The following is a 455,888-nucleotide window of genomic DNA, read 5'->3' on the forward strand; positions in this document are numbered from 1 at the left end:
TCCCGGCCGACGCCACCGCGTCGGGGTCGGTCCTGGAGTCCCTGTGCGACAACCTCCGCACCGTCGAGGACCTGGCGGACGTCCACAGCGCGGCCGACCTGTTCCGCGTGATCTGAGGCCCCGTCGTCCGGGCGCCGGACGATCCGGGCGTCAGGCGACCAGCATCGCGCCGAGGCTCTCGGTGGCGAGGTAGGGGCTCAGCGCGGGGTGACGGCTGCCCACCGCGACGTCCCGCCAGTAGCGCTGGAGGGCGCCGGCCTCCCGGAAACCGCTGGAGCCGTGCAGATCGAGCATGAGCTCCACGGCGTCCCGGCAGTCCTTGCCCGCCGCCGCCATGCTCATGCGCACCCCGGCACGGTCGGTCTCGCCGAGGTCGTCCCGCAGGCTGTCGTGGGCGGCGGTGAGCATGACCTGCTCGGCCCGGCGCACCAGCGCGGCGGCCTGTGCCAGCCAGTGACGGGCGCCGGGGGAGTCGCCCATGCGCGCGTAGCTCGTCATGAAGGGCTTGCGGTCGGAGCGGAACATGGCGTCCACCGCGTCGAGCGCGCCCCGCGCCGCGCCCACCACCGGTGCGAGCACGCACAGCCCGAAGAAGATCTGGTCCGCCGGCTGCGGCGGCCCGCCGGGCGCGACACGGTGCGCGGGGACCAGTACGTCGTCGGCGACGAGCCGCTGGCTGCCGGTGCCGCGCATGCCCGCCATGTGCCAGTTCCGGTCGATGCCCAGATCCGTGAGGGGAATGGCCGCGACGTGGTAGCCGCCGTCGACCATCAGCGCCACATTGGCCCACTCGGCGGACTCGCATCCGGACACGTTGTCCCACCGGCCGGTGACCCGTACCCCGTCCGTCTCCCGGACCCCGCGGCCCGTCGGCAGTCCGGAACCGCAGGCGAGCAGGTCCGGATCAGCGAAGAACTCCTTCTGCGCGGGGGTGCTGTGCAACCGGGTGACCAGCGTCTTGGCCGTGGCGGACGTGCCGGCGACCCACGCGGACGACGGGCAGGCACGGCCCAGTTCGGCCAGGCGGCGGGCGGCCGCGGGAGCGTCGGCCTCCTCGCCGCCGTACACGGACGGGGTGCGCAGGGCAAAGGCGCCGCTGCTCCGCAGGGCGTCGACGCTGGCGGCCGCCAGACGGTTCTCCCGCTCCGTCTCCTCGGCATGGTCCAGCAGGATCCGGGCGTATTCGTTGATGTATGAGCTGATCATCATGTTCTCGACCCAACCCCCGGTCCCGTCGCGGGGCCATACTCGCTTGACGCGCGGGCATACCATTCCGTGCGCAGGCGGCTGTTAGCCTCGCAGCGTGGACATCCTCAGTGAGGTGATCGGTAGTGTCCGGACCGGTCGTGCCTATGCCCGTTGTATCCAGGAGACGGGCTCCTGGGGCAGGAGATTCGAGACGTTCTCCGGGATCGGCTTCCACGTCGTGCTGCACGGGCGGGGCTGGCTGATCACCGCCGACGCCCCGCCGCGCGCGCTGCGGCCGGGTGATGTCGTGCTCGCCTCGTTCGGCGCCGCGCACGGGCTGAGCCACGCCCCCCGCGCACTGGGCGACCTGCCGCTCTCGGAGGAGGGCCCCTCGCGCCCGCCCCTGGGGACCGCCGACTTCACGTATCTGTGCGGGGCCTACCGGCTGCCGCACGGCAGGGTCCACGCGTATCTGACCTCACTGCCGGACGTCATCGTCACCTCGCCGGACGGGGGCGCGCCGCAGCTGACGTCGCTGGCCGAGCTGCTCCTCGCGGACGTGTCCGCCGCCCGTCCGGAGACGGAGGTGACCCGCTCGGCCCTGGTGGACCTGGTGCTGGTGCACGCGCTGCGCCGCTGGCGGCAGGAGAACGACACCGACTGGCCCCATGTCGACGATCCCGCCGTGGCCACCGCGCTGCGGCACATCCACCGCGCCCCGCACCGGGCCTGGACGGTCTCCGAACTGAGCGCCGCCGTCGGCATGTCGCGCACCGCGTTCACCCGTCACTTCGTCAGGGCGCTCGGCAGGCCGCCCCGGGACTATCTGACGGGTGTGCGGATGTCCCGGGCGGCGCGGCTGCTGCGGGAGACCGACATGCCGCTCGCGACCATCGCCCGGGAACTGGGCTACTCGACGGAGTTTGCCTTCGGCGGCGCCTTCCGCCGGGAGTACGGCATCTCCCCCGGCCGCTTCCGCCGGGGCACGGACCTCGGACCGCCGGCGCGCGGGAGTCTGGACGGCGCCACGGTGGCGGACACGGCGGCCGGCCACGCCCGGACCGGATGACACACGACCGGATCACGAGCCGCGGACCACGGGCCGGCCGGATGCCGGACCGATCGGACGACAGACGAGCCGGACAACGAACCGACCGGACGACAGTCCGACCGGACGACGAGCGGGCCGGATGACAAGCGGGCCGCCACGGACGGGCAGGCCCGACACGAACCGACCAGACGACAAACGAACCGGACGACGAGCGGGCCGGATGACGAGCGGGCCGCCACGGACGGGCAGGCCCAACACGAACCGACCGGACGACAAACCGACCGGACGACGAGCGGGCCGCCGCACACGGGCGGGCCGCCGCGCACGAGCGGGCGCTCCGGGCGGCGGTGGGTGCCGGCCGGAGCGCCCGGTCGCGCATCGGCACGTTCGTGAGCCCGCTGGGCGGGCCGTGCCGCGGTGGGCGGGGGTGGGCCCGTCGCCGCGGGTCTCCGTCGGGGCGGACGGAGGGGGCGACGACGGGCCCGTACCCCGCACGCCGTTGTGCGGGGCCCCGCCGGTGTGTTCCGCGGCCGGCCGTGGCGTGACGATCGCTGGTCAGGGCATCCTCATACCGACCGGCCGCGGGGTCTGTGCGGGCGTCAGCCCAGGCGCCGCACCAGCGCGTGGTACTGGTCCCACAGCTCCCTGGGCGTGTGCTCGCCGAAGGTGTTGAGGTGCTCGGGGACCAGGGCGGCCTCCTCGCGCCACACGTCCTTGTCGACGGTGAGCAGGAAGTCCAGGTCGGCGTCGGAGAGGTCCAGCCCCTCGGTGTCCAGGGCGGACTTGGCGGGGAGCACGCCGATCGGGGTCTCGACGCCCTCCGCCTTGCCCTCCAGGCGCTCCACGATCCACTTCAGGACGCGGGAGTTCTCGCCGAAGCCGGGCCAGACGAACTTGCCGTCGTCGTTCTTGCGGAACCAGTTGACGTAGTAGATCTTCGGCAGCTTGGACTGGTCCTTGTCCTTGGCCACGTCTATCCAGTGGGCCATGTAGTCGCCCATGTTGTAGCCGCAGAACGGCAGCATGGCGAACGGGTCGCGGCGCAGCTCGCCGACCTTGCCCTCGGCGGCGGCGGTCTTCTCGGAGGCCACGTTGGCGCCGAGGAAGACGCCGTGGTTCCAGTCGAAGGACTCCGTCACCAGCGGTACGGCACTGGCGCGGCGGCCGCCGAAGAGGATCGCGGAGATCGGCACGCCCTTGGGGTCCTCCCACTCCGGCGCGATGATCGGGCACTGCGCGGCGGGGGTGGTGAAGCGGGCGTTGGGGTGGGCGGCGGGCTCGCCGGAGTCCGGCGTCCAGTCGCGGCCCTTCCAGTCGGTGAGGTGGGCCGGGGTCTCCTCGGTCATGCCCTCCCACCACACGTCGCCGTCGTCGGTGAGGGCGACGTTGGTGAAGACCGAGTTGCCCCAGAGGGTCTTCATGGCGTTGGCGTTGGTGTGCTCGCCGGTGCCGGGGGCCACCCCGAAGAAGCCGGCCTCGGGGTTGATGGCGTACAGGCGGCCGTCCTCGCCGAAGCGCATCCAGGCGATGTCGTCGCCGATCGTCTCGACCGTCCAGCCGGGGATGGTCGGCTCCAGCATCGCGAGGTTGGTCTTGCCGCAGGCGGACGGGAAGGCGGCGGCGACGTACTTGGACTCACCGCGCGGCGGGGTGAGCTTGAGGATGAGCATGTGCTCGGCCAGCCAGCCCTCGTCGCGGGCCATGACGGAGGCGATGCGCAGGGCGTAGCACTTCTTGCCGAGCAGGGCGTTGCCGCCGTAGCCGGAGCCGTAGGACCAGATCTCGCGGTCCTCGGGGAAGTGGGAGATGTACTTGGTGCTGTTGCAGGGCCAGGGGACGTCCTCCTGGCCGGGCTCCAGCGGGGCGCCGACGGAGTGCACGGCCTTGACGAAGAAGCCGTCGGAGCCGAGCTCGTCCAGGACCGGCCGGCCCATCCGGGTCATGGTGCGCATGGACACGGCGACGTAGGCGGAGTCGGTGATCTCCACGCCGAGGGCGGACAGGGGCGAGCCGAGGGGGCCCATGCAGAAGGGCACGACGTACATGGTGCGGCCGCGCATGGAGCCGCGGAAGACGCCCTTGCCGCCCTGGAAGATCTCCCGCATCTCGCCGGGGGCCATCCAGTGGTTGGTCGGGCCGGCGTCCTCCTCCGTCTCGGAGCAGATGAAGGTCCGGTCCTCCACGCGGGCGACGTCGGTGGGGTCGGAGGCCGCGTAGTAGGAGTGGGGGCGCTTGATCGGGTCGAGTTTCGTGAAGGTGCCCTTGGCCACGAGCTCCTCGCACAGCCGCTCGTACTCAGCCTCCGAGCCGTCGCACCAGACCACGGTGTCCGGCTGGGTCAGCTCTGCGATCTCGTCGACCCAGGAGATCAGGCCCTGGTGGGTGGTGGGGACGCCGGTTTCCACGATGTCGCGCGCCACGTTTGCTCCTAGATGAGGGTTTTTTGGGAGGCCCCGTGGGGGCTGCGACCCGGATGCGGATGCGCCGAGCGCTCATCCGGTGCCGACCGCACTCATTTGATCATCCGACGTGAGCGCCCATCTGTCCAGAGGGCCGCACAGGTGAGCAACGTGACGCTGACCACCGATTTCGGCGGCGCTTTACGCGCGCATGGGCCAGAACTGACGATTTCTTTGCGTCGCCGTCCCGCGGGGTGGCGTGAGACGATGACCACTCCGGGTACGCAATTGCTGTCGACGGGCCGTAACTTACGGTTCCGTAGGTACGATGCAGGACATGACTGCGTTCGTCCCCGACGCCCCCGTGAACCCGCCGTCCGACAGCCCCGGCCCGGTGGCGACCTCCCTGCCGCACCCCGTCAAACCCAAGCTCCGCGGCTGGCTGCACCTCGGCATGTTCCCCGCTGCCCTGGTCGCCGGACTGACCCTCACCGCCTTCGCCGACTCGGCCCGGGGACGCGCCGCCTGCGCGGTCTACGCCCTCACCGCCTGCCTGCTGTTCGGCGTGAGCGCGCTCTACCACCGGGGCAACTGGAGCCCCCGCATGGACGGGGTGCTGCGCCGCCTCGACCACGCCAACATCTTCCTGATCATCGCGGGCACCTACACCCCGCTGACCATCCTGCTGCTGCCGCACTCCAAGGGGCGGTGGCTGCTGTGGGGCATCTGGGCCGCGGCGGCGGCCGGGATAGTCTTCCGGGTCTTCTGGGTCGGCGCGCCCCGCTGGCTCTACACGCCCTGCTACATCGCGATGGGCTGGGCGGCCGTCTTCTACCTCCCGGACTTCCTGCGCACCGGCGGCATCGCCGTCCTGGTCCTGGTCATCACGGGCGGCCTGCTCTACAGCGTGGGCGGGGTCGTCTACGGCATCAAGAAGCCCAACCCCTCGCCCCGCTGGTTCGGCTTCCACGAGGTGTTCCACACGCTCACGCTGGCCGCCTTCATCGCCCACTACGTGGGGATCTCCCTGGTGGCGTACCAGCACGCGTAGAGCGCACCGCCCGTACGGCACACCCCCGCCTCCACAAGGCCGCGGCACCGACGCCGCGGCCTTTTTCGCGTGCCCGCGCGCCTGGGTCCACACGCCGGCACGCTCCGCCATATTGACAGTCGCTACTTTTTGACAGCTACTCTCATTTCATGGCCACTGTCACAACACAGGACCCCGCCCACCCCGACCCCCGTCGCTGGTGGGCCCTCGGCGCCCTGGTCGCGAGCATGCTCACCCTCGGCTTCGACCTCACGATCCTCAACGTGGCGCTGCCGACCATGGCCGCGCAGCTGGAGGCGAGCACGGGGCAGCTGCAGTGGATCGTGGACGCGTACATCGTGGTGTTCGCGGCGCTGATGCTGCCCGCCGGGCTGCTCGGCGACCGGTACGGGCGGCGCCGCATGCTGGTGGCGGGGCTCACCGTGTTCCTCGCCGGATCCCTGGCCGGCGCCCTGACCCACACACCGGAACTCGTCGTCGCGGCCCGCTCGCTGATGGGCCTCGGCGCCGCCCTGGTCATCCCGCTGGGCCTGTCCGTCCTGCCGTCGATGTTCGCCGAGGAGGAGCGCGGCAAGGCGGTCGCCGCCGTCACCGCCTCCATGGCCGCCGGGATGCCGCTCGGCCCGCTCGTCGGCGGACTGCTCCTCGACCACTACTGGTGGGGGTCGGTCTTCCTGATCAACATCCCGATGGCCGCCGTCGGCATCGCCGCCTGCCTGTTCCTGTTGCCCGAGTCGCGTGACCCCTCCTCCCCCCGGGTCGACGCGCTGTCCACCGCGCTCAGCGCCGCCGGGCTCGGCGCCCTGGTGTTCGGCATCATCGAGGGGCCCGTGCGCGGCTGGGGCAGCGGCCGGGTGCTCGGCTCGTTCGCGCTGTCCGTCCTGCTCCTGGCCGGGCTCGTGCTGCGCGAGCGCCGCGCGTCCCGGCCCATGCTCGACCTCGCCCTGCTCGGGCGGCGCGTCTTCCTGTTCAACGTGCTGGCCGCGACGTTCGGCACGTTCGTCTTCGCCGGACTGCTGTTCCTGCTGCCCGCCCACCTCCAGGAGACCGGCGGCAACGACGCCTTCGGCACCGGCCTGCGGCTGCTGCCGATGATGGCCGGGCTCATGGTCTCCGCACGGGCGAGCACGCCCCTGGTGCGGCGGTCCGGGCCGCGCCCGGTGGTCGCCGTGGGCCTGGTGGTGCTGTGCTTCGCCGCGCTGCTCGGCTCCCGGACCGAGGCGGACAGCGGCTACGGATTCACCGCCACCTGGCTGACGATCGCGGGCCTGGGCTTCGGCCTGGCCATGGTGCCCGCGATGGACGCGGCACTCGGCGGCATCCCCGCCGACGCCGCCGGCAGCGGCTCCGCCCTGCTGATGACCCTGCGGCAGGTGGGCGGCGCGATCGGCATCGCCCTGCTCGGCAGCCTCGTCGCCGACGTCTACGCCGGCCGGCTCGACACCGCCGGACTGCCCGCCCCCGCCGCCGACGCCGCCCGGGAGACGCTGAGCGGGGCCCACGCCGTCGCCGACCGGCTCGGGCTGCCGCAGCTCGCCCGCGCCGCCGACGCGGCCTACCTGGACGGGATGTCGCTGGCCCTCGTCATCTGCGGGATCGCGGCCCTGACGACCGCCGCCCTGGTCGCCCTGTTCCTGCCCGACGGACGCCCCGCCGCCCGGGACCAGCCCGCGCCGGAGGGCGGCCCGTCCCCGGGCGTGGCCCCGCGCGAGGCGGATGACCGACAATGACGGCATGACCACGGCACGCACCCCGGTTCCCGAGGCGGCCCGCCATCTGGGCCTGCGCGAGCGGAAGAAGCTCAAGACCCGCATGGCGATCAGGGACGCCACCTACGCCCTGATCAAGGAGCAGGGGTACGAGGCCACCACCGTCGAGCAGATCGCCGACCGCGCCGAGGTCTCGCCGAGCACCGTCTTCCGCTACTTCCCGGCCAAGGAGGACATCGTCCTCACCGACGAGTACGACTCCCTGGTGGAGGGCCTGCTGCGGGAGCGCCCGGCCCATGAACCGGTGCGGGAGTCGCTGCGCTGGGCCATCCGCAAGGCGATGGCGATGGCGCTCGCCGACAGCCCGGACCACGGGCAGGACGAGATGCTCCTGCGGGTCCGGCTCATGGTCGAGGTCCCCCAGGTGCGCTCCCGGCTGATGGAGAGCATGTCCGTCACCGGCCGCCTGATGTGCCGGGCCCTCGCCGAACGCACCGGGCGCCACGAGAACGACCTCGAGGTGCGCGTCTACGCCATGGGGCTGATGGGCGCCCTGCTGGAGACGATGATCTACTGGGTCGACGGCGACTGCCAGGAGGACATCCTGGAGCTGATCGACCGCACCCTGGACGTCTGCGCGGACCTCCCCCGCCGGTGACGCCGGCCCCGCGCCGCAGCCGTAAAGCACGGGCCCGAGGGGCGGACCCCGTGCGATCCTGACCGGGTGAACGGTCCAGAGATCCGCGTCGAGTTCGCCCCCGAACTGCTGCTCTTCGTCCCCCAGGCACGGCCCGGGGGCACGCTGAGGACCGCCGCCGACGGCGTCTCCACCCTCGGCCATGTCATCGAGTCCCTCGGCGTCCCGCTCACCGAGGTCGGCGCCCTGCTCGTGGACGGACGCGAGGTGCCCGTGTCGCACGTCCCGGCCGCGGGCGAGTCCGTGACCGTGCGGAGCGTCGCCCACCCCCAGCGGGTGCCGGGAGCACCCCTGCGGTTCCTGCTCGACGTGCACCTGGGCACCCTCGCCCGCCGGCTGCGGCTGCTGGGCGTGGACACCGCGTACGAGTCGACCGACATCGGGGATCCGGCGCTGGCCGCGCGGTCGGCGGCGGAGCGGCGGGTGATGCTCAGCCGGGACCGGGGGCTGCTGCGGCGGCGGGAGCTGTGGGCCGGCGCGTTCGTGTACAGCACCCGGCCGGCGGAGCAACTGCCGTACGTGCTGGACCGGTTCGATCCCGAGCTGCGCCCGTGGACGCGGTGCACCGCCTGCAACGGGCTGCTGCGCGAGGCGAGCAAGGAGGATGTCGCCGACCAGCTGAAGGGCGGCACGCACCGGTCGTACGACGTGTTCGCGCAGTGCTCGGACTGCGGGCGCGCGTACTGGAAGGGTGCGCATCATTCGCAGCTCGTCGCCATCGTGGAGCGGGCGGTCGCGTCGCGCTCCGGGCGGGGCTGAGGGCGGGCGGCTCCGCCGGGAAGCGCCGTCGAGGGACGGGCCGCGGGGAACTGCGGGCCGTTCGTGGCTGATCGCGCAGTTCCCCGCGCCCCTTCGGGGCGCTCCTCAGCGCACCGTTGGGTCCTTCTTGCCGCAGGCGATGCCGTCGCGGTCTCTGTCCAGCTTCAGCGGGTCGTCCTTGCCGTTGATCCTCAGCGGGCCGTAGTCGTGCTCCTTCAGCCACGTGCAGCGGGCCGTCGTCGTCGGCTCGACCTCGTCCGGGAACGTGGTCGGCACGCAGACGTTGGCCGAGCCGTAGTGCCGGTCGCAGCCGGAGACCGCCGGGCCGACCGGCTGTGAGGTGCGCTTCCCGCCGGGCTCGGTGACCTTGCCCGCCGGTGCCTGAGCGAAGGAGTGGACATGGGCGGAGGCGTCCTTGGCGGCGAGCGCCTCCGGGCCCTGGAGGTGCACCCACTCGGCCACCGACGGCACACCGTTGGCGTCCACCGCGAAGAGCATGTACCAGCCGGGCGGGGCCAGGTCGGGGTTGCTCGTCACGTTCAGGTCGACGTTGTCGCCGTCGACCGACAGCGGCAGGTCCACGAACCGCTGGTTCGGGTCCGAGGAGTGGGTGACGGCGGCCGGGCGGATCAGCTCGGCCCTGGCGATGGGCCGGTCCACGGTGATCCGCTGGGTGTCGCCGTAGTTCCACTCCGTGTCGATCACCGAGGTGATCTCCGGCCGCTCGCCCTTGAAGAGATAGGGCGGGCTGTAGATCGACACGTTGTGGTTCCAGGAGCCGTTGCCCGGGTTGTCGCCGGTGGCCATCACGCGGCCGTCGGGCAGCAGGAACGCCGAGGAGTGGTAGCCGCGTGCCTCCGGGTCGGCGGCCACCGGGTCGAACGTCTCCGTGGCCGGGTCGAAGACGGACGTCTCGAACACCGGGTCGGCGCGGTTGTGCAGCGCGCCGCCGGTCTCCAGCACCGTGCCGTCGGGCAGCAGTACCGCGGAGACGTACATCTTGCCCTGGTCACCGGTCTGCGGCACGGGCCCGTCGCCGAGGTCGACGGTGCCCTGCGGGAGGGGCGGACCCGCGACGTAGGACGGGTTCGGCTGCTTGAGGTCGATGATGTCGGTGAGCCGGTTGGCGTCCGGGTTGGAGTCGATGTTGCCGCCGCCGAGGGTGAGGACCTTCTGGTCCTGCGCCGGGGGCAGCAGCACGCTCGCCGACTGGTCCCGCTCGTCCTTGTTCTGAAGGCCGGGGACCTGGGTGATGGTGTTGGCGTCGTAGTCGTAGATCGCCGAGCCGGTGCCGGGGATGTTGTTGCCGAAGACATGGCTGCCGGAGTAGAAGAGGCGGCCGTCCTGCATGAGGATCATCGACGGGTACAGGCCCCAGTACGACCAGGTCTGGTTGACCTGCCAGGTCGGCAGCCACTGCTGTGCGGCGTCCGACCACCGCTCGGCGGTGACCGAGCCGGTGGAGTCCTCGCGCAGACCGCCGAAGCTGAGCACGTCGCCGTTGCCGAGGATGGTCGCCGACGGGTACCAGTGGCCGTCGTTCATGTCGTTGGTCTTCGCGTAGGTCTCGGTCTCCGGGTCGAAGATGTAGGAGTCCTTGTAGCCCTGGTAGCCGATGGTGCCGTCGGCGGACGGGTAGCCCTTGTTGCCGCTCATCACCAGCACCCGGCCGTCCTTGAGCTGGACGTGCCCGGCGCAGAACATGTCGTCCGGGGTCGGGATGACCTTGTAGCTGCCGTTCGAAGGGTCGTAGACGGCGCTGGTGAAGGTGCCCGCCTCGAACAGCTCCGGGTCGTTGCCGGAGCCGGCGATCAGCAGCACCTTTCCGTTGTGCAGCACGACGGAGTGCATGGAGCGCACCGGGTTCTGCGCGGGCAGCACCTCCCAGCTGCCGTCGGCGCACTCCTCGGCGGTGCCCGTGCAGCCGGGTTCCGGGACCGGCTCGGCGACCTGCTCCATCGTGTAGTCGTCGGTGGTGGCGGAGCCGGTGCCGTAGACGGACACGCCCCAGGAGATGCGGTCGGTGCCGGCCGGGACCTCGGGGGTGCGGACGGTGGCCTCGGTCCAGGCGGCCCGCATGTCCAGCGTCTTGAGGTCGGTCCAGTACTGCCAGCCGGCCGTGGTGTCGTGCCGGAACAGCGTGAGGGCCGCGTCCGGGGTGGTCGTCTTGTACCACAGGCCCAGGTCGTACTGCTCCCCCGGCGTCACCGCGGGCGCGCACTCCGCGGACTCGGTGATCAGCGCCTTGCGGTCGCCCTCGACGCGCCGGGTCAGCTCGACCTTCATGGCCTTGTCGCCGGTGTGCGCGTCGGAGGTGGTGGTGAAGGTGAAGTCGTTGTCGCCCCAGCCGGACTTCTCCCAGCAGTACGGCATGTCGCCGGTCCCCGCCGTCTCGAAGCCGGGGTTCTTGATCAGGTTGGCGGCGGAGGCGGGGTGCGGGGCGGTCAGGAGAAGGCCGGTGGTGAGCGCGCCCACGGCCAGCAGGGCCGTGGTACGTCTGGACGTCAGCGGATTTCCGGGTGTTCTCATGCGGTGCTCCTTGCCTTGCGGGCCCGGCTCGGGAGGTACACCAGCGCTTCGGTCCCCACGAAGCGCAGGACGAAGGTGATCACGAGCGCCAGCGCGGTGGCCGGCAGCGCCGTCATGCCGAACCGGCCGACCAGCAGCGCGATCAGCGGCAGGCGCAGCACCAGGTCGGCGTTGGCGAGCAGCGTGAACCGCACGGTGCGGTCGGCCCAGTGGCGGTGCCGCCGTCGCTCGCGGAACAGCAGTGTCTCGATCAGCAGGAAGTTCCAGGCCACGCCGAACTGGTTGGCGACGATCTCGGCGGGCAGATAGTGCACCCCGGCCCCGGTCAGCGCCCACAGCGCGGCCAGATTGGGGATGAAGCCGGTCAGTCCGATCAGCCCGAAGACGACCATGCGGGCGAGCGGGGCCTCCATGCGCAGCCCGCCGAGGTGCCGCAGGAACCGCGCCCCCTCCTTCGCGGTCGACTTGGACTCCCCGGCGAACCGCTCCTGGAAGACGAACGGCACCTCGGTGACGGTGCGCGGGCGGCCGCGGACGGCGAGTTCGAGGAGGATCTTGTAGCCCAGGGGTTTCAGGACGTCGGCGGGGACGGCGCTGCGGCGGACGGCGAAGAAGCCGCTCATCGGGTCGCTGATGCCGTGCAGCCGGCGCGGGAAGAGGGCCTTGGCCAGCCAGGTCGCCCCGCGCGAGACCGCCACCCGGTAGCCGCCCGCGAGGCCGGCCCGGCTGCCGCCCTCGGTGTAGCGGGAGGCGACGACCAGTTGGGCGCCCGCCCGCTCACCGGTCGCCACCAGCTCCGGTACCAGGGACGGCGGATGCTGGCAGTCGCCGTCCATGACGACGACCCAGTCCGACGCGGCGGCCTTGATGCCCTCGACGACCGCGCCGCCGAGCCCGCCGGCCGCTTCCTCCCGGTGCAGGACGGTGACCGGGTAGGGGCAGTCCGCGGCCGCCTTCCGGATGACGTCGGGGGTGTCGTCGGTGGAGTCGTCCACGAAGACGACCTCGCAGGGCAGCCGGGCGGGCACCGCTTCGGTGATCCGGTGCAGCAACTGCCGTACGTTCGCGGACTCGTTGAAGGTGGGGACGACGATGGTCACGGCGCCCGGCTCCGGCACCTCCACCGGGTCGAGCGCCGGGTCGCCGAGCTCGCCCGAGGACAGGGACTCCTGGCTCATCGGCTGCCTCCGGCGGTGGCGACCCGGCGTATCTCGACCCGGTCCTCGCCCTCGCCGAAGACGGCGACCGGCTCCGAGTGGGCGATGGCGTCCCGGACGTTGGGCAGGTCCTTCGCGTCGCGCCGTACGGTCGGGGAGGCGACCACGTAGTCGATGTCCCGCCAGCCGCGCGGCAGGCTCTCGGTCACCTCGGGGTCGAGGTCGGCCTTGTAGAACCAGATGACGCCGAGCCCGGGCCGGTACCCGGCGTGCACCAGGTCCAGCCACATCGCGTCGTCGACCAGCACCCGGGTGTCCGCCGGGTCGGCCACCTCGGTGGCCATCCACCGCGACGCCGCCTGGTAGGGGGCGTTGGCCTCGGTGGTCACGGCGATGCGGGCACCGTCGTACCAGCGCGGTACGACGTAGAGGCAGGCGGCGAGGGCCAGGACGCCGGCGAGGACGTACCGGGCGCGGGTCAGTGCCCGGCGCTCGGCCGCCGAGCGGCGTCGGCGCAGCACGGCGTGGGCGACGCTCGCGGTGCCTCCGGCGAGCACGAGGGCGAGGAACGGCAGCGCCTGGATGATGTACATGGCGGGCAGATAGCCGTCCGGGCGCATGGCCAGCGCGGCGAGGACGGCGACCGTGAGGGCCGGTCCGGCCAGCGCGCGGGCGGTGACCGACCAGCGCCAGGTGGCGAGCAGCAGCAGCGCGCCCGCGAGTCCGCCGAGGGGGAGGATCCGGTCGTAGTAGAGCCAGGACTGGAGTACGCCCCAGGAGCCGGAGCCCTCGTCGAGGATGAAGCCGGAGCCGGGCCGGGTCATCTGGTAGGCGATGCCGTCCCACAGGGAGACGTGGCCGCTGCCCGGCAGCAGTTCCCCCTTGAGCAGGGCGAACAGCGGGTAGGAGAAGCCGATCAGCGCGCAGGCGGTGACGGCGCCGGTCAGCGCGAACTTGCGGGTGTCCTTGTGACTGTGCCGCCAGGCGGTGATGAACAGGGCGGGCAGGACGACGAGCATCGTCTCCTTGGTGAGGACCGCGGTGGCGGCGGCCATGCCCGCGCCGAAGTGGTGCCAGAGGTGGCGGCTGGGTGAGGCGGCGAGGGTGAAGGCGAGCAGCGTCCACATCACCGCGAGGTTGTCGAGGAAGATCTCGCGCTGGAGGACCACCGACAGCGGGGAGAGCCCGAAGATCGCCATGCCGAGCCCGGCGGCCCAGCGGGGCAGGGCGAGACGGCGTCCGAGGACGTAGACGAGGACCGCGCTGACGGCGCTGATCAGCAGCATCACGGCACGCATGGTGCCGACGGTCATCGACTCGGGGCTGATCATCGCCGGTATCCAGGTCAGGGCGGCGAGCTGGATCCAGCCGAGCGGCGGATGGTCGTACCAGTAGGTGTAGTGGGCGAGGCCCCTGCCCTCCTGGACGGCCCAGGCCTGGGCGAGGTAGGTGCCCTCGTCGTCGCTGAGGGTGGGGTAGTCGGCGATGTTCCAGCCCTGGACGACGAGGACGACCACCAGGAGGACGCCGCACAGGAGCAGGTCGGGGCGGGAGGAGCGGAGCCGGCCCGGCGGCTGCGTCCGCCCGGCCGGGACGGTGGCGGGCACAGGCCGGGGCCGCGCGGTGGCCTCGGAGCCGGTCACCGCGGGAAGAGTGGAGGTCACGCGGGAACGTCCTCTCGGGTCCGGTCGGAGGCGTCAGGGGCGGCGGTGGCGTCCCGTGTCCCGTCCGTGGCGTCGATGTGCGCACCGACGTGGGTGGTCAGCTCCCAGTCGTTGCGTCCGCGCTGTTCGCGCCAGACGGCACGGACGGCGGCGCCGGCGAGGAGCACCTGGTAGAAGGGGCCGCCCACGATGAGCTTGAGATAGTGGACGAACCTCACCCGCAGCCCGTACTGCTTGCCGAAGTCGTGCAGCCCGACCACCTCGAAGACGAAGGTGACCAGCGCGGTGACGGCCGGCAGGAAGGTGAGGAAGGCGACGGAGACGGGCACGTCGAGGAAGAGCGCGACCGCCACGTTCAGCGGGATGATCAGGCCGGTGAACGCCTGGAGGAAGGGCGTCATCAGGGTGTAGCGGGCCAGCATCCGCTGGCCGAGGGTGGGCAGTTGCTTCCAGTCCTTCTTCCGGTACACCTGGAGGAAGCCCTGGTTCCAGCGGGTGCGCTGCCTGAGCAGCGACATCAGCGAGCCGGGGGTCTCCTCGCGGGTCACCATGTCGGAGTCGTAGGCGACGACGACCCGCTTGCCGACGCTGGAGAGCCGGACACCCAGGTCGCAGTCCTCGGCGAGGCAGTCGGGATCCCAGCCGTCGGCCTCCCGCAGCACGCCGGTGCGGACGAAGACCGTGTTGCCGCCGAGCGGGATGAATCCCTTCTGCGCGTGCAGGTGGAGCCGGGAGCGGAACCAGAAGAAATACTCCAGGCAGTTGCGCAGGCTGTACCAGCTGGAGTGGAAGTTGATCAGCTGCACCCCGCCCTGGACCACGTCGGCGCCGGTGGAGCGGAAGGCGTGGTCGACGTGGGCGAGGAGTTCCGGGTGGACCTGGTCCTCGGCGTCGAAGACTCCGACGACGTCGCCGCGGCAGTGCGGCAGCGCCGTGTTCATGGCCTTCGGCTTGTTCTTCTTCGCATGGGTGTCGACGACCACCCGGACCCGTGGGTCCCGGGCCGCCGCGGCCTCGGCGACCGCGGTGGTCCCGGGGTCGTCGTGGCCGACGATCACGATGATCTCGAAGTCGGTGTGGCTGGACTCCAGCAGCCGCTGAATGGTGTGGTCGAGCACCGCCTGTTCGTGCCGGGCCGGCAGCAGCAGCGAGAACGACAGATGCTCGCCGCCGTCCGGGCTGCTGAACCGTGTCGAGGCCAGCACCTCCGGTGTGCGCCAGGCGTGCATCTGCCACCACAGAGTGAACGCGGCCATCCAGAACAAGGCCAGGGAAACGACAGCAATGAAGACAGACGTGAGCAAACAGATCCCCCCAGATCCCAAAAACCCCCACGACGTGACGGTGCATCAGGTGTCTGACGCCCCCATCCGTCACGCCGCTGTGTAGAGGTTAGGGGGGAATCGTGAAGCGTGAGGGTGCTTCCGATAAAGAACGTGTTGCGTAACCGTGCGACTGTGAACGGAAGTTGACCGGTTTCAGGCCGTCATTCGACCGAATCACAACGCAACTGCGCAGGCCAACTCCCCTGACATGTCCACACGTTCAACCATTCAGCGCCGTACGCAACCGGTCGGCATCGGTCGTCGGCGCGTCGCAGGTGAAGTGACGGCAGACGTAGGCGGCCGGTGCACCGCCGACGAGGGGACGGTCCGCGAGCAACGGGAACTCGTCGCTCCCCTCGGCCCCCGCGGCGACCACCGCGCCGGGCGCGGTCCCCAGCAGCGCCGTACGGTGCAGCGCCCGGGTCGCCGGATCGTCGAGCGCCGGACCGACCACCGCGATCTCCCGCGGGCCGTCCAGCACCGCCTCGGCGACCGCAAGCCCCCACCCGATGAACCGCGGCACCCGCGGTCCGAGCGCCTTCACCACACCCAGCGCCCGCTCGGCCGCCGTGCGGTGCGGCTCCGAACCGGTCTGCGCGGCATACCCCAGCAGCGCGCCCGCGGCGGCCGTCCAGCCGGACGGCGCCGCGTTGTCGGTCGGGTCCTGCGGACGCCGGATCAGCCGCTCCGCGTCCGACGCCGTGTCGTACAGCGCCCCCGACTCCTCGTCGGTGAAGCGGGCCAGGATGTGGTCCACCAGCAGCCCCGCGAACTCCAGCCACACCCCCTCACCGGTCACCGACGCCAGCGCCAGGAACCCCTCGGCGACATCCGCGTAGTCCTCCAGCACCCCCGCGTTGGCACCGGCGTGCCCGTCCTTGCTGGTACGGGTGAGGCGGGCCTGCTCGTCGAGGTGCAGCCGGATCAGCAGGTCCCCGGCGGCGACGGCGGCCTCCGTCAGATCCGGCCGGCCGAAGTACGCCCCCGTCTCGGCGAGCGCGGCGATCGCCAGCCCGTTCCAGGCGGCGACCACCTTGTCGTCCCGGCCGGGGGCGGGCCGCGCCGCCCGCGCCGCCAGCAGCCGCTCCCGGATGCCGTCGATCCGCCCGGCGTCGAACACCTCGTCCCGCTGCGGCAGTTGCAGCACCGAGGCGCCCTCCTCGAAGGTGCCCTCCTCGGTCACCCCGAAGTACCGCGCGGCGAGTTCGGCGTCGTCCTCCCCGAGGACCTCGCGCAGCTGCGCGGGCGTCCACACGTAGTACGCGCCCTCCACCTGCCGCCCCGTTCCGTCGTCGCTGTCGGCGTCCAGCGCGGAGGCGAACCCGCCCTCGGGCGTGCGCAGTTCACGGACCATGAAGTCCGCGGTGTCAAGCGCCACCCGGCGCGCCAGCTCCGAACCGGTGGCCCGCCACAGATGCGCGTACACCCGGCACAGCAGCGCGTTGTCGTACAGCATCTTCTCGAAGTGCGGCACCACCCAGTCCCGGTCCACCGAGTACCGCGCGAAACCGCCGCCGAGCTGGTCGTGGATCCCGCCGCGCGCCATCCGCTCGCAGGTGTCCGCGGCCATCTGCAACGCGCCCTCCGCACCGGTCCGGGCGTGGTGCCGCAGCAGGAACTCGATCACCATGGACGGCGGGAACTTCGGCGCCCCGCCGAACCCGCCGCGCTGCGGGTCGTACTCACGGGTCAGCCCGAGCAGCGCCTGCGCCAGTTCCTGCTCGCCGGGGAGCCGGTCGTCGCCGAAGGAGAGCTCCCGCTCGGCCAGATCCCGGGTGATCTTCCCGGCGACCTCGTCGACCTCGTCCCGCCGCTCCTGCCACGCCTGGTGCACGCCCTGGAGCACCTGCCGGAACGACGGCATCCCGTGCCGGGGCTCGGGCGGGAAGTACGTACCGAAGTAGAACGGCTCGGCGTCCGGCGTGAGGAACACGGTCATGGGCCAGCCGCCCTGCCCGGTCGCCGCCTGCACCGCCTCCATGTAGACGGCGTCGACGTCCGGCCGCTCCTCGCGGTCCACCTTGACGCTGACGAAGTGCTCGTTCATGTCCTCGGCGGTGCCCGGGTCCTCGAAGGACTCGTGCGCCATCACATGGCACCAGTGGCAGCTGGAGTAGCCGACGCTCAGCAGCACCGGCACCTGGCGCCGCCGCGCCTCCTCGAAGGCCTCCCGGGACCACGGCCACCAGTCGACCGGGTTGTCGGCGTGCTGGAGCAGGTACGGGGACGTCTCATGGGCCAGTCGGTTCGGCATGGTGTCCATCCTGCCGCAGTACCCGCCCCGGAGCCCGGCAGCACACAGCCGGGCGATCCGGCCCTCTCCCCACGGCGGCCCCCGCACGACACACTTGTGACCAGCGGACGCGGCCGGACCGGGCCGACGCCGCCGGAGGGGGACGACACATGCGGGACAGTCACCGGGCGGACGCCGAACGGCTGTTGACCCGGGCCGTGGAGGAGGAGGTGCGCCGCTCGGGCGGACGCACGGACGGCAAGGTGCTGCTCACGCGGGCGCGCGGCGCGCTGGACGCGATGGCGGAGACGGCGGCCGAGGAGTACGAGGCGTACACGCGCGCCCTGGACGAGGCGGCGGCCGGACAGCTCACCTTCCGGCAGCGCTACGCCCGCGAGGGCGCCGGGACACCGCTGTTGGTGGCCGGGGTCGCGGGGCTGGCGGCCGTCGCCGCCGACATGGCGCTCGGGACGGGCGCCGGGACGGCGCTGGGCGCGGGCGTGACCGTCGGCGTCGTCGGCGCGGCGACGACCGTGGTGAAGGTGGCCGGCTCCCATGTGCCCGCCGCCCACCACCGGGCCGGTGCGGTGAGCCAGCCGGGCGGGCCGGAACAGCTGAGGCTGCAGTGGCTGACGGCCCTCGAGGTGCGCGGGATCCGCCCCTTCCTCGACCAGCAGCGGGTGCTCGCCGCGTCCACCGGGCCGAAGAAGACCGGCCCGCGGCTGCGCGGCAGCGACAAGAGCGCGGCGGCCCGCAGCCGCAGTGTGCTGGAGCAGTCCTTCGGGCAGCTGCCCGAACCGCTGGGGCCCTTCGCGGGCCGGCGCCAGGAGATGGGGCGGATCCGGCAGTGGGTGCAGGCGGCCCGCGCCGGCACGGAGACCCTGCCGACCGTGGTGGTGCTGCACGGGGCGCCCGGCAGCGGCCGCACCACCCTCGCGGTGCGCGCCGCGCACGAGCTGCGGGACTACTTCCGCGGCGCCTGCGTCGTCGACCTGCGCGGCGACAACCCCGGAGAACCCCCGCTGTCCACCCGGGACGCGCTGCTGCATCTGCTGAACCGGCTCGGAGCGCCGCGCGAACAGCTGCTGTTCCGCGAGCGGTCCTCGCCGGACCAGCAGGTCAAGCGGCTGAGCGAGCTGTACCACCAGCATCTGACCGGGCTGCCGGTCACCGTGGTGCTCGACGACGCCTCCGATCCGCAGCAGGTCCGCACCCTGATACCGGAGCGGTCCGACAGCCTGGTGCTGATCACCTCCCGCTCCCCCCTCGGACTGCCCGACGACCTGCCCGCCCGGGTCCACCAGCTGCCGGTCGAGCCGCTGGACGCGGCCGGTGCGGAGGAACTGCTCGCGGCCGCCGCGCAGGACTCCTCGGGGCCCTACGACGCCGAGTCCGCCGAGCGGGTGCGCGACCTGTGCGGCGGCCTGCCGCTGGCCCTGCGGGCCGCGGGCGCGGCCCTCGGACCCCGCTCACCGCTCGCGCTCGCCGCCGACCTGGGCGCCTACGGGCCCGTCGAGCCCGTCGAGCGTGCCCTGTGGCTGCGCTACACCGACCAGCCGGAGATCCTGCGGCGGCTGCTGCGCCGGCTCGCGCTGGCCGGCCGGGCCTCGCTGGGCGCGGCCGCCGCGGCGGCCCTCCTGGCCACCGACGAGGCCGAGGCCACCCAGCATCTGGTCGCGCTGAACCGCGCCGGGCTGATCGACCGCGTACGGCACAGCCGTTACCGGCTGCACGACCTCGTCCGCGCGTTCGCGCTGGCCCGGCTGCTCGACGAGGAGGAACCCGCCGAGCGCTCGGCCGCGCAGGAACGGCTGATCGTGAACTACGCCGAGCTGGCCGACTCGGTGCTCCGGCTGGTCGACGGCAACATGTCCACGCGCTCGGACCGCTTCAGCCCCTACGGCTTCACCTCGCTGGACGAGGCGCTGCGCTGGCTGGACGACGAGTCGAGCTTCATCACGGCGGCCCTGCGGCACGCCGAGGGCGTGGACCGGGGGGCGGTGCAGAACCTGCTCGGCGCGCTGTGCGACTACTGCCTGCTGCGCGGCGACCTCTACCGGCTGGGCGAGATCAGCGAGCTGGCGCAGGCCGTGGACGAGGGACTGCTGGTCCGCTCGGTGCAGTGGCGCACCGGTATCGCGGCGCGGCAGCTGGGCGAGCTGGACAAGGCGCGGACCACGCTGACGTCGGTGGTCGACCTGTACCGGGACGCGCACCACGACGCCGGCGCGGCGCGGGCGCTGACCTCGCTCGGGATCACGCTGCACCACCAGGGCAATCTGACGGAGGCGGCGGCCAGACTGCGGGAGGCGCTGGACCTGCAGGCCGCGCCCGAGCTGGCCACGGACCGCGCCTGGACGATGCACGCGCTGGCGGCGGTGGAGCGGGACCGGGCCCGGCTGGCCGAGGCGCTGGACCTGCTCACCGAGTCCCTGGTGCTGCACCGCGCCGGCGAGTCGGTGCACGGGCAGGCGTGGGCGCACTTCCAGCTGGGACAGCTGAACCTGCGGATGGGCGACGTACCGCGCGCGGAGGGCGAACTGCGCACGGCCCTGGAGCTGTACGGCCGCACCCGCGACGCCCGCGGTGAGGCGTGGGCGCTGACGGAGCTGGCGCGGGCCCGGCTGGTGGACGGCGACGCCGCACCGGCGGTGGAGGAACTGCGCCGGGCCGCCGCCCGGCACCGGGACAACGAGGACGCCCGGGGCGAGGCGTGGACGCTGTACTACCTGGGCCAGGCCCTGGAGGAGACCGGCGACCTGGACCGCGCCGTGCGCGAGCTGGAGCGTGCCCGCACGATGTTCTCCCGGATGCGCGACGTCTACGGCCTGGCCTGCGCCCGGCACCACTCGGCGCGGGTGACCCGGGACCAGCGGGCGGCGCGGACGGGGTCGCTGCGCAACTCCGGGTTCGCCCGGCAGCTCCTGGTGGACGCGCGGGCCGACTTCCAGCGGATCGGGGTGGCGCACGGCGAGGCGTGGACCTGCCTGGAACTGGCGGTCGTCGACGCGGGCAACGCGCGGACGCCGCAGGCCCTCACCCTGTGCGACGAGGCGGTGGCGCTGTTCGCGTCGTACGGCGACCGGCGCGGCGAGGACTGGGCGCGCTTCCTGCGCTGCACGCTGCTGCCCTACGCGGCACCGGGCGGCACGGAGGTCGGTACGGCGGTGGCGCAGGAGGAACTGTCCCAGCTGGCCCGCGCCACGCACCCCGCCCGCGACACCAAGCTGACGGACTGCGTGGAGGCCTACCAGCTCCTCCTGGAACGCGGCGTCACCCTCGAATCCGGCTGGCAGGCCTGGCACCTGGGCCTGACCCCCACCCGCCACGCCCGGGAGATCATGGGCGTGGCGGTGGACTCGAAAGCGTAGAAACCGGGTATTGCCCTGGCCGTACGGAGGGGGACGCGGGGATGAGTGACGTGCCGTTGGCGGGGGACGAGAAACTCTGGGCGCTGCTGGAGTCCCAGCCGGTGGTGGTGGCCGGCGTGGCTCCGGCGCGGGGCAGGGACGCGGTGGCGATCCGGCTGGCCGACACGTGGTCGTCGGGTACCGGGGGCCCGGTGTGCCGACTGGACCAGGTCGGATCCCTCGAGCCCGACGTGGTGACACTGCTGCGGCTGCTGGACCTCCTGGGTGCGTGGCCGGTCGACCTGGCGGAGGCCGTGGCCGCCTCGCCCGGATGGCCGATCGGCCGGGCGCGGGCCGTGCCCGCCGTGCCCGGAGATCTGCACGGCCCGGTGGTCGATACCTGCGCACAGGAGCTGACCGAATGGGCGGAGCGGGAGAAGCCCGTGCTCGTCCTGGTCGACGGTGCCCGGGCCTCCCTGCTGCACGCCCTCGAGCAGGCGGTGGGCACCACCGAGTGCCGGGTGCTCGCCCTCGTGGGAGCGGACGAACCCCTGGCTCCCCGGGTCGTGCGGGTCGTCGTGCACCCCTTCACGACGGCGGCCGGTCCGGTGGCCGGCGCCCGTGAGCGCATGCCCCCTGAGGCGGTGCGTCTGTGCGACGCACTGGCCGCGCTGACCGCCTCGGACGACCTGTGGCTGCCGGACGTGCTGATCCGGTACCTGACGTCCGGCACCGGTGCGCCGGACGACGACGCGGTGGCGTTCGGCGCGGCGGCGCTGCTGAAGGATCTGGGGCTGCTGGAGCAGAACGGGTCGGGGGTGCGGCTGCACCGGGACGTCGTCAAGGACGTCGTGGACGGCCTGCCCGGTGAAGAGACGCGCCATCGCGCGACCGAGGCGGCGAGGAGGCTGATGCGCGCGGTCCGTTCCTCCCCCGCGCTGGCCGGCGAACACCCCACCACCTGCCTGCTGCTCGCTGTTCGCTCCCTGTACGCCGGCACCCCCGGCGCGGAGGACTTCGCGGCCTACCTGGCGCAAGAACTCGCCCATCGGGGAAAACTGCCGCACCTGCTCGGGCTGCGCGAGGCCGCGGTCGGCACCGTCGGGACGTACGCGGTGTACACGGCGTACACGGCGCTCCTGGGCCTGGCCCTGCGGCGGTACGGGGAGAGCACGCCGTTCAACGGGGTCATGGCAGCAGAGAGTGACGATCCGGCGTTGGTGCTGCAGTACGCCCAGGCGTTCCGGGAGCGCGGGATGCTGGGGAACGCCGAACTGCTGCTCGCGCGTCTGCCGTCCGAGCGCGGCGCCGACGGCTGGGTTCTCCACACCAAGGCCGGGGTCGCCTGCGAACGGGGGGACCTGCGGGGGGTGGGCCCTCTGTTGCGGCGTGCCATCGAGGCGCACCAGGTGGCCGGCGACCTGCGGGGCGAGGCCTGGGCGATGCTGGAGTACGGCCGGTGGTGCCTGTTGCGCGGGGACCCCGACGAGGCGGAGAAGCGCGTCACGGCGGCGCGGACGATGTTCGGCGACATCGACGATCCGTTCGGAAAGGACTGGGCGGACGTCGAACTGCTGCACATCGCCCTGGTGCTGTCGGAGACCGACGTCCTGGTCGCCGAGGAGACGATCTCGTCCGCCTTCGCCGAGGAGCGGCCCGTCCGGGACCGCCGCGCCGCAGCGTGGCGCGAACTGTATCTGACCCTGCTGGGCGCCTGCGGGCTGCCCCTCCAGCCGTGGATGGCGACCCAACTGCGCAGACGATTCATCCGCGCCGAAGACAAGCTGGGCCTGGCGTGGCTGGACCGCGAGTTCGTCTCCCCGGAGGACGGGGACGCGGCGGAGACCGTGCACCGGGCCGGCCCGCGTCGCGCGGCCTACGCCTTCGCCGGGACCGGCTGCTCGCACGGGGAGGGCTGGGCCCTGCTCAGGCTGGGCAACCGGATGCACGGAGAACAGCGCGCCGAGTGGCTGGCCGAGGCCCGGGACCTGTTCGACTCCATCGGCGACGAAGCGGGCAAAGCCTGGGCCGACGTTTGCCGGGCGGCCCTGGACGGCACGGTCCCGCCCTCCTCGGCCCTGCGGGAACTCTCCCGGCGCTATCCGCCCGCCGTTCTCGCCCTCATCGAGTGGCCCCAGGGACGCGGTCCGCTCGGCATCCCCCGCATCGCACGCCTTACCGTCCCGGAGCCGCGTCACGACGGCCGGTTCCGCTTCCCGACCCTGGAGTCCCGCATCCGTCTCACCCTGCTCGACGACGCTCCGGCCGCGGACCGCGTGTCCCACATCGCCCTGCATCTCGTGCCCGGCATGCACCACCCCTGGTCGTCCGCGCCGCGCGAGGCGCTGCCCTGGCTGTCGGCGCACGCCGTCCCGGTCACGGCGGCCGACGTCCAGCCCGAGTACTCCGTCACCCTCCGGCCGTCGGCCCCGGGTGATCCGGACGCGGGCGCCGAGTTCCGTTTCACTCCCCTGCGCCCCGGCCGCCACCGCATCCGTTTCACGGTCACGTACCAGGAGACGGGGACCGTGCTCCAGGAGGTGGAGACCGAGATCGACATCATCGACACCCGTCGCGGCGGTCGCCCCTCGGCGACCGCGCCGCTCGTCGAGCCGTTGCGCGGGAGGTGACCGGCGAGTGGCGCAGAATCTTCCCGTCCGCGTCATCCAGGACCCGGGACGCGGCTTCACCAGGCGTCCGGCGGCCGCCGTCCGCCACCCCGATCTGGTGCTGGCCCTGGACGCCTACGCGGACGATCACCTCAGGGCACGGGTGTACGGCACGGCCGTCCCCGCGGCCGTCGGCGAGTACACGGCACGCCTTGAGGTGGCCCCCGCCTCGCTGCGCGCCTCGGCGGCACACCTGCGGGCCCTGTGGAAGCGGGAGCTGGTGGCGTACGAACCCGTCGACGAGCACGGCGTCCCCGCGCCGGACCGCACGCCGCTGCCCTATGCGACCCTGCTGGACTTCACCGCCGAACCCGAATCCGAACTGTGCGTCATCCTCGACGAACTCGTCGAGCAGGGCGCGTATCTGCTGTGGGAGGAGTTGCTCGGGGCCGAGGGGAGGGGCGCCGAGCGGCTGCGGAAGGTGCTCCTCGCCACGCTCGGCGGTGACCGCCCGCTGCGTGTACGGGTTGATTCCCCGCTCTTCCTGCCCTGGCCGATGCTGTGCCTTCCCGCCGAGTACGGAGCGGCGGGCGAGCCGGGCCTCCGGCCCCCCGACGAACTGCTGCGGCGTTTTCTCGGCTACCGGCACCAGATCGAGCAGACCGGCGGAGTGCACTCGGACTTCCCCGACGAGGACGAGTCCCCCGACCTGCCCCCGCTCCCGGTGGTGAGCCTCAACCACGACACCTGCCTGGACGCCGAGGGCCGGACCCGCGCGGCCGAGGTCGCCGCCGCCCTCGCCGTCGGCACCCGGCGCATCGAGCGCACCCGGCGCCCTGAACTGCTCGAAGCACTGCGGTCCGGGCCCCTCGAGGAGCAGCTGATGTACTTCTGGTGCCACGGACACTTCCGGACCACCGAGGAGCCCGGTGCGCCGCGGTTCGTGGTGCAGCTGAGCGATCACCAGGACATCGACGCGTACACGGTGCTCGCGCGACGCGGCACGGGCGACCTCTTCCCGTACCGCCCCCTCGTGCTCTTCAACGCCTGTTACGCGGGACTGACCGGCGCCGCCGATGTGACGCACATAGGCGGCGCGCTGCTCCGCGCCGGGGCCGGCGGTGTCCTCGGACCGCAGATCGAGATGCCGCAGGTGTTCGCCGCCGAGTACGCCCACGCCTTCGTCACCCGCTATCTGCCGGGCACCGAGACGGCCGGGGAGATCATGCACGCGCTGGGCCGGCACTTCGCGGACTTCCTCCGCAACCCGCTGGGCTTCGCCTACGCGCTGCACTGCGGTATGGACCACCGGCTGGAGCGTGCCTGGTGACCGGCCCGGCATCTGTACGCACCGTGTACCTGGACGAGCGCGGCTGGCCCGCCCGGCCCACCGCGAACGGCCCGCGCCCGGTGCCCGCGGCCCGGCTCGACGAGCACTTCGCGGACCTTCTCACGCCGCCGCCCTGGGCCACCGACATCGTCGTGTACGTCCACGGGTGGCAGACCACGCCGGACTCGGCGCTCGCCGCCTTCGAGTCCCTGCTCGGTCTGGCCGCGCGGCAACTCGACACCCGTCCGGAGCTCTACCCCGGGCTGGCGTCCGGGTCCCGGGGCTTCGCCCCCTGGCCGGTGCTGGTGACCTGGCCGTCCCGGTCGCTGCCCTCGCTGGCCGGCTACCGCAAGGTCCGGGAGCGTGCGCACTCCATGTCGTCACACGGGCACGCCGCGCGGGTCATCGGCCGGCTGCTCGGCTACCTGGACGCGCATCGCGGCGACCGGACGCCCGTCCTGCGGACCCGGACCGGGCAGTACCTGCATCTGGTGGGGCACTCGTTCGGCTGCCGTTTCCTCTGCGAGGCGGTGCAGTGGGCGGCGGGCGACCGGCCCGGAGGGACACTCGGCTGGAGCATGCCGTCGGTGCCGGGACGGCCGTTCACCGTCGACAGCATGCTGCTGTTCCAGATGGCGGCTCCGCGTGACGCCTTCGCCACCCGGTTCACCTCGCTGGCCGGGGCACCACTGCGCGGGCCACTGGTCGCGACCTACTCGCAGTACGACCGCGCCACCGGTTTCTGGCACCTGCGCGCGGAGCGACGGGCGGGCATCGGCTACGCGGGCATCGGCACCGCGCCGGCACCAGTCTCCGCGATCGACATGCTCCCGCCCGGGCGGCCGTACCCGGTTCAGACCCTGGACCACCGGTTCGTCAGCGTGGACGCCGGCCGGGTGTTCGTGCGCGGCCGGGGTCCCGCGGGTGCCCACTCGGACCATCTGCGGCCCGAGTCGGCACACCTGCTGCTGTCCCTGGCCGACCACGCCCGCTGACGGCACGTGCCGCCGAGTCGGCCGGCGTCCGGTGGTGGGCTCAGGCGTGCTTTTCGGCGCCCGCGGCCTTGCTGCCCGCGGTCGGGGCGTCGACGTCCTCGGACTCCTGGAAGTTCACCCGCCCCATGTGCCGGTTCATGGACTTCATCAGCCCCCACACCGCCAGAGCCATCACCGCGAACACGATGAACCCGAGAACCCCCGGGGTCACCTTGTCCTCGTCGAGCTCCTTGGCCAGGGGCACCAGGTGGGTCATTGCCAGGCTTGCGCTTGCGCTCATGTCAGGCATTGTCCCGGATGCCCGCGAAGAGGTCGTCCTCGGGGAGGGACGTATCGACGAGCGACTTCGCCAGCTCGTACTCCTCCGTCGGCCAGACCTCCTTCTGCACCTCCATCGGCACCCGGAACCACCCCCCGTCCGGATCGATCTGCGTGGCGTGCGCGATCAGCGCCTTGTCACGGATCTCGAAGAAGTCGGCGCACGGCACATGCGTCGTGAGCGTGCGCTCCGTGCGTTCGGACTCGCTCCAGCGCTTGAGCCAGTCCCCGTAGGGGGATTCCAGGCCGCGGTCCAGCATGGCCTGGTGCAGCGCCTCGGTGCGGGGGCGGTTGAAGCCCTGGTTGTAGTAGACCTTCAGCGGCTGGTACGCCGGGCCGAACGCGTCCTCGGGGTACTTCACGGTGTCCGCCGCGCCCTCGAACGCCACCATCGTGATCTTGTGGGTCATGATGTGGTCGGGGTGCGGATACCCCCCGTTCTCGTCGTACGTGGTGATCACCTGGGGACGGAACGCACGGATCCTGCGCACCAGCTCGCCGGCCGCCTTGTCGACGTCCTCCAGCGCGAAGCAGCCCTCCGGCAGCGGCGGCAGCGGGTCGCCCTCGGGCAGCCCGGAGTCGACGAAGCCGAGCCACTCCTGCTTCACGCCGAGGATCTCGCGGGCCTCGTCCATCTCCTTCTTGCGCACCTCGTGGATGTGTTCCTCGATGTACGCGTCGCCCTGCAGCTTCGGGTTGAGGATGGAGCCGCGCTCCCCGCCCGTGCAGGTCACCACCAGCACGTCCACCCCTTCGGACACGTACTTCGCCATGGTGGCCGCACCCTTGCTCGACTCGTCGTCGGGGTGGGCGTGCACGGCCATCAGTCGCAGCTGGTCAGTCAAGACTCAATCCTCAAGTCGTTGGGCGCCCTGTGTGCGGCGGCGCAGTCGCAGGCTTCTATAGTGACCGAAGCGGGGGACGAAAAATTCCGGAGTTCCGCACCGGGGCTCTCGCGGGGACGCCGGTCCCCTCCTGCCGAGGAGACGATCATGAGTACGTCGAGCACGCGGCTGCCCGAGGGCCGCTACGGCCGCTCCTCGGACCAGCGTGCCGACCGCACTCTCAAGCTCGTCGGCGCCGTGCTGTCGGTGCTGATGCTCGCGCTGATCGGATGGTTCGGCTATTACTACGTCGCCCAGAACGAGATCAGCGCCGAGGTGATCGGCTTCGACGTCGCCGACGACGCGGTGAAGGTGCGCCTGGAGGTGCACAAGGACGCCGGTGTCGACGGCTACTGCACGGTGCGCTCCCAGGCCGAGAACGGCGCAGAGGTGGGCCGGGCCGACTTCCGCTTCGACAAGGACGCCACGCGCATCGACGAGGTCGTCACGCTGCGCACGACCTCGCGGGCCACCTCGGCCGAGCTGGTCGGCTGCCACGCCGGGTGATACGGCGGGGAATGCGTGGGGAATACCTGACCACTGACCTGCGCTGACACAAGTCTGGTGGCTTATGTCCTCCCCCTGCGGGCACCTAATTGTTAGGCTCGTGGTTTCGCCCATCCACGGAGGACCATCCTTCTTGGTAGGGCGTTGCTTTGTATTCCCAGTACCTACGAGGAGCACCTGTGACCCAGACCAGCGAGAACGTCACCTGGCTGACCCAGGAGGCGTACAACAAGCTCAAGGACGAGCTTGAGTACCTTACTGGTCCCGCGCGCACGGAGATCGCCGCCAAGATCGCCGCCGCGCGTGAGGAGGGCGACCTGCGGGAGAACGGCGGGTACCACGCGGCCAAGGAGGAGCAGGGCAAGCAAGAGCTCCGTGTGCGCCAGCTCACTCAGCTCCTCGAGAACGCCAAGGTCGGCGAGGCCCCGGCGGCCGACGGCGCCGTGGCGCCCGGCATGGTCGTGACCATCGCCTTCGACGGCGACGAGGACGACACCCTGACCTTCCTGCTCGCCTCGCGCGAGTACGCCAGCGCGGATGTGGAGACCTACTCTCCGCAGTCCCCGCTCGGTTCCGGCGTGATGGGCCATAAGGTCGGCGAGGACGCCGAGTACGAACTGCCCAACGGCAGGACGGCCTCGGTGAAGATCCTCAAGGCCGAGCCCTACAGCGGCTGACCCGCCCCCGCGATGTCCCGGCGGGCCCCCGGCACGCTGTGCGGTGCCGGGGGTTTCGTCATGCCGCGGCGGAGCGGTACTTGCGCACCGCGAGGGTGCGGAAGAACACGATGATCAGAACCGAGTAGATCAGCGAGGCCCACACCGGGTGCTGCATGGGCCAGGCGTCCGAGGGCGAGACCCCGGGGTTGCCGAAGAGCTCCCGGCACGCCTGGACGGTGGCACTGAACGGGTTCCAGTCGGCGATGTGGCGCAGCCAGGGCGTCATGTTGCTGGAGTCCACGAACGCGTTCGACACGAAGGTCACCGGGAAGAGCCAGACCAGTCCGCCGGAGGTGGCCGCCTCCGGCGTGCGGACCGACAGTCCGATGACCGCGCCGATCCAGGTGAACGCGTATCCGGTCAGCAGCAGGAGCCCGAACGCGGCGAGCACCTCGCCGATGCTGGTGTGGGTGCGCCAGCCGACCAGCAGGGCGACCACGGCGAGCACGAGCAGGGTGAGCGCCGTCTGCACCAGGTCGGCGAGGGTACGGCCGGTGAGCACCGCGCCGCGGGCCATGGGCAGGGAGCGGAAGCGGTCGATCAGCCCCTTGTGCATGTCCTCGGCGATGCCCGCGCCGGCACCGGCGGTGGCGAAGGTGACGGTCTGGGCGAAGATGCCCGCCATCAGGAACTCGCGGTAGACCTGCGGGCTGGTGCTGCCTCCGATGTCCATGGAGCCGCCGAACACGTACGAGAACAGCACCACGAACATGATCGGCTGGATGAGCCCGAAGATGACGACCTCGGGGATCCGGCCCATGCGAATCAGATTGCGCTTGGCGACGACCAGGGAGTCCCGGACCGACTGGCCGATCGGGTTGCCGGGCGCCGTGACCCGCACGGCGTCGCTGACGGCACTCATTTCACGGCCTCCTTGGCGGCGCGCTGTCCCTTGCTGTGTCCTTCGGCGTCCCGCGCGCCCTCGCCGTCCTCGTCCTTGGCCTCCGCGACATGGCCGGTGAGGGAGAGGAAGACGTCGTCGAGGGTGGGGCGGCGCAGGCCGATGTCGTCGATCTCGATGCCGTCGGCGTCGAGCTCGCGGATGATCTCGGCGAGGAGCTTGGCTCCGCCGGAGACCGGTGTGGTGATCTTCCGCATGTGCTCCTCGACCGTGGTGTCCCCCTGGCCGAGGCCCCGGAGGCTGTACTTGTCGAGGAGGGCGGAGGCGGCCGGGATGTGCCCGCGGTCGTGCACCACGACCTCGACGCGCTCGCCGCCGGTCCGGGCCTTGAGCTGGTCGGAGGTGCCCTTGGCGATGACCCGTCCGTGGTCGACGACCGCGATGTCGTGCGCCAGGTGGTCCGCCTCTTCCAGGTACTGCGTGGTGAGCAGCAGGGTCGTACCGTCGGAGACGAGCTGCTTGATCACCTCCCACAGCTGCTGGCGGTTGCGCGGGTCGAGGCCGGTCGTCGGCTCGTCCATGAACATCACCGGCGGCGACACGACCAGGGCGGCCGCGAGGTCGAGCCGGCGGCGCATGCCTCCGGAGTAGGTCTTGGCGGTGCGGTCGGCGGCGTCCGCGAGGTTGAACTGCTCCAGCAGCTCGTCCGCGCGGGTCCGCGCCGCCTTGGCCTTCATCTGGTAGAGCTGGCCGACCATCTGCAGATTCTCGCGGCCGGTCAGATACTCGTCCACGGCCGCGAACTGGCCGGACAGGCCGATGGAGCGGCGCACCGCGTCGGGCTGCTTGAGCACGTCGAGGCCGGCCACCACGGCCCTGCCGCTGTCGGGGCGCAGCAGGGTGGTGAGGCAGCGGACGGTGGTGGTCTTGCCCGCGCCGTTCGGCCCGAGCAGGCCCAGGACGGTGCCCTCGGGGACTTCGAGGTCGACGCCGTCCAGTGCTTTGACGTCTCCGAAGGTCTTCACCAGACCTTCGGCGTAGATGGCGCCTGGCATATGTGTCTCCACGTCATCGTGATTATTCGGGAAAGCCTAGATATCCACGCTGTGCCGCGCTCCTGATTTTCCGCCCGGCACGTCGGCCGCACACACGGCGGCCGGACCGCGGCACGCGACACACCATAACGCGATGTATCGCGTCTCACAATGCATTTACCCGAAGGAGTGACACCGCCCTCGCGGCATCAGTCCATGACCGTGTATCCCGCTTCGCGCAGAGCCGATTCGACCTCGGCGCAGTGCGCCGGGCCCTTGGTCTCCAGGTGCAGCTCGACCTCCGCCTCCGTGAGCCCGAGCCGTGGATCGGTCCGTACGTGACTCACATCGAGGACGTTAGCGTCCACCACTGACAACGCCCCGAGCAGCGAGGCGAGCGCCCCCGGCCGGTCCGTGAGCCACAGCCGTACGGCCAGGTAGCGGCCCTGCGCCGCCATGCCGTGCCGCAGTACCCGCTCCATCAGCACCGGGTCCACGTTGCCGCCCGAGAGCACCGCGACGACCGGGCCCTCGAAAGCCCCGGGACGGCTCAGCAGCGCCGCCACCGGGCTCGCCCCGGCCGGCTCCACGACCAGCTTCGCCCGCTCCAGGCAGAGCAGCAGCGCGGCCGACAGCTCGTCCTCGGTGACCGTGCACACCTCGTCCACCAGCTCGGCGACGATCCCGAACGGCACGTCACCGGGCCGCCCCACCTTGATCCCGTCGGCCATCGTCACCGGGTGGCGCAACGGCACCGGACGCCCGGCCGCCAGCGACGGCGGATACGCCGCCGCACCGGCCGCCTGCACCCCGACGATCCGCACATCGGGTCGCAGCGCCTTCACCGCGACCGCGATCCCGGCGGCCAGCCCGCCGCCGCCGACACCGACGACGATCGTGCGTACTTCCGGGCACTGTTCCAGGACCTCCAGGCCCACCGTGCCCTGCCCCGCGATGATGTCCGGATGGTCGAAGGGGTGGATGAACACCGCGCCCGTCTCGCGCGCGTACTCCCTCGCCGCGGCCAGCGTCTCGTCGACCACCTGGCCGTGCAGGCGCACCTCGGCGCCGTACTCCCGCGTCGCGCTGACCTTAGGCAACGGGGCACCCTTCGGCATGAACACGGTGGAACGCACCCCGAGCAGCGACGACGCCAGCGCCACGCCCTGCGCGTGGTTGCCTGCGCTGGCCGCGACAACTCCGGCGGCCCGCTCCTCGCGCAGCAGGCCCGCGATCCGGACGTAGGCGCCGCGCAGCTTGAACGACCCGGTCCGCTGGAGGTTCTCGCACTTCAGATGCACCGGAGCGCCCACCCGCTGGGACAGATGCCGGCTGCCCTCCATCGCGGTGGTCCGGGCCACGCCGGAGAGCATCTTCTGGGCGCCGCGCACATCGTCGAGGGTGACGGCCCGCAGGGAGCCGGCCGTGCTGTAGCTCATGACTCCAGCATCGCAGTTCACCCACGGCCGCGACCGGTGTGACCAACCCGCGGACGCCGCTTTGCGCAGCGCCGGTACGGCCCGCCCCCCGGCCGCGTACTCTGTCCCCCAATTACAGCCCTCCACGAAGTGAGCCTCCGGCCATGCCCACTACACCTGAAATGTCGATGGACATGACGACGGACCCGACGGCCGTCGGTGACACCGGCCTTCTCGACACGCTGCAGCACGAGGTGGCGTTGTTCGCCCGCCGCGCCGAACAGACGCGGCTCGGCGGGGTCGGCCAGGTGCGCAACTCGATGGACCGCGCCGCGTACCTGCTGCTCAACCGCCTCGACAAGGAAGGTCCCATGGGCGTCAAGGCGCTCGCCGCGAGCATGGGGATCGACTCCTCGACGGTCACCCGTCAGGTGGCCCCGCTCGTGGACACCGGCCTGGTCAAGCGGACCTCGCACCCCGAGGACGGCCGGGCGGTCGTACTCCAGCTGTCCCCGCGCGGGCAGTCGCGGCTGGAGGAAGTGCGCTCCTCGCGGCGCCGGTTGATGGCCGAGCTGACGCACGACTGGGCGCCGGAGGAGCGGGAGGCGTTCTGCACGCTGCTGACGCGCTTCAACGCGGCGTTGTCCTCTCGGATGTCCGTTCCTGAGCGTACGGACTCCTGACCTTCCGGGGCCGCGCCCCAGACCCCCTTCGGCCCTTTGGGCCTCGTCCTCGAACGCCGGACGGGCTGCTTCTTCCGCCCCGTCCGGCGCACCCCCCGGGGGGCCGGGAACGGGAAGGGGCGGCGGGGGCGAGGAAAACGCATGCACCGAGCGTGCCGCGACTCTTGACCACGGGGTCCCCCCTGGCCTGATATGAGGGGAGCAGACCCCGAGGGGAGGGTGCGGCTGCATGGCACGGCACGTGTCCGACAACGCCTCCCGCGCCCGCGAGTTCGAAGCGTACGTCGCCGGCGCGGGCAGCCGCCTGCTGCACACCGCCACCCTGCTCACCGCCGAGGCCCCGGACGCCAATCCCCGCGCCCGCCGCCTGCTCACCCACGCCCTGGCGCACACGTACGCCTGCTGGGACCGGCTGCACGGCGAGGACCCCTACGACCACACCCGCCAGTACCTGGCGACCCGGTTCGCGAACAGCGCGTGGCACGAACTCGGCGGACTGCTCCGCTCCCGCCCCCGCCCCGGCAGCCCCCTGGCCGCGCTTCCCCCGCAGGAACGCCTGGTCCTGGTGCTGCGGCTGCACGAGGGCGTCGCGGAGGAGCAGACGGCGGCGCTGCTCGGACTGCCCGCCGAGCGCATACGGACGATCTTCAACCGCGCGATGGCGAACGTGCTGAGCCCTCCCCGGCGCCCCGCGCCCACGGTGGCCGGCGTCGGGGCGGTGCCGTCATGAGACACGGGGGCGGACATGGCCGGCATGAGGCGTGAGGCGACCGTACGGCGGATGCTGGAGCAGTCACCGCCGCCCGTGCCGCCCGATCTGCACGTGGACGCCGCGCGGCGCGGCGCCCGCATCCTGCGGCGCAGGACGCTGGCGCGCCGCGCGATGTGGCTGCTGTTGCTGGCGGCGGCCGTGGCGTTCACCGTGTGGGCGCTCACCGCCCACCCGTGGGAGGCACCGCCGTCGGAGACGACTCCGCCCCTCACGGGCTGGTGAGCGACACCCAGGGCCCTTCGAGACGCCGCCGGTGTCCTGCGGCGTGTTCCGAACGGCGGACCCTAGCGGCCGAGCGCCTGCTGGAGGTCTTCGAGCAGGTCGTCGGCGTTCTCGATGCCCACGGACAGCCGCACCAGGTCCGCGGGGACCTCGAGCGCGGAACCGGCCGCCGACGCGTGCGTCATCCGCCCCGGGTGCTCGATCAGGGACTCCACGCCGCCCAGCGACTCGCCGAGCGTGAACACCCGGGCCCGGTCGCAGACCTCGACGGCCGCCTCCTCGCCGCCCTCGACGCGGAAGGAGACCATCCCGCCGAAGGCGCGCATCTGCTTGGCGGCGACCTCGTGCCCCGGGTGGTCCGGCAGCCCCGGATACAGGACGTCCGTCACACGGGGGTGACGGCTGAGCATGTCGGCGATCTTCGTGGCGTTCTCGCTGTGGCGGTCCATGCGCACCGAGAGCGTCTTGGTGCCGCGCAGCACCAGCCAGGAGTCGAAGGGCCCGGCGACCGCGCCCATCGCGTTCTGGTGGAAGGCGAGCTCCTCGCCCAGCTCCGCGTCGGCGGTGATCAGGGCGCCGCCGACGACGTCGGAGTGGCCGCCCATGTACTTGGTCAGCGAGTGCACGACGACGTCCGCGCCGAGCGCGAGCGGCTGCTGGAGGTACGGCGTGGCGAAGGTGTTGTCGACGACGAGCCGGGCGCCCGCGTCCCGGGCGACCTGCGCCACGGCGGCGATGTCGGTGATGCCGAGCAGCGGGTTGGAGGGGGTCTCCACCCAGACGGCCTTGGTCCTCGGGGTGACCGCGGCCCGTACGGCGGCGGGGTCGGAGGTGTCGGCGACCGACCACTCCACGCCCCAGCGGGCGACGACCTTGGCGAAGAGGCGGAACGTGCCGCCGTAGGCGTCGTTCGGGATCACCACGTGGTCGCCGGGGCCGAGCAGCGTGCGCAACAGGCAGTCCTCGGCCGCCAGTCCGGACGCGAACGCGAGACCGCGGCGGCCGCCCTCCAGGGCGGCGAGGTTCTCCTCCAGCGCGGTCCTGGTCGGATTGGCGCTGCGGCTGTACTCGTAGCCGCCGCGCAGGCCGCCCACCCCGTCCTGCTTGTAGGTGGACACCTGGTAGATCGGCGGGACGACCGCTCCCGTCAGGGGGTCGGCGGTGTTGCCCGCGTGGATCGCGAGCGTCTCGAAGTGCTGACTGATGTGCCTGTCGCTCATGTGCCCGAGGGTAGTGCGCGGGCGGCGCGGACGACGGGCACGGGCGCCGGACGGGCCGCCGGCGGCCGGTGACGATCGGCCGGGCGGCGGATCACGGGACGTTTTCCACAGGGTCGGGCACCGGGTTGGCCAATTGTCGGCACGGTCTGGTTCGCTTGTGACATGGAGATTCTGTGGGTCCTGATCGCGCTCGTCATGCTCGGCTTCGTGGTGATGCCGTTCCTGCGGCGCCGGCGCGGCGCGGTGGGCCTGGTCCCGCCCGGCCACCCGGACGCGGCGGACCCGGCCGACTACGGCTTCGCCCTCGAGGAGGAGCTGGACGTCCGCATGCCCGGCCCCGACCAGGACCTGCTGGACGTGCTGGACCTGGTGCAGCGCACCCAGGACTACCGCGCGGCCCAGCAGCTGCTGGCCGGCACCGCCGCGGAGGGCGAGCTGCGCTGGCAGCGCGTCCAGGCGTTCGCCGGCGCGGCCGCGCTGGAGCTGGCCCAGCGGCCCGGCGGGGTGAGCGAGGCGCCGGGCGGACAGTGGCTGCGGGTGTGGCGGACCGAGGCGCCCAAGGACGCGGGCGGCGCCGCGGTGCACGCCGAGTTCCTGGTGCAGCAGGCGTGGCGCACCGCGACGCCCGGGACGGACGCCTTCCGGATCATCATGGAGGAGGCGAAGGCGGCGTGCGGCGAGGCGGCGCTGCTGGCCCCGGGCGACCCGGTCCCCTACATCGTGGAGCTCTCCGTGGCCCGTGGACTGGGCTACTCCCGGGAGGACTTCGAGCAGGTCTGGCTGAAGATCCTGGACCGTGCCCCGACCCACATGGGCGCGCACCTGGCCGCCCTGCAGTACTGGTGCGAGAAGTGGCACGGTTCGCGGCAGCTGGCGTACTCCTTCGCGGAGGCCGCCGCGGCGCGGGCGCCGCAGGGGTCGCTCCTGGCCGCCATGCCGCTCTTCGCGGTGTTCGAGCACCTGCCCGAGGTGACCCTGGTCGCCGGCTTCTACCAGAGCGAGGTCGTCGGCAAGGCGATCCACGGCGCGCTGCACGCGGTGCACTCCGCCCGCCCCGACGACCCGATGCCGGCGCATGTGCGGCACCTGCTGGTGTTCTTCCTGGTCCGCGCCGAGCGCTGGGCGGAGGCCATGAACCAGCTGATACACATCGACGGCCACGTGGGCGCGCTGCCCTGGACCCTGTCCGACGACCCCGCCGCCGAGTTCGCCGTCTACCGCGCCCTGGCGGTCGCCGGCTACGAGGCCAACGGCGGCAGCCCGGCCACCCTGCCGCACTGAGTCGCGGTCCCGTCGGCGACCCGGGTTCGCAGCATCGCTTCTCCCTCACTCGTTCGAGCGGTGGGAAGGCAGGCAGGCCCATTACGCTGACGCCTGGGATCAGAATCGCGCCCATGGGAGCAACAATGACCACCTCCGCCGCCGGGCAACCGCTCATCCCCCAGCCACCGGCCACGGTTGCCGCGCTGAGGCAAGCCATCCGGCAGATCGCGCCTGCCGCGCTGCCGGCGTTCACCCGGGAACTGGACCAAGCGGCCGACCAGTCACGGCAGGGCTCCGACCTGGCACCGCTCCAGCGGTTCATCGCCCAGTGGACCGTCTATGTGCACATCCAGCGCCGCCCTGACCTGGCAGCGGGCCTCCGCCACTGGGAGAAGATCGCCGAGTCGGGCGACGCCGCGCAAGCCCGGCAGGCCGCCCACGAGATCGGGCGGATCCTGGACGAGGCCCACGCGGCCGTCGGCCTCCCGGCCCGGTGAGCGCCGACTGGCGCTGGGAGTACGACCCCGACCACGAGCACGTGGCAGGCGGCCTTCCCGCTCACGTAGTGGCGGAGGTGGAGCGCCTGGCCGGCCAACTCGTCGACCTGGCCAGTACAGGTGTCGACGTCAGCGACATGGGAAACGGCCCTCGACCGGGCGGCCTGCGCCGTATGGATGCCGCCGGCGGCTGGTTCTACTTCTTGGTCGCACCGCGTGACCCACTGATCATCGTCCGCATCATCCCTCCGTTCGAGGCACTGTAGGCGCCGGTCTCCGCGGCGTTTCGCCCTCGGCGTGAGGCCGCCCGCCCGCAGACCCTGGCGAGACGGGTCTCACGGAGGTGACGGGGGAGCTGCCACGAGGTGTCAGATCGTTGCCGTGTCGATCACGAAGCGGTAACGGACGTCGCTGTTCAGGACGCGTTCGTAGGCCTCGTTGATCTCGGCCGCGGCGATCAGTTCGATCTCCGCGCCGATGCCGTGCGCGGCGCAGAAGTCCAGCATCTCCTGGGTCTCGGCGATACCGCCGATCAGCGACCCGGCGAGGGTCTTCCCGCCGCCGATGACCGAGAAGAGGTTCAGGGAGACGGGCTCCTCGGGGGCGCCGACGTTCGCCAGCGTGCCCCCGGGCCTCAGCAGGGACAGATACGCGTCGAGGTCCAGCGGCGCCGACACGGTCGACAGGACGAGGTCGAAGGTGCCCCGCAGTTCCTCGAAGGTCTTCGGGTCGGAGGTGGCGTGGTAGTGGTCGGCGCCCAGCCGCAGGCCGTCGTTCTTCTTGCGCAGGGACTGCGACAGCACCGTCACCTCCGCGCCCAGCGCGTGCGCGATCCTGACGCCCATGTGGCCGAGGCCGCCCATGCCGAGGATCGCGACCTTCCTGCCGGGCCCCGCGGACCAGCGCTTCAGCGGGGAGTACGTGGTGATGCCCGCGCACAGCAGGGGCGCGGCGACGTCCAGGGACAGGCCGTCGGGGATGCGCAGGACGAAGTTCTCGTCGACCACGATCGTCCGCGCGTAGCCGCCGTAGGTGGGCTCGCCGTTCTTGTCCAGGCCGTTGTAGGTCTCGACCACGCCCACGGTGCAGTGCTGCTCCCTTCCGGCGCGGCAGTTGTCGCACGTGCCGCAGGAGTCGACCATGCAGCCGACGCCCACGCGGTCACCGACGGCGTACTTCGTGACGCCGGGGCCGACCTGGGAAACCACCCCGGCGATCTCGTGGCCGGGGACCATCGGGAACCTCGCCTCACCCCAGCCCTCCCGGACCTGGTGGATGTCGGTGTGGCAGATGCCGGCGAACTTGATGTCGATCAGCACGTCGTGCTCACCCACCTCGCGCCGTTCGATGGTCGTGCGCTCCAGCGGAGCCTTGGCGGCGGGTGCGGCGTAGGCAGCAACAGTGGTCATGCCGGTTCTCCTCGTGAGGTGGTCGTGCGCCCGGCCGTCTTCCGTCCCGCCGGGCACGCGCTCCAGCCTGGGACCGCGCGGGGAATCCACCCAGCCCCCGGCCTTGCCTACGTTGGCTGTGCCTACCACTGGCGGGGTCAGTCTCCCGGTCGCACGACCGGGAATACTGGACCCATGGACGAGCAGCACACCGATCCGGCCGGCGCGGCGGGCGGCGGTCTCGACCCGCGTGCGGAGCTCAGCGAGTTCCTGCGGACCCGGCGGGCCCGGCTGAAGCCGCAGGACGTCGGCCTGCCGGACTTCGGACGCCACCGCCGGGTCCCGGGCCTGCGCCGCGAGGAGCTGGCGCAGCTCGCCGGGGTGTCCGTGGCCTACTACACGCGCCTGGAGCAGGGCAACGGGCAGAACGTGTCGGCGGAGGTGCTGAACTCGATCGCCCGCGCCCTGCGCCTCAGCGACGCCGAGCGGGCCCATCTGACGCATCTGACGAGGCCGAAGCGGCACCGGAGGAAGCAGCCGCCCCGGACGCAGCAGGTCCGCGCGGCGCTGCGGCAGCTACTGGACTCGATGGACACGGTCCCGGCGTACGTGGTGGGCCGGCGCTCGGAGATCCTCGCCTGGAACCGGATGGCCGCGGCGCTCTTCGGGGACTGGGCCCGGATGCCGGTGCAGGAGCGCAACTGGGCGCGGCTGGTGTTCCTGAACCCGGACTACCGGGAGCTGTTCGTGGAGTGGGACCAGAAGGCGTACGACATGGTCGGCTATCTGCGGATGGACGCCGGTGACCACCCGGAGGACCCGCGGCTGTCCGCCCTGGTCGGGGAGCTGTCGGTGAAGAGCGAGGAGTTCCGGACGCTGTGGGCGGCCCACGACGTGAAGGAGAAGAGCCACGGCGTCCAGCGGGTGCGGCATCCGCTGGTGGGTGAACTGACGCTGCAGTGGGAGTCGTTCCGCCCGGCCGCGGACACCGAGCAGTCGCTGGTCACCTACTTCGCGGAGCCGGGCTCCCCTTCGGCGGAGGCGCTGCGGCTGCTGGCGAGCTGGGGCGCGGACGCCCGGGAGCAGGGCGCGGACACCGCGGCCCCGTGACGCTCGTTGGCCGACGCGGGGCCGGCCAGGCCCGCCGCGCACACGCTTGTTCACTTGTCTGCGCAGGATTCCCCCCTGGCGGAGTTGCCGGGTGACCGGGCGTCACCCGGCCGGGGCCGGCCGAGGGATGAGCCCGTGGGGCGAAACGGCCGATGCCCCCGTCCGCTCCCGGAGGAGGGGACGGGGGCATCGGCCCGCGTGGGGTGGGTGCTCCGTGTCCGGAGGGCGGCGTCAGACGGCCGAGCCCGCCTTCCACTGCTCCCAGCTCATGTTCCAGCCGTTGAGGCCGTTGTCCGGGGCGATGGTCTTGTCACCGGTGTTCTGGACGACGACCACGTCACCGACGATCGAGTTGTCGTAGAACCAGGCACCCGGCGTGTTCGGGTCGCCTGCGCCCTTGGCGTCGGCCAGACCGACGCAGCCGTGGCTGGTGTTGACGCTGCCGAAGATGGACTTGGCGCCCCAGTAGTTGCCGTGGATGAAGGTGCCGGAGGTGCTCAGACGCATGGCGTGCGGCACGTCCTTGATGTCGTACTCGCCCTTGCCGTCGTCGTCGGTGAAGCCGACCGTCGCGCCGTTCATCCGGGTCTCCTTGAACTTCTCGGAGATCACCATCTGGCCCTCGTACGTCTTGTTCTCGGGCGCGCCGGCGGAGATCGGGATGGTCTTGACGGTCTTGCCGTTCTGCGTGACCTTCATCTGCTTGGTCTCGGCGTCGACGTAGGAGACCTGGTTGCGGCCGATCTTGAAGGTGACCGTCTTCTGCTGGACGCCGTAGACGCCCTCGGCGCCCTCGACACCGTCGAGCGCCAGCTTCAGCGTGACGGTGGAGTTCTCCTGCCAGTACTCGTCGGGCCGGCAGTCCATGCGGTTGGCGTTGAACCAGTGGCAGGCGACCTCCTGGCCGCTGCTGCTGGAGACGGTGATGCCCTTCTGGACCGCGGCCTTCTCGGTGATCGCCTTGTCGAAGTTGATCGACACCGGCATGCCGACACCGACCGTGGTGCCGTCGTCCGGCGTGAAGTTGGCGATGAAGCTGTTGTCCGGGGAGACCGTCGTGAACGACGCGTTCTCGTGCGCGGCGAGGCCCTCGGAGTCCTCGGCGGTGGCCGCCAGCTTGTAGGTGGTGGCGCGCTCGAGCTGGACGCTGGGCTTCCAGCTCTTCTTGTCGGCGGATATCTCGCCTTCGACGGCCGTGCCGTCGGCGGTGGTCATCTTCACCTCGGTCAGCGTGCCCTTGCTCACGGTGACGGCGGCGGAGTTGTTGATGGAGGCGTTGTCGGAACCGTCCTTCGGCGTGATCTTGATCTGCGCCTCGGACGACTTCTTGGCCGCCGCCTCGTCCACCTGCGCCTGCGAGGTGTCCTTGCCGTCGCTGCCCGAGTCGCCGCCCCCCGAACACGCCGAGAGCACGAGCACTCCGCCGAGCAGAGCGGACGCGGCCGCCAAGCCCCTGCGCCGCTTACCGTCCGTCATCACACGCTTCTCCATCGTTGCCGAATCCCAACCCCACGAGCCCCCTGCGCGATACCGAGGGCACTCGTCCACAATCTTCAACGCTACGACCGGATGATCCGGTTCCCCACGGCCCGGAGGTGTGGGACTCACCACGCCCTCGGGGCGGTCGACGGGACACCGGTCCGCGCCCTCCTGTGAGACGTCACGCCCCCGGCCGCGGTTGCCGACCGGGGTCACGTTTTTCCCGAGCCGCCTCAATGCGCCCGGTCCGCCCCGTCCTCGTCGTCGCGGTAAAAGTCCTCGTCGAACTCTCCGTCATCTTCGTCATCTTCCCCGCCGAGGTCCCATTGAGGCGAGTCCGGGTCGTAGTCGATCCGCTCGCTGCTCCAGGAGGCCTGCAGGAGTTCGACCCCCGGCACCTCGCTGACCAGGTCGAAGGGATCCACCAGTGAGGCGAGGGCCTCCGCGGTGTCCTCCGTCACAGCGCTCTCGGCGTGTGCCCGTTCGCCGTCCGGCACCTCGACCTCGTCCGCGATCCGGCGCAGCGCGGCCCCGGTCACCGCGTCCTCGTCGTCGATCTCGAGTACGAGCTCGACGCGAAGCCGTACAAACCGTGATGTCTCTGGAGTACTCATCCCCGGAGCGTACGGCCAAGAGCTCCCGTGACTTTCCTGTGACCCGCGACTTTCACTACCATCGGCCCACACGGCCAATTCGCCAGCGCCACAAGGGGATCGATATTCCGTGTCATCCGCGCTCCGTCCGTTGCTGACCGCCACCGCCGCGGGCACCCTGCTGTGCGCCCTGTGGTTCGTCCCGTCCGCGAACGCGACATCGGACACCCCGGCGGGGGACGCGCCGTCGTCGAGCCCCTCCCCGCAGGTCACCGAGCAGGCGAGAGCCGTGAACGGCGCCACGTCGGCGTCCTTGGAGAGCACCGGCCAGGAGGTCCGGCTCGCGGACACCGGCAGCTTCGACAGCACCCCGTACATCGTCGGCGGCACGGTCTCGCTCGCCCTCGGTGCCGGCTTCGTCGTCTACTCGGTGCGCCGGGAGCGGCTGGAGTTCTGACCAGGGTTCATCGGCCCTGGGGCCCCGCGCCTCCCGCGGGGCCCGGCCGGGTCAGCGCAGCGGCCCGGTGACCGACTCCACGGCGGCGACCAGCCGCCCGTCCCGCACGAACGCGTCGGCCGCTGCGAGGTCGGGCGCCAGATGGCGGTCGGGTCCGGGGCCGCCCACCCCCGCCCGTCGTACCGCCTCGATGACGGCCCGCGTCGCCGGGGCCGGCGTCAGCCCTTCGCGCAGTTCGACGGCGCGCGTGGCGGTGTACAGCTCCACGGCGACGACCCGGGTGAGGTTGTCGACGGCGGTGCGCAGTTTGCGGGCGGCCGACCAGCCCATGGAGACGTGGTCCTCCTGCATCGCCGAGGAGGGGATCGAGTCCGCCGACGCCGGTACGGCGAGCCGCTTCAGCTCGGCGACCAGGGCGGCCTGGGTGTACTGGGCGATCATCAGGCCGGAGTCGACACCGGCGTCGTCGGCGAGGAACGGCGGCAGTCCGTGGCTGCGGTTCTTGTCCAGCAGCCGGTCGGTGCGGCGCTCGGCGATGGAGGCCAGGTCGGCGACGGCGATGGCGAGGAAGTCCAGGACATAGGCGACGGGCGCCCCGTGGAAGTTCCCGTTGGACTCCACCCGGCCTCCCCCAGAGCCGAAAACCTGGGAGGTACCCCCAGGCAGTACGACGGGATTGTCGACGGCGGAGGCGAGTTCACGCTCGGCGACCAGCCGGGCGTGGGCCAGCGTGTCGCGTCCGGCGCCGGCGACCTGGGGGGCGCAGCGCACGGAGTAGGCGTCCTGGACCCGGGGGGCGTCGTCCTGGTGATGCCCCGTCAGCCCCGAACCCTTCAGTACGGCGAGCATGTTGGCGGCGCTGGCGGCCTGGCCGGGGTGCGGGCGGATGGCGTGCAGCTCGGGGGCGAGCACCTTGTCGGTGCCGAGGAGGGCCTCCAGGCTGAGGGCGGCCGTGACATCGGCGGACTTGTAGAGGAGGTCCAGATCGGCGAGGGCCATGACCAGCATGCCGAGCATGCCGTCGGTGCCGTTGAGGAGGGCGAGTCCTTCCTTCTCGCGCAGTTCGACGGGGTGGATGCCGTGTTCGGCGAGCAGGTCACCGGCCGGCCGCACGGTCCCGTCGGGGCCCTCGGCCTCCCCCTCGCCCATCAGCGTGAGGGCGCAGTGGGAGAGCGGGGCCAGGTCGCCGGAGCAGCCCAGGGAGCCGTACTCGTGGACGACCGGGGTGATCCCGGCGTTGAGCACGTCGGCCATCGTGCGCGCGACCTCGGGGCGGACCCCGGTGCGGCCGGAGCAGACGGTCTTCAGCCGGAGGAACATCAGAGCCCGGACGACTTCCCGCTCGACGCGGGGGCCCATGCCCGCGGCGTGCGAACGGACGATGTTGCGCTGCAGCTGAGCACGCAGCTCCGGGCTGATGTGCCGGGTCGCCAGGGCGCCGAAGCCGGTGCTCACCCCGTAGACGGGATCCGGCTTGGCGGCCAGCGCGTCCACGATCTCGCGGGACGCGGTGAGGGCGGCCACCGCCTCCGCGGACAGTTCGACGCGGGCACCGCCGCGCGCCACGGCGAGCACATCGGACGCGGTCACGCCCGCCGTCCCCACCACCACAGTGTGCATATCCATATTCAGGAGCGTACGCAGTGAATTCCACGGTGTCACCCCTGGACTCCCCGCTCACCCCTTACCGACTACGTCACACCTACGGCGAATGCCGCCCCCGGAACCGGCGCCGCTCCCCGTCCGACGCCCGCGGCGGCTCGTCCGCGAGCCGGACGACGGGATCGTCCGGCCCCCCCCGCCCGGCCACCACGGGATGGACGGCCCGCTCGGCCTTGGCCCGGTACTGCGCCGCGTCGGCCAGCCGGAACAGCCGCCGGGCGGAGTGCACCGGCCCGATCGGATCCTCGGTGGACGCCACCCCGCAGGCCACACCGTCCCCGATGCCCAGCTCCACGGCCCGCCGGCACACCTCGTCGGCCGCCTTGACCACCTCGTCGGCCGGCGGCCCCACCACCAGCAGACAGAACTCGTCCCCGCCCAGCCGCGCCGCCAGCGCCCCGGGCAGCATGGCCCCGCACAGCGACAGCACGGTCCCGAACCGCTCGAGCAGCCGGTCCCCCACGGCATGCCCCAGCGTGTCGTTGACCCGCTTCAGCCCGTTCAGATCGCACACGACCAGGCTGACCACGGCCCCGTCCCGCCGGTGCCGCTCCACGGCCTCGTCCAGCCGGGCGTCCACGGCGCGCCGGTTGGCCAGCCCGGTCAGCGAGTCCGTGAAAGCCAGCCGCCGGGCCTCCTCCAGCCGCTCCGTCTGCGCGATCCCGGCGGCCACCACGGCGGCCAGCACCGTCGCGAAGTCGGCGTCCGCCCGGCCGAAGACGGGCACCCCGGCCGGCCGGGCCACATACAGCTCGCCCCAGGCCCGCCCGTGCAGCACGACCGGCGCGACCACACAGCACCCGCGCCCCCGCCGCCGCAGCGCCGCGACCCGCTGGTGGCAGTACCCGGGCCGCCCCGCCGAGGTCCCCTCGGCGGTCTCCACCCATGCGTCGGGCTCACCGCCCCCCGCCCACCGCTCATGGAGGAACTCGGTGATCTCGGCGAACTGGTGCACCGGATAGGACTCGTCCTCCGGGAACTCCTCCTCCCCCTCGGCCAGCTCCCCGACGTTCACCAGCACCCGCAGCCGCCCGAGCTCGCGCTCCCACACCGACAGCGCGGCGAAGCTGCCGCCCAGCGCCCGGCAGGCCCCACCGGCCGCGGCCCGCCAGGACTCCCGCGAACTGTGCGCGGCGGCCATGCCCTGGGCCAGCGCCACCACGGCCGCCAGCCGGCTCTCCTCACCCATCCCCCCAGATTAAGGATGTTCAGCCCAAATAGGGACATCAGGATGATGACGAACCGCATTCACGTGATCACTCTCCGGGCCACTGCGGCGGGCGCTTCTCGTTGAAGGCGGCCACCCCCTCCGCCCGGTCGCCCGAGAAGGCCACCGACCGCCAGGCGGCATCCTCGACCTCGAGCCCGGCGGCCAGATCCAGCCCATGCCCCAGCCGCAGCGCCCGCTTGGCCGCCCGCAGCCCCACCGGCGAGTTCGCGGCGATCCGGGCCGCCATGGCGAGCGCCTCCTCGCGGTCCCGCCCCTCCTCCACCAGCACATCGACCAGCCCCAGCTCCCGGGCCTCACCGGCCTCCACCCGGCGCGCGGTGAAGATCAGCTCCGCGGCACGGGCCGCACCCACCCGCCGGGGCAGCAACTGCGTACCGCCCCCGCCCGGAATCACGCCCACCGACACCTCCGGCAGCCCCAGGACCGCCGTACCGTCCGCGACGATCACATCGCACGACAGGGCCAGCTCGAACCCGCCCCCCAGCGCGAACCCGTGCACGGCCGCCACCGTCGGCACGGGCAGCTCGAGCACCCCGGTGTACGCGCCCCGCGCGACGGGCCGCTGACGCACCAGATCGGCGTCACTGAAGGAATTGCGCTCCTTGAGATCGGCGCCCACGCAGAACGCCCGCTCGTGCGTCGAGGTCAGCACCACCGCCCGCACGCCACGGTCCTCCGCCAGCGCCGCACAGGCCCCGGCGACGGAACGGGCCATCTCGGTCGACACGGCGTTCATGGCCTTGGGCCGGTCGAGGACGAGCTCCGCGACATGCCCCTGCTCGTGCCGGCGCACCAGCACGAACTCCCCGAACCGTTCCTCACTCATGACAGCCTCCGGTTAACGCGGGTTAACATCGCTCGTCCCGATCATCGCAGCCGGGGCCCGCCCGGAAAAGGGCGCACGTCCAGTTCCCTCGTCACCCCCCGCCCACCCGTTCGAGTGACATCGGGCCGACTCGGGCCCCGCCCTCCGTGGGAGCGCATAGCGTCCGCAGCGCGGCGCGTCGGGGGCGCGCGGCAGGGGAGGAAGAGCAATGAGGACAGCGCCCGCACCGCACACGGCCGAACGGCCCGCCCCGTTACCCCGCGCCCGGGGCCGTCACCGCAAGCCCCGCCCCCGCAAGGTCCTGCTGGCCGCGGGCGGCCTGGCCCTGGCCGCCGGCGCCGTGACCCTGATCCGCCTCACCTCGGCACCCGACGGCGGGCCGGGCACCGGCGTGGAGGCCGTCCCCCGCCCCACCACGGAACGGCCGGTCCCCACCACGGCGCCGCCGAACGCCCGGACCACGACACCGTCCCCCGAGGCGACCCCGTCCTCCCCCGAGGCCCTGGGCGGCCCGCACACGTCCCCCCTCGAAACACCCGAGCGGCCCTCGCCCCCCAACACCCCCTCGGCGGAGACACCCCCGACATCGACCCCACCCCCCGCAACCACCCGACCCGCCACAACCCGCACTCCCGCAGCAGAGCCCCCACCCGCCCCCCGGAAGCCGCCGCACCACCCGGACCGACCGACCCCCACACCCGAGCCCGAGCCGGAACAGGAACCCACCCGTCCCCCGGGCCTGTGCGTACCGATCATCGGCCTGTGCGTGGGCGGCGCGGGCTAGGACGAAGCGGAGGGTGCGGCCCCGTTCCGGCGGGTGAGCAGCCAGGGCTCCACCACACCCAGCCCACGCACCGGCCGCTGCCACATCGGCTGGAGCGCGAACCGGTACGCCGGCGGCTCCTCGCCCTCCTTCTCCGCCGCGTTCACCGCCTCGGCCGCCGCCGCCTCGGAGGCGGGCGCGTCCCCGGTACGGATCAGCTCCTCGGCGAACGCCGTGTCGACGAGCACGGCGTCGCGCGGGGCTATGGAGGTGAGCCGCGACGCCAGGTTCACGGTCGTACCGAACACATCACCCATCCGGGTGGTCACGGTGCCGAACGCCATGCCGACCCGCAGCTCGGGCATGGTCTCGTCGTTCGCCATGGTCTCGATCAGACGCATCGCGATCTCGGCGGCGGTGCCGGCGTCGTCGGCGGCGTAGAGCACCTCGTCGCCCAGCGTCTTGATGAGCCGCCCGCCGCGCGCCGCGACCAGGTCGGCGGCGGTGGTCTCGAAGGCCTCGACGAGCTCGCCGAGCTCTTCCTCCTCCATCCGCCGGGTCAGCCGCGTGAACCCCACGAGGTCCGCGAAGGCGACGGCCAGCCGCCGGTCGACCATCTCCTCGTCGTCGGCCCCCTGCACGACCCGGCCGGCGGACGCGGCGAGCTGCCGCCGCCAGACGTACACCAGGAACTCCTCCAGCTCGGGCAGGAGCAGCTCGACGATCGGATACGTGACCTCGGTGCGGGTCATGCCCGGCTCGGGCGGCTCGGTCAGACCTTCCAGGAAGGAGTCGATCTGCCATTCGGCCAGCCGTGCGGTGGTCTGCCCGGTGGACCGTGCCACCTGCACCGCCATGGCCTCGCTGAGCAGCCCCGCCTCCACCAGACCGGCGAGGCGGCGCAGAGCGAGTACGTCCGCTTCCGTCAGCGCCTTGGCCTGGCCGACGTCGGCGAAGCCCATCGCCCGCCAGAAGCGGGTGGCCAGCTCCATGGTGACGCCGGCGCTGCGGGCGGCCTGAAACGGTGTGTAACGGCGCTCGGCGCCCAGAATGAGCTGCTCGAGGCGCAGAGCAAGCGGATCCTCGCCGGCGCCCTGCGCGTCCGTTCCGGAACCCGAGTCGTCGACGGTCACGCGTTGCTGCCCTTCCGATCTGCCACGGCCATGTATCGACCGGGCTCAACTCTACGGCAGGTGTGCGCCAGCTCACTCGGTTAGGTTGAGCCGGGGGTTGATCGAGACACCGTGCGTGCACGCCGGCCGTGTGGGTGTGGGCCGGGGGGTGCTGCACAGCCGGCGCTTCTGCAGGTGCCCTGCGTTGGTGCGGGCCGGGGGGTGTTCGCGCAGCCCGGCGCTTACGGGGTGCCTCCCCCACTCTCGGCTTCTCGAGCGGGAGGTACCCCCATCGCCCACCCTCCCCCACTCTCGGCTCCGCTCGAGCGGGAGGTACCCCCATGAGCGGGGGGACCCCCATCGCCCTGGGGGTACCTCCCAGGCCCTTCAGGCACTGGGGGAGGCACGACTGCCCGCGGATCGCGGGGCTCGCGCGGATCGCGCGTACGGCGCGGATCACGCGGAGGGCGCGGATCACGCGGACGGCGCGGATGGCGGGAAGCGGCGGCGCGCAGCCCGCAGCCGCGCGGCAGGCGCCGACGGCGAGGAGGGGGCGGGGCGGGGGTGTGCGCCCGCAGTGGCTGGCGCGTCCGCGCCGCTCAGCCCCACCAACAAGCACAATCGCGCCAGTCCGAGGACGTACACCCCCGTCCCGCCCCCGCACCACCCACCCACCGTGGGCGCTACCCAAGCCCCCACCCCACCCGCACCTGCGCCGCAGGCGTCAAGCGGTCAAGCAGGCCGCAGGTGGACGATGTCGCCCGCCCCCACCGGCTCCTGCACCCCCGCCCCCGTCGCCAGCACCAGCCGCCCGTCGCCGTCCACGGCCACGGCCTCCCCCACCACCGCCCGGTCCCCCGGCAGCTCCGCCCGCACTTCCCGCCCGAGCGTCGCGCACCCCGCCGCGTACGTCTCCTGCAAACCGCACGCCCCCGCGTCCCCGCCCGCGGCCCGCCACCGCCCGTACCACTCCTCCAGCGCCCGCAGCACCGCCCGCAACAGCGGATCCCGGTCCGTGCTCACCGCCCCCGCCAGCGCCAGCGACCCCGCCGTGGGCACCGGCAGCTCGTCCGCCCGCAGGCTGACGTTGATCCCCACACCGATCACCACCCCGTCGTCCCCGGCCCGCTCCGCCAGGATCCCGCCGGCCTTCCGCTCCTCTCCCCCGACGGTGACCAGCAGGTCATTGGGCCACTTCAGCGCCGTATCGACCCCCGCGGCCCGCGACACCCCGGTCGCCACCGCGACCCCGGTGAGCAACGGCAGCCAGCCCCACCGCGCCACCGGCACCTCCGCGGGACGCAACAGCACGGAGAAGAACAGCCCCGACCGGGCCGGCGCCGTCCACCGCCGGTCGAGGCGCCCCCGCGCGGCGCTCTGCTCCTCGGCGACGAGAACGACCCCTTCCTCAAGCCGCCCCCCGGCCGCCCGGCCCGCCCGACCTGCCCGGTCCACCCGGTCCACCAGGTCGGAATTGGTCGACCCGGTACGCTCCACCACCTCCACCTGCCGCCACAGCGCCCCCTCCCGCACCAGCCCCCGCCGCAACACGGACGCATTGAGCGGAGGCCGGTCCAGGTCGGACCAACGGCTGCGGGCGGACCGCGCGGATTCGGAGTCATCTCGGGGCGTCATGCAACCCACACTAGGTGTGGGAAACACCGCACTGCCGAACGGATGACCCCCTACTACGCTACGGATGAGTAACCGTCCCCCCTTTTGAGCAGGCAGGGAGCCGCATCCCGATGTCCGAGCCGGAAGAGCAGCAGCCTGACATTCACACGACCGCGGGCAAGCTCGCGGATCTCCGGCGTCGTATCGAAGAGGCGACGCACGCCGGCTCCGCACGCGCCGTCGAGAAGCAGCACGCCAAGGGCAAGCTGACGGCCCGTGAGCGGATCGACCTCCTGCTCGACGAGGGGTCCTTCGTCGAACTGGACGAGTTCGCCCGGCACCGCTCCACCAACTTCGGCCTCGACGCCAACCGCCCCTACGGCGACGGCGTCGTCACGGGCTACGGCACCGTCGACGGCCGCCCGGTCGCCGTCTTCTCCCAGGATTTCACCGTCTTCGGCGGAGCCCTCGGCGAGGTCTACGGCCAGAAGATCGTCAAGGTCATGGACTTCGCCCTCAAGACCGGCTGCCCCGTCATCGGCATCAACGACTCCGGCGGCGCCCGCATCCAGGAGGGCGTGGCCTCCCTCGGCGCGTACGGCGAGATCTTCCGCCGCAACACCCTCGCCTCCGGAGTGGTCCCGCAGATCAGCCTGGTCGTCGGCCCCTGCGCGGGCGGCGCGGTCTACTCCCCCGCGATCACGGACTTCACGGTCATGGTCGACCAGACGAGCCACATGTTCATCACCGGCCCGGACGTCATCAAGACCGTCACCGGCGAGGACGTCGGCTTCGAGGAACTCGGCGGCGCCCGCACCCACAACGCCACCTCGGGCGTGGCCCACCACATGGCCGGCGACGAGAAGGACGCGATCGAGTACGTCAAGCAGCTCCTGTCCTACCTGCCGTCCAACAATCTCTCCGACCCCCCGGCGTTCCCGGAGGAGGCGGACCTGACCGTCACCGACGAGGACCGGGAACTCGACACGATCGTCCCGGACTCGGCGAACCAGCCCTACGACATGCACGCCGTCATCGAGCACGTCCTGGACGACGGCGAGTTCTTCGAGACCCAGGCGCTCTACGCGCCCAACATCGTCACGGGCTACGGCCGCGTCGAGGGCCGCCCCGTCGGCATCGTCGCCAACCAGCCGATGCAGTTCGCCGGCTGCCTGGACATCACCGCGTCCGAGAAGGCGGCCCGGTTCGTCCGGACCTGCGATGCCTTCAACGTCCCGGTGATCACGTTCGTCGACGTCCCGGGCTTCCTGCCGGGCGTGGACCAGGAGCACGACGGCATCATCCGCCGCGGCGCCAAGCTGATCTTCGCCTACGCCGAGGCCACGGTCCCGCTGATCACCGTGATCACCCGCAAGGCCTTCGGCGGCGCGTACGACGTCATGGGCTCCAAGCACCTGGGCGCCGACCTCAACCTGGCGTGGCCCACCGCCCAGATCGCGGTGATGGGCGCGCAGGGCGCCGTCAACATCCTGCACCGGCGCACCATCGCCGAGTCGGGGGACCCGGACGAGGCCCGCGCCCGGCTGATGCAGGAGTACGAGGACACCCTCCTCAACCCCTACGTGGCGGCCGAGCGCGGCTACGTCGACGCGGTGATCATGCCGTCCGACACCCGCCGCCACATCGTCCGCGGGCTGCGCCAGCTGCGCACCAAGCGCGAGAGCCTGCCCCCGAAGAAGCACGGCAACATCCCCCTGTAGAACTCCGCTGAACCCCGCTGCAGAACCCCGCCCCCCAGACAGGAGCCGTCGTGATCAAGGTCGTACGGGGCAACCCGACCCCGGAGGAGCTGGCCGCCGCACTGGCGGTGGTCAGGGCGCGCGCCGCGGCGGCAGCCACCGTGCCGTCCGGCGCGCCCGCGCCCCGCGACTCCTGGTCCGACCCGTCCCGCATCGCCGCCCGCCCGCTGCCCCATCCGGGGCCGGCGGCGTGGTCGCGGACGTACTGGCCGGGCGCGTGACGCCGGCAACTTGAGTACGCGTACTCAGGCGTCCCGCGCCGGCTCGGCGCGACGCTGGTGGCATGCTGTGGTCCGACCCCGAGAACGAGCCGCCGAAGGAACTGCGCGACACGCAGGACATGCTGCGGCGGCTGGGCGTTCTGGTGGCTCTGGCCATGGTGCTCGCCATGCTCGTGATCGGCGCGAGGTGAGGCGTCCGGGCGGCGTCGATACGCTGACCGCATGACAGATCACCCGCGCCGCCGTCTCGTGCTCGCCTCCAAGTCCCCCGCCCGGCTCGGACTGCTCCGCCAGGCCGGACTGGCTCCCGAGGTGGTCGTCAGCGGGGTCGACGAGGACGCCGTCACCGCCCCCACCCCGGCCGAACTGGCCCTCGCCCTGGCCGAGGCCAAGGCGTCCGTCGTCGCCGCGAAACCCGAGGTCAAGGGCGCGCTCGTGATCGGCTGCGACTCGGTCCTCGAGCTGGACGGCGAGGCCCTCGGCAAGCCCGCGGACCCCGAGGAGGCCACCGCGCGCTGGAAGGCCATGCGCGGCCGCGCGGGCACGCTCCAGACCGGCCACTGCGTCTGGGACACCCTCAGCGGCCGCTACAGCTCCGCCACCGCCTCCACCGTCGTCCGCTTCGGCGATCCCACCGACGAGGAGATCGCCGCCTACGTGCGGTCCGGCGAACCGCTCCACGTCGCCGGGGCGTTCACCCTGGACGGCCGTTCGGCGCCGTTCATCGACGGCATCGACGGCGACCACGGCAACGTGATCGGCATCAGCCTGCCGCTGGTCCGGCGGCTGCTGGGCGAACTGGGTGTGGGCATCACGGAGCTGTGGGCGCCGCAGGAGGGATGACGGGAGAGCCGTCGCCGCCCCCCGGGCCCTTGCTGCCGCCCGACCCCTCGCTGCCGCCTGAACCCTCGTCACCCCTCGCGCCACCGGGGCCCCCGGCGCCCTCCTCCGGAGCGGTGCCGGCGGGTTCGTCCGGACGGCCGTCGTACGTCATCAGGAGCAGTACGACGAGCCCGAGGACGACCACCATGTAGAGGAACGCGGTCCAGCCGATCAGCCCCCACGCGAACGCGCCCAGCAGCCCGTGCACCACCGCGGCGCTGATCAGCAGCACGCGTCCGAAGCCGGCCGGCGCCCGGTCGCGCAGCGCGACCAGCAGGGCCACCAGGCCGCACAGGGCGAAGTAGAGCCCGAAGACGACTCCGCCGGCCTTCGAGGACACCGACATCATGTCCGGGTCGAGCCCCGCCAGCGACATGTCCTGCCGGTCGACGACGACGCCCAGGAACCAGTTCACCGCCGCGATGCCGAGCGCCTCGGCGAACAGTACGAGCGCCACGACCCACGCCACCGGTCTGCGCACCACCGGCCCCCACCCTCTTTCGAGCACGACTGCGGTTACCCCGAGTATGTTCGGGCCGACGCGAAGGCTACTGCCGGGTAAACCTCGGTACAAGGGTTCTGCGAAGGGCAAAGAATCATTGGGCCATTCGTAGGGACTCCACAAAGAAACGGAGTGGGCCGCAGCACGCTCTTACAGAGACCTTGACCACAGCGGGCGGCTAGGGTTTCCGGGAGGAGTCCTGCGTACCGAGGTGCGACAAGGGATTTCGCAGGTCGAGCAAGCCTCGTATCACGCTCCGTGTGGGCAAGCTCACCACTGGGGACGGGTCGATGTGCCGTGTCGGCAGTCCCTAAACTCGGCTTGTTTCAAGGAGGGAGCCTCAATCGTGCGCAAGGTGCTCATCGCCAACCGTGGCGAAATCGCTGTCCGCGTTGCCCGGGCCTGCCGGGATGCCGGAATCGCGAGCGTTGCCGTCTACGCCGACCCGGACCGGGACGCTCTGCATGTCCGCGCCGCGGATGAGGCGTTCGCCCTGGGCGGTGACACTCCCGCCACCAGTTACCTCGACGTGGACAAGGTACTGAAGGCCGCGCGCGAGTCGGGGGCGGACGCCGTCCACCCGGGTTACGGCTTCCTCTCCGAGAACGCCGACTTCGCCCAGGCGGTGCTGGACGCCGGGCTGATCTGGATCGGCCCGCCGCCGCAGGCGATCCGCGATCTGGGTGACAAGGTCGCCGCCCGGCACATCGCCCAGCGCGCGGGCGCTCCGCTGGTGGCGGGTACGCCCGATCCGGTGAGCGGCGCGGAGGAAGTCGTCGCCTTCGCCGAGCAGCACGGGCTGCCGATCGCCATCAAAGCCGCGTTCGGTGGCGGCGGGCGTGGTCTGAAGGTCGCCCGGACGCTGGAGGAAGTACCGGAGCTGTACGAATCCGCCGTGCGCGAGGCCGTGGCCGCGTTCGGGCGGGGCGAGTGCTTCGTCGAGCGCTACCTGGACAAGCCGCGGCACGTGGAGACGCAGTGCCTGGCGGACCGTCACGGCAACGTGGTCGTCGTGTCGACGCGCGACTGCTCGCTGCAGCGGCGGCACCAGAAGCTGGTGGAGGAGGCTCCGGCCCCGTTCCTGTCCGACGCGCAGGTGGCCGAGCTGTACTCGGCGTCCAAGGCCATCCTGAAGGAGGCCGGCTACGTCGGTGCGGGCACCGTGGAGTTCCTCGTGGGCCTCGACGGGACGATCTCGTTCCTCGAGGTGAACACGCGTCTTCAGGTGGAGCACCCGGTGACCGAGGAGGTCGCGGGCATCGACCTCGTACGGGAGATGTTCCGCATCGCGGACGGCGAGGAGCTGGGGTACGGCGACCCGGAGCTGCGGGGCCATTCGTTCGAGTTCCGCATCAACGGTGAGGACCCGGGGCGCAACTTCCTGCCGGCGCCGGGCACGGTCACGACGTTCGCCGCGCCGTCCGGCCCGGGTGTCCGGCTGGACGCGGGCGTGGAGTCCGGATCGGTCATCGGTCCGGCGTGGGACTCGCTGCTGGCGAAGCTGATCGTCACCGGCCGTACCCGCGAGGAGGCGCTGCGGCGGGCCGCCCGTGCGCTGGACGAGTTCCGGGTCGAGGGGATGGCCACGGCGATCCCGTTCCACCGTGCGGTGGTGAAGGACCCGGCGTTCGCCCCCGAACTCACCGGTTCCGACGACCCGTTCACGGTCCACACCCGCTGGATCGAGACGGAGTTCGTCAACGACATCAAGCCGTTCGCCGCCGCGGTGGATGCCGAGGCGGACGAGGACGCGGGCCGCGAGACGGTGGTCGTCGAGGTCGGCGGCAAGCGGCTGGAGGTCTCCCTTCCGGCGTCGCTGGGGATGTCCCTGGCGCGTACGGGTCTTGCGGCGGGCGCCAAGCCGAAGCGGCGGGCGGCGAAGAAGTCCGGGCCGGTGGCCTCGGGCGACACGCTGGCCTCTCCGATGCAGGGCACGATCGTGAAGATCGCCGTGGAGGAGGGGCAGGAGGTCAAGGAGGGCGACCTGGTCGTCGTCCTGGAGGCCATGAAGATGGAGCAGCCCATCAACGCGCACCGGTCGGGCACGATCAAGGGCCTGAGCGCGGAGGTGGGGGCGTCGGTGACGTCCGGCGCGGCGATCTGCGAGATCAAGGACTGACCAGGCACACGCCTGCGGCGCAGCTGCGGGTCCGGTGGGGGTGCGCGTAGCGCCCACGGCGGGTGGGGGTGCGGGGCCGGGGCGGGGGTGTACGTCCTCGGACTGGCGCGACTGTGCTTGTTGGTGGAGGTGGCCGGCGCGGACGCGCCAGCCACTGCGGGCGCACACCCCCGCCCCGTCCCCTCCCCGCCGTCGGCGTCTGATCGACGCCCACTCCGATCCGCGCTTCGCGCCGCGCGCGACTGCGGCCGCCCATCCCGCCGCCGCTCCCGCGGTCCGCGGGCAGTCGTGCCTCCCCCAGTGCCTGAAGGGCCTGGGAGGTACCCCCAGGGCGATGGGGGTCCTCCCGCTCATGGGGGTACCTCCCGCTCATGGGGGTACCTCCCGCTCGAGCGAAGCCGAGAGTGGGGGAGGAGCCGAGAGTGGGGGAGGCACCCCGCAAGCGCCGGGCTGCGCAGACACCCCCCGGGCCGCACCAACGCCGGCCGGCGTTCACGCGCCTGCTGGGCAACGCGCCCCCTCGGCGTTCAGGGGCCCCGGGGTGGGCAACCCCCCGGAACCCGCTGCCCGCGCCGAGCGATCAGCGGCGGCGCAGATCCGCGACCCGCGCCCCCCGCTCACTCCCCTGCTCCCCCGCCCCCAACGCCACAGCCGCCCGCAGCCCCGGCCCCTGCCGCCGAGGCCCGGGCAGCGGCACATCCCGGCGCTGACGCGCCGACGGCGGCCCCTCACCCCCCGCCCCCGCGGAACCTCCCGGCGCCCCCGCGACAGCGATCTGCACGCCCTGGTCCGCCAGCGCCTGCAACTCCGTCCCCGCACGATCGTCGTGCGCGGGCGGCTCGTCCGTCACCAACCGCGTGATCAGATCCGTCGGCACCGTCTGGAACATCGTGTCCGTACCGAGCTTCGTGTGATCCGCGAGGATCACCACCTCCGCCGCGGCCTGCACCAGCGCCCGGTCGACGGACGCCGACAGCATGTTGGACGTGGACAGCCCCCGCTCCGCGGTCAGACCGCTGCCGGAGAGGAACGCCCGGGACACCCGCAGTCCCTGGAGGGACTGTTCGGCACCGCTGCCGACGAGGGCGTAGTTCGAACCGCGGAGCGTACCGCCGGTCATCACGACCTCCACCCGGTTGGCATGGGCCAACGCCTGGGCGACCAGCAGGGAGTTGGTGACCACGGTCAGTCCGGGCACCCGGGCGAGCCGGCGGGCCAGCTCCTGCGTGGTGGTACCCGCGCCGACCACGATGGCCTCGCCCTCTTCCACGAAGTTCGCGGCGAGGTCGGCGATAGCGGTCTTTTCGGCGGTCGCGAGATGAGACTTCTGCGGAAAACCGGACTCTCGCGTGAAACCGCCCGGAAGTACCGCACCGCCGTGCCGGCGGTCGAGGAGTCCTTCTGCCTCCAGCGCGCGCACGTCCCGCCGTACGGTCACTTCGGAGGTCTGGACGACGCGGGCGAGTTCACGGAGCGACACGGCCCCGTTCGCTCGCACCATTTCGAGGATCAATTGGCGACGTTCTGCAGCGAACACGAAACTGACAGTAACGCCAGCGACCGTCTGCTTTCAGCAGTTTGCGCTGAATAGCAGAAGTTGTTCGCACGGCCCCACACCAAGTGGTATAGGGCCCCGCGTTTCACGGTCAGGCCTCCACGCCCGTCTTCCTCGTGTGCAACTGCCGTGCCACCTCGGCGATCGAGCCGGACAGCGAGGGGTACACCGTGAACGCCTTCGCGATCTGCTCGACCGTCAGATTGTTGTCGACCGCGATCGAGATGGGGTGGATGAGTTCCGAGGCGCGCGGCGCCACCACGACACCGCCCACCACGATGCCGGTGCCCGGACGGCAGAAGATCTTGACGAAGCCGTCGCGGATGCCCTGCATCTTCGCGCGCGGGTTGCGCAGCAGCGGCAGCTTCACCACGCGGGCGTCGATCTTGCCGCCGTCGACGTCGGCCTGGGTGTAGCCCACCGTGGCGATCTCGGGGTCGGTGAAGACGTTCGAGGAGACGGTCTTGAGGTTGAGCGGGGCCACCGCGTCGCCCAGGAAGTGGTACATGGCGATACGTCCCTGCATCGCGGCCACCGAGGCGAGGGCGAAGACCCCGGTGACGTCACCGGCGGCGTAGACACCGGGGGCGGTGGTCCGCGAGACCTTGTCGGTCCAGATGTGGCCCGACTCCCGCAGCCTGACCCCGGCCTCCTCCAGGCCCATGCCCTCGGTGTTCGGGATGGCGCCCACGGCCATCAGGCAGTGCGACCCGGTGATGACCCGCCCGTCGGAGAGGGTCACCTCCACCCGGTCCCCGACCCGCTTCGCGGACTGGGCGCGGGAGCGCGCCATGACGTTCATGCCGCGGCGGCGGAAGACGTCCTCCAGCACGGCGGCCGCGTCCGGGTCCTCACCCGGCAGCACCCGGTCACGCGAGGACACCAGCGTCACCTTGGAGCCCAGGGCCTGGTAGGCACCGGCGAACTCGGCGCCCGTGACACCGGAGCCGACCACGATGAGCTCCTCGGGGAGCTCGTCGAGGTCGTAGACCTGGGTCCAGTTCAGGATGCGGTCGCCGTCGGGCCGGGCGTCCGGCAGTTCGCGCGGGTGGCCGCCGGTGGCGATGAGCACGGCGTCCGCGGTGAGGGTCTCCTCGCTGCCGTCGGCGGCGCGCACCACCACCTTGCGCGACCCGTCGAGCGCCTGCATGCCCTCCAGCCGGCCGCGCCCGCGCAGCACCCGCGCGCCGGCCCGGGTCACCGAGGCGGTGATGTCGTGCGACTGGGCGAGGGCGAGCCGCTTCACCCGCCGGTTGACCTTGCCCAGGTCCACGCCCACCACCCGGGCGGCCTGCTCGATGTGCGGGGTGTCGTCGGCGACGATGATCCCCAGTTCCTCGTACGACGAGTCGAAGGTGGTCATCACCTCGGCCGTGGCGATGAGGGTCTTGGACGGCACGCAGTCGGTGAGCACCGACGCACCGCCCAGGCCGTCGCAGTCGACGACGGTCACCTCCGCGCCGAGCTGCGCGGCGACCAGCGCCGCTTCGTATCCGCCGGGTCCGCCACCGATGATCACGATCCGAGTCACGTACTCCATTGTCCCGCACACTTCACCGTGCGACCGCCCGGGGGGCTCAGCCGTGGCCCCGCTGTTACAGGAGTGGCTGCCGTACCCTTCCCACCATGTCGCTCTACGCCGCGTACGCCGGCAACCTCGACGCCCGGCTGATGTCGCGCCGGGCACCGCACTCGCCGCTGCGCGCCACGGGCTGGCTGAACGGGTGGCGGCTGACGTTCGGGGGCGAGCACATGGGCTGGGAGGGTGCGCTCGCGACCCTCGTCGAGGATCCGATCTCGCAGGTCTTCGTGGCCCTGTACGACATCGCGCCGATGGACGAGGAGTCCCTGGACCGCTGGGAAGGGGGCGGCCTGGATCTCTACCGGCGCACGCGGGTGCGCGTCCACACCCTGGACGGCGAGGAGCGCGCCTGGACCTACGTCCTCAACGGCTACGAGGGCGGCCTCCCCTCCGCCCGCTACCTGGGCGAGATCGCCGACGCGGCCGAGTCCGCGGGCGCGCCCCACGACTATGTGATGGAACTGCGCAAACGCCCCTGCTGAGGGCCCCTCGTCGGAAACGACAAGACAACGATCGCCATCCCGTCGCCTTCCACATCTACGCGCGTAGGCGTTTAGCGGCTACCCTCGACGGCGTGAACGCTTCTCTTCTTCCGGACGACATCCAGGGCGACCCGTACGCCGCAGCCGACGCCGCCGCCGTGCGCCTGCGCGAACTCACCGGCGCCGAGACCCACGACGTCGCCCTCGTGATGGGCTCCGGCTGGGCCCCGGCCGTGGACGCCCTCGGCACCCCCGAGGCCGAGTTCCCGGTCACCGACCTGCCCGGCTTCCCGCCGCCGGCGGTCGAGGGCCACGGCGGCAGGGTCCGCTCGTACCGCGTCGGCGCGAAGCGCGCCCTGGTCTTCCTCGGCCGTACGCACTACTACGAGGGCCGGGGTGTCGCGGCCGTCGCCCACGGCGTCCGTACGGCGGTGGCCGCGGGCGCCAAGACCGTTGTCCTGACCAACGGCTGCGGCGGCCTGCGGGCGGGCATGCGCCCCGGGCAGCCGGTCCTGATCAGCGACCACATCAACCTCACGGCGACGTCCCCGATCGTCGGGGCGAACTTCGTCGACCTGACGGACCTGTACTCGCCGCGGCTGCGGGCGCTGTGCAAGGAGATCGACGCGAGCCTGGAGGAGGGGGTCTACGCCCAGTTCCCCGGGCCGCACTACGAGACTCCGGCGGAGATCCGGATGGCCCGGGTGATCGGCGCGGACCTGGTCGGCATGTCGACGGTTCTCGAGGCGATTGCCGCGCGGGAGGCGGGGGCGGAGGTGCTGGGGATCTCGCTGGTCACGAACCTGGCCGCGGGGATGACGGGTGAGCCGCTGAACCATGAGGAAGTTCTCCAGGCGGGCCGCGACTCCGCTACGCGCATGGGTTCCCTGCTGGCCCAGGTCCTCGGCCGCCTCTGACCACCGGCCGGCACGCATCCCACACGCCTGTGCGCAAACCAGGGCCCGGCCCACTGGCCACCCGGGCAACTGCCACGCCTCCGCCGCCTGGCGGTACGCCGCACAGCCGACGCCAAGCAGAGTGCCCTACGCCGGCGCGGACCGGGGACGTGTTGCACAGCCGGCGTTTGCACAGGCGCCCTGCGCCGGCGCGGGCCGGGGGGTGTTCGCGCAGCCCGGCGCCAACGGGGTGCCTCCCCCACTCTCGGCTTCGCTCGAGCGGGAGGTACCCCCATGAGCGGGGGACCCCCATCGCCCATGGGGGTGCCTCCCAGGCCCTTCAGGCTCTGGGGGAGGCACGACTGCCCGCGGATCGCGCGGGTGGCGGCAGCGGGCCGCGGATCGCAGGAGCGGCGCGGCGCCGCGGCCGGAGGTCCCCGGCCGCGGCGGCGCGGAAGGGGGATACCAGTGAGCCCTGGACGCCGGTCACCAGCCGCAGCGCCGCGGAAGGGGGATACCAGTGAGCCCTGGCCCGGTCGCCGACGGCGGGAGGGGGCGGGGCGGGGGTGTGCGCCCGCAGTGGCTGGCGCGTCCGCGCCGTTCACCTCCCGCCAACAAGCACAATCGCGCCAGTCCGAGGACGTACACCCCCGCCCCGCCCCCGCACCACCCACCCACCGTGGGCGTTACGCGCACCCCCACCCAACAGACAGCTGCGCCGCAGGCACACGACGCGCACCACACTCAACGAGAGGCTGACCGACCGTGCAAGACGACGCCCTCATCGCCCAGGCCCAGGCATGGCTCGCCGAGGACCCCGACCCGGACACCCGCGAGGAACTCGCCCGCCTCATCGACGCCGGCGACCACGCCGAGCTCGCGGCCCGCTTCAACGGCACCCTCCAGTTCGGCACCGCCGGCCTCCGCGGCGAACTCGGCGCCGGCCCCCTGCGCATGAACCGCTCCGTGGTCATCCGCGCCGCCGCGGGCCTCGCCGCGTACCTCAAGAAGCAGGGGACCCCCCACGGGGACGACACGGCCGGCCTCGTCGTCATCGGCTACGACGCCCGCCACAAGTCGCAGACGTTCGCCGAGGACACCGCCGCCGTCATGACCGGCGCCGGCCTGCGCGCGGCCGTACTCGACCGCCCCCTCCCCACCCCCGTCCTCGCCTTCGCTATAAGGCACCTCGGCGCGGTCGCCGGCGTGGAGGTCACCGCCAGCCACAACCCACCCCGCGACAACGGCTACAAGGTGTACCTCGGTGACGGCTCCCAGATCGTCCCCCCGGCCGACGCCGAGATCGCCGCCGAGATCGCCGCCGTCGCGTCCCTCACCACGGTCCCCCGCCCCACCGAGGGCTGGGAGACCCTCGACGACACCGTCCTGGACGCCTACCTCGCCCGCACCACCCACGTCCTGGCCGACGGCTCCGCCCGCACCGCCCGCACCGTCTACACCGCGATGCACGGCGTCGGCAAGGACACCCTCCTCGCCGCCTTCGACCGGGCAGGCTTCCCCGCCCCCGTCCTCGTCGCCGAGCAGGCCGACCCCGACCCGGAGTTCCCGACCGTCGCGTTCCCCAACCCGGAGGAGCCCGGCGCGATGGACCTCGCCTTCGCCAAGGCCCGCGAGACGAACCCCGACCTGGTCATCGCCAACGACCCCGACGCCGACCGCTGCGCCGCCGCCGTCAAGGACGGCGGCGACTGGCGCATGCTGCGCGGCGACGAGGTCGGCGCCCTGCTCGCCGCCCACCTGGTCCGCCGCGGAGCGACCGGCACCTTCGCGGAGTCGATCGTGTCGTCGAGCCTCCTCGGCCGCATCGCCGAGAAGGCCGGCCTCCCGTACGAGGAGACCCTGACCGGCTTCAAGTGGATCGCGAGGGTCGAGGGCCTGCGCTACGGCTACGAGGAGGCGCTCGGCTACTGCGTCGACCCGGACGGCGTACGGGACAAGGACGGCATCACGGCGGCGCTGCTCCTCACGGAACTGGCCTCCGAGCTCAAGGAGAGCGGCCGTACGCTCCTGGACCTGCTCGACGACCTCGCCGTGGAGCACGGCCTGCACGCCACGGACCAGCTCTCGGTCCGGGTGAAGGACCTCGGCCTCATCGCCTCCGCGATGCACCGCCTGCGCGCACAGCCGCCCACGGAGCTGGCGGGCCTGCCCATCACCAGGGCGGAGGACCTCACGCAGGGCACGGAGAAGCTCCCGCCCACGGACGGCCTGCGCTACACCCTGGACGGCGCACGCGTCGTCGTCCGCCCCAGCGGCACGGAGCCGAAGCTGAAGTGCTACCTGGAGGTGGTGATCCCGGTCGGGACGAAGGCCGGCCTCCCCGAGGCCCGGGCCCGCGCGGCCTCACTCCTCGAGCGGATCAAGCAGGACCTGTCCGAGGCAGCGGGCATCTAGAGCAGGCACCTCACGCGGGGCGGGCGGATCAACCCGCCCCGCACGAAAACCCTCACCCCACCCCCAGCAGCACCGCCAGCAACACGCCCCCCGCCACCGCCGGCCCCACGATCTCGTAGGCCCACCGCACGGACACCTCGCCCTGCGCGGCCTCGGCGTCCTTCCGCCACTCGTGCAGCTCACGCATCTCGGCCATGGCCCGGTCGCTCTCGGCCTGCCGCGGCGCCTCGGGAACACTCCCCGGCCCACTCCCCCGACCGGCACCCCCACCGGCACGTCCGCCGGCGTCACCCCCACGCCCCCCACGCTCACGCCGCGCCGCCTGCGCAGCCACCCGCGCCTCGTGCCGGGCCGCCCTGTTACGGGCCCGCAGGGAGACGGGCAGCGCCCACAGCTGGTACTTGGTGCCGGAGTCGTCGACGACCTCGTTGGAGAACCCGGACCGCAGCGAGGCGACCCGCCCCCAGGGCAGCACGATCACGCGGAACGGGTTGCGTACGCGCAGCCGGTCGTCGTTGACGTAGACGGCGGGACGCAGGGTGTAGGCGACGACCAGCGGGACCAGCAGAAGCATCGTGGCCAGGGAGAGCCAGGGGGTGCGGCCCTCGCCGGCGACCACGGCGTCGATGCCGAGCCAGCCGATGATCGCGAGCAGCAGCACACCGCCGACGACACCCGCGAGCGAGCGGTAGATCCGGTCCTTGTACTGGGGCTCCTGGGGCTCCGCGGACCCGGCCGGCCGCTTCGTGGGCTCCGGTTCGGGCGACTGGTGCTCGGGGGTCGTCATGCTCCCGATTCTGCACGACGCCCGACGGGACCTCGTACGCGGTGGGACCCCCCGAAGCACCCTCGTGGCACCCCCGAGACGCCCCCGAAGCACCCCGAAGCGCCCCGAAGCACCCTCGTGGCACCCCCGAGACGCCCCCGAAGCACCTCGAGGCACCTCGAGGCACCTCGAGGCACCCAGGAGACCTCCCCGAGACACCGCCGACACGCCCCCGCCCCCGGAGTCGCCCCGAGTCGCCCCGAGTCGCCTCTGAGATGCGCACAGGGCTGTACAGCCGCTACGCGCGTAGATATGCTCGTCTGGTGACCATGCCCACCACTGCACCCAACGCTCTCAGCGACGTCACCGCGTCCGACAGCACCCTGCGCCGCTTCCTGCACGGGCTGCCCGGCGTCGACGCGGTCGGCCTGGAGGCCCGTGCCGCGTCCCTCGGCACCCGCTCGATCAAGACGACCGCGAAGGCGTACGCCATCGACCTGGCCATCTCGATGGTCGATCTGACGACGCTGGAAGGCGCGGACACCCCGGGCAAGGTCCGGGCGCTCGGCGCGAAGGCGGTCCGCCCCGACCCGACCGACCGCACCACCCCCGCCACGGCAGCGGTCTGCGTGTACCCCGACATGGTGGCCACAGCGAAGGAGGCCGTCGCCGGCTCCGCCGTCAAGGTCGCCTCGGTGGCCACCGCGTTCCCGGCCGGCCGCGCCCCGATCGCCGTGAAGCTGGCGGACGTCCGCGAGGCCGTCGCCGCCGGCGCGGACGAGATCGACATGGTCATCGACCGCGGGGCGTTCCTCGCGGGGAACTACATGAAGGTGTACGACGAGATCACCGCCGTGAAGGAGGCCTGCGGGACGAGCGCCCGCCTGAAGGTCATCTTCGAGACCGGCGAGCTGTCGACGTACGACAACATCCGCCGGGCGAGCTGGCTCGGCATGCTGGCCGGGGCGGACTTCATCAAGACCTCGACCGGCAAGGTCGCCGTCAACGCGACCCCCGCGAACACCCTCCTGATGCTGGAGGCGGTCCGCGACTTCCGCGCCCAGACGGGCGTCCAGGTCGGTGTGAAGCCGGCCGGCGGCATCCGCACGTCGAAGGACGCGGTCAAGTTCCTGGTCCTGGTCAACGAGACCGCGGGCGAGGACTGGCTGGACAACCACTGGTTCCGCTTCGGCGCCTCCTCGCTGCTCAACGATCTGCTGATGCAGCGCCAGAAGCTGGCCACCGGCCGCTACTCCGGCCCCGACTACGTGACGGTGGACTGATCACCATGGCACCTGTTTTCGAGTACGCACCGGCGCCCGAGTCCCGCTCGATCGTCGACATCGCCCCGTCGTACGGCCTGTTCATCGACGGCGAGTTCACCGAGGCCGCCGACGGCAAGGTCTTCAAGACCGTCTCCCCGTCCACGGAGGAGGTCCTCTCGGAGGTCGCCGAGGCCACCGAGGCGGACGTCGACCGCGCGGTGAAGGCCGCCCGCGCGGCGTTCGAGAAGTGGTCGGCGCTGCCGGGCTCCGAGCGCGCGAAGTACCTCTTCCGCATCGCCCGCATCATCCAGGAGCGCAGCCGCGAGCTCGCCGTCCTCGAAACCCTGGACAACGGCAAGCCGATCAGGGAGACCCGCGACGCGGACCTCCCGCTGGTCGCCGCGCACTTCTTCTACTACGCGGGCTGGGCGGACAAGCTCGACCACGCCGGGTTCGGCCGGAGGTCGACGAACGAGCACAGCGGCGCGAGCCCGAGGCCGCTGGGCGTCGCGGGCCAGGTCATCCCCTGGAACTTCCCGCTGCTGATGCTGGCGTGGAAGATCGCCCCGGCGCTGGCGACGGGCAACACGGTGGTGTTGAAGCCCGCCGAGACCACGCCCCTCTCCGCCCTGTTCTTCGCGGACATCTGCCGCCAGGCGGGCCTGCCCAAGGGCGTCGTCAACATCCTCACCGGTGACGGCCGCGCCGGAGCCGCGCTGATCGCCCACCCCGGCGTGAACAAGGTCGCCTTCACCGGCTCGACCGCGGTCGGCAAGGAGATCGCGCGCACGGTCGCCGGGACCCGCAAGAAGGTCACGCTCGAACTGGGCGGCAAGGGCGCGAACATCGTCTTCGACGACGCGCCGATCGACCAGGCCGTCGAAGGCATCGTCAACGGCATCTTCTTCAACCAGGGCCAGGTCTGCTGCGCGGGCAGCCGCCTGCTCGTGCAGGAGTCGGTCCAGGACGAACTCCTCGACTCCCTCAAGCGCCGCCTGTCCACGCTCCGTCTCGGCGACCCGCTGGACAAGAACACCGACATCGGTGCGATCAACTCCGCCGAGCAGCTGGCCCGCATCACGAAGCTGGCCGACCTGGGCGAGGCGGAGGGGGCCGAGCGCTGGTCGCCGGCCTGCGAACTGCCGGAGAACGGCTACTGGTTCGCGCCGACGCTGTTCACCAACGTCACCCAGGCCCACACGGTCGCCCGCGACGAGATCTTCGGCCCCGTGCTCTCCGTCCTCACCTTCCGGACGCCCGACGAGGCGGTCGCCAAGGCCAACAACACCCCGTACGGCCTGTCGGCGGGCATCTGGACGGAGAAGGGTTCGCGCATCCTGGCGGTCGCGAACAAGCTCCGCGCGGGCGTGATCTGGTCCAACACGTTCAACAAGTTCGACCCGACGTCGCCGTTCGGCGGCTACAAGGAGTCGGGCTTCGGCCGCGAGGGCGGCCGCCACGGCCTGGAGGCGTACCTCGATGTCTGATCGGCTCAACGTACTGAAGACCTACAAGCTGTACGTCGGCGGGAAGTTCCCGCGTTCGGAGAGCGGCCGGGTGTACGAGGTGACGGACGCAAAGGGCACGTGGCTGGCCAACGCCCCGCTCGCCTCCCGCAAGGATGCCCGTGACGCGGTGGTCGCCGCGCGCAAGGCGTTCGGCGGATGGTCCGGCGCGACGGCGTACAACCGCGGCCAGATCCTCTACCGCGTCGCGGAGATGCTGGAGGGCCGCAGGGACCAGTACGTCCGCGAGGTCGCCGAGGCCGAGGGCCTGTCGAAGGCGAAGGCCGGCGAGCAGGTGGACGCGGCGATCGACCGCTGGGTCTGGTACGCGGGCTGGACCGACAAGATCGCCCAGGTGGTCGGCGGGGGCAACCCGGTCGCGGGCCCGTTCTTCAACCTGTCCTCGCCGGAGCCGACGGGCGTGGTCGCGGTGCTGGCCCCGCAGAAGTCGTCGTTCCTGGGCCTGGTCTCGGTGATCGCCCCGGTGATCGCGACGGGCAACACGGCGGTCGTGGTGGCCTCCGAGAAGTCCCCGCTGCCCGCCCTCTCCCTCGGCGAGGTACTGGCCACCTCCGACCTGCCCGGCGGTGTGGTCAACATCCTCTCCGGCCGTACGGCGGAGATCGCCGCCCCGCTCGCCGCGCACCAGGACGTCAACGCGATCGACCTCGCGGGCGCCGACGAGGCGCTGGCGAAGGAACTGGAGATCGCGGCCGCGGACAACCTCAAGCGCGTCCTTCGTCCACAGCCTGTGGACAACTGGGCGGCCACCCCCGGCACGGAGCGCATGACGGCGTTCCTGGAGACCAAGACGGTCTGGCACCCGACGGGCTCCCTGGGCGCGTCGGGCTCCGCCTACTGAGGAACCCACGAACCGGAGAGCCGCGCTTCCCCACCGTCCGGGGGTGGCGCGGCTCTCCGCTCACCGAGGCCGGCCGAGCGCAGTCCTCGGCGCTGCCGGTCGGCCACCCGATTCCCCGCCGTGATTCGGATCCGTGTTCGATTTCAGCCAATGATTGATCGGTTCAAGACGCCTTGCTGTGACGTCGGTTACCGGAGGACCGCATGAGGTGATCAATGCCCTCATGCAGATACCCAGACACATCCGGCTGGCAGTATCCGCGGTCGCCACGGCGGCACTTCTGGGCGCCACCGCCGGCACCGCTCAGGCCGCCGACGTCACACAGCGGCCCGAACTCCCCTCCGTCGCGGTCAAGCAGACGCATGCCAGTCCCGGTCAGGCCGACAGGTTCTGGACACCGGAACGGATCGACAAGGCGCTCGCCCACCCGCTCGACACTCCGTCCGTCGGGGCGGCACAGGACACCGCTGCGGCACCAGGTCCGGCCCTCCCCGATGTGGCGACCTCCGCCCCCGGGGTTGCCCCCAAGGGACTCAGCCCACGCACGGCCGAGGCGAACACGCTCGCGGCAGCGGCCGAACTGACCAGCTCTCTTCCCGCGGCGCAGCCGGACCGGTGGCCGTGGAGGGCGACCGGCATCCTGTTCATCCAGACGGCCGGCGGCGGTTACGGCCACTGCAGCGCGGCCGTCGTCGTCCACAGCAACAAGTCCAGCGTATGGACGGCAGCACACTGCCTGTACGACCGGGAGGCAGGCGCGTTCAACACCGGATACGCCTTCGCCCCCGGCTTCGACAACGGGGCGCCGTACGACTACTGGGACGTCAAGAACGTGATCGTGCCGTCCGCGTACATCGACGAAGGCGACTACCGCTACTCCGACATGGGCGCCGTCGTTCTGCACCAGCACTCCGGCTACGGATATGTGCAGGACACCGTCGGCGCGTACGGGTACGAGTTCAAGTCGAACGCCCCGGAGAACGACAACGTGTTCTCCATCGGCTATCCGGCCGACGGATACGGCAGGGCGGACTCGTTCTACCAGGACGGGATGTACATGAGGTACTGCCACGGCAACACCGTGGACGCCTCCAACTTCAATCCGCTGGACCAGCGGCTGGAGATGGACTGCGAGATGGGTCACGGGGCCAGCGGCGGGCCGCTGGTGAAGGACCTGGCGACCGATGCACGGATCGTCGGCGCGAACAGTCACCGCTATACGGACGACGCCGGCAACTGGGCCGACAACCATCTCTACTCGTCCGAGCACGGCGCCTACGCGGTCAGCGTGTACAACGCGCTCTGACCCACCGGAGCCGCAGGGCAGCGAGGGGCCTGGCCGCGAAGGCCGGGCCCTTTCTCCTACTGGTCGTCCTGCGCCGGACAGTCGTAGTCGTCCGGCCCGGCACGGTGCATCAGATCCGACACGCCCCCCTGCGCCGTCTCCTCCGCCTGCGGCGGGCGGCCGTTCTCGGGGCACGGCCACTTGCCGGTCTCGTCCCGGTACCGCAGCGCCTCGCGGAACTCGGCCCTTTCCTGCGGCGTCACCGACTCGTTGTGGACCGTGACACCGGGCCCGCCGCTCTTCAGCGCCTCGGCCGCGGGCCACACCGCCAGCCCGAGCAGGAACAGAGCCGACGCCGGAACGGCTCCGCGTAACCGGTTGCGCATGGTGCCCCTCTCCTGCTGCACATGCCTCCGCATTGACCATACAAGGCCCTCCAGTACCGGCACCAGAAAGCGGGCTGTCGCTGCCGGCTCGCCGGGCAAACGACCCGCCCAGGGGCGAGTGATGCCCGCCTCCTTGCCGGGGTTGGTGGGGAATGCCCGGTCGACGGGTGGTCCCGGCAGGCCTCGAAGCGTCACCCCTGCCGCCGGGGGTGGCGACGGAACCGATCCACAAAACGGCCGCATCGTCACGCCGGCAGTACAGCCAGTACACGCCCGTCACCCACGCGTTGCCGTCACCGGTCCGCGCGGCCACGGGCGCTTGACGGACGGGGTGAACATCACGCCGCACCCCCGGCGGCCCGTACCCATCCGGCCGACTCCGCCGGCAGCTCCCTGACCGCCTGGTCGCCGGGTTCCGGCGGGGGCGCCGGTGCCTCACCGTGCCACCCCCGGACCGGGCCGGAGTGCGGAGGAGAGCGCACGGGCCGTGGCCACGTTGCAGCGCCCCAGGTCGATCAACGCGAGCGGAGCGAACCCGGCGCAGGAAGCCGCGTCGAGTCCGAGGGACGGCAATGTCATCCCCGCCGCCTTGAGCGCGTCACGCAGTCCCCCACACGCCCGTTCGAACCAGGCGGCGACTCCTCTCCGTCCAGAGGAACCGCGGCCTCCCTTACCGCACGCCACCACTTCTGGTGAATCACTCGACAGGCGCCTCCTGCCTGAGGGCGCCGCACCCGTCAGTCGAACGCCGTTCTGGTCCCGCCTCCGTGCTCAGTGACCCGTGGGCGGCACTGGATCTTGACGGTCCCCTGGGTGAAGGCTTCGTCCGTTGCCTTGCTCGACCAGAGGTATGCCTCCCCCGGCTGCAGGGCCGCCATCTTCTGCGATGTGAGGCTGCCCAGGGCGGTGTTCACTTTCTGCAGGTACTTGAGCCACGCCGGTGAGGTGAACTTGTGCAGCACGATTTCGCTGGACAGCTCGATCAGCGCCGTCGGAACGGACGGCGGGTCCTGACTGGCGACGATGACGGACATCCCCTTGTGCCGCATCTCGCGGACGCTCGAAACGAGTCCCGCCACCAGGTCCCCGCTGTCCGCGTACTTGTGGGCCTCGTCGAAGACGACGAGCTTGTTGAATGTCTCGTTCGGCCGGCGAGCCTCTGCGAACAGCTGCATCAGCACGACGAACAGACCGAGCGCGTCGCGCTTCTCGATGTCGTCGGAGCGTACGTCGACGATGATCAGCCGTCCGGGTCGCACCAGGTCACGCAACCGCGTGGAGTCGTCGATGAAGTTCTCCGCCAGCTCCAGCCTCGCCTTGGCCTGCTTCTTGAGATGATCGGCGAGTTCGGAGTCCTCGATACCCCGGCGGACGGCCTCCAGGGTGAGGTCCTTGCGGTTCTCCTTGATGATCCGGTTGACCTGCCGGATATAGGTGGCCTGATTGCCCACGGCTCCCATGAGGAACCGCCAGTGACTCGCCTTGAGTTCGGAGGAGGCGAAGGTCAGCGGACGGATCTCCAGGTCCGGGAACTCCTCCCTCCGGTCTTCCAGATTCTCCGCGGGAACGAGCATCGTCACGTCGTCCAGTCCTACCGACTCGGCACCGTAACCCAGCCGCAGGGCGGTTCGCTGTCCCTCGTCGCCATTGGGGCGGATCATGCTGGTGAACTCTGGGGCGTAGTCGGACGTCTCGCTGTAGTGGAACACCATGCTCGCCAGGGGCCTGCCGAGCCGGTTGATTCCGGTCACGGGCCGGGAGACCATTTCCAGGATGGCGCCCAGGGTGTAACTCTTGCCTCCGCCCTGGACGCCGAACAGGCTCATCGTGTGAGTCTCGTAGAGGTCCAGGGCGACCCGGCGACCCGCGCTGGTGCCCAGAAGGCCGTACTGGGGTGAGGGCTGGGCGACGCCCAGCATGACATCGGCAGCCGTTCCCTCAGGCCCTCCAGCGCCGTCGATCCCGTGCGCGGTCCCAGAGTCCGTGACCGGGCGGGGCGACGGGTCGCTGCCGTCGGCACGTTGTGGTTCGGGCTCCGTCGACGGCCGCTCCCGCGGCTCTGCCCCGGGCGGCTCCTGGTCCGGTTCGCCGACCGCATGTTCCTCCGCGCCCGGTTCCGCCCCGCTCCCCGGATCGTCGTCCTCGGTGTCCAGGGGAAGCGGCCCGGGGTCGTCCGGCACGGTCCGCTCGCGTTCCCGCGGACGGAGCGTGGCCGTCGTCGCGGCATCCCGCTCCCCGGGAAGTGAGGGACGCTCACCCAACCGCGGGCCGGCGCGCTCCGGTTCCGTTCCTTCCTCATTCTCCCCGGCCGTCTCGGAGTTCTCTGCCTCGTCCGCCGGTCCGCGCAGATACTCCGTCCGGATCTTGTCGAGCATGCGCAGTGCGTGCTCCCGGCCGACCCGGTGGTAGGTGATGCCGTCGGCGGTTTCGATGTCCAGTCCATTCGCGGACAGGTCGAAGACCAGACCGGTGGCGGTGAACTCCCAGGTGAAGTGGTGGTCCAGGTGGTCGAGCAGCCAGCGTGCCTCTTCCCGGGACTTCGCGGAGAAGAGGCCGTACCGGTCCGCGCGGGCGAGGTAGTGGTCGAGCAGTGTGCGCAGGGTGACGTTCTGCAGGGGGCGGTCGCTGCGGGGAACGGACGGATCGAACAGTCCGGTGAGTACTCGCCGGGTGTTGTCCAGCTGGATGCGGATCCGCTGCCGTGTCGCCTCCAGGGACGCCGGGCCTCCCGTGCCGGTGAAGCACTTGACCTCGACCAGGCGGCAGGTGATGGTCGCCCGCTCAGCATCCAGGTCGAACAGGGCGAGGTCGGTGCGATGCAGCCTGACCTCCGTGTCGCCCGCTGCCGAGCGCCGCTGTTGCTCGGCGTAGAGCTCGGGGTGTGCGTCGAGGGGTACCAGGATCTGGTGCCGCAGCGCGCTGCGGTGCTCCAGGTACAGGCGGGCCAGCGCCAGCCCCACCACCTCGGTGCGTCCGCTCTCGCTCAGCGCCGCCAGTTTGAAGGCCAGGTTGCCCGACAGTTCCCGCAGCTGATCGAAGAAGGTACGGACATGGCGCTGCTCGATGCTGAGTCTGCGGTCCGCCAGGACCGGTTCGAGCAACGCCCGCAACTCGTCCACGGAGCGTGAGGAGACCACGATGTGGCTGCTCATGCCCGCCGCCGAGGAGGCCGTGTAGTCGATGACGTACTCGGCCCGGTTCGGGCGCCCGTGATCGAAGTATTCCGCACCGAGCGTGCGGTCCACGGTGATCACCCAGTCGCTCATGCGGTGCACGTCGTGCAGCAGTGAGCGGTCGTCGGTACCGAGGCTGAGGCTGATCTGGGGCAGCATTCCGGGGCGGGGCTCCCCCGCGGTGGCCGCGACCACGGCGGCCGACACGGTGGCGGGCAGTGCGGCCAGCAGGTCTCCGGTGATCTCCGCGCCGGGCAGCGGGTCCGTCGCACCGTGCCGCGGGCGGCGGCTCCAGGTGGCCGTGTCCCCACCCTCGCTGTAGTGGCTGGTCATCTCCTGCACGAGCCCGTGCACGGCGGTCCGGCCCGAGGCGGTCCGGCCGGGAGCGATGTCGTGGCGCTCGCCACCGAACGGCGCGAACAGGAAGCTGAGGTGGGCGGGAAAGTCCTCGTCGCCGGAGGTGAGATCGGCGAGGTCCCGTACGACGACCGACAGTTTCGGGCGCAGCGGATCGCCCGGGGTCGAGAACGCCTCAGCGGCCGCGGTGCGTGCCCCGTCCCGGGGGGCGAAGAGGTCGGTGAGGGCGCCTCCTGCCCAGGGGTCGTCGGGAACGGGGGTGAACAGCCGTACCGTGTACCTCAGATGGGCCAGGTGGCGGCGCTCCTGGAGGGTGATGAGCATGTCCGTGAGCAGTTCGCCACGACCGGCACCCACCGCGTTGATGATCAGCGAGTCGGCATAGGGGTGGAGGCGGATGTAGCGCTCGACGCGGTCGGCGAGGTTCGCCCCGGTCACATCGCCACTGCGGGTGGGGGCTCCGTCCGCCCCGAGGGCCACGGCGATCCTGGCGACGGTGCCGCGCGGGTTCTCGGCCTCGCTCGGCAGGCAAACCTGCCAGTAGTCGGTCAGGAGCCCTGCCGCAAAGGTGAGTTCTCCGGTGTCCAGTGGCACGGTGAGGGGGAAGCCGAGCGGTGCCAGTCTCCGCTCCAGTGCTTCGAGCCGTTCCAGGACTGCCGCCCTGTCATCGTGTTCCGCTTCGCCGAGCCAGTGATCGGCCAGGGCTGCATGGCCGCTGTCCCACAGCATCCGCAGGGGGTGGGTGGGTGCCACGAGCACGGCGGCCGAGCGGGCGCCGTCCGGGGCGGCCAGGGTCACGGGCAGGGTGTCAGTGCTCAGCAGTCGATGGAGTTCGCCGCGGTGTGTGTCCGTATCGCGTGCGTACGGGTCCTCCAGGGCGCGCAGGCAGGCCGTCAGCGCGTCCAGATAGGCCTCCGCGTATGCCTCGGTCGGGGCGCGGAGGTCCCGGGGGTCCCTTCCTTCCACCACGTGGGCGTCCTCGCCGGCCCGCTCCCCGGTGATCGCCGAGAACAGGGAGGTGCGCGCGCTCAGGAACGTGGCGTACGCGGGTGTGTGGTCGGTGCGGGTCTCCCCGGGGTGGGACTGCGGACTCAGGTGTACCCCGTCGGCGGCGTCGATCTCCACCTTGGGACCGGTCAGGGTGTGGGGCCGGGTCAGGAGAACCTGCTGAGCCTCGGCCAGCTGGCGCGGCATGTCGAGGAGGAAGGGAGCGCCGGCGCCGAAGGAGGCACGCAGGGAACGGGTCTTGATTCCTGTACCGGCCCACGTGACATCACGGCAGGTGATGCGCCAGGGATCACGTCCGTCGGCCCGCGCGGTGAAACGCAGCCGGTTGAGGGCCTGGGCGACACCGGAGGCACGCTGGACCCGAGGGGCAGGGGGCTCGTCGAATTCGCCGTCCGGCACCACGTAGAAGCGGTCGCTTTCCTCCGTGCGCCGGGTGCGGCCATGTCCGGTCCGGGTCACGGGCAGGGGTTCGCCGTGCTCGTCCAGGGGTGTGACCCGGACGAAGTGCCAGCCTTCCTCCCATTCGGTGGCCCGGCGGCCACGCTTCAGTTTCACCTTGGTGCTGTGCACGTTCCGGGTGGTGCGGCGGTGTGCGGGGACGGTGACGGTGAGCCCGGTGGGGCTGACCGCCACGGTGCTGTCGTCGTCTCCGTCAGTGCCTTCCCCCACCGATTCCGAGCAGATCTCGACCTTGAAATGCGCAAGCCCGGTGACGGTGCGGGGGTCGGGGGCCACGGTGAAGGAGACCGGCAGGGAGGAGAGACCGCCGGGCAGCAGGTAGCGGGCGCCGAAGACGCGTTCCAGTACGGGGTGGTTGCGCAGGTCCTCGCCGCTGTCGCCGACTTTCGGCAGGGCGGTCAGGTCGTCGACCTCGACGGTGATCCGCTGGTTGCCACGGTCCTGTTGCTCCGGCCAGTGGTGGAAGGCCAGGGGCCAGTTGCCCGGTTCGACGGCGATGGACCGGCACCACTGGCGGGGCTCGGTGAACGAGGTCCGTCCCGCGAAGTCGACCAGCCGCTTCATGAAGGTCTGCTGCTGCGCGCTGGAGCGGGGCAGGCCCAGGGAGAGGACCCGTTGCCGGGGGGTGGCGGCGTGGTCGCTGAGCGCGTCGACGACACGGCGGTTGCGGGTGCTCTTGCGGCCGACCAGTGCGGGATCGGCGAAGAGCCGGAAGTCGGGGATGAGGCCGAGCAGGTGGACGGCCGCACCGGCTGCTTCGGGGTGGTAGTGGTTCTCCCGAAGCGTGAGCAGGTACCGCACGGCGGCCTGGGCGTCGGCGCCCTTCGGCCCGCCGGCCGCCGGGGAGCCGAGCAGTTCCGTGACGGACGGGCGCAGGTTTTCGGGCACCTGGCCGAGCAGGGTCTGCCGCAGCGCCGTGTGCACGTCGTCCAGCGGGAGTTCCTCGAACGTCGCGGTGGAGAAGGAGTCCTCCGCGCTGGCCCGGGTGCCGGGCGGGACGAAGACCAGCAGGGGAGGCCGCAGCGCCCCGGTGTCGTCGGGGTTGCGCAGTTCCACGAGCCGGGTGCCGGTGATGGTCACGTCGTCGGCGTCGAGGTCCGCTGTCCCCGGGTCGAGGACGTGGACCTGGGCCTCCGGTACCGCGGTGTGCAGCCGGCGGGCCAGGCTCACGGCCAGGTCGGTGTGGAGCCCTTCGACGCGCATGCAGTGTCCGGCTTCCCTGCCTCGCAGCACGTGGGCGATGCGGGGCAGCAGTGCCTGTTCCAGGGCCTGTCGCCACTGGCTTTCGGTGATCTCGGTCAGTCCGCGTGCCATGGTGGTCCGTTCTCCGCTACCTTCCGCTGCCCGCTGTGACGGTGCCGTCCTGGGTGATCACGAAACGGGGTGTGATCACCTGGGTGACGTACGCGTCGGACAGGTCGTCGTAGAAGCCGGTCTCCCGAAGCTTCGTGGTGAACGCCTCGGTGTTCGCCCGCAGTGCCGCTTCTTCCTCCGGTCCGGTGACGGCGAAGCCGTCACCGGCCGGGAGCCGGTCGATGTGCAGGCCGTAGCGGGTGCGCAGCAGATCGGTGAATTCGTCGAGTCGCAGGGAGACGGTGTGGTGGGTGAAGCGCGAGCGGGTACCGCGCGGGTTGGGGCGCAGCAGCGCCACCTGGACGAGTACTTCCAGCAGCGCGCTGTCGAGGACGAACCGCCGGTGCCCGCGGTGGGGCTGTGCGATCAGCGCGCCGGGCCGGTTCTTCAGCAGCAGGGAGTCGATCGTCTCGATGAGGTACTTGTGGTGGTAGCGGCCGCGGTAGGCCATGAGCAGTTCGATGTACTGCTCGAAGGCGCCGAGTCCCATGGATGCTTCCAGCAGCGGCCGGACCTCTTCGGGCTGTTCCCTCTTCGGCGTTTCGACGAGGATGCTCTCCAGGCGGGCCGCGAAGAACCGTTCACGGCGCTCCAGGTAGGCGTCCGTGCCGAAGCGCAGGAGTTCACCGATGGTGGCACGGCCCCGGGCGGGCCGGGCGGTTTCCTCGCTCGAGTCGACGTGGTCGGCGAAGTCGTCGAGCTTCCGCACCACGTAGCCGGCGCGGACGAAGGCCGGGATGCGCCGGTGCCAGGCGGCCGCGCTCTGTTCGGCCAGGGCTGCCGCCGCGCTTCCAGGAACACCGGCCGCGTCGACGAAGAGCCCGGCGCGGAACGGGCAGCCCGCGAGCGGATCGGCCGCCGCGGCGGTGGCCGGGCAGTTGTCGGGGCCGCAGGCCGGGTCCGCGCCGCCGCGGGCCACCATGTGCGGCAGCAGCTTCATCGCCTTCAGCTGTCCGAGGGCGAGGTGCAGCGCACAGAGGATCTTCAGGTATTCGACGAGGGTGACGCGCGGCAGCAGGTCCTTCAGGGACATCAGGCGCAGGACGTCGTCGGCGAGCAGGTCGGCCTGGCCGACGCACAGGGGCGGCGCGTCGTACCAGCCGCGTACCTGCTGCGCAGCGTCCTGGGTGACCTGGCTGTTGAGGTGCAGTACGGCCTGGGTCTCGACGTCGATGCGGGGTTCACCGGAGCTGTCCGGGCGGCTGCGGGAGGCGGAGCCCAGTCCGGTGAAGAAGAACCTCCGCAGTTGTTCCAGGGCTGCCTGGCCCTGACCGCCCCGCGCGTGGCGGAGCATCTGGTAGAGCTGGGCGTCCGCGCCGTAGGCGCGTGAGTGGTAGTAGTTGCGGAATTTGTAGGTGAGTCCGTGCAGCGGGCGCAGTCCTGCCACGGCCTGGCTGGGGCGGCCGCGGTTGACCATGTCGAGGAGCTGCGTCTCGATCCACCGCCGGGCGATGTCGCTGTGCTCGGCGAAGCCGGGGAACTTCGCCGCGTGCTGTGCCTTGGTGAACTCACTGACGAAGGCGTCGACCGAGAGTTCCTTGCGCTGCACCATTTTGCTGGGCAGGCCGTTGTGGTTGACCCGCATCAGGAATCCGGTCAGCACCCGGTCCATCTCGACCCGTTTGTATTCCAGGTGGGAGACGCCGGGGTGTTTCAGTTCGCTGTCGCGGCGGTGCAGTGCCATCAGTGCTCCGTTCCCGGGGCCGGGGCGAGCCGCAGGGTTCCGCCGGGTTGCCTGGTGAGGCGGTAGGGAGGGCTGCCGGGGGTACTGAGCAGCACTTCCTGGCAGGCTGCGGCGGACAGGGCGTTCTTGAAGACGGTGAGGGCGAGGTTCTGGCCCTGGCGGTCCTCGACGCCGGGCCGGTGGCCGCGGTGGAGCCGGTCGAGCAGCTCGTACAGGTCGAGGCGGACGACGAGCCGGGCGTGCTGCGGTCCGTCGCCGTCGGGCCGGTGGCTCATGACGAGTTCCCGGGGGCTGGTCTCCACGTACGGGGAGGCGGTGGGGCTGCGTACGTCGAGGGTGAACCGTCCGGCGGGGAAGAGGCGATGGCTGCGGATGGTGGCGCCGCGTACCGCCCTGACCTGGAGGGCGAGGTCGGGTTCGCCGTCCGGACCGGCGGGGTGCGGCATCTCCTCGCCGCGGCTGATCGCCTCGACGAGCCGGGCCAATTCTCCGCCCGCGGGAAGTGTGCCGTCCAGGAGGCGCAGGAAGCGGCTGCCGGAGCGGTGGCTGACCATGGTGGTCCAGCGGGTGTCGTCCAGGCTTTCGAAGTAGAAGCGGCGCCGGGCGGCGGCGAGGTAGGCCCGGTGGGCGTCGCGCTGCCGTCCGCCGGGATCCGGGGTGCGGGGCAGGGCGGTGAACTGTTCGCGCAGGAGTTCCTCGTCGTGGTGACCGCGTTGGTCCACCGAGATCAGGCTGTGGCCGCCGGAGGGTCCGGTGTAGTCGAGTCGGCGGTCGAGCTGGGGGTCGGGGACCTGGGCCATGTCGAGATCGCGGAGCTGGGTGAGGAACCGGTCGTGCTCCTGGTCGCTGCTGGTGTGGATGCCGGCCCAGCTGGTGAAGTAGAAGCTGTCGAGCTGCTGTTGGGTGGTGTCGGTGTCACCGGTGTAGAGGGCGTGGATCTGGTCGCAGTCCCGTCCCGAGGTGAGCGTGTGGGCGAGGGCGGACCGCAGGTCGCGCAGGGTGATGTGGAGCCGTCCGCGGAGTCCGGCCATGCGGTGCAGGGTGGTGAGGCGTTCGCGGACCTGGGGGCCTGCGGTGGGGTGGGCGAAGGTGCGGGCGTTGTGCAGGGCGTAGCAGCGGGAGGCGAGGGGGCAGGAACCGCAGGCCTCCCAGTGGCGCGGGTCGGTCATGGCCTCGACCATGCGCCGCATGATGGAGCCGGTGCTGTGCGGGTCGGCGTAGACGTCGCGGGCGTTGAGGTTGACGACGGCGATGCCGTGGGTTTCCTGTCCGCTCGTGAGGCCCTCGCGGAGGATGTCGGCGAGGAGCGGGTAGTGCTTCTCGTGCCGGCTCAGGAAGTCGGCCAGCCGTCCTTCGTTGATGGCGAGCAGCCGGGTTTCATGGTCGGTCCAGCCGTCGGCGGACTCACCGCGGTAGGGGGCGAGGAACGCCTCCAGGACGGTGTCGTTGTCCGTTCCGTCCTCGTCCTGGCTGCCGTCGTGGTTGGTGCGGAACAGGCGTCCGCGGTAGGTGAATTCGTCTCCGTTGGCGCGGCGGGCGGTGAAGTCCGCGTTCTTCTTGGCCGCGGTGGCGGCGAGGTGCTGGAGGAAGGCGGTCTTGCCGTCGCCCGCGTTGCCGGTGATGACCACCAGGCGGTGTTCTCCCCGCAGCACGGCCGGGGTCAGCCGGGTGTCGAGGGCGGTCTCTACGTAGAGCGGGAATCCGGTGGGGTCGAGGCCGCGGGTGCCAGCGTTGGTTCGCGCGTTCTGACTGTAGAGGGTTTGCAGATGCGCCACGAACGGGTTGCGCCCTGGTGCGGCGGGCTGGGCGGGCACGGTCGCGGTTCCTCGCGGGGCGGCCGGTGTCCGGCCCGCGGTGGGGCGGGCAGGTGTCCGGCGTACGTCTCCGGATTCGCGCAGTGCGGTGCGGAACGCCTCGGCATCGGGGAAGCGTTCGGACCGGCGGGGTGAGATCGCGCGGCGCAGCACCCCGGTGAAGTCGGCTCCGAGGTCGGCGAAGCCGGCGAGGTCCCGGGGGTCGGGGGCCTCTTCGTCGCGCGGCGGGCTCTCGCGGCCCCGCCACGGGTAGCAGCCGGTGAGTGCCATGTAGGCGGACAGGCCGGTCGCGTACAGGTCGAGGTCGGTGAGGTCCTCGGCTCTGGGCCGCTCCCGGCCGAGGGCTCCTGGGGCGATGAACTTGGGTGAGCCGAGGGTGGGGGTGAGGGTGGAGTCGGTGGTGACCGCCGCGTTGAAGTCGAGCAGCCGGGTGCCGTCGGGCGTCCACAGCAGGTTGCTGGGTTTGATGTCGCAGTGGTAGACGCCGTGTCCGTGGAGGTGGCCGAGACCTTTCAGGCAGTCCTCCAGCAGCCGGAGCACGTCCGCCGGGCCCAGGGGCCGTTCGGCGCCGCGGTCGATGACGGCCTGGAGGTCCCGCCCTTCTGCGAACTCCATGCGCAGGTAGGGGAATCCGCCCTTGGGCAGCCATTCGGCGTCGATCAGCCGTACCAGGTTGGGGTGCGGCGGAAGCCGGCGGAGCGCCCGGTACTCCTTCTTGAGCCGCTCCTCCACCCCCAGTCCGCCGCCGGTGAGGATCTTCAGCACTTCGTCCTCGTCGTCGAGGACGTTGTAGACCCGGTAGACGACGCCGAACTGTCCCTGTCCGAGTTTCGCCCGCACGCGGAACTTCTCGGTGAGCCGGAAGCCGTGGGGCAGGTCCGCGTAGTTGCGCGGGTCGTGCCAGTCGAAGGAGTCGTCGGTCTCCGGTTCGGGCAGACCGCCGCGGCGTCCGCCCGGCGTCGGACGGCGCCGCTCCAGCAGTTCCAGCGCGTCACGGGCCTGGGGGCGTCGCCGCGGGTCGGGGTCGAGCAGCGCCGTGACGAGACGCCCGACACCGGCGTCGAGGCCGGGGACCGCTCCGAGCGCCGCCGCGATGTCCCCTTCCGGGTCGGGCGGCTCACCCGTGTGCAGCTCGTGGAAGAGCGCTCCCGCCGCATACATGTCCGATGCGGGTGAGAACGCGTCCGCGTTGCCCGCCACCTCCGGCGCCAGGTAGGCGGCGTCGTGCCGCGTCAGCGCCGTCTGCCGCACGGTGAGCAGGGGGCCGCGCGGCTGCCCGGGGTAGGCCAGGTCGAATCCGGTCAGCATGGCGTCCCCGTCACGGTCGACGAGGACTGCGTCGGGGGTGAGGCCCCGGTGCACCACACCCTTGGCGTGGGCGTGCGCGAGCCCGGCGAGTACGCCGGACATCACCCGGCGCCGGGCATCCGCGCCGAGGGGTGACGACGCGTCCGTGAACCGTACCCGCAGCGCGTCGGCCCGCACGTCCTCCAGAACGACCGCGTAGCCCGCCTGGTCGTCCACGGGGAAGTCGTCCACGCAGGCCACGATGTGCTCGCTCGCCTTGAGCCTGCCGAGTGCCTGCATCGGTGTGCTGATCCGGGCGAACGCCGCGTCCAGTTCGGCCTCGGGCAGCAGGGGGTCGACGCCGTGCACCTGGAGCAGATAGGTGCCGGCACCCGCCTGGCCCTGTCTGCGCACCCGGTACACCGACACGTTCTCGTACGGGTCGTAGGGGTCGGCGGGTGCCGAGGGGTCGGTCTCCGCCAGGGTCTCCTCGACCTCGTACCGGCCGAATGTCCGGGGCCCCGCGGGCGTCCGGGCCTCGGCGCGCAGCACCCGCACGATGTCGTCGTGCCGGCCGGCGATGTCCGGCACCGGGTGGCCGGCCGCCGGACGGTACTGCGCGAGGAACGGCACGAGATCGCGCAGGCGCACCGTGTGCGGCTCGTCCAGCCCGGCGGGGTCCCGCAGCACGGCGTCGTCGAACGGGAGGATGACCAGGGGGTCGCACCACACCGACAGCGCCGCGCCGGACCGGGACCGCCGCAGCAGCCGTCCCAGCACCTTGGCGTGCTCCCGGGACTTGCGCACCGGACTCGGGAAGTACGATCCCCGGCTCAGGTACCAGCGGGTCCCGCGCACCTCGATCCGGCCGTGCGCCCCCTTGGTGTCGGCGAGCAGGCACACGTGCTCGGTGAGGATGGCCAGGTCGACCTCGAAGACCTGCCGACCGCGTCCGTACGACAGCTCGAAGTTGGACACCACCGTCCAGTCGTCGGGGGCGTGGTCGCGCAGGTGCCGCAGCACCATCCGCTCGGCATCGTTGACCGGCTCACCCACCGGAATCATCCGTGCCACCGGCCGCAACCCCCTGTCCGCACCTGAACACTTCGAGTCACCGGCCACTCTATGCCCAGCCACTGACAACCCGTGTGCCACCTGCACAACACCCTTGACGGGAGCCGCACTTGCGGTCACAGCAGCTTCTGCCTGCTGCGGGAGTTCGCCACGGCGACCCGGGCCCGCAGGATGCCCTCGGGCAGATCGCCCCCGAGCACGGAGGCGGCCGGCTCGACCTCGTCGGGCCGCGCGGTCCACTCGGTTCCGCCGCCCTCCGGGCGCAGCCAGACCAGCCCGTCGAGGTGATCCATGACGATGCCCCGCCGCTCCCGCCGGGTGTCGTACGCGAGCTGCCCGACGGGCAGCCGCTGCGGTGCGCGTTCCTCCCGCGCGGCGCGTACGGCTGCCTCGTGCGCCTGGGCCGCGGCGGCGATGGCGGAACGGCGGGGCAGCGGGGGCGGCGTCGGTGCCGACGGGGTGTGGGGGGCCATGTGGTGCCTCCTGGTGCGGGAGCCGCGCCAGGGCGGCTCGGGATTTCACTGTTCGCACCCATAGAGTCACCTTCCGCAACTGCCTCGACCAGGGTGACGGTATTCCCACTGGGGATACGGAACAGCACGTCGACCGGGGAAAGAGGAGCCACGGAGTCGTCTACGCCGTGCGAACAGGCGGACCAGGCGCGGCCCCGGAGGCGACAGCAGGGTCCGGCACCACACACGGCGATCTCCAGGCCGTCCGACCTGCCTGCGCACCCGACTGACCGCCTCACGCCGGTGCGGCGTCCGTTGCTGGCAATCAACGCGCCCGGAGCCGCTCGGTGCAATCTCCTGCAATTCACGAGCAGTCTCTCGCGATCCGCAGCATTCTGGACGTCCGACAGCCAGAACGGAGAACCCCCGTGACGCTCAGGTTCATCGGTACCACTTCGGAGAACGGGAACTGCCCCACTCTCTACGAGATCGTCGAGACCGGAGAGATCCTCGTGCAGGGCGACCGCGAGACCACCCCAGAGCATCTGGCGCAGCTCCGGGACGTCAAACCCTCGGAGACGTTCGTACGGATCCCCCGTGAGTTGCTGACCCGCTTCATGCCCGGCCTCGTCTCCCCGGCCGCCGACACACCGACGAAGGAGTAGAACCGCGTGCCGGACCTGATCACGTTCGACGAGATCACCCACCTCTTCACCAGCTTCCAGCACACGGCCTGGCGCCTCGAAACACAGCGCGGTTACGCCACCGACCGGGACAGCCCGAACTGGCCCCGCTTCCAGCGGGGTGAGACCTTCGGCTACGACCCGGCCAACCCTTGGCAGGCCGCCGTCCGCCGGCAGACTCAGACCGGGAAGCGATACGAGCGGGTCCGCCTCGTCGACAATCCGCCCACCGAGGGCCAGCGGTTCCTCCTCGCCACCGGGCTCGGGAATGTGGCCGCCGGTGAGGACATCCGCAACCTCTGGCGTACCGACGCAGCACGTCTTGGGCTGCCGGACTACGACTTCTGGCTGTTCGACTCCCGCATCCTGGTGAAGTTCGTCATCGACGACCACGGCGTCACTCTCGGCCTCCGGGTCCTGGAGGACGCAGAGAGCGTCGTGCGTGCCTGCCAGGCTCGCGATGCCGCCTGGCATCACGCTGTGCCTACCGGCCGGTTCCAGGCACAGGTACCGTCGGCCGGGTGAGCGCCACCGATCACCAGTCCGGCCGCGAGGCCCTCGGCGCGCGGCTGCGCGAGCTGCGCAGCGAGGCCGGCCTCCAGGGCAAGGAACTGGCCGATCGGCTGGGCTGGCAGCGCTCGAAGGTGTCCCGTCTCGAAAACGGGAAACAGACTGCGACAGCCGCCGACCTCCGGGCCTGGGCGCAGGCCCTCGGCGTCCCTGCGGAGTCCGCCGACCTCCTGAGCCGGCTGCGGGGCCTGGAGTCCCGGCAACGGTCCTGGCGCCGTCAGCTCGCCACCGGGCACCGGGCCGTACAGGACCGCTACGTCGCCGCCTACCGGCGCACCGCGACCGTCCGCGGCTACGAAGCCACCGTGATGCCCGGACTGTTCCAGACCCCCGGTTACGCCCGGCACCTGCTGCTCCTCAACGCCGACCTCATGCAGTCACCGCGGGACACCGACGAAGCCGTGAGCGCCCGCATGAGACGACAGGAGGTGCTGTACGAGGACGGCCACAGCTTCCGCGTCCTGATCTGGGAAGGCGCGCTGCATGCCCGCGTCGGGCCCGGTGAGGTGATGGCAGGTCAGTACGACCGACTGATAGGGCTGATCGGCATGCCCCAGGTGACGCTCGGGATCGTGCCGTTCGGAGCCCGGCTGAAGCTGTCTCCGAAGCACGGCTTCTGGATCTTCGACGAGGAGCGGGTGGTCGTCGAGACGATCAACTCGGAGTTCGTGCTGGAGTCCGCCGAGGATCTCGCCCTGTACGGCCGCGCCTGGGACCGGCTCGATGCGACCGCGGTCTACGGGGAACAGGCACGCCGGCTGATCGGCCGGGCGCGCGCCTCCCTCAACCTCCACTGAACAATCCGTCACAACTCAACAGTTCCTTCGGCAATCCGAGGCAATCGGCACACATGCCTGCAACCTGCCTCCGTACCGTCCTGGTCACGGCCCAAGTACCGCATTACTTCACCGCTGGAGGAAGACGTGACCATCGCCTTGGAGCAGCTTGCCGCGACACGGACCCGCGACCCGCAGCAACTCCTCAACGCGGTCGCCCCGCACATCACCGAACTCACCGTCAACGTCTTCGACTCCGGCATGAACCTGTGGGACCGCGAGATCGCCCTGCTCCTGCGTGACCACACCATGGTCCGCGACATGGCCGAACGAATCCTCGGCAACGCCGTCATGTACGTCGTGGGCTCCATCGAGAACCCCGACGTCCACCTCGGTGTCGGCAGGCTCGTCGACATCGGCGTCCACCAGTTGATCCTCGACACACCCGTCTGGTGGGGAATCTGCCGCCTGTACAACGGCGGCAGGTTCAAGCACCACGCCCCGTTCATCCAGCGCCGCAGCGACGGCCTGTGCCTGCGCACCGGCGACTTCCTGAGGAACCAGGGCTGGGCGATCGACGAAGAGCTGTGGGCCATCGACGGCGCGGACTGCTCACCGTGCGACGACAAGGTCCCCGACAGCCACTGAACCGGCGCTACAGTCGCCCCCGCCCTCATGGCTTCCCGAGGGCGGGGGCTCCCGCATCCCGACGACCGGAGGAACCGCCGTGCCCGTACCTCACGACATCGCTGCCGAGACCGAACTGTGGGACACCTACGCCGAGTCCGCGTTCAAGGACGACGCCGAGCCGTCGTTCTGCTGGACCCAGTACACCGGCCACGGCCCCTGCACCGAACTCCTCGGCACACCGGAGACGGTCCTGGAACTGGGCTGCGGCACCGGGAGGGCCCTCGCCCACCTCGCACGTCAGGGCGTGAAGGCGACCGGCGTGGACCTGTCCCCGCGGATGGTGCAGCGCGCGGGCGAGAAGTGGGCACCGCTCGGGGTACGGATCGAGCAGGGAGAGGTCATCGACTGGCTCGCCACCGACCGGGGCCGGTACGACGCCGTGTACTCCATCTTCGGCGCGGCCTGGTTCACCGATCCTTCCCGGCTGTTCCCGCTCGTCCGCCGGCACCTGGCTCCGGGAGGCGTGTTCGCGTTCTCCCAACCGCCCGCCATCCCCGGTGCCTACGGACCGCAGGGCATGTACAAGGGCGGCTTCGCGGGCAAGGCGATGTTCACCTACCGCTACAGCTACAAGCCCGCGGTGTGGGAGAGGCACCTGATCCGGGCCGGGTTCTCCTCGGTCGAGGCATCGGTCGTGGACGCACCCAGGCCGGGTCACATCGGGACACTGATTGTGCGCGCCCGCCCCTGAGCGGCTGCCCAGCCCTCCTGCCGGTCGTCGTACGCCGGACAGCCGCGGCCGCCCGGAGGGTACGCCAGATCGATACTGGGAGTACGCAAGCCCCTTGGGACGGGGCAGCTTCCGCAGTTGCCCCGGAGACGGCTCCACGGTTTCACCGCACACTCCGGCTTTTCACTGTTCGCACCCACGTCGTCACCGTCCGCCACTACCGTGAACAGGGTGGCGGCATTCCACCCGGGGATGCCGAACAGCACGGCAACAGGGGAAGCACATGGCCTCCGAGACCCAGAAGCTCGACCCGGCCCGCTCGGCACGGGACCTCTACGGCACGGAACTGCGCCGCCAGCGCCAGTTGGCCGGGGTGTCCCTGGACCGGCTGTCCGACATCGTGAACTACAGCAAGACCCAGCTCCACGGTGTCGAGACCGCCGAGCGCCTGCCTCTGCCCCCGCTCTCCTCCAAGCTCGACGCCGCGTTCGGCACGGGCGGACTGTTCGAGGGCCTGTGGAGCATCATCCAGCGGGAGCGCTACCCCGACCGCTACCGCCGCTTCATGGAACTCGCCGACCAGGCCACCGACGTCCACGAATACGCCGGGCACCTGGTACCCGGGCTGCTCCAGACACCGGCATACGCGCGGGCGCTGCTGCGGGTGGGGGACCCGGAGGCCTCGGGGGAGGAAATCGAGCGGAAGGTGGAGCTTCGGGTGGGGAGGCAGGGGCGGTTGGGGGAGGGGGATGGGCCCCGCTTGTGGGCGCTTCTGGAGGAGGGCGTTCTACGGCGCCCTGTCGGTGGTCCGGCAACCGCACGCGAACAGCTCCAGGCTCTGCTGTCGTTCGCCGAGTCGCCGCGCATTGAGGTGCAGGTCATCCCTTGCGCACATGGGGAACACGCGCTGCTCGACAGCACCCTGACGCTCCTCACACTGCCGAATACCACGGCAGTGGCCTACGTGGAGAGCAACTACTCCGGCCAACTTATCGAGGATCCGGCAGAGGCCATGAAGCGGCGCCGGGCTTACGATCTACTCAGGGCCAACGCCCTGTCGCCGCGGGAGTCCGCCGCGATGATCGAAGCAGCGATGGAAGGCTTCAACCCATGCGAGCAGCAATCGGACTGAGCCCTATACGGTGGCGCAAGTCGAGCTACAGCAACGTGGACGGGGGCAACTGCCTCGAGGTCGCCGACGGCTTCCCTGGCGCTGTGCCCATCCGGGACAGCAAGAACGCTGCTGGACCCATCCTGGTGGTCCCCACCAAGGCATGGAACCAGTTCATCGGGAGCTTCAAGGACGCTTCGTCCCAGGTCTGAGTGTCCTTGTACGGGTCATGAGCCCGTACAAGGCCCCAGGAGAATGCGGCTCAGTCGGGTGAAACGCCCGCATGCCGAGCTACTGCCTCTTCCAAGACTGCAAGGGCACGGTCCTCCTTGCGGTCGGCCTCATCACGCTGACTGTAAGCCTGGCGGACAGTGCCTGCGACGCGTTTACGGTCGTCCTCAGTCAGGGTCGGTACCGGAATTGCAGCGCATAGGCCAAGGTGAATGTCCTGTTGTTTACCACCTGTTGAACAAGAACGCAGCACTCGAAACATGGGGTCAGACCGGAGGAAGGCACTCAAGTAGGCGCCGGAAAATCCTGAGAGGCCTGAACGCACCCGCAAGAAGTCCTCGGAGTAAGCGTGACCGCTCCATGCGGCTGTTACGAGGATTGATCTGCCGTAGACCTCGTTCTCTCCCAGCGTTCCGCGGGCGGCGATCAAGACCGTCTCGTCCTCCGCCAGCACCTCCTTTGGAGTGTGTGCCTTACTGATCCATCGCCCTTCCGGCCGGACCCAGAACGCCTGACGCTGGCCCACCAGCCGGTAGCTGTAAGTGTCCCCTGGTTCGCCGTCGACGCGCGGAAAGCGTAGGCCACGGCTCATCTGACCACCCTTGCAAACCTCCCCCAACGTCACATGCTCAACCTCCCCCAGCCGCCGCAGTATCTTCTGCGCCCGTGGCTGGAAATTCAGCGCCCTCAGCGTCGTCGCATTCACCCCGCGCTGCGCGAACCCGAGGTCCCGCCCCTGCTCGTGCCACCGCAGGTCAAGCAGATCCCCGAGCCCCGCGGTCTCGAACAGATCCCGTGTCGCCTGATTCACGCCACTCTGGAACGCCGCCCGCAATGAGGCGGCTTCGTCCATGAGTTCGTGGATCTCCTTCTCCACCGCCTCGCCGAAGCGCGGCACCGGAAGACCTTCAATATGGTGCGGCTCGATGTGCTTGATGGCCGACCCATATACTCCTTCTTTGACCAGCACTTCTCCAAACCGACTGGCAAGAAAGGCGTACAAGTACCCCGGCAGGATCTTTTTTCGATCCGGTACAACCTTGATGACATGCTGGGAGGACCACGCACCATCCATGTCCGGTCGCGCATACGCTCGCCGCCCCGCATTGAACCCCGAGCACGCAATCAAGGTCATCCCAGGTTCCAGCCTCAAGTAATGCAGCTGGCTTGACTCGGCGTCTCTCTTCCTGAGTCGAGGTACCCCGCCCAAGTCGGCGACGAGCATGTCCTTACTTCCGATGAACGGCACGCTGTGCTCCGGATCGGGCAGATACACCCGGCGGAACTTCGGCCCGTTGAAGATCCCCCCGCCGTGCCCAGCCGTGACCTCCTTCAGCTGAACCTTCGCAACAGACAACCGCTCCAGCAATTGTTGCGTGGCGAACGCCCCCGACAAGTAAGGCTTGGCGTCCAATCGCAACCCCTGCCGGTCGAGCCAGCTCCGCATGGTCGGGTTGCCCCGCTCCGCGATCCTCACGCGTCATCCTCCGGCCGCTTCCAGGGGAGCTGGTCGCCGTACTCCTTGATGAACTTGCGGTACTCGCGGACGACGCTCGGCCGATCGTGGTACTTAGGTCGGTCACGCTCGGACATCAGGTCGTTGTCGAGGATGCGGGTACGCCGCTTGATGGAGCGCTCGATCGCGACGTTCTTGACGACAACCTCGTCCTTCTCCTCGTACTCCTTGATGACGTAGTCACCCTTGGCGTCCCGGACGAACAGGTCGTTGCCGCGCCGGTCGTGGCCGACCTTCTCGGCGACAGCCATGAAGACGGGGTGGTCGAGAGGACCGTGCACCTGCTCCTCGTCCCTCTCCTCCTGCGTCTTCTTCTGGAGGAAGAGCAGGGTGGTGAGGATGTTGACGCCCGCACCGACGACGAAGATCTCCACGGGAAGTTCCACGCTGGCCATCACCCAGCACTCGTCGAGGATGTACTTGCGTACCGCCTCGTCGTCGGGGCCAGGGTTGGACAGGATGCCGTTGGGCAGCACGATGCCGATGCGGCCGCCCGGCTTGACCCACTCGACGGCCTTCTGCACGAAGAGCCGCTCGGGCGCCACGGAGACGGCCGGCCTGCCCTTCACCAGCGTGCCGTCCTCGCCTCGGGACCAGCTGTAGGCGATGCTCCGTTCCTTCTCAAAGCCGTCCTCGTCCGTGCGGAACAGTTCGAGCACCGGTCCGGTCACGGGGATGTCGGAGCCGAAGGGCGGGTTGGTGAGCAGGATGTCGACTTCGCCGGGCGCGATGCGGTCGAGGTACTGGAGGGCGCGCTGCATGCCCCGCAGGTTGCCCATCCGGGGGAAGCCCAGGGAGTCGACCTGGAAGGTGTTGCCCGCGACGTCGGTGAGCATCATCACGCCGAACGCGGCGGCGCGGGTGAGGAAGGGGTCAAAGTCGGTGCCGAAGACACAGGCCTGGGCGTACTCGCCGAGCCGCTTCCGCTTCCTGGTCTCCTGCCGGGCCTTCTCCTGAACGGACAGGTCCTGCTCGTCCTCCGGCATCCACGTGTGCAGGATGTGCAGCAGGGTCTCCCGGAGGAAGCCGCCGGTGCCGCAGCACGGGTCGAGGACGGTCTGACCCTCCTGGGGATTGAGCATCTCGACCATGAGGCGGACCGCACCGGACGGGGTGAAGTACTGGCCGCGGTCGCCGCGCAGGTTGTCCCCGACGAGTTCCTGGTAAGCGGTGCCGAGGGCATCCAGGGACGTGTCGTGCATGCGGTAGGTGGCGAGCTGCTTGACGATGAAGGTGAGGGCACCGTCGGTCAGGGTCAGGCGGTCGTACTCGTCGAACAGCTGCTGGGGAGCGTAGAACTCCTTGACCTCGTCGAACAGCTCCCTTATCCGCTGGGCGACCTCGGCGCTGCCCGCCTCCTCCTCGGCGGCGGCGGCGAGGTCGTCGCTGTCGATGCGGAAGCGCGGCACCTCGGCGCCCTCACGCACCAGCCGCTCGTCGTGCAACTTGGCGAACAGCACGTACAGGAACTGCCAGAACGCTGCGTCCTTGGGCAGACCCTCGTTGCCGTGGATGTAGTTGTGGCAGCGGCGGAAGGCGAACCGCAGCATCCGCTCGTCTGCCCGCCGCATGATCGCGAGGGAGGAGGCATCGCCCTGGGCGTCGAAGCTGGTTGCATCGCCACGCGGCCAGTTCAGCATGGGACGGTACTTCGTTTCGAACAGGGACGAATCGTCGTCCTTGCGGACGAAGTAGAGGTCCTTGTCGTCCGTCCACATCCCGTAGCGGCAGCCGGGTGCCGCCTGCATGAGCTGGCCGAGCTCGTCGATCTGCGCCTTGGCATGGGCGTAGGTGCGGATCTTGGAAACGGTGCGGCTGTCCTTGGGGCGGGGCTTGGTGATGACGACCCGGCGGAGGTTCTCCAGCTCGTGCTTCTTGCCGTGCTCGAAGATCGCGATGCTCGCTCGGCGACGGGTCTTGCGGCCGGCGTCGTTGATCACCGGGATGGAGAAGTCGGCCTCCATGTCGTGCGGGTCGATGCCGTACTGATGAACGAGGGAGCGGGCGATGTGCTGGCGTACCTTCTCGGCCTCGGTGAGCTTCACCACCTTGTCGCCGGTGATGTAGTCGAAGACCTCGTCGTCGGCAAGCTTGCGCGGCCCTGCGGGCGCCTCGCCGGTGTCCTCCTTGGCGGTCTCCCCGGACGTCTCCGGCTTGCGCGGACCCTCCTCCGGCATGTCGAAGCCCAACTGTTCCTCAGCCATCGTGATGAGTGCCCCTCTGTTCCCTCTTGTCGCACGGCACACCGCCCGCCGTCAGATCGACGGCACCGACCAAGACTAGGACAGCCCGGGACCGGTTCCGTTCGGCCCCGCACCGCTCACCCTCCGTATGCGCCAGAAGGACGCCACGTCGCTATTCCTCGGCGTTCCGTCCCGCATCCAAGTCGTCGACAGCCCGCAGTTCGGCCGCGATGTCGGCAAGCGAGCCTTCACCCGGCACATGCCAGTATCGAGTTCCCTGAACCTGCTGATGGACCCCCATGGCCTCCCCGCGCATGTGTCGAGAAAGCGTGGAGGGCGCGTACGGCTTACCGTCCGCTTCCCAGACCAGAGGCTTGGTCTTGTTGTTCCGCCACACTGCACGAGATCGTTTCGCGTCAGCAGACAACCAGTTCGGCAGGCCACGGCGGTCGGGGCCGGTTACCGGACGGAACTCCAGCACAGTGCCCTCAGCGATCCGACCCGCGTCGACGATCACCCGCACCGCGTTCGCCAGCCTGCCGCCCCTGCCCGAGGGCTGCTCGGTGACCTGATACTCACTGTAGTCGGGAGCCTTGTCTCCCGACTTGAGTCGCTCGGTCAGACGCCGGGCAACCACTTGTACACGCTCGGCCGTACGTACAGTCGTGGCGTACTGACTCTTCTCACCGAAGGCAACATCCGCGATCGCCACGAACCACCACAAGGCCCGTCCGGTCAGCTCAGGCACAGCCGCCAGTCGCTCCCGCCACCGGGCTTCACCCGCCTCGTCGGTGTCATCGAGACCTTGAGTGTCCATGGTCTGGAAAATTGCATGCGCGATGAGCAGGTCGGCGTTCCCCGCCGCGCTGGCAACCCTGCCGTACAGATCGACGCGCAGCTTCCCCAGAGCCTCGCGCACCTCCCTCAAGAGCTGTACCACGCGCCAGACCCTGGCCGCACTCGGGCGATGCCCGAAAAGGTCACGGTAGTGGCGGTCCTCCCACAACGTGGACGAGTCCCGCTTGGCTCGGGCGACCAGGTCCGGCGAACGGTGCGTCGCAGCCAGCGCGAGCGCGGCCTCGGTCATGGTGCAGCCGGCCGCGGGGTGGGGCGCCGGCTCCCCGCGACGAATGACATAGTTCAGGCCGAGCGAGACGATGAACTCGTCACGGAGGTCGAACTGCATCCGATCACGTGACTTGAAGTCCCGCTCCTGCACGGGGTTCTGCGTGTTGGCAGCTGTGGTGACCCGGTCGCCGAACCCTTCGGGACACTCCTTGAGGGAGATGATCCGCACCAGGACCCGCCCCTGCCCTGCGTTTCCGGGGCTCTTCTGGACCGCGCGCGCTATCGCGTCCACTGTCTGCGCGCCGTTGACGACACTGGCACCTTTCAACCGGAAACCGACTCCCGCACCAGGTCTGAACGCCCCCTTCCCTTTCGGCTCGTAACTCTCGCAGAGCAGCGTGATGCCATTACTGAAGTACCAGAAGTGCTGGGGCTCGCTGAGCAGCGTGGCCTGGATCTTGGGGTTGACGTCGGAGACATCCAGAGCGTCCCGCAGATTGCGTGAGAACAGGTGGGCCCGGTTGTCGCCCTGATACCACTCCGCGATCTCCGTCACGGACACGGTGCCGTAGAACGCCTCGTACGGCATCGTCTCCTTACCGGCGCCCTCGAGCCACACATCGAGCTCGATCTTTCTCTCCGCCTGATCGCCCAGCAACTCCTGATAGAGGCCTCTCAGGTCGATGACCTCGTAATCGATCATGCCCGGCAGCCAGCTGCGCTCCTCGATCCCCTTCTTGAGCTCCCGCTCGATGTTGGGGTGCAGGTCATTCTCCGTAACCAGGGCAAGGACCAGCCGGATGGTCCCTGGATTGTCCAGTGCTGTCTCAAGCGCTACCGCATGGGACTCGATCCGGCTGTTGAAGCGATGGAACTCCAATTCTCGCAGATCATCCAGGCCTCTGAACAACGCCCTGAGCTCGCGTTCCCCGAAACCGGCAGTACCGTTCACACTCCACTTCGCCTGTACCAAAGTGATGTGGTAGCGGTCTTCTCCACGCTCCTCGACTGCGACAGCGTCGATGCCCCGGTCCCCGAAGCCGTCGATCACGCCGGCCGCTGCCTGGGCATCACTCCACCCCGTCTCGTGCTTGACTGCGAGCGCCGCAACCGCGCGGCTCAGGAACGCCCTCTCCTCCTCCTTGGGATCCGCCTTGGCCCGGTCGGACATGTCGATGTGCGGGCGGAACCTCTTCTCAAGTCCCTTGCGAAGGTGACGCATGTAGTAGGGATTGGCCATGGATTCCCCCCCAGTGTCGTCTGCGCAAGGCCTCACACACGTCATGGGCGGGGCCGCCGATCAGGCTATCCGGCGGGTCACGGGTGTTCCGTCTGTTTCGACGGAACAACTTCGCCGAGCGCAGATCGCCCCCGTGCAAACAGAGAACCGCGCCCCCAGGAGAGGAGGCGCGGCTCCGCGTCTGGTGTGGTGAGCTCAGCCCCTCAGCGCGTCCGTCGCCCGCCCCGCCACCGGGATGCTGTCGACACTCTGCGCCTGGGCGACCGGTCCGGTCACCTGCCGGGAGTCCACCGGCCGGAAGTCGGCGACCTGCGCGGCAACGCCGTTGTCGAGCGGGTCCACGCCCGTGCCGGCGAGCGGGTTGGGCTTGAGGTCCGCGACCGTGCCCACGACCCGGCCGGCGTCGGCACCGGCGCCGTCGAGGAGCGCCCCGGAGTCCGCGGCCGCCGCCGTGGCCGTACCGAGGCCGAGCGCCGCACCCGCCGTCGCGAGGACCGCCAGGGCGCGCCGGGCGGTCGGGGTCGGCATCCTGGGTGCCTTGTGTCGGGCCATCGCTGTGCCACCTACTACCTTCACTGTGTGATCGGTTCGTCGCGAAGCGTAGTCGACGTGTGACGCGCGCTTCAAAGCCGTACCTCGGGGTCGTACGCCCCCCGGACGATGCCTCACACTGGTGTCCTGTGAGTTCCCAGTCGCCCATATCCGCGCGAGTCGTGCTGCTCTGCGGCCCCTCCGGCTCCGGCAAGTCCCTGCTCGCGGCCCGCTCCGGCCTTCCGGTGCTGCGTCTCGACGACTTCTACAAGGAGGGCGACGACCCGACCCTGCCCCTGGTGGCGGGCACGTCGGACATCGACTGGGACGACCCCGGCTCCTGGGACGCGGACATCGCCGTCGCCGCGATCGAACGGCTGTGCAGGACGCGTCGCACCCAAGTCCCCGTCTACGACATCTCCTTGAGCGCCCGTACGGGCGAGGAGGCCGTCGACATCGGCGGCACCCCGCTGTTCATCGCGGAGGGCATCTTCGCCGCGGAGATCATCGGCCGCTGCCGTGATCTGGGCCTGCTGGCCGACGCGCTCTGCCTGAGCCGCGGCCCGGTGCGGACGTTCCGGCGACGCTTCCTGCGGGACCTCAAGGAGGGCCGCAAGTCCGTGCCGTTCCTGCTGCGCCGCGGCTGGCGTCTGATGCGCCTGGAGCGCTCCATCATCGCCCGCCAGGCCGCCCTGGGCGCCCACGCCTGCGACCGCGACGAGGCCCTGACCCGCCTCGCGACGGCGGCGGTCGCAGGACGTACGGCGACGGGCACGAGTACGAGTACGAGCTCCACCGCGCCGGCCTGACGCGGCCCCGCGCACGGAACCCCTCACACACGACCCGCACACACGACCCCGCACACACGAACAGCGGGACCGGGCGGGCCCCCCGGCCCTCCGCAGTCCCGCTGTTCCGTGATCCCCCGTGCCCCCCCAGTGACCCCCGTGTTCCCGGGAGTCCCCCCTCGGGCCCTCGGGGCTTTTCGGATCCCCCGTGGGTTCTCCGGTCCCTCGTCGATCCCTCCCCCGGATCTCAGAGGCCGCCCCCCGTTGTCCCCCCTTGTGTCCCCCTCCGGTTCCCCCGTGTCCCCCACGTGCCGCGGTGACGCCCCCCGGCATCCCCGCAGGTCCCCCCTGTTACCCGGTCCCCTGGATCCCCCGATCCCGGGCCCCCCGGTTCCCCCTCACCTTCAGGCGACGAGCTCGCCGAAGGCGTTCTCCTCGTCACGGCCGAAGCTGAGGACCTCGTCCTCGCGCAGCCGGCGGAGGGACCGCCAGATGCTGGACTTCACCGTGCCGACACTGATGCCGAGGATGTCCGCGATCTCCGGGTCCGTGCGGCCCTCGTAGTAGCGCAGGACCAGCATGGTGCGCTGGAGTTCGGGCAGCCGGGCCAGTGCCTGCCACAGGACGGCGCGCAGTTCGGTGCCGCGCATCGCGTCCGTGTCGCCGGCCGTCTCCGGCAGTTCCTCGGTCGGGTACTCGTTCAGCTTGCGGCGGCGCCACGCGCTGATGTGCAGGTTGGTCATGGTGCGGCGGAGGTATCCGCCGACCGCCGCCTTGTCGCTGATCCGGTCCCACGCCCGGTAGGTCGAGAACAGTGCGCTCTGCAGCAGGTCCTCGGCCTCGAAGCGGTCGCCGGTCAGGTGGTAGGCGGTGGCGTACAGGGAGGCGCGGCGCTCCTGGACGTAGGCGGTGAACTCCGCCTCCGTCAGCGAGCGGCGCTCCCCCGAGCCCTCCCCGTACGCGTTCCCCCCGTCCTTGTCCCCCGTGGACGCGTCAACCACCGTCATGATCGTGGTGTGCTGACGCCCGGTGCCGCGGGCGCACCCCCGCATGCCCGCCGCACCGGACTTCTCGGAACCCCGGTTCACGTCGTGCAGGCGTGTGACCACTGCGCTGGTGCTGGTGCCGTGCAGCATGTTCATCTCGCGCCTCCCGTCGTGGACTTCCGGTGTTCTGTCCTGCTGTTGTGCTTGTGCCGAATAGCTTGCCGGGGGACCTTCATGGCCGTGTCCGCCGACTGTCACAGGCGTGTCACAGGGGTCCGGCACGCGGCGGGCACAGGTCCTTCACAAGTGTCCGGGCACGTAGAGGCACGTATGCGTGTTCAATGGGCATCTCCCACCCACGGGTCGAACAGGGAGCCCTCCATGGGCCAGAATGAGCGGGTGCCTTCCCTGTTGCTGATCGAGGACGACGACGCCATCCGGACGGCCCTGGAGCTTTCACTGACGCGCCAGGGTCACCGGGTGGCGACCGCTGCCAGCGGAGAGGACGGTCTGAAGCTGCTGCGTGAGCAGCGGCCCGATCTGATCGTGCTGGATGTGATGCTGCCCGGCATCGACGGCTTCGAGGTGTGCCGTCGTATCCGGCGCACCGACCAGTTGCCGATCATCCTGCTGACCGCGCGCAACGACGACATCGACGTGGTGGTCGGCCTGGAGTCCGGCGCCGACGACTATGTCGTCAAACCGGTGCAGGGCCGCGTGCTGGACGCCCGCATCCGGGCGGTGCTGCGGCGCGGCGAGCGGGAGTCCAGCGACTCGGCGAGCTTCGGCAGCCTGGTCATCGACCGTTCGGCGATGACGGTGACGAAGAACGGCGAGGACCTCCAGCTGACGCCGACGGAGCTGCGGCTGCTGCTGGAGCTGAGCCGGCGGCCGGGCCAGGCGCTGTCCCGGCAGCAGTTGCTGCGGCTGGTGTGGGAGCACGACTACCTGGGCGACTCGCGCCTGGTGGACGCCTGTGTCCAGCGGCTGCGCGCCAAGGTCGAGGACGTGCCCTCGTCCCCGACGCTGATCCGCACCGTGCGCGGTGTCGGCTACCGGCTGGATCCGCCTCAGTGACACAGGAGCACCAAGGGGGTACCGGCGGCTGGGCCGCCGTGCGCAAGGGAATCTGGTCACGGCTGCGCTTCACCAGCCTGCGGCTGCGGCTGGTCGTCGTGTTCGGGCTGGTCGCGCTCACCGCGGCGGTGTCCGCGTCGGGCATCGCGTACTGGCTGAACCGTGAGTCCGTGCTGACCCGCACCCAGGACGCGGTGCTGCGCGACTTCGAGCAGGAGATGCAGAACCGGGCGGGCGCGCTGCCCGAGCACCCCACCCAGGACGAACTGCAGCGCACCGCGAGCCAGATGGCCACCAGCAGCCAGCGCTTCACCGTGCTGCTGGTCGCGGAGGATCCCGACGGGCGGACGGTGTACGGCAGTTCGGGCGGGATGAACGGCTTCTCGCTGCGGGACGTGCCGGCCTCGCTGCGCGACGCGGTCACCGAGCGGCAGAAGATCACGTCGAACAACAAGTATCCGCACCACCTGTACTGGCAGCGGACGACGGACGGCGGCACCCCGTATCTGGTGGCGGGGACGCGGGTGATCGGCGGCGGGCCGACCGGCTACATGCTGAAGTCGCTGGAGCCGGAGGCCAAGGATCTCAACTCGCTGGCCTGGTCGCTGGGGATCGCCACGGCGCTGGCACTGATAGGTAGCGCGCTGCTCGCGCACGCCGCCGCGACGACCGTGCTGAAGCCGGTGCAGCGGCTGGGGGTGGCCGCACGGCGGCTCGGTGAGGGGAAGCTGGACACCAGGCTCAGGGTGTCGGGCACGGACGAACTGGCCGATCTCTCCCGTACGTTCAACAAGGCGGCCGAGGCGCTGGAGAAGCGGGTGGCCGACATGGCCGCGCGGGACGAGTCCTCGCGGCGGTTCGTGGCGGACATGAGCCATGAGCTGCGTACGCCGCTGACCGCGATCACGGCGGTGACGGAGGTCCTGGAGGAGGAGCTCGAGTTCGAGGGCGGCGGCATCGACCCGATGATCCAGCCGGCGGTACGGCTGGTGGTGAGCGAGACCCGGCGGCTGAACGACCTGGTGGAGAACCTGATGGAGGTGACCCGCTTCGACGCGGGCACCGCCCGTCTGGTGCTCGACGACGTCGATGTCGCCGACCAGATCACCGCCTGCATCGACGCGCGGGCCTGGCTGGACGCGGTCGATCTGGACGCCGAGCGCGGCATCCATGCGCGGATCGACCCGCGCCGCCTCGACGTCATCCTGGCCAACCTGATCGGCAACGCGCTCAAGCACGGCGGGTCGCCGGTGCGGGTGGCGGTACGGGAGTCCCTCGCGGAAGCTCCGGAGGGCCCGGACGCCCCGGAGGACCTGGAGGGCGCGGGCGACGGGGGCTCGGTGATCATCGAGGTGCGGGATCACGGGCCGGGCATCCCGGAGGAGGTCCTGCCGCACGTCTTCGACCGCTTCTACAAGGCGAGTGCCTCCCGGCCGCGCTCCGAGGGCAGCGGACTGGGGCTGTCCATCGCCCTGGAGAACGCCCACATCCACGGCGGCGAGATCACTGCGGCCAACTCCCCCGAGGGCGGCGCGATCTTCACCCTGCGGCTGCCACGGGACGTCTCCGCACGGCATCCTTCACAGAAGGACGGCGACGCCGGGAAGGAAGGCGCCGAGGGGGAGGCCCGATGAGCGGACGGCGGACGGCGGTACGGCGTGCGGCCCTGCGGGGCGGGCGGGGGCTGCTGGCCGCCGGGGCGCTCGGGGCGCTGCTGGCGGGGTGCGGGATCCGGGCCACGGAGGTGCCGACGGACTTCGGTCCGGCGCCTTCGCGAGTGCGCTGCTCGCTGGCCGAGCCGGAGCCGACGACGCAGGCCGAGCGGGGGCTGCCGGTACAGGTGTTCCTGCTGTGCGGGTCGTCGCTGGTGGCGGTGGACCGGACGGTGCGGGTGCCGGACGGGGCGGCGGACGCGCGGCGGGTGCTGGTGGCGCAGGGGCTGCTGGACGAGTTGTCGCAGCGGCCGTCGGCCGCCGAGCGGGAGGCCGGGTACGCGACGCGGGTGCGGCCCGGGACGACAGTGAGCGGTCCGCGGCCCGGTGATCCGCGGGACGCCCTGCGGCTGGGCACCGTGCCGGGGAGCCTGTCCGCGTCGGCGCTGGCGCAGATCGTCTGCACCTTCTCCGACTCGGCGGCGGCCGAGAGCGACGGCTCGGTGGTCCTGGGCGGCCCGGACAACAGCCGGCCACGCCGCTACAAATGCACGGACGAGGTCCGCTCCCGCCCGGGAGAAAAGGAACCCCCTTCCTCAGAAGCCACCGAGGACTGAGCCCCGGAACGCCACGGGGGGGGACCACGGCGACTGAGCCGGCCAACGGACCGGCACAAGACGCCACCCGCGACCGAGACACGCAGGCCACGACAGCCGAGACGCCGGGGCCACCAGCGACCGACACGCGGAGAGCCACCCGGGACCAGGCGCGCAGGCCGCTGTCGACCGAGGCGGCGGGCGGAGCGGCACGGGACGCCCAAGCCACCAGCGACCGACCCACGGGAAACCACCGGCAGTTGAGGCACGGGGCGCCACAGGGCACTGACGCACGCAGACCACAACGACGACTGAGCCGGCCAACGGACCGGCACAAGATGCCACCCGGGACCGAGCAGGCCACGACAGCCGAGACGCCGGGGAGCGGGGGCGACCGGCGGCTGGGGCGCGGGGCGCCATCGGAGACTGAGCGGCAAGGGGTGCCGGGGCTGAGGCGCCGGGCGCGCGGGCCACCGGGGGCCGAGACGCCCGGGGCGCGGGGAGCCACCCGGGACCACGGCACGGGGGCGACCGGCGGCTGGGGCGCGGGGCGCCATCGGAGACTGAGCGGCAAGGGGTGCCGGGGCTGAGGCGCCCGGGCGGACCGGCACGGGACGCGCAGGACACCGGCACCCGAGACGCGCGAGCCACCGGCGGCTGAGGCGCCGGGCGCGCGGGCCACCGGGGGCCGAGACTCGGGGAGTCACCCGGGCGGACCGGTACGGGGCGCGCAGGACATCGGGTGGGTGTGGGAGTGTGGCGTATGCCTCATACGGTGAACGGGTGGCATCCCGGAACCGAGCGTGCCCAACGCCGCGTCTTGGGGGTCGTGCAGCGTCAAGGCTTCATCGGCGGCACCGCCGCATTCCGCATCCGTGTGACAGGAGGGCTCCTCCTGGCCGCGCATCTCGCTTTCGTCGCCTGGTACACGCTGCGCCCGCTGGACGTCCCCTGGGTGATGCCGGCGAATCTCCGGCCGTTGGACGGCATCCGTGCCGACTTCGCGCTGGGGTGGGCGACGGGCGTGCGGCGAACCGGTGAGGCGATGGCGCTGCTGGCGCCGCTGGGTGTGCTGCTGCCGATGGCCGGGGGGCGGCTGGCCGCCTCGCGGCTGGGGTCGCTGATCCGCACCATGACCGCGACCGCCCTGGTGTCGCTCGCCGTGGAGCTGCTGCAGACCGCGGTGCCGGGGCAGGTCGTGGACATCGACTCGCTGCTGCTGAACACGGCGGGCGCGGCGCTCGCGCACGCGGCGTTCGTGCCCGCGGGACGCGCCTGGCTCCGCCGCAGGGCGGGGTACGCGCCCGGGACGGCCCTCCTCCCGGAGGAGGAGCCTCAGGGGCGAACCCCTACGATCGCCAGGGTCGGGATCGCCCCGTGGAGCGACGCTTTGCCCCCTTCGTCTCCGTAACGTGGAGTGTACGGAGGCCGCCATCCGGGAGGCCTCGCATCGCCCACCGAGGAGCCGTCATGAGCCTCCCCGCCCGCCCCGCCGACGACCGCATGATCGCTGGAGTGTGCGCCGCGCTGGCCCGGCGCTTCGGCACCTCCACGACCACGATGCGGGTGATCTTCCTGGCGTCGTGCCTGCTTCCGGGCCCGCAGTTCCTCCTGTACATCGCGCTGTGGGTGCTGATGCCCGCGGAGGAGAAGTCACGCACGGTCTGGTGATACGGACATCCGGCCACCGTCCCCCGCGAGTACGCCGATGGGGCGCGCCCGGAATTCCGGGTGCGCCCCATCGGCGGTGTGCGCGGCGGTTCAGCTGCCGAGCGGAACGCCGTTGACCATCATGCCCTGCGCGGGCAGCTGGTTGACGGGCAGGCCGCCGAGGAGGCCGGCCTCCGGGGCGACGGGGCTCGCCTGCTCGGCGACCGGCTGGACGGCCGCCACGCCGGTGCCCGCCAGCTTCTGGCCGGTCGCGAGCGCCTCGGACGTGCCCGGCACCGCGTCGGTCAGCCGCTCCGCCGGGAGCGCCTGGGTGACGGTGTCCAGGGACGGAACGGCGTCCGGGACAGCCGGGGCCGCGTTGGCGGCGCCCGCCCCGGTGGCGGCGAAGGCGGCACCGAGAGCGGCGACACCGAGGGTCTTGGCAGCAGACTGCTTCATGTAAATGCGTCCTCGAAATGGGATACGGGGATGTGAGCGGTGCTGTGACGGTAAACAGGCGGCACCGCCCGCCGCAAACATCGAAATGCGGACGGATTGTGAACACCGCCGGTGTTCACGTTTCCCCGGGACGCGGTGTTCAGCTCTCCGATTCCACAGACCCGCTGGTGGAGGCGGTCTGCCGGAACAGCCATTCGGATTTCAGCTCCGCATATCCGGGTTTGACGACGTCATTGATCATGGCCAGTCGTTCATCGAAAGGAATGAACGCTGATTTCATCGCATTGACGGAGAACCACTGCATGTCGTCGAGCGTGTAACCGAAGGCCTCGACCAGGTGCTCGAATTCCCGGCTCATGCTGGTGTGGGACATGAGGCGGTTGTCGGTGTTCACGGTGACCCGGAAGTGCAGCCGGCGCAGCAGCCCGATGGGGTGCTCGGCGTACGAGGGGGCGGCGCCGGTCTGGAGGTTGGAGCTGGGGCAGAGCTCCAGCGGAATGCGCTTGTCCCGGACGTAGGAGGCGAGCCGCCCGAGTTCGACCGAGCCGTCCTCGCGGACGCGGATGTCGTCGATGATGCGCACCCCGTGCCCGAGCCGGTCGGCGCCGCACCACTGGAGGGCCTGCCAGATGGACGGCAGCCCGAACGCCTCGCCGGCGTGGATGGTGAAGTGGTTGTTCTCCCGCTTCAGGTACTCGAAGGCGTCCAGGTGCCGGGTGGGCGGGTGGCCGGCCTCGGCGCCCGCGATGTCGAAGCCGACGACGCCCAGGTCCCGGTAGCGGTTGGCGAGTTCGGCGATCTCCAGGGCACGGGCGGCGTGCCGCATCGCGGTCAGCAGCGCGCCGACCCGGATGCGGTGGCCGTTGTCCCTGGCCCGCCGCTCGCCCTGCCGGAAGCCCTCGTTGACCGCCTCGACGACCTCGTCCAGGGTCAGCCCGCCCTCGAGGTGCTGCTCGGGGGCGTAGCGGACCTCGGCGTAGACGACACCGTCCGCGGCGAGGTCCTCGGCGCACTCGGCGGCGACCCGGACGAGGGCGTCGCGGGTCTGCATGACGCCGACGGTGTGCGAGAACGTCTCCAGGTACCGCTCCAGGGAGCCCGAGTCGGCGGCCTGGTGGAACCAGAGGGCGAGCTTGTCGGGGTCGGTGTGGGGCAGGCCGGTGTACCCGGTCTCGCGGGCCAGTTCGACGACGGTGCCGGGGCGCAGCCCGCCGTCGAGGTGGTCGTGCAGCAGAACCTTGGGCGCCCGGCGGATCTGGTCCGCGGTCGGGGTGTTCGCGATGGTCTGGCTCGTCATTTCCGCACTCTAACGCCTACGCGCGTAGATCGCCGGTCGCGCGGCGTGCGCGCATCCGTCGATACCCAAAGGTGACCCCCCGGACGGGTGGTGTACACCGCCGCTTCTGAGAATGTTCTGTCATGGCACAGCAAGCGACGCCGGTGCGCACGGCCCGGCTGGGGAGGGTGCTCGGCCCGGAGCCGGCCGAGGTGGGCGGTGTGGTGCTGCTGCTCCCCGGCGGCGAGGAGGTGTCCAGTCGGCGGCCGTCGCCGATGCTGGCGGCCGCCTCCGTACGGGGTCTCGGCCGCCACCTCACCCGCGCGGGACGGGAGCAGAGCCTCGCCACTCACGTCGTCCACTACCGCTACCGGGGCTGGAACGGCAGTGAGGCCCGCCTCGCCCACGACGCGGTGTGGGCCGCCGACGAGGCCGTACGGCGCTACGGGGACGTGCCCGTCTGCCTGGTCGGCTCCGGCATGGGCGGCCGGGCCGCGCTCCGCGCGGGGGGCCACGAGGCCGTCAACTCCGCGGTGGCGCTGGCACCCTGGCTGCCCGAGGAGGACGCGGCGGCACCACCCGAACCGGTGAAACAGCTCGCCGGGCGGCGGGTGCTGATCGTGCACGGCACGAAGGACGCGCGCACCGACCCCGAGCTGTCGTTCCGGCTGGCGGCGCGGGCGAAGAAGGCGAACCGGGAGGTGTGCCGGTTCGAGGTCCACGCGGACGGGCACGGGCTGAGCCAGTACCGGGACGAGGTGCTGGCGCTGGTCGAGGACTTCGTGATGGGGGCGCTGTTCGGGCGGGCGTTCTCGCGGCCCGTGCAGGACGCCCTGGCGGCGCCTCCGCCGCTGGGGCTGCGGATGCCGCTCGCGGCGGGGTTCGGGGCGTCGTTGCGGCGGCGGTAGCGTCCGCGCCCGAGCCCGCCTAGAAGACCGCTGAAGATCTTGCTCCGCCCGCCCGACTCATCCCGGATTGCCGGTAAATGTCAATCCGTATGAACTGGTGCAAGCCGGGCGCGATTTCAAGATCTTCAGGACACTCCTAGGCGGGCAGCAGGCTGCCCCTCTTGGAGAGCAGGAACTTCTTGAAGGCGGCCACGGGGGGTGTGTCGGGGCGGCCCGCGAGCCAGGCCACTCCGATCTCCCGTGCCGCCCGCGGAGCCGTGACCGTCAGCTCCACGACTCCCGGGCGCGGGAACGGGGGCGGCGGCAGGAGAGCCACGCCCAGGCCCGCGGCGACCAGGCCGCGCAGGGTTTCCGCCTCCTCCCCCTCGAAGGCGGTACGGGGTTTGAAGCCCGCCCGCGCACAGAGGTCGTCGGTGATACGGCGCAGCCCGTAACCGGGTTCCAGGGTCACGAACGTCTCGTCGGCGGCCTCGGCCAGCCGGATCCGGCGGCGGCCGGCGAGCCGGTGGTCGGCGGGGACGACCAGGCGCAGTTTCTGCTCGTCGAGGCGGCGCGCGACGAGGTCCGGGGCGTCGGGCACCGGGGAGGTCAGACACAGGTCGAGTTCGCCCGCGCGCAGGCCCTCCAGCATGGCCTCGCCGTAGTTCTGGACCAGGCTGAAGCGGACGCGCGGGTGGTCGGCGCGGAAGGCGTGCAGCAGGCCGGGCACGGTCTCGGCGCCCATGGTGTGCAGAAAGCCGAAGGCGACCTTGCCGGTGGCGGGGTCGGCGTCGGCGCGGACCTCCTCGGCGGCGCGTTCGATCTCGGCGAGGGCGCGTTCGACCGAGGTGAGGAAGGTGCGGCCGGCCCGGGTCAGGGACACCGTGCGGCCGTGGCGGGCGAACAGTTCGACGCCCAGGTCCTGTTCGAGGCGGGCCATGGCCCGGGAGAGGGTGGACTGCGGCACCTGCATCTCCTGGGCGGCGCGCGTGACGTGCTCGGTGCGGGCGACGCCGGCGAAGTGGGCGAGGCGGGGGGCGAGCAGCCGGGACATGTCGTCCATGTCTCGTGTGTCACTGGTCTGTGACAGCCGGCTGCGTGACCTCTGCTGATGCTCCATGGGAACGATTATGGCGATTCCATGCATTGGACGGATGAGCGGGGGCGTACGTAGTTTCGTGGCATGACTCCCGCCAGTACCGGGGCGTCCACGACTGTGGGCGCCGTCGCTCGTGTTCCCTCTGCTTCTTCCTCTTCTTCCTCTTCTTCCTCGGCTCCCGCCGGGCGGATGTCTCCGGGCGGGCCCGGTTACCGCCGGATGAGTCTCGCGCTGTTCCTCGCGGGTGTCGCGACGTTCGCGCTGCTGTACTCCACCCAGGCCCTGCTGCCGCTGGTCTCAGGCGAGTTCGCGGTGAGCGCGGGCGACGCGAGCTGGACGGTGTCGGCGGCGACCGGCGGTCTGGCGCTGTTCGTGCTGCCGATGAGCGCGCTGTCGGAGCGGTTCGGCCGGCGCACCGTCATGACCGTCTCGCTCGCCGTCGCGGTCACCCTCGGACTGCTGGTGCCCTTCGCCCCGTCGCTCGGTGTGCTGGTGGTCCTGCGGGCGCTGCAGGGCGCGGCGCTGGCCGGGCTGCCCGCGTCGGCGACGGCGTATCTCGCGGAGGAGGTCACGCCCCGGGCGCTGGTGACGGCGATCGGGCTGTTCGTGGCCGGCAACAGCGTCGGCGGGATGAGCGGCCGGGTGATCACCGGCTGGGTGGCGCAGGAGTGGGGCTGGCGGGTCGCCCTCGGGGTGATCGGTCTGCTGGCGGTGGCCTGCGCGGTGGCCTTCCGGCTGCTGCTGCCCACGCCTAGAAACTTCCGTCCCGGGTCGCTGCGGCCCCGGGTGCTGGCCGGTACGGTCCGCGGGCATCTGGCCGATCCGCTGCTGCGGCGGCTGTTCGCGATCGGCGCGCTGTTCATGACGGTCTTCGGGGGCGTGTACACGGTCATCGGGTACCGGCTGACCGAGGCGCCGTTCTCGCTGCCGCAGGGTGTCGCCGGGTCGATCTTCCTGGTGTATCTGGTGGGCACGGTCTCGGCTTCGGCGGCGGGGCGGCTGGTGGACCGGCTGGGGCGGCGCGGTGCGCTGTACGCGGGCGGGGGGACGACCGCGGTGGGGCTGCTGGTGTCGCTGGCCGGGTCGCTGCCGCTGGTGCTGGCCGGGCTGGTGCTGATCACCGCGGGGTTCTTCGCGGGGCATGCGGTGGCGTCGTCGGCGGTGGGGAAGGCGGCGCGGGTGGGGCGTGCGCAGGCGTCGGCGCTGTATCAGTCCGCGTACTACGTCGGGTCCAGTGCGGGGAGCACGGTGGGGGCGTTGGCGTTCCACGCGGCGGGGTGGGGCGGGACGGTCGCCGTGGGGCTGGTGGCGGTGGCGGGGGTCGCGGCGATCACCCTGGCCGGGACGCGGGCGGCGTCGCGGGCGGCGCTGCGGCCGGCCTGACAATTTCCCTCGCCCCCGCCGCCCCTTCCCGTCCCGTCCCGTCCCCGGGGGCGCTCCCCCCCGGACCCCCGCTCCTCAAACGCCGGAGGGGCTGCATTTCAGCCCGTCTGGGGGTACCCCCTCTGGGGGAGTTTGAGGACGAGGCCCGAAGGGCCGAAGGGGGTCTGGGACGCAGCTCCGGGGACGGGACGGGAAGGGGCGGCGGGGGCGAGAGACCTCTGGTGCGGGCACCGTTGTTGACCTGCGCGTTCGTTGACTCGGGGGGCCGTTGTCAGTGGGCTGGGGTAGCTTCCGGAGTGGTGGGTGCGATGGTGCGCCACGACGAGGCCACATGGGGTGGGTGGACGATGACGAACCGCACGGCGACGACGACCGGTGTGGACGCCGGCCTGGAGAAGTACCGGGTCGAGCTGACCGGGTACTGCTACCGAATGCTCGGCTCGTCCTTCGAGGCGGAGGACGCGGTGCAGGACACGATGATCCGTGCCTGGCGCAGCTACGCCACGTTCGAGGGCCGCTCCAGCCTCCGCTCCTGGCTCTACCGCATCGCGACGAACGTGTGCCTGGACATGCTGACGGCCGGCAACAAGCGGGCCCGCCCGATGGACCTCACGGAGTCCACACCGCTGGCGCAGGCCGCGCTGTCGCCCCGCCCGGACAACACCTGGCTGGAGCCGATGCCCGACTCCCGGATGCTGCCCACGCCCGCCGACCCGGCGGAGGCCGCGGTCGCCAAGGAGTCGGTGCGACTGGCCTTCATGGCCGCGCTCCAGCAGCTGCCGGCCAAGCAGCGGGCGGTGCTGATCCTGCGCGAGGTGCTGGCCTGGAAGGCCGCCGAGGTGGCCGAGCTGCTGGACACGTCCGTCGCGTCGGTCAACAGCGCCCTCCAGCGGGCCCGCGCCACGCTCGCCGAGCGGCAGCAGCCCGGCGCCGAGGCGTCGGTGTCCGACCCGCTGGACGAGGAGCAGCAGAAGCTGCTCGAGCGCTATGTGGCGGCGTTCGAGGGGTACGACATGTCGGCGCTGACCGCGCTGCTGCACGAGGACGCCATCATGACGATGCCGCCGTTCGACCTGTGGCTGACCGGCGCCGACGACATCACGGGCTTCATGACGACGCTGGGCGCGGCCTGCGCGAACTCGCGGCTGGTCCCGGTGGAGGTCAACGGGCTGCCGGGGTTCGCGCAGTACAAGCCCGACCCGGAGGCCGGCGGCTACACGCCGTGGGCGGTGCAGGCGCTGGAGATCTCAGACGGCCGGATCACCGGATTCCACTGCTTCCTGGACACCGAGCGGTGGTTCCCGCTGTTCGGGCTGCCCCTCCGTCTCGAAGCGGAGGCCGACCAGGTCGAGCAGGGCGCACAGCGCCAGTGAGGGGTCGCGCAGCCGTATCCGGCCTCCGCGCCGGCGGGCGGTGAGCTGGAGCCGCGCGAGGAGGTTCACGGCGGCGAGACCGGGCGGCCCGAGCCCGCCGACGTCGCAGACGACCACGCGGCCCGCTCCGCCTCCGCCGTCCAGAAGTGTCCGCAGCTCGTCGCACGGCCCGTCCACCCCGTCCGGGGCGAGAGGGCCGCTGAGCACGAGTACGGGCGGTGTCATGTCATCCACAACCGGTAGACCGGGCGGGGACGCGTAACTCATCGCGCGGGGCCCGCGAGCATCGCAGCGCCCTGCGTAGCCCCCGGAGGCTGGGCTTCATGCCCGCAGCTCAGGCCTCGGGGAACTCGCTGGTCTCGATGACGAGATCGAAGGGGGCGGGGATCTTGATCGGCTCGCCGAACTTCGCGGTGCTCAGCGGCCGGTAGACGGCTCCCTCGGGGGCACCGTAGAGGGTCGCGGTCGGCCCGTCGGAGGCCCAGCGGTCGACCAGAAGGTACAGCGGAATGCCCGCGGTGGCGTAGGCGGCGAGCTTGCCCACGCGATCGTCGCGGGCGTTGGACCTCGAGGTGACCTCGACGACCAGTTCGGCCAGGGCGGCAGGGATGTGGGTGTCCGATTCGGTGTGCTCCCGCACCGGGGCCACGACGAGGTCGGGGATCAGCATGCCAAGACGCGAGGGCACGGCGAGGGCAAGAGTCTGGAAAACTTCCCAGTCCTCGGGGATCACAGAGTAAAGACGGCGCTGAATGCGGGCCGCGATCACGTTGTGACGGTACGCCGGAGCAGGTGACACGGTGATGATCCCCTCGATGATCTCCACCTTGCTGCCCTCGGGCCAGTCCATCTCCTCCCAGAACCGGACGAGGTCGTCCCAGCTCTGCTCGGGGTCCTGGCTCACGGTGAGTGCGCTCACGGCCGTCTCCTACTCGTTGCGTCACCGAGTCCAGCATGCCGAACGGGACCGGCGGGGGTCCACCGGTCCCGTTCATCCGATCGGGGAAACCGCTGGTCAGGCGATACGTTCCAGCACCACCGGCGTGGGAGTGAAGCCCGTGCCCCGCGGCGCGATGTCGTACGAGCCCTCGACGGCCTGGAGCGCGTACGCGAAGCGGTCGGGGGTGTCCGTGTGCAGGGTCAGGAGGGCCTGGCCCTCGGTCACCGCGTCGCCGGGCCTGGCGTGGAGTTCGACGCCGGCGCCGGCCTGCACGGGGTCCTCCTTGCGGGCGCGTCCGGCGCCCAGGCGCCAGGCGGCGACACCGATGCCGTAGGCGTCGAGGCGGGTCAGGACGCCGGAGGACGGGGCCGTGACGACGTGCTGCTCGCGGGCCACCGGGAGGGCGGCGTCGGGGTCGCCGCCCTGGGCCGCGATCATGCGGCGCCAGACGTCCATGGCGGAGCCGTCGGCCAGGGCCTTCGCCGGGTCGGCGTCCTTCAGTCCGGCCGCGTCGAGCATCTCGCGGGCGAGGGCGAGGGTCAGTTCGACGACGTCCGCCGGGCCGCCGCCGGCCAGGACCTCGACCGACTCGCGGACCTCCAGGGCGTTTCCGGCGGTCAGGCCGAGGGGGGTGGACATGTCGGTGAGCAGGGCGACCGTCCGCACCCCGGAGTCGGTGCCCAGGCCGACCATGGTGCGGGCCAGTTCGCGGGCGTCGTCGAGGGTCTTCATGAAGGCGCCGGTGCCGGCCTTCACGTCCAGGACCAGGGAGCCGGTGCCCTCCGCGATCTTCTTGGACATGATGGAGGAGGCGATGAGCGGGATCGCCTCGACCGTGCCGGTGACGTCGCGGAGCGCGTAGAGCTTCTTGTCGGCGGGGGCCAGTCCGTCGCCGGCCGCGCAGATCACCGCGCCGGTGGTGTCCAGGACGTGCAGCATCTCCTCGTTGGAGAGCAGGGCCCGCCAGCCGGGGATGGACTCCAGCTTGTCGAGGGTGCCGCCGGTGTGGCCGAGGCCGCGGCCGGAGAGCTGGGGGACGGCCGCGCCGCAGGCGGCGACGAGGGGGGCGAGCGGGAGGGTGATCTTGTCGCCGACGCCGCCGGTGGAGTGCTTGTCGGCGGTGGGGCGGGACAGGGACGAGAAGTCCATGCGCTCGCCGGAGGCGATCATCGCGGCCGTCCAGCGGGCGATCTCGCCGCGGTTCATGCCGTTGAGCAGGATCGCCATGGCGAGGGCCGACATCTGCTCGTCGGCCACCTCCCCGCGGGTGTACGCGTCGATCACCCAGTCGATCTGCTCGTCGCTGAGTTCGCCGCGGTCCCGCTTGGTGCGGATGACGGAGATGGCGTCCATGGCCATGGCTGAGGTTCCTTCCGGGGTGCGAAGGGCGCGGCCCCTCCGGCCGGCGGCACCGGCGGTGCCGGCCGTCGCGCGGAGGGGCCGCACGGGAGTTACTGGGCGAGGTGCTGCGGGCCGAAGGCCTGGGGCAGCATCTCCGACAGCGGCAGGATTCCCTCCGGGGTCTCCACCAGCAGTCCGCCGCCGCCGAACTCGTACAGCAGCTGGCGGCAGCGGCCGCACGGGACGAGGATGTCGCCGTTGCCGTCCACGCAGGTGAAGTGGGTGAGCCGGCCGCCGCCGGTGCGGTGCAGCTCCGAGACCAGGCCGCACTCGGCGCACAGGCCGAGGCCGTACGAGGCGTTCTCGACGTTGCAGCCGGAGACCGTGCGCCCGTCGTCGACCAGGGCGGCGACGCCGACCCGGTACCCCGAGTAGGGGACGTAGGCGTGCGTCATGGCCTCGCGGGCCACGGCGCGCAGTGCCTCCCAGTCGGCGTCGCCGGCGGTCACTTGCCCTGTCCCTTCCGGTACGGCATGCCGTTGGCCTTGGGCATCCGCAGCCGCTGGGCGGACAGGGCGAGGACGACGAGGGTGATGACGTACGGCGTGGCGGCGACGACCTGGTTGGGGACCTCGTTGGTGCCGGCGTACCAGGCGAAGACGAGGCCGCCGATGACCAGGGTGATCGCGGCGTTGACGTACTTCTTGCGGACCGCCAGCCAGATGGCGCCGATGAGCAGCAGCAGCGCGCCGAGCAGCAGCAGGGCGTGCACGTTGGCGGAGCCGCCGCGCAGGTTGAGGCTGTCGGTGTAGCCGAAGAGGCCGGCGCCGATGGCGAGGCCGCCGGGCATCCAGTTGCCGAAGATCATGGCGGCCAGGCCGATGAAGCCGCGTCCGCTGACCTGGCCCTCCAGGTAGAAGGGGTTGGCCACGATGGACAGGAAGACACCGCCGAGGCCGGACAGACCGCCGGAGATGATCACGGCGAGGTACTTGTACTTGTAGACGTTGACGCCGAGGGACTCGGCCGCGACCGGGTTCTCGCCGCAGGAGCGCAGCCGCAGGCCGAACGGGGTGCGCCAGAGGATCCACCAGGTGGCGGGGACGAGGGCGACGGCGATCAGGGTCAGCCAGGAGACGTCGGTGACCAGTCCGCCGAGCAGGCCGGCGATGTCGGAGACGAAGAACCAGCCCTTGTCGTTGAGGTCGCTCAGTGCGTCCGACAGTCCCGGCACGGTGAAGTGGCCGAGCGAGTCGACCGCCGGGGACTGCTTGGCGGAGCCGCCCTGGTGGCCCACGAAGGCCAGCGGGGCGAGGTAGCGGGTGGCGCCGAGGGCGAGGATGTTGATGGCCACACCGGAGACGATGTGGTTGACGTTGAAGGTGACGGTGACGATGGCGTGCAGCAGGCCGCCGAGGCAGCCGCCGATGATGCCGACGAGGACACCGGTCCACGGACCCCACTGGAATCCGGCCCAGGCGCCGAACCAGGTGCCCAGGATCATCATGCCTTCGAGGCCGATGTTGATGACGCCCGCGCGCTCGGCCCACAGGCCGCCGAGACCGGCGAGGCCGATGGGGACGGCGAGCTGGAGGGCGGTGGACATCTGGCTGACGTTGGTGATGCCGTTGGCGCCGGTGATCAGGCGCACGATCGACGTCAGCGCCAGGGCTCCGGCGATGACCAGCATCAGGACGGGCAGCGACATGCGGCGGCCGGTCTGCGGGGCGTGCTCCAGCGACGGCTGGTTGACGTCGGTCGCTGTGGTCGGAGCGGTCATCGGCCGGCCACCTCCTTCGTGGTGTTGTTGGCGCCGAGGACGTGGCCCGCGGCGAGCTCCGCGCCGACGCGGCGCTGCTGGCGGCGCAGGCCCCACTCACGGACGGCCTCGTAGGAGACGACCACCGACAGGACGATCAGGCCCTGCATGATGACCGCGATCTCCTTGTCGTAGCCGTGGAAGTCCAGCTCGGGCGACGCCTTGTCGAGCCAGGCCCACAGCAGGGCGGCGAAGGCGATGCCCACGGGGCTGTTGCGGCCGAGCAGGGCGATGCCGATGCCGAGGAAGCCGATGCCGGTGGGGAAGCTGAGGTTGTAGGTGTGGGCGTCGCCGAGCAGGATGGGCAGACCGGCGAGACCGGCGATGGCTCCGGAGAGCAGCATGGCGGTGAGGACCATGCGCTTGGGGTCGACGCCGCTGGCGGAGGCGGCGGACTCCGAGGCGCCGGAGGCGCGCAGGTCGAAGCCGAAGCGGGTGCGGTTGAGGACGACCCAGTAGCCGATGCCGAGCAGGACGGCGAGGATCACCAGGCCGTAGATCTCGCCGGCGGCGCCCATGTCGATGCCGGGGATCCAGCCGGACTCGTGCATCTCGCCGGTGGTGTTGTTGTTGCCGACCTTGACGCCGAAGACGGTGGGCAGCCACAGGTAGCCGATCACGGAGGTCGCGATGGCGTTGAGCATGATCGTCGCGACGACCTCGCTGACGCCGCGGGTGACCTTGAGGACGCCGGCGATGCCGGACCAGAAGGCTCCGGTGAACACGGCGGTGAGAAGCAGCAGCGGGATCTGCAGGACGGCCGGGAGGTTCATGTGGGCGCCGACGATGGCGGCCATCATGGCGCCGAGCTGGTACTGGCCGTCGACGCCGATGTTGAACAGGTTCATCCGGAAGCCGATGGCCACCGCCAGGGCGGCGATGTAGTACATCGACGCCTGGTTGATGATCAGGACCTGGATGTCCGAGAAGCCGGCCTGCTCGAACATGAGGGCGAACGGTTCGACCGGGTTCTTGCCGGAGGCGACCAGCACGATCGCACTGAGCACGAAGGCCACGGCGAGCGCGATGACCGGCCCGGCCACGGCGAGGAGCACGCGCTCCTTGTCCAACTTCTTCATCAGCGGGCCTCGTCTTCGGGAGACTCAGGGGACTTGGACACGTCGGCCTGGGTCTCGGGGGTCTCGTCGTGTTCGAGGTGGCCCTCGGCGGCGCCGGTCATGGCGGTGCCGAGTTCCTCCGGGGTGATGGTGGCCGGGTCGGCGTCCGCGACCAGCTTGCCGTCGTAGATCACGCGCAGGGTGTCGGACAGGCCGATGAGCTCGTCCAGGTCGGCGGAGATCAGCAGCACGGCCAGGCCCTCGCGGCGGGCCTCGCGGATGTGGTCCCAGATGGCGGCCTGCGCGCCGACGTCCACACCGCGGGTGGGGTGGGCGGCGATCAGGAAGCGCGGCTTGTGGCTCATCTCGCGGCCGACGATCAGCTTCTGCTGGTTGCCGCCGGAGAGGGAGGCCGCGGTGACGTCGATGCCGGGGGTGCGCACGTCGTACGTCTTGACGATGCGGCGGGTGTCCTCCTGGGCGGACTTCGGGTCCAGCCAGACGCCCTTGGCGTTGGGCCGTTCGGTGACGTGGCCGAGGATGCGGTTCTCCCAGAGGGGGGCGGCCAGGAGCAGGCCGTGGCGGTGGCGGTCCTCGGGGATGTAGCCGATGCCCTGTTCGCGGCGCTTGCGGGTGGGCCAGGCGGTGATCTCCTCGTCGGCCAGCCGGATGACGCCGGAGTCGGCGTGCCGCAGGCCGATGAGGGCGTCGACGAGTTCGGTCTGGCCGTTGCCCTCGACGCCGGCGATGCCGAGGATCTCGCCCTCATGGATGGTGAAGGAGATGTCGTCGAGCAGGGCCTTGCCGCTGGGGGCCGCCAGGCGCAGCTTGTCGACGGTGATGACGGGGCGGTCGGTGACCGTGGACTCGGCCGTCTCGGGCGTCGGCAGCTCGCTGCCCACCATCAGCTCGGCGAGCTGGCGCGAGGTGGTCTCGGCGGGCACGGCGGTGCCGACGGTGGTGCCGCGGCGGATGACGGTGATCTCGTCGGCGACGGAGAGGACCTCGCCCAGCTTGTGGGAGATGAAGATGACCGACAGGCCCTCGGCCTTGAGCTCGCGCAGGTTGTCGAAGAGGGCGTCGACCTCCTGCGGCACGAGGACGGCGGTGGGCTCGTCGAGGATCAGGGTGGTGGCGCCCCGGTAGAGGACCTTGAGGATCTCCACGCGCTGGCGGGCGGCGACGCCGAGTTCCTCCATCAGGAGGTCGGGGCGGACGCCGAGGCCGTAGCGCTCGGAGAGCTCCTTGATCCGGCGGCGGGCGCGGGCGCCGATGCCGTGGAGCTTCTCGCTGCCGAGGACGACGTTCTCGAGGACGGTGAGGTTGTCGGCGAGCATGAAGTGCTGGTGCACCATGCCGATGCCGCGCGCGATGGCGTCGGCGGGGGACGAGAAGCTCACCTTCTCGCCGTGGACCGTGATGGTGCCCTCGTCCGGCTTCTGCATGCCGTAGAGGATCTTCATCAGGGTCGACTTGCCTGCGCCGTTCTCACCGACGAGGGCATGGACGGTGCCCTTGCGGACGGTGAGATGGATGTCGTGGTTGGCGACGACGCCGGGGAAACGCTTGGTGATGCCGGCGAGCTCGACGGCGGTCACCGAATCGTTGACCGCCGCTCCGGCCGGAGGGCTGCTGGACGCGTTGATGACGCACTCTCCTGGGGACGGGGGCCGTCTACGCGCGTAGCGCCCCTACGGCATACAAAGGGGTGGCGCCCCTGACCGACGGGGTACGGGAAGCCACGCTTCCCGCACCCCGGCCGGCGGTCGCGACCCCGCGGTGGTGCAAAGAGTTGCTCAGCTCGACTCGACCTTGATCTCGCCGCTGATGATCTTCTCCTTGGCCGTCTCGATGGCTTCCTGGAGCTCGGCGTCGTCCGCGAACTTCGGGTTGGAGTTCGACAGGCTCACCTCACCCGTCTTCAGATCGCCCTTGACGATACCGGTCGCGGGCTTGCCGTCCTCGACCGACTTCGCCAGGTTGTACACCGCCTTGGCGACGTCCTTCATCGCCGAGGTGAGAATCGAGTCCTTGTACTGGGCGAGGGCTTCCTGCTGGTACTGGTCGGAGTCGACACCGATCGCCCACACCTCGTTGGCGGCGGCGGCCTCGATGACGCCCTGGCCGGACAGGCCGGCGGCCGCGTAGACCACGTCGGCCTTCTTCTCGATCTGGCCCTCGGCGGCGGCCTTGCCCTTGTCCGGGCTGGAGAAGCCGCCCTCCTCCGCGGTCTGCGTCAGGAACTGCGAGATGACCTCGACCTTGGGGTCGGTGTCCTTGACGCCCTGCTCGAAGCCCGCGCGGAACTTGTGGATCAGCGGGATGTTCACACCGCCCACGAAGCCGACGACGTTCGTCTTGGTGCTCTCGGCGGCGGCGACGCCGGCCAGGTAGGAGGCCTGCTCCTCGGAGAAGACCAGGTCGGCGACGTTGTCCGCCTCGACCGTGGCGTCGTCGACGATGCCGAAGGTGGTGTCCGGGAACTTCTCCGCGGCGCCCTTCACGGCGGCGGCGTAGGCGTAGCCCACACCGATGACCGGGTTGTAGCCCTGCTTCGCCAGCGAGACCAGGCGCTGCTCCTTGTCCGCGTCCGTCTCGCCGTCGGTCGGCTCGACGTCGGCGGTCTTGTAGCCGAACTCCTTCTTCGCCTGCTCCAGGCCCGCGTACGCGGCGTCGTTGAAGGACTGGTCGCCCTTGCCGCCGACGTCGTACGCGATGGCGAGGCCCAGGTCCTCCTTGGAGTCCGACGAGCCCGACGAGGTCGAGGTGCCGCCGCAGGCGGAGAGGGCGAGGGCCAGGGAGGCGGTCGCTGCGCCTGCGACCGTGATCCGGGAAATCCGGCGCATGTGTGGTGCTCCTAGTCGTACAAAGCGCCGGGACGGTTCAGCTACGGCGCTGGCTTCGCCGCAGATTAACGCGCGTAGACCTGCCTGAAAACCCCTTCTGTCCACCTTGTTATCGGGCCGTGCTCAAGGCCGCCCGAAGCCTGGTCACGGCGTTGCCGATCGCGAAGGCGGGGTGGCGGTGGGTGACGTGGGGGCGGAGGGGCGTGGACACGACGAAGCTGGGGAGGCGGGAGGCGGGGAGACGATGAAGCTGGGGAGGCGTGGACACAAGGAACGGGCGGGCGCTCTCGGCGCCCGCCCGCTTCGTGCGACTTCGGCGGGTTACTCCGCCTTGACCTTGATGGAGCCGTCGATGATGCCTTCCTTGGCCTCGGCCACGGCGTCCTTCAGGCCGGGGACATCGGCCATCTTCGGGTTGCTCTCCGAGAGGCCGACGCCGTTCACCTTGAGGTCGAAGACCTGGGTGCCGGTCAGCGGCTCGCCGTCCTTGACCGACTTGGCCAGGGCGTACACCGCACCGCCGACATCCTTGAGGGCGGAGGTGAGGATGAAGTCCTTGTACGCGGCGAGGGCTTCCTGCTCGTACTGGTCGGAGTCGACGCCGATCGCCCAGACCTTCGCGTTCGCGGCGGCCTCGATGACACCCTGGCCGGAGAGACCGGCCGCCTGGTAGACGACGTCGGCGTTCTTCTCGATCTGGCCCTCGGCTGCGGCCTTGCCCTTGTCGGGGCTGGAGAAGCCGCCCTCCTCGGCGGTCTGCGTCAGGTACTGCGAGATGACCTTGACGTCGGGGTCGGTCGCCTTGACGCCCTGCTCGTAGCCGGCCTGGAACTTGTGGATCAGCGGGATGTCCACACCGCCGACGAAACCGACGGTCTTGGTCTTGGTGGCCTTGGCCGCGGCGACACCGGCGAGGTAGGAGGCCTGCTCCTCGGCGAAGACGAGGGAGGCGACGTTGTCCCCCTCGACCACGGAGTCGACGATGCCGAAGGTCGTGTCCGGATACTTCGCGGCCACGGCCTTCATCGCGGGGCCGTAGGCGAAGCCGACGCCGATGACCGGGTTGTAGCCCTGGCGGGCCAGCGAGGCGAGCCGCTGCTCCTTGTCCGCGTCGGTCTCGCCCTCGGTGGGCTCGACGTCGGCGGTCTTGTAGCCGAACTCGTCCTTGGCCTTGGTCAGGCCGGCGAAGGCGGCGTCGTTGAAGGACTGGTCGCCCTTGCCGCCGATGTCGTAGGCGATGGCGAGGCCGAGGTCTTCCTTGGAGCCGCCGCTGTCGTTGCTGTCACTGCTGGTTCCGCCGCAGGCGGTGGCGGCGAGTGCGAGCGAGGCGACCCCCACCGCGACGCGGGTCAGTTTGGATATCCGACGCATCTGAAGCTCCCCATTCTCCACAGCCCCGCAGCGGGTGCTCGGTTCGGCGCACATTAACGCGCGTAGACACTCCTGGGAACGGGGTTCCGTGGTGCCGTTATCCATTCGTGCCGATGGCCGGTTACGTCCTTGTGAACCACGGGGCCTTGGGGGGCCGCGCGGGGCGATCGGTGTGACGGGCGTGTCTGCACGTGCCCACGCTGCCGGGCCCCTGCGCGGGGCGCAAGCGGAGGGGGCGGGTGGGGTGGCCCGGGGTGCGTGGGGTGCGTGGGGTGGGTTCGGGTTGGGCTTGGGGGTTTTCGCCCCCGCCGCCCCTTCCCGTCCCGCCCCGGACCCCGCTCCTCAAACGCCGGAGGGGCTGGGTGGGGCGGGGCGCCGGAAGGGCTGGGTGGGGCGGGTGGGGCGGGGCGCCGGGGGGGGGGTGGGGGCCGCGGGGCGCCGGGGGGGGTGGGCCGCGGGGGTGATCCGTCGGTGCCGGCTAGCGGAGGGCGTCCAGCAACGCTGCTGCGGTGAAGAGTTCCACGCCCACGGTGATCGCGTGTTCGTCCACGTCGAAGTCGCCCTGGTGCAGGTCGCGGACCGTGCGCTCGCCGGGGGGCCGGACGCCGAGGCGGGCCATGGCGCCGGGGACGCGCTCCAGGTACCAGGAGAAGTCCTCGCCGCCGAGACTCTGTTCGGTGCCCTCGACGGACTCCACACCGCGCCGGGCGATCATCGCGTCGCGCAGCAGTTCCGTGGTCCCGGCCTCGTTGACCACCGGCGGGACGCCGCGCACGTAGTTGATCTCCGACTTGGCGCGGTGCAGATTGGCCACCTCGTCGATGGCCGCGACCACGACGTCCGGCGCCTGCCGCCACGCCTCCAGGTCCAGGCAGCGCACGGTTCCGGACAGCTCGGCGTGCTGCGGGATGACGTTGGGCGCGTGGCCCGATTCGATCCTGCCCCAGGTCACGGCGAGCCCGCTGCGGCTGTCGACCCGCCGGCCGACGATGGCGGGCACGTCGGTGACGACCCGGGCGGCGGCGGTGACCAGGTCGGTGGTCAGGTGCGGGCGTGCGGTGTGCCCGCCGGGGCCGTCGAGGGTGATTTCCAGCCGGTCGCACGCGGAGGTGATGGCGCCCTGCCGCAGTCCGATTTTGCCCGCGTCGACCCGGGGGTCGCAGTGCACGGCGATGATCCGGCCGATGCCCTCGAGCGCGCTGTCCGCGATGGCGTCGGCGGCACCGCCGGGCAGCACCTCCTCGGCGGGCTGGAAGATCAGCCGCACGGGGCGGGGCAGCAGGCCCTGGCGGTGCAGCTCGGCCAGGATCAGGCCGGTGCCCAGGACCACGGTGGTGTGCACGTCGTGACCGCAGGCGTGGGCACGGTCGGGCACGGTGGAGCGGTAGGAGCACTCGGACTTCATGTCCGGGATGGGCAGGGCGTCGATGTCGGCGCGCATGGCCAGCATCGCCGAGTCGGTGCCCGCCGCGCCGTCGGTCCCGATGTCACAGATCACGCCGGTCCCGCCGGAGAGTACGCGCGGCCGCAGGCCGGCCCGCTCCAGACGCTCCTTGATCGCGGCGGTGGTACGGAACTCCTGGTTGCCCAGCTCCGGGTGCATGTGCAGGTCGCGGCGGAACGCGACGAGTTCGGCACGCAGGGCCTCCGGCAACGCTCCGGGGAGCACCGCTCCACCGGGGAGGTCGACCTCGGACTCCAGTGACATCAGTGGTTTCACCCTTTGAAGAGTAGGGCGCCGAAGCCGACTACTGAGCCTGGATCAAGAAAAATCAGCCCGTCAGACGAAGAAAATTCGGCTGCCCCACGCATAGCTGTCAATCCGGATGGGTAAACTCGCGGCCTTTGCGCGAGGTGAAGGCCCCGTGACCTGCCGGATCGTGACATGCGTCACATCCGCATCAGGGCTTCCTCACCCATCCGCCTTCTTCACGGATACCACGCTCGGCCCAGCCCACGCGGACCGGTTCATCTGGCGGACAGCGGAGGCGGTTGCGCGGGCAGCCGGGGGGCGGTCACGGCGTCCGTAGCCGGTGAATGTCCCGCGCGGAGTCCGTCACCCCGGACAGGAAGCCCCGCGCGCGGGGAGAGGCCGTCGTGGTCAGCCAGGCAGGGTCGATGTCGCGGACCGCCACGCGGACGTCCGTGCCGGTCAGGGCGAGGGGGAGGGTGTGGACGACCGTGGAAGGGAAGCTGACCACGGTGCGGCCGATGGGGCCGCGGCGGGCGATCAGCTCCAGGGGGAGTTCGGGGCGGACGATCTCCAGGCCCGTCACGGCCGCCAGCCGGTGGAGCTTGTCCGCGCTCTCGCGGCGGTGCGCGAAGTAGCGCCGGGCGCCGTGGGCGCGCGCCAGGGAGTGGACGGCCTCCAGGTAGGCGTCGCCGTCCACCACGCCGGTCTCCACCAGCGAGGTGCCCACCAGGTCGGCGCCCTGGGTGATGCGGGGCGGCCCGAAGCGGTCCCGGGTCCAGGCGAACGTGTGGGCGCGGACGGTGACGCCGGGAGGGGTGTCCCGCACGGGCATGGAGGTGAACACCTCCACCGTGCGCTCCCCGCCCGGGGTGAGCCGGCGCCGGGCGCCGGCGGACACGGGGGCGAGGAGGAGTTCGCGGGGGCCGGGGCGGCCGCCCTTGCGGTGCCAGCGCACCAGCCGCTCGCCCCGGGCCAGCTGGCCGACGAACTCCATGGTCGCGGTGCCGTCGTCGACCACGACGACGTCCCGGGCCCGGGTGATCGTCAGCAGCAGCTGGACGTACCGGGAGAACGGGTCGCCCAGGACGACGCGGGCGGCCCGGCGGAGCGGCCCGGCCAGACCGCCGACCGTCCGCGCGGGGGCGCCCGCTCCCCCGCGCGCCTCCTCCCACCTCACCTCGTGGCCCTCCTCGCGGGCCAGCTCCGCCATACGGCGCAGCTGGCCGCGGGTCATCGGGTCCACCGGGGACAGCACCACCAGGGTGAGCCGCTCGCCGGACGCGTGCGCGTGCGCCCACTCCAGCACGTTGAGCAGCTGTACCGGGCTCTCGACGAAGGCGAGAGTGCGAGGGCCGGGCCGGCCGGCGCGGGGGCTCATCGGCGTACGACCGTTCCCGTCGTCGTGGGGTGAGGTGGGGTGGGGGCGCGGATCAGACGGTCAGCGGTTCGCCCGCGGCCGTGGCGATCTCCGCCTCGGCGACCACGCCGGCGACGCGGCGCAGCTTCTTCATCGGGGCCAGCTCGGACTCGTAGACCTTCTTGATCCCGTCGCCGAGGGACGCCTCGATGGTGCGGATGTCGCGGACCAGGCGGGCCAGGCCCTGCGGTTCGACGGAGGCGGCCTGGTCGGAGCCCCACATGGCGCGGTCGAGGGTGATGTGGCGCTCGACGAAGGCGGCGCCGAGGGCGACGGCGGCGAGGGTGGTCTGCAGGCCGGTCTCGTGGCCCGAGTAGCCGATCGGGACGTTCGGGTACTCCTGCTGGAGGGTGTTGATCACGCGGAGGTTGAGCTCCTCGGCCTTCGCCGGGTAGGTCGAGGTGGCGTGGCAGAGCAGGATGTTGTCGCTGCCCAGGACCTCGACGGCGTGGCGGATCTGCTTCGGCGTCGACATGCCGGTGGAGAGGATGACCGTACGGCCGGTGGCGCGCAGGGTGCGCAGCAGTTCGTCGTCGGTGAGGGAGGCGGAGGCCACCTTGTGGGCGGGGACGTCGAACTTCTCCAGGAAGGCGACGGCCTCGGGGTCCCACGGGGAGGCGAACCAGGCGATGCCCTTCTTCTTGCAGTAGGCGTCGATCTGGCGGTACTCGTCCTCGCCGAACTCCACGCGGTGGCGGTAGTCGATGTACGTCATCCGGCCCCAGGGGGTGTCGCGCTCGATGTCCCACTGGTCGCGCGGGGTGCAGATCTCCGGCGTGCGCTTCTGGAACTTCACGGCGTCGCAGCCGGCCTCGGCGGCGGCGTCGATCAGCTTGAACGCGTTCTCGATGTCACCGTTGTGGTTGATGCCGATCTCGCCGGTGACGTACACGGGGCGGCCGGGGCCGGCCTCGCGGGGGCCGAGGGTGCGGATGCGGGAGTTGGTGCTCATGAACGGGGGTTTCCTTACGTGGGGAGGGAATCGAGGGAGGTGCCGAGGATCCAGCCGGCGATCTCCCGGATCGCGCCCGCGCCTCCGGGCAGGGTGGTGACGGCGCGGGCGGCGCCGCGTACGACGTCGTGGGCGCTCGCGACCGCCACGGGCCAGCCGACGAGGGCGAAGCACGGGAGGTCGTTGACGTCGTTGCCGGCGTAGAGCACGCGCTCGGGCGCGATGCCCTGTTCCTCGCACCACTGCTTGAGTGCGAGGTCCTTGCGGTCGATGCCGTGCAGCACGGGGAGTTGGAGCTTGCGTGCGCGGGCGGCGACGACCGGGTTCTGTTCCGTGGACAGGACGAGCAGCTTCAGGCCGCTGCGGCGCAGGGCCGCGATGCCGAGTCCGTCCCCGCGGTGCACGGAGACGAACTCCCGTCCGTCGGAGTCGATCAGCACCCGGTCGTCGGTCTGGGTGCCGTCGAAGTCGAGGACGACCGCGTCGATGTCGTCGGCGGTCGGAAGGGCGCCGGGCCGCGGGGCGTCGAGGAGCGGTGCGAGGGCCCGGGCCCGGGCGAGGTCGTGCGGGTCGTCGATCTCCAGGACCCGGGCCGGGTCGGTGCGCACGAGTTCGGTGCGCCCGAAGAAGCGGTGCCGGTGCGCGCGGAAGCCGGCGGCGTCCATGGCGTAGGCGGCGCCGGTCTCGAGCACATCCTGGGGGCGGTCCTGACGCCGGGGGCGGAAGGACTTGTCGTGGTTGACACCGTGGCCTCCGACGACGGCGGCGCCCGGTCCACCACGGGAGCCGGCGTCCACGCCCCGGCCGGAGAATGCGCCGGTACCCGCGCCCCACTCCGGGGCGGATGCCCCACCGGCGCCCCGCACCGGGCCCTGACCGGCGGCGGCAGCCTCGGCGGCCGCGTCGACGCGGCTCACCCCAGGCCCTCCGGCCGCGCCGGCAACGGCCGGGACGCCACCGGAGCCGGTGCCCCCGTCGGGGGCGGATGCCTCGTCGGCGCCGGCGGGTGCGTCGCGCCAGAGGAAGCCGTGGAACGGGGCCACCGTCACCGCCGTGTCGGCGCCTTCGTGGGTGACCGCGGTGGTCACCCCGTCGATGTCCTCGCGGGTCAGGAAGGGGCTGGTGCACTGCACGAGCAGGACGACGTCCACCGGGGCGCCGTGCAGGGCCTCGTGGGCGTCCATGGCGTGCAGGACGGCCGCCTCCGACGTCGCGGTGTCACCGGCGATGGCGGCGGGCCGCAGGACGACCTCGGCGCCCGCCTGGCGCGCGGCCGCGGCGATGGCCTGGTCGTCGGTGGAGACGACCACGTCCGTCACGTGGCGCGCGGCCCGGCATTCGCGCACGGCGCGCACCACCAGGGGCACGCCGCCGACGGGGGCGAGGTTCTTCGCGGGGACGCCCTTGGAGCCTCCGCGTGCGGGAATCACGGCGAGCACCCGGCGCACCGTCGGTGGATGGGACATGGGATCAGCTCCTGGAGCGGGGGTCGGGGCGGCGGCGCGGGCGGTCACAGCTCGCCCATCCGCCGGATCACCGGGGCCACGCGCTGCACGCCGTGCCGGTAGGCGCCGCGCGCGGCCCGGCGCACGATCTGCCGGACCGGTCCGGGCTCCCGGTCGGCGGCGGGCGCGCCCGGCAGCGGCGTGCCGTCGGGGCCGAGGTGGTGGCGGGCGAGGATGCCGGGCAGATAGCCGGGCGCGGTGACGGGTGTGTAGTACGGCGTCAGCGGCGGCAGCCCGCCGGGCCGGCCGAGCAGCCCGGCGATGCGTTCGCGGGCGGTGTCGAAGGCCGTCCCGTACCGGCCGCCCGTGGCGACGCCCTGCCGGGCCACCCACTCCTCGTCCGGCTCCGGGCGGTGTCCCGCGTCGAGTTGGTCCCAGGAGGCGAGGCAGCCGGAGCCGACGAAGTGGTGGTTGCCGAGCGCCTCCCGGATGCCGAGGTCGGTGAGGATCGCGGTGGGGATGCGGCGGTGCAGCGACTCCAGGGCGGCCGTGGAGCTCACCGTGACGAGGAGGTCGGTCCGGTCCAGGACCTCGCCCATGTGCCCGTAGACCAGGCGGAAGTTGGCGGGGAGGTCGAGCCGCTGGGACAGCTTCTGGTAGGGCAGTTCCTCGATGTGCGTGGTGTGTTCGCCGGGCCGGGAGCGCAGCTTCAGCAGCACGTCGCGTTCCGGGTGCCGGCGGGCGTGCCCCACCAGCCGGTCCAGCAGGTACGTGCGGTCCCTGCGGTTGTCCGGGACGGAGGGCTGGGCGGCGAAGACGACGGTGTGGCGGTCGTGTCCGCCGGTGTAGGCGTCCCCGCCGAGGAACGGCAGCGCGACCTCGGTCACCGAGCCGGCGTCGGCGCCCACTCCCTCGTACACGGCGCGGAACCGCTCCGCGTCCTGGCGGGAGTTGGCGAGTACGAGGTCGGCGCCGTGGCGCAGCAGCAGGCCGTCGGCGAGCTTCTCGTAGACGACACCGACGTATCCGGTGACGACGACGGGCCGGCGGGGCCGGTCCTCCCAGACGCGCTTCAGCCCGTGGAGCATCGCCTGCACACCGCCGCCGACCAGGGCGAGCACGAGGACGTCGTACGTCTCCTCGCGCATCGCGCGCAGGAACTCGACCGCGGTGACCTCCCGGAGCGAGTCGGCGCGGACGCCGACCTCGCCGAGCTGGCGGGCGGTGGGCGTGGCGCGGCCCCGCAGGAGGTATCCGTCCAGGCGGATGTCCCGCGGTGTGATGCGGTTCGCGGTGAGCGCGCCCCATTTCCAGCGGGTGTCGGAATCCGCGAGGACCGCGACCCGGAGGGGCTTGTCGGCACTTTCTGGCACGCCGAAGACGCTAGGAAGCGAATTCTAGGTACGGCCCAACCGTGAATCAACGAAACGTTAACAACAGCCCACCGCGAGCCGAACCGGCCCGCGAAAACGCCCTGCGTAGACCCGATACACCGTACCGACACACGGAGTTCACCCCCCGTACGACCATCGGAAAGTTGCCGATCCGGGCGATGCTCCTAATGTTTTGCGCGTGCCGAAGCTTTCGCTGATCGTCCCGTTCCACAATGTGCGGCAATACGCCCCGGACACGCTCAGAAGTCTGCGCGCGAACGCCCGCCCGGATTTCGAGTTCATTCTGGTCGACGACCATTCCCAGGACGGAACCCTGGCCCTTCTCGAGCGTGCCGCCGAGGACCTCGCGGACGTCGCCCGGGTGCGTCTTCTCCCCCGAGGCACCAACGGCGGGGTCGCCACCGCGCGCAACACCGGGCTGGACGTGGCGGGCGGCGAGTACGTGGCCTTCCTCGACGCCGGTGACTGGCTGGCGCCGGGTCATCTGCCGCGTCTGGTGGCGGCGGCCGAGGGGCTGGGCTGCGACTTCGTCCGTACTGACCAGGTGCAGGTCACCGGCCGCGCCCGGTCGCTGCGCCGGGTGCCGGTCGGGCTGCGGGGCGAGGTGCTGGACCCCAGGGAGTCGATCCTGCCCGCGGACCGGACGACCTCGGTGGACTATGTGTCCGTCTGGGCCGGTGTCTACCACCGGCGGCTGCTGGAGCGGGGGCTGCTGCACTTCACCGAGGGGCTGCACACGGCCGAGGACCGTCCGTGGACGTGGAAGCTGCACCGCGAGGCGGAGTCGTTCGCGGTGGTGGACCTGCTGGGCGTGTTCTACCGGCGGGGGGTCGCCTCCTCCCTCACCCGGATCGGTGACGACCGCCAACTCGACTTCATCCGCGCCTTCGACCAGATCGTCGAGGAGACGGCGGCGGACCGGGACGCCGCCCGGCTGCTGCCGAAGGCGGTGCGGACGTACTGCGCGATCATCGCCCATCATCTGGCGGACGAGGACAAGTTCGAGCCCGCCGTGGTCCGGCGGCTGCGGGCGATGAGCGCGGCGGCGCTGCGGCGGCTGCCGCAGGACGTGCTCGACGACGTGCTGGAGACCATGGACCTGCGGCGTGCCGCCCGGCTGCGGCGGCTGCGGCGCCGGGCCGGCACGGGGAAGGCGGCCGCCTGATGCCCCGTACCACCCGGATCTTCTGCGCCTCGTCGCTGTACGGCGTCGCCGCGCAGGTGGCCGCGATGGAGTCCGGCTGCTTCGCGGGGCCCGCGCGGCGGGTGCTGCTGTTCTGCGACGACTCCGCGGTCCCCGAGGCCGCACCGGCGCCCGACGCGCTGCCGGGGTTCGCCGCGCTGCGCGACCGCTTCGACGCGGTGCTGTCCTGGAACGAGGCGATCCGGCCGTTCCATCCGGCGGCCTGGACGCCCCGCGCGGAGGACGTTCCGCTCCTGGAGCGGCATCTGCGGCGGCTGTGGGGGCTGGGCGACGACCGCGTGGAGCTGGTCCTCGGGCCCCCGGACACCGCCCCGGCGCTGGCGGTGGCCCAGGTGTTCACCGGCGCCCCGGTGCACGTCTGCGTCTCCGGACTGACGGGCTACGGCCCTACGCGGGGCAAGCTCGACCCGCTGATCGGTACGCGGGTGCGCCAGGTGCTCCATCCCGGTCTGGTGCCGGGTCTGACGCCCTTGCTGCTGGCCGAGTTCGACGTGCCGGCGCGGGTGGTGCCGACGGACGCGTTCCTGAAGGTCACCGGTGAGATGGCGGCGGTGACGGATGCGCTGCCCCCGCTGCCGGAGGGTGCGGCGCTGCTGGTGGGCCAGTCCCTGGCCGCGCTCGGCGTGGAGGCCGCCGGGGAGGAGGACGCCCTGCACGTACGGATGCTGCGGGGAGCGGCCGGACGCGGCCACGACGCGGCCGTGTTCGCCCCGCACCCCGCCGCCCCGGCCCGGCACGGCAGCGCGCTGCGGGCCGAGGCGGAGCGTCTCGGCGTGCACCTCACGGTCCTGGACGACCCGGTGCCCGCCGAGGTGCTGTTCGAGAAGTCCCGTCCGGCGCTGGTCGTCGGCTGCTCCTCCACGGCACTGTTCACGGCGTCGGCGTTCTACGGCCTGCCGGTCGTCCGCGTCGGCACCGGGTGGCTCCTGGAGCGCCTGACGTCGTACCGCAACGGTGCCCGCGTCGCGGCGGTGCTGTCCGACGCGCTGCTGCCGGACGCGGAGTCGGGGGGCGCGGAGTCGGGGGGCGCGGAGTCGGGGGGCGCGGAGGCCGCGCTCCCGGCCGGTGAACTGGGCGACCTGGTCGCCGCACTCGGGTTCACCATGCGCCCGGAGGTCCACCCGCGCCTGCGCCCGGTCGCGGAAGGGTTCCTCGCGCGCCACGCCGGCCACCCGCGCGTCCGCCGCTGGTTCGCACGCAAACGGCTCGCCTCCCTGGCCCTCCCCGGCGGTATCCCCCAGCGCCTGGCCTTCCTCCCCCGCAACCCCACAGCCCGCCGCCTGGCCCGCCAGGCCCGCGCCCTGAAAAGAGCCGCACAGCTGCGCCGCTGACCCGGCGAAATCCGCGGGCAGTCGTGCCTCCCTCAGTGCCTTACGGGCCTGGATGTGCCCCCAAGCCCCCCGCCCCCCGCCCCCCGCCCAGCGCGGGCAGTCGTGCCGCTGGGGCGGCACGGGTGGGCGCGGGCGGCACCCCGCCGGCGCCGGGCTGCGCAACACCCCCCGGCCCGCGTCAACGCCGGCCACCCTGCAGAGCGCCGACCGTGCAGACACCCCCGCCCCGCACCAGCACCGGACACCCCGCAGAAGCCCCGCCCGTGCAACACACCCCCGACCCGCACCCCCACCGTGACCGCACTGTTCACCCGTTGTCCACGCACACGCCACCAGCCGCCCGCCAAGCCAGGGCACATTCGAGCCGCCGCTCCATGCCCCCGAGAAAGAGACCCCACGTGCCCAAACTGTCCGTCGTCGTCCCGATGCACAACGTGGAGGCGTTCGCGGAGAGCACCCTGCGCAGCCTCACCGCCAACGCCCACCCGGACTTCGAGTTCCTGCTCGTCGACGACTGCTCCACGGACGCCACCCCGTACCTCATCGACCGCTGGGCGGAGCGCCTCCCGGGCGCACGGGTGATCCGGCACGACACGAACCAGGGCATCGCCCAGGCCCGCAACACCGGTATCGACGCGGCCGACGGCGAGTTCCTCACGTTCCTCGACGGCGACGACTGGTACGGCCCCCGTCACCTCGCCGGCATGGTGCGGGCGATGGAGGAGCTGGGCTGCGACTTCGCCCGCACCGATCACGTCCAGGCCACCGGCACGGAACGCGTGATCAGACGGCCCCCGGCCCCCGTGCGCAACGCGGTGATGGATCCGCGCGACGGGATCATGCCCGTCGACACGGAGACGATGGTCGACTACCCCTTCGTCTGGGCCGGCATCTACCGCCGCCACCTCTTCGCCGACGGCGGCATGCGGTTCGTCACCGAACTGCGCACCGCCGAGGACCGGTTGTGGATCTGGCGCCTGCACCTGACGGCCCGCAGCTACGCGTCCCTCGGCCTGCACGGGGTGTTCTACCGGCGCGGCGTGACGACCTCCCTCACCCAGATCAAGGACTCCCGTCAGCTGGACTTCATCCCGGCGTACGACCTGCTGCTGCGGGACGTGCAGAACGACCCGGAGGCCGACCGCTTCCTCCTCAAGGCCGTCCGCACCTACTGCGCCATGATCGCCTTCCACCTCGGCAAGGCGGACGCCTACGAGCCCTCGGCGGCCGGGCGGCTGCGGCGCGAGGCGCGGGACGCGCTGCACCGCATGCCGCAGCACGCCCTGGAGGAGACCCTCGCCACCATCGACCGCACCCGCGGCAGGCTGCTCGGCCGCCTGCGTGACGGGCGGAAGGCCGCCTGATGTCCCTGCCCCGCACCACCACCCAGATCTTCCAGGTCTCGACGCTCTACGGCGCGGCCACCCTGGCCGCCGCGCTGGACGCGGGCCTGTTCGGACCGCGCGGGGAGGCCCGCCGCATCCTGCTGGTCTCCAACAACGCCGCCGTCCCGGAGACCGCCCTGCGCCTGGACGAGATGCACGGCTACGGCCCGCTGGCCGGCCGCTTCGACACGGTGACGAGCTGGAACGAGGCGATCAGCCCGTACCACCCGAGCACCTGGGGGCCGCGCGGCGACGACACGGTGCTGTGGCAGCGGGCGCTGCGGCTGCTGTGGGACGTCGACGAGGACGACAGGGTGGAGCTCGCCGTCGAGTCGATCCAGGTCAACCCGGCCCGTGCGCTGGCGGCCATCTTCTCCGAGGCGTCCGTCGACGTGTACGCCGACGGGCTGATGAGCTACGGCCCGACGCGCGAGAAACTGCCCCTGACCCTCGCGCGCCGCGTCCGGCGGCTGCTCCATCTCGACCTGGTCCCGGGGCTGCGGCCGCTGCTGCTGTCCGAGTACGGCGTCGAACCCGTGATCGTGCCGGACGGGGCGTTCCGGGGTGTGCTGGACGAGATCTCCCGCGACGCGGCGGACGACCCGCGGCTCGCGCCCGTACTCGCCGAGGAGCCGACGGCCGTGCTCCTCGGCCAGTACCTGGCGGCGATCAACATCCTGAGCGCGCGGGAGGAGGAGGACCTCCACGTGCGCATGCTGACCGGGGCCGTGCGCGCCGGGCACCGGTCCATCGTCTTCAAGCCGCATCCGACGGCCCCGGCCGGCTACTCGGCGGCGCTGGGCAAGGCGGCGGCGGACGCGGGTGTACGGCTGACCGTGCTGGACGCTCCGCTGCTGGCCGAGACGTTGTACCGGCACTGCCGTCCCGCACTCGTCGTGGGCTGCTTCTCGACGGCCATGGTGACCGCGTCCGCGTATTACGACGTGCCCGTCGCCCGGGTGGGGACGGCGCTGGTCATGGACCGTCTCACGCCGTACCCGAACAGCAACCGGGTGCCGCTGGCCGTGATCGACCATCTGGTGCCGGACCTGGAGGGTGACGAGACGCCCGCCGTCGTCGGACCGGCCCCGGACACGCTGTCGCCCCTGGTCCGGGCGGTCGGCTTCTGCATGCAGCCCAAGACGTACGCGGGCCTGCGGGAGCCGACGGCGGAGTGGCTCCGCACGCATCTGGCCGGTACGCCCGGCTACTACTTCCCCGAACTGCGCCTGGCGGAACTGTCCTTGCCGGGGAGCACACCGCGCACCCGGGCGAGGGTCCAGGCGGGGCGGGCGAAGCGGGTGGTGGGCAGGGCGGTGCGCCGCAGGAGGTAGCGCAGCCGGGTCGCCAACCGAGACCCACGGGTCACAACCGCGCCACCCGCCCGTCAACCCCCGTACACCCCACCGCTCCACAGTTGCGCGGTGCCCAACGACACCTCCGTACGCCTGCCGCAGCAAAAGGCCGGCCCCAGCCTTCCCGCCGGACGGACCGGCCCACGCGAACACCGCTTTGACATCGACCTGATCCGCCTCCTCTGCTCCGCGACCATCATGCTGGGCCACGTCGGCGCCCAGTTCATCCACGCCACCGGCAACGACCCGGCGAACGGCTCCGGCACCTACTGGGCGGGGCACGTCGCCGAGGCGGTCAACCCCTTCGCGGTGCCCATGTACTTCGCCATCGCCGGCTGGGCGGTACTCGTCGGCGCACCCCCGCGCGACAGCGCCCGTATGTGGCAGCGGATCGTGCGCAACACCGTGCCGCTCTTCGTGTGGACGGCGGTCTACCTGCTCTGGGCCTGGCTGCGCGACCGCAACGACCGTCCGATGACGGAGCTGGCGGCGGACTCCCTCTTCGGCTCCGTGGAGCCCGCCTACCACCTGTGGTTCATGTACAACTACATCCCGGTCATCGCGCTGCTCGCCTTCGCCGTGCTGATCAGGGCGGGCCGGCGGCCCTGGGGGCTCGGCGCGGCACTGCTCGGCGTCGCGGTCGCGCCGAGCGTGCTGACCACGATCACCGAGGTGACGGGGTATGAGATGCCGTCGTCGTCCTGGGGGTTCAGCACCTATGCGCTGGTGTACGCGGTGGGCGGGGCGCTGCTGTTCGCCCTGCCGGCCGGGACCGTCCGGTGGCGGCGGCCCCTGTTCGTACTGATGGCGCTCACCATGGTGGGGGCGCTCTGGTACAACACGCAGGTCCACTACGTGATGCCCAACGCGCACCTGTTCGTCGCGGTGATGAGCATCTGTGTCCTGCTGCTGGTCAGCAGGGTCAGGGTGCCGGAGAGGCACCGGCCCCTGCTGAAGAGGCTGGCCGGTGCGGCGCTCGGCGCGTACATGGTGCATGTGCTGTTCGTCGAGGAGATCGTCGCTCCCCTGGTGTCGCCGGAGCTCGGCGGCCCGGCGGCGGGGCTGCTGCTGGCCGTTCTGGTGGTCACGGTGATGGTTCTGTCGTTCGCCGTCAGCCTTCTGTGGGGACGCCTGAACCTGCGGCGTCTGCTCGGCTGAACCGGGCCTCGATCCCGGCGAGGATCAGGGCGAGGCCCTCTTCGAAGTGGGCGTCGTAGTTCTCGAAGAGTTCCTTGCCGACCCCGGCCGCCAGGGGATAGTCGGCCAGCAGGCGGGCACGGTCGCTCACGTCGAAGCCCTCGCGGCGCTCCCCGGGCCGGGGCATGACGCCCTGCTCCTCGGTGACGAATCCGAGCGTGTACAGGTACGTGGTGGTGATGGCGCGGACGGCCCGGGCGAGCGTGAAACCGCAGGACGTCAGCAGCCGCAGGTTGTCCTCCATCTGCTCGGCGTGCTCGATACCGGTGAAGCGCGTGCCGCTGAAGACCTTCGCGCCGTCGCGGTAGGCGAGCAGCGACGTGCGCAGGCCGCGGTTGACCTTGAGCAGCCGCTCCTGCCAGGTGTCGTCCGGGGAGAGCGTGTGCGTGTGCTCGGCGGCCATGCGGCGGAGGATCTCCGTCGCCATCTCGTCGAGCAGCGCCTGCTTGTCCTTGAAATGCCAGTAGAGCGCGGGCGCCTTGACGTCCAGCTCCTTGGCGATGACACGCAGTGTCAGGCCTTCCAGGCCGACCTCGTTGAGCAGCTTCAGCGCCGTGTCGGCGACCCGTCCGCGGTCGAGCGGGGCGCGTCGTTCCGTACTCACGCTTGACAATCTAACACCGTTAGGGCCACGCTCTGGAAGACGGCACTTAACAACGTTAAGGACGGTGGATCATGGACCACACCGATGTGCTGATCGTGGGCGCGGGACCGACCGGTCTCGCCCTCGGTGTCGACCTGGCCCGGCGCGGGATCTCCGCGCTGGTGGTGGAGCGGGAGGACGACCTGTTCCCCGGTTCGCGCGGGAAGGGGATGCAGCCGCGCACCATGGAGGTCTTCGACGACCTGGGCGTGCTGGACGCGATCCGCGCGGCCGGCGGCGGCTACCCGGTCGGCATGCTCTGGCAGAACGGCGAGCGCATGGGCGAGCACCACATGTTCGACCAGATCGCCGAGCCGACCGAGGACTCGCCGTACAACGAGCCGTGGATGGTGCCGCAGTGGCGCACGCAGCGGATCCTGCTGGAGCGGCTCGAGGAACTCGGCGGCAAGGTCGCCTTCGGCCGCGAGGTCACCGGCGTGACGCAGGACGCGGACGGGGTGACCGCACACCTCGCCTCGGGCGAGCCCCTGCACGCCCGGTACCTCGTCGCGGCGGACGGGGGCCGGTCCGTGGTGCGCCACAGCGTGGAGATCGGCATGACCGGGGAGGAGGTGGACCCGCAGCCCATGCTGGTGGCGGACGTCCGGCTCACCGGTCTGGACCGGGACAACTGGCACATCTTCCCGCCGGCGGAGGGCCAGGAGCTCCTCGCGATCTGCCCGCTGGGCGGGACGGAGGACTTCCAGGTGATGGCCCGGTTCGCGGAGGGGGAGCAGGTGGACGTCTCGCCCGACGGCGTACGGAAGGTGATCGCCGCCCGTACCCACCTCGCCGCCGACGACGTCACGGACGTGCGGTGGGCCTCCAACTTCCGCCCGCGGGCCGCGCTGGCCGACCGGTTCCGCGCGGGCCGTGTCTTCCTCGCCGGTGACGCGGCGCACGTGCACTCACCGGCCGGCGGACAGGGGCTCAACACCAGCATCCAGGACGCCTACAACCTCGGCTGGAAGCTGGGCGCGGTGCTGGGCGGCGGGGCGGACGAGGCGTTGCTGGACACCTACGAGGAGGAGCGGCGGCCGATCGCCGCGCAGATGCTGGACCTCTCCACCAGCGTGCACCGGGGCGAGACCCGGCGGGGCGGGGCCACCCGGCAGCTGAATCTCGGCTACCCCTACTCCTCGCTCACCGCGGAGACCCGCATGGAGCCGGGCCCGGTGCGCGCGGGCGACCGGGCGCCCGACGGCACGGTGGCCGGGGTGCGCATCTTCGACGCCTTCCGGGGCCCGCACTGGACCCTGCTGGCCCTGGGCGCGGCCGCCCCCGCCATGCCCCCGTCCGTACGGGTGGTGCAGGGCCCGGCGCACGGGACCTACGGCACGGGCCTGTTCCTCGTCCGCCCGGACGGCTATGTGGGGTGGGCCGGCCACACCCCCACCGGCCTCCCGGAATACCTCTCCCGCTTCGACACCCGCTGACCCCTGCGGCAGCCCTGCCGGGCAAGCGCCTCAGCCGTCGAGAAGGGTGTCCACCGAGATCTCGGCACTCACTCCGACCGACCCCGGCACGACGACGTCCTGGCCACGCTTGAAGCGCTGGGGGGCGGGGTACGTGCCGTCGGCCGGTTCGGTGTAGAGCAGCTGCCCGCGATCACTTGGACGGAGTAACCGCCCAGGTCAGAAGGCATCCGACGGGACGTAGGTGCCCCAGACGCCGCGGAGGGCGTTGCAGACCTCGCCCACTGTGGCACGGGCCTTCAAGGCCTCCTTCATGGGGTACAGGACGTTGTCCTCGCCCTCGGCCGCCTTGCGCAGGGCGGCCAGGGCGGCGTCGACCGCCTGCTGGTCGCGCTCCGCGCGGAGCCTCGCCAGGCGTTCGGCCTGCTGGGCCTCGATCGCGGGATCCACACGCAGCGGCTCGTACGGCTCTTCCTCGTCGAGCTGGAAACGGTTGACGCCGACCACGACCCGCTCACCGGAGTCGGTCTCCTGCGCGATGCGATAAGCGCTGCGCTCGATCTCGTTCTTCTGGAAGCCGTGCTCGATGGCGCTGACCGCGCCTCCGAGGTCCTCGACCTTCCGCATCAGCTCAAGCGCCGCCGCCTCGACGTCGTCGGTCATCCTCTCGATGACATAGGAACCCGCGAACGGATCGACCGTCGCCGTCACATCCGTCTCGTACGCCAGCACCTGCTGCGTACGCAACGCCAGCCGCGCACTCTTGTCGGTGGGCAGGGCGATGGCCTCGTCGAAGCTGTTGGTGTGCAGCGACTGCGTACCACCCAGCACCGCGGCCAGGCCCTGCACGGCCACACGGACCAGGTTCACCTCCGGCTGCTGCGCCGTCAGCTGCACCCCGGCCGTCTGCGTATGGAAACGCAGCATCAGCGACTTGGGGTTCTTCGCCCCGAACTCCTCCTTCATCACCCGCGCCCAGATCCTGCGCGCCGCACGGAACTTCGCGACCTCCTCCAGGACCGTCGTCCGCGCCACGAAGAAGAACGACAGACGCGGGGCGAAGTCGTCCACATCCATCCCGGCCGCCACCGCCGTCCGCACGTACTCGATACCGTCGGCGAGGGTGAAGGCGATCTCCTGCGCGGGCGAGGCGCCCGCCTCCGCCATGTGATAGCCGGAGATCGAGATCGTGTTCCACTTCGGGATCTCCGCCCGGCAGTACTTGAAGATGTCCGCAATCAGCCGCAAGGACGGCTTCGGCGGGAAAATGTACGTACCCCGCGCGATGTACTCCTTCAGCACATCGTTCTGGATCGTGCCCGTCAGCTTGTCGGCGCTGACGCCCTGCTCCTCCGCCACCAGTTGGTACAGCAGCAGCAACAGGGCCGCCGGCGCGTTGATCGTCATCGACGTGGACACCTTGTCCAGCGGAATCCCGCCGAACAGCACCCGCATGTCGTCGATCGAGTCGATCGCCACACCCACCTTGCCGACCTCACCGCTCGCGATCGGCGCGTCGGAGTCATGACCCATCTGCGTCGGCAGATCGAACGCCACCGACAGACCCATCGTCCCGTTCGCGATCAACTGCTTGTACCGGGCATTGGACTCCGTCGCCGTACCGAAACCCGCGTACTGACGCATCGTCCACGGCCGGCCCGTGTACATCGTCGGATACACACCCCGCGTGAAGGGATACGCCCCCGGCTCGCCCAGCTTCTCGGCCGCGTCCCAGCCCGCCAGGTCCTCCGGCCCGTAGACCGGCTCGATGGGCAGTCCGGACTCAGACTCGCGCGCCATGGTGTGGTTGCCTCCCGGTGAGCGGCGTTGCTCGCCCCGTACCCGTCAGTTTCGTGGTCGCCCGTACGGGCCGACCTGCACGGACTGTAGCGGGGCGCGTGCGGCCCGGTGCAGGGGCACACGCTGGGACCTTCCTCACAACCGCCATGGGACCCCGCTCACAGCGTCCACCTCGGCGGTTGTCCGGCCGGTCACCCACCACCATGCCCCGTTGTTCGGCAACGGGCACCTCCGGGGTAGATCTGTGGTGGGATCCGAGGATCCCGGGTGCCGGGATCCGGGCACGGCCCGTGAGACGAGGGGGGCTTGGGTGCGTAGGAAGGGCATGGGGAGAAGAGGGGTGGCCGGCCTGGCGGCACTCACCGCGCTCACGGCGGGCGCGGCCGGCTGCACGGTGCAGCCCACCGGTGCGGACGGGGAGCAGCGGTCGCCCGTGCGCATAGAGGTCCCGAGCCGCACGCCGTCCCCGTCTCCGTCCCCGGCGGCGTCACGGACTCCAAAGGACGACCGGCCCTCGTCGCCCTCCGCCGCTCCGTCGACGCGGCGGCCGCCGCGCGTGCTGTGGTCCCCCGGCGACTCCGGACGGGACATACGCGAACTCCAGGCCCGGCTGCGGCAGGTCGCCTGGATCTTCCACGGGCCCACGGGGACGTACGACGAGCTGACGACGCAGGCGGTCCGGGGCTTCCAGGGCAAGCGCGGACTGCCGAAGACGGGGGTGACCGACAGCGTCACCTGGCAGCGCCTGCTCGCCATGACGCGCGAACCGGGCAAGTGGGAGCTGTACCTGATGGGCGGTCAGCCCGCCGACGAGCCCGACGCGCGCTGCATGTCCGGCCGTGTGCTGTGCATCAGCAAGTCGAGCCGCACCCTGCGCTGGATGATCGACGGGCGCACGGTGTCGACGATGCCGGTCCGCTTCGGCTCCGAGTACACCCCCACCCGTGAGGGTGTCTTCCGGGTCTACTGGAAGTCCCGGCACCATGTGTCCACGCTCTACGACTCCCCCATGCCGTACGCCATGTTCTTCAGCGGCGGCCAGGCCGTGCACTTCTCGGCCGACTTCGCCGCGCGGGGGTACGCCGGTTCCTCGCACGGCTGCGTCAACGTACGGGACGAGGCGGCGATCGCCCGGCTGTACGGGCAGGTGCGCAACGGCGACAAGGTCGTCGTGCACTGGTGAGAGATGGGGCGCGGGCGGGACCGGGGGAACGTGTCCCACCCGCGCCGGATGCACGAGCCGCAGGTACGGGGGGAACCCCGGCTCTGTGCGACGGCCGATGACCAGTCGGCTCACTCATTACTGCGTCGCGGGGTCCGGAAGTGTCACACCCGTCGGCGAAGAGATGTGATCGCTCAACAAAAGCGCAGGTCAGGGATTGTTTCCGGCGTTGTTTCCGGGTCCGTTTCCCTGGTTCTGCTTGCCGTTGTCGCCCTGACCGGAGCCATGGCCCTTGTTCTTGTCGGCGCCGTGGCCCTTGCCGTTGTTCTTCCCGTTGCCGTTGTTCTTGCCTTTGCCGTTGCCCTGGCCGTGATTCTCGCCCTGGCCCTTGGCCTTGCCGTTGTTGCCGTTGCCCTTGCCCTTGTTCTTGCCGTTGCCCTCGTCGTCGCCGTCACCGGAGCCGGAGCCTGTGGTGGTGTGCGCGTCGTCCGCCTCGTCCCCGGCGAGCGTGTCCTCGCAGTAGCCGTGGACATGGGAGGGACCGCCCGCCTCTTGCTCGAGGAGACGCCGGCGGGCGTCGTTCAGCTGCTTGCCGTCGCGCAGGTCACGGCAGGCGGAGACCGTCTGCTTCGAGCCGTGTCCGGAGCGGGCCGCCGAGTCGCCGGCGTCCGAGCCGTTCTTGCCGGACGCCCCCGGTCCGTCGGGACCGGTGTCGTCGCCGCCGTGGGCGTCCGTCCCCTTCCCGCCGTTGCCGGCGTCCTTCGACCGCCCTGCTTCGCCGCCGTCCGGCGGGGGCGAGACCAGGAGGCGTCCGGGAGGGGAAGGCGTGGCGGTGACGGAGGCCGCGGGGTCGGCGTCGGGATCGTCGGAGGGCGTCGGCAGGACGCCTGCGCCGGCCAGGGCCGCGGCGCCGCCGACCATGCCGGCGACCACCGCGGCGGCCAGTCCGAGCCGCAGGAACCGCGGCCGGCCGGGTCCGTCCGCGGTTCCGGAACGATCATCGTGTGTGGCGCCGAGACGGATCAGACCGACGTCGGCGGCTGTCTCCGCGGCCTGATGCACGGCCTGCGGGTCCGCGCCGGACTGTCCCTGGTGTTCCTCCCGCAGCTTGCGGAAGGCGGCCATCGCGGCCGCCTCACCGGGAAGTTCCTCATCGGCCGACGGGGGCGGCGCGGCGAGCGAGCGGAGAGTTCCGGCGAGACGTTCGGCCTGGTCACGGGTGGTGGGATCGGCAGATTCGGGTGGCTCTCCGTTCAGGAATCGCTCCGCGGTCCCGCGGTCCAGCCACCTGTACTGCTCGTCGGCCATCACATGTCCTTCTGCGTCCGCGTTCGCATCTGCGTCACACTCGCGGACGTCACCGTACGACGGCGTGGTTCTCTCTGGGGCGGAAGGGCGTCGAGCACCCCGGCGGATTCCGGATGGCATTCCGGATCGTCACCGAGCAGTTCGGCGAGGCGTTTCAGGCCGCGGTGGGCGGCGGTCCGTACGGCGCCGGGACGCTTGCCCAGCGTCTCGGCTGCGGACTTGGCGTCGAGGCCCACCACCACGCGCAGGACGACGGCCTCGGCCTGGTCCTGCGGCAGCCGGGAGATGAGGGAGAACGCGCCGTCGGTGGCCAGCGCCTCGATCGCCTCTCCCGCGGTGTCGGACTCGGCGGCCCGGCCGGTGAGTTCGGACTCGTCACCGCCGATCGCCGGGCGGCGGCCGCGCATGCGTATGTGGTCCAGGGCGCGGTTGCGGGCGATCCGGGCGGCCCAGCCGCGGAACCGGTCCGCGTCGCCGGTGAACCGTGCCAGGTCGCGGGCGATCTGGAGCCATGCCTCGGACGTCACGTCCTCGGCGTCGGCCTCGCCGACCAGCGTGCGGACGTAGCCCAGCAGCCGCGGGTGCACGGCGCGGTACACCGTGCGGAACGCGGTCTCGTCCCCGTCCTGTGCCGCACGCACCGCGGCGGTCAGCTCCGCGTCGTCCCCCAGCACACGCGCGCGCCCTTCTGCGCCTCAGCCGGCGCCGCTCTCGCGGCGGACCGGGTTCTCGCCGTCGTGGTTGCTCGGTCAGTGGTGATCGTCGGATCAGTGGTTGCGACCCCTGGACCGCGGGCGGTTCGTGGTCATGTGTCCGCCGCGGCCTGGCGCGAAAGGCACGTTACGGCCTGAATCCTCTCCCCGTCCATGTCCGTCCAAGATGCAACTAACCCGTGACACAGGATGGTGTGACAGAAAACGCACCCTTGGCGCTGTAGAGGGTACGGGTCGCCGCGCGGCCCGTGCCGCGCGACGGCCGGGGCCTCTCCTGTGGGGGGTGGCGGCCTCGGCCGTTGCCTCGGCGCCGACGTCCTCCGTCTCCCCCGGTAACGGCCACCACCGGGCCGACGTCACGGTTTCCGGCACCCGGGCTCAACGGGCTCCCTCCCACCACCGCTCGCATCATCGCCGACGGCGCCGCCCGCGCCGCGTCCGGCAGCGTTCTTCGGAGCGTCCCGTGGCGTATACCCGCCGGCCCGACGTCACCGGCCCCGGGCGCCGGGATCGGCGGGCCTGCCCGCCGATCCGCCCGTGGCGTTGCCGGCGGCGTCCGCGTTGTCGCCGTTGCCCGCGTTCCCCGCGCCCGGGCCGTTCCCCGCGCCCGTGCCGGAAGCGTTGCCCGGGTTGCTCCGGGCGGCGTCGTCCGGGGTGTCCGGGGAACCGTTGCCGGAGGTGTCCGGTCCGTTCTTCTCCGCGCCGCCGGCGTCTTCGCGGCGCGCCCCGTCCTGTTCCGCGCAGTACGCGTCGACGCGCGACGCGCCGCCCGCCGCCTCGACCAGCTGCTTCCAGACCGGCGCGTCCAGCGCCCTGCCGCGCCCCTCGACCCGTGCGTAGGCCCGGCAATGGGCCTCGGTGTCCCCGGCGGTGCCGGGACGGTCCGTGTTCCGGGCAGCGGAACCGGCGTCGGGGCCCGCGGACTTCGGGACGGCCGGAGCCGTGGCGCCGGACGGCGCGTGGGTGTCCTTCGGGTCCTTCGGAGGCCCGTCGGTCGAGGAACCCGCCGCGCCGATACCGGCCACCGCGACGCCGCTCAGGGTGAGGCCGGCGACCAGCGCGGAGAGCGTGGCCTTCAGCGAGTTGCTGCCGAACCGCCGCCGACGGCTCCGCCAGTCGTCGCGGCGCCGGGTGCGCGCGCCATGCGCCCCCGACTCCCGCGCGGCGACGAACGCGGCGACGGCCCGCTGCTCGGCCCCGGCGTCCACCCCGCCGCGGATCAGCGCGACCGCGAGCAGCGACTCCACATCGGCGGTACGGACGGCAGCGTGGTCCTGCGCGGGCACCGCGCCCTCAGGGTGCACACGCCGACGGCCGGCCTGCCCGCCGTCGCTCTGCCGTTCACCCATGTCCGTTCCCGTCCCTGCTCGCTCTTGCTCGGTCCACCCGGTGCACACGCCCGGCGCCACCCGGTGCACACGCCCGGCGCCACCCGCACGCCCGGCGCCACCCGTACGCGCGGGCGGGCCGCACGCCCGGACCGACGGATACGTTCCGCATGTCCGGTCCGTTCAGCGACCGGCCCGCGGGGGCCGCCGCGGACCGCCGGGTGCGGACGGCCCGGGGCGGACACCGCCGTGCCGTCCACCGTCCCGGCCCACATTCATGTCGACTCACCCAGCGTCCGCGGCGCCTCATCCGTCACACTCTCGGCGTCGAGCTGCTTCGCCAGGCGCTTCAGACCCCGGTACGCGGCCGTCCGTACCGCCCCCGGACGCTTGCCGAGGACGCGGGCGGCGGCCGGGCCGTCGAGGCCGACCACCACGCGCAGCAGCACGGCCTCGGCCTGGTCCCGCGGCAGCGCGCCGACCAGTTCGAGGGCGTACTCGGTGGACATGGCCTCCATGGCCTGCTCGTGCGTGCTCTGCGCGCCCGGCAGGTCCAGGACGTCCTGCTCGATGGCCGAGGGGCGGGGACGCACCCGCTGCCGGCGCAGGTGGTCCAGGGCCCGGTGCCGGGCGATGGTCGCCGTCCAGCCCCGGAACCCGGCCCCGTCGCCCTTGAACCTCCCCAGGTCGCGGGCGATCTCCAGCCAGGCGTCCGACATCACGTCCTCGGCGTCGTCCCCGACGAGCCCGCGCACGTACCCGAGCAGTCCGGGCTGCACGAGCCGGTAGGCCACGGCGAAGGCGGCCTCGTCCCCCTTCTGGGCCCGCGCGACGGCCGCGCCCAGTTCCCCGTCGTACGCCTGTGCGCGGCGGGGTTCCCCTCCGTGGCCCAAGAACCGTCCTCGTCCGTACCGAGCGGGTCGCGCGTCCCCCGCGCGCTTGGCGTGAGCACGTCCGTCGGCGCCCACACCCCCACGGTCATCAGCGTGCGGCGCCACGAAAGTGTCACAGCCCGCCGGACGCCTCATGGGTCACATCCGGGCCGGTCAGGCCGTTGGCCGATGGTCAGGGCACCTGCGGGCCGCCGAGGTAGGAGCCGTCCCGGCTGTAGGGCCAGGCGTTGGCGACACAGCCCTTGAGTCCCTTGATCTGCTGCATCATCGCGGGGGCCGGCTTACCGGGCCCGGGGCAGGTCTCGTGGCCGTGTCCGATGCGGTGGCCGACCTCGTGGTTGACGATGAGCGCGCGGTACTCGCCGATGGGGCCGTCGAACTGCGGTGAACCCAGCACCCAGCGCTTGAGGTTGACCACCACGTCCGTGCCGACGCTGCAGTTGACCTCACCGCGGGTCTGCAGACCGGCGGCGCCGCAGATCTGGTCGGTCGTGCCGGGCGTGGCGATCTTCACAACGAAGTCGTACGAACCGGAGCTGACGAGCTGGAAGGAGTTCGTCCCGTCCCGGGTCCAGCCCCGCTGGTCGGCCAGGACCGCCGATATCTCGTCGGCGGCCGCGCTCGCCGAGACATCGATGCCATTTTCCACCAGCACCATGTAGCGCCGTACGCGGCTGCCCTTGCCGACGACCGTGCCGTCGGCCTGCGCCGTGACGAAGGTCCCCGGTCCGGAGGCGGGGATGTCGATCTCCTCGGACGACGGCGAGGCGGACGAGGAGGGGGAGGAGGACGGGGAGGAAGAGGCGGGCGAGGACGGTGACTTGGAGGCGTCGGGGCTCTTCGGGGCCCGCGACTCCGGGGCCTCCCCGCTCTCGCCGGCGTTGCCCTCCAGCATGTCCCCGGCGGCAGCGGACGCATCGCCGGAGCCGGACCCGCGGTGGTCCTGGTAGTACGCCACGGCCACTCCCGAGGCGATCATCACCGCGCCGAAGGCCAGTGCGGCCGGTGCGGTCCGGCCCCAGCGCCGCCCCCTGGACCGCGACCGCCCCCGCTCGGACCGGCGCCCCGGCTCGCTCGCGCCGCCGTGACCTCCGTCACGTCCCGGCCCCTCGCCACTCCCCCGCCGGCCCCCGTTCGCGGGCCGCTCCCCGCGCCCGCGTCGCTCTCCACGTCCGTCACGCTTGCCCACGACGGGAATACCCCCATGTCACTGTGTTCGTTGTTCAGGCGGCGGTGGTCCGTCCGGCACGCCCGTGCGGCACCAGGTGAACGTCTGCAGGGATTCCTTCCTTCCCTCCTCTAACCGGATGTGGACCGTGCCGACCGGGTTCCGGATCCGGCCGTCCGGCATCCGCACCCCGACCGGCTGCCCGAAGTACGTGCGCTGCCCCTCGTCGAGATCCACCCACTCGCCGCCCGCGCGGCGCACGGGCACCTCACCGACGTAGGCGCCGAGCTCGAACAGCGTGCCGCGCACCCGCTCGCCGTCCGCCGCACCCTTGCGCGGCCCGTCCACCAGGGCGTCGACGACGCGCAGGCCGGCCACGGAGTGGTCCAGCGGAAGCCGGTGGCGCCCCCTCCGCCCGGTCTCTGGGGAATCCGGTCGGGTTCCCAGGAGATCAAGCGGACGCCGGACCCTGATCATCACAGGTGATGAACGTGTCGATCACCACACAGCCATGTCACGGATTCTGTACAACTTTCCATCAGTTGACACGTCCGTGAGGGACCGGCGGCATATGCACGACACCGGTGACCACCGCCGAAACGTTTCGTCAGGCCCAGGCGCCCGGTGAGTGCCACGGCACACCGTTGGCACCACCCGGTCCGGCACGCACACCGCGGCCACCGGGTCGCCGGCGAGGACCTCAGCCGCGACGGCACCAACCGCGAGGACGCGGGCGCCGCGATCCTGGTCCGGGGCACGTCCGGGCTACGGCCGCGCGGGCCTGACGTTCGGCGCGGAGGGCGGGGACACATGGGACCGCGCGGTCCTGTACCTCCCGGGCAACAGCACGGGACTCGGGTACGGCGGCACGGTGTTCCAGCCGGGACCCGGTGACGACGGCGGCCGGGGCTCCGCGCGGGGTCCCGGCCGTCGTCGTCCGGCTACCGGCGCGGTCCCCCGCCGGAGGCGTCCCGGCACAGCAGCCGCAGTGACCCGTCATGGGTGTAGCAGCGCCGGGCCTCGTCGATCGGGTCCCAGAGGCGGCCGTCGGGGGTGCGGACCCAGTGGTCGCCGCCGGAGGACCACCACTCGCCCCCGGCCTGACGGACGATCACCTCACCGGCATAAGCGCCCAGTCCGCGCAGCACCAGTTCCACGGCGGCGTACGGGGCCGACTCCTGGCGTATGTCCTCGATCATCCGGTCGACGCTCCACAGGCTGCGCGCCGAGTAGTCGAGGCGCAGCCGTGCCCCTTCGCGCATCGCCACCACCGCGTCCGCCGCCCAGCGGACCGGCTTCGTCGCGGCCGAGGGCCTGGTCTCCTGCTGTGTCGTCACAGTCGTCGCAGTCGTCACATCCTGAAGAGCGCTGCGACGAAGCGTTTCGTCACCCGGATTCCCGGGCTTTCCGCAACGGGCGCAGAACCACCCCGGGACGGTCGCACACGGGAGGCTCAGCCGTCCCGGCGGCTGCGGCGGGACACGGCCGCGCGGAGCACCCGCCGTCCCTCCGTCGACACCTCCAGCGCGCCCCGCAGCCCTGCCGGACCGTGCGCGGCCACCAGTTCCAGTACGGACATCTGGCGGCGCAGTTCGGCGGCCAGCAGCGGTGACAGACCGTCCGACTCGCCCTCCCGGCACACCTCGGCCGGGCCTCGGCCGTCGTCGGCGGCGCCGTCCAGCAGCCGGTGGATCCGCAGCGCGTCGAGGGAGCAGGCGTCGGCCCACTCCCGCAGTCCGGCGAGGGACCGCTCGGCCGGGGCGGTGGCGAGCATCCGGTGGGCGAGCGCCACGGGCTCGTCCGTGTCGCCGGGGGCCGCGTCCAGCTTGCCGCGCGCCTGCTCCAGCCGTTCGGCCCAGTCGCCGGCGGCGGCGTCCTCCGCGAGGCTCGACCACAGCGGGCGCAGCACCTCGTCGTCGCCGCCCAGCAGCGGCACGCACCGGTCCAAACAAGCCAACCCGCTCACGGCCAGTCCGCGCTCGTCCGCCTGTGCGATCAGTTCCACCAGGCTCATCCACGCCTCCCTCTGTGGGTCGTCACAGGCCCCGGACGAGGCCCTTCACGGGCGTCGTCCTCACGGAGCCCGCATCGTCCCTTACTGCGTGCGATGAGCCCGGAGTGTCACTCGGGTACCACTCCGAGCCGGTCGAGGAGCCGGAAGAAGAGGTTTTCGGCCATCTCCTCGGGTTCGGCCTTGAGGATGCCGGCCAGGTCCTCGGGGGACACGGTGTGTCCCGCCTCCTCGGCCCAGAAGACGGCGCGCTCGGCGGCGTCGGCGGGCTCGAGGAAGTAGTCGTCGACGGTGAGCCCCTCCTGCTGTCCGTCGAGATATCCGGCCATGGCGGTCCGGGCGAGGCAGGTCGTCCACGCCCCGCTCTCCGGTGACGCCGCCTCCACGACCACGCAGTCGCCGTTCATGACGTAGCCGAACAGCGCGGGCGCGCCGGTCTCCCGCGCCAGGTCGTTCATGTTCCCGATGTCGCCCTCACCCGGGTACTCCCACAGCTGCCAGCCCTCCGGCGCCGAGGTGCGCAGGGTCAGCCCCCCGGCCGCGCCGGAGAGCGCGTCGAGTTCGGCCAGCGGCCGCTCCCCGCGGCCCACGACGAAATACCCCCAGTAGCCCATGTGCTGCCGTTCCCCCTCGTCGGTTCGGATCACGAAAACACCACCACAGTCGCACGGGGGTTCGCAGGCGTATGCGGCAATCCATGACCGAAGGGGCAAGCGCGCAGGTCAGCCCAGGTCGTCGGCAAGGCCGCGGAACTCCGCCCAGGACAGTTCGGGGTCGTCGGGGTCCCACAGTTTCTGGACGGTCGCCCGCAGCGGCATGCGGATGCCGGCCGCGACCTGGTCCTGGGTCTGGGAGCGGGGCAGGTCGCCCCAGATGGCGAAGGACCCGCCGAGGATCTGGTCGTCGTACCGCTCGGGGACGGCGGTGGTGCCGCGCAGCACCAGCGGCGTCCACTGCTCGTAGATCCGCTGCCCCGTCGGATAGACGAAGGTCAGGGGCTCGCCGAGGACGTAGTAGAGGAACTCGTCGTTGTAGTTGATGACCTCGCGGCCCTCGCGCAGATACTCGGCGGGCTGCCGGGCCCCGATCTCCTTGCCCGTCCAGTAGGCGACCCGGATGTCCTTGTCGGCCCGCACCGATCCGCCGCGGAAGAAGCCGTCGTTCCAGGCGCGGGGCGTGCGGTCGTGGGCGCGGACGGTGGCGGCCCGGTCGTTGAGCCAGCCGGTCGTCAGGTCCTCGACGGTCGCGCCGGAGCCGTACTTCTCGCGCGCGGCGGCGGCCAGCTGCGGGAAGGACGCCTCGGGGTCGGAGACCACCAGGGCCTGGTACTCGTCACCGCCGAGGTGCCACTGGCCGCCGGGGAAGAGCCCGGCGTACTCGTCGAGCAGGTCGTCCACGATCTCGGCGGACTCCGGCTCGGAGATGTCGATCGCGCCGCGCACGGCGCCGCCGTTCACGTTGCGCAGTTGCAGGTCGGGGTGGGCGGCCAGGACCGCGCCGAGATGGCCGGGCGAGTCGATCTCCGGCACGACGGTGATGTGCCGGCTCGCCGCGAGGTCGACGATCCTCTCGACCTGGGCCTTGGTGAGATGCTCCGAGGAGACGATCTCGGGGTGGGACTCGGACTCGATGCGGAAGCCCTGGTCGTCGGAGAAGTGCAGACCGAGCTCGTTGAACTTCAGGTCGCCGAGTTCGCGTATCCGGTCCTCGATCCAGTCGGCGCTGTAGTGCTTGCGCGCGATGTCCAGCATCATCCCGCGCCGCTCCTTGGCCGGCTCGTCGCGCACCACGCCCTCGGGTGCGGCGCCGGCCCCGGCTATCTCCTGCTTGAGGGTGCGCGTGCCGTAGAACACGCCCGCCTCGGCCGGGGCGGTCACGGTCACCCGGCCGCCCCGCACGGTCATCGTGTACGACTCGGGACCGGCGCCGTCACCGCGGTTCAGCTCCAGCCGGAGGTCACCGTCCCGCTCGTCGTCCTTCTCGCCCGCGTACGTCAGCCCCAGCTCGTCCGCTATCAGCCGGCCCTCGTCGGCCAGCGCCGGGTCGGCCACGACCACCCGGTGCTCGCGCGCGGGACGCCAGCCGGGACCGCGCTCCGCCGTGTGCTCGCGGACGGCGGGTATGGTGCGCGGCGCCTTCGACAGGGGGTAGGAGCGGCTGGGGCTCGGGGTGGGGCTCTGCGCCGCCGTCGCCCCCGAGGGCGCGCCGTCGCCGTCGGAGGACACCCACAGGCCGATGCCCACACCGGTCCCGGCCACCAGCGCGCCCGCGGCCACGGCCGCGGCCAGCACCCGTCGCTCCCTGACCGCCCCCGCCACGGAGCGCCGCCGGTGCCGCCTGCCCTGCCGCCTGTCCTGACTGTGCTGACTCACCCCGCCAACGTACGGCCCGTTCGGGTGAAGGGCGTCGACGAACCGTTCTCAAACTCTGCCGTCCGGGTGAATCGGGGGTACCGATCGGACACGTCTCGGACTCACTCGATAACGTGACGTCAGAACTCTCACAGCATCTGCCACCGACACACACGCGACGCCCACGAGGACCCACGCTGCCTGCGCACCGTCTCCCAGACCTCCCCGGCCGAGTCGCCATACCCGGACAGTCCCGCGGCGCGCCCGGCACCCCGTCCCCGCTCGAGCGGTTCAACACCGCCCCCGCCCAGGACGCCGAGCGTGCCCTTCTGGCCTGCCTGCACAGCCCGCGCTGGGCCCTGCGCGTCGCCGGCCACCGCCCGTACCCCGACCTGGCGTCCCTCCTGGCGGCCTCGGACGAGGCGGCGTACGACCTGTCCGTCAAGGAACTGGACGAGGCCCTGGCGGCGGAATCCCTCCCCGACCTGCCCGAGGACACCTACTCCGCCGCCCACACGGCCCTGTGCGCGGCCCACTCGGCCTACGAGGCCAGATTCGGGCACGTATTCGTCATCTCCCTGGAGGGAGTCCCCCGGGACGAAGCCCTGGACCACGTCCTGACCGACATCCGGTCACGATTGGCGAACGATCCGGAGGACGAGCGGGTCATGGCAGCGGAGCAACTCCGCCGCCTGGCCAGGGAACGGCTGACCGGTCTCCTGGGGGCGCGGGGCGGTGACGATCTGCGGCTCCGCCGCGTGGGCGCGCACCAGCACGACGGCGCCGCACCCGGCTTCTGACCGCATATCCCCCCATCCCGATACCCCCCTCCCCGGCGGCCGCGGGTAGCCCGTACGCGTGCCAGTTTGATCACACCGGCAGGCCCCCTGTAAGCACCGCAGGCACTCGTCGCTACCATGCTGGGGGCCGGTGGACCGTACCCGGCCGGGCCCGACCGACAAGGAAAGCCGGCGCGGCCCCAATCCCCGCTCCCGGAGGAAATTTCCGTGCCGGCTGGAACGCTGTACCGCGGCCGGGAAGGAATGTGGTCCTGGGTGGCTCACCGAGTCACCGGCGTCCTCATCTTCTTCTTCCTGTTCGTTCACGTGCTGGACACCGCTCTCGTGCGGGTGTCCCCCGAGGCCTACGACGAGGTCGTGGCCACGTACAAGACGCCGATCGTCGCGCTGCTGGAGTACGGCCTCGTCGCCGCCGTCCTCTTCCACGCGCTCAACGGCCTGCGTGTCATCGCCGTCGACTTCTGGGTCAAGGGCGCCCGCTACCAGAAGCAGATGCTCTGGACCGTCGTCGCCATCTGGGTCGTGCTGATGCTCGGGGCGATCTACCCCGTCCTCGGCCACGCCGCTCGTGAACTGTTCGGGAGCTGACGCCCATGTCCACGACTGAAACCTCCGCCACCCCGGGCATCGGCCCCGTCGAGGGTGCCTCGCTGTACTCCGTCGACAACCCGGCGCCGGTCATCGAGCCCCCGCGCAAGCGGACCAGGAAGACCCCGAAGTCCACCCGGGGCAACTTCGAGCTGGCCGCGTGGCTGTTCATGCGCCTGTCCGGCGTCGTCCTGGTCGTCCTCGTCCTCGGCCACCTGCTGATCCAGCTGGTGCTCGACGGCGGCGTCTCCAAGATCGGCTTCGCCTTCGTGGCCGGCCGCTGGGCCTCGCCGTTCTGGCAGGTCTGGGACCTGCTGATGCTCTGGCTCGCCATGCTGCACGGCGCCAACGGCCTGCGTACGGTCATCAACGACTACGCGGAGCGGCCGAACACCCGGCTGTGGCTCAAGGGCCTGCTCTACACCGCCACGGTGTTCACCATCCTGCTGGGCACGCTGGTGATCTTCACCTTCGACCCGAACATCCGCTAGGCACGGGGCTGCGAGAACTATGAAGATCCACAAGTACGACACCGTCATCGTCGGCGCCGGTGGCGCCGGTATGCGTGCCGCCATCGAGGCGACCAAGCGCAGCCGCACCGCTGTCCTGACCAAGCTCTACCCCACCCGCTCCCACACGGGCGCCGCGCAGGGCGGCATGGCCGCCGCGCTCGCCAACGTGGAGGAGGACAACTGGGAGTGGCACACCTTCGACACGGTCAAGGGCGGTGACTACCTGGTCGACCAGGACGCCGCCGAGATCCTGGCGAAGGAGGCCATCGACTCGGTCCTCGACCTGGAGAAGATGGGTCTGCCGTTCAACCGGACCCCGAACGGCACGATCGACCAGCGCCGTTTCGGCGGCCACAGCCGCAACCACGGCGAGGCCCCGGTCCGCCGCTCCTGCTACGCGGCCGACCGCACCGGTCACATGATCCTCCAGACGCTGTACCAGAACTGCGTCAAGGAGGGCGTGGAGTTCTTCAACGAGTTCTACGTCCTGGACCAGCTGATCACCGAGGTCGACGGCGTCAAGAAGTCCGCCGGTGTGGTGGCCTACGAGCTGGCGACCGGCGAGATCCACGTCTTCCAGGCGAAGTCCGTGATCTACGCGTCCGGCGGCACCGGCAAGTTCTTCAAGGTGACGTCGAACGCGCACACGCTGACCGGTGACGGCCAAGCGGCCGTGTACCGGCGCGGGCTGCCGCTGGAGGACATGGAGTTCTTCCAGTTCCACCCGACCGGCATCTGGCGCATGGGCATCCTGCTGACGGAGGGCGCCCGCGGTGAGGGCGGCATCCTGCGCAACAAGGACGGCGAGCGCTTCATGGAGAAGTACGCGCCGGTCATGAAGGACCTCGCCTCGCGCGACGTGGTCTCGCGCTCCATCTACACGGAGATCCGCGAGGGCCGCGGCTGCGGTCCCGAGGGCGACCACGTCTACCTCGACCTCACCCACCTCCCGCCGGAGCAGCTGGACGCCAAGCTGCCCGACATCACCGAGTTCGCCCGTACCTACCTCGGCATCGAGCCCTACACGGACCCGATCCCGATCCAGCCGACCGCGCACTACGCGATGGGCGGCATCCCGACCAACGTCGAGGGCGAGGTCCTGGCGGACAACACCACCGTCGTGCCGGGTCTGTACGCGGCCGGCGAGGTGGCCTGCGTGTCGGTGCACGGCGCCAACCGCCTGGGCACCAACTCGCTGCTGGACATCAACGTGTTCGGCAAGCGGGCCGGCGTCGCGGCGGCGGAGTACGCGAGGACCGCCGACTTCGTCGACCTGCCGGAGGACCCGGAGTCGTTCGTCGTCGGGCAGATCGAGCGGCTGCGCTCGTCCACCGGCACCGAGCGGGTGGCCGAGATCCGCCGCGAGCTGCAGGACACCATGGACGCCAACGTCATGGTGTTCCGCACCGAGCAGACGATCAAGACGGCGGTCGAGAAGATCGCCGAGCTGCGCGAGCGCTACAAGAACGTCGCCATCCAGGACAAGGGCAAGCGGTTCAACACCGACCTGCTGGAGGCCGTCGAGCTGGGCAACCTGCTCGACCTGGCGGAGGTCATGGCCGTCTCGGCACTGGCCCGCAAGGAGTCCCGCGGCGGTCACTACCGCGAGGACTACCCGAACCGCGACGACGTCAACTTCATGCGCCACACGATGGCGTACCGCGAGGTCGGCGCCGACGGCACCGAGACCGTCCGTCTGGACTACAAGCCGGTCGTCCAGACCCGCTACCAGCCGATGGAGCGTAAGTACTGATGGCTACCCCCGTTCTGGACAAGAGCGACGCGGCCGGCGCGCCCGAGCCGGGCTTCGCCGACTCCCCCTACATCACCGTCACCTTCCGGATCCGCCGGTTCAACCCGGAGGTCTCGGCGGAGGCGACCTGGGAAGACTTCCAGCTGGAGATCGACCCCAAGGAGCGCGTCCTCGACGGTCTGCACAAGATCAAGTGGGATCTGGACGGCACGCTGACCTTCCGCCGTTCCTGCGCCCACGGCATCTGCGGTTCCGACGCGATGCGGATCAACGGCAAGAACCGTCTGGCGTGCAAGACGCTGATCAAGGACATCAACCCCGAAAAGCCGATCACGATCGAGGCCATCAAGGGCCTGACGGTCCTGAAGGACCTGGTCGTGGACATGGAGCCGTTCTTCCAGGCGTACCGGGACGTGATGCCCTTCCTGATCACGAAGGACACCAACGAGCCGACGCGGGAGCGCCTGCAGTCCGCCGAGGACCGCGAGCGTTTCGACGACACCACCAAGTGCATCCTGTGCGCCGCGTGCACGTCGTCCTGCCCGGTGTTCTGGAACGACGGGCAGTACTTCGGCCCGGCGGCCATCGTCAACGCGCACCGGTTCATCTTCGACTCGCGTGACGAGGCCGGCGAGCAGCGTCTGGAGATCCTCAACGACCGCGACGGCGTCTGGCGCTGCCGCACGACCTTCAACTGCACGGACGCCTGCCCGCGCGGTATCGAGGTCACCAAGGCGATCGCCGAGGTGAAGCGGGCGCTGATCACGCGCCGCTACTGAGGTACGCCGCCCCGCCTGCAAGGGCCCCGTCTCCGCCGGAGACGGGGCCCTTCGGCATGCGTGACGCAGGCCACTCCGCAGCGAGTTGAACACGTTCAAAACGTGGGTCTAGAGTCATCCGTGTCAGCGTTTTGAACGCGTTCAAGAAGGGCTGGGGGACATGGACCGCACGGTCATCGCCTACGTCATCTACCTCGTCGTCAGCATCGGGCTGACCGTCTGGGTGGCCCGCACACTGAGCAGGAACGGGCGGATCTTCCTCTCCGACGTGCTGCACGGCAACGAGAAGCTCGCCGAGGCCGTCAACCACCTCCTGGTGGTCGGCTTCTACCTGGTCAACCTCGGCTTCGTCGCGCTGTACCTGAGCGACGACGAGACGATCACCGACACCCGCGGCATCTTCGAGGCCCTGTCGACCAAGCTCGGCGTGGTGCTGCTGGTGCTCGGTGTGATGCACCTGGCCAACGTGTACGTGCTCAACAAGATCCGGCGGCGCGGGGTGATGGAGCGCGAGCAGCTGCCGCCCGTGCCCCCGCAGGGCTGGGCCGCCCCGACGGCCGGGGCGTGAGCGGCGTGACGGCCGTCCACCGGGACCGGGACGCCGTACGCGTCCCGGTCCGCCGGCTCACCGTGCTGTACGACGCCGAGTGCTCCCTGTGCTCCTTCGTCCGGGACTGGCTGGTGCGCCAGCCGCAGCTGGTGCCGCTGGAGCTGGTCCCGGCGGGGTCACCGGCGGCACGGGCCGCGTTCCCCGGTCTCGACCACGGGGCCACCCTGGAGGAGATCACCGTCGTGGCCGACGGCGGCCAGGTCTACCGGGGGGCCGCCGCCTGGATCGTCACCCTGTGGGCGCTGCGCAACCACCGGCGGCTGGCCCACCGCCTGAGCACCCCGTCCGGCGCGCGGCTCGCCAAGGGCGCCGTGCTCGCCGCCGCCCAGTGGCGCGGGGCCGCGGCCCGCCGGGGCGGGCGGGTGTACCACCGCGGCGACGGGTGGACGTACGACCCGCGCGACGGCTGGGCCCACACCCCGCCGAGCTGCGACGCCGACGGCTGTACCGCCCCGTAAAGGGGCCCGCGTCCTGGCGTTAGGCTCTGGTTCCGTGTCCGCGAAGAACGACGGCCCCGACGACGGCGCCGCACTCAGCAAGTCCGAACAGACCCGCGCACTGATCCTCGAGACGGCCATGCGGCTGTTCCAGGAGCGCGGGTACGACAAGACGACCATGCGGGCCATCGCCAAGGAGGCCGGCGTCTCCGTCGGCAACGCGTACTACTACTTCGAGGGCAAGGAACACCTGATCCAGGGCTTCTACGACCGGATCGCCGCCGAGCACCAGGTGGCGACCCGGGAGGTGCTGGCCCGGGAGACCGACCTGGAGGCCCGGCTCGCGGGCGTGCTCAAGGCGTGGCTGGACATCGCCGCGCCGTACCACGAGTTCGCGGTGCAGTTCTTCAAGAACGCGGCCGACCCGGACAGCCCGCTCAGCCCCTTCTCCCCCGAGTCGGAGCACGCGCGCGAGGAGGCCATCAGCGTGCACCGCGCGGTGCTCGCCGGGACGCGGACCAAGGTGCCCGAGGACCTGCGGGACATCCTGCCCGAGCTGATGTGGCTCTCCCAGATGGGCCTGGTCCTGTACTGGGTCTTCGACCGCACCGAGGGCCGTGAGCGCAGCTACCGGCTCGCCGAGCGCGGCGCCCGGCTCACCGCGCGGGGGGTCGCCCTGGCCCGGTTCCGGGTGCTGCGGCCCCTAGTCCGCGAGGTGCACGAACTGTTCACGGAGTTCCTGCCCGGGATGACCAAGGCGTTGCCCGACCCCGCGGCGAAGGGGGCGCCCGCCGCCGACGGACGCCCCCCTGCCGTCAGTTGACGGCGTCCACCTCGCCGGGGGCGAGTTCCACGTCGTGCACCAGCGGTCCCTCCCCCACGCTCACCTGCGCCGCGCGGGAGCCGTACGCGCTCGCCGTGGCCGCGAGCAGATAGGTGCCCGGGGCCGGGACGGCGACGATGTAGGCGCCGTCGGCGTGCGAGACGACCCGGTCCAGCTGCCGGCCGCCGGCCGTCATCAGCGTCACGGCCGCGCCCTCGACGGGCTCACCGTCGACGGTGCGGACGAACCCGTGGACGACGGAGGCGGAGCCGTCGCGCTGCCCCGGGATCGCCGGCGGTGTCCCGGGCGCCGCACCAGGCTCCGGCTCGTCCTCCATGGGCTCGACCGCCAGGTGCGGCAGCCGCTTCTCCACACCGGCCGGCAGCCACCAGTTGCTCCGGCCGAGCAGATGCATCACGGCCGGGACCAGCGCCATGCGCAGGATGAGCGCGTCCAGCGCGACCGCGGCGGCCAGCCCCACACCCGCCATGGCGGCGCTGTATTCGCCGCTGAGCACGAAGGCCAGGAAGACGCAGACCATGATCATGGCGGCGGAGGTGATGACCCGGCTGGTCTCGGCGAGGCCGACGCGCACCGCGCGGGCATTGTCCCGGGTGTGCACCCACTCCTCGTGCATCCGGCTCACCAGGAACACCTGGTAGTCCATGGAGAGGCCGAACAGCAGCGACAGCATGATGATCGGCAGGAAGGCCTCGATGGGGCCCTCCTTGCCCAGGCCCAGCTGATCCAGTCCGATGCCCCACTGGAAGACCGCCACCAGCACACCGAAGGAGGCCGCCGCCGCGAGGAGGTTCATCACGGCGGCCGTCAGCGGCACCACCAGGGAACGGAACGCGAGCAGCAGAAGCAGGAAGCCGAGCACGATGATGGCGGCGATGAACAGCGGCAGCCGCTCCGCGCTCACCGTCGCGAAGTCCTTCGACACGGCGGTCGCCCCGCCGACATGCGCCTCGACGCCCGCCTCCGGGAGGACGTCCTCACGCAAGGTGTCGATGAGCCGGCCCGTCTCCTCGTCCTGCGGTGCGGTCTCCGGGATGACCTGGATGACGGTCACGCCGTTGGCGGGCGGCATGGCGCCGACCTGGGCGACGCCCTCGGTCTGCTCCACCGCCGTCACCAGGCCGTCGGACGCCTCACCCTTCACGACCACCTGGAGCGGACCGTTGAATCCGGGCCCGAAGCCCTCGGCGAGCGTGTCGTAGGCCTGCCGGGTGGTCATGGAGGCGTCGTCGTTGCCCTGGTCCACCGCGCCGAGCCGCAGCGACAGCAGCGGGATCGCGAGCGCGGCCATCAGCACGACGGACACCAGGGCGATGAGACGCGGGCGGCGTTCCACAGTGGTGGACCAGCGCATGACGAGACCACTCGCCGACTCCGACTGCGGGCCGGTCGCCGCGAGCTTGCGGCGCTGCCGGCGGCTGAGCACCCGGTGGCCGAGCAGTCCGAGCAGCGCGGGCAGCAGGGTGACGGCGGCGAGCACGCTGAGCACGACGGTCAGGGTGGTGCCGATGACGACACCGTCCAGGAAGCGCAGGTTCGTCACCAGCATGCCGAGGAGCGCGATGCACACCGTGCCGCCCGCGAACAGCACCGCGCGGCCGGAGGTGTTGAGAGCGGTGACCGCGGCGTCCTCCGGGGCGGCGCCGCGCAGGATGCCGCGCCGGTGCCGGGTGACGATGAAGAGGGCGTAGTCGATGCCGACGCCGAGGCCGATCAGCGTGGACAGCAGAGTGGCGATCTCGGGGATGTTGGTGGCATGGCTGAGCAGCTGGATGGCGAACATGCCGGTGCCGACACCGAAGACGGCCACCACGAGCGGCAGCAGCATCGCGAGGAAGGATCCGAACGCCGCGAACAGCACGATGGCGGCCGCCAGGATGCCGACCATTTCGGCCATGCCGGCCGGGGGCTCCTGGGTGCGCGAGATGGCCTGGCCGCCCAGATCCACCTGGAGCCCGTCGCCCTCGGCGGCCTGCGCCGTGTCGACGACGTCCTCGATCAGCTCCAGCGACAGCGAGTTCGCCTGTTCGGTGAACGTCACCTGCGCGTAGGCGACGCGCCCGTCCTCACTGATCTGCTGCGCGCCCTGCTCGTCGTACGGACTTTCGACGGCGCCGACGCCGTCCATCCCCCCGATCTCCTCGAGCGCCGGCTCGATCCGCGAGCGCACCGCCTCGTCGCGCACCGAACCCTCGTCGACCTTCCACACCACGGTGTCGGTGTCGCCGGCGCGCTCCGGGAAGGCCTGCTCCATCAGGTCGATGGCCCGCGTGGAGTCGGTGTCCGGAAGCGAGAAGATCTCCGAGTAATTGGTGCCCGCGCTGCTCGCCGATGCCCCCAGTCCGAACAGCGCCCCCACCCACAGCAGAAGGACCACCAGCCGGTGCCGATAGCACCAGCGTGCCAATGCCGCCACGTTTCAAACTCCTTCGTAATCGGTAGGTCCCCCAGGTCCTGACAGAAGAATCGGGTGCGGCACCCGTCGCGGAACACGGCTCACGGGAGACTCTCAAGGAACTCCAAGGCGGCTACCCGTACGGGGGCGGCCGCCGGCGCCGATACTGGGGGCATGACGACAGCTACCGGCACCGTGCTGGTCGTGGAGGACGAGGAGAGCATCGCGGACGTCCTCGCCATCGCCCTGCGCTACCACCGTTTCGAAGTCATGACCGCGGGCTCGGTCCGCGAGGCGCTCGCGCTCACCGAGCACACCCGCCCCGACTGCGCCCTGCTCGACGTGATGCTCCCGGACGGCGACGGCCGCGCCCTGGGCCGCGAACTGCGCACCCGGCGGCCGGAGCTGGCGCTGGTGTTCCTCACCGCGCGGGACGCGCCGGCCGAGGTCGTCGGCGCGCTGGGCTTCAGCGACGACTACATCACCAAGCCGTTCAACATCGACGAGGTCGTCGCCCGGATCACCGCCGTGCTGCGCCGCACCCGCCCCGCCGGCGTGCTGCCGCAGCCCGCCCCGCTGCGCCACGGCGACCTGGAACTGGACGAGACGACGTACTCGGTGCGCCGCGCGGGCCGCACGGTCGAGCTCACCCCCACCGAGTACGCGCTGCTGCGGTTCCTGGTGCGCAACGGCGGCCGGATCGTGCCCAAGGAGCAACTGCTGCGCCACGTCTGGCAGTACGAGCACGCCCCGGCCGAGTCGACCGTCGTCGAGACCTACATCAGCTATCTGCGGCGCAAGCTCGACACGATCGGACCGCCGGTGATCACCACCAGGCGCGGCGTCGGGTACGGGCTGACATGAGGCCGCCGCTGAGATGGCCGCGCTCCACGCGGGGCATCCACTCGCTGCGCGGGCAGCTGACCCTGGCCAACGTGATCCTGCTGGCGCTGGGCATCGTGGCGGCGACAGCGGTGAGCGTGATGGGCATGCGCTACTACCTGCTGGACCAGATCGACACGGAGCTGAAGCGCACCCGTGAGTCGGTGGGCGGTTCGGCGCTGACGCTGCGTCAGATCGACTCGCTGGGCGCGCTCACCTTCTTCCGCGACCGGGTGGATCCGGACTTCAACCGGGACGAGGACCCGGACCAGCTCTTCGCCGCGGTCGACACCCGGGGCGAGCCCATCGGCGTCCTCGGCTTCGAGCCGACCAGGACCCAGCACGCCCTGGCGGAGGCCGTGGGCGACGCGTCCGCCCTGGTCGAGGCCCCGGAACCACGCGACATCACCGTGCGCGGCACCGCCTACCGCGTCACCGCCACCCAGCTCGCGGACGGCACGCGCATCCTGCTCGCCACCTCCACGGAGTCGGTGCACGCGGGCGTCACCAAGGCGGTCAAGCTCGATCTGGCCATCGGCAGCCTGCTGTTGCTGCTGCTGGCCTGTCTGACCATGCTCAGCGTGCGGCGGCGGATGCGGCCGCTGGAGGACATGGTGGAGACGTCGTCGGCGATCGCGGAGGGCGATCTGACCCGGCGTGTCCCCTCCAGCCAGGATCCCATCCTCGAGGTGGAGCAGCTGCGGCTCGCGCTCAACTCGATGCTCCAGCAGGTGGAGTCGGCGTACCGGACGCGCGAGCGCAGCGCGGCCCAGCTGCGGCGGTTCGTCGCGGACGCCTCGCACGAGCTGCGCACCCCGCTGGCCGCGATACGCGGCTATCTCCAGCTCCACGACCGGGGGATGCTGGTCGATCCCACGGAGCGCAAGCGCGCCTGGGAGCGGATGATGACGGAGTCCGACCGAATGGGGCGGCTGGTCGACGAGCTGCTGGTGCTGGCCCGGCTGGACCAGCGTCCCGAACTGCGGCTGCGCAACGTGGACGTGTGCCGGCTGGTGCGGGACGCGGCGCAGGACCTGCGGATGCACCAGCCGGAGCGGCCGGTGACCGTGGACGCGGACGGATCGGTGCTGGTGCAGGCCGACGAGGCCGGGCTGCGGCAGGTCCTGGGCAATCTGGTGGGCAACGTCCGGACGCACACGCCGTCGGACGTACCGGTGCGGCTGGGGGTGGTCCGCACGGACGGCGTCGTACGGATGTCCGTGGCGGACGACGGACCGGGGCTCGCGGCGGAGGACGCGGCCCGGGTGTTCGACCGGTTCTTCCGGGCGGGCGGAGGCGCCGGCAGCGGGCTGGGGATGGCGATCGTGCAGGGCGTGGTGCGGGCCCACGGGGGCGAGGTGTCGGTCCTGACGGCACCGGGCAAGGGGCTCGCGGTCACGGTGACCCTGCCCGGCCGCCGCGCGTCGACGGACGAGGAACACGGGACGCCGGCGCCGGCGGAACAGCCCGCGCACTCCGTCTGACACGGCGGGCCGGCGAGGCCGGTGCCGGCAACCGCGGGCACCCCTGCCTTGTCACGCCTCCCGGGACGCCAGCTCGATCACCGTGACGTCCGACTCCGCCCCCACCCGGGTCGGCGGCCCCCAGGCCCCCGCCCCCCGGGTCACGTACAGCTGCGTGTCCCCGTACCGCTCGAGCCCGGCCACCGTCGGATTCGCGCCGCCGGCGATCAGATTCCCCGGCCACAGCTGACCCCCGTGCGTGTGCCCGGACAACTGCAGATCCACCCCATGGTCGACGGCCTCATGAATCTGCACAGGCTGATGTGCCAGCAACACACACGCCCGCTCCCGGTCCCGGTCCCCCAGCGCCCGCGCGAAGTCCGGCCCCTCCCCTTCTTCCTCGCCGGCCACGTCGTTGACGCCCGCGAGATCGAAGTGCGGCAGCTCCGTGCGCGCGTTCTCCATCGGGTTCAGCCCGAGCCGCCGTACCTCCTCGACCCACTGCTCGGCCCCGGAGTAGTACTCGTGGTTGCCGGTGACGAAGAAGGACCCGTGACGGGCCCTCAGTTGCGCGAGCGGGGCCACGGCCGGGCCGAGGTCGTCCACGTTGCCGTCCACCAGGTCCCCGACGACCGCGATGAGGTCCGGCTGGGTCGAGTTGACCGTGTCGACGACCTTCTGCGCGAAGCCCCGCCCCAGCACCGGCCCGAGATGGACGTCGCTCACCACCGCGATCCGGAAACCGTGCGCCGCGCGGGGCAGCTTGGCCAGCGGCACGGTGACCCGCTTCACGCCCGGCCCGCGCAGCACGCTGTACGTCCCGTAGCCGACGGTGCCCACGGCCGCCGTGGCGGCAGCCCCGGCGATGACACGGGAGACGAACAGACGGCGGGAGGGACCGGAGGACGGGACAGGCGCGGCGGGCGCCTCGGTCGCGCCTGTGCCACCGCCGGACGCGGAGTTCTCACCGCCGGGCGCGGCACCCTCACCGCCCGGCCCGGCGTCCGCTGTGCCGCCGTTGACAGGACCCGCGCCCTGCCCCGCCGGTATCGGCCTCGGCTTCGCCGGAGCGTCCGCCGCCCGTGCCGCCCCCGCTTCCGCCGTCCCCGCTTCCGTCGCCCGCGCCCGTCGCTCCAGGATGCGGCGCAGCACCGGCCGTACCAGCTCGCCCGCGAGCACCGCCAGCAGCAGGTACAGGGAGAGCGCCATCCACAGGAACCCGGGCCAGGAGAGCGTCTGCTGGAGCCAGAAGGGAGCCTGTGCGTTCTCGGCGACGAAGGCGCCGACGGCCAGCACCCAGCCGCCCGTGATCACCACCGCACCCGCGCGGCGCACCGCGCCCGGCCCCCGCGTGGTGTCCCGGAACAGCCGCCGCCACACGAACCAGTTGCCCGTGACCAGGACGGCCAGGACCAGCAGAGCGATGAGTACGAAGACGATGGCCACGGTGCGCGGTTCCCTTGCTTTACGAGGTCGTTCGTGACGTCCGGCTCAGTGCGCGCAGGCCGCGCAACCCGATGCCCCCGATGACCGTCCCCCATACGAAGGAGACGACGGCGAGCGTCAGATGAACGAAGAAGTAGGCCGTGGGATTCCCGTTTTCGAAGGCGAGTCCGCTGCTGTCCTTGACCAGGTTGTTGACGAAAGTGATCCAGATGACCCAGCTCCACACCCCGAAGACGAGCAGGAACCAGGAGATGGGGCGGCTGAGCTTCACCGGAACAGACCTTTCATCGGAACGCCGCGCTCCTGTGACCGGCCGGGGGCCCGGGGGTTGTCCCCCGGATGAGCACGGCATGCGTCCAGTATCTCGGGCCGCTGTCCGGTTCCTTGCCCGGGGTGGAACCCGGGGCGGGACTTCCACAGGTGTGGCATGTACGTTTCCGACCGTGCCCGCACCCAAGAACACCGTCCGGCGCTCCCTGCTGGTCGCCTCCGCCGTCCTGATATCCACCGCGCTCACCGCGCCCGTCGCCACGGCGGCCCCCAAACCGTCGACGACGCCGTCGGCCAAACCCCCGGCCAAGATGTCGATCGTCGGCGGTGCCCGGCTCGGCAAGCCGGGAACGCAGGTCAATCTCGCGAGCGGGGTGCCGGTGCTGCCGAAGGAACTGTCGGGCCGGTCCTGGATCGTCGCCGACGCGGAGTCCGGTGATGTGCTCGCCGCACACAACGCGCACTGGCGGCTGGCCCCGGCGAGCACGCTGAAGATGCTGTTCGCCGACACGCTGCTGCCGAAGTGGCCCGGGACGACCAAGCACAAGGTGGAGGTCTCCGACCTGGCCGGGATCGGGCCCGGGTCCAGCATGGTCGGCATCAAGGAGGAGGAGACCTACACGGTCCACGACCTGTGGCTGGGTGTGTTCCTGCGTTCCGGCAACGACGCGGTGCACGTGCTGTCGGCGATGAACGGCGGCGTGGAGAACACCGTCGAGGAGATGAACGCGCACGCCGAGGAGCTCCAGGCCCTCGACACGCGGGTGGTCAGCCCGGACGGCTACGACGCCGAGGGCCAGGTGTCCTCCGCCTACGACCTGACCCTGTTCGCCCGCTCCGGACTCCAGAAGAAGGACTTCCGGGAGTACTGCTCGACGGTCTCGGCGAAGTTCCCCGGCGAGACGAAGAAGAACAAGAAGGGCAAGAAGGTCCGCGGGTCCTTCGAGATCCAGAACACCAACCGGCTGCTGAGCGGTGCCCCCGGCGTGCCCGTCTACCAGGGCATAGCGGGCGTGAAGAACGGCAACACCACCAACGCGGGCGCCACCTTCACCGGTGTCGCCGAACGGGACGGCAAGGTGCTGCTCGTCACCGTGATGAATCCGCAGAAGGACGAGCCCCACGCGGTCTACAAGGAGACCGCGCGGCTGCTGGACTGGGGTTTCAAGGCCGCCGGCAAGGTCGAACCGGTCGGTGAGCTGGTGCCGCCGAAGAGCGCCGACCAGGCCGACGCCCGCCCGGGTCCGTCCGCCTCTCCCGGTGAGGCCGGGGGCGCCGGGGGCGGCTCGAAGCCGGCGGCGAGCGCCACGGCGAGCAGCGGCACGGACGGCATCGGGGTCGCCCTCGGCATCGTCGGCGGGGTGCTGGTCCTGCTCGCGGGCGGCGCGTTCCTGGTCAACCGGCGCTGGCCGCTGCCGGACCTGGTGCGCCGCCGTTCGCGACCGTGACGGCGTCGGCCGTCTCGTCCCGCTTGCCCGGGGTGGCCGTCCAGGCGGCGCAGAACAGGACCAGCTTCGAGGTGAGGTTGATCCACAGCAGCAGGGCCACCGGGACGCCGAACGCGCCGTACATGCTCTTCGCGGCCACGCCCTGCAGATAGCCGCTGAGCAGCAGCTTCAGCAGTTCGAACCCGATCGCGCCGGTGAGCGCGGCCACGAGCAGGCGGCGCCGGGCGGGTTCGACGCCGGGCAGCAGGGTGAGGACGTACAGCAGCAGCAGGAAGTCGGCGCCGACGGCGACGGCGAACGCCGCGATGTGCAGCACGATTCCGCCCCAGCCGCCCTTCTCCAGCCCGATGGCGTCGCTGATGCGGCCGACCAGCGCGGAGGCGACGGCGGAGGCGGCGAGGGTGACCAGGAGCGCGCCGCCGAGCCCGACGAGGATGCCCGCGTCCTTGCCCTTGCGCAGGAGGGGGTTCTCCTCCTCGTCGGGCAGCTCCCACACCGCGCGCAGGCAGCCGCGCATGGCTCCGGCCCAGCTGATGCCGGTGAACAGCAGGGCGGCGCCGGCGATGAGGCCGACGGTGCCGGCGTTGTGCACCAGGTCCGCGACGTCCAACTGGTCGGAGATGCCGGGCACCTGGTCGGTGATCGTGTCCTGGAGGGCGGTCTGCCGCTCCTGGCTGAGGGTGGCGGCGCCGATCGCGGCGGCCACGGTGAGCAGCGGGAACAGGGCGACGAAGCTCCGGAAGGTCATCGCGGCGGCCAGCCGTGTCCAGTGCACGCGGTCCAGACGCTCGTACGACCGCCACGCGTGCGTGAGCGTCAGGCGCGCCGCCCACGGCCCGATGCCCGGGAGCTTTTTCAGCCAGTCCATGAACCGACTCTGCCCGCCGCGCGGAAGACCAATGTCCGGGTGCCCCAGAACCGGACACCGGTGGCCAGCGCCATGCCGACGACCGCCCCGGAGACGGTGTCCGCGCGTTGCGAGGTGAGGCCGAGCCCGTAGTGGCTGACGGCCAGGCAGAGCAGTTGTACGGCGGCGCCGGCGAGGTTGACGGCGAAGAACAGGGCGTAGGGGCGGGCGCCGCGCACCCCGGCGTCGCGGTAGGTGCCGTGCGCGTTGCCGGCGTAGGCGACCGTGCAGCCGGCGACGAAGGAGAGCGCCTTGGCGGTGAGCGGGTCGAGTCCGGCGGGGCCGCGCAGGCAGGTGAAGAGGGCGAGGTCGACGGCGTAGGCGAGCAGTCCTGCGGTGGCGAAGCCGAGGAGTTCCCGGCGGCGGGTGAGCGGACGGCTCACCGGTCCGCCACCGCCAGGGCGTACATCGCCGCCCACAGCACGCCGATGAGGGCGAGCGCGCGGTCGCCCAGCACCACGTCCTCGGGTTCACCGGCGCTGCCCCGGTCGGCGAAGACGGCGTAGCGCAGGACGGCGAGGACGAAGGCGACCACGGACAGCTCCCGCCAGGGCAGCACGCCGGTGTGCGGGGCCCCGCTCTCCCCGAGGGCCCACAGGCAGTAGCCGAGGACGGCCACACCGGCGGCGAGCTGCCAGACGAAGCGGAGGTAGCCGGTGGTGTACTCGGTGAGCAGCGGGCGCGTGGCGCCCTGCGTTCCGGCCAGTTGCACGGCTTCGGAGTAGCGCTTGGCGGCCACCATGAACAGCGCGCCGAACCCGGTGGTGATCAGGAACCAGCGGGACAGCGGGATGCCGAGGGCCAGTCCGCCGATCACCGCGCGCATCACGAAGCCGGTGGTGACGACGACGAGGTCCACGACGAGGACGTGCTTGAGGCTGAGGCAGTACGCCAACTGCATGCCGAGGTAGGCCGCGAGCAGGGCGGCGACCTCCGGCGGGCACAGCCGGGCCGCGACGGCCGGGGCGAGCACGCCGAGGGTGATCCCGGCGGCGTAGGCGACCGGTACGGGGACCTGGCCGGCGGCGACGGGACGGCGGCACTTGGTGGGGTGGGCGCGGTCGGCCTCGGCGTCGCGCGCGTCGTTGACCAGGTAGACGGCGGCGGCGCAGGCGGTGAACAGGACGAAGACCAGGGCGAGCCGGGTCAGGGCGCGGGCGGAGAACAGTTCGCCCGCGGCGGCGGGGGCGGCGATCACCAGGACGTTCTTGACCCACTGCTTGGGCCGCGCGGTCCGGAGCAGGCCCCTGAGGAGGCCGCGTCCGCGGGGCGGTGCGCTCTCGTGCCGGCCGGGGCGTTCGCGCAGGAGGGTCACGCGGAACCTCCCGTCATCCAGCGGGCGCCGAGCCGGGCGGTCAGCGCGCCGAGGACGGCGCCCGCCGCCACGTCCGAGGGGTAGTGGACGCCGGCCACCAGGCGGGAGAGACACACGGCGGCGGCCAGCGGCGGCACCGCGCGGGCGCCCAGCGCGCCGAACGCGACGGCGGCGGCCGCGGCGGAGGTGGCGTGCGAGCTGGGGAAGGAGTGCCGGCCGGCCGTGCCCACCAGCGGCTCGACGTGGGCGGGGCGGGGGCGGCGCACGACGCGCTTCACTCCCATGCTGACGGCGTGGGCGCCGGCGGTGAGGGCGGCGCCCCGCAGCCAGGCGGCGCGCCGCGGGCGGTCCACGGCGGCACCGGCGAGGCCCGCCGCGAGCCACAGCGCCCCGTGCTCCCCCGCCCGGGACAGGCAGCGCGCGGCACCGGCCACGCGCGGGTCCGTGCCGCACGCTCTGAGCACGGCGACGATCCGGTGGTCCAGGCCCGTCAGACCCCGGGGGTGCGGGAGGTCGTGGTGGTCGTCCATGTGGACCCACTGTTCACCCCCGACGGGCCGTATTTCCGTCACTATTGGGCGACATCCCATTAATCACCCGTTTCGGGGATGGGAGTGACGTTTCAAATCCAACGCGTCACATAGGGGCGATACGGTCGCCGTCATGCCTGCCGACACCGTTTCCGTCACGGGGTGGGGCCGCACGGCTCCCACCGCAGCCCGGCTGATCCGTCCGCGGACGTACGAGGAGGCCGCTCTGGCCGTCCGGCAGTGCGGCGCCCGCGGCGGCATCGCGCGGGGCCTGGGACGGGCGTACGGGGACGCGGCGCAGAACGCGGGCGGCGCGGTGCTCGACATGACGGGCCTGGACCGGATCCACGCCATCGACGCCGACGGCGGCACCGTGCTGTGCGACGCGGGCGTCTCCCTGCACCGGCTGATGGAGGTGCTGCTGCCGCTCGGCTGGTTCGTGCCGGTGACCCCGGGCACCCGCTACGTGACGGTCGGCGGGGCGATCGGCGCCGACATCCACGGCAAGAACCACCATGTCTCCGGCTCCTTCTCGCGCCATGTGCTCTCCCTGGAACTGCTCACCGCCGACGGCCGGGTCACCGCGGTCGCGCCGGGCACACCGCTGTTCGAGGCGACCGCGGGCGGCATGGGCCTGACCGGGGTGATCCTCACCGCGACGATCCGGCTCCAGCCGGTGGAGACCTCCCTGATGTCGGTCGACACCGAACGCGCGGACGACCTCGACGACCTGATGGCCCGCCTCGCCGGCACCGACCACCGCTACCGCTACTCGGTCGCCTGGATCGATCTGCTGGCCCGGGGCCGGGCGACCGGCCGCGCGGTGCTCACGCGCGGCGACCACGCGCCCCTGGAGGCGCTGCCCCGGGGCACCCGCGCGCGCCGGGAGCCGCTGGCCTTCCGCACCTCCCGGCTCCCGGCCGCCCCCTCCTTCGTCCCCGAGGGTCTGCTCAGCCGGACCACGGTGGGGCTGTTCAACGAGCTCTGGTACCGCAGGGCGCCCCGCGCGCGGACCGGGCAGCTCCAGCGGATCCCCGCCTTCTTCCACCCCCTGGACGGCGTGCCGCACTGGAACCGTGTCTACGGGCGGGGCGGCTTCGTGCAGTACCAGTTCGTCGTCGGACACGGGCGGGAGGACGCCCTGCGCCGGATCGTGCGCCGGGTCTCCGAGCGGCGCTGCCCGTCCTTCCTCGCCGTCCTCAAACGCTTCGGCGAGGCCGACCCGGGCTGGCTGTCCTTCCCCATGCCCGGCTGGACCCTGGCCCTGGACGTCCCGGCGTCGCTGCCCGGCCTCGGCGGGTTCCTCGACGAGCTCGACGAGGAGGTGGCCGGCGCGGGCGGCCGCGTCTACCTCGCCAAGGACTCCCGGCTGCGCCCCGAACTGCTCGCCGCCATGTACCCCCGCCTGGACGACTTCCGCGCGCTGCGCGCCGAGCTGGATCCGCGCGGGGTGTTCACCTCCGACCTGTCCCGCCGCCTCCATCTCCAGGCCCCCCTCTAGGAGCTGTCGTGAAGGACGCCTTCGGCCTCCCCCAGTCCCTGCTCGTCCTCGGCGGTACGTCCGAGATCGCGCTGGCCACCGCGCGGCGGCTGATTGCCCGCCGCACCCGCACGGTGTGGCTGGCCGGCCGCCCCTCCCCCGGCCTGGACGAGGCCGCCGAGCAGCTGCGCGGCCTCGGCGCCGTGGTGCGCACGGTCGCCTTCGATGCGCTCGACCCCGCGGCCCACGAGGACGCGCTCGGCAAGGTGTTCGCCGAGGGCGACGTCGACATGGTGCTGCTCGCCTTCGGCACCCTGGGCGACCAGGCGCACGACGAGCGGGACCCGGAGGCCGCGGTGCGGGTCGCGCAGACCAACTACACCGGCGCGGTCTCGGCCGGCCTGGTGTGCGCGGGCGCGTTGCAGGCGCAGGGGCACGGCTCGCTGGTGGTGCTGTCCTCCGTCGCGGGCGAGCGGGCCCGGCGCGCGAACTTCATCTACGGCTCCAGCAAGGCCGGCCTGGACGCCTTCGCCCAGGGCCTCGGCGACGCGCTGCACGGCACCGGCGTGCACGTCATGGTCGTACGCCCCGGGTTCGTGCGGACGCGGATGACGGCGGGGCTGCCGGAGGCGCCGCTGGCCACCACCCCGGAGGCGGTCGCGGCGGCCGTGGAGCTGGGGCTGCGGCGCCGGGCGGAGACGGTGTGGGTGCCGGGGGCGCTGCGGGTGGTGATGTCGGCGCTGCGGCATCTGCCGCGCGCGCTGTTCCGGCGGCTGCCGGTGTGAAGCGCCGCGCGGGGTCCGGCGCGGGGGAGCCGCTGGTGCGGGACCGGCGCGGGGGTCAGCGCGCGGAGACCGATCCGCGGTCCACGCTGCCGCCCTGCGGGGGCACCACCACGGAGCCGAAGGGGAACTCGCGCAGCTTGCGCCACACCCCGTCGGTGCCCTGCTCGTACAGGGCGAAGCCGGTGCAGGCCCACTGCGCCTCGTAGTCCGCGAGGTCCTCGTAGGCACGGTCCATGGCCGCCTCGTCGATGCCGTGCGCCACGGTGACGTGCGGGTGGTAGGGGAACTGCAGCTCGCGGGCGACGGGCCCGGAGGCGGAGCGGACCTGCTTCTGCAGCCAGGTGCACGCCGCGCCGCCCTCGACGACCTGGACGAACACCACCGGTGTCAGCGGCCGGAAGGTGCCGGTGCCGGACAGCCGCATCGGGAACGGGCGGGCGGCCGCGGCGATCTCGCTGAGATGCGCCTCGACGGCCACCAGGTCGGTGTCGCCGATCTCGGTCGGCGGCAGCAGGGTGACGTGCGTGGGGATGCCGTGGGCCGCGGCGTCGCCGAAGCCCGCGCGCAGCTGCTGAAGCCGGCTGCCGTAAGGCTCCGGGACCGCGATCGACACGCCGATCGTTACGGTCCCCACGTCGTCTCCTGTCGTTGTCGGTGGTGAAGCGTGGTGGTGAAGCTGCGGGGGGCGCCGGGTGACCGTCGTGACGGTCACCCGGTTATCGACTGTACGGCCACGGCCCGGATGCGGGCAGGCGCAACCGGAGTGATGTGCGGCGCTGCGGGGTGGTACGGATCGCCCCCGCGGTCCGGTTCAGCGCCGGTTCAGTGCTTGGCGGGCAGGAAACCCACCCGTTCGTACGTCTGCGCGAGGGTCTCCGCGGCGACGGAGCGTGCCTTCTCCGCGCCCTTGGCCAGGATCGAGTCGAGCGTCTCGGGGTCGTCCAGGTACTGCTGGGTGCGCTCCCGGAACGGGGTGACGAAGTCGACCATGACCTCGGCGAGGTCGGTCTTGAGCGCGCCGTAGCCCTTGCCGGCGTACCGCTGCTCCAGTTCGGGGATGTCCGTCCCGGTGAGGGTGGAGTAGATCGTGAGCAGGTTGCTGATCCCGGGCTTCTCCACGACGTCGTAGCGGATCACCGTGTCGGCGTCGGTGACGGCGCTCCTGACCTTCTTGGCGGTGGTCTTCGGCTCGTCCAGGAGGTTGATCAGGCCCTTCGGCGTGGAGGCCGACTTGCTCATCTTGACCGTCGGGTCCTGAAGGTCGTAGATCTTCGCCGTCTCCTTGAGGATGTACGGCTTCGGGACGGTGAAGGTCGCGCCGAACCGGGTGTTGAACCGCTCGGCGAGGTCGCGGGTGAGTTCGATGTGCTGGCGCTGGTCCTCGCCCACCGGCACCTCGTGGGCCTGGTAGAGCAGGATGTCCGCGACCTGAAGGATCGGGTACGTGAACAGTCCGACGGAGGCGCGGTCGGCGCCCTGCTTGGCGGACTTGTCCTTGAACTGGGTCATGCGGGAGGCCTCGCCGAAGCCGGTGAGGCAGTTCATGACCCAGGCGAGCTGGGCGTGCTCGGGCACATGGCTCTGGACGAAGAGCGTGCAGCGGTCCGGGTCCAGCCCGGCGGCCAGCAGCTGGGCGGCGGCGAGCCGGGTGTTGGCGCGCAGCTCCTTCGGGTCCTGCGGAAGCGTGATCGCGTGCAGGTCGACGACCATGTAGAACGCGTCGTGGGTCTCCTGCAGGGCCACCCACTGACGGACGGCGCCGAGGTAGTTGCCGAGGTGGAACGAGCCTGCGGTGGGCTGGATTCCGGAGAGCACGCGAGGTCGGTCAGTCGCCATGCCCACCATTCTCTCAGGTTCCGGGAGGGGGTCGGGAACCGACCGGAAACAGGTGGGAACCGATCCGTGCCCGGCGGTGTAACAAGGGTGTGAGAACGCGGGAGGGGGGCCGCATCGTCGATGAGGTCGCGGTGATCGCCCGCGTACGCGCCGGGGAGCCGGAGGCGTACGCGGAGCTGGTGCGGGCCCATACAGGCATCGCGCTCAGGGCGGCCACCGCGCTCGGGGCGGGGGCGGACGCGGAGGACGTGGTGCAGCAGGCCTTCGTGAAGGCGTACTGCGCGCTGGGCCGGTTCCGGGACGGCATGGCGTTCCGGCCGTGGCTGCTGTCGATCGTGGCCAACGAGACGAGGAACACAGTGCGCGCCGCGGTGCGGCGCAGCACCCTCGCGGGCCGCGAGGCGGCGCTCGCGGAGTCGGCGCCGGTGATACCGGAGTCGGCCGACCCGGCGGTGGCGACGCTGGAGACCGAGCGCCGCGGAGCGCTGGTCGCCGCCCTGGAGAAGCTGAGCGAGGAGCACCGGCTGGTCGTCACCTACCGCTATCTGCTGGAGATGGACGAGCGGGAGACCGCCCAGGCCCTGGGCTGGCCCCGCGGGACGGTGAAGTCCCGACTGAACCGCGCCCTGCGCAAGCTGGAGCGCCTGCTGCCGGACTTCCGGCCCCGGGAAGGGGGTGAGAGGCGTGAGTGAGCGGACCGACGGTGAGCAGTACGACGGTGACGCCGAGCGGCTGCGGGAGGAGCTGCGGGCCTTCGGCCGGTCGCTGGACGGGCCGGACGGGAGCGCGGGGTCCGAGTCGATGGTCGAGCGGGTGCTGGGGCAGATACTCGCCGAGCGACTGCCGGTGCCCGTCGCCGAGCCGACGGGTGCCCGCGGCCGGATGCGGGTGATGCGCCGCTGGACGCGGGCGCGGTGGCGGTCGCTGGTGGCGGCGGCGTGCGGGCTGCTGACGGTGCTGGCGCTGACCCCTCCGGTGCGGGCGACGGTGACCGACTGGTTCGGCTTCGGCGGCGTGGAGGTGCGGTACGACCCGTCGGCGGTGCCCTCGCCGGGTGCGCGGGTGCCGGGCTGCGGGCGGTCGCTGTCGCTCGGCGAGGCGGAGCGGCGGGCCGGGTTCGCGCCGCTCGTGCCCGAGGCGCTGGGCGCGCCGGAGGCGGTGACGGTGAGCGGGCTGCCGCGGGGGCGGTTCGTGGTGAGCCTGTGCTGGCGGGAGGAGGGGCGGACGATCCGGCTCGACGCGTTCCCGGGGCGCCTGGACATCGCCTTCACCAAGAGCGTGCGCGAGCAGCCGGAGTGGCTCTCGCTCGGCGGGGAGGACTCGGAGGCCGGCGTCCCGGATCCGGTCCTGTGGTTCGCGCGGCCGCATGTGCTGAGCTTCTGGATGGTCGACACCGACGGTCACCGGTACACCCGGGCGGAGCGCACGGCGGGACCGACGCTGCTGTGGGGCCACCGGGGTGCGGCGGACGGCCGGGGCGTGGCGGGGGACGGGGTGACGCTGCGGCTGGAGGGGGTGGCGTCGAAGGCGCGGGCACTGGAGATCGCGAAGACGGTGGAGGTGCCCCGGTAGCCGGGTGCTCCGGGTCGCCGGGAATTCGTGCCGGGCGGGTGGGAACCCCGGCGGGTCGGGCGGTGTACCAGAAGTGACAGGCGGCCCGTGGGCGGGCCGCACGGGGATCGACCGGCCGAGTGGGGGTCCGGATGCGTGGCTGGAAGGGCAGGGTTCGACAACTGACGGCGGGAGTGGGCGCGGTGGCGGCCGCGCTGGCGCTGGCGTTGTGGGGAGCGTCGCCGGCGTCCGCCGGGGGGCCGACGAGTGTGCTGGTGGTCTCGGCGGAGAGCGAGGAGACCGCCTCGCTGTACTACTCCGACAAGGGGTACGGCGAGCTGGAGCGGCTGCTCGGCCCGGTCGGCGAGGGCACCAGGGAGCGGCCGCCCGAGGCGGTCTCGGCCTCGGCCCGGATGATCACCGTGAGCTGGCTGGTGCACGACGTGACACCGTGGCGCGTGGACCGGGTCTTCCTGGGCGAGACGGGCCAGGACGTGTGGATACACACGGCGTCCCAGTTCAGCGAGACGCCGAACGGGCTCTGGCACCGCGCCAAAGACGCGGCGAACGTGCACAAGTTCATGTTCGATCTGGGCGTGATGGGCGAGACGACCGGCTCGCCGGCCGGGATCTACCCGGCACCGTGGGAGAAGCTGCCGGGCCGCACGGCGGCGGACCAGGACGGGGACGAGGCGACGGCGTCGCCCGAGCCCCGCGCCGCGGCGGCGACGGGCGGCGGCACCGACTGGTGGTGGGCGATACCGGGCGTCGTGGCCGGAGCGGGGGCGGCGATGGTGCTGCGGCCGTATGTGACGGGGTGGCCGCGCCTCGGCCGGCGCAAGGACGATCCGGGGCCGAGGCAGGAGCTGCTGGACCTCTGAGGGCTGCGGACGGCGGCCCGGTGGATGACCGGACCGCCGTGGGCCGCCTGCGGAAGGGGCGCTCAGCCGAGGTCGATCTCCGGGTAGAGCGGGAAGCCGGCGACCAGGTCGGTGGCGCGGCGGGAGATCTCGTCGGCGACCTTCGCGTCGAGGACGTGGGACGCCTTGGAGGGAGCGCCGGACTTGGTGGTGCCGGGCTCCGCGGTGGTCAGGACGCGGTCGATGAGGCCGGCCACCTCGTCCATCTCGGCGGTGCCCAGGCCGCGGGTGGTCAGCGCGGGGGTGCCGATGCGGATGCCGGAGGTGTACCAGGCGCCGTTGGGGTCGGCGGGGATGGCGTTGCGGTTGGTGACGATGCCGGAGTCCAGCAGGGCCGTCTCTGCCTGGCGGCCGGTGAGGCCGTAGGAGGTGGCGACATCGATCAGGTTGAGGTGGTTGTCGGTGCCGCCGGTGACCAGGGTGGCGCCGCGGCGCATCAGGCCCTCGGCGAGGGCGCGGGAGTTGTCGACGATGCGCTGGGCGTAGTCCTGGAAGGCGGGCTGCCGGGCCTCGGCGAGGGCGACGGCCTTGGCGGCCATGACGTGCGGCAGCGGTCCGCCGAGCACCATCGGACAGCCGCGGTCGACCTGGTCCTTCAGGGAGTCGTCGCACAGCACCATGCCGCCGCGCGGGCCGCGCAGCGACTTGTGGGTGGTGGTGGTGACGATCTGCGCGTGCGGGACCGGGTCGAAGTCGCCGGTGAGGACCTTGCCGGCGACGAGACCGGCGAAGTGCGCCATGTCGACCATGAGCGTGGCGCCGACCTCGTCGGCGATCTCGCGCATGATCCGGAAGTTCACCAGACGGGGGTAGGCGGAGTAGCCGGCGACGATGATCAGCGGCTTGAACTCGCGGGCGGAGACGCGCAGGGCCTCGTAGTCGATCAGGCCGGTGGCCGGGTCGGTGCCGTAGGAACGCTGGTCGAACATCTTGCCGGAGATGTTCGGGCGGAAGCCGTGGGTGAGGTGGCCGCCGGCGTCCAGGGACATGCCGAGCATGCGCTGGTTGCCGAAGGCGCGGCGCAGGTCGGCCCAGTCTTCCTCGGAGAGGTCGTTGACCTGGCGGACACCGGCCTTCTCCAGGGCGGGCAGCTCGACACGCTGGGCGAGGACGGACCAGAAGGCGACGAGGTTGGCGTCGATGCCGGAGTGCGGCTGGACATAGGCGTGGCGGGCGCCGAAGAGCTCCTTGGCGTGCTCGGCGGCGAGCGACTCGACGGTGTCGACGTTGCGGCAGCCGGCGTAGAAGCGGCGGCCGATGGTGCCCTCGGCGTACTTGTCGCTGAACCAGTTGCCCATCGCGAGGAGGGTGGCCGGGGAGGCGTAGTTCTCGGAGGCGATCAGCTTGAGCATCTCGCGCTGGTCGGCGACCTCCTGGCCGATGGCGTCGGCGACGCGCGGCTCGACGGCGCGGATCACGTCGAGGGCGGAACGGAAGGCGGTGGAAGCGGTGGAGCGGGGCTCGGCTGACATGACGGACCTCCGGACGTGGCGTTCAGCGTTCACGGTACGGCCCAGGCGCACGGCACATGTCCGGTCCCCGGGGTGGGCGGGGGCGGGGGCCGCTTCCCGATGGTTGCTCCATCCCAGCACGCCAGTCACGGCCCGGGGTCAGGGTACCGGGCGGCACGGAGTGCCACAGGCGGCGTCCACCATCCGGGCCACGCCGTCCGCCCGTGGCACCCCGGCCGAAGGGAGGTGTCCTCCCTTGTCATGTGCGCCTTGTCATTTCCGCCAGAACAGGTGGTGGGTCACACCGCTCGGGCTGGGCACGACCTCGAGGTGGAAGCGGTCGCACAGGTCCTCGGGCGACTCCCACAGGCGCAGTCCGGAGCCGAACGTCACCGGCGCCACCGCCACATGCAGGGTGTCGACCAGGTCGGCGTCGAGGAATTCCCGGACGGTGGTGACCCCGCCGCCGAGCCGGACGTCCTGGCCCTGGGCGGCCTCCCGCGCCCGCTCCAGGACGGCGTGCGGGCTGCCGGCGACGAAGTGGAAGGTGGTGTCGGAGAGGGTGAACGACGGGCGCTCGTGGTGGGTCATCACGAACACCGGGGTGCGGAACGGGGGCTCGTCGCCCCACCAGCCGCGCCAGTCGTGGTCCTGCCAGGGCCCGCGCTGCGGGCCGAACTTGTTGCGGCCCATGATCTCGGCGCCGATGTTGCGGGCGAAGTCGCGGGTGAAGTAGTCGTCCAGGCCGCGGCTCCCTCCGGGTTCGGTGCGGTTGGGCCAGCTCGCGGTGGCGCCGGCCCAGGAGAACAGCCGCTCGGCGCCGGGCAGGCCGAAGGGGTTCTCCAGGCTCTGGTGCTCACCGGCGGCGACGCCGTCGCTGGAGACGTTGAAGTTCATGACCCTCAGCAGCTGGTGCATCTCTGCTCCCGTCCGGATCTCGCGCACGCCCCGTGCGGCGATGCGCTCCTCATACCGACGTCGAACGGGAGGGGGGCCGGATCGACACCCGACCGGGGTTTTTTCGCGCGGCGTCCCGCGGCGGCGACGTTCCCGCGGCCGTCCTACGGCAGCGCCCGGCACAGGGCCTCGAGGGTGCTCGTCCAGGCGTGGTCCGGTGGCGTCCCGTAGCCGACGACCAGGCCGTCGCCGGGGGTGGCGTCGGCGGCGGGGTGGCGGAAGGCCGAGAGGCCCTGGACGGCGAGGCCCTGCCAGGTGGCCGCCTGGACGACGGACCGTTCGGTGCCGGGCGGGAGGCGCAGCACCGCGTGCAGGCCCGCCGCGATGCCGGTGACATGGACGTCGGGGGCCCGTTCGGCGAGGGCGGCGACCAGGGCGTCGCGGCGCCGGCGGTAGCGCAGGCGGGCGGCGCGGACATGGCGGTCGTAGGCACCGGAGGTGAGGAACTCGGCGAGGGCGAGCTGTTCGACGACGCCGACGGACCGGCCCGCCCCGTGGGCGGTGACCTCCGGCACCAGGGACGGGGGCACGACCATCCAGCCCAGGCGCAGGCCGGGCGCGAGGGACTTGCTGGCGGTGCCGAGGTAGACCACGTGGCCGGGGTCGAGGTCCTGGAGCGCGCCGACGGCCTGGCGGTCGTAGCGGAACTCGCCGTCGTAGTCGTCCTCCAGGACCAGGCCGCCGGTGCGGCGCGCCCAGTCGATCACGGCGGCGCGGCGCTCCGGCCGCAGGGCGCCGCCCAGCGGGAACTGGTGGGCGGGGCTGAGCAGCACCGCGGCCGCGTCGCCCGGGTCCTGCGCGCGGGTGCCGGAGGCGTCGAAGGGCAGCGGGGCGGTGCGCAGACCGGCGCGGGCGACGAGATCCCAGTGGGCGTCCAGCCCGTAGGACTCCACGGCGAGGGTGTCGGCGCCCCGGGCCCGCAGCACGTCGCACAGCAGCCGGAGGCCGTGGGCGAAGCCGGCGCAGACGACGAGACGTTCGGGGTCGGTGCGCACGCCCCGGACCCGGGCGAGGTACTCCGCGAGGGCCGCGCGCAGTTCGGGGCGGCCGCGCGGGTCGCCGTAGCCGAAGGCGTCGTGGGGGGCGGTGGCCAGGGCGCGCCGGGTGGCCTTGAGCCATTCCGCCCGGGGGAAGGAGGCGAGGTCGGGGGTGCCGGGGATGAGGCTGTACGGGAGCCGGCCGGGTGCCCGCCCCGGGGCGGCCGGACGGGCGGGCGGGGCGGGCACCGCCCGGTCGGCGACACGGGTGCCGGAACCCTGCCGGGCGGTGAGCCAGCCCTCGGCGACCAGGTCGGCATAGGCGTCGGCGACGGTGTTGCGGGCGATGCCGAGGTCACCGGCGAGGGAGCGGGAGGAGGGCAGCCGGGTGCCCGGGGAGAGCCGGCCCGTGCGGACGGCCTCGCGCAGGGCGTCGGTCAGACCCCGGCGCAGACCGGGGCCCGAGGGGTCGATGTGGAGGTCGATGCCCAGACCGGCGCGTGAAGTGGCCCAGCGTTCCGCCATGGAAATGGACCATACTCCTGGGCTGCCCCGCTCCTAGGGTCGAGGCATGACCGACATGGAAACGACCACGACGTACGCCGCCGAGCAGCCCGTCCGGCTGGAGTGGGCGCTGCACGCGCCCGAGGTCTACAAGGCGATGGTCCGGCTGGACTCGGCCGCGAAGAAGGGCCTGGACCCCAAGCTGTACGAACTGGTGAAGATCCGCGCCTCCCAGATCAACCACTGTGCCTTCTGTCTCGACATGCACACCAAGGACGCGCTCGCGGCGGGCGAGAGCGTGGAGCGGATCGTGCAGCTCGCCGCGTGGGAGGAGTCGCGGCACTTCTACACGGAGAAGGAGCTCGCGGCGATCGAGCTGACGGAGGCCGTCACCGTCCTGACCGACGGGTTCGTGCCCGACGAGGTGTACGAACGGGCCGCCAAGGCCTTCGACGAGGCGGAGCTGTCCCAGCTGATCGCCGCGATCACGGTGATCAACGCGTGGAACCGGTTCGGTGTGACCTGCCGCAAGACGCCGGGCCACTACCAGCCGGGGCAGCACCGCTGACGGCCCCGCGCCGTGGGACGACGAGGCCCCTCGCTCACCGTGCCGGGTGAGGGAGGGGCCACTCGTGTCGGGTGCGGGCCGCCCGTGTCAGATCAGGGCAGCCACTTCTTCCAGACGTCCTCGTTGGCCTTGACCCACTTCTCGGCGGCGGCCTTCGAGCTCATCTTCTCGCCGGCGATCATCGCGGCGACCTCGTTCTGCTGCTCGGCGGTCCAGTTGAAGTTCTTCAGGAACTGGGCCGCGTCACCGCCGTCCTCGGCGAAGTCGGCGTTGAAGTACTTCTGCAGCGGGGTCTGGGCGTAGGCGCAGGCCACCTTCTCGGGGTCGGCGTCGCAGCCCTCCTTGTACTCGGGCAGCTTCACCTCCACCAGGTCGATCTGGGCGTTCAGCCACTGCGGGGTCCACCAGTAGGTGATGAACGGCTTCTTGGCCTTGTAGTTCTCCCAGATCTGGGTGATCTGGGCGGCCTCGGAGCCGGCGTAGACCGTCTTGTAGTCCAGGTCGAGGTTCTTGATGATCGCGTCGTCGTTGGTGGTGTACGACGGCGAACCCTCGAGGAGCTGGCCCTTGTCACCGCTCTCGGCGGTCTTGAAGAGGTCCTTGTACTTGTTGAGGTTCTTCCACTCGGTGATGTCCGGGTGCTCGTCGGCCAGGTACTTCGGCACGAACCAGCCGATGTGGCCGACCACACCGAGGTCGCCGCCCTCGACGACGGTCTTCTTGTCGTTGACGTACAGGTCGACCTTCTTCGGCGCGCCGCCCCAGTCCTCCAGGATGGCGTCGACCTTGCCGCTGTTGAGGGCGTCGAAGGCGACCGACTCGTCGAGCTGGGTCAGTTCGGCCTTGGTGTCCAGCTCGTTCTCGAGGATGTACTGGGCGACGGCGGCGTTGGCCTCCGCGCCGACCCACGACGGCACGGCGATGGTGACCTTGTCGGAGGAGCCCTTGGACGACGAGGAGCCGGTCTCGGCGGCGCCGCAGGCGCTCAGCGTGGTGAGGCCGAGGGCGACGGCCGCGGCGGCCGCGGCCCGGACGAGGTGCTTTCTGCCTCTGCCGGGCCGGGCGTTCGAGTTGTTCATGGTGTTCCTCCGCATGTGCGATGTCTCATTTCGGTCGGACGGTCGGACGGTCGGTGCCGGGCCGGGGTGCGGGGCCGCGGCCCCGGGGGCGCCGGGGTGCCGGTCAGGGCGAGCCGGTCGTCTCCCGGGTGCGCTGGGTCGTGCGGTCCAGGACGAGGCCGAGGAGCACGATCGCGACGCCGGCGGTCAGACCGGTGCCCAGTGCGCTCTTCTGCAGGCCGTAGACGACGTCGTAGCCGAGGGCGCCGGAGCCGACGAAGCCGCCGACGATGACCATGGCGAGGACGAGGACGACACCCTGGTTGAGGGCGAGCATGAGCGCCGGACGGGCCAGCGGCACCTGGACCTGGCGGATCTGCTGGAAGGTGCCGGCACCCAGGGAGCGGGAGGCCTCCAGCGCCGCGGGGTCGACCTGCCGCAGGCCCTGCGCGGTGATCCGGACGACGGCGGGCAGCGCGTAGAGCACCGCCGCCGCGACGGCGGCGGAGCGGCCCACGTTGAACAGCGCCACCACCGGGATCAGGTAGATGAACTGCGGCAGGGTCTGCATGGTGTCGAGCACCGGCCGCAGCAGCCGTTCCACCACCGGGACCCGGGCGGCGGCCACGCCGACGACGAAGCCGAGCACGAGGGTGACGACGACACCCGCGATGGCCTGGGACAGCGTGTCGAGGGAGCTGTCCCACACGCCGATGACGCCGAGACCGGCCATGGAGACGCCGGCCGTGGCCATGGCGCCCCAGCCGCCCGCCAGGAGGCCCAGCGCCGCGGCGAGCAGCACCAGGAGCCACCACGGGGTGGCGGTCAGGCCGTCGCGGAGCGGGTCGAGCACCCAGGTGGTGAAGCCGTCGGCCCAGGTGCGGGTGCCGCCCAGGACGGGCACACCCTCGGCGAGGTGGCTGGTGAACCAGCCCATGGCCCGGTTGACCGGCTCGGAGATGTCCACGACCCACAGCTCGGGCCACTCCTCGATGAGCAGCAGGGCGCCCGTGACGGCGACCACGGTGCCCGCGCCGGCCGTCAGGCTCCAGCCGCGCCAGCCGTGCAGCAGACGGAGCGGGGACGGGCCGGAGCCCTCGCCGAGCCGGTCGCCCGCGGCGGCGGTGACGCGGTCCAGCCAGACGGCCAGCAGGACGATCGGGATGCCCGCGGCGAGCGCCTCACCGACGTCGACCGTGGACAGGGCCTGGAAGACCTCCTCGCCGAGGCCGCCGGCGCCGACCACGGAGGCGATGGTGACCATGGACAGGGCCATCATGATCGTCTGGTTGAGGCCGAGCAGGATCTCCTTACGGGCCAGCGGCAGCCGGGCGGTCGCCAGCCGCTGCCACGGACTCGCCCCCAGGGACTTGGCGGCCTCCATCACGCCCGCGTCGGCGCCGCGCAGGCCGAGCGCGGTGAGCCGGGCCATGGGCGGGGCGGCGTAGATGATCGTGGCGATCAGCGCGGAGGGCACGCCGATGCCGAACAGCAGCACCAGCGGCAGCAGATAGGCGAACGCCGGCATGATCTGCATGGTGTCCAGCGCCGGGCGCAGGATTTTCTGGAAGCGGTCCGACAGGCCGCCGCCCAGGCCGAGCAGACCGCCGATGACCGCGGACACGGTGACCGCGACCGCCATGAGGGCGAGGGTCTCCATGGTGGCTTCCCACATGCCGAGCACGCCGCACAGCGCGAAGGAGCCCAGCGTGACCGCGGCGAGCTTGGCTCCGCGCCGGCTCCGCAGCCCGCCGACGCGCCAGGAGAACAGGACCGCGGCCACCGTCACGGGGAACCAGCCGACGGTCAGCAGCAGGTCGGTCATCCAGCTGACGGAGTCGTCGGCCCAGTTGCTCAGGTGGAGCAGGAAGTAGAGGAAGACCGGGTTGGTCTCCCGGTTGCGCACGACCCAGGCGTAGGCGTCGTCCAGCGGTGTCTTGACGTCGACGGTCAGGTCGGACGGCCAGGCTCCGCTGCCCCACAGGGCCGCGGCGACCGGCACGAGCACGACCGCGGCGACGCCCAGCGGGGCCAGGAGGCGCAGCAGCGGATGGGCCGGGCGGGCGCGCGACGCCGGCGGCGTCTCTTCCTCGGCCGGTTCCCTGGACGGGGAGGGCGGGGCGGGGGTGGTGACGGCACTCATGCGCGACACCCCCGGGCGGTGGTTCTGACGCCAGTGCTCATCAGGCGGCCTCCTTCGCCGGGCGGGCGCCGAGGCCGGCGACGACCCGCAGGAGGTCGGCGTCGCCGACCTGGCCCAGGCATTGGCCGTCCTCGACGACGCAGACGGGGCGGCCGGTGCGGGCGACGGTCTCGATGGCGGCGGAGACCACGGTGCCGGGCGCAAGGGAGCCCGGGTGCTCGGGGCCGCCGCAGTCCCCGGGCCGCATGGCGGTACGGACGGTCATGACCTGCTCGCGCGGGACGTCGCGGACGAACTCGCGCACGTAGTCGTCGGCGGGTGAGCCCACGATCTCCTCGGGGGTGCCCAGCTGGACCACGCTGCCGTCGCGCATCAGGGCGATCCGGTCGCCGAGCTTCAGGGCCTCCTGGAGGTCGTGGGTGATGAAAACCATCGTGCGGCCCTCCTCGCGGTGCAGCCGGATCACTTCCTCCTGCATGTCGCGCCGGATCAGCGGGTCGAGCGCGCTGAACGGCTCGTCGAAGAGGAGGACCTCGGGGTCGACGGCGAGGGCGCGGGCGAGCCCCACCCGCTGCTGCTGGCCGCCGGAGAGCTGGGCGGGCCTGCGCTGCTCCATGCCCTCCAGGCCGACCTTGGCGACGACCTGGGCGGCCTTCTCGCGGCGTTCCGCCTTGGCCACGCCCTGGATCTCCAGGCCGTAGGCGACGTTGTCGAGGACGGTGCGGTGCGGCAGCAGACCGAAGTGCTGGAAGACCATGGCAGCGCGGTGCCGGCGCAGTTCGCGCAGCCGCGCCTTGTCCATCGCGCGGACGTCCTCGCCGTCGATGACGATGGTGCCCGCGGTCGGCTCGATCAGCCGGGTCAGACAGCGCACCAGTGTGGACTTGCCGGAGCCGGACAGGCCCATGACGACGAAGACCTCGCCCTTGCGGACGTCGAAGCCCACATCGCGCACCGCGGCCGTGCAGCCGGTGCGGGCGCGCAGTTCGGCCGGGCCGAGAGCGGCGAGCTCCGGGTCGCCGGGGACGCGTTCGGCCCTGGGGCCGAAGACCTTCCACAGTCCGTCGACGGAGAAGACGGGGGTGCCGGCGGCGGAGTCGCCGGCGGCGGGGGTCTTGGTGAGGGAAGTCATCGGGCTGCACCACCGATCAGGTCGGCGGCGCGCTCGCCGACCATCAGGACGCCGATCATCGGGTTGACGGCGGTCATGGTCGGGAAGACGGAGGCGTCCGCGACGCGGATGCCCTCCAGGCCGCGGATCCGCAGCTCGGGGTCGACGACGGCCGTGTCGTCGCCGGCCGCGCCCATCTTGCAGGTGCCGGCCGGGTGGTAGACGGTGTGGGCGACCTTGCGGGCGTACTCGCTGAGTTCCTCGTCGCCGGTGACGTCCGGGCCCGGGGCGACCTCGCGCCTGAGCCAGTGCGCCAGCGGCTCGGTCCGCGCGATCTCGCGGGCGATGCGGATGCCGTCGACGAGGGTGCGGCCGTCGTAGTCGTCCTCGTCGGTGAAGTAGCGGAAGTCGAGGGCGGGTTTGACCTCGGGGTCGGCGCTGGTGAGGTACAGCCGGCCGCGGCTCTTCGGCTTGGGGATGTTCGGGGTCATGGAGACGCCGAACTCCGGTTTCGTGTAGCCCAGTCGCTCCGGGTTGTCGGTGAACGGGATCTGGTAGAAGTGGAACATCAGGTCCGGGCCCTGGTGTCCGGGGTCGCGGCGCACGAACAGTCCGGCGTCGGAGTCCATCGCGGAGTTCTCCGGAATGGGGCCGTCGGTCTCCCAGACGATCACCGACTCGGGGTGGTCCAGCAGGTTCTCGCCGACGCCCGGCAGGTCGAGCGCCACGGGTATGCCGAGCGCCTCGAGGTCCGCCTTGGGGCCGATGCCGGAGTGCAGCAGCAGCCGGGGCGAGTCGACGGCGCCGGCGCACAGGACGACCTCGTTGCGCGCCCGGACGAGGATCTCCTCGCCGTCCTTGGTGCGGACGTGGACGCCTTCGGCGCGGGTGCCGTTCAGCTCCAGCCGGTACGCCCAGGTCTCCAGCAAAATCGTGAGGTTGGGCCGCTCGTCCATCACCGGGTGGAGGTACGCCACCGAGGCCGACGAGCGCTTGTTGTTCTCCGGGTGGTAGGCCAGGTCGAAGAAGCCGACGCCCTCGGAGAACGGCTTCTTGTTGAACCCCTCGATGCGGGGGACCTGGAGGGCCGCCTGCGCCGCGTCGACGAAGTCGCGGGCGATGGCGTTCCGGTCCTTCTCGTCGACCGGCACGATGTTGTTCTTCAGGCGGGCGTAGTACGCCTCCATCGGCACCGCGCCCCAGCCCTTGGCGCCGGCCTCCTCCCACTCGTCCCAGTCGGACGGCAGCGGCTTGAAGGCGATCAGCGTGTTGTGCGAGGAGCAGCCGCCGAGCACGCGGGCGCGGCTGTGCCGGATGTGCGAGTTGCCGCGCGGCTGCTCGGTGGTGGGGTAGTCGTAGTCCAGTTCGCCGCCGAGCAGGCCCATCCAGCGGCGCAGGGTCAGTACGTCGTCGCGGCCGACGTCGCTGGGGCCGCCCTCGATGACGGCGACGGTCACGTCCGGGTTCTCCGTCAGCCGGGAGGCGATGACGGATCCGGCGGTGCCGCCGCCTATGACGACGTAGTCGTATTCATGGGGGCGTTCGGGGTTTTGAGCGGTCATCTGGGTGGTACTCCTCCGGGGGACTCGGGACAGGTGGGCGGTCGCGGCGCGACGTACGGTACTGCCGGGGTGCGGTACGGCCGGGGGCGGTGCGGGGGCACCGCCCGGCGGGTCCGCGGCTCAGCCCGAGAACCAGCGCACCGGCCTGGGGGCCAGATTCTGGTAGACGTGCTTGGTCTCGCGGTACTCGGCGAGCCCGGCCGGACCGAGTTCGCGGCCCACTCCGCTCTTGCCGAAGCCGCCCCACTCCGCCTGGGGGAGGTAGGGGTGGAAGTCGTTGATCCATACGGTGCCGTGGCGCAGCCGTCCGGCCACCCGCCGGGCGCGGCCCGCGTCGGCGGTCCATACGGCGCCGGCCAGTCCGTACTCGGTGTCGTTGGCGAGGGCGACGGCCTCGTCCTCGGTGCGGAAGGTCTCGACGGTGAGGACCGGTCCGAAGACCTCCTCGCGCACGACGCGCATCTCACGGTGGCAGCGGTCGAGGACGGTCGGCTCGTAGAAGTAGCCGGACTCCGGGCGTTCGGCGGACGGCTCGGGCCGCTTGCCGCCGCAGCGCAGCACCGCGCCCTCCTGGAGCGCGGACTCGACGTAGGCCTCGACCTTCGCGCGCTGCTGTGCGGAGACCAGCGGCCCGCACTCGACGCCCTCCTCGGTGCCCCGGCCGAGCCTGATCCGCCCGGCGCGGCGGGCGAGTTCGGCGACGAAGCGGTCGCGCACCGACTCCTCGACGATGAGCCGCGCGCCTGCGGAGCAGACCTGGCCGCTGTGGATGAAGGCCGCGTTGAGGGCCTGGTCGACGGCGGTGTCGAAGCCGTCGGCGGTGGCGCAGGCGTCGGCGAAGACGACGTTGGGGTTCTTGCCGCCCAGTTCGAGGGCGACCTTCTTGACGCCGGGCGCGGCGGCCTGGGCGACCTTGGTGCCGCTGACCAGACCGCCGGTGAAGGAGACCAGGTCGACGTCGGGGTGCTCGGCCATCCGGGCGCCGACGGTGTGGCCGGGCCCGGTGACGATGTTGGCGACGCCCGCGGGCAGTCCGGCCTCGGTGAGCAGGCCGATGAGGGCGACGGTGGTGAGCGGGGTGATCTCGCTGGGCTTGACCACGAAGGTGTTGCCGGCCGCGAGGGCGGGGGCGATCTTCCAGCTGGCCTGGAGCAGGGGGTAGTTCCAGGGTGTGATCAGCGCGCAGACGCCGACCGGCTCGTGCACGACGACGCTGTGGATGTCCGGCGAGCCCGCGTCGACGACCCGGCCGGGGGCCTCTCCGGCGACGAGGTCGGCGAAGTAGCGGAAGGCGTCGGCGACGCAGTCGATGTCGACGCGGCCCTCCTCGACGGTCTTGCCGGCGTCCATGCTCTCCAGCAGCCCGAGTTCCTCGCGGTCGCGCACCAGCAGACCGGCCACGCGGCGCAGCAGCGCGGCGCGTTCGGCGACGGGCGTGTGCGGCCACGGGCCCTCGTCGAAGGCGCGGCGCGCCGCGGCCACGGCGAGGTCGGTGTCCTTCTCGTCGCCCTCCGAGACCACGGCGAACGGCTGGGCGTCCGCGGGGTCGAGGATCTCGCGGGTGGCCCCGGAGACGGCGGTGCGCCACTCGCCTCCCGCGTGGATGGTGCCGCGCGCCCGAAGTTCTGTACTGTCCGCCATGGTCGGTGACTGCCTTCCGTTCCTGTTCCGCGTCCGTGTATCACGCATGCGTCATCCACGGGACCGGGTGCTCCTGCCCTGGAGCGCCGAATGCATGCCGAATTCACGGCCTGAAGTGCGCCGAGTCACTGAATCCAAGTCGAAAACGGCACAGAACCCCCAGGCTGTGGGCGGCCGGTGACAGCCGGCAACCACGGCCGGGGAAACGCGGCGGGCCCCGCACCGGGGGAACCGGTGCGGGGCCCGAAGCCCTGCGGGGGCGGGGTCAGATGAGGCCGAGGCCGCGGACCGCCTCGCGCTCCTCCTCGAGCTCCTTGACGGAGGCGTCGATACGGGCGCGGGAGAACTCGTTGATCTCCAGGCCCTGGACGATCTCGTACGTCCCGTCCTTGACGGTGACCGGGAAGGAGGAGATGAGGCCCTCGGGGACGCCGTAGGAGCCGTCGGACGGGATGCCCATGGAGACCCAGTCGCCCTCCGGCGTGCCGTTGACCCAGGAGTAGACGTGGTCGATGGCGGCGTTGGCGGCGGAGGCGGCCGACGAGGCGCCGCGGGCCTCGATGATGGCGGCGCCGCGCTTGGCGACGGTCGGGATGAAGTCCTCGGCCAGCCACTTCTCGTCGTTCACGACCTCGGCGGCGTTCTTGCCGGCGACGGTGGCGTGGAAGATGTCCGGGTACTGGGTGGCGGAGTGGTTGCCCCAGATGGTCAGCTTCCGGATCTCGGACACCGGGACGCCGGTCTTCTTCGACAGCTGGGTCAGCGCGCGGTTGTGGTCCAGGCGGGTCATGGCGGTGAACCGCTCCGCCGGGACGTCCGGGGCGGCGGCCTGGGCGATCAGCGCGTTGGTGTTGGCCGGGTTGCCGACGACCAGGACGCGGATGTCGTCGGCGGCGTGGGCGTTGATGGCCTGGCCCTGGGGCTTGAAGATGCCGCCGTTGGCCTCGAGGAGGTCGCCGCGCTCCATGCCCTTGGTGCGCGGACGGGCGCCCACGAGGAGCCCGACGTTGGCGCCGTCGAAGGCCACGTTCGGGTCGTCCGTGATGTCGATGCCCTGCAGGAGCGGGAACGCGCAGTCGTCGAGCTCCATGGCCGTGCCCTCGGCGGCCTTCAGCGCCGGGGTGATCTCCAGCAGGCGCAGCTTGACCGGCACGTCCGCGCCGAGCAGCTGACCGGAGGCGATGCGGAAGAGCAGGGCGTAACCGATCTGGCCGGCCGCGCCGGTGACGGTGACGTTCACGGGAGTGCGGGTCATGGCGTTCTCCGTATGACAGCTGGCGGTGGGGCGGTCCCTGCCCCGGGGTGCGGGATCCCGCTCCGGCTCGTGACCGGCGGCCACGATGATCGATCATCGGTTCGGATGATCGATCTCTTGGCGTCAAGAGAGATCCAGCGGTCAGGCTATCGCGCATCCGTGACCGTGGACGGGCGGGCTCCCTGTGGCCCGTCCCACAGAGTGACCGTACGCGTACGCGGGTACCGGCAAGGGCGCGAAAGGGGCGGCCGCTCCGTCCGGGAGAGGTAGGGGCGGGGCGGCCGCCGTCGGGGACCGACCGTGCCGGACTCCCGTGGGGGTACTTTCCGCGTGCCCGCCTTTCGCCCCCTCATTCACGTCCCCACGATTCCCCCACACATATGCGCCCATACGGCCCAACGAACCCCCTCTACCTCCCTGGAACACCCCCACCTGCCCCGGGGGCCGACACCGAGACCCGGGGACCCACCAGGCCAGGGGCCGGAGCGCCGGGGCCCGGGGGGCCGGCGTCGGGAGCCGTGGGGTCGAAGGCTGGGGGCGGGAGCCCGGATGCCGGGGCGCGGAGACCCGGGGGCCGGAGGCCCGGAGACCGGAGACCCGGAGACCGGAGCCCGGGGGCCCGGAGGCCGGAGGCCGGGGCCCGGAGGCCGGAGGCCGGAGGCCGGGGCCCGGAGGCCGGGGCCCGGAGGCCGGGGCCCGGAGACCGGGGCCCGGAGACCGGGGCCCGGAGACCGGAGGCCGGGGGCCCGGAGACCGGAGGCCGGGGGCCCGGAGGCCGGGGCCCGGAGACCGGAGGCCGGAGGCCGGAGGCCGGGGCCCGGAGACCGGAGGCCCGGAGCCCGGGGGCCCGGAGGCCGGAGGCCGGGGCCCGGAGACCGGAGGCCCGGAGACCGGAGACCCGGAGACCGGAGGCCGGGGCCCGGAGCCCGGGGGCCCGGAGGCCCGGAGGCCCGGAGACCGGAGGCCGGAGGCCGGGGCCCGGAGACCGGAGGCCGGAGGCCCGGAGACCCGGAGACCCGGGGGCCGGGGGCAGGGATCGGGGGACGGGGTCGGGAGCTGGAACGTGGGCCGAGGGCCAAGAGTCGGGGAGCCGGAGAGGCAAAGGCCAGGGGGCTGAGGGGCTCGGGGGCCGGGCCAGGGGTGCCGGGTGTGGCCGCATCCGGCGGGAAAGGCTGCGTCGAGCAGGGCTCCGCCGCGGCCTCGCCCCCGCACCCCCGGGCACTCAGCCCCCGTTCGGCAACCACGCCCTGCGCCCCACCTCCGGGGCGCCTCGGCCGGCGCCCTCCAGGGCCAAACAACCCTCGCCCCGGCCGAACGTGCGGCACACGCACTGGTGTCGGACGAGGGCAGTCGCGTCGAGGTGCGGGCACCCGGCGCGGGGGGAGGATGCGAGGGGGTGCGCGCGGTGCCCCGGGGCGAGGGGCCTGGGCCGAAGTGGACCGCGACGCCCGCCGCCGGGGCGCCGGGCGTCGGGGTGAAACCGCCTTACTCGGCGCAGCCCTTTTCGCCGGTGGCGGACAGGGTGACGCAGGCCGTGGCTTCGGCCGGGTCGTCGATCGGCACCATCATCGTGTACGTGACCGTGTCGCCGGCCGCGGCGATGGTGTCGCTCTCCTTCGCCGTGCCCGCGGTGATCTCGACCGTGTCGCCCTGCGCGGCCTGGGTGATACGCCCCCACGCCGCGCGGCACGTCTCGCTGTAGCGGACCTCCACCGTGGTGGTGCCGACGACCCCGGTCTGCGCCGTGGTGACCAGGTCACCACTGCACCCCATGACCTCCGCGTCCTTGCCCGCGCAGCTCGCGCCGCTGCACTCCACGCCCGGGGGCAGGTTCGCGTCGGTGGTCACGCTGGGCGACGGGGACGTCCGCGCCTCGTCCTTCGTCTTGTCGCCCTCGGTCCCGACGACGTAGAACGCGGCGGCGACCACGACCAGCGCCCCCAGCGCACCGGCGATGAGGGTCGACGTCCGCTTCTTGCCGGCACCCCCCGGGCCACCCGCGCGCCCGCGGCCGGACCCGCCCCCCTGGCCCGGCTGCGACGGCCCGGCGGGCCCGGGGACGCCCCAGGAGCCGCCGGACGGGCCGCCCCGCCCGCCCTCGACGGCGTCGCGCACGTCGGAGGCCGTCGGCTGCGGCGGCACGCTCGGCGCGACACCGGCCGGTCCCGCGACACCCGGACGGACCGCCGCCCCGCCCTTGCGGGATCCGTCGCCCGACGACGGCCCGGACAGCTCGCTCAGCGCGGCGCGCGCCTGCGAGATCCGGATCGCCTCCATCGTCATGTCGTGCCGCATCTCCGAGCGGCTCCAGGCGCGTTCGGCGAGCTCCCACATGGTGCTGAGGTGCGTCGGGTTGGTCCCGGTGACCTCGGCCAGGGCCACGATCGCCCCCTTGGGCGCGAGCAGCCGGCCGTTCAGATAACGCTCCCAGGACGTCTTGCTGTAGCCCGTGCGGTCGGCGACCGACGCGACGCTCAGACCGCTGCGGTCCACGACCCGCCTGAGCTGGCTCGTGAACTCCCTGATCTGCGGATCGAGATCATCCGGCAAGGCCTTCCAACGAGGCATTGCTTCCCCCCTCTTCCCCCCGGTTCGTGCTGGTGGTTCTTCCCTCGCGCATGGTGCCCCTGCCGAGTTCTCCGTCCGGCTACCCACTAGGGATGCCGCCGGGCTGGGTCTCAGTTCCCGGGGTGGGGGCGCACGGGAGCGTCAGGGCCGCAAGCGTGCCATGCCGCACGCCTGCTCGCTTGCGCAACAGTGTCCCACCGGTCGCCCCCTCGACCGAACAGAACCCGGAACTGATGAGCGGGACATCCCCGGTCACCCCAATTGTTCATACTGCCCCACCATCCCCCTCCTTTGCGGCACATCCCCAAATGTGTCCGTACATGGGCACCCGCCTCGGCCCGCCTGTCGCGGACATGTCGCGAGCGCATTGCGGGCCGGTACGAGGATTCCGGGGGACGTAGCAGAACGGTCACTTGTCTGCCACAGCGGCCGGAGAGCCGTTGAACAGGCGCTTCGCCGTGCAGGAGTGTGGTGGGCGGCGGCGGCCCGTCCGCTCACGGGGGTGTGGACGGGCCGCCGTTCACATGCGTTCAACCGCTGATCGTGAAGTGCAGCAGATCCGCCAGGAACGGAATGCGCACCTTCGGCTCCGGCTGGACCATCAGCGCCAGCAGCACGATCCCCAGGCCGAGTCCGCCGTACGTGACGATGTCCGTGAAGCGGGAGCGCACCGCCAGCATGCCCACGTCTCGCACCAGCCAGCGCAACAGCGCCCCGGCCACCAGGGCCACGCCCACCAGCAGCGTGCCGAGCCGGAACTGGTCCAGCGCGGTCACCAGCAGCCCCAGCCCGACCGTGAGCAGCACGGCCAGGATCGGCCACTGCCGGGCGGGCGCGGGGGCGTCGCCCGGCGCCGCCCTGCCACCGCCCTCGGGGCGCGCGGTGTCCCGGGTGAACAGCGGGAACCGGCGGGTGACGCGGCGCGGCCGCCCCTTCGCGTCCGGCGCGCTGACGGGATCACGGACCGTGACGTCCTCGGGCCGCTTGGGCGCCTTCGCGGCGTCGGGGACGTCCGGCGCGTCGGAGGCGTTCCGCTCAGCCGACACTGCGCTCCGCCGCCTCGACCACGTTGACCAGCAGCTGGGCCCGGGTCATGGGCCCCACACCGCCGGGGTTCGGAGCGACCCAGCCGGCCACCTCGGCCACGCCCGGGTGGACGTCGCCCACGATCTTGCCCTCGGCGCTGCGGGAGACACCGACGTCGAGGACGGCCGCGCCCGGCTTGACGTCCTCGGGGCGGACCAGATGGGCGCTGCCGGCCGCGGCGATGATGATGTCCGCGCGGCGCAGGTGGGACGCGAGGTCCCGGGTGCCGGTGTGGCACTGGGTCACGGTGGCGTTCTCGCTGCGCCGGGTGAGCAGCAGCGGCATCGGCCGGCCGATGGTCACGCCGCGCCCGACGACCACGACCTCGGCGCCCTTGATCTCCACGCCGTGGCGGCGCAGCAGGGTGATGATGCCGTTGGGGGTGCAGGGCAGCGGCGCCGGCTCGTTGAGCACGAGACGGCCGAGGTTCATCGGGTGCAGGCCGTCGGCGTCCTTCTCCGGGTCCATCAGCTCCAGGACGCGGTTCTCGTCGATGCCCTTGGGCAGCGGCAGCTGGACGATGTAGCCGGTGCAGGCGGGGTCCTCGTTCAGCTCCCGGACGACCGCCTCGATCTCCTCCTGCGTGGCCGTTCCCGGCAGTTCGCGCTGGATGGAGGCGATGCCCACCTGGGCACAGTCGCGGTGCTTGCCCGCGACGTACTTCTGGCTGCCGGGGTCCTCCCCCACGAGGATCGTGCCGAGGCCGGGCGTGACGCCCTTGTCCTTCAGCGCCGCCACGCGGGCGGTCAGATCGGACTTGATCTCGGCTGCGGTGGCCTTGCCATCGAGAATCTGGGCGGTCATGGCCCCATCCTCGCGGATGACCGGGCCCGGGTTCCAATCAGCCCGCATTCCGGGCCACGGCGCCGCGCACGGCCCCGCCCCCCGGTCCCTTCCGTCCGAATCCGCCCAAGATCAGTGATGTTGCACTTGCACAACACATACGGCGTACGGCTGGACAAGGAAAGGAACGGTCAAGAACGATGAGGGGCACGGTGCCGCGGGCAGAACCGGGGGGACGGACCGCAACACTGGAACTTCCTCCGCGCCGGCCCTCGCGTCGTCCCCGCACCTGGAGCGCAAACGGAGGAAGAACCGCCATGAGTTTCGGCGACCCGAACAACCCCTACGGGCAGCCGCCCCAGCAGCCCCCGGCGGGCCCCGGCTACGGCTACCCCCAGCAGCCCGGCGCCCCGCAGCAGGGCTATGGCTATCCCTCGGCCCCGCCGGTGTCCCAGCCCTACGGCGGCGGTTACGCCCCCGGACCCGCCCAGATGCCCGGCATCACGCGCGCCGCGCAGATCCTGCTCGGCGTGATCGCCGTGGCGCACCTCATCATCGCGGCCGTGTACGGCGTGACGCTGGCCGAGTGGGACGAGACGATGCTCGAGGCCGGCATCACCGGTGACGCGGAGGCCGAGCGGTACGCCGACCTGGGCAAGGGCGTCGTCGTCTTCTTCCTCGGCCTGGCCGCCGTCTTCGCGATCCTCGGCCTGGTGGTGCTGCTGCAGTACGCCAAGGGCGGCAACGGTGTCCGCATCTGCTCCATCGTCTACGCCTCGTTCGCCATCATCAGCGGTATCTTCGCGCTGCCCCTCTACCTCCTCGGCCTGCTCATCATGATCGTCGCGATCCTGGTGATCGTCTTCGCGGCGAAGCGGGACAGCGCGGAATGGTTCCGACGACCGAGGTACTGAACCCGCGGGCGGACGACCGCCGTTCACCACCGCGAGGGCCGTGTCCCACCCGTACGGGGGACACGGCCCTCGCGCGTGGAGCCCGGGCTCCCGGACCGGCGCCGGTTCAGGCGGGTGTTCCCGTCGCGTCCTCGTTCGTCCTCCGCCGGGCCGCGCGCAGCAGGGAGGCGCCCGTGGGGGTGAGGGTGTGCAGGACGGTCCGGCCGTTGCGGACCGTGGTGACGAGGCCCGCGTCGCGCAGCGCGGTGGCGTGTCTGCTGGCGGCGGAGGCGGAGACCCCGGCGGCGCGGGCGATCTCCCCGGTGGTGGCGCCGCCGGACGCGGTGTGCAGGGCGACGGCGCGGGCGCGTCCGAGCAGGTTCGTCAGGGAGCGCCCGGGATCGTCGGCACTCGGTCTGCGGGCCTCCGGCTCGTGGAGCAGGGAGTACCAGAGCACGGGCGGGAGCCCGGGGTCGGCGTAGGCGACCGGCTCGCCCCAGTTGAAGTAGGAGGGGACGAGCGTGATGCCGCGGCCGTTGAGATGCAGGTCCCGGTCCTCCGCCTGCCGGGGGTAGCTGACCTCCAGGACGGGAGGGCACCAGCGCAGCATGGGCCCGAGCCCGGCGAGCATGCCCTCCACTCCCCCGTCGAGCAGCAGGCGGCCGCGTGCCGCCCGCTCGGCCTCGATGCGCGCCTGCACGTGCTCGGCGTGCGGGACGATGACGGCCTCGTGGTACGCGCGCAGCACCCCGACGAACTGCTTGCGCATCCGGTAATCAACCAGTCGCCCGCTCCAGGCGGGCGCCCCGACGGTCCGGTCGAGGATGCCGAGTTCCTCCCTGACCCGCTCCGCCGGAGTGGCCAGGATCGACTCGAAGCCCGCGTCCAGACCGTTCACGGCGTCGACCGGGTTGAGGAAGTCCGGGAAGTACGCGGCCCTCGGATACACGGGCAGCAGGACGCTCCGCACGACACGTTCCAGCCGCTGCTCCCGCATCCGCTCCCGTGCGGTGCGGTACCACCCGGCGTAGGCCCACCGGCCCGTGCGCGTCTGGAGCCGGTGCAGGCTCGCGGTGATCTCGAAGAGGGGGTCCGGGGCGGGGGCGATCCGGGTCCTGGCCAGATCCGCGTCGGTGAAATGGATGCGGAGCATGTCGGTCCCCCAGGTGATTCAGCTCGTGCTCTCCGGCGCACCGGTGGTCGTCCGGCGCGGGTCGGCCGGAACCGATCGTAGGAAGCCGAGATCAATGTCCGATAAACGGGGGTGCACCGGGCATGTGGCCGCGACACCGGCGGTCACACCCCGGGCACCCTGAAATGTTGCAGGTTCCTTGGCCCGGCGAGCGCCGTCACAGTGAGTCCGCGTCATGTCCGCGTACCGCCACCCGCCCCTGCGTCCCAGGGAACACCGTGCCGCGGACGCGGGGGAAGGCCGTCCGCCGAACCGTTCCGGGCGGACGGCGCGCCGGCCGCACCGGCCGCACCGACCCGGTCCCTTAGCGACGACACGTGCGGAAAACAAGGCCGTTGACTTCCAGCGCAAACGTCCAGCGCAGCGCCGGTGCACGATTCCGGCGGCCCCCCATCGGGGCCTTCCCGGGCTCTACCATCACGGTGGAGGGAGCAGGGGTGCGCCACGGCCGCCGCCGCGCTCAGCGGTGCCCGCACCGCAGCCGCCGGGCGCCAGGCGCCAGGCGCCGGGGGACCCATCGCCGTACGGAGACGTCTCTCACCCTGCTTCCCGTTGGACTGGGGAAAGTTGGCCCCGAGCAATCGGGGAAGGGGGAACAACTCCATGTACAGCGTCATCGTCGTGCCGCCGTCGGGCGGTGCCGGAAGCGATCAGATACGGCTCGGCGCGGGGGAACACGTCGGGTTCGGCAGAACCCCTGCGCGGAACGGGATGGTCATCGCGCACGAGGGAGTGCCACGGGTCGCCGGGGAGATCACCGCGCACCACACCTTCTGGCTGCTGAGCAACCTCAGCGAGGACCAGACCTATGTGGTGGAGAACCCGGAGGGAGCGGGCGAGCACGTCAAGGTGGCGCCGGGCCGGGTGGACGCGCCCGTGCCGTTCGAGTTCTCCCGGGTGACCCTGCCCGCCGCGGGTGACCTGCTCACCTTCGACGTCTGGGCCCCCCGGCACGCGTTCCGCAGCGTGGAGCGCCACGGACTCGGGGGGTCCGCCACCGTGCCGGCGTTCTCCCTGGACCGCACCAAGCGGTACTTCGCGGTGCTGACCGCCCTGTGCGAGCGCCGGCTGCGGGGGGACACCAGCGCACCGCTGCCCACCGTCGAGGAGGTGGTGGAGCTCCTGCGTCCCGGCTGGCCCAAGGTCACCCGCTCCGCCGTCTACTGGAACATCGACTACCTGGCCGTCAAACTGCGGCTGAGACCGGGCCCGGACGCGGCCGAGCCGGGCCGTCGCGTGCACGGCAAGAAGGAGTCGCTGGTCTCCCTGGCCCTGCGGTTCGACCTCGTGCGCGAGGACGACCTCGTGGTGCTCGCACCCCTCCCGAGCGGGGCGGCACGGTGAGCACAGCGCCGTACGCCGTTGTCGTCCCGAAGGGCTACCGGATCGGCGTGTGGGAGGTGCGCGAACCCCTCGCGTCCGGCGCGTTCGCCACGGTCTACCGGGCGGTCCGGAGCACCGCGCACGGCGGCGGGCTGCCGCGCCGGGCGGCGCTGAAGTTCCTGCCGACCGGCACCCGCACACCCCGCCAGCTGCGCGATCTGGCCGAGCGCGAGGTACGGCTGCTGCGCCGGCTGCGCTCCCCCCGGCTGATCCGGATGTACGACACCCTGACGGTCGACGACCCGGAACAGCCGGAGCTGGACGGCGCCACGGTCCTGGTCCTGGAGCAGGCCGAGAAGTCCCTGGACGCCGTACTGGACCGGAGCCCCGCCCCGGAGCACGCCCCCGCGCTGCTGGCGCAGATCTGCGAGGGCCTGCACCAGTTGCACCACGCGGGCTGGGTGCACGGGGACCTGAAGCCCGCGAACGTCCTGCTGATGGCGGACGGTTCGGTACGGCTCGCCGATTTCAACACGGCCGCCGAACTGGAGGGCACCCACGCCTACACCACCGCGTTCGCCACCCCGGACTACACCCCGCCCGAACTGCTCTGGCCGGAGACCGACGAGCGCGGGACACGGACCCGGCCGTCGGCCGACGTGTGGGCCTTCGGCGTCCTGGCCCACGTCGCGCTCACGGGAGCGCTCCCACTGCCCGGGGGCTCCCCGCAGGCCCGTGCCGACGCGGTGATGCGTTACGCGCGCGGCCACGAGGAGCTGCGGTTGTCCCCCGCGCTCCCCGACGGCTGGCGGGACATCGTCCGCGACTGCCTGGCACCCGCGGGCGCGGACCGCCCCACCACGGAGGTCCTGCTGCGCCGCGTGGAAGCGGCGGCCGGCGTCCCCGGTCCGCCCCGCCTGCCCCGGCTCCGCCCGCGCGGTCCGCGGCACCGCCGTCCGGTGCTCCGCGCCGTTCTGTCGGCCGCCGTGCTCGGGACGACCGTGCTGGCGGCGAAGGTCCACGCCCATGTCACCGCGGAGGACGGGACGCCGGTGTACGCGGCGCTGCCGAAGGCACAGGCGTTCCCCACCGGCCCGAACGGCAAGGTGCTCTACGGCTATCACCACTGCCCGCGGGACAGCGTCTGCTTCTTCAGCGAGCACAACGGCAACGGGAACATGTGCGTCTGGCGGGGCGACGACTCCGACTGGCAGTCGGGCAGGGCGACCTGCGACTGGGCCGCCGACGCCCCCGTGCGCTCCGTCTTCAACAACCTCGACGACGACCGGCCCGACCGTGCCGTGGCCTACTTCCGGGGCACCGGGTTCCGCCCCGCCGACGCCGACCGGCGCCGCACGGCCCAGCGCACCGGCTGTACCCCGGTCAACAGCATGGGCAACCTGGCGGGCACGTACGCCCCGCGCTCGCACAAACTCATCGAAAGCTGCTCGTCGTTCACGGCGGTGGTGGACTACCTGACCCCCTGGTGACCGCCCTCTCGCAACGCGACCCCGAACCCTCCGGGTCACGCCGCCGGCACCCCTGCGCGAGCGCGCCGCCACGGGGCGCCCCCGCATCCCATGTGCTCGCCGCCCACCGTGCGGAACTTCGGGCCCGGCACGCACCCGGCGCGGGAAGTGAACTCCGCCGTCCGCTGTTCCGCGCGGTCGCCCGGCTGACCGGCGACCGCGCGGAACGGGTCCGTCAGTGGAAGAAGTGCCGCGTGCCCGTGAAGTACATGGTCACGCCGGCCTTCTTCGCGGCCTCGACGACCAGTTCGTCGCGGACCGAGCCGCCGGGCTGGACCACGGCCTTCACCCCGGCTCCGGTGAGGATCTCCAGGCCGTCCGGGAACGGGAAGAAGGCGTCCGAGGCGGCGAACGAACCGGCCGCGCGCTCGGCGCCCGCCCGCTCCACCGCCAGCTTGGCGGAGTCGACGCGGTTGACCTGGCCCATGCCGACGCCGACGGAGGCGCCGTCCTTGGCGAGCAGGATCGCGTTGGACTTCACCGCGCGGCACGCCTTCCAGGCGAAGGCCAGTTCGGCCAGTTCGGCCTCGGACAGGGCCTCGCCGGTGGCCAGCGTCCAGGTGGCCGGGTCGTCGCCCTCGGCCTGGAGCCGGTCGGTGACCTGGAGCAGCGCTCCGCCGTCGATCGGCTTGACCTCGACCGGGGCGGCCGGCGCCTGCGGGGCGCGCAGCACGCGGATGTTCTTCTTCTTGGTGAGCGCCTCCAGCGCGCCCTCCTCGTAGTCCGGCGCGACGATGACCTCGGTGAAGATCTCCGCGACCTGCTCGGCCATCTCCTTGGAGACCGGGCGGTTGACCGCGATCACCCCGCCGAACGCCGACAGCGGGTCGCAGGCGTGGGCCTTGCGGTGCGCCTCGGCGACGTCCGCGCCGACGGCGATGCCGCACGGGTTGGCGTGCTTGATGATCGCGACGGCCGGGGCCTCGTGGTCGTACGCGGCACGCAGCGCGGCGTCGGTGTCCGTGTAGTTGTTGTAGGACATCTCCTTGCCGTGCAGTTGCTCGGCCTCGGCCAGGCCGCCCGTCCCCGACACGTAGAGCGCGGCGGGCTGGTGCGGGTTCTCGCCGTAGCGGAGGGTGTTCTTGCGCTCCCAGGTGGCGCCGAGGAAGTCGGGGAACTGCGAGTCGTCCACCGGGGCGTACTCGGAGGCGAACCAGCTCGCGACGGCGACGTCGTAGGCGGCCGTGTGCTGGAAGGCCTCGGCGGCGAGGCGCTTGCGGGTGGTGAGGTCGAAGCCGCCGTCGCGGACGGCCGCGAGGACGTCGCCGTAGCGGGCGGGGCTGGTGACGACCGCCACGGACGGGTGGTTCTTGGCGGCGGCGCGCACCATCGAGGGGCCGCCGATGTCGATCTGCTCCACGCACTCGTCGGCGGTGGCACCGGAGGCGACGGTCTCACGGAAGGGGTAGAGGTTGACGACGACGAGGTCGAACGGCTCCACGCCCAGCTCGGTGAGCTGCCGCCGGTGGTCGTCCAGGCGCAGGTCGGCGAGGATGCCGGCGTGGACCTTCGGGTGCAGGGTCTTGACGCGGCCGTCCAGGCACTCGGGGAAGCCGGTGAGCTCCTCGACCTTGGTGACGGGGACGCCCGCGGCGGCGATCTTCGCGGCGGTGGACCCGGTGGAGACGAGCTCCACGCCGGCCTCGTGCAGGCCGCGCGCGAGGTCCTCGAGGCCGGTCTTGTCGTAGACGCTGACGAGCGCCCGTCGGATGGCCCGCTTGTTGCTCTCGGCGGTCACTGGATAACTACCTTTCGTCCCTCAATGCGATAGCCGTTGCGGGCGAGCCGCCCCACGACCTCGACGAGCAGCCTTCGCTCGACTTCCTTGATGCGCTCGTGCAGAGCGCTCTCGTCGTCCTCGTCCCGGATCTCCACCACGCCCTGCGCGATGATCGGTCCGGTGTCGACGCCGTCGTCGACGAAGTGGACGGTGCAGCCGGTGACCTTGGCGCCGTACGCCAGCGCGTCCCGTACGCCGTGGGCCCCGGGGAAACTGGGCAGCAGGGCGGGGTGGGTGTTGACGAACCGCCCGCCGAAGCGCGCGAGGAACTCCTTGCCCACGATCTTCATGAACCCGGCGGACACCACGAGGTCGGGCTCGTACGCGGCGACGGCCTCGGCGAGCGCCGCGTCCCACTCCTCGCGGGTCGGGTAGTCCTTGACCTTGCGGACGAAGGTCGGCAGTCCGGCGCGCTCGGCGCGGGCCAGGCCCTCGATGCCCTCGCGGTCGGCGCCGACGGCCACGACCTCGGCCCCGTACGCCTGGGCGCCGGTGGCGGCGATCTCGTCGAGCAGCGCCTGAAGATTGGTACCGGATCCGGAAACCAGCACGACGAGACGCCTGGCGCGCTGGCCGGCGGGCTTGGCGGCCACGGTGGGGCCCTTTCTCGGGGAGCGTCTGCACGGTCGGCGGCACAGCGCTTTGTACATTCACACGAATGCTTCGGGGACCCGGATACGGGGAAGCCTACGAAGCGGCCGACCGTCAGCAACGATACCGGCACACCGGGCGGCCCCCGCGGGACGGGGGCGTGGCCGGAAGGTAGCGTCTGGGAGGAGCCGGTCCGGGAACAACCGGACCGGGACGCCTCGGACGCGGGGGAACGCGAACCGCGCGCCGAGCGTTCACCGGTTGACGGACCCAGGCCGCGGAGAGCCGAAGGGAACGCACCGGCTCACAGCTCAGTCGTAGTCGATACGTCGTGCGAGGCGGCTGCCGCCGGACCACGCCGTGCTTCATTAAGGGGAAGACGCTCACTTGACGCCGTACCGCAGCCTGCGACTCCTCACGTTCCCCCAGCAGCCGGCCCAGGGAGGGGAGCGTGGCGCCGTGCTGCTGCGGGAGCGCCCCTCGTCCCCGCCCGACTCCTCCCAGGGCGGGGACAGCGGCGACGACCGGCGCCGTGACTCCCAGGACTCCGAGGGTACGCAGGGCACCCAGGACGACAACCCGTTCGCGCCGCCGCCGGAGGGGACTCCCGACCGGCCCTGGCAGCCGAGGCACCCCTCGGGCGGGGAGGACGGCGGCGGCCGCTCCCCCTGGGGCCGCGGCTGGAGCGACCGGCAGCCCGGCCGGTCCTCCGGCGGCTTCGGCGAACGCCCGCGCCCCGAGGGGCAGGGCGGTCCGCCGAGCCCGGGACCCCGCTGGGACCCCTCGGACCCGGCCCAGCGCAGGGCGCGGTACGCGCTGCTGTCGGGCATGTGGGCCTTCTTCTTCGCCCTCTTCAGCTGGCCGTACGTCGCACTGCTGCTGGGCGCCCTGGCCATGTACTGGGCCATCAGCGCCCTGCGCGCCAAGCCCCGCGCCCAGGACCCGGACGCGCCGGCGCCCGAGCAGAAGGGCCGCCCGCAGACCACGGCCGCGGTGAGCGGTCTGGTCACGGCGTCCCTCGCGCTCGCGCTGGTCGCCGCGTCCTTCGCCGCCCAGCTGGTGTACAGCGACTACTACACCTGCACCAGCGACGCCCTCACCCAGGAGGCGCGCCAGGGCTGCGAGGACCTCCTCCCGGAGCAACTCCGCGGCCTCCTCGGCGACGAGTGACCCGCACACCGCCCGGCCCCCGGTGGGCCGGGCGACGTCGGAACGGCACCTCGCTGCCACGCGTACGGCCCGCAGCGGCGGGCCGGCAAGCGCACACGCGACGCCACCCCGGTACGCGGTGACCCGGAAAGCGTCTGCGTGACGGCACCCCGGGGCCGCGCCCAGCCCTGGCGAGGCGCGGCGCCTCGCGCGGCCCCGTCCCGGCCGCCACGCTCCGGAGACGGGCAGGGAGGCGCCTGTGGAACGGCGCCGCGCAGCCAGGCGCCCTCACGCGTTCCCGTCTCGGCCGTCGCGATCCGGGAGCGGGTACGGACCGTCGCCCCCGGGCGAACCGGGCGACGACGGCGGAACGGCACCGCGGTGCCATACCTCCGGGCCGGCACCCGGGCTCCAGCCCCCGCGCGGCGGAACGTCCTCGCGAGGGCTCAGGGCGTCGTAGATCTGCGACTCATACGGGTCACCGGGCCGGGCAGGCACGGTGCCGGACCGGCCCCACGGCTCCGGGTCGGCGCCCGGATTCCAGCCCGCGTACGGCGGACCGTCCTCGCGGGGGCCCAGGGCGCCGCGATCCGCAGACCCGTGCGGACCTCCAGACCGGGCCGAGGACCGGTCCCGTGGCTCCAGGCCGGCACCCGGGCCCCAGCCCCCGCGCGGCGGACCGTCCTCGCGGGGGTTCGGGGCGCCGTGGTCCGCAGATTCGTGCGGGTCGCCGGGTCGCGCGGGCGTGGGGGCGGGGCGGTTCCGGGGCTCCCGGGCGGTGCCCCGGTTCCAGCGCCCGTGCGGCGGAGCGTCCTCGTTGAGGGCGTCGCGGTCCGCAGAACCGTGCGGGCCGCCGGGTCGCGCAGGCGCGGCGGCAGGGCGGTCCCGCGGCTCCGGGCCAGCGCACGAATCCCAGCCCCCATGCGGGGGAGCCTGCGCGTTGAAGGCGTCGCGGTCCCCAGACCCGTGCGGGTCGCCGGGTCGCGCGGGCGTGGGGGCGGGGCGGTTCCGGGGCTCCGGGGTGGTGCCCGGGTTCCGGTGCCCGTGCGGCGCGTGGTCCTCGTCGGTGCTGTGGAGCGAGGTGTCCTGGAGGAGGAGGTAGGGCGTGGGCGCCGGGGTTTTCGTGCCGAAGCCGAAGAAGCGCAGGATGTCGAAGCGCCGGCCGGTGTCGGGGCCGGGCGGGTGCGGGGGCAGGCGGCCGGGGACGGCGGGCCCCGGGATGCGGCCCGCCGGGGCGCCGGGGAGGGGGCGCGCGCGCCAGGCCCGTACCGCCAGCGACGTCGCGACCGCCGCCGGGGCGAGCCACAGCAGTGTCGCGGCGCCCACCTGCCACCACACCGGGCCGAACCGGGACAGCGCCGCCACCCCCAGCGGGCCGCCCGCGAGGGAGGCGAGCAGCGACAGCAGGGCCGCGCACAGCGCCGCCGCCAGCACCGCCGCGCCCGCGGTCCGGCCGGCGCTCCAGACCGGGGCCGGCGCCCGGCCGCTGATCGTGGCGCCCCGGCCCACCAGCAGGCCGGCCACCACCCCGGCCGTCATCGGCACCACCCCGGCCGCCCAGTTCAGCGGCGTACCCGCGCCGGCGTCCGGCACCGCCGCGAGCAGCGGGAACGGCGGCAGCAGCGGGGCCGCGGCGGAGGCGAGCGGGGTCACCGGGGCGCCGTCGCCGAGGAGGAAGCCGGGACCGAGGGCGTAGGCGGCCGCCCACACCGCGGCGTTCGGCGCCAGGGTGACGCAGAGCAGCAGCACGGCCAGCCATCCCGGCCAGCCCTCGGTCAGCCGCAGGAAGGCCCGCCGGGTCTCCCCCGCGTGCCACCCCAGTGACACCGCGAGGAGCAGCGCCCCGCCGCCGGCCAGGACCGTCGTCGCGGCCACCGCGGCGCGCGCGGCGACCCCGGGGCGGCCGTCCGGCCCGAGGACCAGATGGCGTACGCGCCGGGGCAGCACCCGGCCGAGCAACCGCTCCAGGGGCCCGCTGGGACGGCCGTACGCCGACCACACCCCGCTCCCGGCGGCCAGCACGGCGACCAGGGGCACGCCGAACGCCGTCCCCGGCCACGCGGGCCGCAGCCCGCCGTCGGCGGCGTAGAGCGCGGCGGGCGCGGCGACGGCGAGGTAGCCGACGACGACGCCCGCCAGTGCGATGCGGCCGGGGACCAGCGGCGCCTCGTCGCCCGCGTGGCCGTCCGCGGCGTCCCGGGCCGCACGGTGCAGCAGCCACACCGGCAGCACGAGCAGCAGCAGCGGGACCAGGCCCATGGGGGCGGGGACGCCCGAGAGGGTGTCGGTGCGGACCAGTTCGGCGCCGTGCGCCAGCAGCCACAGGGCCGCCGCGATGTGCAGCGCGCCGCCGGGGCCGCTGTCGGCGTAGGGCGAGCTGATCCACAGCAGCATCACGAGCACGGTGAACGCCGCGAGCCCGAGCCCCGCCGCGAGGGCGCCGCCGAGGAGGCCGGAGGCCAGCCCGGGCCGGCGGTCACGCATCCGGGTGAGCAGGGCGGCGGCCGGCGCCGGCCGGCGGGGAGTCAGCTGGGTCACGCCCGCCATGCTCCCAACGACACGCGCTTTCCCGGTGTAACGGGCGAAGCCTGGCTGTGTCGCCCAATATATGTTTATGTACTTTTCCGTACGGAGGGGCGTCCAGTGACACGGAGCCCCACCACCCCGCTCCCCCCGCCCAAGGAACGCCGACGTCTGCGCGAGGCCCACGCGCTGACGCGTGCTCAGCTCGCCGAGCGGGTCGGCGTACGGCCCGACACGGTGCGTTCGTGGGAGTCCGGCCGCAGCACACCGCGCGGCCGGAACCGGGAGACGTACGCGCGACTGCTGGCCGGCCTGGCCGGGCGGGCGGGCGGTCCCGGCGACACCGCGGCCGGGGCCGGGGCCGGGAAGTCCGTACCGAGTCGTCAGCAGGAGGAGGTCCCGGTGGTGGTGACGGTGTGTCTGGACGAACGGGGCGGCCGCCCCGCGGTCGCCCCGGAGCCCGCCGGGTTCGCGCCGGCGCCTCCGCGGGCCCCCGCGCGGGAGGACGCCGGTACCGGGCTGACGCCCGCTCAGGCCTTCGACGCGCTGTACTCCTTCTGCGCTCCCGCGCTCGTCCGGCAGACGTACCTGCTCAGCGGCCGCCGCGACCTGGCCTGCGAGTCCGTGGAGCGCGCCTTCCAGCTGGCCTGGGACCGCTGGCCCGAGGTGGCCCGCGACCCGGACCCGGCGGGCTGGGTGCGCGCGGCGGCGTACGAGTGGGCGCTGTCCCCGTGGCACCGGTTCCGCCGCCGCTGCCGGCAGCCCGAACCGCCGCCCCCCGCCGAGGACGACCGCGCGCTCCTCGACGCCCTGCTGCGCCTGCCGCCGCCGTACCGCCGCACACTCCTGCTGTACGACGGGGTCGGCCTCGATCTGCCGGAGACGGCGGCGGAGACGGAGGCCACCACGCGGGCGGCGGCCGGCCGACTGATGTACGCGCGGGCGGCCGTCGCCGCCCGGCTGCCGGAGCTGTCGGACCCGGGCGAGCTGCACCAGCGACTCGCTGAACTCGCCTCCACCGGACGGCTGCGGGCGGCCGAGCCACCCGCGGTACGGGTCGGCAGCGAGCGCCGCGCGCGCTTCTGGACCCGGGCGGCCATCGCCTTCACCGTCACCCTGATCGGCACCACGGCGCTCACCCTGCACACCGCCCCCACCCGGTACGAGCCGCCGGTGCCGCCGGGCGAGACGGTCCGGGGCGTGCCGCCGCGTGTGGCACCAGGACCGCTGTCGGAGGAGGAGCGGAAGCTGCGCGCCAAGCTGCGCAAGCAACTGCCGGGCGGACCGGAACGGCTGCTGCCGCAGGCCCGGTGACCCCGCAGCGACGCCGCCCGGCCGCCGCCACGACGACGGCGGGCCCGTCCCACTGTGGGGAACGGGCCCGGCCGAGCCGTGCGTGTGCCGCGATGCCGCGGCCTCGCGCGTGTGTGACCTCGCTCAGCCGGCGAGGATCGCGCGCGCCAGCTTCGCGGTCTCGGTCGGCGTCTTGCCGACCTTGACGCCGGCGGCCTCGAGGGCCTCCTTCTTCGCGGCGGCCGTGCCGGAGGAACCGGAGACGATGGCGCCGGCGTGGCCCATGGTCTTGCCCTCGGGCGCGGTGAAGCCCGCGACGTAGCCGACGACCGGCTTCTTCACGTTCTCCTTGATGAAGGCCGCGGCCCGCTCCTCGGCGTCGCCGCCGATCTCACCGATCATCACGATCAGGTCGGTGTCGGGGTCGGCCTCGAACGCGGCGAGCGCGTCGATGTGCGTGGTGCCGATGATCGGGTCGCCACCGATGCCGACGGCGGAGGAGAAGCCGATGTCCCGCAGCTCGTACATCATCTGGTACGTCAGCGTGCCGGACTTCGACACCAGGCCGATGCGGCCGGGCTTGGTGATGTCGCCCGGGATGATGCCGGCGTTCGACTGGCCGGGGCTGATCAGACCCGGGCAGTTCGGGCCGATGATCCGGGTCTTGTTGCCCTTCTGCACGGCGTACGCGTAGAACGCGGCGGAGTCGTGCACCGCGATGCCCTCGGTGATGACGACCGCGAGCGGGATCTCGGCGTCGATGGCCTCGACGACGGCGGCCTTGGCGAAGGCCGGCGGCACGAAGAGCACGGACACGTTGGCGCCCGTCTTCTCCATCGCCTCGGCGACGGTGCCGAAGACCGGGATCTCGTTGCCGTCGATGTCGACGGACGTGCCCGCCTTGCGCGGGTTCACGCCACCGACGATGTTCGTGCCGTCGGCCAGCATGAGCTTGGTGTGCTTCATGCCCGTGGCACCGGTCATGCCCTGGACGATGACCTTGCTGTCCTTGTTGAGGAAGATAGCCATGGCTGTGGTGTCCCTGGTCCCTTACTTCGCGGCCGCGAGCTCGGCGGCCTTGTCGGCCGCGCCGTCCATGGTGTCCACGCGCTGCACGAGCGGGTGGTTGGCGTCGGAGAGGATCTTGCGACCCAGCTCGGCGTTGTTGCCGTCGAGGCGGACGACGAGGGGCTTGGTGACGTCCTCGCCCTTGTCCTTGAGCAGCTGCAGCGCCTGCACGATGCCGTTGGCGACCTCGTCGCAGGCGGTGATGCCGCCGAAGACGTTGACGAAGACGGACTTGACGTCCGGGTCGCCGAGAATGATCTCCAGGCCGTTGGCCATGACGTCGGCGGAGGCGCCACCGCCGATGTCGAGGAAGTTGGCGGGCTTGACGCCACCGTGCGCCTCACCGGCGTAGGCGACGACGTCCAGGGTGCTCATGACGAGACCCGCGCCGTTGCCGATGATGCCGACCTCGCCGTCGAGCTTGACGTAGTTGAGGTTCTTCTCCTTGGCGGCGGCCTCGAGGGGGTTGGCCGCGGCCTTGTCCTGGAGGGCCTCGTGCTCCGGCTGGCGGAACTCGGCGTTGTCGTCCAGGGAGACCTTGCCGTCGAGGGCGATGACATCACCGGAGGCGACCTTGGCCAGCGGGTTGACCTCGACGAGGAGCGCGTCCTCGGCGACGAAGGTCTTCCACAGGGTGACCAGGACGTCGACGACCTTGTCCGCGACGTCGGCCGGGAACTTCGCGGCCTCGACGATCTCGCGGGCCTTGGCCGGGGTCACACCCTCGTTGGCGTCGATCGGCGTCTTGGCGACGGCCTCCGGACGGCTGGCCGCGACCTCCTCGATCTCCATGCCGCCCTCGACGGAGGCGATGGAGAGGAAGGTGCGGTTGGCACGGTCGAGGAGGAAGGAGACGTAGTACTCCTCCAGGATCTCGGGGGCCGTCTCGGCGATCATCACCTTGTGGACCGTGTGGCCCTTGATGTCCATGCCGAGGATGTTGGTCGCGTGCTCGACCGCCTCGTCGGGAGTGGCGGCGAGCTTGACACCGCCTGCCTTGCCGCGGCCACCGACCTTCACCTGGGCCTTGACGACGGACTTGCCACCGAGACGCTCAGTGGCTGCGCGGGCCGCCTCAGGCGTGTCGATGACTTCACCGGCCAGCACCGGTACATCGTGCTTGGCGAAGAGGTCCCTCGCCTGGTACTCGAACAGGTCCACGCGCTTCCGTCCCTATCAGTGATCTCGCGGTTCGTTGGATGCGTGGGCGTGCCGCGAAGGGCAACGTGACGTCCGCTCTGTCACAAGGGAGGCGCACACGGTGTCCGAGCGCGCGGCATGTCCGTCTCGCAGGTTATCCCCGCCGGGGTGACCTCTCTAAATCGCGGGTCACACGTGAGCGGTGATACCTGTCACATGATGCCGCCCTCCCTGGCACGGCGTGCCTCGGGTGAGGGGCCTCACCGGGCTGGGGTTGACCCGGTGAGGCCCTTTCGAACAACCCGGGAGGGCGGGGATGCCCTGGTCCCGGGGTTGCGGGGTGGACCGGCCCCCACCCCAATGGGGGCCGGCCGCCCCTCCGCGGAGTTGCGGCCGGACGAGCCGACGGCTTTCGGCTGTCCGGGGTCCTGATGCCCCGCGGAGTCCTTTGTTACCCGCGAGTCAGAAGCGGGTGGGGAGCGGGGTGCGCGGCGCGGTGCGAGGGCTGGGCGGTCCGGGACGGTTTCTGCGCGTTTCTGCCGACGGCTCGCGCCGTGCGTGCGGCGCGGGCAGGCCGTGCCCCGGGCAGGCGGACCCTGCCGACCCCCTCGCGCTCATGCGTCGCCGCCGCGCGGGGGTGCCGTCCTAGGCGGGTGAGACCGGCACGTCCCGGCAGCGGTCCTGTGTCCCGGTCGCCTCGGCGCGCAGGGCGGGGCCGGGTACGAGATGGGGCACGGGCCGGTGGAACGCGGGGACGGCGCTCGCGTCACCGTGACGCTGCGTGCCGGCGTCCGCGGCCGAGCCGCTGCCCATGGTGCCGTCCGCCGGGTTGTCGGCGGGGGCGTGCGGGGCGAGGGGCCGCCCGGCGGTCACGCCGCCCGGGGCGGGGGTGCCGTGCCCGTGGCCGCCCTGGTATCCCCCGGCACCGGACGGCACGCCGCCGATACCGGTGAGGGCCGGACCGTGGGGGGTGGCAGGGGCCGGCCCGTCCGAGGGGGTGGCGGCATTGGCAGCGGGTCCGTCGGGCGCGTCGGGCGACGGGGCGGACGGCTGATCCGTGCCGGGGACGATGAGCTCGGGAAGGATGTGCACCGGGGCGCCGCCGGGCAATCCCGGGAGCCCCGAGTCGGGCAGCAGGGGCAGATCGGGAAGCACTCCCGGTACGTCACCCGGCATCCCGGACGCCCCCACGATCCCGACGACCGTCTCCGCCAACACCCGAACCAGGCCGGCCCCCTCACCGACACGCGAACGGATCGTGTCCCCGACCCCCGCGTCGACACCCCCCAGATGCAAACGCACCGAACCGACGGCCCCGGAACGCGAACGGTCCGCGTCCCCGACCTCCAGACGCGAACGGATCGCCTCACCGGCGTCCGAGCGTGAGCGAATCGCGTCACCGATCTCCGAACGCCGACCGATCACGTCAGCAGCCCCCAGACGCGAACGGTCCGAGCCGACGATCCCAGAACGCGAACGGCCCCCTCACCGGCCCCCGGACGCGAACGGATCGCCTCACCGGCCCCCGGACGCCGCCCCATCACGTCAGCAGCCCCCAGACGCAGACGCGCCGAGCCGACGATCCCAGAACGCGAACGGCCCCCCTCACCGGCCCCCGGACGCGAACGGATCGCCTCACCGGCCCCCGGACGCCGCCCCATCACGTCGCCGGTCTCCGGACGCGGGCGGCTCGCGTCGCCGGTCTCCGCACGCTGGCCGATTGCGTCGGCAACCCCCAGGCGCAGGCGGATCGGGCCGGTGGTCTCCGGACGCGGGCGGACAACGTCACCGGCGTCCAAGCGCGAGCGGATCGCGGCATCGGTCTCCGGACGCGGGCGGATCGATTCGGCAGCGTCCGGAGCCGGTGCCGTGAGGGTGTCGACGAGCCGCCCGGCGGTGTTCGCGCCGGCCGCGACCGGGGCCGCCGCGGAAGGGTACTCGCGGGCCGGCGTGCCGTCCGCCGCCTGCGCCCGCTCCCCGCACAGCACGCCGAGCACGAACACCGCGCCCACCAGCAGCGCCAGTTGGACCGCACGCCGTCCGGCCGCCACGCGCATCGCGCGCAGAGCGGCACCGGGCACGGCGGGGGACCAGGTCAAGGCGGGATTCCTCCCGGACGGCGAGGACACGCGTGGGAACGCGGCAACGGCCCACATGCGAACGGCGCCGATCCTCGCACGCCCCTCCCGAGGTCGCGCAAGCCCTCCGTAACCGATGGGTTGTCATGTCCGTTTTTACCGGCCCGAGTCCGTCCCCGTCACCCCGCGTCCGGTATCGGCAGCGGCCGCTTCTCGATCGCCGCCGCCATCACCTCCGGGAACAGATCGGGCGTGCAGGCGAACGCCGGTGCGCCCAGCGCCGCGAGCGCCGCCGCATGGTCCCCGTCGTAGGCGGGCGCCCCCTCGTCGGACAGCGCGAGCAGCGTCACGAACCGGACCCCCGACGCCTGCATCGCCGCCACCCGCTTGAGCATCTCGTCGCGTATCCCCCCTTCGTAGAGGTCGCTGACCAGCACCACGACCGTCTCCGCCGGGCGGGTGATCTGCGACTGGCAGTACGCGAGCGCCCGGTTGATGTCCGTGCCGCCGCCGAGCCGGGTGCCGAAGAGCACGTCGACGGGGTCGTCGAGCCGGTCGGTGAGGTCGACGACCGTCGTGTCGAACACGACCAGCCGCGTGTCGAGCGACCGCATCGACGCGAGCACCGCCGCGAACACCGACGCGTACACCACGGACGACGCCATCGACCCGGACTGGTCCACGCAGAGGACGACGTCCTTCTTCACCGACCGCGAGGCGTGCCCGTAGCCGATGAGCCGCTCGGGCACGACCGTCCGGTGCTCGGGAAGGTAGTGCTTGAGGTTGGCCGCGATCGTGCGGTTCCAGTCGATGTCGTGGTGGCGGGGCCGGCTGACCCGGGCGCTGCGGTCCAGGGCGCCGGTGAGGGCGGCCCGGGTACGGGTGGCGAGCCGCTGCTCCAGGTCCTCGACGACCTTGCGCACGACGGCCCGCGCCGTCTCCTTCGTGGTGTCCGGCATGGCCTTGTGGAGCGACAGCAGCGTGCCGACGAGGTGGACGTCGGCCTCGACCGCCTCCAGCATCTCCGGTTCGAGCAGCAGAGTGGCGAGCCCGAGCCGGTCGATGGCGTCACGCTGCATGACCCGGACGACGGAAGAGGGGAAGTAGGTCCGGATGTCCCCGAGCCAGCGGGCCACCGAGGGCGCCGACGCGCCGAGCCCCGCCGAACGGTCCCGCCCCGTCCGCGGCCCGTCCTCCTTTCCGTACAGGGCGGTGAGCGCCCCGTCCATCGCGGCGTCCCGCCCGGACAGGGCGTGGCCGGTCCCGTCGGCCGTGTCCCCGCCGAGCACGAGCCGCCAGCGCCGCAGCCGCTCGTCCGCCGAGTCCGCTGCCGGGACCGCGGTGGCCGTGTCCCCCGGTGGCCGTGTGTCCGTCATCGCGTCACCCCCGCCGGTGCGGCGTCCACCGTCTCCTCGTTCCCGTGCGGGCCCAGCAGCAGCCGGACGACCGGCAGCATGGCGTCCGCGCGCGTGGGGTCGAGGCCGGGCCCGAAGCCGGGCGGGCCGGTGAGCGCGACCGCGCCGCCTCGGGTCCCCGGCCCGCGCCGGACCAGCTCGCCGAGGGTGCGGCGCACGCCTGTCCCGTAGGCCGAGAACGTCCGCCGCAGCAGCGGCAGCACATCGGTGAACGCCTCCGCCGGTACGCCCGTCAGCCACGCGTCGACCAACCCCAGCAGCCGCTCGTCGTGGACCAGCAGCAGTCCCCCGCCGGAGCCGCCGACGAACCCCTCGATCCACGCGGCCGCGTCCGCCGGCGGTGTGCCCGGCGACAGCACGAGCCCCATGAGCCGCGCCACCTCGTCCCGCGCCAGTCCCCCGTCGTCCAGCAGCAGCCGCACGGCGCGGCCCCGTACGACCCCGGCCACGGTGTCCCGGGCGGACAGGGTGCGCAGCACCGACTGCCAGCGCGCGCGCAGTCCCGCGTGGCCCGGTGCGGGGGCGTCGCCGAGGAGGCCCATCGCGCCGTGCACGGCGTCGACATGGCCGCGCATCTCCTCGGCGGCGTCGGCGTCCAGTGCGGCGCAGGCCGGGGGCAGTCCGACGAAGACCCGCTCGGCCATTCCGGCGGCGACCCCGGCCAGCGACGCGGTGTCCGTGCCCCGGACGTCGCCGTAGCGCAGGGAGCGGACCAGGGCGGGCAGCGCCTGGGCGAGGTGGCCGACGTCGGTGTCCAGGGCCGCACGGTCGGCCAGCATCCGCAGCACCGTGGGCAGCGCCTCGGACAGGCCGGCCCGCAGACAGCGCTCGGCGAGCCCGGTGACCTCGGCGAGGCTCCGCGCGGCGACGGCGTCCGCCCCGGCCTTGGCGGTCGCGGCGGCGAGGACCGTCGTTCCCCACACCCCGGCCTCGGCGACCCGCACGGACAGCTCCGGCTCCCAGCGCAGCCGCCACGTCTCACGGAACGTCCCCGTGCCGGCGCGCGACTCGGCGGGTTCGCCCCAGCCGATGCCGAGCAGCCGCAGCCGGTGCAGCAGCCGGCTGCGCTCCGCGTCGGTCTCCTTGCGCAGGTCGAGCTCCAGCTCCCGCCCGGCCGCCTCCGGTCGCAGCCGCAGCCGGCGCTGGATCCGCGTGAGGTCGCGCTGCAGCGGGACGGCGGGCGCGGCGGCCGGTACCTCCCCGAGGACGTCGCCGACGACCAGCCGGTCGTGCACCAGTGCCAGCGGCACGTCCGAGCCCTCGCACAGCACCGACCGCGCCGCGTCGGTCGTCTCGCTCAGCCCGGGCAGCGGCCGTCCGCGCAGCGCCGCGAGGGTCTCCGCCAGCCGCACGGCCTCGATGACGTGCGCCGACGACACACTCATGTCCTCGGCCCGCAGCAGCCGCGCCACCTTGGTCAGCCACCGTTCCACCGGCCGGTCGGGGGCGTCGAACAGATGCTCGTACCAGCCGGGGGAGTCGATGCCCGCGCCGTAGCCGCTCGCCCGGGAGAGCCTGCGGTGGGTCCAGGGCACCCAGGTCATGTCCGTCCTCACCCTGGGCAGCCCCTTCAGCAGGGCGCGGTCGGCGGCGACGGTGGTCCGCCGCCGGAGCGCGGGCACGTGCCAGGCCCCGCACACCACGGCCACGCCGTCCCCGCACTCCCGGCGCGCCGCGCGGATCCGCAGCCGCATATGGGCCTCGCGCACCTCGTCCCGCTCGTGTCCCCCGCTGCCGTACTCCTCCCGGAGCGCGGTCATGGCCTCCTCGAGCGCGGTGAAGGGCGCGACCGGGTCCCCCTTACCGACGCCCCGGTGCTCGACGACGTCCTCCCACCACCGCTCGGCGTCGTCGTACCCGGCGGTCTGGGCCAGCACCCCCAGCGGATCGACCCGCACGTCGGTGCCCGCCGGGTCGCTCCCACCGGCCGCGGGTGCGGTGCCGCCGTCCTCGCCGTCGCCCTCCTCGTCCCGCTGCCGGGCCAGGGTGTGGGCGGCGGGCAGGTCGATGAAGCGGGCCGGGACGCCGTGCTCCAGCGCCCAGCGGATCGCGGTCCACTCCGGGGAGAACCCGGCCAGCGGCCAGAAGGCCGAACGGCCGGGCTCGTCCACCGCGTGGGCGAGCAGCGCGACCGGCGGCCGCATGTCCTCCTCGGCGGCGAGCGGGATCAGCGCGTCCGCCTCGGGCGGGCCCTCGATCAGCACCACGTCCGGACGGGCCTCGTCGAGGGCGGCGCGCACCGCCCGCGCCGACCCGGGGCCGTGGTGCCGCACCCCGAGCAGCAGCGGTGCGGCGGCGTCCCCGCTGCCGTGGCTCATGCGCCGGCCTCCCGGCAGGCCCGGTAGAAGTCCTGCCAGCCGTCGCGCTCGCGGACGACGGTCTCCAGGTACTCCTGCCAGACGACGCGGTCCGCCGCCGGGTCGCGGACGACCGCGCCGAGGACGCCCGCGGCGACGTCCCCGGCCCGCAGCACGCCGTCGCCGAAGTGGGCGGCAAGGGCCAGCCCGCCCGTGACGACGGAGATCGCCTCGGCGGTCGAGAGCGTGCCGCTGGGCGACTTGAGCTTCGTCCGCCCGTCGGCCGTGACCCCGTCGCGCAGTTCGCGGAAGACGGTGACGACCCGGCGGATCTCGTCGATGCCGTCGGGCACGGCCGGCAGGTCGAGGGAGCGGCCGATCTGGCCGACCCGGCGCGCGACGATGCCGACCTCCGCCTCGGCGGTCTCCGGGAGCGGCAGCACCACGGTGTTGAACCTGCGGCGCAGGGCGCTGGACAGCTCGTTGACCCCGCGGTCGCGGTCGTTGGCCGTGGCGATCAGGTTGAATCCGCGGACCGCCTGCACCTCCTCGCCCAGTTCGGGTATCGGCAGCGTCTTCTCCGACAGGATCGTGATCAGCGAGTCCTGGACGTCGGCCGGGATGCGGGTCAGCTCCTCGACGCGGACCGTCGTGCCGTCCGCCATCGCCCGCATCACCGGGCTGGGCACGAGGGCGTCGCGGCTGGGGCCGTGGGCGAGCAGCCGGGCGTAGTTCCAGCCGTAGCGGATCGCCTCCTCCGGTGTGCCGGCCGTGCCCTGCACCAGCAGCGTCGAGTCGCCGCTGACCGCGGCGGCCAGGTGCTCGGAGACCCAGGTCTTCGCCGTGCCGGGCACGCCGAGTAGCAGCAGGGCGCGGTCAGTGGCGAGAGTGGTCACCGCGACCTCGACGATCCGGCGCGGGCCCACGTACTTGGGTGTGATCACCGTGCCGTCCGGCAGCGTGCCGCCGAGCAGATACGTCGCGACGGCCCACGGCGACAGCCGCCAGCGGGCGGGACGCGGCCGGTCGTCCCGCGCCGCCAGCGCGGCGAGTTCGGCCGCGAAGGCGTCCTCGGCGTGCGGCCGCAGCGTCTCCGGACGCGCCGGTGCGGTGCCGGATGTGTGCGCGGGCACGGAGTCGTACCGGCCCGGTTCGACGGGCGTCGGTCCCACAGACACAGTCATGGCTGAGTCCCCCTCCAGCTCGGCCGGTTCGGATCTGTCACCCACCGTGCACCACGCCACTGACAATCGCCCCGACCTGCGCACATGGGCTCCGCGGGCCGATTGTCAGTGCCGGGATCTACTTTCGGTGGCATGACTGTGCAGGGGGTTGGCCGGAGTGCGGAGCAGGGGCCGGCACCGGCGCCTGACGCCGCGTCACGCCGGACGGGCGGCGAACCCGGCGTGGCCGGGCGGTGGTCGGGGACCGGCCGGTCCGGGGAGGGGACGGTGTGGGGGCTGTGCGAGGACGGCGGGGGCGCGCCGTACCGGACGGTCGTCGACGTGACAGACCCGTCCGCGCCCGTGTACGCGTGCAGTTGCCCGGACCGTACGTCCCCGTGCGCGCACGCGCTCGGTCTGCTGGAGCTCCGGGCGGGCGGTGAGCAGGCGCTGCCGCGGGCGCGGGTGCCGGAGTGGGCCGGGCGGTGGCTCGCGGACGGGCGGGCACACGGCGGGCCGGCCGGGGACGGCGCGGGCGCGCCGCCGGGGACGGCGGATCCGGAGGCGGCGCGGCGCAGGGCGGAGCGCCGGGCCGAGCGGATCACCGCGGGTGCGTCGGAGCTGGAGCGGCGCCTGGCCGACCTGCTCCGCGGCGGTCTGGCAGCGGCCGAGCAGTCCGGGCACGGCCTGTGGGAGGAGACCGCGGCCCGCATGGTGGACGCCCAGGCGCCGGGGCTGGCCGCCCGGGTGCGGGAGCTGGCGGCGCTCCCGGACACCGGGCCGGGCCGGCCGGTGCGGCTGCTGGAGGAGTGCGCGCTGCTGCATCTCCTGGCCCGGGGCTGGCTGCGCCGGGAGGAGCTGCCGGAAGGGCTCGCCGCGACGGTCCGCTCCCGTATCGGCCTGCCCGCTGCGGCGGACGGCCCGCCGGTGCGGGACGACTGGCTGGTCCTCGCTCGGTACGACACGGCGGACAGCCGGCTGACCACCCGCCGGACCTGGCTGTACGGCACCGGCTCGGGGCGCACGGCGCTGCTCCTGACCTACGGGGCGGCCGGCCGCCCCCCGGAGCCGGCGCTGCCGGTCGGGCTGGCCCTGGACGCGGAGGTGTCCGCCCATCCGGGCCCGGGCCAGGTGCGGGTGGCCCTGGGGGAACGGTTCGCGCCGCCCGCGCCGACACCGGTCCGGCCGCCGGGCACGACGCCGGGCCTGGCGGTCGCCCGCTACGGCGAGGCGCTGCGCGACGACCCGTGGCTGGAGTCGGTGCCGGTGACGCTGGAGCGGGTGATACCGGTCCCGGACGGTGACCGCTGGCAGCTGGCCGACGCCGACGGGGACGCGGCCCTGCCGCTCACCCCGGCCGCGCGGTCGCGTCCCGGTCTGTGGCGCCTGGTGGCCCTGTCGGGCGGCGCCCCGGTCAGGGTCTTCGGCGAGTGCGGCCACCGGGGCTTCACTCCGTTGGCGGCATGGCCCGAGGGGCCCGGGGAGGCGGTGGAGCTGTACTGAGCCCCGCGCCCGATCCCGTACCACCCGCCCCTGGAATCTTTCGGGCACCACTGGACACTCGGTGCACCTGAGGCGTCGCCGAACCGGGACACCCGTCGGAAGGAAGCTCATGAGCAGGACGACCGCCGCCGTGGAGGCGCCCCTCCCGGACGACTGGGAGGAGCTGGTCACCGCGGCCCTGCTGGGCACGGACCGGCGCACCCCGGCGGGTGTCGCGCCCGGTCCGCAGGCGCCGTCCGCGCTGCTGGACGCGGCGGCCGCGGCAACCGTGCGGCGGCGGGCGGGGCTGCTGCCCGCGCGGGCCGCCGAGCGTCCGCGGCCCGCCCCGGCGGACCCGCGCCCCGCGCTGCCGCCCGCCGCGGCGCGCAGGCTCGCGATGCTGCTCGCCGACCGCCCGGCCTCCTCCGGCGGCGGCCGCCGGGGCGCCGCCCCGGATCTCATGGAGCTGCTCCCGCAGTGGCTGGCCGCGGCGAACGACCGCGGTTTCGCGCCGCCGCCCGCGCTGCTGCCCGCCCTCCTCGACGCCGCCCGGGGACGTACGGACCTGCGTCCGGCGGCGCTGCGGTTCGCCGGTCCGCGCGCCCTGTGGCTGGCCCGGCTCAACCCGGACTGGCGGTTCGCACTGCGCTCCGCGCCGGGCGGCGCGTCCGGGGCCGGCCCGCTCGACCCGGACGGCATACGGCGCCTGTGGCAGGAGGGCCTCTTCGCCGAGCGGGTCGCCCTCCTCGGCGCCCTGCGCTTCCGCGAGCCCGGCGCCGCCCGTGTCCTCCTCGAGTCGACCTGGGCCACGGAGCGCGCCGAGGACCGGCTGATGTTCCTGGACTCGCTGCGCACCGGTCTGGCCCCGGACGACGAACCCTTCCTGGAGCGGGCCCTGGGCGACCGCAGCCGCACGGTGCGGGCGACGGCGGCGGAGCTGCTCTCGGCGCTGCCCGGCTCGGCTCTGGCGCGGCGCATGGCGGTCAGAGCCGCCGCGTGTGTGGCCGTGGACCACACACGGGACGTACCGACGATCGCCGTCGAGGCGCCGCACGAGTGCGACGCGGACATGGAGCGCGACGGCGTGGCGGCCAAGGCCCCGGCGGGCCGGGGCGAACGGTCCTGGTGGCTCGGTCAGTTGGTGGAGGCGGCCCCGCTGGACACCTGGTCGCGGCGGCTCGGCGGGCGCAACCCCCAAGAGATCGTGGCCCTGCCCGTCGCGGACGGCTGGCGGGACGAACTGCACGGCGCCTGGTGCCGGGCGGCGGTGCGGCAGCGGGACGCGGCGTGGGCCCGGGCGCTGCTCGGGAACCCCTCGGCGCCCGAGGCGGGCGGCCCCGGGGCGGTGTCCCTGGCCGAGCGGGCCGGGCTGCTCGGCACGCTGGACGCCGCCGACCGGGCCGAGTGGGTGGCCGGGTTCATCGGGACGCACGGCCTGTCCGAGGCGTTCCAGCTGCTCGGCGTGTGTGCCGTGCCCTGGGCGGCGCCGGTCGGACGGGCCGTGGTCGACGCGCTCGACATCGCGCGGGACGCAGGGAGCTATCCATGGAGTTTCAGCGGAGTCATGGGCCTGGCCGAACGCTGCCTGGACCCGTCCGAGGCCGGCCGCCTCGACGCGCTCCTGGCGGCGCCGGACGAGCCGGAGAACGCGTCACCGGGCGCCGGGGGCTACTGGTCGGAGGCCTTCCAGCGCCTGGTCACCACCCTGCGTCTGCGCGCGGCCATGCTGGCGGAACTGACCCCGCCCGCCCCTTGACCGTCCCCGGCCGGGGACGGTCAAGGGGCGGCGGTAGGGCCCTACGCCTCCGCGTGCCGGCGGGTGTTGGCGCGGACCCAGTCGACGATCGACGCCGTGGTCGCGCCCGGCGTGAAGATCTCCGCCACGCCCTTCTCCTTCAGCGGCGCGATGTCCGCCTCGGGGATGATGCCGCCGCCGAAGACCAGGATGTCCGCCGCGTCCCGCTGCTCGAGCAACTCGATGACCGCCGCGAAGAGCGTGTTGTGCGCCCCGGAGAGGATGGACAGGCCGATCGCGTCGGCGTCCTCCTGGATCGCGGTGTCGACGATCTGCTCGGGGGTCTGGTGGAGCCCGGTGTAGATCACCTCCATACCGGCGTCGCGCAGCGCCCGCGCGATCACCTTGGCCCCGCGATCGTGGCCGTCGAGCCCCGGCTTGGCCACCACCACGCGGATCGGTCCGGCTGCCACACCCATCACTGCCTCCATGAAGCGACTACATCCATCCGTACCGACAAGTACCGCACACATCACACGGACGCCCCGGCCCGAACCGGTCCGAGAAGTGAACGAACGTTATCTCCAGCATCCCGCAACCGGCAGTTTCGCGGGGTGGAGGGAGGGGGAAATCACACGGTGGGACACGTTCATCGCGCAGCGTTCCCGGGCCCCGGAGCCCGCACACCGTGTGCTCGTGCGGCACATGGGCATCGGTGGGAACATGCGCATAAGGGATCCGCACCGAGGTCGGCGTTCCACCGCGCTCCCTCCTCACACCGCACCCGCGCACCGTCGACCGCTCTCGAAGCGACATCCCATGAGGGCACACGGGGGACGAGGCTGTCCTTCCGCGTGCCGACAGGAGGTCGGCCATGAAGGTCACCGAGGCAGCACTCCCCTTCCTGCCGCTCTGCCGGCGTCTTCTGCCGGCCCGGCTGGCGGATCTCTCCCTGACCCTGCTGAAGGCGACCGCCCTGGAGCTGGCGATCCTGGCGGGCCACCTCCTGCTCTATCCCGCCGGCATCATCCAGGAGCGACGCGGCTCCTCCCGCCCCGCGCTGCCGGCACCGGACGGCGCGGCACAACTGCCGACGGAGGCCAAACCCCCGGTCGTGCTGCTGCACGGCTTCATCGACAACCGCTCGGTCTTCGTCCTGCTGCGGCGCAGCCTGGCCCAGCACGGCAGGCAGCAGGTGGAGTCGCTCAACTACTCCCCGCTGACCTGCGACATCCGGATCGCCGCCGAACTGCTCGGACGGCACATCGAGCAGGTGTGCGAGCGCGCGGGCAGCCGTCAGGTGGATGTGGTCGGACACAGCCTCGGCGGGCTGATCGCCCGGTACTACGTGCAGCGGCTGGGCGGTGACAGCCGGGTGCGCACGCTCGTCACGCTCGGCACGCCGCACTCCGGAACGCGGGTCGCCCGGCTGGCCAACGCGCACCCCATCGTGCGCCAGATGCGCCCCGGCTCACCGGTGCTCGAAGAGCTCGCGCTGCCCTCACCCGGCTGCCGCACCCACTTCGTCGCCTTCTGGAGCGACCTCGACCACATCATGGATCCGCTGGACGCGGCGTGCATCGAGCACCCGGACCTCACCGCGGTGAACGTGCGGGTGAGCGGCGTCGGCCACCTCGCCCTGCCCGTGCACCCGGCCGTGGCGAGCGGCATACGGCAGGCACTGGACACGGCGCACCCCGGGGAGCCGTCCACCGGCCGCGCGAACGGCCTGACGGTGGCGTGAGGACGGCTCGGGCGCGACACGCCCGGCACCCGTCCGCACCGACCCGTGCATCACGAGCGTCCACATCCGAACAACAACGGTCCGACACGGGCGACTTACGGACGCGCCACCCCCACAACCTCGAACAGGTTTCGAACAAAGTGCCAAGACCGCGCCCGCCGTCCCCCAAAACACGGCCGAATGCCCGTTTCCTGCGCGCGTGAAACCTGGGGAAGATTGTCGTGCCCGCGTACCGCCGGGTACAGTCGCCGCACTGCTCTGGCAGCCCCTGTTGTCGAGGCGAAAGAGAAGTTGGTGAACGACCGTCACCCGTCGGGGACCATGGCCCCGGCTCCGGCTTCCGATGCCGCCTCGGCGCCCTACGCGTCGTACGGCGCCCAGGAAGCCCCGTACGGCGGCTTCACCGGCTACGGCGGCTACGACGCCACCGCTTTCGGCGCCACGCACTTCGGCACCGGCCACACCACCGGCAGCTTCGCCGCCGACCCCCTCTTCGGGGACCTCCCGGGCAGCGGCCCCGACACGGGCGCCTACGACTCCGGACAGTGGTCCACGGCCGGCCAGGACACCGGGCACCACGACGCGTACGGGGTCCAGAGCCCCGTCGGCTACGACACCGGCGGCTACGACGCGACCGCCTGGACCACCGGCCACCAGATGCCGGTGATCCCCGCGCAGGGCGCCTCGCCCGAGACGAGCGGCCAGTGGGACGCAGGCACCTGGCTCCAGCCGGACGGGTCCGGGAACGCCGGGGACGGCACCCAGCAGTGGGGCTGGGGCACCCAGATCTTCGACAGCGGCGTCCACGACGCCACGCAGTGGAACTCCGGCGGCGACACCACGGCCGCGACGTCCGGCCCGGACAGCCATGAGCAGATGTCGCAGATGTCGGAGTCCTTCGGGCAGGACGCGTACGGCGGCCCCGACACCCGCGCCGGCCAGGACGGCTACGAGCAGGGCGGGTACGACCAGGACGCCCCCGAGTCCTCCGCCGCCGACGGGCCCGCCCCGGGCGAGCCGGGGGACACCGGTGAACTGCCCGCGGTCTCCCTGCTCGACGACCAGGAGGAGATCCTCCCCGTCCCGCAGCCGCGCCCCGGTTCACGCGCCGCGTCCCGCTCCCGCCGCCGTACGCCCCCCAAGCGCTCCGCGCTGCTGACGGTGGCCGTGCCCTCCGCGTGCGTGATGGGCGTCGCCGGCATCGCCGCCGCCTCGGTGGGCGATCTGGCCGAGGACGGCGGCCAGGAGAAGACCACCGCGGCCGACGCCCAACCGGTCGCGCCGTCCGCCGCCAACGTCAAGCTGGACACCCAGCTGGAGAGCCTCGCCGCCGGCGCCGACGACTTCGCCGACCGGGCCAGCCGCACCCAGGAGCGCATCGACCTCAAGGCGCAGCAGGAGACCGAGCGCAGGCGGGCGGCGGAGGAGGCGGCCCGCAAGGAGCGGCTGCGTCCGAAGTTCGCGCTCCCGGTCGCGCGGCACGGCCTCAGCGCCTACTACGGCCAGTCCGGCATCAACTGGATGTCCGTCCACACCGGCATCGACTTCCCCGTCTCCTACGGCACCCCGGTGCTGGCCGCGACCGACGGCACGGTCCGCACGCAGTACAACTCCGCCTACGGCAACATGATGATCGTCACGGCGAAGGACGGCACGGAGACGTGGTATTGCCACCTCTCCAGCTACCAGATCCCCTCCGGTTCGACCGTGAAGGCCGGCGACCACATCGCGTTCTCCGGGAACTCGGGCAACTCGACCGGCCCGCACCTGCACTTCGAGGTGCGGCCGGGCGGCGGCTCGGCGATCGACCCGCTCTCCTGGCTGCGCAGCCACGGCCTCGACCCGTCGTAGGAACGCCCCCCGACGGGCCGTCACCCGCGGCCGCTACAGCTTCTCCACCGGCGCGTACCGCAGCAGCAGCCGCTTGGGCTTGGTGTCGCCGAAGTCGATCGTCGCCTCCGCGTTGGCCCCCGAACCCTTCACCGCGACCACGGTGCCGAGGCCGAACTGGTCGTGCGTCACCCGGTCCCCGACCGCCAGCGACACCACCGGCTTGTCCGCCGTCCGGCGGGTGGCGAAGCCGGAGGCACCCGAGGCCGACGAGCGGGAGCGGGACGACGACAGCGAGGCCGCCACCCCCGAGGCCGGACCGGAGGAGACGGGCGCGCTCGGCCCCGTCCGCTTCCACTCCACGTGGGCGGCCGGGATCTCCTCCAGGAACCGGGAGGGCGGGTTGTACGACGGCTGGCCCCACGCGCTGCGCAGGGTCGACCGGGTGAGGTACAGCCGCTCCCGCGCGCGCGTGATGCCGACGTACGCCAGGCGCCGCTCCTCCTCCAGCTCCTTGGTCTGGCCGAGGGCGCGCATGTGCGGGAAGACGCCGTCCTCCATGCCGGTCAGGAAGACGACCGGGAACTCCAGGCCCTTGGCGGTGTGCAGGGTCATCAGCGTGATGACTCCGGAGCCGTCCTCGTCCTCGTCGGGGATCTGGTCGGAGTCGGCGACCAGGGCGACCTGCTCCAGGAAGTCGGACAGGGCGACCTGCTCCCCCTCGCCTCGCTCCTGCTCGAACTCCAGGGCGACCGCCGCGAGTTCCTGGAGGTTCTCGATGCGGGTCTCGTCCTGCGGGTCGGTGGACGCCTGCAACTCGGCGAGGTAACCGGTGCGTTCCAGGATCGCCTCCAGGACCGTCGCCGGTCCCGCGCCGGACTCGACGACCGTACGGAGGTCCTCCATCAGCGTGTTGAACCGCTTCACGGCGTTCGCCGACCGGGCGGCCATCCCGTACGCCTCGTCGACGCGCTTCAGGGCCTGCGGGAAGCTGATCCGCTCGCGCTGGGCGAGGGCGTCGATCATGGCCTCCGCGCGCTCGCCGATGCCCCGCTTGGGCACGTTGAGGATGCGGCGCAGCGGCACCGAGTCCTCCGGGTTGGCCAGCACCCGCAGATAGGCCAGGACGTCCCGGACCTCCTTGCGCTCGTAGAAGCGGACCCCGCCGACCACCTTGTAGGGCAGGCCGACGCGGATGAAGATCTCCTCGAAGACACGGGACTGGGCGTTGGTGCGGTAGAAGACGGCGACATCGCCCGCCTTGGCCTCGCCCGCGTCCGTGAGGCGGTCTATCTCGTCGGCGACGAACTGCGCCTCGTCGTGCTCGGTGTCGGCGACGTAGCCGGTGATCCGCGCGCCGGAGCCGGCGTTGGTCCACAGGTTCTTCGGGCGGCGCGACTCGTTGCGCTCGATGACCGCGTTGGCCGCGCTGAGGATGGTCTGGGTGGAGCGGTAGTTCTGCTCCAGCAGGATCGTCGTCGCGTCCGGGTAGTCCTCCTCGAACTGGAGGATGTTGCGGATCGTCGCGCCGCGGAAGGCGTAGATCGACTGGTCGGCGTCGCCCACCACGCACAGCTCGGCGGGCGGCACCTCTGCCTCCGGCGGCACGTCGACGGGGTGCTCGGAGGCGCTCCCGACGAGCTCGCGGACCAGGGCGTACTGGGCGTGGTTGGTGTCCTGGTACTCGTCGACCAGGACGTGCCGGAAGCGGCGGCGGTAGTGCTCGGCGACGTCCGGGAAGGCGCGCAGCAGATTGACTGTCGTCATGATCAGGTCGTCGAAGTCGAGGGCGTTGGCCTCGCGCAGCCGCGACTGGTACAGCGCGTAGGCCTGGGCGAGGGTCTTCTCGAAACCGTCGCTCGCCTGGGCGGCGAAGTCCTCCTCGTCGATCAGCTCGTTCTTCAGGTTGCTGATCTTGGCGCTGAACGACTTCGGCGGGAAGCGCTTGGGGTCGAGGTCCAGGTCGCGGCAGACCAGGGCCATCAGCCGCTTGGAGTCGGCCGCGTCGTAGATCGAGAACGACGACGTGAAGCCGAGCTTCTTGGACTCGCGGCGCAGGATGCGCACACACGCGCTGTGGAACGTCATGACCCACATGGCGCCCGCGCGCGGGCCGACGAGCTGCTCGACGCGCTCCTTCATCTCCCCCGCGGCCTTGTTGGTGAAGGTGATCGCGAGGATCTGGCCCGGGTGGACGCCGCGCTCGGCCAGCAGGTGGGCGATGCGGTGGGTGAGCACGCGGGTCTTGCCGGAACCGGCGCCGGCCACGATGAGCAGGGGGCTGCCGGAGTGCACGACGGCGGCACGCTGGTTGTCGTTGAGCCCCTCCAGCAGCGCGGCGGTGTCGATCACCGGGCGCGGGGCGCCGTCGCGGTAGTGGGTGTCCCGGTCCGGCGGCACGTCGAACCTCCCGCCGAACAGATCGTCCGGAACGGTCTCCGGCACATGATCGTCCTCGGGCGGCGGCGGGGTTTCGTCCGCGGGGCCCCGCTGGGCCTGGAGGTCCGCCAGGAAGCTGTCGTCAAAGAGGCTGCTCATCGCTCTCCGAGTCTAGGGCGCCGCACCGACAACCCGGGGCCGCCCCGGGAACATCCCCGGTTTCCGCCCGCACACGCCGCCGGAGTCCGCCCGCCGCCCGGCCGCGTACCCGCCGGTACCGGGACCTCACCCTGAGTGACCCGCCGCACAAGGTCACAAAAATGTATCGGGCATATCACCCATCAACCTTCACAGGCGCCACACCAGTTGGCTACGGTGCGGGCGGGCCGTACGACCCCCACCGGCGAACCTCGCCGGGCCGCGCGGCCCCCGCCGAGTCCGTCCCTGTCCCTCGTGGCAGCCGGAGCCGGGGACCCACCGAGACACATGGGGTGAATCGGCCCACTCCCTCGCGGAGCGGCCGTAGGGCAACCCTTCCAAGCACCACCGCCCGAACCCTCCCCCAGAGCCCTGACGGCCTGGGAGGGACCCCCACCGCTAACCCGGTAGGCGGAACACTGGAAGGAGTCGCCTCCCTTGGCGTCGCACCGCAAGTCGCGCACCCCCGGCACCCGCGTGGCAGGCATACGGACCCCGGCCCTCGCCACGGCCGCCCTGACCTCCGTGGCCCTGCTCTCCCAGACGGCCGACGCCGTCCCCACGGACGACGACAAGCCGAGTCTGGAGGAGGTCGAGAAGAAGGTCGGCGACCTCTACCGCCAGGCGGAGTCGGCGACCGAGAAGTACAACGGGGCCAAGGAGAAGACGGCCAAGCAGCGCAAGCGTGTCGACACCCTGCTCGACGACGTCGCCAAGCGCACCGACAAGCTCAACGACGCGCGGGAGGAACTCGGTTCCTTCGCCGCCGCCCAGTACCGCACCGGTGCGAACGTCCCGGACACCGCGACCTTCCTGCTCGCGGACACGCCGCAGGACATCTTCGACCAGCGCCAGGTGATGGACCGGATGACCGGCCGCCAGAAGCAGGCGGTCGACGACTACATCACCCAGCAGTCCGAGACGATGAAGAAGCGCAAGGAGGCCACAGAGAGCCTCGAGACGCTCACGGAGTCGCAGGACGATCTGAAGAAGGCCAAGGCCAAGGTCCAGAAGAAGCTCACCGACGCGCGTGAGCTGCTGTCGAAGCTGACCGCCGAGGAGAAGGCACGGCTTGCGGCGATCGAGAAGAAGAAGGAGCAGGAGGCCGCCCGCAAGGCCGCCGAGCTGGCCCGGAAGCAGGCCGCCGAGCAGCAGGCCCAGGAGGAGGCCGCCCGGCAGGAGAGCGGCTCGGGCACCTCGGAGTCCTCCGGCTCGGCCACCCCGCCGTCCTCCACCTCGACGGACTCCTCGTACGCCACCAAGGCCGAGAAGGCGCTCGCCTTCGCCCGCGCGCAGATCGGCAAGCCGTACGTCTGGGGCGCCACCGGCCCCGGCTCCTACGACTGCTCCGGCCTCACCCAGGCCGCCTGGAAGGCCGCCGGCGTCACCCTCCCGCGCACCACCTACGACCAGGTCAACGCGGGAACGACGGTCCCCGTCTCCGAGGCCCAGCCCGGTGACCTGGTCTTCTTCTACGCCGACGTCACCCACGTGGGGATCTACATCGGCAACGGCATGATGATCCACGCCCCGAAGCCGGGCACCTACGTCCGCGAGGAGTCGATCTTCTACGACGGCGAGTCCTCGATCCACAGCGTGGTGCGCCCCGCCTGAGCGGCTGCACGGCCGCTGTGGACCGTCGGATCCCCGGCGATCCGTCGTCCCCTCGTCATCTGTGACGGTCTGCTGAGAACCGGTCCGTGGCAGCTGGCGCATGGGGCGCCGGCACTACTCGGACCGACGCCACCCCATGAGTCGCTCCCATTGCTCGATGAGTCCATCGGCGTGAAAGGTGCCTGGTCAGGCTTCGCCGCCTCGTACGCCCGGGTACCGAACCTGGACGCGGCCATCACGGTGGGACCAGGCCGGACGGGCCGGTATCAGCTGAGGTCCATCTCGTCCCCGTCGATCTCCATCGGCTCGGGCGAGGTGGCCCTCGACGTGGCCCCGCCCCCGAAATTTTCCCTGGCGATGTTCGCCAGGTTGTCGCGCAGGGCCGGGATACGAGGATCGCCCGCCTTGATGGCCGGGTGGAGGTTTCGGTCCCAGTAGGCCTCGACATCGGCGAGTGAACTGCACCCGACCCCCCTCAGGAGGCCGACAATCTGACTGTCGTCGCCCTTGAGCCTCGCGATGTCGGGCTTCTGGATCATCCGGTCCAGGTAGTTGAGTATCATTTCCTCGCGCGAGATCTTGTCACCCGTAACGACGGCATCTCCTTCCGTCTGCATCGATTCCTTCAGGTCGTACGGATTGTTGAATGCCGTGGTCTCGCTGGACACATCGAACTGGAACTCAGGCACCCGCTGATTCCTGCAATAGATGCTCAGGAGGTTGCCGCCCTGGCCACTGAGCTGTCCGGACCAGTCGCCCGAAGCCTGCATCTCGGCCAACAGGCGGTGCATGTTGTCGCCGTTCGACACATCGATGTCGATGTCCTGCGGTGCCCGGGGTCCTCCGTAGATGTACCCGATGAGGCTGCCACCGAACCGGTAACCAACCTCAATGCTGCGCATCCAGCTGTCGAACTCCCGCAAGACGTACATGAGTTTATTCCACACGGGCTCTTGCTGACGAGCCAGTTCCGGCTGCTCGGCCCTCAACGCCGCAAACCGCTCTTCCAAGGCTGACAGCGTGAAATTGATCCTGGACCCCTCCGGGGCGGCGGTACCTCCGCCCGCCGGTGTCCGCTGCACCACCTGGCTGTACGCCTGGTTGCCGATGGCGCGCTGCAATATTCTGGCCGAATGCGGACTACCGGGCATCCGCGCGGCGGTCGCCGCAGCGTCGTCGACACCGCGGACCACCGGACGAGGAACCCCGGACCGCCGGGCCTGGTGGCGTTCGCCTTGAGCTTGCATGATCCGTCCTCGTGTCGGGGGCAGAGCTTGTGGGCATGTAGCCTCTCACACGCACGAGTTGGCCTGTCCGCAAGCACCACACCTGCCAGGTGGCCCCGCAGGTCTCCCACCTCATCGGCTCCGTGGGCGATCCGTGCCTCGGATCAGCAACGGTCAGGTCCACAGCACGGCGATGAAGACGTTCGTCACGGTCAGCAGGCCGACCAGTCCGAACAGGCCCTTGTCCACCTTCTCGTCGTCCCGCTTCACATAGACCAGGCCGAGGATCACGATCAGCAGGGCCAGCTTCACGCCGATCTTGATGTTGTCGACGGAGTAGTCCTGCGCCTGGTTGAGGCCGACCAGGGCGACGCCGGTGACCAGCATCGTCAGCGCGCCGTGCAGCATCGCCGGGCTGAAGCGGGCGGTGCCCTCCCCCATCGCCTTCATCTGGGTGAGGAAACCACCGAGCAGCGACGCGATGCCGATGATGTGCAGACCGACGAAGAGGTGGATGAGTGTGTCCATGGGGCCGGAGCCTAGCCACCCCCGCCCCATAGCACTCCGGCGCCCTCGCCTCCCCCTCCTCCACCACATCGGTCATCACTCAGAGTGAAGACGACGCGGTCGAGGCGGAATACCGGTCACTTACGGTCACCCGCTGGTCCGCTCACGCCACTTCCGCACAACCCGTTACCCGGGCCGCGCGGCGGGGCCTAGCGTCCTCCCCCAGGTGACCGGCGCTCCATCGCCGCCCGGACCAGGGGCGGCAGCCGGACACCACCGCCGAAGAGGTCCGGCGGCGGACGGCTCCCCTGTGCACCCCGCCGCCGGACCGCCCGCGGCGGTCGTGGACGAGGAGGGCAGTCGAGGTGGCAGCGCACCGCAGGTCCCGACAGCGCTCGGGGGGCGGCCACACGGCCCGCACGGCCGCCACCATCGCCCTCGCCGGCGCGGCCACCGCGACGGGCCTGGACGGGACCGCCCAGGCCGCGCCCCGGCCGTCGCCGGAGCAGGTCAGGTCCGATGTCGACCGGCTCCACCGCGAGGCGGAGGCCGCCACCGAGAAGTACAACGGCGCGAAGGAGAAGGCGGAGTCCGCGCAGCGGCGGCTGCGCGATCTGCAGGACGAGTCGGCCCGCAGGAAGGACCGTCTCAACGACGCGCGCGCCGCCCTCGGTTCGGTCGCGGCGGCGCAGTACCGCAGCGGGGGCCTCGACCCCGCCCTGCAGCTCATTCTGTCCGAGGACCCGGACGGCTATCTGGACGGCACCGCCCTCGCCGAGCGCGCGGGCACCCGCCACCGCGCGGAGGTGGGGCGGGTCCGCACGCAGCTCCGGGAGATCGAGCAGTTGCGCGGCGCGGCCCGCGTGGAGGCGAAGTCGCTGACGGCCCGCCGCGCCGAGATGCAGCGGCACAAGAAGACAATCACCGGCAAGCTGACCGCCGCCCGCCGGCTGCTGGACCGGCTGCCCCCCGAACACCGCGCGAAGACCACCGGCGCCGCACGCCCCGCCACGGCCCCCGGCTCCGTCACCGCACAGGCCCCGGGCCCGCGTGCCGCGCAGGCCGTCGCCTACGCCTACCGCAAGCTCGGCAGCCCTTACGTCTGGGGCGCCACCGGCCCGGACGCCTTCGACTGCTCGGGCCTCGTCCAGGCCGCCTACCGCGCCGCGGGCGTCTCCCTGCCGCGCACCACTTACGCCCAGATCGACGCGGGCCGCCGCGTCGCCCGCTCCGAACTGCTCCCCGGCGACCTGGTCTTCTTCTACTCCGGCATCAGTCACGTCGGCATCTACGTCGGCGACGGCCGGATGATCCACGCCCCGAACCCCTCGGCCCCCGTCCGGGTCGCCCCGATCGACGAGATGCCGTTCGCGGGCGCGACGCGGGTGAGCTGAGCGGCCCGTGCGCGGCGGCTCACACCAGTCGCCGCGCCGTCGCCCAGCGGGTCAGTTCGTGCCGGTTGGACAGCTGGAGCTTGCGCAGCACCGCGGAGACATGGGACTCGACCGTCTTCACCGAGATGAACAGCTGTTTGGCGATCTCCTTGTACGCGTACCCGCGGGCGATCAGCCGCAGCACCTCCCGCTCGCGCTGGGTGAGGCGGTCGAGGTCCTCGTCGACCGGCGGGGCGTCGGTGGAGGCGAACGCGTCCAGCACGAAGCCGGCCAGCCGCGGCGAGAACACCGCGTCCCCCTCCTGGACCCGGAAGATCGAGTCGACCAGGTCGGTCCCGGTGATCGTCTTGGTGACGTATCCGCGGGCACCGCCCCGGATCACCCCGATCACGTCCTCCGCCGCGTCCGACACGGACAGGGCGAGGAACCGCACCGGCTGCTCCGTGTCCCCCATCAACGGGGCGCAGCGGCGCAGCACCTCGACACCGCCGCCGCCGGGCAGGTGCACGTCGAGCAGGACCACCTCGGGCCGGGTCGCGGTGATGACGGTGACCGCCTGGTCGACGTCGGCGGCCTCGCCGACCACCTCGACCCCCGTCTGCTCGGTCTGTCCGATCTCGGCCTGGACCCCCGTGCGGAACATGCGGTGGTCGTCGACGAGGACGACCCGCACCCGACGCCCGGCGGACTCGGCCCCCTGCGCTGTGTTCGCCTCGGTCGGCTCGCTCATGACGTCTTCTCCGCCCTCTCCATCTCCAGTTCGACCTCCGTGCCGCCGTCGGGCACCGCGCGCAGCCGCGCCGTGCCGCCGTTGCGCTCCATGCGGCCGATGATCGATTCTCTGACGCCCATGCGGTCGGCGGGTATCGAGTCCAGGTCGAAGCCCGGGCCCCGGTCCCGGACCGACACGAAGACCGTCCTCCCCTCGACTTCGGCGTAGACCTGAACCGCGCCTCCCTCGCCACCGTACTTGGCCGCGTTGACCATTGCTTCCCGCGCGGCCTGCATCTGTGCGCCGATTCTCTCGTCGAGCGGGCAGTCGCCGACCACCACGACCTCCAGCGGGACGCCGTGCTTGTCCTCGACCTCGGCGGCATTGCGCTTCACGGCCTCGGCGAGGGTGGTGGGCTCGTCGTCCTCGTCCTTGCCGTTGCCCTCCGGTTTGTAGAGCCAGTTGCGCAGGTCGCGCTCCTGGGCGCGGGCGAGGCGGCGCACCTCGCCCGGGTGGTCCGCGTTGCGCTGGATCAGGGTCAGGGTGTGCAGCACCGAGTCGTGGACATGGGCGGCGACCTCCGCGCGCTCCTGCGCGCGGATGCGCATCAGGCGCTCCTCGGAGAGGTCCTGCGTCATGCGGACGAGATACGGGCCCGCGAGCAGGGTTATGCCCACCAGCACCGCGAGGGCGGCCTGGAGCACCGAGCCGAGGTGGGTGCCGGAGCCCCGCAGCACGAAGATGCCCGAGGCGCCCGCCGTCACCAGCAGCACCCCGGCCACGGCGCGCAGCAGGGTCACCGTACGGCGGCGCCGGCCGACCTCCATCCAGCGGGCCCGGCGCGCGTTGTCCGCCTGCCGCCACACCAGGGCGACGCCCGCGCCGACCAGGACGGTCGGCCAGAGATAGGCCCTCGTGCCGTTGCTCAGGTCGACGCTGCCCACGAAGACCATGGCCACGACGACCATGAGGAGCAGGGCGACGATCTGGCCCTTGTCGGGCCTGCGGGTGACGAGTCTGCGCCGGCCGTCGGGCGCGGTCTCGGTCGTCACCGGCGAGGCCGGCCTCTGCGCGTCCACTCCGCCCACACCGAGCGGCACGAAGAACCAGAAGGCGGCGTACAGCAGCGCGCCGAGGCCGTCGGCCGTGAACAGCCCGATGAAGACCAGGCGCACCCAGATCACGGGCAGCCCGAGATGTCCGGCGAGCCCCCGCGCCACGCCCCCGAGCCAGCGTCCGTCACTGCTGCGGTAGAGCTTGCGCGGCGGCCGCGGCTCGGCGAGTGGCGCTGCGGCGGCTTCCGACATGCCACCGATGGTCACACGCCCGCGGTGCCGGAGCATCAGGGTAGTCCCCGGAGACTCCCCTGATCTCCCGCCCGTCCCCCTCGAACACTCCCCTGCCCGCCCTCAGGGACCGATATCAGGGTCCGTCCAGGGTCATGCCGACTGCCGCCGCGGCGACTCGCCCGTCACCATGGACCCATGACCGATCACCAGCACGCCGCGGGCCCGCCCCGCACGCAGGCGGGCGCGCCCGGACAGGAGGAGGCGGCCGCCGCTCCGCCGGGCGACACCGACGAGCGGTTCCGGCGCGACCGCCGGCACCAGATGCTCGGCGGGGTGTGCGCGGGCCTGGGCCGGCACTGCGACATGGACCCGGTGATCTTCCGGATCACGCTCGCGGTCCTGTCCGCCACCGGCGGCATCGGCCTGATCTTCTACGGCTTCACCTGGCTCTTCGTCCCCTACGACGACGACGAGGAGAACGAGGTCCGCCGGCTGCTGACCGGCCGGGTCGACGGCCACACCCTGACGGCCGTGCTGTTCGCGCTGGTCGGCTGCGGCGTCTTCCTCACCATGCTGAGCAACGACGGCGTGCTGAGCTTCGCGACCATACTGGCCCTGCTGCTTGCCGGCGCGGGGTACTGGTCGCGGCGGCGCGGCGCCCCCAGCCCCGACCACCTCGCCGCCCAGGCCGTCGCCGACGCCCCGCCGGAGCCGCAGGCGCCGCCGGCCGCCGGCGCGTACCCCTCCTGGTGGCGCGACCCCATCGTGAAGGACGGCACCCATGTCGGCGGGACGGGCTATCTGTGGGGCCCCCGGGACTCCCGCGACCTGGACATCGCCGCCGCCGTCAGCATCGGCCTCGACTCCCGCGCCCGGGACAAGGTCCACGCACCGCGGCCGCCGAAGCCGCGCGGCCCCCGCGGCATCGGCGGCTGGGTCTTCCTGCTGGCCCTGCTCGCCGCGGGCCTCGGCACCGGCCTGACCTGGGAGTCGCAGCCCCTCGGCGTCACCCTGCAGACCGGCCTCGCCTGCGCGCTCGCTGTCTTCGGCATCGGCGTGGCGGTGAGCGCGTTCCTGGGCCGCACGGGAGCGGGATCGATCGTCCTGGCGGTCATCACGGCGGGCCTGCTCGCCGGCTCGGCCGCGATCCCCGAAGACATCGGCACCGACTGGACACGCACCACGTGGGAGCCGACCTCGGTCACGCAGATACGCCCGCTCTACGACCTGGGAGCGGGCCAGGGGGAACTGGACCTGTCCGCGATCCGCGTCCCCGAGAACGACACGGTGGAGACACAGGCCGATGTCGGTCTGGGCCGGCTCCATGTGATCGTGCCCAGGGACGTGACCGTGAAGCTGAGCATCGACGTGGGCCTGGGTGACATCCGGCTCCCGGGCGACGGGCAGGAGGACGTGGACGTGGCCCCCGGTCAGCACAAGAGGGTCACCCTGGAGCCGCCGCCGGGCGCCGGGAAGGCGGGCACGCTCGACCTCGATCTCCGGGTCGGCGCGGGACAGGCGGAGGTGAGCCGTGCTACGTCATGAGTTCCAGCCCGGCCGGCTGATCGCCGGTGCGTTCCTCACCCTCGCGGGGGTGACCTACGCCGGGGACGCGGGCGGCGCCTGGGAGACCCCGTGGTTCGTGGTGATCCCGCTCGTCATGGGCGGGCTCTGCCTGGCCGGCGCGGTGGGCTTCCTGACCGGCCTCGCCCGTCGCCGCCGCGGCAGGGCGCCCACGGGCTGACCCGGCGCCGCGGAGCTACCGGTAGTCCCCCGTCCGCCGCCGGCGCCGCTCCCGGAGCGCGGCGTCCACGGACAGCAGCGGGGCGCCCGCCAGCACCAGCGGGGTCCAGGCCATGAGGTACGGGAGGTCGTTGCCGTAGTAGTACGGATCGGCGGCCCAGCTCACGGTCAGCCACAGGCTGAGGGAGATCAGCGCACCGCCGAGTGCGGCCAGGCGGGTGAGCAGTCCGAGCAGCGCGCCTATCCCGACGGCCAGTTCACCGAAGGCGATGGCGTAACCGAAGGCGACGGGGCTCTCCAGCGCCATGTCGATCATCGCGGGGATGGCGGAGGAGTCACGGACGCCGCGCATCATGTCACCGATGGAACCGGCGCCGGAGTCCTTCATGAACGCGCTGTCGGTGAGTTTGTCCAGGCCGGCGTAGACGAAGGTGACGCCGAGGAAGAGGCGCAGGGGTACCAGCGCGTAGCGGGAGGCGAGGTCCCGCCAGTTTCTGTCGCCGTCGAGATGCGGGGGGTTGGTGTGCGCGCGCATGCCGTGGCTCATCGCTGAGTGCCGCCCTTCACTGCGGTCCCGGGGCCTCCTCCACGAACCATACGTACGACAATCCGGAGCGCCTCAACCCTGTTGCGCGGGGTTTTTCTGTGGGGGGTGTGTCCGGACGGGGCCGTCGGCCCGTGGCAGCGACCGCCCGCGGACCGCGCGCCCTCGTCACTCCGTCACGTCGATCGTGTAGCGGTTCGTCTCCACTCCCGCTGCCGTCACGACCTGGACGTCCACGCGGCCCGGTTCCACGTCCGCCGGTACGGGTACCGTCAGCAACGCGTCCGTCGGGTTGTCGAAGCCGCCCGTGACCGGAACCAGCGGGACATGCACGTTCACCGCCCCCACGCGCACCACCATCCGCGACAGCCGGTCGGCCCCCTGCGCCCCCACCGGCACGAACCCGGCCCCCCGGATCTCGATGTCGTCCCCGGTGCGGATCGGCGCGTCCAGATCGCCCGCCTCCCGTGCCCGCACCACCGACAGAATGACCGGACGCCCGCCCTCGGCGTACTTCCCCGCGAGATACGTCCCCGCCGACACCAGCACCACCACCGCGAGCCCCCACGGCAGGTCCGGCAACTGGTCCGGCCGCCGCGCCAGCCGCACCGCCGCGAACGCCAGGGCGACCCCGCCGATCACGACGTACTGGATGTCGGCGAAGCTGCCCCGGCCCGAGTCGTCGGTCAGCAGATCCGCCGCCCTGGGCCGGTACGCCCGCACCTTCTGCAGCCGCTGTCCCTGCACCCGCAGTCCGACGACCCGCCGCACCAGCACGGCGATCCCGCAGACCACGGCCAGCACCGTCACCACGCCCGCGCCCCGGGCCAGTTCGAGCCCGTCGATCAGCGCGTCCCGCTCCCGCTCACCGGACGCGGCCGCCAGCCGCCCCACCAGGACGAGCACCGCGAACGCCACGAACAGCACCCAGGACGCGGCCACCGCGCGAGACGTGGAGAGCCGGTTGTCCTCACCGATCACCGGTGCCAGCGCACCGCCACGGTCCCGGTGGAACCACGAAGCGGCGGTGAGCGCGCCGGCCACCACCACCGCGGCCAGCAGACCGGCGCTGCGCGCCGCGGTCCACCCCGCGCCGATCGCCGTGAGCGCCTGTCCGAGGAGCAGCAGCACCACGGCCGCCCACACCACGACGGCGGTGCGCCGCCACAGCCGTTCCAGCCACGCCGCGCCCTCGGCCCGTCCCCGCTCGGCGACGGCCTCCGCGGCCTGGGTCAGCTCCTCCGACACCCACTGCCGGGAGGCCGACGCGGAGTGGGCCACGGCGGCCGGCACCCCCTGCCCGGCCGCGTACTCGTCCCGCTTCAGCAGAAACGCCGCGACGGCACGCCGATGTCCCTCACGTGCCCCGTGCGGACAGTCGCCGCAGGTGCAGCCGCCCTCGTGCGGGCCCGTGTCCACGCCGCCCTGCCTCGCTTCCTGCACCGCCACGCCCGAAGCCCGCCCTTTCCCGCCATCCATCGAAACCACGACACAAGTCCCCGCTGACGCAAGCGAATTGTGCCCTACCGCACACCCTTCACGACCGGCGGCCCCGGTCAGTGCGAGTGAATTCCCGAACGCCGGGTTGACCCCGGCCGCTCAGCCCAGCAGATCCGGCTCGCTCCGGGTGATCTCCTGCCACATCGGCTGGTAGTTGATCCACGCCACGAGGTCCCCACCGAGCTGCTCACGCGTGGCGACCGCCTGCCGGTGGTCGATGAGGACGGGCCGGCCCGCGGCCCGCGCCATGAGCTGCACCTGGCAGGACCGCTCCATCGTCATGAACCACCAGGCCGCCGCGTCCACCGAGTCCCCCACGGTGAGCAGCCCGTGGTTGCGCAGCACCAGCGCCTTGTGGGAGCCGAGCGTACCGGCGATCCGCCGCCCCTCCTCGGCGTCGACGGTGACGCCGCTGTAGGCGTCGTAGAGGGCGTGGTCCTCGTAGAACGCGCAGCTCTCCTGGGTGAGGGGGTCCAGCAGGTCGCCGAGTGCGGCGAGGGCCCGCCCGTGCACGGAGTGGCAGTGGGCGACGGCGACGACGTCGGGCCGTGCGGCGTGCACCTGGGCGTGCACGGTGAACGCGGCCTGGTTGACGTGGTGGCCGCCCTCGACGACCTGCCCGTCCTGGTTGGCGAGCACCAGGTCGCTCACGGTGACGTGCCGGAAGGGCATCCCGAACGGATTGACCCAGAAGCAGTCGCTGTACTCCGGGTCGCGTGCCGTGATGTGCCCCGACACACCGTCCTCGTAGCCGAGCCGCCCGAAGAGCCGCAGCGCGCCCGCGAGCCGTTCCTTGCGGTGCCGGCGCTCGTCCTCGACCGACTCGTGCATGGGCGGCATGGCGAAGCGCAGCTTGTCGGTGGGCAGCGGCATGGGCGGCGTGGGCCTCCCGTGCATAAGTCCTCCCGCGGGGGGTTTGCGTACGAGGCGGAAGTTACCGGCGGGGCGCCCCGGACGACAGCTCTGTTCCGTAACACCGGGCACCCATCGCGCCCCGACCCAGCGCCCCGCGAACCGAACACCCCGACACGAACGGGGATACCCGACACAGGATGTCCGCTTTCGGCGCCACACTCCCCCCATGAGCACAGACACGGGCATGAACTGGGCGGCCTTCACCGCGGCCGAACCGGAGCTGGCGAAGACCGTCGAGCAGCGCTTCACCGCGTACACCCACCACGTTCTCGCGACCCTGCGCAAGGACGGCTCACCGCGCACCACGGGCCTGGAGGTCCGCTTCCTCGACGGTGAGCTCTGGTTCGGCATGATGCCGGACTCGCTCAAGGCGCTCGACCTGCGCCGCGACCCGCGCTTCGCGCTCCAGGCGAACCCGGGCGAGGGGACGGGCATGGGCGGCGGCGACGTCCGGATCGGCGGCCGGGCGGTCGAGATCGCCGCGGACGACACCGCGACCCGGGCCCGGTACGCCGAAGAGGTGGAACCGCCGGAGCCGTTCCACCTCTTCCGCACCGAGCTGACGGAGGTCGTACGGACCTACGTGGAGGACGAGAAGTACCTCGTCGTCCAGGTCTGGAAGCCCGGAGAGCCGGTGCGCACCCTCAAACGGACCTGAGCCCCGCGACGGCGGGGACTACTCCCACTCGATGGTCCCCGGCGGCTTGGAGGTGACGTCGAGGACGACCCGGTTGACGTCCCGCACCTCGTTGGTGATGCGGGTCGAGATCTTCGCGAGGACGTCGTACGGCAGCCGCGACCAGTCGGCGGTCATGGCGTCCTCGCTGGAGACCGGGCGCAGCACGATCGGGTGCCCGTAGGTGCGGCCGTCGCCCTGCACGCCCACCGACCGCACGTCCGCCAGCAGCACGACCGGGCACTGCCAGATGTCCCGGTCGAGGCCGGCCGCCGTCAGCTCCTCACGGGCGATGGCGTCGGCCTCGCGGAGCAGGTCGAGCCGCTCCTTGGTGACCTCGCCGACGATGCGGATGCCGAGGCCGGGCCCGGGGAACGGCTGACGCTGGACGATCTCGTCCGGCAGGCCGAGCTCCTGGCCGACCATCCGGACCTCGTCCTTGAACAGCTGGCGCAGCGGCTCGATCAGCTGGAACTCGAGGTCCTCGGGGAGGCCGCCCACATTGTGGTGGGACTTGATGTTGGCGGTGCCGGTGCCGCCGCCGGACTCGACGACGTCGGGGTAGAGCGTGCCCTGGACGAGGAACTCCACCGCCGGGCCCGCGTCCGCGATGATCTCGGCCTGGGCCTGCTCGAAGACCCGGATGAACTCGCGGCCGATGATCTTCCGCTTCTCCTCCGGGTCGGAGACGCCCTTCAGGGCGGTGAGGAACCGCTCCTCGGCGTCGACGACCTTCAGCTGCACGCCGGTCGCGGCGACGAAGTCCTTCTCGACCTGCTCGGTCTCGCCCTTGCGCATCAGGCCGTGGTCGACGTAGACGCAGGTCAGCTGGGATCCGATGGCCTTCTGCACGAGGGCGGCGGCGACCGCGGAGTCCACACCGCCGGACAGACCGCAGATGGCGCGCCGGTCGCCGACCTGCTCGCGGATGGCGGCGACCTGCTCCTCGATCACGTTGCCCGTGGTCCAGTCGGGGGTCAGGCCCGCGCCCCGGTACAGGAAGTGCTCCAGCACCTGCTGTCCGTGCGTGGAGTGCATCACCTCGGGGTGGTACTGGACGCCGTAGAGCTTCTTCTCGTCGTTCTCGAACGCGGCGACCGGCACGACGTCGGTGGAGGCGGTGACCGTGAAGCCTTCGGGGGCCGCGGAGCAGGCGTCGCCGTGCGACATCCACACGGCCTGCTCGTCCGGGGTGCCCTCGAAGAGGGTGGAGGAGCTCTTGGAGACGTGCAGACCGGTACGGCCGTACTCGCGGGCGCCGGTGTTGTCCACCTGGCCGCCCAGGCTCTGCGCCATGAGCTGGAAGCCGTAGCACATGCCGAAGACGGGCACGCCGGCCTCGAAGAGCGCGCGGTCGAGGCGGGGAGCGCCCTCCTCGTACACGGACGAGGGGCCGCCGGACAGGATGATCGCCGCCGGGTTCTTCGCGAGCATCTCGGTGACCGGCATGGTGCTCGGCACGATCTCGCTGTAGACCCGCGCCTCGCGGACGCGACGGGCGATGAGCTGGGCGTACTGCGCGCCGAAGTCGACGACCAGAACGGTGTCGGGCGCGTTGGCAGCGGGAGACGCTGAGGACACGAGGTGCCTTCCGGCGGTGGGGCGGGGGTCTTGTGCCTCCCGATTCTACCGAGGCGGCAAAGGACCCCGGCCCGCGCCGGGGGACGCGGACCGACGCGATCCGTCTCACCATGCGGCGCGCTGTGGACAGCCGCCGCGGAGCGGGCATACTGGGCCCATGCTCACGCACCAGACCTTCCTCTTTACCTATGGCGACCGGCCCGCCGGCTGCCATGGTCGTGCTGCTTGAGCAACTGACAAGCGACTTCCCAGGCGCCCCGGGCCGACAAGGTCCGGGGCGCCTGGCGTTCGGCTCCGGACCCCGTCGCTCCGGGGCACCTCACCCGACGACTCACCGAGGAGCCCCCGGACATGACCGCCACCCCGACCACCGCCACCACCCCCGGACAGGCCGGCCCGCAGCCCGGCGAGCGGACCGGTGCCCGTACCACCGAGGCGGCCGAGCTGATCACCGGTGCCCGCGAGCGGATCGACGCGCTCGACGCCCGGATCATCGGCCTCGTGCAGGAACGGATGGCCGTGTCGGCCGTCATCCAGGAGGAACGGATCGCCTCCGGCGGCCGGCGCGTGAACCTCTCCCGCGAGATGGAGATCCTCGCCACCTACCGGGACGCCCTGGGCAAGCCCGGCACCGCGCTCGCGATGACGCTGCTGGAGCTGTGCCGGGGCAGGATCTGAATCCGCGTTCCCGGTACGGACGTACGCACCGCCTCTCACCCGTCCGGCGCGTGACCGGTGGCCGGGCCGCTTCGTTGGTCCCGGTGTCCGCGCCGGCCAGGGGCGGGCTCGAGAGAACCACACATGGCTCGCCGGAGCGTCGAGGCGTACGGATGGTGTCGACGCCGTGGGACGTCGCTCCGGACGAGTGACCGGGCGGCAGGGGACAGCCGGCCCGGTCACCCGGGAGAAGGCCGGCTCCGGGGACGCCCGGAGCCGGCCGACGGATGACTTGCGTCGTTCCCGGATCGGACCGGCCGCGGCCGCCGCACCTCAGACGCGCGACACCACGCCGCAGTCCTCCTCGCCCGCGCCCTGTTCCGGCCGGTCGAGGCCCTCGCTGCGGTCGTACGGATCGCGCGCCTCGCCGGTCGGCTCCGGGCCCTCCTCCCGGTCAGTGAGGAACTGGGGACGGATGACGCCGTCGCCCTCCCGGCAGTCGTCGTTGGCTATCTCGCTGTTGTAGTCGGATATCCAGAGGCGTCCCTCGGTGAACCGGAACCGCGCGGGATCCATGGCCGCCACCTCGATCGTCCGCCGCACGATGGTCCTGGTCACCTCGTCACCGCCGCCGGCGCGCGCCACCGGGTACACGAACGTGTAGTCCGCCTTGATCAGCGCCTTCCCCGCGGTTCCGGGCTCGGGTTCGACGGTCATCCGGCCGCGGACCCGCGCCTGCCCCACGAGTTCGACCTCGTCGGGATCGAAACGGGTGAAGGCCCAGGTCGGGTCGTTCTCGGCCGTGGGCCTGCGCAGCGCCACGCGCAGTTCCGCGAGGAGGTCCTTCTCCCCGGGGTCCACCAGGTCCAGCGCCTTCGCCGGCCGGCCGCCCTCGAGCACCGCGGGGTCGAGGTTGGCGGCGACCAGGAACTGCTTCGTCTTCTTCAGCGCGGCCTCGACCCGGGCGGCGGACACACCGCCCACGGCCTTCGCCTCCGGGAGCCGGATGGCGTCCGCGCCCGCCTCCCAGCGCGCGGCCGGGGACCCGGCGAACGGCTTCTCCCGGGTGGGCACGTCGGGCGGGGCGTCGGACGGCGCGGTGCTCGGCCGGGCGGTCTCGGGGGCCAGCGGCGGGGCGGGGGACGATGCTGCCTCGTCCTGGGTGTCCCACCCGTCGCCGAGGCCGCCGGGCAGCCAGGACAGCGCGGCGGACGGATTGACGGCGACCACGGCGAGCGCGGCGGCCACCACCACGCCCACCGCGCTCCACACCCGGCGGCGCGAGGCGCGCCCGTTCATCTCCTGCCAGGCTGGACCCGTACGCCAGCCCTCGGGCTGGGCGGGCGGCGGAGGCGTCCGCTTCCTGCCCCAGCGGCTCCTGCGGCCGCCCGCGCCCGCCCCGGCCGCCTGCGCCTCGTCCATGGCCCGCAGCCGCTCCGTCACCATGCGCGCCCGCGCGGACGGCTCCTTGGGAGCGGACGCCCGGATGTCGCGCTCGCTGTCCTGGACGAATTTCTCCCAGACGTCGTCCGGCAGGGACGAGGACTCCGGCAGGTCCTCCGGTCCCCTCTCCGGTCCGTTCTCGGGTCTCTTCTCTTCGGACGGCTGCTCGGCCACGGGATAGCGGGCTTTCTCTCAGGGACGGCTGTCGGCGGCTGAGCGTACGTCAGAGATCACCCGCTTTCGTAAGTGATCCACGTCACATAAAAATTCTGTGAGATCGGGGACAACCATTCGCCGGGCCCGTTGATCGAACCACTGGAACCAACAGCCACCCGCGCCCCGGCGCGGAGGCCTTTCCCTCACTCGTTCGTGCCGCGGCCACGCGGCACACCGGACTTCCCGAGGTCTTCATGAAGCTTCGCCGTGCCATGGCCGCGGCGGTCGCGACGGCGGCCATCGCCCCGGCCGCGCTGCTCGCCGCCCCGGCCGCGTACGCGACCGACTCCACGCCGACCGCGACCGCGAGCGATTCCGCGGCCGGGTCCGGCACCGACGGCGAGACCGGCACGTCCCCTTCCCCGTCCACGACCGAGTCGGGCCCGGACGACGCGACGGACCCGAAGGACGAGACCGAGCCGGGCGGCGAGAACGGTTCGGGTGACGAGAACGGTTCGGGTGACGGGACCGGTTCCGAGGACGGGAAGGACGAGACCGAGCCGGGCGACGAGTCCTCCGCCTCGCCGTCCACGTCCACCTCGCCCTCCGCGACCACGTCGCCTTCGCCGAGCACCTCCGCGCCCGAGGAGACTCCGGACCCGGAGCCGACCGCGTGCGAGGACACCAAGGTCGACGTCGGCATCACCGGCCTGCCCGGCAAGATCTCCGCGGGCAGCGGCTGGCACACGTTCTCGCTGAACGTGTTGAACGACTCCGGCTCCACGCTCCAGAACCTGGACTACTTCGCCGGGGCCTCCGCAGACGCGGACGGCATGGACCTGTTCAAGAGCAAGCAGGTCCGGCTCCAGGCCTGGGACCCCGACGCCAAGGTCTGGTTCGACCTCAGCGAAGAGGGCTACGCGGTGGGCTACATCGGCTACTCGAACGAGCTGAAGCCCGGCTACCGGGTCGAGATCCCGATGCGCCTCAACGTCTCGGCCTCCGCCCCGGCCGGTGCGGCCTTCTCGCTCGGCGCGACGATCTACGGCGACGGCGACGACGAGTGCCTCGGCTTCGGCGACGTCTCGTACCGGTTCCGGATCGTGGCCCCCGGCACGGACACGGACGGCACCAAGCCGCAGCTCGGCGGCAAGGCGCCGGTCACGGACGCGAAGCCCGACAAGGACACGCCGAAGGTCACCGGCAGCCTCGCGCAGACCGGTTCGAACTCCGCCCTGCCGATGATCGGGCTGGTCGGCGGCGCCGCCGTCGTGGCCGGTGCCGGTGCGGTGTTCGTGGTGCGCCGGCGCAAGGCCGGTACGGAGGCGTAACACCGCCGGACCGCGCACCCGCGCGCGGCACCACCCAGGACAAGGGAAAAGGACCTGAGCTCGGAGGGGGGCACAGGTCCTTTTTCCTCTTCTTTCCTCTTCTTCCTTCTGCTGTCTACTTCTTCGGGGGCACCTCCGGCATCCCCAGGAACGGCAGCTTCAGCGCACCGAACGCGTCCGCCGGGACCGCCGGGGACTTCGGCTCGACCGGCTGGAGGCGCCGGTACGGCTCGCCCTGTCGCGGACGCGGGTCGGCGTCACCCTTGTTGGGCCAGTACGACATCGCCCGCTCGGCCTGGGCCGTGATGGTCAGGGAGGGGTTCACGCCCAGGTTCGCCGAGACCGCCGCCCCGTCCACGACCGAGATTCCGGGATGGCCGTACAGCCGGTGATACGGGTCGATCACCCCGGTTTCCCGGGAGGCACCGATCGGACAGCCGCCCAGGAAGTGGGCGGTCAGCGGCATGCCCGTCAGCTCGCCGACGTTGGAGCCGGGAAAGCCGTTGATTTCCGCCGCCAGCGCCGAGGCGCCCTCCGTGGCCGCCTTGATCTGCTTGGGGTTGGGGGCGCCGTGCCCCTGCCGGGCGGTGAGCAGCCCGCGGCCGGCCCCGGACGGCTTGAGGTACGTCGTCAGGGAGTTGTCCAGCGACTGCATCACCAGCCCGATGATGGTCCGCTCCGACCAGCGCCGGTTGGACAGCGAGCGCACCGTCATCACGGGGTGCCGCACCGCGTTGCCCAGCCAGCCCAGGACCCGCGCCGCGCCCGAGCCACCGCCCGCGTACGGCACCTGGAGGATGGAGAGCCCGCCCATCGAGTTGGAGCCCTTGCCGTAGCGGACCGGCTCGATGTGGGTGTTCTCGTCGGGGTGGATCGAGGACGTGATGGCGACACCCCGGGTGAAGTCGGCCTTCGGCGCCCCGGTGGCCTTGCGGTAGCGGCGGTTGTCGGTCTGCGCGCCCACGAGGGCCTCGGAGTTGGTGCGGGTCAGTTCGCCCAGCCGGTCCGAAAGGTGCGGCAGCTGTCCGCCGGCCCGCATCCGGTGCAGCAGCGTCTGGGTGCCGTAGGTGCCGGCCGCCAGGACCACCCGGCGGGCCCGGAAGGTGCGGCCCTCGCCCTTGCGGCGGTCGTCGGTCGGCAACGTGGCGACCGCGTAGCCGCCGCGCGAGTCCTCCGTCACCGACACCGCCGTCGTCATGGGGTGCACCACCGCGCCCGCCTTCTCGGCAAGGTGGAGGTAGTTCTCGTTGAGGGTGTTCTTCGCACCGTGCCGGCAGCCCGTCATGCACTCGCCGCACTCGGCACAGGCCCGGCGCGCGGGGCCGGCCCCGCCGAAGTAGGGGTCGGGCACCTCCTGTCCCGGCTTCGCCCTCACCGTGCCGTCGGCGTCCTCGCCGTCGCCGAAGAACACACCGACGGGCGCCATGTGGAAGGTGTCGCCCACGCCCATCCGCTCGGCCGCCCCCTTCAGATGCACGTCCGACGGGGTCATCGTGGGGTTGAGCCGTACGCCGAGCATGCGCCGCGCCTGGTCGTAGTACGGCTTCAGCTCGTCCTGCCAGTCGGTGATGTGCCCCCACTGCGGGTCGTCGAAGAACGGCTTGGGCGGTACGTAGAGGGTGTTGGCGTAGTTGAGGGAGCCGCCGCCGACGCCCGCGCCGGCCAGGACCATGACGTTGCCCAGCAGATGGATGCGCTGGATGCCGTACATGCCGAGTGCGGGCGCCCACAGGTAGTTCCTCAGGTCCCAGGAGTTCTTCGGCAGGGTCTCGCGGGTGAAGCGGCGGCCGGCCTCGAGGACGCCGACGCGGTAGCCCTTCTCCGTGAGCCTGAGCGCCGACACGGAGCCGCCGAATCCGGACCCCACGACGAGGACGTCGTAGTCGTACTCCTCCTCGGGCACGGGTGTCTCCTCTGCGCGTGTCGCGTGCGGGTGGTGCGGGTGCTCCGTGGTGTCTCGCGCGGCTGCGCGCGCCCCGGCGTCGGTCACCGGAACCGGAACGCCTTCATCAGACGCAGGCTGCGGCTCATGAAGGCCGCGTACGCCGCGTCGTCCATGCCCAGTGAGGGGGCCATCGGCAGTACGCGCTGGTGGGCGACGGTCTGGGCCTCGGTGTACTTGAGGATGCCCTCGGAGCCGTGCCGGCGCCCGAGGCCGGAGTCCTTCATGCCGCCCATCGGCGACTGGACGCTGCCGTACGCGGGCGCGTACCCCTCGTTGATGTTCACGGTGCCGGTGCGCAGCCGGGCGGCGATCTCGCGGCCGCGCCGGGCGTTGCCCGTCCACACGGAGGAGTTGAGCCCGTAGGGCGTGGAGTTGGCGCGTTCGACCGCCTCGTCGTCGGAGGAGAAGCGGTAGACGGAGACGACCGGGCCGAAGGTCTCCTCGGTGCAGACGCTCATGGGGGCCTCGACCCCGTCGAGGATGGTCGGCTCGTAGAAGTAGGGGCCTATGTCGGGACGGGCCGTGCCGCCCGCGAGGACCGTGGCGCCCTTGGCGACGGCGTCCTCGACGTGCCGGGTGACGGCGTCGAGCTGGCGCTGTCCGACCAGGGAGCCCATGTCGGCGCCGTAGGCGAGGGAGGTGCCGAGGCGGAGCGCCTTGGTGCGGGCGGCGAAGCGCTCCAGGAAGGCGTCGGCGACCGACTCGTGGACGTACAGCCGCTCGATGGAGATGCACAGCTGGCCCGCGCTGGAGAAGCAGGCGCGGACGGCGCCGGCGGCGGCCTTGTCCAGGTCGGCGTCGTCCAGGACCAGCATGGCGTTCTTGCCGCCGAGTTCGAGGGAGACGCCGACCAGCCGGGCGGCGGCGCCCTGGGCGACCTCGCGGCCGGTGCGGGTGGAGCCGGTGAAGGAGACGTAGTCGGCGTGCTTGACGACCTCGGGGCCGACGACCGGGCCCTCGCCGAGGACGACCTGGAAGACGTCGGCGGGCAGTCCGGCCTCGATCAGCAGGTCGCGGGCCCACAGTGCGGTGAGGCAGGTCTCCGTGTCGGGCTTCATCACGACCGCGTTGCCCGCGGCGAACGCCGGGAGGGCGTCGCCGACGGACAGTTCGAGGGGGTAGTTCCAGGGGGCGATCTGGCCCACGACACCGCGCGGGTGGCGCAGTTCGGTGACCTTGGTGAGGGCCGGCACGGCGCCGGCGTGCCGCTTGGGGCGCAGATGGGCGGCGGCCCGGCGGCCGTAGTGGCGGGCCGCGACCGCGACGGCCTGTACTTCCTCGTGGGCGTGCAGCCGGGCCTTGCCGGTCTCCAGCTGGATCAGGTCGAGCACCTCGGCCTGGCGCTCCAGCACCAGGTCGTGGAAGCGGAGCAGGACGGCGGCGCGCCGGCGCACCGGGGTCCCGGCCCAGACGGCCTGGGCGGTGCGGGCCGTCTCGAAGGCCCGGGCCACGTCCTCGGGGGTCGACTCGGGCAGGTCGGCCAGCTTCTCGCCGGTGAACGGCGTGTGATTGGCGGTCCGGCCGGAGCCGGCCACACCCTTGGTGAGCTGGGCGACCAGCTCCGGCGTGACCACGTCGGCGGCGGTACGGGCCCCCCGTGGGGAGGGGGCGAGGGGGTTGGTGCCGGTGGTTTCCCGGGTCTGCGCGTCCGTCATGAGGCGCAGGGTATGCCCGGCCGAACACTTTGTGTACCCGTCGGTAACAGATTCGCGCAGGGCTCACACAACGCCAGTGAACGCTGGCAACGAAGCCCCTGATCAGGGCGTTGACGATCGGCCGGCCCCGCAGTTCAGAGCGTGTGGACGTCCCAGCTGTCGAAGACCGTGCGGGCGATCCTCCGGCCCTCCTCGGCGAAGTAGCCCTTGCCCGGGTAGACGATCCAGAGCCGGTACATGTCGCCGTCCTTGTTCCGGTAGTACATGACCTGCGCCTCGCGCACCAGGGTCGGTGTTCCGGTCGTCGTGTAGACGATGGTGTTGGTGGCGGCGTCGTGCTCCTTGTACGTGGTCTCGCGCGGCTGTCCCTCCGGCGCCGGGGTGTCGGCGATGCCCCAGCCGTACTCGCCGTCCTTGAGTTCGTCCCAGTGCGCGAAGGCCTCCTCCGCCGCCGACGCCTCGAGGTCGCCGTTCTTGTCCTCCGACTTGAGGTCGCGGTTGGTCTCGACGCGCACCATGCCGCTGGGGTCGGTGAAGGAGACGACCGTGCCGTCCGAGTCCTCGGCCTGCTTGTCCTTCACGAAGGACTCGGGCACGGCGACCGACATGCCCGGCCGGTCGCCGAGGTCGTGCGTCTTCCAGCCGTCGGGCAGCGGGCCCGCGAATGGGTTCGCGACCGCGAAGTACACTGCCACCGCTCCCGCGACCACCGCCGCGCCGAGACCGATCAGGGTCCTGCGGCCGATCCGGATGCCCTTGCCGCCCTGGCCGGGCACCACCACCGGGGCCACCTGCGTGGGCTGCGCAGGCGGCGGGTTCGCGGCCGCCTCCAGCACGGCGCGGACCTGTGCCGCGTTCGGCCGGCGCGCCGGGTCCTTCTGCAGCAGCGCGGTGATGATCTCGGCGAGCGGGCCCTGGGCGGAGGCGGGCGGTGCCGGCGTGGCGTTGAGGACGGACTGGAGGGTGGCGGGGGTGTTGCTGCGGCGGAACGGCGAGACGCCCTCCGTCGCCGCGTACAGCACCACACCGAGCGACCACAGGTCGGAGGCGGGGCCGGGGCGCTGGCCCAGCACCCGCTCCGGCGCGATGTACTCGGGCGAACCGACGAAGCCGCCGGTGTCGGTGAGGTTGGTCTCGCCCTCGATCTGGGCGATGCCGAAGTCGGTCAGGACGACCCGGTCGTGCCGGCCGAGCAGCACGTTGTCCGGCTTGACGTCCCGGTGCAGGATGCCCGCGGCGTGGGCGGCCTCCAGCGCGCCGAGCACCTCCAGGCCGACCCGGGCGGCCTCGCGCGCGGAGAGGGTGCCCTCCTCCTGGAGCACGGCGCCCAGGGAGCGGCCCTGGACCAGTTCCATCACGATCCACGGCCGGCCGTCCACGACCGCGACGTCGTGGACGTTGACCACCGCCGGGTGGTCGAGCCGGGCGGCGGCGCGGGCTTCGCGGCGCATCCGCTCGAAGGCGTTGGCACGTTCACGCTCGGGAAGATGGTCCGGGACGCGCGGCTCCTTGACGGCGACCTCGCGGTCCACCGTCTCGTCCTTGGCCCGCCACACCGTGCCCATGCCGCCGTGGCCGAGCTTGGCGAGCAGCCGGTAGCGTCCGGCGATCAGCCGGCCCGCCCCGGGATCGGCCGCCGGGGGCTGCTCCGGAACGACCTGGGTCGGCGCCGCGTAGGGGTTGCCGGGGTGCGGCACCCCCGTGGAGGGATGCGGGTTCGGCGGTTGCAGACCAAAACTGGTTGGCTCGTCGGCCCCGTTGCGGGCTCCCCCGTTGCTGCTCATGGTCCATCCATATCGCGCGAGACCGCCGCGTATCCACCGCGGACGCCCACCGGTCACAGAGCCGTGACCCGCGCCGGAACTTATCTACCTTTTATGTCCCTTTGGTGCCGGTCGCGGGTGAGGAACGCGACACCGAGGGGCCGGTCGTCGCCGGCGTGGCCGATGTCGGTGCGGCCGATGTCGGTGCGGAGCCGGACTCCGACGGCAGGGTCCGCTGCGGGGCGGTGGTCGTGGCGGCGGGGGTCGAGGGCGGCCGGGGTCCGGGGGCGGGCGACTGGCCGGCGGGTGTCTCCGGCGCCGTGCTCGTCGGCGTACCGCCGCCGTCGCCGCCGCGGTCCTGCAGGAGCAGCGCCGCCGCGGACACGCCCGCGCCGGCCATCGCGGCGACCGCCAGCGCGGCCACCAGCACACCCTTCGTGGGCTGGCGCCGCACGGGACGCTCCCCAGGGACGGCCGGCGCCGCGGTGTCCGTCCGCCGGGCCGGGAAGCGCCGGCGGGGCAGGTCGCGGTCCGGGGGCAGCGGCTCCAGGGGCGCCGTGCGGGGGGTGCGGCCGGTCGCGAGGAACGCGCGCAGCATCCGTTCGGCCCGGTCCGCGTCCAGCCGTCGGTCCGGGTCGCGTTCCAGCAGGCCGAGGACGACGGGCAGGATCGGCGCGGCCTCGGCGGGCGGCCGGATCTCGTCGACCACGACCGCGTGCAGCACCCCGCTCAGTGAGTCGCGCCGGAACGGCGACTCGCCGCTGAGCGCCGCGCAGAGCAGCGCGCCCAGCGACCACAGGTCGGACTCCGGGCCCGTCCGCGCGCCGGACATCCGCTCGGGCGCGGTGTACTCGGGGGAGCCCACGAAGGAGCCGGTCTCGGTGAGCGTGGTGGAGCCGGACACCTGGGCGATGCCGAAGTCGGTGAGCAGCACCCGGTCGGTGCCGTCCTCGAGCAGCACGTTGGCGGGCTTGAGGTCGCGGTGCAGCACACCCGAGGTGTGGGCGGCGCGCAGCGCGCCGAGCAGGTCCACGCCGATCCGCGCGGCCTCCGCCGCGTCGACCGGGCCCTGTTCGGCGATGCGGTCGGCCAGGGAGGGCCCTTCGATCAGCTCCAGGACGATGTAGGGGCGTTCGTCGTCCTCGACGACGTCGTGGACGACGATGATGTTCGGGTGGCTCAGCTGGGCGAGGGCGCGCGCCTCGCGCAGGGTGCGGTCCCGCCGGCGCCGGGCCTCGGCCGCGGACAGCGTCTCGTCGAAGGGGAGTTCCTTCACGGCGACGCCGCGTCCGAGCAGTTGGTCGGTGGCCCGCCAGACCACGCCCATGCCGCCGCGCCCGATCCGCGCGTCCAGCCGGTACCGGCCCGCGATGACTCGGGCACCATGCCGTTCGGTCCCGTTCTCCGGCTCCCCCTCGGTCACCATGGGCCCATCATGCCCCACCGGATGCGTCCGCTCCGGTACGGCGATTCGGCCAAGCGGCGCGCGTTCGCCCCTGCCGCGGCGTCAGGACTCGCGCCACCCCCGGAGGATGGTCCGGAACTGTTCGCGGGCGGTGTCCCAGTCGGCGGCCGGTGCGGACATGTAGATCGCGTACTCGACGCCGTCGCGCGAGAGGTACATCTGGTCGACGGCCCGGCGCGGACCGGGGAACCGCGTGTCCTTGGCCATCGCGGTCCAGGTGTATTCGAGGCGTCCGGCGTCGCGGTCGCGGTAGGTGAGGCGTTGCAGCCCCAGCCGCTGGTAGTCGACCAGGCGGGAGCCGGTCTGCTGGTCCAGATCGCGCAGGTGCTCGTAGGGGTCGTCGAAGTCCGGGGTCTCGTCGACGGCGATGCGCAGGAAGTGCTCGCCGCCGTCGGGCGTGTAGTCGACCTGCCCGGTCGCCTCGTCGAACACCGTGCGCTCCCAGTCCTCGCCGGGCAGGACGACGCTGAAGCCGAAGGGGTCGTCGCGCCGCACCCAGCCCTCGGGCAGGGCGCCCGTGGAGTCGGTCTCGCCCGTCTTCGTGGGCGTCGGGGCGGCGTCGGACGGGCCGGCCGCGGTGCCGCCGCTCCGGTCGCGGTCCTCCTGCTGCTGGAGCACCACCGCCGTGGCGCCGCCGACGACGGCGGCCAGGGCGACGGCGAGGACGAAGCCCCGCAGGCGCATCTTCCGGCGCGGCGCGGCGGCGGGTGCCCCGTGGGGCTGCCGGGCGGCCGAGGCCGAGGCACCGTCGGCCTGCGGGTACGGCGTGCGCGCGGCCGTGACCGGCGTCTGCGACCCGGTTCCGTACTGCTGCGGGGAGGCGTCGACGGCCTGGGTGGGCACGTACTCCTGGGCCGTGCGGGGTCTGCGTCCCTCGGCGGCCTCGGCGAGCATCTGCTCGGCCTCGGCGGCGTCGGGCCGGGTGGCCGGATCCTTGCGCAGAAGTGCGCTGATGACCGGGGCGAGCGGCCCGGCGTGCAGCAGTTCCTCGGCCTCCTCCTCGACGACCGCCTGCATGGTCGTCAGCGGCGAGGTGCGGCGGAACGGCGACCGGCCCTCCACCGCAGTGTAGAGCGTCGCGCCGAGCGCCCACAGGTCGGAGGACGGGCCGGGGACGTGGCCGCTGACCCGCTCGGGCGCCAAGTAGTCGACCGAGCCGACGACTTCGCCGGTGCGGGTGATGGCCGTGTCGCCGTCGATCTGCGCTATGCCGAAGTCGGTGAGCAGCACCCGCCCGTCGCGGGCGAGGAGCACGTTGCCGGGCTTGACGTCGCGGTGCAGTACGCCGGCGGCGTGGGCGGCGCGCAGCGCGCGCAGCACCCACAGGCCGATGCGGGCGGCCTCGCGGGGCTCGATGCGGTGCCGCTCCTTCACCGCGTCGGCGAGGGAGTACCCCTCGACCAGCTCCATCACGATCCACGGACGGCCGTCGTGCTCCAGTACGTCGTGCACCGTGACGACGGCGGAGTGGTTGATCCGCGCGGCCGCCCGTGCCTCCGCGCGGGTACGTGCCAGCAGCCTGGCCTGTTCGCCGTCGGAGACGTAGAGTGCCGCCGTCAGTTCCTTGATGGCGACCGTACGATGCAGCACCTCGTCGTGTGCGCGCCACACCCGGCCCATGCCACCGCTCCCGATGGTGTCGCCGAGCCGGTACCGGCCCGCGACGAGGGAGCCCTGCATCTGATTCACGTTGCCCCGCAATGGTCTTGACAGGGTCAGAGTAAGTATCCGCCGCCCTTCCTGGGAACCGACGGCGTGCCATGGAGACCGCACTGTGACGCATGTCGCTGTTCACGCCCGGGAGGCAACCCCGCCGCCCGTGTTCGCGTCCCCATCTCCCCCAGGCGGGCGCGGAGATGCGCGTACCCGCCGGTAGGTTCAGCCGGTGTAACGGTAGGTCGCCGCCGCCTGCTCGTACAGCCGTGTCACCTCGTCCCGTTGGGCTTCCGGTCCGCGTACCTGGACCACGTGGTAACGCCCGTCGATCAGCGCCGCGAGATTGCGCACGTACAGGTCGCCGGAGTCGCCGGTCCAGGTGAACTGGCCCTCGGCCATGGTGCGTCCGCCCACCTCGATGGTCTTCAGGCCGGTGGAGGTGGCCCAGCTGGAGTCGCGGTAGGGCTGGAGTTCGCGCTCGTCGTCGCGCTGGTAGGCCATGGGGTCGCTGCCGTAGCGGTCGGCGCTGTCCCGCCCGGGTACGACGATCAGCTCGAAGCCGCCGCGGGAGTAGACGACTTGCCCGCTGCCGTTCTTCGCGGTGCGCTGCCAGTTCTCGGCGACGGCGACGCTGAAGCCCTCCGGGTCCTTGCGCAGGGTGAAGCCGTCGGCGGCCTCGGGGCCGGTGGTCTGGGTCTCGCCGGCGGCCGCGGACTCCTCGGGGCTCTTGCCGGGGCCGTCCGCCGGTTTCGACGCCTCCCCGTCCGGGCCCGGTTCGCTCGGTGCGGTGCTCACCTCGCCGGCGGCGCCGGTGCGGTCGGGGGTCCCCGCCCCCGTGTTCTCCTCACCGGCCTTCGGCATGAACAGCATCGCGTAGGCGATGGCCGCCGCCATGGCGAGGAGCACCAGCAGGAGCAGGGTGCGGCCGAGCCGGCGCGGGGACGTGCCCTGCTTGGCCCGCTTGTGACGGCCGTGGTGTGCGGGCAGCCCGGCCCGCCGCCTGCGCACCAGTTCGCCCCGGCGCCGTATGACCGGCAGCCGGCTGGTCTCGGCGGCGGGGGGTGCCGCTATGACGTGCACGCCGGCCTCGGGCTCGGGCGCCGAGCGCACCAGGGAGCGCAGCCAGCCGCGCAGCTCCTCGAACTCGGGGCGCTCAGTGGGGTCCTGACGCAGCAGCGACTCCACGACCGGGCGGAGCGGACCGCACTCCTCGGCGAACGCGGGCGGCTCGGCGCACACCATCTGCACCAGCTCGGCCGTCGAATCCTCCGGGTAGGGCGCGTGTCCCTGGACGGCCCGGAACAGCATGGAGCCCAGCGCCCACAGGTCGGTGGCGGGTCCGATCGGCGCGGCCAGCTGCCAGTTGTCGTGCACGGGACCGGCCTGCTCCGGCGCCCATCGCTCGGTCACCGGTCCGACGACGGCCATCCGTGCCTGCCGGGCCCGCTCGGCTGCCAGCGCGGTGGTGGGGCCGCGGCGCGCGGGGGCCTGCGCCACGAGGTCGTCCCAGCGCGCCGGCGGGGCGGGGGCGGCCGCCGCTTCGAGGGCGCCGGGTCCGGTAGGGTCCGCGGCTTCCCCGGGGGCCGTACGTCCGCTCCCCTCGGCGAGGGCCGGTGGGCCGCCGGTGCCGGGCGCCGCGCCGTTCCAGCCGGTGGCGCCGACGCCGTAGGGGTCGGCTATCCGGCCCGGCGGGGACGCGGCGGGCGCCGGTCCGTCGTCCTCGGGGGCGGGGCGGGCTCCGGGCAGGGCGGCGCGGTTGCTCTGCTGGGCCTCCTGCACCCGGGCGGCGGCCCGGGCACCGGCCCGGTAGGCGGCGATCGCGCCCGCCCGGGCGGCGCGCACGTCCCCCGCGCTGTCGAGGGCCCTGGGGGCGGCGGCGGGCGTGAGACCGCCCGGGGTGTCCGCGCCGCCGTCGGGCAGCCGGCCGGCCCGTGCCTCGATGGCGGCCCTGCGCGCGGCGTCGGGATCGGCGCCGGGGCCGGTGGCGGCGGTGAGGCCGGGCGGCCAGGAGAGGCCTTGCCCGCTGCCGGGCGTCCCGGGCGGCGCCTGGTCCGGCGGTCCCGGCGCCCCGGGCGCTTCCCCGGGCCGCTCCGGGCCGGAGCCGTCGTCCCGCTCCGGCACCGGGTCGTAACCGCACAGGGCCTCCTCGGCCGCCCCGACGGCGAGACCGGTCAGCATGACCCGGCCGTCGTCGCAGACCAGGATGGTGCGCGCGGTGATGTTGCGGTGCACCCAGCCGTGGGAGTGCAGCACCCGCAGCGCCGTCAGGACGTCGGAGGCGACCTCCGCCGCCCGGTAGGGGGACAGCGGCTGCTCGGCGAGCAGCGCGGCCAGCGGACGCGCGGCGACGAGCTCACTGACGATCCACAGCGAACCGCCCTCGGCGAAGACGTCGAAGACCTGGTCCAGGCGCGGGTGGTCGGGAAGGGCGGCGGCCGCCTGCGCGGCCTCGACGGCGCGCCGCACCACCGGGTCGGCGGGCCGTCGGGTGGTCCGGGCCGCGCCCGGTCCCGTTCCGCCGCGCCGTGCGGTGCCGTCACGGGCGGTGAATCCGTCGGGCAGCCCCTCGGCGTCGAGCACTTCGGCCTCGACGACCTCCGGCAGCGGAACCTGCCTGACCAGGACCTCCTGCCCGCTGAAGGTGTCGAAGGCGCGGGTCTCGGTCAGTTCGTACTCGTCGGAGGGCGGCAGCGGCAGGCGGTAGCGGTCGGCGAGAACCCGTCCCGCGTAGTCGTCCACAATGCCTCCCCCGGCACTACGGTCGGTCAGTTCCGTTCGCCCTGCGGGCCGTTGCGGCTTCGTACGGTCCGCAAGCATTCACGATACGTGCCGGAGGCAACCCGCAGAGAGGGCTTGCCACATCTGACTCCCCATTCCGGGATCCGCTCATGCTCAGGACTTCGGACGGAATGTCCCGGTCAGGGTCCGCCAGGTGTCCTTGCGCTGTTCGCTGCCCCACTCGGCGGCCTTCGCCGTGTACATCAGCCCGTACCCGAGACGGTCGCCGACGACGGTTCCCCGGTCGACGGAGCGGTACTTGGTGCCGCCCTCCACGTAGGTGAACTCCCAGTCCGCCGTGTTCCAGCCCCGGTACTCCACCGCCTCGATACGGATCCGCCGGTACTGGGAGCGCACCATGCTGCGCTCCTGGTTCTTCCAGTCCGCCACCGGGTCGTCCTTCGGCGTGGTCGTCCAGCCGATCAGCAGCTTCTGCCCGTCGGGCCCGGTGAACCGGTCACCGGCCGGCCCCGACGACCGGTACTTCCACCCCTCGGGCAGCCCGATCGAGTACCCCTGGCTCCCCCGGTACGTCTGCTCGGCCGACGTACCGCCGCCGTTGCCGGACGACTTCCCCTTCCCCGGTCCGCCGCCCGCGCCCGCGGTGTTCTCGCCGGCGCCCGGGGCCGTTTCCTTCTCCGCCGGTCCGGTCGCCTCGCCGTCGGTGCGGGTGCCGTCGCTCTCGTCGGACTTGGTGTCGGCGCTGGGGGCCTCACCGGCGGCGGTGCGGTCGCCGCCGGCCTTGGCGTTCGTACCGCCCTCGTCGTCCCCGCCGCTGAGCGCGACGGCCAGGACGATGCCGAGCAGGGCGAGGGCCACGACCACCGCGATGAGGACCAGCGTCCGCCGCGGCACCACATCGGTGAGCGACGCCCGCGGCACGGGCCTGGGCGGCAGGTCCGGCGGGGTCATCACGGGCCATCCGGAACTGCGTCCGCCGGACGGCGGCTGCTGCCGCGCGGTCCCCGGCGCGGCGGCGCCGGGCGCCGCGGCCGGGTTCGTGACGGGTGGGGAGGCCGGTGGGGAGGCGGGTGCGGAGGCCGAGGGGGACGCGGCGGCCGCCGTGCCGGCGGATGCCCCGGGGGTCCGCGCCGCCGTGCCCCGGGTCCGCGTGGCCGCGTGGGACGCCGAAGGGGCGTTGCCCGCGGCGGACTTGGCGCGTGCCGCCGCCGCTGCGCCGGCGGATCCCGCCGCCACCGCGGCCTTGCGCACGGAACGCAGCGCGCCCCGCAGCTTCTCCCCCGCCTCCTCGCCCCGCTTGCCGCGGGTGCCGCGCTCGCCGGGCTGCTCGGGCAGGGGCACGACCTTGGTCGCGTCCGCCGGCTCCGGCTCCTCCGCCCGGCGCTCGGGCGCGTGGATGACCGCGTTCAGCATGGCCCGGGCGCCGCTGTCGTCGAGCCGCTGGGCGGGGTCCTTGGTGAGCAGACCCTGGATGACGTCCGTGAGCGGTCCGGCGTTCCTCGGCTCCTCGAGCGGCTCGGTCATCACCGCCGTGAGCGTCGCGATCGCGGACCCCTTGTCGTACGGCGGGGTGCCCTCCACCGCCGCGTACAACAGGCCGCCCAGCGACCAGAGGTCGGCCGCCGGTCCCGGCTTGTGCCCGCGCGCCCGCTCCGGGGAGATGTAGGAGGGGGCGCCGACCAGCATGCCGGTCGACGTGATGGACGGGTCGCCCTCGACCTGGGCGATGCCGAAGTCGGTGAGCACGACCCGGCCGTCGTCGGCGATCAGCACGTTCGACGGCTTCACGTCGCGGTGCAGAATTCCCTCCCGGTGCGCGGACCGCAGCACGTCGAGCACCGCGAGCCCGACCTCGGCGGCACGCCGCGGCTCCAGCAGGCCGTCCTCCCGGATGACCTCGGCGAGGGACTTGCCCTCGACGAGCTCCATCACGATCCAGGGCCGGTCGTCCTCCTGCACCACGTCGAAGACGGTGACGGCGCTGGTGTTGCGGATCCGCGCGATGGCCTTGGCCTCACGCAGCGTCCGTGTGATGAGCCGTCGTTTCTCCTCCTCGTCGATGCTGGAGGGAAAACGGAGTTCCTTGACGGCGACGGTTCTGCCCAGGGTTTCGTCCTGGGCACGCCAGACCGTCCCCATGCCGCCGCGGCCGAGCACATCTCCCAGCCGGTACCGCCCGGCGAGGAGACGTGCGCTCTTGTCCTGACGGGATGTCCCCGCCCGCTCCGCCTCCGACATGCGTCCCCTCATGCAACCCGCCCTGACAGAGCCTTCATTGTCCCTCACGCGACAAGTGCTCGACGCCCAGGGTGCCTCTCGCCGCGCCTCGGGGCCGGCGCCCGCGGCACCCGGTCGAAGGACGCGTTCCGCCGCCCTGCATGATGGGCCCCGACAAGGAAGGATCCGGATGCCGCCGCTACGGACACTACTCGCCGTTCCTGTGTCCGTGGCCCTGCTCGCCCTGGCACCGGCCGCATCCTCGGCCCCTGCCGCCCCGTCGGCGGACGCGCTCCTTCCGCTGCTGGTCACGCGGGGCGGCGCCCCGGCCGCGGCGCTGCTGGCGCTGGACGGCACGGGCTCGCGCTACGCCGAGGCCGGACCGGGCATCGGGCGTGCCGACCACTTCCGCGCCGGCAGCATCACCAAGACGTTCATCGCCACGGTCGTGCTGCAACTGGCCGACGAGCAACGCCTGTCGCTGTCCGACAGCGTCGAGGAGCATCTGCCCGGTCTGGTGCGGGGAGCGGGCCACGACGGCCGCGCGCTGACCCTGCGGTCCCTGCTCACCCACACCAGCGGACTCGCCGACTTCACCGCGGACACCCGCGGCGTCGTCCCGGTGACGCCTCTTCAAGCCGTGCGCATCGCACTCACCCACCCTCCGGCCGACCGCGGCCGCTTCTCCTACTCGAACACCAACTACGTCCTGCTCGGCCTGGTCGTCGAACAGGTCACCGGCCGCTCCTACGCCGACGAGACCGAGCGCCGCATCCTCACCCCGCTGGGCCTGACCGGCACCTCCTTCCCCGGCTCCCGCACCTCCCTGCCGCTGCCGCACGGCCGCTCCTACACCGCCGACGGGACAGAGGTCACCCGGCTCGACCCGCGGGTGGCCGGGGCCGCGGGCGAACTGGTGACCACCCTCGCCGATCTGGACCGCTTCTACTCGGCCCTCCTCGCCGGCGAACTGCTGCCGCCGCGGCGGCTGGGCGAGATGCTCGACACCCGCACCGCACACGGCTCGTACGGCATGGGCATGTTTCCTGTGACGCTTCCGTGCGGCACCACGGTCTGGGGGCACGGCGGGCGCATCTCCGGCAGCTACGTGCGCACCGCAGCCACGGTCGACGGCCGGCGTGTCCTCACTTTCCGCGTGAACACGGACGCGGTGACACAACCCGGTCTCGAGTCCGCGGTGCTCGCGGCCGAGTTCTGTCCTGGCACCAAGTAGAACGAGCGGGTCCCGAACGAAGATCCCGCCTCCAGTCACCCGTTCGAGTGATGCGGGGCGGCCGGGCCGGCTCCGCTCTCCCACGGCGGACGCCCGGCCTCGCCGGCTACAGCGGCACGATGTCCGGTGCCCCCAGCCGCGCCGCGTCCGCCGTCAGGTCGTCGGGCTGCCGCTGGGACTCCCGCTCGGCCTCCACCCGCTTCTCGTAGTGCCGCACCTCGCGTTCGATCTGGCTCTTGTCCCAGCCCAGCACCGGCGCCATCAGCTCGGCGGCCTCCCGGGCGCTGCGCGCGCCCCGGTCGAACGTCTCTATCGCGATGCGGGTGCGCCGGGTCATCACGTCGTCGAGATGCCGCGCCCCCTCGTGCGAGGCGGCGTAGGTGATCTCGGCGCGCAGATAGTCGTCGGCGGCGCGCAGCGGCGCGCCCAGCGAGGGATCCGAGGCGATGAGGTCCAGGACCTCCTCCGCCAGCGAGCCGTAGCGCTGCAGCAGGTGTTCGACCCGCACCGGGTGCAGTCCAGTGCGCGCGGCCGTCCGGGCCCGCCCGTTCCACAGCGCGTGATAGCCCTCGGCGCCCACCAGCGGGGTGTCCTCGGTGACGCAGTCGGCGACGCGCATGTCGAGTCCGTGCACCGCCGCGTCCACCGCGTCCTTGGCCATCACCCGGTAGGTGGTGTACTTGCCGCCCGCCACCACGACCAGTCCCGGCACGGGGTGGGCCACGGTGTGCTCGCGGGACAGCTTGCTCGTGGCGTCCGACTCGCCGGCGAGCAGCGGCCGCAGGCCGGCGTACACGCCTTCGACGTCGTCCCTCGTCAGGGGCACCGCGAGGACCGAGTTCACATGCTCGAGCAGATAGTCGATGTCGGCGCTGGAGGCGGCCGGGTGGGCCTTGTCGAGGTCCCAGTCGGTGTCCGTGGTGCCGACGATCCAGTGCCGGCCCCAGGGTATGACGAACAGGACCGACTTCTCGGTGCGCAGGATGAGCCCGGTCGTGGAGTGGATGCGGTCCTTGGGGACGACCAGGTGGATCCCCTTGGAGGCCCGGACGTGGAACTGGCCCCGCTCGCCGACCATCGCCTGGGTGTCGTCGGTCCACACACCGGTGGCGTTGACCACCTGTTTGGCGCGGACCTCGTACTCGCCGCCGCCCTCGACGTCCTGCACCCGGGCGCCCACGACGCGCTCGCCCTCGCGCAGGAACCCGGTCACCCGGGCGCGGTTGGCGGTCCGCGCGCCGTACGCCGCGGCCGTGCGCACGAGGGTCGCCACGTAGCGGGCGTCGTCCATCTGGGCGTCGTAGTACTGGAGGGCCCCAGTCAGGGCGTCCTTCTTCAAGCAGGGCGCCACCCGCAGGGCGTGACGGCGGCTCAGGTGCCGGTGCAGGGGCAGGCCCCGGCCGTGCCCGTGGGTCATGGCCATGGCGTCGTAGAGCGCGACGCCCGCCCCGGCGTACAGCCGCTCCCAGCCCTTGTGCTGCAACGGGTACAGGAAGGGCACGGGCCGCACGAGGTGCGGGGCGAGCTTCTCCAGCAGCAGGCCGCGCTCCTTCAATGCCTCCCGCACGAGGGCGAAGTCGAGCATCTCCAGATAGCGCAGGCCGCCGTGGATCAGTTTGCTGGACCTGCTGGAGGTGCCGGACGCCCAGTCACGGGCCTCGACCAGGCCGGTGGACAGGCCGCGCGTCGCGGCGTCGAGCGCTGTGCCCGCGCCCACCACGCCGGCGCCGACGACCAGCACGTCCAGCTCGTGCTCGGCCATGGATGCGAGGGATTCGGCGCGCTGCGCCGGCCCCAGTGTCGCTGTCCTCACCGCTGCCTCCCGCTCATCGGTCGCGTCGGCCGCACCCGTCCGGCGAAGCCCGGTCTCCCACCCTCATGCCCAAATTCTGACCGGCTTGCCCGACTTCAGCCACCACGCACCCCCAGCCTGTGGACAACACCTGCGAAACAGCCTGTGGACAACACCTGCCGGAACGACTCACCGAAAACCAGCCGATCAATCCCGCATATCGGTCATATTTACTCCTAGTCTGACATTGCGCTCGCCTGTCCAGTCCACAGCGCTTGCGCACCAGTCGCACTCCGGTTATTGGGAAGGACGGCTCACGCCATGCCCGCAGATCTCGCCGTCATCGGACTCGGCCCGTACGGACTGCCGCTGGCCCAGGCCGCCGTCGCCGCCGGCATCCCCACCATCGGCTTCCGGACCGGCCCCGAGGCGGGCTCCCTCAGCGCCGCCGAACAGCGCCGCATGCTGGCGCAGGGCTTCCGGGTCACGGCCAACCCCACCGAGCTGGGCCGGGTGCGCATCGCGGTCATCTGCGCCCCGACTCCGCGCGGGGCGGACGGCGGACCGGACCTCGGCCAGGTCGAGACGGCCGCCCGCACGCTCGCCGCGCGGCTGCGCCCGCACACCACGGTGATCCTCGAGTCCCCCGTGCCGCCCGGGACGACGGAAGGGCCGCTGCTGCGCCTCCTGGAGTCGGGCTCGGGCCTCCGCGCGGGGCGCGATTTCCACCTCGCCCACTCCCCCAGCCGCGTCGACCCCGGCAACCGCGACTTCACCCCCGCCAACACCCCGAAGGTCATCGGGGGCCTCACGCCTGCCTGCACGGAGTCGGCCGCGGCCTTCTACGGGCGCATCACCGACAAGGTGGTGCGCGCGCGGGGCACCCGCGAGGCGGAGACCGTCCAGTTGCTGGAAACCAACTTCCGGCACGTCAACATCGCCCTGGTCAACGAGATGGCCGCCCTCTGCCACGACCTGGGCATCGACCTGTGGGACGTGCTGCGCTGCGCGGAGACCAAGCCGTTCGGCTTCCAGGCCTTCCGCCCCGGTCCCGGTGTCGGCGGCCACGCCGTCCCCCAGGACCTGACCGCCCACGCGGGGCGCACCCTGCGGATGGCGGAACTCGCGCAGGACGTCAACGGCCGGATGCCCCGCTACGTGGTGCAGCGCGCCGCCGCCCTCCTCAACGAGCACGGCAAGTCCGCGCGCGGCGCGCGCGTGCTGCTCCTCGGGATCACCTACAAGGCCGACCTCGCCGACCAGCAGGGCAGCCCCGCCCAGGAGATCGCGGTCCGGCTGATGGAGCTGGGCGCCTCGGTGAGCTACCACGACCCCCACGTGCCGTCCTGGAACGTCCTCGACCGGCCCGTCCCCCGCGCGGACTCCCTCTACGAGGCCGCCGCGGAGGCCGACCTGACGATCCTGCTCCAGCAGCACCGTACGTACGACCTCCAGGGGCTGTCGGTGAAGGCCCAGCTGCTGCTGGACACGCGGGGGGCGACGCCTACGGGGGCGGCGCATCGGTTGTGAGGGGGAGCGCGGACGAAATGCGCGCTTCAGAGGCCGGTGGTGGAAGGGACCCCACGCGAGTACGCTGCGATGAGGTGGAGCCCGCCGCAGAGGGCACTGCGACAGGCTCCGGGATGGTTCACGGGGTGTCCGCCCCTAGTCCTTGTGGGGGCGGCCGCTCACCATCCGAAAATCCGCAAGATCCACCTCCTCCGGCACTTCACCGTCCACAGACGGATCCGGTCCCAGCGAGTGGGCTTGCGGTGGCGTCCCATGGGCGCCCCCTTCCACGACACCGCCCAGTAGCCCGGTGGACGGTCCGTCGGAATCGGGCCGGGCCCCGAGGGCGGGGTCCGGACCAGGTCCTTGGAAGGGGGCTCCCACAAGAACTGGGGCGCCGTCGAGGACAGTAGCGGCCTCACACGGGTAAACCCGTACGGATCGGTCCCGAAAGCAACCGCGCGCCCCTCGACTGCCACGGGCGCCCCCGCTCCCCGGACATGCGAGAAGGGCCGGTCACCGCCAGGTGGCCGGCCCTTCGGAGCCGTATGAAGCCCGTGCCCGCTCTACCGCCGGTGCTGTGAGTCCGCCACCGTCACCTCGACGCGCTGGAACTCCTTCAGCTCGCTGTAGCCGGTCGTGGCCATCGCGCGGCGCAGGGAGCCGAAGAGGTTCATCGAGCCGTCGGGGGTGTGGGACGGGCCGGTGAGGATCTCCTCCAGCGTGCCCACCGTGCCGAGGTCGACCTTCTGGCCGCGCGGCAGCTCCTCGTTGACGGCCTCCATGCCCCAGTGGTTGCCCCGGCCCGGACCGTCCGTCGCGCGGGCGAGCGGGGAGCCCATCATCACGGAGTCCGCGCCGCAGGCGATCGCCTTGGGCAGGTCGCCGGACCAGCCGACCCCGCCGTCCGCGATGACGTGCACGTACCGGCCGCCGGACTCGTCCATGTAGTCGCGGCGGGCGGCGGCCACGTCGGCGACCGCGGTGGCCATGGGCACCTGGATGCCCAGCACGTTGCGCGTGGTGTGCGCGGCGCCGCCGCCGAAGCCGACCAGGACGCCCGCCGCACCGGTGCGCATCAGGTGCAGGGCGGCCGTGTAGGTGGCGCAGCCGCCGACGATCACCGGGACGTCGAGCTCGTAGATGAACTGCTTCAGGTTGAGCGGCTCGTGCGAACCGGAGACGTGCTCGGCGGAGACCGTGGTGCCGCGGATGACGAAGATGTCCACGCCGGCGTCGACGACGGCCTTGGAGAACTGGGCGGTGCGCTGCGGGGAGAGCGCGGCTGCGGTGACCACGCCCGAGTCGCGCACCTCCTTGATGCGCTGCCCGATCAGCTCCTCCTTGATGGGCGCCGCGTAGATCTCCTGGAGACGGCGGGTGGCGCTCTCGGCGGGCAGGCCGACGATCTCGTCCAGCAGCGGCTGCGGGTCCTCGTAGCGGGTCCACAGGCCCTCGAGGTTCAGCACGCCGAGGCCGCCGAGCTCGCCGATGCGGATCGCCGTGGCCGGCGAGACGACCGAGTCCATGGGAGCGGCCAGGAACGGCAGCTCGAAGCGGTAGGCGTCGATCTGCCAGGCGATCGAGACCTCCTTCGGGTCCCGCGTACGGCGGCTGGGGACGACGGCGATGTCGTCGAAGGCGTACGCCCGGCGGCCGCGCTTGCCGCGCCCGATCTCGATCTCAGTCACGTCTGTGGCCTTTCCCTGATGCGTTGCAGCGCCTTCCAGTATCCCGTACGGCCGTGGCGCCCACCGCCCCGGACGTACGGCGAGGGCGGCCCCGGTGGTCCGGAGCCGCCCTCGGGAAGCCCGCCGCTACTGGCGGCTGTAGTTCGGTGCCTCGACCGTCATCTGGATGTCGTGCGGGTGGCTCTCCTTGAGGCCCGCGGAGGTGATCCGGACGAAGCGGCCGTTGGCCTGGAGCTCGGGGACGGTCTTGCCGCCGACGTAGAACATCGACTGGCGCAGGCCGCCGACGAGCTGGTGGACGACGGACGACAGCGGGCCGCGGTAGGGCACCTGGCCCTCGATGCCCTCGGGCACCAACTGCTCGTCGGAGGCGACGCCCTCCTGGAAGTAGCGGTCCTTGGAGAACGACTTGCGGTCGCCGCGGGTCTGCATGGCGCCGAGCGAGCCCATGCCGCGGTACGACTTGAACTGCTTGCCGTTGATGAACAGCAGCTCGCCGGGGGACTCCTCGCAGCCGGCGAGCAGCGAGCCCAGCATCACCGTGTCGGCGCCGGCGACCAGGGCCTTGGCGATGTCGCCGGAGTACTGCAGGCCGCCGTCGCCGATGACCGGGACGCCCGCCTCCTTGGCGGCCAGCGCGGCCTCGTAGATCGCCGTGACCTGCGGGACGCCGACGCCGGCGACCACGCGGGTGGTGCAGATGGAGCCGGGTCCGACACCGACCTTGATGCCGTCGCAGCCCGCGTCGACGAGGGCCTTGGCGCCGTCGCGCGTGGCGATGTTGCCGCCGATGACGTCGACGCCGGACGAGTTCGACTTGATCTTGGCGACCATGTCGCCGACGAGACGGGAGTGGCCGTGCGCGGTGTCGACGACGATGAAGTCGACGCCCGACTCGATGAGCGCCTGGGCGCGCTCGAACGCGTCACCGGCGACCCCGACCGCGGCACCGACCAGCAGGCGCCCCTCGGCGTCCTTGGCGGCGTGCGGGTACTTCTCGGCCTTCACGAAGTCCTTGACCGTGATCAGGCCCTTGAGGACACCGTGGTCGTCGACGAGCGGAAGCTTCTCGATCTTGTGGCGGCGCAGCAGCTCCATGGCGTCCGGGCCGGAGATGCCGACCTTGCCGGTGACCAGCGGCATCGGCGTCATGATCTCGCGCACCTGGCGGGAGCGGTCGGTCTCGAAGGCCATGTCCCGGTTGGTGACGATGCCGAGCAGCTTCTTGTTGCCGTCGGTGACCGGGACGCCGCTGATGCGGAACTTGGCGCACAGGGCGTCGGCCTCGGCGAGCGTGGCGTCCGGGTGGATGGTGATGGGGTCGGTGACCATGCCGGACTCGGACCGCTTCACCAGGTCGACCTGGTTGGCCTGGTCCTCGATGGACAGGTTGCGGTGCAGGACGCCGACGCCACCCTGGCGGGCCATCGCGATCGCCATGCGGGACTCGGTCACCTTGTCCATGGCGGCGGACAGCAGCGGGATGTTGACCCGCACGTTCCGGGACACGTACGAGGCGGTGTCGATCTCCTCGGGCGCCATGTCCGACGCGCCCGGCAGCAGCAACACGTCGTCGTAGGTCAGCCCGAGTGTCGCGAATTTACCGGGCACTCCGTCGACGTTGGCAGTCATGACACCTTCCCCAAATGGCCTTGATCGGTGCGGATGTCCATGCTAACGGGAAGCGGAGGTGTCTCATTCCACGGTTTCGCACGGCTCCCGGCCTCGTATGTTCGTACGGGAACGGGTGATCTTCCGTTCATATTCCGTTCGTACGCCGAAGGGGCCGCGCGGCGGCGGGGGGTTGGCGGGGGCTACTGCTCCGCCAGGGCGCGCAGCCGGCTCAGCGCGCGGTGCTGGGCCACGCGGACGGCACCGGGTGACATTCCCAACATCTGTCCGGTCTCCTCCGCGGTCAGTCCCACGGCGATGCGCAGCAGGATCAGCTCACGCTGGTTCTCGGGCAGGCTGGCCAGCAGCTTCTTGGCCCACTCGGCGTCGCTGCTGAGCAGGGCACGCTCCTCGGGGCCGAGGGAGTCGTCGGGCCGCTCGGGCATCTCGTCGGAGGGCACCGCGGTGGAGCCGGGGTGCCGCATCGCCGCGCGCTGGAGGTCGGCGACCTTGTGGGAGGCGATGGCGAAGATGAACGCCTCGAAGGGCCGGCCGGTGTCCTTGTAGCGGGGCAGCGCGAGCAGCACCGCGACGCAGACCTCCTGTGCGAGGTCCTCCACGAAGTGCCGGGCGTCGCCGGGCAGCCGGGACAGCCGCGTGCGGCAGTAGCGCAGCGCGAGGGGGTGGACGTGCGCGAGCAGATCGTGCGTGGCCTGCTCGTCTCCGTCGACGGCGCGATGGACGAGCGCACCGATCGCCCCTTGGGCAGTGCCCGCCTCGTCGTCGCGCATCGGTCCATGGTGCCTTGCGGACGTCTGGTCCGTGGCACCGTGTCCCTTGTTGTGCACCGAAGCGTTATGAGCAGGTGCGCCGGAACTCATACCCTGCGCCCTCCCCTCCCGCTCGACCGACTCGTCCCCGAGGAACTCCACACCTCAAGGATGCGGCATCCGCGGCGAAACGAGCAGCGGGCGTCTTCCGGCCACCGAGGATGCCCTGGTGGGCCGGGTTTTCGGCGTGGTTCCCGTGGGGTACGCGCCCGCCCAGCTGACGGGTCGCACGCCCCCGTCCGTCCGGCCTCCGGTCGCACGCGAGCGGGACGGCACGCGGGTCCGTACGCCGGTCCGCCGCACCCGGCGCGCCCGCGCGAGAGCAGCGTCCGTACGGCGACACGCACACGCGTGCAGCCTGCCCGGAACGCGCTGTGCGCGACGGCACGCTCACGAGCGCGTGGCACCGGCATCCCGTCGGCGCCGTGAGCGAACGGCACGGACGGGACATCCGCACACCCACGCGACGACGCCCACGCGGCCACCGGACAGTTGCGGCACCCCGTGCCGAAGCGGCCCCGGCACGGCACCAGCGGGTGAGCCGACGCGCACCGCGTGGCAGGCAACCGCACGGGGGCGCACCACGCGGCGGACACCCGCACCGAAGCGCACCGTGCGCACCCCACTCGCGACAGCGCGCACCCTCGGCGCCCGCGCATCCCCGGTGCCACCCGTGCCCCCGTCGGGGGCGTCCGTGTGCCCCCGTGCGCCGGGCTGTGCTCGGTGTCGCGCACCGCGTCCGGCCCGGCCCGAAGGGCGGGCCCTAGCGCACGAGGCCCCACCGGAACCCGAGCGCCACCGCGTGGGCCCGGTCCGAGGCGCCGAGCTTCTTGAAGAGCCGGCGCGCGTGCGTCTTGACGGTGTCCTCGGAGAGGAACAGTTCGCGGCCGATCTCGGCGTTGGAGCGCCCGTGGCTCATGCCTTCGAGCACCTGGATCTCACGCGCGGTGAGCGTCGGCGCCGCGCCCATTTCGGCCGAGCGCAGCCGGCGCGGGGCGAGCCTCCAGGTCGGGTCGGCGAGCGCCTGCGTGACCGTGGCGCGCAGCTCCGCGCGGGAGGCGTCCTTGTGCAGGTAGCCCCGCGCGCCTGCGGCCACCGCGAGCGCCACGCCGTCGAGGTCCTCCGCGACGGTGAGCATGATGATGCGCGCTCCCGGGTCGGCGGACAGCAGACGCCGGACCGTCTCGACGCCGCCCAGACCGGGCATGCGTACGTCCATCAGAATCAGATCCGAGCGGTCGGCACCCCAGCGGCGGAGGACTTCCTCGCCGTTGGCCGCCGTCGTCACGCGCTCGACGCCGGGCACGGTCGCGACCGCGCGGCGGAGCGCCTCTCGGGCAAGCGGGGAGTCGTCGCAGACGAGGACGGAAGTCATGGCCGCCCTCCGCAGCTGATGCGCGTCACCTTGAGCCTCCAGGCTGGTACGAAATCGTCACCTGTGCGGTCGACCGTCTCGGACGCCCCGCCCGAGCGCTTGTTCCTTCAACCGCCTCGCACTCTCAACGACGGTCACTCGAAAGAGTTACGGGGCCGTCTGCCATCTTCGGCACTCTACGTGAGGAGGCGTTCACGGTGCAGACATGCGCGACGGACCCCCGGACTTTCACCACAACTCATGCCCCATTCAGCCCCATTTCTTCCCCTTTGATGGTGTCCGGGGCTAGATTCGCAATGAGTCATATTTTCATCTCCTTGGATCGTAGTTGTACGGTCGTGGACACCGGATCCGCCCAGAACGGCTACAAGGGGTCACGCAATGGCAGATTTCTCCCGCCTTCCCGGACCGAACGCGGACCTGTGGGACTGGCAGCTCCTGGCTGCCTGCCGCGGGGTGGACAGCTCGCTCTTCTTCCACCCCGAGGGCGAGCGTGGTGCGGCCCGAAGCGCTCGCGAGAACTCGGCCAAGGAGGTCTGCATGAGGTGCCCGGTACGCGCCGAGTGCGCCGCGCACGCGCTGGCGGTACGTGAGCCGTACGGCGTGTGGGGCGGCCTGACCGAGGACGAGCGCGAAGAGCTGATGGGACGGGCGCGCAACCGGCTGGTGTCGGCATCGGCCGCCGGCAGCGGACACGCCACCGCCCCGAACAACTGAAGGAACGTTTCTTCACGAAACGAACGAGCACGCACCAACGCGTGCGTACGCACAGGCATGCACGCACAGGCACACACGGAATAGACACACACGAAACAGACACATACGAAACAGACACACACAGAGGGGCACGCACGACCGGGCACGCGCGCGTGCCCTTGTTCTGTCGCGCGCCTTGTTTCGTCCCGGCGCCTCACCGCGCCGCGGCGGCCGCCAGCTTCTCCAGCGTCGCGGCGACCGCGGGCACCTGCGCGAGGTCCGGCAGGGTGAGCGCGACGATCTGCCTCCGCACGGCTGGCTCCAGCGCCACGGTGCGCACGCCCCGGGGCCGTACGGACTCGATGGCCAGCTGGGGCAGGACCGCGACCCCCAGTCCCGCTCCCACCAGGCCGACGACCGCCGGGTAGTCGTCGGTCGCGAAGTCGATGCGCGGGGTGAAGCCGGCCGCCTCGCACACCTCGACCAGCTGCCCCCGGCAGCGCGGGCAGCCGGCGATCCAGGGCTCGTCGGCGAGTTCGCCGATGGCGACGGACTCCGCGCGGGCCAGCGAGTGCGACTGCGGCACGAGGCCGACGAGCCGGTCCGACAGCAGCGGCCGTACGACGAGGTCGTCCCACTCCTCGGCGCCCGCCGCCCCCTCGTACCGGAAGGCGAGGGCCACGTCGCAGTCGCCCTCGCGGAGCATCTCCACGGAGCGCGGCGGCTCGGCCTCCTCCAGGGAGACGCGCGTGCCCGGGTGGGCGTCGCGCAGGGCGGCCAGGGCCGTCGGGACGAGCGTGGAGCTGCCGCTGGGGAACGACACGAGCCGCACCCGGCCCGCGCGCAGCCCGGCGATCGCGGCGACTTCCTCCTCGGCGGCGGTGAGCCCGGCGATGATCCCGGCGGCGTGCCGCACCAGCGCCTCGCCCGCCTGGGTCAGGCGCATCTCCCGGCCGCTGCGGATGAGCAGGGGCGTTCCGACGGAGGACTCCAGGGCCTTCATCTGCTGGCTGACGGCGGGCTGGGTGCAGCCCAGCTCGCGGGCCGCCGCGGAGAAGGAACCGGTGGTGGCCACGGCGCGCAGTACGCGGAGGTGGCGGGCTTCGATCACCCCTCAAGGATAAGCGGCCCTTTGGTGCGGCGCCGAATATTGCGTCGACGCTTTGACCCTCATCGCTTACCGTTGCGCCGCATGAAGCTTCTGTCTGTGAACCTGGGCCGGCCCAAAACCGTTCCGTACACGGATCATCGCGACGGCGTGACCGGGATCGACAAGCGGCCCGTCGACGGGCCGGTGCGGGTGGCCGCGCCCGGCCCCAAGGGCTTCGGCGGGAGCGGCCTGGACGGCGACGCCGTGTGCGAGACGCGGCACCACGGCGGGGACGACCAGGCGGTCTACGCCGTGGCCCGTGAGGATCTCGACGAGTGGGAGCGCACGCTGGGGCGCGCGCTGGCCAACGGCGCGTTCGGCGAGAACCTCACCACGGAGGGCATCGACGTGTCCGGCGCCCTGATCGGTGAGCGCTGGGCCGTCGGGCCCGAGGTGGTCCTGGAGGTCACCTCCGGACGCATTCCCTGCCGCACCTTCCAGGGCCACATGGGTGAGAAGGGCTGGGTGAAGCGGTTCACGGAGCGGGGTGCGCCGGGGGCGTATCTGCGGGTGATCGAGCCCGGCGAGATCCGCGCGGGGGACGCCGTACGGATCGTTCACCGGCCGGACCACGAGGTGACGGTGGCGCTGCAGTTCCGCGCGGTGACCACCGACCGGACGCTGCTGCCGCGGCTGCCGGAGGCCGGTCCGGCCCTGCACCCGGAGGCGGCGGCCGTGGCGCAGCGGTACCTGGGGAAGTACGGGACGCGGCAGCCGACCTGACCTCCCGCCACGGTCCGGGGGCGCGGTTCCGGGGGCGGAGGCGCAGAGCGGACGGCTCCGCTCCGGGTAACTAGTCTTGGGCCATGACAACGGCTCTGATTACGGGATCGACGGCTGGGATCGGTGCCGCGTTCGCGCGGCGGCTGGCGGCCGACGGACACGACCTGGTGCTGGTGGCCCGCGACACCGGCCGGCTGCGCGAGCAGGCCACCGAGCTGCACGACCGCCACGGCATCGAGGCGGAGGTGCTGACCGCCGACCTGGCTCAGGACCGGGGCATCGAGGCGGTGGCCGAGCGTCTCGGCGACCGGAGGAACCCCGTCGACCTGCTGATCAACAACGCCGGGTTCGGTCACAAGGGCCGCTATCTCGAGGTGCCGATGTCCGATGAGCTGATGATGCTCAAGGTGCACTGCGAGGCGGTGCTCCGGCTGACGTCGGCGGCGGTGGAGGCGATGCGGGAGCGCGGGCGCGGAGGTGTCGTGAACGTCGCCTCGACCGCCGCGTTCGTGCCGCGCGGTACGTACGGGGCGTCCAAGGCGTGGGTCGTGCAGTTCACCCAGGGCGCGGCGCAGGACCTCGCCGGCCACGGCATCCGGCTGATGGCGCTGTGCCCCGGCTTCGTGCGCACCGAATTCCACGAGCGGGCGGGGATGGGCACGGACAACATCCCGAAGTGGATGTGGCTCGACGCGGACAAGGTCGTCGCGGCGGCACTGGCGGACCTGGCCCGGGGCAAGACGCTGTCGATCCCCGACCCCCGGTACAAGGCGCTGCTGGGAGCGGCGAAGCTGGTCCCGCGCGGACTGCTGGGCGGGATCTCGTCGCGGACGGGACGGAAGTACGGGCCGCGGTAGCCCCGCGCGGGTGCACCGGCACAGTGGGACGCGGCCCGCTCCCCGGAGGAGAATGGGTGCTGACAGGACCGACCCGGACCCAGGGGGGACCGGAGGCGAGTGTCATGACCTTCGTACAGCTCATCGACTGCCGGACGAACCGGTTCGAGGAGATGGACCAGCTCATGGACCAGTGGGTCGAGCAGACCAGGGGCAAGAGGACGGCGACCCACGCGGTGGTCGGCAAGGACCGCTCGGACACGTCGCACGTCGTCGAGATCGTGGAGTTCCCGTCGTACGAGGAGGCGATGCGGAACTCGCAGCTCCCGGAGACCGACCGGATCTTCCGGGAGATGGTGGCGCTCTGTGAGGAGATGCCGACGTTCACGGACCTGGACGTGGTGCGCGACGCGCAGCTGAACACGGACTCCGCGCGGCGCTTCTTCGAGGTGGTGAGCACGGCGGAGGACCTGTCCCCGATGACGGGCCTGGTCGAGGAGCACTACCACGACCACGATCCGGCCAACGAGCAGGACATCGTCGGCCTCGATCACTTCCGGCGCGAGATGGACGTGTGGCGCGGCGGCTTCGACTTCTCCTTCACCCTCGAGGACCAGCTCGCCGAGGGGGACCGGGTGTGCACCCGCTGGAGCTGGAAGGGCACCCACAAGGGCGACTTCCTCGGCATCCCGGCGACGGGCAAGGACGTCTCCATGACGGGCACGACCATCTTCCGCTTCGGCGACAACGGCAAGATCGTCGAAGGCTGGTGGCAGTACGACCGGCTGGGGCTGATGGCGCAGCTGGGTGCGCTGGAGCCGACGGAGCTCTGACCCGGCGCACGACCGGGACGCGCAGGACGTTGCCACGCGTGAGTCAGGGGCGGCGGGAAGCGCAACAGGCCTCCCGCCGCCCCTTGTTCGTCTCAGGCGTCTGCGGCCATCCGCACGAACGCCGTCCACTGGCCGGACGGCACGTTGAGGATCGCCACGTCCGGGCACTTGGAGTCACGGATCAGCACGGCCGTACCGGCGTCCGCGACCTCGACGCACTGGCCACCATCACCAGCGCTGTAGCTGCTCTTCACCCAGGTCAACCGTGCTGCCTGATCGTCGTTGGCGTTCACAACTCTCCCAAGAGCTTCTCGATCCAGGCCAGCGACTCCCTGGGGGTCATCGCTTGCGCCCGCAGGACTCCGTACGTGGACTCGAACCCCTGGACCTTCGCTGGCGCCGTATGCAGGGCGCTGTTGCTCTGCACCTCCGTGTACGCCATCCTCCGTTGTTGCCGCGTGAGGATCAACGTGAAGGGCCCGGCGACTCCGGCATGTTCGTCCCGTCCGGTCGGCATCACCTGTAGCTCTACGTTGCGTTCGTGTCCGGCGAGCAACAGGTGCTCCAACTGGGCTCGCATGACCTCCGCGCCCCCGAGGGGCCGACGCAGGACGGTCTCCTCGATCACGAAGCTCAGCAGCGGCGTGGGGCGCCGCGTCAGCAACTTGTGCCGGTCCAAGCGCGCCGACACCCGTTGCTCGACGGTCTCCGCGTCCAGCAGTGGCCGCCACATGCTGAAAACCGCGCGTGCGTACTCTTCGCATTGCAACAAGCCATTGACGACATGAGCGTCATAGGCGTGCAGCTCGGCAGCATCGGCCTCCAAGGCCGCGAACTCGCGGAAGAACCCCGGATACCGAGCCTTCGCCACCTCCCCCTTCATCGCCACCAGCAGCCCCCGCCCGCCCACCTCCCGATCCACCGCGTCCACCAGCTCCGGCCGGGGAATCCGCCGCCCCTGTTCCACCGCCGCGATCTGCGCCTCGCCGTACCCGACCCGCTCGCCCAACTGCGCCTGCGTCAGCCCCGCGGCCTCCCGCAGCAGCTTCATCTGGCGGCCGAAGCAGCGCAGGAACTCCCCGTTGGAATCGGCGCCCGCGCCGCCCTCCACGCCCGCACCCGAGTCCGCTCCCGACTCCATCGCACCCACCCCTCCGCACATCCGTCCGCAGCTCACCCGTGCTCGCACCGTAGGACGCCCCCGCATCAACCTCGCCAATAACGGAAATCGTTACGTCGCACGAGTGAACGCCCCCGCTCGCCCTGCGATGCCTCCTCAGCGGGGCCAACGTCGGGAACCCCGCCGTCGGACGCTTCCTGCCGACCTCGTCGACAGACCGCCCGGCCTTCCCACTTCACTGACGTTTTCTCAGCGGTGATCACTTCCAGATTCGGGACTGTAAAACGATCGGCTCTGTCCCGTAATCGGTGGTAACGACGAGTGACGGGCATCGTTGGCATGGTGTGCGAGATGTCAATGAGCTTGTGAGCGTGGTGTTTTCGGGGTTGTCAGCCCGCGCCATCGAGGGCGTACAGGACGAGGGCGAGGTCATCCGGGTGTCTGCGCGGACCCGGGACGATCCGGTGCCGTGCCCCGAGTGCGGCACGCCGACAGGGCGGGTGCACGGGTTCCACGGGCGGAGAGTCGCGGACGTGCCCACGGACGGACGGCGGGTCGTCGTCTTGGTGAGGTTGCGGCGGCTGGTGTGCCCGGTGCTCGGTTGCTCGCGGCAGACGTTCCGTGAGCAGGTTCCCGGCGTCGTGGAGCGCTACCAGCGTCGGACCAACCGTCTGGCCGACCAACTCGGCTCTGTGGTCAAGGAGTTAGCGGGCCGGGCGGGTGAACGCCTCTCACACGTGCTGGCCTGCTGGATCTCTCGCTCGACCGCCCTGCGCATACTCATGCGCAGGGCGGTCCCGCCGCTGCGCGTCCCGCGCGTGCTCGGCGTCGACGATTTCGCCCTCAAGCGCCGGCATCGCTACGCCACCGTGATCATTGACGCCGAGACCGGCGAGCGGATCGATGTCCTGCCCGATCGCACCGCCGAGACCCTGGCGGCGTGGCTGCGCGAGCATCCCGGGGTCGAGTACCTCTGCCGGGACGGCTCCACCACCTATGGCGAGGCGATCCGCCAGGCCCTGCCCGAAGCGGTGCAGGTCAGCGACAGGTGGCATCTGTGGAGCAACCTGTGCGGCAAGGTCCTGGCCGAGGTCCGCTCCCACGCCGCGTGCTGGGCGACCGCCGTGAACCCCGCCCGGCCCGGAGGTGTCCGCGAGCAGACCACCCGCGAACGCTGGCAGCAGGTCCATGACCTGCTCGAAAAGGGTGTCGGCCTGCTCGAATGCGCCCGCCGTCTCGACGTCGCACTGAACACCGTCAAGCGGTACGCCCGCATGAAGGAGCCCACTGCCGAGCGTCGCGCACCCCGGTACCGGCCCACGCTCGTCGACCCTTACCGCGACCACCTTCGCGCCCGTCGCGCTGCCGACCCGGCCGTCCCCGTCAAACAACTGTTCCGGGAGATCAAGGAGCTGGGATACACCGGCAGCCTCAACCTGCTCTACCGCTACATCACCCAGGGCCGGACCGAGGGCGACAAGCCCGTCACCACCCCGCAGCGCTTCGCCCGCCTCCTCCTGACCCGCCCCGAGAACCTGCGCGACAAGGATGCCGCACTGCTGCGGGAACTCACCAAAGCCTGCCCCGCGATGACTGAACTCGCCTGTCTGACCGGCGAGTTCGCGCAGCTGCTGACGCCGGCTGAGGGCAACGACGCCAAGCTCACCGTCTGGATCACCACGGTTCGCTCCACCGACCTGCCCCACCTGCACTCCTTCGCGAACGGCCTTGAGCTCGACCGCGCAGCCGTCGACGCCGGACTCACCACCCCGTACCACAACGGCCGCACCGAAGGCGTCAACACACGAACCAAGAAGATCATGAGGCAGATGCACGGCCGAGCTGGATTCTCCCTGCTCCGCCACCGCATCCTCCTCCAGTGATCACCACACAGCGCTACCACCGATTACGGGACAGAGCCGATTACGGGACAGAGCCGTTCGATTGACAGACCCCCACGGTCACCGTCGAGGTGTGGGACGGGCCGCCGCCGCAGGAGGACCCGGCGGACTGGGACGAGCAGGCCGAGGCCGAGTTCGAGTCGACGAGCGGTCAGGTCGCCGTGTGGTCCATGCACACGGGCCGGGCGGACGACGTCATCGTGCTGGAGGGCTCCGGTGGTTCGTGGCGGGTCCGGGTCAGTTGCGCGGGCCGGGCCGAGGCCGCCGCCCTGTCGGAGGGGGAAGGCACCGGTCATGGGGTGGAGCGTTACCTCATCCGTTTCTGGCCCGCCGGCGCGTGAGGAAGCAGTACTGCGGCGGGAACGGACGCGCTCCGCTCCCGCCGCAGGTACAGGCGCCTCAGGTCACGTGACGATCTTGACGATGAACCCGTCGTCCATCCCGTCGATGATGCGGTTCTTGGCGTAGAAGCTCTTGAGGATCAATCCGCCGGCCTTGTTGTCGTCCTTCGCTATGGGCTTGGCGGAGAAGTTGAACTTCTTGGCGTCCGCGTCGAACTCGGGCTCGGCAGCCCCTTCGTAGGTGCTGGCGAAGGGGTATTCGTCGCATTCGAGCGCGCCGCCCTGGGTGTAGTTGGCGCCCCAGTACCGCTTGCACTGCTTGACCGCCGCCGCGCGGTTCCTGTCGTTGCGGGCGGCTGCTGTACGACGCGCATGCCACTACGGCCGACACGGCGGCAGCGGCGGTCGAGCTGGCCCGTGCGCAGGCCCGCACGTACGACGTCCTGGTGGCGCTGGAGAAGGTGCCCCGACGGGAGCTCGCCGAACCGCTGGAACACTGGTACGGCAAAGGCAAGGTAGTGGCCTGGCTGCGTGAGCACGGTCACGACACCGCGGGCATCCGGCCCGGCGGCGGGTTCGTCTACCGGTTCACGGCCCTCGATCCCTTCAGCGCCGCCGAGCAGGCTCGTCAGATGCTGGAGCGGATGACAGCCCGCTCCCAGTTCTTGCGCCGCGACCGGGGCGGTGTGCGACCCCTCCCTCACATCTGGGTCGCCGGCCACCCGCGGCCCATCCCACTCGATCCCCCCGCGCGCGGCGCAGATGTCCTGACCCTGGTCAATGAAGGGCACCTGTACAAGGTCGCCGGCGCCCGCAGTCGGACCGACGATGCCCTGGAGCTGGCGGCCGCGGTCAACCGTGGCCCATTGGCCCCGGCCGTGGCGGGCGCCTGGGCAGCCATCGAGTCATTGCTGTCGAACCCCGATGACCCCAAGGGAGAGGGCGAACGGTCCGGTAAGGCAGTGGCCGCAGAGCGGATGGCGGTCATCATCGCGTGTTCCTGGCCCCGGGCCGAGCTCACTGCCCTCGCACACCGACACAAGCCACGCACACCGGACGAACTAGCCCGGTTGGTAGCAGGATGCACCACGAATCAAGAGCGAGCCCGCGTGGTCGCAGAGGCCCTTCTCACCCACGGGGCCACGGCGCTGGACTTCACCGGCGCCTCCACGAAGTACAGCGACCGTCCCGCCGCGCAGCGCATGGCCGACCTGGCGCAGAATCCGCGCCCGGTTCTGAACGATGTCGCCGGCGCCTTCCGGATCGCACTCCGGCGCCTGTACCGGACCCGGAACATCATCCTGCACGGCGGCGCAACTCAGGGCGTGGCGTTGGAAGCCTCACTCCGCACCGCCGCCCCCTTGGTCGGAGCGGGCTTGGACCGGATCATCCACGCCGATTACGTCGAAGGCCTTGATCCGCTCGCCCTGGCCGCTCGCGCCGACATCGCCCTGACTCTCGTCAACGGCGAATCTGGGCTCTCCGTCGTAGACCTCCTCGAGCCCGTCTGACCGCGCATACGGCTGCAGCGGACAGCCGTCGGAACGGACCGACGGACGCCCGCCCCGACAAACCCGACAGCCTCGCCCGCCGCCCCGACAGACGACCGCCGTGGGGGCGTCGCTCCTGGTGAACGGGGGTGTGGGCGCGGGATCTTCAGGGCATGACCACTTCCCCCCGCCGGGAGCGGCGGTCCGCGCTGCCGCTCCCGCTCGCCGACCAGACGGTGCTCTCGTTCCGCTTCACCCCGTCCCCGCGCGGCGCGCGGCTGGCCCGCCGGCTCGCCTCCTGCCAGATGGACGCCTGGGGCTGGCGCTACGGCACCCCGGCGCACGACGCCGTCGAGCTGGTCGCGGCCGAGCTGGCCGCCAACGCCGCGACCCACGGCCGGGTCCCCGGCCGGGACGCCGAGCTGCGGCTCAGCCGGGAGGAGGACGGGCACGTACGCGTCGAGGTCAGCGACGCGCGGGGCGAGCGGCTGCCCGAGGCACGGGACGCCGGGAGCGAGGAGGACGGCGGGCGGGGGCTTCTCCTCGTCGCCGCCCTAGCCAAGGAGTGGAGAACGGCTCCGCGCCCCGGCGCCCCCGGAAAGACGGTGTGGGCCGTGGTGCCCGCCGCGCCGGTCCGTCAGTAGTGGTACCGGGCCTTGATGATCACGACTTCCTTCTCGGTGGCCCGGTAGACGAGGCGGTGCTCGTCGTCGATCCGGCGTGACCAGTACCCCGACAGGTCGCCCTTCAGCGGTTCCGGTTTACCGATACCGGTGAAGGGGTCGCGCTGGATCTCGCCGATCAGACGGATGAGCTTGCGGAACAGCTTCTTGTCGGCGGCCTGCCAGTACAGGAGGTCCTCCCACCCGGTGGGGCGGAACCGTACATCCCTCACTCGCCGTCCTCCGCCAGGGCCTCCAGCTCCGCCATGCTCCTGGTGATCACCGGGGTGTCGGCGGCCCTGTCCGCGGCGACGGCCGCCATGAGGTGGGCGGCGTTGGCCGGCGAGCGCAGCAGGTAGACCGTCTCCTGCCAGGAACGGAAGTCGTCGGCCGACATCAGTACGGCGTCGCCGCCCCTGGAGGTGATCTCCACGGGCTCATGGTCGTCGTTGACCTGCTGGATCAGCGGGAAAAGCCTGGCCCGGGCCTCGCTGGCAGTGATGGACATGCCTCTCCTCCACAGAAACCGGTACGGGGAGACCGCACCAGTCGAATGGTACAAGTATCCGGTACCAGTTGCACGGCCTCTTGTCACCCGGGCCAGGATTCGCGCCGCGGCTGGCAGGATAAGGAGGGAGATGTGAGGCGCCCGGGTCTGACCGCGCGGGCCCCGGAAAAAGCCCGGCCGCGGGGGTGGCCGGGCATGTGCTGTGGGGAGTGGGAGCGGCTGATGGCCAGGGGCGCGGGCGGGACGGTCGTACTGAGGGACGTTAGGCGTTCTTGCGGACGGCGCCGCGGATCAGTTTCAGCGCCTTGTCGAACTGCGCCTGGAGCTGCGGCGTGACCACGTACTCCTCGACCCGCCCGGCGGACCGGCCGCTGAACCCCTGGGACAGCTCGACCTTGAAGTCGCCGGCGTAGACGTTGCCTCGTTCACCGCGCCGCCCGAGTTCACCGTGCTCAGCGGACGGACGGAGATCGGCCGCACCGACCCGGACCTGCTCACCGAGGAGACCGACGGTCCGCGCAAGCTGCTGCTGGCGGGCCGCAGTTGGCTGGTGACGTACATCGACTGGCGGCGCCGGCGCTGCTTCGTGGAACCCGTGGACGAGGGCGGGCGTGCCAAGTGGAGCGGCTTCGGGGCGCACCGCGTCCGGTCCTTCACCCTGGCCCATGCCGTACGTGACGTGCTGCTCGGGGGCGAGCCGCCGGTGACTCTGACCCGGCGCGCGGAAGCCAAGCTCGCGGCGACCCGGGAAACGTACCTGGACGTCGTACACCCGGCGGGCACGGTCATCACCCGCCGGGGCGACAGCGACGTGCGCTGGTGGACCTGGGCCGGGCACCGGGCGAACGCCACCCTGGCCGCGTCGCTTCCCTCCGTGGTCCTTCGGCACCGGACCGTCGACGACCGCTTCATCCGGCTGCGCGACGACGTCACCCCGCAGTCATGGCGGGCGGCTGTGACGGACGCCGGGACGGGCCTGAGCCTGCCGGAAGTGGACCCGCACGCTGTTCGAGGGCTCAAATTCGCGGAGGCGCTGCCCTCACGGCTGGCGGAGGCCACGCTCGCCGCGCGGCTGGGTGACGGCGACGGGGCCCGGGCGGCCCTGGCGGAGCCGGTGCGCTTCCTGCTGCGCCAAGAGGGCTGACCGCGTCCCGGCGACCGGGCCCACCGCCGCGTGAACAAGCGGTACTGCGGCGGGTGACGCGTCTACGTGTCGTATCCGCCGTCTCCGATCACGACGTGCGGTCTGCTGTTCACCGCGTCCGGCGCCCATTGGACCTCTCCAGCGACTACCGCGCCCCGGCAGGGCGAATCCCCAGCCGTCAGGCGTGGGGAAGACGGACGGCGGTGTAGGCGTTCCGGATGAGTTCATCGAGGGCCGGCGGGGCGTCGTCATGTGTCCACGACTGGAAAGCCGTACGGAACAGGGCGAGGGCCACCTCGACCTGGGCCTGAGCGGTGAAGGGTTCCTCGCCCCGTTCGACGAGTGCCTGTGTGAGCGCCTGTGACCAGGTGCGGAGCTTCCACAGTTCGCGTTCCGCCAGGTCCGGTACGGACTCGATGACGGTCGCGCGTCTGGCCATGGCGCCGCGGCGCGGTTCGAAGTCCCGCGCGACCGCGCGCAGGGCCTCCCGCAGGGCGCCGGAGGCGGACGACCCGGAGTCCGCCACGGCGGTGACCATGAGGTGCTCGATCCGGCCCTCGTCGCCGAACAGCACTTCGCTCTTGTCCTTGAAGTGGCGGTAGAAGGTCCGGTCGGTCACACCGGCCCGCTCGGCGATGGACGCGGTGGTCGTCGCCGCATAGCCGTGCTCCAAGAACAGGTCGAGGGCGGCTTCCTGGAGTCGCGCACGGCTTCCCGGTTTCCAGCGGCTCATGAGCCGACCCTATCAGGGATGTCAGATTATGACGTCAAGTGCTAGCCTCGTTGATGTCATAACCTGACATCAACGTGAGGACGATCATGCCCCGTGCAGATGTGGAAGCGCTTCTCTCCTACCTCGCCGCCGCCGACATGCCCGGCATAGAGACCCAGACCCCGGACCAGGCACGCGCCGGCCTGCGTGCGTCGGTCAAGGCCGCGGACCTGCCCGTCGGCGACATCGCCGTACAGCGGCCGCTGACCATCCCGACACGGTCCGGCACGATCGCCGGCCTGCTCCTCGACCCACGGGCGGAGCGTGAGCCCGGCCCGGTGGTCGTGTGGTACCACGGGGGCGGATTCGTCACCGGAGACCTGGAGACGCACGGCGGCTTCGCGGCCGACGTCGCCCGGATGCTCGACCTCCCGGTGGTGCTCGTCGACTACCGGCTGGCCCCGGAGCACCCGTACCCGGCCGCGGTCGAGGACGCGGAGGACGCCGCCCGATGGGTCGCCTCCAGCCCCCGTGAGCTCGGCCGGGAGGCCGATGCCCTGGTGCTCGGCGGAGACAGTGCCGGGGGGACGCTGACCGTCGTGACGGCGATGGCCCTGCGCGACACCCCGGCCGCGGTCCCGGTCCAGGCACACATCACGATCTACCCGGCCACCGACCTCTCACGTCCGTACCCGTCACAGGAGGAGTTCGCCACCGGACGACTGCTGACCGAGGCAGGCCTCCGCTGGTACTACGACCACTACCGTGCCGACGCCCACGACTGGCGCGGCTCGCCGCTCCTCGGCGACCTCACCGGCCTGCCGCCGGCCGTCGTCCTCACCGCGGGCGAGGACCCGATCCGTGACGAGGGCCGCGCCTACGCGGCCGCCCTCGTCAACGCGGGCGTGCCCACGACCTTCCACGAGGCCGCCGGACACATCCACGCCTTCGTCCTCATGCGCGGGGTCGTGCCCTCCACCCGGGACGACCTGGCGCGGGCCTTCGCCGCCCTGTCCGCCACGGTGCGGGCGGCACGCGGCACCGCCCCGACGGCCGCCTGACAGCGCGAACACGCAGCGCCCGAGCGGCTCCGGGGTGGGTGCGGTGCGGGCGTGGGCTAGTCGCCTCCGCCGCCTCCTCCGTCGCTTCCGCCGCCTCCGTCGCCGCCGTCCCCGCCGTCGCTTCCCCAGCCGTCGCCGCCGCCGGATTCGTTGTCGTCGCGGTCCCTGCCGAGGTTGCTGAACCAGGGGCGGTCCCAGACCGCGTCGCCCGCGGACCCGCGCGAGAGGTGCGCCGGACGGAATCTGGCAGCGCCCGTGGCGTCGCCGAGGCCGAAGGAGACCGCGACCGCGTGGGCCATCACGGCATCCAGGGGGTCGGGGCTCTCATGGTGGACGTCGCACAGCGGGAGCAGCAGGGTACCGGGGGCCGGGGTGGTGCCGCGGGGCGGACGGGTCAGTACGGCCACACGGGTGCCGTCGCGCAGCAGTGACGAACTCACGGTGTCCTCGCGGCGCAGCGTCCACTGCCGGTCGGGCAGGCGGATCTCGACCTTGTTCCTGGATCTGCGGAGTCCCCTGCGGAGTTCGAGTCCGGCGGGGACGTCACCGACGGTCATGACCAGACCGTGGGCCCGGTCGACGGAGTCGAGGAGGTAGCCCTGCGGTGCTCTGAGCCGTACGGCGGGAGCGTGCGGGCCCCAGACGTCCACGCGTACCGAGCGGCGGTCCACGGCGACGGTCACCGGTCCGGCGGGGGCGTGCGCGTACCGGCGCGCGATCCACAGCGGTACGCCCTCCGCGTGCGCCCGTGCGGCGAGGGCGGCCACCCGCTCCGGCCCACCGCACCGGCGTACCGCCAGTTCGCCCAGCGCGTGGGCGAAGGCGGCGGCCTGACGTGTTTTCAGGGGCTTGCTGGTGCCGGTCGCCCGGGTGACCGGGACGATGCCGCGGTCCGGCGGCAACGACGCCAGGGGGCGTTCGCTGCCTCCGCCGCCGAGCCAGTGTCCGCGCAGGAACGCGTCCGCCATGGCGGCGAGGTTCAGCTCGGCCGGCGGAGTCGTCCTGCCGCCTCTGCGCAGTCCGCTCTCGGTGAGTTCCACGGTGCGTGCCAGCGGGTTCCGGGACCGCTCCCCGTAGAGCACCTGGTTCATCGCCGTCCCCCTCCTGCTCCGTCTGCCGTGTGGAGAGACCTTCTCCGGCCGGGGACGGTTCCATGATCGGGGCATGGCAAAGGCCCGGTTCCCGTCCGGACGGACGGGAACCGGGCCCTCACTCAGGTACCGGCGACCTTACGTCATCAGTGGGCGTGGCCGTGGCCGCCGGCGGCAGCGGCCGGCTCCTCCTCTTCCTTCTTCTCGACGACCAGGGTCTCGGTCGTGAGCAGCAGGGAAGCGATGGAGGCGGCGTTCTCCAGGGCGGAACGGGTCACCTTGACCGGGTCGATGACGCCGGCCTTGATCAGGTCGCCGTACTCGCCGGTGGCGGCGTTGTAGCCGCTGCCCTTCTCGAGCTCGGCGACCTTGGAGACGATGACGTAGCCCTCGAGCCCGGCGTTCTCGGCGATCCAGCGCAGCGGCTCGACGGCGGCCTTGCGGACCACGGAGACACCGGTGGCCTCGTCACCGCTCTTGTCGAGGTTGCCCTCGAGGACCTTGACGGCGTGAACCAGCGCGGAGCCGCCACCGGAGACGATGCCCTCCTCGACCGCGGCGCGGGTCGCGGAGATGGCGTCCTCCAGACGGTGCTTGCGCTCCTTCAGCTCGACCTCGGTGGCGGCACCCACGCGGATGACGCACACGCCGCCGGCCAGCTTCGCGAGGCGCTCCTGGAGCTTCTCGCGGTCCCAGTCGGAGTCGGTGGTCTCGATCTCGGCCTTGATCTGGGCGACCCGGCCCTGGACGTCCTCCTTCTTGCCGCCGCCGTCGACGACCGTGGTGTCGTCCTTGGTGACGGTCACGCGGCGGGCGGTGCCCAGCACGTCCAGGCCGACCTGGTCGAGCTTGAGGCCGACCTCCTCGGAGACGACCGTGGCGCCGGTGAGGACGGCCATGTCCTGCAGCATCGCCTTGCGGCGGTCACCGAAGCCCGGGGCCTTGACCGCGACCGCGTTGAAGGTGCCGCGGATCTTGTTGACGACCAGGGTCGACAGGGCCTCGCCCTCGACGTCCTCGGCGATGATCAGCAGCGGCTTGGAGGCGTTGGCCTGGATGACCTTCTCCAGCAGCGGCAGCGCCTCCGCGATGGAGGAGATCTTGCCCTGGGTGATGAGGATATAGGGGTCGTCGAGGACGGCCTCCATGCGCTCCTGGTCCGTCACGAAGTACGGCGACAGGTAGCCCTTGTCGAAGGCCATGCCCTCGGTGAAGTCCAGCTCAAGACCGAAGGTGTTGGACTCCTCGACGGTGATGACGCCGTCCTTGCCGACCTTGTCCATCGCCTCGGCAATGAGCTCGCCGACCTGCTGGTCCTGGGCGGACAGGGCGGCGACGGCGGCGATGTCGGACTTCTCGTCGATCGGGCGGGCCGAGGCGAGCAGGTCCTCGGAGACCGCGGCGACGGCGGCGTCGATGCCCTTCTTCAGCAGCGCCGGGGAGGCACCGGCGGCGACGTTCTTCAGGCCCTCGCGGACCAGCGCCTGGGCCAGCACGGTGGCGGTGGTGGTGCCGTCACCCGCGATGTCGTTGGTCTTGGTCGCCACCTCCTTCACCAGCTGCGCGCCGAGGTTCTCGTACGGGTCCTCGATCTCCACCTCGCGGGCGATCGTGACACCGTCGTTGGTGATCGTGGGAGCGCCGAACTTCTTGTCGATGACGACGTTGCGGCCCTTCGGGCCGATCGTCACCTTCACCGTGTCGGCAAGCTGGTTGACGCCGCGCTCGAGGGCGCGACGGGCGTCCTCGTCGAACTTCAGGATCTTCGCCATGGCAGCGGGAGCCCTCTCGGAAATCTGGGTGAAATCACTGCGCCCCTGCGCCCGGCTCCTTGTCGGAGTGCTGGGGCCAGGGGCGCGGTGTCGAGCAAAAAATGCCTGCTTCGAGGCCGGGTGGCCGGGGCGTCGCCCCGGGCCCCCTTACTTCTCGACGATCGCGAGGACGTCGCGGGCCGAGAGGACGAGGTACTCCTCGCCGTTGTACTTGACCTCGGTGCCGCCGTACTTGCTGTACAGAACGACGTCGCCGACCTTCACGTCGAGTTCGACGCGCTTGCCGTCCTCGATGCGGCCCGGACCGATGGCCAGGACGACGCCCTCCTGGGGCTTCTCCTTGGCGGTGTCCGGAATGACCAGGCCTGAAGCCGTGGTCTGCTCGGCGTCGAGCGGCTGGACCACGATGCGGTCCTCGAGCGGCTTGATGGCAACCTTGGAGCTGGCGGTCGTCACGATCCGACCTCCCCCTTCGGAGATCTCACGGGGTTAACTGTCTGAGGTGGCGACCAGGTGGATCCGTCGTCGCGGGTGCCGGACCTGCCCGTCGCGTGTGTTGGCACTCTCCAGGGGGGAGTGCCAGACCTGAGACTATGACTGTGATTAGCACTCGGTCAAGCGGAGTGCCAATTGCCGTGCGGCGCGTCGGGAGTGGAAGGCGTGTTCCGGCGCGCGGTCGCGCAGCCGGCGGCGGCGGTGCGGCGGTGGCTCATCCCACGTAGTCCTCCAGCCTGCCCACCCTCAGCCCCCGCTCCTCCAGCTCCTCCAGCAGCCCCTCGGTCCGTTCCGCCAGGGACAGTCTCGGCGCCTCGCCCGACGGTACGGAGACGATGTCGCCGGGGTTCAGGTGGTGGGGGCCGCGGGTGTAGGTGAGGTGGCCGTCGGGTTCCAGGACCGCCCGCCACAGCACCACCGCGGCGATACCGCAGTCGGCGGCGGCGCGCAGGGTGGTGGTGTCGTACGTGCCGTAGGGCGGGCGGAAGAGGCGCGGGCGGATGCCGAAGCGGGACTTGAGCTTGCGCTGCTGGCCGCAGATCTCGGCGCGCTGTCCGGCGTGGGGCAGACCGCGCAGGGCGGCGTGGTCGAGGGTGTGGTTCTGCAGGCTCGCGCCGACCGCGCGCAGCCGGGCGAAGTGGGCGTAGCCGGGGCCCACCACACTGTCCGTGAGGAACATGCTGACGGGGAGCCGGCGCTCGCGCACCAGGTCGATGAAGCGGGGGTCGCGTTCGGCGCCGTCGTCGTAGGTGAGGAAGACGACCGGGTCGTCGGTCGGGACGTGGTCGACCACGGGCGGGAGGTCCGCACGCGCGCCGCCCGTCGCGCCGGCCGGTGCGGAGACCGGGGCGGCCCGGCCGTCCGGTGCGGTCGCCCGGTCCGGCGCGTCCGGCGAGGCGCATCCGGCGGTCAGGGCCAGCAGGAGGGCCGCGGCCGGGGCCCTCCGCGGGTTCACAGGTAGTCCTCCAGCCGCGCCACCGCGTACCCCTCGGCCGTGATCTTGTTCAGGAAGCGGCGGACCATGTCCGGCATCGTCCCGTCCCAGTCGTCGCGGCCGCGGAAGTGGGTCAGGACGATGTCGCCGGGGTGCAGCGACCGATCCCACTCGCGGTACTCCCAGTGGTCGACGAAGACCTCCTCGTTCCAGAGGGGGACGTGGGTGATCCCGCAGGACTTCGCGACGCGCAGGGTGTCCTTGTCATAGTTGCCGTAGGGCGGCCGGAAGAGGGCGGGGCGCTTGCCGTAGCGCTTCTCGATGATCTTCTGCATGCCGCAGATCTCGCGCTTCTGGCGGGCGCGGGACAGGGCGGGGAGGTAGGGGTGGTGCAGGGTGTGGTTGTGCAGGCCGACGCCCGTGTCCCGCATCTTCTTGAAGTAGCCGTAGTCCTCCTTGACGAGGTAGTCGCTGAGGAAGGCGGTGTAGGGGATCTTCAGTTCGCGCATCATCCGCAGGAAGGCCGGGTCCTTCTCCTCGCCGTCGTCGATGGTGAGGAAGAGGATCTTCTCCTTCGTGGGGACGGTGGTGAAGACCGGCGGCAGCCCCAGCCGGCGGTGGCCGTCGACCTCGAAGCCGTCCCGGGTGGTGATCTCCGGCTTCTTCTCCGGGGGCGGCGGGGCGGTCAGGGGCACGCGCTTGAGGCCCCAGCGCTTCGCGGCGGCGGCCCGGGCGGCGTGCGCGGCGCGCAGCTTGGTGGCGTAGGCGTCGAGTGCGCGGGCCGGCGGCGCCTGGAGGGGCTGCTGGCCGCTCGCCGGTTCGGTGTCGGTGCCGCCCTGTCCGCAGCCCGAGGCGATGGCGGCGAGCGCAAGGACGGCCAGACCGGTCCGAGCGCCACGCGACGGCAGCTTTTTATCGTTTTGTCCTACTGCTCGCATGGGGCCGGATCCTCGCAGCCCCGAGGGCCGGACCCGGCCCGACACCGCCGCCGGAGGCGCACGGTCCACCGACTGGCCCACAATGACCCGGTGAACGACCTCGCTCCCCTCCTCACCCCCGAAGGCCGTGCCCTCCTCGACGAGGTGCGCGACACCGACCCGGCGCACGAACTCACCGTCGCGACCCGGCTGCGTCGTGAGCACCCCGCCGCACTGGTCTCGGCGGCCCTCGGCCAGGCGCGGCTGCGGCAGCGGGCGGTGGCGAAGTTCGGGGAGCGGGACGCGGCCCGGATGTTCTTCACGCCGAACGGGGTCGAGCAGTCGACCCGGGCGAGTGTGGCGGCGTACCGGGCGGAGCGGTTCAGGGAGCTCGGGGTGACCTCCGTGGCCGACCTGTGCTGCGGGATCGGAGGGGACGCGATCGCGCTGGCCCGGGCCGGGATCCGGGTCCTGGCGGTGGACCGGGACCCGCTCACCGCGGCGGCGGCGCGGGCGAACGCCGACGCGCTGGGCCTCGCCGGGCTGATCGAGGTGCGCGAGGCGGACGTGACGGAGGTGGACACGGCCGGGTACGACGCCGTGTTCGCCGACCCGGCCCGGCGCGGGGGCCGGGGGCGCGTTTTCGACCCCGAGGCGTACTCACCGCCGTTGTCCTGGGCGGTCGGGGCCGCCCGTACGGCACCGCGCGCAGCGGCGCTCAAGGTGGCGCCGGGCATCCCGCACGAGGCCGTACCCGGGGACGCGGAGGCCGAGTGGATCTCGGACGGCGGGGACGTGAAGGAGGCAGTGCTGTGGTTCGGCACCGGCGGGGCGGGCACGGTCCGCGCGACCCTGCTCCCGGGCCCGCACACCCTCCTCTCGCGCGGCCTGCCCGACCCGGCCGTCCGCCCGCCCGGCCGGTACCTGTACGAGCCGGACGGTGCCGTGATCCGGTCCCATCTGGTCGCGGAGGCCGCCGCGGAACTCGACGGCGGGCTCATCGACGCGACGATCGCCTACGTCACCGCGGACGCGTACCGTCCGACGCCGTTCGCCACCGCATACGAGATCACCGACCGGCTGCCCTTCCATGTCAAGAAGCTGAAGGCCCTGCTGCGGGAGCGGGGGGTCGGCACGCTGACCGTGAAGAAGCGCGGCTCGGCGGTCGAGCCGGAGGAACTGCGCCGCAAGGTCCTGCCCAAGCCGCACGGCTCCGCATCCGTCACGGTCTTCCTGACCCGCGTCGCCGGCGCACCGACGATGCTGCTGGGCCACCCGGTGCGCTGACCAGGCGTGCCAGGCCAACCAGCCACACCCGGCACCCACCCCGCCGGCCGCCACACCCGGCACCCACCCCGCCCGGTGAGGCACGCCCCGCACCCGCCCCGCGGTCAGTCGCACCCAGCCTCCGCCCCCGCCGACCAGGCCCCTGACACCCACCCCCACCGACCAACCACATCCGGCGCCGCCCCACCGACCAGCAACACCCGGCACCCACCCCGCCCGTCGGTCACACCCGGCACCCACCCCGCCCGTCAGGCGCACCCAACGCCCCGCCCCCGCCGGGCAGGCGCACCCGGTGCCGACGGCGTGCCGGGGTCAGGGGGCGTCGGGGGTCGCGCGGCGCAGGAGGAGTTCGCGTTCGGGGGTGTTGCGGGTCAGGGCCGCCGCTCGGGCGAACTCCGCGCGGGCTTCCTCCGTGCGGCCGAGGCGGGCCAGGAGATCGCCGCGGACGCTGGGCAGCAGGTGGTAGTCGCGCAGTTCCGGTACGCCGGTCAGGGCGTCGACGAGGGGCAGTGCGGCGGCGGGGCCCTCGGCCATGGAGACGGCGACCGCGCGGTTGAGCTCGACGACCGGGGAGGGGGTCCGGGCGGCGAGCAGGGCGTAGAGCGTGGCGATGCGGTGCCAGTCGGTCTCCTCGTAGCGGTACGCGTGCGCGTGGCAGGCGGCGATGGCCGCCTGGAGCGCGTACGGGCCCGGGGCGCCGGCGGCGGTGGCGTCGGCGCGGGAGAGGGCGGTGACGCCGCGGGCGATGAGCACGCGGTTCCAGCGGGCCCGGTTCTGGTCCTTGAGCAGGACCGGCGCGCCGTCCGGGCCGGTGCGGGCGGCGGCCCGGGAGGACTGGAACTCCAGCAGCGCGGTGAGCCCGTGCACCTCGGGTTCCTTCGGCATCAGCCCGGACAGCACGCGGGCCAGCCGCAGCGCGTCCTCGCACAGCGCCGGGCGCAGCCAGTCGTCGCCGGCCGTGGCCGCGTACCCCTCGTTGAAGATCAGGTAGATGACGTCGAGGACCGAGCCGAGGCGGGCCTCGCGGTCGGGGCCGTACGGCACCTCGAATGCGATGTTCTTCCTGGCCAGGGTGCGTTTCGCGCGGACGATCCGCTGGGCCACGGTCGGTTCGGGCACGAGGAAGGCGCGGGCGATCTCCGCCGTGGTCAGGCCGCCGAGCAGACGCAGGGTGAGGGCGGTGCGGGCCTCGGCGGACAGCACCGGGTGGCAGGCGGTGAAGACGAGACGCAGCAGGTCGTCGTCGATGTCGTCCGGGTCGGCGGGCTCCTCCGGCGGGGCCGTGACCGTCGCCTGCTCCCGGCCGATCTCGGCCAGCTTGCGGGCGTAGGTCTCGCGCCGGCGGACGAGGTCGACGGCGCGGTTGCGGGCGGCGGTCGTGAGCCAGGCGCCCGGGTTGTCGGGGACGCCGTCCCGGGGCCACCGCTCCAGCGCGGCGACCAGCGCGTCCTGCGCGAGTTCCTCGGCGATGCCCACGTCCCGGACGACCCGGGTGACGGCGGCGACGACGCGTGGGAACTCCATGCGGAACACGGTCTCGACGCTCCGGGCCGGATCGTCGTGGGGGCCGGTGGCGGGCTGTGGTGTCACAGCCCACCATCAGACACCCCCGCGGCGGCCCGGGCAAAGGAGGGTCCCGGCGGGCGGGCCGGTCAGCCCTCCACGACCTCCCGCACCTCGCAGGTGACCGTCCAGTGCGGCTCGTGCACCTTCAGGAAGCGCTTGGTCCACTCGATCGCCTCGGCCTTGTCCTTGGCCTGCAGCATCGCGTAGCCGCCGATGACCTCCTTGGACTCGGTGAACGGCCCGTCGGTCACCGACAGCCGCCCGCCCTCGTAGTGCACCCGGGTGCCCTCGGCGGTCGGGGTGAGTCCGGCGGTGTCCAGCAGGACCCCGGCCTTGGTCATCTCCTCGATCAGCTCGCCCATACGCTGCATCAGCTCGGGGCTGGGGCCGCCCTCGGGGGCGTTGTTCTCGTCGATCCGGATCATGGAGAGATAGCGCGGCATGGTGGCTCCTCGTGCGGTGCGGACCGGGCTGTTCCCGGCCTCTTCACCCCTGCGTCGAACGGGGAGCTCGGGAATCGACACCCACGCGGACATTCTCTCGCGCCGCCCGGTGATCGCGGCGGGCGAAGGGTCACTTCAGCGAGGCCCACAGCTCCCGCGCGTCCGGCTCGTCGGCCACCACGCGGTTGGGGTCCGTGGGCGCGGGCAGGACGGGCATGGTCACGGTCGTGACGGAGGCGGACGTCAGTCCCCTCAGGCTCTGCCCGAAGCGGGTCAGCTCGCCGAGCGAGTCGAGGCCGGTGTCGGTGGTGAGGCTGCCGGTGACGGCGTCGGCGACCTCGTACAGCCGGGCGGGGCTGGTCAGCAGGTCCTGGCCCGCGATCCGGTCCAGCAGGGCCTTCACCAGCAGTTGCTGGAGCTCGATACGGCCGAGGTCGCTGCCGTCGCCGATGTCGTAGCGGGTGCGGGCGAGCGCGAGGGCCTGAGTGCCGTCGAGGTGGTGGGTGCCGGCCGCCAGCGTCAGATGGCTGCGGTCGTCGTCGATGTCCTCGTCCGTGGTGACGGTGACGCCGCCGAGGGCGTCGACCAGCCGGGCGAAGCCGGAGAAGTCGATCTCGATGTAGTGGTCCATGCGGACGTCCGTGAGCGACTCGACGGTCTTCACCGCGCACACCGGCCCGCCGACCTCGTAGGCGGTGTTGAACATCGTGCCGGAGACCGGCCGGGTGGAGCCTCCGTCGGGCAGCGGGCAGGCGGGCCGGTCGACGAGGGTGTCGCGCGGGATGCTGACGACGGTCGCGGCGGTCCGTCCGGCGTCGAGGTGGACGACCATGGCGGTGTCGGAGCGGGCGCCGCCGCTCTCCCCGCCGCCGAGCGCCCGGTTCTCCGCGCCGCTGCGCGAGTCCGAGCCGAGCACCAGGATGTTCAGGGACCCGGCCGGCAGGGGCTCGGCGGTGACGGAGGAGCCCGGCGACGGGGCCGTCATGGGCCGGACGGGGCGGTCGTCGCCCAGGGCACCGTTGATGTCGACGCTGCGGATGTTGCCGTTGAGCTGCCAGTACGCCCAGCCGGCCGCTCCGGCGCCCAGGGCGAGCAGTCCGGCCAGCGAGAAGCCGGTGATCCTCAGTGCCCGCCTGCGCCGGCGCGTCCGTATGCCGGAGGTGCCGTCCCCGTCGTTGCCGGTCCCGTCGTCCCCTGCCCCGCCGCTCCCCTGATGTTCCGTCACAGACAGGAACATAAGTCCGAATTATGGCGTGCAGCGGCCACCGGTCAGTTTTCTAGTGAAATTCTCAGACTCGGACGGCCGGAACCGGGGCCGAAACTTTCGCCGCGGTCAGGCCCCGGCGGGCGCGGCCGTGCTGCTCCGCACCACCAGGCTCGTCGCCAGCTCGACCCGGGTCGCGGCCTGGGAGTCCTCGCCCTTGCCGAGGTCGAGGACCAGCTTGGCCGCCGCCTCCGCCATCTCCGTCAGCGGCTGCCGTACGGTCGTCAGCGGCGGCCCCACCCAGCGGGCCACCGGCAGGTCGTCGAACCCGACCACGCTCAGGTCCTCCGGGATCCGCAGCCCGAGCTCACGCGCGGCCTCGTACAGCCCGAGTGCCTGGAGGTCGTTGCCGGCGAAGACCGCGGTGGGCCGGTCCTCGCGGCGCAGCAGGGCGAGGCCCTGCCGGTACCCGGCGTCGTGGTGGAAGTCGCCGGACACGATCAGCGCCGGGTCCACCGGCAGCCCGGCCGTCTCCAGGGCGGCCCGGTAGCCGTCGACGCGGGCGCGGCTGCACATCATCCGGGAGGGTCCGCTGATCGCGCCGATCCGGGTGTGCCCCAGTTCGACCAGGTGCCGGGTGGCGGCGAGCCCGCCCTGCCAGTTGGTCGCGCCGATGGAGGGCACGTCGGTGCCCGGGTCGCCGGCCGGGTCCAGGACGACGAACGGGATGGAGCGGCTGGTCAGCAGGGCCCGACCGGATTCGTCGAGGCCGGACAGCACGAGGATCACGCCGTGCGGGCGGCGCGCGGCCACCTGGTCGGCCCAGGTGCGCCCCGGGGTGAGCCGCCCCGCGCTCTCGGAGAGCACGACGCTCAGCCCCGCGTCCCGGGCGACGTTCTCCACACCCCGGATGACCTCCATCGCCCACGCGCTCTCCAGCTCGTGGAAGACCACGTCGATCAGCGGCGAGCGGGTGGCCTCGGCCCGTCGGCGCCGGTAGCCGTGGGCGCGCAGCAGCTGCTCGACCCGGCTGCGGGTGCCGGGCGCGACATCGGCACGGCCGTTGAGGACCTTCGAAACAGTCGGTGCGGAGACACCGGCCTCGCGGGCGATCTCGGCGAGCGTCGCGGTCTGGGTGCTGCGCGCTCGTGTCCGGGTCTCGGCGGGCTGCGGGGAAGTCATGGCGGCGATCGTATCCCTGCCGGACCCTCTGACGAAGACCTCGGAAGCCGACTGTTTCTCTAAACATTCGTCAACCAAATCGAAAGATTCGGATACGATCACGCCAGAGCCGAGCCTCCGCCCGGTGACGACCGCCCGGATTCAGTCGCTCCCCAGCGACTCGAACCGCCACCGGTGCACGGGACGGGTGATCAGCTCCCCGGCCGGTTCCGGGAGTTCGGGCAGGTCCGCGTCGTAGGGGGCGTCCCACCAGGTGATGACCAGGACGCGGTCCTGCGGGCCGCGGAGGGTCTCGCGACGCAGGGGGCGTCCGGGGAGGTCGCGGACCCGTTCCCCGGCCCAGGCGAGCAGCGCGGGGCCGCCGCCGGGGACCGCCCGCGCCTCCCACATCAGCGCGACCGTCATGAGTACAGGTTCTCCCCCGCGGTTTCGTGCGCGTGGGCGTGCGGGTGCGCGCTGCCCGGTACGTGGGTCTCGGTCACCGGCAGGGAGGAGTCGGCCGACAGGTCCCAGTCGGAGGCCGGGCGGCCCCGGGCGACCATCTCCGCGCCCAGGGCGGCGACCATCGCGCCGTTGTCCGTGCACAGCTTGGGGCGCGGCACCCGCAGCCGAATGCCCGCCGCCTCGCAGCGCTCCTGGGCCAGGACGCGCAGCCGGGAGTTGGCCGCGACCCCGCCGCCGATCATCAGATGGTCGACCCCCTCGTCCTTGCAGGCCCGCACGGCCTTGCGGGTGAGGACGTCCACGACCGCCTCCTGGAAGGACGCCGACACGTCGCGCACCGGCACCTCCTCGCCCGCCGCCCGCCTGGCCTCGATCCAGCGGGCCACGGCCGTCTTCAGCCCGGAGAAGGAGAAGTCGTAGGCCGGGTCGCGCGGGCCGGTCAGTCCGCGCGGGAACGCGATCGCGTCCGGGTCGCCCTCACGGGCGTAGCGGTCGATGACCGGACCGCCGGGGAAGCCGAGGTTCAGTACCCGGGCGATCTTGTCGAAGGCCTCGCCGGCCGCGTCGTCGATGGTCGCGCCGAGCGGGCGGACGTCGGAGGTGATGTCCGAGGAGAGCAGCAGCGAGGAGTGGCCGCCCGAGACCAGCAGGGCCATCGTCGGCTCGGGCAGGGACCCGTGCTCCAGCTGGTCGACGCAGATGTGGGAGGCGAGGTGGTTCACGCCGTACAGGGGCTTGCCGAGGGCGTAGGCGTACGCCTTGGCGGCCGAGACGCCGACCAGCAGCGCGCCGGCGAGTCCGGGGCCGGCGGTGACGGCGATGCCGTCGAGGTCGCGGGCGCTGACGCCCGCCTCCTTCAGCGCGCGGTCGATGGTGGGGACCATCGCCTCCAGATGGGCGCGGCTCGCCACCTCCGGGACCACGCCCCCGAAGCGGGCGTGCTCGTCGACGCTGGAGGCGACCGCGTCCGCCAGCAGGGTGGTGCCGCGCACGATGCCGACGCCGGTCTCGTCGCAGGAGGTTTCGATCCCCAGTACCAGAGGTTCGTCAGCCATGGATCTCGGTTCCTTGTACGCCGTCGCCGTCGACGGGGCTCGCCGGGTTCGCGGGGGTGGACGGGTCGGTCAGCCGCATCACCAGGGCGTCCACGTTCCCCGGCTGGTAGTAGCCGCGTCTGAGCCCGATGATCTCGAAGCCGAAGCGCTCGTAGAGCTTCTGGGCGCGGACGTTGTCGACCCGGCACTCCAGCATCACTTCGGTGCACTCGAACTCGGTCGCCGCCCGCAGCAGTTCGGTCAGCAGCCGCGAGCCGAGGCCGGTGCCCCAGTGGTCCCGGGTGACGGCGATGGTCTGGATGTCGGCACCGGCGGTGGAGCCGTCGTCGGACTCCGCGCCGGAGGTGGTGAGCCCCGCGTAGCCGACGATCCGCCCGCCCTCCTGGGCGACGACGTAGCGCCGGGTCGCCCCCGGCCCGCGGGCATGGGCCAGCTCGGACCAGAACATCCCGCGCGACCAGGCGTCCTCGGGGAACAGGTCCCGCTCCAGCTCCAGCACGGCGTCGATGTCCCACCAGCGCATCTCGCGCAGCACGGCAGTGTCGGTTCCCGTCACTTGGGGGTGACCACCTTGTAGTTCTTGGGGACCTGGGCGTCGGGCCGGCGCAGATACAGCGGCCGGGGCGCGGGCAGCTCCGCGCCGGCCGCGAGCCGCTCCACGGCCAGCCCGGCCAGGGCGGCCGCGGTCACGTGCTCCGGCTCGTGCGCTTTGGGGAAGGTGTCGGGGTACAGCAGCGCGCCGGCGCCGACCGCGGGCAGCCCCGCGACCTGTCCGGCGATGTCGGCCGGCCGGTCCACGGCGGGGTCGGTGAGGCGGGTGCGGAAGTCGGCGTAGCGCGCCCAGTAGACCTCCTTGCGGCGGGCGTCGGTCGCCACGACGAAGGGGCCCTCCAGGTCGGATGCGTAGGCGAGGCCGTCCAGCGTGCACACACCGTGCACGGGCACACCGAGCGCGAGCCCGAAGGTGTCCGCGGTCATCAGGCCGACCCGCAGTCCCGTGTAGGGGCCGGGTCCGATGCCGACGACGATGCCGGTGACGGCGTCCAGCCGCAGACCTGCCTCGGTGAGGACCCGGTCGATCGCCGGGAGCAGCAGCTCGCCGTGGCGGCGGGCGTCCACCTGGCTCGACGAGGCGATGACGTCGTCGCCGTCGTGCAGCGCGACGGTGACGGCTGGGGTGGCGGTATCCAGAGCGAGCAAGAGCACGCAAACAGCCTACGGCTCCCGCGCCCCGGCCACGGCCGCACGGGCCGGACGGTCACGGACTGCTACCGTCCGTCCACGAACGTACATAACGGAGCACAGCGGGACAGAGGTGACGGCGGTGGCGGGCGCCAGTTCGATGATCGTCGCGGGGCTGACCGCGGCGGCCCTCGCGACGATCGGCTACCTGGGCCACCAGGCCGCGGTGAGCGTCCCGCCCGAGCTGCGCCGCGCGGCGGCCGGTGCCGCGGGCGCCGTGCGCGAGGCCCCGCACCACGATCCCCGCACGGCGCTGCCCGCCCGGTCGGGGACGGGCAAGCGGGTGGTGTACTCCCTGGACGCCGACCGGGTGTGGCTGGTGGACGAAGGGGGCAGGGTACGGCGCACGTTCGGGGTCAGCCCCAGCACGGTGGACCCGGCGCCGGGCACCTACCACGTCACCTCGCGGTCCGGGGAGGTCACCGGATCGGACGGCGTCCCGGTCGAGCACGTCGTGCGGTTCACCGACGTCGAGGGCACGGCGATCGGGTTCAGCGCGGCCCTGGACGGTTCGGCCCCGGCGCTCGACCCCGCGGAGCGGACGGGCGGCATCCGTGAGACGCGCGCGGACGGCGCGGCGATGTGGAAGTTCGCCACGATCGGGCGGACGGTCGTCGTCGTGCCGTGAGGGGCGGGAGGTCAGGCCGCCTCGCGGCGCTCGCGCACCTGCTCGGCCCGCGGCGGCTCGGGGGCGCGGGGCGGGGTGGAGACCACGGCGGCCGCGGCGCACGCCGCGAGCAGGTCACGCATGGGCACCCCGGGAAGCGACTGCGGCCGCGGCGTGGACTCACGGGAGTTCTGAGGGGCCGGCATGGACGCCTCCTGTGGGCCGGGCGGACGAAGTTAGGTAGACCTAACTACGAACGGGATACCATGTGACCACGCCGGACACCCCGAACGCAACAGTTTGCCGACGCCATGTCGGAAACACGGGCGCGACGGTCCCCGCCGCCCGGCCCGGCGGAGGACACCCGTCAGGCCGACAGCGCGCTCAGTCCGGTCCCCGCCCAGCGCTCGCCCACACCGGTCACCGTCACGTGCCGCACCTCGTCCGTGGTGTCGCCGACCGCCCGGTGGATGGCGATCTGGAGGCGGTCGTCGGTCAGCTCCTCGACCTTGCCCTCGCCCCACTCCACGGCGATCACCGACTCCGGCAGCGAGACGTCGAGATCCAGGTCCTCCATCTCGTCCAGCCCGCCGGAGAGCCGGTAGGCGTCGACGTGGACCAACGGCGGCCCGTCCCCCAGCGACGGATGCACCCGGGCGATCACGAACGTCGGCGAGGTGACCGCGCCCCGCACGCCGAGCCCTTCGCCCAGCCCCCGGGTCAGCGTCGTCTTGCCCGCGCCGAGTTCACCGGAGAGCAGCAGGAGGTCACCCGCCCGCAGCAGTTTGGCGAGCCTGCGCCCCAGTTCGCGCATCTGCTCGGGAGAGGTGACCGTCAGCTCGACGGAGGGCGCGGCCTGCGGCGGTTCAGCCGGGTTCTGCGGTGCTGCTTCCATAACCACCCACCGTAGCCGCAGCGGGCACCGCGCCCACGCGGGCGAGCAGGTCGGCGAGACGGTCGGTGACCTGCTCGGGGTGCTCCAGCATCACCAGGTGCCCGGCGTCCGGCACCAGCACCAGCTCGGCGTCGGGGAGCAGACCGGCGATCTCCTCGCTGTGCTCGCTGGGCGTGACCAGGTCGTCCACCCCGGCCAGCACCAGCACCGGCCGTCCGGCGAGGTGGGCGAGGACCTCGGCCTTGTCGTGCTCGTTGAACGCCGGGTAGAACTCGGCGACCACGTCGATCGGCGTGCCCTCGATCATCCGCTCGGCGAACCGCGCCACGGCCGGGTCCACGTCCCGGGACGCGAACGAGTACCGCTTGATGATCCCGGCGAACAGGTCCGCGGTGGCCTGCCGCCCCTTCTCCACCAGCTCGGCCCGCTGCCCCAGCGCCTTGAGCACACCGGGCAGCACCCGCCGCACCGCGTTGACGCCGGCCATCGGCAGCCCGAAGTTGACCTCGCCGAGCCGCCCCGACGACGTACCGACCAGGGCGATCCCCACGCACCGGTCCCGGATCAGCTCCGGGTACTGGTCGGCGAGGGCCATCATCGTCATCCCGCCCATGGAGTGACCGACCAGCACGAGGGGCCCCTCGGGGGCCGCCGCGTCGATGACGGCCTTCAGGTCGCGTCCCAGCTGCTCGATGGTGACCGGCTCGCCGCTCTCCGTCTGCGCCGCGCCCCGCGCCGAACGGCCGTGGCTGCGCTGGTCCCAGTACACGGTCCGGACGACGCCCCGCAGCGCGGCCCGCTGGAAGTGCCAGGAGTCCTGGTTGAGGCAGTAGCCGTGGCTGAAGACGACGGTGACCGGGCCCGGCTCCCGGCGGCCGAACAGCCGGCGGCGGCGCGCGGGCGAGGCCTCCGCGTCCGGGTCGGCGTCGTCGACCTCGTAGTACAGCTCCGTGCCGTCGTCGGCGTACGCCCTGCCGGGGGTGCCGCGCAGCGAGCCGTACGGCCCGGCGGAGTCGAGGGCGAGCCTGGCCTTCTTCCGCATGCCCCGGCCAACGGTCATCCGCTCTATCGCGACGCCCGCGGCGGCCCCGGTGGCGAGCACGCCCAGCGCGATGCCGGCGACACCGGTGGCCCGGCGCCAGCCGCCGCGGGACGCCTCGGCCGCGGCGGCCGCCGCCCCCGCTATGGTCTCGCTCACCTACCGCTCCCCTCGTGTGCGTCGTCGGTATAGACGCGCGGAACGCGGGTTCCGATCCGCGTGACGATCTCGTACGCGATGGTTCCGGCCGCCTGTGCCCAGTCCTCGGCGGTGGGCTCGCCGCGGTCGCCGGGGCCGAAGAGGACGGCCTCGGCGCCCGGACCCGGGTCGTCGCCGCCCAGGTCGACGACGAACTGGTCCATGGCCACCCGCCCCGCGACCGTGCGCCACTTGCCCTCCACGAGGACCGGGCCGGTGGAGGAGGCGTGGCGCGGGATGCCGTCGGCGTAGCCGAGCGGGATCAGGCCGAGGGTGGTCGCGCCGGGGGTGACGTAGTGGTGGCCGTAGCTGACACCGTGGCCGCCGGGGACGCGCTTCACCAGCGCCAGCGAGGCGGCGAGGGTCATCACGGGGCGCAGTCCGAAGTCTGCGGAGGTGCCGATCTCGGGGCTGGGCGAGACGCCGTACAGGGCGATGCCGGGGCGGACGAGGTCGAAGTGGCTCTCCGGGAGAGCCAGCGTGGCGGGCGAGTTGGCGATGTGGCGCACCTCGGGGTCGACGCCCTGCCGCTCCGCGTACGCCACCATCTCCCGGAAGCGGTCCAGCTGGGCGGGGACGGAGGGGTGGCCCGGCTGGTCGGCGCAGGCGAAGTGGGACCACAGACCGGTGATCCTCAGCAGCCCCTCGGCCTCGGCGCGCAGGGCGCCCACGACCAGCTCCACCCAGTCGGCGGGCAGGCAGCCGCCGCGCCCCAGGCCGGTGTCGGCCTTGAGCTGCACCCGCGCGGGCCGCCCCGCCTGCCGCGCCGCGCGGGTGACCTCGTCCAGGGCCCACCGGCCGCTGAGCGACACGTCGATCCCGGCCTCGATCGCCTCCCGCCAGGGCCCCCCGGGCGTCCACAGCCAGCACAGGATCCGTACGTCGTCCGGCAGCCCGGCGCCGGGCGCGCGCAGCGCGAGCGCCTCCTGCGGGGTGGCGGTGCCCAGCCAGGCGGCGCCGGCCTCGACGGCCGCCCGGGCGCACGCGGCGGCGCCGTGCCCGTAGCCGTCGGCCTTGACGACGGCCATGAGGGCGGCACCGGACGCCCGCTCCCGCAGGGCCCGCGCATTGGCCCGCAGGGCGGCCAGGTCGATCTCGGCACGGGCCCGCACTGTCTCGTTCATCGGCCCCAGTGTCTCAGAGCCCCGCCGGTCGGCCCCGCCGGCGCTCGAAGAGCGGGGCTGCCGGGGCAGCGCCCCCGGAGGCCGGGGCCGGAAGGGGCGACGGGGCGGGAGGACCCGCCGCCCGTCAACCCCTCACCCCCGCACCACACTTCGCCACGCCCGCACGATCCCCGAGGCCACGTCCTGCGCCCCCACCGGCGCCCCGTCCGCCTCCAGCCGCCCCGCCAGCCCGTGCAGATACGCCGCCACACTCCCCGCGTCCACCGTCGACAGGCCCGCCGCCAGCAGCGACCCGCCGAGGCCCGACAGCACGTCCCCGCTGCCCGCCGTGGCCAGCCACGGCGTCCCCGTCGGATTCACCCGTACGGGTCCCCCGCCCGCGGCCGCCACCAGGGTCGTCGACCCCTTGAGCAGCACTGTCGCCCGGTACCGCTCCGCCAGCTCCCGCACCGCCGACAGCCGCCGGCTCTCGACCTCCTCCCGCTCCACGCCGAGCAGCGCGGCGGCCTCCCCCGCGTGCGGGGTCATCAGCGTCGGCGCACGCCGTGCCCGTACGGCCGCCACGTCCGCCAGCCGCAGCCCGTCCGCGTCGATCAGCACGGGCACGTCCGCCGTGAGCACCTCCGCGACCGTCGCCGCGTCGTCCCCGGCGCCGGGGCCGGTCACCCATGCCTGGACCCGGCCCGCGTGCTTGGGCCCCCGGTCCGACACGAGGGTCTCGGGGAAGCGTGCGATCACGTCCTGCCCGGCCGGGCCGACGTACCGTACGGCTCCCGCACCGCCCCGCAGCGCGCCCGCCACCGCGAGCACCGCGGCCCCCGGATAGCGGCCGGACCCGGCGGCGACGCCGACCACGCCCCGCCGGTACTTGTCGCTCTCGGCGCCCGGCACCGGCAGCAGCCGGGCGACGTCCGCGTGTTGCAGCGCCTCCAGCTCCGGCTCCGGCGGCAGCGACAGGCCGATGTCGACCAGCCGCACCGACCCGGCGTGCTCCCGCGCCGGGTCGACGAGGAGCCCCGGCTTGTGCGTGCCGAAGGTCACCGTGAGATCCGCGCGGACCGCCCGGCCGCGCACCTCGCCGCTGTCGGCCTCGATCCCGCTGGGCAGATCGACGGCGACCACGGCCGCCCGGCCCCGTTCGGCGGCCTCGGCGAGCGGCACGGCCTGAGGGCGCAGCCCGCCCGTGCCGCCGATCCCGACGATGCCGTCGACGACGAGATCCGCCCGTTCGACGAGTCCTTCGGCCCCGCTCGCCCCGGTCACCCGGCCCCCGGCGCGGCGCAGTGCCGCGAGCCCGCCGGCGTGCGCCCGCTCCGGGGCGAGCAGCACCGCGCTCACCCCCGCGCCGCGCCGGGCCAGCCGGGCGCCGGCGTACAGGGCGTCACCTCCGTTGTCCCCGCTGCCGACCAGCAGCACGACCCGGCTGCCGTAGACCCGCCCCAGCACCTCCGCGCAGGCCGCGGCGAGTCCGGCGGCGGCGCGTAGCATCAGCGCCCCCTCCGGCAGCCGCGCCATCAGTTCCCGCTCCGCCGCCCTGACCGTCTCCACGCTGTACGCAGTACGCATGCGTCCGAGTTTCCCGCACGGGCAGGCCCGGAACCGGCAGCGCACGGGGGCCTGTCGGGTCCCCGGCATGCGTGCGGGGTGCGGCTCTGGGAGCCGCACCCCGCACGCCTGTCCCGCCCGTCGCCTCAGGTCGTGCTGAGCATCCCCGCCCGCAGCCGCTTCAGGGTGCGGGAGAGCAGACGCGACACGTGCATCTGGGAGCAGCCCAGCCGCTCACCGATCTCCGCCTGCGTCAGCTCCTCCACGAACCGCCAGTGGACGATCTTGCGTTCGCGCTCGTCGAGGTCGGCGATCATCGGGGCGAGCGCGTGGAAGTCCTCGACCAGTTCCAGCGCGGCGTCCTCGGTGCCGATGAAGTCCGCGAGCACGCTCTCGCCGTCCGGCTCGCTGCCGATGGCGGCGTCCAGGGACGCGGAGTTGTAGCCGTTGGAGGCGACCCGGGCCTCGTCGACCTCCTTCTCGCTCAGGCACATCAGCTGCGCGAGCTCGGCGGTCGTGGGGGTACGGCCCAGCCGGCTGCGCAGTTCCTCGGTGGCGCGGGCGAGCTGCACCCGGGCCTCCTGGAGCCGCCGCGGCACATGCACGGACCACGAGGTGTCCCGGAAGAACCGCTTGATCTCGCCGACGATGTAGGGGATCGCGAAGGAGGTGAACTCCACCTCGCGGGAGAGCTCGAACCGGTCGATCGCCTTGATCAGCCCGATCATGCCGACCTGGACGATGTCCTCCATCTCCTCGGGACCGCGGCTGCGGAACCGGCCCGCCGCGTAGCGGACGAGGGACATGTTCATCTCGATCAGCGTGTTGCGCGCGTACTGGTACTCGTGCGTGCCCTCTTCCAGCTCGGTCAGCCGGCGGAAGAACTGCTTGGACAGCTCTCGTGCGTCCTGCGGCGCGACCTGGCCGGGTTCGGCGACCTCCGGCAGCTCGGTCACGCTCAGAGCTCGGTCGGTCCGCGCCATCGTCGACGTCACAGTCACCCCTCCTCGTGAATCGGCCCCGCTCCGGGCACCGGCTCCCCGCGTGTACCCCCGTTCGGCCGATACACGCACCGCAATCACCGACGGCGGCGCCGCGCCAGTCGTACGAGGGTGAAACCGATGGTGAGGACGGCGGCCACGACGAGGAACACATCACCCCAAACCGGCACATCGACCCCGACTCCGGGGAAGGCGGACAACGGTCTCACCCTTCCGCGACGACGACCGCCGAGGCCACCCCGGCGTCATGACTGAGCGACACGTGCCAGGACCGTACGCCGAGTTCGGCCGCGCGGGCGGCGACGGTGCCCGTGACCCGCAGCCGTGGCCGCCCGCTGTCCTCGCACCACACCTCGGCGTCGGTCCAGTACAGCCCCGCGGGCGCGCCGAGCGCCTTGGCCAGGGCCTCCTTGGCGGCGAACCGCGCGGCGAGGGAGGCGACACCGCGCTGCTCACCGCTGGGCAGCAGCAGTTCGCTCTCCAGGAAGAGGCGCCGGGCCAGTCCGGGCGTCCGCTCCAGGGACGCGGCGAAGCGCTCAACCTCGGCCACGTCGATCCCGACTCCGATGATGCTCATACGGGCACCCTACGGCTGGCGCGCGGGGAACCCCTTACAGGATGTCGCCGACCCCGACGCATTTGCGCTGCTGCGCGATCGGCTCCACGGAACCGTTCAGATCGACGAGGATGCCGCCGACCTCCTGCCGCGGGCCGTCGTAGGTGACCTCCACCGCCGGGGAGCGCCCGTAGGTGGTGAGCACGCTCACCCCGTCCGCCTTCAGCCGGTCCTCGTCGAGCACCCAGTCGATGCCGTCGGCCGTCACACACAGGTTCACATTGGGCTGGAGCTCGGCGACTCCGCAGCGCAGCACCAGGGAGCGGTCGCCCCAGGAGGCGACACCGTCCCCGAGGGCCCAGTCCCGCGACCGGCCGCCGGCCTTCTCGGGCAGCCGGTCCACGACCTCGGAGCACTCCGGGTCGCCGCCGCGCGGCGCGGAGTCGATCCGGTGGGAGTCCACGACCAGGAGACCGGCGACCAGAGCCGCCGCGGAGAGCCCGCCGACCGCCACCCGCATCGGGGTGAGCGCCCTGCGCAGCGTCCGCAGCCGCGGTTCCCGGGATGCTTCCTGTTCCGCCTGTTCCACGGCTCCATACTTCACCACCCGGACCCGCGGCCGTGCACCCGCCCCCCGCCCGGACGCCTACTCCACCGTCACCGACTTCGCCAGGTTGCGCGGCTGGTCCACCTCGTTGCCCCGGGCCGTCGCCAGCTCGCAGGCGAAGACCTGCAACGGCACCGTCGCCACCAGCGGCTGGAGCAGCGTCGGGGTGACCGGGATCCGCACCAGATGATCCGCGTACGGCACCACGGCCTCGTCACCCTCCTCGGCGATGACGATCGTGCGCGCCCCGCGCGCCCGGATCTCCTGGATGTTGGAGACGATCTTGTCGTGGAGCACGGACCGGCCCCGCGGCGAGGGGACGACGACCACCACCGGCAGATCGTCCTCGACCAGCGCGATCGGCCCGTGCTTCAGCTCGCCCGCAGCGAAGCCCTCCGCGTGCATGTAGGCGAGCTCCTTCAGTTTCAGCGCTCCTTCCAGCGCCACCGGGTAGCCCACGTGCCGGCCCAGGAACAGCACCGTGCCCTTGTCCGCCAGCGACCGGGCCAGCTCCCGTACCGGCTCCATCGTGCCCAGGACCCGGTCCACCGCACCGGAGATCGAGGACAGGTCCCGCACCACCGCGCGGATCTCGTCGGCCCACTGGGTGCCGCGCACCTGGCCCAGGTACAGCGCGACCAGATAGCAGGCGACCAGCTGGGTCAGGAACGCCTTGGTCGAGGCGACCGCGACCTCCGGCCCGGCGTGCGTGTACAGCACCGCGTCCGACTCGCGCGGGATGGTGGAGCCGTTGGTGTTGCAGATCGCCAGCACGTGGGCGCCCTGCTCGCGGGCGTGCCTGAGCGCCATCAGCGTGTCCATGGTCTCGCCCGACTGCGAGACGGCGACGACGAGGGTCTGCTGGTCGAGGATCGGGTCCCGGTAGCGGAACTCGCTCGCCAGTTCCACCTCGCAGGGGATCCGCGTCCAGTGCTCGATGGCGTACTTGGCGATCAGCCCCGCGTGGAAGGCCGTACCGCAGGCGACGATGACGACCTTGTCGACCTCGCGCAGCACCCCCGCCGGGATCCGGACCTCGTCCAGGGTCAGCGCGCCCGATCCGTCGATGCGGCCCAGCAGGGTGTCGGCGACCGCCTTCGGCTGCTCGGCGATCTCCTTGAGCATGAAGGAGGCGTAGCCGCCCTTCTCGGCGGCGGAGGCGTCCCAGTCGACGTGGTACGCGCGGACGTCGGCCGTGCCGCCGTCGAAGTCGGTGACCGTCACCGCGTCCCGGCGCAGCTCGACGACCTGGTCCTGGCCCAGTTCGATCGCGTCGCGGGTGTGCGCGATGAACGCGGCCACGTCGGAGGCGAGGAACGCCTCCCCCTGCCCCACGCCCACCACCAGCGGCGAGTTGCGGCGCGCGCCGACGACCACGTCCGGCTCGTCGGCGTGCACGGCGACCAGGGTGAAGGCGCCCTCCAGCCGCCGGCACACCAGCCGCATCGCCTCGGCGAGGTCGGCGCAGGAGGAGAACTCCTCGGCGAGCAGATGGGCCACGACCTCGGTGTCGGTCTCGGAGCGCAACTCGTGTCCGCGCTCGGCCAGTTCCTCGCGCAGGGCGGCGAAGTTCTCGATGATGCCGTTGTGGACGACGGCGACCCGGCCCGCGTTGTCGATGTGCGGATGGGCGTTGGCGTCGGTCGGACCGCCGTGCGTCGCCCAGCGGGTGTGTCCGATCCCGGTCGTCCCGGCCGGCAGCGGCCGGTCGGCCAGCTCCTTCTCCAGGTTGACCAGCTTTCCGGCCTTCTTCGCCGTGGCCAGCCCGCCGTCGGCCTGCACGGCGACGCCCGCCGAGTCGTAGCCCCGGTACTCCAGTCGCTTCAGTCCGGCCGTCACGACGTCCAGCGCCGACTGCGGCCCCACATATCCCACGATTCCGCACATGCCCGGCAGCCTACGATCCGTCAGGCGCCGAAAATGGCCGCTGCGTGCCCGAAATCGGAAATTCCCACCGGTGCGCGCGGGCGAGGTCAGCCGAGCTTGGCCACCTGCGCGTCGACCACGGCCGCGGGAACCTCGAAGTCCTCGCCGGTCACCATGGAGGAGAGGTTGACGACGCTGAAGGAGGCGAGCGTGGAGCCCTTGCGGACCACGACGACCTTCATGGGCGCGCTGGAGTCCGCGCCGGTGGTCACGCCGAGCGTGGCGGCGAACGCCTCGTCCCCGCCCTCGGGAGCGTCGGACGTGGTGACCTTCGCGATCCGCATCTCGTCGCTGCCCACCGTCGCGGTGAAACCGCCGGCGCACTTCTCGGCGGCCGCGTTCAGCCCCTTCAGCGCCTGCTCGGCACCGCCGTCCGCGTAGGAGGCGACGTTCAGCAGGATCTTGTTCACCTGGATCTCGATCATGTCCTGACCGTCCGGACCCGCGCTCGCGGAGGGCGACTCGTCCTGGCCGGTCCAGGAACGCTTCACATCCGCCGCCGCTTCGCCCTGGGCCACCGCGGCCTGGGCGTGGACGAGCGGCAGACAGGCCTCGTCGTCGGTCCGGATCTCGTCCTTCGCGACGTCGTCATCCGCCGGGACCTTGGTGACGACCTTGCCGTTCTCCACGTCGGCCTGGGCGAGCGCCACCTTCTCCAACTCGGCGGCGGTCAGCGCGTCGCCGGTCCCGGCGGACGCGTCCGCCGACGCGGACCGCTCCGTCCCCGCCGGTTCGCCACCGGCCGTGCCGCCGCCGTCGTCGTCGGACGATCCCCCGCAGGCTGTGGCGAGCAGGGCCAGCGCGGCGGCCGAGGCCACGAGGGCGGTGCGGCGGACGGCGGTCGATGTCACGTCAGTACTCTTTCCTCGATCTTCACTAATGCCGATACCGTACAGACGGCACTCGCACACATGATCGATAACCATCGCCCCGATACCCGACCGTGACCTCACGGTCCCCGGCGGGGCGGACCGACGTGACGCAGCCCACCTGCCGCCCTGTTCGAACTCCGTTAACAATGGACTGTGATCTCTCCGGTCTCCTCGATGCCCCGGAGCGCCCACCGGCAACGGCCGGAGGCGACTCCCTACGTCGACCTCACCCGCTCCGAGTGGAGCGCGCTGCGCGACAAGACCCCGCTGCCGCTGTCGGCGGCGGAGGTCGAGCGGCTGCGCGGCCTCGGTGACGTCATCGACCTCGACGAGGTGCGGGACATCTACCTGCCGCTGTCCCGGCTGCTCAACCTCTACGTCGGCGCCACCGACGGACTGCGGGGCGCGCTCAACACATTCCTCGGCGAGCAGGGTTCGCAGTCGGGCACGCCCTTCGTCATAGGGGTCGCCGGCTCCGTGGCCGTGGGCAAGTCCACGGTGGCGCGGCTGCTGCGCGCCCTGCTGTCCCGCTGGCCGGAGCACCCGCACGTGGAGCTGGTCACCACGGACGGCTTCCTGCTGCCGACCAGCGAGCTCCAAAAGCGCGGGCTGATGTCGCGCAAGGGGTTCCCCGAGTCCTACGACCGGCGTGCGCTCACCCGGTTCGTCGCCGACATCAAGGCGGGCAAGGACGAGGTCACCGCGCCGGTGTACTCCCACCTCATCTACGACATCGTCCCGGGCGAGACGCTCACCGTGCGCCGCCCGGACGTCCTGATCGTCGAAGGGCTCAACGTCCTGCAGCCGGCGCTGCCCGGGAAGGACGGGCGGACGCGGGTGGGGCTTGCGGACTACTTCGACTTCAGCGTGTACGTCGACGCGCGGGCGGAGGACATCGAGCGGTGGTATCTCAACCGCTTCAAGCGGCTGCGGGAGACGGCGTTCCAGGATCCGTCGTCGTACTTCCGCAAGTACACGCAGGTGTCCGAGGAGGAGGCGCTGGACTATGCCCGCACGATGTGGCGGACCGTCAACAAGCCGAATCTGGTGGAGAACATCGCGCCGACTCGGGGGCGGGCGACGCTGGTGCTCCGCAAGGGGCCGGACCACAAGGTCCAACGCCTGAGCCTGCGCAAGCTGTGAGCCACCCCTTTACTTCTCGGCATTGCCGGGCCTGCTGCCCGGGGGAGCGCACCCCAGCGTCGTGCGCCGTTGCCCTGCTGACTCTGGCGCTGAGTCGGTCCACTACGAGCGTGATGTGCCAACGGTCAAGCACGCCGGTCTCTCGGCGCCCTGCACGCACGCCGTACCGCACTCCTCGAAGGCGCCGACGACGCGCTGTTCATCGGGCCGGACGACCGTGTCTCTGAGGGCGGCACCTGGAACGTCGGCTTCATCGGGGCGGACGGCGTCGTGTGGCCGAAGGCCGACGTCCTGCCCGGCGTCACGATGGCGCTCCTGCAGCGGTCCGGGCACCGGGTCGACGCCACCGACGACATTCTCCCCCTGACCGCCCCCGCATCTCCACCGTCACCTCCGAGACCGGCGCGATCACCGAGGTCACGCTCTCCTCGCCGGAATGCGTGCGCAGCGAGGTCCTGGACGCGGCGCCGGACACCAACACCCGCTCCTGCTACCCGCAGTACTGGCACATCAACGGCGCCGACTAACGCGGCGATCGACTGGTTCCACAAGTACCGCGTCACCGCCGTCGGCGTACACGACCCGACCGCCGCCAACCCCGCCGTCGAACACGCCTACTCCTACAGCGGCGCGGCCTGGCACCACAACGACGACCCCTTCACCCCGAAGGACGAGCGGACCTGGTCGGACTGGCGCGGCTACCGCCAGGTCACCGCCTACACCGGCGCCACCGGCACCACTCGCTCCAAGACCGTCTCGCTCTACCTCCAGGGCATGCACGGCGACAAGAACAAGAACGGCACCAAGTCCGTCAGCATCGAGCCGCTCCTCGACACCGACGCCGACGTCCCCGCCGTCACCGACAGCAATCAGTACAAGGGAATGCTGCGCCAGCAGGTCACGTACAACGGCAGCCGGCCCATCAGCAGCACCGTCCACAACTACACCTACAAGAACACCGCCACACAGTCGGTCCCGGACGCCGCCGACCACACCGCTCTGTGGGCCCGTAGCACCACGACCTACACCAGCACCTACCTCACCGGCTCCAAGACCTGGCGCACCCACGTCACCACCCGGCACCACAACGACCTCGGCATGGTCAGCAGCGTCGACGACTACGGCCAAAGAGGCCTGGACGGCGACGAAACCCGACAAGGCTCGCAGTGCCGCCGGTGTTGATGAAATGACGGCGACGTTCGAGAAGTTCTACAAGAAGTCCGATATCTACAGCGAGAGCTACGGGAACGGGCTCGAACTCTGGACCCCCTATGGTAAGCGTCAAGTGGATATCGCAGTCAGGCAACCAAACGGCAACCTTCACCTTTATGAGGTGAAGGTGAATAAATCGAACTACACGAGGGGTCAGCGAAGGAAGGACGAATGGCTAGCGAAGACGTACGGGTTTGAAACCTCGGTAGTCCGTCGCGGCACAGATTGTCCAATCTGCAACCCCTAACCTGGGAGGATGGCCAGTGAGTAGCGACTTTGGCTTCTGGAAGCGTTGCATCGGGGACCCCGAGGAAGTCTTTGACGCCCTCGCTGAAGGCGACACCGGCGACCTCGCGGCAAGTCCTGACGTATTGCGGTTTCGGGAAGAATTGCTGGGTAGGTGGCCGGACGTTGCCGACGTTCTGGAGCCGTCTCAGTTTGACCTGGAGGAGGAGCCTGACGATGCAGCCAAATACGTCCTCCTGACCCTTTCGGTTCGCCAGCTTGACTATCTCCCAGAGATTCTCAACATGGCGAAGAGAAACGGTCTCGTTGGATTTAGCGGAGTGGCGGGCGAGCCAATCGCCTGACCCTCCGCAGGGGTGGCCCCGCCCCTTCACTCAGGCGAAGAGGCAGGGCCGCTTCATGCCCTGTATGGGGTATTACGTCCTGCCTTGACGGCGGCAGTTGACGGCAACGGCGGCGAACACCAGGAGTGTTCGCCGCCGTTGCCGTGCGCGGGGTCAGGGGCGGTCGAGAGCGTCGCCGAGGGCGGTCATGGCTTCGCGTTGGAGGCGGAGTCGGACGTGTGCGTAGACGGTGGCGGTGACGCCGATGTGTGCGTGGCCGAGCAGCTCCTTGATCACGACGAGTTCGACGCCCTGTTCCAGGAGGAGGGTGGCGCTCGAGTGGCGGAGGTCGTGGAATCGGATGCGGCGGAGGCCGGCCTTGCGGAGAAGCGTGGTAAAGGCGCGGGTGAGGTTGGTCGGGTCGATCGACCCGCCTTGCGCGGTGGTGAAGACGTGCCCGTTGGGCTGCCACGCGGTGCCCGCTACCTCGCGCTCGCGCTGCTGCTGTTCGTGGTGGCGCTTCAGCGACTGGACGCAGCGGGTGGGGAGGGCGATGCGGCGTTCGGGCCCGGGTCTTGGTGGGCAGCGTGGTGAGCCCGCCTGCGCTGGTGCGCTGGAGTGTGCGGCGGATGGCGGCGGTGCCCTTGTCGAGGTCGAGGTCTTCCCAGCGCAGGCCGAGGAGTTCGCCCTTGCGGAGTCCGGTGTGGAGCGCTGCTCGTGCTGTGTTCCCCCGTCGCCCCGATCACCCGGACCGAGCCAGCCACTGCCACGGTGGACACGCCGAGAGGCCCCGCCACCGTCACCATCCGCCACACGTGGGACCTGCGGACCCAGATCAACACCATGCACCGGCACTGGATGCTTCCCTCGGGCGACGAGGCGCGAGACGAGATCCACAGGCGCGTCCTGTTCTCCGTGAGTTGGAACGCTACGCGGAGGGTGCCGGCTTCGAGCTCTTGGAACATGCTCGACGGCACAGGGACAGGGCTTACCGGCCCCACCGCGCACACGGTGGTCCGACACCAACTCCGCGGTGACCGGCGGTACGAGACATGGCACCAGTGCCAGCCGCCCGCTCCTGACGGCAGTAGTGACGGCAACGCCCACGGATTCCCCCGCACAACGACGGACACCAGCGGAACGCAAATCACGCGCTGTCCTGCGAAGAAGCAGGTAGCGAGGGGCGGATTGCGGGGATCGCGGTAGGCGCCGACGGCGGGAGGGGGCGGGGCGGGGGTGTGCGCCCGCAGTGGCTGGCGCGTCCGCGCCGTGCAGCCCCGCCAACAAGCCCCATCGCGCCAGTCCGAGGACGTACACTCCCGGCGCGGCCCCGCACCACCCACCCACGGTGGGCGCTACGCGCACCCCCACCGCACCCGCAGCTGCGCCGCAGGCATACGACGCGCACCCCCACCGGAGGGCAGCGGCGCCGCAGGTGTCCCGCGCGTCAGCCCAGGGACGTCTTGACGGCGTCCGCCAGGCGGCCCGCCACCGTGCGGGCCTGGTCGATGTCGGCTGCCTCGACCATGACGCGGACCAGCGGCTCCGTGCCCGAGGGTCGCAGCAGCACCCGCCCCGTCACGCCCAGCTCCCGCTCCGCCTCACCGACCGCCGCCGCCAGCTCCGCCGACGTCTTCACTCTCGACTTGTCCACGTCCGGCACATTGATCAGCACCTGCGGCAGCCGCTCCATCACCGACGCCAGGTCCCGCAGCGTCCGCCCGGTCCCGGCGACCCGAGCCGCAAGCAGCAGACCCGTCAGCGTGCCGTCACCCGTCGTCGCGTGGTCGAGGATGATGACGTGGCCGGACTGCTCGCCCCCGAGGGCGTAGCCGTTCTCCTTCATCTCCTCCAGCACATACCGGTCACCGACCGCGGTCTGCACCAGCCGGATGCCCTCCCGCTCCATCGCGAGCTTGAACCCGAGGTTGGACATCACCGTCGCGACCACCGTGTCGGACCGCAGCGCGGACCGCTCCCGCAGCGCCAGCGCCAGCACCGCGAGGATCTGGTCGCCGTCGACCTCCTCACCGGTGTGGTCCACGGCCAGGCACCGGTCGGCGTCCCCGTCGTGCGCGATCCCCAGCGCGGCCCCGTGCTCGACGACCGCGGCCTTCAACCGGTCGAGGTGCGTCGAACCGCACCCGTCGTTGATGTTGAGCCCGTCCGGCTCGGCACCGATCGTGACGACTTCCGCCCCGGCCCGGGTGAACGCCTCCGGCGACACCTTCGCCGCGGCACCGTGCGCCTCGTCGAGGACGATCCGCAGACCGTCCAGCCGGTTCGGGAGCACGCCGACGAGATGGTCGACGTACGTGTCCAGCCCTTCCCCGAAGTCCCGCACGCGGCCGACGCCCGCGCCGGTCGGCCGGTCCCAGGGCGCCCCGGTGCGGTGCTCCTCGTACACGGACTCGATGCGGTCCTCCAGCTCGTCGGCGAGCTTGTGACCGCCGCGGGCGAAGAACTTGATGCCGTTGTCCGGCATGGCGTTGTGGCTGGCGGAGAGCATCACACCGAGGTCGGCGCCGAGCGCCCCGGTGAGGTGGGCCACCGCCGGCGTCGGCAGCACACCGACGCGCAGCACGTCCACGCCCGCGCTCGCGAGCCCCGCGACGACGGCCGCCTCGAGGAACTCCCCGGAGGCACGTGGATCACGCCCGACCACCGCGGTGGGCCGGTGCCCTTCGAACGTGCCCGCCTCGGCCAGCACGTGCGCCGCGGCCACGGACAGGCCGAGCGCCATCTCCGCCGTCAGGTCCGCGTTGGCGACACCGCGCACGCCGTCCGTGCCGAAGAGTCGTCCCACTTGTCCTCCTGAGGATGCGTCAGTTTCGACAGCCGAGGTGATGACCCCCGGCCGTACGGCCGACGGTTGTACCGCTGCCCGAAGCCCGTGATGTGTGTGTTCGACGGTCGTCGCACGAAACGCTGTTCACGCGAGTGCGGCCCACCCGACCATTCGATCACATTAGCGTTTGAGCGCCTTGTGCCGTTATACGCCCACGGCACCGAATAAACGAACGCCCCGGCAGCACTGTGGCGTGCCGCCGGGGCGTTCGGAGTACGCGCGAGCGCCCTGTGCTTAGCGCTTGCTGTACTGCGGAGCCTTGCGGGCCTTCTTCAGACCGGCCTTCTTCCGCTCGACCGCACGGTCGTCGCGGCGCAGGAAGCCGGCCTTCTTCAGCGGACCGCGGTTGTTGTCGACGTCCGCCTCGTTCAGCGCACGGGCGACACCCAGACGGAGCGCACCGGCCTGACCGGAGACACCGCCACCCGCGATGCGGGCGATGACGTCGTAACGGTCCTCGAGCTCGAGCACCTTGAAGGGCTCGTTGACTTCCTGCTGGTGCACCTTGTTCGGGAAGTAGTCCTCGAGGGTGCGACCGTTGATCTTCCACTTGCCGGAGCCCGGGACGATCCGGACGCGGGCGATGGCGTTCTTGCGGCGGCCCAGGCCGGCGGCCGGCTGGGGCTCGCCGAAGCGGGAGGCCATGGACTCCGAGGTGTACTCGCCCTCGACGGGCACCTCGGACTCGGTGGTGTAGCTGTCGATGTCAAGCTCTTCGAGCGGCTGCTCAGCAGTGGTCTCGGCCACGATTCTCCTCAGATTCTCTTCAGTCTTAGGGGTGGCCGGACTTACTGCGCGACCTGGGTGATCTCGAACGGCACCGGCTGCTGGGCAGCGTGCGGGTGCTGGTCGCCCGAGTAGACCTTCAGCTTCGAGAGCATCTGACGGCCCAGGGAGTTCTTGGGGAGCATGCCCTTGACGGCCTTCTCGATGGCCTTCTCGGGGTTCTTCTCGAGCAGCTCGTCGTAGCGGACGGAGCGCAGACCACCGGGGTAGCCCGAGTGGCGGTACGCCATCTTCTGGGTCCGCTTGTTGCCCGAGAGGTGCACCTTGTCGGCGTTGATGATGATGACGAAGTCACCGGTGTCGACGTGGGGCGCGTAGATCGGCTTGTGCTTGCCGCGCAGGATGGAGGCCGCAGTGGAGGCCAGCCGGCCCAGGACGACGTCCTGAGCGTCGATGACGTGCCACTGGCGCGTCACATCGCCGGGCTTGGGGCTGTACGTACGCACGGTTCGTAGCCTTCGCTTCTTCAGTGAATGGTCCTGACAAGGTCACCGAAGACGATCGACAGCCTTGACCGCACCGCGGTGACGCAAACCGCGTGCTGGTCGCTGGTCATCGGTCCGGTGGACCGGTGTAAGGGCCCCTCACGTGAGAATGAGCAAGCCACTACACACAACGATCCTGAAGAATACCCGCGCTCGACCGGACGGGTCAAAACGAGCCCCGCCCCCCGTCACCCCGCACCGACCGTACGGCCGAACGCCGCCCCCCGGACTCCCCGGAACCGCCCTCCGCCTCCCGCCGCTCCACCCCACCGGCCACCTCCGCCCCCTCAGCCACCTCCGCCGCCTCCGCGTCCTCCGCCGCCTCCACCCCTCCCGCCCCGCGCACACAGTGGTACGCCACCGTCACCGCCAGCACACCCAGCGTGAGCGCGTCCCGGAAGGCCCGCCGCGTCCCGGCCTCCAGCCACGGCCAGGTCACCCCCGGCAGCTGCGGAACCAGGGCGAGCCAGAACCAGGGCCGCCGGGCCACCGCGCCGGCGTACGGCAGTCCGGCGAGCAGCAGCGGGAGCACGACCAGGAGGTAGTGGTTGTAGGAAGGCCGCGAGACGAGGAACGCCGACAGCATCAGCGCCGCCGACGTCTCCGCGAGGCGCAGCGCCGACGGCCCGGGTCCCCGCCAGCGCCGGTAGGCGCACACCACGCCCGCCGCGCCCGCGAGCAGGGCGAGCGCGGTGGCCGGCCCCTGGGGCATCCCGAGGCGGGGCAGCACGGCCGCCGGCGAGGCCTCGTAGAGCCGCAGGAAGGCGTCGTCGCCGGTCACCAGGAAGGGCAGGGTGCGGGTGAGGAAGCCCGTGGGGTCGGGCAGGAACAGCGCGGCGACCACCGAGGTGACCGCCGGCACCAGGACCACGAGGGCCAGCGCGGTCCAGCGGCGCGCGAAGAGGAACAGCAGCGCCATCGGCGCGAGCAGCGGCTTCAGCGCCACCGCCACCCCGATGACCGCACCGCCCGCGGCCCACCGGCCCCGGCTCACCAGCAGCAGGCACAGCGGCAGCGCCAGGACGGCCGTCACCGTCCAGTTCCCCAGCCGCACCAGCTGCCCGAAAGGCGCGAAGCCGGCCGCCAGGCCCAGCAGGCCGAGGGCGGCGAGCCTGCTGCGCAGCGGCACGCGGTGAAGCAGCAGCGCACAGACCCAGCCCGCGACGAGGGCGAGGACCACCGTCACCGGCGCCAGCACGTCGAGCACGGACCGCGGCAGCAGGGCCTGCGGGACGGCGGCCATGACGGCGCTCGGGAAATAGAGGAAGTGCCGGTCGTCGTACGGCGACCCCCCGTCCAGCCAGGTCCGGGCGGCGTCCACGACGATGGCGTTGTCCATGCCTCCGTCCGAGGTCACCAGCACCGTATGCACCGTCAGCGCCCCCAGCACGGCCGCGAGTCCGGCCCACAGGCAGCCGCCGGCGGGACGCACCAACCACCCGGAGATGTCGCTTTTGCCCGTCACCATGCCGGCAACGCTAGGCCCTCCGGGGCCGGTTGACGCGGACCAGCACACCCCTTCCCCCGTCTAAGATGCGGCCCATGAGCTTTGGGCAGGGGGGACCTTCACAGCAGTGGGATCCCTGGACACCGAATTCCCAGCAGCCGTGGAGCGGTGGCGGTGCGAGCCAGTCACCCGACTGGGCGGCGCTCGCCGACGCGTCGGAGGCCCGCGCCAAGCGGCGCCGGATGCTGTTCATAGGCGGCGGCGCACTCGCCACCGTCGCGATAGGCACGGCCGTCGCGGTCGCCGTGGTGTCGGCGAACGGCAGCAACCAGGCCTCACCGGGCGCCTCCTCGCAGCTTCCCGGGGCCTCCGATCTGCCGAGCCCCACGGGCACGGTCCCGTCGTTCGCCCCGACGAGCGCCCCGCCGCCGCTGGACCCGAAGGACTTCGTCGCCAGCGCGAAGAAGGACAAGGCCCCGCTCAGCCCCGACATCCTCTTCCCGGGCACCCAGCTGACCATGGGTGAGACGGTGTACAAGAAGGGGCCGACGGCCGACACCAAGAACTGCGCCTCGGCCGCGAAGGCGACGCTCCCCAACGTCCTCACCGACAACGACTGCACCCGCCTGATCCGGGTCACCTACACCAAGGACAAGGTGGCGGTGACGGTCGGCGTGGCCGTCTTCGACACCGAGGCCCAGGCGACCAAGGCCAAGAAGCAGGCCGACAAGAAGAGCATCATCAAGTCGCTGTCGGGCGGCGGCGTCAAGGACTTCTGCGTCGGCGCGATCTGCCGCTCCACGACCAACTCCTACGGCCGCTACGCCTACTTCACCCTCGCCGGCTTCACGGACGGCAAGGACGTGACGACGAAGGACAAGGCCGTCTTCGCCACCGGCGACGACCTCCAGGAGTTCACGTTCCGGCAGATCCGCCGCAGGGGCGAGGCCCAGGCGTCGGCGGCAGCCAACGAGTAGCGACCCGTGGCGCCGCCGCCGGCGCGGGCGGTCACAGCCGCTTGGCGCTGCGCAGCGTCTTGGCGTAGTAGCCGTTGCCGTCCAGACGGGAGACGCCCCCGATGTCACCGATGGTCGGGCCGTTGACCTCTTCACGGCTGGAGACGAAGATCAGGTGGCCCTCGGTGTCGTGGCCGAGCACCATGCCCACGTGGTCCAGGCGGTCCTTGGTCCGCGTGTCGAGCTTGAAGAAGACCAGGTCGCCGGGTTGCAGCTGGTCGATGTTGGACGGCCGGTCCTTCGGCGTGATCCCGGCCAGCGGGAGCACGTCGGCACCCTCCTTGGAGCGGGCCATGCCGTTGGCGGTGCGCGGGAGGCCGTCGCCGGAGGTGTCCGAGGACCTCAGCGGGTAGCGGGCGCGGTAGCCGAACACCATGCGGATGAAGCCGGAGCAGTCCAGCGACTTGGCGCGCATGGCCTCGGGCGTGCCGGTCGCACCGTCCCGGAACGGGTACGGGACGCCGAGGTAGTCGTAGAAGTCGGACTGCTCCAGGCGCAGGTCGCCGCCCTCGGCGCCGGTGGTGTTCAGCGGGCCGAAGTTCGCGTCACCGGCGTAGGCGATGCCCTGCTCGTCCTTCTTCACCGGGGCGCCCGCCACGTACTGGAAGGCGAAGGCGAACAGGTCGTCCTTCTTGCTGTTGGCGTACTCGGCGTACCACTCCTTGAACCACTTCTCCTTCTCGGCGCCCTTCTTCCACGGTTCGGGCATGAGCCGGACCCAGTCCGTGGTGGAGACCTTGGAAGAGGTCGAGGCCGGCTCCTCGAAGGTGCGCGCCGGTCCGGTGAGCGTGGCGGTGCGCGCTCCGTCGGTGAACACGGCCTGGATACGTCCGCTGCCGTCGCGCAGCACGGAGCGCGCGGGGTTCTCCAGCCGGGACCACTTCTCCCCGCCCTTGTCCTTGGAGGCGCCGTCGCCGGAGCCGCCGCCCCCGTTCAGCACGCCGACGTTCTTGACCTCGGTGACGCCGGGCGCCTCCTGCTTGCGCAGTTCCAGGGTGAGGTAGCCGGAGGTCGCGACGAGGCCCAGGACCACGAGGCCCGAGACGACCGGACGCGACTTCTTCTTCGCTTTCCCTGTCACCTTTTACTCCTCGGTTGTCATTCGGTTCATCGTGGTTCTCGGTTCTTGGGGGTGCCCGGCGGGTGTCAGACCGTGGGCATGACGCCGAGCAGCAGGCCGGCGGCGACGACGATGTAGGCCATGAGGGAGACGGTGCCGGTGGCCAGCAGGGTGGCCCCCTTCGGCTGGCGCACCATCTGATAGGCGACCAGGCCGGGCACGATGAAGCCGAGGGTCTGGTTGCCGTACATGAGCGGGAACTCGATCGAGAGCACGATCATCACCGTGGCCTGGAGCAGCACGCCCAGCAGCACCACCGCGGCGAACAGCCGCTTGCCGTAGAGGATCACCAGCCGCTGCATGATCTTGGTGCCCGCGTAGGTCAGCGCGGTGACGCCCACCATCATCGCCGCGCGCTGGAGGTCCTCGATGAGGGTCAGCGCGATCCACCCGGGAGTGATCATGCCGCCGGGGGACAGGTTGGTGGTGAGGTAGCACAGCAGCGAGAAGAACAGGCCTATGGCGATGCCGAGGGCGGCCATCTCGGGGGTCAGGGCGGCGGTGGTCAACGGGGTCTCCGGGCGAGGGGAACGGGGGTGGGCGAGGCGGACGGCCGCACGGTCGGCGGCGCGGGGGCGGTCACCCGCCCTCGGCGCCGGGGTGCCGGGTTCCGTCGGGGGGCGTGTCCGGCTCGGCCCAGGAGGGGCGCCCGAAGTACGGGTGGGGCGGCTCCGGGTCGGGGGCGGGCGGCTGCTCCGGCTCGTACTGCTGCTCCGGCTCGTACCGCTGCTCCGGCTCGTACCGCTGCTCCGGCTCGTACCGCTGCTCCGGTTCGTACCGCTCCGGCTCGTACTGCTGCTGCGGGTACTGCTGGTGCTGCGGGTACGGCGTCCCCTGCCCGTACTGCTCGTGCCGCGGCCCGGGCTCGTAGTGCTGCTCCGGCTGGTACTCGTGCTCCGGCCGGTACTGCTGCCCCTGCGCGTACTGCTGCTCGCCGTACTGCTGGTGCTCCCCGTACTGCTGCTGCGCGTACTGCTGCTCCTGCCCGTACTGCGCGTACTGCATCTGCTGCTGCTCCCGCGGCTGCCGGGCGCGGGGGGCGCCCTGCTGGGCCGGGATGCGGACGATGGGGATCTCCTGCGTCTGCGACGCCTGGTAGCGCTCCTCGTGCGCCGTCGGGTAGGAGGCGAACGGGTCCAGGCGCTGCGCCTGCACGGGAGCCGCGGCGGCCGCCGGGCCCTGCTCCGCCTCCCCGCTGTCGCTGTCGTCCTCCGGGAGCTCGGCCAGGTACTCGAGGAGCTCCTCGCCCTGCCCGTGGATGTTGCCGATGGCGACCAGCGAGGCACCGTCGGACATGCGGTCGAGGATGGCCGGCATGAACTCGTCGGCGGAGCGGCGCTCACCGCCCAGGTCGACGGCGCGGTCGCGCCACTCGGCGGGGATGGCGTCGATGGCGCTCTTGGACGGGTGCCCGATGACGAAGACGTTGTCCGGCTGCAGATCCGGGATGATCTCGCCCATCTGCCCGTTGCGCTCGACGCGGTCGGGGCGGCAGTTGATGACGACGTTGAGCGGGCGGCGGATCGCCCCGAGGTCGAGCAGCTGGTTGATGTTCATCAGCGTCGACTCGGGGTCGTTGGCCGCGAAGACGTTGGCGAAGGCGAGCCGGTCGCCGTCGGGGGCCACATAGCGCTCCACGGAGAGCACACCCGGGTCCGGCGGGGCGTCGTACATGCCCTGGAGGGCGACCTTGCGCTCCACTCCGAGCAGGTCGGCGACGACCAGCGCGATCGCCACGTTCTCCTTGAAGGTGAACCAGCTGAAGCCGCGCAGCTCCTCGTCGGTGACCGTCTCGGGGTCGGCGTAGACCAGCTTGCAGTTCCGGGCGTCCGCCTCCTCCTGGAGGATGTGGAAGCGCTCCTTCTCCGCGGTGACGCAGATGCCGTCCTCGGGCATGGACCGGCACAGCGAGCGGGCCACGTCGTCCAGAGTGGGGCCCATCTCGGCGAGGTGGTCCTCGCGGACGTTGCACAGCACGCCGATCGTGGAGCGGATCAGCTTGCTCTGGTTGACCTCCTGGAGGGCCGGCATGACCGCCATGCACTCGATGACGAGCGCGTCGGGGCGGTAGGTGGCGGCCCGGCGGACGATGCCGATCTGCTCGACGACGTTGGCGATGCCGAACTTGCGGTAGACCGGCTCCTCGGTGGCGTCGGGGTGGATGAAGCGCGCCGCGGTGCCGGTGGTCTTGGCCACGGTGACCAGGTCACCGCCGCGCAGCGCCCCCGCGCACAGCCGGGTGATGGAGGACTTGCCGCGGATGCCGTTGACGAGCACGCGGGAGGGGATGGAATGCAGGGCGGCGTAGTGCCGGCGCTGCTCCAGGATGCCGGCGATCAGCAGGAACAGGCTGCCGGCCAGCAGCACGAAGTACAGATAGAGCACGGCGGGTCACCTTCCTCCGGCGCCGAGCCGGGGCTCGGCGGGCCGGCGTGCCTGGTTGTTTCGGCGTGCCTGCAACTGCTGGCGGATGAGTTCGAGGCTGCGGACGACGGCTCCCACCTCGTCCTGGTAGCGCGGGAAGTGCACGGTCTTGAGGTCTCCGCCGGCGAGCTTCTCCGCGCTCGCGGCCAGCGCCCGCAGCGGCCGTGCGACGACCAGGTGCACCCAGCCCAGGCAGATGACGATCGCGGCGAGGCCGAGCAGACCCGCGAGCACGCTGCGGTCCTCGCGCTCGTAGGCGGCGATCTCGAAGGAGTCGGCGTTCTGCCAGCTCACGACGGTCCAGCCGAGGTCGGAGGCGACACCGCCGCCGGAGAAGGGGGCCGCCGCGGCGACGGTGACGCTGCCGCCGTCGCGCAGCAGCAGGCCGTTCTCGACCGGCCCGGCGCCGACCGGCACCCCGGCGGCCCGCACCAGGTCGGGCAGGGTGTCCCCGGGAAGGCCTTCGAAGGCGCGGAAGCCGTCGCTGGCGGCGAGGGTCTCGGCCTCGGCGTTCACCACCCGGAGCTCACCGAGGCCGGGCCGCTTCAGCAGCGAGTTCAGGAACTCCACGCGCACCTCGCCGACGAGCGTGGTGCCCTTCTCCTCGGGCACCGGCGCGCCGGCCTGGATCACGGGCTTCTTGCCGCCCTTACCGGAGACCCGGACCAGGGGCAGGTCCTCGTCGTCGCTCCACGCGTGCGGGTCGTCGCCGGCGCGGGCGAGGACCTCGCCGGACCCGTCCACGACGTACAGGGCCTGGTAGCGGGTGTGCTCGCGCAGGGCGTCGGCCAGCAGCTCGCCGGCGGCGTCGGGCTTGTCGACGTCGATCAGCCGGGAGGTGGAGACCAGGTCGGCCTGGGCCTCGTTCAGCGCCCGGCGGACCCGGTCGGCGATCAGGTCGGTGCGTTCGCGCTGGTCGTTGACCATGGTGGCGGGCACGCTGACCGAGTCGTCGGTGCGGTTCAGCAGGAGGCCGACGGGCACGCACCACAGGAGCAGCAGGACGGCGGTCACCGCGAGCGGCACCCGGACGCCGAAGCGGGCCCTGCGGCGGCCGGTGCCGGAGCTTTCGCCGTCGGCGTCGCCGGTCAGCTGGGTCCGCAGGCGCTCCAGGGCGGTGCCGATGCGGGCGGCCTCGCCCCAGCGGGGTATCGCGACCGGCCGGGTCAGGTCACCGCGGGCCAGTCGGCGGGACTCCAGGAACATCCGCAGCAGCGGTCGCTGCACGGCGGCCCAGAGCACGGCCGCGGCCAGCAGACCGAGCGCGATCAGGGCACCGGCCGCGACGAGCCCGTACAGTTCCCGGCCGGCGTCGGCGGCGCCCTGCTGCTGGACCACGGGGAGCATGGCCACCACGGTGAGCCCGAGGCCGGCGGCGACGCTGTCCTTCTCCGCCGGGTCGGAGGAGGCGAGCGAGGCGTATCCGGCGGTGGTGATCCGCCCGTTGTAGCTGTCGCCCACCAGGGTGCCGCTGACTCCGGGGTGGCCGTGCGAGCCGGGCTCCCGGGCGGTGACGGGGTGCTCCTCGGTACGGGTGGCCGCCTGGTCGGAGAGGCGGGACATCTGCTTCTGGAGGAAGTCGAGTTCCGTGCGCTGCTTGTCGGAGTTGAGCGCCTCGGACTCCTCGAATCCGGCGGTGGCGAGGACCTCACCGTCGCGCGCCACGACCGCCATGGTGCGGAACGGGCCCATGGAGATGTTGGGCACCGCCAGGCTGTTGGAGGCGATCAGGAGGTGCTGCGGCCCCTCCTTGCGGTCGAGGACCGCCATCGTCATCAGGCGGACGTCGCCGGTCTCCAGCCGCACCATGCGCGGGGCGAGGGCGTACTCGCCGGTGAGGACGTCCTTGTCGATCCAGGCGAGCGGAATCCTTTCGCCCCGTGCCGCGAGCACGTCGCCCGTCTCGAGGTCCAGCACCGTGGTGCCGGTCCACTTCTGGTACGTCCGGCCGAGGTCGGAGAGCACGTCCTCCGGCTCCGCCCGCTCCCCCTTGCTCAGCGCCGCGGCGGTGCGCTGGAGGTCGGTGACCCGTTCGTCGATCGAGGCGCGCAGCGCGATGGCGCCGTCCTCCGCGAAGTGCTTCTGCGAGGTCAGGACGGCCTCGGGCACCACGGCCTCACCGCTCGGTCCCAGCACCTTCGCCGTCAGACCGGCCAGGGCGACGATCAGCAGGCACAGCAGGGCGATCGGGGGGCGGATGCCGCCGAGCAGCGGCATGTCCGCGCGTCTGTGGCGGGATCGCCGCCCAGCCCGTCCCGCGTTCGCGGCACGACTCGATGTCACCGGTCTTCTTCCTTGGTCGCAGCGGTGGGTCCAGCGCACGACGGAGGATCACCGCTCGCGCGGTCGTGCGACGCTGTCACTGAAAAGACTGATAAGCGCCGACAAAGTTGTAGGTCGAACGCAGGAAGGGATTGTGTTCTGCGTCACCCTTCCAGGGGCAGCGGCTTCAGGCCGTCGCCTCCCGGAGCACCGCGGTTGTAGAGGAACCCGCTGGTGCGCTGCTCGGCGAGCCGCAGGCGGGAGAGCCGCTCCTCGGAGAGGTCGCCGGGCTTCTCCAGCGACTGCCGCACATCCCGCACCCGGTGGTCCACGACCGCCCCGTCCGCCGGCTTCTCCCCGGGCTGGAGCTCGGGCGGGATCTCCACCAGGGTCGTACGGTGGCGGGCGCTGACGTCCCACCCGTCCGCGGTCTCCCGGAACTCGAACCAGCCGATGACGCCCTCCTCGGTGATCCCGGCCGGGGAGGAGTGCCGGGCCACCTGGTTGCCCAGGCTGTAGGCGACCCAGGTGTTGCCGACCTTCTGGATCGGCTGCACGACGTGGGAGTGGTGACCGATCACGAGGTCGATCCCCGTCTCCTCACTGAGCCACTGCGCCAGGTTCAGCTGCGCGGTGCTGGGCTCGTTGTAGTACTCGGCACCCCAGTGCACGGAGAGGATGACGACCTCGGCGCCCTTCTCACGGGCGCGGGCCTCGGCCTTGCGGATCGCGGACGAGCTGGTCTTGTTGAGGATCCAGGGCTTGTCCTCGGGCGTGGGGTGGACGAAGGACTCCCAGGAGTAGGACAGGTGCGCGACCTTGACGCCCTTGACCTCCCGGATGTTGATCTTCTCGGCCTCCTTGGCCGTCCGCGCCGACCCGGTGTGCCCGAGCCCCAGCTCGTCCAGGGCGTCCAGGGTGTTGCGCACACCCTTCATGCCGTGGTCGTAGGTGTGGTTGGACGCCGTGGAGCAGGTGTCGTAGCCCACGTCCTTGACCGCGGTGAGAATCTGCGGCGGCACCAGGAACTCCGGGAATCCCTCGAAGGGCCCCTCGGGCTTCCCGACGGGGGTCTCCATGTGGCAGATCGCCAGGTCCGCCTCGCTGATGACAGGCTTGACCCCGGCGAGCAGCGGCCGGAAGTCCAGTCCCGCCTCGCCCTCGCCGGTCTCCTTGGCATCCCTGGCCGCCTGCTCGATCAGCTCGGGGTGGATGAGGATGTCACCCGCCGCGGCCACGGTGAACGAGCGCCCGCCGGCCTCGGCCTGCGTCTCGGCCACGGCGGAGCCGCAGCCGGCGAGGAGAGACATGGCGGCCACCAGAGTCGCCGGGGTACGACCCATGCGGAGAGGCTTACGAAATGTCACCGGAACATGTTCACATGCCACGCATGCGTAACCCTCGTTTCACCATCACGAGACAATCACACTTTATTCTCGTTCTTGCCCTGTTGCTTCTGCCGCTGGCCCTGACGTCCTGCCAGAAAGCGTCCCGGTCCCCGTCGAAGGACACCGACCCCAGCGCCCGTGAACTGGTCGATCTGCGCGGCCATGTCCTGAACTACGCGGAGGAACTGAGCCCGGACGGCCCCTACTCGGCGCCCGACGAGGAGGAGCGCGCCCAACTGGCCGAGGGCGTGGGCAGATTGCTGGAGGGTGACGCGCGGGAGGCGGAGCGGCTGCTCGCCCCGATCGGCCTCGGCGTGACGCGGCTGACCGACACCGCGACCGGCCGCCGCTACGACGAGATCGCGGCCACCGGAGAAGAGAGCACGTCCTGGGGACGGCTGTACGTGACCGCGGACTCCCGCCTCCGCTGGAACGCCCAGGTGCCGCACCCTGTGGCCGACCGGGACACCGAGGCCCTCGGCGTACGGCTCCTGGAGGACGTCCCCGGCGGTGCGCTGGTGCTGGCCGGCGCCCACCGGCGGGCGGGGCCCGGGGACGCCGCCGATGTCGCCCACCGCGAGGACAGCGCCTTCCACACCGTCGTCGTGGAATTGCAGCAGCGCGGCGTGCCCGGCGTGCAGCTGCACGGCTTCGCCGAGTCCACCGCGGACCACGACGCCGTCGTGTCCACGGGGGCCGTCGAGAGCGCGCCCGAGGAGGTCTCCGCGCTGGCCGACCGCATGGAGGCGGACGGGCTGCGGGTCTGCCGGGGATGGTCGGCGCGGTGTCCGTTGGAGGGCAAGCAGAACGTCCAGGGACGGTCGGCGCAGCGGGAACACGCCATCTTCGTCCACCTGGAGCTGGCCCCCTCCGCCCGGGGCGACGGCCGGGACGCCGAGGAGGCCGCGGACGCCGTGTCCGGACTGCTCTCCCGGTGGGCGCAGGACTGAGCGGTCCGGATCAGCAGCAGCGGTCCGCCGGCAGCGACCGCTTGTTGCGCGCCTCCCTGCTGCGCGCCGCAAGCAGCTCGTCGGCCGGGTAGCCGACCTCCTCCAGGGTCAGCCCGTGCGGGCGTACGACATGGACGGCGGAGTCCCGCACGCCCGCCGCGAGGACCTTCCCGGGCCAGTCCGGCGGACGGTGGCCGTCGCCGACGAACAGCAGCGCGCCGATCAGCGAGCGCACCATGTTGTGACAGAAGGCATCCGCCCGGACGGTCGCCGTGATGATCCCGTCCGCGCCCCGCGCAAGGCTCAGCTCCTGGAGCGTGCGGATGGTCGTCGCGCCCTCGCGCCGCTTGCAGTACGCGGCGAAGTCGTGCTCCCCCAGCAGCCCGCGCGCCGCCTCGTTCATGGCGTCGACGTCGAGCGGCCAGTCGTGCCACAGGACGTGACCGCGCAGCAGCGGGTCCACTCCCCCGGGGTTGTCGGTGACCCGGTAGGCGTAGCGCCGCCAGATCGCCGAGAACCGGGCGTTGAAACCGGGGGGTGCCTCCCGCAGCGCCCACACCCGTACGTCCATCGGCAGCCGTCCGGCGAGCCGCTTCAGCAGCTTCGGGTGGTGCTCGGCCCACACCTCCCGCTCCAGATCGACGTGCGCGACCTGCCCCCGGGCGTGGACACCGGCGTCGGTCCGCCCGGCCACGGTCAGCTCGTACGTCGTCCCGCCGGACCGTGTCACGGTCCGCAGCGCGTCCTCGATCTCCCCCTGCACGGTCCGCCGGCCCCCGGCCTGCCTGGCCCAGCCGGAGAACTCGGTTCCGTCGTAGGACAGGTCCAGTCGGACCCGTACGAACCCGGGCTGTACGTCGTCACTCACACCGCGATCCTCTCACCCGCACGCGGACACGAAAGCGGGCCCGCCCCCCGGAAGGGACGGGCCCGCTCTCGGCAAGCGCCTCAGGCGTCCTTGGACTCGTCGTCCTTGGTCTCCTCGGCCGGGGCCTCGACGGCCTCGTCCTTCTTGAGGGCGTCTTCCTTGACCGCGCGCTTCGTCGCGGCCTCGGCCTCGCCGACCGCCGACTGCTGCACGGTCAGCGCCTCGACCAGCTCGATGACGGCCATGGGCGCGTTGTCGCCACGGCGGTTACCGATCTTGGTGATGCGGGTGTAGCCACCGGGACGGTTCTCGTACCGCGGGCCGATCTCGGTGAAGAGCGTGTGGACGATGCTCTTGTCCGTGATGACCTGGAGCACCTGACGGCGGTTGTGAAGGTCGCCCTTCTTCGCCTTGGTGACCAGACGCTCGGCGTAGGGACGCAGCTTGCGCGCCTTCGCCTCGGTGGTGGTGATGCGGCCGTGCTCGAAAAGCGCCTTCGCGAGGTTCGCGAGCATCAGCTTCTCGTGCGCGGCGCTGCCGCCCAGACGGGCACCCTTGGTGGGCCTCGGCATGATGTATCTCCTGTGTGTCTGCCCCGGCCGTATCAGGTACCGGAGTCAGTATCCGAGCAGGCGGTCGCCTGTCGGAGATCCAGAGCCTTCCGGCTCCGGAAGCCCCGGGCCCCCGAAGGGGCGCGGGGAACTGCGCAATCAAATACGGCGATCCCGCAGCGGGGAACCGGCATCCGGTCCCGGACTCAGTACTGCTCGGTCTCCACGAAACCCGCGTCCGCGTCGTCGTCCGCCCCGAACGCGTCCGCCGCGGCGGTGGGGTCGAACCCGGGAGGCGAGTCCTTCAGGGCCAGGCCCATACCGGCCAGCTTCGCCTTGACCTCGTCGATGGACTTCGCACCGAAGTTGCGGATGTCGAGCAGGTCCGCCTCGGAACGGGCCACGAGCTCACCCACGGAGTGGATGCCCTCGCGCTTGAGGCAGTTGTACGACCGAACGGTGAGCTCCAGCTCCTCGATCGGCAGCGCCAGGTCGGCGGCCAGGGCGGCGTCCGTGGGCGACGGGCCCATGTCGATGCCCTCGGCGTCGATGTTCAGCTCGCGGGCGAGACCGAACAGCTCGACCAGGGTCTTGCCGGCGGAGGCCATGGCGTCACGCGGACGCATCGCCTGCTTGGTCTCGACGTCGACGATCAGCTTGTCGAAGTCGGTGCGCTGCTCGACACGGGTCGCCTCGACCTTGTAGGTGACCTTGAGGACCGGCGAGTAGATCGAGTCGACCGGAATGCGACCGATCTCCTGGCCGACCTGCTTGTTCTGAACAGCCGAGACGTAACCGCGGCCACGCTCGACCGTCAGCTCCATCTCCAGCTTGCCCTTGCCGTTGAGCGTGGCGAGGACGAGGTCGGGGTTGTGCACCTCGACACCGGCCGGAGGCGCGATGTCGGCGGCGGTGACCAGACCCGGGCCCTGCTTGCGCAGGTACATCACGACCGGCTCGTCGTGCTCCGAGGAGACGACCAGCTGCTTGATGTTGAGGATCAGGTCGGTGACGTCCTCCTTGACGCCCGGCACGGTGGTGAACTCGTGCAGGACGCCGTCGATGCGGATGCTGGTGACAGCGGCACCGGGGATCGACGACAGGAGGGTGCGGCGGAGGGAGTTGCCGAGGGTGTAGCCGAAGCCCGGCTCCAGCGGCTCGATCACGAACCGGGAACGGAATTCGTCGACGACCTCTTCGGTCAACGAGGGACGCTGAGCGATCAGCATGTGTGGATCAGATCCTTCTTTCGTGGACGCCCGCTATTTGACGTCCGACGGAAACCGCACCCGGTGAAAAGTGCGGGTACTGCAAGGGTACGGGCGATACGGCCGTTACGGACCGTACCGCCCGGAACCACAGGAAGCCGTTGCCTCAGACGCGGCGGCGCTTCGGCGGGCGGCAGCCGTACTGCGACATTGCGGGGGACGACCCCCGCACCCCCGGCAGGGGGCCGACCAGCGCGGCCGTTGCCTCAGACGCGGCGGCGCTTCGGCGGGCGGCAGCCGTTGTGCGGGGTCGGGGTGACGTCCTGGATGGAGCCGACCTCGAGGCCCGTGGCCTGCAGGGAACGGATCGCGGTCTCACGACCGGAGCCCGGGCCCTTGACGAACACGTCGACCTTGCGCATGCCGTGCTCCTGGGCGCGGCGGGCGGCCGACTCGGCGGCCATCTGCGCGGCGAACGGCGTGGACTTCCGCGAGCCCTTGAAGCCGACGTGGCCGGCGGAGGCCCAGGAGATCACGTTGCCGGACGGGTCCGTGATGGAGACGATCGTGTTGTTGAACGTGCTCTTGATGTGCGCGTGGCCGTGAGCGACGTTCTTCTTTTCCTTGCGGCGCACCTTCTTGACGGCGCCCTGACGTCCCTTGGGGGGCATCTATTTACTCCTACGGGAGGTGGTCGGTCCTGCAGCGAAGACCGTGGACGGGGTCCGCTGAGGACTACTTCTTGCCCGGCTTCTTCTTGCCGGCGATGGCGCGACGCGGGCCCTTGCGGGTACGCGCGTTGGTGCTGGTGCGCTGACCGCGGACGGGCAGACCGCGACGGTGCCGCAGACCCTGGTAGGTGCCGATCTCGACCTTGCGGCGGATGTCGGCCTGGATCTCGCGACGGAGGTCACCCTCGGTCTTGATGTTGTTGTCGACGTACTCGCGGATCGCGACGAGCTGCTCCTCGGAGAGGTCGCGGACGCGGGTGTTCGGGTCGACGCCGGTGGCGGCCAGCGTCTGCTGCGAAAGGGTCCGGCCGATGCCGAACACATAGGTGAGGGCGATCTCCACGCGCTTTTCGCGCGGGATGTCAACACCGGAAACGCGTGCCATTCAATGGCTCCAGTTGATTGTCGGAGGTCTTCCACAGGACCGGATCCCAGCCGCCGTACCAGGTACGAATGGGTCCCCGGCCTCCGAGCCGGGGGTGTCGAGCCAAGGTCGGCTCGGGCCCTGCGTATGAACATGTGTTGCTCGCGTCGCGCGAAGTTCTGCGGGAGGCGCAGAGGGTGGATCAGTGCTGCGGTCAGCCCTGGCGCTGCTTGTGGCGCGGGTTGTCGCAGATGACCATGACCCGGCCGTGACGGCGGATCACCCTGCACTTGTCGCAGATCTTCTTGACGCTCGGCTTGACCTTCATGGGATGTGAGGTTCTCCGGGTCAGTGCCATCACCCCGGCGGACCGGGGCGCGGGCAAGATCTACTTGTACCGGTAGACGATCCGGCCACGCGTCAGGTCGTACGGAGACAGCTCCACCACGACCCGGTCGTCAGGGAGGATGCGGATGTAGTGCATGCGCATCTTGCCGCTGATGTGTGCCAGGACCTGGTGGCCGTTCTGGAGCTCGACCTTGAACATGGCGTTCGGAAGAGACTCGACGACAGTGCCCTCGATCTCGATGGCACCTTGCTTCTTGGCCACGCTTCGCCCTTCGAATCGACTACCTTGATCGACTCCGGCGTGCACCGTGTGAGTACATGCAGACATGCGGGTGCACAAGAGCCGACGAGTCAGTCTACGTCAGCGCACCCGGAAAGACGAATCGAAGAAGTCTGCCCCACGGGACTGATCCTTAACCGAGAGGATCGGGGCGGCCGTGATTCCCATCTCCGCGAGCTCGGCCCTGCCGCCGACCGACCCCGGACGCCGGCCTCCGGCCGGCGGGCCACCCGGGACCGACCTCAGCCCAGCGGGTCCGGCGCCGCCGTGATCCCCATCCCCGCCGGCTTGGCCTTGCCTCCGACCGACCCCTGACGCCGCTCTCGCGAACTCGGCGCCGGGGCGCCTCACAGGCTTCCAGCGGCTGCGCCGACCTCCAGCCGGCGGGCCGCCCGGGACCGACCTCAGCCCAGCGGGTCCGGCGCCGCCGTGATCCCCATCTCCGCCAGCTTGGCCTTGCCTCCGTCGGGGGCCGTCAGGACCAGCGGTCCCTGCTCGGTGAGGGCGACGGAGTGCTCCCAGTGCGACGACCAGGTGCCGTCGGTGGTGATCACGGTCCAGTCGTCGGAGAGGACCTCGGTCTTCGGGGTGCCCAGGGACACCATCGGCTCGATGGCGAGGCAGAAGCCCGGGACCAGCCGGGGGCCCTTGCCCCGCTTGCGCTCGACGTAGTTCAGCAGGTGCGGGTCCATGTGCATCTCGGTGCCGATGCCGTGGCCGCCGTAGTCCTCGATGATCCCGTACTTGCCGCCGCCCGGCTTGGGCTGCCGGCGGATGTACGTCTCGATCGCCCGGGAGACGTCGACGAGCCGGTTGCCCTGCTTCATCGCCGCGATACCGGCCCACATCGACTCCTCGGTCACCCGGGACAGCTCGATCAGCTCCGGGGAGTGCCCGGAGCCGACGAACGCCGTGTAGGCGGCGTCGCCGTGCCAGCCGTCGACGATGGCGCCGCAGTCGATGGAGATGACGTCGCCGTCCTTGAGGACGACGTCGTCGGAGGGGATGCCGTGGACCACCACCTCGTTCACGGATGTGCAGATCGTCGCCGGGAAGCCGCCGTAGCCGAGGAAGTTCGGCTGGGCACCGTGCTCGGCGAGCACCTTGCGGGCGACCTGGTCCAGGTCCCTGGTCGTGGCCCCGGGCACGGCGGCCTCACGCGTGGCCGCATGGATGGCGGCGACGACCAGCCCCGCCTCACGCATCTTGGCGATCTGCTCAGGGCTCTTGATCTGCACCATGGGGACGACGGCCTTTCCGGGACCAGGAGGGATGACGGACGCTTCCAACGATAAGGGCGACAGGGGCCCGGCAGGCCGCAGCCGCGGCTCCCTGGCACGGGAACCGCGGCTGCGGCCGTCAAGAACACACCACTACCCGCGCTGCAGCGCCTCCAGCGCCCGCCCGGTGACCTCGTCGACCGGCCCCATCGCGGAGATGGTCACGACGAGCCCCTGGGCCCGGTAGTAGTCGATGATCGGCTCGGTCTGCGTGTGGTAGACCTCGAGCCGCGTGCGCACCGTCTCCTCGGCGTCGTCGTCGCGCTGGTACAGCTCGCCGCCGCATGTGTCGCACACGCCCTCCTGCTTGGGCGGGCTGTACGTCACGTGGAACACGTGCGACGAGTCCTTGCGGCAGACCCGGCGCCCGGCGATCCGCTTGACGACCTCGTCCTCAGGGGCTTCCAGGTCGAGCACGGCGTCCAGCTCGATGCCCTCGGTCTTCAGCAGCTCGTCCAGCGCCTCGGCCTGCGACACGTTGCGCGGAAAGCCGTCCAGCAGGAAGCCGCCCTCGGCGTCGGGCTGCTCCATACGGTCCTTGGCCATGGCGATGGTGACCTCGTCGGGGACGAGATTGCCCGCGTCCATGTAGGACTTCGCGAGCTTCCCGAGCTCGGTCTGCCGACTGATGTTGGCGCGGAACAGGTCACCTGTGGAGATGTGCGGGATGCGCAGTTTCTCGGCAAGGCGGGTGGCCTGCGTACCTTTGCCAGCACCCGGCGGCCCGACGAGGACGATTCGCATCAGCGGAGGAACCCTTCGTAATTGCGCTGCTGGAGCTGGCTCTCGATCTGCCTCACCGTCTCGAGACCCACACCCACGATGATCAGGATGCTGGTCCCGCCGAACGGGAAGTTCTGGTTCGCCCCGAAACCAGCCAACGCCATTGTCGGCACGAGAGAGATCAGGCCCAGATACAGCGAACCCGGCCAGGTGATCCGGTTGAGTACGAAGCTCAGGTACTCAGCGGTCGGTCGGCCAGCCCGGATGCCCGGGATGAAGCCACCATACTTCTTCATGTTGTCGGCGACTTCCTCGGGGTTGAAGGAGATCGCGACGTAGAAGAAGGCGAAGAACACGATGAGCAGGAAGTACAGGATGATGTGCGGCGTCGCGCCCGGGTCCGCCAGGTTCTTCTCCACCCAGGTCTTCCAGCCGGCGTCCCCGCTGGAGAACTGCGCCACCAGCGCCGGGATGTAGAGCAGCGACGCGGCGAAGATGACCGGGATCACACCCGCCTGGTTCACCTTCAGCGGGATGTAGGTCGAGGTGCCGCCGTAGGAGCGGCGGCCGACCATCCGCTTGGCGTACTGCACCGGGATCCGGCGCTGGGCCTGCTCGACGAAGACGACCAGGCCGACCATGACGAAGCCGACCAGCATGACGGTGCCGAACTCGATCCAGCCGTCCGCCAGGCTGCCCTGCTGCTTGATGGCCCACAGGGCGGAGGGGAAGGTCGCGGCGATCGAGATGAACATCAGGATCGACATGCCGTTGCCGATGCCGCGGTCGGTGATGAGCTCACCGAGCCACATGACGGTGGCCGTACCGGCGGTCATGGTGACGACCATGGTGATGGTCACGAAGATCGACTGGTCGGGAACGATCTGACTCGCGACCGGGCAGCCCTGGAACAGGGCGCCGCTGCGGGCGGTGGCCACCAGGCCGGTGCCCTGGAGGATGGCGAGCGCGACGGTCAGGTAGCGGGTGTACTGGGTGATCTTCGCCGTACCGGCCTGGCCCTCCTTCTTCAGGGCCTCCAGACGCGGGATCACCACCGTCAGCAGCTGCAGAATGATCGCCGCGGTGATGTACGGCATGATGCCCAGCGCGAAGATCGTGATCTGGAGCAGCGCGCCGCCGCTGAACATGTTGACCAGACCGAACAGACCCGCATTGGCTTCGGCGTTGTCGATGCACGTCTGGACGTTGCGGTAGTCGACGCCCGGAATGGGAACGTTGGTGCCGATGCGGTACACCACGATGATGCCGAGCGTGAAGAGCAGCTTCTTGCGCAGGTCGGGCGTCTTGAACGCCCGGGCGAACGCGGTGAGCACGGTGCCTCCTGCGACCCCCCGCGCAACTGCGTCAAGGGTGACGGTCTTGAGATTCCGACTAAGGACGAATACGTAACGGTCAACTGCCGCCCTGAGTGCCCGCTTGGGGCGCTCGAGGTCAAAGAGCAGCGCAGGCCACCTTACCGGCGACCATGCCCCCCTAGGAACGACCAACCGGGGATACCCCAAATGTGGGGTATCCCCGGCCGGGATCGCTCTACGTCATCAAGACACCTGAGGGGTTCAGACGAGCTCGGTGACGGTACCGCCGGCGGCGGTGATCTTCTCCTTGGCGGAGCCGGAGACGGCGTCGACCGTCACCTGCAGCGCCACGGAGATCTCGCCCTGGCCCAGGACCTTGACGAGGCTGTTCTTGCGCACCGCACCCTTGGCGACCAGGTCCTCGACCGTGACCTCCCCGCCCTCGGGGTAGAGGGTGGCGAGCTTGTCCAGGTTCACGACCTGGAACTCGGTCTTGAACGGGTTCTTGAAGCCCTTGAGCTTCGGGAGGCGCATGTGGAGCGGCATCTGGCCGCCCTCGAAGCGCTCCGGAACCTGGTAGCGGGCCTTGGTGCCCTTGGTACCACGACCGGCCGTCTTACCCTTCGACGCCTCACCACGACCGACACGGGTCTTGGCGGTCTTGGCGCCGGGGGCGGGACGGAGGTTGTGGATCTTGAGCGGGTTCTGCTCCGCCATGATCAGTCGACCTCCTCGACCGTCACGAGGTGGCGGACGGTGTGCACCATGCCGCGGAACTCGGGGCGGTCCTCCTTGACGACCTGCGTGTTGATCCCCTTGAGACCAAGGGAGCGCAGGGTGTCACGGTGGTTCTGCTTGCTGCCGATGTAGGACTTGACCTGCGTAATCCTGAGCTGCGCCATGACCTACGCACCTGCCCCGGCACGCGCACGCAGCAGAGCCGCGGGAGCGACGTCCTCGAGCGGCAGACCACGGCGGGCCGCGATCTCCTCGGGACGCTGCAGGCCCTTGAGGGCCTCCACGGTCGCGTGCACGATGTTGATCTGGTTGTCGGAGCCGAGCGACTTCGACAGCACGTCGTGGATACCGGCGCACTCGAGCACGGCGCGCACCGGACCACCGGCGATCACACCGGTACCGGGCGACGCGGGCTTGAGCAGCACGACGCCGGCAGCCTTCTCACCCTGGATCGGGTGCGGGATGGTGCCCTGGATGCGGGGGACCTTGAAGAAGTGCTTCTTGGCCTCCTCAACGCCCTTGGCGATGGCGGCCGGCACCTCCTTGGCCTTGCCGTATCCGACACCCACGGTGCCGTCACCGTCGCCCACCACGACCAGCGCGGTGAAGCTGAAGCGACGACCACCCTTCACAACCTTGGCGACACGGTTGATCGCGACGACGCGCTCAACGTATGCGGTCTTCTCGGCGGCAGCTGCGCCGCCGTCACGGCCCTTCCGGTCCCGCCGCTCGCCGCCACCGGCACCGCCACCGCGGCGCTGGGGTCCAGCCATTGGAATTACCTCTCTCTGTTTCCGCTAGCTACGGAACCGGCTCAGAACTTCAGTCCGGCTTCGCGGGCGGCGTCCGCCAGAGCGGCAATGCGCCCGGCGTACTGGTTGCCACCACGGTCGAACACGACGGCCTCGACACCGGCGGCCTTGGCACGCTCGGCGACCAGGGCGCCGACCTGCTTGGCCTGCGCGGACTTGTCGCCCTCGCCACCGCGGACGGACGCGTCCAGGGTGGACGCCGACGCCAGGGTGTGACCCTTCAGGTCGTCGATCACCTGCGCCACGATGTGACGGTTGGAACGAGTCACGACCAGGCGAGGACGCTCGGCGGTGCCGGCGACCTTCTTGCGGATCCGGATGTGACGACGCTTGATAGCAGCACGCTTGTAGGCGTCGCCCTTGAGGATCTTCTGCCCGTATGCCATGGCTTACTTACCCGCCTTTCCGACCTTGCGGCGGATGACTTCGCCCTCGTACTTGACACCCTTGGCCTTGTACGGGTCGGGCTTGCGCAGCTTGCGGATGTTGGCCGCAACCTCGCCGACCTTCTGCTTGTCGATGCCCTCGACCGAGAAACGGGTGGGGGCCTCCACCTTGAAGGTGATGCCCTCGGGGGCCTCGACCGTGATCGGGTGGCTGTAGCCGAGGGAGAACTCCAGGTTCGAACCCTTGGCGACAACGCGGTAACCGACACCGCTGATCTCGAGCTTCTTCACGTAACCCTGGGTCACGCCGGTGATCATGTTCGCCACCAGCGTGCGGGACAGGCCGTGCAGGGCCTTGTTCTGACGCTCGTCGTTGGGGCGGGTGACGTTCAGCACGCCGTCCTCACCCTTGGCGATCTCGATCGGCGCCACGACGGTGTGGGTCAGCGTGCCCTTGGGGCCCTTGACCGAGACCGTACGGCCGTCGATGGTGACGTCCACGCCGGCGGGAACCGCGATGGGGAGCTTGCCGATGCGCGACATAGCTGTTTCCTCCGTTCCCTTCCGCTACCAGACGTAGGCGAGGACTTCCCCACCCACGCCCTTCTTGCCGGCCTGCTTGTCGGTGAGGAGCCCGTGCGACGTGGAGATGATCGCCACGCCGAGGCCGCCCAGCACCTTCGGCAGGTTGGTGGACTTCGCGTACACCCGGAGACCGGGCTTGGAGATCCGCTTGATGCCCGCGATGGAGCGCTCACGGTTGGGGCCGAACTTCAGCTCCAGGACGAGGTTCTTGCCGACCTCGGCGTCCTCGACCTTCCAGCCCGTGATGAAGCCCTCCTGCTGGAGGATCTCCGCGATGTGCGACTTGATCTTCGAGTGCGGCATCGCCACGGAGTCGTGGTACGCCGAGTTCGCGTTCCGCAGACGCGTAAGCATGTCTGCGATCGGATCAGTCATGGTCATGAATTGGCCTTCGGCCTCTCTCGCCGGGGTTTCCTGGTGCGCCATCCCTCTCCCCGATCCGAGACGGGACGGGTGCGGCGCGGTGGACCTACGGCGTAGTAAGCAAACATTGGCGGGCAGCCGCCCGCGTGGCGTCCGGGCACGGCAGGCGCCCAACCCCACAAGCCTAAGCCATGCGGAGCGGGGCTCCTGCCGTTCCCCTTGCTTACCGAGAGCCCTGGGAGTCCGGAATTACCGGGACTACCAGGAGCTCTTGGTCACGCCCGGCAGCTCGCCGCGGTGAGCCATCTCACGAAGGCACACGCGGCACAGGCCGAACTTGCGGTACACGGAGTGCGGACGGCCGCAGCGCTGGCAGCGGGTGTAGCCGCGCACTCCGAACTTGGGCTTGCGAGCAGCCTTCGCGATGAGAGCCTTCTTCGCCATCTCGCTCACGCCTCCTTGAACGGGAAGCCGAGGTGACGGAGAAGGGCACGGCCCTCTTCGTCGTTGGTCGCCGTGGTGACCACGGTGATGTCCATACCCCGGACACGGTCGATCTTGTCCTGGTCGATCTCGTGGAACATGACCTGCTCCGTGAGACCGAAGGTGTAGTTGCCACGGCCGTCGAACTGCTTGGGGGACAGGCCGCGGAAGTCGCGGATGCGCGGCAGCGCGAGCGACAGGGTGCGGTCCAGGAACTCCCACATGCGGTCGCCACGGAGCGTGACGTGGGCACCGATCGGCTGGCCCTCACGCAGCTTGAACTGCGCGATGGACTTGCGGGCCTTGGTGACGGCCGGCTTCTGACCGGTGATCGTGGTGAGGTCGCGGATGGCGCCCTCGATCAGCTTGGAGTCGCGGGCGGCGTCGCCCACACCCATGTTGACCACGATCTTGACGAGGCCGGGAACCTGCATGACGTTCTCGTAGGAGAACTGCTCGCGCAGCTTGCCCGCGATCTCCTCGCGGTACTTCGTCTTCAGACGCGGAGTGGTGGTGGTCGTCATCAGATGTCCTCACCCGTCCGCTTGGCAACGCGGATCTTGTTGCCCTCGTCGTCGAAGCGGTAACCGACGCGCGTGACGACCTTGTTGCCGTCCTTCTCCACGACCAGCTGGACGTTGGAGACGTGGATCGGGGCCTCGGTGGTCACGATGCCGCCGGCCTGCGAACCGCGAGCGGTCGGACCGGCCTTGGTGTGCTTCTTGACCCGGTTGACACCCTCGACCAGGACACGCTCGTCGCGCGGGTAAGCGGCAATGACCTTGCCCTGCTTGCCCTTGTCCTTGCCGGTGATGACCTGGACCAGGTCGCCCTTCTTGATCTTCATGCTCACAGCACCTCCGGCGCGAGGGAGATGATCTTCATGAACTTCTTCTCGCGCAGCTCACGGCCGACGGGGCCGAAGATACGGGTGCCACGAGGGTCGCCGTCGTTCTTCAGAATGACGGCGGCGTTCTCGTCGAAGCGGATGTACGAGCCGTCCGGACGGCGGCGCTCCTTGACGGTGCGAACGATGACCGCCTTGACGACGTCACCCTTCTTCACGTTGCCACCGGGGATCGCGTCCTTGACGGTGGCGACGATGACGTCACCGATGCCCGCGTAGCGGCGACCGGAGCCACCGAGCACACGGATGCAAAGGATCTCCTTCGCCCCCGTGTTGTCGGCGACACGCAGTCGCGACTCCTGCTGGATCACGTCTATCTCCTGTTTGTCTGCCGGTTCCCCGGGGGCCGATCACTCGGCCCCCGGAGCCTGGCGGAACTGTCCTGCGGGGAATGCCCCGCAGGAGATTTACTTGGCCTTCTCGAGGATCTCGACGATGCGCCAGTGCTTCGTCGCGGACAGCGGCCGGGTCTCCATCAGGAGGACGCGGTCACCGACGCCGGCGGCGTTCTGCTCGTCGTGGGCCTTGAGCTTGCTCGTGCTGCGGATGACCTTGCCGTACAGCGCGTGCTTCTTGCGGTCCTCGACGGCGACGACGACGGTCTTGTCCATCTTGTCGCTGACGACGATGCCTTCACGCGTCTTGCGGAAGCCACGGGCCTCAGTGTTCGTCTCAGTCACGTTGTTCTCGCTCATCAGGCGTTCTCCACCGTTTCGATGCCCAGCTCACGCTCGCGCATCAGGGTGTAGATCCGCGCGATGTCCTTGCGGACCGCCTTCAGACGGCCATGGTTCTCGAGCTGCCCGGTCGCCGCCTGGAAGCGGAGGTTGAACAGCTCTTCCTTGGCCTCGCGAAGCTTCGCGAGAAGCTCCTCGTTGCCCAGCTCGCGCAGCTCGGACGCCTTGGTACCGGCCGACATCACGCTTCACCTGCCTCGCGCTTGACGATCTTGCACTTCATCGGCAGCTTGTGAGCCGCACGGGTCAGGGCCTCGCGCGCGATCTTCTCGTTGGGGTACGACAGCTCGAACATCACGCGTCCGGGCTTGACGTTGGCCACCCACCACTCCGGGGAGCCCTTACCGGAACCCATGCGGGTCTCGGCCGGCTTCTTGGTGAGGGGGCGGTCCGGGTAAATGTTGATCCAGACCTTGCCGCCACGCTTGATGTGACGGGTCATCGCGATACGAGCCGCCTCGATCTGGCGGTTCGTCACATACGCCGGGGTCAGCGCCTGGATGCCGTACTCGCCGAACGCGACCTGCGTGCCGCCCTTGGACATGCCGGTGCGCTTGGGGTGGTGCTGCTTGCGGTGCTTGACCCTACGGGGGATCAGCATGTCGGTCAGGCCTCCGTTCCGGTGCTCTCGGCCGCCGGAGCAGCGGCGGGAGCCTCGGCCTTGGGGGCCTCGGCGGCCGGAGCCTGCTGCTGCGGCTTGCGACCGCGACCGCCACGCTCGCCACCGCGGCCACCACGGGCCGGGCGGTCGGCACCGCCACGGGCCGGGCGGTTGCCGGCGCGGGCAGCGGCGTTCTCGGCGCGGACCTCGGCGATGTTCTTGACGTCGCCCTTGTAGATCCAGACCTTCACACCGATGCGGCCGAAGGTCGTCTTGGCCTCGAAGAAGCCGTAGTCCACGTTCGCGCGGAGCGTGTGCAGGGGCACACGGCCCTCGCGGTAGAACTCCGAGCGGGACATCTCGGCGCCGCCGAGACGGCCACCGCACTGGATCTTGATGCCCTTGGCGCCCGCCTTCATCGCCGACTGCATGCTCTTGCGCATGGCGCGGCGGAAGGAGACGCGGGAGGAGAGCTGCTCGGCGACGGCCTGGGCCACCAGCTGGGCATCCGTCTCGGGGTTCTTGACCTCGAGGATGTTCAGCTGGACCTGCTTGCCCGTGAGCTTCTCGAGGTCACCGCGGATGCGGTCGGCCTCGGCGCCGCGGCGGCCGATGACGATGCCCGGACGAGCGGTGTGGATGTCCACCCGCACGCGGTCACGGGTGCGCTCGATCTCGACCTTGGAGATGCCGGCGCGCTCCATGCCGGACGTCATCATCCGGCGGATGGCGACGTCTTCCTTGACGTAGTCCTTGTACAGCTTGTCGGCGTACCAACGCGACTTGAAGTCGGTGGTGACACCGAGCCGGAACCCGTGCGGGTTTACCTTCTGGCCCATTACCGGGTTCCTTCCTTGCTGCTGACGACCACGGTGATGTGGCTGGTCCGCTTGCGGATCCGGTAGGCACGGCCCTGGGCGCGCGGACGGAACCGCTTCAGGGTCGGGCCCTCGTCGACGTAGGCCTCGGAGATGAAGAGGCTGTCGACATCGGTGTGGTCGTAGTTGTGCGCGGCGTTGGCGATGGCGCTGTCCAGCACCTTGCCGACCGGCACGCTCGCGGCCTGCGGGGCGAAACGCAGGACCGCCTGAGCCTCCGTGGCGTCCATGCCACGGATGAGGTCCACCACGCGGCGGGCCTTCATGGGCGTGACGCGGATGTACCGCGCCTGGGCCCTGGCTTCCATGGTTGTCCCTTCAGTGTCTGTCATGGTCGATTGCACCCCGCCGACTAGCGGCGCTTCGACTTCCGGTCGTCCTTGACGTGGCCCCGGAAGGTGCGGGTCGGCGAGAACTCGCCGAGCTTGTGGCCGACCATCGACTCGGTGACAAACACCGGGATGTGGGTCTTGCCGTTGTGCACCGCGATCGTGTGGCCGAGCATCGCCGGGACGATCATCGAGCGGCGGGACCAGGTCTTGATGACGTTCTTGGTACCGGCTTCGTTCTGGGCGTCCACCTTCTTGATCAGGTGGTCGTCGACGAAGGGTCCCTTCTTCAAGCTACGAGGCATCTCAACCCGTCCTTAGCGCTTCTTGTTCGTCTTGCGGCGGCGGACGATGTACTTGTTCGACGCCTTCTTGGGCGAACGAGTACGGCCTTCCTTCTTGCCCCACGGGGACACGGGGTGGCGACCACCGGAAGTGCGGCCCTCACCACCACCGTGCGGGTGGTCAACCGGGTTCATGACGACACCGCGGACGGTCGGGCGCACGCCCAGCCACCGCTTGCGGCCCGCCTTGCCCCAGCTGATGTTGCTCTGCTCGGCGTTGCCGACCTCGCCGACAGTGGCGCGGCAGCGGACGTCGACCAGGCGGATCTCGCCGGACGGCATGCGCAGGTGGGCCATCTGGCCCTCCTTGGCGAGCAGCTGCACCGAGGCGCCGGCGGAGCGGGCGAACTTGGCGCCGCCGCCGGGACGCAGCTCGATGGCGTGCAGCGTCGTACCGACCGGGATGTTGCGCAGGGCAAGGTTGTTGCCCGGCTTGATGTCGGCCCCGGGACCGTTCTCCACGCGGTCGCCCTGCTTCAGGTCACGCGGCGCGAGGATGTAGCGCTTCTCGCCGTCCGCGTAGTGCAGGAGCGCGATGCGCGCGGTGCGGTTGGGGTCGTACTCGATGTGCGCGACCTTCGCCGGCACGCCGTCCTTGTCGTGACGACGGAAGTCGATCACGCGGTAGGCGCGCTTGTGGCCACCGCCCTGGTGGCGGACGGTCACACGACCGGAATTGTTACGGCCGCCCTTGCTGTGCAGGGGGCGGACCAGCGACTTCTCCGGCGTGGACCGCGTGACCTCGACGAAGTCGGCGACGCTGGAGCCACGACGGCCCGGAGTCGTCGGCTTGTACTTGCGGATACCCATTGTCTCTCAGTCCTCGGAAGTGATTCCGAAATCTGGACGATCCCGACCGCTTACGCGGTCGGACCGCCGAAGATGTCGATTCGGTCGCCCTCGGCAAGGGTCACGATCGCGCGCTTGGTCGCCGCACGCTGGCCGAAGCCGGTACGGGTCCGCTTGCGCTTGCCCACACGGTTGATCGTGTTGACCCCGGTGACCTTGACCTCGAAGACCGCCTGGACGGCCTGCTTGATCTGGGTCTTGTTCGCGCTCGGGTCGACGAGGAACGTGTACTTGTTCTCGTCGATCAGCGCGTAGCTCTTCTCCGACACGACCGGCTTCAGCAGGACGTCACGGGGGTCCGTGTACGCCTTGCTCACCGGGGTGACGACGGTGTTCTTGCCTTCGGCCTCGTGACGGCGCGCCTTGGCGACGCGACGGGCCTTGGCCGCCTTGGCGGCCTTCGAGGCGATCGAGGGGTGACGGGCAGCCATCAGACCTCGCTCCCTTCGTTGTCGTTGGCCTTGTTCGGGCCGGCGACGAAGGACTCGAAAGCGGCCTTGGTGAAGACCACGTCGTCCGAGACGAGAACGTCGTACGTGTTCAGCTGGCCCGGCTCCAGGATGTGGACCTGGGGCAGGTTGCGGGCGGACAGCCACGCGGCCTCGTCGGCGCGGTCGACGACCAGGAGCAGGTTCTTGCGCTCCGAGATCTTGCCGAACAGCGTCCTGGCGGCCTTCGTGGAGGGCGTCTCACCCTCGATCACGCCGGTGACGACGTGGATGCGGTTGTGGCGGGCCCGGTCGGTGAGGGCGTGGCGCAGGGCCGCGGCCTTCATCTTCTTGGGGGTCCGCTGCGAGTAGTCACGCGGCTGCGGGCCGTGGACGACGCCACCACCGGCGAACTGCGGGGCGCGGGTCGAGCCCTGACGGGCGCGGCCGGTGCCCTTCTGGCGGTACGGCTTGCGGCCACCGCCACGGACTTCACCGCGGGACTTGGTCTTGTGGGTGCCCTGGCGGGCAGCGGCCAGCTGCGCGACGACGACCTGGTGGATCAGCGGGATGCTGACCTTCTCGACGTCGAAGATCTCCGCGGGGAGCTCGACGGTACCGGCCTTGTCGCCCGCCGGCGAAAGGATGTCAACAGTGCTCATCGGTTACCTCAGGCCCCCTTGGCCGCGGTGCGGACCAGGACGAGGCCGCCGTTCGGACCGGGAACCGCGCCCTTGATGAGCAGCAGACCCTTCTCCGCGTCAACGGCGTGGACGGTCAGGTTCTGGGTGGTGACCCGCTCGTTGCCCATGCGGCCCGCCATGCGGAGGCCCTTGAACACACGGCCCGGAGTGGCGCAGCCACCGATGGAGCCGGGCGAGCGGTGCTTGCGCTGGGTACCGTGTCCGGCGCCGAGGCCACGGAAGTTGTGGCGCTTCATGACACCGGCGAAGCCCTTGCCCTTGCTCTTGCCGGTCACGTCGACCTTCACGCCGGCCTCGAACACCTCGGCGGTGACTTCCTGGCCCAGCGTGTACTCGGAGGCGTCCGCCGTGCGGATCTCGACGAGGTGACGACGGGGGGTGACGTCGGCCTTGGCGAAGTGACCCTTGAGGGGCTTGTTCACCTTGCGCGGGTCGATCTCGCCGAAGGCGAGCTGGACCGACTCGTAGCCGTCGACGTCGTTCGTACGGACCTGGGTGACGACGTTGGGGCCGGCCTTGACGACGGTGACCGGGACGACACGGTTGTTCTCGTCCCACACCTGCGTCATGCCGAGCTTCTCGCCCAGGATGCCCTTGATCTGCTTAGCCATCTCTTCAGATCACCGGCCTCAGAGCTTGATCTCGATGTCGACACCGGCCGGGAGGTCGAGTCGCATCAGAGAGTCAACGGTCTTGGGGGTCGGGTCGAGGATGTCGATCAGGCGCTTGTGCGTGCGCATCTCGAAGTGCTCGCGCGAGTCCTTGTACTTGTGCGGCGACTTGATGACGCAGTACACGTTCTTCTCAGTGGGCAGCGGCACCGGGCCCGCGACCGACGCACCAGTGCGGGTCACCGTCTCGACGATCTTCTTCGCCGAGGAGTCGATGACCTCGTGGTCGTAGGCCTTGAGCCGGATGCGGATCTTCTGTCCCGCCATGGCTACTTCGTAGTCCTGTCTCTCTTTACGCTCTGGACCCGGCAGGATCCCCTCCGCTCCGACCCACGCGGTCGGGCGTGTCGCAGTCCCGCTGACACAAATGTCCCTTGTCCGAACATCCCTGCGGGATTGACACGGCCCTACCAGAACCGCGGACCGGGGGCGAAAGGCCCACCGGGTGCCTGGCCGGCGCCGCACGACGCTTCCCGGAAGATTCCCGTACGTCCGCCCCTGCACCTTTCGGTGCAATGCGTGGGACGACGAGTACTGTGGGACTCGCTTCCGGTCCTCCCGGCGGGAGGCGCGCAGCATCAACGCTCGACCGAGCAACTCCGACAGTCTGCCATAGCGGGCAGGGGCCTGGCCAATCGGGCGAGAGAGATTACCCCGCGAATGGCCCCGGTCAAACAAGGTGACGGCGTCAGCCCTGTTTGGCGACCGTGAGCACCACCGCCGCGTCCTCGAGGGCCAGCAGGCTGTGGCGGGCCGGCGGGATGGCGACGAGGTCGCCGCTGCGGCCCTCCCATTCGGCGTCGCCGGCGGCCAGGCGGACACGGCCGCGCAGGACCAGCAGGGTCGCCTCGCCGGGGCTCTCGTGGTCGGCCAGGCTGGTGCCGGCGGTCAGCGCGAGGAGCGTCTGGCGCAGGGTGTGTTCGTGGCCGCCGTAGACGGTGGTGGCGCTGCGCCCGTTGGGCGCGGCGGCGGCGCGCTGAAGGTGTTCGCGGGCCAGGGCGTCGAGCGAGAACTTCTGCATGGCCTCAAGCCTTCCCGGCCGGGCGGCGCGGTCACCAGGGCCATGCGGGGCACATCGTGGCGTCCGCCACCTTCACCCGGGCAGCCGTACCGGCGCCCCGGCCCTCCGTGATACTGGCGCCGTGCCGTCGACACCGCTGCCGCTGCCCCCGGAGCCCATCACACCCGACCCGCCGGCGCCGATAGCGCGCCCGCTGCTCACCCAGTCCTGGCTGGACCTGACGTTCGTGCACTGGGCGGTGGACCCGGCCGACGTGGCCGGCCTGCTGCCGCCGGGCACCGTGCCCGACACGCTGGACGGGGTGACGTACGTCGGTCTCGTCGCCTTCCGCATGCACCGGGTGGGGTGGCTGCGGCTCCCGGGGGTGCCGTATCTCGGGAACTTCCCGGAGACCAACGTGCGCCTGTACTCCGTGGACGCGCACGGGCGGCGCGGGGTGGTCTTCCTCTCCCTGGACGCCTCCCGGCTGGTCCCGGTGGCGGTCGGGCGCCTGGGATTTCGGATGCCGTACGTCTGGTCGCGGATGCGCGTCGAGCACCTCGACGCCCGCACCGTCCGCTACACGAGTTCCCGGCGGTGGCCCGGGCCGCGCGGCGCGGGCGGCCGGCTCACCGTGCGCCGCGGCGAGCCGGTCGTGGAGCCGACCGAGCTGGAGCACTTCCTCACCGCGCGCTGGGGCATGCACGGCGTCTTCTTCGGCCGGTCGATGTACCTGCCCAACGCGCATCCGCGCTGGCCGCTGCACCGGGCGGAGCTGGTGGAGTGCGAGGAGAACCTGGTCACCGCGGCCGGTCTGCCCGAGCCGGCCGGTGCGCCGGTGAGCGTGCTGTACTCACCGGGCGTCCCCGCGCGCTTCGGGCGGCCGGCCCGACCGGCCGGCCTGCCCACTCCGTGACGGCGCGGACGCGGCGTGCCCGCGCCGGACGGCCGAGGAACCCCGCCCGCCCACACCGCTTCTCCCGCGTGCCCGCGCCGGACGGCGCGCCCTGCCCCGGCGTCGCCTCCGGACGCCGGGCGGACACATCCGTCTCAGATGACGCCCTGCGCCAGCATCGCGTCCGCCACCCGCTCGAAGCCCGCGATGTTCGCGCCGGCCACGTAGTCGCCGGGGGCGCCGTAGCGCTCGGCGGTCTCGGCGCAGGTGGAGTGGATGTCGGTCATGATGCGCGCCAGCTCCTGCTCGACCTGGTCGGCCTTCCACGAGGTGCGCGAGGCGTTCTGCGTCATCTCCAGCGCGCTGACCGCGACGCCGCCCGCGTTGGCGGCCTTGCCGGGGCCGAAGGCGACGCCGGCCTGCTGGAGCAGGTCGACGGCCTCGGGCGTGGTCGGCATGTTCGCGCCCTCGGAGACCGCCTTGACGCCGTTGCGGATCAGGGCGGCGGCGTCGTCAGCGTTCAGCTCGTTCTGCGTGGCCGACGGCAGGGCGACGTCCGCGGGGACCTCCCACACCCGCCCGCCGGGCACGAACCGCGCGGAGGCGCCCCGGCGCTCGGCGTACGTGCTGACGCGGCCGCGTTCGACCTCCTTGATCTGGCGCAGCAGCTCCAGGTCGATGCCCTTCTCGTCGACGACGTAGCCGCCGGAGTCGGAGCAGGTCACGGGGTTGGCGCCGAGGGCGGCCAGCTTCTGGATGGTGTAGATCGCCACGTTGCCGGAGCCGGAGACGACCGCGGTCTGCCCCTCCAGGTCCTCGCCGCGGGCGCGCAGCATGGCCTCGGCGAACAGCACGTTGCCGTACCCGGTCGCCTCGGGGCGGATCAGCGAGCCGCCCCAGCCGGCGTTCTTGCCGGTCAGCACGCCGCCCTCCCAGCGGTTGGTGATCCGCCGGTACTGGCCGAACAGGTAGCCGATCTCGCGGGCGCCGACCCCGATGTCCCCGGCGGGGATGTCGGTGTACTCGCCGATGTGCCGGTACAGCTCGGTCATGAAGGACTGGCAGAAGCGCATGACCTCGGCGTCGCTGCGGCCCTGCGGGTCGAAGTCGCTGCCGCCCTTGCCGCCGCCGATGCCGAGCCCGGTGAGCGCGTTCTTGAAGATCTGCTCGAAGCCCAGGAACTTGATGATCCCGAGGTTCACCGAGGGGTGGAACCGCAGCCCGCCCTTGTACGGGCCGAGGGCGCTGTTGTATTCGATCCGGAAGCCCCGGTTGACGTGGACCCGGCCCTGGTCGTCCTGCCAGGGCACCCGGAACATGATCTGCCGCTCGGGTTCGACCAGCCGCGCGACGAGCCCCGGCTCGGCGTACTCGGGGCGCGCCGCGAGCACCGGGGCGAGGGTGTCCAGCACCTCGCGTGCGGCCTGGTGGAACTCGGGTTCCGCCGGGTTACGGCGTTCTATCTCGGCACGCAGCAGGTCGAGGGAGGTCTGGGCGTCGGGTCGTGAGGTCACGGGAACCCTTTCTGGCGCGGCGGACACCGGTACGGGACCGGTGAAGGGCGCTCGGCGCCGTTGCCGCGCGCAGGACAGGGGCCGACCGGAAGGTGGTTGCCCCGGGCGGCCAGCTTTCCAGTGTTACCTCTGTGTAAACCGGTACGGCAAGACGCACACGCGATCGTCCGCCATCTGAGACCTCACGCCCGGGACCCGGGACGGGCGCCGGCGGCCGCGCACGGCGGCGTGCGGACGGCCGCGGCAGGGCGGCTTCAGGCCGTCCGGCGCTTGGCGCGGGCGGTGAGGCGCTCCCAGTTGCGGTGGCCGATGTCGGCCTTCTGCTCGTCGGTGAACGGCGCGTTCTCCAGGAAGGAGCGGGCGGCGCCGCCGCTGGTGTCGACGTAGGGGAAGCCACCGGGGCGGGTGCCGTAGGTGAAAGGGTAGTCGGTGGAGTACAGCATCCGGCCGGTGCCCATCACCTCGGCGGTCCAGCGCAGGTAGCGGGGGCTGTTGGTGCCGCTGCCGGCGACCCAGAAGTTGCGCGTGAAGTATTCGGCCAGGGGTCGGCTCAGGCCGCCCGCCTCGGCGAAGAAGCCGGTGTGGTCCAGGTAGAACAGCACGATTTCGCCCCAGTGGCCGGCGATCACCTGGAGGTCGGGGAACCGGTCGAAGACCCCGGAGAAGATCATGCGCAGGTACTGGACGCCGAGGTCGTAGTACCAGCCGAGTCCGGCTCCGGCCAGGATGGGGCCCATGGGCCCGGGGAGGCCGGAGTAGTAGGCGTCGACGACGGGCCGCACCGGTGTCTGCGGGTGGAAGTGCAGGGGTACGGCCAGCCGCTCGGCCGTCGCGTACAGCTCGTCGTGGTCGGGGTGGTCGGCCAGTCTGTCTCCGGTGCGGCCGTAGAGCATGGCCCCCGGGAAGCCCAGCTCGCACACGGCACGCTCCAGTTCGGCCGCGGCCGCAGCGGGCGACTGGGTGGGGATCGCGGCGAACGCCTGGAAGCGGTCGGGCCGGGCGGCGACGATCGCGGCGAGCTGGTCGTTGGCCTCGCGCGCCACGGCCACGGCGTCGGCCTCCGGCAGGTCCTGCACGCCCGGGGTCGACAGGGACAGCACGGCGACGTCGATCCCCTGGTCGTCCATGTGCGCCAGCCGCCGCTCACCGACGTCGCGCAGGCTCGTCGCGACCGGGCTGTCCCCGAAGCCCCGCGAGAAGATCTGCGGCGATCCGGCCCGCCGGTACGCCTCCAGGACGGCGGGCACGACGACGGTCTCTTCCACCCCGATGATCCGCAGACGGTCGGACATGCTGTTCCCCTCACCGTGTTACCAATGGAATCAGAAGCACGATACCATTGATAACTAACATCGGTACCGGTGATGCGGTAACGGCGATAACAGCGGGCGAGGTGACCAGGCACGGTTATCGTGAGTCCCGGGGTACACACGAGTAACTCGGGGACGGAACAAAGGGGTTCAGGGTGGAGCAGGGGCAGTCCCGCATAGCGGCCGCCGGGCGGATCGACACCAGCAAGCCGCATCCGGCGCGGACGTACGACTGGTTCCTCGGCGGCAAGGACAACTACCCGGTGGACGAGGAACTGGGGCGCAATCTCGTGGCGTTCGCGCCGGGCATCCCCGTCATGGCGAGGATGAACCGGGCGTTCATGCACCGTGCCACCCGGTGGCTGGCGGGGCAGGGCGTGCGCCAGTTCCTCGACGTCGGCACCGGCATACCGACGGAGCCGAACCTGCACCAGGTGGCGCAGGAGATCGCCGCCGACGCGCGGGTGGTGTACTGCGACAACGACCCGATCGTCCTCGTGCACGCCGAGGCACTGCTGCGGGGCACTCCGGAGGGTGCCGTCGACTACGTACAGGCGGACGCGCGGGACACCGACGTGATCGTCGAGCAGGCCCGCAAGACGCTGGACCTGGAGCGGCCGGTCGCGCTGTCCCTGATCGCGCTGCTGCACTTCATCGGCGACGAGGACGGGGCGTACGAGCTGGTGGACCGGCTCAAGGAGGCGCTGGCGTCCGGGAGTTACCTGGTCATGTCCCATCTGACCCCCGACTTCCACCCGGCGGAGGCCTCCCGGAAGGTGATCGACCTCTACCGGGCGGGCGGGCTCACCATGGACATGCGCAGCCGGGAGCGGTTCACCCGCTTCTTCGAGGGGCTGGAGATCGTCGAACCCGGCATCGTGGCGGCCGAGGAGTGGCACCCGGAGCTGGGCGAGCCCGTTCCCGGGCAGGAGGGCGTCCACAGCGGGGCGTACGTGGCGGTGGCCCGCAAGGTGTGAGAGCCGCGTGTGGAGGTCCCCCGGACCGGGAGCCGACCACCGGTCCGGGGGCGTCAGCGGGAGCGGGGCACGGCTCGAGCATCCGCTGGTAGTAGTCGGCCTGCTGCCGCTCCTGCGCCTTGGTGGGCACACCGCTCTCCGGCAACTCCATGCGGATGTCCAGCTCTTGGAGCTGAATCACGCCCGCTACAAAGAGGAGCTGGACAAGGGCTTGCACACACCCGAGGCCAAGCAGCGCAGGGATGCCGCCCGTAGGGCCAGGGTGCAGGCGTGGGCCCAAGCCCGACGCGTTGTTCTGAGTCACACGCCAACGCGCCCGCCCCGGTGATAACCGGGGCGGGCGGGCCATTGAAGTGTCAGCATTCCGAGACGTACGCCAAGAAGTCCGCCCACGCAACAGTAGTGAGTGCCAGCCGAGGACCCTCCGCGTTCTTGGAGTCGCGGACGTGGATGGCGCTGGGCGCTATCGCGATCTCGACGCAGGAGTTGCCATCGGGTCCGTCGCTGTAACTGCTCTTGTACCAAGCCAGTTCAGAAACGTCCCCAGTAGAAGCCTTGCGGATCATGTCTCTCCCAGCACTTGCTCGATAAAGGCCAGCGACTCACGAGGGGTGAGAGCCTGCGCCCGGATCGCCCCATACCGCAGCTCAAGGATCCGTAGCTGCTTAGGATGGAAGGTCGGTCGACCGCCGAACGCGCCATCGGAACGACCTGCTGCCGTACCGTCGGCGAACTTCAGCACCTCGATCCTGCCGTCCAGTCCAGGGTGAGCACCTGCACTGATAGGCATCACCTGCAACGTGACATTACGCAACCGCCCCACCTCCAGCAGGTGTTCGAGCTGCTGTCGCCACACCATTGTGCCCCCAACGCACCGACGTAGCGTCGCCTCTTCCAGGACGAAGCTCAGAGCTGGAGCAGGGCATCGTTCGAAGATCGACTTTCGAGCCATGCGAGCAGCAACCAAGCTTTCCGCCTCCTCCTCCGAATACGGCGGCTGCCATGCGTCGAACAAGGCTCGCGCATGCTCCGGCGTCTGCAACAACCCATGGATGCTGAGCCCGACGTACACCCCCAGCTCGACCGCCTTGGCCTCCAGCTCCGCCAGCGCCCGCACGCTCTTCGGATACCGGACCCTCTTCACGTCCTCCCAAGCCGCCGAGAGCAGTCCACCTGCCCCCAACACCTCGTCGGCCCTGTCCAGATACTCCCGCTGGGGGATCCGCTTCCCGCCCTCGACCTTGTAGACGAGGTCCTCCCCGTACCCGATCGCCGCCCCGAACTGGCCGGCCCGCATCCCCGCCGCCTCGCGCCGCAGCTTCAACTGCCGCCCCACCGTGGTGATGACCGCGACGCCCCACTCGTCGTCCGGATCCACCTCCCACCCCGGCTCGTCCGCCTCCCCCTTGAGCCGTACCGCTTCACCGTCCACCGACATGCCACACCCTCCGTCGTCCCGCGCCGTACCGCGGCGCCCTACGCGTACCAACCACCCCGACAGCCCGGACAGCACCGGACAACCAGCGGACAGTCACCACACGCAGGGAGATCCACCACCACTCACGCTAGATCGCGACAAGCCCACCAGTGAGACACCCGGAGCGACCGACTCCCCCGGCGCCAGCGAACCGCCCCTGACGTCGAGTCGGGCCGCGGTCTGCTCCTCGTGGACGCGCTCGCGGACCGCTGGGGCGTGTCCGAGGACCGTTTCCCACGCAAGACCGTCTGGGCCGAACTGCGCCTCGCGGCACCGGAACCCGGGATCTGAAGCTCCGGTGCCGTCGGCGCCTTACCCAGCAAGAACCGGGGGAGAAAGAACCCCACCAAGCCCCACCCCTCCCGCCCGAGGCACGCCATCACTCGGGCGGGTGAACATCACCGGCTCAGCTGGATTTTCGGACCCCCGACGCCTCTACGCTCGGCGCACACAACCGAAAAACACTTCGGCCCCCGCCGGGATTGCCGTCCCAGTGCGAGGGCCTGACCACCAAGGAAGCAGAACCCTTCCCGATGGATACCCAAAACCCTAGCGCGCCCCCGCGCGCCCAGTCAGCCGCCGACGCCAATCCGACCCGATCGCGTCACCACACCGGCGGCGTCATCCACGACAACACCCGCCACACCACCCGCTTCGTGGTGATCGGCAACCACCTCACCCAGCACAAGGAACTCTCGCTCCTCGCCGTCGGCCTCGGCTGCCACATCCAGTCGCTCCCCACCGGCACCCCCGCCGACATCAAGAGCCTCGCCGCCCGCTTCAAGGAAGGCACCACCCGCATCGCCGCCGCCCTGCGCGAACTCGAAACCCACGGCTACCTCCGCCGCGAACGCGTCCGCACCCCCACCGGCCGCATCATCACCCGCACCATCTCCTGCAACCAGCCCGGCCACCGACGCGAGCCGGCCGACACCGGCTGCCCCGCCCCGCAGCCCCGGCCGCCGAGAGAACGCACACCCCAGCCCCGCCCCCGCAAGGCCCTCCCCGCCGTCCCCCAGCCCACCCGCGCCGCCGCCACCGCACTCCACCAGCAGGCCACCGACCTCCTCACCGGCCTGCGCCGCCACGACCCCCGCCTCCTGCTCTCCGCCACCGACACCGAACACCTCGCCCCCGCAGTCATCGCCTGGCTCGAACGCGACATCGCCCCCACCGCCGTACGCCACGCCCTCACCACCGACCTCCCCGACCAGCCCCTGCGCCGCCCCGCCGCCCTCCTCGCCCACCGCCTCACCGCACACCTCCCACCACAACCCCCCTACCGCGCACCGACCCCGGCCCCGCCCGTGGTCCACCCCCTGCGCAACTGCGACGGCTGCGACCACGCCTTCCGCGCCCCCGCATCCCAATCGCTCTGCCGCGACTGCCGTACAACGAACCCCCACCCGCTCTAGCTCGACCGCAACGGTTCCGCACCTCCCTCAGGACTCATGTGCTGCCTTCCTTCACCGCTTCCGGTTATCCCCAAGGGGTGTGGGACGACTGGTGGCAGCGCTGTCGGCTACCCGGCCAGGCGGACCGCTCCCCCTCCGCAGGCAGTGCCGTCCCGGCACGTGGATACCTGGAGGTGCGCCTGTGACGACCGGCGACAGCTGGCGCGAGCGCAGGCGCGCTCTGCTCGGAGACGATCCCAACGCCGCAGCGCACGCGCGACGGCTGTTGGAGGAGATGGGTACGGAGGACCGGGACGACGACGAGGTGGAGGCCGATCACCGGGCGAGCCGACTGGCCGCCGCACGGGCATACGAGCCGAACGCCCGCCTCGACGAGGAACTCCGCCTCCGGCTCACAGGACCGGACGCAGAGGGTGGAGCGCTGCGCTTCCAGTGGGGTGACGCTCTTCTCGATCCTGTGGAGAAGGCTGTCTCAGCTGCCGCCGGGACCCCGGTCCAACTGGAGCTCACCGGCATCTCGGCGGGCAGCACCGTGATCCACGCCCGCCCCGTCGCCGCAGCGTACGGGCCGGTCGAGCCGGTCCTGGAGGCTCCCACCACCTCCGCCACCAGCACCGGCATGCACATGCGTAGCCGGGAGCGGTTCGCCCGCTTTCTTCGAGGGGCTGGAGATCGTCGGGCCCGGCATCGTGGCGGCCGAGGAGTGGCGCCCGGAGCTGGGCGAGCCCGTTCCCGGGCAGGAAGGCGTCCACAGCGGGGCGTACGTGGCGGTGGCCCGCAAGGCGTGAGAGCCGCGGGCGGGCCCCCCGGCCCGCCCGCGCGTGGAGGTCCCCCGGACCGGGAGCCGACCACCGGTCCGGGGGCGTTCGCGGGAGCGGGCGGTCTCAGCCCTTCCCGTGCCGGTGGTGCTTCCCGGGCCCGTGGTGCTTGCCGTGCCCGTGGCAGTCGTCCTCCCGGGCCGCCTCGTTCAGCGTGTCCCGCAGGGCGTAGAAGGCGGGCTTGCGCTTGAAGTCGCCGGTCATGACGGTGGCGGAGCCCTCGCCCTCGAAGAACACCGGCACCCAGGAGTACTTGTCGGTGAAGCCCCAGATGGTGAACGAGTTGCAGCCGTCGACGTCCAGGCAGGCCTCGAGCATCCGCTGGTAGTAGTCGGCCTGCTGCCGCTCCTGCTCCTTGGTGGGCACACCGCTCTCCGGCAGGTCCATGCGGACGTCCAGCTCGGTGATGGCGGTCTCCAGGCCGAGCGCGTCGAACCGGCGCAGGTTGTCCGCCAGGTCGCCCGGGAAGCCGTAACGGGTGCTCAGGTGCCCCTGCACGGAGAAGCCGTCCACGGGCACGCCCTGGGCGAGCAGGTCCTGGACGAGGGCGTAGTAGGCGTCGCTCTTGGCGTTGACGCTCTCGACGTTGTAGTCGTTGAAGAACAGCTTCGCCTTCGGGTCGGCCTCGTGGGCCCAGCGGAAGGCGTCGGCGACGATGCCCGGGCCGAGTTCGCGGATCCAGATGTTGTCCTGGGTCCGCAGGTTGCCCTGGTCGTCGAAGATCTCGTTGGCGACGTCCCACTGCTGGATCTTGCCGGCGTAGCGGCCGACGACCGTGGTGATGTGCTCGCGCAGGATGGTGCGCAGCTCCTCCTTGGAGAAGTCGCCCTCCTCCAGCCACGCCGGGTTCTGGCTGTGCCACAGCAGGGTGTGGCCGCGCACGACCTGCTTGTTGCGCTTGGCGAACTCGACGATGGCGTCGGCCTGTCCGAAGTCGTAGCGGTCCCGCTCGGGGTGGATGAACTCCCACTTCATCTGGTTCTCGGGGGAGACCGAGCTGAACTGGCGCCCCAGGATCTTCCGGTACTCCCGGTCGTACGTGAAGGGGTCGGGGTAGTCCTGCTCCAGGTGGTGGCCGCCGCCGGCCACGGCGGTGCCCACCACGAAGCCCTCGGGGGCGGCGGCGCGCAGCCGGTCGAACTTGGCGTGGGAGTGCGGCGGGGGCTTCGGGCCCTCCGAGGGGCGGGCGGTGGCGGTGCCCGCGGTCAGCGGCAGGGTCAGGGCGGCGGTGGCGACGGCCACGGTGGCGAAACGAATGGATCTCATGCGGGGAGTCTCATTCCCATCGTCGTTCTCGAATGTTTCGAAATCGACTCCGAAACATTAGGGATGGGGCGGACGTTATGGCGCGCCCGAGCGGCGCGTCAATACCCTTGCGCGCGACCGTTACCGCCGGTCGCGGAACGGAGCGACGAGTTCCTCGGCGACCCACCGCGCGACGCCGTCCGGGTACGGCGCGCCCAGCCCCAGGACGATGTGTCCGAAACCCGCGGCGACCGCCTCGCCGATCGCCTCCCGCGTGGTGCCCGGACGGTCGTAATCGACGGACAGATGGACCGAGCGGACGATCGAGGCCGGGTCGCGGCCGATCTCCGCGCAGTAGCGGTCCAGCAGGGCGCTGCGGCGGACCGCGTCGTCGATGTCGCCGCCGGGGATGTTCCACAGGTCCGCGTGCTCGGCGACCACGCGCAGCGTCGCCGCGGAGCGGCCGCCGACGAGGATCGGCGGGTGGGGCCGCTGCACGGGCTTCGGGCTGCCGAACGCCCCGGTCAGCCGGTGGTGCGTGCCGTGGAAGTCGAAGGGTTCCTTCTCGGTCCACAGCCGCCGGATCACCGTGCAGGCCTCGGCGAGGCTCTCCACCGCCTGCGCCGGGGGCTGGAAGGGCAGACCGTGCGCCGGGTACTCGCGCCACGCCTGGGGCGGGTGCGGGCGGGAGCCGACGCCGATGCCGAAGTCGAGCCGTCCGCCGGAGACGATGTCGACGGTCGTCGCGATCTTGGCGAGCAGCGCCGGCGGCCGGAACCGGTTGCTGGTCACCATCACGCCCAGGCGCAGCCGACGGGTCTGCGCCGCGAGGGCCGCGAGCAGCGTCCACCCCTCGTACGTCGGGCCCTGCGGGTCGCCGAAGATGGGCATGAGGTGGTCGAACAGCCAGGCGTGCTCGATCTCCGGGACGGTGTCCGCCTCGCGCCAGACGCGTAGGACGTCGTCGTAGGCGACCTGCGTGGGGGCGGTCATGATGCCGAACCGCGGTGCGGGTGCGCTGGACATGGGCCGGTACCTCCTGAGGTCAGCGCCGGCGCAGGGACGCGTCGAGCAGCGCGGGCGGTGCGTCGAACTTCTCGTGCGCGGCCAGGTCGACGCCGGGGGCGACGATCTTGTCGATCGCGTCCAGGACGTCGGCGGAGAGCACGGTGTCCGCGGCGGCGAGCTGCGAACGCAGGTGGTCCATGGTGCGCGGGCCGATCAGCGCGCTGGTCACGCCCGGGTGCGCGGTCACGAAGCCGAGCGCCAGCTGGATCATCGTCAGGCCGGCCTCGTCGGCGACCGTGGCCAGCGCCTCGACGGCTTCGAACCGGTCCTGGTTGGCGCGGAGCGAGGGGTCGAACCGCTCCGGCATGACCGTCGAGCGGTGGGTGGTGACGTCACGGCCCCTGCGCACCGCGCCCGACAGCCAGCCCGAGGCCAGCGGGCTCCACACCAGCACGCCGAGCCCGTACTCCTGCGTCACGGGCAGGACGTGCGCCTCGATGCCGCGCTGCAGGACCGAGTAGCTGGGCTGCTCGGTGACGTAGCGGCTCAGCCGCAGCTCACGGGCGGTCCACTGGGCCTGCACGATGCGGTGCGCGGGGAAGGTGGAGGAGCCGAAGTAGCGGATCTTGCCGGCGCGCTGAAGGTCCGTCAGGGCCGAGAGGGTCTCCTCGTCGCTGGTGGCCGGGTCCCAGCGGTGCATCTGGTAGAGGTCGACGTGGTCGACGCCGAGCCGGCGCAGGCTGTCGTCCAGCGCGGTGAACAGCCAGCGGCGGGAGCCGCCCTGACGGTTGCGTCCACCCATCGGCATGGTGGCCTTCGTGGCCAGCACGATGTCGTCGCGGCGGCCGGCGATGGCCTTGCCGACCATCTCCTCCGACTGGCCCTCGCTGTACCAGTCCGCGGTGTCGATGAGGTTGACGCCGGCCTCCAGGGCCGCGTCGACGAGGGCCGTGGCCTCCTCCTGGGTGGTGTTGCCGATGGCGCCGAAGTTCATCGCGCCGAGCGCGAGGGAGCTGACCTGCACGCCGGTCCGGCCGAGGGTGCGGTACTGCATGACGTGTCTCCTCGTCGTGGAAGGGGAAGGGGAGAGGCAGGAACCGGAACATCGTTCCGGTACGCCACGACGATACGGAACACTGTTCCGCTTCGCAAGCCCGGGGTGCGCGGGCCTGCGTGAGACCATGCGGAGTGCGCACAAGAGGTGGAGGAACGACGCGGTGAACCAGAGCGACGAGGGCAACGGGCCCGCCGTCCCGTCCCGGCGGAAGGACGCCCGGCGCAACAAGGAGACGCTGCTCGAGGCGGCCGCCGAGGCGTTCGTCGCGTCGGGCGTGGACGCGCCGGTGCGGGACATCGCCTCCCGGGCCGGGGTCGGTCTTGGCACCCTCTACCGCCACTTCCCGACCCGGGCGGACCTGATCATCGCCGTCTACCGGCACCAGGTGGAGGCCTGCGCGGAGGCCGGTCCGGCCCTCCTGGCCGACGCCGCGACCCCGCACGCCGCCCTGCGGCAGTGGATCGACCTGTTCGTCGACTTCCTGGTCACCAAGCACGGCCTCGCCGCCGTCCTGCGCTCCGACCAGTCCGGCTTCGAGGCGCTGCACACCTACTTCCTCGACCGCCTCGTGCCCGTCTGCGCCGAACTCCTCGACTCCGCGATCACCGCCGGCGAGATCCGCGCCGACGTCGACGCCCTCACCCTCATGCGGGGCGTCGGCAACCTGTGCATCGGCGCGGAGACCGACCCCGACTACGACGCCCGCCGCCTGGCCGGCATCCTCGTCGACGGCCTGCGCGTCCCACGCTGACGACCGCCTCGCCACGCCGCAAGCTCCCCTCATGGAGCCGGAGTTGCGGCATCTGAAGACGATCCGGGCGATCGCGGACGCGGGCAGCCTCACCCAGGCGGCGACCGACCCGGGGCTCGCGCAGCCCGCGCTGAGCGCCCAGCTCAAGCGCATCGAACGTGCCCTGGGCGGCGCGCTGTTCGAGCGCGGCCGGCACGGCGTGCGGGCCACCGCGCCGGGCGAACCGGTGCTGGAACGCAGCCGGATCATGCTGCCCGCGGTGACCGAGTGGCGGCAGGGGGCCGCCCGGTCCGCCCGCTCCTCCCGCGCGACGGCGTCCTTCCGTCCGGGCGGCACCCACGGCCCCCTGCTCAGCGCCGTGGTGGACCGTCCGGCGGACGTGACGCCCGACGCCCCGGTGACCACCTGCGCCTCCCGGTCGGAGCCGGAACGTCCAGGTCACCGGCTCCGTCCAGGCCCCGGTCGGCGCCTCGGTCCGCCGCTCCGGCTCCACCACCGGCCGGCACTGCGGCACCATCGAGGTGCTGAACACCAGCGTGACCTACCCCGAGGGCACCATCAGCGGCGTGACCCGGACGACGGTGTGCGCCGAGCCGGGTGACTCAGGCGGCTCGGCTTCTCCGGCAGCCAGGCGCAGGGCGTCACCTCGGGCGGCTCGGGCGACCGCCGCAGCGGCGGCACGGCCTTCTTCCAGCCGATCAACCCGCTGCTCCAGAACTACGGCCTCACCCCGAAGACGACCGGCGACGACGAGGAGCCGCCCGGGGAGGAGGAGCCCGCCGGCACGTGGTCCGCGGGCACCGTCCACCAGCCGGGCGACACGAACACCTGCGGCGGCGCCGCCTACCGCTGCCTCCGGGGCCACCAGGCCCAGACCGGCCAGGAGCCCCGAAGGTCCCGGCACTGTGGCAGCGCGCGTGAACCCTGACCGACCGCCTCACCAGGGGGCAGGCGCATCAATCCACCGCTGACCGGTGCGCGTGCCCCCGCACATGACGGTGAACCAACTCCCTCAGCCGCTCGACGTCTCCGTCAGGCCCCACCCCGCGCTTGGGCAGCACGCACATGCCGGCCACCGTGTCGTCGACCCACAGCACGAACAGGTTCCCGGTCTCCTGGCAGCGCGTGAAGGCGGCCCACCGGAGGGTCCCGGAGGAGACGGCCGTGCGGCTGTGGACGCCGATGTCGTCCAGCCGCACGGCGTACCGCCCGTGGACTCCGCGCCCACCGGTCCAGCGCGGCCACGCGGCGACGCAGCCGCCACTCGTCGAAGAGGGACCCCAACAGCACCCCGAACGGCACCGGCACAAGGAACGCGAGCCCTCGCATCGGCCACGGCAGGGCGACGGCGCCGGCCAGGAGCAGGGTCGCCCCGAGCAGGACGGGGACACGCCGGGCCATACGGGAACCCGTCCGGCCCGACCGCGCGCACAGCGCCTCGGCCAGTTCGGTCCGGTTCACCCGGAACTCCAGCTCCACCGCCTGAACCGGGACGTCCCGTTCAGCATCGGCGGCCATCAGCGACGGCTCCCGTCTCGACGCACTACACCGGACCCGTCGACGGTGATCCGCCGCTTCTCCCGGGCCCTGTGCTTTCGCCCGGCTGCACCCCTGGCGCTACCAGGGAGGCGCGGTCCGGTTCCTCGCCGAACTGGCACGTCAGGCTCGCCGGTGCCTGACCCTGCCACTCGCTGGTGTTCTCCACCACTTGTCGCACAGCTGCCCCCGATCAGTCGAAGTCGAGCGTCGGCACATCACGCGGAAAGTCCGGCGGTAGTCCGTCAGGAGAAACCGTCCCGCTCAACAACCCCGCCAGGTACTCCGTAATGGTCCCCTGATACGGGCACCAGTCATCATTTGTCATGATTGTGCCCGCTGACCAGAATCGTCCAGGAATCAGGATGTCCACCGGTCGTACGCCAGTGGAACGTATCGCCCTCCGCCGAATCCCCCCAGGGAAGCAGCCCACCCGGCTCGGGATGGGGCGCATGTCCATGCGACATGCCCGAATCACGCAGGTCCGCCAGCTCTTCAAGTGTTTCGCGAACGCCGGCCGTGAAGAAACGCTCGCCGCCCGGCTCCGGAAGGTGCACCGAAAGGAAATCGTCCAGGGAAAACCGCGGAGAGGCCGCCGGAGACTTCGACGGGGACGGCGTGGACGACCTGGTGGTCGGTATGCGCAGCGAGGCGATCGGCTCGGTGAAGGGCGCGGGCGCCTCGATGATCCTCTTCGGCAACCCGACCGGCGGCATCACGACCAAGGGTGCGCTGTGGATCGACCAGGACACGGACGGCGTACCGGGCACGGTCGCCGAGGCCGACCACTTCGGCTGGACCGTCGGTGCCCTGGACACCGACGGCAACGGCCGTGTGGAACCGCTGGTCGGCGCCCCGGGCAACGCGGCGGGCAGCGTCACGATCCTCAAGGTCAGGCTCGGCGCCATGGAGTCGGCCAAGGCTCTCGCCGAGGCCGACCTGGGCTTCCCGGCAGGCAGCAACGGCGATGCCTTCGGCATCGCCCTGCCGCACTGACCCGGGTCAGGCCGGCTCGCCCTCGAAGACCTCGGCCGCCGATGTCGCCGTGAGAGCCTTGCTGAACCACAGACCCAGCACGTCGGGATCACCACAACCGACGATGCGCTCCCGGTCTTCCTCGGTGAGCTCGACACCTCGATGACTCAGCAGGCACAGAAGGCCCTGTGCCCGGCCCTGAGCCCGGCCTTCGGCTCTAAGCCGCTGGGCCGTCTGTGACTGGAACAGGGAAAGGTCCATCAGTCCTGGGCCCTGGCCTGTCCATCGGCCGCGAAGACCTCCGCCATCGACTCGGCCGTCAGAGCCCTTCTGAACCAGAGGCCCAGCACATCGGGATCACCACAACCGACAATGCGCTCCCGGTCCCGATCCGAAACCTCGACACCCCGATGCCCCAACAGAAGGAGAAGGTCCTCCGCCCGGCCCTCCGCCCGGCCCTCCGCCCGGCCCTCCGCCTGGCCTTTCGACTGCCCCTCCGCGCGGAGCTGCTGGGCGGTCTGGGACTGGAAGAACGAGAGGTCGACGGCCATGAGGTGCCTCCAGAGGTCCGCGGCCGGCGTCTTGCCGAGGCCTTGTTCCGTGAGTTCGATGAAGACTGCGGTGTTCTCGTCGTCGGCCGACAGGCCTTTGAGTGCCTTTGCCAGTGCGGCCAGTATCGCATCGGCCTCCGGATCCCGGCTGTGCAACGCCGCCGACAGAACCGTGAGCGGGATGTCGCGGGCGGCCTCGACGGGGCTGTCGATCACCGGGACGTCGTCGGGTCCCAGGACCAGGGGGCACAGGCTGAGCGAGGGCCACTGCGGTGGGCCGATGTCGAACTGCCGTGCTGCCCACGCGGCCGTACCCCGGTCGGGGCAGACGACGAGGAGAACCGGCGGGATGCCGTACTTGGCGTACACGTACGAGAGGTAATACGCCCAGCTCGCGGGCTTGCGCGGTTCCGGCTTGCTCTGTGACTCGACCGCGAGGAGGTAACTGCCGTCCTCGGTGTCCATTTTCAGCAGGGTGTCCACCCTGCGCTCCAGCGGCCGGGTCTCCGTGAGGTCGGTGGAGAGCACGGCGGAGGAAAGGGGTGGGGGGAACGCGGCGCCGAGAGGTCTGGCGACGCGGGCGAAGAGGTCCGGGACCTCCTGGAAGATCCGATGCAGGGCCTCATGGGATGAGCTGACCATGAGGCGAACGTAAGGGTGGCTTGGCATACGCCAGGCGCATATTCGGTGTTCTTCGCGCGATCGAGTGAAGGCCTCAACGTCGCATTGACGACGCACGGCACTGAACAGGCGAGAGGGCCCGCACGACCGACGTCGTGCGGGCCCTCTCCGGTGCTCGCGGGAGGAGCTACCAGGTCAAGTCAGCAAGCTCACTTGTTGATCTTGGTGACCTGGCCGGCGCCCACGGTCCGGCCACCCTCACGGATGGCGAACTTCAGGCCCTCCTCCATGGCGACGGGCTGGATGAGCTCCACCTTCATCTCGGTGTTGTCACCCGGCATGACCATCTCGGTGCCCTCGGGGAGGGTCACGACGCCGGTCACGTCCGTCGTACGGAAGTAGAACTGCGGGCGGTAGTTGTTGAAGAACGGGGTGTGGCGGCCACCCTCGTCCTTCGACAGGATGTAGGCCTGGGCCTCGAACTCGGTGTGCGGGGTGACCGAGCCCGGCTTGATGATGACCTGGCCGCGCTCGACGTCCTCGCGCTTGATGCCGCGGAGCAGCAGACCGACGTTCTCACCGGCCTGGCCCTCGTCGAGCAGCTTGCGGAACATCTCGATGCCGGTGACCGTGGTGGAGGTCTTCTCCGGCTTGATGCCGATGATGTCGACGGTCTCGTTGACCTTGAGGACACCACGCTCGATGCGGCCGGTGACGACCGTACCGCGACCGGTGATGGTGAAGACGTCCTCGATCGGCATCAGGAACGGCTTGTCGACGTCACGCTCGGGCTCCGGGATGGCCTCGTCCACGGCCTTCATCAGCTCGAGGACCGAGTTGCCCCACTCCTTGTCGCCCTCGAGGGCCTTCAGAGCGGAGACCTTGATGACCGGGACGTCGTCACCCGGGAACTCGTACTCGGAGAGGAGCTCACGGACCTCGAGCTCGACGAGCTCCAGGATCTCCTCGTCGTCCACCATGTCGGCCTTGTTCAGGGCGACGACGATGTACGGAACGCCGACCTGGCGAGCCAGGAGCACGTGCTCCTTGGTCTGCGGCATCGGGCCGTCCGTGGCGGCGACCACCAGGATCGCGCCGTCCATCTGGGCGGCACCGGTGATCATGTTCTTGATGTAGTCCGCGTGACCGGGGCAGTCGACGTGGGCGTAGTGACGCGCTTCGGTCTGGTACTCGACGTGCGCGATGGAGATGGTGATACCGCGCTGGCGCTCTTCGGGAGCCTTGTCGATCTGGTCGAAGGCCGAGGCCTCGTTCAGGTCCGGGTACGCGTCGTGCAGCACCTTGGTAATGGCGGCCGTGAGGGTCGTCTTACCGTGGTCGATGTGACCGATGGTGCCGATGTTGACGTGCGGCTTAGTCCGCTCGAACTTCGCCTTCGCCACTGGGGTCCTCCTGTGGAGTGGTTCTGTACGCCTTACTTCATCGGCGCCAGGTGATCTTTGCTGGGAAACCCGGGCCCGGGGCATTCCGCCGGGTTGGCGACGGAATGTCCGCTTGCAGGCTCCGGGGTCAAGCCTAAAGCGTGAGAACGGAGTCCGTTAAACGGAGTCCCTCACTCGCCCTTGGCCTTCGCGATGATCTCCTCGGCGACGTTCCGCGGAACCTCGGCGTAGGAGTCGAACTGCATGGAGTAGCTGGCCCGGCCGGACGTCTTGCTGCGCAGGTCGCCGACGTAGCCGAACATCTCCGAGAGGGGCACGAGACCCTTCACGACGCGGGCACCCGCCCGCTCCTCCATGGCCTGGATGTGGCCACGGCGGGAGTTGATGTCACCGATGACCTCACCCATGTAGTCCTCGGGCGTGGTGACCTCGACGGCCATCATCGGCTCCAGGAGCACGGGCGAAGCCTTGCGCGCGGCCTCCTTGAAGGCCTGCGAACCGGCGATCTTGAACGCGAGCTCGGAGGAGTCGACCTCGTGGTAGCCGCCGTCGATGAGCGTGACGCGGACGCCCGTCATCTCGTAGCCGGCCAGGATGCCGAACTGCATGGCCTCCTGGGCACCGGCGTCCACCGAAGGGATGTACTCCTTCGGGATACGGCCACCGGTCACCTTGTTCACGAACTCGTACGAGGCGTCGCCGCCCTCGATCGGCTCGATCGCGATCTGCACCTTGGCGAACTGACCGGTACCACCGGTCTGCTTCTTGTGGGTGTAGTCCACGCGCTCGACGGTCTTGCGGATCGTCTCGCGGTAGGCGACCTGCGGCTTGCCGACGTTGGCCTCGACCTTGAACTCACGGCGCATGCGGTCGACCAGCACCTCGAGGTGCAGCTCGCCCATACCGCCGATGATGGTCTGGCCGGTCTCCTCGTCCGAGTGGACCTGGAAGGAGGGGTCCTCCTCGGCCAGGCGCTGGATCGCGACGCCGAGCTTCTCCTGGTCGCCCTTCGACTTGGGCTCGATGGCGACCTGGATGACCGGCGCCGGGAAGTCCATGGACTCCAGGATCACCGGCTGCTTGTCGTCGGACAGCGTCTCACCGGTGGTGGTCTGCTTCAGACCCATGACGGCGACGATGTCACCGGCGCCCACCGACTCGATCTCCTCACGCTTGTTGGCGTGCATGCGGTAGATCTTGCCGATGCGCTCCTTCTTGCCCTTCACGGAGTTCAGCACCTGGGTGCCGGACGTGAGGCGGCCGGAGTACACGCGGACGAAGGTGAGCTTGCCGAGGTGCGGGTCGCTCATGATCTTGAACGCCAGCGCGGCGAGGGGCTCCTCCTCCGACGGCTTGCGCGCGACGACCTGCTCCGCGTCCTTCGGGTCGTGGCCCTCGATGGCCTCGACGTCGAGCGGGGAGGGCAGGTAGCGCACGACCGCGTCGAGCAGGGGCTGCACGCCCTTGTTCTTGAACGCGGTGCCGCAGAAGACGGGGGTGACGGTGGTCGCGTCGCTCTTGCCGGAGGCGATGGTGATACGGCGGATCGCCGCGTACAGCTGCTCCACGGTGGGCTCGGTGCCCTCCAGGTACAGCTCCATCAGCTCTTCGTCGTTCTCGGCGACGGCCTCGAGCAGCTTGCCGCGGTACTCCTCGGCGGCCTCGGTGTGCGTGGCCGGGATGTCGACGACGTCGTACATCTCGCCCTTGGCCGCCTCGGCGGACCACACGAAGGCCTTCATCGTCACCAGGTCGACGACGCCCTTGAAGTCGGCCTCGGCACCGATCGGCAGCTGCATGACCAGCGGCTGCGCACCGAGGCGGTCGCTGATCATGTCGACGCAGCGGTGGAACTCGGCACCGGTGCGGTCGAGCTTGTTGACGAAGCAGATACGCGGAACGCCGTAGCGGTCCGCCTGACGCCACACCGTCTCGGACTGGGGCTCGACGCCGGCGACGCCGTCGAACACCGTCACGGCACCGTCGAGAACGCGCAGGGAACGCTCCACCTCGACGGTGAAGTCGACGTGGCCCGGCGTGTCGATGATGTTGATGGTGTGGTCGACGTCTTCCAGCGGCCAGTGGCAGGTGGTGGCAGCAGAGGTGATCGTGATGCCACGCTCCTGCTCCTGCTCCATCCAGTCCATGGTGGCAGCGCCGTCGTGGACCTCACCGATCTTGTACGAAACGCCGGTGTAGAACAGGATCCGCTCGGTGGTGGTCGTCTTGCCCGCGTCGATGTGGGCCATGATCCCGATGTTGCGGACCTTGGCCAGGTCAAGCGAAGTGGTAGCCATAAGGCTTCAGTCTTCTCTCGGTCTCGATGTGGACTGCGACTACCAGCGGTAGTGCGCGAAGGCCTTGTTGGACTCGGCCATCTTGTGCGTGTCCTCGCGCTTCTTCACAGCGGCACCGAGGCCGTTGCTGGCGTCGAGGAGCTCGTTGAGCAGACGCTCGGTCATGGTCTTCTCGCGACGGGCGCGGGAGTAGCCGACCAGCCAGCGCAGCGCCAGGGTGTTGGCACGGCCGGGCTTGACCTCGACCGGGACCTGGTAGGTGGCGCCACCGACACGGCGGGACTTGACCTCGAGGGTCGGCTTGATGTTCTCGAGAGCGCGCTTCAGCGTGATGACCGGGTCGTTGCCGGTCTTCTCGCGCAGGCCCTCCATGGCGCCGTAGACGATGCGCTCGGCGGTGGAGCGCTTGCCGTTCAGCAGCACCTTGTTGATGAGGGAGGTCACCAGAGGAGAACCGTAGACCGGGTCGATGATGACCGGGCGCTTCGGGGCGGGGCCCTTACGAGGCATTCTTACTTCTCCTTCTTGGCGCCGTAACGGCTGCGAGCCTGCTTGCGGTTCTTGACACCCTGGGTGTCGAGCGAGCCACGGATGATCTTGTAGCGAACACCCGGCAGGTCCTTCACACGGCCGCCGCGCACGAGCACGATGGAGTGCTCCTGCAGGTTGTGTCCCTCACCCGGAATGTAGGCGGTGACCTCGATCCCGCTGGTCAGACGCACACGCGCGACCTTACGCAGGGCCGAGTTCGGCTTCTTCGGGGTGGTCGTGAACACACGCGTGCAGACGCCGCGACGCTGAGGGGAACCCTCGAGTGCGGGCGTCTTGTTCTTCTCGACCTTGTCCTGCCGGCCCTTGCGGACCAGCTGCTGGATCGTAGGCACTACTTCTCCGGTTTCTGTGTGCCGATGGGTACAGCTAACCTGGAACAACGCCGACCCACGCGGTCGGGTGTGTCGAATCCGGCGGACTCCCACCGCAAGGCAGAAGGGGGCGCTGAATTGCGGTGGCCGTTTCACAGCCTCCGGTGCGGTGTGATGGCACGCACGAAGGCCAGGGCACACCCCAGGCACAAGGTCTGAGCGTACCCAGCTCACGGACTCCGGTCAAAACAAATGGAGCGCGGCCCGACACGCCGGACTTCTCCTGTTTCGCCCAGCGGGTTCTCCGCATCCCTCCGTACGGACCCCCTCGCCGTCCGTAGCCACTCCGCGGCAGACGCCCTTGTCGGTCCACGGCCGATCGGTGTCCGATATCCCATGTTGGCCGAATCGCGCCCTTTACACGCCCGGCCGTCAGTACTTTGATCCGTCCGCCGCAGACGAACGGGGGGTTCATCCTGATGACATCGGCGTCGCACGGACCGGACGACGTTGGTCTGGAGGACCGGGTGCCGTTCCTGGCCCGCCTGGAGAGCCAGGAGCGGACCGCACTGCTCGCGCTCGGCCGCGAGCTGCGCTTCGCTCCCCGGGTCGTCCTGCTGCACCAGCGCGAGCCCTCCTCGCACGTCCTGTTCCTGGTACAGGGCTGGACGAAGGTCACGGCCGCGGCGGCCAACGGCTACGAGGCGCTGCTCGCCCTGCGCGGCGCCGGCGACGTCGTCGGCGAGTCGGCGGCGCTGACCGGGCGCCCCCGTTCGGCGACGGTGACCGCGCTGGAGCCGGTGCGGGCGGTGGCCGTGGAGCACGGACGCTTCCGGGACTTCCTGAACCACTCCCCCGCGGTCTCCTTCGCCCTCCTCGGCCTCACGGCGGACCGCACCCGGGCGGCGGACCGGCGGCGCCTTGAGTTCGCCTCGATGAGCGTCCGCCAGCGTTTCGCGGTGCTGCTGCTGGATCTGGCCCGCAATCACGGCCGCCGCACCGACGAGGGCATCGAGCTCGCCGTCCCGCTGAGCAAGCAGGAACTCGCGGGCTCGGTCGGCGCGTCGCGGGAGATGGTCCAGCGCCTGCTGCGCGAACTGCGCGAGAAGGAGGCCGTCTCGACCGGCCGCCGCACCCTGCTGATCCTCCGCCCCCACATCCTCCGAAGAATCGCCGCCACCGACCCGCCGACATCCGGCATCGCATGACCACGTGCAACAGGCTGCGAACAGCCGTTCCGCCGCAGCTGCGGGCAGTCGGGGAGGCCCCCGCCAACGCCGGGCTGCGCGAACACCCCCCGCCCAGCCCCAGCGAACGGCACCGGCCCAGCCACGTTCTGTGTACCCGTACACACTTCCAATGGGTCATCCGCCCTCACGCCCCACCCCCCGCTCCCGCCACTCTTCTGACCTGCACCGCCACCCCCACCCGTTCGAAGGGCGATCATGACCGACCCCGTGAGCCGCACGATCCTGTTGCTGGACATCGAAAGGTTCAGCGACCGGGACGACGTGGAACAGGCGTATCTGCGGCGCATGCTCTACGACGTCACCGACCGCGCCCTGGAGACCGCCGGCATCGACGAGACCCTGCGCATGCGGGCCGACCGCGGGGACTCCGTGATGGAGCTGATCGACGCCAACGCCCCCGTCACGGCGCTGCTGCGGGCCCTGCTGACCGAGGTGCCGCAGCAGCTGCGCGCCGTCAACCGCATGGCGTCCCGCTCCGCCCAGATCCGGCTGCGCGGTGTCGTCGCCGGCGGATACGTGGCCGTGGACGCCCGCGACGGCTGGGTCGGCTCCGACCTCAACCACGCCTGCCGGCTGCTGGACGCCGGTCTGCTCCGCGCCGCCCTGCGCGAACGCGCCGACGACTTCGCGCTGTGCGTCTCGGACTCCGTGTACCTCGGTGTCGTACGGCACGACCACCCCGGCGTCCCGGCCGCGGACTTCCACCGCGTGACGGTGGACAGCAAGAACGGCCCGCTGACGGCGTGGCTGCACGGCCCCGTACCGGCCGATTCCGGCGACCGGAGCGGGGATTCCCAGGACCACGGTGACCGGGGGGCGGGGGAGGCGCCGGGCGGTTCGGGGGACCGCCCGGCGCCGGCGCCGTCCGCCCCGGACGAGGGTCCGCACCAGAGCCGCCCGGCGCCGGCCGGACATCGGGGAGCCCCGGCGCCGGGCCCGGTCCTGAACATCAGCGGCGGCACGGTGAGCTTCGGCGGCGGCTACGTCGCCGGCGACCAGCACGGCGTCTCCGGCGGCCAGGTCACCGGTGACGTCGTCATGGGCAGCAAGACGGAGCGGGGTGAGCAGCCGTGAGCGGGCAGGAGCCCCCGGCCGCGGGCCCGGCCGGCGGCGGTACCGCGGGCGCCGCCCCCGGGTCCGGCCCCGCATCCGGCGAGCCCGCCCCCGACGAGGCCCCGAGAGACGGCTCCGCCGAGGAGTCGGAGGAGCGCGACCAGCCGCAGGACGCGTGGGCGGCCCGGCGCGACCTGCTGGACCACAGCCCGCGCACCATGAAGGTCGGCACGCACTCCCGGTTCGGCGGCGGCTACACCGAGGGCGACCAGCACGGCGTCTCCGGCGGCCGGGTCACCGGCGACGTGGTCATGGGCAGCAAGACGGTCCACCACTGGTCGTTCCCCGGCCTGTCCACCGCCGCGTCCGCCTCGGGCGAGATCCCGCGCGCCACCCTGGAGCGGCTCGCCGCCTCCTTCGTCACCGCCGGCGACACCTTCGACGGCCTCGTGGACCGGCTGCGCCGCGACCGCGTCCTGGTGCTGTCCGGCGCCCGCTTCACCGGCCGCCGTACGGCCGCCCTGATGCTGCTGCACCGGCTCGGCGCCGAGCCCGTGGTCGCCCTCGACCGCGAGACGAGCCCCGGCTCCCTCGCCGACCGGTTCACCGCACGCGACGACACCGGCGACGGGGCGGGCACCGGCCGGGACACCGCCCGCGGCTACGTGCTGTGCGACCTGGAGACCCGTCGCGGCAACGCCCTGCGCGAGACCCATCTGCTCGGCGCCGCCGACCGGCTCGCCGAGCGGAACGCGTACGCGGTGATCACCGTCGGGCCCACCGCCGTCCTGGAGGACGACGTGTCCGCGGTCGAGTGGCGGCCGCCCGCCGACGAGGACGTGCTCGCCGCGCACCTGCGCGTCCGCACCGGCGAGGACGCCGTGCCGCGCCTGCTGGACCTGCCGGCGGTCAAGGAGTTCCTCGGCCACGGCCACCAGCTGCGCGAGGTCGCCGCCTTCGCCCAGCTCCTCGCCCGGTACTTCGCGGGCGAGGCCGCCGAGCAGGAGGTCGCCTCCTTCTCGCTGGTGTCGCTGGAGAACCAGGTCCGCGAGTGGTTCGAGGAGGACGAGGACACCGTCCACCTGCGGGACAAGGCGTTCCTCATCGCGCTCGCCGCCTTCGACGACGGCCCCTACGCGCTCACCGCCGAACTCAGCGACCTGCTCTACGGCTTGCTCCAGCAGACCCAGAACCGGTCCCTGGCCGCCGAGATCCCCGTCTTCGGCACCCACATCGGCAAGCGCCTCCAGCTCGCCCGCGCCCGGCTCGCCGAGGGCGAGGAGAACACCGAGTGGGGCCCGGTCACCCAGACGAAGGCCGCGTTCCACGACGAGCGGGCCTCGCTGGTGCTGCTGCGCGAGGTGTGGACGGGCCATCCCTCGGCGCGCCCCGCGCTGATCCAGTGGCTCCGCCAACTGGCCGACGACGGGCGCCCGTTGGTGCGTACCCGAGCCGCGTCCACCGTCGCCGTCCTCGCCCGCACCGATCTGCCGTCCGCCATGGCGCTGGTCATCGAGCCGTGGGCGATCTCGAACCGGTTCCGCCACCGGCTCGTCGCGGTCAACTCGCTCACCCTGGCCCACCACATCGGCACGCCCAACGTCCCGCGCATCCTCGACGCCTGGTCCGCGGCCGAGGACCGCCGGCTGCGCTGGGTGGCGGTCCGGGCGTACGCGCTGATCGGCCCTGAGCGGCCGGGCCAGGCGCTCACCGCGCTGCGCGCCGCCGCCCGCGAGCTGTACAAGCGCTTCGGCGACCCGGACGACTTCGACGTGGAGATGGCGCGGGAACTGGCCGAGGCCGTGGAGCTGCTGCTGCTCTCCCCCGCCTCCTCCGAGGTCCTCGACGACCTGACCGGACACCTCGACGACGAACGGGCCGTGCGCGACCTGTCCCTCGGCGGCTTCGTCAACGCCTGCCGCCAGACCGAGGGCGACGAGCGGTACGGCACCCCGCTGGTCCTCCAGTGGTACGCCGACGCCGCCACCGCGGGCGACCGGACCGTGGCCGAGGGCATCGCGCGCCTGTGGCGGGAAGCCCTCGGCGACCCCGGGTACACCGGGCTCGCGCTCGAATCGCTGCGCGCCTGGGTGCTCGCCGCGAGCCGCGCCACGACCACCGAATGGGCCCTCGCCGCGCTGCTGCCGAGGCTCGTCACCACTCCGACCGAGTACCAGCGGCTGAGCCATCTGCTGCGCACCATGTCCGGCGAGGACGGCAACCCCCCGCCGGAGGTGGCCGCCCGGCTGCTGAGCACGCTTCCACCCCGCTGACGGCTTCCACCCCGCTGACGAAAGACGCCCCATGCCTTCCTTCCACCGCCCGCCCGAATGGCAGCAGCCCGCCGACCGGCACACGCGGCTGATCGACCCGGTGCTCACCGTGCGGCAGCTCTCCCGCTTCGAGCTGTCCCTGAAGCACGTGGTCCGCATCGACCACGCGCTGGTCTTCTCCACGCCCAAGGGCGGCTACGAGGCCTATCCCCCGCCGACCCGGCCGAGCCGCAGCGAGATCGCGGCCCGCCGGTACACCGCGGTGTACGAGGTGGACATGGGCGTCCACCCCTTCAGCGACACCCTCGCCCTGCCGAGCGACAACGACGCGTTCGAGTTCATGGCGGAGGTGGACGTCTCCTGGCAGGTGCTGGACCCGGCGCGGTTCGTGGCGAGCGGCATCAGGGACGTGCCCGCGCTGCTGATCGGCGAGTTGCAGCAGGCGGCCCGGCCGGTCACCCGCGGCTTCTCCATCGCCGACAGCGCGGCGGCCGAGCGGGAGCTGCTGCGGGCGGTCATGCTCGTCGGCCCGCTCGGCGCGACGGCGGGGCTCCAGGTCACCTGGACGCTGCGGCTCCGCCGTGACCAGGCGAACATCGACCACCAGCAGCGGCTCCAGGCGATCGACCACTCCGCGGCCGAGCAGATCCGCACGGCGGAGCAGGGCATGCAGGTCGACGTCGAGATGGACCAGCGCCACCGGCAGCAGGACCGGCTGCAGCTGGAACGCGCCATGGAGTACGGGCGGCGGCAGCAGGAACTGGCCCTGCAGCAGCAGCGCTGGCAGCACGATCAGGCGATGCTGCGCGGGGAGCAGATGCTGGAGCTGCAGAAGATCGAGGCGCAGAAGATCGAGTTCTACAAGTGGCACCTGTCGCAGGGCGGTGTGCAGTCCTGGGCGCTCCACCTGGCTCAGCACCCGGAGGACTCGCACCTGGTGATGAGCAGCATGCGGGAGGACCAACTGCGCATGATCCAGGCGCAGATGGATCTGGTGAAGGAACTGCTGGGCGGGGAGGGCGCGGAGAAGTTCGAGCTGGAGGGCCCCAAGCAGTTGGCGCTGCGCACGGTCAGCGACATCCTCAACCAGCGGCTCCCGGGCGTCCCCCAGGACCCGCCCCTCCTGCCCCCCGCCGACCCCCCGGTCCCCGGCGCGGGTGCGAGCGCGGGCGCAGGCGCCCCACTCCCGCCCACGCCACCTCCGGTCCCGGCCACGCCGTACCCGACGGACCCACCCCCGTCCCCGCCCTACACGCCGCAAGGCCCCGCCGCGTCCTACACGTCAAGCCAGGCACCTGCCACACCCACCGACCCCATGCCTGCCCCGCCCCACACGCCGCAAGGCCCCGCCACGTCCTACACATCAGGCCAGGCACCTGCCACACCCACCGACCCCATGCCTGCCCCGCCCCACACGCCGCAGGCCCCCGCCACGCCCTACACGCCAGGGCAGCCACCCACCACGCCCACCGGCCACCCGCCGACGGCATCACCCGCCACCCCCGGCGACCCGGCCGCCGTGCCGTACGCCCCTCCTGCGCCGCCCCCGTCTCCCTCCACCGCGTGGCAGCCGCCGCCGGGATACGGCACGACGCCCACCGCGCCGGAGTCCGCGCCCCCGCCCGCCGACGGCACCGCGGGGCAGCCGGAGGGCACCCCGCCGGGTGACACGGCCGGGGGCGAGAGGGAGGGCCGGTGACGGCCGACCCGGCGCCCGCCCCGGCTCCGGCGACCGCAGCCGCCCCGGCACCCGCCCCGGCACCGGCACCCGCACCGGCCACCGCGGACACCCGCGCCCCCGACCCGGCCCCGACCCCGGCCCCAGCCCCGGCGTCCGCTCCCCCCGCCGCATCCCGTGCGCACCTGTGCGAGCGGCTGCTGGCGGATCTGCGCACGGAGATCGCGCGTGCCGACAGCAAGGCGGCCGTTCTGGTCGCCGCCCTCGGTATCACCGCCGGTGTGTTCAGCGGACTGCTCGCCGGACGGAACTGGTCACCGGACGCCCTGTCGGCCACGGGCGCGACGGTGTGGTGGGCCGGGACCTTCTCCCTCGCCCTGTCCCTCTTCGCGCTGCTCCTGGCCGTCCTGCCGCGCTATCGCAGCGGAACGTGGGTCCTCGGGCAGCCGCTGTCGTACTTCGGGGACATCCAGCGGGCCGTGAAGGCGGGCCGGCTGGAGACCGCGCTCGCCGACACGGAGGCCGACCCGGTGGCCGGGCTGACGGCGGCGCTCACGGAGACGAGCCGGATCGCCTGGCGCAAGCACCAGTGGATCCGTACCGGCCTGATCGCCTTCTGCACCGGGACGCTCCTGCTGCCCGCCTCCCTGCTGATCGGCTGACCCACGGGCCGGCCACCGCTCACGTCACGAAGGAAACACCATGACCCAGCCGCCGCCGACCCCGCCGGAGTACCCCGAGCCGAGCGCCCAACCGGACCAGCCGGGAGCCGCACAGATCCCGCCGCAGTATCCGCCGCAGTACCCGCCCCCGTATCCCCAGCAGCCGACGCCCCAGCCCCCGCCCGGGCCCGGGCCCGGCGCCGCCGTCCCGCCGCAGTACCCGCAGGCACCCCAGACCCCGCAGTACCCGCAGAACGCCACGGCTCCCCAGTACCCCCAGGGCGCGCCGGCCCCGGGGGCCCAGCCCCACATCCCCGCGCAGGCCCCGCCGCCCTACCCCCAGACCTCCCAGGCCCCGCAGTACCAGCAGTACCCGCAGTACCCGCAGAACGCCGCAGCTCCCCAGTACCCCCAGGGCGCGCCGGTCCCGCAGCCGCCGTACCCGCAGGCCGCTCCGCCACCGGCGCCCGACTCCCCATTGCACCCGCACCACATCAGCACCGACCGTGGCCGGGTCCACGTCTCCGGCCAGCAGCGCCACACCGACGCGACCGCGTTCGGCAATCTCCTTCTCCACCTGCCGAACTTCCTGTGCAGCCTGGTCGTCGTCGCCCTCGTCTCGTTCGTCTTCGGCGGCTTCGGCATCCTGATCGTGCTCGCCTGGCTCGCCAGCGGCGCACTCGTGTTCCACCGCCCGACCGAAAGCGCCCTCGCGCGCCATCTGCTCCGTCTGCGCTACCCCACGCCGCAGGAAAGAGCCAAACTCGAACCGGTGTGGCGCGAGGTCACCGCCCGCGCGGGCGTCGAGGGCCGGAACTACGAGCTCTGGGTCGAGGACAGCGACAGCCTCAACGCGGTCGCCGCGGCCGGACACATCGTCGGCGTCACCCGGTTCGCCATGAACCAGCTGCCCAACGGCGAGCTCGCCGCCGTCATGGCGCACGAGCTGGGCCACCACGTCGGCGGCCACGCGTGGTCCGGGCTGCTCGGCTACTGGTACGCGCTGCCCGGCCGGATCGCCTGGCGGGTGCTGCGCGCGGTCACCTGGTTCATGTTCCGCGTGTCGCGGGTGTTCTCCTGCTTCGGCGTGCTGTTCTTCGGCCTGGTCGTCGGCGGGATCGCGCTCGCCACGATCAGCACCCTGTACGGTCTGCCGCTGCTGATCCTCGCCATGCCCTACGCGCTCGCCGCCGTCGGACGCCGCTCGGAGCTGCGCGCCGACCAGCACGCCGCCGCGCTCGGCTTCGCCCCGATGCTGGCGGCCGTACTGGAGAAGCTGCACCAGCAGGAGCAGCAGCAGGCCGCGGTGCTCGCCGCGGCCAACGGCGGCGCGCCGGCCACCGAGACCCCGGTGAGCAAGCTGCTGTCCTCGCACCCCGACTACTACACCCGGCTGCACCACCTGCAGCCGTACCTCCAGCCGGGCCGCTGAGCCCGCCGACGGACGATCAGTTGGTACCGCCGGCCGCCACGGCGAGCAGGGCGAAGAAGCTCAGGAACACCGCCCAGCCGGCCACCGACAGCCAGCCGAGCACCAGCCCCGTCAGGGCGAGGCCGTCACCGCCCTCGCCCGTACGGCGTATCTCCGACTGCGCCATGTGGCCGAGGATCACGGCCGGAAGCCCGGTGAGCCCGCCGGTCGCCACACAGAGCACGCCGCAGACCATCGAGCCGATCGCCTTGCCGTTGGTCCGCTGCGGCCGGGCCAGGAAGGTCGCCGGAACCGGCGCGGCGGCCACCGCCGCCGGCTGCGGCACCGGGCCCTGCGGAAGGTCGGCGACCAGCAGCGACAGCTCCGCCACGGTGCGGGCCGCATAGGCCCGGGCGACGCGCTTCTCGAACTCGGGATGGTCCAGCCTGCCCTCGCCGTACCCGGCCCGCAGGACGTCCACCGCGCGCTCGCGGTCGGCATGCGAGGCCAGCATCGGCGGACCGCCGGGACCGCCGGGACCCTGCAACGGCTTGCCCTGCCACGGAGTCGGGTACGACACGGCTGCCTCCCGGGGCCCGGGACACTTGTCCCCGCTCTACGTTTCCGCTGTTTCCGCTGTTTCCTCGGTTTCACCCACTTCAACGCACCGTACCGGCAGTTTGGTTCCACCGACCCTTCCGTGCGCGGTGACCTCCGTGTCCCGGCACGCCGAAGGGCGGCCACCCCGTACGGAGTGACCGCCCTTCGGATCAGGCGAGGCGCTTACTGGTTGTACGGACCGTAGTCGTAGTCCTCCAGCGGAACCGCCTGGCCGGAGCCCGTGCCGAACGGCGAGTAGTCGATGTCGTCGTAGCCGACGGCCGAGTACATCGCGGCCTTGGCCTCCTCGGTCGGCTCGACCCGGATGTTGCGGTAACGGGACAGACCCGTACCGGCCGGGATGAGCTTACCGATGATGACGTTCTCCTTGAGGCCGATGAGGCTGTCGGACTTGGCGTTGATCGCCGCGTCCGTCAGGACTCGGGTCGTCTCCTGGAAGGAGGCGGCCGACAGCCAGGACTCCGTCGCCAGCGAGGCCTTGGTGATACCCATCAGCTGCGGACGGCCGGAGGCCGGGTGTCCGCCCTCCTGGACCACACGACGGTTCTCGGTCTCGAACTTCGAGCGCTCGACCAGCTCGCCGGGCAGCAGCTCCGCGTCGCCCGACTCGATGATCGTCACCCGGCGCAGCATCTGCCGGATGATGATCTCGATGTGCTTGTCGTGGATCGACACACCCTGCGAGTTGTAGACCTTCTGGACCTCGCCGACCAGGTGGACCTGGACGGCACGCTGACCCAGGATGCGCAGCACGTCGTGCGGGTTGGTGGCACCCACGGTGAGCTGCTGGCCCACCTCGACGTGGTCGCCCTCGCCGACCAGGACCTTGGCACGCTTCGAGATCGGGTAGGCCGTCTCGTCGCTGCCGTCGTCCGGGGTGACGACGAGCTTCTTGGTCTTCTCGGTCTCCTCGATCCGCACACGGCCGGAGGCCTCGGAGATCGGGGCGACACCCTTCGGCGTACGGGCCTCGAAGAGCTCGACGACACGGGGCAGACCCTGGGTGATGTCGTCACCGGCCACACCACCGGTGTGGAAGGTACGCATCGTCAGCTGGGTGCCGGGCTCACCGATGGACTGGGCGGCGATGATGCCGACCGCCTCACCGATGTCGACCAGCTTGCCCGTGGCCAGCGAACGGCCGTAGCACATCGCGCAGGTGCCGACGGCGGACTCGCAGGTCAGGACCGAGCGGGTCTTGACCTCCTCGACGCCGCGGGAGACGAGCTCCTCGATGAGGACGTCGCCCAGGTCGGTACCGGCCGGGGCCAGCACCTGCCCGTCGACGACGATGTCCTCGGCGAGGCAGCGCGCGTACACGGACGTCTCGACGTCGCCCTCCTTGCGGAGCACTCCGTCCGCGTCCCGGGTCGCGATCTTGAGACGCAGACCGCGGTCGGTGCCGCAGTCCTCCTCGCGGATGATGACGTCCTGGGAGACGTCGACCAGACGACGGGTGAGGTAACCCGAGTCGGCGGTCCGCAGAGCGGTGTCCGCCAGACCCTTACGGGCACCGTGCGTGGAGATGAAGTACTCCAGCACGGACAGGCCCTCACGGAACGACGCCTTGATCGGACGCGGGATCGTCTCGTTCTTCGCGTTCGACACCAGACCACGCATACCGGCGATCTGACGCATCTGCATCATGTTGCCTCGTGCACCCGAGTTCACCATCATGAAGATCGGGTTGGTCTTCGGGAAGTTGTCGTTCATCGCCTCGGCGACCTCGTTGGTCGCCTTGGTCCAGATGTTGATGAGCTCCTGCGTGCGCTCGTCCTTGGTGATCAGACCGCGCTCGTACTGCTTCTGGACCTTCTCGTCCTGCGCCTCGTAGCCGCGGACGATCTCCTTCTTCGCCTCGGGCACGACGACGTCGGAGATGGCCACGGTGACACCGGAACGGGTGGCCCAGTAGAAGCCCGCCGCCTTCAGGTTGTCGAGCGTCGCCGCCACGATGACCTTCGGGTAGCGCTCGGCGAGGTCGTTGACGATCTCGGAGAGCTGCTTCTTGCCGACCTCGTAGTCGACGAACGGGTAGTCCTCGGGCAGCAGCTCGTTGAAGAGCGCACGGCCCAGGGTGGTGTTCAGCCGGAACGGGTCGCCCTGCTGCCACTCGGAGGCCTCGGCCTCGCCGTCCTCGCCCGCCGGCGGGGTCCAGCCGCGCGGCGGGATGGTGCCGACCGGGAAGCGCACGTCGATCTTCGACTGGAGCGACAGCTCGCCCGCGTCGAAGGCCATGATCGCCTCCGCGACCGAGGCGAAGGAACGGCCCTCGCCCTTGAGGTCGCGCATCTCGCCGTCGGTGGTGAGGAAGAACAGACCGAGGACCATGTCCTGGGTCGGCATCGTCACCGGACGGCCGTCGGCCGGCTTGAGGATGTTGTTCGAGGACAGCATCAGGATGCGGGCCTCGGCCTGCGCCTCCGCGGACAGCGGCAGGTGCACGGCCATCTGGTCACCGTCGAAGTCCGCGTTGAACGCGGTGCACACGAGCGGGTGGATCTGAATGGCCTTGCCCTCGACCAGCTGCGGCTCGAAGGCCTGGATGCCGAGGCGGTGCAGGGTGGGCGCACGGTTCAGCAGCACCGGGTGCTCGGCGATGACCTCTTCGAGGACGTCGTACACCACGGTGCGGCCGCGCTCGACCATGCGCTTGGCCGACTTGATGTTCTGCGCGTGGTTCAGGTCGACCAGGCGCTTCATCACGAACGGCTTGAACAGCTCCAGCGCCATCGCCTTCGGCAGACCGCACTGGTGCAGCTTCAGCTGCGGACCGACGACGATCACGGAACGCGCCGAGTAGTCGACACGCTTGCCGAGCAGGTTCTGACGGAAGCGGCCCTGCTTGCCCTTGAGCATGTCGGACAGCGACTTCAGCGGACGGTTGCCGGGGCCCGTCACCGGGCGGCCGCGGCGGCCGTTGTCGAAGAGCGCGTCCACGGCCTCCTGGAGCATGCGCTTCTCGTTGTTCACGATGATCTCGGGCGCGCCGAGGTCGAGAAGCCGCTTCAGGCGGTTGTTGCGGTTGATGACACGGCGGTACAGGTCGTTCAGGTCGGAGGTCGCGAAGCGGCCACCGTCCAGCTGCACCATCGGACGCAGGTCCGGCGGGATGACCGGCACGCAGTCCAGCACCATGCCCTTGGGGCTGTTGGAGGTCTGCAGGAACGCGGAGACGACCTTCAGGCGCTTGAGCGCACGGGTCTTCTTCTGGCCCTTGCCGGTACGGATGATCTCGCGGAGCTTCTCGGCCTCCTCGTCGAGGTCGAAGGACTCCAGGCGCTTCTGCAGCGCCGCGGCACCCATCGAGCCGTCGAAGTACGTGCCGAAACGGTCGCGCAGCTCGCGGTAGAGCAGCTCGTCGCCCTCGAGGTCCTGGACCTTGAGGTTCTTGAACCGGTTCCACACCTCGTCGAGGCGGTCGATCTCGCGCTGCGCACGGTCGCGCAGCTGCTTCATCTCACGCTCGGCGCCCTCGCGCACCTTGCGGCGCACGTCGGCCTTGGCGCCCTCGGCCTCCAGCTCGGCGAGGTCCGTCTCGAGCTTCTTGGCGCGGGTCTCCAGGTCGGCGTCCCGGCGGTTCTCGATCTGCTGGCGCTCGACGGAGACGTGGGCCTCCAGCGAGGGCAGGTCGCGGGTACGGCGCTCCTCGTCCACGTACGTGATCATGTACGCGGCGAAGTAGATGACCTTCTCGAGGTCCTTGGGAGCCAGGTCGAGCAGGTAGCCCAGCCGGCTCGGGACACCCTTGAAGTACCAGATGTGCGTGACGGGCGCGGCCAGCTCGATGTGGCCCATCCGCTCACGGCGCACCTTGGCGCGCGTGACCTCGACACCACAGCGCTCGCAGATGATGCCCTTGAAGCGGACGCGCTTGTACTTGCCGCAGTAGCACTCCCAGTCCCGGGTCGGACCGAAGATCTTCTCGCAGAAGAGTCCGTCCTTTTCCGGCTTGAGGGTGCGGTAGTTGATGGTCTCGGGCTTCTTGACCTCGCCGTGGCTCCACTGACGGATGTCGTCAGCGGTGGCCAGGCCGATCCGGAGCTCGTCGAAGAAGTTGACGTCGAGCACTATGCGTCAATCCCTCTCAGGGTCGTGAGTCTTTGGGTCTGATACGGGGGTCCTGGGGCGGGCGGCCCGGGGTTCACCGGGCCGCCCCACTCCCGTCAGACCTCTTCGACGCTGCTCGGCTCGCGCCGGGACAGGTCGATGCCGAGCTCCTCCGCAGCGCGGAAGACGTCCTCGTCGGTGTCACGCATCTCGATGGACATACCGTCGCTGGACAGCACCTCCACGTTCAGGCACAGGGACTGCATCTCCTTGATGAGGACCTTGAAGGACTCGGGGATGCCGGGCTCGGGGATGTTCTCGCCCTTGACGATGGCCTCGTAGACCTTCACGCGGCCGGTGACGTCGTCGGACTTGATGGTCAGCAGCTCCTGGAGCGCGTAGGCGGCGCCGTACGCCTCGAGTGCCCACACCTCCATCTCGCCGAACCGCTGGCCACCGAACTGAGCCTTACCGCCCAGCGGCTGCTGGGTGATCATGGAGTACGGGCCGGTCGAACGCGCGTGCAGCTTGTCGTCGACCAGGTGGTGCAGCTTCAGGATGTACATGTAGCCGACCGAGATCGGGTCCGGGAACGGCTCACCGCTGCGGCCGTCGAACAGCCGCGCCTTGCCGGACGGCAGGACCATGCGGTCGCCGTCGCGGTTCGGGACGGTGTGCTCCAGCAGACCGGCGAGCTCGTCCTCGCGGGCGCCGTCGAAGACCGGGGTGGCCACGTTGGTACGGGGCTCCACGCGGTCCGCGCCGATCGCCTGGAGGCGCTGCGCCCACTCGTCGGCGAGACCGGAGACGTCCCAGCCCTGGCTGGCGAGCCAGCCGAGGTGGATCTCCAGGACCTGTCCCGGGTTCATCCGGGACGGCACACCGAGCGGGTTGAGGATGATGTCGACCGGGGTCCCGTCCTCGAGGAACGGCATGTCCTCGATGGGCAGGATCTTGGAGATGACGCCCTTGTTGCCGTGACGGCCGGCGAGCTTGTCACCGTCGGTGATCTTGCGCTTCTGCGCGACGTAGACGCGCACCAGCTGGTTGACACCGGGCGGAAGCTCGTCGCCCTCCTCGCGGTCGAAGACGCGGACGCCGATGACCTTGCCGGTCTCGCCGTGCGGCACCTTCAGCGAGGTGTCACGGACCTCACGGGCCTTCTCACCGAAGATCGCGCGCAGCAGCCGCTCCTCGGGGGTCAGCTCGGTCTCTCCCTTGGGCGTGACCTTGCCGACGAGGATGTCACCGGCGATGACCTCGGCACCGATACGGATGATGCCGCGCTCGTCGAGGTCGGCGAGGACCTCCTCGGAGACGTTCGGGATGTCCCGGGTGATCTCCTCGGGGCCGAGCTTGGTGTCACGGGCGTCGACCTCGTGCTCCTCGATGTGGATCGAGGAGAGGACGTCGTCCTGCACGAGGCGCTGCGACAGGATGATCGCGTCCTCGTAGTTGTGACCCTCCCACGGCATGAACGCGACCAGCAGGTTCTTGCCGAGCGCCATCTCACCGTTCTGGGTGGCCGGACCGTCGGCGAGGACCTGGCCCTCGATGATCCGGTCGCCCTCGGCGACGATGACCTTCTGGTTGACCGAGGTGCCCTGGTTGGACCGGGAGAACTTGGCGAGGCGGTACGTGATGTACGTGCCGTCGTCGTTGGCGGTGGTGATGTAGTCCGCGGAGACCTCCTGGACCACACCCGCCTTCTCGGCCTTGACCACGTCGCCGGCGTCGACGGCGGAGCGGTACTCCATGCCGGTGCCGACGAGCGGGGCCTCGCTCTTGATCAGCGGCACGGCCTGGCGCATCATGTTCGCGCCCATGAGGGCACGGTTGGCGTCGTCGTGCTCGAGGAACGGGATCATGGCGGTCGCGACCGACACCATCTGGCGCGGCGAGACGTCCATGTAGTCGACCTCGTCGCCGGGGACGTAGTCGACCTCGCCGCCGCGGCGGCGGACCAGGATGCGGTTCTCGGCGAAGCGCATGTCGTCGCTGAGCGGCGCGTTGGCCTGGGCGATGACGAAGCGGTCCTCCTCGTCGGCGGTCAGGTAGTCCACCTCGTCGGTGACCTGGCCGTCGACGACCTTGCGGTACGGCGTCTCGATGAAGCCGAACGGGTTGATCCGCCCGTAGGAGGCGAGCGAACCGATCAGACCGATGTTCGGGCCTTCCGGCGTCTCGATCGGGCACATGCGGCCGTAGTGCGAGGGGTGCACGTCACGGACCTCGAAGCCGGCCCGCTCACGGGAGAGACCACCCGGGCCGAGGGCGTTGAGACGGCGCTTGTGCGTCAGCCCCGACAGCGGGTTGTTCTGGTCCATGAACTGGGACAGCTGGCTGGTGCCGAAGAACTCCTTGATGGAGGCCACGACCGGCCGGATGTTGATCAGGGTCTGCGGCGTGATCGCCTCGACGTCCTGGGTGGTCATGCGCTCGCGCACGACGCGCTCCATACGGGCGAGACCCGTACGGACCTGGTTCTGGATCAGCTCGCCGACGTTGCGGATGCGGCGGTTGCCGAAGTGGTCGATGTCGTCGGTCTCGACGATGATCGAGCGGCCCGACTCGCCGACCGTCTCGGTCTCCCCGGCGTGCAGCTTCACCAGGTACTTGATGGTGGCGATGATGTCGTCGGTGGTGAGCACGCCGGCGTCCAGCGGCTCGTCCCCGCCGAGCTTCTTGTTCACCTTGTAGCGGCCGACCTTGGCGAGGTCGTAGCGCTTGGGGTTGAAGTACAGGTTCTCCAGCAGCGTCTGCGCGGCCTCACGGGTGGGGGGCTCGCCCGGACGCAGCTTGCGGTAGATGTCGAGCAGCGCGTCGTCCTGGCCCTGGGTGTGGTCCTTCTCCAGGGTGGCGCGCATGGACTCGTACTCGCCGAACTCCTCGAGGATCTGCTCGGTGGTCCAGCCGAGCGCCTTCAGGAGGACGGTGACGGACTGCTTGCGCTTGCGGTCGATGCGCACACCGACCATGTCGCGCTTGTCGATCTCCATCTCCAGCCAGGCACCCCGGGAGGGGATGATCTTGGCGGAGAAGATGTCCTTGTCGGACGTCTTGTCGATGGAGGAGTCGAAGTAGACGCCGGGCGAGCGGACCAGCTGGGACACCACGACACGCTCGGTGCCGTTGATGACGAAGGTGCCCTTGTTCGTCATGAGCGGGAAGTCGCCCATGAAGACGGTCTGGGACTTGATCTCGCCGGTCTCGTTGTTGGTGAACTCGGCGGTGACGAAGAGCGGGGCGGCGTACGTGAAGTCGCGCTCCTTGCACTCGTCGATGGAGTTCTTCGGCGGCTCGAAGCGGTGGTCGCGGAAGGTCAGCGACATCGACCCGGAGAAGTCCTCGATCGGGGAGATCTCTTCGAAGATCTCCTCCAGACCGGACTTGGTGGGGACGTCCTGCCCGTTCTCGAGAGCCTCCTCGACGCGAGCCTTCCAGGCGTCGTTCCCGAGCAGCCAGTCAAAGCTCTCGGTCTGCAGCGCGAGAAGGTTCGGAACCTCGAGGGGCTCCTTGATCTTTGCAAAGGAGATGCGCAGCGGGGCGGTGCTGGCGCCGTTGTTCGTATTCGCGGTCGAGGCGTTGCGCGAGGCGGCCAAGAGGGGGTCCTTCCGAGGGCTCGGACTCACTACGCGCGTACCGGCCCCCCACCGTGCACAGGGACAGAATCCTCCACCGGGGTGAGAACCCCAGGTCAGAGATCATCTTGTCGTCGGTGCTCGAGCGAGGGCATGCCCCTGGTGACGGGCAGGGGACAGCTAACAGGCAGCGCAAAGGGTCAGTGTAGCCACTTGGCACACTGATGTCCAGTGCGGTGTACGAGACCGGGTAGAGGCCCTCGTTGTACTCAACTCCTGCGACAAGGCGCTGCCCTCAACGCACCGTGATACTGCCCTCTTTGCCGTCGATCCATGCCTCGGATTCGGATCCTTGTGACGACGCGTCCTGAGAATTGCGCGCTGCGTGCGGTTCGTCAAGGCCCCCCTTGCCCCGACCGCCTGCCACGAGGCGATTCTCCGAGGCCTGTGGAGGCACAACGAAGATCACCATACCCCCCGCCGTCCCGGGTGCAAGGCAGCCGCCGCCGGACCCCCGGTACGCCGAAGAGCGACCACCCGGATGGATGATCGCTCCTCGGCGCTTGAGCGTTACACGTCCCGCAGGACGTGGTCACGGATCCTGCCGGACCCGCGAGGTCCTACTTGACCTCGACGGAGGCGCCGGCGCCCTTGAGGGACTCGGCGGCCTTGTCCGCGGCCTCCTTGTTGACCTTCTCGAGGACCGGCTTCGGGGTGCCGTCGACGAGGTCCTTGGCCTCCTTCAGACCCAGGGAGGTCAGCTCACGCACGACCTTGATGACCTGGATCTTCTTGTCGCCGGCGCCGGTGAGGATGACGTCGAACTCGTCCTTCTCGGCCTCGGCCTCGACCGGGGCACCCGGGGCGCCCGGGGCGGCCACGGCGGCGACCGCGGCGGCGGCGGTGACGTCGAACTTCTCCTCGAACGCCTTCACGAACTCGGAGAGCTCGATGAGGGTCATCTCCTCGAACTGCGCGAGCAGGTCTTCCTGGCTGAGCTTCGCCATGATGGCGGTCCTTCCACTAAATCGGCTGGTGCCGGATGTACGGGGTGAGGCGGGCGTACGTCGGGCCCGCGTCGACCCTCACCTGGTGCGGTTCACGCGGCGAGGATCGGGAAGCGAGCCGAATTACTCGGCACCGCCCTGCTCGTCCTGCTTGGCACGGAGCGCGTCCACGGTGCGGACGAGCTTCGAGGGGAGCGCCTGGAGGACCTGAGCAGTCTGCGTCTGCTTGCCCTTGAAAGCGCCCGCCAGCTTGGCGAGCAGAACCTCGCGGGACTCGAGGTCCGCAAGCTTCTTGATCTCGTCGGCGGACATCGCCTTGCCGTCAAGGACACCGCCCTTGATGACGAGATTCGGGTTCTCCTTGGCGAAATCGCGCAGACCCTTCGCCGCCTCGACCGGGTCACCGGTCACGAAGGCGACCGCCGACGAACCCGCGAACAGGTCGTCGAGCGTGGTGATCCCGGCCTCCTTGGCCGCAATCTTGGTCAGCGTGTTCTTCACCACACGGTACTGAGCGTTCTCACCGAGCGAACGACGCAGCTGCTTGAGCTGCGCCACGGTGAGACCGGTGTACGCGGTAACGACAGCAGCGTTGGAGTCACGGAACTTGTCCCGCATCTCCTCGACGGCATCGACCTTGTCAGGCCTCGCCATGAGCCTCGGCCTCCTTCCGGGTGATTCGGACCGCGCGGACCCGAAGGAGGACTGGGGAAAACGAAACGCCCCGGCGCAGGCGCACGGGGCGTAGCTCAACCGGCTGCTCACGGCCTCACGGCGGCGAACTCCGGGAACTCTTCCACTGACACCTGCGCGGGTCGTCCGCATTTCAGCGGATCCTTCGGCCACCGCGCCCTCTGACGAGCGCACGGCAACGACCAGCGGTCTTTGGCTTCCGTGGAAGAGTACGCGAACGGATCGGCGTCAGGCAAATCGCCTCTAGGCGCCCGCTCCGAGGCCCTCCAGCTCCTTCATCATCTCCATGAAGTCGAAGGTGTCCTTCTCCGCCGGGGGCTCGACGTCGGCGGCCGCGCCGTAGTCGGAGTAGTGCGCGGTCATCTTCATCGCGCCCTCGTTCATCTGCAGGCCGACGATCATCTTGGCCGGGTAGTTGTCCTCGTTGACCCAGACCTCGGTGTCGTAGCCCTTCAGGCCCGTCTTCTTCATGTTGGCGACGAGCTGCTCGCGCTCCTTCTCGGTGAACACACCGTCGAGCGCCTTGTTGGCGTCGAGCATCTCCTCGATGGTCAGCGTGCCCTTGTAGTGCTGCGTCTGGACGCCGTCGACCTTCTCCGGGCCCACGTGCTTCAGGTTCTTCGACCCGAGCAGCAGGGCGAGCTGCTGCGCCGGGTCCTGGTTCATGTTCTCCATGCCCCCGGTCAACTGCTTCTGGATCTCCGGGTCGCCGGACGCCTCGGCGATGGCACCGAAGTCCATCTTCATCCAGCGCTTGCCGTCCATGTCGGCGGCCGCTTCCGCTCCCATGTCCATGTACATGGCCTGGTCCACCATGATCATGCGGACCTGCTCGGGGGCGTCCGGGTCGCCCGCGGTGAGCGCGGAACCCTTCATGGTGACGTCCAGGACGGCCGGGTCCCAGCCCTGGACGCCGGACATCTCCATGGTGCCGCCGCCCTCCAGGCCGGCCGGCATCTCCATCGTCATGCGGACCTTGGAGGACTTGGCCTCCGAGGTGTTCTTGAAGGCCGCCTGGAGCACCTTCGTCATCTGGTTCTGCGTCTGCACCTCGGACTGCGACGAGTCGGCGGCCTTCTTCTCGCTGCCGCCCTCGTCACCCCCACCACATCCGGCGACGCCGGCGACGACGGCCGCGGCCGTCAGACAGACACCCGCGCGCTTCCATGCGGACATCCCCATGAGTCCCACCCCTGTGTTGTGTTTTCGCTGTGCAACGTCTGTGCGATCAGAAGAACGGTAACCCACGCCACGGACACTGTCGTACGAGAAGCCCGTCCCCACACCTGGCGAGGTGCGGGGACGGGCTTCTCGAACGGCGGTGCGGGCCGGCCGGCCCGCCCGGCTCAGACCGCGGCCGGGTCCTCCTCGACGAGGAGGTTGCGGGTGCGGTTCGGGTCGAGCGGGATGCCGGGGCCCATCGTGGTGCTGATGGCGGCCTTCTTGATGTAGCGGCCCTTGGCGGCGGACGGCTTCAGACGGAGGATCTCCTCCAGCGCCGCGCCGTAGTTCTCCACCAGCTTGGTGTCGTCGAACGACGACTTGCCGATGATGAAGTGCAGGTTCGCGTGCTTGTCGACACGGAACTCGATCTTGCCGCCCTTGATGTCGTTGACGGCCTTGGTCACGTCCGGGGTCACGGTGCCGGTCTTGGGGTTCGGCATCAGACCACGGGGACCGAGCACGCGGCCGAGGCGGCCGACCTTGCCCATGAGGTCCGGGGTGGCGACGACGGCGTCGAAGTCCAGACGGCCCTTCGACACCTCGTCGATCAGCTCGTCGGCGCCGACGATGTCGGCGCCCGCGGCACGCGCGGCCTCGGCACGGTCACCGGTCGCGAAGACCAGGACCCGGGCGGTCTTACCGGTGCCGTGCGGGAGGTTCACGGTGCCACGGACCATCTGGTCGGCCTTGCGCGGGTCGACACCCAGACGGAAGGCGACCTCGACGGTGCCGTCGAACTTGGTCGTGGACGTCTCCTTGGCGAGACGGACGGCCTCGAGCGGGGCGTACAGCTTCTCCCGGTCGATCTTGGCGTCCGCAGCGCGGAGAGACTTGCTGCGCTTGCTCACTGAAAGCTCCTGTGGAATCTGAGGAGTCGTGGTCCGGGCCGAGCAGGCCCTGCCACTACTGCTTGGCGTACGGGGGTGGCGGTCAGCCCTCGACCGTGACGCCCATGGAACGGGCGGTGCCGGCGATGATCTTCTCGGCGGCGTCCAGGTCGTTGGCGTTGAGGTCGGGCATCTTGGTGGTGGCGATCTCACGGACCTGGTCACGCGTGATCTTCGCGACCTTGGTCTTGTGCGGCTCGCCGGAGCCCTTCTCCACGCCCGCGGCCTTGAGGATCATCTTGGCGGCCGGCGGGGTCTTGGTGATGAAGGTGAAGGAGCGGTCCTCGTACACCGTGATCTCCACCGGGATCACCCAGCCGCGCTGCGACTCGGTCGCGGCGTTGTAGGCCTTGCAGAACTCCATGATGTTCACGCCGTGCTGGCCCAGCGCGGGGCCGACCGGCGGGGCCGGGTTGGCGGCACCGGCCTGGATCTGGAGCTTGATGAGCCCCGTGACCTTCTTCTTCTTGGGAGGCATGGCTCTCCGGGTCCTTTCGATTCGGGTCCTGCCCGCGTCAGGGGGACAACCCGGACGCAGGCATACCGCACAACGATAACGGGTATGGATGCGCGGCCAAAAACCGCGCAGGTCAGACAAACGCGCGAGCGCTTGCCTGACCTGCGCGGAAGCTGTGTGTCAGCCGATCACAGAAGCGCTAGTTCTTCTGGATCTGGTCGAAGGAGAGCTCGACCGGGGTCTCCCGGCCGAAGATCTCCACCAGGCCCTTGACCTTCTTGGAGTCGGGGTTGATCTCGTTGATGGTCGCCTGGAGCGTGGCGAACGGGCCGTCGGTGACGGTGACCGAGTCGCCGACCTCGAAGTCCAGCACCTGGACCTCGACCTTGCGCTGCGGGGCCGGCTTGCCCTCGGCCTCGGCGGCCTCGCGGGCGGCCTTCTCCTCGGCCTCCGGGGCGAGCATCTTGACGATCTCGTCCAGCGTCAGCGGGTACGGGTCGTAGGCGTTGCCCACGAAGCCGGTGACACCGGGCGTGTTGCGGACGACGCCCCAGGACTCGTTCGTCAGGTCCATGCGGACCAGGACGTAGCCCGGGAGCTTGTTCTGCTTGATCGTCTTGCGGTCGCCGTTCTTGATCTGGACGACCTCCTCCTGCGGCACCTCGGCCTGGAAGATGTAGTCCTCGACGTTCAGCGAGACGGCGCGCTGCTCCAGGTTGGTCTTCACCCGGTTCTCGTAGCCCGCGTAGGTGTGGATGACGTACCACTCGCCGGGGAGCGTGCGCAGTTCCTCGCGGAGCTTCTCGACCGGGTCGCGGTCGTCCTCGGGCTCTTCCTCGGCCTCCTCGGCCGCTTCCCCGGCCTCGGCGGTGCCGTCCGCCTCGGCGGTCTCGTCCGCGGTGGTGCCGGCAGCCTCGGCCTCGGCGGAGGCCCGGGTGTCCTCGACGTCCGCACCCTCGGCGGCGGCGAGCGCGTCCTCGGCGGACTCGGCCCCTTCGCCGTGAGGCTCAACGGCGTCGTTCACGTTCGGGTCAGACACGGTGGCTGCTTCTTCCTGGATACATAGGGGTGGAACATGCGAAAGGAGCGCCGGGTACCTCGGCGCTCTTCGCTCGGGGATCAGCCGAAGACGTACTTGGCGGCGTTGCTGAGGCCATAGTCGAACAGGGTGATCAGGCCGATCATCACCACCACGAAGATGATCACCGCGGTTGTGTACGACGTCAGCTGGTTGCGGGTCGGCCAGACCACCTTGCGGAGCTCCGCAACGATCTGACGGTAGAAGAGCGCGAGGCGCTTCAGCGGGCCCTTCTTGGCCCGCTTGCCGCCCTTGCGGGTCTTCTTCTTGGAGTCAGGAGCCTCGTCCTGGGCATCAGGCATGTCGATGGAGCCCACGGCGTCCGTCACTCGTCCTCACCTGATTCCGGGTCGTGGCCGTGCCGCGCCCGGTCTGAGCCCGCACGGCGGTGCATTGCTGTACGTACATGCGCACACATCCTGGCGATGGTGTGTGTAGCAGGGCCGGAGGGACTTGAACCCCCAACCGCTGGTTTTGGAGACCAGTGCTCTACCAATTGAGCTACGACCCTTTGTGCGCTCCCCAACGTACCGCATCCGACCGGATGCTTGGTGTGCACCGGCTGAGTGCGGGCCGCTGAAGGCCAACGAGGTGAGAGTGTACGTGTTCCTGGGCCGGGCGTCGAACAGAAAGTCCCTGCGAGGGGCCGCCCCGGAGCCGGAACGGGGGAAGATCGTCCTGGCCACACGGCCGCGGCGCGGTGGATCCGGACTGGTGTCCACAGGTTTGCCCGGTCATGTTCAGTCGGTGAAACCCTCGTGCCCGGCGGGATCCGGGTCTGGAACGATGGGCCCATGAGCGCTGCAACCCCTCCCACCGAGCGCCGGGTCTCCGCCCGAGTCGGCGCGATCTCCGAGTCCGCCACCCTCGCCGTGGACGCCAAGGCCAAGGCCCTCAAGGCCGCCGGGCGACCGGTGATCGGCTTCGGCGCCGGTGAGCCCGACTTCCCGACGCCGGACTACATCGTCGAGGCCGCGATCGAGGCCTGCAAGAACCCGAAGTACCACCGCTACACGCCGGCCGGCGGTCTGCCCGAGCTGAAGTCCGCGATCGCCGCCAAGACGCTGCGCGACTCGGGCTACGAGGTGGACCCGTCCCAGATCCTGGTCACCAACGGCGGCAAGCAGGCCATCTACGAGGCCTTCGCCGCGATCCTCGACCCGGGCGACGAGGTCATCGTCCCGGCGCCGTACTGGACGACGTACCCGGAGTCCATCCGGCTGGCCGGCGGTGTCCCGGTCGAGGTGGTCGCCGACGAGACGACCGGCTACCGCGTGAGCGTGGAGCAGCTGGAGGCGGCCCGCACCGAGCGGACGAAGGTCGTCCTCTTCGTGTCCCCCTCCAACCCGACCGGCGCGGTCTACAGCGAGGCCGAGACCGAGGCGATCGGCCGCTGGGCCGTCGAGCACGGCCTGTGGGTGCTCACGGACGAGATCTACGAGCACCTGGTCTACGGCGACGCGTCGTCCGTGTCCCTGCCCGCGCTGCTGCCCGAGCTGCGCGACAAGTGCGTCGTGGTCAACGGTGTGGCGAAGACGTACGCGATGACGGGCTGGCGGGTCGGCTGGATCATCGGCCCGAAGGACGTGGTGAAGGCCGCGACCAACCTCCAGTCGCACGCCACGTCCAACGTCTCCAACGTGGCCCAGGTGGCCGCGCTCGCCGCCGTCTCCGGCGGCCTGGAGGCGGTCGCCGCCATGCGCGAGGCCTTCGACCGGCGGCGCAGGACCATCGTGCGGATGCTGAACGAGATCGACGGCGTGGTGTGCCCGGAGCCCGAGGGCGCCTTCTACGCCTACCCCTCGGTGAAGGCGCTGATCGGCAAGGAGATCCGGGGCAAGCGGCCGCAGAACAGCGTGGAGCTGGCCGCGCTGATCCTGGAGGAGGCGGAGGTCGCGGTGGTGCCGGGTGAGGCGTTCGGCACGCCGGGCTATCTGCGGCTGTCGTACGCGCTGGGCGACGAGGACCTCGTCGAGGGCGTGAGCCGGATCCAGAAGCTGCTGGCGGAGGCGCGGGACTGACCTCCGCGTCGGCACAGGGGCGCCCGGATGCACTCCGGGCGCCCCTGCTCGTTGCCGCGCGTTCCTTTGTGCGAGCAAGACCACGAATGGGGAAAGCGCTACCGGGCCGGCCGGGGCGTGCGGCACGATCGACCGATGGAGCGTGTACGTGATGTCTCTCAGCTGCCGAAGGCCCATCTGCACCTGCACTTCACCGGGTCCATGCGGCCCGCCACCCTGCTGGAGCTGGCCGACAAGTACGGGGTGCGCCTGCCCGAGGCGCTGACCGACGCGCTGACCAGCGGGGAGCCTCCGAGACTGCGTGCGACGGACGAGCGCGGCTGGTTCCGCTTCCAGCGGCTGTACGACGCGGCGCGCTCGTGTCTGCGGCAGCCGGAGGACATCCAGCGGCTGGTGCGGGAGGCGGCGCAGGAGGACGTGGCCGACGGATCGGGGTGGCTGGAGATCCAGGTCGACCCGACGTCGTACGCGCCCCGGCTCGGCGGGCTGATCCCGACGCTGGAGATCATCCTGGACGCGGTGGAGTCGGCGATGCGGGACACCGGGGTGGGCATGCGGGTGCTGCTGGCCGCCAACCGGATGAAGCACCCTCTGGACGCGCGCACGCTGGCCCGCCTCGCAGTGCGGTACGCGGACCGGGGCGTGGTCGGGTTCGGCCTCTCCAACGACGAGCGGCGCGGGATGGCCCGCGACTTCGACCGCGCGTTCGCGATCGCCCGCGCGGGCGGGCTGCTGTCGGCGCCGCACGGCGGCGAGCTGGCGGGGCCGTCGTCGGTACGGGACTGTCTGGACGACCTGGAGGCGCACCGGATCGGTCACGGGGTCCGGGCGGCGGACGACCCCCGGCTGATGCAGCGGCTCGCGGACCGCCAGGTGACGTGCGAGGTCTGTCCGGCGTCGAACGTGGCGCTGGGGGTCTACGACAAGCACAAGGACGTACCGCTGCGGAGGCTGTTCGAGGCGGGGGTGCCGCTGGCGCTGGGCGCGGACGATCCCCTGCTGTTCGGCTCCCGGCTGGCGGCGCAGTACGAGATCGCCCGCCTGCACCACGGCTTCACGGACGCGGAGCTGGCGGAACTGGCCCGCCAGTCGGTACGCGGCTCGGCGGCCCCGGAGGACATCAAGGCCAAGCTCCTGTCCGGCGTGGACGACTGGCTCACGTCGCCGGTGTAGCGGGGCCACCGGTCAGCCCCGCCCCGTACCGGCGCGGGCGCCGGCCCCCCCAACGCGAGTGTGCCGCCCGACAGCCACAGGGAACGCCGCCACCCGCCGCGCGCCCGCGGCCGCCGGCCGCCTCCGCACGGGCACAGGCACCGACCCGCCCACGCTGCCGCGAGCAGCCCCGTACCGGCGCAGGCGCCGGCCACCCCGGCGCGAATGTGCCGACCCGACACGGCCACCCCCGTACAGCCACAGGGAACGCCGCCACCCGCCGCGCGCCCGCAGCCGCCGGCCGCCTCCGCACGGGCACAGGCACCGACCCGCCCCACGCTGCCGCGAGCACCAGGCAAGGCGCCGGTCAGTCCGGCCGCTTGAAGTGGGCGTAGGGCGGGTACGGCTTGAAGCAGATCAGGATCTCCTCGGGGTGCCCGCCGCCGGGCCGCCGCACGAGCCCGGGGAGGCTGGACACCGTCGCCATGCGCCCCTTGGCGACGCCCTTCTGCCGTGGCCCCCATCCCTCCGCGTACGCGCAGTTCATGGCCGCCTCGGCGAACACGTCCCGGCTGCCGAAGAGAACACCGTTCGCGCGTGGTGGGCGTGGCGCAGCGTGTCCCGGCAGTCCGGGCGCCCCGCGCGCCGGCGCCACGCGGCGGCGTCCCGGTCCGTGCGGGCCTCGTCGGTGCGGACGGTCAGGGGCGTGCCCGGGCCGAGCGACCGGCGCAGCTCCGGCCAGGTGCCGGGGCGCAGCCCGTAGGAGTGATGGGCCAGGACGAGGTCCACCGGTTCGCCGGTCCCCTCGTCGGGCGGCACGCCGTCCCGCAGCGGTACGTGGACGAGCGTGCGGCGCGAGCAGGCGGCGAAGGAGAACAGTCCGGCGAGCCGGTTCAGCCCGTCGTGGTCGCCGATGAGCAGCCCGATCGGTTCGGGAGCCCGCAGCGAGGTGTGCCGCAGGGGGTGCAGGGGCTGGACCACGCGATGCTCGCGCGGCCCCGCGCGGGGGCGGAACCGGCGCAGTCTCAGGCGCATACGAGGGGCCGCCCGCCCCCATGATCGCGGGCGGGCGGCCCCGGCGGCAACGGGAATCTACAGGCTCACGCCCACCGTGACCGGCTCGTTGACCAGCGTGATGCCGAAGGCCTCGCGCACCCCGGCGACGACCTCGCGGGCGAGCGCCAGGAGGTCCTCGGTGGTCGCGTCACCGCGGTTGGTGAGGGCGAGGGTGTGCTTGGTGGAGATTCGGGCGGGGCCGTCGCCGTAGCCCTTGGTGAAGCCGGCCTTGTCGATCAGCCAGGCCGCGGAGGTCTTGGTGCGGCCCGGCCCGGCCGGGTACGCCGGGGCCTCGACGCCCTCACCGAGCCGCTCCCGCACCCGGGCGCGGAACGCCTCGAACGCCCCGTCCTCAAGGATGGGGTTGGTGAAGAAGGAACCCGCCGACCAGGTGTCGTGGTCCTCGGGGTCGAGGACCATGCCCTTGCCCGCGCGGAGCTTCAGCACCGTCTCGCGGGCGGTGTCCAGCGGTACCCGCTCCCCCGGCGCGACACCGAGGACGCGGGCGGTCTCGGCGTACCGGACGGGACCGGACAGGCCCCCGGCGTCCTCGAGCGCGAAACGCACGCGCAGCACGACGTAGCGCTCGGGGTCGGACTTGAAGCGGCTGTGGCGGTACGAGAAGGCGCAGTCCTCGGTGCCCAGCGTCACGGTCTCCCGGGCCCGGCGGTCGTAGGCGACGACCTCGGTGATGGTGGCGGAGACCTCCTGGCCGTACGCCCCGACGTTCTGGATCGGGGTGGCGCCCGCCGAGCCGGGGATGCCGGCCAGGCACTCGACACCGGCCAGCCCCGCCTCGACGGTGCGGGCGACGGCGTCGGTCCACACCTCTCCGGCCGCCAGCTCCAGCCGCGTGCCGTCCAGGCGGAAGCCGCGGGTGGCGATGACGAGGGCGGTGCCGTCGAAGCCCTTGTCGCCGATGACCAGGTTGGATCCGCCGCCGATGATCAGCAGCGGGGTGCCGGTGTCGTCGGCGTCGCGGACGACGGCGATCACCTCGTCGTCGGTCGTCGCGGTGACCAGCCGGGTCGCGGGGCCGCCCAGCCGGAAGGTGGTCAGCGGGGCGAGGGGGGCGTCTTGGAGTTCCTGCACGGGCTCAAGAGTACGAGACGGCGCCCTCGGCCCCGCTTCCCCGGCCGGTCCGGGTCAGGCCAGCCGGACGACCGCGCGCGACATGCCCAGGACCTTCTGTCCGTCGTGCGTCGCGGTGAGGTCCACCCGGACCGTGTGGTCGTCGAGCTTGGCGGCGACCTTGCCGCTGACCTCGATGGCCGTGCCCTTGTCGTCGTTGGGGACGACGACGGGGCGGGTGAAGCGGACGCCGTAGTCGACGACCGCGCCCGGGTCGCCCACCCAGTCGGTCACCACGCGGATCGCCTCGGCCATGGTGAACATGCCGTGCGCGATGACGTCGGGGAGACCGACCTCCTTGGCGAACTTCTCGTTCCAGTGGATGGGGTTGAAGTCGCCGGAGGCGCCCGCGTACCGGACGAGGGTGGCGCGGGTCACGGGGAACGTCTGCGCGGGCAGTTCGGTGCCGACCTCGACGTCGGCGTAGGAGATCTTCGCCGTCATGGTGTGTTCACGCCTCCTCGGCCGCGCGGGCCACGAGCTTGGTCCAGGCGGTCACGACGTGTTCGCCGGCCTGGTCGTGGACCTCGCCGCGGATGTCCAGCACCTCGTTGCCGGCCATCGACCTGATCTTCTCGATGGTCGAGGTCACGCTCAGCCGGTCACCGGCGCGCACCGGGCGCCGGTACTCGAACCTCTGGTCGCCGTGCACGACCCGGCTGTAGTCGAGACCGAGCCGCGGGTCGGCGACGACCTCCTGGGCCGCCTTGAAGGTGATCGCGAACACGAAGGTCGGCGGGGCGATCACATCGGGGTGACCGAGCGCCTTGGCCGCCTCCGCGTCCGTGTACGCCGGGTTGGCGTCCCCCACGGCCTCGGCGAACTCACGGATCTTCTCCCGGCCCACCTCGTAGGGCTCGGTGGGCGGGTAGCTCCGCCCCACGAAGGACTGGTCGAGCGCCATGCGCGCGGCACCTCCTGTATCTGACTGAAACGACACGAGGCCGCCCCCCGAGTGGGGGGACGGCCTCGTGTACGAGCCTGTTTTATCGCGTCTCGCGGTGCGCGGTGTGCGCATTGCAACGCGGGCAGTGCTTCTTCATCTCAAGACGGTCCGGGTTGTTACGCCGGTTCTTCTTGGTGATGTAGTTCCGCTCCTTGCACTCCACGCAGGCCAGCGTGATCTTCGGGCGGACGTCGGTGGCAGCCACGTGAGTGCTCCTTGACGAACGGATGGACTGTATTAACGCAAGAAGAGTAGCCGATCGAAGGACCGACCCCGCAATCGGCTACTGTCAGTAGCGGTGACCGGACTTGAACCGGTGACACAGCGATTATGAGCCGCTTGCTCTACCGACTGAGCTACACCGCTTTGATGCGATCGGGACCCGCCTCGCGACGGGAACCTCACTCACCAGAGCCCCAAAACGGAATCGAACCGTTGACCTTCTCCTTACCATGGAGACGCTCTGCCGACTGAGCTATTGGGGCGAGCGATGAAGACATTACACGGTCCGCCGCCGTTCGCCCAAATCCGTTTCGGGCCCCCTGTCCCGTCATGAGGGGACCGCGCGGCGGCGTCCGGGGGCTGCCCGTCCACGTGGCGCTCACGCCCCGGGGGACCACGCCGGTACGACTATTGCGCTCCTCCCGGCGAGCGGCGGGCGGCCATCCTAGGCTCGACTCACTCTGCGTGATCTTGTCTCCGCGTGAGGTGCTTCCCCGTGCACGGCCCGAGCCCCAGGAGCGCGATGCCCGAAAGCCAGCCGCAGCCACCGTCCGGCCCCTGGCCGTCGCTCCCCGGCCCGGGTGCGGCCGACCCGGCCCCGGTCCTGCTGTGCGGCGCACGGCTCACCGACGGGCGCACCGTGGACGTGCGGCTGGGGGGCGGGCGCATCGAGGCGGTCGGTACGGCCGGCAGCCTGGCGGCGGACGGCACGCGCGCGTGCGTCACACGCGTGGACCTCACCGGCTATCTCCTGCTGCCGGCGCCCGCCGAGCCCCACGCCCACGCGGACACCGCCCTGACCGCGGGCGGCGAGGGCCCCGTTCCGGACGACCCCCAGGACGTGCAGCGCCGTGCCACGGAAGCGGCCCTGCTCCAGCTCGGGCACGGCGCGACGGCGCTGCGGGCGCATGTGCGCGTGGGTGATCTGGCCGGGCTCGGCGCGCTCACGGCCGTCCTGCGGGCGGGGCGTTCGCTGCGCGGGCTGACGGAGCTGACGACGGTGGCGATGCCACGGGTGCTGACCGGGGTGGCCGGGGCGAACGGGCTCGCGGTGCTGCGGGACGCGCTGAAGATGGGAGCGTCCGTGGTGGGCGGCTGCCCGGACCTCGATCCCGATCCCACGGGCTATGTGGAGGCGGTGCTCGAGGTCGCCTCCGAGCACGGCTGCCCCGTGGACCTGCACACGGACGCCGCCGACCCCACCCGGCTCGCCCGGTTCGCGGCCATGGCGGGCGGGCTGCGGCCGGGGGTCGTGCTCGGTCCGTGCGGCGCTCTGGCCGGGCTGCCGGACGACGTGGCCGCGCGGACCGCGGACCGGCTCGCGGCGGCCGGGGTGGCGGTGGTGTGCCTGCCGCAGGGCGGCTGCGGGGCCGCGGACGGCCGGGGCGCGGCCCCGGTACGGCTGCTGCGCTCGGCGGGGGTGCGGGTGGCCGCGGGGAGCGGCGCCCTGCGGGACGTGTCGAATCCGGTGGGCCGCGGCGACCCGCTGGAGGCCGCCTATCTGCTGGCCTCGCACCAGGGCCTGCCCGCGAACGACGCCTACGCCGCGGTGAGCACGTCGGCGCGGGCCGCTCTGGGGCTGCCCGAGGTGCGGGTGGAGGCGGGTTTCCCGGCCGAACTGCTGGCCGTCCGCGGGGACGGGCTGCCGGGCGCGCTGTCCCTGGCGTACAGCCGCATCGTGGTGCACGGGGGGCGGGTGGTGGCGCGGACGAGCGCGGTACGGGAGTACCGCGATTCGACGGGTGCGGTGGGACCCGGGCTGCCCCGGCAGGGGCGGGGACCCGCGTAGCGGCGGCGGACGGTGCCGCCCCGGCGTACGGTCGGAAGCATGCGCATTGTCATCGCTGGTGGTCATGGTCAGATCGCGCTGCGGCTGGAGCGGCTGCTCGCCGCGCGCGGGGACGAGGTGGCGGGCATCATCCGCAAACCCGAACAGGCCGACGAACTGCGGCAGCTGGGCGCCGAACCGGTCGTGCTGGACCTGGAGTCCGCGTCGGTGGAGGAGGTCGCACAGTGCCTGGAGGGCGCGGACGCCGCCGTGTTCGCGGCGGGCGCCGGCCCGGGAAGCGGGGTGGACCGCAAGGAAACGGTGGACAAGGCGGCGGCGATCCTCTTCGCCGACGCGGCCGTCCGCGCGGGCGTACGGCGTTTCGTGATCGTGTCGTCCATGGGCGCGGACCCGGCGCACGAGGGCGACGAGGTCTTCGACGTGTATCTGCGCGCCAAGGGCGAGGCGGACGCGTACATCCGCAGTCTGGACGCCCTGGACTGGACGATCCTGCGTCCCGGTCAGCTCACCGACGACGCCGGCACCGGACTGGTCCGCCTGGAGGCGCACACGGGCCGCGGCCCGGTCCCGCGCGACGACGTGGCCGCCGTGCTGGCGGAACTGGTGGACACCCCGGCGACGGCGGGGCTGACCCTGGAACTCATCAGCGGGTCCGCCCCGGTGTCGGTCGCCGTCAAGTCGGTGGCGGGCAACTGAGCACCGCCGGACGCCGGAAGAAGGAACGCTAGAAGAGCGGCATCTGCCCGGGGAAGTCCGGCACCACGTGCCCGTCCAGCGACGGCTGCTCCGCACCGAGCGGGGCCCGCCTGCGCGACCCGGGACACGACGTCAGCTCCCCGCTCCCCCGGGCACCGGGCGGGTCGTGCCGCGCATACCGCCCGGCGACCACGGCGATCTCACGACGGCACTCGGGACACGGACGACGACGCGACGGCATACGGCCAGTCTGCCCCGCCCCTGCCCCGACGCACACGAAGAGACCCCCTCCGGACCGCAGTCCGAAGGGGGTCTTCCCCAGTTGTGGCGGCGCCAGGATTCGAACCTGGGAAGGCTGAGCCGGCAGATTTACAGCGGGCCGCCTCTACGGGCGCTGACCAGCGCTTTTGTCGCCTGACCGCCCGCCGGGGGGACGCATGGGGGAATCACCCGTTCATCAGCGCGCGCCGGCGTCACCGAACCGCCACCCGGGGAGGGCAGCAAGCGCCCGCGCTCTGGCCTCCACAACGGCCATGCGCGCTTCCCGCTCCCCCGCGTGAACGTGCGCCGCTTGACCAGTCACCTGCCCCGGCCACTTCCGGTAGAGAAGCCCCGCGTCCGCGTGGAACCAACCACGGCTGACCGCGTTCAAGGCGAGCAGCAGACCCGTGTCTTCCGAGGCTGGTAGAGCCATCCACCCGCCGAGGGCGAGCAGCAGTTCCCGCCGCATGCACAACGTGGCCGGGTGAACCTGCGCCCGGTAGTCGTGAGCCTTCCAGTGGCTCAGTACGGCGCCGATCTCGATCGGTCCTGCGGGCGGGTCCTGGTCGAAGCCCACGGTGCTGCCGTCGGGCAGGAGATCGAGAACGCGCGACGTGACCCACCCGATGCCACCGTCCGCAAGGGCCGCGATGTCCCGCGCGAGAGTGCCCGGGGTGAGCATGTCGTCCGCGTCCAACACCTTGACGTACTCGCCGCGCGCTCGGGCCAGACCCATGGTGCGAGCCATGGCCGCTCGGCCGGCACGCCCCTGGTCGAAGCTCACTCGGTCATCTTGAGGCACGAACGGCGCTACCGCGTCCGTCTCGCCGTCTTCCTGAACGACCCACTGCCAGTCCCACCCGTTCGGGAGTTCCTGTTCCATAAGCGACTTGTAGGCGTCGGGCAGGTACTCAGCCCCGGGGGCATGCACTGCGGTGACGACCGTGATGATGCGAGTCACGGCTCACCACCTGTCCAGCGGAGTCGTGAACTCCAGCTCGGTTCGGTCTCCCGGCAACGTCACGTCAGCTACCTCCACAACCCGCCCGTCGATATCAACGCATGTCTTCCGAAGCACGATGACCGCTACACCTGCGGTCAGGCCCAACTCTTCGGATTCTTCGAACGTGGGCGGGCGGGCCGTGATCCGCTCGGTGATTCGGTCCACCTCGACTCCGACGCTGTGAAGCTGGTTAAGAGTGCCTCCGGGCCACGGCTCGTTGTCCGCATCGAGCAAGGCCGCATTGGCCGCTGCCATGTCGTAGAGCAGTCGGGACCGCGAGACGTTGAACGGCACTTCTTCCTCGCGGTATCGGGTGCGGTACACGCGTTCCAGTAGACGCGTCCCGACCGGCACGCCGAACACTTCTGCCAGATCCTCGTCAGCCTCCGTCTCGCTGAACACGGCACTGAAAACGAGATCGGAGACGGTCAAGCCTGTGTCGTGTTCCGTCGCGCCGGTCTGCTGACGCTCATCGAGCGACTGCCGGGCCCGGTCCTTCTCCCACTGGTGACGCTCGTTGGTGCGGGTCACCAGTCTGCGTGGCTTGCGCACCACGTTGCCACGTCCGTGTCGCTTCTCGACGAGTCCTTCCGCCTGCAACACGCCGAGCGCTTGGCGCACAGTCGGCAGGCTCTTCCGGTACTCGTCTACAAGCTTCGTTTCGGCGGGCAGACGCTCGCCCGACCTGTACTCACCTGCGCGGATGCGCTGCCGGAGATCGTCGGCAATGCGCTCGTATGCCTTGGCCATGCGGTGGTCACCGTCCCTGTCTATGGAGCCATCCCAGCATAAGTCCTCATGAGGTGTTGACGACTTCCCCACGGTCGGCCATAGTCATGGGCAACTCCTAAAGAGGAGTTGAGGACAGGAAGTCATGAGGTTTCTTCCTGCCCTGCTTCGCTGCGTCCCGTCCCGGGGTGCGCGGAACGGCCCCGCCGGTCCCGCTTACACGCGGTCCGTGCGGCAGGGGAGACGTCAAAGTCCGTCGTCTTCACGGATCGATCGGTGTCATCGGCTAAGCCGCTGGTCTGTCCCTCGGGCGTAGACCCAGGGACCGGATCACGGGGATCCCGGTGATTGGGCTGCACCCGGTCCATGACACCCGCGAGGGATGGGAGCGCCGTTCAGCGAGTGACGACTGAACGGCACGGCAATGACGCGCCGTCGATGGGAGGCGGAGCAAGGCGCGTTCGGAGCCGCGAGAGATCGAGTCGATTCGCTGAGATGACAGGGGGTTCGGTGTGAACCGTCGACATACCTGGGGTGCTGCTGGAGGCCGGACCGGTCGGCGGCACCCGTTCTGCATCCCGGTCCGTGCCCTGGTTCCGCAGCGCCCTGTCGCTGCGGCCGGCTGCCTCTCCCGCCCGTCCGGCCCGCTCTGCGTGGGTCGTACGGGCGGGAGCGCGGGGAGTCGAAGGGGCTCCGCACGAGCGCGCCGCCCGGAGGTGCAACTCCGGACGGCGCATTACAGGCACCTGTGTAGGAGGCACCTGTGTTTACCAGTCTGACAGACGCGGAGCGCGCTGAGCTGGAGAGGCGGAACGCGGAGCGCAACAAGGGCAGTCAGGACAGTGCCCGGATGCAGGGGCGCCGTTGATGGTCGGCAGCGAGCACGAGAAGACGAAGGAACCGCTGCCTCAGCGTCCGCGCGGTCCGCACCCCTACCTCGTGGGGAGGGCGGCGTGATGGGCCTGCCCTCGGATTCCTTCCTGGTCATCGTCCAGCACGACGCGAGGTGACCGAACGCTGAACCAGCCCCGGCCCCGGCGTGATGCCGTCGGATCGAATCCGGCCCGGGGCACGCACCGATCCCCGACCTTCAACGACCGGAGAGTGCCATGGCCACACAGATCCCGGACCGGGCCGCCGCCATCAAGGCCGCCGCAGACGCGGTCAACGCCCACGCGAGCACGCCGGGCGCCGCGACCTTCCACAACATGCACAAGGCCGTCCAGGCCGCGCAGAACCTCGGAGCCTCGCTCACCGACATCCGCGACGCTCGCTGACCCCACCGCCCCGATGGTCGCAGGCCGGGTTCGACTCCCGGCCGGGGCACTCTCCCCCACCGCTCCCACGCGGTGGGAGCAGCAAGACCCGCACCCCGCGCATTCTCAGCGCCCTGGTGCGCCCGGTCCGCTCCGGGGAGTCCACAGACCGGTGCACCGCCGGTCTCCCGCGATCGACGACACATCGTCAGGAGTCCGCATGTTCGGCAACAAGGCGCAGCAGTCGACCGACCTGACCAGCCCGGAGAACGTCAAGAAGGGCCAGCAGGTCTACGACCGCATCGTCTCCGGCCAGTGCAAGGACGTCACGGCGGAGCTGAACGCCGCCTACGGCCGCAAGCCCGAGCGCGGCTGACCACACCCGACCACAACGGCGAGCGGTCCCCGGGATGCCCCCCGGGGACCGCGTTCGGGCCGTACCAACCTGTGAGAGGAACCACGACCCATGGACCATATTGTCACTGTTCAGGACGCCGTTACCGCGTTCGCCGACTTCATGGAGCCGACGGATGCGGAACTGGACGCGATCGAGCGGGAGATGCCCGTCATCCTGGCGGACGTCGACCTGTTGGACGCGCACATCGTCACGCTGGACCGCACGCCGTCGGAGCTGGACGTCCGGCGGATCCGCCGGGCGCGGCGCCGTGCGCTGGCCGCGCGGGTCGCGCTGCTCAACCGCAGCGCCGGCGCGAGCCTTCCCGGGGGTGCCGCGTGAGCGCCGACCGGAACCTGATCGCCGCGCACGCTGAGGTGAAGGCGGAGATCACGCGCACGGACAGCAAGACGGCGCTGTTGCTGGCGTTCGTCGGCGCGGTCCTCGCCGGAGCCTGGACCGTCGCCCGCGACCTGCCGATGAACCGGCCTGCCGTCGTCGTGGGCGTGGCCGGTCTGGCGCTGCTGGTCGCGGCCGCCGGTCTGCTGCTGCGGTCGGTCCGCCCCAACCTCAATGGTGGGCACGGCTTCCCCGTGTGGGCGACGCTCACCCCGGAGGAGATCAGCGAGGCTGTCTCGACCGATCTGGCCGCCGACATCGCCGGACTGTCCCGGCTGGCCGTCGTGAAGTTCACCTGCCTGCGGCGGGCGGTCGACCTCACCCGCGCCGGCGGCGCCCTGCTCATCCTCGCTGCCCTGCTCACCGCCGGGGGTGCGGCATGAGGACGCTGACCGCGCAGATGTCGCAGATGCGGGGCGAGGGCCGGGCGTGGCGCCTGTACGTCGTTGTGTACGGCGAGACCGAGTGGCCCACCTACCGGTGGAAGGCCTGCGGGCCGGTGCCGACGGTGGCGGAGCGCCGGCGCGCGTTGGCCGCCCTCGGCTACGAGGTGGCCCCGGGTGCGGTGTGGTCGTGGACGGAGGACAGCCGCGACCCCGACGACGACTCCAGCCCGGTCCTGCTGATCGCGGCCGTCACGGTGCGCGGTCGGGACGGGGGTGCGGCATGAGGGCCAAGACCGTGCTGCCGGCCGTCGCGATGACGGCCGTGTCGATGGTGCTCACCCTCGCGGTGGTGGTGATGTGGCTGGGCACCGCGGTGCCGTGGCCGGTCGCTCTGGTCGTCGGTCTTGGGATCGACGGGGGATGGCTGGCCACCCTCGCCTATGAACGCCGGCTCGCTGCCCAGGGTGACCACAACCGGGCCGTGACCGCCGTCGGCTGGTCCTTCGGCGCCCTCGCTGCCGGTGTCCTCATCGCCCACGCGCTCACGGCGGAGGAGTCGGCCGGGGCGTGGCTGGCGGTGGCGTGGCTGCCGATCGCGGCCAAAGCCCTGTGGCTCGTGCACGGCCTGTGGGAGCAAACGGCGCTCACCCCGGCCGCGTTGGATGCGATCCGCGGGATTCAGCAGGAGGCGCGGGATGAGGCGGCCGTGGCCCGTGCCCGGTTGCGGGCGGAGGCGGCCACGGAGGAGACGCGGTTGACGGCCGTCACGGAGGCCGGGGCGCGCGTCGCACGCGTCCAGGCCAAGACCGCACAGACGCTCTCGTCGGCGTGGTCGACGCTGGAGACGGCCCGCGCGGGCGAGGAGACCGGCAGGGCGCTGACCAGCGTGACGAGCCGCGTCACACCCGGTGTCACGCCCCGGTGGGAGCTGCCGGTGTGGGGGCCGTCCGAGTCGCTCACGTCCCGCTCGCTGGAGGCCGCACCCGGGCTCACCGATGAGGCGCTGGACGCGCTTGTCGACGAGATCCGCCGCAGCGAGACGCCGGCTCTGTCGTACCGGGAGATGGCCGCCCGGTTCCGGGCCGCCGGGCACTCCGCATCCGAGGTACGCCTTAGGGCCGCGTGGAAGCGCGTCGCGTGATGGGGACGCTGCCGGTGTACCGGTGGCGCCTCGCCCCGGACGGTTACGCCACCCGCCGCCAGTTGCGCGCGTTGGGCCTGCGGCCCGGGGGTCAGGACGTGGCCGCGCAGCTCGAACGCCCCCGCCGCCGGCGCGGCCCGCTGGTCGCCTACCTCTACCGCGTCGACCTCGCGGTGCCGGTCCGGCCGATGACGCCGGCCCGCCGGGCGGCGCTCGCGAAGGCCAACGCCGCGCGCCGCACCTGTCCTGCCTGCCGGCGTGATGCCGGATACGTCATCCCCGCCGCGCTGGGCACGTGCGTGCCCTGCGCCTACCCCGACCCGCACGGGCCGGAAGGGAGCACCCATGAGCAAGGCTGACCTGCGCCGCCTGGACCGCGAAATCCGGTTGACCAGCAAGAAGCTGGAGGCGGTGCGGCGGGGTGAGTTGTGGCCGCTGACCGGCCGCGAGCGCCGCGCCATGCTGCGCGCCGCCGCGAGCGGCACCTACCGCACCGCACGGGGCCGCAGCACCGGCCGCGCCGAGCAGCAGATCGAGTCCACCAGCAACGCCGCCGAGATGCGGCTCACGGCCGAGCTGAACGCCCTGCACGCCGAGCGGCAGCGACTCATCACCGAGGCCGCCCGCGCCAAGGCCGCCAAGCGGTCCTCCGGCTGGTGGTGACCAGCCCATTTCAGTACCGGGGTGGCCGCCTCCCTGCACGGACCCGGCCACCCCGGCTCTCCCTCACTCCCGCCCCCGCCAAGGGGGCAGTCAGGAGACCTCCCAGCATGTCTGAGAACGTCGTTCACCTCCACAAGCACACCGACCCGACCGCCGAACCGGCGACCGCCGACACGGCGACGGTGACCACGCTGACCGTGGTGCCGGACGCGCCGCCCGCGCGGCCGGTGCCGCTGTGGGTGCGCTCCGGCCGCGCCGTGAAGACCGCTGTCACGCACGAGCGGACCCGGGCCGGCGTGCGCGCCGCCGCCCGGCACGGCCTCTACACGGTCAACGGCGGCAGGATCGTGGCCCGCCGGGCGTGGGACGGCCGTACCGGGTCGCGCTACGAGCGGATGATCCGTGCGGCGGAGGCCGCGGGGAACTTGGAAGCCGCGGAGGAGTGGGAGGAGCGCTTGCAGCGCTTCCGCGCTGCTCGCCACCACCGCCGCATGGACCTGCTCCACTCGCCCGTGGACGCCGCCAAGGGCGTAGCCGTGGGCGCGGGTATGGGCGTGGGTGTGCTGGTCGCCCTCGGGGTGGTCCTGGCCATCAGCAGCGGTCAGGCCACGGATGTCATCACCCCGTTGTCCGCGACCATCGACTTCATCGCGCTGCTGATCCGGATCGTTCAGGTGGTGTGGGGCCCGGCCGTGACGATCGGCCCGTTCTTGGCGCTGCTGGCCCTGTGGTCGGTCGGCCGCAAGCAGCACGCCGCACCCGCGTGGGCCCTGCCCGCGAACGTCCGCAACGGCGAGGGGGAGCCGATCACCCCGTCCATCGTGGTCAAGGCCCTGCGCGACCTCGGAGTACCCGCCCTCGCGCGAGCCATCAAGGAGATGGGCGACGCCGGCGCGTCCATGCTCGGGCCGATCACCATCGCCGGATGCGGTGTCGAGGTTGACGTGACGTTGCCGTCCGGGGTGTCGACGATCGAGGTACAGAACCGGCGCCGCAAGCTCGCCGAGAACCTCACCCGGCACGAGCACGAGGTGTTCATCACCATCCCGACCGCCGCCCGCACCGTGCGACTGTGGATCGCCGACAGTGGCGCGCTGGACGAGCCGATCGGCCCGTCCCCGCTGGTCACCGACGAGACGATGACCGCCGACTACGCCAAGGGCAAAGCCCCCTGGGGTCAGGACCTGCGCGGGGATGCCGCCGCCCTGTCCCTCTACCAGCGCCACCTTCTCATCACCGGGTTGTCCAACCAGGGCAAGACCGTGGCCCTGCGCTCGCTGGCCCTGTGGCTGTCGCTGGACCGTTCGGTCGAGTTCCTGATTGGCGACCTCAAGGGCGTCGGTGACTGGGCCATGTTCGACGGGCTCGCCACCACGCTGATCCAGGGGCCGACGGATGAGCACGTGATCCAGGTGACCGAGATGGTTGAGGGTGCGGTGGATGAGATGAACCGCCGGATTCAGGCGCCGCCCGGCACCACCTTCCCGGCGCTGATCGTGCTGGTCGACGAGGCACAGATGGCGTTCATGTGTCCGGCCAAGGACGCCGACAAGCGCCCGTACGGGGGTTCCAAGGCGAACTCTCGGTACTTCATGGCCGTGCGGAAGATCCACAATCAGGGGCGTGCGGTGAATGTGCTGATGTGGCAGGGCACGCAGGACCCGACCAACGAGAACCTGCCCAAGCTGGTCCGCGAGGGTGCCCACACCCGCGCCTCGCTCGCCCTGGGCACCGAGTCGCAGGCCCGCATGGCGCTGGGGGACAAGGCTGTCGACGGAGGCGCCGCCCCGAACCTGCTCCGGCCCGGTCTGGACCGGGGCACGCTGGTCGTCGCCTCCGACGGCATCGCCATCCCGGCCGGCCAGTCGTCCATCACGGTGCGCACGCACTACATCAACGACGACGCCGCCACCGCGATCACCGACCGGGCCAAGGCGATGCGCGACGGAGTGACCACCCTGCACGCCATCGAGCGGAGCGAGGATCACGACCCGCTCACCGACATCGCCACCGTCATCGGCGACGCACCCCGCGTGCGCACCAAGGACGTCCTCGCACGGCTCGCCGCACGCAACCCGGGCGCGTACGGCGGCTGGTCGTTCATCGACCTCAAGCGCGTCCTGGACGACGCCGACGCATCGCCCTACAAGTCCGACGGCGTGATGGTCGTCTCCCGCGACCGCGTGGCCCGCGCCCTCGCCAACCGCGACGGAGAAGGTTCCGCTTCCGCCGAATGACGGCAGGGAGCGACCCCCGGACGGGTCAGGGAGACAGGGAGAACTCCCTGAACCCCTCCCTGACCCGCCTCCCTGGCCCTGACCTGCACAGATGATCATTCAGGGAGTCAGGGAGGCCCGCAGGTCACACCCCCGAAACACCCCTCCACACGGCACCCCGAAGAGGGTGCCTCCGCCTCCCTGGCCATCGGCCGGAAGGGATTCCGCATGTTCTCGCGCACCGTCCGAAAGCTCCTCCAGACCATCGCCCAGAACGACACCGGCGATGGGGTCCTGTTCGTCTCCGCTCCCTATGGCCGCTGGCAGATGGCGGGGTCCACCTACACCGTCAACGACTGCACCTTCCACCCCTTGGCCGCCAACGCCTTCATCGACATCGGCGACGGTCGCACCGACCCGGTGAAGGTGACCGCGGCCGGCCGTGCCTACCTGGCTGGAGGCGCCAAGTGAACGAGCCCACCTCCTACCACCGGTCCATGCCCGTCGAAGTCCACCAGCCAATCCCGCTCCCGCCCGCCGTGCCCGCCGCGACGCCGGTCGTGCCCGTGCAGCCGAACGCCGTTCCGGCGGTGGCGAGCATCGTCCTCCCGGACGGCCGCATCGTCACCGGCTACGCCATCGAGCACCCCCAGCCTGCCCCGGTCACGGCCAAGCCGGCCGTCTCCCGCACCGCGGTGAACGTCGCCCTCGGAGGCGTCGGGTTCCTCGCAGTGTGCGGCGGACTGCTGCTGCTCACCTCGTTCATCGCCGCCCTGACCGCGTTCATCGGTCAGCTCATCATCCTCGCCGCCGTCATCTTCGGCGGGTGGATCGCCGTCCAGGTCCTCAGCACGAGCAGCCACAAGGGCGGCACCACCGTCAACATCCGTCGGGCCGTGATCAAGCGCAACCACTTCCACAGCTAGCTACGCCAAGGGCGACCGCCCCTCTCGCCAAAGATGCGCGGTCGCCCTTGTCACCCAGCACCCTGCAACAGGACTGGAGACCTCCAGCATGACCCAAGACCCCCGATCCGCGCTGCTGCATGCAGCACTGGACGCCGCAGCGCGCGGCTGGCACGTCTTCCCGCTGCGTCCCGGGACTAAGCGGCCCGCCCTGCACGGCGAGAAGACGTGCACCCGCACCGGGCCGTGCGCGAGCGGGCATCGGAAGTGGGAGCAGCGTGCCACCACCGACCCCGGCCGCATCCGCGCCGCGTGGTCACAGGCGCCGTTCAACGTCGGGATCGCTACCGGCCCCTCAAGGCTGGTCGTGGTCGACCTGGACGTGCCCAAGGACAAGGGCAGTTCGGACGCGCCTGACGGCGCGGCAACCTTCGCAGCGCTCTGCGAGCGCGCCGGCCACCCCGTCCCTGACACCTACCGGACCCGGACCGCGAGCGGCGGGACACACCTGTACTTCACCGCCCCGCCCGGCATGCGGCTGACCAACACGGCAGGCAGCATCGCCGCGTTGGTCGACACCCGCGCGCATGGCGGCTACGTCGTCGCAGCGGGCAGCATCACCCCCGCCGGGCGGTACGAAGCTCTGTGCGCCCCTGTGGCCGCCGCTCCGCCCGGATGGCTGCTGAGCATCCTCCGACCGACCCCCAAGCCCGCACACGCGCCCACAAGGACCGTGGTGGGGCAATCCCGCCGATACGCGGATGTAGCGCTCGCCAACGAGACCCGGAACGTCGCCACCGCCGCCGACGGGACCCGTAACGCCACGCTGCTGCGGGCCGCCCGCGCCCTGGGACGGCTGATCGCGTCCGGCGACCTCCCCCGCCCCCAGGTTGAGCAGGCTCTTAGAGAGGCGGCGGCCGGCAACGCCACACAGTCGCAGCGCTACTACGACGACGTGATCCGGCGGGGCCTGGACTGGTCCATCGCCCACAACCCGACCCGCGGGCGTGCGGCATGACCACCCCTCCCCCTCCTAAGAGCCTCACCGGCACCCCGACCGGCCCGCGCGACGCCGAACCGGGCAGCGGCCGACCGACCGTGGGCGAGCCGAAAGGCGCCGCCCGCAAGGGCGTCCCTTCTGCTGTTCGCCCTGACCCGGGCCAGAGCGACGGACGGTTCCCCGTGGCGTGGCTGCACATCAGCGCGCCCAAGGGCGCCGTGCCCACCGCGACCTCACGCTGCCTGTACGGCCGTGACCGCAGCGCCGTCGGACACCGCCGCGTGCTCGCCCTGATCACCGACCACGAAGCGCACCGCACCACCTGCCCGCTCCGCACCGCCCAGGAAGGGAGGCACGCGGCATGACCGAGCCCACCGCCACCGAGGAACTGCCACCGCCGTCCAACCCCCTGGCCGTTGCCCGCCGCCTCCTGCCCGACTGGCAGACCGAGGACGGACAGCTTGTGTGCCGACGCTGGCGGGCATCGTGGATGCGCTGGAACGGCGCTTGCTGGCGCGAGACGGACGAAGCCCAGATCCGCGCCGCCATGTACACCCGACTTGAGCACACGGTCTTCCAGACCCCCGGCAAGGACGGACAGCCCGAGGAACGCGACTGGGCACCGACCAAGCAGAAGATCGGCAACCTGCTTGACGCCCTCGGGGCCATCACCCTGCTGCCCACCGACACCGACGCCCCCGCCTGGATCGACGACCAGGGTGACACCGGGCAGGACCACGGCCCCATCGTGGCCTGTGCCAACGGGTTGCTACGCATCCGGGACCGGGCCCTCCTGCCGCACGGCCCCGGGTTCTTCAACCTGGTCTCCGTGCCGTTCGCCTACGACCCCGACGCCACCGCGCCCACCTGGGAACGGTTCCTCGCGCAGGTCTGGCCCGAGGACCCCGAAGCCATCGCCGCGCTTCAGGAATGGTTCGGCTACGTCCTGTCCGGCCGCACCGACCAACAGAAGATCCTGCTCATCGTCGGGCCGTCCCGGTCCGGCAAGGGCACCATCGCCCGAGTGCTCAAAGAGCTGGTCGGACGAGAGAACCTTGCCGGTCCCACCCTCGCCGGACTGGGCACGAACTTTGGCCTGTCCACCCTGGTCGGCAAGCCCCTTGCGGTGATCTCCGACGCCCGCCTGTCCGGCAACGACAACAGTCAGGTCGTCGAGCGGCTGCTCACCATCTCCGGCGAAGACACCATCGACATCGACCGCAAATACCGCGCGGTCTGGACTGGCAAGCTACCCACCCGGCTTGTCGTCCTGTCCAACGAACTACCGCACTTCGGCGACTCCTCCGGCGTCATCGCAAGGCGGTTCATCCTCCTCAGCATGCGCACGTCGTGGCTGGGCAAGGAAGACCCCACCCTCTTCGACCGGCTCACCGCCGAGATGCCCGGCATCTTGAACTGGGCACTGGAAGGACTCGCCCGCCTCCAGAGCAACGGCCGGATCACCGAACCCCCCTCCAGCCGCGAAGCCATGACCACCATGCAGGACACCGCCTCACCCACCAGCGCGTTCATCCGCGAACGCTGCACCACCGGACCCACCTGCTCCGTGCCCGTGGAAGCGCTGTGGACGGCCTGGCGGGACTGGGCCGAGGACAACGGCGTACGCCCCGGCACCAAGCAGGTCTTTGGCCGCAACCTGCTCTCCGTCATCCCCCAACTCAGCCGCTCCCGGCCCCGCGACGCCTACGGCCGCCAGGTGATCACCTACAGCGGGATCACACTGAAGCTGTCCGAACCACATTTGCCTGAGTCGCGACTCACCGCGTCTCAAGACCCCTCTGAGAGCCGCTGAGTGCCGCTGAGTGCCGCTGAGTCGCGACTCAGAGGAATGTGGTTCCAACTCACCCCGACCGCTCCGCCCTTCGCTGAGGAGTGCCATGGCCCGCCCCAAGATGCTCAAGCTCCCCGAAGTCCTCGAAGAGATCGAGATGAGCCGCGCCGCCTTCTACCGCATGCGCGCCCGCGGCAAGGCCCCCAAGCTCATCAAGCTCCCCAACGGGCATATCCGCTGCCGTCGCACCGACCTTGACGCCTGGTGGGCGTCCATCGAAGACGCAGCCTGACCATCACCGCACAAGAAACGAGGGGCCCGCTTCTGGCGGGCCCCTCTGGAGTTCCCATGGCACTGACCTACGACGTTCGTCTGTACTCCATCGAGATCCGCAAGGAGCGGCCCAAGCCCTACCGTGTGCGGTGGCTGGTAGGGACGCGGAAGCACTCCAAGAGCTACACGCTCAAAGTTCAGGCTGAAGGGCGCCGGTCCGAACTCATGGCCGCCGTGCGACGCGGTGATCAGTTCGACGAGGAGACAGGGCTCCCCGTCTCCGAGCTGCGCGCCAAGCTGGGCTCCATCACCTGGTACGACCACAGCCGCGCATACGTCGATCGCAAGTGGGCGTTGGCGCCGGCCAAGTCCCGGAAGAACTACGCCGACGCGTTGGCGACCATCACCCCCGCCCTCGTGAAGACGCGAACGGGGATGCCGGACGCCGCCCTCATACGGCGTGCGCTCTACGGGTGGGCGTACAACCGGAACCGTTGGGGCGAGACTCCCCCGGACGACGTGGCCCGTGCCCTCTCCTGGGTCGCCAAGCACTCGTTGCCCGTGTCTGCTCTGGAGGACCCCGCGACCGTACGTCTGGCGCTTGACGCGCTCTCCCTGCGACTCGATGGCAAGGAGGCGGCGCCACGGACCGCGAAGCGTAAGCGGGCCTGCCTGAGCGACGTTCTCGGGCTCGCCGTGGAAGAGCAGTACTTCACCATGCCGGTGAACCCGATCAATGCCGTGAAGTGGACCGCGCCCAAGTCGGTGGAAGAGGTCGACCCCGAGAGCGTCGCCAACCCGCGGCAGGTCCGCGCGCTGCTGGCGGGAGTGCGCGAGCAGGGACCACGCGGGCGGCACCTGGAAGCCTTCTTCGGGTGCTTGTACTACGCGGCTATGCGGCCAGCCGAGGCCGCCGCGCTGCGCGCGAGCCAATGCCACCTCCCGGAAACGGGGTGGGGGACGCTCACCCTGCGACAGGGGATCGTCCGGGCCGGACGGAGCTGGACCAACGACGGAACGGCGCATGAGGCACGTCACCTCAAGGCCCGCGCCAAGAACGACTCCCGTCCGGTCCCTATCCCGCCCCACTTCGTCCGGCTGCTGCGCGAGCACATCGCCTCTCAGGGCACGGCGCCCGACGGTCGGCTCTTCCGGACGAACCGGGGCGGTCTGCTGCAAGAGACCGGCTACGGCGAGGTCTGGGCCAAAGCCCGGAAAGACGTGCTGAGCGACGCTGAGACGGCCTCGCTGCTGGCCCGCCGCCCGTACGACCTCCGACACGCCGGAGTCTCGTTCTGGCTCAGCTCCGGAGTGGACGCGATGGAATGCGCGCGTCGGGCAGGCCACAGCATCGCCGTGCTGCACAAGGTGTACGCCAAGGTTCTCGACCAGACGCGAGAGCACGCGAACAGCCGGATCGATGCGGCCCTGAAGGAGTGGAACGAACCGGAGTGATCACGCTCACCCTCGGGGGACACCTGGGGGACACGCACTGATCGAGGGTGGGATACGGGCGGTACGAGGTGAGACACGCCCACGCCGCGCGCGCCGGAAATCGAACGGGATACTGCATGAAGAAACCTCCTCTGACCAGTGCTGTTCACTGGTCAGAGGAGGTTTCCCTCAGCGTGGCGGCGCCAGGATTCGAACCTGGGAAGGCTGAGCCGGCAGATTTACAGTCTGCTCCCTTTGGCCGCTCGGGCACACCGCCGGGGTTGCCGCCTTGTACCGCCTTGCGGCGGTGCTCCGTGGCAACGACGTAAACAATACCCGATGGGCAGGGGTGCTTCGCCACCCGATTGATCGCCGCCCGGGGGCCGGCGGGTGACTAGGCTGGCCCGGATGCGGTCCGGGGCCGATGCCGTGCTCGGGGGCCGTCCATCCATGCCGGTACGCATTCGGTGCGCAGCCCGATACGCACCCTGATCCAAGGAGCCACAGGACATGGCCGACTCCAGTTTCGACATCGTCTCGAAGGTCGAGCGGCAGGAGGTCGACAACGCCCTCAACCAGACCGCCAAGGAGATCTCGCAGCGCTACGACTTCAAGGGCGTGGGTGCCTCGATCTCGTGGTCCGGGGAGAAGATCCTCATGGAGGCGAACTCCGAGGACCGGGTGAAGGCCGTCCTCGACGTCTTCCAGTCCAAGCTGATCAAGCGGGGCATCTCGCTGAAGGCCCTGGACGCGGGTGAGCCGCAGCTCTCCGGCAAGGAGTACAAGATCTTCGCGTCGATCCAGGAGGGCATCTCCCAGGAGAACGCCAAGAAGGTCGCGAAGATCATCCGGGACGAGGGCCCGAAGGGTGTGAAGGCGCAGGTGCAGGGCGACGAACTGCGGGTGAGCTCGAAGAGCCGGGACGACCTCCAGACCGTCATCGCCCTGCTCAAGGGCAAGGACTTCGACTTCGCGCTGCAGTTCGTGAACTACCGGTAGGACGCGGACGACAGGGGTGGGCACCCGCGCGGTGCCCACCCCGTCTCAGTTGCGCGAGTGGCCGAACAGGATGCGGTAGGCGACCAGGAGGACCAGCGCGCCGCCGATCGCGGCGACCCAGGTGGTGCCGTCGTAGAAGTCCTTGGTGATCGGGTGGTCGAACCAACGGGCGGAGATCCAGCCGCCGATGAACGCTCCGGCCACGCCGATCAGTGTCGTGCCGATGAGTCCGCCCGGGTCGCGGCCGGGCAGCAGAAACTTCGCCACCGCCCCGGCCAGCAGCCCCAAAATGATCCAGCTGATGATCGTCATGCCGTGCACCTGCCCTTTTCTTGCTGCCTTTGCACCTCCAAGACGTGCCACGTCCATGTGCCGGTTGCACAGGGCCAGTAGGGTCCGGTCCCGTGACAGGAACGACCAGCCCTGAACTGCGCCGCACGCTCGGCCTGGGCGACGCCGTGGTCATCGGACTCGGCTCGATGGTGGGAGCCGGGATCTTCGCCGCTCTGGCACCCGCCGCGCACGCGGCCGGTACCGGGCTGCTCCTGGGGCTCGCGGCCGCTGCCGCGGTCGCCTACTGCAACGCCACCTCGTCGGCCCGCCTCGCCGCGCGGTACCCGGCCTCGGGCGGCACGTACGTGTACGGACGGGAGCGGCTCGGGGACTTCTGGGGCTACCTCGCGGGCTGGGCCTTCGTGGTCGGGAAGACGGCCTCCTGCGCGGCGATGGCGCTCACCGTGGGCGCGTACGTCTGGCCGGGTCGCGCGCACGCCGTGGCGGTCGCCGCCGTGGTGCTGCTGACCGCGGTGAACTACGGCGGTGTCCGGAAGTCCGCGTGGCTGACGCGGGCGATCGTGGGTGTGGTCCTGGCGGTCCTCGCTTCCGTGGTGGCCGGGTGTCTGACGTCGGCGGAGGCCGATGCCGGGCGGCTGGACATCGGGCTGACGGGCGGGGCCGGCGGGGTGCTCCAGGCCGGCGGTCTGCTGTTCTTCGCCTTCGCCGGGTACGCCCGTATCGCGACCCTCGGTGAGGAGGTCCGGGATCCGGCGCGCACCATTCCGCGGGCGATCCCGCTGGCCCTCGGCCTCGCGCTGGTCGTGTACGCGGCCGTTGCGGTGGCCCTCCTGTCGGTACTGGGGGCGCGGGAACTCGGTGAGGCCACCGCGCCGCTCGCCGACGCGGTGCGTGCCGCCGGGGTTCCGTGGCTCGCCCCGGTGGTGCGGGCGGGTGCGGCGGTGGCCGCTCTGGGCTCGCTGCTCGCCCTGATCCTCGGGGTGTCGCGGACGACGCTCGCCATGGCCCGGGACCGGCATCTGCCGGGCGCCCTGGCCGCCGTCCATCCGCGGTTCCGCGTGCCCCACCGCGCGGAGCTCGCGGTGGGTGCCGTGGTCGCCGTGCTGGCCGCCACGGTGGATGTGCGGGGTGCGATCGGCTTCTCCTCCTTCGGTGTGCTGACGTACTACGCGGTGGCCAACGCGTCGGCCTGGACGCTCGATGCGCGGCCGGTGACGCGGGTGGTGCCGGCGGTGGGGCTGGCCGGCTGTCTGGTGCTGGCGTTCTCCCTGCCGTGGGTGTCGGTGGCCGCGGGCGCCGGGGTGCTGCTGGCGGGCGTGCTGGTGTACGCCGTGCGCAAGGGCGTGACCGGCGCACGGTGACCGGCGGTCGGCAGCCGGCCGGCAGGCGCGGCGGCCGCAACTGCTCGTGGTGGGTCATGGGTTCAGCATGCGGGCCGCGCCCGATCGCCGTGCGGGCCTGTGGACAACTCCGGGGTCGTGGACAACCCCGGGTGGCACCCGGCGCTACCAGCGGTCGGTGAACGCCTGGTCCGTCCGCACGATTTCGCGGCCCAAGGGGAACAGCGAGACCGGGATCAGCTTGAAGTTGGCGATGCCGAGCGGGATGCCGATGATCGTCACGCACAGGGCGATGCCGGTGAGGACGTGCCCGAGGGCCAGCCACCACCCGGCCAGCAGCAGCCACAGGATGTTGACGAGGAAGGAGGGGGCGCCCGCGTCCCGGCGTTCGACCGTCGTGTATCCGAAGGGCCACAGGGCGTAGACGCCGATACGGAAGGCGGCGATGCCGAACGGGATGCCGATGATCGTGATGCACAGCAGCACGCCGGCGAACAGGTAGCCGAGGAACAGCCACAAGCCGCTGAAGACGAGCCAGATGAGATTCAGGATGGTCTTCACTGGTGGTGACCTGCCAACTTCTCGAGCCGGGCGATACGTTCCGCCATCGGCGGGTGGGTGGAGAACATCTTCGCGAGTCCCTGTCCCGGACGGAAGGGATTGGCGATCATCATGTGGCTGGCCGTCTCGATACGGGGTTCGGGAGGCAGCGGAAGCTGCTTGGTGCCGGTTTCCAGTTTGCGCAGGGCGGAGGCGAGGGCGAGCGGGTCGCCGGTGAGCTGGGCGCCGGAGGCGTCGGCCTCGTACTCCCGGGAGCGGCTGATGGCCAGTTGGATGAGGGACGCGGCGAGCGGCCCGAGGATCATGATCAGCAGCATGCCGAGCAGGCCGGGACCGTCGTCGTCGTCCGAGCGGCCGATGGGGATCAGCCAGGCGAAGTTGACCAGGAACATGATCACGGAGGCGAGGGCGCCGGCGACCGAGGAGATCAGGATGTCGCGGTTGTAGACATGGCTGAGCTCATGGCCGATGACGCCGCGCAGCTCCCGCTGGTCGAGCAGGCGCAGGATGCCTTCGGTGCAGCACACCGCCGCGTTGCGCGGGTTGCGGCCGGTGGCGAAGGCGTTGGGGGCCTCCGTCGGGGAGATGTACAGGCGGGGCATGGGCTGGCGGGCCTGGGTGGAGAGCTCGCGGACCATGCGGTACAGCCCGGGGGCCTCGAACTCGCTCACCGGGCGGGCGCGCATCGCCCGCAGGGCCAGCTTGTCGCTGTTCCAGTACGCGTACGCGTTGGTGCCCAGCGCGATCAGGACGGCGACGACGAGCCCCGTGCGGCCGAAGAAACTGCCGATGACGATGATGAGCGCGGACAGCCCCCCGAGGAGGACTGCGGTCCTGAGCCCGTTGTGCCGGCGGTGCACGGTACGCCCTCCAAGTCGTGCGGCAGGGGAACCCTTGCTTGCTGATCCTCTTGCGACCTGCGCTGTCCACTGGTCCGGTGGTGTCACGTCCAGTGGACCCTCCCGTACCGGTCAACGCCAGGCGAAGAGCACTAGTTCCCTTGTGCGCGCCGTGCCGCGTGTCACCCGTCCGGGTGAAGACCGCCCCGGCGGTCTCCGGCCGGGGTGCCCCGGTGGGCTCAGAACAGCCCGGTGGCGGTGAAGCGGAGGACCAGCTGGGGGGCGCCGGACAGGGCGACGCCGGCGACGCCGGTCAGGGCGATCGCGGCGGTGAGGGGCGCGGGGACGCGGTGCCGGACCGGCTCGCCCTCGGGGGCGCGGAAGAGCAGCGCCGTCCAGTGGAGGTAGTAGACCAGCGCGATGACGACGTTGACGGCCATGACGACGGCGAGCCAGCCCAGGCCCGCGTCGACGGCGGCGGCGAACACCGTGACCTTGGCGAAGAGGCCGATGATGCCCGGCGGGAGTCCGGCGAGGCAGAGCAGGAAGAAGCCCAGGAGCAGGGCGGTGAGCGGACTGGAGGCGTACAGGCCGCGGTAGTCGGCGACGCGGTTGCGGCGGTGCGCACGGCCGACGAGGGCGGCCACCGCGAAGGCGCCCAGGTTCACGGCGCCGTACATGAGGGCGTAGGCGAGCGTGGAGCCGATCGCCTTCTCGGCGTCGTCGGAGTACGCGGCGGCGGCGATCGGCACCAGGAGGTAGCCGGCCTGGCCGACGGAGGACCAGGCGAGCAGGCGTACCGCGCTGTACGCGCGCGTGGACCGCTGGCGCAGGGCGCCGACGTTGCCGGCGGTCATGGTGAGGGCGGCCAGCACGGCGAGGGCGGGGCCCCATACGTCGGCGTAGGAGGGCAGGGCGACGACGGTGACGAGGATCAGGCCGGAGAAGCCGACGGCCTTGCCGATGACGGACAGATAGGCGGCGATCGGCAGGGGGGCGCCCACGTAGGTGTCGGGGACCCAGAAGTGGAAGGGGACGGCGGCCGTCTTGAAGGCGAAGCCGACGAGGGTGAGGACGACACCGGTCTGCGCGAGCGTGTGGAACTGCCCGTCGACGGTCTGGATCCGCTCGGCGACGAGGGTGAGGTGGAGGGTTCCGGTGGCGGCGTAGACGAAGCTGATGCCGAGCAGGCTGACCGCGGTGGCGGTGACCGAGGACAGGAAGAACTTCAGGGCCGCCTCGGACGACTTGCGGTCGCCGTGCCGCAGCCCGACGAGGGCGAAGGCGGGCAGGGAGGCGACCTCGAGGGCGACGACGAGGGTCGCGAGGTCGCGGGAGGCGGGCAGCAGGGCGGCGCCGGCCGCGGAGGAGAGGAAGAGGAACCAGTACTCGCCCTCGGGGAGCCGCTTGTTCTCGTCCTTCAGGGCGGTCACCGACAGCAGGGCCGCGAGGAGGGCGCCGCCGAGCACCAGGAGCTGGATGACGAGGGTGAAGCGGTCCGCGGTGTAGCTGCACACGCCGTCGTCGCCGACCAGGCAGAAGGTGCTGCGGTCGGCGTCGAGCAGGGGCAGCAGCGCCAGCGTGGCGGCGGCGAGTCCGGCCACCGAGACCAGGCCGAGCAGAGGTTTGCGCTTCTCGCTGACGAACAGGTCGGCGACGAGGACGACGAGTCCGACGACCGCCGTGATGGTCGGCGGGGCGATGACCGGCCAGTCGACGGACTGGACGAGTGAGCTCATCGGGTGCCTCCTGCGAGGAGCTGCTGCACGGCCGGGTCGGTCAGTCCGAGGAGGGCCCTGGGCCACAGTCCGGCGGCGACGGTGAGGACGACCAGCGGGGTCCAGGCCGCGAATTCGTAGGAGCGCACGTCGGTGTACTTCGGGACGTCCGGGGGGACGGCGCCCATGCAGACCCGGCGGACCACGACCAGCAGGTAGGCGGCGGTCAGCAGGGTGCCGAACACGCCGATCGCCATGAAGGTGAGGAAGGCGGGGCGGCTGAGCCCCCCGGCGGGGTCGAAGGCGCCGAACAGGGCGAGCATCTCGCCCCAGAACCCGGCGAGGCCCGGCAGGCCCAGGGAGGCGACGGCGGCGAAGGCGAGCAGGCCGCCGAGGCGCGGGGCCCTGCCGTAGAGGGCGGCGCCGGTCTCCTTCGCGAGGGCGTCGAGGTCGGTGCTGCCGGTGCGCTCCTTCAGCCCGCCGACCAGGAAGAACAGCAGGCCGGTGATGAGGCCGTGGGCGACGTTGGCGAACAGGGCGCCGTTGACTCCGGTCGGGGTCATCGTCGCGATGCCGAGGAGGACGAAGCCCATGTGGCCGACGGAGGAGTAGGCGATGAGGCGTTTGAGGTCGCCCTTCGCCCCGCGCCTCGCCAGGGCCAGGCAGGCGAGGGATCCGTAGATGATGCCGACGACGGCGAACGCGGCAAGGTACGGCGCGAAGGTGCGGAAGCCGTCGGGCGCGGCGGGCAGCAGGATACGGACGAAACCGTAGGTGCCCATCTTCAGCAGGACGCCGGCGAGCAGGACCGAGCCGACCGTCGGCGCGGCGGTGTGGGCGTCGGGCAGCCAGCTGTGCAGGGGCCACATCGGGGTCTTGACCGCGAGCCCGATCCCGATCGCGAGAACGGCGGTGACCTGCACGGATGCGGTGAGGGACCGGCTGTTGTCAGTGGCGAGTGCCACCATGTCGAATGTGCCCGCGGTGCTGCCGAGCAGGAGCAGGCCGAGCAGCATGACCACGGAGCCGAGCAGCGTGTAGAGGATGAACTTCCAGGCGGCCTCGGCCCGGCCCTCGCCGCCCCAGCGGGCGATGAGGAAGTACATCGGGATGAGGACCATTTCGAAGGCGAGGAAGAACAGGATCAGGTCGAGGACGGCGAAGGTGGCGAGGGTGCCGGACTCGAGGACGAGCAGCAGGGCGACGAAGGCCTTGGGGGCCGGGCCCGTGGGCGGTTTGAAGTACGAGTAGAGGGCGCTGAGGAAGGTCAGCAGCGCGGTCAGGACCAGAAGGGGGAGGGAGATGCCGTCGGTGCCGAGGTGGATGCGCACGTCGAGTGCGGGGATCCAGCTGATGTCGGTCGTGGCCTGCATCTTCGACGGATGGTCGTGGTCGAAGCCGAGCGCGAGGGCGATCGCCGCGAGGAGGACCGCGCCGGTGACGGTCACGCCGTGGCGGAGCGCGGCCTGCTCGGGTGACTTCCCCTTCAGTCCGGGCGGGGCCGGCAGGAGAGCGGCGGCCGCGCCGAGGAGCGGGCCGACGACGAGGAATGCCAGAAGGAACTGCATCACGGACTCGTTGATATCGATCACGCCTGCTCACGCTCCCGTGGCGGCGAGTACGGCGGCGACCGCGAGGACGACGGTGCCGGCGAGCAGCGCGCTCACATAGGTCTGCAGATTGCCGGTCTGGGCCCGGCGGACGGCGGCGCCGAGCCAGCGGGGCAGGGTGCCCGCGCCGCGTACGTAGGTGTCGACGACCTCGCGGTCGAGGAACCGTACGAGGCTCGCGCCGGCCCGGACCGGGCGGACGAAGAGGGCCGAGTACACGGCGTCCAGGTGGAAGCCGGCGGCCGCGTGCCGGTGCAGTGGTCCGAGCAGCAGCCGTCCGGGGTCCGAGGGGTCGGGTGCGTACGCGATGTCCCCGTAGGCCGGTTCGTGGCTCGCGATGGCCTCGGCCTCGACCCGGGCGGCGTCGCCCTCGGGATGGGCGGCCACGGCGCCGAGGGGGACGCGGGCGGCCGCGTGGGCGGTGGTGTGCCGCCACGTGGCGTAGGTGACGATGCCGCCGACCAGGGCCACGCCCGTGCCGAGCACGGAGGTGGTGAGCGTCGGGGTCAGGTCCCGGCCGTCGAACCAGTCGGGCAGCACGCGGAAGGCGAGGCCGCCGAGCGCGAGGGACGGCACGGCGAGCACCCACAGCACCACGGTCATGGTCAGCGGCTGCCTGCCGTGGTCGGGGGCCTCGGTGCCGTGGCCGCGGAAGGCCAGCAGCCACAGCCGCATCGCGTACGCCGCGGTGAGCAGGGCGGTGACGAGACCGGCGAGGAGGACGATCCAGCCCGCCGCGGCGGGGGCGTGTCCGGTGTGGCCGGTGACGACGTGTTCGGCGGCCCCGAGGACGGCCTCCTTGGAGAAGAAGCCGCTGAACGGCGGGATCGCGGCGAGCGCGAGGAGCGCCACGGTCATCGTCCAGTAGGCGTCGGGGACGCGGTCGCGCAGGTGGCCCATGCGGGACATGGCGGCCAGCGAGTTGGTGCCGGCGGCGTGGATGATCACGCCGGCGGCGAGGAACAGCAGCGCCTTGAAGGCACCGTGGGACAGGAGGTGGAAGACGGCGGCGCCGCGGTCGGCGACGGCGAGGGCGCCGGTCAGGTAGCCGAGCTGGCCGATCGTCGAGTAGGCGAGGACCCGTTTGATGTCGTCCTGGGCGAGGGCGGCGAGCGCCGAACCGGCCATGGTGACGGCGGCCATGACGGCGAGGACGGTCATCGCGGCCTGCGAGGCCTCGAAGAGCGGAAGGAGACGCGCGATGAAGTAGACACCGGCGGCGACCATGGTCGCGGCGTGGATCAGCGCGGAGACGGGGGTCGGGCCCGCCATCGCGTCCGGGAGCCAGGTGTGCAGCGGGAACTGCGCCGACTTGCCGGCCACGCCCGCCAGGAGCAGCAGGGCGACCAGCGTGGGGTGTTCGATGCCGCCGTTCGCGACGGCGCCGAGGATCCGGGTGATGCGGAAGGACCCGGCGTCGGTGGCCAGGGCGAACAGGCCGATGAGGAAGGGGAGGTCGCCCAGCTTGGTGACCAGGAAGGCCTTGAGGGAGGCGGCGCGGGCCTCGGGGGTCTCCCAGTAGTGGCCGACGAGGAAGTAGGAGCAGATGCCCATCACTTCCCAGCCGACCAGCAGGACCATCAGGTCGCCGGAGTAGACGACCAGGAGCATCGCGGAGGTGAACAGGGAGACCAGGGCGGCGTAGGAGGGGTAGCGCGGATCGTCGCGCAGATAGCCCGTCGAGTAGATCTGCACACAGCCGGCGACGACGGTGACCAGGACGGCGGTCAGCGCGGCGAAGCCGTCGATGTGCAGGGCGAGTTCGACGGGGACCGAGCCGGTCGGGGTGAGCTCGGTGGCGGCGTCCACCGCACCGTCGCCTCCCTGGCGCGCGGCGACCAGGGCGGCCAGTGCGAGCGACACCAGGGTCGGCAGGACGGCGAGCGGGCGGACGAATCCGGGGGCGGTGCGTCCCAGGAGCAGTCCGGCGATCGCGCCGAGGAACGGAAGGAGGGGGACGAGGACGGCGAGGGTGGTCGTGGTCACGCGGTGGCCTCAGCCTTCTCGCCGGCAGCCCGGGGCGCGGGCGCTTCGCGTCCGGTGGCGTCGCTGTCGGGGTCGTCGGGGTCGTGGCCCTCGGCGGTGTCGCGGAGCCGGTCGATGTCCGAGGTGCCGCGGTTGCGGTACACGGCGAGGACGATGGCCAGGCCGATGCCGATCTCGGCGGCGGCGATGGCGATGGTGAACAGGGCCAGCGCCTGGCCGGAGTGGAGGGTGTCCTCGGCGGCCCGGCTGAGCCAGGCGTCGAAGGCGACCAGGTTGAGGTTGACGGCGTTGAGCATCAGCTCGACCGACATCAGGACCAGGATCGCGTTGCGGCGGGCGAGGACGCCGTACAGGCCGGTGCAGAAGAGGAGGGCGGACAGCACGGCGGGGTAGGCGAGGTGCATCAGCGGGCCCCTTCCGAGTCGCGCCGGGTGGCACGCGCACCGGTCGCGGCGCCGTCCTTGGCCTTGCGGGAGAGGACGATCGCGCCGACGAGGGCGGCCAGCAGGAGCACGGAGAGGGCCTCGAAGGGGAGGACCCAGTGCTGGAAGAGGCTCGCGCCGGTCACCTCGGTGGAGCCCGAGGGAGCGCCGTCCAGGTCTATCCAGGTGGTCCGGAAGGCGTCCACGACCACCCACACCAGGGCGGCCGCGGCGGCGACGGAGACGGCGAGGGCGACCCAGCGGTTGCCGGAGTCCGCGTCCGGTGAGCGGCCGATGGGGGCGCGGGTGAGCATCAGCCCGAACAGAAGGAGGACGACCACGGAGCCGACGTAGATGAGGACCTGCACCCAGGCGATGAACTCGGCGGTGAGCAGGAGGTATTCGACGGCGAGGCCGCCGAGCGCGACCACCAGCCAGAGGGCGGCGTGCACCAGTTGCCGGGTGGTGACGGTGATGATCGCGGCCCCGAGGGTGACCAGGCCGACGAGGAGGAAGGCGATCTCCACCCCGGTCGGGGAGAGGAAGCCGTGCGTCTCGGCGGCGGTGGTGGTCGTGGCGTGCGCGGCCGTTCCAGCGGCTGCGGCGAGGGTCACGACTCCTCCTCCTGTTCGGCCTGGGCGGCGGCGAGCTTGTCGGCGGTCTTGCGGGCGGCGGCGAGTTCCTTCGGCTCCTCGGCGCCGGGGTCGAGCGCGGGCGGGGCCGGCACGGTCCACATCCACTCGCGGAGCTTGTCGCGCTCGTGGGTGAGGTCGCGGATGTCGGTCTCGGCGTACTCGAACTCCGGGGACCAGAACAGGGCGTCGAAGGGACAGACCTCGATGCAGATACCGCAGTACATGCACAGGGCGAAGTCGATGGCGAAGCGGTCGAGGACGTTGCGGCTGCGCTCGCGGCCGCCGGGGGTCGGCGCGGGCACCGTCTCCTTGTGGGAGTCGATGTAGATGCACCAGTCCGGGCACTCGCGGGCGCACAGCATGCAGACCGTGCAGTTCTCCTCGAACAGGCCGATCACTCCGCGGGTGCGGGGCGGGAGGTCGGGCTGGGTGTCGGGGTACTGGCCGGTGACGGACTTCTTCGTCATCGTCCGCAGGGTGACGGCCAGACCCTTGGCCAGGCCGGAGCCGGGGAGGGGAGCCATGGTTACCGGATCACCACCTTGACGATGCCGGTGAGGGCGATCTGAGCGAGGGAAAGGGGGACGAGGAGGGTCCAGGACAGCTTCTGGAGCTGGTCCTCGCGCAAGCGCGGGTAGGTGACGCGCAGCCAGATGACGACGAAGGCGAGGACGGCGGTCTTCAGCAGGGTCCAGACCCAGCCGAGCCCGTCGGCGCCCCAGGGGCCGTGCCAGCCGCCCAGGAACAGGACGGTGGTCAGGCCGCACAGGATGACGATGCCCGCGTACTCGGCGAGGAGGAACAGGGCGAAGCGCAGGCCGGTGTACTCGGTGTACGCGCCGAAGATGATCTCCGAGTCGGCGACCGGCATGTCGAAGGGGGGCCGCTGGAGTTCGGCGAGGCCGGCGATGAAGAAGACGAGCGCGCCGGTGATCTGCCAGGGCACCCACCACCACTCGAAGGCATCGAGGATGCCGACGAGGGAGACGGTGCCGGCCGCCATCGCCACGGAGGCGGCGGTGAGCAGCATCGGGAGTTCGTAGGCGAGGAGCTGGGCGGCGGTGCGCAGGCCGCCGAGGAGGGAGAACTTGTTGGCGGAGGCCCAGCCGGCCATGAGCGAGCCGAGGACGCCGACGCCCATGACGGCGAGAACGAAGAACACGCCCGCGTCCAGTACCTGGCCGACCGCGCCCTCGCCCGGGCCGATGGGGATGGCGAGCAGGACGAGGAGGTAGGGCAGGAGGGCGACGGCGGGGGCGAGCTGGAAGATACGGCGGTCCGCGCCGGCCGGGACGACGTCCTCCTTCTGCGCGAACTTCACGCCGTCGGCGATGAGCTGGGCCCAGCCGTGGAAGCCGCCGGCGTACATCGGGCCGAGGCGGCCCTGCATGTGGGCCATCACCTTGTGCTCGGTCTGGCCGACGATCAGCGGGAAGGTGAGGAAGACGACGAACACGACCAGGAGTCGCAGGGCGACGTCCAGCACGTCGTTCACCGCGGGCCTCCTGAGGGGTCTTCGGGGTCGGTGGGTTCGGGGTCCGGTTCGGGCCCGGTGGACGGAGAGCCGCCGGTCCCGGCCGGGGCGTCGGGGGCCGCGCCGTCGCCCCGGCCCTCGGACTCGGGCTCCGGTTCGGGGGCGGACGCGCGGTCCGGCTCGGGGGCGGACGCGCGGTCCGGCTCGGGGCCGGGTGCGGTATCCGGTGCGTCGGCGCGCTCCGGCTCCGGCTCCGTGTAGGCCGGGCGGGCGTGGTGCCAGGGGGCGTCCGGGCTGCGCGGGGTGACGGGCGGCTTCCGGACGGAACGGCCCTCGGCGGGGGCGGACTCGCCGTCCGTCGCGTCCGTCTCCGCCGAGGCGGCGGGCGCGTCCGTACGCTGCGACGCCGAACCCTCGCTCGCGCTCCGGGCCCGCCGCGCCGGACGCGCGCCGGCCTCGGCACCCGCCGACTGACTCACGGACCCCTCCGCCGCGGTACGCGCGCGACGCGGCCCAGCGGCCGCCCGGCCGGAAGCCTCGCCGCCGGGAGCCTGGCTCACCGAACCCTCAGCAGCCGAACGCGAACGGCGCGGCGAAGCCGCGGAAGCCTCGCCGGCGGGCGCCTGACTCACCGAACCCTCCGACGCCTTACCCGCGCGGCGCGCCGGAGCTGCCGAGCCACCGGGAGCCTCCCCGGCGGCGGGCGCCTGACTCACCGAACCCTCAGCAGCCGAACGCGAACGACGCGGCGAAGCCGCGGAAGCCTCGCCGGCGGGAGCCTGACTCACCGAACCCTCAGCAGCCGAACGCGAACGGCGCGGCGGAGTTGCGGGAGTTTCCCCCGCTGCCGACTGGCTCACCGAGCCTTCGGCAGCCGAACGCGAACGGCGTGGCGGATCTGTGGAATCCCCGGAGGGGGGCCGGCCGGCCGAGCCTTGTGATGCCGTGCGGGTGCGGCGTGGGGGGCGGTCGCCGGCTGCCGCCGTGCGGCCCGCGGCGCGGGCCGGGGCCGGGGGGAGCTGGCCCTTCAGCGGGCCCCACTCGTTGGGGTCGGGCACGCCCGGGGGCAGCATCTGGCGGCGGCGGGGGCCGCCGTGCTCGGACTCGCCGGGTTCCTTGGCGCCCGGCCAGGCCTTGGCGACCCGGGCCGCGAGGACGAAGTCCTTGCGCAGCGGGTGGCCCTCGAACCCGTCCGGGAGGAGGAGGTGGTCCAGCCCCGGGTGGTCCGTGAAGTCCACGCCGAACATCTCGTGCGTCTCGCGTTCGTGCCAGGCTGCGCCCGCGTAGACGTCGACGGCGGACGGCAGAGCCGGGGCGTCGTGCGGCACCGTGGTGCGCAGCAGCAGGCGCCGTACCGGAGCCAGGGCGGCGACATGCGCGGCGACGCGGAATCCCGTGCCCGGTTCGTCGACCGCGCTCAGCCAGTCGAAGAAGGTGCAGCCGAGACGGTCGCGCGCGGCCTGGAGGGCGGTGATCCAGGAGGCGGGCGGTACGTCGACGGTCAGGACGCCGTACGACTCCTCGGCCACCGCGTCCGCGCCGAAGAGCTCCTCGGCGCCGGCGGGGAGCCAGCCGGCCGCGGTCATCGCTCCTCCCCCTCACCGGCCGCCGGGGCCGGCGGCCGGACCAGCCCGCTCCGCAGCGCCGCCGCCGACGGCCGTTCGCCGCCGGTCGCGTACCGCTCCCCCAGTGACTCCCGGGCGATCTTCTCCTGGAGCTTCAGGATCCCCTGGAGCAGCGCCTCGGGCCGGGGCGGGCAGCCGGGGACGTAGACGTCGACCGGGATGATCTGGTCCACGCCCTTGGTGACGGAGTACGAGTCCCAGTAGGGGCCGCCGCAGTTGCTGCACGCGCCGAAGGAGATGACGTACTTGGGCTCGGGCATCTGCTCGTACAGGCGCTTCACCGCGGGCGCCATCTTGTCCGTGACGGTGCCGGAGACCACCATCAGGTCGGCCTGGCGCGGCCCCGGGGCGAACGGGATGACGCCGAGGCGGATGAAGTCGTGCCGGGCCATCGACGCGGCGATGAACTCGATCGCGCAGCAGGCGAGGCCGAAGTTGAAGACCCACAGCGAGTAGCGCCTGCCCCAGTTGAGGACCACCTTCATCGGCGCGGGGGCGAGCCGGGCCAGCGCGCCGAGCCGCTTCGGCTCCGGAAGCACAACCGGACCGGGGGCGGCGGGGTTCTCGGACGCGGCGGGGTTCTCGGGGGCGGCAGGGTTCACGTCCATGTCAGGACGCCCTTCTTGTATGCGTACAGCAGACCCACGGCGAGGAAGCCGAGGAAGACGAACATCTCCACCAGGGTGGTCGCGCCGTAGCCGTCGGCGGCGAAGACGGTCGCCCAGGGGAACAGGAAGATCGAGTCGACGGCGAAGATCACGTAGAGGAAGGCGTAGACGTAGTAGCGGATCTGGGTGTGGGCCCAGCCCTCGCCGACGGGGTCGACGCCGCACTCGTAGGTCAGGAGCTTCTCGGGCGTGGGGACCACGGGGCGCAGCAGGCGGCCCGCCCCGAAGGCGACGGCGACGAACAGCAGGCCGACGACGGCGAGCAGTCCGACGACCGAGTAGGACTGGAAGTAGTCCGCCGCGACGACGGTCGTTTCCCGCACGTCCGCCCCTCACTCCCTCGGTTCGGCGCCGGGCCCCTGTCCGTCCCGTGCCCTCGAATCCGTGCCGGTGAACGCCGAACGCCCTGGTTCGACGATCTGTACGCACGGGAGTCTAGGCCCTGACAAAAGCCCGGTAAGCAGCCCGTCACCGGTCGGGACGCGCGGGTGGGGTTTTCCCCCGGGTCCGCGGGCGGTCCGCTCCATGGCGCGGGCCCCCCGGCAGCGGGCACCCTGGGCACATGACCGAACCATTCGCGCCCCCGGGCCCGTCCGTGACGGCGGCCCGGCAACCGGCAGGGCACGGCGACGTCCCGCCGCCCGTCCGTTTCACCTACGACGTGCACACCTGGAAGGAGATCGCGCATCTCCTGGCGAACCTGCCGGTGTCGCTCGTCGGTTTCACCTACGCCGTGACCATGCTGGCCACCGGCGTCGGGATGACCCTGACGGTGATCGGGCTCCCGCTGCTCGCCGTGGGACTGATGGGCGCGCGGCTGCTGGGCCGGCTGGAGCGGGCGCGGGCCAGGAAGCTCCTCGGGGTCCATGTGGAGGAGCCGAGCCGGCTGCCGCTGGACGGGCCCGGCGGGTTCTGGCCGCACCTGTGGCTCGCGGTCAAGGACCCGGTGGGCTGGCGCGCGGTGCTGTACGAGCTGATGCGCCTGCCGTGGGGGATCGTCACCTTCGTCGTCACGCTGACGGGCCTGTTCGTGCTGTGGCCGGTGCTGCCGTTCATCGTGCGGGCCCTGGCCAACGCGGACCGGGCGATGGTGCGCGGCCTGCTGTCACCCTCCGACGAGCTGGAGCGGCGCATCGCCGAGCTGGAGTCGGACCGGGGTGTGGTGGTCGACACGGCGGCGGCGGATCTGCGGCGCATCGAGCGGGATCTGCACGACGGGGCGCAGGCCCGGCTGGTCAATCTGGCGATGGGGCTCGGCCTGGCCAAGGAGAAGCTCCTGGAGGATCCCGACGCCGCGGCGTCGATGGTGGAAGAGGCGCACGGCGAGGTGAAGCTGGCGTTGCAGGAACTGCGGGACCTGGCGCGCGGCATCCACCCGGCGGTGCTGACCGACCGGGGCCTGGACGCGGCGCTCTCCTCGGTCGCCTCGCGCTGCACGGTGCCGGTGACGGTGACGGTCGACCTGGACGAGCGCCCGGCCGCCGCGATCGAGGGCATCGCCTACTTCACCGCCTCGGAGCTGCTGCAGAACGTCAGCAAGCACAGCGGCGCCCGGTCGGCGTCGGTGGAGGCCTGGCGGTCGGAGGGCCGGCTCCTTGTGCAGGTCCGTGACGACGGGCACGGGGGTGCGAGCGTGGACGGCGGGACGGGCCTGCGGGGCCTGGCCGAGCGGCTGAACGCGGTGGACGGTCTGTTCGTCGTGGACTCGCCCCGGGGCGGTCCGACGACGGTGACGGCGGAGCTGCCGTGGCGCGACCGTTCCGGCCGGCTCGCCCCGGAGGCGCGCGCGGCCAAGGGGGCCCCGGCCCGCGGCCGGAGGTAGGGAAAACCCCCCGTCCAAGACTGCGACGGACTCCATGGCCCGCCGGCCCGCGGCACAGCAGTCTGGAGATACGACAGCACAGCTCCGGACGAGGAGAAGGACGACGCCGATGGCCACGGAGTACGGAGAGGGCTACGGGTTCCACGCGCAGCCCGGACATCCCGGGAGCGCCGGGGAACGGCGGCACCGGCTGCCGGCCGCGCTGCGGGCGCCGGTCGAGGGGCGCACCTGGCGCGAGCTGGGGTATGTGCTGCTGAGCCTGCCGATCAGCATTCTGCTGTTCACCTACGCGGTCACGATGGTGTCGCTGGGGGCGGGCCTGCTGGTGACGTTCCTCGGTGTCCCGGTGCTGGCGGCGGCGCTCGCCGGCTGCCGCGGCCTCGGGGTGATGGAGCGGGCGCGGGCGCGGGGGCTGCTGCGCCTGGACGTGGGCGAACCGGAGCCGCTGCGGGCCGGGCGGAACGGGCTCATGGGGTGGGTCGGTGCCGTGCTGAAGAGCGGCGCCTCGTGGCGGTCCCTGCTGTACGCGGTGCTGCAGCTGCCGTGGGCGGTGCTGACCTTCTCCGTGACCGTGACGTTCTGGTCGCTGGGCTGGTCGCTGCTGACGTATCCGCTGTGGTTCTGGGTCTTCCCCGTGTACGGCGGGCAGGACGGTCTGCAGCTGTACGGCGACGAGACGCACCAGGTGTATCTGGACAACCCGTTCGAGATCACGGTGACGGCGGGGGTGGGGCTGCTGTTCACGCTGGCCACGCCGTGGATCGTGCGGGCGCTGACGATGGTGGACCGCCTGATGGTGCACGGGCTGCTCGGGCCGTCCCGGCTGGCGACGCGGGTGGTGGAGCTGGAGTCGGACCGCGGGGTCGTGGTGGACACGGCGGCGGCGGACCTGCGGCGCATCGAGCGGGATCTGCACGACGGGGCACAGGCCCGGCTGGTGGCGCTGGCCATGGATCTGGGCCTGGCGAAGGAGAAGCTGCGGGAGGACCCGCAGGTCGCGGCGCAGATGGTGGACGAGGCGCACGGTGAGGTCAAGACGGCCCTTCAGGAGCTGCGGGACCTGGCCCGGGGCATCCACCCGGCGGTGCTGACCGACCGGGGCCTGGACGCGGCGCTCTCCTCGGTCGCCTCGCGCTGCACGGTCCCGGTGCAGGTGGAGGTGGACCTCACTCAGCGGCCCGCGCCGGCCATCGAGGGCATCGCCTACTTCACGGCCTCGGAGCTGCTGCAGAACATCAGCAAGCACTCCCGGGCGACGTGGGCGGCCGTGGAGGTGTGGCGGTCGGAGAACCGGCTGATGCTCCAGGTCGTCGACAACGGGGTGGGCGGCGCCGACACCGCCGAGGGTTCGGGGCTGGCGGGGCTGGCGGAGCGGCTGGACGCGGTGGACGGGATCCTGGTGGTGGACTCCCCGGCCGGGGGCCCCACCCGGGTGACCGCCGAGCTGCCGTGGCGCGCGGAGCAGGCCCGGTGACAGCGGTCCGGAGCATGTGCTGAACGCCTTCCGGAAAGGGCGGGGCGGGTGTGGGCCCGCCTCGCCCTTCCCGGCCGCCCGTGCGGGCCGGCAACCCCGATGACACCCCCAATCGCGTTGCCCCGGCCCGTCCTCCCGGCGGAAGCTGGAATGCTGGAGCTGTGGACGACCGGACCCGTCATACGGACGGGTCCGGCGCGCGGCGTGGGGGGCCGAAATCGTGGAGGACAGGGTGCGGGTGGTCATCGCCGAGGATTCGGTGCTGTTGCGGGAGGGTCTGACCCGGCTGCTGACCGACCGGGGGCACGAGGTCGTGGCCGGTGTCGGGGACGGCGACGCGCTGATCAAGACCATCACCGACCTGGACGGGCGGGGCATGCTCCCGGACGTGGTGGTGGCGGACGTACGGATGCCGCCGACGCACACGGACGAGGGTGTGCGGGCAGCGGTGCAGCTGCGCAAGACGCATCCGGGGGTCGGGGTGCTGGTGCTGTCGCAGTACGTGGAGGAGCGGTACGCCACGGAGCTGCTCGCCGGGTCCAGCCGGGGCGTGGGCTATCTGCTGAAGGACCGCGTGGCCGAGGTGCGCGAGTTCGTGGACGCGGTGGTGCGCGTGGCCGAGGGCGGTACGGCCCTGGACCCGGAGGTCGTCGCGCAGCTGCTGGGACGCAGCCGCAAGCAGGACGTGCTGGCCGGGCTCACCCCGCGCGAGCGGGAGGTGCTGGGGCTGATGGCCGAGGGGCGGACGAACTCGGCGATCGCCAAGCAGCTGGTGGTCAGCGACGGCGCGGTGGAGAAGCACGTCAGCAACATCTTCCTGAAGCTGGGGCTCTCCCCCAGCGAGGGCGACCACCGGCGGGTCCTGGCGGTTCTCACCTATCTCAACTCGTGACCTGCGTCTCTCAACTCCTGACGACGTCACGAAAAGGCCCGGTGGGACGTCTCGAAGTCGTGTCCAAGATGCGAATGACCCGAGGGAGGCGCCCCTTGCGGACGTAGGGTTGATCCGGGGAAGGCCTGCGGGAAGGCCGTCCCGGACAGCCGCCCTCGAGGAGGTCCAGTTCAGTGACCAGCCAGGTCAGCAGCACAGCGGCGCAGGCCGACGGAGCAGTCGTAGGGGAGCAGCGCAAAGCGGCGGGCACCAAGGACGTCCGCCGGCTCGACCGAGTGATCATCAGGTTCGCCGGGGACTCGGGTGACGGTATGCAGCTCACCGGTGACCGTTTCACCTCGGAGACCGCGTCCTTCGGCAACGACCTGTCCACGTTGCCGAACTTCCCGGCCGAGATCCGCGCGCCCGCCGGCACCCTGCCCGGTGTGTCGTCCTTCCAGCTGCATTTCGCCGATCACGACATCCTCACGCCCGGCGACGCCCCCAACGTGCTGGTCGCGATGAACCCGGCCGCTCTGAAGGCGAACATCGGCGATCTGCCGCGCGGTGCGGAGATCATCGTCAACACGGACGAGTTCACCAAGCGGGCGATGCAGAAGGTCGGCTACGACGCCTCCCCGCTTGAGGACGGCTCCCTGGACGGCTACCACCTGCATCCGGTGCCGCTGACCACGCTGACCGTGGAGGCGCTCAAGGAGTTCGACCTGACCCGCAAGGAGGCCGAGCGCAGCAAGAACATGTTCGCGCTCGGGCTGCTGAGCTGGATGTACCACCGGCCCACCGAGGGCACGGAGAAGTTCCTGCGGTCGAAGTTCGCCAAGAAGCCCGACATCGCGGCGGCGAACATCGCCGCGTTCCGCGCGGGCTGGAACTTCGGGGAGACCACGGAGGACTTCGCGGTCTCCTACGAGGTGGCGCCGGCCGCGACGGCGTTCCCGCCGGGTGTCTACCGCAACATCTCCGGGAACCTGGCCCTGGCCTACGGGCTGGTCGCCGCGTCCCGGCAGGCGGACCTGCCGCTGTTCCTGGGCTCCTATCCGATCACTCCGGCGTCGGACATCCTGCACGAGCTGAGCCGGCACAAGAACTTCGGTGTGCGCACCTTCCAGGCCGAGGACGAGATCGCCGGTATCGGGGCGGCCCTGGGCGCGGCGTTCGGCGGGTCACTGGCGGTGACCACGACGTCCGGTCCCGGTGTGGCGCTCAAGAGCGAGACGATCGGTCTGGCGGTGTCGCTGGAGCTGCCGCTGCTGATCGTGGACATCCAGCGCGGCGGCCCCTCCACCGGCCTGCCGACCAAGACGGAGCAGGCGGACCTGCTCCAGGCCATGTACGGCCGCAACGGCGAGGCGCCGGTCCCGGTCGTCGCGCCGCGCACGCCGGCGGACTGCTTCGACGCCGCCCTGGAGGCGGCGCGGATCGCGCTGACGTACCGCACGCCCGTCTTCCTGCTCTCCGACGGCTATCTGGCCAACGGCAGCGAGCCGTGGCGGATCCCGGACCTGGAGGAGCTGCCCGATCTGCGGGTGCGGTTCGCGCAGGGGCCCAATCACGCCCTGGACGACGGCACCGAGGTGTTCTGGCCCTACAAACGCGATCCGCAGACCCTGGCCCGGCCCTGGGCGATCCCCGGCACGCCGGGTCTGGAGCACCGCATCGGCGGCATCGAGAAGCAGGACGGCACGGGCAACATCTCCTACGACCCGGCCAACCACGACCACATGGTCCGCACCCGCCAGGCCAAGGTCGACGGCATCGAGGTGCCGGACGTGGAGGTCGACGACCCGGACGGCTCGGCGCGGGTGCTGGTGCTCGGCTGGGGCTCGACCTACGGGCCCATCACGGCGGCGGTACGGCGGCTGCGGGCCGCCGGGGAGCAGGTCGCCCAGGCGCACCTGCGGCACGTGAACCCCTTCCCGCGGAACCTCGCGGGCGTTCTCGAGGGGTACGACAAGGTGGTGATCCCCGAGATGAACCTCGGGCAGCTGGCCACCCTCGTCCGGGCGAAGTACCTGGTCGACGCTCACTCGTACAACCAGGTCAACGGTATGCCGTTCAAGGCGGAGCAGCTCGCCGCGGCGCTGAAGGAGGCCATCGATGACTGACGCCAACGCGCTGCTCCAGCTCGTCCCCAAGGCCGAGGGCAAGCAGTCCATGAAGGACTTCAAGTCCGACCAGGAGGTGCGCTGGTGCCCCGGCTGCGGTGACTACGCCGTCCTCGCCGCCGTGCAGGGCTTCATGCCCCAGCTCGGTCTGGCGAAGGAGAACATCGTCTTCGTCTCCGGCATCGGCTGCTCCTCCCGCTTCCCGTACTACATGAACACCTACGGGATGCACTCGATCCACGGCCGGGCGCCGGCCATCGCCACCGGCCTGGCCGCCTCGCGCCGGGACCTGTCGGTGTGGGTCGTCACCGGTGACGGCGACGCCCTGTCCATCGGCGGGAACCACCTCATCCACGCCCTGCGGCGCAACGTCAACCTGAAGATCCTGCTCTTCAACAACCGGATCTACGGCCTGACCAAGGGCCAGTACTCCCCCACCTCCGAGGTCGGCAAGATCACCAAGTCGACGCCGATGGGGTCCCTGGACGCGCCCTTCAACCCGGTGTCGCTGGCCATCGGCGCCGAGGCGTCCTTCGTCGCCCGGACGGTCGACTCCGACCGCAAGCACCTCACCGAGGTGCTCCGCCAGGCGGCCGACCATCCCGGCACGGCGCTGGTGGAGATCTACCAGAACTGCAACATCTTCAACGACGGCGCGTTCGAGGTCCTCAAGGACCGGCAGAAGGCCGAGGAGGCGGTGATCCGCCTGGAGCACGGCGAGCCGATCCGCTTCGGCGCTGGGGGCACCTCCCGCTCGAGCGAAGCCGAGAGTGGGGGAGGTGCCAAGGGCGTCGTGCGCGACCGGCAGACCGGTGATCTGAAGGTGGTGGCGGTGACGCCGGAGAACGAGGGGGAGATCCTGGTCCACGACGCGCACTCCGCGTCCCCGACCACCGCGTTCGCCCTGTCGCGGCTCGCGGACCCCGACACCCTGCACCACACGCCCATCGGCGTCTTCCGCTCGGTCGACCGGCCCGTCTACGACACCCTCATGGCCGACCAGCTCGACGCCGCCGTCGAGCAGAACGGCAAGGGCGACCTCGGCGCCCTCCTGGCCGGCGGCGACACCTGGACCGTCGTCGGCTGACCGCCGTCGCGGTTCACCCCGGGCCCGGGCGCTACGGCGTCCGGGCCTCGTCCTGCGCCCGCCGGGCCCCGTCGTACGCCTGCCGGGCGGCGATCACGTCGGCCGTGCGCTTCTCGGTCCACAGGGCCAGGTCGCGCACCTGTTCGGCGGCCTCGCGGCCCAGGCCGGTGAGGGAGTAGTCGACGCGGGGCGGGATGACCGGGTGGGCTTCGCGGTGGACCATGCCGTCGCGCTCCAGCGTCTGGAGGGTCTGGGCGAGCATCTTCTCGCTGACCCTGCCGATCGCCCGGCGCAGTTCGCTGAAGCGGTGCGGGCGATCCAGGAGCTGGATCAGCACGAGGACGCCCCAGCGGCTGGTCACGTGTTCCAGGACCAGGCGGTGCGGGCACATCGCCTCGTTGCCCTCGTCTCTGCTCCGGCCCCCATCACTTACCGCCATGTAGGTACCTTACTTCAAAGTGGGTACTTTCCGGAAGTTAGCGCTACTCCTAGGGTTAGTGACACATCCACCCCTCAAGGAGTTCCCAACCATGAGCATCGTCGTCACCGGAGCCAACGGAAAGCTCGGCCGCCTCGTCGTGGAGCAGCTGCTCCAGAAGGTTCCGGCCGAGCAGGTCACCGCCGTCGTGCGCAGCGCCGAGAAGGGGGCGGAGTTCGCCGGGCGCGGGGTGCGGATCGCGGTCGCCGACTACAACGCCCCCGAGACCTTCGACGGCGTGTTCCAGGCCGGCGACAAGGTACTGCTGATCTCCGGCACCGAGTTCGACAAGGGGCGGGTGGCGCAGCACCGGGTCGTCATCGACGCGGCGAAGGCCGCCGGTGTCGCCCTGCTCGCCTACACCAGCGCCCCGGGGACGCTGACCGCCGCCCTGGCCGACGACCACCGCGGCACCGAGGAGGCGCTGCTCGGCTCGGGCGTGCCCTACGCGCTGCTGCGCAACGGCTGGTACCACGAGAACTACACCGAGAACCTCGCCCCGGTGCTGGAGCACGGCGCGGTGGTCGCCGCCGCCGGCGAGGGCCGGGTCTCCTCCGCCTCGCGGGCCGACTACGCGGCCGCCGCCGTCGCCGTACTGACCGGCGAGGGGCACGAGAACAAGACCTACGAGCTGGGCGGCGACGAGGCGTGGAGCTTCGCCGAGTACGCGGCCGAGCTGAGCCGGCAGACCGGCAGGGAGATCGCCTACAACCCGGTGACGCCCGAGGCGCTCGCCGGCATCCTGGCCGGCGCCGGGGTGCCCGAGCCGATGGCGGCCGTCCTGGCGGGCGTGGACGTCTCGATCGAGAAGGGGGAACTCGTCGTGGACAGCGGCGATCTGTCCCGGCTGGCCGGCCGTCCGACCACGCCGCTCGCCGAGGCCGTCGCCGCCGCACTCAAGGGCTGACCCGGCCGCCGCCCGGAGTCACGGATACCCCGGCACCCCCGCACGTCATGACCGTATGCCGGTACGGACATGACACGCGGGGGTGTCCGGCGTTACCGTCGTCCGGCGGGCGTCGCGTGTATGAGCGGGCGTCGCACGGACACGGCACGCGACAGGCATGAAGGAGGGGCCCGTGACCGGGAAGTCGGCCGCAGAGCGTCGGACAGGACTGTTGAACGGCTTCGCGGCGTACGGCATGTGGGGACTCGTGCCGCTGTTCTGGCCCCTGCTCAAGCCCGCCGGAGCGGTGGAGATCCTGGCCCACCGGATGGTCTGGTCGCTGGTCTTCGTGGCCGCCGCCCTGCTCGTCGTGCGCCGCTGGGCCTGGCTCGGTGAGCTGCTGCGGCAGCCCCGCAGGCTGGCGCTGGTCGCGGTGGCCGCGGCGGTCATCACGGCCAACTGGGGCCTCTACATCTGGTCCGTGAACTCGGGCCACGTCGTCGAGGCCTCCCTCGGCTACTTCATCAACCCGCTGGTCACCATCGCGATGGGCGTGCTGCTGCTGAAGGAACGCCTGCGGCCCGTGCAGTGGGCGGCGGTCGCGGTCGGCACCTCGGCGGTGCTGGTCCTCACCGTCGGCTACGGCCGGCCGCCGTGGATCTCCCTCTGCCTCGCCTTCTCGTTCGCCACCTACGGTCTGGTGAAGAAGAAGGTCGACCTCGGAGGGGTCGAATCGCTGGCCGCCGAGACGGCGATCCAGTTCCTGCCCGCGCTCGCCTTCCTGCTGTGGCTGGGCTCCCGGGGCGAGGCCACCTTCGGCACCGAGGGCACCGGGCACGCGCTGCTGCTCGCCGCCGCCGGCATCGTCACCGCGCTCCCCCTGGCGTGCTTCGGCGCGGCCGCCGTCCGCGTGCCCCTGTCGACGCTGGGGCTGCTCCAGTACATGACACCGGTCTTCCAGTTCCTGCTCGGCGTCCTGTACTTCAAGGAGGCCATGCCGCCCGAACGCTGGGCCGGTTTCGCCCTGGTCTGGCTGGCGCTCACCCTGCTGACCTACGACGCGCTGCGCACCGCCCGCCGGACCGCGCGAGCCCTGGCCGGCCGGCCCGTCACACGGCGGGCGGCTGCCCCGGCCGATGCCGAGGAACGGAGCCCGGGGGAGGTCGCCGCCGTGCCCGCGACGGACACGGCGGCCACGAGGCCGTAGCGGGACCGCGCCACCGGCGGGTCGCGTGGCCGGCCGCCGGGCGTTGTCAGTGCCGGGACCTATAACTGGTGCCATGACACAGACACCGACTCCGGCCGCGCCGGTGCACTGGAAGGTCGTCGTCGACGCGGCCGACCCGCACGCACAGGCAGACTTCTGGGCCGCCGCCCTCCGGTACGTGGTCGAGGACAACAGTGCGCTGATCGGGAAGCTGCTCGCCGCGGGAGCCGTCCCCGCCGAGCTCGTCACCGAGTCCCACGGCCGCCACGCCTGGCGCGACCTCGCGGCGGTACGGCACCCCGACGACCCCTACGACGTGGAGAGCGGAACCGGCCGCGGGCGGCGGCTGCTCTTCCAGCGCGTGCCCGAGAAGAAGACGGTCAAGAACCGGCTGCATCTCGATCTGCACCCGGGCGAGGGACGCCGCGAGGAGGAGCTCGCCCGGCTCGAAGGACTCGGCGCGCGGGTGCTGCGCCGTGTGGAGGAGCCCTCCGGGAGCTGGGTGGTCATGGCCGACCCGGAGGGCAACGAGTTCTGTCTGCACTAGTGCCGCGGCAGGCAACGTTTGCCCGTCAAGGAGCGGCGTCCGGTGCGTGCTCTCGGCGTGCCGGCCGGAAGTCCTCGTACTGGACGTACTTGGGCTTTCGGCCGGTGCGGCGAGAGTGCGTGCCGGGCGTCGCGACGGGGCGAACGTTGCCTGTCGGGGCACTAGGTCCTGTCGGAGCGCGCCCGCCACCGGGGCGGGGCGCGGTCAGGTCTGGAGCGTACGGACGCGTTCCGTCAGGCGGCCCATGCGGGCGCGGGCGGACTCCAGCTCCTCGATCTCGTCGGCGGCGGGGCCGCCCTCGGCGGTGAGCTCGGTCCACAGCGCGATCAGCTCGTGCCCGAGTTCCAGTCCCAGCTGCGGCTCGCGCACCGCGCGCCACGCGGTGGCGGCGCTGCGGACGTTGCCGTAGGCGGCCTCGGTGTCCTGGGTGCGGCGGCAGATCAGGGCGAGGTCGAGGGAGAGCCGGAAGGCGCGCACCGGCTCACCGGCCAGGTAGGCGATGTACGCGGCGAGTTCGCGCAGGCGCAGCACCTCGGGGTGTTCCGGCCCCAGGGTGACCGACGCCTGCTCCACGGTCTCCTCCGCCAGCCGGGCGGCCGAGTCGATGTGTCCGGAGCGGACGGCTTCGTTGACCCGGGCCATCGGCTCGGCGAGGTGGTTCCCGGCGTTCGCGGCCGCGGGCGCGTCGCCGAGCACCGCCTCCGCCACGGCGTCGAACCCGCGCGGCGGGGTGTGCCTGACGTCGGGGTCCGGGTCCGACACGGCGTGTGACCCGGACCCGGTCCCGGTCCCGGGGGCCGGCTGAGGCTCCGGATCGGGGGTGTCCGGCCGCGCGTCCATCGACGGGGGCGGGCCGAACACGCCCGTCGGGGGCGCGACCGTGCCCGGCGGCGTGCCCTCCGCCTGCCCCGGTACGGCCCGCGGCTCGAAGGCCGGTACGACGCCCCGGGGAGCCGGCGGTTCGGGAACCTGGCGCAGGATGTGCGTCGGGCGTTCGACGTACGACTCACTGCCCGGCGCGGGCGCGGATCCCGGTCCGGCCCCGGGTATCGGCTGCGGGCTGTCGTCCCGCGGCTCCCGGCTCCGTGCCGGGGTGATCGGGGCCGGGCGGCCCGAGAAGTGGCTGGAGCCGTCCGGTTCGACCTGGAGGGGGACGACGTACCCGATGCGTTCGTCGTGCACGGTGGCCAGGACCGCGTGACCGGAGGCGATGGCGATGCGGTGGAGGCGGTCCAGCACCGCCTGCTGGATCTCCTCGCCGGGTCCCGCGATCACCGTCACGCCGCCGACCGACGCCCCGCCCGAGCCGCCCCCGCCGGCGAGGGGGACATGGACGTCGATCGGCATCGCCGCAAGATTTCCCGCGTGCGCGGCCTGCTGTTGTTCCCGCTTCTTCTCGCGGCTGAGTCGAGACATCGTTCCCTCATTCGGGTCGTACCACCTGCCGTCGAGTCTGTCCGCTCACCCGCGCTTCTCACGTCACCGCGTTGTCACAGGCTCGTCCCAACGGCCGTCCCCGCCGGCTCCCCGTCCCGGCGGCGGCATGACCATCGAGGTGGCGAGCAGGAGAGGGGGCATGCGCGAAGGCATGCGACAGGGACCGGAGATCTGGATCCGAGGGCCGGTGGCGGCACCGGAGGCGCAGGCCGCTCCGCCGCCCGCCGCCGCGCGGGCGACGGCCCGGCGCTTCTCCTTCGTCGGCCTGCACGGCGGCGCCGGCGTCTCGACACTCGCCGCGGTCTACGGCGGACACGACGGCGGACGGGTCTGGCCCGGCCCCGCCGATCCGCAGTCGGTGCTCCTCGTCGCCCGGACCCACGCGGCCGGCCTCGACGCCGTGGTCCCGGCCACGGAGGTGTTCCGGCGCGGGGAGGCACCCCAGGGGCTCGACCTGGACGCCGTGGTCCTGGTGGCGGACGCGCCGGGCCGGCTGCCGCGTCCCCTCGCCCACCGGATCCGGATCATCGAATCGCTGATCGACGTGTACCGCGTGCCGTGGGTGCCCGAATGGCGGCTGGGTGACCTGAGCGGCCGCCCGCCCCGCGGGACCGAGCCGCTGGCCCGTCTGACGGGCGCGTCGCGCTGAGCGGGACCGGTGCCGTGGAGCTGGCCCGCGCCGTCCGCGCGGGCCGGCGGCGGGCCGTGGAGGTGGCCGCGGAGGCGCTGGAGCGGATCGGGCGGGCGGATCCGGAACTGTGCGCGTTCCTCGAGGTGTGGGACGAGGAGGCGCTGCGCCGGGCCGCCGAGGTGGACGCGCGGGTCGCCGCCGGGGAGCCGCTGCCGCTGGCCGGGGTGCCGATCGCGGTGAAGGGGCGGCGCGGCGCGGCCGCGGCGGGCCCGCTGCTCGCGGCGGGCTGTGTGGCGGTGGGCGCCACCTCCGTACCCGGGCCGGGCACGGCCTGGCAGACCTGGGGACAGGGGGCGCACGGCCGTACGGTCAATCCGTGGCGGGCGGACCGCACGCCGGGCGGCTCCTCGGCCGGGTCGGCGGTCGCGGTGGCGGCCGGTCTGGTGCCGCTGGCGACCGGCAGTGACGGCGCGGGCTCGGTGCGGATCCCCGCGGCGTGGTGCGGCGTCGTCGGCCTGAAGGTCACGAACGGCCGCCTGCCCTCACCGGACCGTACGGGTCTCGCGGCGCCCGGGGTGCTCACCCGCACGGCCGCGGACGCGGCGGCGTGGTGGCGGGTGATGTCGGGGCGGCCCACCCCCGCCGAGTCCTCCGTGGCCTTCCCCGCCCCCGCCGAGTCCTCCGTGGCCTTCCCCGTCCCCGCCGTCTGGTCCCCCGGCCTGGGCTTCTCCGCGCCCGGTCCGGAACCCGTCGCCCTGGCCCGGGCGGCCGTCGGGCGGCTCGTCGACGCGGGTGTCGTGCGGCTGGTACGGCCGGCTCCGCCGCCGCGGCTCCTCGACCCCACGCCGGCCTGGCTCGCCCTGCGCACCCCCGGCGCCGACCCCGCCGTCGCGCGCCGTGTCCGCGCCGCCAACGACGGCCGCCTCGCCGCGCTCTTCGCCCGCACCCCCCTGCTGCTCACCCCCACGGCGCCCACGGCACCGCACGGCCACGACGGACCGGGTGACGTCTACTCGACCGCGCTCACCTGGGCGTTCAACGTCAGCGGCCACCCCGCGCTGAGCCTGCCGGCCGGATTCGGCACCGACGGCTGTCCGGCGGGGCTCCAGCTCGTGGCGGCGCACGGACGGGAGGAGCTGCTGCTCGCCGTGGCGCGCGAGGCGGAACGGCGCGGGACCGCCGCCGGCTGACCCCCCTTTGGCGAAGTTGCTTGCATGCGCATATGATGCACGAGCCTTTTATTGGCGTACGCCGATCATCTGGGGGTCATCATGACGCGTCGTTTCCTCTTCGTCCTGGGCAGTGCCCGTCCCGACGGCAACACCGAACTGCTGGCCCGCCGGGCCGCCGAACAGCTGCCCCCGGACGTGGAGCAGCGGTGGATCGACCTCACCGCCCACCCCCTCCCCGACTTCGAGGACCTGCGCCACGACACCGATCACGTCCGCCCCACCGAGGGCGACCTGGCCCTGCTCCTCGACGCCACACTGGCGGCGACCGACGTGGTGATCGCCTCGCCGCTGTACTGGTACTCGGTGTCCGCGCAGACCAAGCGCTACCTGGACCACTGGTCGGGGTGGCTGCGCACTCCGGGGCTGGATTTCCACGCGGCCATGGCGGGGCGCACCCTGTGGGGCGTCACCGCGCTCGCGCACCAGGAGCCGGAGGTCGCCGACCCGCTGGCCGGCCTCCTGAACAACTCGGCCGCCTACCTGGGCATGCGGTTCGGCGGAGTGCTGCTCGGCAACGGCAGCAAGCCGGGGGACGTGCTGAAGGACACGGAGGCGCTGGGGCGGGCCAAGACGTTCTTCGCGCGGGAGGCGCCCCTGGCCCGCTTCCCGTACGAGGCCGGCTGAGGGGCGCCTATGCGGTGATGTCCTTCGCCGTGAACCTCGCCCACGCCGCCGAGCCGAACACGGCCGCGTAGAGGGCCTGGAGGCCCAGGTTCTTCGTCAGGTCGTCCCAGTACACCGGCTCGCGCATCAGGTCGGCGAAGGACAGCCAGTAGTGAGAGAAGAGATAGGGGTGCAGGGCGTGCAGCTGCGGGATCTGGTCGAGGATCTGAACCGTGATCAGCAGCCCCACGGTGGTGGCCATCGCCGCGATGCCGCTGTTGGTCAGGGTGGAGACGAAGAGACCCAGCGCCGCCACGCCGATCAGTGAGGCGGCCACGACCAGGGCGATGAGCAGGGCCCTGGCCAGACCCTCACCGAAGCCGATGCGGGTGCCGGAGATGGTCGTGAGGTCGCCCAGCGGGAACAGCAGCGCGCCGACGAGCAGCGCCGAGACGGCGACCACCAGGGTGGCGACCAGACAGAAGGCCATCACGGTCGCGTACTTGGTGAGCAGCAGACGGGTCCGGCCGGCGGGGGCGACCAGCAGGTAGCGCAGGGTGCCGGCGTTCGCCTCGCCGGCGAGGGCGTCGCCCGCGACCACCCCGATCGCCATGGGCAGGAAGAACGGCAGGGTGGCGGCGAGCGCGGTGAAGACCAGGAACAGTCCGTTGTTGGTGACCTGCGAGATGAACGCCGGGCCGCCGCCTCCGCCCCCTCCTCCGCCCGGCGAGCCGTCGCCGGTCTCGATCCGCACCGCGATGCCGACGAGGACCGGTACGGCCGCCAGCACCCCGAGCAGGGCGAGGGTGCGCCAGCGCCGGAACGTGGTGAGCAGTTCGCTGCGCAGCAGGCCGAGGGTCCACAGCGGGTTCGCCTTCCGCACCGCTTCAGCCCGCGACATCGAACCCCTCCCCGGTCAGTGCCACGAACGCGTCCTCCAGCGAGGCCCGTTCGACCCCGAGGCCGCGGACCCGGACGCCCGCGGTGACCAGGGCCGCGTTCACCTCGGCGAGGTCGCGCTCCGGCACCTCGCCGGTCACCCGGTCCTCCGCCAGAACCACATCGGCGACCCCCTGCTCCTTCAGCACCCGGGCGGCGTCCGCCGTGTCCGGCGTGGTCACCACCAGCCGGCCGCGGGCCCCCGCGGCCAGGTCGGCGACCGGGCCCTGGGTGATCAGCCGCCCCCGGGCCATCACGGCGGCGTGCGTGCACACCTGCTCGATCTCGTCCAGCAGGTGGGAGGAGAGGAAGACGGTGGTGCCGTCCGAGGCCAGTTCGCGGATCAGCGTGCGGATCTCCCGCATGCCCTGCGGGTCCAGGCCGTTGGTCGGTTCGTCCAGGACGAGCAGCCGGCGCGGCTGGAGCAGGGCGGCCGCGAGGCCGAGGCGCTGCTTCATGCCGAGGGAGTACGCCTTCGCCTTCTTGCCGGCGGCGGCCGTCAGGCCCACCCGGTCCAGGGCGGCGGCGACGCGGGTACGCCGGGTGCGCGGATCGGCGGTGGGGTCGGCGGCGTCGTAGCGCAGGAGGTTGTCCCGGCCGGAGAGGAAGCCGTACAGGGCGGGGCCCTCGATGAGGGCGCCGACGTGGGGCAGGACGGCGCGCGCGGAGCGCGGCATGGGGCGTCCCAGGACGTGCGCCGTGCCGGAGGTCGGCTCGATCAGGCCCATCAGCATGCGGATGGTGGTGGTCTTGCCCGAGCCGTTGGGGCCGAGGAAGCCGAAGACGCTGCCCGACGGGACGGTCAGCCGCAGACCGTCGACGGCGAGCTGTCCGCCGCGGTAGCGCTTGGTGAGCGCGCGGGTGGTGATGACTCCCTCACCCGTGTGCTCCCCGTCCGGCCCGGCGGCGGACGCCTGCGTCATCGGCTCCCTCGCTCCCTGTCCTGTCGTACGGTCGGGCCTACTTGCCCTCGCTGGCCGCCTTCACGAGCGCGTCCTTGGTGACCGTACCCACGTAGACCTTGCCGTCCTCGGTGATCAGGGCGTTGACCAGGCGGGTGCTGAACACCGTGCCGGTGCCGAAGTCGCCCTTGACCTTGTCGCCGAGCGAGTCGAGGAAGCCGGCGACGTCGCCGCCCGCCTCATCGGTGGGCAGGCCGCCCTCGCCGCCGGTGTCGAAGGTGGCGATGGAGTTCCAGCCCTCGCCGAGCACCGACGGCCCGTCGGCGCCCTTGGCCAGGTCCTCCTCCGACTTCGGGGCGTTCCCGCGCTTCTCGGAGTGCTCCCGGCCGCCCTCCGCCTCGTCGGCCTCGGTCACCTCGGCGCCCTTGGGCGGGGTGAACTCGAAGGTCGAGGCGGCCGGCCGGTCGAAGCTCACCTTGGTGAAGCCGACGTCCACGACGGCCGCGCCGCCGCTCGCCGGGGTGAGCGTGAACTTCAGCGGCATGCCGGTCTCGTGGTCGACCGCGATGCTGATCGCGCCGACCGTGGTGCCGGACTGCTTGGGCTCGACGACCAGCCGGTAGGCGTCCCGGCCGGCCACCTGGGCGGTGCCGTCGACGGTCACGGACGTGGTGTCGTCGACCGACTTCAGCGCCTCCTCGGCCCAGTCCTTCGGGGTGGCCGGGGGCTGCTGCTCCCGCTCCTCGCCGGACTCCTCGACGGTGCCGTGATAGACCTCGTTGGACTCGCTGTCGTAGCCCCAGACGTCCGTGCCGTTGCGGATCAGGCTGTACTCGGCGGCGTCCTCCAGGAGCGAGACCTTCTGCCGTTCGGGGCCGTCGGCGGCGACCCGCAGCGTGTGCGTGCCGGACGCCAGTTCGGTCAGCCTGGCGGACGGGTCGGCCGAGGAGCCGCCCTCCTCGCCCTGGCCCGCCGCTTGGGACAGGAAGCCGCTCTCGAGGCCGCCGAGGTCCGGCAGCCCGAGGTCCGTGGTGATCTTCACGGTGCCGGACAGCTGCTCGACGTCCGACTCCGCGATCTTCTCGATGAGCTCCGCGGCGGTGATCTCCGGCAGGTCGGGGTCGCCGGAGCTGGCGATCGCGGGGACGAGCCCGATGGTGGCGGCCGCCACGCCCATGACCGTGACCGGGACGACGTAGCGCGCGGCCCTGCGCCGCATCGTGCGCCGCTCGTCGGCCTCCGCCTCCCCCGCGGCCGTCGTGTTCTCGGAATCGTACGGTGCCATGAGTGCCCTCCGTGGTCGGCGGCGGCTTCCGTCTCGTGTCCTCACACCAGTCTCGCCCTGAGCCGCCATTCTCACCCGAACCGGTGAGAAGTGGTGTTGTCCGTCGTGGTCCATCTGACCAAATCCGGCGGCCGGAAGCGTCAGCCCGCGGGCGCAACCGCGTGTACTGCTCGGGTATGACACGGGGGCGGTTTTCCGCCCCGACCAGTAGGGGTCGGGCGGGAGTTCGGGCCGGTGGCTCAGCCGGCGCGGTGCACCACCGCGTCGCACAGCTGAACGAGGGCCCGCTTGGCCTCGCAGTCACGCAGCGGGGCCAGCGCGGAGCGCGCCTCCTCGGCGTAGCGCACGGTGTCCCGGCGGGCCTGCTCGAGCGCGGGGTGCGCGCGCAGCAGCCGCAGCGCCTCGGCGTGCCGGGCGTCGTCGGTGAGGTCGGAGTCCAGCAGCTCGCACAGGGCGATGTCCTCGGCGAGGCCCAGCCGGGCCGCCCGCTCGCGCAGCCGCAGCACGGGCAGCGTGGCGATGCCCTCGCGCAGGTCGGTGCCGGGGGTCTTGCCGGACTCGCTGGAGTCGGAGGCGATGTCCAGGACGTCGTCGGCGAGCTGGAAGGCGACGCCGAGCCGCTCGCCGTACTGGGTGAGCACGTCCACGACCGTCTCGTCGGCGCCGGACATCATCGCGCCGAAGCGGCAGGAGACGGCGACCAGGGATCCGGTCTTGCCGCCGAGCACGTCCAGGTAGTGGTCGACCGGGTCGCGGCCGTCCTGCGGTCCCGCGGTCTCCAGGATCTGTCCGGTGACCAGCCGTTCGAACGCCTCGGCCTGCACCCGCACCGCCTCCGGTCCGAGGTCGGCCAGGATGTGCGAGGCCCGGGCGAAGAGGAAGTCGCCGGTGAGGACCGCGACGGAGTTGCCCCAGCGGGCGTTCGCGCTGTCGACTCCGCGGCGGACCTCGGCCTCGTCCATCACGTCGTCGTGGTAGAGCGTGGCCAGGTGGGTGAGCTCCACGACCACGGCGGACGGCACGATGCCGGGCGCGTACGGATCGCCGAACTGGGCGGCGAGCATCACCAGCAGCGGACGGAACCGCTTGCCGCCGGCCCGCACCAGGTGCTGGGCGGCGCCGGTGATGAAGGGGACCTCACTCTTGGTGGCCTCGATCAGCCCTTCCTCGACAGCCGCCATCCCGGCCTGGACATCGGCTTCCAGAGCCTGGTCCCGCACGCTCAGCCCGAACGGCCCGACGACGGTCACGAGGGGTCTCCTGTCTGCTGGTGTCCACTGGCGGTTACACGGAATGTCGATAGGTCGCTGCCATCACTCGAGTCAGCGTATCCGGTCATGTTTCGATCACCGCCGCCACCCGGGGTTACGAGGAGTGCGGTACCGGATCGGGAGCCGAGTGCTTCCGATCGGCTGACAGCGACGGACCACGCAACGGACAATTCCCTCCTTCCCGGACATAACGCCTCACTGTCCATCCTGCCCGGCCGGTCGACCGATTTGTCGCAATTGGCAAGTGGATTCCCCTTGGCGGTAAATGCTCCCGGTGCTTGCGATCAGTGACGTCGGTCACGCGTACCCCGTCGCGCCCACCCCCGCACCCGAGCGCCGTTTCCCCTTCCCGCGCAACCGAGTTGGCCCTTGGCATCCGCAAAGGATCAAGCACCCCAAATCGCCCCATCCAAGATCAAAGGGACGATTGCGTGATCCCCGTACTTGTTCCCGACATCTGCTCTCGCATACGTTCCGGGCCTGCCGGGCGGACGCCGAATCCTGCCACCGCCCGCATCACACCCACCGACGAACTCACGCACGGCAGGAGCGGGGGACCCAGGTAAGCCGCCGGGCCGGCCACGCGCCGGAACGGCTAGGGGTGAAGCCATGCCTCCAGGGGCACGGCCGGGCACTCTCCCGCCCGAACCCGACAGCTCACCTCGCAGGCGTAGGAGAGGAACCCAGTCATGCCCGTTTCCGGTCAGCTCCGTCGCTTCCGCAACCGTCGCCTCGCCCGCTCCCTCGCCAACCGTCGCCTCGCCCGCTCCCTCGCCGTCGCCGGCACCGGCGTCGCCGTGGTCGCCCTCCCGCTGTTCGGCGCCACCACCGCCTCCGCGGCGCCCACGACGGCCGCCACGGCCACCGCCGCCACGACCGCGTACCCGGACAACCTCGACGGCTGGATCCGCGAGTCGCTGGACATCATGGCGCAGCACGGCATCCCTGGCTCCTACGACGCCATCCACCGCAACATCATGCGCGAGTCCTCCGGCAACCCGGCCGCCATCAACCTCTGGGACTCCAACGCCGCCAAGGGCACCCCGTCGAAGGGCCTGCTCCAGGTCATCGACCCGACCTTCCAGGCGTACCACGTGCCGGGCACCGCCTTCGACCCGTACGACCCGGTCGCGAACATCACCGCGGCCTGCAACTACGCCGCCGACCGCTACGGCTCGATCGACAACGTCTTCGGCGCGTACTGAGCCGACCGCTGACGGCCGAGCACGGCCGGCCCACCGAACAGTCGCTCGAGGACGACGGCCACGCCGTCGTCCTCGTTCGACATGGTGACCTCGTCGGCCACCGCCTTCAGCTCCGGGTGCGCGTTGGCCATGGCGACGCCGTGCGCCGCCCAGTCGAACATGGGGATGTCGTTGGGCATGTCCCCGAAGGCGACCGTCCGCTCCGGGCTCAGCCCCAGGTGCTCGGCCGCCAGCGCGAGCCCGCTCGCCTTGGTCACACCGCACGGCTGGAGCTCCACGGTGCCCGGCCCCGACATGGTGACCGTCGCCAGCGAACCGACCACCGCCCGCGCCGCCGCCGCCAACGCGTCGTCGGTGAACCGGGGGTGGCGCAGCAGCACCTTGCTGATCGGCCGCTCCCACAGATCGCGCCGCCGCTCGACCCGCACCGCGGGCAGCGTCGGGTGCGGCATCAGATAGCCCGGCTCGATCAGCGTCAGCCCGTCGACCCCGTCCTGGTCGACCGCGGCGTACACCTCCCCCACCTCGGCCTCGATCTTGCCGAGGGCGGTCTCCGCCAGTTCCCGGTCCAGCGTGACGGACCACAGCAGCCGGTCCGCGCCGGCGTCGTACACCTGCGCACCCTGGCCGCACACCGCGAGCCCCGTGGAGCCGAGATCGTCCAGGAGCGGCCGCACCCGGGGGGCGGGACGCCCCGTGACGACGAGGTGCCGGGCACCGGCCCGCTCCACCCGCGCGAGGGCGGCGAGAGAGCGGTCGGACAGGGTGTCGTCGCCGCGCAGCAGCGTCCCGTCCAGGTCGGTGGCGATGAGCGAGAAAGCGGTGGGTGCGGCCATGATCAGAGAATACGGACAACGCAACCGTCCGATTCACCGTGCCCGTATCCGCTCGTTTTCGGTGCGGTTCGCCTTCCGTCATCTCCGGGTACGGACCGGTTGAGGACTCTTTCACCGTTTGGCAAGAACATCGTCCGCTATCTACCGCCCCGATGGGACCGGCGGTACCGTCCAAAGAGTCCAGGGGGGACTTGATCGGGGGGTCAGGTGAGCAGTGGACGCGTGCGCGAGCTGAGGCCGCAGGAGCTCGGCGAGGGGGAGCGGGAGCGCTGGCGGGAACTGCGCGCCGCCGCGGAGGCACCGCGCAGCCCTTTCATGGAACCGGAGTTCGCCATTGCCGTGGGCCGGGTGCGGCCCCGGGCCCGGGTGGCCGTGCTGTACGAAGGGGCGCGGCCGGTGGGCTTCCTGCCCTACGAGCGTGGCGTGGCGGGGCAGGGCCGGGCGATCGGGCTCGGGGTGTCGGACTGCCAGGGGGCGGTGCTGGCACCCGGCCTCGTCCCGGACGCCGGTGAACTGCTGCGGGCCTGCAAGGTGTCGAGCTTCGCCTTCGACAACCTCGAGGCCGGGCAGGACCTGTTCGTGCCGTACGCGGCCGAGGAGCACGCCACCTACGTCATCGACGTGGAGAAGGGCTACGAGACCTACGAGTCGGTGCTGCGCACCCAGTCGCCGAAGTTCCTGAAGACCACGCTGGCCAAGGAGCGCCGGCTGGACCGCCGCGCCGGGGGCGTGCGGTTCGTCTTCGACGAACGCGACCCGGCCGCGCTGCGGGCGCTCGTCGCGTGGAAGTCGGCGCAGTACCGCAGGACCGGGCGCCGCGACCGGTTCGCGCGCGAGTGGATCGCCCGGCTCGTGGGCCGGCTCGCCGAGACCCGGGCCCCGCAGTGCACGGGCACGCTGTCCGTCCTGTACGCCGGTGACCGGCCCGTCGCCGCGCACTTCGGCCTGCGTTCGGCCACCGTGCTGGCCTGCTGGTTCCCGGCGTACGACCCGGAGTTCGCGAAGTACTCGCCGGGGCTCGTGCTGCATCTGCGGATGGCCGAGGCGGCGGCGGCCGAGGGCATCGGCCTGCTCGACCTGGGCCGCGGGCGCGCGGAGTACAAGGACGCGCTGAAGACCGGCGAACGCGCCGTCCACGAGGGGGCGGTGACCCGTCCGGGGGCGGGGGCCGCGCTGCACCGGCTGAGCCGCGAACCGGCACGCCGCGCCCACGCCTTCGTCCGCGCCCGCCCGCGCCTGGCGTCCCTGGCGACTCGGACCCTGAAGGGCGCGGCACGGCTGCGCCGCTCGTGAGGAAGGGGAGGGAGGACGTATGTCCGGCAGAGCACGAGCGCGTACGCGGGACGAGATACGCCGGTTCCTGGCCGTCGAGCCGGTGCAGATCGCCGAGGTGGACCTGCCGGCGGACGGGGCCGGGCCCACGCCCGGACCCGGCCCCGGCAGCCCTCCGCCGGCCCACGGCGAGGTCTTCCTCCTGGTCAGACATGCCGGCCGGCCGGTGGGCACCCTCCTGACCCACGTCCCGGAAGGGGCGGACCCGAGGAGCACCCTGACCCGGGCGGCCCGCCGGGCCTTCCCCGCACTGCCCGGGGCCGGGGCTCCGGTCCCCGCCGGCGGTGACGGAGTGCCCCGGGTCTCCGTCGTGGTGGGGACGCGGGAACGGGCGGGGCAGCTGGGGCGGGCGCTGGACTCCGTGCTCGCGCAGGATCATCCGCGGTTCGAGGTCGTCGTCGTCGACAACGCGCCCGTGACCGGCGACACGCGTGAGCTGGTGGAGCGGAAGTACGGCGAACGGGTGCGGTACGTGTGCGAGCCGGTGCCCGGGCTGGCGATCGCCCACAACACGGGGCTCGCGGCGGCCCGGGGCGAGGTGGTCGCGTTCACCGACGACGACGTGATCGCCGATCCCCGCTGGCTCACCGAGCTGACCGCGCCCTTCGCCGCCGACCCCCGGCTCGGCTGTGTCACCGGCCTCATCCTGCCCGCCCGGCTGCGCACCCCCGCCCAGGTGCTGCTGGAGAGCCACGGCGGCTTCGCCAAGGGCTTCACGCCGACGACGTACGACCCGCGGAATCCGCCGCGCGACGAGCCGCTGTTCCCCTTCACCGCGGGCCGTTTCGGGTCCGGCGCGAACATGGCGTTCCGCGCGGACGTGCTGCGTGCCGTCGGCGGTTTCGACCCCGCCACCGGCGCCGGGACGCCCGCGCGGGGCGGCGACGACCTGTACGGGTTCGTGCGCGTCCTCGCCGAGGGGTACCGGCTGCACTACACGCCGCACGCGCTGGTGTGGCACCACCACCGGGAGACCTGGGCCGACCTGGAGGCACAGGCGTACGGTTACGGCGCGGGGCTCACCGCCTTCCTCACCGCGGTCCTGGTCGGCCGGCCCGCGCTGCTGCCCGCGTTCCTCGCCCGGCTGCCGCGCGGTCTCGCCCGCGCCCGCGCGCTGACCGCCGTACGCGACACCGGCGGCGGGGGCGCGCCGGGCACGCACGACGCCCGTACCCATCCCTGGCCACGGCGGCTGTCACGGCTGCAACGCAAGGGGATGCTCCACGGGCCGGCCGGCTATCTGCGCGCGCGGCGGGCGTTGCGGAACGGCGCGGGGAGGGGGGCGCGATGAGACCGGCGTCCGGGACCCATGGCGCTCGGGGGGCTCTTGTCGCTGCCGTCCCCGTGTTCCTGTACCACGCCGTGATGGACGACCCGCCCGAGTGGATCGCCGAGTTCACCGTCACGCCCAGGGCGTTCGCGGCCCACCTCGACGCGATCGCCGGCAGCGGCCGTACGCCCGTCACCATCAGCACCTTCGCCGACGGCCTCGCCGGGCGGGCGCCCCTGCCGCCCCGGCCGGTGCTGCTCACCTTCGACGACGGTTTCGCCGACCTGCCCGGCCCCACCGCGGACGTCCTGGCCGCGCGCGGGCTGCCCGCCACCGCCTACCTCACCACCGGCGCCATCACCCCGGGCGGCCGCAGCCTGCTGCCGCCCGCCCCGATGATGACGCTGGCCGGGGCGGAGCGGCTTGAGCAGGCCGGCCTGGAGGTCGGCAGCCACACCGTCACCCACGCCCAGCTCGACACGCTGAACGCCCGTCAGGTGCACGCCGAACTGGCGGACTCCAAGGCCGTGCTGGAGGACACCCTCGGCCACCGCGTGCCCCACCTCGCCTATCCGCACGGCTACAACAGCCCGCGGGTGCGCGCCATGGCCGCGCGGGCCGGCTACGAGACCGCGGCCGCCGTGCGGCACGCGCTCAGTTCGGACCGGGACGAGCGCTACCGCATCGCCCGTCTGATCGTCCGCCGCGGCCACACCGTCGCCGACGTCGAGGCGTGGCTGGCGGGCGGCGACGTGCGGACCGCCCCCTACCGGGACGGGCTCAGGACCGTCGGCTGGCGGTGGTACCGCAGGGCCCGCACCGCCCTGCGCGGCCCCGCGTTCGCCGGATGAACCGCGTCGGGGCGACTGAGACGTTTTTGGTGTGAAAAACAGCGTTAATTCCTATACTCGCTACGGGGGAGGGGAGTCCCGGCGTGCACCACCATGTACCCGTACCGACCGCGGAGAGCGGCGCGCTGCCCGCCCCCGCCCCGGCCACCGGCCCGCCGGACGCGCGACCGCCCGACGGCGGCGGCCGCACGGCCCGGCCGTTCTTGCGACGGGCGCCCGACGCCGGTCTGCTGGCCCTGCTGCTCGCCGCCGCGCTGTGGCTGTACGCGCTGCCGCGTATCGGCTTCCGGGAGATGAGCGACTACGGCCTCCTGGACCGTCTGCCCGCCGCCTACTACCTGTCGCTGCTCGTCCTCACCGCCGGCTTCGTCCTCACCCTGCGCCGGGCGGGCACCGCGCCCTGGTGGCCCGCCCTGCACTGCGCCGCGCTGCTGTTCGCGCTCAAGGCGCCGCCGGCGATCCTGTACGACGCCGTGCGCTATCCGTGGGCGTCGAAGCACGACGCCGTCGTCAACACCCTGCTCGCCAACGGTGAACTGCGCCCGGACGCCGCCCTGTCGGGCAACATGTCCGCCTACGACCAGTGGCCGGGGTTCTTCACGCTCGACGCCGGCCTGGTGCGCGCCTTCGGCGTGGAGAGCGCCGCCGCGTACGCCAACTGGGCGCCGATCGTCCTCGGTCTGCTGATGATGCCGGTGCTCGTGCTGCTCTACCGCACGTTCAGCCAGGACTGGCGGCTGGTGTGGACCGCCGTGTGGATCTTCCAGCTCGCCAACTGGGTGGGGCAGGACTACTTCGCCCCCCAGGGGCTCGCCTTCCTGCTGCACCTGACCGTCATCACGGTGGTGCTGCGGCACTTCGTGCGCCCGGGCTCGGCCGGCCGGCTGCGCGACCGCGCCCGTCTCGACCCGGCCGCCGCCGGCGTGCCCCCGCCGACCGGGACCCGGCAGCGCGCGGTCTGCGTGGCGATCCTCGCCCCGCTCCTCCTCGCCGTGAACGCCACGCACCAGCTCACGCCGGTGATGCTCTGCGTCTGCCTGTCCGCGCTCTGCCTCACGCGCCGCTACCGCAACGTCGGGCTGCTGACCGTCGCCGTGCTGCTGATGCTCGCCTGGGACCTGACCATGGGGCGGCCGCTGTTCACCGAGACGCTCTCCACCCTCAAGGAGTCGATCGGCGAGCTGACGCAGAACTCGCGCGCCGGTTACGCGGGCGAGCTGACCGGGCCGGGCCCCGAACTCGCCGGCACCGCCAACGTGCTGATGGTGCTCGCCGTCGCCGCGCTCGCCGGAGCCGCCCTCGTGCTGCGGCGCCGCCTGGTGCGCAGCGCCCTGCCGCTGCTGCTGGTCTCCGCCGCCCCCGTCCCGCTCTTCGCCGTCAACGACTACGGCGGCGAAATGCTGTTCCGGGTCTATCTGTTCGGCCTGCCCGGTGCGGCGTTCTTCGCCGCCGCCGCGCTCGTCCCCGGCGCCGCCGCGGGCACCCAGCGCGGCGGGGCGAGGGCGCTGCGGCGCAGGGTCTCGGCGGTCGCGCTGCCCGCCGTGCTGCTGGCGCTCCTGGCCGGCTTCATGCCGTCGTACTACGGCAAGGAGACGATGTACTACACGCCGCCCGAGGAGACCGCGCTGGTCACCCGGGCGCTCGACAACGCGCCCGACGGCTCGCTGATCCTCGCCACCACCGGCTCCTTCCCGCAGGCACTGCACCGGTACGACCGGATCGAGCACTGGTTCTTCGCCGAGCAGGAACTGCCGGAGAACGAGCGGATGCTCCAGGACCCGGCGGGCCATCTCGCCGCCGGCATCCCGCCGGGCACCAGGGCGTACGTCGTCCTCACCCGCACCCAGGACATCTACACCGCGGGCGAGGGCCTGCTGCCGCCCGGCGGCTTCGCGACGCTGCGCGCCGAGCTGGCCGCCTCGCCCCTCTTCAGAACCGTCGAGAGCCACGACTACGGGGTGGTGCTGGAGTACCGCCCGGCCGACCGGGGAACGACCACGACCACAAGGTGATCGAAGTGACGTCGCAGGCCAGCCAGTTCCGTTCGTCCACCACCGACGCGCCGCACGGCGCGGAGCGGCACCTCAGACTCCTCGCCGGTGCCTCCGGCTGGATCGCCCTGGCCGCCACCGCGCTGCCCGGTCCCTCGCCGCTGCGCTGGATCCCCGTGCTGCTGTTCATACTGTTCGGCCCGGGCTGCGCGGCCCTGTATCCGCAGCCGGACGGACTGGCCCGGGGCGCCCGGCTGGAGGCCGTCGCCCTCGCCGCGCCGGTCAGCCTGTCGCTCGGGGTGCTCGCCGCCACCTCGCTGTTCCTGGTGGAAGCCTTCTCGGCGACCTCCTTCCTCGTCGTGCTCGCCGTTCTCACCACCGTCGCCGCGGCCCTTCCGGGGCTGCCGCTGCCCGCCGCCCGGCGCGGGGCGGCGGAGCACGGCAGGCGCCGGTCCGCGAACGGCGGTGGCGCATGACGGGCCCGCACCGGGTGCGCGACCCGCACGCACGCGGCCGGTGGCGGCATGCGGCGCGGAGGGTGAGGCGTGTGAAGCGCGGCTACGCGGCGGTCGTCCTGGTGACGGTCGCCGCACTGCTGACCGGGCTCGGTTTCTGGGCGGGCCGCTCCGACGACACGGACGCGCCGGACGGGCTGCCCGGCAACGCGGCCTCAGGGGCGGTGCCGACCGGGCCCTGTGCTCCCACCGAGACCCTGGTGCCGCCCTGCGGGGCCTGGTGGGGGGCCTATGTGCCGTACGCGGCGAACGGCTCGCTCAAGGACGCCGTGCTCGGCTTCGAGAAGCGGATCGGGCGCCGGCTCGACCTCGTGTACAACTACCACGACATGTCGGGCAACGAGCTCGACGGGACGCTGCTCACCCCCGACGAGCAGGAGCTCGGCAGGGACCGGCTGCTCATGCTGGCGTGGGAGTCCACCGTCTGGACCGAGCCGCACCACGCCGACTGGACGGAGACCCAGCTCGGCTGGCGGAACATCGCCTCGGGGAAGTACGACGAGGAGATCATCGACCCCCAGATCCGCCGTCTCAAGGCCTACGGCAAGCGCGTGTTCTTCTCCTTCGACCAGGAGACCGACGCCCGCATCAAGGAAGGCGCGGGCACACCGGAGGAGTTCGTCGCGGCGTACCGCCATCTCCACGACCGGTTCCGGGAACTGGGCGCGGACAACGTCGTGTGGGTGTGGACCGTCTCCGGTTACCTCGGCAGCGCGGAGGAGATGAAGGCGCTCTACCCCGGGGACGCGTACGTCGACTGGATCGCCATGGACCAGTACAACTACTACGCCTGTCACGACACCACCCACTGGAAGGACTTCCTGCACAGCCAGCAGCCCAGCTACGACTGGCTGCGCGCGAACGTCTCCGACGACAAGCCCGTGATGCTCGCCGAGTTCGCCACCGCCCCCGACGCGGAGAACCCGCGGCGCCAGCGCGACTGGTACACCCGGATCCCGGCCGACGTGAAGAAACTCCCCGAGGTGAAGGCCCTGGTGCACTGGAACCGGCCGACCTCGCAGGAACCCGAGTGCGATCTGACCGTCAACGACGGTCCGGGGCTCGAGGGGTACCGGGAGGCGGGGAAGAACGGGTACTTCCACCAGCCCGTCCCGCCCCGGTGAGGAGCAGCAGGACCAGGAGGGCGGCCAGCGCCGACACGGCGGCCGGTGCGAGCTCCTGCCGGAACGCCCAGCCGGCCACCGCCACGACATAGAGCGCGCCCCAGCCGGCCCGCCATGTCAGCCGTCCGCCGGCGCGGGCGAGCAGCAGCCGCAGCGGTACGAGGCACAGCAGCTGGGCCGCCAGGGGCACCCATCGCAGCAGGGGGCCGGGGCCGTCGAGCCCCACCGCCTGCGCGAGGGAGCGGGCCGCGTCGGTGTACAGGTCCCCCGCCACGGGGTCGGGCACACGGCCCACGGCGACGGGCGCGGCGTACAGGGCGATCAGGGCGGACGCCAGTGCGGTGCCGGAGAGCCAGGGGACGGGTCTCGCACACCACGTCACCGAGGCGACGAAGACGAGGAGCAGCGCCGCCCCGGCCGCCGACGCCGACAAGGGCAGCTCGGTGAGCAGTTCACGTCCCGTGGGCTCACTTCTGGCGGCTCCCCCGGCCCAGGGGAGCCCGCGCACCGAGATCCAGAACACGGCGGTCGCCAGCCCGAGCAACGCCCAGAGGACCATGCCGGCCCGGCGGTCGGCCGCATCGTCGGCGGCCTCCTCCGGCGGCGGCACGGGGGCGGGGGCGGGGGCGGGGCGTGGTGCCCGCGGCAACGCACCGGGGTGGGCATCACCGGCCCACGCGGTACGGCCCACGTCCGCCGGTACCCGCCGCCCCGACGCCACGGCATTCCACGCCGGACCCGCTGCACCGCCCTCCGGCAAGGCTCCCGCCCCCAGCCGGTACCGATGCCCGTCCGACACCTCCCCCGAGCCCGCGTCCGGCTTCCTGCCCTCCGGCGAGGACCCCGCCCCCAGCCCGCGCGGCCGCCCATCCCGGCCGCCCTCCGGACAAGCCCCGTCGGGATCACCGTCCTCCCGGGCGACTCCCGCCCCGAACCGGTACCGATGCCCGTCCGACACCTCCCCCGGACCCGCGTCCGGCTTCCTGCCCTCCGGCGAGGACCCCGCCCCCAGCCCGCGCGGCCGCCCATCCCGGCCGCCCTCCGGACAAGCCCCGTCGGGATCACCGTCCTCCCGGGCGGCTCCCGCCCCGAACCGGTACCGATGCCCGTCCGACACCTCCCCCGAGCCCGCGTCCGGCTTCCTGCCCTCCGGCGAGGGGCCGGCTCCGTGTCGGCGGGGAGACGTCCCCGGAGCCGGGTCCGCCGTCCGGTCCTCCCCCGGCTGCGGGCGCACGATGAGCGCCAGCGTGTCCGCGTGGAGGGCCTCCCGTTCGTAGCCTGGGCCGCCGATGAACAGGGTGACGGTGTCGCCGTCCCGGCCTCCCCCGGGGCCCTCGGACGCGTACGCCGCCCGGCGGGCCCAGGTCGTGCCGTATCCGGCGGTGGCGTTCAGCCGGGCCCAGCGCGTGCCGTACTCGGGGACGGGGGCGGGCCTCTCGCGCAGGGCCGAGCGCAGGCCGAGCACCGAGACGGCGGCGGTCAGCGTCATGCCGGCCAGCACCGCCCACCCGGCCCCCGCGATCCCCGCGGGCGTGAACAGCACGGCCGCGCCGCCCAGCACGAGTACGCACATCGCCCCCTGGAGCGCGGCGAGCACGCCCGTGCGCCCCTGTACCCGCAGCACCCCGATGTACAGCTCCACGACCACCCGGGGCAGCGCGCCGAGGGCGAGCAGCCGCAGCACGGTCGAGCCGTGCTCGGCGTAGTCCGGGCTGAACGGCGTGAGGATCTGCGGCGCGAACACGACCAGCACCAGCACCACCGGCACCAGCAGCAGCGTCATCCGGCGCAGCGCCCCGCGCACCCCGTCGGCGAGCCGGCGCGGGTCGTGCGAGGCGTGGGCGGTGAGCGAGGAGGCCATGTTGATGGCCATGAACTCCATCGTGCCGCCGACGGTGTACGCCACGTAGAAGTAGCCGTTCTCCGCGGCGCTGAAGCGGACCGCGACCATCACGGGCAGCAGGTTGATCATCGCCAGGCTGAACAGCGCGCCGAGCGAGTCACCGGCCAGGAAGCGGCCCATGGTGCGCAGGCCGGGCGGCTCCACGTCCCGGTCGGCCGCGGCCTGGCGCGGGATGAGCCTGCGGAAGATCAGCCAGCCGAGCGGCAGGGTGGAGAACGCGATGGCCACGGCCCAGGACACGAAGATGCCCAGCACGGGCAGCGCGCTCGCGAAGACGGCCAGCAGAGCCAGTTTGCCGACGGAGAACACCGCGTTGCCGGCCGGCACCCACTCGGCCTTGCGCAGCCCGGTGAGCACACCGTCCTGGAGCGTGAGCAGCGCCCACGCCACGCACGCCGCCACGAACAGCGCCCCCGCGAGCGGTGTGCCGAGGGGCTCGTAGGAGGCGCCCCACTGGTCGAGCGTCAGCAGGAACACGCCCGCGGCGAGCGCGACGACCACGGAACTGGCCCCGTACACCCCCCACACCAGGCGTGCGGTCTCGCGGCCCGCGCGCGGGACGAAGCGGACCACGGCGCCGATCATGGTGGTGGCGGTGATGCTGGCGAGCAGCCGCATCGCGGCGATCGCGGCGGAGCCCTGGCCGACGGCTTCCTCGGAGTAGTAGCGGGCGGCGACGAGCCAGAACGCCAGCCCGAGCACCGCCGACACGCCCGTGCTGAGCATCAGGAAGTAGGCGTTCTTGAACAGGGAGTCCGAGCCGGACCGGTCCCCGCCGGGCGGCGGCCGCCCGCCGGCGCGCGCCGCGGCCGGCCCGTCCACCCGGCTGTCAGTCACGGAACGGCCCCGGCACGCCGGCCGGCTCCCCCGGCCCGGCCGGCTCCCCCGGCGCCACGGCCGGCCGCGCGCCGGACCACTCCAGCACGTCGACGACCTCGCGGGCCCGCAGCGGATCCACCGGCAGCGCGTGCCGCGCGAACCAGCGGGCCGCCCCGGGGGCGGGCGAGGGGTCGGTGAAGACGTCCCCCGCGTAGTCGTCGAGGGGCGGGTCGTAGAGGTAGCCCACGACGATCCCGCGCCGCGCCAGCGCCGCGATCGCCGCGTCCCGGTCGGCGACCAGCAGCGGCACCCGGAACAGCGGCTGGACCCCGCCCCGGGCCGGCGGGCGGGCCCAGGGCGTCGACATCAGCAGTTCGGTGCCCTCCCGGGACGCCTTCAGCACGTCGTCCAGCCGTCCGAGGCCGCGCCGGATCCGCCGCAGCCGCAGCGGGCCGGACTCCCGGCGGTAGGTGTGCATGTCGACGCGGACCCAGGGGTCGTACGCGGCCAGGTCCGGGGCCCGGTCGCCGGCCTCGGCCAGCGCGTCCGGACGCAGCGGCATCCTGATCCCGTCGCGCTCGGCCGTCCCCAGCAGCCCCGACGCCGCCCAGGCGGCCCGCCGCAGCCCCAGTCCCCGCACGGCGGCCTCGGCATACGGCCGTACCGCATAGGCCAGTTCGGACGCCGCGCCGCGCGGGGTGAGCAGCCCGTCGCGGGTGCGGCGCACCGCGTCGCCCAGGTCCGGGTCGGCGAGCGAGAGGATCCCGCCGGCCTTCGCGCCGACGTGTTTGGACAGGCTGAACACGGAGGCCTCGCCCCACGCCCCGACCGGCCGCCCGCCGGTCTCGCTGCCGATCGCGTGCGCCGCGTCCTCGAACAGCGGGATGCCCAAGGCGTCGCAGCGCGCCCGCAGTCGCGGCGCCGGGTCGGGATTGCCGTACAGATTGGTCGTCAGTACGGCCGAGAGCGAGCCCCATGTCTCCTCGGGCACGGCATCGACGTCGACGGACGCGTCGAACGCGTGCAACGGCGCCTGCACCGGCCGCAGTCCCGCCGCCAGCACCACGAAGAAGATGACGTCGTCGTTGACCGGCGACATCAGCACCCTGCCGCCCGGCGGGCACCAGTGGCGCAGCGCCACGTACAGCCCCAGCCTGCATGACGGCATGTACACACATTCCCGGCCGAGCCGGGCACGCATGGTCTCTTCCAGCCTCTTCGGCCGCGACCACGAGCGCGCCGAGCGCGGGCCGGCCTCCCCTATGGCCATCCGCCCCCCTGTGTGCCGACGGAACGCCCCCTCCCCGAGGCCTTCCGGCACCCGCCCAGAGTCGCCCCGTTCGCACCGCTCCGTCAAGATTGCGCAGCCGCCTGTGGATAACTTCCGGTAGGCGGTCCAAAGCGGCACTTGGGGTCTTTGCGCCCGCGCGCACCCCGCCCTTGGTGCCCGGCCGCCGCCGCACCACCGGTCCGGCTCTGCACAAGAGCGCCACGGCACCCGTAACGTGTGCCTGGCCACGGACACGTGGAGCACCTGCGCACACGAAAGCGAGGCAGCACCCGATGCCCCCCTTCGATGTCCCCGAGGGCGATCCCTTCGGCCCGCACAATCTGCCGTACGGCGTGTTCTCGCCCCCCGGCTCCTCGGAGCGGACCGTCGGCGTCCGGCTCGGCGACCATGTCCTCGACGCCGGCGCGGCGGCGCACGCCCTGGGCTCCCCCTACGCGTCCCTGCTCGCCCGCCCGACCCTGAACCCGCTGCTGGCGGCGGGCCGTACGGCCTGGTCGGACGTGCGGCGGGCGCTCACGGCCTGGGTCACCGTGCCCGCGCACCGGGAGACCGTCGAGCCGCTGTTCCACCCGCTGTCCGAGGTGACGCTGCATCTGCCCTTCGAGGTCGCGGACTACGTCGACTTCTACGCCTCGGAGAACCACGCCCGCAACGTCGGACAGATCTTCCGCCCCGACGCCCCGGACCCGCTCACCCCCAACTGGAAGCATCTGCCGATCGGCTACCACGGCCGCTCCGGCACGGTCGTGGTCTCCGGCACCGACGTCGTGCGCCCCTCCGGCCAGCGCAAGGCACCCGCCGACGCGGCCCCCGTGTTCGGGCCGTCCGTCCGGCTGGACATCGAGGCGGAGGTCGGCTTCGTGGTGGGCGTGCCGTCCGACCTGGGCGAGCCGGTTCCGCTCGGCTCCTACCGCGACCACGTCTTCGGCCTGTGCCTGCTCAACGACTGGTCCGCCCGCGACGTCCAGGCCTGGGAGTACGTCCCCCTCGGCCCGTTCCTCGGCAAGTCCTTCGCCACCTCGGTGTCCGCCTGGATCACCCCGCTGGACGCCCTGGAGGAGGCCCGCGTCGCACCGCCGGAGCGCACGCACGAACTGCTGCCCTACCTGGACGACGCGGACGAGGAACCCGGCGGCTACGACCTGCGGATCAGCGTCGCCGTCAACGGCCATGTCGTCTCCGAACCCCCCTTCTCCACCATGTACTGGACGGCCGCCCAGCAGCTCGCCCACATGACCGTCAACGGCGCCTCCCTGCGCACCGGCGACCTCTACGGCTCGGGCACGGTGAGCGGCCCCTCCGAGCGGGAGCGCGGCTCGCTGCTGGAGCTGACCTGGAACGGCCGTGACCCGCTGGAACTGCCCGACGGCAAGCGGACGTTCCTGGAGGACGGCGACGTGGTCACGCTGTCGGCCTGGGCGCCGGGCCCGGACGGCGTCCGCGTGGGGCTCGGCGAGGTCACGGGACGGGTGGTCCCCGCGCCCTGACCCGTCCGGCCCTGTCCGATCCCGCACGACCGCTGACTCGCACCGCCCTTCGCCGTCATAATTGGCGTCGGGCGGTGCGCGCGTGTCAGCGCCCCGCACGCCCCTCGCACGACCCTTGTACGACCCGCACGCCCCCGAGCCGACCCTTCCGACAGGATCCGGAGCCCGTGGCATGACCCTCTGCCTGCTCCTGCTGGGCGTCGTCGCCCTGACGGCCGCCGTGCCCGTCCCCCGGGCGCTGACCCGGGCGAAGTGGCCGGAGCGGGAACCGGTCGTCGCCCTGTGGGTGTGGCAGTGCCTGGTCGCCACCGTCCTGCTGTGCTGTCTGACGGCTCTCGCGCTGGGCGCGGCGGCCGTCTTCGGCACCGTCCGCGCCCAGCTCTTCGCGCCGGCGCCGCCCGCGGTGACCGCCGCGTACAACCTGTCGGCCGCCTCGCCCTGGACGACCGTCGTCACCGTGCTGCTGGCCTGCGGGGCGGCCTGGACGGCGGCCATGCTGGTGCGGGAACTGGTCGAGGCCCGCCGGCGTCGCGCCCGGGCCCGGGCCCAGCTGCGGGAGCGCGCCCCGGACCTGCCCGCCGGGCTCCCCGCCGCCCGCGGTCCCCTGCTGGTGCTGGAGGACGAGTACCCCGACGCCTGGTGGCTGCCGGGCAGCCCGCCCCAGTTGATCGTCACCACCGGGGCCCTGCGGCGCCTGACCGGCCACCAGCTCGACGCCGTGCTCACCCATGAGCGCGGTCACGCCCGCGCCCACCACGACTGGCTGCTGCACCTCTCCACGGCCCTGGCCACCGGGTTCCCCCGGGTCCCGCTGTTCGCCCACTTCTGCGACCAGACCCACCGCCTGGTGGAGCTGTCCGCCGACGACACGGCCTCCCGCCGCTGCGGTCACCTGACCACGGCGCTGGCGCTGATCGAACTCAACCAGCACCGCGGCGTGCTGTCCTGCGCCTCCAGCCACCGCCTGCTCGGTGAACGCGTCGACCGTCTCCTGGAGCCACCGCCCCGCCTCGACCGCCGCCACCGCGCCCTGACGACGACCGCGGCGGCCCTGGTACCGCTGGTCCCCCTGCTGATCACCTTCGCCCCGGGCCTGACGGCGCTCCCGTAGCCCCGGGCGGGCGATCGTGCCTCCCCCAGAGCCTTAAGGGCCTGGGAGGTGCCCCCGGGGCGGCACGGGCGGGCGCCCCGGCACCCCGCAATCGCCGGGCTGCGCAACACCCCCCGCCCAGCCCCAGCAAACGGCGGCGCCTACGTCCAGTCGGGCTCGGGCTCCGGCTCCGGCTCGACGTCCACGTCACCTCCGGCACCGGCGTCCCCGGGCGAGGCCAACCCCGCCAGCACCCCCACCACCCCCTCCCCGTACGTCGCCCGCTTCTTCTCCCCCACCCCGCTGACCCCCGCCAGCTCGTCCACCGACGTGGGCCACACCGTGGCGATCTCCCGCAGCGTGGCGTCGTGGAAGATCACGTACGCCGGAACCCCCTGCTCCCGCGCCTGCTCCGCCCGCCACGCCCGCAACGCCTCGAACGCGGGCTGGAGTTCCTCGGGCAGCTCGGCCGCCGCCGCCCTGGCCTTGCGCTCGCCCCGGCCGCCGCCCGTGCCACGCGCCGCCGCCGGCTTCTTCGGCTCCTTCCGCAGCGGCACCTCCCGCTCCCGCCGCAGCACCGACCCGCTGGCCTCGGTCAGCACGAGCGTGCCGTACTCCCCCTCGACGGCGAGCAGCCCCTGGGCGAGCAACTGCCGTACGACGCCGCGCCACTCGGCCTCGCTCAGATCCTCACCGATGCCGAACACCGACAGCTGGTCGTGGTCGAACTGGATGACCTTGGCGGTGCGCCGCCCGAGCAGGATGTCCACGATCTGGCCCGCGCCGAACTTCTGCCCGCGCTCCCGCTGCAGCCGCACCACCGCCGACAGCACCTTCTGCGCCGCGACCGTTCCGTCCCATGTCTCCGGCGGTGTCAGACAGGTGTCGCAGTTGCCGCAGCCCGACGGGTCGGCCTCCTGGCCGAAGTAGGCGAGGAGCTGTCCGCGCCGGCACCGGACCGTCTCGCACAGCGCCAGCATGGCGTCCAGATGCTGGTTCGCCCGCCGCCGGAACGACTCGTCGCCCTCCCCCGTCTGGATCAGCTTGCGCTGCTGGACGACGTCGTTGAGCCCGTAGGCCATCCATGCCGTGGACGGCAGTCCGTCCCGCCCCGCGCGCCCGGTCTCCTGGTAGTAGCCCTCGACCGACTTGGGCAGGTCCAGGTGGGCGACGAAACGGACGTCCGGCTTGTCGATGCCCATGCCGAAGGCGATGGTCGCGACCACGACCAGCCCCTCCTCCCGCAGGAAGCGCGACTGATGGGCGGCGCGCGTCCCCGCGTCCAGGCCCGCGTGGTACGGCACCGCCTCGATGCCGTTGCGCGAGAGGAACTCGGCGGTCTTCTCCACGGAGTTGCGCGAGAGGCAGTAGACGATGCCCGCGTCCCCGGCGTGCTCCTCGCGCAGGAAGCTCAGCAACTGCTTCTTGGGGTCGGCCTTGGGCACGATCCGGTACTGGATGTTGGGCCGGTCGAAGCTGGCGACGAAGTGCCGCGCCTGCGGCATCCGCAGCCGGTCGGTGATCTCCCGGTGCGTTGCGTCCGTGGCCGTCGCCGTGAGCGCGATGCGGGGCACGTCCGGCCACCGCTCGCCCAGCACGGACAGCGCGAGGTAGTCGGGACGGAAGTCGTGCCCCCACTGGGACACACAGTGCGCCTCGTCGACGGCGAAGACGGAGATCTTGCCGCGGGAGAGCAGCTCCAGGGTGCTGTCCAGCCGCAGCCGCTCCGGCGCGAGGTAGAGCAGGTCCAGCTCCCCGGCGAGGAACTCCGCCTCGACCACCCGCCGCTCGTCGAAGTCCTGCGTGGAGTTCATGAACCCGGCGCGCACGCCCAGCGCCCGCAGCGCGTCCACCTGGTCCTGCATCAGGGCGATCAGCGGGGAGACGACGACACCCGTGCCCGGTCTGACCAGGGCCGGGATCTGGTAGCACAGGGATTTGCCGCCGCCGGTCGGCATCAGCACGACGGCGTCGCCGCCCGCGATCACATGCTGGACGACCGCTTCCTGCTCACCGCGGAAGGCCTCGTACCCGAACACCCGGTGCAGCGCTGCCCGCGCCGCGTCATCCGTCACTGCCATCTCGGCGATACCGCCCGTCCCCTGCATCGTCCCGTCCCCCGTGCGTCGTCCCTCGACCACTGCGTCCACGATAGGCGCCCGCACCGACAGGACCGGAGTTGTCCACAGGCCCGCCCGCGACGGCCGCGGCCCGGCACCCCGTGCTCGGGGTACCGGGCCGCTCCGCCGTTCTCCGGCGCGGTGTCAGCGGACGAACACGCCCGCGTCGCCGGCCAGCTCCAGGAAGTACTGCGGTGCCACACCGAGCACCACCGTGACCGCCACGCCGACCCCGATCGCCGTCATCGTCAGCGGTGACGGCACCGCGACGGTCGGGCCCTCGGGGCGCGGCTCGCTGAAGAACATCAGCACGATGACGCGGATGTAGAAGAACGCCGCGATGGCCGAGGCGATCACACCGACCACGACCAGCGGGACGGCCCCGCCCTCCGCGGCCGCCTTGAACACGGCGAACTTCCCGGCGAAGCCGGAGGTCAGCGGGATGCCCGCGAAGGCCAGCAGGAAGATCGCGAACACGGCCGCGACCAGCGGCGAGCGGCGGCCGAGCCCCGCCCACTTCGACAGGTGCGTCGCCTCGCCGCCCGCGTCCCGGACCAGCGTGACCACCGCGAACGCGCCGACGGTCACGAAGGAGTACGCCGCCAGGTAGAACAGCACGGACGAGATGCCCGACGGGGTGGCGGCGATGACACCGGCGAGGATGAAGCCCGCGTGGGAGATCGCCGAGTACGCCAGCAGCCGCTTGATGTCGGTCTGCGTGATCGCGACGATCGCGCCGATCACCATGGTGACGATGGCCACGGCCCACATCACCGGCCGCCAGTCCCAGCGCAGGCCCGGCAGCACGACGTACAGGATCCGCAGCAGCGCGCCGAACGCGGCCACCTTGGTCGCCGCCGCCATGAAGCCCGTCACCGGTGTCGGGGCGCCCTGGTACACATCGGGCGTCCACATGTGGAAGGGCACGGCGCCGACCTTGAACAGCAGGCCCATGACCAGCAGCGCGGCGCCGATCAGCAGCAGCGCGTCATTGCCCATGGTGTCGGCGAGCGCCGGGGTGACCTCCCCCACGCTGCCCTCGACGACCTGCGCGATCGTGGCGTACGACATCGAGCCCGCGTAGCCGTACAGCAGGGCGATGCCGAACAGCAGGAACGCGGAGGCGAAGGCGCCGAGCAGGAAGTACTTGACCGCCGCCTCCTGCGAGATCAGCCGCTTGCGGCGGGCCAGCGCGCACAGCAGGTACAGCGGGAGGGAGAGCACCTCCAGCGCCACGAACAGCGTCAGCAGGTCGTTGGCCGCCGGGAAGACCAGCATGCCGGCGACCGCGAAGAGCAGCAGCGGGAACACCTCGGTGGTGGTGAACCCGGCCTTGACGGCCCGCTTCTCGCTGTCGCTGCCCGGTACGGCCGCGGCCTGCGCGGCGAAGGAGTCGACGCGGTTGCCGTGCGCCTCCGGGTCGAGCCGGCGCTCGGCGAAGGTGAACAGGCCGACCAGGGCGGTCAGCAGGATCGTGCCCTGCAGGAACAGGGCCGGTCCGTCGACGGCGATGGCGCCCATCGCCGCGATGCCCGCCTTGGTGGTGGCGTAGCCGTTCGCGGCGAGGGCCACGACCGCTGCGAACGCGGCGGAGAGCGCGACCACGGAGACGAACATCTGTGCGTAGTAGCGGGACTTTCGCGGGACGATCGCCTCCACCAGGATGCCGACGACCGCCGCGCCGACGACGATCAGGGTGGGGGCGAGCTGCCCGTATTCGATCTTCGGCGCGTCGATCTTCGAGATCGGGTCGGCCGCCGCCGTTGTCCACAGGCTGTGGACGGCTGCTGCTGTGCTCACTTGGCCGCCTCCACCTCGGGCTGGGGATCCTTCTTCTCCACGTCGGACATGGTGTGCTTCACCGCCGGGTTCACGACGTCAGTGACGGGCTTCGGATAGACGCCCAGGAACACCAGCAGCACGACCAGCGGCGCCACCACCGCGATCTCCCGCACCCTCAGGTCGGGCATCGCGGCCACCTCGGGCTTCACCGGGCCCGTCATCGTCCGCTGGTAGAGGACGAGGGTGTAGAGCGCGGCGAGGACGATGCCGAAGGTGGCGATGATCCCGATCACCGGGTAGCGGGTGAACGTCCCGACCAGGACCAGGAACTCACTGACGAAGGGCGCGAGCCCCGGCAGCGAGAGGGTCGCGAGGCCGCCGATCAGGAACGTGCCGGCGAGCACCGGGGCGACCTTCTGGACACCGCCGAAGTCGGCGATGAGCCGCGAACCGCGCCGCGAGATCAGGAATCCGGCGATCAGCATCAGCACGGCGGTCGAGATGCCGTGGTTGACCATGTAGAGCGTCGCACCGGACTGGCCCTGGCTGGTCATGGCGAAGATGCCCATGATGATGAACCCGAAGTGCGAGATCGAGGCGTACGCGATCAGCCGCTTGATGTCGCGCTGGCCGACCGCCAGCAGCGCGCCGTAGATGATGCTGACGACCGCCAGGACGAGGATCACCGGGGTCGCCCACTTGCTCGCCTCCGGGAACAGCCCGAGGCAGAAGCGGAGCATGGCGAAGGTGCCCACCTTGTCGACGACCGCCGTGATCAGCACGGCCACCGGGGCGGTGGACTCCTGCATGGCGTTGGGCAGCCAGGTGTGCAGCGGCCACAGCGGCGCCTTCACCGCGAAGGCGAAGAAGAAGCCGAGGAACAGCCAGCGCTCGGTGCCGGTCGCCATGTTCAGCTCGCCGCTCGCCCGCGCCTCGGCGATCTCGGTGAGCGAGAAGTTCCCCGCGACCACGTAGAGACCGATCACCGCGGCCAGCATGATCAGACCGCCGGCCAGGTTGTAGAGGAGGAACTTCACCGCGGCGTACGACCGCTGGGTGGCCGCCTTCTCCTCCCCGTGCTCGTGGGCACGGTCCCCGAAGCCGCCGATCAGGAAGTACAGCGGGATCAGCATGGCTTCGAAGAAGATGTAGAAGAGGAAGACGTCGGTGGCCTCGAAGGAGAGGATCACCATCGCCTCGACGGCCAGGATCAGGGCGAAGAAGCCCTGCGTCGGCCGCCACCGCCTGCTGCCCGTCTCCAGCGGGTCGGCGTCGTGCCAGCCCGCGAGGACGATGAACGGGATCAGCAGGGCGGTCAGCCCGATCAGGGCGACCGCGATGCCGTCGACGCCCAGTTCGTAGCGGACGCCGAAGTCCGCGATCCAGGCGTGGGACTCGGTGAGCTGGTAGCGGTCGCCGTCCGGGTCGAAGCGGACCAGGACGGTGACCGCCAGGGCGAGCGTGGCGAGCGAGAACAGCAGGGCCAGCCACTTGGCGGCCGTGCGCTTCGCGGCCGGTACGGCGGCCGTGGCGATCGCCCCGATGGCCGGGAGCGCCGCCGTCGCTGTCAGCAGAGGAAAGGACATCGGTATCAGACCGCCCTCATCAGCAGGGTCGCGGCGGCGAGGACCGCGGCGCCGCCGAACATGGAGACCGCGTAGGACCGCACGAAGCCGTTCTGCAGCCTGCGCATCCGGCCGGACAGGCCGCCCATGGAGGCCGCCGTGCCGTTGACCACCCCGTCGACCAGGGTGTGGTCCACATACACCAGCGAGCGGGTGAGGTGCTCACCGCCGCGCACCAGGACCACGTGGTTGAAGTCGTCCTGGAGCAGGTCGCGCCGGGCGGCCCGGGTGAGCAGCGACCCGCGCGGGGCGACGGCCGGAACCGGACGGCGCCCGTACTGGGCCCAGGCGATCGCCACACCGATGACCATCACGGCGACCGTGGAGAGCGTCACCGTCAGGGCGCTGACCGGCGGATGGCCGTGGGCGTGCCCGGTGACGGGCTCCAGCCAGTGCACGAAGCGGTCGCCGATGCTGAAGAAGGCACCGCCGGCGACCGATCCGACGGCCAGCACGATCATCGGGATCGTCATGGACCGCGGCGACTCGTGCGGGTGCGGAGGCTCGTAGGCGCCGCCCGTCTGCGCGGCCGGCTCCACGTCGGGCGCGGCCGGGGACGGCGTCGGCGCGTTGCGCCAGCGCTCCTCGCCGAAGAACGTCATCAGCATCACGCGCGTCATGTAGTACGCGGTGATGGCCGCGCCCAGCAGGGCACAGGCGCCGAGGATCCAGCCCTCGGTGCCGCCCTTGGCGAACGCCGCCTCGATGATCTTGTCCTTGGAGAAGAAGCCGGACAGGCCCGGGAAGCCGATGATCGCGAGGTAGCCGAGCCCGAAGGTGACGAACGTGACCGGCATGTACTTCCGCAGGCCGCCGTAGCGGCGCATGTCGACCTCGTCGTTCATGCCGTGCATCACCGAGCCGGCGCCGAGGAACAGACCGGCCTTGAAGAAGCCGTGCGTCACCAGGTGCATGATCGCGAAGACGTAGCCGATGGGGCCCAGGCCGGCGGCCAGCACCATGTAGCCGATCTGCGACATGGTCGACCCGGCCAGCGCCTTCTTGATGTCGTCCTTCGCGCAACCGACGATCGCACCGAACAGCAGCGTGACCGCGCCGACGATGGTGACGACCAGCTGCGCGTCAGGGGCGCCGTTGAAGACGGCGGCGGAACGGACGATCAGGTACACGCCCGCCGTCACCATCGTCGCGGCGTGGATGAGGGCGGAGACCGGGGTCGGGCCTTCCATCGCGTCCCCGAGCCAGGACTGCAGCGGCACCTGGGCGGACTTGCCGCACGCGGCGAGCAGCAGCATCAGCGCGATGGCGGTGAGCTTGCCCTCGCCGGCCTCGCCCGCGAGAGAGGCCTCCCCGTGGCCGCCGAGCACCGGCCCGAAGGCGAAGGTGCCGAACCACAGGAACATCAGCATGATCGCGATGGACAGGCCCATGTCGCCGACGCGGTTGACCAGGAAGGCCTTCTTCGCGGCCGTCGCGGCGCTGGGCTTGTGCTGCCAGAAGCCGATCAGCAGGTAGGAGGCGAGACCGACGCCCTCCCAGCCGACGTACAGCAGCAGGTAGTTGTCGGCGAGGACCAGGATCAGCATCGCCGCGAGGAACAGGTTCAGATAGCCGAAGAAGCGGCGGCGGCGCTCGTCGTGCTCCATGTAGCCGACGGAGTACAGGTGGATCAGCGAGCCGACGCCGGTGATCAGCAGGACGAAGGTCATCGACAGCTGGTCGAGCCGGAAGGCGACGTCGGCCTGGAAGCCCTCCACCGGGATCCAGCTGAACAGGTGCTGCGTGACGGTGCGCTCTTCGGCGCCCTTGCCCAGCAGATCGGTGAACAGCACCAGGCCGAGCGCGAAGGAGACGGCCGCGAGCAGCGTGCCGATCCAGTGGCCCACGGCGTCCAGCCGGCGTCCGCCGCACAGCAGGACCACCGCTCCGAGCAGGGGCGCCGCCACCAGCAGCGCAATCAGGTTCTCCACGATTCAGCGACCCCTTACAGCTTCATCAGGCTGGCGTCGTCGACCGAGGCCGAGTGGCGGGAACGGAACAGGGACACGATGATCGCCAGCCCGACCACGACCTCCGCGGCGGCGACCACCATCGTGAAGAAGGCGATGACCTGGCCGTCGAGGTTGCCGTGCATCCGGGAGAAGGCGACGAACGCGAGATTGCAGGCGTTGAGCATGAGCTCGACGCACATGAAGACCACGATCGCGTTGCGCCGGACCAGCACACCGGTGGCGCCGATCGTGAACAGCAGCGCGGCGAGGTACAGATAGTTGACCGGGTTCACTTCGACGCCTCCTCGGGCCGCTTGAACGTCGGCGGCTCGATCGCCTTGCGCTCCAGGCGCTCCTCCGCGCGCTGCTCCAGCGCCCGCAGGTCGTTGAGCGCCTCCTGCGAGACGTCGCGGATCTGACCGCGGTCCCGCAGCGTCTTGCTGACCGTGAGGTCCGACGGGGTGCCGTCGGGCAGCAGGCCCGCGATGTCCACGGCGTTGTGCCGGGCGTACACGCCGGGCGCCGGGAGCGGCGGCAGGTACTTGCCCTCGCGTACGCGCTGCTCGGCCAGCTCCCGCTGGGTTTGGGCGCGTTCGGTGCGCTCGCGGTGGGTGAGCACCATGGCGCCGACGGCGGCCGTGATGAGCAGGGCGCCGGTGATCTCGAAGGCGAAGACGTACTTGGTGAAGAGCAGGGACGCGAGGCCCTCCACGTTGCCGCCCGCGTTCGCCTCGCCGATGCCGCTGAACTCGCTGAGCGAGGCGTTGCCGATCCCGCCGACCAGCAGGACGCCGAAGCCGAGACCGCACAGCAGGGCCAGCCAGCGCTGGCCCTTGATGGTCTCCTTCAGGGAGTCTGCCGCGGTGACGCCGACCAGCATCACCACGAACAGGAACAGCATCATGATCGCGCCGGTGTAGACGACGATCTGGACGACGCCCAGGAAGTAGGCGCCGTTGGCCAGGTAGAACACCGCCAGGATGATCATGGTGCCGGCGAGGCAGAGCGCGCTGTGCACGGCCCGCCGCATGAACACGGTGCACAGGGCGCCGATCACGGCGACCGTGCCCAGGACCCAGAACTGGAAGGCTTCTCCGGTGGAGGTGCCGGCGGAGAGAGTCACCACGGCGGCGAACTGTCCGGTCATCGCCTGATCACCTCCTCCGACGCCGGTTCCTCCGGGCCGAACGTCGAGGCGGCTTCCTGCACCACCTCGCCCTTGGAACGGGCGACCTGCTGCTCCGTACCGGGCGCCGCCTCGGTCACCAGGCCCCGGTAGTAGTCCTGTTCGTCGGTGCCCGGGTACATGGCGTGCGGCGAGTCGACCATGCCCTCCTCCAGACCGGCGAGCAGCTGCTCCTTGGTGTAGATGAGGTCGGCGCGGCTGGAGTCCGCCAGTTCGAACTCGTTGGTCATCGTGAGCGCGCGCGTGGGGCACGCCTCGATGCACAGGCCGCACAGGATGCAGCGGGCGTAGTTGATCTGGTAGACGCGGCCGTACCGCTCGCCGGGCGAGTAGCGCTCCTCCTCGGTGTTGTCCGCGCCCTCCACGTAGATCGCGTCGGCGGGACAGGCCCAGGCGCACAGCTCGCAGCCGACGCACTTCTCCAGGCCGTCCGGATGGCGGTTGAGTTGGTGCCGTCCGTGGAAGCGCGGAGCGGTGGTCTTCTGCTGCTCCGGGTACTGCTCGGTCAGCCGCTTCTTGAACATGGCCTTGAAGGTCACGCCGAAGCCGGCCACGGGGTTCAGGAAACCGGGCTTGGTCTCCTTGGGCTCCTCAGCCATCGGACGCCTCCTTTCCATCCGTAGGTCCACCCAGGGATCCGTCACTCTGAGTATCGGGTCCGCCACTGACAATGAGCTCCCGCTCCCGGTGCGAGCGGCGTCGCGGCACCGGCGGCAACTCCTGTCCCGGCAGCGGCGGTACGGGGAACCCGCCCGCCATGGGGTCGAAGGCGGGCGGGCCCTCGGGCCGCTCGGCCTCCTTCGCCCGGGCCCGGAACATGTCGGCCACGAAGGAGAGCAGCAGCAGGCCGAGGACGCCCGCGGCGATGTACAGCGCGATGTCGGCGAAGTCGTAGTTCTCGTTGCGCAGCGCCCGCACGGTGGCGACCGCCATCAGCCACACCAGCGAGACCGGGATGAGGACCTTCCAGCCGAGCTTCATCAGCTGGTCGTAGCGGACCCGCGGGAGCGTGCCGCGCAGCCAGACGAAGGCGAACAGCAGGCTCAGCAGCTTGCCGGTGAACCAGAGCATCGGCCACCAGCCGTGGTTGGCGCCCTCCCAGAAGGTGCTGATGGGCCACGGGGCCCGCCAGCCGCCCAGGAAGAGCGTCACGGCGACGGCCGAGACGGTCACCATGTTGATGTACTCGGCCAGCATGAACATCGCGAACTTGATGGACGAGTACTCGGTGTTGAACCCGCCGACCAGGTCGCCCTCGGACTCCGGCATGTCGAAGGGGGCGCGGTTGACCTCGCCCACCATCGTGACGATGTAGATGAGGAAGGAGACCGGCAGCAGCAGGATGTACCAGCGGTCGGTCTGCTGCTCGACGATCGTCGAGGTGGACATCGACCCGGAGTAGAGGAACACGGAGGCGAACGCGGCGCCCATGGCGATCTCGTAGGAGATCATCTGCGCGCAGGAGCGCAGACCGCCGAGGAGCGGGTAGGTCGAGCCGGAGCTCCAGCCCGCCAGGACGATGCCGTAGATGCCGACCGAGGCGACCGCGAGGATGTAGAGCGCGGCGATCGGCAGGTCGGTGAGCTGCATCGTGGTGCGCTGGCCGAAGATCGAGACCTCGTTGCCGGCCGGCCCGAAGGGGATCACCGCGAACGCCATGAAGGCGGGGACGGCGGCGACGATCGGCGCGAGGACGTACACCGCCTTGTCCGCGCGCTTGACGACGACGTCCTCCTTGAGCATCAGCTTCACGCCGTCGGCGAGCGACTGGAGCATGCCCCAGGGCCCGTGCCGGTTGGGGCCGATGCGCAACTGCATCCAGGCGACCACCTTGCGCTCCATGACGATGGAGAGCAGCACGGTCACCATCAGGAAGGCGAAGCAGAACACCGCCTTGACGAGGATCAGCCACCAGGGATCGCGGCCGAACATCGAGAGGTCTTCAGCGGCGAGGTACGGGCTCATGCCTCCACCTCCTTGGGGGCCTCACCGGCGGGCGTCGCCGGGCCGATGCGGACGAGGGAGCCGGGCAGTGCCCCGGCGGCCGAGGGGACCCCGCCGCCGACGGAGTTCAGCGGCAGCCAGACCACCCGGTCGGGCATGTCGGTGACGGCCAGGGGCAGTTCCACCGATCCGGCGCCGCCGGTGACCGACAGCAGGTCGCCGTCCTTGACGCCGACCTCGGCCGCCGTGGCGGCCGACAGCCGCGCGAGAGCGGCGTGCCGGGTGCCGGCCAGCGCCTCGTCACCGAGTTGCAGCAGGCCGTGGTCGAGCAGCAGCCGGTGCCCGGCGAGCACCGCCTCACCGGCGGCCGGCCGGGGCAGGGCGCCCGCGGTCTCCGTCGGGTCGGCGGCGCGCGGACCGTCCCAGACGCCGATCCGGTCGAGCTCCGCGCGGATCGTGCGCAGGTCCGGCAGGCCCAGGTGGACGTCCATGGCGTCGGCCAGCATCTGCAGCACCCGCGCGTCGGTCGGCGGGAGCCGCCGGGTCATCTGGTCGGGCTTGAGCGCCGCCTCGAAGAGCCGCACCCTGCCCTCCCAGTTGAGGAAGGTGCCGGGCTTCTCGGCGACCGCGGCCACCGGCAGGACGACGTCGGCGAGCTCGGTGACCTCGCTGGGCCGCAGCTCCAGGGAGACCACGAACCCGGCCTCGGCGAGCGCGGCACGCGCGCGTGCCGGGTCGGGCAGGTCGGCGACCTCCACACCGGCGACAAGAAGCGCCTGGAGCTCACCGCGGGCCGCCGCCTCGACGATCTGGCCGGTGTCACGGCCGTAGCGGTGCGGGAGGTCGGCGACGCCCCAGAGGGCGGCGACCTCCTCACGCGCGCGCGGGTCGGTGGCCGGGCGGCCGCCCGGCAGCAGCGCCGGCAGCGCGCCCGCCTCGATGGCGCCCCGCTCCCCGGCCCGGCGCGGGATCCACACCAGGCGGGCCCCGGTCGCGGCGGCGAACCGGATCGCGGCGGTCAGCCCGCCCCGTACGGCCGCCAGCCGCTCACCGACGACGATCACCGCGCCGTCGGCACGCAGCGCCTCGGCGGCCGCGGAACCCTCGCCCTGCAGGCCGACACCGCTCGCGAGCGCGTCCAGCCATTCGGTCTCGGTACCGGGTGCCGCCGGCAGCAGGGTGCCGCCGGCCTTCTCCAGTCCGCGCGTGGCGTGCGTGGCCAGCGCGTAGGTCTTCTGCCCGTGCCCGCGCCAGGCCTTGCGCAGCCGCAGGAAGACGCCGGGCGCCTCCTCCTCCGACTCGAACCCGACCAGGAGGACGGCGGGCGCCTTCTCCAGGGCGGTGTGGGTGACGCCCGTCCCGTCGAGGTCCCGGCCCCGCCCCGCGACCCGCGCGGCGAGGAAGTCGGCCTCCTCGGAGCTGTGCACGCGCGCGCGGAAGTCGATGTCGTTGGTGCCGAGCGCCACGCGGGCGAACTTGCTGTACGCGTAGGCGTCCTCGACGGTGAGCCGGCCGCCGGTCAGCACCCCGGTGCTGCCCCGCGAGGCCAGCAGCCCCTGGGCCGCGATCTGCAGCGCGTCCGGCCAGGACGCCGGCCGCAGCTCGCCCTCCGCGTTGCGCACGAGCGGGGTGTCCAGGCGGTCCCGCAGCTGCGCGTACCGGAACGCGAAGCGTCCCTTGTCGCAGATCCACTCCTCGTTGACCTCGGGGTCGTTGCCGGCGAGCCGCCGCATGACCTTGCCGCGCCGGTGGTCGGTGCGGGTGGCGCAGCCGCCCGAGCAGTGCTCGCACACCGACGGCGACGAGATCAGGTCGAAGGGGCGGGAGCGGAACCGGTAGGCCGCCGAGGTGAGCGCGCCGACCGGGCAGATCTGGATGGTGTTGCCGGAGAAGTACGACTCGAACGGGTCGCCCTCGCCGGTGCCGATCTGCTGGAGCGCGCCCCGCTCGACCATCTCGATCATCGGGTCGCCCGCGATCTGGTTGGAGAAGCGGGTGCAGCGGGCGCACAGCACGCACCGCTCGCGGTCCAGCAGCACCTGTGTGGAGATCGCGACGGGCTTCTCGTACGTGCGCTTCTTGCCGTCGAAGCGGGAGTCGGCGTTGCCGTGCGACATCGCCTGATTCTGCAGCGGGCACTCGCCGCCCTTGTCGCAGACCGGGCAGTCCAGGGGGTGGTTGATGAGCAGGAACTCCATCACACCCTTCTGGGCCTTCTCGGCGACCGGCGAGGTGAGGTGGGTCTTCACCACCATGCCGTCGGTGCAGGTGATGGTGCAGGAGGCCATGGGCTTGCGCTGGCCCTCGACCTCCACGATGCACTGGCGGCAGGCGCCGGCCGGATCGAGGAGCGGGTGGTCGCAGAACCGGGGGATCTCGATGCCGAGCTGCTCGGCGGCCCGGATGACCAGGGTGCCCTTGGGCACGCTGATCTCGGCGCCGTCGATCGTCAGCGTCACGAGGTCCTCGGGCGGGACCGCCGCCTCTCCCCCGCCGGAGGGAGCGTTGGTGGTCACAGTCATGCGTGCACCTCCGTACGGTCGGCCCAGGCCGTGGACTTGGCCGGGTCGAACGGGCAGCCACGGCCCGTGATGTGCTGCTCGTACTCCTCGCGGAAGTACTTGAGCGAGGAGAAGATCGGCGAGGCGGCGCCGTCGCCGAGGGCGCAGAAGGCCTTGCCGTTGATGTTGTCGGCGATGTCGTTCAGCTTGTCGAGGTCGGACATCTGTCCCTTGCCGGCCTCGATGTCCCGCATCAGCTGGACGAGCCAGTACGTGCCCTCGCGGCAGGGGGTGCACTTGCCGCAGGACTCGTGGGCGTAGAACTCGGTCCAGCGGGTGACGGCGCGCACGACGCAGGTGGTCTCGTCGAAGCACTGCAGTGCCTTGGTGCCGAGCATGGACCCCGCGGCGCCCACGCCCTCGTAGTCGAGGGGGACGTCGAGGTGCTCCTCGGTGAGCAGCGGGGTCGAGGAGCCGCCGGGCGTCCAGAACTTCAGCCGGTGGCCCGGCCGCATCCCGCCGCTCATCTCCAGCAGCTGGCGCAGGGTGATGCCGAGCGGCGCCTCGTACTGTCCGGGGCTCGCGACATGGCCGCTGAGGGAGTAGAGCGTGAAGCCGGGCGACTTCTCGCTGCCCATCGAGCGGAACCATTCC

The 455,888-nt window shown here is 71.7% G+C and carries 410 protein-coding genes, 4 tRNA genes, 11 pseudogenes and 2 riboswitches (2 of these 427 cut by a window edge); of the genes and pseudogenes, 166 read left to right on the top strand and 259 right to left on the bottom strand.

Features of this window, described 5'->3' with window-relative positions; all coding sequences use genetic code 11:
- On the top strand, positions 1-116 hold the end of the coding sequence (locus tag AC5L3C_RS13335) for a VWA domain-containing protein (RefSeq protein ID WP_493653862.1). The gene continues 1,486 nt to the left of window position 1, outside the view; only the last 116 of its 1,602 coding nucleotides appear in the window; its start codon lies beyond the left edge, outside the window; the stop codon is at positions 114-116.
- Between the two features lie 34 nt (positions 117-150).
- On the opposite strand, the gene AC5L3C_RS13340 is transcribed toward AC5L3C_RS13335, so the two are convergent.
- The gene (locus AC5L3C_RS13340) at positions 151-1,209 is read right to left on the bottom strand and encodes an acyl-CoA dehydrogenase family protein (RefSeq protein WP_493649183.1); all 1,059 of its coding nucleotides are present in this window, start codon (positions 1,207-1,209) and stop codon (positions 151-153) included.
- Between the two features lie 94 nt (positions 1,210-1,303).
- Here AC5L3C_RS13340 and AC5L3C_RS13345 point away from each other — a divergent pair, with 94 nt between their 5' ends.
- The gene (locus AC5L3C_RS13345; RefSeq protein ID WP_493649184.1) at positions 1,304-2,257 is read left to right on the top strand and encodes an AraC family transcriptional regulator; all 954 of its coding nucleotides are present in this window, start codon (positions 1,304-1,306) and stop codon (positions 2,255-2,257) included.
- 581 nt (positions 2,258-2,838) lie between these two features.
- Here the strand turns inward: AC5L3C_RS13345 and AC5L3C_RS13350 are convergent.
- Complete coding sequence (locus AC5L3C_RS13350; RefSeq protein ID WP_493649185.1) at positions 2,839-4,659, bottom strand: phosphoenolpyruvate carboxykinase (GTP); 1,821 nt, start codon at positions 4,657-4,659, stop codon at positions 2,839-2,841.
- 316 nt (positions 4,660-4,975) lie between these two features.
- Here AC5L3C_RS13350 and trhA point away from each other — a divergent pair, with 316 nt between their 5' ends.
- From trhA to AC5L3C_RS13370, 4 genes are all read left to right on the top strand, one after another.
- Positions 4,976-5,689 (top strand): PAQR family membrane homeostasis protein TrhA, encoded by a 714-nt coding sequence (gene trhA, locus AC5L3C_RS13355; protein ID WP_493649186.1) that lies wholly within the window; start codon positions 4,976-4,978, stop codon positions 5,687-5,689.
- Positions 5,690-5,838: 149 nt separating this feature from the next.
- Positions 5,839-7,419, top strand: a complete 1,581-nt coding sequence (locus tag AC5L3C_RS13360) for an MFS transporter (protein WP_493649187.1) — start codon at positions 5,839-5,841, stop codon at positions 7,417-7,419.
- Positions 7,420-7,423: 4 nt separating this feature from the next.
- Positions 7,424-8,056 (top strand): TetR/AcrR family transcriptional regulator, encoded by a 633-nt coding sequence (locus tag AC5L3C_RS13365; RefSeq protein WP_493649188.1) that lies wholly within the window; start codon positions 7,424-7,426, stop codon positions 8,054-8,056.
- Positions 8,057-8,122: 66 nt separating this feature from the next.
- Complete coding sequence (locus tag AC5L3C_RS13370) at positions 8,123-8,854, top strand: Mut7-C RNAse domain-containing protein (RefSeq protein WP_493649189.1); 732 nt, start codon at positions 8,123-8,125, stop codon at positions 8,852-8,854.
- Positions 8,855-8,959: 105 nt separating this feature from the next.
- On the opposite strand, the gene AC5L3C_RS13375 is transcribed toward AC5L3C_RS13370, so the two are convergent.
- The 5 genes from AC5L3C_RS13375 to AC5L3C_RS13395 all read right to left on the bottom strand — a co-directional run bounded on the left by AC5L3C_RS13375 (position 8,960) and on the right by AC5L3C_RS13395 (position 17,783).
- Positions 8,960-11,383 (bottom strand): galactose oxidase early set domain-containing protein, encoded by a 2,424-nt coding sequence (locus tag AC5L3C_RS13375; protein WP_493649190.1) that lies wholly within the window; start codon positions 11,381-11,383, stop codon positions 8,960-8,962.
- Positions 11,380-12,561, bottom strand: a complete 1,182-nt coding sequence (locus AC5L3C_RS13380; protein WP_493649191.1) for a glycosyltransferase — start codon at positions 12,559-12,561, stop codon at positions 11,380-11,382. Before AC5L3C_RS13380 ends, AC5L3C_RS13375 begins: the two co-directional genes overlap by 4 nt.
- Positions 12,558-14,204, bottom strand: a complete 1,647-nt coding sequence (locus AC5L3C_RS13385) for an ArnT family glycosyltransferase (RefSeq protein WP_493649192.1) — start codon at positions 14,202-14,204, stop codon at positions 12,558-12,560. Before AC5L3C_RS13385 ends, AC5L3C_RS13380 begins: the two co-directional genes overlap by 4 nt.
- A complete protein-coding gene (locus tag AC5L3C_RS13390; protein ID WP_493649193.1) occupies positions 14,201-15,508 on the bottom strand; it encodes a glycosyltransferase in 1,308 nt (435 codons plus the stop codon). The genes AC5L3C_RS13385 and AC5L3C_RS13390 overlap by 4 nt, the downstream gene beginning before the upstream one ends.
- Before the next feature lie 241 nt (positions 15,509-15,749).
- Complete coding sequence (locus AC5L3C_RS13395; RefSeq protein ID WP_493649194.1) at positions 15,750-17,783, bottom strand: thioredoxin domain-containing protein; 2,034 nt, start codon at positions 17,781-17,783, stop codon at positions 15,750-15,752.
- Between the two features lie 149 nt (positions 17,784-17,932).
- Between AC5L3C_RS13395 and AC5L3C_RS13400 the strand changes: the two genes are divergently transcribed.
- The 4 genes from AC5L3C_RS13400 to AC5L3C_RS13415 are packed head-to-tail and all read left to right on the top strand — an operon-like array spanning position 17,933 to position 26,046.
- Positions 17,933-21,133 carry a tetratricopeptide repeat protein gene (locus AC5L3C_RS13400; protein ID WP_493649195.1) on the top strand — a complete coding sequence of 1,067 codons (3,201 nt, stop codon included), beginning with the start codon at positions 17,933-17,935 and terminating at the stop codon, positions 21,131-21,133.
- A 41-nt stretch (positions 21,134-21,174) separates the two neighbouring features.
- On the top strand, positions 21,175-23,742 hold the full coding sequence (locus AC5L3C_RS13405; protein ID WP_493649196.1) for a hypothetical protein: 2,568 nt from the start codon (positions 21,175-21,177) through the stop codon (positions 23,740-23,742).
- 7 nt (positions 23,743-23,749) lie between these two features.
- A complete protein-coding gene (locus tag AC5L3C_RS13410) occupies positions 23,750-25,051 on the top strand; it encodes a CHAT domain-containing protein (protein ID WP_493649197.1) in 1,302 nt (433 codons plus the stop codon).
- Complete coding sequence (locus AC5L3C_RS13415) at positions 25,048-26,046, top strand: hypothetical protein (RefSeq protein ID WP_493649198.1); 999 nt, start codon at positions 25,048-25,050, stop codon at positions 26,044-26,046. The genes AC5L3C_RS13410 and AC5L3C_RS13415 overlap by 4 nt, the downstream gene beginning before the upstream one ends.
- Before the next feature lie 40 nt (positions 26,047-26,086).
- On the opposite strand, the gene AC5L3C_RS13420 is transcribed toward AC5L3C_RS13415, so the two are convergent.
- Both AC5L3C_RS13420 and mca read right to left on the bottom strand, forming a co-directional pair.
- Positions 26,087-26,335 (bottom strand): hypothetical protein, encoded by a 249-nt coding sequence (locus AC5L3C_RS13420; protein ID WP_164555627.1) that lies wholly within the window; start codon positions 26,333-26,335, stop codon positions 26,087-26,089.
- Positions 26,328-27,209: a mycothiol conjugate amidase Mca gene (gene mca / locus AC5L3C_RS13425; RefSeq protein ID WP_493649199.1), complete on the bottom strand. Its 882-nt coding sequence runs from the start codon at positions 27,207-27,209 to the stop codon at positions 26,328-26,330. Before mca ends, AC5L3C_RS13420 begins: the two co-directional genes overlap by 8 nt.
- A 147-nt stretch (positions 27,210-27,356) precedes the next feature.
- Here mca and AC5L3C_RS13430 point away from each other — a divergent pair, with 147 nt between their 5' ends.
- A complete protein-coding gene (locus AC5L3C_RS13430; RefSeq protein ID WP_493649200.1) occupies positions 27,357-27,755 on the top strand; it encodes a DUF4307 domain-containing protein in 399 nt (132 codons plus the stop codon).
- A gap of 179 nt (positions 27,756-27,934) precedes the next feature.
- Positions 27,935-28,432, top strand: a complete 498-nt coding sequence (gene greA, locus AC5L3C_RS13435; RefSeq protein ID WP_125504528.1) for a transcription elongation factor GreA — start codon at positions 27,935-27,937, stop codon at positions 28,430-28,432.
- Between the two features lie 58 nt (positions 28,433-28,490).
- On the opposite strand, the gene AC5L3C_RS13440 is transcribed toward greA, so the two are convergent.
- The 3 genes from AC5L3C_RS13440 to ilvA all read right to left on the bottom strand — a co-directional run bounded on the left by AC5L3C_RS13440 (position 28,491) and on the right by ilvA (position 31,788).
- Positions 28,491-29,336 carry an ABC transporter permease gene (locus AC5L3C_RS13440; RefSeq protein ID WP_493649201.1) on the bottom strand — a complete coding sequence of 282 codons (846 nt, stop codon included), beginning with the start codon at positions 29,334-29,336 and terminating at the stop codon, positions 28,491-28,493.
- Complete coding sequence (locus tag AC5L3C_RS13445; RefSeq protein WP_493649202.1) at positions 29,333-30,370, bottom strand: ATP-binding cassette domain-containing protein; 1,038 nt, start codon at positions 30,368-30,370, stop codon at positions 29,333-29,335. Before AC5L3C_RS13445 ends, AC5L3C_RS13440 begins: the two co-directional genes overlap by 4 nt.
- 188 nt (positions 30,371-30,558) lie before the next feature.
- Complete coding sequence (ilvA, locus tag AC5L3C_RS13450; RefSeq protein ID WP_493649203.1) at positions 30,559-31,788, bottom strand: threonine ammonia-lyase; 1,230 nt, start codon at positions 31,786-31,788, stop codon at positions 30,559-30,561.
- A 161-nt stretch (positions 31,789-31,949) separates the two neighbouring features.
- Here ilvA and AC5L3C_RS13455 point away from each other — a divergent pair, with 161 nt between their 5' ends.
- The 3 genes from AC5L3C_RS13455 (at position 31,950) to AC5L3C_RS13465 (ending at position 33,444) form a co-directional block, all read left to right on the top strand.
- On the top strand, positions 31,950-32,450 hold the full coding sequence (locus tag AC5L3C_RS13455) for a MarR family winged helix-turn-helix transcriptional regulator (protein ID WP_493653864.1): 501 nt from the start codon (positions 31,950-31,952) through the stop codon (positions 32,448-32,450).
- A gap of 229 nt (positions 32,451-32,679) precedes the next feature.
- Positions 32,680-33,180, top strand: a complete 501-nt coding sequence (locus AC5L3C_RS13460; protein WP_493649204.1) for a sigma factor-like helix-turn-helix DNA-binding protein — start codon at positions 32,680-32,682, stop codon at positions 33,178-33,180.
- Between the two features lie 15 nt (positions 33,181-33,195).
- A complete protein-coding gene (locus AC5L3C_RS13465; protein WP_125504533.1) occupies positions 33,196-33,444 on the top strand; it encodes a hypothetical protein in 249 nt (82 codons plus the stop codon).
- 62 nt (positions 33,445-33,506) lie between these two features.
- Here the strand turns inward: AC5L3C_RS13465 and AC5L3C_RS13470 are convergent, their stop codons facing one another.
- Positions 33,507-34,664, bottom strand: coding sequence for a cystathionine gamma-synthase (locus AC5L3C_RS13470; RefSeq protein WP_493649205.1), 1,158 nt, complete (start codon positions 34,662-34,664; stop codon positions 33,507-33,509).
- 162 nt (positions 34,665-34,826) lie between these two features.
- Here AC5L3C_RS13470 and AC5L3C_RS13475 point away from each other — a divergent pair, with 162 nt between their 5' ends.
- The 3 genes from AC5L3C_RS13475 to AC5L3C_RS13485 all read left to right on the top strand — a co-directional run bounded on the left by AC5L3C_RS13475 (position 34,827) and on the right by AC5L3C_RS13485 (position 36,690).
- The gene (locus tag AC5L3C_RS13475) at positions 34,827-35,945 is read left to right on the top strand and encodes a hypothetical protein (RefSeq protein ID WP_493649206.1); all 1,119 of its coding nucleotides are present in this window, start codon (positions 34,827-34,829) and stop codon (positions 35,943-35,945) included.
- 125 nt (positions 35,946-36,070) lie between these two features.
- Positions 36,071-36,424 carry a DUF6247 family protein gene (locus AC5L3C_RS13480; protein WP_493649207.1) on the top strand — a complete coding sequence of 118 codons (354 nt, stop codon included), beginning with the start codon at positions 36,071-36,073 and terminating at the stop codon, positions 36,422-36,424.
- Positions 36,421-36,690: a hypothetical protein gene (locus tag AC5L3C_RS13485; protein WP_493649208.1), complete on the top strand. Its 270-nt coding sequence runs from the start codon at positions 36,421-36,423 to the stop codon at positions 36,688-36,690. Before AC5L3C_RS13480 ends, AC5L3C_RS13485 begins: the two co-directional genes overlap by 4 nt.
- Before the next feature lie 102 nt (positions 36,691-36,792).
- On the opposite strand, the gene AC5L3C_RS13490 is transcribed toward AC5L3C_RS13485, so the two are convergent.
- Positions 36,793-37,833: an NAD(P)-dependent alcohol dehydrogenase gene (locus AC5L3C_RS13490; RefSeq protein ID WP_493649209.1), complete on the bottom strand. Its 1,041-nt coding sequence runs from the start codon at positions 37,831-37,833 to the stop codon at positions 36,793-36,795.
- A gap of 174 nt (positions 37,834-38,007) precedes the next feature.
- Here AC5L3C_RS13490 and AC5L3C_RS13495 point away from each other — a divergent pair, with 174 nt between their 5' ends.
- Entirely contained in the window at positions 38,008-38,922 is a 915-nt protein-coding gene (locus AC5L3C_RS13495; RefSeq protein ID WP_493649210.1) for a helix-turn-helix transcriptional regulator, read from the top strand.
- A 231-nt stretch (positions 38,923-39,153) separates the two neighbouring features.
- Here the strand turns inward: AC5L3C_RS13495 and AC5L3C_RS13500 are convergent, their stop codons facing one another.
- Positions 39,154-40,398 carry a L,D-transpeptidase gene (locus AC5L3C_RS13500; RefSeq protein ID WP_493649211.1) on the bottom strand — a complete coding sequence of 415 codons (1,245 nt, stop codon included), beginning with the start codon at positions 40,396-40,398 and terminating at the stop codon, positions 39,154-39,156.
- A 236-nt stretch (positions 40,399-40,634) separates the two neighbouring features.
- Positions 40,635-41,015 (bottom strand): hypothetical protein, encoded by a 381-nt coding sequence (locus AC5L3C_RS13505; RefSeq protein WP_493649212.1) that lies wholly within the window; start codon positions 41,013-41,015, stop codon positions 40,635-40,637.
- Positions 41,016-41,124: 109 nt separating this feature from the next.
- On the opposite strand from AC5L3C_RS13505, the gene AC5L3C_RS13510 reads away from it, so the two are divergent.
- A complete protein-coding gene (locus AC5L3C_RS13510; RefSeq protein ID WP_164555628.1) occupies positions 41,125-41,451 on the top strand; it encodes an LAETG motif-containing sortase-dependent surface protein in 327 nt (108 codons plus the stop codon).
- Between the two features lie 51 nt (positions 41,452-41,502).
- On the opposite strand, the gene hutH is transcribed toward AC5L3C_RS13510, so the two are convergent.
- From hutH to AC5L3C_RS13525, 3 genes are all read right to left on the bottom strand, one after another.
- Positions 41,503-43,071, bottom strand: coding sequence for a histidine ammonia-lyase (gene hutH, locus AC5L3C_RS13515; protein ID WP_493653865.1), 1,569 nt, complete (start codon positions 43,069-43,071; stop codon positions 41,503-41,505).
- 82 nt (positions 43,072-43,153) lie between these two features.
- The gene (locus tag AC5L3C_RS13520) at positions 43,154-44,302 is read right to left on the bottom strand and encodes a GGDEF domain-containing protein (protein WP_493649213.1); all 1,149 of its coding nucleotides are present in this window, start codon (positions 44,300-44,302) and stop codon (positions 43,154-43,156) included.
- Between the two features lie 67 nt (positions 44,303-44,369).
- The gene (locus tag AC5L3C_RS13525) at positions 44,370-45,170 is read right to left on the bottom strand and encodes an enoyl-CoA hydratase/isomerase family protein (RefSeq protein ID WP_493649214.1); all 801 of its coding nucleotides are present in this window, start codon (positions 45,168-45,170) and stop codon (positions 44,370-44,372) included.
- Between the two features lie 208 nt (positions 45,171-45,378).
- Here AC5L3C_RS13525 and AC5L3C_RS13530 point away from each other — a divergent pair, with 208 nt between their 5' ends.
- A complete protein-coding gene (locus AC5L3C_RS13530) occupies positions 45,379-45,954 on the top strand; it encodes a hypothetical protein (protein ID WP_493649215.1) in 576 nt (191 codons plus the stop codon).
- Here the strand turns inward: AC5L3C_RS13530 and AC5L3C_RS13535 are convergent.
- Both AC5L3C_RS13535 and AC5L3C_RS13540 read right to left on the bottom strand, forming a co-directional pair.
- Entirely contained in the window at positions 45,951-47,066 is a 1,116-nt protein-coding gene (locus tag AC5L3C_RS13535) for an adenylate/guanylate cyclase domain-containing protein (protein WP_493649216.1), read from the bottom strand. The genes AC5L3C_RS13530 and AC5L3C_RS13535 overlap by 4 nt on opposite strands.
- Before the next feature lie 711 nt (positions 47,067-47,777).
- Entirely contained in the window at positions 47,778-48,680 is a 903-nt protein-coding gene (locus AC5L3C_RS13540) for a biotin--[acetyl-CoA-carboxylase] ligase (RefSeq protein WP_493649217.1), read from the bottom strand.
- A 110-nt stretch (positions 48,681-48,790) separates the two neighbouring features.
- On the opposite strand from AC5L3C_RS13540, the gene AC5L3C_RS13545 reads away from it, so the two are divergent.
- The 4 genes from AC5L3C_RS13545 to AC5L3C_RS13560 all read left to right on the top strand — a co-directional run bounded on the left by AC5L3C_RS13545 (position 48,791) and on the right by AC5L3C_RS13560 (position 51,483).
- Positions 48,791-50,380, top strand: coding sequence for an acyl-CoA carboxylase subunit beta (locus AC5L3C_RS13545; protein ID WP_493649218.1), 1,590 nt, complete (start codon positions 48,791-48,793; stop codon positions 50,378-50,380).
- Positions 50,381-50,430: 50 nt separating this feature from the next.
- Positions 50,431-50,640 (top strand): acyl-CoA carboxylase epsilon subunit, encoded by a 210-nt coding sequence (locus AC5L3C_RS13550; RefSeq protein ID WP_185931038.1) that lies wholly within the window; start codon positions 50,431-50,433, stop codon positions 50,638-50,640.
- Positions 50,641-50,702: 62 nt separating this feature from the next.
- Entirely contained in the window at positions 50,703-50,831 is a 129-nt protein-coding gene (mmpB, locus tag AC5L3C_RS13555; protein ID WP_493649219.1) for a morphogenic membrane protein MmpB, read from the top strand.
- Between the two features lie 31 nt (positions 50,832-50,862).
- Positions 50,863-51,483 (top strand): Maf family protein, encoded by a 621-nt coding sequence (locus tag AC5L3C_RS13560; protein WP_493649220.1) that lies wholly within the window; start codon positions 50,863-50,865, stop codon positions 51,481-51,483.
- On the opposite strand, the gene AC5L3C_RS13565 is transcribed toward AC5L3C_RS13560, so the two are convergent.
- Entirely contained in the window at positions 51,452-52,006 is a 555-nt protein-coding gene (locus AC5L3C_RS13565) for a hypothetical protein (protein WP_493649221.1), read from the bottom strand. The two genes, AC5L3C_RS13560 and AC5L3C_RS13565, sit on opposite strands and share 32 nt — an antisense overlap.
- Positions 52,007-52,370: 364 nt before the next feature.
- On the opposite strand from AC5L3C_RS13565, the gene AC5L3C_RS13570 reads away from it, so the two are divergent.
- Complete coding sequence (locus tag AC5L3C_RS13570) at positions 52,371-54,143, top strand: acetyl/propionyl/methylcrotonyl-CoA carboxylase subunit alpha (protein ID WP_493649222.1); 1,773 nt, start codon at positions 52,371-52,373, stop codon at positions 54,141-54,143.
- A 580-nt stretch (positions 54,144-54,723) separates the two neighbouring features.
- Here AC5L3C_RS13570 and AC5L3C_RS13575 read toward each other — a convergent pair.
- Both AC5L3C_RS13575 and AC5L3C_RS13580 read right to left on the bottom strand, forming a co-directional pair.
- Entirely contained in the window at positions 54,724-55,680 is a 957-nt protein-coding gene (locus AC5L3C_RS13575) for a DeoR/GlpR family DNA-binding transcription regulator (RefSeq protein WP_125504552.1), read from the bottom strand.
- Between the two features lie 109 nt (positions 55,681-55,789).
- Positions 55,790-57,238 carry an NAD(P)H-quinone dehydrogenase gene (locus AC5L3C_RS13580; protein WP_493649223.1) on the bottom strand — a complete coding sequence of 483 codons (1,449 nt, stop codon included), beginning with the start codon at positions 57,236-57,238 and terminating at the stop codon, positions 55,790-55,792.
- Between the two features lie 86 nt (positions 57,239-57,324).
- Between AC5L3C_RS13580 and AC5L3C_RS13585 the strand changes: the two genes are divergently transcribed.
- The 3 genes from AC5L3C_RS13585 to AC5L3C_RS13595 all read left to right on the top strand — a co-directional run bounded on the left by AC5L3C_RS13585 (position 57,325) and on the right by AC5L3C_RS13595 (position 61,073).
- Positions 57,325-57,762, top strand: coding sequence for a gamma-glutamylcyclotransferase family protein (locus tag AC5L3C_RS13585; RefSeq protein ID WP_125504554.1), 438 nt, complete (start codon positions 57,325-57,327; stop codon positions 57,760-57,762).
- 92 nt (positions 57,763-57,854) lie between these two features.
- Positions 57,855-58,679 carry a purine-nucleoside phosphorylase gene (locus tag AC5L3C_RS13590; protein ID WP_125504555.1) on the top strand — a complete coding sequence of 275 codons (825 nt, stop codon included), beginning with the start codon at positions 57,855-57,857 and terminating at the stop codon, positions 58,677-58,679.
- Between the two features lie 744 nt (positions 58,680-59,423).
- Entirely contained in the window at positions 59,424-61,073 is a 1,650-nt protein-coding gene (locus AC5L3C_RS13595; protein ID WP_493649224.1) for a phospho-sugar mutase, read from the top strand.
- 52 nt (positions 61,074-61,125) lie between these two features.
- Here the strand turns inward: AC5L3C_RS13595 and AC5L3C_RS13600 are convergent, their stop codons facing one another.
- On the bottom strand, positions 61,126-61,860 hold the full coding sequence (locus tag AC5L3C_RS13600; RefSeq protein ID WP_493649225.1) for a PH domain-containing protein: 735 nt from the start codon (positions 61,858-61,860) through the stop codon (positions 61,126-61,128).
- A 308-nt stretch (positions 61,861-62,168) separates the two neighbouring features.
- On the opposite strand from AC5L3C_RS13600, the gene deoC reads away from it, so the two are divergent.
- From deoC to AC5L3C_RS13620, 4 genes are all read left to right on the top strand, one after another.
- A complete protein-coding gene (gene deoC / locus AC5L3C_RS13605) occupies positions 62,169-63,122 on the top strand; it encodes a deoxyribose-phosphate aldolase (protein ID WP_493653867.1) in 954 nt (317 codons plus the stop codon).
- 5 nt (positions 63,123-63,127) lie between these two features.
- The gene (locus AC5L3C_RS13610) at positions 63,128-64,591 is read left to right on the top strand and encodes an aldehyde dehydrogenase family protein (RefSeq protein WP_493649226.1); all 1,464 of its coding nucleotides are present in this window, start codon (positions 63,128-63,130) and stop codon (positions 64,589-64,591) included.
- A complete protein-coding gene (locus AC5L3C_RS13615) occupies positions 64,584-65,471 on the top strand; it encodes an aldehyde dehydrogenase family protein (RefSeq protein WP_493649227.1) in 888 nt (295 codons plus the stop codon). The genes AC5L3C_RS13610 and AC5L3C_RS13615 overlap by 8 nt, the downstream gene beginning before the upstream one ends.
- Positions 65,472-65,694: 223 nt before the next feature.
- On the top strand, positions 65,695-66,777 hold the full coding sequence (locus AC5L3C_RS13620) for a trypsin-like serine peptidase (protein ID WP_493649228.1): 1,083 nt from the start codon (positions 65,695-65,697) through the stop codon (positions 66,775-66,777).
- A gap of 56 nt (positions 66,778-66,833) precedes the next feature.
- Here the strand turns inward: AC5L3C_RS13620 and AC5L3C_RS13625 are convergent, their stop codons facing one another.
- From AC5L3C_RS13625 to AC5L3C_RS13645, 5 genes are all read right to left on the bottom strand, one after another.
- A complete protein-coding gene (locus AC5L3C_RS13625) occupies positions 66,834-67,142 on the bottom strand; it encodes a hypothetical protein (protein WP_493649229.1) in 309 nt (102 codons plus the stop codon).
- 737 nt (positions 67,143-67,879) lie between these two features.
- Positions 67,880-73,453, bottom strand: a complete 5,574-nt coding sequence (gene mads8, locus AC5L3C_RS13630; RefSeq protein WP_493649230.1) for a methylation-associated defense system ATP-binding protein MAD8 — start codon at positions 73,451-73,453, stop codon at positions 67,880-67,882.
- 16 nt (positions 73,454-73,469) lie between these two features.
- A complete protein-coding gene (gene mads7, locus AC5L3C_RS13635) occupies positions 73,470-75,176 on the bottom strand; it encodes a methylation-associated defense system protein MAD7 (protein ID WP_493649231.1) in 1,707 nt (568 codons plus the stop codon).
- Positions 75,176-79,342 (bottom strand): methylation-associated defense system protein kinase MAD6, encoded by a 4,167-nt coding sequence (gene mads6, locus AC5L3C_RS13640; RefSeq protein WP_493653868.1) that lies wholly within the window; start codon positions 79,340-79,342, stop codon positions 75,176-75,178. Before mads6 ends, mads7 begins: the two co-directional genes overlap by 1 nt.
- A gap of 125 nt (positions 79,343-79,467) precedes the next feature.
- Positions 79,468-79,824, bottom strand: a complete 357-nt coding sequence (locus AC5L3C_RS13645; RefSeq protein ID WP_493649232.1) for a hypothetical protein — start codon at positions 79,822-79,824, stop codon at positions 79,468-79,470.
- Between the two features lie 407 nt (positions 79,825-80,231).
- On the opposite strand from AC5L3C_RS13645, the gene AC5L3C_RS13650 reads away from it, so the two are divergent.
- The 7 genes from AC5L3C_RS13650 to AC5L3C_RS13680 all read left to right on the top strand — a co-directional run bounded on the left by AC5L3C_RS13650 (position 80,232) and on the right by AC5L3C_RS13680 (position 84,515).
- Positions 80,232-80,468: a hypothetical protein gene (locus AC5L3C_RS13650; RefSeq protein WP_493649233.1), complete on the top strand. Its 237-nt coding sequence runs from the start codon at positions 80,232-80,234 to the stop codon at positions 80,466-80,468.
- Between the two features lie 6 nt (positions 80,469-80,474).
- On the top strand, positions 80,475-81,011 hold the full coding sequence (locus AC5L3C_RS13655) for a DUF6879 family protein (RefSeq protein ID WP_493649234.1): 537 nt from the start codon (positions 80,475-80,477) through the stop codon (positions 81,009-81,011).
- A complete protein-coding gene (locus AC5L3C_RS13660; RefSeq protein WP_493649235.1) occupies positions 81,008-81,853 on the top strand; it encodes a helix-turn-helix domain-containing protein in 846 nt (281 codons plus the stop codon). The genes AC5L3C_RS13655 and AC5L3C_RS13660 overlap by 4 nt, the downstream gene beginning before the upstream one ends.
- A gap of 126 nt (positions 81,854-81,979) precedes the next feature.
- A complete protein-coding gene (locus AC5L3C_RS13665; protein WP_493649236.1) occupies positions 81,980-82,480 on the top strand; it encodes a glycine-rich domain-containing protein in 501 nt (166 codons plus the stop codon).
- 79 nt (positions 82,481-82,559) lie between these two features.
- Positions 82,560-83,213, top strand: a complete 654-nt coding sequence (locus AC5L3C_RS13670) for a class I SAM-dependent DNA methyltransferase (RefSeq protein WP_493649237.1) — start codon at positions 82,560-82,562, stop codon at positions 83,211-83,213.
- A gap of 262 nt (positions 83,214-83,475) precedes the next feature.
- Positions 83,476-84,324 (top strand): DUF5753 domain-containing protein, encoded by an 849-nt coding sequence (locus AC5L3C_RS13675; protein WP_493649238.1) that lies wholly within the window; start codon positions 83,476-83,478, stop codon positions 84,322-84,324.
- On the top strand, positions 84,303-84,515 hold the full coding sequence (locus AC5L3C_RS13680) for a DUF397 domain-containing protein (protein WP_493649239.1): 213 nt from the start codon (positions 84,303-84,305) through the stop codon (positions 84,513-84,515). Before AC5L3C_RS13675 ends, AC5L3C_RS13680 begins: the two co-directional genes overlap by 22 nt.
- A 50-nt stretch (positions 84,516-84,565) precedes the next feature.
- On the opposite strand, the gene mads5 is transcribed toward AC5L3C_RS13680, so the two are convergent.
- The 4 genes from mads5 to AC5L3C_RS13700 all read right to left on the bottom strand — a co-directional run bounded on the left by mads5 (position 84,566) and on the right by AC5L3C_RS13700 (position 91,093).
- Complete coding sequence (gene mads5, locus AC5L3C_RS13685; RefSeq protein ID WP_493649240.1) at positions 84,566-86,011, bottom strand: methylation-associated defense system restriction endonuclease subunit S MAD5; 1,446 nt, start codon at positions 86,009-86,011, stop codon at positions 84,566-84,568.
- Positions 86,008-88,254 carry a methylation-associated defense system DNA methyltransferase MAD2 gene (gene mads2 / locus AC5L3C_RS13690; protein ID WP_493649241.1) on the bottom strand — a complete coding sequence of 749 codons (2,247 nt, stop codon included), beginning with the start codon at positions 88,252-88,254 and terminating at the stop codon, positions 86,008-86,010. The genes mads5 and mads2 overlap by 4 nt, the downstream gene beginning before the upstream one ends.
- 151 nt (positions 88,255-88,405) lie before the next feature.
- Positions 88,406-90,541, bottom strand: a complete 2,136-nt coding sequence (locus AC5L3C_RS13695; RefSeq protein WP_493649242.1) for an AIPR family protein — start codon at positions 90,539-90,541, stop codon at positions 88,406-88,408.
- A 195-nt stretch (positions 90,542-90,736) separates the two neighbouring features.
- Positions 90,737-91,093, bottom strand: a complete 357-nt coding sequence (locus AC5L3C_RS13700) for a hypothetical protein (RefSeq protein WP_493649243.1) — start codon at positions 91,091-91,093, stop codon at positions 90,737-90,739.
- Between the two features lie 59 nt (positions 91,094-91,152).
- Between AC5L3C_RS13700 and AC5L3C_RS13705 the strand changes: the two genes are divergently transcribed.
- Entirely contained in the window at positions 91,153-91,881 is a 729-nt protein-coding gene (locus tag AC5L3C_RS13705; RefSeq protein WP_493649244.1) for a uridine kinase family protein, read from the top strand.
- Positions 91,882-92,264: 383 nt separating this feature from the next.
- Here AC5L3C_RS13705 and AC5L3C_RS13710 read toward each other — a convergent pair whose 3' ends face one another.
- The gene (locus tag AC5L3C_RS13710) at positions 92,265-93,002 is read right to left on the bottom strand and encodes a SigE family RNA polymerase sigma factor (protein WP_125504562.1); all 738 of its coding nucleotides are present in this window, start codon (positions 93,000-93,002) and stop codon (positions 92,265-92,267) included.
- A gap of 243 nt (positions 93,003-93,245) precedes the next feature.
- Between AC5L3C_RS13710 and afsQ1 the strand changes: the two genes are divergently transcribed.
- From afsQ1 to AC5L3C_RS13735, 5 genes are all read left to right on the top strand, one after another.
- Entirely contained in the window at positions 93,246-93,923 is a 678-nt protein-coding gene (gene afsQ1 / locus AC5L3C_RS13715; protein ID WP_029394402.1) for a two-component system response regulator AfsQ1, read from the top strand.
- Entirely contained in the window at positions 93,920-95,557 is a 1,638-nt protein-coding gene (locus tag AC5L3C_RS13720; RefSeq protein WP_493649245.1) for an ATP-binding protein, read from the top strand. Before afsQ1 ends, AC5L3C_RS13720 begins: the two co-directional genes overlap by 4 nt.
- Positions 95,554-96,192 (top strand): hypothetical protein, encoded by a 639-nt coding sequence (locus AC5L3C_RS13725; protein WP_493649246.1) that lies wholly within the window; start codon positions 95,554-95,556, stop codon positions 96,190-96,192. The genes AC5L3C_RS13720 and AC5L3C_RS13725 overlap by 4 nt, the downstream gene beginning before the upstream one ends.
- An 808-nt stretch (positions 96,193-97,000) precedes the next feature.
- Positions 97,001-97,582, top strand: a complete 582-nt coding sequence (locus AC5L3C_RS13730; protein ID WP_493649247.1) for a VanZ family protein — start codon at positions 97,001-97,003, stop codon at positions 97,580-97,582.
- 59 nt (positions 97,583-97,641) lie between these two features.
- Positions 97,642-97,842 (top strand): PspC domain-containing protein, encoded by a 201-nt coding sequence (locus AC5L3C_RS13735; protein WP_125504566.1) that lies wholly within the window; start codon positions 97,642-97,644, stop codon positions 97,840-97,842.
- 90 nt (positions 97,843-97,932) lie between these two features.
- Here AC5L3C_RS13735 and AC5L3C_RS13740 read toward each other — a convergent pair whose 3' ends face one another.
- A complete protein-coding gene (locus AC5L3C_RS13740; RefSeq protein WP_493649248.1) occupies positions 97,933-98,280 on the bottom strand; it encodes an ATP-binding protein in 348 nt (115 codons plus the stop codon).
- Positions 98,281-98,419: 139 nt separating this feature from the next.
- Positions 98,420-99,577: an adenosine deaminase gene (locus tag AC5L3C_RS13745; protein WP_493649249.1), complete on the bottom strand. Its 1,158-nt coding sequence runs from the start codon at positions 99,575-99,577 to the stop codon at positions 98,420-98,422.
- Positions 99,578-99,699: 122 nt separating this feature from the next.
- On the opposite strand from AC5L3C_RS13745, the gene AC5L3C_RS13750 reads away from it, so the two are divergent.
- Positions 99,700-100,464 (top strand): alpha/beta hydrolase family protein, encoded by a 765-nt coding sequence (locus AC5L3C_RS13750; protein WP_493649250.1) that lies wholly within the window; start codon positions 99,700-99,702, stop codon positions 100,462-100,464.
- 136 nt (positions 100,465-100,600) lie between these two features.
- Here the strand turns inward: AC5L3C_RS13750 and AC5L3C_RS13755 are convergent, their stop codons facing one another.
- On the bottom strand, positions 100,601-101,563 hold the full coding sequence (locus AC5L3C_RS13755; protein WP_493649251.1) for a LysR family transcriptional regulator: 963 nt from the start codon (positions 101,561-101,563) through the stop codon (positions 100,601-100,603).
- 63 nt (positions 101,564-101,626) lie between these two features.
- Here AC5L3C_RS13755 and AC5L3C_RS13760 point away from each other — a divergent pair, with 63 nt between their 5' ends.
- Positions 101,627-102,925, top strand: coding sequence for an MFS transporter (locus tag AC5L3C_RS13760; protein WP_493649252.1), 1,299 nt, complete (start codon positions 101,627-101,629; stop codon positions 102,923-102,925).
- 347 nt (positions 102,926-103,272) lie between these two features.
- Positions 103,273-104,298: a sigma-70 family RNA polymerase sigma factor gene (locus AC5L3C_RS13765; RefSeq protein WP_493649253.1), complete on the top strand. Its 1,026-nt coding sequence runs from the start codon at positions 103,273-103,275 to the stop codon at positions 104,296-104,298.
- Positions 104,299-104,319: 21 nt separating this feature from the next.
- On the opposite strand, the pseudogene AC5L3C_RS13770 reads toward AC5L3C_RS13765, so the two are convergent.
- From AC5L3C_RS13770 to AC5L3C_RS13835, 14 genes and pseudogenes are all read right to left on the bottom strand, one after another.
- A pseudogene (locus AC5L3C_RS13770) lies at positions 104,320-104,565 on the bottom strand (STAS domain-containing protein); the annotation flags it as partial.
- Positions 104,566-104,632: 67 nt separating this feature from the next.
- On the bottom strand, positions 104,633-105,217 hold the full coding sequence (locus tag AC5L3C_RS13775) for a Uma2 family endonuclease (RefSeq protein WP_493649254.1): 585 nt from the start codon (positions 105,215-105,217) through the stop codon (positions 104,633-104,635).
- Positions 105,218-105,313: 96 nt separating this feature from the next.
- Positions 105,314-106,597, bottom strand: a complete 1,284-nt coding sequence (locus AC5L3C_RS13780) for a thymidine phosphorylase (RefSeq protein ID WP_493649255.1) — start codon at positions 106,595-106,597, stop codon at positions 105,314-105,316.
- 92 nt (positions 106,598-106,689) lie between these two features.
- Positions 106,690-107,088: a cytidine deaminase gene (locus AC5L3C_RS13785; protein WP_493649256.1), complete on the bottom strand. Its 399-nt coding sequence runs from the start codon at positions 107,086-107,088 to the stop codon at positions 106,690-106,692.
- A complete protein-coding gene (locus AC5L3C_RS13790; RefSeq protein ID WP_493649257.1) occupies positions 107,085-108,359 on the bottom strand; it encodes an ABC transporter permease in 1,275 nt (424 codons plus the stop codon). Before AC5L3C_RS13790 ends, AC5L3C_RS13785 begins: the two co-directional genes overlap by 4 nt.
- Positions 108,356-109,477, bottom strand: coding sequence for an ABC transporter permease (locus tag AC5L3C_RS13795; protein ID WP_493649258.1), 1,122 nt, complete (start codon positions 109,475-109,477; stop codon positions 108,356-108,358). The genes AC5L3C_RS13790 and AC5L3C_RS13795 overlap by 4 nt, the downstream gene beginning before the upstream one ends.
- The gene (locus AC5L3C_RS13800; protein ID WP_493649259.1) at positions 109,477-111,054 is read right to left on the bottom strand and encodes an ABC transporter ATP-binding protein; all 1,578 of its coding nucleotides are present in this window, start codon (positions 111,052-111,054) and stop codon (positions 109,477-109,479) included. The genes AC5L3C_RS13795 and AC5L3C_RS13800 overlap by 1 nt, the downstream gene beginning before the upstream one ends.
- Positions 111,055-111,252: 198 nt before the next feature.
- Entirely contained in the window at positions 111,253-112,302 is a 1,050-nt protein-coding gene (locus AC5L3C_RS13805; protein ID WP_493649260.1) for a BMP family lipoprotein, read from the bottom strand.
- Positions 112,303-112,623: 321 nt separating this feature from the next.
- Positions 112,624-113,673, bottom strand: a complete 1,050-nt coding sequence (locus AC5L3C_RS13810; RefSeq protein WP_493649261.1) for a BMP family lipoprotein — start codon at positions 113,671-113,673, stop codon at positions 112,624-112,626.
- A 478-nt stretch (positions 113,674-114,151) separates the two neighbouring features.
- Complete coding sequence (locus AC5L3C_RS13815; protein WP_493653870.1) at positions 114,152-115,381, bottom strand: M20 family metallopeptidase; 1,230 nt, start codon at positions 115,379-115,381, stop codon at positions 114,152-114,154.
- A gap of 307 nt (positions 115,382-115,688) precedes the next feature.
- Positions 115,689-116,744, bottom strand: a complete 1,056-nt coding sequence (locus tag AC5L3C_RS13820) for a hypothetical protein (protein WP_493649262.1) — start codon at positions 116,742-116,744, stop codon at positions 115,689-115,691.
- Positions 116,745-116,796: 52 nt separating this feature from the next.
- Complete coding sequence (locus tag AC5L3C_RS13825; protein ID WP_493649263.1) at positions 116,797-117,735, bottom strand: N-acetylneuraminate synthase family protein; 939 nt, start codon at positions 117,733-117,735, stop codon at positions 116,797-116,799.
- Positions 117,736-117,749: 14 nt separating this feature from the next.
- Positions 117,750-119,201, bottom strand: coding sequence for a cytidylyltransferase domain-containing protein (locus tag AC5L3C_RS13830; protein WP_493649264.1), 1,452 nt, complete (start codon positions 119,199-119,201; stop codon positions 117,750-117,752).
- A 44-nt stretch (positions 119,202-119,245) separates the two neighbouring features.
- On the bottom strand, positions 119,246-120,553 hold the full coding sequence (locus AC5L3C_RS13835) for a DUF6716 putative glycosyltransferase (protein ID WP_125504583.1): 1,308 nt from the start codon (positions 120,551-120,553) through the stop codon (positions 119,246-119,248).
- 199 nt (positions 120,554-120,752) lie between these two features.
- Here AC5L3C_RS13835 and AC5L3C_RS13840 point away from each other — a divergent pair, with 199 nt between their 5' ends.
- From AC5L3C_RS13840 to AC5L3C_RS13860, 5 genes are all read left to right on the top strand, one after another.
- On the top strand, positions 120,753-121,739 hold the full coding sequence (locus AC5L3C_RS13840) for a glycosyltransferase family 2 protein (protein ID WP_125504584.1): 987 nt from the start codon (positions 120,753-120,755) through the stop codon (positions 121,737-121,739).
- Positions 121,739-123,109: a polysialyltransferase family glycosyltransferase gene (locus AC5L3C_RS13845; protein ID WP_493649265.1), complete on the top strand. Its 1,371-nt coding sequence runs from the start codon at positions 121,739-121,741 to the stop codon at positions 123,107-123,109. The genes AC5L3C_RS13840 and AC5L3C_RS13845 overlap by 1 nt, the downstream gene beginning before the upstream one ends.
- Positions 123,110-123,507: 398 nt before the next feature.
- The gene (locus tag AC5L3C_RS13850) at positions 123,508-124,473 is read left to right on the top strand and encodes a glycosyltransferase family 2 protein (protein ID WP_493649266.1); all 966 of its coding nucleotides are present in this window, start codon (positions 123,508-123,510) and stop codon (positions 124,471-124,473) included.
- On the top strand, positions 124,473-125,828 hold the full coding sequence (locus AC5L3C_RS13855; RefSeq protein ID WP_493649267.1) for a polysialyltransferase family glycosyltransferase: 1,356 nt from the start codon (positions 124,473-124,475) through the stop codon (positions 125,826-125,828). The genes AC5L3C_RS13850 and AC5L3C_RS13855 overlap by 1 nt, the downstream gene beginning before the upstream one ends.
- Positions 125,829-125,918: 90 nt before the next feature.
- Positions 125,919-127,007, top strand: coding sequence for an acyltransferase (locus tag AC5L3C_RS13860; RefSeq protein WP_493649268.1), 1,089 nt, complete (start codon positions 125,919-125,921; stop codon positions 127,005-127,007).
- Here AC5L3C_RS13860 and AC5L3C_RS13865 read toward each other — a convergent pair.
- On the bottom strand, positions 126,961-127,650 hold the full coding sequence (locus AC5L3C_RS13865; protein WP_493649269.1) for a TetR/AcrR family transcriptional regulator: 690 nt from the start codon (positions 127,648-127,650) through the stop codon (positions 126,961-126,963). The genes AC5L3C_RS13860 and AC5L3C_RS13865 overlap by 47 nt on opposite strands.
- A gap of 71 nt (positions 127,651-127,721) precedes the next feature.
- Between AC5L3C_RS13865 and AC5L3C_RS13870 the strand changes: the two genes are divergently transcribed.
- Positions 127,722-129,125: an FAD-dependent oxidoreductase gene (locus AC5L3C_RS13870; RefSeq protein ID WP_493649270.1), complete on the top strand. Its 1,404-nt coding sequence runs from the start codon at positions 127,722-127,724 to the stop codon at positions 129,123-129,125.
- 198 nt (positions 129,126-129,323) lie between these two features.
- Here the strand turns inward: AC5L3C_RS13870 and AC5L3C_RS13875 are convergent, their stop codons facing one another.
- The gene (locus AC5L3C_RS13875; protein ID WP_493649271.1) at positions 129,324-130,904 is read right to left on the bottom strand and encodes an acyl-CoA mutase large subunit family protein; all 1,581 of its coding nucleotides are present in this window, start codon (positions 130,902-130,904) and stop codon (positions 129,324-129,326) included.
- Between the two features lie 325 nt (positions 130,905-131,229).
- On the opposite strand from AC5L3C_RS13875, the gene AC5L3C_RS13880 reads away from it, so the two are divergent.
- Positions 131,230-132,087 carry a L,D-transpeptidase family protein gene (locus AC5L3C_RS13880; RefSeq protein ID WP_493649272.1) on the top strand — a complete coding sequence of 286 codons (858 nt, stop codon included), beginning with the start codon at positions 131,230-131,232 and terminating at the stop codon, positions 132,085-132,087.
- 189 nt (positions 132,088-132,276) lie between these two features.
- Here the strand turns inward: AC5L3C_RS13880 and AC5L3C_RS13885 are convergent, their stop codons facing one another.
- The 10 genes from AC5L3C_RS13885 to AC5L3C_RS13930 form a co-directional block, all read right to left on the bottom strand.
- Complete coding sequence (locus AC5L3C_RS13885) at positions 132,277-133,374, bottom strand: hypothetical protein (RefSeq protein WP_493649273.1); 1,098 nt, start codon at positions 133,372-133,374, stop codon at positions 132,277-132,279.
- Positions 133,374-134,048: an RNA polymerase sigma factor gene (locus tag AC5L3C_RS13890; RefSeq protein WP_493649274.1), complete on the bottom strand. Its 675-nt coding sequence runs from the start codon at positions 134,046-134,048 to the stop codon at positions 133,374-133,376. The genes AC5L3C_RS13885 and AC5L3C_RS13890 overlap by 1 nt, the downstream gene beginning before the upstream one ends.
- A gap of 527 nt (positions 134,049-134,575) precedes the next feature.
- Positions 134,576-135,436 carry a hypothetical protein gene (locus AC5L3C_RS13895; protein ID WP_493649275.1) on the bottom strand — a complete coding sequence of 287 codons (861 nt, stop codon included), beginning with the start codon at positions 135,434-135,436 and terminating at the stop codon, positions 134,576-134,578.
- Between the two features lie 254 nt (positions 135,437-135,690).
- Positions 135,691-136,308, bottom strand: coding sequence for an RNA polymerase sigma factor (locus tag AC5L3C_RS13900; RefSeq protein ID WP_493649276.1), 618 nt, complete (start codon positions 136,306-136,308; stop codon positions 135,691-135,693).
- Positions 136,309-136,480: 172 nt separating this feature from the next.
- Positions 136,481-137,287 carry a DUF3152 domain-containing protein gene (locus tag AC5L3C_RS13905; RefSeq protein WP_493649277.1) on the bottom strand — a complete coding sequence of 269 codons (807 nt, stop codon included), beginning with the start codon at positions 137,285-137,287 and terminating at the stop codon, positions 136,481-136,483.
- Between the two features lie 228 nt (positions 137,288-137,515).
- Entirely contained in the window at positions 137,516-137,854 is a 339-nt protein-coding gene (locus AC5L3C_RS13910; protein WP_493649278.1) for a hypothetical protein, read from the bottom strand.
- Positions 137,855-138,417: 563 nt separating this feature from the next.
- Positions 138,418-138,813, bottom strand: a complete 396-nt coding sequence (locus AC5L3C_RS13915) for a hypothetical protein (protein WP_185930992.1) — start codon at positions 138,811-138,813, stop codon at positions 138,418-138,420.
- Positions 138,814-138,929: 116 nt separating this feature from the next.
- On the bottom strand, positions 138,930-139,490 hold the full coding sequence (locus tag AC5L3C_RS13920; RefSeq protein ID WP_493649279.1) for a hypothetical protein: 561 nt from the start codon (positions 139,488-139,490) through the stop codon (positions 138,930-138,932).
- Between the two features lie 107 nt (positions 139,491-139,597).
- On the bottom strand, positions 139,598-140,101 hold the full coding sequence (locus AC5L3C_RS13925) for a hypothetical protein (protein ID WP_493653872.1): 504 nt from the start codon (positions 140,099-140,101) through the stop codon (positions 139,598-139,600).
- A gap of 108 nt (positions 140,102-140,209) precedes the next feature.
- Complete coding sequence (locus AC5L3C_RS13930; protein ID WP_493653873.1) at positions 140,210-141,775, bottom strand: beta-N-acetylhexosaminidase; 1,566 nt, start codon at positions 141,773-141,775, stop codon at positions 140,210-140,212.
- Between the two features lie 197 nt (positions 141,776-141,972).
- On the opposite strand from AC5L3C_RS13930, the gene AC5L3C_RS13935 reads away from it, so the two are divergent.
- The 8 genes from AC5L3C_RS13935 (at position 141,973) to AC5L3C_RS13970 (ending at position 148,140) form a co-directional block, all read left to right on the top strand.
- A complete protein-coding gene (locus AC5L3C_RS13935) occupies positions 141,973-142,638 on the top strand; it encodes a 2-oxo-4-hydroxy-4-carboxy-5-ureidoimidazoline decarboxylase (protein WP_493649280.1) in 666 nt (221 codons plus the stop codon).
- 207 nt (positions 142,639-142,845) lie between these two features.
- Positions 142,846-143,226 carry a succinate dehydrogenase, cytochrome b556 subunit gene (sdhC, locus tag AC5L3C_RS13940; protein WP_125504600.1) on the top strand — a complete coding sequence of 127 codons (381 nt, stop codon included), beginning with the start codon at positions 142,846-142,848 and terminating at the stop codon, positions 143,224-143,226.
- Positions 143,227-143,231: 5 nt separating this feature from the next.
- Positions 143,232-143,717 carry a succinate dehydrogenase hydrophobic membrane anchor subunit gene (locus tag AC5L3C_RS13945; protein ID WP_125504601.1) on the top strand — a complete coding sequence of 162 codons (486 nt, stop codon included), beginning with the start codon at positions 143,232-143,234 and terminating at the stop codon, positions 143,715-143,717.
- A gap of 19 nt (positions 143,718-143,736) precedes the next feature.
- Positions 143,737-145,491, top strand: coding sequence for a succinate dehydrogenase flavoprotein subunit (gene sdhA / locus AC5L3C_RS13950; protein ID WP_493649281.1), 1,755 nt, complete (start codon positions 143,737-143,739; stop codon positions 145,489-145,491).
- Positions 145,491-146,270 (top strand): succinate dehydrogenase iron-sulfur subunit, encoded by a 780-nt coding sequence (locus AC5L3C_RS13955; RefSeq protein WP_125504603.1) that lies wholly within the window; start codon positions 145,491-145,493, stop codon positions 146,268-146,270. The genes sdhA and AC5L3C_RS13955 overlap by 1 nt, the downstream gene beginning before the upstream one ends.
- A gap of 160 nt (positions 146,271-146,430) precedes the next feature.
- On the top strand, positions 146,431-146,838 hold the full coding sequence (locus tag AC5L3C_RS13960) for a hypothetical protein (protein ID WP_493649282.1): 408 nt from the start codon (positions 146,431-146,433) through the stop codon (positions 146,836-146,838).
- Positions 146,835-147,338 (top strand): thiol-disulfide oxidoreductase DCC family protein, encoded by a 504-nt coding sequence (locus tag AC5L3C_RS13965; protein ID WP_493649283.1) that lies wholly within the window; start codon positions 146,835-146,837, stop codon positions 147,336-147,338. The genes AC5L3C_RS13960 and AC5L3C_RS13965 overlap by 4 nt, the downstream gene beginning before the upstream one ends.
- Before the next feature lie 34 nt (positions 147,339-147,372).
- Positions 147,373-148,140, top strand: coding sequence for a TetR/AcrR family transcriptional regulator (locus AC5L3C_RS13970; protein WP_125504605.1), 768 nt, complete (start codon positions 147,373-147,375; stop codon positions 148,138-148,140).
- On the opposite strand, the gene AC5L3C_RS13975 is transcribed toward AC5L3C_RS13970, so the two are convergent.
- Entirely contained in the window at positions 148,133-150,568 is a 2,436-nt protein-coding gene (locus tag AC5L3C_RS13975) for an MMPL family transporter (RefSeq protein ID WP_493653875.1), read from the bottom strand. The genes AC5L3C_RS13970 and AC5L3C_RS13975 overlap by 8 nt on opposite strands.
- Before the next feature lie 162 nt (positions 150,569-150,730).
- Here AC5L3C_RS13975 and AC5L3C_RS13980 point away from each other — a divergent pair, with 162 nt between their 5' ends.
- Together AC5L3C_RS13980 and AC5L3C_RS13985 are read left to right on the top strand one after the other, a co-directional pair.
- A complete protein-coding gene (locus AC5L3C_RS13980) occupies positions 150,731-151,420 on the top strand; it encodes a response regulator transcription factor (protein WP_493649284.1) in 690 nt (229 codons plus the stop codon).
- Positions 151,417-152,922, top strand: coding sequence for a sensor histidine kinase (locus AC5L3C_RS13985; RefSeq protein ID WP_493649285.1), 1,506 nt, complete (start codon positions 151,417-151,419; stop codon positions 152,920-152,922). The genes AC5L3C_RS13980 and AC5L3C_RS13985 overlap by 4 nt, the downstream gene beginning before the upstream one ends.
- A gap of 51 nt (positions 152,923-152,973) precedes the next feature.
- Here AC5L3C_RS13985 and AC5L3C_RS13990 read toward each other — a convergent pair whose 3' ends face one another.
- Complete coding sequence (locus tag AC5L3C_RS13990) at positions 152,974-154,347, bottom strand: metallophosphoesterase (protein ID WP_493649286.1); 1,374 nt, start codon at positions 154,345-154,347, stop codon at positions 152,974-152,976.
- A 19-nt stretch (positions 154,348-154,366) separates the two neighbouring features.
- Complete coding sequence (locus AC5L3C_RS13995; RefSeq protein ID WP_493649287.1) at positions 154,367-154,618, bottom strand: SCO4848 family membrane protein; 252 nt, start codon at positions 154,616-154,618, stop codon at positions 154,367-154,369.
- Between the two features lie 172 nt (positions 154,619-154,790).
- On the opposite strand from AC5L3C_RS13995, the gene AC5L3C_RS14000 reads away from it, so the two are divergent.
- Complete coding sequence (locus AC5L3C_RS14000) at positions 154,791-156,065, top strand: D-alanyl-D-alanine carboxypeptidase family protein (RefSeq protein ID WP_493649288.1); 1,275 nt, start codon at positions 154,791-154,793, stop codon at positions 156,063-156,065.
- Here the strand turns inward: AC5L3C_RS14000 and AC5L3C_RS14005 are convergent.
- From AC5L3C_RS14005 to AC5L3C_RS14020, 4 genes are read right to left on the bottom strand one after another with little or no spacing between them, the layout of a single operon-like run.
- Complete coding sequence (locus tag AC5L3C_RS14005; protein ID WP_493649289.1) at positions 156,013-156,933, bottom strand: YihY/virulence factor BrkB family protein; 921 nt, start codon at positions 156,931-156,933, stop codon at positions 156,013-156,015. The two genes, AC5L3C_RS14000 and AC5L3C_RS14005, sit on opposite strands and share 53 nt — an antisense overlap.
- Positions 156,921-157,355, bottom strand: coding sequence for a GtrA family protein (locus AC5L3C_RS14010; protein ID WP_493649290.1), 435 nt, complete (start codon positions 157,353-157,355; stop codon positions 156,921-156,923). Before AC5L3C_RS14010 ends, AC5L3C_RS14005 begins: the two co-directional genes overlap by 13 nt.
- The gene (locus tag AC5L3C_RS14015; RefSeq protein ID WP_493649291.1) at positions 157,352-158,287 is read right to left on the bottom strand and encodes a decaprenyl-phosphate phosphoribosyltransferase; all 936 of its coding nucleotides are present in this window, start codon (positions 158,285-158,287) and stop codon (positions 157,352-157,354) included. Before AC5L3C_RS14015 ends, AC5L3C_RS14010 begins: the two co-directional genes overlap by 4 nt.
- On the bottom strand, positions 158,284-158,817 hold the full coding sequence (locus AC5L3C_RS14020; protein ID WP_493649292.1) for a phosphatase PAP2 family protein: 534 nt from the start codon (positions 158,815-158,817) through the stop codon (positions 158,284-158,286). Before AC5L3C_RS14020 ends, AC5L3C_RS14015 begins: the two co-directional genes overlap by 4 nt.
- Positions 158,818-158,950: 133 nt before the next feature.
- Between AC5L3C_RS14020 and dprE1 the strand changes: the two genes are divergently transcribed.
- Positions 158,951-160,318 carry a decaprenylphosphoryl-beta-D-ribose oxidase gene (dprE1, locus tag AC5L3C_RS14025; protein WP_493649293.1) on the top strand — a complete coding sequence of 456 codons (1,368 nt, stop codon included), beginning with the start codon at positions 158,951-158,953 and terminating at the stop codon, positions 160,316-160,318.
- Positions 160,319-160,326: 8 nt separating this feature from the next.
- Positions 160,327-161,082, top strand: a complete 756-nt coding sequence (gene dprE2 / locus AC5L3C_RS14030; protein WP_493649294.1) for a decaprenylphospho-beta-D-erythro-pentofuranosid-2-ulose 2-reductase — start codon at positions 160,327-160,329, stop codon at positions 161,080-161,082.
- 55 nt (positions 161,083-161,137) lie between these two features.
- On the opposite strand, the gene AC5L3C_RS14035 is transcribed toward dprE2, so the two are convergent.
- A complete protein-coding gene (locus AC5L3C_RS14035; RefSeq protein WP_125504617.1) occupies positions 161,138-161,716 on the bottom strand; it encodes a 2'-5' RNA ligase family protein in 579 nt (192 codons plus the stop codon).
- Positions 161,717-161,904: 188 nt separating this feature from the next.
- Positions 161,905-162,918 carry a tryptophan--tRNA ligase gene (gene trpS, locus AC5L3C_RS14040; RefSeq protein WP_493649295.1) on the bottom strand — a complete coding sequence of 338 codons (1,014 nt, stop codon included), beginning with the start codon at positions 162,916-162,918 and terminating at the stop codon, positions 161,905-161,907.
- Positions 162,919-163,007: 89 nt separating this feature from the next.
- Here trpS and AC5L3C_RS14045 point away from each other — a divergent pair, with 89 nt between their 5' ends.
- The 3 genes from AC5L3C_RS14045 to AC5L3C_RS14055 all read left to right on the top strand — a co-directional run bounded on the left by AC5L3C_RS14045 (position 163,008) and on the right by AC5L3C_RS14055 (position 165,350).
- A complete protein-coding gene (locus AC5L3C_RS14045; RefSeq protein WP_493649296.1) occupies positions 163,008-163,610 on the top strand; it encodes an RNA polymerase sigma factor in 603 nt (200 codons plus the stop codon).
- Complete coding sequence (locus AC5L3C_RS14050) at positions 163,603-164,490, top strand: hypothetical protein (protein WP_493649297.1); 888 nt, start codon at positions 163,603-163,605, stop codon at positions 164,488-164,490. The genes AC5L3C_RS14045 and AC5L3C_RS14050 overlap by 8 nt, the downstream gene beginning before the upstream one ends.
- A gap of 131 nt (positions 164,491-164,621) precedes the next feature.
- The gene (locus AC5L3C_RS14055) at positions 164,622-165,350 is read left to right on the top strand and encodes a hypothetical protein (RefSeq protein ID WP_493649298.1); all 729 of its coding nucleotides are present in this window, start codon (positions 164,622-164,624) and stop codon (positions 165,348-165,350) included.
- A gap of 62 nt (positions 165,351-165,412) precedes the next feature.
- On the opposite strand, the gene AC5L3C_RS14060 is transcribed toward AC5L3C_RS14055, so the two are convergent.
- The 3 genes from AC5L3C_RS14060 to pdxR form a co-directional block, all read right to left on the bottom strand.
- The gene (locus AC5L3C_RS14060; RefSeq protein WP_493649299.1) at positions 165,413-166,894 is read right to left on the bottom strand and encodes a glycine hydroxymethyltransferase; all 1,482 of its coding nucleotides are present in this window, start codon (positions 166,892-166,894) and stop codon (positions 165,413-165,415) included.
- Positions 166,894-167,000: riboswitch (ZMP/ZTP riboswitch) on the bottom strand. (Overlaps the previous gene by 1 nt.)
- 113 nt (positions 167,001-167,113) lie before the next feature.
- Positions 167,114-167,758, bottom strand: coding sequence for a dihydrofolate reductase family protein (locus AC5L3C_RS14065; RefSeq protein WP_493649300.1), 645 nt, complete (start codon positions 167,756-167,758; stop codon positions 167,114-167,116).
- Positions 167,759-167,901: 143 nt separating this feature from the next.
- Complete coding sequence (pdxR, locus tag AC5L3C_RS14070) at positions 167,902-169,299, bottom strand: MocR-like pyridoxine biosynthesis transcription factor PdxR (RefSeq protein ID WP_493649301.1); 1,398 nt, start codon at positions 169,297-169,299, stop codon at positions 167,902-167,904.
- 46 nt (positions 169,300-169,345) lie between these two features.
- On the opposite strand from pdxR, the gene AC5L3C_RS14075 reads away from it, so the two are divergent.
- Positions 169,346-169,846 carry a carboxymuconolactone decarboxylase family protein gene (locus AC5L3C_RS14075; protein WP_493649302.1) on the top strand — a complete coding sequence of 167 codons (501 nt, stop codon included), beginning with the start codon at positions 169,346-169,348 and terminating at the stop codon, positions 169,844-169,846.
- Positions 169,847-169,938: 92 nt separating this feature from the next.
- Here the strand turns inward: AC5L3C_RS14075 and AC5L3C_RS14080 are convergent, their stop codons facing one another.
- The 9 genes from AC5L3C_RS14080 to AC5L3C_RS14120 all read right to left on the bottom strand — a co-directional run bounded on the left by AC5L3C_RS14080 (position 169,939) and on the right by AC5L3C_RS14120 (position 183,074).
- Positions 169,939-170,925, bottom strand: coding sequence for an ABC transporter substrate-binding protein (locus AC5L3C_RS14080; RefSeq protein WP_493649303.1), 987 nt, complete (start codon positions 170,923-170,925; stop codon positions 169,939-169,941).
- Positions 170,926-171,028: 103 nt separating this feature from the next.
- Positions 171,029-173,047: an ABC transporter permease gene (locus tag AC5L3C_RS14085; protein ID WP_493649304.1), complete on the bottom strand. Its 2,019-nt coding sequence runs from the start codon at positions 173,045-173,047 to the stop codon at positions 171,029-171,031.
- A 40-nt stretch (positions 173,048-173,087) separates the two neighbouring features.
- The gene (locus AC5L3C_RS14090; RefSeq protein ID WP_493649305.1) at positions 173,088-174,179 is read right to left on the bottom strand and encodes a quaternary amine ABC transporter ATP-binding protein; all 1,092 of its coding nucleotides are present in this window, start codon (positions 174,177-174,179) and stop codon (positions 173,088-173,090) included.
- Positions 174,176-175,720, bottom strand: coding sequence for a GMC family oxidoreductase (locus tag AC5L3C_RS14095; protein WP_493649306.1), 1,545 nt, complete (start codon positions 175,718-175,720; stop codon positions 174,176-174,178). The genes AC5L3C_RS14090 and AC5L3C_RS14095 overlap by 4 nt, the downstream gene beginning before the upstream one ends.
- A gap of 120 nt (positions 175,721-175,840) precedes the next feature.
- The gene (locus tag AC5L3C_RS14100; RefSeq protein WP_493649307.1) at positions 175,841-177,361 is read right to left on the bottom strand and encodes an aldehyde dehydrogenase family protein; all 1,521 of its coding nucleotides are present in this window, start codon (positions 177,359-177,361) and stop codon (positions 175,841-175,843) included.
- 265 nt (positions 177,362-177,626) lie between these two features.
- Positions 177,627-178,616, bottom strand: a complete 990-nt coding sequence (locus tag AC5L3C_RS14105; RefSeq protein ID WP_493649308.1) for a malate dehydrogenase — start codon at positions 178,614-178,616, stop codon at positions 177,627-177,629.
- Between the two features lie 1,485 nt (positions 178,617-180,101).
- Positions 180,102-181,184, bottom strand: coding sequence for a helix-turn-helix domain-containing protein (locus AC5L3C_RS14110; RefSeq protein ID WP_493649309.1), 1,083 nt, complete (start codon positions 181,182-181,184; stop codon positions 180,102-180,104).
- Between the two features lie 530 nt (positions 181,185-181,714).
- Entirely contained in the window at positions 181,715-182,230 is a 516-nt protein-coding gene (locus tag AC5L3C_RS14115) for a DUF3017 domain-containing protein (RefSeq protein WP_493649310.1), read from the bottom strand.
- Positions 182,220-183,074, bottom strand: coding sequence for a bifunctional methylenetetrahydrofolate dehydrogenase/methenyltetrahydrofolate cyclohydrolase (locus AC5L3C_RS14120; RefSeq protein ID WP_493649311.1), 855 nt, complete (start codon positions 183,072-183,074; stop codon positions 182,220-182,222). Before AC5L3C_RS14120 ends, AC5L3C_RS14115 begins: the two co-directional genes overlap by 11 nt.
- Before the next feature lie 296 nt (positions 183,075-183,370).
- Here AC5L3C_RS14120 and AC5L3C_RS14125 point away from each other — a divergent pair, with 296 nt between their 5' ends.
- Positions 183,371-183,967, top strand: coding sequence for a hypothetical protein (locus tag AC5L3C_RS14125; protein WP_493649312.1), 597 nt, complete (start codon positions 183,371-183,373; stop codon positions 183,965-183,967).
- 106 nt (positions 183,968-184,073) lie between these two features.
- Here AC5L3C_RS14125 and AC5L3C_RS14130 read toward each other — a convergent pair whose 3' ends face one another.
- Entirely contained in the window at positions 184,074-185,099 is a 1,026-nt protein-coding gene (locus tag AC5L3C_RS14130; protein WP_493649313.1) for a MarR family transcriptional regulator, read from the bottom strand.
- A gap of 642 nt (positions 185,100-185,741) precedes the next feature.
- Between AC5L3C_RS14130 and AC5L3C_RS14135 the strand changes: the two genes are divergently transcribed.
- Positions 185,742-186,482: an FHA domain-containing protein gene (locus tag AC5L3C_RS14135; protein WP_493649314.1), complete on the top strand. Its 741-nt coding sequence runs from the start codon at positions 185,742-185,744 to the stop codon at positions 186,480-186,482.
- Positions 186,479-187,951, top strand: a complete 1,473-nt coding sequence (locus AC5L3C_RS14140; RefSeq protein WP_493649315.1) for a protein kinase domain-containing protein — start codon at positions 186,479-186,481, stop codon at positions 187,949-187,951. Before AC5L3C_RS14135 ends, AC5L3C_RS14140 begins: the two co-directional genes overlap by 4 nt.
- A gap of 214 nt (positions 187,952-188,165) precedes the next feature.
- Here the strand turns inward: AC5L3C_RS14140 and purH are convergent, their stop codons facing one another.
- Together purH and purN are read right to left on the bottom strand one after the other, a co-directional pair.
- Positions 188,166-189,728, bottom strand: a complete 1,563-nt coding sequence (gene purH / locus AC5L3C_RS14145; protein WP_493649316.1) for a bifunctional phosphoribosylaminoimidazolecarboxamide formyltransferase/IMP cyclohydrolase — start codon at positions 189,726-189,728, stop codon at positions 188,166-188,168.
- On the bottom strand, positions 189,725-190,363 hold the full coding sequence (gene purN, locus AC5L3C_RS14150) for a phosphoribosylglycinamide formyltransferase (RefSeq protein ID WP_125504641.1): 639 nt from the start codon (positions 190,361-190,363) through the stop codon (positions 189,725-189,727). Before purN ends, purH begins: the two co-directional genes overlap by 4 nt.
- Positions 190,364-190,748: 385 nt before the next feature.
- On the opposite strand from purN, the gene AC5L3C_RS14155 reads away from it, so the two are divergent.
- On the top strand, positions 190,749-191,531 hold the full coding sequence (locus AC5L3C_RS14155; protein ID WP_493649317.1) for a hypothetical protein: 783 nt from the start codon (positions 190,749-190,751) through the stop codon (positions 191,529-191,531).
- Positions 191,532-191,798: 267 nt separating this feature from the next.
- Here the strand turns inward: AC5L3C_RS14155 and AC5L3C_RS14160 are convergent, their stop codons facing one another.
- Positions 191,799-193,994, bottom strand: coding sequence for a cell division protein PerM (locus AC5L3C_RS14160; protein WP_493653877.1), 2,196 nt, complete (start codon positions 193,992-193,994; stop codon positions 191,799-191,801).
- Between the two features lie 159 nt (positions 193,995-194,153).
- Here AC5L3C_RS14160 and AC5L3C_RS14165 point away from each other — a divergent pair, with 159 nt between their 5' ends.
- Positions 194,154-195,347, top strand: a complete 1,194-nt coding sequence (locus tag AC5L3C_RS14165; protein WP_125504643.1) for a helix-turn-helix domain-containing protein — start codon at positions 194,154-194,156, stop codon at positions 195,345-195,347.
- Between the two features lie 123 nt (positions 195,348-195,470).
- Here AC5L3C_RS14165 and sucD read toward each other — a convergent pair whose 3' ends face one another.
- From sucD to AC5L3C_RS14200, 7 genes are all read right to left on the bottom strand, one after another.
- On the bottom strand, positions 195,471-196,355 hold the full coding sequence (sucD, locus tag AC5L3C_RS14170; protein ID WP_493649318.1) for a succinate--CoA ligase subunit alpha: 885 nt from the start codon (positions 196,353-196,355) through the stop codon (positions 195,471-195,473).
- A gap of 21 nt (positions 196,356-196,376) precedes the next feature.
- A complete protein-coding gene (sucC, locus tag AC5L3C_RS14175; protein ID WP_125504645.1) occupies positions 196,377-197,555 on the bottom strand; it encodes an ADP-forming succinate--CoA ligase subunit beta in 1,179 nt (392 codons plus the stop codon).
- Between the two features lie 624 nt (positions 197,556-198,179).
- Positions 198,180-198,749, bottom strand: coding sequence for a hypothetical protein (locus AC5L3C_RS14180; RefSeq protein WP_493649319.1), 570 nt, complete (start codon positions 198,747-198,749; stop codon positions 198,180-198,182).
- A gap of 206 nt (positions 198,750-198,955) precedes the next feature.
- The gene (locus AC5L3C_RS14185; protein ID WP_493649320.1) at positions 198,956-199,633 is read right to left on the bottom strand and encodes a hypothetical protein; all 678 of its coding nucleotides are present in this window, start codon (positions 199,631-199,633) and stop codon (positions 198,956-198,958) included.
- A gap of 158 nt (positions 199,634-199,791) precedes the next feature.
- A complete protein-coding gene (locus AC5L3C_RS14190) occupies positions 199,792-200,988 on the bottom strand; it encodes a VWA domain-containing protein (protein ID WP_493649321.1) in 1,197 nt (398 codons plus the stop codon).
- Positions 200,985-203,345 (bottom strand): DUF5682 family protein, encoded by a 2,361-nt coding sequence (locus AC5L3C_RS14195; RefSeq protein WP_493649322.1) that lies wholly within the window; start codon positions 203,343-203,345, stop codon positions 200,985-200,987. Before AC5L3C_RS14195 ends, AC5L3C_RS14190 begins: the two co-directional genes overlap by 4 nt.
- Entirely contained in the window at positions 203,342-204,508 is a 1,167-nt protein-coding gene (locus tag AC5L3C_RS14200; protein ID WP_493649323.1) for an ATP-binding protein, read from the bottom strand. Before AC5L3C_RS14200 ends, AC5L3C_RS14195 begins: the two co-directional genes overlap by 4 nt.
- Before the next feature lie 132 nt (positions 204,509-204,640).
- On the opposite strand from AC5L3C_RS14200, the gene AC5L3C_RS14205 reads away from it, so the two are divergent.
- Both AC5L3C_RS14205 and AC5L3C_RS14210 read left to right on the top strand, forming a co-directional pair.
- Complete coding sequence (locus AC5L3C_RS14205) at positions 204,641-205,990, top strand: SWIM zinc finger family protein (protein WP_493649324.1); 1,350 nt, start codon at positions 204,641-204,643, stop codon at positions 205,988-205,990.
- 109 nt (positions 205,991-206,099) lie between these two features.
- Complete coding sequence (locus tag AC5L3C_RS14210; protein ID WP_493649325.1) at positions 206,100-207,725, top strand: DUF5691 domain-containing protein; 1,626 nt, start codon at positions 206,100-206,102, stop codon at positions 207,723-207,725.
- Positions 207,726-207,766: 41 nt separating this feature from the next.
- Here the strand turns inward: AC5L3C_RS14210 and icmB are convergent, their stop codons facing one another.
- Entirely contained in the window at positions 207,767-208,183 is a 417-nt protein-coding gene (gene icmB, locus AC5L3C_RS14215; protein ID WP_125504653.1) for a coenzyme B12-dependent isobutyryl CoA mutase small subunit, read from the bottom strand.
- 395 nt (positions 208,184-208,578) lie between these two features.
- Here icmB and AC5L3C_RS14220 point away from each other — a divergent pair, with 395 nt between their 5' ends.
- Together AC5L3C_RS14220 and AC5L3C_RS14225 are read left to right on the top strand one after the other, a co-directional pair.
- A complete protein-coding gene (locus AC5L3C_RS14220; RefSeq protein ID WP_493649326.1) occupies positions 208,579-209,448 on the top strand; it encodes an esterase/lipase family protein in 870 nt (289 codons plus the stop codon).
- 294 nt (positions 209,449-209,742) lie between these two features.
- Entirely contained in the window at positions 209,743-211,299 is a 1,557-nt protein-coding gene (locus AC5L3C_RS14225; protein ID WP_493649327.1) for a M23 family metallopeptidase, read from the top strand.
- A gap of 33 nt (positions 211,300-211,332) precedes the next feature.
- Here the strand turns inward: AC5L3C_RS14225 and pcrA are convergent, their stop codons facing one another.
- A complete protein-coding gene (pcrA, locus tag AC5L3C_RS14230; protein WP_493649328.1) occupies positions 211,333-213,816 on the bottom strand; it encodes a DNA helicase PcrA in 2,484 nt (827 codons plus the stop codon).
- 477 nt (positions 213,817-214,293) lie between these two features.
- Between pcrA and AC5L3C_RS14235 the strand changes: the two genes are divergently transcribed.
- Positions 214,294-215,469, top strand: a complete 1,176-nt coding sequence (locus tag AC5L3C_RS14235; RefSeq protein ID WP_493649329.1) for a C40 family peptidase — start codon at positions 214,294-214,296, stop codon at positions 215,467-215,469.
- A gap of 266 nt (positions 215,470-215,735) precedes the next feature.
- On the opposite strand, the gene AC5L3C_RS14240 is transcribed toward AC5L3C_RS14235, so the two are convergent.
- A complete protein-coding gene (locus tag AC5L3C_RS14240; protein WP_493649330.1) occupies positions 215,736-216,716 on the bottom strand; it encodes a hypothetical protein in 981 nt (326 codons plus the stop codon).
- A gap of 153 nt (positions 216,717-216,869) precedes the next feature.
- Entirely contained in the window at positions 216,870-217,223 is a 354-nt protein-coding gene (locus tag AC5L3C_RS14245; protein WP_493649331.1) for a hypothetical protein, read from the bottom strand.
- Between the two features lie 344 nt (positions 217,224-217,567).
- Here AC5L3C_RS14245 and AC5L3C_RS14250 point away from each other — a divergent pair, with 344 nt between their 5' ends.
- The gene (locus AC5L3C_RS14250) at positions 217,568-218,596 is read left to right on the top strand and encodes a C40 family peptidase (RefSeq protein ID WP_493649332.1); all 1,029 of its coding nucleotides are present in this window, start codon (positions 217,568-217,570) and stop codon (positions 218,594-218,596) included.
- Positions 218,597-218,615: 19 nt separating this feature from the next.
- Here the strand turns inward: AC5L3C_RS14250 and AC5L3C_RS14255 are convergent, their stop codons facing one another.
- Positions 218,616-219,326, bottom strand: coding sequence for a LuxR C-terminal-related transcriptional regulator (locus tag AC5L3C_RS14255; protein ID WP_125504660.1), 711 nt, complete (start codon positions 219,324-219,326; stop codon positions 218,616-218,618).
- Positions 219,323-220,615 (bottom strand): PspC domain-containing protein, encoded by a 1,293-nt coding sequence (locus tag AC5L3C_RS14260; RefSeq protein WP_493649333.1) that lies wholly within the window; start codon positions 220,613-220,615, stop codon positions 219,323-219,325. The genes AC5L3C_RS14255 and AC5L3C_RS14260 overlap by 4 nt, the downstream gene beginning before the upstream one ends.
- A 177-nt stretch (positions 220,616-220,792) precedes the next feature.
- On the opposite strand from AC5L3C_RS14260, the gene AC5L3C_RS14265 reads away from it, so the two are divergent.
- Both AC5L3C_RS14265 and AC5L3C_RS14270 read left to right on the top strand, forming a co-directional pair.
- The gene (locus tag AC5L3C_RS14265) at positions 220,793-222,142 is read left to right on the top strand and encodes a PspC domain-containing protein (RefSeq protein WP_493649334.1); all 1,350 of its coding nucleotides are present in this window, start codon (positions 220,793-220,795) and stop codon (positions 222,140-222,142) included.
- Positions 222,129-222,341: a hypothetical protein gene (locus tag AC5L3C_RS14270; protein WP_125504663.1), complete on the top strand. Its 213-nt coding sequence runs from the start codon at positions 222,129-222,131 to the stop codon at positions 222,339-222,341. Before AC5L3C_RS14265 ends, AC5L3C_RS14270 begins: the two co-directional genes overlap by 14 nt.
- Before the next feature lie 15 nt (positions 222,342-222,356).
- Here the strand turns inward: AC5L3C_RS14270 and AC5L3C_RS14275 are convergent, their stop codons facing one another.
- The 3 genes from AC5L3C_RS14275 to AC5L3C_RS14285 form a co-directional block, all read right to left on the bottom strand.
- Positions 222,357-222,887, bottom strand: a complete 531-nt coding sequence (locus tag AC5L3C_RS14275; RefSeq protein WP_493649335.1) for a DoxX family protein — start codon at positions 222,885-222,887, stop codon at positions 222,357-222,359.
- A gap of 165 nt (positions 222,888-223,052) precedes the next feature.
- Positions 223,053-224,333, bottom strand: coding sequence for a hypothetical protein (locus AC5L3C_RS14280; protein WP_493649336.1), 1,281 nt, complete (start codon positions 224,331-224,333; stop codon positions 223,053-223,055).
- A gap of 150 nt (positions 224,334-224,483) precedes the next feature.
- On the bottom strand, positions 224,484-225,281 hold the full coding sequence (locus AC5L3C_RS14285; RefSeq protein ID WP_493649337.1) for a class II aldolase/adducin family protein: 798 nt from the start codon (positions 225,279-225,281) through the stop codon (positions 224,484-224,486).
- A 184-nt stretch (positions 225,282-225,465) separates the two neighbouring features.
- Between AC5L3C_RS14285 and AC5L3C_RS14290 the strand changes: the two genes are divergently transcribed.
- A complete protein-coding gene (locus AC5L3C_RS14290; RefSeq protein WP_493649338.1) occupies positions 225,466-225,957 on the top strand; it encodes a pyridoxamine 5'-phosphate oxidase family protein in 492 nt (163 codons plus the stop codon).
- An 18-nt stretch (positions 225,958-225,975) separates the two neighbouring features.
- Here the strand turns inward: AC5L3C_RS14290 and guaA are convergent, their stop codons facing one another.
- Positions 225,976-227,556, bottom strand: a complete 1,581-nt coding sequence (guaA, locus tag AC5L3C_RS14295; RefSeq protein ID WP_493649339.1) for a glutamine-hydrolyzing GMP synthase — start codon at positions 227,554-227,556, stop codon at positions 225,976-225,978.
- A gap of 351 nt (positions 227,557-227,907) precedes the next feature.
- Between guaA and AC5L3C_RS14300 the strand changes: the two genes are divergently transcribed.
- Positions 227,908-228,234: a chorismate mutase gene (locus tag AC5L3C_RS14300; RefSeq protein ID WP_125504669.1), complete on the top strand. Its 327-nt coding sequence runs from the start codon at positions 227,908-227,910 to the stop codon at positions 228,232-228,234.
- A 312-nt stretch (positions 228,235-228,546) separates the two neighbouring features.
- On the opposite strand, the gene AC5L3C_RS14305 is transcribed toward AC5L3C_RS14300, so the two are convergent.
- Positions 228,547-229,830 (bottom strand): serine/threonine-protein kinase, encoded by a 1,284-nt coding sequence (locus AC5L3C_RS14305; RefSeq protein WP_240661183.1) that lies wholly within the window; start codon positions 229,828-229,830, stop codon positions 228,547-228,549.
- Positions 229,831-230,066: 236 nt separating this feature from the next.
- Between AC5L3C_RS14305 and AC5L3C_RS14310 the strand changes: the two genes are divergently transcribed.
- On the top strand, positions 230,067-231,143 hold the full coding sequence (locus AC5L3C_RS14310; protein WP_493649340.1) for an LPXTG cell wall anchor domain-containing protein: 1,077 nt from the start codon (positions 230,067-230,069) through the stop codon (positions 231,141-231,143).
- 115 nt (positions 231,144-231,258) lie between these two features.
- Here the strand turns inward: AC5L3C_RS14310 and AC5L3C_RS14315 are convergent, their stop codons facing one another.
- From AC5L3C_RS14315 to AC5L3C_RS14345, 7 genes are all read right to left on the bottom strand, one after another.
- Positions 231,259-233,046 (bottom strand): GMC family oxidoreductase N-terminal domain-containing protein, encoded by a 1,788-nt coding sequence (locus tag AC5L3C_RS14315; protein WP_493649341.1) that lies wholly within the window; start codon positions 233,044-233,046, stop codon positions 231,259-231,261.
- An 83-nt stretch (positions 233,047-233,129) separates the two neighbouring features.
- On the bottom strand, positions 233,130-234,743 hold the full coding sequence (locus AC5L3C_RS14320; protein WP_493649342.1) for a succinic semialdehyde dehydrogenase: 1,614 nt from the start codon (positions 234,741-234,743) through the stop codon (positions 233,130-233,132).
- 134 nt (positions 234,744-234,877) lie between these two features.
- Positions 234,878-236,527 (bottom strand): serine/threonine-protein kinase, encoded by a 1,650-nt coding sequence (locus AC5L3C_RS14325; RefSeq protein WP_493649343.1) that lies wholly within the window; start codon positions 236,525-236,527, stop codon positions 234,878-234,880.
- A gap of 91 nt (positions 236,528-236,618) precedes the next feature.
- Positions 236,619-237,932, bottom strand: a complete 1,314-nt coding sequence (locus AC5L3C_RS14330; protein ID WP_493649344.1) for a serine/threonine-protein kinase — start codon at positions 237,930-237,932, stop codon at positions 236,619-236,621.
- Between the two features lie 81 nt (positions 237,933-238,013).
- The gene (locus AC5L3C_RS14335) at positions 238,014-239,651 is read right to left on the bottom strand and encodes a serine/threonine-protein kinase (protein WP_493649345.1); all 1,638 of its coding nucleotides are present in this window, start codon (positions 239,649-239,651) and stop codon (positions 238,014-238,016) included.
- 198 nt (positions 239,652-239,849) lie between these two features.
- Positions 239,850-242,366 carry a serine/threonine kinase C-terminal domain-containing protein gene (locus tag AC5L3C_RS14340; protein WP_493649346.1) on the bottom strand — a complete coding sequence of 839 codons (2,517 nt, stop codon included), beginning with the start codon at positions 242,364-242,366 and terminating at the stop codon, positions 239,850-239,852.
- Positions 242,367-242,519: 153 nt separating this feature from the next.
- A complete protein-coding gene (locus AC5L3C_RS14345) occupies positions 242,520-244,604 on the bottom strand; it encodes a serine/threonine-protein kinase (protein ID WP_493649347.1) in 2,085 nt (694 codons plus the stop codon).
- 169 nt (positions 244,605-244,773) lie between these two features.
- Between AC5L3C_RS14345 and AC5L3C_RS14350 the strand changes: the two genes are divergently transcribed.
- The gene (locus AC5L3C_RS14350) at positions 244,774-245,817 is read left to right on the top strand and encodes a serine hydrolase domain-containing protein (protein WP_493649348.1); all 1,044 of its coding nucleotides are present in this window, start codon (positions 244,774-244,776) and stop codon (positions 245,815-245,817) included.
- A 106-nt stretch (positions 245,818-245,923) separates the two neighbouring features.
- On the opposite strand, the gene AC5L3C_RS14355 is transcribed toward AC5L3C_RS14350, so the two are convergent.
- Positions 245,924-247,630 carry a glycerol-3-phosphate dehydrogenase/oxidase gene (locus tag AC5L3C_RS14355; RefSeq protein WP_493649349.1) on the bottom strand — a complete coding sequence of 569 codons (1,707 nt, stop codon included), beginning with the start codon at positions 247,628-247,630 and terminating at the stop codon, positions 245,924-245,926.
- Between the two features lie 300 nt (positions 247,631-247,930).
- On the opposite strand from AC5L3C_RS14355, the gene AC5L3C_RS14360 reads away from it, so the two are divergent.
- The gene (locus AC5L3C_RS14360) at positions 247,931-249,139 is read left to right on the top strand and encodes a nucleotide sugar dehydrogenase (protein WP_493649350.1); all 1,209 of its coding nucleotides are present in this window, start codon (positions 247,931-247,933) and stop codon (positions 249,137-249,139) included.
- A 545-nt stretch (positions 249,140-249,684) separates the two neighbouring features.
- Here the strand turns inward: AC5L3C_RS14360 and AC5L3C_RS14365 are convergent.
- From AC5L3C_RS14365 to AC5L3C_RS14380, 4 genes are all read right to left on the bottom strand, one after another.
- Positions 249,685-250,809, bottom strand: coding sequence for a GuaB3 family IMP dehydrogenase-related protein (locus AC5L3C_RS14365; RefSeq protein ID WP_493649351.1), 1,125 nt, complete (start codon positions 250,807-250,809; stop codon positions 249,685-249,687).
- A gap of 126 nt (positions 250,810-250,935) precedes the next feature.
- Positions 250,936-252,441, bottom strand: coding sequence for an IMP dehydrogenase (gene guaB, locus AC5L3C_RS14370; protein WP_493649352.1), 1,506 nt, complete (start codon positions 252,439-252,441; stop codon positions 250,936-250,938).
- A gap of 182 nt (positions 252,442-252,623) precedes the next feature.
- Positions 252,624-253,211 (bottom strand): sigma-70 family RNA polymerase sigma factor, encoded by a 588-nt coding sequence (locus AC5L3C_RS14375; RefSeq protein WP_006130726.1) that lies wholly within the window; start codon positions 253,209-253,211, stop codon positions 252,624-252,626.
- An 802-nt stretch (positions 253,212-254,013) separates the two neighbouring features.
- Positions 254,014-254,625, bottom strand: coding sequence for a response regulator transcription factor (locus AC5L3C_RS14380; protein WP_003948568.1), 612 nt, complete (start codon positions 254,623-254,625; stop codon positions 254,014-254,016).
- Positions 254,626-255,006: 381 nt separating this feature from the next.
- On the opposite strand from AC5L3C_RS14380, the gene AC5L3C_RS14385 reads away from it, so the two are divergent.
- Complete coding sequence (locus AC5L3C_RS14385; protein WP_493649353.1) at positions 255,007-255,342, top strand: WhiB family transcriptional regulator; 336 nt, start codon at positions 255,007-255,009, stop codon at positions 255,340-255,342.
- A gap of 193 nt (positions 255,343-255,535) precedes the next feature.
- On the opposite strand, the gene AC5L3C_RS14390 is transcribed toward AC5L3C_RS14385, so the two are convergent.
- The gene (locus AC5L3C_RS14390; RefSeq protein WP_493649354.1) at positions 255,536-256,432 is read right to left on the bottom strand and encodes a LysR family transcriptional regulator; all 897 of its coding nucleotides are present in this window, start codon (positions 256,430-256,432) and stop codon (positions 255,536-255,538) included.
- A gap of 81 nt (positions 256,433-256,513) precedes the next feature.
- Between AC5L3C_RS14390 and AC5L3C_RS14395 the strand changes: the two genes are divergently transcribed.
- The 3 genes from AC5L3C_RS14395 to AC5L3C_RS14405 all read left to right on the top strand — a co-directional run bounded on the left by AC5L3C_RS14395 (position 256,514) and on the right by AC5L3C_RS14405 (position 258,863).
- Positions 256,514-257,194 carry an MOSC domain-containing protein gene (locus tag AC5L3C_RS14395; protein ID WP_493649355.1) on the top strand — a complete coding sequence of 227 codons (681 nt, stop codon included), beginning with the start codon at positions 256,514-256,516 and terminating at the stop codon, positions 257,192-257,194.
- 83 nt (positions 257,195-257,277) lie between these two features.
- Positions 257,278-258,051 carry an SDR family NAD(P)-dependent oxidoreductase gene (locus AC5L3C_RS14400; protein ID WP_493649356.1) on the top strand — a complete coding sequence of 258 codons (774 nt, stop codon included), beginning with the start codon at positions 257,278-257,280 and terminating at the stop codon, positions 258,049-258,051.
- Positions 258,052-258,155: 104 nt separating this feature from the next.
- Positions 258,156-258,863: an ester cyclase gene (locus AC5L3C_RS14405; RefSeq protein ID WP_493649357.1), complete on the top strand. Its 708-nt coding sequence runs from the start codon at positions 258,156-258,158 to the stop codon at positions 258,861-258,863.
- Positions 258,864-258,955: 92 nt separating this feature from the next.
- Here AC5L3C_RS14405 and AC5L3C_RS14410 read toward each other — a convergent pair whose 3' ends face one another.
- Together AC5L3C_RS14410 and AC5L3C_RS14415 are read right to left on the bottom strand one after the other, a co-directional pair.
- Positions 258,956-259,117, bottom strand: coding sequence for a DUF397 domain-containing protein (locus AC5L3C_RS14410; RefSeq protein ID WP_493649358.1), 162 nt, complete (start codon positions 259,115-259,117; stop codon positions 258,956-258,958).
- A gap of 35 nt (positions 259,118-259,152) precedes the next feature.
- Positions 259,153-260,004 (bottom strand): helix-turn-helix domain-containing protein, encoded by an 852-nt coding sequence (locus AC5L3C_RS14415; RefSeq protein WP_493653879.1) that lies wholly within the window; start codon positions 260,002-260,004, stop codon positions 259,153-259,155.
- A 323-nt stretch (positions 260,005-260,327) separates the two neighbouring features.
- Between AC5L3C_RS14415 and AC5L3C_RS14420 the strand changes: the two genes are divergently transcribed.
- Entirely contained in the window at positions 260,328-261,866 is a 1,539-nt protein-coding gene (locus tag AC5L3C_RS14420) for an ISL3 family transposase (RefSeq protein WP_493649359.1), read from the top strand.
- 89 nt (positions 261,867-261,955) lie between these two features.
- Positions 261,956-262,225: a hypothetical protein gene (locus tag AC5L3C_RS14425; RefSeq protein WP_185930927.1), complete on the top strand. Its 270-nt coding sequence runs from the start codon at positions 261,956-261,958 to the stop codon at positions 262,223-262,225.
- 63 nt (positions 262,226-262,288) lie between these two features.
- Here the strand turns inward: AC5L3C_RS14425 and AC5L3C_RS14430 are convergent.
- A pseudogene (locus tag AC5L3C_RS14430) lies at positions 262,289-262,576 on the bottom strand (NucA/NucB deoxyribonuclease domain-containing protein); the annotation flags it as partial.
- 95 nt (positions 262,577-262,671) lie between these two features.
- Here AC5L3C_RS14430 and AC5L3C_RS14435 point away from each other — a divergent pair.
- Both AC5L3C_RS14435 and AC5L3C_RS14440 read left to right on the top strand, forming a co-directional pair.
- Complete coding sequence (locus tag AC5L3C_RS14435) at positions 262,672-263,736, top strand: hypothetical protein (protein ID WP_493649360.1); 1,065 nt, start codon at positions 262,672-262,674, stop codon at positions 263,734-263,736.
- Between the two features lie 152 nt (positions 263,737-263,888).
- Positions 263,889-264,359 (top strand): ATP-binding protein, encoded by a 471-nt coding sequence (locus tag AC5L3C_RS14440; RefSeq protein ID WP_125504688.1) that lies wholly within the window; start codon positions 263,889-263,891, stop codon positions 264,357-264,359.
- Here the strand turns inward: AC5L3C_RS14440 and AC5L3C_RS14445 are convergent.
- A complete protein-coding gene (locus AC5L3C_RS14445) occupies positions 264,353-264,610 on the bottom strand; it encodes a Txe/YoeB family addiction module toxin (protein WP_030861082.1) in 258 nt (85 codons plus the stop codon). The genes AC5L3C_RS14440 and AC5L3C_RS14445 overlap by 7 nt on opposite strands.
- On the bottom strand, positions 264,607-264,885 hold the full coding sequence (locus tag AC5L3C_RS14450; RefSeq protein ID WP_125504689.1) for a type II toxin-antitoxin system Phd/YefM family antitoxin: 279 nt from the start codon (positions 264,883-264,885) through the stop codon (positions 264,607-264,609). The genes AC5L3C_RS14445 and AC5L3C_RS14450 overlap by 4 nt, the downstream gene beginning before the upstream one ends.
- 418 nt (positions 264,886-265,303) lie before the next feature.
- On the opposite strand from AC5L3C_RS14450, the pseudogene AC5L3C_RS14455 reads away from it, so the two are divergent.
- A pseudogene (locus AC5L3C_RS14455) lies at positions 265,304-266,029 on the top strand (DEAD/DEAH box helicase); the annotation flags it as partial.
- Between the two features lie 178 nt (positions 266,030-266,207).
- Here AC5L3C_RS14455 and AC5L3C_RS14460 read toward each other — a convergent pair.
- Positions 266,208-266,762 (bottom strand): TetR/AcrR family transcriptional regulator, encoded by a 555-nt coding sequence (locus tag AC5L3C_RS14460; RefSeq protein ID WP_125504690.1) that lies wholly within the window; start codon positions 266,760-266,762, stop codon positions 266,208-266,210.
- Between the two features lie 86 nt (positions 266,763-266,848).
- On the opposite strand from AC5L3C_RS14460, the gene AC5L3C_RS14465 reads away from it, so the two are divergent.
- Positions 266,849-267,802 (top strand): alpha/beta hydrolase, encoded by a 954-nt coding sequence (locus AC5L3C_RS14465; RefSeq protein ID WP_493649361.1) that lies wholly within the window; start codon positions 266,849-266,851, stop codon positions 267,800-267,802.
- 56 nt (positions 267,803-267,858) lie between these two features.
- Here AC5L3C_RS14465 and AC5L3C_RS14470 read toward each other — a convergent pair whose 3' ends face one another.
- The 5 genes from AC5L3C_RS14470 to AC5L3C_RS14490 all read right to left on the bottom strand — a co-directional run bounded on the left by AC5L3C_RS14470 (position 267,859) and on the right by AC5L3C_RS14490 (position 273,032).
- The gene (locus AC5L3C_RS14470) at positions 267,859-268,893 is read right to left on the bottom strand and encodes a hypothetical protein (protein WP_164555632.1); all 1,035 of its coding nucleotides are present in this window, start codon (positions 268,891-268,893) and stop codon (positions 267,859-267,861) included.
- 146 nt (positions 268,894-269,039) lie between these two features.
- Positions 269,040-270,665, bottom strand: coding sequence for a chaperonin GroEL (gene groL, locus AC5L3C_RS14475; protein ID WP_493649362.1), 1,626 nt, complete (start codon positions 270,663-270,665; stop codon positions 269,040-269,042).
- A gap of 147 nt (positions 270,666-270,812) precedes the next feature.
- Positions 270,813-271,121 carry a co-chaperone GroES gene (gene groES / locus AC5L3C_RS14480; RefSeq protein WP_073932713.1) on the bottom strand — a complete coding sequence of 103 codons (309 nt, stop codon included), beginning with the start codon at positions 271,119-271,121 and terminating at the stop codon, positions 270,813-270,815.
- Between the two features lie 253 nt (positions 271,122-271,374).
- Complete coding sequence (locus tag AC5L3C_RS14485; protein WP_493649363.1) at positions 271,375-272,115, bottom strand: polysaccharide deacetylase family protein; 741 nt, start codon at positions 272,113-272,115, stop codon at positions 271,375-271,377.
- Positions 272,112-273,032, bottom strand: a complete 921-nt coding sequence (locus AC5L3C_RS14490; protein ID WP_493649364.1) for a polysaccharide deacetylase family protein — start codon at positions 273,030-273,032, stop codon at positions 272,112-272,114. Before AC5L3C_RS14490 ends, AC5L3C_RS14485 begins: the two co-directional genes overlap by 4 nt.
- Before the next feature lie 90 nt (positions 273,033-273,122).
- On the opposite strand from AC5L3C_RS14490, the gene AC5L3C_RS14495 reads away from it, so the two are divergent.
- Positions 273,123-274,298, top strand: a complete 1,176-nt coding sequence (locus tag AC5L3C_RS14495) for a THUMP-like domain-containing protein (RefSeq protein WP_493649365.1) — start codon at positions 273,123-273,125, stop codon at positions 274,296-274,298.
- Positions 274,299-274,610: 312 nt separating this feature from the next.
- Here the strand turns inward: AC5L3C_RS14495 and AC5L3C_RS14500 are convergent, their stop codons facing one another.
- The 8 genes from AC5L3C_RS14500 to tsaB all read right to left on the bottom strand — a co-directional run bounded on the left by AC5L3C_RS14500 (position 274,611) and on the right by tsaB (position 281,398).
- Positions 274,611-275,888 (bottom strand): RNA polymerase sigma factor, encoded by a 1,278-nt coding sequence (locus tag AC5L3C_RS14500; protein ID WP_493649366.1) that lies wholly within the window; start codon positions 275,886-275,888, stop codon positions 274,611-274,613.
- A gap of 62 nt (positions 275,889-275,950) precedes the next feature.
- Positions 275,951-276,307: a YciI family protein gene (locus tag AC5L3C_RS14505; protein ID WP_125504696.1), complete on the bottom strand. Its 357-nt coding sequence runs from the start codon at positions 276,305-276,307 to the stop codon at positions 275,951-275,953.
- Positions 276,308-276,437: 130 nt separating this feature from the next.
- Positions 276,438-277,544, bottom strand: coding sequence for an LCP family protein (locus AC5L3C_RS14510; RefSeq protein WP_493649367.1), 1,107 nt, complete (start codon positions 277,542-277,544; stop codon positions 276,438-276,440).
- 96 nt (positions 277,545-277,640) lie between these two features.
- Positions 277,641-278,693, bottom strand: a complete 1,053-nt coding sequence (locus tag AC5L3C_RS14515) for a LacI family DNA-binding transcriptional regulator (protein ID WP_493649368.1) — start codon at positions 278,691-278,693, stop codon at positions 277,641-277,643.
- Between the two features lie 141 nt (positions 278,694-278,834).
- Positions 278,835-279,098, bottom strand: a complete 264-nt coding sequence (locus tag AC5L3C_RS14520) for a hypothetical protein (protein WP_493649369.1) — start codon at positions 279,096-279,098, stop codon at positions 278,835-278,837.
- Complete coding sequence (gene tsaD, locus AC5L3C_RS14525; protein WP_493649370.1) at positions 279,095-280,192, bottom strand: tRNA (adenosine(37)-N6)-threonylcarbamoyltransferase complex transferase subunit TsaD; 1,098 nt, start codon at positions 280,190-280,192, stop codon at positions 279,095-279,097. The genes AC5L3C_RS14520 and tsaD overlap by 4 nt, the downstream gene beginning before the upstream one ends.
- The gene (gene rimI, locus AC5L3C_RS14530) at positions 280,185-280,748 is read right to left on the bottom strand and encodes a ribosomal protein S18-alanine N-acetyltransferase (RefSeq protein WP_493649371.1); all 564 of its coding nucleotides are present in this window, start codon (positions 280,746-280,748) and stop codon (positions 280,185-280,187) included. The genes tsaD and rimI overlap by 8 nt, the downstream gene beginning before the upstream one ends.
- Positions 280,745-281,398 (bottom strand): tRNA (adenosine(37)-N6)-threonylcarbamoyltransferase complex dimerization subunit type 1 TsaB, encoded by a 654-nt coding sequence (gene tsaB / locus AC5L3C_RS14535; RefSeq protein WP_493649372.1) that lies wholly within the window; start codon positions 281,396-281,398, stop codon positions 280,745-280,747. Before tsaB ends, rimI begins: the two co-directional genes overlap by 4 nt.
- Positions 281,399-281,516: 118 nt before the next feature.
- Between tsaB and AC5L3C_RS14540 the strand changes: the two genes are divergently transcribed.
- A complete protein-coding gene (locus AC5L3C_RS14540) occupies positions 281,517-282,062 on the top strand; it encodes a hypothetical protein (RefSeq protein WP_493649373.1) in 546 nt (181 codons plus the stop codon).
- Between the two features lie 11 nt (positions 282,063-282,073).
- On the opposite strand, the gene AC5L3C_RS14545 is transcribed toward AC5L3C_RS14540, so the two are convergent.
- From AC5L3C_RS14545 to AC5L3C_RS14590, 10 genes are all read right to left on the bottom strand, one after another.
- On the bottom strand, positions 282,074-282,247 hold the full coding sequence (locus AC5L3C_RS14545; protein WP_493649374.1) for a hypothetical protein: 174 nt from the start codon (positions 282,245-282,247) through the stop codon (positions 282,074-282,076).
- A 161-nt stretch (positions 282,248-282,408) separates the two neighbouring features.
- Entirely contained in the window at positions 282,409-282,936 is a 528-nt protein-coding gene (tsaE, locus tag AC5L3C_RS14550; protein ID WP_493649375.1) for a tRNA (adenosine(37)-N6)-threonylcarbamoyltransferase complex ATPase subunit type 1 TsaE, read from the bottom strand.
- The gene (locus AC5L3C_RS14555; protein WP_493649376.1) at positions 282,908-284,134 is read right to left on the bottom strand and encodes an alpha/beta fold hydrolase; all 1,227 of its coding nucleotides are present in this window, start codon (positions 284,132-284,134) and stop codon (positions 282,908-282,910) included. The genes tsaE and AC5L3C_RS14555 overlap by 29 nt, the downstream gene beginning before the upstream one ends.
- Complete coding sequence (gene alr / locus AC5L3C_RS14560) at positions 284,131-285,297, bottom strand: alanine racemase (RefSeq protein ID WP_493649377.1); 1,167 nt, start codon at positions 285,295-285,297, stop codon at positions 284,131-284,133. The genes AC5L3C_RS14555 and alr overlap by 4 nt, the downstream gene beginning before the upstream one ends.
- A 132-nt stretch (positions 285,298-285,429) precedes the next feature.
- Positions 285,430-286,863: an NAD(P)H-hydrate dehydratase gene (locus AC5L3C_RS14565; protein ID WP_493649378.1), complete on the bottom strand. Its 1,434-nt coding sequence runs from the start codon at positions 286,861-286,863 to the stop codon at positions 285,430-285,432.
- A gap of 125 nt (positions 286,864-286,988) precedes the next feature.
- On the bottom strand, positions 286,989-287,825 hold the full coding sequence (locus AC5L3C_RS14570; protein WP_493653881.1) for an RNA polymerase sigma factor SigF: 837 nt from the start codon (positions 287,823-287,825) through the stop codon (positions 286,989-286,991).
- A 223-nt stretch (positions 287,826-288,048) separates the two neighbouring features.
- Positions 288,049-288,420, bottom strand: a complete 372-nt coding sequence (locus AC5L3C_RS14575) for a holo-ACP synthase (protein WP_125504707.1) — start codon at positions 288,418-288,420, stop codon at positions 288,049-288,051.
- A gap of 34 nt (positions 288,421-288,454) precedes the next feature.
- Positions 288,455-288,988 carry a DUF3515 family protein gene (locus AC5L3C_RS14580; RefSeq protein ID WP_240661185.1) on the bottom strand — a complete coding sequence of 178 codons (534 nt, stop codon included), beginning with the start codon at positions 288,986-288,988 and terminating at the stop codon, positions 288,455-288,457.
- Between the two features lie 57 nt (positions 288,989-289,045).
- A complete protein-coding gene (gene glmS / locus AC5L3C_RS14585; protein WP_493649379.1) occupies positions 289,046-290,893 on the bottom strand; it encodes a glutamine--fructose-6-phosphate transaminase (isomerizing) in 1,848 nt (615 codons plus the stop codon).
- A gap of 86 nt (positions 290,894-290,979) precedes the next feature.
- Positions 290,980-291,783: a hypothetical protein gene (locus tag AC5L3C_RS14590; protein WP_493649380.1), complete on the bottom strand. Its 804-nt coding sequence runs from the start codon at positions 291,781-291,783 to the stop codon at positions 290,980-290,982.
- A 195-nt stretch (positions 291,784-291,978) separates the two neighbouring features.
- On the opposite strand from AC5L3C_RS14590, the gene coaA reads away from it, so the two are divergent.
- From coaA to AC5L3C_RS14610, 4 genes and pseudogenes are all read left to right on the top strand, one after another.
- Entirely contained in the window at positions 291,979-292,947 is a 969-nt protein-coding gene (gene coaA, locus AC5L3C_RS14595; protein WP_493653883.1) for a type I pantothenate kinase, read from the top strand.
- Positions 292,948-293,148: 201 nt separating this feature from the next.
- Positions 293,149-293,211: pseudogene (locus tag AC5L3C_RS14600) on the top strand (hypothetical protein); the annotation flags it as partial.
- Positions 293,212-293,277: 66 nt separating this feature from the next.
- Positions 293,278-294,099, top strand: a pseudogene (locus AC5L3C_RS14605) (RHS repeat-associated core domain-containing protein); the annotation flags it as partial.
- Between the two features lie 323 nt (positions 294,100-294,422).
- Positions 294,423-294,749: a hypothetical protein gene (locus AC5L3C_RS14610; protein WP_493649381.1), complete on the top strand. Its 327-nt coding sequence runs from the start codon at positions 294,423-294,425 to the stop codon at positions 294,747-294,749.
- A gap of 153 nt (positions 294,750-294,902) precedes the next feature.
- Here AC5L3C_RS14610 and AC5L3C_RS14615 read toward each other — a convergent pair.
- From AC5L3C_RS14615 to AC5L3C_RS14635, 5 genes and pseudogenes are all read right to left on the bottom strand, one after another.
- Positions 294,903-295,440, bottom strand: a pseudogene (locus tag AC5L3C_RS14615) (site-specific integrase); the annotation flags it as partial.
- Between the two features lie 735 nt (positions 295,441-296,175).
- Positions 296,176-297,534, bottom strand: a complete 1,359-nt coding sequence (gene glmM / locus AC5L3C_RS14620) for a phosphoglucosamine mutase (RefSeq protein WP_493649382.1) — start codon at positions 297,532-297,534, stop codon at positions 296,176-296,178.
- A gap of 276 nt (positions 297,535-297,810) precedes the next feature.
- The gene (gene rpsI, locus AC5L3C_RS14625) at positions 297,811-298,323 is read right to left on the bottom strand and encodes a 30S ribosomal protein S9 (RefSeq protein WP_125504711.1); all 513 of its coding nucleotides are present in this window, start codon (positions 298,321-298,323) and stop codon (positions 297,811-297,813) included.
- 41 nt (positions 298,324-298,364) lie between these two features.
- Positions 298,365-298,808, bottom strand: a complete 444-nt coding sequence (rplM, locus tag AC5L3C_RS14630) for a 50S ribosomal protein L13 (protein WP_125504712.1) — start codon at positions 298,806-298,808, stop codon at positions 298,365-298,367.
- A gap of 205 nt (positions 298,809-299,013) precedes the next feature.
- Positions 299,014-300,315 carry a glycosyltransferase family 87 protein gene (locus tag AC5L3C_RS14635; RefSeq protein WP_493649383.1) on the bottom strand — a complete coding sequence of 434 codons (1,302 nt, stop codon included), beginning with the start codon at positions 300,313-300,315 and terminating at the stop codon, positions 299,014-299,016.
- A gap of 74 nt (positions 300,316-300,389) precedes the next feature.
- Here AC5L3C_RS14635 and AC5L3C_RS14640 point away from each other — a divergent pair, with 74 nt between their 5' ends.
- Positions 300,390-301,271, top strand: a complete 882-nt coding sequence (locus AC5L3C_RS14640; RefSeq protein ID WP_493649384.1) for a hypothetical protein — start codon at positions 300,390-300,392, stop codon at positions 301,269-301,271.
- A 31-nt stretch (positions 301,272-301,302) separates the two neighbouring features.
- Here the strand turns inward: AC5L3C_RS14640 and AC5L3C_RS14645 are convergent, their stop codons facing one another.
- The 5 genes from AC5L3C_RS14645 to AC5L3C_RS14665 form a co-directional block, all read right to left on the bottom strand.
- Positions 301,303-302,391 (bottom strand): C40 family peptidase, encoded by a 1,089-nt coding sequence (locus tag AC5L3C_RS14645; protein WP_493649385.1) that lies wholly within the window; start codon positions 302,389-302,391, stop codon positions 301,303-301,305.
- A 65-nt stretch (positions 302,392-302,456) separates the two neighbouring features.
- On the bottom strand, positions 302,457-302,939 hold the full coding sequence (locus AC5L3C_RS14650) for a poly-gamma-glutamate biosynthesis protein PgsC/CapC (protein ID WP_125504716.1): 483 nt from the start codon (positions 302,937-302,939) through the stop codon (positions 302,457-302,459).
- Positions 302,940-303,009: 70 nt separating this feature from the next.
- On the bottom strand, positions 303,010-304,815 hold the full coding sequence (pgsB, locus tag AC5L3C_RS14655; RefSeq protein ID WP_493649386.1) for a poly-gamma-glutamate synthase PgsB: 1,806 nt from the start codon (positions 304,813-304,815) through the stop codon (positions 303,010-303,012).
- A gap of 6 nt (positions 304,816-304,821) precedes the next feature.
- On the bottom strand, positions 304,822-307,071 hold the full coding sequence (locus AC5L3C_RS14660; protein WP_493649387.1) for a HAMP domain-containing protein: 2,250 nt from the start codon (positions 307,069-307,071) through the stop codon (positions 304,822-304,824).
- Between the two features lie 209 nt (positions 307,072-307,280).
- Positions 307,281-308,459: a CapA family protein gene (locus AC5L3C_RS14665; protein WP_493649388.1), complete on the bottom strand. Its 1,179-nt coding sequence runs from the start codon at positions 308,457-308,459 to the stop codon at positions 307,281-307,283.
- A 107-nt stretch (positions 308,460-308,566) separates the two neighbouring features.
- On the opposite strand from AC5L3C_RS14665, the gene AC5L3C_RS14670 reads away from it, so the two are divergent.
- Positions 308,567-309,454, top strand: coding sequence for a hypothetical protein (locus AC5L3C_RS14670; protein WP_493649389.1), 888 nt, complete (start codon positions 308,567-308,569; stop codon positions 309,452-309,454).
- 10 nt (positions 309,455-309,464) lie between these two features.
- Here AC5L3C_RS14670 and truA read toward each other — a convergent pair whose 3' ends face one another.
- The 32 genes from truA to AC5L3C_RS14830 form a co-directional block, all read right to left on the bottom strand.
- A complete protein-coding gene (truA, locus tag AC5L3C_RS14675; RefSeq protein ID WP_493649390.1) occupies positions 309,465-310,322 on the bottom strand; it encodes a tRNA pseudouridine(38-40) synthase TruA in 858 nt (285 codons plus the stop codon).
- Positions 310,323-310,402: 80 nt separating this feature from the next.
- The gene (gene rplQ / locus AC5L3C_RS14680; protein WP_125504720.1) at positions 310,403-310,894 is read right to left on the bottom strand and encodes a 50S ribosomal protein L17; all 492 of its coding nucleotides are present in this window, start codon (positions 310,892-310,894) and stop codon (positions 310,403-310,405) included.
- A 185-nt stretch (positions 310,895-311,079) separates the two neighbouring features.
- On the bottom strand, positions 311,080-312,102 hold the full coding sequence (locus AC5L3C_RS14685; RefSeq protein ID WP_003966937.1) for a DNA-directed RNA polymerase subunit alpha: 1,023 nt from the start codon (positions 312,100-312,102) through the stop codon (positions 311,080-311,082).
- Between the two features lie 245 nt (positions 312,103-312,347).
- Positions 312,348-312,752, bottom strand: coding sequence for a 30S ribosomal protein S11 (gene rpsK / locus AC5L3C_RS14690; RefSeq protein WP_017949643.1), 405 nt, complete (start codon positions 312,750-312,752; stop codon positions 312,348-312,350).
- Between the two features lie 64 nt (positions 312,753-312,816).
- A complete protein-coding gene (gene rpsM / locus AC5L3C_RS14695; protein ID WP_004984507.1) occupies positions 312,817-313,197 on the bottom strand; it encodes a 30S ribosomal protein S13 in 381 nt (126 codons plus the stop codon).
- Between the two features lie 193 nt (positions 313,198-313,390).
- Positions 313,391-313,504, bottom strand: coding sequence for a 50S ribosomal protein L36 (rpmJ, locus tag AC5L3C_RS14700; RefSeq protein WP_003974245.1), 114 nt, complete (start codon positions 313,502-313,504; stop codon positions 313,391-313,393).
- A 60-nt stretch (positions 313,505-313,564) separates the two neighbouring features.
- Complete coding sequence (infA, locus tag AC5L3C_RS14705) at positions 313,565-313,786, bottom strand: translation initiation factor IF-1 (RefSeq protein ID WP_003948620.1); 222 nt, start codon at positions 313,784-313,786, stop codon at positions 313,565-313,567.
- Between the two features lie 422 nt (positions 313,787-314,208).
- Positions 314,209-315,045: a type I methionyl aminopeptidase gene (gene map / locus AC5L3C_RS14710; RefSeq protein ID WP_125504721.1), complete on the bottom strand. Its 837-nt coding sequence runs from the start codon at positions 315,043-315,045 to the stop codon at positions 314,209-314,211.
- Positions 315,046-315,177: 132 nt separating this feature from the next.
- A complete protein-coding gene (locus AC5L3C_RS14715) occupies positions 315,178-315,828 on the bottom strand; it encodes an adenylate kinase (RefSeq protein WP_125504722.1) in 651 nt (216 codons plus the stop codon).
- Positions 315,828-317,141 carry a preprotein translocase subunit SecY gene (gene secY, locus AC5L3C_RS14720; protein WP_493649391.1) on the bottom strand — a complete coding sequence of 438 codons (1,314 nt, stop codon included), beginning with the start codon at positions 317,139-317,141 and terminating at the stop codon, positions 315,828-315,830. The genes AC5L3C_RS14715 and secY overlap by 1 nt, the downstream gene beginning before the upstream one ends.
- Positions 317,142-317,384: 243 nt before the next feature.
- Positions 317,385-317,840 carry a 50S ribosomal protein L15 gene (gene rplO / locus AC5L3C_RS14725; RefSeq protein WP_125504724.1) on the bottom strand — a complete coding sequence of 152 codons (456 nt, stop codon included), beginning with the start codon at positions 317,838-317,840 and terminating at the stop codon, positions 317,385-317,387.
- A 2-nt stretch (positions 317,841-317,842) separates the two neighbouring features.
- Positions 317,843-318,025 (bottom strand): 50S ribosomal protein L30, encoded by a 183-nt coding sequence (gene rpmD / locus AC5L3C_RS14730; protein WP_004927226.1) that lies wholly within the window; start codon positions 318,023-318,025, stop codon positions 317,843-317,845.
- A 3-nt stretch (positions 318,026-318,028) separates the two neighbouring features.
- A complete protein-coding gene (gene rpsE, locus AC5L3C_RS14735; protein WP_004927232.1) occupies positions 318,029-318,634 on the bottom strand; it encodes a 30S ribosomal protein S5 in 606 nt (201 codons plus the stop codon).
- A 41-nt stretch (positions 318,635-318,675) separates the two neighbouring features.
- Entirely contained in the window at positions 318,676-319,059 is a 384-nt protein-coding gene (rplR, locus tag AC5L3C_RS14740; RefSeq protein ID WP_004927235.1) for a 50S ribosomal protein L18, read from the bottom strand.
- A gap of 3 nt (positions 319,060-319,062) precedes the next feature.
- On the bottom strand, positions 319,063-319,602 hold the full coding sequence (rplF, locus tag AC5L3C_RS14745) for a 50S ribosomal protein L6 (protein ID WP_033272455.1): 540 nt from the start codon (positions 319,600-319,602) through the stop codon (positions 319,063-319,065).
- Between the two features lie 24 nt (positions 319,603-319,626).
- Positions 319,627-320,025, bottom strand: coding sequence for a 30S ribosomal protein S8 (gene rpsH / locus AC5L3C_RS14750; RefSeq protein ID WP_004984520.1), 399 nt, complete (start codon positions 320,023-320,025; stop codon positions 319,627-319,629).
- A gap of 240 nt (positions 320,026-320,265) precedes the next feature.
- Positions 320,266-320,451, bottom strand: coding sequence for a type Z 30S ribosomal protein S14 (locus tag AC5L3C_RS14755; protein ID WP_003948630.1), 186 nt, complete (start codon positions 320,449-320,451; stop codon positions 320,266-320,268).
- 5 nt (positions 320,452-320,456) lie between these two features.
- On the bottom strand, positions 320,457-321,014 hold the full coding sequence (gene rplE, locus AC5L3C_RS14760) for a 50S ribosomal protein L5 (protein WP_006130773.1): 558 nt from the start codon (positions 321,012-321,014) through the stop codon (positions 320,457-320,459).
- Positions 321,014-321,337: a 50S ribosomal protein L24 gene (rplX, locus tag AC5L3C_RS14765; RefSeq protein ID WP_053674523.1), complete on the bottom strand. Its 324-nt coding sequence runs from the start codon at positions 321,335-321,337 to the stop codon at positions 321,014-321,016. The genes rplE and rplX overlap by 1 nt, the downstream gene beginning before the upstream one ends.
- A 2-nt stretch (positions 321,338-321,339) precedes the next feature.
- Positions 321,340-321,708, bottom strand: a complete 369-nt coding sequence (gene rplN / locus AC5L3C_RS14770) for a 50S ribosomal protein L14 (protein ID WP_003998823.1) — start codon at positions 321,706-321,708, stop codon at positions 321,340-321,342.
- A 96-nt stretch (positions 321,709-321,804) separates the two neighbouring features.
- Positions 321,805-322,092, bottom strand: coding sequence for a 30S ribosomal protein S17 (gene rpsQ / locus AC5L3C_RS14775; protein ID WP_023587024.1), 288 nt, complete (start codon positions 322,090-322,092; stop codon positions 321,805-321,807).
- Positions 322,092-322,316, bottom strand: coding sequence for a 50S ribosomal protein L29 (gene rpmC, locus AC5L3C_RS14780; protein ID WP_007494763.1), 225 nt, complete (start codon positions 322,314-322,316; stop codon positions 322,092-322,094). The genes rpsQ and rpmC overlap by 1 nt, the downstream gene beginning before the upstream one ends.
- Complete coding sequence (gene rplP, locus AC5L3C_RS14785) at positions 322,316-322,735, bottom strand: 50S ribosomal protein L16 (RefSeq protein ID WP_125504725.1); 420 nt, start codon at positions 322,733-322,735, stop codon at positions 322,316-322,318. The genes rpmC and rplP overlap by 1 nt, the downstream gene beginning before the upstream one ends.
- Before the next feature lie 5 nt (positions 322,736-322,740).
- Positions 322,741-323,574 carry a 30S ribosomal protein S3 gene (rpsC, locus tag AC5L3C_RS14790; RefSeq protein WP_125504726.1) on the bottom strand — a complete coding sequence of 278 codons (834 nt, stop codon included), beginning with the start codon at positions 323,572-323,574 and terminating at the stop codon, positions 322,741-322,743.
- Positions 323,574-323,921, bottom strand: a complete 348-nt coding sequence (gene rplV, locus AC5L3C_RS14795; protein WP_006130776.1) for a 50S ribosomal protein L22 — start codon at positions 323,919-323,921, stop codon at positions 323,574-323,576. The genes rpsC and rplV overlap by 1 nt, the downstream gene beginning before the upstream one ends.
- Positions 323,922-323,965: 44 nt before the next feature.
- On the bottom strand, positions 323,966-324,247 hold the full coding sequence (gene rpsS / locus AC5L3C_RS14800; protein WP_010036728.1) for a 30S ribosomal protein S19: 282 nt from the start codon (positions 324,245-324,247) through the stop codon (positions 323,966-323,968).
- A gap of 12 nt (positions 324,248-324,259) precedes the next feature.
- Entirely contained in the window at positions 324,260-325,096 is an 837-nt protein-coding gene (gene rplB, locus AC5L3C_RS14805) for a 50S ribosomal protein L2 (protein WP_125504727.1), read from the bottom strand.
- Positions 325,097-325,146: 50 nt separating this feature from the next.
- A complete protein-coding gene (gene rplW, locus AC5L3C_RS14810; protein WP_493649392.1) occupies positions 325,147-325,566 on the bottom strand; it encodes a 50S ribosomal protein L23 in 420 nt (139 codons plus the stop codon).
- Entirely contained in the window at positions 325,566-326,225 is a 660-nt protein-coding gene (gene rplD, locus AC5L3C_RS14815) for a 50S ribosomal protein L4 (RefSeq protein WP_493649393.1), read from the bottom strand. The genes rplW and rplD overlap by 1 nt, the downstream gene beginning before the upstream one ends.
- A gap of 8 nt (positions 326,226-326,233) precedes the next feature.
- Positions 326,234-326,878 (bottom strand): 50S ribosomal protein L3, encoded by a 645-nt coding sequence (gene rplC, locus AC5L3C_RS14820; protein ID WP_003998832.1) that lies wholly within the window; start codon positions 326,876-326,878, stop codon positions 326,234-326,236.
- Positions 326,879-326,896: 18 nt separating this feature from the next.
- The gene (gene rpsJ / locus AC5L3C_RS14825; protein ID WP_003948644.1) at positions 326,897-327,205 is read right to left on the bottom strand and encodes a 30S ribosomal protein S10; all 309 of its coding nucleotides are present in this window, start codon (positions 327,203-327,205) and stop codon (positions 326,897-326,899) included.
- Between the two features lie 421 nt (positions 327,206-327,626).
- Positions 327,627-327,959 (bottom strand): cupin domain-containing protein, encoded by a 333-nt coding sequence (locus AC5L3C_RS14830; RefSeq protein WP_493649394.1) that lies wholly within the window; start codon positions 327,957-327,959, stop codon positions 327,627-327,629.
- Positions 327,960-328,080: 121 nt separating this feature from the next.
- Here AC5L3C_RS14830 and AC5L3C_RS14835 point away from each other — a divergent pair, with 121 nt between their 5' ends.
- Positions 328,081-328,854, top strand: coding sequence for a YqjF family protein (locus AC5L3C_RS14835; protein ID WP_493649395.1), 774 nt, complete (start codon positions 328,081-328,083; stop codon positions 328,852-328,854).
- A 134-nt stretch (positions 328,855-328,988) separates the two neighbouring features.
- Here AC5L3C_RS14835 and gdhA read toward each other — a convergent pair whose 3' ends face one another.
- Both gdhA and AC5L3C_RS14845 read right to left on the bottom strand, forming a co-directional pair.
- Positions 328,989-330,347 carry an NADP-specific glutamate dehydrogenase gene (gene gdhA / locus AC5L3C_RS14840; protein ID WP_493649396.1) on the bottom strand — a complete coding sequence of 453 codons (1,359 nt, stop codon included), beginning with the start codon at positions 330,345-330,347 and terminating at the stop codon, positions 328,989-328,991.
- A 254-nt stretch (positions 330,348-330,601) separates the two neighbouring features.
- On the bottom strand, positions 330,602-331,639 hold the full coding sequence (locus tag AC5L3C_RS14845; protein WP_493649397.1) for an amidohydrolase family protein: 1,038 nt from the start codon (positions 331,637-331,639) through the stop codon (positions 330,602-330,604).
- A gap of 173 nt (positions 331,640-331,812) precedes the next feature.
- Between AC5L3C_RS14845 and AC5L3C_RS14850 the strand changes: the two genes are divergently transcribed.
- On the top strand, positions 331,813-332,634 hold the full coding sequence (locus tag AC5L3C_RS14850) for an SAM-dependent methyltransferase (protein ID WP_493649398.1): 822 nt from the start codon (positions 331,813-331,815) through the stop codon (positions 332,632-332,634).
- A 356-nt stretch (positions 332,635-332,990) separates the two neighbouring features.
- Here the strand turns inward: AC5L3C_RS14850 and AC5L3C_RS14855 are convergent, their stop codons facing one another.
- Both AC5L3C_RS14855 and AC5L3C_RS14860 read right to left on the bottom strand, forming a co-directional pair.
- Entirely contained in the window at positions 332,991-333,200 is a 210-nt protein-coding gene (locus tag AC5L3C_RS14855) for a DUF397 domain-containing protein (RefSeq protein WP_125504735.1), read from the bottom strand.
- On the bottom strand, positions 333,197-334,072 hold the full coding sequence (locus AC5L3C_RS14860; protein ID WP_493649399.1) for a helix-turn-helix domain-containing protein: 876 nt from the start codon (positions 334,070-334,072) through the stop codon (positions 333,197-333,199). Before AC5L3C_RS14860 ends, AC5L3C_RS14855 begins: the two co-directional genes overlap by 4 nt.
- 153 nt (positions 334,073-334,225) lie before the next feature.
- Between AC5L3C_RS14860 and AC5L3C_RS14865 the strand changes: the two are divergent.
- The 3 genes and pseudogenes from AC5L3C_RS14865 to AC5L3C_RS14875 form a co-directional block, all read left to right on the top strand.
- Positions 334,226-334,402, top strand: a pseudogene (locus tag AC5L3C_RS14865) (ATP-binding protein); the annotation flags it as partial.
- Positions 334,403-334,644: 242 nt separating this feature from the next.
- Positions 334,645-335,526, top strand: a complete 882-nt coding sequence (locus AC5L3C_RS14870) for a helix-turn-helix domain-containing protein (protein ID WP_493649400.1) — start codon at positions 334,645-334,647, stop codon at positions 335,524-335,526.
- 628 nt (positions 335,527-336,154) lie between these two features.
- Positions 336,155-336,314: pseudogene (locus AC5L3C_RS14875) on the top strand (SAM-dependent methyltransferase); the annotation flags it as partial.
- 96 nt (positions 336,315-336,410) lie between these two features.
- Here AC5L3C_RS14875 and AC5L3C_RS14880 read toward each other — a convergent pair.
- The 3 genes from AC5L3C_RS14880 to AC5L3C_RS14890 all read right to left on the bottom strand — a co-directional run bounded on the left by AC5L3C_RS14880 (position 336,411) and on the right by AC5L3C_RS14890 (position 339,651).
- A complete protein-coding gene (locus tag AC5L3C_RS14880) occupies positions 336,411-337,610 on the bottom strand; it encodes an endo-1,4-beta-xylanase (RefSeq protein WP_493649401.1) in 1,200 nt (399 codons plus the stop codon).
- 120 nt (positions 337,611-337,730) lie between these two features.
- A complete protein-coding gene (locus AC5L3C_RS14885) occupies positions 337,731-338,615 on the bottom strand; it encodes an LLM class flavin-dependent oxidoreductase (protein WP_493649402.1) in 885 nt (294 codons plus the stop codon).
- 19 nt (positions 338,616-338,634) lie between these two features.
- On the bottom strand, positions 338,635-339,651 hold the full coding sequence (locus AC5L3C_RS14890; RefSeq protein ID WP_493649403.1) for an aldo/keto reductase: 1,017 nt from the start codon (positions 339,649-339,651) through the stop codon (positions 338,635-338,637).
- A 163-nt stretch (positions 339,652-339,814) separates the two neighbouring features.
- Here AC5L3C_RS14890 and AC5L3C_RS14895 point away from each other — a divergent pair, with 163 nt between their 5' ends.
- From AC5L3C_RS14895 to AC5L3C_RS14905, 3 genes and pseudogenes are all read left to right on the top strand, one after another.
- Entirely contained in the window at positions 339,815-340,405 is a 591-nt protein-coding gene (locus AC5L3C_RS14895) for a TetR/AcrR family transcriptional regulator (protein ID WP_493649404.1), read from the top strand.
- Positions 340,406-340,436: 31 nt separating this feature from the next.
- Positions 340,437-340,844, top strand: a pseudogene (locus tag AC5L3C_RS14900) (LysR family transcriptional regulator); the annotation flags it as partial.
- Positions 340,834-341,326: pseudogene (locus AC5L3C_RS14905) on the top strand (trypsin-like serine protease); the annotation flags it as partial. The pseudogenes AC5L3C_RS14900 and AC5L3C_RS14905, both read left to right, overlap by 11 nt.
- 35 nt (positions 341,327-341,361) lie before the next feature.
- Here AC5L3C_RS14905 and AC5L3C_RS14910 read toward each other — a convergent pair.
- On the bottom strand, positions 341,362-341,604 hold the full coding sequence (locus AC5L3C_RS14910; protein ID WP_493649405.1) for a YcxB family protein: 243 nt from the start codon (positions 341,602-341,604) through the stop codon (positions 341,362-341,364).
- A gap of 802 nt (positions 341,605-342,406) precedes the next feature.
- Here AC5L3C_RS14910 and AC5L3C_RS14915 point away from each other — a divergent pair.
- Complete coding sequence (locus tag AC5L3C_RS14915; RefSeq protein ID WP_493649406.1) at positions 342,407-342,937, top strand: hypothetical protein; 531 nt, start codon at positions 342,407-342,409, stop codon at positions 342,935-342,937.
- A gap of 6 nt (positions 342,938-342,943) precedes the next feature.
- On the opposite strand, the gene AC5L3C_RS14920 is transcribed toward AC5L3C_RS14915, so the two are convergent.
- The 6 genes from AC5L3C_RS14920 to rpsL all read right to left on the bottom strand — a co-directional run bounded on the left by AC5L3C_RS14920 (position 342,944) and on the right by rpsL (position 348,672).
- A complete protein-coding gene (locus AC5L3C_RS14920) occupies positions 342,944-343,177 on the bottom strand; it encodes a hypothetical protein (RefSeq protein WP_493649407.1) in 234 nt (77 codons plus the stop codon).
- Positions 343,177-344,109, bottom strand: a complete 933-nt coding sequence (locus AC5L3C_RS14925; protein WP_493649408.1) for an RpnC/YadD family protein — start codon at positions 344,107-344,109, stop codon at positions 343,177-343,179. The genes AC5L3C_RS14920 and AC5L3C_RS14925 overlap by 1 nt, the downstream gene beginning before the upstream one ends.
- Before the next feature lie 188 nt (positions 344,110-344,297).
- Positions 344,298-345,491, bottom strand: coding sequence for an elongation factor Tu (tuf, locus tag AC5L3C_RS14930; RefSeq protein ID WP_493649409.1), 1,194 nt, complete (start codon positions 345,489-345,491; stop codon positions 344,298-344,300).
- A 170-nt stretch (positions 345,492-345,661) separates the two neighbouring features.
- Entirely contained in the window at positions 345,662-347,788 is a 2,127-nt protein-coding gene (fusA, locus tag AC5L3C_RS14935; RefSeq protein ID WP_493649410.1) for an elongation factor G, read from the bottom strand.
- 39 nt (positions 347,789-347,827) lie between these two features.
- A complete protein-coding gene (gene rpsG, locus AC5L3C_RS14940; RefSeq protein WP_003998848.1) occupies positions 347,828-348,298 on the bottom strand; it encodes a 30S ribosomal protein S7 in 471 nt (156 codons plus the stop codon).
- 2 nt (positions 348,299-348,300) lie between these two features.
- A complete protein-coding gene (rpsL, locus tag AC5L3C_RS14945; protein WP_003948652.1) occupies positions 348,301-348,672 on the bottom strand; it encodes a 30S ribosomal protein S12 in 372 nt (123 codons plus the stop codon).
- A gap of 458 nt (positions 348,673-349,130) precedes the next feature.
- On the opposite strand from rpsL, the gene AC5L3C_RS14950 reads away from it, so the two are divergent.
- From AC5L3C_RS14950 to AC5L3C_RS14975, 6 genes are all read left to right on the top strand, one after another.
- Positions 349,131-349,859: a Crp/Fnr family transcriptional regulator gene (locus tag AC5L3C_RS14950; protein ID WP_493649411.1), complete on the top strand. Its 729-nt coding sequence runs from the start codon at positions 349,131-349,133 to the stop codon at positions 349,857-349,859.
- Between the two features lie 237 nt (positions 349,860-350,096).
- Entirely contained in the window at positions 350,097-350,975 is an 879-nt protein-coding gene (locus AC5L3C_RS14955) for a hypothetical protein (protein WP_493649412.1), read from the top strand.
- Complete coding sequence (locus AC5L3C_RS14960; protein ID WP_493649413.1) at positions 350,972-353,227, top strand: hypothetical protein; 2,256 nt, start codon at positions 350,972-350,974, stop codon at positions 353,225-353,227. The genes AC5L3C_RS14955 and AC5L3C_RS14960 overlap by 4 nt, the downstream gene beginning before the upstream one ends.
- Before the next feature lie 31 nt (positions 353,228-353,258).
- Positions 353,259-354,926 (top strand): hypothetical protein, encoded by a 1,668-nt coding sequence (locus tag AC5L3C_RS14965; RefSeq protein WP_493649414.1) that lies wholly within the window; start codon positions 353,259-353,261, stop codon positions 354,924-354,926.
- A gap of 164 nt (positions 354,927-355,090) precedes the next feature.
- Positions 355,091-355,567 carry a Pycsar system effector family protein gene (locus AC5L3C_RS14970; RefSeq protein WP_493653884.1) on the top strand — a complete coding sequence of 159 codons (477 nt, stop codon included), beginning with the start codon at positions 355,091-355,093 and terminating at the stop codon, positions 355,565-355,567.
- Between the two features lie 40 nt (positions 355,568-355,607).
- The gene (locus tag AC5L3C_RS14975) at positions 355,608-356,999 is read left to right on the top strand and encodes a M48 family metalloprotease (RefSeq protein WP_493649415.1); all 1,392 of its coding nucleotides are present in this window, start codon (positions 355,608-355,610) and stop codon (positions 356,997-356,999) included.
- A gap of 16 nt (positions 357,000-357,015) precedes the next feature.
- Here the strand turns inward: AC5L3C_RS14975 and AC5L3C_RS14980 are convergent, their stop codons facing one another.
- The 11 genes from AC5L3C_RS14980 to AC5L3C_RS15030 form a co-directional block, all read right to left on the bottom strand.
- The gene (locus AC5L3C_RS14980) at positions 357,016-357,558 is read right to left on the bottom strand and encodes a DUF1707 and DUF4190 domain-containing protein (protein ID WP_493649416.1); all 543 of its coding nucleotides are present in this window, start codon (positions 357,556-357,558) and stop codon (positions 357,016-357,018) included.
- A gap of 203 nt (positions 357,559-357,761) precedes the next feature.
- Positions 357,762-361,670, bottom strand: coding sequence for a DNA-directed RNA polymerase subunit beta' (locus AC5L3C_RS14985; RefSeq protein WP_493649417.1), 3,909 nt, complete (start codon positions 361,668-361,670; stop codon positions 357,762-357,764).
- A gap of 95 nt (positions 361,671-361,765) precedes the next feature.
- On the bottom strand, positions 361,766-365,251 hold the full coding sequence (rpoB, locus tag AC5L3C_RS14990) for a DNA-directed RNA polymerase subunit beta (protein WP_493649418.1): 3,486 nt from the start codon (positions 365,249-365,251) through the stop codon (positions 361,766-361,768).
- A 599-nt stretch (positions 365,252-365,850) separates the two neighbouring features.
- Positions 365,851-366,237, bottom strand: coding sequence for a 50S ribosomal protein L7/L12 (rplL, locus tag AC5L3C_RS14995; RefSeq protein WP_125504754.1), 387 nt, complete (start codon positions 366,235-366,237; stop codon positions 365,851-365,853).
- Between the two features lie 123 nt (positions 366,238-366,360).
- Positions 366,361-366,891, bottom strand: coding sequence for a 50S ribosomal protein L10 (gene rplJ, locus AC5L3C_RS15000; protein ID WP_125504755.1), 531 nt, complete (start codon positions 366,889-366,891; stop codon positions 366,361-366,363).
- A 282-nt stretch (positions 366,892-367,173) separates the two neighbouring features.
- A complete protein-coding gene (locus tag AC5L3C_RS15005; protein ID WP_493653885.1) occupies positions 367,174-368,106 on the bottom strand; it encodes an SCO4651 family lipoprotein in 933 nt (310 codons plus the stop codon).
- A 170-nt stretch (positions 368,107-368,276) separates the two neighbouring features.
- A complete protein-coding gene (rplA, locus tag AC5L3C_RS15010; protein WP_037929493.1) occupies positions 368,277-369,002 on the bottom strand; it encodes a 50S ribosomal protein L1 in 726 nt (241 codons plus the stop codon).
- A gap of 82 nt (positions 369,003-369,084) precedes the next feature.
- Positions 369,085-369,519 (bottom strand): 50S ribosomal protein L11, encoded by a 435-nt coding sequence (gene rplK, locus AC5L3C_RS15015; RefSeq protein WP_006130605.1) that lies wholly within the window; start codon positions 369,517-369,519, stop codon positions 369,085-369,087.
- A gap of 178 nt (positions 369,520-369,697) precedes the next feature.
- A complete protein-coding gene (nusG, locus tag AC5L3C_RS15020; RefSeq protein ID WP_493649419.1) occupies positions 369,698-370,537 on the bottom strand; it encodes a transcription termination/antitermination protein NusG in 840 nt (279 codons plus the stop codon).
- Between the two features lie 80 nt (positions 370,538-370,617).
- On the bottom strand, positions 370,618-370,905 hold the full coding sequence (secE, locus tag AC5L3C_RS15025; RefSeq protein ID WP_125504759.1) for a preprotein translocase subunit SecE: 288 nt from the start codon (positions 370,903-370,905) through the stop codon (positions 370,618-370,620).
- Positions 370,906-371,014: 109 nt separating this feature from the next.
- Positions 371,015-371,087, bottom strand: a tRNA-Trp gene (locus AC5L3C_RS15030).
- 283 nt (positions 371,088-371,370) lie between these two features.
- On the opposite strand from AC5L3C_RS15030, the gene AC5L3C_RS15035 reads away from it, so the two are divergent.
- A complete protein-coding gene (locus AC5L3C_RS15035) occupies positions 371,371-372,597 on the top strand; it encodes a pyridoxal phosphate-dependent aminotransferase (protein ID WP_164555636.1) in 1,227 nt (408 codons plus the stop codon).
- Positions 372,598-372,732: 135 nt separating this feature from the next.
- Positions 372,733-373,770 carry an adenosine deaminase gene (locus AC5L3C_RS15040; protein WP_493649420.1) on the top strand — a complete coding sequence of 346 codons (1,038 nt, stop codon included), beginning with the start codon at positions 372,733-372,735 and terminating at the stop codon, positions 373,768-373,770.
- A 346-nt stretch (positions 373,771-374,116) separates the two neighbouring features.
- Here AC5L3C_RS15040 and AC5L3C_RS15045 read toward each other — a convergent pair.
- From AC5L3C_RS15045 to AC5L3C_RS15075, 7 genes and pseudogenes are all read right to left on the bottom strand, one after another.
- Positions 374,117-374,784 (bottom strand): annotated as a pseudogene (locus tag AC5L3C_RS15045) (hypothetical protein).
- Positions 374,785-374,841: 57 nt separating this feature from the next.
- Positions 374,842-375,897 carry a UDP-N-acetylmuramate dehydrogenase gene (locus AC5L3C_RS15050; protein WP_493649421.1) on the bottom strand — a complete coding sequence of 352 codons (1,056 nt, stop codon included), beginning with the start codon at positions 375,895-375,897 and terminating at the stop codon, positions 374,842-374,844.
- 54 nt (positions 375,898-375,951) lie between these two features.
- Entirely contained in the window at positions 375,952-376,380 is a 429-nt protein-coding gene (locus AC5L3C_RS15055) for a MaoC family dehydratase (RefSeq protein ID WP_493649422.1), read from the bottom strand.
- Positions 376,381-376,387: 7 nt separating this feature from the next.
- Positions 376,388-376,840 (bottom strand): FAS1-like dehydratase domain-containing protein, encoded by a 453-nt coding sequence (locus tag AC5L3C_RS15060; RefSeq protein ID WP_493649423.1) that lies wholly within the window; start codon positions 376,838-376,840, stop codon positions 376,388-376,390.
- Between the two features lie 82 nt (positions 376,841-376,922).
- Positions 376,923-377,087 carry a 50S ribosomal protein L33 gene (gene rpmG / locus AC5L3C_RS15065; RefSeq protein WP_003948671.1) on the bottom strand — a complete coding sequence of 55 codons (165 nt, stop codon included), beginning with the start codon at positions 377,085-377,087 and terminating at the stop codon, positions 376,923-376,925.
- Between the two features lie 88 nt (positions 377,088-377,175).
- A tRNA-Met gene (locus tag AC5L3C_RS15070) sits at positions 377,176-377,248 on the bottom strand.
- 46 nt (positions 377,249-377,294) lie between these two features.
- Positions 377,295-377,367, bottom strand: a tRNA-Thr gene (locus tag AC5L3C_RS15075).
- A 260-nt stretch (positions 377,368-377,627) separates the two neighbouring features.
- On the opposite strand from AC5L3C_RS15075, the gene AC5L3C_RS15080 reads away from it, so the two are divergent.
- On the top strand, positions 377,628-378,893 hold the full coding sequence (locus AC5L3C_RS15080) for an amidohydrolase family protein (RefSeq protein ID WP_493649424.1): 1,266 nt from the start codon (positions 377,628-377,630) through the stop codon (positions 378,891-378,893).
- A gap of 39 nt (positions 378,894-378,932) precedes the next feature.
- The gene (locus AC5L3C_RS15085) at positions 378,933-379,589 is read left to right on the top strand and encodes an SDR family oxidoreductase (protein WP_493649425.1); all 657 of its coding nucleotides are present in this window, start codon (positions 378,933-378,935) and stop codon (positions 379,587-379,589) included.
- A 28-nt stretch (positions 379,590-379,617) separates the two neighbouring features.
- Here the strand turns inward: AC5L3C_RS15085 and AC5L3C_RS15090 are convergent, their stop codons facing one another.
- The 3 genes from AC5L3C_RS15090 to AC5L3C_RS15100 all read right to left on the bottom strand — a co-directional run bounded on the left by AC5L3C_RS15090 (position 379,618) and on the right by AC5L3C_RS15100 (position 381,603).
- Positions 379,618-379,830 (bottom strand): hypothetical protein, encoded by a 213-nt coding sequence (locus AC5L3C_RS15090; protein WP_493649426.1) that lies wholly within the window; start codon positions 379,828-379,830, stop codon positions 379,618-379,620.
- Between the two features lie 216 nt (positions 379,831-380,046).
- A complete protein-coding gene (locus tag AC5L3C_RS15095; protein WP_493649427.1) occupies positions 380,047-380,811 on the bottom strand; it encodes a glycosyltransferase family 2 protein in 765 nt (254 codons plus the stop codon).
- Between the two features lie 3 nt (positions 380,812-380,814).
- On the bottom strand, positions 380,815-381,603 hold the full coding sequence (locus tag AC5L3C_RS15100; RefSeq protein ID WP_493649428.1) for a GntR family transcriptional regulator: 789 nt from the start codon (positions 381,601-381,603) through the stop codon (positions 380,815-380,817).
- A gap of 1,088 nt (positions 381,604-382,691) precedes the next feature.
- Between AC5L3C_RS15100 and AC5L3C_RS15105 the strand changes: the two genes are divergently transcribed.
- The 16 genes from AC5L3C_RS15105 to AC5L3C_RS15180 all read left to right on the top strand — a co-directional run bounded on the left by AC5L3C_RS15105 (position 382,692) and on the right by AC5L3C_RS15180 (position 393,462).
- Complete coding sequence (locus AC5L3C_RS15105) at positions 382,692-382,859, top strand: hypothetical protein (protein ID WP_493649429.1); 168 nt, start codon at positions 382,692-382,694, stop codon at positions 382,857-382,859.
- Positions 382,860-383,058: 199 nt separating this feature from the next.
- The gene (locus AC5L3C_RS15110; RefSeq protein ID WP_493649430.1) at positions 383,059-383,214 is read left to right on the top strand and encodes a hypothetical protein; all 156 of its coding nucleotides are present in this window, start codon (positions 383,059-383,061) and stop codon (positions 383,212-383,214) included.
- A 90-nt stretch (positions 383,215-383,304) separates the two neighbouring features.
- Positions 383,305-383,574: a DUF6284 family protein gene (locus tag AC5L3C_RS15115; protein WP_493649431.1), complete on the top strand. Its 270-nt coding sequence runs from the start codon at positions 383,305-383,307 to the stop codon at positions 383,572-383,574.
- Positions 383,571-384,014, top strand: a complete 444-nt coding sequence (locus AC5L3C_RS15120) for a Pycsar system effector family protein (RefSeq protein ID WP_493649432.1) — start codon at positions 383,571-383,573, stop codon at positions 384,012-384,014. The genes AC5L3C_RS15115 and AC5L3C_RS15120 overlap by 4 nt, the downstream gene beginning before the upstream one ends.
- Positions 384,011-384,301, top strand: a complete 291-nt coding sequence (locus AC5L3C_RS15125; RefSeq protein ID WP_493649433.1) for a DUF6303 family protein — start codon at positions 384,011-384,013, stop codon at positions 384,299-384,301. Before AC5L3C_RS15120 ends, AC5L3C_RS15125 begins: the two co-directional genes overlap by 4 nt.
- Positions 384,298-385,158, top strand: a complete 861-nt coding sequence (locus AC5L3C_RS15130; RefSeq protein WP_493649434.1) for a protein spdB — start codon at positions 384,298-384,300, stop codon at positions 385,156-385,158. Before AC5L3C_RS15125 ends, AC5L3C_RS15130 begins: the two co-directional genes overlap by 4 nt.
- The gene (locus AC5L3C_RS15135; RefSeq protein ID WP_493653887.1) at positions 385,158-385,517 is read left to right on the top strand and encodes an RRQRL motif-containing zinc-binding protein; all 360 of its coding nucleotides are present in this window, start codon (positions 385,158-385,160) and stop codon (positions 385,515-385,517) included. The genes AC5L3C_RS15130 and AC5L3C_RS15135 overlap by 1 nt, the downstream gene beginning before the upstream one ends.
- Entirely contained in the window at positions 385,504-385,821 is a 318-nt protein-coding gene (locus tag AC5L3C_RS15140) for a hypothetical protein (RefSeq protein WP_493649435.1), read from the top strand. The genes AC5L3C_RS15135 and AC5L3C_RS15140 overlap by 14 nt, the downstream gene beginning before the upstream one ends.
- A gap of 107 nt (positions 385,822-385,928) precedes the next feature.
- Positions 385,929-388,058, top strand: coding sequence for a P-loop NTPase family protein (locus AC5L3C_RS15145; protein ID WP_493649436.1), 2,130 nt, complete (start codon positions 385,929-385,931; stop codon positions 388,056-388,058).
- 207 nt (positions 388,059-388,265) lie between these two features.
- Positions 388,266-388,508 (top strand): hypothetical protein, encoded by a 243-nt coding sequence (locus tag AC5L3C_RS15150; protein ID WP_493649437.1) that lies wholly within the window; start codon positions 388,266-388,268, stop codon positions 388,506-388,508.
- 26 nt (positions 388,509-388,534) lie between these two features.
- Complete coding sequence (locus AC5L3C_RS15155) at positions 388,535-388,963, top strand: hypothetical protein (protein ID WP_493653888.1); 429 nt, start codon at positions 388,535-388,537, stop codon at positions 388,961-388,963.
- Positions 388,964-389,051: 88 nt separating this feature from the next.
- Positions 389,052-389,960 carry a bifunctional DNA primase/polymerase gene (locus AC5L3C_RS15160; RefSeq protein WP_493649438.1) on the top strand — a complete coding sequence of 303 codons (909 nt, stop codon included), beginning with the start codon at positions 389,052-389,054 and terminating at the stop codon, positions 389,958-389,960.
- Positions 389,957-390,307, top strand: coding sequence for a hypothetical protein (locus AC5L3C_RS15165; protein ID WP_493649439.1), 351 nt, complete (start codon positions 389,957-389,959; stop codon positions 390,305-390,307). Before AC5L3C_RS15160 ends, AC5L3C_RS15165 begins: the two co-directional genes overlap by 4 nt.
- Positions 390,304-391,755, top strand: coding sequence for a DNA primase family protein (locus AC5L3C_RS15170; protein WP_493649440.1), 1,452 nt, complete (start codon positions 390,304-390,306; stop codon positions 391,753-391,755). Before AC5L3C_RS15165 ends, AC5L3C_RS15170 begins: the two co-directional genes overlap by 4 nt.
- 85 nt (positions 391,756-391,840) lie before the next feature.
- On the top strand, positions 391,841-392,026 hold the full coding sequence (locus AC5L3C_RS15175; RefSeq protein WP_164251159.1) for a helix-turn-helix transcriptional regulator: 186 nt from the start codon (positions 391,841-391,843) through the stop codon (positions 392,024-392,026).
- Between the two features lie 56 nt (positions 392,027-392,082).
- The gene (locus tag AC5L3C_RS15180) at positions 392,083-393,462 is read left to right on the top strand and encodes a tyrosine-type recombinase/integrase (RefSeq protein ID WP_493649441.1); all 1,380 of its coding nucleotides are present in this window, start codon (positions 392,083-392,085) and stop codon (positions 393,460-393,462) included.
- Between the two features lie 174 nt (positions 393,463-393,636).
- Here the strand turns inward: AC5L3C_RS15180 and AC5L3C_RS15185 are convergent.
- Positions 393,637-393,718 (bottom strand) — tRNA-Tyr (locus AC5L3C_RS15185).
- A gap of 233 nt (positions 393,719-393,951) precedes the next feature.
- Between AC5L3C_RS15185 and AC5L3C_RS15190 the strand changes: the two genes are divergently transcribed.
- Positions 393,952-394,440 (top strand): YajQ family cyclic di-GMP-binding protein, encoded by a 489-nt coding sequence (locus AC5L3C_RS15190; RefSeq protein ID WP_125504768.1) that lies wholly within the window; start codon positions 393,952-393,954, stop codon positions 394,438-394,440.
- 45 nt (positions 394,441-394,485) lie between these two features.
- On the opposite strand, the gene AC5L3C_RS15195 is transcribed toward AC5L3C_RS15190, so the two are convergent.
- Positions 394,486-394,752: a GlsB/YeaQ/YmgE family stress response membrane protein gene (locus AC5L3C_RS15195; protein ID WP_125504769.1), complete on the bottom strand. Its 267-nt coding sequence runs from the start codon at positions 394,750-394,752 to the stop codon at positions 394,486-394,488.
- Positions 394,753-394,844: 92 nt separating this feature from the next.
- Here AC5L3C_RS15195 and AC5L3C_RS15200 point away from each other — a divergent pair, with 92 nt between their 5' ends.
- On the top strand, positions 394,845-396,095 hold the full coding sequence (locus AC5L3C_RS15200; RefSeq protein WP_493649442.1) for an APC family permease: 1,251 nt from the start codon (positions 394,845-394,847) through the stop codon (positions 396,093-396,095).
- A gap of 144 nt (positions 396,096-396,239) precedes the next feature.
- Here AC5L3C_RS15200 and AC5L3C_RS15205 read toward each other — a convergent pair whose 3' ends face one another.
- The 12 genes from AC5L3C_RS15205 to AC5L3C_RS15260 form a co-directional block, all read right to left on the bottom strand.
- A complete protein-coding gene (locus tag AC5L3C_RS15205; protein ID WP_125504771.1) occupies positions 396,240-396,635 on the bottom strand; it encodes a YccF domain-containing protein in 396 nt (131 codons plus the stop codon).
- On the bottom strand, positions 396,632-397,495 hold the full coding sequence (gene htpX / locus AC5L3C_RS15210) for a zinc metalloprotease HtpX (RefSeq protein ID WP_125504772.1): 864 nt from the start codon (positions 397,493-397,495) through the stop codon (positions 396,632-396,634). Before htpX ends, AC5L3C_RS15205 begins: the two co-directional genes overlap by 4 nt.
- A 218-nt stretch (positions 397,496-397,713) precedes the next feature.
- On the bottom strand, positions 397,714-399,213 hold the full coding sequence (locus tag AC5L3C_RS15215) for an NADH-quinone oxidoreductase subunit N (protein ID WP_493649443.1): 1,500 nt from the start codon (positions 399,211-399,213) through the stop codon (positions 397,714-397,716).
- On the bottom strand, positions 399,210-400,784 hold the full coding sequence (locus AC5L3C_RS15220; RefSeq protein WP_493649444.1) for a complex I subunit 4 family protein: 1,575 nt from the start codon (positions 400,782-400,784) through the stop codon (positions 399,210-399,212). Before AC5L3C_RS15220 ends, AC5L3C_RS15215 begins: the two co-directional genes overlap by 4 nt.
- 6 nt (positions 400,785-400,790) lie before the next feature.
- Complete coding sequence (locus AC5L3C_RS15225; protein WP_493649445.1) at positions 400,791-402,788, bottom strand: NADH-quinone oxidoreductase subunit 5 family protein; 1,998 nt, start codon at positions 402,786-402,788, stop codon at positions 400,791-400,793.
- Positions 402,785-403,192 carry an NADH-quinone oxidoreductase subunit NuoK gene (gene nuoK / locus AC5L3C_RS15230; RefSeq protein WP_125504776.1) on the bottom strand — a complete coding sequence of 136 codons (408 nt, stop codon included), beginning with the start codon at positions 403,190-403,192 and terminating at the stop codon, positions 402,785-402,787. Before nuoK (AC5L3C_RS15230) ends, AC5L3C_RS15225 begins: the two co-directional genes overlap by 4 nt.
- Complete coding sequence (locus AC5L3C_RS15235; RefSeq protein WP_493649446.1) at positions 403,192-403,824, bottom strand: NADH-quinone oxidoreductase subunit J family protein; 633 nt, start codon at positions 403,822-403,824, stop codon at positions 403,192-403,194. Before AC5L3C_RS15235 ends, nuoK (AC5L3C_RS15230) begins: the two co-directional genes overlap by 1 nt.
- The gene (locus AC5L3C_RS15240; RefSeq protein WP_125504778.1) at positions 403,821-404,369 is read right to left on the bottom strand and encodes a NuoI/complex I 23 kDa subunit family protein; all 549 of its coding nucleotides are present in this window, start codon (positions 404,367-404,369) and stop codon (positions 403,821-403,823) included. Before AC5L3C_RS15240 ends, AC5L3C_RS15235 begins: the two co-directional genes overlap by 4 nt.
- Positions 404,370-404,371: 2 nt before the next feature.
- Positions 404,372-405,340 carry a complex I subunit 1/NuoH family protein gene (locus AC5L3C_RS15245; RefSeq protein ID WP_493649447.1) on the bottom strand — a complete coding sequence of 323 codons (969 nt, stop codon included), beginning with the start codon at positions 405,338-405,340 and terminating at the stop codon, positions 404,372-404,374.
- Positions 405,337-406,905, bottom strand: a complete 1,569-nt coding sequence (locus tag AC5L3C_RS15250) for an NADH-quinone oxidoreductase subunit C (RefSeq protein WP_493649448.1) — start codon at positions 406,903-406,905, stop codon at positions 405,337-405,339. The genes AC5L3C_RS15245 and AC5L3C_RS15250 overlap by 4 nt, the downstream gene beginning before the upstream one ends.
- Positions 406,902-407,552 carry an NADH-quinone oxidoreductase subunit B gene (locus AC5L3C_RS15255; RefSeq protein WP_493649449.1) on the bottom strand — a complete coding sequence of 217 codons (651 nt, stop codon included), beginning with the start codon at positions 407,550-407,552 and terminating at the stop codon, positions 406,902-406,904. The genes AC5L3C_RS15250 and AC5L3C_RS15255 overlap by 4 nt, the downstream gene beginning before the upstream one ends.
- Entirely contained in the window at positions 407,543-407,935 is a 393-nt protein-coding gene (locus AC5L3C_RS15260; RefSeq protein ID WP_493649450.1) for an NADH-quinone oxidoreductase subunit A, read from the bottom strand. The genes AC5L3C_RS15255 and AC5L3C_RS15260 overlap by 10 nt, the downstream gene beginning before the upstream one ends.
- A gap of 239 nt (positions 407,936-408,174) precedes the next feature.
- Here AC5L3C_RS15260 and AC5L3C_RS15265 point away from each other — a divergent pair, with 239 nt between their 5' ends.
- The 5 genes from AC5L3C_RS15265 (at position 408,175) to AC5L3C_RS15285 (ending at position 414,992) form a co-directional block, all read left to right on the top strand.
- Entirely contained in the window at positions 408,175-409,434 is a 1,260-nt protein-coding gene (locus tag AC5L3C_RS15265; RefSeq protein ID WP_493649451.1) for a sensor histidine kinase, read from the top strand.
- A 109-nt stretch (positions 409,435-409,543) separates the two neighbouring features.
- Positions 409,544-410,908, top strand: a complete 1,365-nt coding sequence (locus tag AC5L3C_RS15270) for a sensor histidine kinase (protein WP_493649452.1) — start codon at positions 409,544-409,546, stop codon at positions 410,906-410,908.
- 232 nt (positions 410,909-411,140) lie between these two features.
- Positions 411,141-411,800, top strand: a complete 660-nt coding sequence (locus tag AC5L3C_RS15275) for a response regulator transcription factor (RefSeq protein WP_276313893.1) — start codon at positions 411,141-411,143, stop codon at positions 411,798-411,800.
- A gap of 173 nt (positions 411,801-411,973) precedes the next feature.
- Positions 411,974-413,905: a 2-oxoacid:acceptor oxidoreductase subunit alpha gene (locus AC5L3C_RS15280; RefSeq protein WP_493649453.1), complete on the top strand. Its 1,932-nt coding sequence runs from the start codon at positions 411,974-411,976 to the stop codon at positions 413,903-413,905.
- Entirely contained in the window at positions 413,898-414,992 is a 1,095-nt protein-coding gene (locus AC5L3C_RS15285) for a 2-oxoacid:ferredoxin oxidoreductase subunit beta (protein ID WP_493649454.1), read from the top strand. Before AC5L3C_RS15280 ends, AC5L3C_RS15285 begins: the two co-directional genes overlap by 8 nt.
- A 31-nt stretch (positions 414,993-415,023) precedes the next feature.
- Here the strand turns inward: AC5L3C_RS15285 and AC5L3C_RS15290 are convergent, their stop codons facing one another.
- Positions 415,024-415,431 (bottom strand): winged helix-turn-helix transcriptional regulator, encoded by a 408-nt coding sequence (locus AC5L3C_RS15290; protein WP_493649455.1) that lies wholly within the window; start codon positions 415,429-415,431, stop codon positions 415,024-415,026.
- Between the two features lie 91 nt (positions 415,432-415,522).
- Here AC5L3C_RS15290 and AC5L3C_RS15295 point away from each other — a divergent pair, with 91 nt between their 5' ends.
- From AC5L3C_RS15295 to AC5L3C_RS15305, 3 genes are all read left to right on the top strand, one after another.
- Positions 415,523-416,377 carry an SDR family oxidoreductase gene (locus tag AC5L3C_RS15295; protein WP_493649456.1) on the top strand — a complete coding sequence of 285 codons (855 nt, stop codon included), beginning with the start codon at positions 415,523-415,525 and terminating at the stop codon, positions 416,375-416,377.
- A gap of 172 nt (positions 416,378-416,549) precedes the next feature.
- A complete protein-coding gene (gene rarD / locus AC5L3C_RS15300; protein WP_493649457.1) occupies positions 416,550-417,563 on the top strand; it encodes an EamA family transporter RarD in 1,014 nt (337 codons plus the stop codon).
- Between the two features lie 73 nt (positions 417,564-417,636).
- Positions 417,637-418,110 carry a VOC family protein gene (locus AC5L3C_RS15305; RefSeq protein WP_493649458.1) on the top strand — a complete coding sequence of 158 codons (474 nt, stop codon included), beginning with the start codon at positions 417,637-417,639 and terminating at the stop codon, positions 418,108-418,110.
- A 204-nt stretch (positions 418,111-418,314) separates the two neighbouring features.
- Here the strand turns inward: AC5L3C_RS15305 and AC5L3C_RS15310 are convergent, their stop codons facing one another.
- A complete protein-coding gene (locus AC5L3C_RS15310; protein WP_493649459.1) occupies positions 418,315-419,526 on the bottom strand; it encodes a tetratricopeptide repeat protein in 1,212 nt (403 codons plus the stop codon).
- 160 nt (positions 419,527-419,686) lie between these two features.
- On the opposite strand from AC5L3C_RS15310, the gene AC5L3C_RS15315 reads away from it, so the two are divergent.
- From AC5L3C_RS15315 to AC5L3C_RS15325, 3 genes are all read left to right on the top strand, one after another.
- Complete coding sequence (locus AC5L3C_RS15315) at positions 419,687-420,196, top strand: DUF6668 family protein (protein WP_493649460.1); 510 nt, start codon at positions 419,687-419,689, stop codon at positions 420,194-420,196.
- Between the two features lie 14 nt (positions 420,197-420,210).
- Entirely contained in the window at positions 420,211-421,368 is a 1,158-nt protein-coding gene (locus AC5L3C_RS15320; RefSeq protein ID WP_493649461.1) for an amidase, read from the top strand.
- Between the two features lie 81 nt (positions 421,369-421,449).
- Positions 421,450-422,034 carry a flavodoxin family protein gene (locus AC5L3C_RS15325; protein WP_493649462.1) on the top strand — a complete coding sequence of 195 codons (585 nt, stop codon included), beginning with the start codon at positions 421,450-421,452 and terminating at the stop codon, positions 422,032-422,034.
- Between the two features lie 7 nt (positions 422,035-422,041).
- Here the strand turns inward: AC5L3C_RS15325 and AC5L3C_RS15330 are convergent, their stop codons facing one another.
- The 4 genes from AC5L3C_RS15330 to AC5L3C_RS15345 form a co-directional block, all read right to left on the bottom strand.
- On the bottom strand, positions 422,042-422,914 hold the full coding sequence (locus tag AC5L3C_RS15330; protein ID WP_493649463.1) for an ABC transporter permease: 873 nt from the start codon (positions 422,912-422,914) through the stop codon (positions 422,042-422,044).
- Positions 422,901-423,875: an ABC transporter ATP-binding protein gene (locus AC5L3C_RS15335; RefSeq protein ID WP_493649464.1), complete on the bottom strand. Its 975-nt coding sequence runs from the start codon at positions 423,873-423,875 to the stop codon at positions 422,901-422,903. The genes AC5L3C_RS15330 and AC5L3C_RS15335 overlap by 14 nt, the downstream gene beginning before the upstream one ends.
- Before the next feature lie 37 nt (positions 423,876-423,912).
- Complete coding sequence (locus tag AC5L3C_RS15340) at positions 423,913-425,139, bottom strand: LolA family protein (protein WP_493649465.1); 1,227 nt, start codon at positions 425,137-425,139, stop codon at positions 423,913-423,915.
- A gap of 239 nt (positions 425,140-425,378) precedes the next feature.
- The gene (locus tag AC5L3C_RS15345) at positions 425,379-426,389 is read right to left on the bottom strand and encodes a polyprenyl synthetase family protein (protein WP_493649466.1); all 1,011 of its coding nucleotides are present in this window, start codon (positions 426,387-426,389) and stop codon (positions 425,379-425,381) included.
- Between the two features lie 537 nt (positions 426,390-426,926).
- A riboswitch (cyclic di-AMP (ydaO/yuaA leader) is annotated at positions 426,927-427,096 on the top strand.
- Positions 427,097-427,099: 3 nt separating this feature from the next.
- On the opposite strand from AC5L3C_RS15345, the gene AC5L3C_RS15350 reads away from it, so the two are divergent.
- Entirely contained in the window at positions 427,100-427,615 is a 516-nt protein-coding gene (locus AC5L3C_RS15350; RefSeq protein WP_493649467.1) for a transglycosylase SLT domain-containing protein, read from the top strand.
- On the opposite strand, the gene AC5L3C_RS15355 is transcribed toward AC5L3C_RS15350, so the two are convergent.
- The gene (locus AC5L3C_RS15355) at positions 427,579-428,451 is read right to left on the bottom strand and encodes an HAD family hydrolase (RefSeq protein WP_493649468.1); all 873 of its coding nucleotides are present in this window, start codon (positions 428,449-428,451) and stop codon (positions 427,579-427,581) included. The two genes, AC5L3C_RS15350 and AC5L3C_RS15355, sit on opposite strands and share 37 nt — an antisense overlap.
- A gap of 207 nt (positions 428,452-428,658) precedes the next feature.
- On the opposite strand from AC5L3C_RS15355, the gene AC5L3C_RS15360 reads away from it, so the two are divergent.
- The 6 genes from AC5L3C_RS15360 to AC5L3C_RS15385 all read left to right on the top strand — a co-directional run bounded on the left by AC5L3C_RS15360 (position 428,659) and on the right by AC5L3C_RS15385 (position 435,534).
- Positions 428,659-429,744, top strand: a complete 1,086-nt coding sequence (locus AC5L3C_RS15360) for a GNAT family N-acetyltransferase (RefSeq protein ID WP_493649469.1) — start codon at positions 428,659-428,661, stop codon at positions 429,742-429,744.
- 19 nt (positions 429,745-429,763) lie between these two features.
- Positions 429,764-431,074 (top strand): glycosyltransferase family 2 protein, encoded by a 1,311-nt coding sequence (locus tag AC5L3C_RS15365; protein ID WP_493649470.1) that lies wholly within the window; start codon positions 429,764-429,766, stop codon positions 431,072-431,074.
- A 74-nt stretch (positions 431,075-431,148) separates the two neighbouring features.
- The gene (locus tag AC5L3C_RS15370) at positions 431,149-431,904 is read left to right on the top strand and encodes a polysaccharide deacetylase family protein (RefSeq protein ID WP_493649471.1); all 756 of its coding nucleotides are present in this window, start codon (positions 431,149-431,151) and stop codon (positions 431,902-431,904) included.
- An 83-nt stretch (positions 431,905-431,987) separates the two neighbouring features.
- Positions 431,988-433,916: a hypothetical protein gene (locus AC5L3C_RS15375; RefSeq protein ID WP_493649472.1), complete on the top strand. Its 1,929-nt coding sequence runs from the start codon at positions 431,988-431,990 to the stop codon at positions 433,914-433,916.
- Between the two features lie 5 nt (positions 433,917-433,921).
- The gene (locus tag AC5L3C_RS15380; protein ID WP_493649473.1) at positions 433,922-434,371 is read left to right on the top strand and encodes a hypothetical protein; all 450 of its coding nucleotides are present in this window, start codon (positions 433,922-433,924) and stop codon (positions 434,369-434,371) included.
- Positions 434,372-434,442: 71 nt separating this feature from the next.
- The gene (locus AC5L3C_RS15385; RefSeq protein WP_493649474.1) at positions 434,443-435,534 is read left to right on the top strand and encodes a glycoside hydrolase family 26 protein; all 1,092 of its coding nucleotides are present in this window, start codon (positions 434,443-434,445) and stop codon (positions 435,532-435,534) included.
- On the opposite strand, the gene AC5L3C_RS15390 is transcribed toward AC5L3C_RS15385, so the two are convergent.
- Together AC5L3C_RS15390 and AC5L3C_RS15395 are read right to left on the bottom strand one after the other, a co-directional pair.
- Positions 435,455-438,163: a lipopolysaccharide biosynthesis protein gene (locus tag AC5L3C_RS15390; RefSeq protein WP_493653890.1), complete on the bottom strand. Its 2,709-nt coding sequence runs from the start codon at positions 438,161-438,163 to the stop codon at positions 435,455-435,457. The two genes, AC5L3C_RS15385 and AC5L3C_RS15390, sit on opposite strands and share 80 nt — an antisense overlap.
- Positions 438,164-438,266: 103 nt before the next feature.
- A complete protein-coding gene (locus AC5L3C_RS15395) occupies positions 438,267-439,526 on the bottom strand; it encodes a DegT/DnrJ/EryC1/StrS family aminotransferase (protein ID WP_493649475.1) in 1,260 nt (419 codons plus the stop codon).
- A 293-nt stretch (positions 439,527-439,819) separates the two neighbouring features.
- Here AC5L3C_RS15395 and fahA point away from each other — a divergent pair, with 293 nt between their 5' ends.
- Both fahA and AC5L3C_RS15405 read left to right on the top strand, forming a co-directional pair.
- A complete protein-coding gene (gene fahA, locus AC5L3C_RS15400) occupies positions 439,820-441,034 on the top strand; it encodes a fumarylacetoacetase (protein ID WP_493649476.1) in 1,215 nt (404 codons plus the stop codon).
- A 172-nt stretch (positions 441,035-441,206) separates the two neighbouring features.
- Positions 441,207-442,145 carry a M56 family metallopeptidase gene (locus AC5L3C_RS15405; RefSeq protein WP_493649477.1) on the top strand — a complete coding sequence of 313 codons (939 nt, stop codon included), beginning with the start codon at positions 441,207-441,209 and terminating at the stop codon, positions 442,143-442,145.
- 140 nt (positions 442,146-442,285) lie between these two features.
- On the opposite strand, the gene recQ is transcribed toward AC5L3C_RS15405, so the two are convergent.
- From recQ to nuoF, 10 genes are all read right to left on the bottom strand, one after another.
- Positions 442,286-444,232, bottom strand: coding sequence for a DNA helicase RecQ (gene recQ, locus AC5L3C_RS15410; protein WP_493653891.1), 1,947 nt, complete (start codon positions 444,230-444,232; stop codon positions 442,286-442,288).
- 156 nt (positions 444,233-444,388) lie between these two features.
- Positions 444,389-446,044 (bottom strand): NADH-quinone oxidoreductase subunit NuoN, encoded by a 1,656-nt coding sequence (gene nuoN, locus AC5L3C_RS15415; protein ID WP_493649478.1) that lies wholly within the window; start codon positions 446,042-446,044, stop codon positions 444,389-444,391.
- Positions 446,041-447,612, bottom strand: coding sequence for an NADH-quinone oxidoreductase subunit M (locus tag AC5L3C_RS15420; protein WP_493649479.1), 1,572 nt, complete (start codon positions 447,610-447,612; stop codon positions 446,041-446,043). The genes nuoN and AC5L3C_RS15420 overlap by 4 nt, the downstream gene beginning before the upstream one ends.
- 5 nt (positions 447,613-447,617) lie before the next feature.
- Positions 447,618-449,582, bottom strand: a complete 1,965-nt coding sequence (nuoL, locus tag AC5L3C_RS15425) for an NADH-quinone oxidoreductase subunit L (RefSeq protein WP_493649480.1) — start codon at positions 449,580-449,582, stop codon at positions 447,618-447,620.
- A 14-nt stretch (positions 449,583-449,596) separates the two neighbouring features.
- Positions 449,597-449,896, bottom strand: coding sequence for an NADH-quinone oxidoreductase subunit NuoK (nuoK, locus tag AC5L3C_RS15430; protein WP_125504808.1), 300 nt, complete (start codon positions 449,894-449,896; stop codon positions 449,597-449,599).
- Positions 449,893-450,750, bottom strand: coding sequence for an NADH-quinone oxidoreductase subunit J (locus AC5L3C_RS15435; RefSeq protein WP_493649481.1), 858 nt, complete (start codon positions 450,748-450,750; stop codon positions 449,893-449,895). The genes nuoK (AC5L3C_RS15430) and AC5L3C_RS15435 overlap by 4 nt, the downstream gene beginning before the upstream one ends.
- On the bottom strand, positions 450,747-451,388 hold the full coding sequence (gene nuoI, locus AC5L3C_RS15440; protein WP_493649482.1) for an NADH-quinone oxidoreductase subunit NuoI: 642 nt from the start codon (positions 451,386-451,388) through the stop codon (positions 450,747-450,749). The genes AC5L3C_RS15435 and nuoI overlap by 4 nt, the downstream gene beginning before the upstream one ends.
- Positions 451,381-452,754: an NADH-quinone oxidoreductase subunit NuoH gene (gene nuoH, locus AC5L3C_RS15445; RefSeq protein WP_493649483.1), complete on the bottom strand. Its 1,374-nt coding sequence runs from the start codon at positions 452,752-452,754 to the stop codon at positions 451,381-451,383. The genes nuoI and nuoH overlap by 8 nt, the downstream gene beginning before the upstream one ends.
- Positions 452,751-455,255, bottom strand: coding sequence for an NADH-quinone oxidoreductase subunit G (locus AC5L3C_RS15450; protein ID WP_493649484.1), 2,505 nt, complete (start codon positions 455,253-455,255; stop codon positions 452,751-452,753). The genes nuoH and AC5L3C_RS15450 overlap by 4 nt, the downstream gene beginning before the upstream one ends.
- Positions 455,252-455,888: the 3' portion of an NADH-quinone oxidoreductase subunit NuoF gene (gene nuoF, locus AC5L3C_RS15455; RefSeq protein ID WP_493649485.1), read on the bottom strand. It continues 710 nt past the right edge of the window; the window shows 637 of its 1,347 coding nt (coding positions 711-1,347); its start codon lies beyond the right edge, outside the window; its stop codon occupies positions 455,252-455,254. The genes AC5L3C_RS15450 and nuoF overlap by 4 nt, the downstream gene beginning before the upstream one ends.

The sequence above is a fragment of the Streptomyces speibonae genome, from assembly GCF_984686075.1.

Excerpts from the sequence above, each read along its gene's own strand:
- AC5L3C_RS13810 (WP_493649261.1), bottom strand. The coding sequence starts at position 113,673 with ATGCGTCGGATATCCAAACTGACCCGCGTCGCGGTGGGGGTCGCCTCG.
- AC5L3C_RS15080 (WP_493649424.1), top strand. The coding sequence starts at position 377,628 with ATGCCCGAAAGCCAGCCGCAGCCACCGTCCGGCCCCTGGCCGTCGCTC.
- AC5L3C_RS14095 (WP_493649306.1), bottom strand. The coding sequence starts at position 175,720 with ATGACCGCTCAAAACCCCGAACGCCCCCATGAATACGACTACGTCGTC.
- alr (WP_493649377.1), bottom strand. The coding sequence starts at position 285,297 with ATGAACGAGACAGTGCGGGCCCGTGCCGAGATCGACCTGGCCGCCCTG.
- AC5L3C_RS14360 (WP_493649350.1), top strand. The coding sequence starts at position 247,931 with ATGCCCGCAGATCTCGCCGTCATCGGACTCGGCCCGTACGGACTGCCG.
- AC5L3C_RS14715 (WP_125504722.1), bottom strand. The coding sequence starts at position 315,828 with ATGCGAATCGTCCTCGTCGGGCCGCCGGGTGCTGGCAAAGGTACGCAG.
- rplX (WP_053674523.1), bottom strand. The coding sequence starts at position 321,337 with ATGAAGATCAAGAAGGGCGACCTGGTCCAGGTCATCACCGGCAAGGAC.
- AC5L3C_RS14245 (WP_493649331.1), bottom strand. The coding sequence starts at position 217,223 with ATGGACACACTCATCCACCTCTTCGTCGGTCTGCACATCATCGGCATC.
- AC5L3C_RS14130 (WP_493649313.1), bottom strand. The coding sequence starts at position 185,099 with ATGCTCCGCATCCATTTCACCGACGCGGATCTGGCCAGGACCCGGATC.
- AC5L3C_RS13870 (WP_493649270.1), top strand. The coding sequence starts at position 127,722 with ATGGACCACACCGATGTGCTGATCGTGGGCGCGGGACCGACCGGTCTC.
- groL (WP_493649362.1), bottom strand. The coding sequence starts at position 270,665 with ATGGCGAAGATCCTGAAGTTCGACGAGGACGCCCGTCGCGCCCTCGAG.
- AC5L3C_RS13600 (WP_493649225.1), bottom strand. The coding sequence starts at position 61,860 with ATGACGACCCCCGAGCACCAGTCGCCCGAACCGGAGCCCACGAAGCGG.
- rpmD (WP_004927226.1), bottom strand. The coding sequence starts at position 318,025 with ATGGCGCAGCTCAGGATTACGCAGGTCAAGTCCTACATCGGCAGCAAG.
- AC5L3C_RS13500 (WP_493649211.1), bottom strand. The coding sequence starts at position 40,398 with ATGACGGACGGTAAGCGGCGCAGGGGCTTGGCGGCCGCGTCCGCTCTG.
- AC5L3C_RS13905 (WP_493649277.1), bottom strand. The coding sequence starts at position 137,287 with ATGATCGCCTCGGGAGTGGCCGTGGCGTACTACCAGGACCACCGCGGG.
- AC5L3C_RS14350 (WP_493649348.1), top strand. The coding sequence starts at position 244,774 with ATGCCGCCGCTACGGACACTACTCGCCGTTCCTGTGTCCGTGGCCCTG.
- AC5L3C_RS13580 (WP_493649223.1), bottom strand. The coding sequence starts at position 57,238 with ATGGAGTACGTGACTCGGATCGTGATCATCGGTGGCGGACCCGGCGGA.
- AC5L3C_RS13985 (WP_493649285.1), top strand. The coding sequence starts at position 151,417 with ATGAGGCCGCCGCTGAGATGGCCGCGCTCCACGCGGGGCATCCACTCG.
- AC5L3C_RS13490 (WP_493649209.1), bottom strand. The coding sequence starts at position 37,833 with ATGACCACTGTTGCTGCCTACGCCGCACCCGCCGCCAAGGCTCCGCTG.
- rplE (WP_006130773.1), bottom strand. The coding sequence starts at position 321,014 with ATGACGACCACCACCACTCCGCGTCTGAAGACGAAGTACCGCGAGGAG.
- AC5L3C_RS15255 (WP_493649449.1), bottom strand. The coding sequence starts at position 407,552 with ATGGACGTGAACCCTGCCGCCCCCGAGAACCCCGCCGCGTCCGAGAAC.
- AC5L3C_RS13505 (WP_493649212.1), bottom strand. The coding sequence starts at position 41,015 with ATGAGTACTCCAGAGACATCACGGTTTGTACGGCTTCGCGTCGAGCTC.
- AC5L3C_RS15330 (WP_493649463.1), bottom strand. The coding sequence starts at position 422,914 with ATGTCGCGGGCTGAAGCGGTGCGGAAGGCGAACCCGCTGTGGACCCTC.
- AC5L3C_RS15085 (WP_493649425.1), top strand. The coding sequence starts at position 378,933 with ATGCGCATTGTCATCGCTGGTGGTCATGGTCAGATCGCGCTGCGGCTG.
- rplP (WP_125504725.1), bottom strand. The coding sequence starts at position 322,735 with ATGCTGATCCCCCGTAGGGTCAAGCACCGCAAGCAGCACCACCCCAAG.
- mads6 (WP_493653868.1), bottom strand. The coding sequence starts at position 79,342 with ATGATTCCGGTGGGTGAGCCGGTCAACGATGCCGAGCGGATGGTGCTG.
- rpsS (WP_010036728.1), bottom strand. The coding sequence starts at position 324,247 with ATGCCTCGTAGCTTGAAGAAGGGACCCTTCGTCGACGACCACCTGATC.
- ilvA (WP_493649203.1), bottom strand. The coding sequence starts at position 31,788 with ATGAGCTACAGCACGGCCGGCTCCCTGCGGGCCGTCACCCTCGACGAT.
- AC5L3C_RS15165 (WP_493649439.1), top strand. The coding sequence starts at position 389,957 with ATGACCACCCCTCCCCCTCCTAAGAGCCTCACCGGCACCCCGACCGGC.
- AC5L3C_RS14845 (WP_493649397.1), bottom strand. The coding sequence starts at position 331,639 with ATGTCCGACCGTCTGCGGATCATCGGGGTGGAAGAGACCGTCGTCGTG.
- AC5L3C_RS14120 (WP_493649311.1), bottom strand. The coding sequence starts at position 183,074 with ATGACCGCCCAGATTCTCGATGGCAAGGCCACCGCAGCCGAGATCAAG.
- recQ (WP_493653891.1), bottom strand. The coding sequence starts at position 444,232 with ATGCAGGGGACGGGCGGTATCGCCGAGATGGCAGTGACGGATGACGCG.
- nuoH (WP_493649483.1), bottom strand. The coding sequence starts at position 452,754 with ATGAGCCCGTACCTCGCCGCTGAAGACCTCTCGATGTTCGGCCGCGAT.
- AC5L3C_RS15365 (WP_493649470.1), top strand. The coding sequence starts at position 429,764 with ATGTCCGGCAGAGCACGAGCGCGTACGCGGGACGAGATACGCCGGTTC.
- AC5L3C_RS14685 (WP_003966937.1), bottom strand. The coding sequence starts at position 312,102 with ATGCTGATCGCTCAGCGTCCCTCGTTGACCGAAGAGGTCGTCGACGAA.
- AC5L3C_RS13955 (WP_125504603.1), top strand. The coding sequence starts at position 145,491 with ATGGCTACCCCCGTTCTGGACAAGAGCGACGCGGCCGGCGCGCCCGAG.
- AC5L3C_RS13895 (WP_493649275.1), bottom strand. The coding sequence starts at position 135,436 with ATGGGTGAACGGCAGAGCGACGGCGGGCAGGCCGGCCGTCGGCGTGTG.
- AC5L3C_RS13475 (WP_493649206.1), top strand. The coding sequence starts at position 34,827 with ATGGAGATTCTGTGGGTCCTGATCGCGCTCGTCATGCTCGGCTTCGTG.
- AC5L3C_RS14105 (WP_493649308.1), bottom strand. The coding sequence starts at position 178,616 with ATGACCCGCACTCCCGTGAACGTCACCGTCACCGGCGCGGCCGGCCAG.
- AC5L3C_RS13845 (WP_493649265.1), top strand. The coding sequence starts at position 121,739 with ATGCCCCGTACCACCCGGATCTTCTGCGCCTCGTCGCTGTACGGCGTC.
- AC5L3C_RS14330 (WP_493649344.1), bottom strand. The coding sequence starts at position 237,932 with ATGGTGACCGAGGGGGAGCCGGAGAACGGGACCGAACGGCATGGTGCC.
- AC5L3C_RS14955 (WP_493649412.1), top strand. The coding sequence starts at position 350,097 with ATGACCGACCCCGTGAGCCGCACGATCCTGTTGCTGGACATCGAAAGG.
- AC5L3C_RS14325 (WP_493649343.1), bottom strand. The coding sequence starts at position 236,527 with ATGAGCAGCAACGGGGGAGCCCGCAACGGGGCCGACGAGCCAACCAGT.
- AC5L3C_RS13530 (WP_493649215.1), top strand. The coding sequence starts at position 45,379 with ATGAGGACAGCGCCCGCACCGCACACGGCCGAACGGCCCGCCCCGTTA.
- AC5L3C_RS14075 (WP_493649302.1), top strand. The coding sequence starts at position 169,346 with ATGACCGACATGGAAACGACCACGACGTACGCCGCCGAGCAGCCCGTC.
- dprE1 (WP_493649293.1), top strand. The coding sequence starts at position 158,951 with ATGCCTGCCGACACCGTTTCCGTCACGGGGTGGGGCCGCACGGCTCCC.
- AC5L3C_RS13495 (WP_493649210.1), top strand. The coding sequence starts at position 38,008 with ATGGACGAGCAGCACACCGATCCGGCCGGCGCGGCGGGCGGCGGTCTC.
- AC5L3C_RS13545 (WP_493649218.1), top strand. The coding sequence starts at position 48,791 with ATGTCCGAGCCGGAAGAGCAGCAGCCTGACATTCACACGACCGCGGGC.
- sucD (WP_493649318.1), bottom strand. The coding sequence starts at position 196,355 with ATGGCTATCTTCCTCAACAAGGACAGCAAGGTCATCGTCCAGGGCATG.
- AC5L3C_RS13680 (WP_493649239.1), top strand. The coding sequence starts at position 84,303 with ATGCGAGCAGCAATCGGACTGAGCCCTATACGGTGGCGCAAGTCGAGC.
- AC5L3C_RS15420 (WP_493649479.1), bottom strand. The coding sequence starts at position 447,612 with ATGTCCTTTCCTCTGCTGACAGCGACGGCGGCGCTCCCGGCCATCGGG.
- AC5L3C_RS14375 (WP_006130726.1), bottom strand. The coding sequence starts at position 253,211 with ATGCGCGACGACGAGGCGGGCACTGCCCAAGGGGCGATCGGTGCGCTC.
- sdhA (WP_493649281.1), top strand. The coding sequence starts at position 143,737 with ATGAAGATCCACAAGTACGACACCGTCATCGTCGGCGCCGGTGGCGCC.
- AC5L3C_RS15325 (WP_493649462.1), top strand. The coding sequence starts at position 421,450 with ATGACGCGTCGTTTCCTCTTCGTCCTGGGCAGTGCCCGTCCCGACGGC.
- AC5L3C_RS13420 (WP_164555627.1), bottom strand. The coding sequence starts at position 26,335 with ATGCCTGACATGAGCGCAAGCGCAAGCCTGGCAATGACCCACCTGGTG.
- AC5L3C_RS15005 (WP_493653885.1), bottom strand. The coding sequence starts at position 368,106 with ATGTCCGCATGGAAGCGCGCGGGTGTCTGTCTGACGGCCGCGGCCGTC.
- AC5L3C_RS15115 (WP_493649431.1), top strand. The coding sequence starts at position 383,305 with ATGGACCATATTGTCACTGTTCAGGACGCCGTTACCGCGTTCGCCGAC.
- AC5L3C_RS14510 (WP_493649367.1), bottom strand. The coding sequence starts at position 277,544 with ATGTTCCTGTCTGTGACGGAACATCAGGGGAGCGGCGGGGCAGGGGAC.
- AC5L3C_RS13725 (WP_493649246.1), top strand. The coding sequence starts at position 95,554 with ATGAGCGGACGGCGGACGGCGGTACGGCGTGCGGCCCTGCGGGGCGGG.
- deoC (WP_493653867.1), top strand. The coding sequence starts at position 62,169 with ATGCCCACCACTGCACCCAACGCTCTCAGCGACGTCACCGCGTCCGAC.
- AC5L3C_RS13455 (WP_493653864.1), top strand. The coding sequence starts at position 31,950 with ATGTCGATGGACATGACGACGGACCCGACGGCCGTCGGTGACACCGGC.
- AC5L3C_RS15135 (WP_493653887.1), top strand. The coding sequence starts at position 385,158 with ATGGGGACGCTGCCGGTGTACCGGTGGCGCCTCGCCCCGGACGGTTAC.
- AC5L3C_RS14110 (WP_493649309.1), bottom strand. The coding sequence starts at position 181,184 with ATGCCTCGTTGGAAGGCCTTGCCGGATGATCTCGATCCGCAGATCAGG.
- AC5L3C_RS14415 (WP_493653879.1), bottom strand. The coding sequence starts at position 260,004 with ATGGAGTCGGGAGCGGACTCGGGTGCGGGCGTGGAGGGCGGCGCGGGC.
- AC5L3C_RS13765 (WP_493649253.1), top strand. The coding sequence starts at position 103,273 with ATGACGAACCGCACGGCGACGACGACCGGTGTGGACGCCGGCCTGGAG.
- AC5L3C_RS13470 (WP_493649205.1), bottom strand. The coding sequence starts at position 34,664 with ATGAGCGACAGGCACATCAGTCAGCACTTCGAGACGCTCGCGATCCAC.
- AC5L3C_RS14490 (WP_493649364.1), bottom strand. The coding sequence starts at position 273,032 with ATGCGAGCAGTAGGACAAAACGATAAAAAGCTGCCGTCGCGTGGCGCT.
- AC5L3C_RS14285 (WP_493649337.1), bottom strand. The coding sequence starts at position 225,281 with ATGCACGGGAGGCCCACGCCGCCCATGCCGCTGCCCACCGACAAGCTG.
- AC5L3C_RS13885 (WP_493649273.1), bottom strand. The coding sequence starts at position 133,374 with ATGGCCGACGAGCAGTACAGGTGGCTGGACCGCGGGACCGCGGAGCGA.
- rplV (WP_006130776.1), bottom strand. The coding sequence starts at position 323,921 with ATGGAAGCCAGGGCCCAGGCGCGGTACATCCGCGTCACGCCCATGAAG.
- AC5L3C_RS15270 (WP_493649452.1), top strand. The coding sequence starts at position 409,544 with ATGGCCACGGAGTACGGAGAGGGCTACGGGTTCCACGCGCAGCCCGGA.
- trhA (WP_493649186.1), top strand. The coding sequence starts at position 4,976 with ATGACTGCGTTCGTCCCCGACGCCCCCGTGAACCCGCCGTCCGACAGC.
- AC5L3C_RS14515 (WP_493649368.1), bottom strand. The coding sequence starts at position 278,693 with ATGACTTCCCCGCAGCCCGCCGAGACCCGGACACGAGCGCGCAGCACC.
- AC5L3C_RS14925 (WP_493649408.1), bottom strand. The coding sequence starts at position 344,109 with ATGGTCAGCTCATCCCATGAGGCCCTGCATCGGATCTTCCAGGAGGTC.
- AC5L3C_RS13400 (WP_493649195.1), top strand. The coding sequence starts at position 17,933 with ATGCGGGACAGTCACCGGGCGGACGCCGAACGGCTGTTGACCCGGGCC.
- AC5L3C_RS15340 (WP_493649465.1), bottom strand. The coding sequence starts at position 425,139 with ATGGCACCGTACGATTCCGAGAACACGACGGCCGCGGGGGAGGCGGAG.
- AC5L3C_RS14335 (WP_493649345.1), bottom strand. The coding sequence starts at position 239,651 with ATGCAGGGCTCCCTCGTCGCGGGCCGGTACCGGCTCGGCGACACCATC.
- AC5L3C_RS15335 (WP_493649464.1), bottom strand. The coding sequence starts at position 423,875 with ATGACGCAGGCGTCCGCCGCCGGGCCGGACGGGGAGCACACGGGTGAG.
- AC5L3C_RS13695 (WP_493649242.1), bottom strand. The coding sequence starts at position 90,541 with ATGGCCAATCCCTACTACATGCGTCACCTTCGCAAGGGACTTGAGAAG.
- AC5L3C_RS14290 (WP_493649338.1), top strand. The coding sequence starts at position 225,466 with ATGAGCACAGACACGGGCATGAACTGGGCGGCCTTCACCGCGGCCGAA.
- AC5L3C_RS15150 (WP_493649437.1), top strand. The coding sequence starts at position 388,266 with ATGTTCTCGCGCACCGTCCGAAAGCTCCTCCAGACCATCGCCCAGAAC.
- mmpB (WP_493649219.1), top strand. The coding sequence starts at position 50,703 with ATGCTGTGGTCCGACCCCGAGAACGAGCCGCCGAAGGAACTGCGCGAC.
- AC5L3C_RS14920 (WP_493649407.1), bottom strand. The coding sequence starts at position 343,177 with ATGGACCTTTCCCTGTTCCAGTCACAGACGGCCCAGCGGCTTAGAGCC.
- rpsK (WP_017949643.1), bottom strand. The coding sequence starts at position 312,752 with ATGCCCCCCAAGGGACGTCAGGGCGCCGTCAAGAAGGTGCGCCGCAAG.
- AC5L3C_RS15110 (WP_493649430.1), top strand. The coding sequence starts at position 383,059 with ATGTTCGGCAACAAGGCGCAGCAGTCGACCGACCTGACCAGCCCGGAG.
- rplB (WP_125504727.1), bottom strand. The coding sequence starts at position 325,096 with ATGGGTATCCGCAAGTACAAGCCGACGACTCCGGGCCGTCGTGGCTCC.
- AC5L3C_RS15175 (WP_164251159.1), top strand. The coding sequence starts at position 391,841 with ATGGCCCGCCCCAAGATGCTCAAGCTCCCCGAAGTCCTCGAAGAGATC.
- AC5L3C_RS15055 (WP_493649422.1), bottom strand. The coding sequence starts at position 376,380 with ATGACGGCGAAGATCTCCTACGCCGACGTCGAGGTCGGCACCGAACTG.
- rpsC (WP_125504726.1), bottom strand. The coding sequence starts at position 323,574 with ATGGGCCAGAAGGTAAACCCGCACGGGTTCCGGCTCGGTGTCACCACC.
- AC5L3C_RS13880 (WP_493649272.1), top strand. The coding sequence starts at position 131,230 with ATGGGGAGAAGAGGGGTGGCCGGCCTGGCGGCACTCACCGCGCTCACG.
- AC5L3C_RS14100 (WP_493649307.1), bottom strand. The coding sequence starts at position 177,361 with ATGGCGGACAGTACAGAACTTCGGGCGCGCGGCACCATCCACGCGGGA.
- tsaE (WP_493649375.1), bottom strand. The coding sequence starts at position 282,936 with ATGGAAGCAGCACCGCAGAACCCGGCTGAACCGCCGCAGGCCGCGCCC.
- AC5L3C_RS14195 (WP_493649322.1), bottom strand. The coding sequence starts at position 203,345 with ATGAGCCACGGCAGCGGGGACGCCGCCGCACCGCTGCTGCTCGGGGTG.
- AC5L3C_RS13405 (WP_493649196.1), top strand. The coding sequence starts at position 21,175 with ATGAGTGACGTGCCGTTGGCGGGGGACGAGAAACTCTGGGCGCTGCTG.
- AC5L3C_RS13945 (WP_125504601.1), top strand. The coding sequence starts at position 143,232 with ATGTCCACGACTGAAACCTCCGCCACCCCGGGCATCGGCCCCGTCGAG.
- AC5L3C_RS14395 (WP_493649355.1), top strand. The coding sequence starts at position 256,514 with ATGAAGCTTCTGTCTGTGAACCTGGGCCGGCCCAAAACCGTTCCGTAC.
- AC5L3C_RS15035 (WP_164555636.1), top strand. The coding sequence starts at position 371,371 with ATGAGCGCTGCAACCCCTCCCACCGAGCGCCGGGTCTCCGCCCGAGTC.
- AC5L3C_RS14210 (WP_493649325.1), top strand. The coding sequence starts at position 206,100 with ATGAGCAGGACGACCGCCGCCGTGGAGGCGCCCCTCCCGGACGACTGG.
- AC5L3C_RS14885 (WP_493649402.1), bottom strand. The coding sequence starts at position 338,615 with ATGTCCAGCGCACCCGCACCGCGGTTCGGCATCATGACCGCCCCCACG.
- AC5L3C_RS13755 (WP_493649251.1), bottom strand. The coding sequence starts at position 101,563 with ATGGAGCATCAGCAGAGGTCACGCAGCCGGCTGTCACAGACCAGTGAC.
- AC5L3C_RS13585 (WP_125504554.1), top strand. The coding sequence starts at position 57,325 with ATGTCGCTCTACGCCGCGTACGCCGGCAACCTCGACGCCCGGCTGATG.
- AC5L3C_RS15190 (WP_125504768.1), top strand. The coding sequence starts at position 393,952 with ATGGCCGACTCCAGTTTCGACATCGTCTCGAAGGTCGAGCGGCAGGAG.
- rplD (WP_493649393.1), bottom strand. The coding sequence starts at position 326,225 with ATGAGCACTGTTGACATCCTTTCGCCGGCGGGCGACAAGGCCGGTACC.
- AC5L3C_RS13820 (WP_493649262.1), bottom strand. The coding sequence starts at position 116,744 with ATGAGCCCCCGCGCCGGCCGGCCCGGCCCTCGCACTCTCGCCTTCGTC.
- AC5L3C_RS14380 (WP_003948568.1), bottom strand. The coding sequence starts at position 254,625 with ATGACTTCCGTCCTCGTCTGCGACGACTCCCCGCTTGCCCGAGAGGCG.
- AC5L3C_RS13675 (WP_493649238.1), top strand. The coding sequence starts at position 83,476 with ATGGCCTCCGAGACCCAGAAGCTCGACCCGGCCCGCTCGGCACGGGAC.
- AC5L3C_RS13440 (WP_493649201.1), bottom strand. The coding sequence starts at position 29,336 with ATGAGTGCCGTCAGCGACGCCGTGCGGGTCACGGCGCCCGGCAACCCG.
- AC5L3C_RS14830 (WP_493649394.1), bottom strand. The coding sequence starts at position 327,959 with ATGCAGAAGTTCTCGCTCGACGCCCTGGCCCGCGAACACCTTCAGCGC.
- AC5L3C_RS13960 (WP_493649282.1), top strand. The coding sequence starts at position 146,431 with ATGGACCGCACGGTCATCGCCTACGTCATCTACCTCGTCGTCAGCATC.
- mads7 (WP_493649231.1), bottom strand. The coding sequence starts at position 75,176 with ATGGCACTGCACCGCCGCGACAGCGAACTGAAACACCCCGGCGTCTCC.
- AC5L3C_RS14275 (WP_493649335.1), bottom strand. The coding sequence starts at position 222,887 with ATGAGCCACGGCATGCGCGCGCACACCAACCCCCCGCATCTCGACGGC.
- AC5L3C_RS13465 (WP_125504533.1), top strand. The coding sequence starts at position 33,196 with ATGGCCGGCATGAGGCGTGAGGCGACCGTACGGCGGATGCTGGAGCAG.
- AC5L3C_RS14755 (WP_003948630.1), bottom strand. The coding sequence starts at position 320,451 with ATGGCGAAGAAGGCTCTCATCGCGAAGGCTGCTCGCAAGCCCAAGTTC.
- AC5L3C_RS15060 (WP_493649423.1), bottom strand. The coding sequence starts at position 376,840 with ATGGCGCTCGACCAGTCCTTCGTGGGGCGGAGCTACCCGCCCACCGAG.
- AC5L3C_RS13340 (WP_493649183.1), bottom strand. The coding sequence starts at position 1,209 with ATGATGATCAGCTCATACATCAACGAATACGCCCGGATCCTGCTGGAC.
- AC5L3C_RS14440 (WP_125504688.1), top strand. The coding sequence starts at position 263,889 with ATGACCACTTCCCCCCGCCGGGAGCGGCGGTCCGCGCTGCCGCTCCCG.
- rplO (WP_125504724.1), bottom strand. The coding sequence starts at position 317,840 with ATGGCGGAGCAGAACCCGCTCAAGATCCACAACCTCCGTCCCGCCCCC.
- AC5L3C_RS14470 (WP_164555632.1), bottom strand. The coding sequence starts at position 268,893 with ATGAACCAGGTGCTCTACGGGGAGCGGTCCCGGAACCCGCTGGCACGC.
- AC5L3C_RS13750 (WP_493649250.1), top strand. The coding sequence starts at position 99,700 with ATGGCACAGCAAGCGACGCCGGTGCGCACGGCCCGGCTGGGGAGGGTG.
- AC5L3C_RS14005 (WP_493649289.1), bottom strand. The coding sequence starts at position 156,933 with ATGGACTGGCTGAAAAAGCTCCCGGGCATCGGGCCGTGGGCGGCGCGC.
- AC5L3C_RS15155 (WP_493653888.1), top strand. The coding sequence starts at position 388,535 with ATGCCCGTCGAAGTCCACCAGCCAATCCCGCTCCCGCCCGCCGTGCCC.
- AC5L3C_RS15305 (WP_493649458.1), top strand. The coding sequence starts at position 417,637 with ATGACACAGACACCGACTCCGGCCGCGCCGGTGCACTGGAAGGTCGTC.
- AC5L3C_RS13525 (WP_493649214.1), bottom strand. The coding sequence starts at position 45,170 with ATGAGTGAGGAACGGTTCGGGGAGTTCGTGCTGGTGCGCCGGCACGAG.
- map (WP_125504721.1), bottom strand. The coding sequence starts at position 315,045 with ATGGTGCAGATCAAGAGCCCTGAGCAGATCGCCAAGATGCGTGAGGCG.
- AC5L3C_RS14080 (WP_493649303.1), bottom strand. The coding sequence starts at position 170,925 with ATGAACAACTCGAACGCCCGGCCCGGCAGAGGCAGAAAGCACCTCGTC.
- AC5L3C_RS13610 (WP_493649226.1), top strand. The coding sequence starts at position 63,128 with ATGGCACCTGTTTTCGAGTACGCACCGGCGCCCGAGTCCCGCTCGATC.
- AC5L3C_RS14265 (WP_493649334.1), top strand. The coding sequence starts at position 220,793 with ATGACCGATCACCAGCACGCCGCGGGCCCGCCCCGCACGCAGGCGGGC.
- AC5L3C_RS14520 (WP_493649369.1), bottom strand. The coding sequence starts at position 279,098 with ATGACGGTCGCGCTGATGTGGGAGGCGCGGGCGGTCCCCGGCGGCGGC.
- tsaD (WP_493649370.1), bottom strand. The coding sequence starts at position 280,192 with ATGGCTGACGAACCTCTGGTACTGGGGATCGAAACCTCCTGCGACGAG.
- rplF (WP_033272455.1), bottom strand. The coding sequence starts at position 319,602 with ATGTCGCGCATCGGCAAGCTCCCCATCGCGGTTCCCGCCGGCGTGGAC.
- AC5L3C_RS13380 (WP_493649191.1), bottom strand. The coding sequence starts at position 12,561 with ATGAGCCAGGAGTCCCTGTCCTCGGGCGAGCTCGGCGACCCGGCGCTC.
- trpS (WP_493649295.1), bottom strand. The coding sequence starts at position 162,918 with ATGGCGACTGACCGACCTCGCGTGCTCTCCGGAATCCAGCCCACCGCA.
- nuoK (WP_125504776.1), bottom strand. The coding sequence starts at position 403,192 with ATGCACCTCGCCTACCCCGCCGTGCTGTCCGCCCTCCTCTTCTGCACC.
- AC5L3C_RS15435 (WP_493649481.1), bottom strand. The coding sequence starts at position 450,750 with ATGACCGGACAGTTCGCCGCCGTGGTGACTCTCTCCGCCGGCACCTCC.
- AC5L3C_RS14065 (WP_493649300.1), bottom strand. The coding sequence starts at position 167,758 with ATGCACCAGCTGCTGAGGGTCATGAACTTCAACGTCTCCAGCGACGGC.
- AC5L3C_RS13875 (WP_493649271.1), bottom strand. The coding sequence starts at position 130,904 with ATGGCGCGCGAGTCTGAGTCCGGACTGCCCATCGAGCCGGTCTACGGG.
- rpsH (WP_004984520.1), bottom strand. The coding sequence starts at position 320,025 with ATGACCATGACTGATCCGATCGCAGACATGCTTACGCGTCTGCGGAAC.
- AC5L3C_RS14915 (WP_493649406.1), top strand. The coding sequence starts at position 342,407 with ATGCCCGAATCACGCAGGTCCGCCAGCTCTTCAAGTGTTTCGCGAACG.
- AC5L3C_RS13375 (WP_493649190.1), bottom strand. The coding sequence starts at position 11,383 with ATGAGAACACCCGGAAATCCGCTGACGTCCAGACGTACCACGGCCCTG.
- AC5L3C_RS15290 (WP_493649455.1), bottom strand. The coding sequence starts at position 415,431 with ATGGCGGTAAGTGATGGGGGCCGGAGCAGAGACGAGGGCAACGAGGCG.
- AC5L3C_RS14310 (WP_493649340.1), top strand. The coding sequence starts at position 230,067 with ATGAAGCTTCGCCGTGCCATGGCCGCGGCGGTCGCGACGGCGGCCATC.
- AC5L3C_RS14460 (WP_125504690.1), bottom strand. The coding sequence starts at position 266,762 with ATGAGCCGCTGGAAACCGGGAAGCCGTGCGCGACTCCAGGAAGCCGCC.
- AC5L3C_RS14405 (WP_493649357.1), top strand. The coding sequence starts at position 258,156 with ATGACCTTCGTACAGCTCATCGACTGCCGGACGAACCGGTTCGAGGAG.
- AC5L3C_RS13480 (WP_493649207.1), top strand. The coding sequence starts at position 36,071 with ATGACCACCTCCGCCGCCGGGCAACCGCTCATCCCCCAGCCACCGGCC.
- AC5L3C_RS14385 (WP_493649353.1), top strand. The coding sequence starts at position 255,007 with ATGGCAGATTTCTCCCGCCTTCCCGGACCGAACGCGGACCTGTGGGAC.
- AC5L3C_RS13745 (WP_493649249.1), bottom strand. The coding sequence starts at position 99,577 with ATGACGAGCCAGACCATCGCGAACACCCCGACCGCGGACCAGATCCGC.
- icmB (WP_125504653.1), bottom strand. The coding sequence starts at position 208,183 with ATGGGTGTGGCAGCCGGACCGATCCGCGTGGTGGTGGCCAAGCCGGGG.
- AC5L3C_RS15140 (WP_493649435.1), top strand. The coding sequence starts at position 385,504 with ATGAGCAAGGCTGACCTGCGCCGCCTGGACCGCGAAATCCGGTTGACC.
- AC5L3C_RS15215 (WP_493649443.1), bottom strand. The coding sequence starts at position 399,213 with ATGAGCTCACTCGTCCAGTCCGTCGACTGGCCGGTCATCGCCCCGCCG.
- AC5L3C_RS15160 (WP_493649438.1), top strand. The coding sequence starts at position 389,052 with ATGACCCAAGACCCCCGATCCGCGCTGCTGCATGCAGCACTGGACGCC.
- AC5L3C_RS14505 (WP_125504696.1), bottom strand. The coding sequence starts at position 276,307 with ATGCCGCGCTATCTCTCCATGATCCGGATCGACGAGAACAACGCCCCC.
- AC5L3C_RS13980 (WP_493649284.1), top strand. The coding sequence starts at position 150,731 with ATGACGACAGCTACCGGCACCGTGCTGGTCGTGGAGGACGAGGAGAGC.
- AC5L3C_RS14320 (WP_493649342.1), bottom strand. The coding sequence starts at position 234,743 with ATGACGGACGCGCAGACCCGGGAAACCACCGGCACCAACCCCCTCGCC.
- AC5L3C_RS15310 (WP_493649459.1), bottom strand. The coding sequence starts at position 419,526 with ATGTCTCGACTCAGCCGCGAGAAGAAGCGGGAACAACAGCAGGCCGCG.
- AC5L3C_RS15315 (WP_493649460.1), top strand. The coding sequence starts at position 419,687 with ATGCGCGAAGGCATGCGACAGGGACCGGAGATCTGGATCCGAGGGCCG.
- AC5L3C_RS14640 (WP_493649384.1), top strand. The coding sequence starts at position 300,390 with ATGAGCTTTGGGCAGGGGGGACCTTCACAGCAGTGGGATCCCTGGACA.
- AC5L3C_RS13825 (WP_493649263.1), bottom strand. The coding sequence starts at position 117,735 with ATGAGCACCAACTCCCGCATCCGCACCCTCGGCCCCCGCGAGGCCGGC.
- AC5L3C_RS13855 (WP_493649267.1), top strand. The coding sequence starts at position 124,473 with ATGTCCCTGCCCCGCACCACCACCCAGATCTTCCAGGTCTCGACGCTC.
- AC5L3C_RS14300 (WP_125504669.1), top strand. The coding sequence starts at position 227,908 with ATGACCGCCACCCCGACCACCGCCACCACCCCCGGACAGGCCGGCCCG.
- AC5L3C_RS14125 (WP_493649312.1), top strand. The coding sequence starts at position 183,371 with ATGAGTTTCGGCGACCCGAACAACCCCTACGGGCAGCCGCCCCAGCAG.
- AC5L3C_RS15170 (WP_493649440.1), top strand. The coding sequence starts at position 390,304 with ATGACCGAGCCCACCGCCACCGAGGAACTGCCACCGCCGTCCAACCCC.
- AC5L3C_RS13700 (WP_493649243.1), bottom strand. The coding sequence starts at position 91,093 with ATGGCCCGACACAAGGCACCCAGGATGCCGACCCCGACCGCCCGGCGC.
- AC5L3C_RS14055 (WP_493649298.1), top strand. The coding sequence starts at position 164,622 with ATGCGTGGCTGGAAGGGCAGGGTTCGACAACTGACGGCGGGAGTGGGC.
- AC5L3C_RS14965 (WP_493649414.1), top strand. The coding sequence starts at position 353,259 with ATGCCTTCCTTCCACCGCCCGCCCGAATGGCAGCAGCCCGCCGACCGG.
- AC5L3C_RS15295 (WP_493649456.1), top strand. The coding sequence starts at position 415,523 with ATGAGCATCGTCGTCACCGGAGCCAACGGAAAGCTCGGCCGCCTCGTC.
- guaB (WP_493649352.1), bottom strand. The coding sequence starts at position 252,441 with ATGACTGCCAACGTCGACGGAGTGCCCGGTAAATTCGCGACACTCGGG.
- AC5L3C_RS13430 (WP_493649200.1), top strand. The coding sequence starts at position 27,357 with ATGAGTACGTCGAGCACGCGGCTGCCCGAGGGCCGCTACGGCCGCTCC.
- AC5L3C_RS15125 (WP_493649433.1), top strand. The coding sequence starts at position 384,011 with ATGAGGACGCTGACCGCGCAGATGTCGCAGATGCGGGGCGAGGGCCGG.
- AC5L3C_RS14855 (WP_125504735.1), bottom strand. The coding sequence starts at position 333,200 with ATGATCCGCAAGGCTTCTACTGGGGACGTTTCTGAACTGGCTTGGTAC.
- AC5L3C_RS14950 (WP_493649411.1), top strand. The coding sequence starts at position 349,131 with ATGACATCGGCGTCGCACGGACCGGACGACGTTGGTCTGGAGGACCGG.
- AC5L3C_RS15105 (WP_493649429.1), top strand. The coding sequence starts at position 382,692 with ATGGCCACACAGATCCCGGACCGGGCCGCCGCCATCAAGGCCGCCGCA.
- AC5L3C_RS14190 (WP_493649321.1), bottom strand. The coding sequence starts at position 200,988 with ATGACGGACACACGGCCACCGGGGGACACGGCCACCGCGGTCCCGGCA.
- AC5L3C_RS13620 (WP_493649228.1), top strand. The coding sequence starts at position 65,695 with ATGCAGATACCCAGACACATCCGGCTGGCAGTATCCGCGGTCGCCACG.
- rpsJ (WP_003948644.1), bottom strand. The coding sequence starts at position 327,205 with ATGGCGGGACAGAAGATCCGCATCCGGCTCAAGGCCTACGACCACGAG.
- rpsQ (WP_023587024.1), bottom strand. The coding sequence starts at position 322,092 with ATGAGCGAGAACAACGTGACTGAGACGAACACTGAGGCCCGTGGCTTC.
- rpsE (WP_004927232.1), bottom strand. The coding sequence starts at position 318,634 with ATGGCTGGACCCCAGCGCCGCGGTGGCGGTGCCGGTGGCGGCGAGCGG.
- AC5L3C_RS14085 (WP_493649304.1), bottom strand. The coding sequence starts at position 173,047 with ATGAGTGCCGTCACCACCCCCGCCCCGCCCTCCCCGTCCAGGGAACCG.
- nuoI (WP_493649482.1), bottom strand. The coding sequence starts at position 451,388 with ATGGCTGAGGAGCCCAAGGAGACCAAGCCCGGTTTCCTGAACCCCGTG.
- AC5L3C_RS15090 (WP_493649426.1), bottom strand. The coding sequence starts at position 379,830 with ATGCCGTCGCGTCGTCGTCCGTGTCCCGAGTGCCGTCGTGAGATCGCC.
- AC5L3C_RS15250 (WP_493649448.1), bottom strand. The coding sequence starts at position 406,905 with ATGACCGCGGCCGGCTGGCTCCCCGCCGGCGCCGAGGAGCTCTTCGGC.
- rplJ (WP_125504755.1), bottom strand. The coding sequence starts at position 366,891 with ATGGCGAGGCCTGACAAGGTCGATGCCGTCGAGGAGATGCGGGACAAG.
- AC5L3C_RS13560 (WP_493649220.1), top strand. The coding sequence starts at position 50,863 with ATGACAGATCACCCGCGCCGCCGTCTCGTGCTCGCCTCCAAGTCCCCC.
- AC5L3C_RS15370 (WP_493649471.1), top strand. The coding sequence starts at position 431,149 with ATGGACGACCCGCCCGAGTGGATCGCCGAGTTCACCGTCACGCCCAGG.
- AC5L3C_RS15180 (WP_493649441.1), top strand. The coding sequence starts at position 392,083 with ATGGCACTGACCTACGACGTTCGTCTGTACTCCATCGAGATCCGCAAG.
- AC5L3C_RS14400 (WP_493649356.1), top strand. The coding sequence starts at position 257,278 with ATGACAACGGCTCTGATTACGGGATCGACGGCTGGGATCGGTGCCGCG.
- pdxR (WP_493649301.1), bottom strand. The coding sequence starts at position 169,299 with ATGGCGGAACGCTGGGCCACTTCACGCGCCGGTCTGGGCATCGACCTC.
- AC5L3C_RS14545 (WP_493649374.1), bottom strand. The coding sequence starts at position 282,247 with ATGCCGGCCCCTCAGAACTCCCGTGAGTCCACGCCGCGGCCGCAGTCG.
- AC5L3C_RS14465 (WP_493649361.1), top strand. The coding sequence starts at position 266,849 with ATGCCCCGTGCAGATGTGGAAGCGCTTCTCTCCTACCTCGCCGCCGCC.
- fusA (WP_493649410.1), bottom strand. The coding sequence starts at position 347,788 with ATGGCTACCACTTCGCTTGACCTGGCCAAGGTCCGCAACATCGGGATC.
- AC5L3C_RS13360 (WP_493649187.1), top strand. The coding sequence starts at position 5,839 with ATGGCCACTGTCACAACACAGGACCCCGCCCACCCCGACCCCCGTCGC.
- AC5L3C_RS14660 (WP_493649387.1), bottom strand. The coding sequence starts at position 307,071 with ATGCCGCTGCTCGGCGGCATCCGCCCCCCGATCGCCCTGCTGTGCCTG.
- AC5L3C_RS13645 (WP_493649232.1), bottom strand. The coding sequence starts at position 79,824 with ATGGCCCCCCACACCCCGTCGGCACCGACGCCGCCCCCGCTGCCCCGC.
- rplW (WP_493649392.1), bottom strand. The coding sequence starts at position 325,566 with ATGGCTGCCCGTCACCCCTCGATCGCCTCGAAGGCCGCCAAGGCGGCC.
- AC5L3C_RS13815 (WP_493653870.1), bottom strand. The coding sequence starts at position 115,381 with ATGTCACTGGAGTCCGAGGTCGACCTCCCCGGTGGAGCGGTGCTCCCC.
- rpmJ (WP_003974245.1), bottom strand. The coding sequence starts at position 313,504 with ATGAAGGTCAAGCCGAGCGTCAAGAAGATCTGCGACAAGTGCAGGGTG.
- rpsG (WP_003998848.1), bottom strand. The coding sequence starts at position 348,298 with ATGCCTCGTAAGGGCCCCGCCCCGAAGCGCCCGGTCATCATCGACCCG.
- AC5L3C_RS13795 (WP_493649258.1), bottom strand. The coding sequence starts at position 109,477 with ATGAAGAAGTTGGACAAGGAGCGCGTGCTCCTCGCCGTGGCCGGGCCG.
- AC5L3C_RS13920 (WP_493649279.1), bottom strand. The coding sequence starts at position 139,490 with ATGAGCCTGGTGGAACTGATCGCACAGGCGGACGAGCGCGGACTGGCC.
- mads2 (WP_493649241.1), bottom strand. The coding sequence starts at position 88,254 with ATGGCTGAGGAACAGTTGGGCTTCGACATGCCGGAGGAGGGTCCGCGC.
- AC5L3C_RS13395 (WP_493649194.1), bottom strand. The coding sequence starts at position 17,783 with ATGCCGAACCGACTGGCCCATGAGACGTCCCCGTACCTGCTCCAGCAC.
- AC5L3C_RS15450 (WP_493649484.1), bottom strand. The coding sequence starts at position 455,255 with ATGACTGTGACCACCAACGCTCCCTCCGGCGGGGGAGAGGCGGCGGTC.
- AC5L3C_RS15395 (WP_493649475.1), bottom strand. The coding sequence starts at position 439,526 with ATGGCCATAGGGGAGGCCGGCCCGCGCTCGGCGCGCTCGTGGTCGCGG.
- AC5L3C_RS15100 (WP_493649428.1), bottom strand. The coding sequence starts at position 381,603 with ATGGCCAAGGCATACGAGCGCATTGCCGACGATCTCCGGCAGCGCATC.
- AC5L3C_RS13740 (WP_493649248.1), bottom strand. The coding sequence starts at position 98,280 with ATGAAGCAGTCTGCTGCCAAGACCCTCGGTGTCGCCGCTCTCGGTGCC.
- AC5L3C_RS14665 (WP_493649388.1), bottom strand. The coding sequence starts at position 308,459 with ATGGGTCGTACCCCGGCGACTCTGGTGGCCGCCATGTCTCTCCTCGCC.
- AC5L3C_RS15355 (WP_493649468.1), bottom strand. The coding sequence starts at position 428,451 with ATGGCCGCACCCACCGCTTTCTCGCTCATCGCCACCGACCTGGACGGG.
- AC5L3C_RS14450 (WP_125504689.1), bottom strand. The coding sequence starts at position 264,885 with ATGTCCATCACTGCCAGCGAGGCCCGGGCCAGGCTTTTCCCGCTGATC.
- mads8 (WP_493649230.1), bottom strand. The coding sequence starts at position 73,453 with ATGGCACGCGGACTGACCGAGATCACCGAAAGCCAGTGGCGACAGGCC.
- AC5L3C_RS15285 (WP_493649454.1), top strand. The coding sequence starts at position 413,898 with ATGACTGACGCCAACGCGCTGCTCCAGCTCGTCCCCAAGGCCGAGGGC.
- rplC (WP_003998832.1), bottom strand. The coding sequence starts at position 326,878 with ATGGCTAAGCAGATCAAGGGCATCCTGGGCGAGAAGCTCGGCATGACG.
- AC5L3C_RS15195 (WP_125504769.1), bottom strand. The coding sequence starts at position 394,752 with ATGACGATCATCAGCTGGATCATTTTGGGGCTGCTGGCCGGGGCGGTG.
- AC5L3C_RS14890 (WP_493649403.1), bottom strand. The coding sequence starts at position 339,651 with ATGCAGTACCGCACCCTCGGCCGGACCGGCGTGCAGGTCAGCTCCCTC.
- AC5L3C_RS15405 (WP_493649477.1), top strand. The coding sequence starts at position 441,207 with ATGACCCTCTGCCTGCTCCTGCTGGGCGTCGTCGCCCTGACGGCCGCC.
- AC5L3C_RS14240 (WP_493649330.1), bottom strand. The coding sequence starts at position 216,716 with ATGCAAGCTCAAGGCGAACGCCACCAGGCCCGGCGGTCCGGGGTTCCT.
- AC5L3C_RS13445 (WP_493649202.1), bottom strand. The coding sequence starts at position 30,370 with ATGCCAGGCGCCATCTACGCCGAAGGTCTGGTGAAGACCTTCGGAGAC.
- AC5L3C_RS13520 (WP_493649213.1), bottom strand. The coding sequence starts at position 44,302 with ATGGGTGAGGAGAGCCGGCTGGCGGCCGTGGTGGCGCTGGCCCAGGGC.
- AC5L3C_RS13735 (WP_125504566.1), top strand. The coding sequence starts at position 97,642 with ATGAGCCTCCCCGCCCGCCCCGCCGACGACCGCATGATCGCTGGAGTG.
- AC5L3C_RS13710 (WP_125504562.1), bottom strand. The coding sequence starts at position 93,002 with ATGAACATGCTGCACGGCACCAGCACCAGCGCAGTGGTCACACGCCTG.
- AC5L3C_RS15350 (WP_493649467.1), top strand. The coding sequence starts at position 427,100 with ATGCCCGTTTCCGGTCAGCTCCGTCGCTTCCGCAACCGTCGCCTCGCC.
- AC5L3C_RS14870 (WP_493649400.1), top strand. The coding sequence starts at position 334,645 with ATGGATACCCAAAACCCTAGCGCGCCCCCGCGCGCCCAGTCAGCCGCC.
- AC5L3C_RS15265 (WP_493649451.1), top strand. The coding sequence starts at position 408,175 with ATGACCGAACCATTCGCGCCCCCGGGCCCGTCCGTGACGGCGGCCCGG.
- AC5L3C_RS14570 (WP_493653881.1), bottom strand. The coding sequence starts at position 287,825 with ATGGCGCGGACCGACCGAGCTCTGAGCGTGACCGAGCTGCCGGAGGTC.
- AC5L3C_RS15040 (WP_493649420.1), top strand. The coding sequence starts at position 372,733 with ATGGAGCGTGTACGTGATGTCTCTCAGCTGCCGAAGGCCCATCTGCAC.
- fahA (WP_493649476.1), top strand. The coding sequence starts at position 439,820 with ATGCCCCCCTTCGATGTCCCCGAGGGCGATCCCTTCGGCCCGCACAAT.
- AC5L3C_RS13805 (WP_493649260.1), bottom strand. The coding sequence starts at position 112,302 with ATGCGCCGGATTTCCCGGATCACGGTCGCAGGCGCAGCGACCGCCTCC.
- AC5L3C_RS15130 (WP_493649434.1), top strand. The coding sequence starts at position 384,298 with ATGAGGGCCAAGACCGTGCTGCCGGCCGTCGCGATGACGGCCGTGTCG.
- AC5L3C_RS14220 (WP_493649326.1), top strand. The coding sequence starts at position 208,579 with ATGAAGGTCACCGAGGCAGCACTCCCCTTCCTGCCGCTCTGCCGGCGT.
- rplR (WP_004927235.1), bottom strand. The coding sequence starts at position 319,059 with ATGGCATACGGGCAGAAGATCCTCAAGGGCGACGCCTACAAGCGTGCT.
- AC5L3C_RS14975 (WP_493649415.1), top strand. The coding sequence starts at position 355,608 with ATGACCCAGCCGCCGCCGACCCCGCCGGAGTACCCCGAGCCGAGCGCC.
- pcrA (WP_493649328.1), bottom strand. The coding sequence starts at position 213,816 with ATGAGCAGCCTCTTTGACGACAGCTTCCTGGCGGACCTCCAGGCCCAG.
- AC5L3C_RS13365 (WP_493649188.1), top strand. The coding sequence starts at position 7,424 with ATGACCACGGCACGCACCCCGGTTCCCGAGGCGGCCCGCCATCTGGGC.
- AC5L3C_RS14575 (WP_125504707.1), bottom strand. The coding sequence starts at position 288,420 with ATGAGCATCATCGGAGTCGGGATCGACGTGGCCGAGGTTGAGCGCTTC.
- AC5L3C_RS13830 (WP_493649264.1), bottom strand. The coding sequence starts at position 119,201 with ATGTCCCATCCACCGACGGTGCGCCGGGTGCTCGCCGTGATTCCCGCA.
- AC5L3C_RS15240 (WP_125504778.1), bottom strand. The coding sequence starts at position 404,369 with ATGGCTCCCCTCCCCGGCTCCGGCCTGGCCAAGGGTCTGGCCGTCACC.
- rplK (WP_006130605.1), bottom strand. The coding sequence starts at position 369,519 with ATGCCTCCCAAGAAGAAGAAGGTCACGGGGCTCATCAAGCTCCAGATC.
- AC5L3C_RS14345 (WP_493649347.1), bottom strand. The coding sequence starts at position 244,604 with ATGTCGGAGGCGGAGCGGGCGGGGACATCCCGTCAGGACAAGAGCGCA.
- AC5L3C_RS15145 (WP_493649436.1), top strand. The coding sequence starts at position 385,929 with ATGTCTGAGAACGTCGTTCACCTCCACAAGCACACCGACCCGACCGCC.
- rpmC (WP_007494763.1), bottom strand. The coding sequence starts at position 322,316 with ATGTCGGCCGGTACCAAGGCGTCCGAGCTGCGCGAGCTGGGCAACGAG.
- AC5L3C_RS14200 (WP_493649323.1), bottom strand. The coding sequence starts at position 204,508 with ATGACTGTGTCTGTGGGACCGACGCCCGTCGAACCGGGCCGGTACGAC.
- AC5L3C_RS13540 (WP_493649217.1), bottom strand. The coding sequence starts at position 48,680 with ATGACGCCCCGAGATGACTCCGAATCCGCGCGGTCCGCCCGCAGCCGT.
- AC5L3C_RS13780 (WP_493649255.1), bottom strand. The coding sequence starts at position 106,597 with ATGGCCATGGACGCCATCTCCGTCATCCGCACCAAGCGGGACCGCGGC.
- AC5L3C_RS13460 (WP_493649204.1), top strand. The coding sequence starts at position 32,680 with ATGGCACGGCACGTGTCCGACAACGCCTCCCGCGCCCGCGAGTTCGAA.
- rpsM (WP_004984507.1), bottom strand. The coding sequence starts at position 313,197 with ATGGCACGCGTTTCCGGTGTTGACATCCCGCGCGAAAAGCGCGTGGAG.
- AC5L3C_RS15390 (WP_493653890.1), bottom strand. The coding sequence starts at position 438,163 with ATGCTCAGCACGGGCGTGTCGGCGGTGCTCGGGCTGGCGTTCTGGCTC.
- hutH (WP_493653865.1), bottom strand. The coding sequence starts at position 43,071 with ATGCACACTGTGGTGGTGGGGACGGCGGGCGTGACCGCGTCCGATGTG.
- AC5L3C_RS14020 (WP_493649292.1), bottom strand. The coding sequence starts at position 158,817 with ATGGACGACCACCACGACCTCCCGCACCCCCGGGGTCTGACGGGCCTG.
- rplQ (WP_125504720.1), bottom strand. The coding sequence starts at position 310,894 with ATGCCGAGGCCCACCAAGGGTGCCCGTCTGGGCGGCAGCGCCGCGCAC.
- coaA (WP_493653883.1), top strand. The coding sequence starts at position 291,979 with ATGCCCCGGAGCGCCCACCGGCAACGGCCGGAGGCGACTCCCTACGTC.
- AC5L3C_RS13790 (WP_493649257.1), bottom strand. The coding sequence starts at position 108,359 with ATGACCGCTCCGACCACAGCGACCGACGTCAACCAGCCGTCGCTGGAG.
- AC5L3C_RS13615 (WP_493649227.1), top strand. The coding sequence starts at position 64,584 with ATGTCTGATCGGCTCAACGTACTGAAGACCTACAAGCTGTACGTCGGC.
- AC5L3C_RS14205 (WP_493649324.1), top strand. The coding sequence starts at position 204,641 with ATGACTGTGCAGGGGGTTGGCCGGAGTGCGGAGCAGGGGCCGGCACCG.
- AC5L3C_RS14255 (WP_125504660.1), bottom strand. The coding sequence starts at position 219,326 with ATGAGCGAGCCGACCGAGGCGAACACAGCGCAGGGGGCCGAGTCCGCC.
- AC5L3C_RS14260 (WP_493649333.1), bottom strand. The coding sequence starts at position 220,615 with ATGTCGGAAGCCGCCGCAGCGCCACTCGCCGAGCCGCGGCCGCCGCGC.
- AC5L3C_RS14880 (WP_493649401.1), bottom strand. The coding sequence starts at position 337,610 with ATGAGATCCATTCGTTTCGCCACCGTGGCCGTCGCCACCGCCGCCCTG.
- AC5L3C_RS13760 (WP_493649252.1), top strand. The coding sequence starts at position 101,627 with ATGACTCCCGCCAGTACCGGGGCGTCCACGACTGTGGGCGCCGTCGCT.
- AC5L3C_RS14160 (WP_493653877.1), bottom strand. The coding sequence starts at position 193,994 with ATGCGTGACCGCCGGCCCGGGCTGGCCTCCGGCCTCCTCGGCGGCGCC.
- AC5L3C_RS13925 (WP_493653872.1), bottom strand. The coding sequence starts at position 140,101 with ATGGGCTACTGGGGGTATTTCGTCGTGGGCCGCGGGGAGCGGCCGCTG.
- rplL (WP_125504754.1), bottom strand. The coding sequence starts at position 366,237 with ATGGCGAAGCTCAGCCAGGAAGACCTGCTCGCGCAGTTCGAGGAGATG.
- glmS (WP_493649379.1), bottom strand. The coding sequence starts at position 290,893 with ATGTGCGGAATCGTGGGATATGTGGGGCCGCAGTCGGCGCTGGACGTC.
- AC5L3C_RS14090 (WP_493649305.1), bottom strand. The coding sequence starts at position 174,179 with ATGACTTCCCTCACCAAGACCCCCGCCGCCGGCGACTCCGCCGCCGGC.
- AC5L3C_RS14135 (WP_493649314.1), top strand. The coding sequence starts at position 185,742 with ATGTACAGCGTCATCGTCGTGCCGCCGTCGGGCGGTGCCGGAAGCGAT.
- AC5L3C_RS13625 (WP_493649229.1), bottom strand. The coding sequence starts at position 67,142 with ATGCGCAACCGGTTACGCGGAGCCGTTCCGGCGTCGGCTCTGTTCCTG.
- AC5L3C_RS14635 (WP_493649383.1), bottom strand. The coding sequence starts at position 300,315 with ATGGTGACGGGCAAAAGCGACATCTCCGGGTGGTTGGTGCGTCCCGCC.
- AC5L3C_RS14860 (WP_493649399.1), bottom strand. The coding sequence starts at position 334,072 with ATGTCGGTGGACGGTGAAGCGGTACGGCTCAAGGGGGAGGCGGACGAG.
- AC5L3C_RS14565 (WP_493649378.1), bottom strand. The coding sequence starts at position 286,863 with ATGCGTACTGCGTACAGCGTGGAGACGGTCAGGGCGGCGGAGCGGGAA.